The 456,467-nt window shown below is 73.1% G+C and carries 375 protein-coding genes, 1 tRNA gene, 3 rRNA genes, 10 pseudogenes and 3 riboswitches (2 of these 392 only partly in view); of the genes and pseudogenes, 209 read left to right on the top strand and 180 right to left on the bottom strand.

Going from position 1 to position 456,467, the window contains the following annotated elements; genetic code table 11:
* The 3 genes and pseudogenes from dhaL to PS271_RS02955 all read left to right on the top strand — a co-directional run.
* Positions 1–439: pseudogene (gene dhaL, locus PS271_RS02965) on the top strand (dihydroxyacetone kinase subunit DhaL); its annotated part reaches 194 nt to the left of the window's first position; the annotation flags it as partial.
* A gap of 9 nt (positions 440–448) precedes the next feature.
* Positions 449–901 (top strand): PTS-dependent dihydroxyacetone kinase phosphotransferase subunit DhaM, encoded by a 453-nt coding sequence (locus PS271_RS02960; RefSeq protein WP_398386644.1) that lies wholly within the window; start codon positions 449–451, stop codon positions 899–901.
* Positions 902–1,044: 143 nt separating this feature from the next.
* Positions 1,045–2,238, top strand: a complete 1,194-nt coding sequence (locus tag PS271_RS02955) for a PP2C family protein-serine/threonine phosphatase (RefSeq protein ID WP_398379827.1) — start codon at positions 1,045–1,047, stop codon at positions 2,236–2,238.
* A gap of 30 nt (positions 2,239–2,268) precedes the next feature.
* Here the strand turns inward: PS271_RS02955 and PS271_RS02950 are convergent, their stop codons facing one another.
* The gene (locus tag PS271_RS02950; protein WP_398386642.1) at positions 2,269–2,979 is read right to left on the bottom strand and encodes a PIG-L deacetylase family protein; all 711 of its coding nucleotides are present in this window, start codon (positions 2,977–2,979) and stop codon (positions 2,269–2,271) included.
* Between the two features lie 336 nt (positions 2,980–3,315).
* Between PS271_RS02950 and PS271_RS02945 the strand changes: the two genes are divergently transcribed.
* The 3 genes from PS271_RS02945 to PS271_RS02935 all read left to right on the top strand — a co-directional run bounded on the left by PS271_RS02945 (position 3,316) and on the right by PS271_RS02935 (position 6,349).
* Entirely contained in the window at positions 3,316–4,380 is a 1,065-nt protein-coding gene (locus PS271_RS02945; protein WP_398379825.1) for an ABC transporter substrate-binding protein, read from the top strand.
* Between the two features lie 78 nt (positions 4,381–4,458).
* On the top strand, positions 4,459–5,463 hold the full coding sequence (locus tag PS271_RS02940; RefSeq protein WP_398386641.1) for a FecCD family ABC transporter permease: 1,005 nt from the start codon (positions 4,459–4,461) through the stop codon (positions 5,461–5,463).
* A 28-nt stretch (positions 5,464–5,491) separates the two neighbouring features.
* Positions 5,492–6,349, top strand: a complete 858-nt coding sequence (locus PS271_RS02935) for an ABC transporter ATP-binding protein (RefSeq protein ID WP_398379822.1) — start codon at positions 5,492–5,494, stop codon at positions 6,347–6,349.
* 57 nt (positions 6,350–6,406) lie between these two features.
* Here the strand turns inward: PS271_RS02935 and PS271_RS02930 are convergent, their stop codons facing one another.
* Positions 6,407–7,690 (bottom strand): glycoside hydrolase family 18 protein, encoded by a 1,284-nt coding sequence (locus PS271_RS02930; protein ID WP_398379820.1) that lies wholly within the window; start codon positions 7,688–7,690, stop codon positions 6,407–6,409.
* Between the two features lie 337 nt (positions 7,691–8,027).
* Between PS271_RS02930 and PS271_RS02925 the strand changes: the two genes are divergently transcribed.
* Positions 8,028–9,200, top strand: coding sequence for an acyl-CoA dehydrogenase family protein (locus PS271_RS02925; RefSeq protein WP_398379818.1), 1,173 nt, complete (start codon positions 8,028–8,030; stop codon positions 9,198–9,200).
* A gap of 86 nt (positions 9,201–9,286) precedes the next feature.
* Here PS271_RS02925 and PS271_RS02920 read toward each other — a convergent pair whose 3' ends face one another.
* A complete protein-coding gene (locus PS271_RS02920; protein WP_356277168.1) occupies positions 9,287–9,667 on the bottom strand; it encodes a hypothetical protein in 381 nt (126 codons plus the stop codon).
* Positions 9,668–9,875: 208 nt separating this feature from the next.
* Here PS271_RS02920 and PS271_RS02915 point away from each other — a divergent pair, with 208 nt between their 5' ends.
* From PS271_RS02915 to fxsA, 5 genes are all read left to right on the top strand, one after another.
* A complete protein-coding gene (locus tag PS271_RS02915) occupies positions 9,876–10,319 on the top strand; it encodes an Lrp/AsnC family transcriptional regulator (protein WP_030365423.1) in 444 nt (147 codons plus the stop codon).
* Between the two features lie 66 nt (positions 10,320–10,385).
* The gene (locus PS271_RS02910) at positions 10,386–12,029 is read left to right on the top strand and encodes an amidohydrolase (RefSeq protein WP_398379815.1); all 1,644 of its coding nucleotides are present in this window, start codon (positions 10,386–10,388) and stop codon (positions 12,027–12,029) included.
* A 529-nt stretch (positions 12,030–12,558) separates the two neighbouring features.
* Positions 12,559–14,217: an apolipoprotein N-acyltransferase gene (gene lnt / locus PS271_RS02905; RefSeq protein ID WP_398379813.1), complete on the top strand. Its 1,659-nt coding sequence runs from the start codon at positions 12,559–12,561 to the stop codon at positions 14,215–14,217.
* Positions 14,214–14,972: a polyprenol monophosphomannose synthase gene (locus PS271_RS02900; RefSeq protein WP_120758183.1), complete on the top strand. Its 759-nt coding sequence runs from the start codon at positions 14,214–14,216 to the stop codon at positions 14,970–14,972. The genes lnt (PS271_RS02905) and PS271_RS02900 overlap by 4 nt, the downstream gene beginning before the upstream one ends.
* Positions 14,973–15,094: 122 nt before the next feature.
* Complete coding sequence (gene fxsA / locus PS271_RS02895; RefSeq protein WP_398379810.1) at positions 15,095–15,700, top strand: FxsA family membrane protein; 606 nt, start codon at positions 15,095–15,097, stop codon at positions 15,698–15,700.
* Between the two features lie 74 nt (positions 15,701–15,774).
* On the opposite strand, the gene PS271_RS02890 is transcribed toward fxsA, so the two are convergent.
* On the bottom strand, positions 15,775–16,149 hold the full coding sequence (locus tag PS271_RS02890) for an RNA polymerase-binding protein RbpA (protein ID WP_004948858.1): 375 nt from the start codon (positions 16,147–16,149) through the stop codon (positions 15,775–15,777).
* Positions 16,150–16,405: 256 nt separating this feature from the next.
* Positions 16,406–17,122, bottom strand: coding sequence for a membrane protein YczE (gene yczE / locus PS271_RS02885; protein WP_398379808.1), 717 nt, complete (start codon positions 17,120–17,122; stop codon positions 16,406–16,408).
* Positions 17,123–17,223: 101 nt separating this feature from the next.
* Between yczE and PS271_RS02880 the strand changes: the two genes are divergently transcribed.
* A complete protein-coding gene (locus tag PS271_RS02880) occupies positions 17,224–18,750 on the top strand; it encodes an SCO1417 family PLP biosynthesis transcription factor (protein ID WP_398379806.1) in 1,527 nt (508 codons plus the stop codon).
* A 267-nt stretch (positions 18,751–19,017) separates the two neighbouring features.
* On the opposite strand, the gene PS271_RS02875 is transcribed toward PS271_RS02880, so the two are convergent.
* Positions 19,018–20,550, bottom strand: a complete 1,533-nt coding sequence (locus PS271_RS02875; RefSeq protein WP_398379804.1) for a hypothetical protein — start codon at positions 20,548–20,550, stop codon at positions 19,018–19,020.
* A 57-nt stretch (positions 20,551–20,607) separates the two neighbouring features.
* Positions 20,608–20,802 (bottom strand): hypothetical protein, encoded by a 195-nt coding sequence (locus PS271_RS02870; protein WP_120758178.1) that lies wholly within the window; start codon positions 20,800–20,802, stop codon positions 20,608–20,610.
* Positions 20,803–21,168: 366 nt separating this feature from the next.
* Between PS271_RS02870 and PS271_RS02865 the strand changes: the two genes are divergently transcribed.
* The gene (locus PS271_RS02865; RefSeq protein ID WP_120758177.1) at positions 21,169–21,582 is read left to right on the top strand and encodes an ankyrin repeat domain-containing protein; all 414 of its coding nucleotides are present in this window, start codon (positions 21,169–21,171) and stop codon (positions 21,580–21,582) included.
* Between the two features lie 159 nt (positions 21,583–21,741).
* Here the strand turns inward: PS271_RS02865 and PS271_RS02860 are convergent, their stop codons facing one another.
* The 7 genes from PS271_RS02860 to PS271_RS02830 all read right to left on the bottom strand — a co-directional run bounded on the left by PS271_RS02860 (position 21,742) and on the right by PS271_RS02830 (position 30,385).
* The gene (locus PS271_RS02860) at positions 21,742–23,283 is read right to left on the bottom strand and encodes an ATP-dependent DNA ligase (protein ID WP_398379801.1); all 1,542 of its coding nucleotides are present in this window, start codon (positions 23,281–23,283) and stop codon (positions 21,742–21,744) included.
* A 101-nt stretch (positions 23,284–23,384) separates the two neighbouring features.
* Complete coding sequence (locus PS271_RS02855; RefSeq protein ID WP_398379799.1) at positions 23,385–25,019, bottom strand: carboxylesterase/lipase family protein; 1,635 nt, start codon at positions 25,017–25,019, stop codon at positions 23,385–23,387.
* Between the two features lie 107 nt (positions 25,020–25,126).
* A complete protein-coding gene (locus tag PS271_RS02850; protein WP_398379797.1) occupies positions 25,127–25,423 on the bottom strand; it encodes a 4Fe-4S domain-containing protein in 297 nt (98 codons plus the stop codon).
* A 5-nt stretch (positions 25,424–25,428) separates the two neighbouring features.
* Positions 25,429–26,619 (bottom strand): cytochrome P450, encoded by a 1,191-nt coding sequence (locus PS271_RS02845; protein ID WP_398379795.1) that lies wholly within the window; start codon positions 26,617–26,619, stop codon positions 25,429–25,431.
* Positions 26,620–26,769: 150 nt separating this feature from the next.
* Positions 26,770–28,152 carry an FtsW/RodA/SpoVE family cell cycle protein gene (locus PS271_RS02840; protein ID WP_398386639.1) on the bottom strand — a complete coding sequence of 461 codons (1,383 nt, stop codon included), beginning with the start codon at positions 28,150–28,152 and terminating at the stop codon, positions 26,770–26,772.
* 62 nt (positions 28,153–28,214) lie between these two features.
* Positions 28,215–29,711 carry a sensor histidine kinase gene (locus PS271_RS02835; protein ID WP_398379793.1) on the bottom strand — a complete coding sequence of 499 codons (1,497 nt, stop codon included), beginning with the start codon at positions 29,709–29,711 and terminating at the stop codon, positions 28,215–28,217.
* On the bottom strand, positions 29,702–30,385 hold the full coding sequence (locus PS271_RS02830) for a response regulator transcription factor (RefSeq protein WP_398379791.1): 684 nt from the start codon (positions 30,383–30,385) through the stop codon (positions 29,702–29,704). Before PS271_RS02830 ends, PS271_RS02835 begins: the two co-directional genes overlap by 10 nt.
* Positions 30,386–30,561: 176 nt before the next feature.
* On the opposite strand from PS271_RS02830, the gene PS271_RS02825 reads away from it, so the two are divergent.
* Positions 30,562–30,924, top strand: a complete 363-nt coding sequence (locus tag PS271_RS02825) for a hypothetical protein (RefSeq protein ID WP_398379789.1) — start codon at positions 30,562–30,564, stop codon at positions 30,922–30,924.
* Between the two features lie 450 nt (positions 30,925–31,374).
* Here the strand turns inward: PS271_RS02825 and PS271_RS02820 are convergent, their stop codons facing one another.
* From PS271_RS02820 to PS271_RS02800, 5 genes are all read right to left on the bottom strand, one after another.
* Positions 31,375–31,662 (bottom strand): hypothetical protein, encoded by a 288-nt coding sequence (locus PS271_RS02820; RefSeq protein WP_398379787.1) that lies wholly within the window; start codon positions 31,660–31,662, stop codon positions 31,375–31,377.
* On the bottom strand, positions 31,662–33,437 hold the full coding sequence (locus PS271_RS02815; protein WP_398379785.1) for a peroxidase family protein: 1,776 nt from the start codon (positions 33,435–33,437) through the stop codon (positions 31,662–31,664). The genes PS271_RS02820 and PS271_RS02815 overlap by 1 nt, the downstream gene beginning before the upstream one ends.
* Before the next feature lie 66 nt (positions 33,438–33,503).
* Positions 33,504–34,904, bottom strand: a complete 1,401-nt coding sequence (locus tag PS271_RS02810; RefSeq protein ID WP_398379783.1) for a hypothetical protein — start codon at positions 34,902–34,904, stop codon at positions 33,504–33,506.
* Entirely contained in the window at positions 34,901–36,352 is a 1,452-nt protein-coding gene (locus PS271_RS02805) for a cytochrome P450 (protein WP_398379781.1), read from the bottom strand. Before PS271_RS02805 ends, PS271_RS02810 begins: the two co-directional genes overlap by 4 nt.
* 285 nt (positions 36,353–36,637) lie before the next feature.
* Entirely contained in the window at positions 36,638–37,069 is a 432-nt protein-coding gene (locus PS271_RS02800; RefSeq protein ID WP_398379779.1) for an SPW repeat protein, read from the bottom strand.
* A 187-nt stretch (positions 37,070–37,256) separates the two neighbouring features.
* Between PS271_RS02800 and PS271_RS02795 the strand changes: the two genes are divergently transcribed.
* The gene (locus PS271_RS02795; RefSeq protein WP_398379777.1) at positions 37,257–37,412 is read left to right on the top strand and encodes a hypothetical protein; all 156 of its coding nucleotides are present in this window, start codon (positions 37,257–37,259) and stop codon (positions 37,410–37,412) included.
* Between the two features lie 24 nt (positions 37,413–37,436).
* On the opposite strand, the gene PS271_RS02790 is transcribed toward PS271_RS02795, so the two are convergent.
* Genes PS271_RS02790 through PS271_RS02775 form a run of 4 tightly spaced genes read right to left on the bottom strand, consistent with a single transcriptional unit; the run spans position 37,437 to position 40,436 of the window.
* Entirely contained in the window at positions 37,437–38,348 is a 912-nt protein-coding gene (locus PS271_RS02790; RefSeq protein WP_398386637.1) for a 5-oxoprolinase subunit C family protein, read from the bottom strand.
* Between the two features lie 5 nt (positions 38,349–38,353).
* A complete protein-coding gene (locus tag PS271_RS02785) occupies positions 38,354–38,998 on the bottom strand; it encodes a 5-oxoprolinase subunit B family protein (RefSeq protein ID WP_398379775.1) in 645 nt (214 codons plus the stop codon).
* Positions 38,995–39,768, bottom strand: a complete 774-nt coding sequence (locus tag PS271_RS02780; RefSeq protein WP_398379773.1) for a LamB/YcsF family protein — start codon at positions 39,766–39,768, stop codon at positions 38,995–38,997. The genes PS271_RS02785 and PS271_RS02780 overlap by 4 nt, the downstream gene beginning before the upstream one ends.
* The gene (locus PS271_RS02775) at positions 39,765–40,436 is read right to left on the bottom strand and encodes an FCD domain-containing protein (RefSeq protein WP_398379771.1); all 672 of its coding nucleotides are present in this window, start codon (positions 40,434–40,436) and stop codon (positions 39,765–39,767) included. Before PS271_RS02775 ends, PS271_RS02780 begins: the two co-directional genes overlap by 4 nt.
* A gap of 120 nt (positions 40,437–40,556) precedes the next feature.
* On the opposite strand from PS271_RS02775, the gene PS271_RS02770 reads away from it, so the two are divergent.
* From PS271_RS02770 to PS271_RS02745, 6 genes are all read left to right on the top strand, one after another.
* Complete coding sequence (locus PS271_RS02770) at positions 40,557–41,267, top strand: DUF969 domain-containing protein (protein ID WP_398379769.1); 711 nt, start codon at positions 40,557–40,559, stop codon at positions 41,265–41,267.
* Positions 41,264–42,232: a DUF979 domain-containing protein gene (locus PS271_RS02765; RefSeq protein ID WP_398379767.1), complete on the top strand. Its 969-nt coding sequence runs from the start codon at positions 41,264–41,266 to the stop codon at positions 42,230–42,232. The genes PS271_RS02770 and PS271_RS02765 overlap by 4 nt, the downstream gene beginning before the upstream one ends.
* 24 nt (positions 42,233–42,256) lie before the next feature.
* Positions 42,257–42,901: a pyroglutamyl-peptidase I gene (pcp, locus tag PS271_RS02760; protein ID WP_398379765.1), complete on the top strand. Its 645-nt coding sequence runs from the start codon at positions 42,257–42,259 to the stop codon at positions 42,899–42,901.
* Positions 42,902–42,968: 67 nt separating this feature from the next.
* On the top strand, positions 42,969–44,492 hold the full coding sequence (locus PS271_RS02755) for a hypothetical protein (RefSeq protein WP_398379763.1): 1,524 nt from the start codon (positions 42,969–42,971) through the stop codon (positions 44,490–44,492).
* A 72-nt stretch (positions 44,493–44,564) separates the two neighbouring features.
* On the top strand, positions 44,565–45,491 hold the full coding sequence (locus PS271_RS02750; protein WP_398379761.1) for a hypothetical protein: 927 nt from the start codon (positions 44,565–44,567) through the stop codon (positions 45,489–45,491).
* Positions 45,492–45,521: 30 nt separating this feature from the next.
* The gene (locus PS271_RS02745; protein ID WP_398379759.1) at positions 45,522–50,270 is read left to right on the top strand and encodes a hypothetical protein; all 4,749 of its coding nucleotides are present in this window, start codon (positions 45,522–45,524) and stop codon (positions 50,268–50,270) included.
* Between the two features lie 58 nt (positions 50,271–50,328).
* On the opposite strand, the gene PS271_RS02740 is transcribed toward PS271_RS02745, so the two are convergent.
* The 3 genes from PS271_RS02740 to PS271_RS02730 form a co-directional block, all read right to left on the bottom strand.
* Positions 50,329–50,919, bottom strand: a complete 591-nt coding sequence (locus tag PS271_RS02740; protein WP_398379757.1) for a hypothetical protein — start codon at positions 50,917–50,919, stop codon at positions 50,329–50,331.
* A gap of 12 nt (positions 50,920–50,931) precedes the next feature.
* Complete coding sequence (locus tag PS271_RS02735) at positions 50,932–52,068, bottom strand: L-histidine N(alpha)-methyltransferase (RefSeq protein WP_398379755.1); 1,137 nt, start codon at positions 52,066–52,068, stop codon at positions 50,932–50,934.
* An 84-nt stretch (positions 52,069–52,152) separates the two neighbouring features.
* Positions 52,153–52,506 (bottom strand): hypothetical protein, encoded by a 354-nt coding sequence (locus tag PS271_RS02730; protein ID WP_398379753.1) that lies wholly within the window; start codon positions 52,504–52,506, stop codon positions 52,153–52,155.
* A 261-nt stretch (positions 52,507–52,767) separates the two neighbouring features.
* Between PS271_RS02730 and PS271_RS02725 the strand changes: the two genes are divergently transcribed.
* From PS271_RS02725 to PS271_RS02710, 4 genes are all read left to right on the top strand, one after another.
* Entirely contained in the window at positions 52,768–55,275 is a 2,508-nt protein-coding gene (locus tag PS271_RS02725; RefSeq protein ID WP_398379751.1) for a nitrate- and nitrite sensing domain-containing protein, read from the top strand.
* A complete protein-coding gene (locus PS271_RS02720; RefSeq protein ID WP_398379749.1) occupies positions 55,272–55,727 on the top strand; it encodes a roadblock/LC7 domain-containing protein in 456 nt (151 codons plus the stop codon). Before PS271_RS02725 ends, PS271_RS02720 begins: the two co-directional genes overlap by 4 nt.
* Positions 55,724–56,146 (top strand): DUF742 domain-containing protein, encoded by a 423-nt coding sequence (locus tag PS271_RS02715; RefSeq protein WP_398379747.1) that lies wholly within the window; start codon positions 55,724–55,726, stop codon positions 56,144–56,146. Before PS271_RS02720 ends, PS271_RS02715 begins: the two co-directional genes overlap by 4 nt.
* Positions 56,147–56,326: 180 nt before the next feature.
* Positions 56,327–56,926: a GTP-binding protein gene (locus PS271_RS02710; RefSeq protein ID WP_398379745.1), complete on the top strand. Its 600-nt coding sequence runs from the start codon at positions 56,327–56,329 to the stop codon at positions 56,924–56,926.
* On the opposite strand, the gene PS271_RS02705 is transcribed toward PS271_RS02710, so the two are convergent.
* Positions 56,923–57,753, bottom strand: coding sequence for a M15 family metallopeptidase (locus PS271_RS02705; RefSeq protein ID WP_398379743.1), 831 nt, complete (start codon positions 57,751–57,753; stop codon positions 56,923–56,925). The genes PS271_RS02710 and PS271_RS02705 overlap by 4 nt on opposite strands.
* 55 nt (positions 57,754–57,808) lie before the next feature.
* The gene (locus PS271_RS02700) at positions 57,809–60,175 is read right to left on the bottom strand and encodes a glycoside hydrolase family 31 protein (RefSeq protein ID WP_398379741.1); all 2,367 of its coding nucleotides are present in this window, start codon (positions 60,173–60,175) and stop codon (positions 57,809–57,811) included.
* A gap of 249 nt (positions 60,176–60,424) precedes the next feature.
* Here PS271_RS02700 and PS271_RS02695 point away from each other — a divergent pair, with 249 nt between their 5' ends.
* Positions 60,425–62,443 carry an acetoacetate--CoA ligase gene (locus PS271_RS02695; RefSeq protein WP_398379739.1) on the top strand — a complete coding sequence of 673 codons (2,019 nt, stop codon included), beginning with the start codon at positions 60,425–60,427 and terminating at the stop codon, positions 62,441–62,443.
* Here the strand turns inward: PS271_RS02695 and PS271_RS02690 are convergent.
* Positions 62,427–63,749, bottom strand: coding sequence for an aminotransferase class I/II-fold pyridoxal phosphate-dependent enzyme (locus tag PS271_RS02690; protein WP_398379737.1), 1,323 nt, complete (start codon positions 63,747–63,749; stop codon positions 62,427–62,429). The genes PS271_RS02695 and PS271_RS02690 overlap by 17 nt on opposite strands.
* Before the next feature lie 49 nt (positions 63,750–63,798).
* Here PS271_RS02690 and PS271_RS02685 point away from each other — a divergent pair, with 49 nt between their 5' ends.
* Together PS271_RS02685 and PS271_RS02680 are read left to right on the top strand one after the other, a co-directional pair.
* A complete protein-coding gene (locus tag PS271_RS02685) occupies positions 63,799–65,085 on the top strand; it encodes an MFS transporter (RefSeq protein ID WP_398379734.1) in 1,287 nt (428 codons plus the stop codon).
* A gap of 177 nt (positions 65,086–65,262) precedes the next feature.
* The gene (locus PS271_RS02680) at positions 65,263–66,126 is read left to right on the top strand and encodes a DUF8829 domain-containing protein (RefSeq protein WP_398379732.1); all 864 of its coding nucleotides are present in this window, start codon (positions 65,263–65,265) and stop codon (positions 66,124–66,126) included.
* Positions 66,127–66,251: 125 nt separating this feature from the next.
* Here the strand turns inward: PS271_RS02680 and ptsP are convergent, their stop codons facing one another.
* Entirely contained in the window at positions 66,252–67,922 is a 1,671-nt protein-coding gene (gene ptsP / locus PS271_RS02675; RefSeq protein ID WP_120758145.1) for a phosphoenolpyruvate--protein phosphotransferase, read from the bottom strand.
* 89 nt (positions 67,923–68,011) lie between these two features.
* Positions 68,012–68,461 carry a PTS sugar transporter subunit IIA gene (locus PS271_RS02670; protein ID WP_398379730.1) on the bottom strand — a complete coding sequence of 150 codons (450 nt, stop codon included), beginning with the start codon at positions 68,459–68,461 and terminating at the stop codon, positions 68,012–68,014.
* A gap of 601 nt (positions 68,462–69,062) precedes the next feature.
* Here PS271_RS02670 and PS271_RS02665 point away from each other — a divergent pair.
* From PS271_RS02665 to PS271_RS02605, 13 genes are all read left to right on the top strand, one after another.
* Positions 69,063–70,586, top strand: a 16S ribosomal RNA gene (locus PS271_RS02665).
* Between the two features lie 277 nt (positions 70,587–70,863).
* A 23S ribosomal RNA gene (locus PS271_RS02660) occupies positions 70,864–73,984 on the top strand.
* A gap of 76 nt (positions 73,985–74,060) precedes the next feature.
* A 5S ribosomal RNA gene (gene rrf, locus PS271_RS02655) occupies positions 74,061–74,177 on the top strand.
* The 16S, 23S and 5S rRNA genes sit together here, the layout of an rRNA operon.
* Positions 74,178–74,377: 200 nt before the next feature.
* A complete protein-coding gene (gene clsA, locus PS271_RS02650) occupies positions 74,378–74,968 on the top strand; it encodes a cardiolipin synthase ClsA (RefSeq protein ID WP_194962552.1) in 591 nt (196 codons plus the stop codon).
* Positions 74,969–75,068: 100 nt separating this feature from the next.
* Entirely contained in the window at positions 75,069–77,564 is a 2,496-nt protein-coding gene (locus tag PS271_RS02645; RefSeq protein ID WP_398379728.1) for a sugar phosphate nucleotidyltransferase, read from the top strand.
* A gap of 131 nt (positions 77,565–77,695) precedes the next feature.
* On the top strand, positions 77,696–78,616 hold the full coding sequence (locus PS271_RS02640; RefSeq protein WP_398379726.1) for a DUF881 domain-containing protein: 921 nt from the start codon (positions 77,696–77,698) through the stop codon (positions 78,614–78,616).
* On the top strand, positions 78,613–78,945 hold the full coding sequence (locus tag PS271_RS02635) for a small basic family protein (RefSeq protein WP_030364457.1): 333 nt from the start codon (positions 78,613–78,615) through the stop codon (positions 78,943–78,945). The genes PS271_RS02640 and PS271_RS02635 overlap by 4 nt, the downstream gene beginning before the upstream one ends.
* A gap of 5 nt (positions 78,946–78,950) precedes the next feature.
* Positions 78,951–80,045 (top strand): DUF881 domain-containing protein, encoded by a 1,095-nt coding sequence (locus PS271_RS02630; protein WP_398379724.1) that lies wholly within the window; start codon positions 78,951–78,953, stop codon positions 80,043–80,045.
* 106 nt (positions 80,046–80,151) lie between these two features.
* Positions 80,152–81,015 (top strand): FHA domain-containing protein, encoded by an 864-nt coding sequence (locus PS271_RS02625; RefSeq protein ID WP_120758424.1) that lies wholly within the window; start codon positions 80,152–80,154, stop codon positions 81,013–81,015.
* A gap of 41 nt (positions 81,016–81,056) precedes the next feature.
* Positions 81,057–81,869 carry a transcriptional regulator FtsR gene (gene ftsR, locus PS271_RS02620; RefSeq protein ID WP_398379721.1) on the top strand — a complete coding sequence of 271 codons (813 nt, stop codon included), beginning with the start codon at positions 81,057–81,059 and terminating at the stop codon, positions 81,867–81,869.
* A gap of 52 nt (positions 81,870–81,921) precedes the next feature.
* The gene (locus PS271_RS02615; RefSeq protein ID WP_030364453.1) at positions 81,922–82,395 is read left to right on the top strand and encodes a bifunctional nuclease family protein; all 474 of its coding nucleotides are present in this window, start codon (positions 81,922–81,924) and stop codon (positions 82,393–82,395) included.
* Positions 82,396–82,600: 205 nt separating this feature from the next.
* On the top strand, positions 82,601–83,218 hold the full coding sequence (locus PS271_RS02610; RefSeq protein WP_398379719.1) for a MerR family transcriptional regulator: 618 nt from the start codon (positions 82,601–82,603) through the stop codon (positions 83,216–83,218).
* A gap of 67 nt (positions 83,219–83,285) precedes the next feature.
* Positions 83,286–85,082, top strand: a complete 1,797-nt coding sequence (locus PS271_RS02605; protein WP_398379717.1) for a DNA polymerase IV — start codon at positions 83,286–83,288, stop codon at positions 85,080–85,082.
* A gap of 35 nt (positions 85,083–85,117) precedes the next feature.
* Here PS271_RS02605 and PS271_RS02600 read toward each other — a convergent pair.
* Positions 85,118–85,474 (bottom strand): annotated as a pseudogene (locus PS271_RS02600) (PRC-barrel domain-containing protein); the annotation flags it as partial.
* A 109-nt stretch (positions 85,475–85,583) separates the two neighbouring features.
* Positions 85,584–85,693, top strand: a riboswitch (glycine riboswitch).
* Positions 85,694–85,885: 192 nt separating this feature from the next.
* Here PS271_RS02600 and gcvP point away from each other — a divergent pair.
* Positions 85,886–88,771 (top strand): aminomethyl-transferring glycine dehydrogenase, encoded by a 2,886-nt coding sequence (gene gcvP / locus PS271_RS02595; RefSeq protein ID WP_398379715.1) that lies wholly within the window; start codon positions 85,886–85,888, stop codon positions 88,769–88,771.
* Between the two features lie 157 nt (positions 88,772–88,928).
* On the opposite strand, the gene PS271_RS02590 is transcribed toward gcvP, so the two are convergent.
* Both PS271_RS02590 and PS271_RS02585 read right to left on the bottom strand, forming a co-directional pair.
* On the bottom strand, positions 88,929–89,135 hold the full coding sequence (locus tag PS271_RS02590; RefSeq protein ID WP_356287298.1) for a DUF5999 family protein: 207 nt from the start codon (positions 89,133–89,135) through the stop codon (positions 88,929–88,931).
* Between the two features lie 310 nt (positions 89,136–89,445).
* Positions 89,446–90,033 carry a hypothetical protein gene (locus PS271_RS02585; RefSeq protein WP_398379713.1) on the bottom strand — a complete coding sequence of 196 codons (588 nt, stop codon included), beginning with the start codon at positions 90,031–90,033 and terminating at the stop codon, positions 89,446–89,448.
* Between the two features lie 505 nt (positions 90,034–90,538).
* Here PS271_RS02585 and PS271_RS02580 point away from each other — a divergent pair.
* Both PS271_RS02580 and PS271_RS02575 read left to right on the top strand, forming a co-directional pair.
* Positions 90,539–92,044 carry a glutamate-cysteine ligase family protein gene (locus PS271_RS02580; protein WP_398379711.1) on the top strand — a complete coding sequence of 502 codons (1,506 nt, stop codon included), beginning with the start codon at positions 90,539–90,541 and terminating at the stop codon, positions 92,042–92,044.
* A 208-nt stretch (positions 92,045–92,252) separates the two neighbouring features.
* A complete protein-coding gene (locus tag PS271_RS02575) occupies positions 92,253–93,047 on the top strand; it encodes a CPBP family intramembrane glutamic endopeptidase (RefSeq protein WP_398386636.1) in 795 nt (264 codons plus the stop codon).
* Positions 93,048–93,090: 43 nt separating this feature from the next.
* Here PS271_RS02575 and PS271_RS02570 read toward each other — a convergent pair whose 3' ends face one another.
* The gene (locus PS271_RS02570; protein ID WP_398379709.1) at positions 93,091–93,906 is read right to left on the bottom strand and encodes a PhzF family phenazine biosynthesis protein; all 816 of its coding nucleotides are present in this window, start codon (positions 93,904–93,906) and stop codon (positions 93,091–93,093) included.
* A 199-nt stretch (positions 93,907–94,105) separates the two neighbouring features.
* Between PS271_RS02570 and PS271_RS02565 the strand changes: the two genes are divergently transcribed.
* From PS271_RS02565 to PS271_RS02555, 3 genes are all read left to right on the top strand, one after another.
* Positions 94,106–94,708 carry a PadR family transcriptional regulator gene (locus PS271_RS02565; RefSeq protein WP_398379707.1) on the top strand — a complete coding sequence of 201 codons (603 nt, stop codon included), beginning with the start codon at positions 94,106–94,108 and terminating at the stop codon, positions 94,706–94,708.
* 179 nt (positions 94,709–94,887) lie between these two features.
* Positions 94,888–95,415, top strand: coding sequence for a Clp protease N-terminal domain-containing protein (locus PS271_RS02560; protein WP_398379705.1), 528 nt, complete (start codon positions 94,888–94,890; stop codon positions 95,413–95,415).
* A 103-nt stretch (positions 95,416–95,518) separates the two neighbouring features.
* Positions 95,519–96,517: an EamA family transporter gene (locus PS271_RS02555; RefSeq protein WP_398379703.1), complete on the top strand. Its 999-nt coding sequence runs from the start codon at positions 95,519–95,521 to the stop codon at positions 96,515–96,517.
* Positions 96,518–96,603: 86 nt separating this feature from the next.
* On the opposite strand, the gene PS271_RS02550 is transcribed toward PS271_RS02555, so the two are convergent.
* A complete protein-coding gene (locus PS271_RS02550; protein ID WP_398379701.1) occupies positions 96,604–97,314 on the bottom strand; it encodes a pyridoxamine 5'-phosphate oxidase family protein in 711 nt (236 codons plus the stop codon).
* A gap of 35 nt (positions 97,315–97,349) precedes the next feature.
* On the opposite strand from PS271_RS02550, the gene PS271_RS02545 reads away from it, so the two are divergent.
* Positions 97,350–98,681, top strand: coding sequence for an aminotransferase class I/II-fold pyridoxal phosphate-dependent enzyme (locus PS271_RS02545; protein ID WP_398379699.1), 1,332 nt, complete (start codon positions 97,350–97,352; stop codon positions 98,679–98,681).
* A 41-nt stretch (positions 98,682–98,722) separates the two neighbouring features.
* On the opposite strand, the gene PS271_RS02540 is transcribed toward PS271_RS02545, so the two are convergent.
* Positions 98,723–99,715 (bottom strand): DMT family transporter, encoded by a 993-nt coding sequence (locus PS271_RS02540; protein ID WP_398379697.1) that lies wholly within the window; start codon positions 99,713–99,715, stop codon positions 98,723–98,725.
* 74 nt (positions 99,716–99,789) lie between these two features.
* Between PS271_RS02540 and PS271_RS02535 the strand changes: the two genes are divergently transcribed.
* The gene (locus tag PS271_RS02535; RefSeq protein WP_398379695.1) at positions 99,790–100,695 is read left to right on the top strand and encodes a LysR family transcriptional regulator; all 906 of its coding nucleotides are present in this window, start codon (positions 99,790–99,792) and stop codon (positions 100,693–100,695) included.
* A gap of 19 nt (positions 100,696–100,714) precedes the next feature.
* Here PS271_RS02535 and PS271_RS02530 read toward each other — a convergent pair whose 3' ends face one another.
* The gene (locus PS271_RS02530; protein ID WP_398379693.1) at positions 100,715–101,197 is read right to left on the bottom strand and encodes a pyridoxamine 5'-phosphate oxidase family protein; all 483 of its coding nucleotides are present in this window, start codon (positions 101,195–101,197) and stop codon (positions 100,715–100,717) included.
* A 138-nt stretch (positions 101,198–101,335) separates the two neighbouring features.
* Here PS271_RS02530 and PS271_RS02525 point away from each other — a divergent pair, with 138 nt between their 5' ends.
* Positions 101,336–101,995, top strand: coding sequence for a cysteine hydrolase family protein (locus PS271_RS02525; protein ID WP_398379692.1), 660 nt, complete (start codon positions 101,336–101,338; stop codon positions 101,993–101,995).
* 9 nt (positions 101,996–102,004) lie between these two features.
* Here the strand turns inward: PS271_RS02525 and PS271_RS02520 are convergent, their stop codons facing one another.
* On the bottom strand, positions 102,005–102,529 hold the full coding sequence (locus PS271_RS02520) for a Rieske (2Fe-2S) protein (RefSeq protein ID WP_398379690.1): 525 nt from the start codon (positions 102,527–102,529) through the stop codon (positions 102,005–102,007).
* 136 nt (positions 102,530–102,665) lie between these two features.
* Here PS271_RS02520 and PS271_RS02515 point away from each other — a divergent pair, with 136 nt between their 5' ends.
* From PS271_RS02515 to PS271_RS02495, 5 genes are all read left to right on the top strand, one after another.
* Positions 102,666–103,490, top strand: coding sequence for a HipA family kinase (locus PS271_RS02515; protein WP_398379688.1), 825 nt, complete (start codon positions 102,666–102,668; stop codon positions 103,488–103,490).
* Positions 103,487–103,882: a DUF3037 domain-containing protein gene (locus PS271_RS02510; RefSeq protein ID WP_120758402.1), complete on the top strand. Its 396-nt coding sequence runs from the start codon at positions 103,487–103,489 to the stop codon at positions 103,880–103,882. The genes PS271_RS02515 and PS271_RS02510 overlap by 4 nt, the downstream gene beginning before the upstream one ends.
* 143 nt (positions 103,883–104,025) lie before the next feature.
* A complete protein-coding gene (gene fabG / locus PS271_RS02505; protein WP_356289566.1) occupies positions 104,026–104,787 on the top strand; it encodes a 3-oxoacyl-ACP reductase FabG in 762 nt (253 codons plus the stop codon).
* Between the two features lie 14 nt (positions 104,788–104,801).
* Positions 104,802–105,578: an SDR family oxidoreductase gene (locus PS271_RS02500; protein WP_398379685.1), complete on the top strand. Its 777-nt coding sequence runs from the start codon at positions 104,802–104,804 to the stop codon at positions 105,576–105,578.
* Between the two features lie 120 nt (positions 105,579–105,698).
* The gene (locus PS271_RS02495) at positions 105,699–106,397 is read left to right on the top strand and encodes a uracil-DNA glycosylase (RefSeq protein ID WP_398379684.1); all 699 of its coding nucleotides are present in this window, start codon (positions 105,699–105,701) and stop codon (positions 106,395–106,397) included.
* Positions 106,398–106,465: 68 nt separating this feature from the next.
* On the opposite strand, the gene PS271_RS02490 is transcribed toward PS271_RS02495, so the two are convergent.
* From PS271_RS02490 to PS271_RS02480, 3 genes are all read right to left on the bottom strand, one after another.
* Positions 106,466–107,176, bottom strand: a complete 711-nt coding sequence (locus PS271_RS02490; RefSeq protein WP_398379682.1) for a hypothetical protein — start codon at positions 107,174–107,176, stop codon at positions 106,466–106,468.
* 77 nt (positions 107,177–107,253) lie between these two features.
* Entirely contained in the window at positions 107,254–107,763 is a 510-nt protein-coding gene (locus PS271_RS02485) for a DinB family protein (protein WP_398379681.1), read from the bottom strand.
* Positions 107,764–107,768: 5 nt separating this feature from the next.
* Positions 107,769–108,464, bottom strand: coding sequence for a TetR/AcrR family transcriptional regulator (locus PS271_RS02480; protein ID WP_398379680.1), 696 nt, complete (start codon positions 108,462–108,464; stop codon positions 107,769–107,771).
* A 98-nt stretch (positions 108,465–108,562) separates the two neighbouring features.
* On the opposite strand from PS271_RS02480, the gene PS271_RS02475 reads away from it, so the two are divergent.
* Both PS271_RS02475 and PS271_RS02470 read left to right on the top strand, forming a co-directional pair.
* Entirely contained in the window at positions 108,563–109,774 is a 1,212-nt protein-coding gene (locus tag PS271_RS02475) for an FAD-dependent monooxygenase (RefSeq protein WP_398379678.1), read from the top strand.
* Positions 109,771–110,676, top strand: a complete 906-nt coding sequence (locus tag PS271_RS02470) for a Gfo/Idh/MocA family protein (protein WP_398379677.1) — start codon at positions 109,771–109,773, stop codon at positions 110,674–110,676. The genes PS271_RS02475 and PS271_RS02470 overlap by 4 nt, the downstream gene beginning before the upstream one ends.
* Here PS271_RS02470 and lnt (PS271_RS02465) read toward each other — a convergent pair.
* Entirely contained in the window at positions 110,648–112,210 is a 1,563-nt protein-coding gene (gene lnt / locus PS271_RS02465; protein ID WP_398386635.1) for an apolipoprotein N-acyltransferase, read from the bottom strand. The two genes, PS271_RS02470 and lnt (PS271_RS02465), sit on opposite strands and share 29 nt — an antisense overlap.
* A 254-nt stretch (positions 112,211–112,464) precedes the next feature.
* Between lnt (PS271_RS02465) and PS271_RS02460 the strand changes: the two are divergent.
* Positions 112,465–113,364: pseudogene (locus PS271_RS02460) on the top strand (terpene synthase family protein); the annotation flags it as partial.
* A gap of 263 nt (positions 113,365–113,627) precedes the next feature.
* On the opposite strand, the gene PS271_RS02455 reads toward PS271_RS02460, so the two are convergent.
* The 5 genes from PS271_RS02455 to PS271_RS02435 are packed head-to-tail and all read right to left on the bottom strand — an operon-like array spanning position 113,628 to position 117,983.
* Positions 113,628–115,079, bottom strand: a complete 1,452-nt coding sequence (locus PS271_RS02455; protein ID WP_398379676.1) for a cytochrome P450 — start codon at positions 115,077–115,079, stop codon at positions 113,628–113,630.
* Entirely contained in the window at positions 115,076–115,714 is a 639-nt protein-coding gene (locus tag PS271_RS02450; RefSeq protein ID WP_398379674.1) for a GTP-binding protein, read from the bottom strand. Before PS271_RS02450 ends, PS271_RS02455 begins: the two co-directional genes overlap by 4 nt.
* Positions 115,695–116,060: a DUF742 domain-containing protein gene (locus tag PS271_RS02445; RefSeq protein ID WP_356289552.1), complete on the bottom strand. Its 366-nt coding sequence runs from the start codon at positions 116,058–116,060 to the stop codon at positions 115,695–115,697. The genes PS271_RS02450 and PS271_RS02445 overlap by 20 nt, the downstream gene beginning before the upstream one ends.
* Positions 116,057–116,443, bottom strand: a complete 387-nt coding sequence (locus PS271_RS02440) for a roadblock/LC7 domain-containing protein (protein ID WP_206329087.1) — start codon at positions 116,441–116,443, stop codon at positions 116,057–116,059. The genes PS271_RS02445 and PS271_RS02440 overlap by 4 nt, the downstream gene beginning before the upstream one ends.
* A 25-nt stretch (positions 116,444–116,468) precedes the next feature.
* A complete protein-coding gene (locus PS271_RS02435) occupies positions 116,469–117,983 on the bottom strand; it encodes an ATP-binding protein (protein WP_398379671.1) in 1,515 nt (504 codons plus the stop codon).
* 447 nt (positions 117,984–118,430) lie between these two features.
* Here PS271_RS02435 and PS271_RS02430 point away from each other — a divergent pair, with 447 nt between their 5' ends.
* Positions 118,431–121,145, top strand: coding sequence for an ATP-binding protein (locus PS271_RS02430; RefSeq protein WP_398379670.1), 2,715 nt, complete (start codon positions 118,431–118,433; stop codon positions 121,143–121,145).
* A gap of 51 nt (positions 121,146–121,196) precedes the next feature.
* Here PS271_RS02430 and ku read toward each other — a convergent pair whose 3' ends face one another.
* A complete protein-coding gene (ku, locus tag PS271_RS02425; protein ID WP_398379668.1) occupies positions 121,197–122,198 on the bottom strand; it encodes a non-homologous end joining protein Ku in 1,002 nt (333 codons plus the stop codon).
* A gap of 41 nt (positions 122,199–122,239) precedes the next feature.
* Between ku and ligD (PS271_RS02420) the strand changes: the two genes are divergently transcribed.
* Positions 122,240–123,145: a non-homologous end-joining DNA ligase gene (gene ligD / locus PS271_RS02420; RefSeq protein ID WP_398379666.1), complete on the top strand. Its 906-nt coding sequence runs from the start codon at positions 122,240–122,242 to the stop codon at positions 123,143–123,145.
* 9 nt (positions 123,146–123,154) lie between these two features.
* Here ligD (PS271_RS02420) and ligD (PS271_RS02415) read toward each other — a convergent pair whose 3' ends face one another.
* Together ligD (PS271_RS02415) and PS271_RS02410 are read right to left on the bottom strand one after the other, a co-directional pair.
* Complete coding sequence (gene ligD, locus PS271_RS02415) at positions 123,155–124,129, bottom strand: non-homologous end-joining DNA ligase (RefSeq protein WP_398379664.1); 975 nt, start codon at positions 124,127–124,129, stop codon at positions 123,155–123,157.
* A 10-nt stretch (positions 124,130–124,139) separates the two neighbouring features.
* Positions 124,140–125,168, bottom strand: a complete 1,029-nt coding sequence (locus PS271_RS02410; RefSeq protein ID WP_398379662.1) for a PHP domain-containing protein — start codon at positions 125,166–125,168, stop codon at positions 124,140–124,142.
* 145 nt (positions 125,169–125,313) lie between these two features.
* Here PS271_RS02410 and PS271_RS02405 point away from each other — a divergent pair, with 145 nt between their 5' ends.
* Entirely contained in the window at positions 125,314–126,786 is a 1,473-nt protein-coding gene (locus PS271_RS02405; RefSeq protein ID WP_398379660.1) for an FAD-dependent oxidoreductase, read from the top strand.
* A gap of 38 nt (positions 126,787–126,824) precedes the next feature.
* Here the strand turns inward: PS271_RS02405 and PS271_RS02400 are convergent, their stop codons facing one another.
* Complete coding sequence (locus tag PS271_RS02400; RefSeq protein ID WP_398379659.1) at positions 126,825–128,261, bottom strand: lipase maturation factor family protein; 1,437 nt, start codon at positions 128,259–128,261, stop codon at positions 126,825–126,827.
* A 70-nt stretch (positions 128,262–128,331) separates the two neighbouring features.
* On the opposite strand from PS271_RS02400, the gene PS271_RS02395 reads away from it, so the two are divergent.
* The 5 genes from PS271_RS02395 (at position 128,332) to PS271_RS02375 (ending at position 137,087) form a co-directional block, all read left to right on the top strand.
* On the top strand, positions 128,332–130,434 hold the full coding sequence (locus PS271_RS02395; RefSeq protein WP_398379657.1) for a SpoIIE family protein phosphatase: 2,103 nt from the start codon (positions 128,332–128,334) through the stop codon (positions 130,432–130,434).
* Positions 130,435–130,592: 158 nt separating this feature from the next.
* Positions 130,593–132,491, top strand: coding sequence for a methylmalonyl-CoA mutase family protein (locus PS271_RS02390; RefSeq protein WP_398379655.1), 1,899 nt, complete (start codon positions 130,593–130,595; stop codon positions 132,489–132,491).
* Positions 132,491–134,692: a methylmalonyl-CoA mutase gene (gene scpA / locus PS271_RS02385; protein ID WP_398379653.1), complete on the top strand. Its 2,202-nt coding sequence runs from the start codon at positions 132,491–132,493 to the stop codon at positions 134,690–134,692. Before PS271_RS02390 ends, scpA begins: the two co-directional genes overlap by 1 nt.
* A 15-nt stretch (positions 134,693–134,707) precedes the next feature.
* On the top strand, positions 134,708–135,706 hold the full coding sequence (meaB, locus tag PS271_RS02380; protein ID WP_398379651.1) for a methylmalonyl Co-A mutase-associated GTPase MeaB: 999 nt from the start codon (positions 134,708–134,710) through the stop codon (positions 135,704–135,706).
* Between the two features lie 73 nt (positions 135,707–135,779).
* On the top strand, positions 135,780–137,087 hold the full coding sequence (locus PS271_RS02375; RefSeq protein WP_398379649.1) for a CAP domain-containing protein: 1,308 nt from the start codon (positions 135,780–135,782) through the stop codon (positions 137,085–137,087).
* A gap of 39 nt (positions 137,088–137,126) precedes the next feature.
* Here the strand turns inward: PS271_RS02375 and PS271_RS02370 are convergent, their stop codons facing one another.
* The 6 genes from PS271_RS02370 to PS271_RS02345 all read right to left on the bottom strand — a co-directional run bounded on the left by PS271_RS02370 (position 137,127) and on the right by PS271_RS02345 (position 141,603).
* The gene (locus PS271_RS02370) at positions 137,127–138,194 is read right to left on the bottom strand and encodes an enoyl-CoA hydratase/isomerase family protein (protein WP_398379647.1); all 1,068 of its coding nucleotides are present in this window, start codon (positions 138,192–138,194) and stop codon (positions 137,127–137,129) included.
* A gap of 9 nt (positions 138,195–138,203) precedes the next feature.
* Positions 138,204–138,611, bottom strand: coding sequence for a type II toxin-antitoxin system VapC family toxin (locus tag PS271_RS02365; protein WP_398386633.1), 408 nt, complete (start codon positions 138,609–138,611; stop codon positions 138,204–138,206).
* 291 nt (positions 138,612–138,902) lie between these two features.
* On the bottom strand, positions 138,903–139,457 hold the full coding sequence (locus tag PS271_RS02360) for a COG1361 family protein (RefSeq protein WP_398379645.1): 555 nt from the start codon (positions 139,455–139,457) through the stop codon (positions 138,903–138,905).
* 49 nt (positions 139,458–139,506) lie between these two features.
* Entirely contained in the window at positions 139,507–140,103 is a 597-nt protein-coding gene (locus PS271_RS02355; RefSeq protein ID WP_398379644.1) for a hypothetical protein, read from the bottom strand.
* Between the two features lie 285 nt (positions 140,104–140,388).
* Entirely contained in the window at positions 140,389–140,709 is a 321-nt protein-coding gene (locus PS271_RS02350) for a nuclear transport factor 2 family protein (protein ID WP_398379642.1), read from the bottom strand.
* Between the two features lie 153 nt (positions 140,710–140,862).
* Positions 140,863–141,603: a TVP38/TMEM64 family protein gene (locus PS271_RS02345; protein WP_398379640.1), complete on the bottom strand. Its 741-nt coding sequence runs from the start codon at positions 141,601–141,603 to the stop codon at positions 140,863–140,865.
* Between the two features lie 180 nt (positions 141,604–141,783).
* On the opposite strand from PS271_RS02345, the gene PS271_RS02340 reads away from it, so the two are divergent.
* Both PS271_RS02340 and PS271_RS02335 read left to right on the top strand, forming a co-directional pair.
* Positions 141,784–142,968: a GTP-binding protein gene (locus PS271_RS02340; protein WP_398379638.1), complete on the top strand. Its 1,185-nt coding sequence runs from the start codon at positions 141,784–141,786 to the stop codon at positions 142,966–142,968.
* A gap of 76 nt (positions 142,969–143,044) precedes the next feature.
* A complete protein-coding gene (locus PS271_RS02335) occupies positions 143,045–143,869 on the top strand; it encodes a spermidine synthase (RefSeq protein ID WP_398386631.1) in 825 nt (274 codons plus the stop codon).
* Between the two features lie 68 nt (positions 143,870–143,937).
* Here the strand turns inward: PS271_RS02335 and PS271_RS02330 are convergent, their stop codons facing one another.
* Positions 143,938–145,008: a DUF8017 domain-containing protein gene (locus tag PS271_RS02330; protein WP_398379637.1), complete on the bottom strand. Its 1,071-nt coding sequence runs from the start codon at positions 145,006–145,008 to the stop codon at positions 143,938–143,940.
* A gap of 82 nt (positions 145,009–145,090) precedes the next feature.
* On the opposite strand from PS271_RS02330, the gene PS271_RS02325 reads away from it, so the two are divergent.
* Both PS271_RS02325 and PS271_RS02320 read left to right on the top strand, forming a co-directional pair.
* Positions 145,091–145,549 carry a DUF4442 domain-containing protein gene (locus PS271_RS02325; protein WP_120758374.1) on the top strand — a complete coding sequence of 153 codons (459 nt, stop codon included), beginning with the start codon at positions 145,091–145,093 and terminating at the stop codon, positions 145,547–145,549.
* 115 nt (positions 145,550–145,664) lie between these two features.
* Positions 145,665–146,327 (top strand): DedA family protein, encoded by a 663-nt coding sequence (locus PS271_RS02320; protein WP_398379635.1) that lies wholly within the window; start codon positions 145,665–145,667, stop codon positions 146,325–146,327.
* 72 nt (positions 146,328–146,399) lie between these two features.
* Here the strand turns inward: PS271_RS02320 and PS271_RS02315 are convergent, their stop codons facing one another.
* Positions 146,400–146,630 (bottom strand): response regulator transcription factor, encoded by a 231-nt coding sequence (locus PS271_RS02315; RefSeq protein ID WP_398379633.1) that lies wholly within the window; start codon positions 146,628–146,630, stop codon positions 146,400–146,402.
* A gap of 344 nt (positions 146,631–146,974) precedes the next feature.
* On the opposite strand from PS271_RS02315, the gene PS271_RS02310 reads away from it, so the two are divergent.
* From PS271_RS02310 to PS271_RS02295, 4 genes are all read left to right on the top strand, one after another.
* Entirely contained in the window at positions 146,975–148,213 is a 1,239-nt protein-coding gene (locus PS271_RS02310; protein WP_398386629.1) for an MFS transporter, read from the top strand.
* On the top strand, positions 148,210–151,497 hold the full coding sequence (locus PS271_RS02305; protein ID WP_398379631.1) for a type I polyketide synthase: 3,288 nt from the start codon (positions 148,210–148,212) through the stop codon (positions 151,495–151,497). The genes PS271_RS02310 and PS271_RS02305 overlap by 4 nt, the downstream gene beginning before the upstream one ends.
* On the top strand, positions 151,494–158,891 hold the full coding sequence (locus PS271_RS02300) for a MupA/Atu3671 family FMN-dependent luciferase-like monooxygenase (RefSeq protein ID WP_495656745.1): 7,398 nt from the start codon (positions 151,494–151,496) through the stop codon (positions 158,889–158,891). Before PS271_RS02305 ends, PS271_RS02300 begins: the two co-directional genes overlap by 4 nt.
* A 79-nt stretch (positions 158,892–158,970) precedes the next feature.
* Positions 158,971–159,729, top strand: a complete 759-nt coding sequence (locus PS271_RS02295; protein WP_398379629.1) for an acyltransferase — start codon at positions 158,971–158,973, stop codon at positions 159,727–159,729.
* Positions 159,730–160,306: 577 nt separating this feature from the next.
* On the opposite strand, the gene PS271_RS02290 is transcribed toward PS271_RS02295, so the two are convergent.
* On the bottom strand, positions 160,307–161,173 hold the full coding sequence (locus PS271_RS02290; RefSeq protein WP_398379627.1) for an EamA family transporter: 867 nt from the start codon (positions 161,171–161,173) through the stop codon (positions 160,307–160,309).
* 102 nt (positions 161,174–161,275) lie between these two features.
* Here PS271_RS02290 and PS271_RS02285 point away from each other — a divergent pair, with 102 nt between their 5' ends.
* Complete coding sequence (locus PS271_RS02285; protein ID WP_398379625.1) at positions 161,276–161,851, top strand: helix-turn-helix domain-containing protein; 576 nt, start codon at positions 161,276–161,278, stop codon at positions 161,849–161,851.
* Positions 161,852–161,890: 39 nt separating this feature from the next.
* Here PS271_RS02285 and PS271_RS02280 read toward each other — a convergent pair whose 3' ends face one another.
* Positions 161,891–162,328 (bottom strand): CoA-binding protein, encoded by a 438-nt coding sequence (locus tag PS271_RS02280; protein ID WP_398379623.1) that lies wholly within the window; start codon positions 162,326–162,328, stop codon positions 161,891–161,893.
* A gap of 58 nt (positions 162,329–162,386) precedes the next feature.
* On the opposite strand from PS271_RS02280, the gene PS271_RS02275 reads away from it, so the two are divergent.
* A complete protein-coding gene (locus tag PS271_RS02275) occupies positions 162,387–163,013 on the top strand; it encodes a YigZ family protein (RefSeq protein ID WP_398379621.1) in 627 nt (208 codons plus the stop codon).
* A gap of 41 nt (positions 163,014–163,054) precedes the next feature.
* On the opposite strand, the gene PS271_RS02270 is transcribed toward PS271_RS02275, so the two are convergent.
* The gene (locus tag PS271_RS02270; RefSeq protein WP_398379619.1) at positions 163,055–164,071 is read right to left on the bottom strand and encodes a polysaccharide deacetylase family protein; all 1,017 of its coding nucleotides are present in this window, start codon (positions 164,069–164,071) and stop codon (positions 163,055–163,057) included.
* Positions 164,072–164,192: 121 nt separating this feature from the next.
* Here PS271_RS02270 and PS271_RS02265 point away from each other — a divergent pair, with 121 nt between their 5' ends.
* Together PS271_RS02265 and PS271_RS02260 are read left to right on the top strand one after the other, a co-directional pair.
* The gene (locus PS271_RS02265; RefSeq protein WP_398379617.1) at positions 164,193–165,365 is read left to right on the top strand and encodes an exonuclease SbcCD subunit D; all 1,173 of its coding nucleotides are present in this window, start codon (positions 164,193–164,195) and stop codon (positions 165,363–165,365) included.
* Positions 165,362–168,508 (top strand): AAA family ATPase, encoded by a 3,147-nt coding sequence (locus PS271_RS02260; protein ID WP_398379616.1) that lies wholly within the window; start codon positions 165,362–165,364, stop codon positions 168,506–168,508. The genes PS271_RS02265 and PS271_RS02260 overlap by 4 nt, the downstream gene beginning before the upstream one ends.
* Before the next feature lie 15 nt (positions 168,509–168,523).
* On the opposite strand, the gene PS271_RS02255 is transcribed toward PS271_RS02260, so the two are convergent.
* On the bottom strand, positions 168,524–168,979 hold the full coding sequence (locus PS271_RS02255; protein WP_398379614.1) for an Lrp/AsnC family transcriptional regulator: 456 nt from the start codon (positions 168,977–168,979) through the stop codon (positions 168,524–168,526).
* Between the two features lie 94 nt (positions 168,980–169,073).
* Here PS271_RS02255 and PS271_RS02250 point away from each other — a divergent pair, with 94 nt between their 5' ends.
* The 3 genes from PS271_RS02250 to PS271_RS02240 all read left to right on the top strand — a co-directional run bounded on the left by PS271_RS02250 (position 169,074) and on the right by PS271_RS02240 (position 170,266).
* The gene (locus PS271_RS02250) at positions 169,074–169,568 is read left to right on the top strand and encodes a rhodanese-like domain-containing protein (protein WP_398379612.1); all 495 of its coding nucleotides are present in this window, start codon (positions 169,074–169,076) and stop codon (positions 169,566–169,568) included.
* A 96-nt stretch (positions 169,569–169,664) separates the two neighbouring features.
* Positions 169,665–169,895, top strand: a complete 231-nt coding sequence (locus PS271_RS02245) for a hypothetical protein (protein ID WP_030364380.1) — start codon at positions 169,665–169,667, stop codon at positions 169,893–169,895.
* On the top strand, positions 169,895–170,266 hold the full coding sequence (locus PS271_RS02240) for a hypothetical protein (protein ID WP_030364379.1): 372 nt from the start codon (positions 169,895–169,897) through the stop codon (positions 170,264–170,266). The genes PS271_RS02245 and PS271_RS02240 overlap by 1 nt, the downstream gene beginning before the upstream one ends.
* A gap of 49 nt (positions 170,267–170,315) precedes the next feature.
* On the opposite strand, the gene PS271_RS02235 is transcribed toward PS271_RS02240, so the two are convergent.
* From PS271_RS02235 to PS271_RS02220, 4 genes are all read right to left on the bottom strand, one after another.
* Complete coding sequence (locus tag PS271_RS02235) at positions 170,316–172,001, bottom strand: DUF885 domain-containing protein (RefSeq protein ID WP_398379610.1); 1,686 nt, start codon at positions 171,999–172,001, stop codon at positions 170,316–170,318.
* A gap of 76 nt (positions 172,002–172,077) precedes the next feature.
* Entirely contained in the window at positions 172,078–173,472 is a 1,395-nt protein-coding gene (locus PS271_RS02230; RefSeq protein ID WP_398379608.1) for a GNAT family N-acetyltransferase, read from the bottom strand.
* A gap of 125 nt (positions 173,473–173,597) precedes the next feature.
* Positions 173,598–175,001: a dihydrolipoyl dehydrogenase family protein gene (locus PS271_RS02225; protein ID WP_398379606.1), complete on the bottom strand. Its 1,404-nt coding sequence runs from the start codon at positions 174,999–175,001 to the stop codon at positions 173,598–173,600.
* Between the two features lie 63 nt (positions 175,002–175,064).
* Complete coding sequence (locus PS271_RS02220) at positions 175,065–176,636, bottom strand: alkaline phosphatase D family protein (protein ID WP_398379605.1); 1,572 nt, start codon at positions 176,634–176,636, stop codon at positions 175,065–175,067.
* 249 nt (positions 176,637–176,885) lie between these two features.
* Between PS271_RS02220 and PS271_RS02215 the strand changes: the two genes are divergently transcribed.
* The 5 genes from PS271_RS02215 to mug all read left to right on the top strand — a co-directional run bounded on the left by PS271_RS02215 (position 176,886) and on the right by mug (position 180,488).
* A complete protein-coding gene (locus PS271_RS02215; RefSeq protein ID WP_398386626.1) occupies positions 176,886–177,551 on the top strand; it encodes a GmrSD restriction endonuclease domain-containing protein in 666 nt (221 codons plus the stop codon).
* Between the two features lie 19 nt (positions 177,552–177,570).
* Positions 177,571–177,852 carry a hypothetical protein gene (locus PS271_RS02210; protein WP_398379603.1) on the top strand — a complete coding sequence of 94 codons (282 nt, stop codon included), beginning with the start codon at positions 177,571–177,573 and terminating at the stop codon, positions 177,850–177,852.
* A gap of 139 nt (positions 177,853–177,991) precedes the next feature.
* Entirely contained in the window at positions 177,992–178,450 is a 459-nt protein-coding gene (locus PS271_RS02205) for a hypothetical protein (RefSeq protein ID WP_398379601.1), read from the top strand.
* Positions 178,451–178,515: 65 nt separating this feature from the next.
* Positions 178,516–179,949: an adenylosuccinate lyase gene (purB, locus tag PS271_RS02200; protein ID WP_364964122.1), complete on the top strand. Its 1,434-nt coding sequence runs from the start codon at positions 178,516–178,518 to the stop codon at positions 179,947–179,949.
* Positions 179,946–180,488 (top strand): G/U mismatch-specific DNA glycosylase, encoded by a 543-nt coding sequence (gene mug / locus PS271_RS02195; protein ID WP_398386624.1) that lies wholly within the window; start codon positions 179,946–179,948, stop codon positions 180,486–180,488. The genes purB and mug overlap by 4 nt, the downstream gene beginning before the upstream one ends.
* Positions 180,489–180,548: 60 nt before the next feature.
* Here mug and PS271_RS02190 read toward each other — a convergent pair whose 3' ends face one another.
* Together PS271_RS02190 and PS271_RS02185 are read right to left on the bottom strand one after the other, a co-directional pair.
* Positions 180,549–181,331 carry an ABC-2 transporter permease gene (locus tag PS271_RS02190; RefSeq protein ID WP_398379599.1) on the bottom strand — a complete coding sequence of 261 codons (783 nt, stop codon included), beginning with the start codon at positions 181,329–181,331 and terminating at the stop codon, positions 180,549–180,551.
* On the bottom strand, positions 181,328–182,065 hold the full coding sequence (locus PS271_RS02185; protein ID WP_398379597.1) for an ABC transporter ATP-binding protein: 738 nt from the start codon (positions 182,063–182,065) through the stop codon (positions 181,328–181,330). Before PS271_RS02185 ends, PS271_RS02190 begins: the two co-directional genes overlap by 4 nt.
* 107 nt (positions 182,066–182,172) lie before the next feature.
* Between PS271_RS02185 and PS271_RS02180 the strand changes: the two genes are divergently transcribed.
* The 3 genes from PS271_RS02180 (at position 182,173) to PS271_RS02170 (ending at position 185,414) form a co-directional block, all read left to right on the top strand.
* Entirely contained in the window at positions 182,173–183,402 is a 1,230-nt protein-coding gene (locus tag PS271_RS02180) for a sensor histidine kinase (RefSeq protein ID WP_398379596.1), read from the top strand.
* A 60-nt stretch (positions 183,403–183,462) separates the two neighbouring features.
* Complete coding sequence (locus PS271_RS02175) at positions 183,463–184,113, top strand: response regulator transcription factor (protein WP_398379594.1); 651 nt, start codon at positions 183,463–183,465, stop codon at positions 184,111–184,113.
* A gap of 119 nt (positions 184,114–184,232) precedes the next feature.
* On the top strand, positions 184,233–185,414 hold the full coding sequence (locus PS271_RS02170; protein ID WP_398379592.1) for an ROK family protein: 1,182 nt from the start codon (positions 184,233–184,235) through the stop codon (positions 185,412–185,414).
* Between the two features lie 254 nt (positions 185,415–185,668).
* Here PS271_RS02170 and PS271_RS02165 read toward each other — a convergent pair whose 3' ends face one another.
* Positions 185,669–186,412, bottom strand: a complete 744-nt coding sequence (locus tag PS271_RS02165; RefSeq protein ID WP_398379590.1) for a GntR family transcriptional regulator — start codon at positions 186,410–186,412, stop codon at positions 185,669–185,671.
* 153 nt (positions 186,413–186,565) lie between these two features.
* On the opposite strand from PS271_RS02165, the gene PS271_RS02160 reads away from it, so the two are divergent.
* Positions 186,566–187,312, top strand: coding sequence for an SDR family oxidoreductase (locus PS271_RS02160; RefSeq protein WP_398379589.1), 747 nt, complete (start codon positions 186,566–186,568; stop codon positions 187,310–187,312).
* A 15-nt stretch (positions 187,313–187,327) separates the two neighbouring features.
* On the opposite strand, the gene sigJ is transcribed toward PS271_RS02160, so the two are convergent.
* Positions 187,328–188,215, bottom strand: a complete 888-nt coding sequence (gene sigJ / locus PS271_RS02155; RefSeq protein WP_398379587.1) for an RNA polymerase sigma factor SigJ — start codon at positions 188,213–188,215, stop codon at positions 187,328–187,330.
* A 105-nt stretch (positions 188,216–188,320) separates the two neighbouring features.
* Here sigJ and PS271_RS02150 point away from each other — a divergent pair, with 105 nt between their 5' ends.
* A complete protein-coding gene (locus PS271_RS02150) occupies positions 188,321–189,151 on the top strand; it encodes an alpha/beta fold hydrolase (RefSeq protein ID WP_398379585.1) in 831 nt (276 codons plus the stop codon).
* Positions 189,152–189,241: 90 nt separating this feature from the next.
* Here the strand turns inward: PS271_RS02150 and PS271_RS02145 are convergent, their stop codons facing one another.
* Complete coding sequence (locus PS271_RS02145) at positions 189,242–189,661, bottom strand: VOC family protein (RefSeq protein ID WP_398379584.1); 420 nt, start codon at positions 189,659–189,661, stop codon at positions 189,242–189,244.
* Between the two features lie 163 nt (positions 189,662–189,824).
* Between PS271_RS02145 and PS271_RS02140 the strand changes: the two genes are divergently transcribed.
* Positions 189,825–190,664, top strand: a complete 840-nt coding sequence (locus tag PS271_RS02140; RefSeq protein WP_398379583.1) for an ATP-grasp domain-containing protein — start codon at positions 189,825–189,827, stop codon at positions 190,662–190,664.
* 64 nt (positions 190,665–190,728) lie between these two features.
* Here the strand turns inward: PS271_RS02140 and PS271_RS02135 are convergent, their stop codons facing one another.
* Positions 190,729–191,925: an MFS transporter gene (locus PS271_RS02135; RefSeq protein ID WP_398379581.1), complete on the bottom strand. Its 1,197-nt coding sequence runs from the start codon at positions 191,923–191,925 to the stop codon at positions 190,729–190,731.
* A gap of 373 nt (positions 191,926–192,298) precedes the next feature.
* Here PS271_RS02135 and PS271_RS02130 point away from each other — a divergent pair, with 373 nt between their 5' ends.
* Positions 192,299–193,381, top strand: coding sequence for an alpha/beta hydrolase (locus PS271_RS02130; RefSeq protein ID WP_398379580.1), 1,083 nt, complete (start codon positions 192,299–192,301; stop codon positions 193,379–193,381).
* On the opposite strand, the gene PS271_RS02125 is transcribed toward PS271_RS02130, so the two are convergent.
* The 3 genes from PS271_RS02125 to PS271_RS02115 all read right to left on the bottom strand — a co-directional run bounded on the left by PS271_RS02125 (position 193,275) and on the right by PS271_RS02115 (position 196,797).
* Positions 193,275–194,126, bottom strand: a complete 852-nt coding sequence (locus PS271_RS02125; RefSeq protein WP_398379578.1) for an SGNH/GDSL hydrolase family protein — start codon at positions 194,124–194,126, stop codon at positions 193,275–193,277. The genes PS271_RS02130 and PS271_RS02125 overlap by 107 nt on opposite strands.
* A gap of 135 nt (positions 194,127–194,261) precedes the next feature.
* Entirely contained in the window at positions 194,262–195,857 is a 1,596-nt protein-coding gene (locus PS271_RS02120; RefSeq protein ID WP_398379576.1) for an RICIN domain-containing protein, read from the bottom strand.
* 226 nt (positions 195,858–196,083) lie between these two features.
* Positions 196,084–196,797, bottom strand: coding sequence for a TetR/AcrR family transcriptional regulator (locus PS271_RS02115; RefSeq protein ID WP_398379575.1), 714 nt, complete (start codon positions 196,795–196,797; stop codon positions 196,084–196,086).
* Between the two features lie 164 nt (positions 196,798–196,961).
* Between PS271_RS02115 and PS271_RS02110 the strand changes: the two genes are divergently transcribed.
* Positions 196,962–197,912 (top strand): NAD-dependent epimerase/dehydratase family protein, encoded by a 951-nt coding sequence (locus tag PS271_RS02110; protein ID WP_398379573.1) that lies wholly within the window; start codon positions 196,962–196,964, stop codon positions 197,910–197,912.
* Positions 197,913–198,245: 333 nt separating this feature from the next.
* Complete coding sequence (locus tag PS271_RS02105; RefSeq protein WP_398379572.1) at positions 198,246–198,836, top strand: hypothetical protein; 591 nt, start codon at positions 198,246–198,248, stop codon at positions 198,834–198,836.
* 133 nt (positions 198,837–198,969) lie between these two features.
* On the opposite strand, the gene PS271_RS02100 is transcribed toward PS271_RS02105, so the two are convergent.
* The gene (locus tag PS271_RS02100) at positions 198,970–199,731 is read right to left on the bottom strand and encodes a GNAT family N-acetyltransferase (RefSeq protein WP_398379571.1); all 762 of its coding nucleotides are present in this window, start codon (positions 199,729–199,731) and stop codon (positions 198,970–198,972) included.
* Between the two features lie 537 nt (positions 199,732–200,268).
* On the opposite strand from PS271_RS02100, the gene PS271_RS02095 reads away from it, so the two are divergent.
* Positions 200,269–200,883: a cytochrome P450 gene (locus PS271_RS02095; protein ID WP_398379569.1), complete on the top strand. Its 615-nt coding sequence runs from the start codon at positions 200,269–200,271 to the stop codon at positions 200,881–200,883.
* Positions 200,826–201,404, top strand: a complete 579-nt coding sequence (locus PS271_RS02090) for a cytochrome P450 (protein WP_398379567.1) — start codon at positions 200,826–200,828, stop codon at positions 201,402–201,404. Before PS271_RS02095 ends, PS271_RS02090 begins: the two co-directional genes overlap by 58 nt.
* Positions 201,405–201,746: 342 nt before the next feature.
* Here PS271_RS02090 and PS271_RS02085 read toward each other — a convergent pair whose 3' ends face one another.
* On the bottom strand, positions 201,747–202,214 hold the full coding sequence (locus PS271_RS02085) for a hypothetical protein (RefSeq protein ID WP_398379566.1): 468 nt from the start codon (positions 202,212–202,214) through the stop codon (positions 201,747–201,749).
* 1,611 nt (positions 202,215–203,825) lie between these two features.
* Between PS271_RS02085 and PS271_RS02080 the strand changes: the two genes are divergently transcribed.
* Complete coding sequence (locus tag PS271_RS02080) at positions 203,826–204,380, top strand: RICIN domain-containing protein (protein ID WP_398379564.1); 555 nt, start codon at positions 203,826–203,828, stop codon at positions 204,378–204,380.
* 330 nt (positions 204,381–204,710) lie between these two features.
* On the opposite strand, the gene PS271_RS02075 is transcribed toward PS271_RS02080, so the two are convergent.
* A complete protein-coding gene (locus PS271_RS02075) occupies positions 204,711–208,574 on the bottom strand; it encodes an nSTAND1 domain-containing NTPase (RefSeq protein ID WP_398379561.1) in 3,864 nt (1,287 codons plus the stop codon).
* A 926-nt stretch (positions 208,575–209,500) separates the two neighbouring features.
* On the opposite strand from PS271_RS02075, the gene PS271_RS02070 reads away from it, so the two are divergent.
* A complete protein-coding gene (locus tag PS271_RS02070) occupies positions 209,501–209,980 on the top strand; it encodes a hypothetical protein (protein WP_398379559.1) in 480 nt (159 codons plus the stop codon).
* 60 nt (positions 209,981–210,040) lie between these two features.
* Here the strand turns inward: PS271_RS02070 and PS271_RS02065 are convergent, their stop codons facing one another.
* Positions 210,041–210,313, bottom strand: coding sequence for a hypothetical protein (locus PS271_RS02065; protein WP_398379557.1), 273 nt, complete (start codon positions 210,311–210,313; stop codon positions 210,041–210,043).
* 61 nt (positions 210,314–210,374) lie between these two features.
* On the opposite strand from PS271_RS02065, the gene PS271_RS02060 reads away from it, so the two are divergent.
* A complete protein-coding gene (locus PS271_RS02060; RefSeq protein WP_398379556.1) occupies positions 210,375–210,713 on the top strand; it encodes a hypothetical protein in 339 nt (112 codons plus the stop codon).
* Positions 210,714–211,070: 357 nt separating this feature from the next.
* Here the strand turns inward: PS271_RS02060 and PS271_RS02055 are convergent, their stop codons facing one another.
* From PS271_RS02055 to PS271_RS02020, 8 genes are all read right to left on the bottom strand, one after another.
* Positions 211,071–212,330: a cytochrome P450 gene (locus PS271_RS02055; protein WP_398379554.1), complete on the bottom strand. Its 1,260-nt coding sequence runs from the start codon at positions 212,328–212,330 to the stop codon at positions 211,071–211,073.
* Positions 212,327–216,190, bottom strand: a complete 3,864-nt coding sequence (locus PS271_RS02050) for a type I polyketide synthase (protein ID WP_495656744.1) — start codon at positions 216,188–216,190, stop codon at positions 212,327–212,329. The genes PS271_RS02055 and PS271_RS02050 overlap by 4 nt, the downstream gene beginning before the upstream one ends.
* Positions 216,191–216,236: 46 nt before the next feature.
* A complete protein-coding gene (locus PS271_RS02045) occupies positions 216,237–221,831 on the bottom strand; it encodes a type I polyketide synthase (protein ID WP_398379552.1) in 5,595 nt (1,864 codons plus the stop codon).
* 27 nt (positions 221,832–221,858) lie between these two features.
* A complete protein-coding gene (locus tag PS271_RS02040) occupies positions 221,859–223,121 on the bottom strand; it encodes a cytochrome P450 (protein ID WP_398379550.1) in 1,263 nt (420 codons plus the stop codon).
* Between the two features lie 3 nt (positions 223,122–223,124).
* On the bottom strand, positions 223,125–232,703 hold the full coding sequence (locus PS271_RS02035; RefSeq protein ID WP_495656769.1) for an SDR family NAD(P)-dependent oxidoreductase: 9,579 nt from the start codon (positions 232,701–232,703) through the stop codon (positions 223,125–223,127).
* Positions 232,704–232,963: 260 nt separating this feature from the next.
* On the bottom strand, positions 232,964–234,130 hold the full coding sequence (locus tag PS271_RS02030) for a cytochrome P450 (RefSeq protein ID WP_398379546.1): 1,167 nt from the start codon (positions 234,128–234,130) through the stop codon (positions 232,964–232,966).
* Positions 234,131–234,404: 274 nt separating this feature from the next.
* Positions 234,405–234,614, bottom strand: coding sequence for a hypothetical protein (locus PS271_RS02025; protein WP_398379544.1), 210 nt, complete (start codon positions 234,612–234,614; stop codon positions 234,405–234,407).
* 14 nt (positions 234,615–234,628) lie between these two features.
* Positions 234,629–235,159, bottom strand: coding sequence for a hypothetical protein (locus PS271_RS02020; protein ID WP_398379542.1), 531 nt, complete (start codon positions 235,157–235,159; stop codon positions 234,629–234,631).
* A gap of 418 nt (positions 235,160–235,577) precedes the next feature.
* Between PS271_RS02020 and PS271_RS02015 the strand changes: the two genes are divergently transcribed.
* The 4 genes and pseudogenes from PS271_RS02015 to PS271_RS02000 all read left to right on the top strand — a co-directional run bounded on the left by PS271_RS02015 (position 235,578) and on the right by PS271_RS02000 (position 237,901).
* Complete coding sequence (locus PS271_RS02015) at positions 235,578–236,249, top strand: response regulator (protein ID WP_398379540.1); 672 nt, start codon at positions 235,578–235,580, stop codon at positions 236,247–236,249.
* Positions 236,250–236,353: 104 nt separating this feature from the next.
* Positions 236,354–236,467, top strand: a pseudogene (locus tag PS271_RS02010) (transposase); the annotation flags it as partial.
* Between the two features lie 70 nt (positions 236,468–236,537).
* A pseudogene (locus tag PS271_RS02005) lies at positions 236,538–236,720 on the top strand (IS701 family transposase); the annotation flags it as partial.
* A gap of 293 nt (positions 236,721–237,013) precedes the next feature.
* On the top strand, positions 237,014–237,901 hold the full coding sequence (locus PS271_RS02000) for a methyltransferase domain-containing protein (protein WP_398386622.1): 888 nt from the start codon (positions 237,014–237,016) through the stop codon (positions 237,899–237,901).
* Between the two features lie 378 nt (positions 237,902–238,279).
* Here PS271_RS02000 and PS271_RS01995 read toward each other — a convergent pair whose 3' ends face one another.
* A complete protein-coding gene (locus PS271_RS01995; protein ID WP_398379538.1) occupies positions 238,280–238,666 on the bottom strand; it encodes a hypothetical protein in 387 nt (128 codons plus the stop codon).
* Between the two features lie 556 nt (positions 238,667–239,222).
* Here PS271_RS01995 and PS271_RS01990 point away from each other — a divergent pair.
* The 5 genes and pseudogenes from PS271_RS01990 to PS271_RS01965 all read left to right on the top strand — a co-directional run bounded on the left by PS271_RS01990 (position 239,223) and on the right by PS271_RS01965 (position 245,587).
* Positions 239,223–240,347 carry a tyrosine-type recombinase/integrase gene (locus PS271_RS01990; RefSeq protein ID WP_398379536.1) on the top strand — a complete coding sequence of 375 codons (1,125 nt, stop codon included), beginning with the start codon at positions 239,223–239,225 and terminating at the stop codon, positions 240,345–240,347.
* The gene (locus tag PS271_RS01985) at positions 240,344–240,670 is read left to right on the top strand and encodes a helix-turn-helix domain-containing protein (protein WP_398379534.1); all 327 of its coding nucleotides are present in this window, start codon (positions 240,344–240,346) and stop codon (positions 240,668–240,670) included. The genes PS271_RS01990 and PS271_RS01985 overlap by 4 nt, the downstream gene beginning before the upstream one ends.
* Before the next feature lie 983 nt (positions 240,671–241,653).
* Positions 241,654–243,027, top strand: a complete 1,374-nt coding sequence (locus PS271_RS01980; protein WP_398379532.1) for a hypothetical protein — start codon at positions 241,654–241,656, stop codon at positions 243,025–243,027.
* A 374-nt stretch (positions 243,028–243,401) separates the two neighbouring features.
* A pseudogene (locus PS271_RS01975) lies at positions 243,402–243,671 on the top strand (TerD family protein); the annotation flags it as partial.
* Positions 243,672–244,858: 1,187 nt separating this feature from the next.
* A complete protein-coding gene (locus PS271_RS01965; protein ID WP_398379530.1) occupies positions 244,859–245,587 on the top strand; it encodes an aspartate/glutamate racemase family protein in 729 nt (242 codons plus the stop codon).
* Between the two features lie 545 nt (positions 245,588–246,132).
* On the opposite strand, the gene PS271_RS01960 is transcribed toward PS271_RS01965, so the two are convergent.
* From PS271_RS01960 to PS271_RS01950, 3 genes are read right to left on the bottom strand one after another with little or no spacing between them, the layout of a single operon-like run.
* Positions 246,133–246,621: a hypothetical protein gene (locus tag PS271_RS01960; protein ID WP_398386621.1), complete on the bottom strand. Its 489-nt coding sequence runs from the start codon at positions 246,619–246,621 to the stop codon at positions 246,133–246,135.
* 57 nt (positions 246,622–246,678) lie between these two features.
* Positions 246,679–247,419: a response regulator transcription factor gene (locus PS271_RS01955; RefSeq protein ID WP_398379528.1), complete on the bottom strand. Its 741-nt coding sequence runs from the start codon at positions 247,417–247,419 to the stop codon at positions 246,679–246,681.
* The gene (locus tag PS271_RS01950; RefSeq protein ID WP_398379526.1) at positions 247,416–248,534 is read right to left on the bottom strand and encodes a sensor histidine kinase; all 1,119 of its coding nucleotides are present in this window, start codon (positions 248,532–248,534) and stop codon (positions 247,416–247,418) included. The genes PS271_RS01955 and PS271_RS01950 overlap by 4 nt, the downstream gene beginning before the upstream one ends.
* A 302-nt stretch (positions 248,535–248,836) precedes the next feature.
* On the opposite strand from PS271_RS01950, the gene PS271_RS01945 reads away from it, so the two are divergent.
* Both PS271_RS01945 and PS271_RS01940 read left to right on the top strand, forming a co-directional pair.
* Positions 248,837–249,181 (top strand): DUF4190 domain-containing protein, encoded by a 345-nt coding sequence (locus PS271_RS01945; protein ID WP_398379524.1) that lies wholly within the window; start codon positions 248,837–248,839, stop codon positions 249,179–249,181.
* Between the two features lie 271 nt (positions 249,182–249,452).
* Positions 249,453–249,590: pseudogene (locus tag PS271_RS01940) on the top strand (alpha/beta hydrolase); the annotation flags it as partial.
* A 109-nt stretch (positions 249,591–249,699) separates the two neighbouring features.
* Here PS271_RS01940 and PS271_RS01935 read toward each other — a convergent pair.
* On the bottom strand, positions 249,700–250,764 hold the full coding sequence (locus PS271_RS01935; protein ID WP_398379522.1) for an aldo/keto reductase: 1,065 nt from the start codon (positions 250,762–250,764) through the stop codon (positions 249,700–249,702).
* Between the two features lie 117 nt (positions 250,765–250,881).
* On the opposite strand from PS271_RS01935, the gene PS271_RS01930 reads away from it, so the two are divergent.
* From PS271_RS01930 to PS271_RS01915, 4 genes are all read left to right on the top strand, one after another.
* Entirely contained in the window at positions 250,882–251,727 is an 846-nt protein-coding gene (locus PS271_RS01930) for a helix-turn-helix transcriptional regulator (protein WP_398379520.1), read from the top strand.
* A gap of 249 nt (positions 251,728–251,976) precedes the next feature.
* Positions 251,977–252,339 carry a site-specific integrase gene (locus PS271_RS01925; protein ID WP_398379518.1) on the top strand — a complete coding sequence of 121 codons (363 nt, stop codon included), beginning with the start codon at positions 251,977–251,979 and terminating at the stop codon, positions 252,337–252,339.
* Positions 252,340–252,846: 507 nt separating this feature from the next.
* Positions 252,847–253,353 (top strand): site-specific integrase, encoded by a 507-nt coding sequence (locus PS271_RS01920; protein WP_398379516.1) that lies wholly within the window; start codon positions 252,847–252,849, stop codon positions 253,351–253,353.
* Positions 253,354–253,501: 148 nt separating this feature from the next.
* Positions 253,502–254,086, top strand: coding sequence for a hypothetical protein (locus tag PS271_RS01915; protein ID WP_398379514.1), 585 nt, complete (start codon positions 253,502–253,504; stop codon positions 254,084–254,086).
* A gap of 782 nt (positions 254,087–254,868) precedes the next feature.
* On the opposite strand, the gene PS271_RS01910 is transcribed toward PS271_RS01915, so the two are convergent.
* The 7 genes from PS271_RS01910 to PS271_RS01880 form a co-directional block, all read right to left on the bottom strand.
* Positions 254,869–255,840 (bottom strand): spirocyclase AveC family protein, encoded by a 972-nt coding sequence (locus PS271_RS01910; RefSeq protein WP_398379512.1) that lies wholly within the window; start codon positions 255,838–255,840, stop codon positions 254,869–254,871.
* The gene (locus PS271_RS01905; RefSeq protein WP_398379510.1) at positions 255,837–257,231 is read right to left on the bottom strand and encodes an FAD-dependent oxidoreductase; all 1,395 of its coding nucleotides are present in this window, start codon (positions 257,229–257,231) and stop codon (positions 255,837–255,839) included. The genes PS271_RS01910 and PS271_RS01905 overlap by 4 nt, the downstream gene beginning before the upstream one ends.
* Positions 257,228–258,007, bottom strand: coding sequence for a hypothetical protein (locus PS271_RS01900; RefSeq protein WP_398379508.1), 780 nt, complete (start codon positions 258,005–258,007; stop codon positions 257,228–257,230). The genes PS271_RS01905 and PS271_RS01900 overlap by 4 nt, the downstream gene beginning before the upstream one ends.
* Entirely contained in the window at positions 258,004–263,250 is a 5,247-nt protein-coding gene (locus PS271_RS01895; RefSeq protein WP_398379506.1) for an SDR family NAD(P)-dependent oxidoreductase, read from the bottom strand. Before PS271_RS01895 ends, PS271_RS01900 begins: the two co-directional genes overlap by 4 nt.
* 136 nt (positions 263,251–263,386) lie before the next feature.
* Complete coding sequence (locus PS271_RS01890) at positions 263,387–264,424, bottom strand: Rieske 2Fe-2S domain-containing protein (protein WP_398379504.1); 1,038 nt, start codon at positions 264,422–264,424, stop codon at positions 263,387–263,389.
* A 448-nt stretch (positions 264,425–264,872) separates the two neighbouring features.
* Positions 264,873–265,160, bottom strand: coding sequence for a hypothetical protein (locus PS271_RS01885; RefSeq protein WP_398379503.1), 288 nt, complete (start codon positions 265,158–265,160; stop codon positions 264,873–264,875).
* On the bottom strand, positions 265,151–265,663 hold the full coding sequence (locus PS271_RS01880) for a glycosyltransferase family 2 protein (protein WP_398379501.1): 513 nt from the start codon (positions 265,661–265,663) through the stop codon (positions 265,151–265,153). The genes PS271_RS01885 and PS271_RS01880 overlap by 10 nt, the downstream gene beginning before the upstream one ends.
* An 839-nt stretch (positions 265,664–266,502) precedes the next feature.
* Between PS271_RS01880 and PS271_RS01875 the strand changes: the two genes are divergently transcribed.
* The 3 genes from PS271_RS01875 (at position 266,503) to PS271_RS01865 (ending at position 268,425) form a co-directional block, all read left to right on the top strand.
* A complete protein-coding gene (locus PS271_RS01875; protein WP_398379499.1) occupies positions 266,503–267,051 on the top strand; it encodes an RNA polymerase sigma factor in 549 nt (182 codons plus the stop codon).
* Positions 267,048–267,758: a hypothetical protein gene (locus PS271_RS01870; protein ID WP_398379497.1), complete on the top strand. Its 711-nt coding sequence runs from the start codon at positions 267,048–267,050 to the stop codon at positions 267,756–267,758. Before PS271_RS01875 ends, PS271_RS01870 begins: the two co-directional genes overlap by 4 nt.
* Before the next feature lie 373 nt (positions 267,759–268,131).
* Entirely contained in the window at positions 268,132–268,425 is a 294-nt protein-coding gene (locus PS271_RS01865; RefSeq protein WP_398379495.1) for a hypothetical protein, read from the top strand.
* An 89-nt stretch (positions 268,426–268,514) separates the two neighbouring features.
* Here PS271_RS01865 and PS271_RS01860 read toward each other — a convergent pair whose 3' ends face one another.
* The 7 genes from PS271_RS01860 to bioB all read right to left on the bottom strand — a co-directional run bounded on the left by PS271_RS01860 (position 268,515) and on the right by bioB (position 276,373).
* Entirely contained in the window at positions 268,515–269,531 is a 1,017-nt protein-coding gene (locus PS271_RS01860) for a hemolysin family protein (RefSeq protein ID WP_398379493.1), read from the bottom strand.
* Positions 269,528–270,907: a hemolysin family protein gene (locus PS271_RS01855; RefSeq protein WP_398379491.1), complete on the bottom strand. Its 1,380-nt coding sequence runs from the start codon at positions 270,905–270,907 to the stop codon at positions 269,528–269,530. The genes PS271_RS01860 and PS271_RS01855 overlap by 4 nt, the downstream gene beginning before the upstream one ends.
* Positions 270,908–271,082: 175 nt before the next feature.
* Entirely contained in the window at positions 271,083–271,964 is an 882-nt protein-coding gene (locus tag PS271_RS01850; protein WP_398379489.1) for an LLM class F420-dependent oxidoreductase, read from the bottom strand.
* A gap of 73 nt (positions 271,965–272,037) precedes the next feature.
* Entirely contained in the window at positions 272,038–272,745 is a 708-nt protein-coding gene (locus PS271_RS01845) for a class I SAM-dependent methyltransferase (RefSeq protein WP_398379487.1), read from the bottom strand.
* A 143-nt stretch (positions 272,746–272,888) separates the two neighbouring features.
* Positions 272,889–273,605, bottom strand: coding sequence for a dethiobiotin synthase (gene bioD / locus PS271_RS01840; protein WP_398379485.1), 717 nt, complete (start codon positions 273,603–273,605; stop codon positions 272,889–272,891).
* Between the two features lie 238 nt (positions 273,606–273,843).
* The gene (locus PS271_RS01835) at positions 273,844–275,151 is read right to left on the bottom strand and encodes an adenosylmethionine--8-amino-7-oxononanoate transaminase (protein ID WP_398379483.1); all 1,308 of its coding nucleotides are present in this window, start codon (positions 275,149–275,151) and stop codon (positions 273,844–273,846) included.
* Complete coding sequence (gene bioB / locus PS271_RS01830; RefSeq protein ID WP_398379481.1) at positions 275,144–276,373, bottom strand: biotin synthase BioB; 1,230 nt, start codon at positions 276,371–276,373, stop codon at positions 275,144–275,146. The genes PS271_RS01835 and bioB overlap by 8 nt, the downstream gene beginning before the upstream one ends.
* Before the next feature lie 235 nt (positions 276,374–276,608).
* On the opposite strand from bioB, the gene PS271_RS01825 reads away from it, so the two are divergent.
* Positions 276,609–277,772: an 8-amino-7-oxononanoate synthase gene (locus tag PS271_RS01825; RefSeq protein WP_398379479.1), complete on the top strand. Its 1,164-nt coding sequence runs from the start codon at positions 276,609–276,611 to the stop codon at positions 277,770–277,772.
* Between the two features lie 37 nt (positions 277,773–277,809).
* On the opposite strand, the gene PS271_RS01820 is transcribed toward PS271_RS01825, so the two are convergent.
* The gene (locus tag PS271_RS01820) at positions 277,810–278,049 is read right to left on the bottom strand and encodes a DUF397 domain-containing protein (protein ID WP_398379477.1); all 240 of its coding nucleotides are present in this window, start codon (positions 278,047–278,049) and stop codon (positions 277,810–277,812) included.
* Between the two features lie 9 nt (positions 278,050–278,058).
* Positions 278,059–278,937: a helix-turn-helix domain-containing protein gene (locus PS271_RS01815; protein WP_302859475.1), complete on the bottom strand. Its 879-nt coding sequence runs from the start codon at positions 278,935–278,937 to the stop codon at positions 278,059–278,061.
* Positions 278,938–279,139: 202 nt separating this feature from the next.
* On the opposite strand from PS271_RS01815, the gene PS271_RS01810 reads away from it, so the two are divergent.
* Positions 279,140–279,577 carry an ATP-binding protein gene (locus PS271_RS01810; protein ID WP_398379474.1) on the top strand — a complete coding sequence of 146 codons (438 nt, stop codon included), beginning with the start codon at positions 279,140–279,142 and terminating at the stop codon, positions 279,575–279,577.
* A gap of 117 nt (positions 279,578–279,694) precedes the next feature.
* Here the strand turns inward: PS271_RS01810 and PS271_RS01805 are convergent, their stop codons facing one another.
* Positions 279,695–280,165 carry a C40 family peptidase gene (locus tag PS271_RS01805; RefSeq protein WP_120757220.1) on the bottom strand — a complete coding sequence of 157 codons (471 nt, stop codon included), beginning with the start codon at positions 280,163–280,165 and terminating at the stop codon, positions 279,695–279,697.
* 4 nt (positions 280,166–280,169) lie between these two features.
* Positions 280,170–280,345: riboswitch (cyclic di-AMP (ydaO/yuaA leader) on the bottom strand.
* A gap of 736 nt (positions 280,346–281,081) precedes the next feature.
* On the opposite strand from PS271_RS01805, the gene PS271_RS01800 reads away from it, so the two are divergent.
* From PS271_RS01800 to PS271_RS01760, 9 genes are all read left to right on the top strand, one after another.
* The gene (locus tag PS271_RS01800) at positions 281,082–281,384 is read left to right on the top strand and encodes an urease subunit gamma (RefSeq protein WP_356288597.1); all 303 of its coding nucleotides are present in this window, start codon (positions 281,082–281,084) and stop codon (positions 281,382–281,384) included.
* Between the two features lie 12 nt (positions 281,385–281,396).
* Positions 281,397–281,708 (top strand): urease subunit beta, encoded by a 312-nt coding sequence (locus tag PS271_RS01795; protein WP_398379471.1) that lies wholly within the window; start codon positions 281,397–281,399, stop codon positions 281,706–281,708.
* Complete coding sequence (locus PS271_RS01790; RefSeq protein WP_398379468.1) at positions 281,701–283,422, top strand: urease subunit alpha; 1,722 nt, start codon at positions 281,701–281,703, stop codon at positions 283,420–283,422. The genes PS271_RS01795 and PS271_RS01790 overlap by 8 nt, the downstream gene beginning before the upstream one ends.
* The gene (locus tag PS271_RS01785; protein ID WP_398379466.1) at positions 283,422–284,138 is read left to right on the top strand and encodes an urease accessory protein UreF; all 717 of its coding nucleotides are present in this window, start codon (positions 283,422–283,424) and stop codon (positions 284,136–284,138) included. The genes PS271_RS01790 and PS271_RS01785 overlap by 1 nt, the downstream gene beginning before the upstream one ends.
* 257 nt (positions 284,139–284,395) lie before the next feature.
* Positions 284,396–285,088 carry an urease accessory protein UreG gene (gene ureG, locus PS271_RS01780; RefSeq protein ID WP_398379464.1) on the top strand — a complete coding sequence of 231 codons (693 nt, stop codon included), beginning with the start codon at positions 284,396–284,398 and terminating at the stop codon, positions 285,086–285,088.
* A complete protein-coding gene (locus PS271_RS01775; protein ID WP_398379462.1) occupies positions 285,046–285,897 on the top strand; it encodes an urease accessory protein UreD in 852 nt (283 codons plus the stop codon). Before ureG ends, PS271_RS01775 begins: the two co-directional genes overlap by 43 nt.
* Before the next feature lie 161 nt (positions 285,898–286,058).
* Positions 286,059–287,660 (top strand): alpha/beta hydrolase, encoded by a 1,602-nt coding sequence (locus PS271_RS01770; protein ID WP_398379460.1) that lies wholly within the window; start codon positions 286,059–286,061, stop codon positions 287,658–287,660.
* 176 nt (positions 287,661–287,836) lie between these two features.
* Positions 287,837–288,037 (top strand): hypothetical protein, encoded by a 201-nt coding sequence (locus PS271_RS01765; RefSeq protein WP_398379458.1) that lies wholly within the window; start codon positions 287,837–287,839, stop codon positions 288,035–288,037.
* A gap of 107 nt (positions 288,038–288,144) precedes the next feature.
* Positions 288,145–288,573 (top strand): SSI family serine proteinase inhibitor, encoded by a 429-nt coding sequence (locus PS271_RS01760; protein ID WP_398379456.1) that lies wholly within the window; start codon positions 288,145–288,147, stop codon positions 288,571–288,573.
* A gap of 30 nt (positions 288,574–288,603) precedes the next feature.
* Here PS271_RS01760 and PS271_RS01755 read toward each other — a convergent pair whose 3' ends face one another.
* From PS271_RS01755 to PS271_RS01735, 5 genes are all read right to left on the bottom strand, one after another.
* Complete coding sequence (locus PS271_RS01755) at positions 288,604–288,762, bottom strand: hypothetical protein (protein ID WP_398379455.1); 159 nt, start codon at positions 288,760–288,762, stop codon at positions 288,604–288,606.
* A gap of 141 nt (positions 288,763–288,903) precedes the next feature.
* The gene (locus tag PS271_RS01750; RefSeq protein WP_398379453.1) at positions 288,904–289,857 is read right to left on the bottom strand and encodes a cytochrome c oxidase assembly protein; all 954 of its coding nucleotides are present in this window, start codon (positions 289,855–289,857) and stop codon (positions 288,904–288,906) included.
* A 113-nt stretch (positions 289,858–289,970) separates the two neighbouring features.
* Complete coding sequence (locus PS271_RS01745) at positions 289,971–290,996, bottom strand: 6-phosphofructokinase (protein WP_398379452.1); 1,026 nt, start codon at positions 290,994–290,996, stop codon at positions 289,971–289,973.
* Positions 290,997–291,116: 120 nt separating this feature from the next.
* Complete coding sequence (locus PS271_RS01740; RefSeq protein WP_058041480.1) at positions 291,117–291,845, bottom strand: type 1 glutamine amidotransferase; 729 nt, start codon at positions 291,843–291,845, stop codon at positions 291,117–291,119.
* A gap of 29 nt (positions 291,846–291,874) precedes the next feature.
* The gene (locus PS271_RS01735; RefSeq protein WP_398379451.1) at positions 291,875–293,113 is read right to left on the bottom strand and encodes a MurT ligase domain-containing protein; all 1,239 of its coding nucleotides are present in this window, start codon (positions 293,111–293,113) and stop codon (positions 291,875–291,877) included.
* 177 nt (positions 293,114–293,290) lie between these two features.
* On the opposite strand from PS271_RS01735, the gene def reads away from it, so the two are divergent.
* Complete coding sequence (gene def / locus PS271_RS01730) at positions 293,291–293,866, top strand: peptide deformylase (RefSeq protein WP_398379449.1); 576 nt, start codon at positions 293,291–293,293, stop codon at positions 293,864–293,866.
* A gap of 52 nt (positions 293,867–293,918) precedes the next feature.
* Here the strand turns inward: def and PS271_RS01725 are convergent, their stop codons facing one another.
* Positions 293,919–294,563, bottom strand: a complete 645-nt coding sequence (locus tag PS271_RS01725) for a TetR/AcrR family transcriptional regulator (protein WP_398379448.1) — start codon at positions 294,561–294,563, stop codon at positions 293,919–293,921.
* Between the two features lie 157 nt (positions 294,564–294,720).
* Between PS271_RS01725 and PS271_RS01720 the strand changes: the two genes are divergently transcribed.
* The 5 genes from PS271_RS01720 (at position 294,721) to PS271_RS01700 (ending at position 301,078) form a co-directional block, all read left to right on the top strand.
* The gene (locus tag PS271_RS01720; protein ID WP_398379447.1) at positions 294,721–295,947 is read left to right on the top strand and encodes an acyl-CoA dehydrogenase family protein; all 1,227 of its coding nucleotides are present in this window, start codon (positions 294,721–294,723) and stop codon (positions 295,945–295,947) included.
* 18 nt (positions 295,948–295,965) lie between these two features.
* Positions 295,966–296,361, top strand: a complete 396-nt coding sequence (locus PS271_RS01715; RefSeq protein WP_398379446.1) for a VOC family protein — start codon at positions 295,966–295,968, stop codon at positions 296,359–296,361.
* Positions 296,362–296,509: 148 nt separating this feature from the next.
* A complete protein-coding gene (locus PS271_RS01710) occupies positions 296,510–298,177 on the top strand; it encodes a sigma-70 family RNA polymerase sigma factor (protein WP_398379445.1) in 1,668 nt (555 codons plus the stop codon).
* A 143-nt stretch (positions 298,178–298,320) separates the two neighbouring features.
* Positions 298,321–300,303, top strand: a complete 1,983-nt coding sequence (locus PS271_RS01705) for an RICIN domain-containing protein (protein ID WP_398379444.1) — start codon at positions 298,321–298,323, stop codon at positions 300,301–300,303.
* 145 nt (positions 300,304–300,448) lie between these two features.
* Complete coding sequence (locus PS271_RS01700; protein ID WP_398379443.1) at positions 300,449–301,078, top strand: hypothetical protein; 630 nt, start codon at positions 300,449–300,451, stop codon at positions 301,076–301,078.
* Positions 301,079–301,167: 89 nt separating this feature from the next.
* On the opposite strand, the gene PS271_RS01695 is transcribed toward PS271_RS01700, so the two are convergent.
* Together PS271_RS01695 and PS271_RS01690 are read right to left on the bottom strand one after the other, a co-directional pair.
* A complete protein-coding gene (locus PS271_RS01695) occupies positions 301,168–302,262 on the bottom strand; it encodes a zinc-binding dehydrogenase (protein ID WP_398379442.1) in 1,095 nt (364 codons plus the stop codon).
* Positions 302,222–303,205, bottom strand: coding sequence for an alpha/beta fold hydrolase (locus tag PS271_RS01690; RefSeq protein WP_398379440.1), 984 nt, complete (start codon positions 303,203–303,205; stop codon positions 302,222–302,224). Before PS271_RS01690 ends, PS271_RS01695 begins: the two co-directional genes overlap by 41 nt.
* A gap of 164 nt (positions 303,206–303,369) precedes the next feature.
* Between PS271_RS01690 and PS271_RS01685 the strand changes: the two genes are divergently transcribed.
* Positions 303,370–303,783, top strand: coding sequence for an SRPBCC family protein (locus tag PS271_RS01685; protein ID WP_398379438.1), 414 nt, complete (start codon positions 303,370–303,372; stop codon positions 303,781–303,783).
* A gap of 104 nt (positions 303,784–303,887) precedes the next feature.
* Here PS271_RS01685 and PS271_RS01680 read toward each other — a convergent pair whose 3' ends face one another.
* Positions 303,888–304,190, bottom strand: coding sequence for a hypothetical protein (locus PS271_RS01680; RefSeq protein ID WP_120757238.1), 303 nt, complete (start codon positions 304,188–304,190; stop codon positions 303,888–303,890).
* Positions 304,191–304,366: 176 nt separating this feature from the next.
* Entirely contained in the window at positions 304,367–304,429 is a 63-nt protein-coding gene (locus tag PS271_RS01675; RefSeq protein WP_398386619.1) for a hypothetical protein, read from the bottom strand.
* A gap of 38 nt (positions 304,430–304,467) precedes the next feature.
* Here PS271_RS01675 and PS271_RS01670 point away from each other — a divergent pair, with 38 nt between their 5' ends.
* From PS271_RS01670 to PS271_RS01655, 4 genes are all read left to right on the top strand, one after another.
* Complete coding sequence (locus PS271_RS01670) at positions 304,468–304,860, top strand: YunG family protein (protein ID WP_398379437.1); 393 nt, start codon at positions 304,468–304,470, stop codon at positions 304,858–304,860.
* Positions 304,861–304,970: 110 nt separating this feature from the next.
* Complete coding sequence (locus PS271_RS01665; protein ID WP_398379435.1) at positions 304,971–305,816, top strand: SAM-dependent methyltransferase; 846 nt, start codon at positions 304,971–304,973, stop codon at positions 305,814–305,816.
* Between the two features lie 122 nt (positions 305,817–305,938).
* Positions 305,939–306,760 carry a lysophospholipid acyltransferase family protein gene (locus PS271_RS01660; protein ID WP_398379434.1) on the top strand — a complete coding sequence of 274 codons (822 nt, stop codon included), beginning with the start codon at positions 305,939–305,941 and terminating at the stop codon, positions 306,758–306,760.
* Between the two features lie 163 nt (positions 306,761–306,923).
* Entirely contained in the window at positions 306,924–307,634 is a 711-nt protein-coding gene (locus PS271_RS01655; RefSeq protein ID WP_398379433.1) for a hypothetical protein, read from the top strand.
* Positions 307,635–307,661: 27 nt separating this feature from the next.
* Here the strand turns inward: PS271_RS01655 and PS271_RS01650 are convergent, their stop codons facing one another.
* The 5 genes from PS271_RS01650 to PS271_RS01630 form a co-directional block, all read right to left on the bottom strand.
* Positions 307,662–308,759 carry an isoaspartyl peptidase/L-asparaginase family protein gene (locus PS271_RS01650; RefSeq protein WP_398379431.1) on the bottom strand — a complete coding sequence of 366 codons (1,098 nt, stop codon included), beginning with the start codon at positions 308,757–308,759 and terminating at the stop codon, positions 307,662–307,664.
* A gap of 146 nt (positions 308,760–308,905) precedes the next feature.
* Complete coding sequence (locus PS271_RS01645) at positions 308,906–309,697, bottom strand: class I SAM-dependent methyltransferase (protein ID WP_398379429.1); 792 nt, start codon at positions 309,695–309,697, stop codon at positions 308,906–308,908.
* A gap of 216 nt (positions 309,698–309,913) precedes the next feature.
* Positions 309,914–312,079: a PIG-L family deacetylase gene (locus PS271_RS01640; RefSeq protein WP_398379427.1), complete on the bottom strand. Its 2,166-nt coding sequence runs from the start codon at positions 312,077–312,079 to the stop codon at positions 309,914–309,916.
* Positions 312,080–312,408: 329 nt separating this feature from the next.
* Positions 312,409–313,167, bottom strand: a complete 759-nt coding sequence (locus tag PS271_RS01635; RefSeq protein WP_398379425.1) for a response regulator — start codon at positions 313,165–313,167, stop codon at positions 312,409–312,411.
* Positions 313,164–314,393, bottom strand: coding sequence for a sensor histidine kinase (locus PS271_RS01630; RefSeq protein WP_398379423.1), 1,230 nt, complete (start codon positions 314,391–314,393; stop codon positions 313,164–313,166). Before PS271_RS01630 ends, PS271_RS01635 begins: the two co-directional genes overlap by 4 nt.
* A gap of 180 nt (positions 314,394–314,573) precedes the next feature.
* On the opposite strand from PS271_RS01630, the gene PS271_RS01625 reads away from it, so the two are divergent.
* From PS271_RS01625 to PS271_RS01590, 8 genes are all read left to right on the top strand, one after another.
* Positions 314,574–314,813: a hypothetical protein gene (locus PS271_RS01625; RefSeq protein WP_398379421.1), complete on the top strand. Its 240-nt coding sequence runs from the start codon at positions 314,574–314,576 to the stop codon at positions 314,811–314,813.
* Between the two features lie 77 nt (positions 314,814–314,890).
* Positions 314,891–315,340: a cupin domain-containing protein gene (locus tag PS271_RS01620; RefSeq protein WP_398379419.1), complete on the top strand. Its 450-nt coding sequence runs from the start codon at positions 314,891–314,893 to the stop codon at positions 315,338–315,340.
* Positions 315,341–315,459: 119 nt separating this feature from the next.
* A complete protein-coding gene (locus PS271_RS01615) occupies positions 315,460–316,008 on the top strand; it encodes a hypothetical protein (RefSeq protein ID WP_398379417.1) in 549 nt (182 codons plus the stop codon).
* A gap of 282 nt (positions 316,009–316,290) precedes the next feature.
* Entirely contained in the window at positions 316,291–317,451 is a 1,161-nt protein-coding gene (locus PS271_RS01610; protein ID WP_398379416.1) for an alpha/beta hydrolase, read from the top strand.
* An 85-nt stretch (positions 317,452–317,536) separates the two neighbouring features.
* On the top strand, positions 317,537–318,217 hold the full coding sequence (locus PS271_RS01605) for an ArsR/SmtB family transcription factor (RefSeq protein ID WP_398379414.1): 681 nt from the start codon (positions 317,537–317,539) through the stop codon (positions 318,215–318,217).
* Positions 318,214–319,599 carry an MFS transporter gene (locus tag PS271_RS01600; protein ID WP_398379413.1) on the top strand — a complete coding sequence of 462 codons (1,386 nt, stop codon included), beginning with the start codon at positions 318,214–318,216 and terminating at the stop codon, positions 319,597–319,599. Before PS271_RS01605 ends, PS271_RS01600 begins: the two co-directional genes overlap by 4 nt.
* A gap of 57 nt (positions 319,600–319,656) precedes the next feature.
* Positions 319,657–320,850, top strand: a complete 1,194-nt coding sequence (locus tag PS271_RS01595; RefSeq protein ID WP_398379411.1) for an alpha/beta hydrolase family protein — start codon at positions 319,657–319,659, stop codon at positions 320,848–320,850.
* A 149-nt stretch (positions 320,851–320,999) separates the two neighbouring features.
* Positions 321,000–322,622, top strand: coding sequence for an alpha/beta hydrolase (locus PS271_RS01590; RefSeq protein ID WP_398379409.1), 1,623 nt, complete (start codon positions 321,000–321,002; stop codon positions 322,620–322,622).
* 54 nt (positions 322,623–322,676) lie between these two features.
* On the opposite strand, the gene PS271_RS01585 is transcribed toward PS271_RS01590, so the two are convergent.
* Together PS271_RS01585 and PS271_RS01580 are read right to left on the bottom strand one after the other, a co-directional pair.
* Positions 322,677–323,729: a polyprenyl synthetase family protein gene (locus tag PS271_RS01585; protein WP_398379407.1), complete on the bottom strand. Its 1,053-nt coding sequence runs from the start codon at positions 323,727–323,729 to the stop codon at positions 322,677–322,679.
* Between the two features lie 113 nt (positions 323,730–323,842).
* Positions 323,843–324,889, bottom strand: coding sequence for a tetratricopeptide repeat protein (locus tag PS271_RS01580; RefSeq protein ID WP_398386617.1), 1,047 nt, complete (start codon positions 324,887–324,889; stop codon positions 323,843–323,845).
* 296 nt (positions 324,890–325,185) lie between these two features.
* Between PS271_RS01580 and PS271_RS01575 the strand changes: the two are divergent.
* From PS271_RS01575 to PS271_RS01565, 3 genes and pseudogenes are all read left to right on the top strand, one after another.
* Positions 325,186–326,581 (top strand): annotated as a pseudogene (locus tag PS271_RS01575) (MbnB/TglH/ChrH family RiPP precursor modification enzyme).
* Entirely contained in the window at positions 326,578–327,579 is a 1,002-nt protein-coding gene (locus tag PS271_RS01570) for a TIGR04222 domain-containing membrane protein (protein ID WP_398379405.1), read from the top strand. The pseudogene PS271_RS01575 and the gene PS271_RS01570 overlap by 4 nt, the downstream one beginning before the upstream one ends.
* A gap of 106 nt (positions 327,580–327,685) precedes the next feature.
* Positions 327,686–329,305, top strand: a complete 1,620-nt coding sequence (locus PS271_RS01565) for a phospholipase D-like domain-containing protein (protein ID WP_398379403.1) — start codon at positions 327,686–327,688, stop codon at positions 329,303–329,305.
* 89 nt (positions 329,306–329,394) lie between these two features.
* Here PS271_RS01565 and PS271_RS01560 read toward each other — a convergent pair whose 3' ends face one another.
* The gene (locus tag PS271_RS01560; protein WP_398379401.1) at positions 329,395–330,633 is read right to left on the bottom strand and encodes a serine hydrolase domain-containing protein; all 1,239 of its coding nucleotides are present in this window, start codon (positions 330,631–330,633) and stop codon (positions 329,395–329,397) included.
* 567 nt (positions 330,634–331,200) lie between these two features.
* On the opposite strand from PS271_RS01560, the gene PS271_RS01555 reads away from it, so the two are divergent.
* The 7 genes and pseudogenes from PS271_RS01555 to PS271_RS01525 all read left to right on the top strand — a co-directional run bounded on the left by PS271_RS01555 (position 331,201) and on the right by PS271_RS01525 (position 341,093).
* On the top strand, positions 331,201–332,001 hold the full coding sequence (locus PS271_RS01555) for a phosphatase PAP2 family protein (protein ID WP_398379400.1): 801 nt from the start codon (positions 331,201–331,203) through the stop codon (positions 331,999–332,001).
* A gap of 141 nt (positions 332,002–332,142) precedes the next feature.
* A complete protein-coding gene (locus PS271_RS01550; RefSeq protein ID WP_398379397.1) occupies positions 332,143–333,330 on the top strand; it encodes an acyl-CoA dehydrogenase family protein in 1,188 nt (395 codons plus the stop codon).
* A gap of 25 nt (positions 333,331–333,355) precedes the next feature.
* A complete protein-coding gene (locus PS271_RS01545) occupies positions 333,356–334,282 on the top strand; it encodes an oxygenase MpaB family protein (protein WP_398379396.1) in 927 nt (308 codons plus the stop codon).
* On the top strand, positions 334,264–336,618 hold the full coding sequence (locus PS271_RS01540) for a serine/threonine-protein kinase (protein ID WP_398379394.1): 2,355 nt from the start codon (positions 334,264–334,266) through the stop codon (positions 336,616–336,618). The genes PS271_RS01545 and PS271_RS01540 overlap by 19 nt, the downstream gene beginning before the upstream one ends.
* A 111-nt stretch (positions 336,619–336,729) precedes the next feature.
* Positions 336,730–337,824: pseudogene (locus tag PS271_RS01535) on the top strand (NAD(P)H-dependent flavin oxidoreductase); the annotation flags it as partial.
* Positions 337,825–337,967: 143 nt separating this feature from the next.
* Positions 337,968–339,521 carry an acyl-CoA synthetase gene (locus tag PS271_RS01530; protein WP_398379392.1) on the top strand — a complete coding sequence of 518 codons (1,554 nt, stop codon included), beginning with the start codon at positions 337,968–337,970 and terminating at the stop codon, positions 339,519–339,521.
* A 57-nt stretch (positions 339,522–339,578) separates the two neighbouring features.
* Entirely contained in the window at positions 339,579–341,093 is a 1,515-nt protein-coding gene (locus PS271_RS01525) for an acyl-CoA synthetase (protein ID WP_398379390.1), read from the top strand.
* Positions 341,094–341,454: 361 nt separating this feature from the next.
* Here PS271_RS01525 and paaK read toward each other — a convergent pair whose 3' ends face one another.
* On the bottom strand, positions 341,455–342,765 hold the full coding sequence (gene paaK / locus PS271_RS01520) for a phenylacetate--CoA ligase PaaK (protein WP_398379388.1): 1,311 nt from the start codon (positions 342,763–342,765) through the stop codon (positions 341,455–341,457).
* An 85-nt stretch (positions 342,766–342,850) separates the two neighbouring features.
* A complete protein-coding gene (locus tag PS271_RS01515; protein ID WP_398379386.1) occupies positions 342,851–344,512 on the bottom strand; it encodes an acyl-CoA synthetase in 1,662 nt (553 codons plus the stop codon).
* A gap of 176 nt (positions 344,513–344,688) precedes the next feature.
* Here PS271_RS01515 and PS271_RS01510 point away from each other — a divergent pair, with 176 nt between their 5' ends.
* From PS271_RS01510 to PS271_RS01490, 5 genes are all read left to right on the top strand, one after another.
* Positions 344,689–345,492 (top strand): crotonase/enoyl-CoA hydratase family protein, encoded by an 804-nt coding sequence (locus PS271_RS01510; RefSeq protein WP_398379384.1) that lies wholly within the window; start codon positions 344,689–344,691, stop codon positions 345,490–345,492.
* 13 nt (positions 345,493–345,505) lie between these two features.
* Positions 345,506–346,528, top strand: a complete 1,023-nt coding sequence (locus PS271_RS01505; RefSeq protein WP_398379382.1) for a Zn-ribbon domain-containing OB-fold protein — start codon at positions 345,506–345,508, stop codon at positions 346,526–346,528.
* Positions 346,525–347,520, top strand: coding sequence for a thiolase family protein (locus tag PS271_RS01500; RefSeq protein WP_398379380.1), 996 nt, complete (start codon positions 346,525–346,527; stop codon positions 347,518–347,520). The genes PS271_RS01505 and PS271_RS01500 overlap by 4 nt, the downstream gene beginning before the upstream one ends.
* Positions 347,517–348,704 carry a thiolase family protein gene (locus PS271_RS01495; protein ID WP_398379378.1) on the top strand — a complete coding sequence of 396 codons (1,188 nt, stop codon included), beginning with the start codon at positions 347,517–347,519 and terminating at the stop codon, positions 348,702–348,704. Before PS271_RS01500 ends, PS271_RS01495 begins: the two co-directional genes overlap by 4 nt.
* A gap of 99 nt (positions 348,705–348,803) precedes the next feature.
* Positions 348,804–349,040 carry a DUF397 domain-containing protein gene (locus tag PS271_RS01490; protein ID WP_398379376.1) on the top strand — a complete coding sequence of 79 codons (237 nt, stop codon included), beginning with the start codon at positions 348,804–348,806 and terminating at the stop codon, positions 349,038–349,040.
* Positions 349,041–349,047: 7 nt separating this feature from the next.
* Here PS271_RS01490 and PS271_RS01485 read toward each other — a convergent pair whose 3' ends face one another.
* From PS271_RS01485 to PS271_RS01475, 3 genes are all read right to left on the bottom strand, one after another.
* Positions 349,048–350,064, bottom strand: coding sequence for an isopenicillin N synthase family dioxygenase (locus tag PS271_RS01485; protein ID WP_398379374.1), 1,017 nt, complete (start codon positions 350,062–350,064; stop codon positions 349,048–349,050).
* A gap of 170 nt (positions 350,065–350,234) precedes the next feature.
* On the bottom strand, positions 350,235–350,309 hold the full coding sequence (locus PS271_RS01480) for a putative leader peptide (RefSeq protein WP_353620260.1): 75 nt from the start codon (positions 350,307–350,309) through the stop codon (positions 350,235–350,237).
* 157 nt (positions 350,310–350,466) lie between these two features.
* Entirely contained in the window at positions 350,467–350,907 is a 441-nt protein-coding gene (locus PS271_RS01475) for a rodlin (RefSeq protein WP_398379372.1), read from the bottom strand.
* Positions 350,908–351,218: 311 nt separating this feature from the next.
* On the opposite strand from PS271_RS01475, the gene PS271_RS01470 reads away from it, so the two are divergent.
* A complete protein-coding gene (locus PS271_RS01470) occupies positions 351,219–351,716 on the top strand; it encodes a hypothetical protein (RefSeq protein WP_194959883.1) in 498 nt (165 codons plus the stop codon).
* 78 nt (positions 351,717–351,794) lie between these two features.
* Here PS271_RS01470 and PS271_RS01465 read toward each other — a convergent pair whose 3' ends face one another.
* Complete coding sequence (locus PS271_RS01465) at positions 351,795–353,801, bottom strand: N-acetylmuramoyl-L-alanine amidase (RefSeq protein WP_398379369.1); 2,007 nt, start codon at positions 353,799–353,801, stop codon at positions 351,795–351,797.
* A 268-nt stretch (positions 353,802–354,069) separates the two neighbouring features.
* Positions 354,070–355,176, bottom strand: a complete 1,107-nt coding sequence (locus PS271_RS01460; RefSeq protein ID WP_398379367.1) for an aminoglycoside phosphotransferase family protein — start codon at positions 355,174–355,176, stop codon at positions 354,070–354,072.
* A gap of 304 nt (positions 355,177–355,480) precedes the next feature.
* On the opposite strand from PS271_RS01460, the gene PS271_RS01455 reads away from it, so the two are divergent.
* Positions 355,481–356,995, top strand: a complete 1,515-nt coding sequence (locus tag PS271_RS01455; RefSeq protein ID WP_398379365.1) for a DNA-binding protein NsdB — start codon at positions 355,481–355,483, stop codon at positions 356,993–356,995.
* 46 nt (positions 356,996–357,041) lie between these two features.
* On the opposite strand, the gene PS271_RS01450 is transcribed toward PS271_RS01455, so the two are convergent.
* Positions 357,042–358,505: a PP2C family protein-serine/threonine phosphatase gene (locus PS271_RS01450; protein ID WP_398379363.1), complete on the bottom strand. Its 1,464-nt coding sequence runs from the start codon at positions 358,503–358,505 to the stop codon at positions 357,042–357,044.
* A gap of 365 nt (positions 358,506–358,870) precedes the next feature.
* Between PS271_RS01450 and PS271_RS01445 the strand changes: the two genes are divergently transcribed.
* Together PS271_RS01445 and PS271_RS01440 are read left to right on the top strand one after the other, a co-directional pair.
* Positions 358,871–360,295 carry a HEAT repeat domain-containing protein gene (locus tag PS271_RS01445; protein WP_398379361.1) on the top strand — a complete coding sequence of 475 codons (1,425 nt, stop codon included), beginning with the start codon at positions 358,871–358,873 and terminating at the stop codon, positions 360,293–360,295.
* Positions 360,296–360,346: 51 nt separating this feature from the next.
* Positions 360,347–360,895, top strand: a complete 549-nt coding sequence (locus PS271_RS01440; RefSeq protein ID WP_398379359.1) for a hypothetical protein — start codon at positions 360,347–360,349, stop codon at positions 360,893–360,895.
* A gap of 79 nt (positions 360,896–360,974) precedes the next feature.
* Here PS271_RS01440 and PS271_RS01435 read toward each other — a convergent pair whose 3' ends face one another.
* A complete protein-coding gene (locus tag PS271_RS01435) occupies positions 360,975–361,436 on the bottom strand; it encodes a hypothetical protein (protein ID WP_398379357.1) in 462 nt (153 codons plus the stop codon).
* Positions 361,437–361,774: 338 nt separating this feature from the next.
* Between PS271_RS01435 and PS271_RS01430 the strand changes: the two genes are divergently transcribed.
* Positions 361,775–362,449 carry a DUF4956 domain-containing protein gene (locus PS271_RS01430; RefSeq protein ID WP_398379355.1) on the top strand — a complete coding sequence of 225 codons (675 nt, stop codon included), beginning with the start codon at positions 361,775–361,777 and terminating at the stop codon, positions 362,447–362,449.
* On the top strand, positions 362,446–363,354 hold the full coding sequence (locus PS271_RS01425; protein WP_398379354.1) for a polyphosphate polymerase domain-containing protein: 909 nt from the start codon (positions 362,446–362,448) through the stop codon (positions 363,352–363,354). The genes PS271_RS01430 and PS271_RS01425 overlap by 4 nt, the downstream gene beginning before the upstream one ends.
* Here PS271_RS01425 and PS271_RS01420 read toward each other — a convergent pair.
* Together PS271_RS01420 and PS271_RS01415 are read right to left on the bottom strand one after the other, a co-directional pair.
* Complete coding sequence (locus PS271_RS01420; protein WP_398379353.1) at positions 363,320–364,453, bottom strand: alpha/beta hydrolase; 1,134 nt, start codon at positions 364,451–364,453, stop codon at positions 363,320–363,322. The genes PS271_RS01425 and PS271_RS01420 overlap by 35 nt on opposite strands.
* Positions 364,454–364,540: 87 nt before the next feature.
* On the bottom strand, positions 364,541–365,557 hold the full coding sequence (locus PS271_RS01415; RefSeq protein ID WP_398379351.1) for an NAD-dependent epimerase/dehydratase family protein: 1,017 nt from the start codon (positions 365,555–365,557) through the stop codon (positions 364,541–364,543).
* 810 nt (positions 365,558–366,367) lie between these two features.
* Here PS271_RS01415 and PS271_RS01410 point away from each other — a divergent pair.
* The 8 genes from PS271_RS01410 to PS271_RS01375 all read left to right on the top strand — a co-directional run bounded on the left by PS271_RS01410 (position 366,368) and on the right by PS271_RS01375 (position 376,045).
* Positions 366,368–368,545, top strand: a complete 2,178-nt coding sequence (locus tag PS271_RS01410; RefSeq protein ID WP_398379349.1) for a hypothetical protein — start codon at positions 366,368–366,370, stop codon at positions 368,543–368,545.
* A 66-nt stretch (positions 368,546–368,611) separates the two neighbouring features.
* Complete coding sequence (gene pelF / locus PS271_RS01405; RefSeq protein ID WP_398379348.1) at positions 368,612–370,162, top strand: GT4 family glycosyltransferase PelF; 1,551 nt, start codon at positions 368,612–368,614, stop codon at positions 370,160–370,162.
* Positions 370,159–371,616, top strand: coding sequence for a hypothetical protein (locus PS271_RS01400; RefSeq protein ID WP_398379346.1), 1,458 nt, complete (start codon positions 370,159–370,161; stop codon positions 371,614–371,616). The genes pelF and PS271_RS01400 overlap by 4 nt, the downstream gene beginning before the upstream one ends.
* 132 nt (positions 371,617–371,748) lie before the next feature.
* Positions 371,749–372,750: an SDR family NAD(P)-dependent oxidoreductase gene (locus PS271_RS01395; RefSeq protein ID WP_398379344.1), complete on the top strand. Its 1,002-nt coding sequence runs from the start codon at positions 371,749–371,751 to the stop codon at positions 372,748–372,750.
* 60 nt (positions 372,751–372,810) lie between these two features.
* Positions 372,811–373,524 (top strand): nucleotidyltransferase family protein, encoded by a 714-nt coding sequence (locus PS271_RS01390; RefSeq protein WP_398379342.1) that lies wholly within the window; start codon positions 372,811–372,813, stop codon positions 373,522–373,524.
* Between the two features lie 9 nt (positions 373,525–373,533).
* Positions 373,534–374,433 carry an NAD-dependent epimerase/dehydratase family protein gene (locus PS271_RS01385; RefSeq protein WP_398379340.1) on the top strand — a complete coding sequence of 300 codons (900 nt, stop codon included), beginning with the start codon at positions 373,534–373,536 and terminating at the stop codon, positions 374,431–374,433.
* Complete coding sequence (locus PS271_RS01380) at positions 374,430–375,182, top strand: spherulation-specific family 4 protein (RefSeq protein ID WP_398379338.1); 753 nt, start codon at positions 374,430–374,432, stop codon at positions 375,180–375,182. The genes PS271_RS01385 and PS271_RS01380 overlap by 4 nt, the downstream gene beginning before the upstream one ends.
* Positions 375,179–376,045 (top strand): endo alpha-1,4 polygalactosaminidase, encoded by an 867-nt coding sequence (locus PS271_RS01375; protein WP_398379336.1) that lies wholly within the window; start codon positions 375,179–375,181, stop codon positions 376,043–376,045. The genes PS271_RS01380 and PS271_RS01375 overlap by 4 nt, the downstream gene beginning before the upstream one ends.
* A 39-nt stretch (positions 376,046–376,084) precedes the next feature.
* Here PS271_RS01375 and PS271_RS01370 read toward each other — a convergent pair whose 3' ends face one another.
* Entirely contained in the window at positions 376,085–376,504 is a 420-nt protein-coding gene (locus PS271_RS01370) for a YchJ family protein (RefSeq protein ID WP_398379334.1), read from the bottom strand.
* 141 nt (positions 376,505–376,645) lie between these two features.
* On the opposite strand from PS271_RS01370, the gene PS271_RS01365 reads away from it, so the two are divergent.
* A complete protein-coding gene (locus PS271_RS01365) occupies positions 376,646–377,404 on the top strand; it encodes a polysaccharide deacetylase family protein (RefSeq protein ID WP_398379332.1) in 759 nt (252 codons plus the stop codon).
* Between the two features lie 141 nt (positions 377,405–377,545).
* Positions 377,546–379,885, top strand: a complete 2,340-nt coding sequence (locus PS271_RS01360) for an FUSC family protein (RefSeq protein WP_398379330.1) — start codon at positions 377,546–377,548, stop codon at positions 379,883–379,885.
* Between the two features lie 25 nt (positions 379,886–379,910).
* Here the strand turns inward: PS271_RS01360 and PS271_RS01355 are convergent.
* Positions 379,911–380,291, bottom strand: a pseudogene (locus PS271_RS01355) (universal stress protein); the annotation flags it as partial.
* 72 nt (positions 380,292–380,363) lie between these two features.
* The gene (locus PS271_RS01350) at positions 380,364–381,911 is read right to left on the bottom strand and encodes an FAD/NAD(P)-binding protein (RefSeq protein ID WP_398379328.1); all 1,548 of its coding nucleotides are present in this window, start codon (positions 381,909–381,911) and stop codon (positions 380,364–380,366) included.
* 118 nt (positions 381,912–382,029) lie between these two features.
* Here PS271_RS01350 and PS271_RS01345 point away from each other — a divergent pair, with 118 nt between their 5' ends.
* Together PS271_RS01345 and PS271_RS01340 are read left to right on the top strand one after the other, a co-directional pair.
* Positions 382,030–383,565 carry an MFS transporter gene (locus PS271_RS01345; protein ID WP_398379326.1) on the top strand — a complete coding sequence of 512 codons (1,536 nt, stop codon included), beginning with the start codon at positions 382,030–382,032 and terminating at the stop codon, positions 383,563–383,565.
* Between the two features lie 15 nt (positions 383,566–383,580).
* A complete protein-coding gene (locus PS271_RS01340) occupies positions 383,581–384,813 on the top strand; it encodes a sodium/calcium exchanger protein (protein WP_398379324.1) in 1,233 nt (410 codons plus the stop codon).
* Positions 384,814–384,855: 42 nt separating this feature from the next.
* Here the strand turns inward: PS271_RS01340 and PS271_RS01335 are convergent, their stop codons facing one another.
* The gene (locus PS271_RS01335) at positions 384,856–385,938 is read right to left on the bottom strand and encodes a carboxylate-amine ligase (protein ID WP_398379322.1); all 1,083 of its coding nucleotides are present in this window, start codon (positions 385,936–385,938) and stop codon (positions 384,856–384,858) included.
* A 344-nt stretch (positions 385,939–386,282) separates the two neighbouring features.
* A riboswitch (cyclic di-AMP (ydaO/yuaA leader) is annotated at positions 386,283–386,445 on the top strand.
* Positions 386,446–386,449: 4 nt separating this feature from the next.
* Here PS271_RS01335 and PS271_RS01330 point away from each other — a divergent pair.
* Complete coding sequence (locus PS271_RS01330) at positions 386,450–386,923, top strand: C40 family peptidase (RefSeq protein WP_120757296.1); 474 nt, start codon at positions 386,450–386,452, stop codon at positions 386,921–386,923.
* A gap of 138 nt (positions 386,924–387,061) precedes the next feature.
* Here PS271_RS01330 and PS271_RS01325 read toward each other — a convergent pair whose 3' ends face one another.
* Together PS271_RS01325 and PS271_RS01320 are read right to left on the bottom strand one after the other, a co-directional pair.
* Complete coding sequence (locus tag PS271_RS01325; protein ID WP_398379319.1) at positions 387,062–388,132, bottom strand: S1 family peptidase; 1,071 nt, start codon at positions 388,130–388,132, stop codon at positions 387,062–387,064.
* 554 nt (positions 388,133–388,686) lie between these two features.
* Positions 388,687–388,893 (bottom strand): hypothetical protein, encoded by a 207-nt coding sequence (locus tag PS271_RS01320; protein WP_398379317.1) that lies wholly within the window; start codon positions 388,891–388,893, stop codon positions 388,687–388,689.
* 226 nt (positions 388,894–389,119) lie between these two features.
* Here PS271_RS01320 and PS271_RS01315 point away from each other — a divergent pair, with 226 nt between their 5' ends.
* On the top strand, positions 389,120–392,086 hold the full coding sequence (locus PS271_RS01315) for an AfsR/SARP family transcriptional regulator (RefSeq protein ID WP_398379315.1): 2,967 nt from the start codon (positions 389,120–389,122) through the stop codon (positions 392,084–392,086).
* 27 nt (positions 392,087–392,113) lie between these two features.
* Here the strand turns inward: PS271_RS01315 and PS271_RS01310 are convergent, their stop codons facing one another.
* The 11 genes from PS271_RS01310 to PS271_RS01260 form a co-directional block, all read right to left on the bottom strand.
* Positions 392,114–392,641, bottom strand: coding sequence for a DUF4231 domain-containing protein (locus tag PS271_RS01310; RefSeq protein ID WP_398379313.1), 528 nt, complete (start codon positions 392,639–392,641; stop codon positions 392,114–392,116).
* A 48-nt stretch (positions 392,642–392,689) separates the two neighbouring features.
* Positions 392,690–393,511, bottom strand: coding sequence for a glycerophosphodiester phosphodiesterase family protein (locus PS271_RS01305; protein WP_398379311.1), 822 nt, complete (start codon positions 393,509–393,511; stop codon positions 392,690–392,692).
* Positions 393,478–394,668, bottom strand: coding sequence for a patatin-like phospholipase family protein (locus tag PS271_RS01300; protein ID WP_398379309.1), 1,191 nt, complete (start codon positions 394,666–394,668; stop codon positions 393,478–393,480). Before PS271_RS01300 ends, PS271_RS01305 begins: the two co-directional genes overlap by 34 nt.
* Entirely contained in the window at positions 394,665–395,735 is a 1,071-nt protein-coding gene (locus tag PS271_RS01295) for a diguanylate cyclase regulator RdcB family protein (protein ID WP_398379307.1), read from the bottom strand. The genes PS271_RS01300 and PS271_RS01295 overlap by 4 nt, the downstream gene beginning before the upstream one ends.
* Positions 395,732–396,634, bottom strand: a complete 903-nt coding sequence (locus tag PS271_RS01290) for a hypothetical protein (protein WP_398379305.1) — start codon at positions 396,632–396,634, stop codon at positions 395,732–395,734. The genes PS271_RS01295 and PS271_RS01290 overlap by 4 nt, the downstream gene beginning before the upstream one ends.
* A gap of 9 nt (positions 396,635–396,643) precedes the next feature.
* Positions 396,644–398,470 carry an Hsp70 family protein gene (locus tag PS271_RS01285; RefSeq protein ID WP_398379303.1) on the bottom strand — a complete coding sequence of 609 codons (1,827 nt, stop codon included), beginning with the start codon at positions 398,468–398,470 and terminating at the stop codon, positions 396,644–396,646.
* Positions 398,471–398,715: 245 nt separating this feature from the next.
* Positions 398,716–399,501 (bottom strand): 3-oxoacyl-ACP reductase FabG, encoded by a 786-nt coding sequence (fabG, locus tag PS271_RS01280; protein ID WP_398379301.1) that lies wholly within the window; start codon positions 399,499–399,501, stop codon positions 398,716–398,718.
* Positions 399,498–399,770 carry an acyl carrier protein gene (locus tag PS271_RS01275; protein WP_398379299.1) on the bottom strand — a complete coding sequence of 91 codons (273 nt, stop codon included), beginning with the start codon at positions 399,768–399,770 and terminating at the stop codon, positions 399,498–399,500. The genes fabG (PS271_RS01280) and PS271_RS01275 overlap by 4 nt, the downstream gene beginning before the upstream one ends.
* 77 nt (positions 399,771–399,847) lie before the next feature.
* Positions 399,848–400,816, bottom strand: a complete 969-nt coding sequence (locus PS271_RS01270) for a beta-ketoacyl synthase N-terminal-like domain-containing protein (protein WP_398379296.1) — start codon at positions 400,814–400,816, stop codon at positions 399,848–399,850.
* Positions 400,813–401,970: a beta-ketoacyl-[acyl-carrier-protein] synthase family protein gene (locus tag PS271_RS01265; RefSeq protein ID WP_398379294.1), complete on the bottom strand. Its 1,158-nt coding sequence runs from the start codon at positions 401,968–401,970 to the stop codon at positions 400,813–400,815. The genes PS271_RS01270 and PS271_RS01265 overlap by 4 nt, the downstream gene beginning before the upstream one ends.
* Positions 401,967–403,751, bottom strand: coding sequence for an AMP-binding protein (locus PS271_RS01260; RefSeq protein WP_398379292.1), 1,785 nt, complete (start codon positions 403,749–403,751; stop codon positions 401,967–401,969). Before PS271_RS01260 ends, PS271_RS01265 begins: the two co-directional genes overlap by 4 nt.
* A 326-nt stretch (positions 403,752–404,077) precedes the next feature.
* Between PS271_RS01260 and PS271_RS01255 the strand changes: the two genes are divergently transcribed.
* The 5 genes from PS271_RS01255 (at position 404,078) to PS271_RS01235 (ending at position 410,668) form a co-directional block, all read left to right on the top strand.
* Complete coding sequence (locus tag PS271_RS01255; protein ID WP_398379290.1) at positions 404,078–405,790, top strand: class I adenylate-forming enzyme family protein; 1,713 nt, start codon at positions 404,078–404,080, stop codon at positions 405,788–405,790.
* Entirely contained in the window at positions 405,787–406,245 is a 459-nt protein-coding gene (locus PS271_RS01250; protein ID WP_398379288.1) for a hotdog fold thioesterase, read from the top strand. Before PS271_RS01255 ends, PS271_RS01250 begins: the two co-directional genes overlap by 4 nt.
* A 109-nt stretch (positions 406,246–406,354) precedes the next feature.
* A complete protein-coding gene (locus PS271_RS01245) occupies positions 406,355–407,836 on the top strand; it encodes an MFS transporter (RefSeq protein ID WP_398379286.1) in 1,482 nt (493 codons plus the stop codon).
* Positions 407,837–408,000: 164 nt separating this feature from the next.
* A complete protein-coding gene (asnB, locus tag PS271_RS01240) occupies positions 408,001–409,857 on the top strand; it encodes an asparagine synthase (glutamine-hydrolyzing) (RefSeq protein ID WP_398379284.1) in 1,857 nt (618 codons plus the stop codon).
* Positions 409,858–410,002: 145 nt separating this feature from the next.
* A complete protein-coding gene (locus tag PS271_RS01235) occupies positions 410,003–410,668 on the top strand; it encodes a hypothetical protein (protein WP_398379282.1) in 666 nt (221 codons plus the stop codon).
* Here PS271_RS01235 and PS271_RS01230 read toward each other — a convergent pair.
* Complete coding sequence (locus PS271_RS01230; protein ID WP_398379280.1) at positions 410,631–411,224, bottom strand: hypothetical protein; 594 nt, start codon at positions 411,222–411,224, stop codon at positions 410,631–410,633. The two genes, PS271_RS01235 and PS271_RS01230, sit on opposite strands and share 38 nt — an antisense overlap.
* A 187-nt stretch (positions 411,225–411,411) precedes the next feature.
* Here PS271_RS01230 and PS271_RS01225 point away from each other — a divergent pair, with 187 nt between their 5' ends.
* Positions 411,412–412,011 carry a DUF4291 domain-containing protein gene (locus tag PS271_RS01225; protein ID WP_398379278.1) on the top strand — a complete coding sequence of 200 codons (600 nt, stop codon included), beginning with the start codon at positions 411,412–411,414 and terminating at the stop codon, positions 412,009–412,011.
* 616 nt (positions 412,012–412,627) lie between these two features.
* Positions 412,628–412,951 (top strand): hypothetical protein, encoded by a 324-nt coding sequence (locus PS271_RS01220; RefSeq protein ID WP_398379276.1) that lies wholly within the window; start codon positions 412,628–412,630, stop codon positions 412,949–412,951.
* A 367-nt stretch (positions 412,952–413,318) separates the two neighbouring features.
* Here PS271_RS01220 and PS271_RS01215 read toward each other — a convergent pair whose 3' ends face one another.
* On the bottom strand, positions 413,319–414,161 hold the full coding sequence (locus tag PS271_RS01215; RefSeq protein WP_398379274.1) for a hypothetical protein: 843 nt from the start codon (positions 414,159–414,161) through the stop codon (positions 413,319–413,321).
* 218 nt (positions 414,162–414,379) lie between these two features.
* Here PS271_RS01215 and PS271_RS01210 point away from each other — a divergent pair, with 218 nt between their 5' ends.
* Positions 414,380–415,432 (top strand): hypothetical protein, encoded by a 1,053-nt coding sequence (locus tag PS271_RS01210; protein ID WP_398379272.1) that lies wholly within the window; start codon positions 414,380–414,382, stop codon positions 415,430–415,432.
* 116 nt (positions 415,433–415,548) lie between these two features.
* Here PS271_RS01210 and secD read toward each other — a convergent pair whose 3' ends face one another.
* Together secD and PS271_RS01200 are read right to left on the bottom strand one after the other, a co-directional pair.
* Entirely contained in the window at positions 415,549–417,882 is a 2,334-nt protein-coding gene (secD, locus tag PS271_RS01205) for a protein translocase subunit SecD (protein ID WP_398379270.1), read from the bottom strand.
* Between the two features lie 97 nt (positions 417,883–417,979).
* Positions 417,980–418,402, bottom strand: a complete 423-nt coding sequence (locus tag PS271_RS01200; protein WP_398379268.1) for a hypothetical protein — start codon at positions 418,400–418,402, stop codon at positions 417,980–417,982.
* A gap of 204 nt (positions 418,403–418,606) precedes the next feature.
* Here PS271_RS01200 and PS271_RS01195 point away from each other — a divergent pair, with 204 nt between their 5' ends.
* Positions 418,607–419,230: a DUF4352 domain-containing protein gene (locus tag PS271_RS01195; RefSeq protein WP_398379266.1), complete on the top strand. Its 624-nt coding sequence runs from the start codon at positions 418,607–418,609 to the stop codon at positions 419,228–419,230.
* 14 nt (positions 419,231–419,244) lie between these two features.
* Here the strand turns inward: PS271_RS01195 and PS271_RS01190 are convergent, their stop codons facing one another.
* From PS271_RS01190 to PS271_RS01175, 4 genes are all read right to left on the bottom strand, one after another.
* Complete coding sequence (locus tag PS271_RS01190) at positions 419,245–420,159, bottom strand: LysR family transcriptional regulator (protein WP_398379264.1); 915 nt, start codon at positions 420,157–420,159, stop codon at positions 419,245–419,247.
* 114 nt (positions 420,160–420,273) lie between these two features.
* Positions 420,274–421,473 carry a glycine C-acetyltransferase gene (locus tag PS271_RS01185; RefSeq protein WP_398379262.1) on the bottom strand — a complete coding sequence of 400 codons (1,200 nt, stop codon included), beginning with the start codon at positions 421,471–421,473 and terminating at the stop codon, positions 420,274–420,276.
* 67 nt (positions 421,474–421,540) lie between these two features.
* Entirely contained in the window at positions 421,541–422,569 is a 1,029-nt protein-coding gene (gene tdh / locus PS271_RS01180; RefSeq protein WP_398379260.1) for an L-threonine 3-dehydrogenase, read from the bottom strand.
* A 161-nt stretch (positions 422,570–422,730) separates the two neighbouring features.
* Complete coding sequence (locus PS271_RS01175) at positions 422,731–424,149, bottom strand: D-alanyl-D-alanine carboxypeptidase family protein (protein ID WP_398379258.1); 1,419 nt, start codon at positions 424,147–424,149, stop codon at positions 422,731–422,733.
* Positions 424,150–424,359: 210 nt separating this feature from the next.
* On the opposite strand from PS271_RS01175, the gene PS271_RS01170 reads away from it, so the two are divergent.
* Positions 424,360–425,046 carry a hypothetical protein gene (locus PS271_RS01170; RefSeq protein WP_398379256.1) on the top strand — a complete coding sequence of 229 codons (687 nt, stop codon included), beginning with the start codon at positions 424,360–424,362 and terminating at the stop codon, positions 425,044–425,046.
* A gap of 69 nt (positions 425,047–425,115) precedes the next feature.
* Here PS271_RS01170 and PS271_RS01165 read toward each other — a convergent pair whose 3' ends face one another.
* On the bottom strand, positions 425,116–426,633 hold the full coding sequence (locus tag PS271_RS01165) for a glycoside hydrolase family 47 protein (RefSeq protein ID WP_398379254.1): 1,518 nt from the start codon (positions 426,631–426,633) through the stop codon (positions 425,116–425,118).
* A gap of 529 nt (positions 426,634–427,162) precedes the next feature.
* Between PS271_RS01165 and PS271_RS01160 the strand changes: the two genes are divergently transcribed.
* The 3 genes from PS271_RS01160 to PS271_RS01150 all read left to right on the top strand — a co-directional run bounded on the left by PS271_RS01160 (position 427,163) and on the right by PS271_RS01150 (position 430,039).
* The gene (locus tag PS271_RS01160) at positions 427,163–428,122 is read left to right on the top strand and encodes a D-2-hydroxyacid dehydrogenase family protein (RefSeq protein ID WP_398386615.1); all 960 of its coding nucleotides are present in this window, start codon (positions 427,163–427,165) and stop codon (positions 428,120–428,122) included.
* A 163-nt stretch (positions 428,123–428,285) separates the two neighbouring features.
* Positions 428,286–428,783, top strand: a complete 498-nt coding sequence (locus tag PS271_RS01155; protein ID WP_398379252.1) for a flavin reductase family protein — start codon at positions 428,286–428,288, stop codon at positions 428,781–428,783.
* 170 nt (positions 428,784–428,953) lie between these two features.
* A complete protein-coding gene (locus PS271_RS01150; RefSeq protein WP_398379250.1) occupies positions 428,954–430,039 on the top strand; it encodes a polyprenyl synthetase family protein in 1,086 nt (361 codons plus the stop codon).
* A 70-nt stretch (positions 430,040–430,109) separates the two neighbouring features.
* On the opposite strand, the gene PS271_RS01145 is transcribed toward PS271_RS01150, so the two are convergent.
* The 3 genes from PS271_RS01145 to PS271_RS01135 all read right to left on the bottom strand — a co-directional run bounded on the left by PS271_RS01145 (position 430,110) and on the right by PS271_RS01135 (position 433,560).
* The gene (locus tag PS271_RS01145; protein WP_398379248.1) at positions 430,110–431,099 is read right to left on the bottom strand and encodes an SCO0930 family lipoprotein; all 990 of its coding nucleotides are present in this window, start codon (positions 431,097–431,099) and stop codon (positions 430,110–430,112) included.
* Between the two features lie 152 nt (positions 431,100–431,251).
* The gene (locus tag PS271_RS01140) at positions 431,252–432,769 is read right to left on the bottom strand and encodes an NADH-ubiquinone oxidoreductase-F iron-sulfur binding region domain-containing protein (RefSeq protein ID WP_398379246.1); all 1,518 of its coding nucleotides are present in this window, start codon (positions 432,767–432,769) and stop codon (positions 431,252–431,254) included.
* Positions 432,766–433,560 carry a hypothetical protein gene (locus PS271_RS01135; RefSeq protein WP_398379244.1) on the bottom strand — a complete coding sequence of 265 codons (795 nt, stop codon included), beginning with the start codon at positions 433,558–433,560 and terminating at the stop codon, positions 432,766–432,768. The genes PS271_RS01140 and PS271_RS01135 overlap by 4 nt, the downstream gene beginning before the upstream one ends.
* A 346-nt stretch (positions 433,561–433,906) precedes the next feature.
* Between PS271_RS01135 and PS271_RS01130 the strand changes: the two genes are divergently transcribed.
* Positions 433,907–435,052: a PucR family transcriptional regulator gene (locus PS271_RS01130; RefSeq protein ID WP_398379242.1), complete on the top strand. Its 1,146-nt coding sequence runs from the start codon at positions 433,907–433,909 to the stop codon at positions 435,050–435,052.
* 127 nt (positions 435,053–435,179) lie between these two features.
* Here the strand turns inward: PS271_RS01130 and PS271_RS01125 are convergent, their stop codons facing one another.
* Both PS271_RS01125 and PS271_RS01120 read right to left on the bottom strand, forming a co-directional pair.
* Positions 435,180–436,631 (bottom strand): DUF1996 domain-containing protein, encoded by a 1,452-nt coding sequence (locus PS271_RS01125; RefSeq protein ID WP_495656743.1) that lies wholly within the window; start codon positions 436,629–436,631, stop codon positions 435,180–435,182.
* Between the two features lie 6 nt (positions 436,632–436,637).
* Complete coding sequence (locus tag PS271_RS01120) at positions 436,638–437,297, bottom strand: DUF4142 domain-containing protein (protein WP_398379239.1); 660 nt, start codon at positions 437,295–437,297, stop codon at positions 436,638–436,640.
* A gap of 371 nt (positions 437,298–437,668) precedes the next feature.
* On the opposite strand from PS271_RS01120, the gene PS271_RS01115 reads away from it, so the two are divergent.
* Complete coding sequence (locus PS271_RS01115) at positions 437,669–438,169, top strand: hypothetical protein (RefSeq protein ID WP_398379238.1); 501 nt, start codon at positions 437,669–437,671, stop codon at positions 438,167–438,169.
* Between the two features lie 34 nt (positions 438,170–438,203).
* Here the strand turns inward: PS271_RS01115 and PS271_RS01110 are convergent, their stop codons facing one another.
* Positions 438,204–439,010 carry an endonuclease/exonuclease/phosphatase family protein gene (locus PS271_RS01110; RefSeq protein ID WP_398379236.1) on the bottom strand — a complete coding sequence of 269 codons (807 nt, stop codon included), beginning with the start codon at positions 439,008–439,010 and terminating at the stop codon, positions 438,204–438,206.
* Positions 439,011–439,230: 220 nt separating this feature from the next.
* On the opposite strand from PS271_RS01110, the gene PS271_RS01105 reads away from it, so the two are divergent.
* Positions 439,231–440,019, top strand: coding sequence for an alpha/beta fold hydrolase (locus PS271_RS01105; RefSeq protein WP_398379234.1), 789 nt, complete (start codon positions 439,231–439,233; stop codon positions 440,017–440,019).
* Positions 440,020–440,039: 20 nt separating this feature from the next.
* Here PS271_RS01105 and PS271_RS01100 read toward each other — a convergent pair whose 3' ends face one another.
* Positions 440,040–440,891: a class I SAM-dependent methyltransferase gene (locus tag PS271_RS01100; protein WP_398379232.1), complete on the bottom strand. Its 852-nt coding sequence runs from the start codon at positions 440,889–440,891 to the stop codon at positions 440,040–440,042.
* A 111-nt stretch (positions 440,892–441,002) separates the two neighbouring features.
* On the opposite strand from PS271_RS01100, the gene PS271_RS01095 reads away from it, so the two are divergent.
* Entirely contained in the window at positions 441,003–441,572 is a 570-nt protein-coding gene (locus PS271_RS01095; protein ID WP_398379230.1) for a helix-turn-helix domain-containing protein, read from the top strand.
* An 88-nt stretch (positions 441,573–441,660) separates the two neighbouring features.
* Complete coding sequence (locus PS271_RS01090) at positions 441,661–442,935, top strand: MFS transporter (protein ID WP_398379228.1); 1,275 nt, start codon at positions 441,661–441,663, stop codon at positions 442,933–442,935.
* 48 nt (positions 442,936–442,983) lie between these two features.
* On the opposite strand, the gene PS271_RS01085 is transcribed toward PS271_RS01090, so the two are convergent.
* On the bottom strand, positions 442,984–443,973 hold the full coding sequence (locus tag PS271_RS01085; RefSeq protein ID WP_398379226.1) for an ArsR family transcriptional regulator: 990 nt from the start codon (positions 443,971–443,973) through the stop codon (positions 442,984–442,986).
* 135 nt (positions 443,974–444,108) lie between these two features.
* On the opposite strand from PS271_RS01085, the gene PS271_RS01080 reads away from it, so the two are divergent.
* Positions 444,109–445,350 carry an alpha/beta hydrolase gene (locus PS271_RS01080; RefSeq protein ID WP_398379224.1) on the top strand — a complete coding sequence of 414 codons (1,242 nt, stop codon included), beginning with the start codon at positions 444,109–444,111 and terminating at the stop codon, positions 445,348–445,350.
* Positions 445,351–445,412: 62 nt separating this feature from the next.
* On the opposite strand, the gene PS271_RS01075 is transcribed toward PS271_RS01080, so the two are convergent.
* Positions 445,413–447,134 carry a helix-turn-helix transcriptional regulator gene (locus PS271_RS01075; RefSeq protein WP_398379222.1) on the bottom strand — a complete coding sequence of 574 codons (1,722 nt, stop codon included), beginning with the start codon at positions 447,132–447,134 and terminating at the stop codon, positions 445,413–445,415.
* Positions 447,135–447,377: 243 nt separating this feature from the next.
* On the opposite strand from PS271_RS01075, the gene PS271_RS01070 reads away from it, so the two are divergent.
* Positions 447,378–448,088: an esterase/lipase family protein gene (locus PS271_RS01070; protein WP_398379220.1), complete on the top strand. Its 711-nt coding sequence runs from the start codon at positions 447,378–447,380 to the stop codon at positions 448,086–448,088.
* A 47-nt stretch (positions 448,089–448,135) separates the two neighbouring features.
* On the opposite strand, the gene PS271_RS01065 is transcribed toward PS271_RS01070, so the two are convergent.
* A complete protein-coding gene (locus PS271_RS01065) occupies positions 448,136–448,861 on the bottom strand; it encodes a VC0807 family protein (protein ID WP_398379218.1) in 726 nt (241 codons plus the stop codon).
* Between the two features lie 67 nt (positions 448,862–448,928).
* Between PS271_RS01065 and PS271_RS01060 the strand changes: the two genes are divergently transcribed.
* Positions 448,929–449,768, top strand: coding sequence for a hypothetical protein (locus tag PS271_RS01060; RefSeq protein WP_398379216.1), 840 nt, complete (start codon positions 448,929–448,931; stop codon positions 449,766–449,768).
* 114 nt (positions 449,769–449,882) lie between these two features.
* Here the strand turns inward: PS271_RS01060 and PS271_RS01055 are convergent, their stop codons facing one another.
* Positions 449,883–451,439: an MFS transporter gene (locus tag PS271_RS01055; RefSeq protein ID WP_398379214.1), complete on the bottom strand. Its 1,557-nt coding sequence runs from the start codon at positions 451,437–451,439 to the stop codon at positions 449,883–449,885.
* A gap of 124 nt (positions 451,440–451,563) precedes the next feature.
* On the opposite strand from PS271_RS01055, the gene PS271_RS01050 reads away from it, so the two are divergent.
* Positions 451,564–452,580, top strand: a complete 1,017-nt coding sequence (locus tag PS271_RS01050) for an Lrp/AsnC family transcriptional regulator (protein ID WP_398379212.1) — start codon at positions 451,564–451,566, stop codon at positions 452,578–452,580.
* Positions 452,581–452,836: 256 nt separating this feature from the next.
* Here the strand turns inward: PS271_RS01050 and PS271_RS01045 are convergent, their stop codons facing one another.
* The 3 genes from PS271_RS01045 to PS271_RS01035 all read right to left on the bottom strand — a co-directional run bounded on the left by PS271_RS01045 (position 452,837) and on the right by PS271_RS01035 (position 454,767).
* On the bottom strand, positions 452,837–453,829 hold the full coding sequence (locus tag PS271_RS01045; RefSeq protein ID WP_398379210.1) for a MurR/RpiR family transcriptional regulator: 993 nt from the start codon (positions 453,827–453,829) through the stop codon (positions 452,837–452,839).
* A 65-nt stretch (positions 453,830–453,894) separates the two neighbouring features.
* Positions 453,895–454,227, bottom strand: a complete 333-nt coding sequence (locus tag PS271_RS01040; protein WP_398379208.1) for a hypothetical protein — start codon at positions 454,225–454,227, stop codon at positions 453,895–453,897.
* Between the two features lie 120 nt (positions 454,228–454,347).
* Positions 454,348–454,767, bottom strand: coding sequence for a DUF7144 family membrane protein (locus PS271_RS01035; protein ID WP_398379207.1), 420 nt, complete (start codon positions 454,765–454,767; stop codon positions 454,348–454,350).
* Between the two features lie 147 nt (positions 454,768–454,914).
* On the opposite strand from PS271_RS01035, the gene PS271_RS01030 reads away from it, so the two are divergent.
* The 3 genes from PS271_RS01030 to PS271_RS01020 all read left to right on the top strand — a co-directional run.
* Positions 454,915–454,988 (top strand) — tRNA-Lys (locus PS271_RS01030).
* Positions 454,989–455,092: 104 nt separating this feature from the next.
* Complete coding sequence (locus PS271_RS01025; protein WP_398379205.1) at positions 455,093–455,857, top strand: AfsR/SARP family transcriptional regulator; 765 nt, start codon at positions 455,093–455,095, stop codon at positions 455,855–455,857.
* A 74-nt stretch (positions 455,858–455,931) separates the two neighbouring features.
* Positions 455,932–456,467: the 5' end (the start) of an NACHT domain-containing protein gene (locus PS271_RS01020; RefSeq protein ID WP_398379202.1), read on the top strand. 2,818 nt of this gene lie beyond the right edge of the window; only the first 536 of its 3,354 coding nucleotides appear in the window; its start codon is at positions 455,932–455,934; the stop codon falls past the right edge of the window.

Here is a 456,467-nt window from a genome sequence, read left to right as displayed (position 1 = left end):
GCTGCTGACGGCCGTCGGGGGGCATCTGACGAACACCGTGGGCGGGGCGTCGGGGCCCTTGTACGGGACGGTGCTGCGGCGCATGGGGAAGGTGCTGGGCGAGGAGCCCGTGGTCGGAGCGGAGGCGCTGGGGCGGGCGCTCGGTGCCGCCGTGGCGAGCGTGCGGCGGCTCGGGGACTCGGCGCCGGGCGACAAGACGATGGTCGACGCGCTGCAACCCGCCGCCGACGCGTACGCCGCCGCCCTCCCGCAGGGCGTCGTGGCCGCGCTGGACGCCGCCGCGCGGGCGGCTCGCGAAGGGGCCGAGGCGACGATTCCGCTCCAGGCCCGCCGGGGCCGGGCGAGCTATCTGGGCGAGCGCAGCATCGGCCACCAGGACCCGGGCGCGACGTCGTCCGCGCTGCTGGTCACGGCGCTGTACGAGGCCACGGACCCGGCGCTGTGCGCGGTGCCGCCGGAGCGGGAGGCCGCGGCGGCCGAGGCCCCCGCGCGGGCGGAGCCCGCGGGCCGGGTCGGCATCGTGCTGGTCTCGCACAGCCGGGAGGTCGCCGCCGCGACGGCAGAGCTCGCGAAGGCCCTGGTCGGCACTGGCGACCCCGCCCCCGCGGCCGCGGCCGGCGGGCTGCCGGACGGTGGGGTCGGCACCAGCGCCGAGCTGGTGCGCCGGGCGGTGGCGTCCGCGGACCAGGGCCGGGGCGTGGCGGTGTTCTGCGACATGGGCAGCGCGGTCCTGACGGTGAAGGCGCTGCTCGCGGAGGGCCTCGGCGGCTCCGAGGTGCGGATCGCCGACGCCCCGTTCGTGGAGGGCGCGGTGGCCGCCCTGGTGACGGCTTCGGCCGGCGGCGACCTCGCGGCCGTGCTCGCCGCGGCGGACGACGCCCGGGCCTACCGCAAACTCTGAGTCAAGAGGCGGCGGCACCAAGATCGCAGCGGTGGCCGGGACGCATCACCCATGCCAGGGTGTAATGGCACAAATGCCCCCATGTGTCCCTTCCTCGTTCCCGTTCCCGTTCCGTTCCGTCCCGGCGTGGAGGTCCCGCCACGGTGTCGTCGCGCAGACTCCCCTTCGCGCTGGTCCTGGCCTACCTGGGCGCCATCGTCGCCGTCGACCTCATGACACCGTCGAACCTCCGGCTGGACGTCTTCGCCGCCCTCGCCCCGATGACGGCCGCGGCGGTGTGCACGTACCGGCAGACGGTGTTCGTCGGCGTCCTCGACTTCTGCCTGATGGTGGCGCACCACGGCGTCGTCAACGGCGAGGTGCCCGTCAACAGGGTCGGCTCGTTCGTCGGCAACGCCCTGATGGTCGGCGCGAGCATCGCCGTGGCCCGGCTGCGGCGCGACGCGGAGTCGCTGCTGGAGCGCGTGCGGGCCACCGGCGAGGCCGCGCAGCGCGCGCTGCTGCGGCCCCTGCCGCTGCGCACGCGCAGCGTGGTCGTGGACGGCTTCTACGTGTCCTCGCAGCGGGAGGCGCTCGTCGGCGGCGACCTGTACGAGGTGGTCGACACGCCGTACGGGACGCGCGTGCTCATCGGTGACGTACGGGGCAAGGGGCTGGGCACGCTGGGCGCGGGGGCGGCGGTGCTGACCGCCTTCCGCGAGGCGGCGTACCACCGGCGCGACCTGGAGGGCGGGGTGGTGGCGATGGAGCAGGGGCTGTACCGCTACCACCGGTCGGCGGAGTACCAGGCGCGTTTGCAGCCGGAGCGGCACGCCGGGCGGCCGGAGGACCTGCGGATGCGGGCGGCGGAGGAGTTCGTGACGGCCCTGGCCTTCGGCACGGAGGAGGCGCCGGGCGACCCCGGCGTCAACGGGCACGTGCCGGTGGTGTTCGTGGACTGCGGGCACCTCGCGCCGTTCCTGATCGGCGCGGACGGCGGGGTGCGCGAGCTGGAACCGGCCGACGCGGGGCTGCCCTTGGGCCTCGGCGACCTGGCCGCCGCGCCGCGGACGGCGCAGCGCGTCGCCCTGCCGCCCGGCTGCCGGGTGCTGGCCTGCACCGACGGGGTGACCGAGGCCCGGTCGCCGGACGGCGGCTTCTACCCGCTCGCGGAGCGGCTCGACGCGTGGGCCGCCCTGCCCACCCCCCAGCTGCTGGAGCGGCTCCGCGCGGACCTCGACGCGCACACGGGCGGGCGGCTGCAGGACGACGTGGCGGTCCTGGTGATGGAACGGGCGGCGGAATACCACGGGGCGGCCGCCGCCGAGGGGGAGGAGGAGCGGGCCCCGGCCCCGTAAGGTGCGCGGCCGTCTCTCCCCCGCAGCCCCTCAGCGGACGAACAGCTCGAACGCCACCCCCGGCCGCCCCCCGAACCGCGTCGCGACGCCCCGCATGCTGCCCTCCAGGAACGTGCGGCAGTACGTCTCCGGGTCCTCCTTCGTCAGCGCCTCGATGTACGTGCGGTGGCAGAGGAGGGACGCGACCGCCCGCTCCAGGCCGCTGCTCGCGTCGACGGCGTGGGTCGGCTGCGGGGAGCCGGCCACCGCCACGTAGCGCACGCCGTCCCAGGGCACGAGGCCCTCCTCGGCGAGGTCGGGGAAGATCCAGCGGTTGCCGGCGTCGCCGACGGCGTCGAGGACGGCCCGGCCGACGTTGCGGTGGTCGGGCGTGTTCCAGTACGTGCCGCCCCAGGTGTCGTGGTGGTTGAGCGTGAGGACGAGCTCGGGGCGGTGGCGGCGGATGGCGGCGGCGAAGTCGCGCCGCAGGGCCGTGCCGTACTCGATGACGCCGTCGGGGTGGCCGAGGAACTCCACGGTCGCCACCCCCACGGCGGCCGCGCTCGCCCGCTGCTCGCGCTCGCGCAGCGGGCCGGCCTCGGCGGGTGCCATGGTGTCGATCCCGGCCTCACCGGCGCTGGCCAGCAGGTAGACGCACTCGCGGCCGTCGTCCAGCCAGGTGGCGACGGCGGCGGAGGCCCCGTATTCGAGGTCGTCGGGGTGGGCGACGATCGCGAGGGCGCGCCGCCAGTCGGTGGGCATCTCCTTGAGCAGGGCGGCGGCCTGCTCGGCCCCGGGCGCCCCTGCCGGCACGTCCTCCGCCGCGCCCGCCGCGGCCGTCACATCCGTCGTACCCGTCGCATCCGCCATCACGGTCTCCCTCAGCCTTCAGTACAGCCTTCAGCCGGTCGGATCCGCCCCGGGGCGCGCCCGCCGCGCGCCCGCGCCGCGCGCCACGCGCCGTCGGCAGGGCGTTCGATGAAGCGTACGTCGCAGTTCTTCGCGACACGCGGGAACCGGGCGGTCCTGCGGTCCGACTACCTGATCCGGGCCCGCACCGGCGGGCCGTGGCGAAACCGAAATTCCTGGAGTTGTCTGATGCGCCCTCGTGCGTGGTGCGGTGTCCTGGCCGCAGTGGCCCTGTCGGCGACGGCCTGCGGTGGCGGCGGTGGCGGTGCGGCGGAGAAGTCCGACGGCGCCGGGGCCGGCGCACGGTCCGGCTTCCCCGTGACCGTCACGGACTGCATGGGCGCGAAGACCACCTTCGACGCGGCGCCGAAGAAGATCGTCACCAGCAACGCCGCGAGCCTGGAACTGCTCATGTGGCTGGGCGCGGCCGACAAGGCGATCGGCACGGGCTTCCCGCCCGGCAAGGGCGCCCTGCCGGGGCAGTACGCGGACCGCGCGGCGAAGGTGCCGGTGCTGGGCAGGACGGTGATCCCCAAGGAGAAGCTGCTGGGCTCGGGCGCGGACCTCTACGTCGACGCGTTCTCGTCCATGAAGAACATGGGCAAGATGGGCGACGCGCCGACGGCCGAGGAGTTCAAGGCCGCCGGCATCAAGCACGTCTTCCTGAAGTCGACGGCCTGCGCGGCGATGAGCAAGAGCCCGCGGACGGACCTCTCGGGCGTCGAGGCCGACATCGAGGAGCTCGGCAAGGTCACCGGCACCTCCGCGCGCGCCGCCGAACTGGTGCAGGAAATGCGGAAGAAGACGGGCGCCGTGCGCGACGCCCTCAAGGACGTCCCCGCGGACAAGCGGCCCTCGTACTTCTTCTTCGACTACGACGCGGGCACCAAGCAGCCGATGGCCGTGTGCAACCGGCAGGTCGCCAACGCCGTGATCGGCATGGCTGGCGGCCGCAACGTCTTCGACGGCTGCGACGGCGACTTCAAGCCCGTGGGCTGGGAGGACGTCGTCGCCAAGAACCCCGACTGGATCCAGCTCGGCGTCCGCAACCGCGGCAGCGACGAGGCGAACGCCAAGGCCTTCGACGAGGCCGCGGAGTTCCTGAAGACCCTCCCCGCCACGAAGGACCTCACGGCCGTCAAGGAGAACCGCTTCCTGCGCATCGGCTCCGAGCGCACCACGATCGGGGGCGTGCGCAGCGCGGACACCGTCCGCGAGATCGCGCACACGCTGCACCCGGACCGGGTCAAGTAAGTGGGGTCCCTGGGGGCGCCCGCCGCGGTCGCCGCGGAGCGGGCGGAGGAGCGCGAGCCCGGGGCGCGGGCGCCGTGGGTGGCGGCCGCGCTGGGCTGCGCCCTGCTGGTCGCGCTGACGGCCTCGGTGTGTTTCGGCTCCTCGGACGTGCCGCTCGGCGACGTGTGGTCCTCGGTGGTGCGCGGAGTCAGCGGCCAGGATCCCGTGCCGGGCACGCAGGACCTGATCGTGTGGCGGCTGCGGGTGCCGCGGGCGCTGCTGGCGGCCGTGGTGGGCGCGGGCCTGGGCCTGGTGGGCACCGCCGTCCAGGCCCTCGTCCGCAATCCGCTGGCGGACCCGTACCTGCTGGGCATCTCCAGCGGGGCCTCGCTCGGCGCGGTCGCGGCGATCGTGCTGGGGGCGGGCGCGGGCGGGCTGCTGGGGCTCGGGCTGTCGGCGGCGGCGTTCGCCGGCGCGCTCGCGTCGTTCGCGCTGGTGTGGGCGATGGCGCGGCGCGGGGGCGGGTTCTCGCCGCTGCGGCTGGTGCTGGCGGGCGTGGGCATCGGCCAGTTCCTGTCCGGCTTCACGCACTACCTGGTGCTCCAGGCCGGCGACGACCAGCAGACGCACGGCGTGCTGTTCTGGCTGATGGGCTCCCTCGGCGGCGCCCAGTGGTCCACGCTCGGTGTGCCCGCCGCGGCCGTCGTGCTCGGCCTCGCCGCGCTCCTGGCCCGGGCCCGGGCGCTCGACGCCGTGCTGATGGGCGACGAGACCGCGGCGGGGCTGGGCGTGGACGTGACACGGCTGCGGCGCGAGCTGTTCGTCGTGACGAGCGTGCTCACCGGCGTGCTGGTGTCCGTCTCGGGCGCGATCGGCTTCGTGGGGCTGATGGTGCCGCACGTGTGCCGGATGGTCGTGGGCGGCGCGCACCGCGTCCTGCTGCCGGTGGCCGCGCTGTTCGGCGCGGTCCTGCTGGTCGTGGTCGACCTGGTGGCCCGTACGGCGCTGCCGGACCAGGAGCTGCCGGTGGGCGTGGTCACGGCGCTCGTCGGCGCGCCGACGCTGCTGTACCTGCTGGACCGGCGCCTGGTGGAGAGGGGCTAGGGGGATGGGCGGAATGGGGACGGCCGGCATGAGGATCGCGATCGAGGACCTGGAGGTGTCCCTCTCCGGGCGGACGGTCGTCTCCGGCGTGCACCTGGTCGCGGAGGAAGGCGAGATCGCCGGGCTGGTCGGGCCGAACGGCAGCGGCAAGTCGACGGTCCTGCGCACCGTCTACCGTTATCTGCGCCCGCACGCGGGCCGGGTGCTGGTCGGTGGTACGGACATCACGTCGCTGACCGCCGCCGAGTCGGCCCGGCGGGTGGCCGCGCTCCCGCAGGAGCGCGGCAGCGACTTCGAGCTCTCGGTGCGCGCGGTGGTGGCCATGGGCCGCACCCCGTACAAGCGGGCGTTCGCGGGCGAGGACCGCGCCGACGCGGAGATCGTGGCGTCGGCGCTGGCCGGGGTCGGGCTCGCGGGGGCGGAGAAGCGGCGCTTCTCGGCGCTGTCGGGCGGCGAGCGCCAGCGGGTGCTGCTGGCGCGGGCACTGGCCCAGGACCCGCAGGTGCTGGTCCTGGACGAGCCGACGAACCACCTGGACGTCCTGCACCAGGTCGAGCTCCTGGCCCTGCTGCGCGCGCAGCGCCGGACGACCCTGCTGTCCCTGCACGACCTGAACGCGGCGGCGTCGCTGTGCGACCGCCTGCACGTCCTGCACGAGGGCGCGCTCGTGGCCTCGGGCCCGCCGAGGGAGGTGCTGACCCCGGAGCTGCTGGCCGATGTCTTCGGCGTCCGGGCGGCGGTCGTCGACCACCCGCTGACGGGCGATCCCCTGATCGCCTTCGACCACCGCACGCCCGGTCGCCTCCGGCGGGGTGAGGAGGACGAGGAGGGCAGGGGCAGGGCGGACCTCCCGCTCGGCACCGGCGCTCTCCCCGGAAGGAGCTGATCACCGCTCCGGCGGGGGCGCCGCATGGTGGTCATCCCCCGCCGGAGGCGCCCGGCGTCAGCCGATCGACTTGATCAGTTCGCCGTCGGTCGTATCGCCGCTCAGCTCCCAGAAGAACGTGCCGCCCAGCCCCTGACGGTTCTTGTACGCCGTCTTCCCGGCGATCGTCGACGGGGTGTCGTAGCTCCACCAGTCGCTGCCGCACTTGGCGTAGGCCGTGCCCGCCACCGTGCCGTTGGCCGGGCACTTGGCCTTGAGGACCTTGTAGTCCTCGAAGCCGTCCTCGTACGTGCCCTTCGCCGGGCCGGTGGCCGTGCCGCCGGGTGCCGCCTGGTTCACGCCGGTCCAGCCGCGGCCGTAGAAGCCGATGCCGAGCAGGAGCTTGGAGGAGGGTATGCCGAGGGACTTGAGCTTGGTGATCGTGGCGTCCGTGGTGAAGCCGGGCTTCGGGAGGCCGGGGTAGGACGTGAGGGGGGAGTGCGGGGCCGTGGGGCCCTTGGCGTCCCAGGCGCCGAAGAAGTCGTAGGTCATGGGGTTGTACCAGTCGACGTAGCGGGCGGCGCCCGCGTAGTCGACGGCGTCGATCTTGCCGCCGTCGGAGGCGTCGGCGGTGATGGCGGCCGTGACGAGGTTGCGCGTGCCGAACTTCGAGCGCAGCGCGGCCATCAGCTTCACGAACCCCTCGCGACCGCTCGTGTCACAGGTGAGGCCGCAGGCGTTGGGGTACTCCCAGTCGATGTCGATGCCGTCGAAGACGTCGGCCCAGCGCGGGTCCTTGACGAGGCCGTAACAGGACTCGGCGAAGGCGGCCGGGTTGCGGGCGGCCTCACCGAAGCCGCCCGACCAGGTCCAGCCGCCGAAGGACCAGACCACTTTGAGGCCGGGGTGCAGCTTCTTGAGCTTGCGGAGCTGGTTGAAGTTGCCGCGCAGGGCGCCGTTGTCCCAGGTGTCGGCCTTGCCGTCGACGCTGCCGGCGGCGTCGTACGCCTTGTCGTAGTCGGCGTAGGAGTCGCCGATGGCGCACTTGCCGTTCGTGACGTTCCCGAAGGCGTAGTTGATGTGCGTGAGCCGGTCGGCCGAGCCGGACGTCCGGATGTTCTTGACGTGGTAATTGCGCTCGTAGACGCCCCAGTTGGTGAAGTAGCCGACGACCTTGCGGCCGGCGGCGGTGTCGTCGGACCCGCCGTCGGATCCGACGGCGGGTGCGGCAGCCGGTGCGGCGGGGGAGGCGTTCGCCGGACCGGTGAGGAGCGTCGTCGTGAGCAGGGCCCCGGCGGCGGCGAAGGCGGCCAGGACGGTACGCGGTCGTGACGGCAGGAGGGTACGCGGTCGTGCGGGCATCGGTTCTCCTCGGTGGGGTGGGGAGAGGTGCTCTGCGGGGGGTGTGACCTGGCATGAACGCGCTAAGCGTGCCCAGGACCATAGAAGGTCTGGACCAGTGCGGTCAATGGTTTGGACCAACCCCGTTCACGACTGCGTCACAAGGACGTTGCGCCTGGTGCGCGACTTGTCAACCCGTGACGTCAGCCCGCCGATCGGGCATACTCCAAGCCGCCACAGCCGCAGGTCATCCGGTGCCGCGACCCGGCGCGGGATCATCGGCTGGGCATCACCGGCGGCGCCGCCACACCCTTGCGCGCCCGTCGCCGCAGCGCCCGACAGGGAGGAGAGCGCCGCCATGACCGACCACGGCCCGCAGCCGGTGGAGCGACAGCTGCCCACCGAGGAGGCCCGCGACCTGCTCGCGCTCGTACGCGATCTGGTCCAGCGGGAGATCGAGCCCGTCGCGGCCGGGGAGGAGGAAGCCGGGCGCTTCCCCCGCGAGGTCTTCCGGCTGCTGTCCGCCTCCGGCCTGCTCGCCCTGCCCTACACCGAGGAGTTCGGCGGCGGGGACCAGCCCTACGAGGTCTACCTCCAGGTCCTGGAAGAGCTCGCGGCCGCCCGCCTCACCGTGGGCCTCGGCGTCAGCGTGCACACCCTCGCCTGCCACGCGCTCGCCGGCTACGGCACCAAGGAGCAGCAGGCCGAGCACCTGCCCGCCATGCTCGGCGGCGGGCTCCTCGGTGCGTACTGCCTCTCCGAGCCCTCCTCCGGCTCCGACGCCGCCTCCCTGCGCACCCGCGCCACCCGCGACGGCGACACCTGGACCATCGAGGGCACCAAGGCCTGGATCACCCACGGCGGCATCGCGGACTTCTACACCGTGATGGCCCGTACGGGAGGCGAGGGCGCCCACGGCATCACCGCCTTCCTCGTCCCCGGCGACGCCCCCGGGCTGTCGGCCGCGGCCCCCGAGCGCAAGATGGGCATGAAGGGCTCGCCGACGGCCCAACTCCACTTCGACGGCGTGCGGGTTCCGGACGCCCGCCGCATCGGCGACGAGGGACAGGGCTTCGCGATCGCCCTGTCCGCGCTGGACTCCGGGCGCCTCGGCATCGCCGCCTGCGCGGTCGGCGTCGCCCAGGCCGCGCTCGACGAGGCGATCGCCTTCACCGCCGGGCGGCGGCAGTTCGGGCGGCCCCTCGCCGACTTCCAGGGCCTGCGCTTCATGCTCGCGGACATGGCCACCCAGGTCGAGGCCGGCCGCGCGCTCTACCTCGCCGCGGCGCGGCTGCGCGACGCCGGCCTGCCGTTCTCCAAGCAGGCGGCCATGGCCAAGCTCTTCTGCACCGACGCGGCGATGCGCGTGACCGTCGACGCCGTCCAGCTCCTGGGCGGCTACGGCTACACGGCGGACTTCCCGGCCGAGCGCTACATGCGTGAGGCCAAGGTGCTCCAGATCGTGGAGGGCACCAACCAGATCCAGCGCATGGTGATCGCCCGTCACCTGGCGGGCGCCGAGAGCCGCTGAGCGGCGGCGTGGCGGGCGGGCTCCGCGCGGCCCGCCCGCCGGAAACGCTCCTGCGTCAGGAGTGCGTCATCCGCGTCAGGAGCTCGTCAGGACGGCCGGCGCATCTCCGGGACGCGGACCGGGCGCGAGCCGGGACCCCCGATGTGGGAGAACGGCTGCGTCCGCCAGTCCAGGCTCTCCGGCAGCGTGAGCATCAGCGCCGCGTCGAACTCCTGGCCGTCCGGAGACTCGTCCGCCGCGGCGGCGTCCTCCATCGCACGGCCCGAGCCGGGGCACACCGTGAGCCCGAAGGGATTCCACGGCGAGGGGCACAGCGCGTGCTCGGGGAGCACGTCCTCGTCGGGGAGCAGCGCGATCGGGCGCGCACAGTCCGGGCAGGTCACCCGGAACATCGTGGTGGTGTCGACCTCATAGGACTCGTACGGGCTGCTGCCGTCGCCTTCGTTCAGGCGTTCCAGGCTGGGCATAGTCTTTCTCCCCCTCGGATTGGCCGGCCAGGCGCCTCGGCCTCGGCCACAGCAAGCACTTCCCGCGTCACGAGCCGGGTAATCTCCGCATCACGGAGGACACGGGTGCATATCTGTGTTGTTCGTCACATGTCTTTGTGCGTCGTCATGCGCCCCCGTGGAGCCGTCGACTGTGCCGCTCCGGCCCGGACCCAGTAGGTTGATCCGCGTGGAGGAGCTGGACAGAGAAATCGTGGAACTGCTCGTCAAGGACGGGCGGATGAGCTACACCGACCTGGGGAAGGCCACCGGCCTGTCCACCTCGGCGGTGCACCAGCGCGTGCGCCGGCTCGAACAGCGGGGTGTCATCCGCGGTTACGCGGCCGTCGTGGACCCCGAGGCGGTCGGGCTGCCCCTCACCGCGTTCATCTCGGTGAAGCCGTTCGACCCCAGCGCCCCCGACGACATCGCCGACCGGCTCGCCGAGATCCCCGAGATCGAGGCCTGCCACAGCGTCGCCGGCGACGAGAACTACATCCTCAAGGTGCGGGTCGCCACGCCGCTGGAGCTGGAGCACCTGCTGGCCCGGATCCGCTCCCTGGCGGGCGTCTCGACGCGGACGACGATCGTCCTGTCCACGCCGTACGAGGCGAGGCCGCCGAGGGTCGGCTGACGCCCTCGTCCGGCCGGTGAGGGCCGGGGTCCGGGGCGCAGCCCCGGGTGGGAGAGACTGATCCCCATGACCGAGTCCCTCGCATCCCAGGACAAGCCGCGCACCGTTCTGCTGCGCAACGGCACCGTGCACAGCCCCGCCGACCCGTTCGCCACGGCCATGGTCGTCGAGCGCGGCGCCGTCGCCTGGGTCGGCTCCGAAGGAGCCGCCGACTCCTTCGCCGAAGGCGTCGACGACGTGGTCGACCTCCGGGGCGCGCTGGTGACCCCCGCCTTCACGGACGCACACGTCCACACCACCGCCACCGGCCTCGCGCTCACCGGCCTCGACCTCACCGGCTCCCGCTCCCTGGCCGAGGCCCTCGACCGGATCCGGGCGCACGCCGGCGCCCGCCCCACCGAGGGCGTCCTCCTCGGCCACGGCTGGGACGCCAGCGCGTGGCCCGAGCAGCGCCCCCTGTCCCGCCGCGAGCTGGACGAGGCCACCGGCGGCCGGCCGCTGTACCTCACCCGGGCCGACGTCCACTCGGCCGTCGTCACGACGGCCCTGCTCGACCTGGTGCCGGGCCTCGCCGGCCTGGACGGATACGACCCGGAGGCGCCGCTGACGGGCGACGCCCACCACGCCGTGCGCGCCGCCGCGCACGCGGGCGTCACCGCCGCCCAGCGCGCCGCGGCCCAGACCGCAGCGCTCGACCGCGCCGTCTCGCTCGGCATCGGTTCCGTGCACGAGTGCGCCGGGCCGCAGATCTCCAGTGCCGACGACTTCACCGGGCTGCTGCGCCTCGCCGCCGGCCGCCCGGGCCCGCGCGTCGTCGGCTACTGGGCGGAGGCCGTCGCAACCGCGAACGACGCGGACCGCATCCGCGAGCTCGGGGCGGTGGGCGCCGCCGGCGACCTCTTCGTGGACGGCTCCCTCGGCTCGCACACCGCGTGCCTCCACGAGCCGTACGCCGACCTGCCCGGCCGTACCGGCACCGCCCACCTCGACGCGGCCGCCGTCGCCGCCCACGTCGCCGCGTGCACCGAGGCGGGCCTCCAGGCCGGCTTCCACGCCATCGGCGACGCCGCGCTGACCGCCGTCGTGGAGGGCGTCCGCGCCGCGGCCGACAAGCTGGGACTGGCGCGCGTGCGCGCCGCCCGCCACCGCGTCGAGCACGCCGAGATGCTCACGCCCGAGCACATCGCGGCCTTCGCCGAGTTCGCCCTCACCGCGTCCGTGCAGCCCGCCTTCGACGCCGCCTGGGGCGGCGACACGGCCATGTACGCCCAGCGCCTCGGCATCGAGCGGGCCCGCACCCTCAATCCGTACGCGGCCCTGCTGCGCGCCGGCGTGCCCCTCGCCCTCGGCTCCGACAGCCCGGTCACCCCGCTCGACCCGTGGGGCACCGTCCGCGCCGCCGCCTTCCACCGCACCCCCGAGCACCGGATCTCGGTCCGGGCCGCGTTCACCGCGCACACGCGCGGCGGCTGGCGCGCCGTGGGCCGCGACGACGCGGGCGTCCTGGTGCCGGGCGCGCCCGCCGACTACGCGGTCTGGCAGGCCGGCGACCTCGTCGTGCAGGTGCCGGACGAGCGCGTGGCGAGCTGGTCCACGGACCCGCGCTCGGGCACCCCGGGCCTGCCCGATCTGACCCCCGGCACCGAGCTCCCCACCTGCCTGCGCACGGTCGTCGGCGGGCACACCGTCTACGAGCGTCCGAACGAGTGACTCCGCGCCCGTCGCGTACCGCCGAACGATGAGACGTCGGCCTGTCGCCGCCCGTGATCACTCGCCGTACTGACCTGCTGATTTAGTGCATATCCCCAGGTCGCAGAGGTGTTGACAGGGTCCGGGCGGCGGCCGGTAGGTTCTGCGGAGTCCACCACAGGACGTCCGGCCGGTGCACTTCCACACAGTCGTCGAACGCCGCTGGGCCATGGGGCGGTGCGCCGGGGAGCGGCCACCGCCACTGGCAGCCAGGTTCCAGCGCACGGGGGCGAGTGAGGTGCTGCCGGGCCGGCAGGTGCGACCCGGGTGGGGCCCGGACGTTCAGTAGACAACGGCTCTAGGTCGACCCGCAGCCAGCGGGTCCCGGGTCGGCCCGAAGGACGCCGGGCCCCCATTCGCCCCACCCCCGCGTTTTCCCGGCCTTTCCCCGGCCTTCCCCTGCCCTGCGCACGCACCCAGGGCGGGCACGGTGCCCCGAGCGAGGTACCGTCGGGCTCACCACCGCAAGACAGAGCAGGAAGGCTCGCCCGTGCCCCCGGGTCCCGAAACCACCGCCGAGGCCCCCGCCCCGGAGGCGACCGCGTCCGCCCCGCAGGCGCGCCCCCGCCGGGCCGTGCGCCTGGCCCGGCTCGTGCGCCGCGAAGCGGCCCGTACCGGGATCGCCGCGCTCGCCGGCATCGCGTTCGCCCTGTCCTTCCCGCCCTACGACGTGTGGCCGCTGTCGGTCGTGGCCGTCGCCGCGCTGGCCCTGCTGACCCGCGGGCGCACCGTCCGGCAGGCCGCCTGGACCGGCTTCGCCTTCGCGCTCCCCTTCTTCTTCGTGCTGCTGCGCTGGCTGCGCGTCGTCGGCTACGACGCCGTCACCGGCCTGTCGATCGCCGAAGCGCTGTTCGTCGCCGTCCTCGGCGCGGCCCTCGCGCTCGTCTCCCGGCTGCGCGCGTGGCCGCTGTGGGGCGCCTGCCTGTGGGTCGCTCAGGAGCTGGCCCGCGACCGGCTGCCGCTGGGCGGCTTCCCCTGGGGCCGGCTCGCCTTCGCCAACACCGGCTCGCCGTTCACGCCGCTCGCCGCCCTCGGCGGCGCCCCGCTGGTGAGCTTCGCCGTCGCCCTCACCGGCGGCCTCCTCGCGTACGCCGTCACCGCCGCCCTGAAGCTGCGCACGGCCGCGGGCGCGGGCAGGCTCCGGGCGGCCCTGCCGGGCGTCGAGGCGCTGGCGCTGGCCGCCGCCGTCCTGCTCGCGGGCTACGCGGTGCCCGTGCCGACGAAGGCCGACGACGAGGTCAAGGTGGCGCTCGTCCAGGGCAACGTCCAGCACGCCGGCATGGACTTCCTCGGCCGCCCCATGATGATCCTCGACAACCACGCCGAAGCCACCCTGCAGCTGGCCCGGGACGTCAAGGCCGGCCGCGTGCCCCGGCCGGACCTCGTCATCTGGCCGGAGAACTCCTCCGACCTCGACCCCTTCCAGTACCCGCAGGCCTACGACCGCATCCAGGAGGCGGTCAAGGCGGTCGGCGTGCCCGTCCTCGTCGGTGCCCTCGTGGACCACCCGGGACAGAGCGGCTACATCGACAACAAGGGCATCGTCTGGGACCCGAAGACCGGCCCCGGCGCCTCCTACGCCAAGCAGCACCCCGTGCCGTTCGGCGAGTACGTGCCCTTCCGCAGCGCGCTGAGCAAGGTCATCACCCGCCTCCAGCGCGTCCAGCGCGACTTCTACCCCGGCGACCACACCGGAGTGATGCAGGTCGGCCCCGCCCGGCTCGGCGACGTCATCTGCTTCGAGGTCGCCTACGACGAGATCGTCCGCGACACCGTCAAGGCCGGCGCCCGCGCCCTCGTCGTCCAGACCAACAACGCCACCTACGGCCGCACCGGCCAGCCCGAGCAGCAGCTGGCCATGTCGCGGCTGCGGGCCGTCGAGCACGGCCGCGCCGTGGTGACCGTCGCCACCAGCGGCATCAGCGCCGTGGTCGCCCCGGACGGCACGGTGCAGCAGCGGAGCGAGGAATTCACCCGCGATGTGATCAGCGCGACCCTCCCCCTGCGGGACGGGACGACCGTGGCCGACCGCGTGGGTGCGGCGCCCGAATGGGTGCTCGCTATGGTGGGCCTTCTGTCCTGTGCGGCCGCACTCCTGATCGGCCGTCGGGTACGTACGGACGAGCGGAACAAGAGGGGCCAGCAGTGAACGACGGGCAGCGGAGATTCGGTCCGCTCGGCACGACCTTGGTGATCATCCCGACCTACAACGAGGCGGAGAACATCAAGAGCATCGTCGGACGGGTGCGGTCGGCCGTGCCGGAGGCGCACGTCCTCGTCGCCGACGACAACAGCCCCGACGGCACCGGCAAGCTCGCCGACGAGCTCGCGGGCGACGACGACCACGTCAAGGTCCTGCACCGCAAGGGCAAGGAGGGCCTCGGCGCCGCCTACCTCGCGGGCTTCCGGTGGGGCCTCGACCACGGCTACGGCGTGCTCGTCGAGATGGACGCCGACGGCTCCCACCAGCCCGAGGAGCTGCCCCGCCTGCTCACCGCCCTCAAGGGCGCCGACCTCGTGCTCGGCTCCCGCTGGGTGCCCGGCGGCAGGGTCGTGAACTGGCCGAAGTCGCGCGAGATCCTCTCCCGCGGCGGCTCCACGTACTCCCGGCTGCTCCTCGACGTGCCGATCCGCGACGTCACCGGCGGCTTCCGGGCCTTCCGCCGGGAGACCCTGGAGGGCCTCGGCATGGAGGACGTGGCCTCCCAGGGCTACTGCTTCCAGGTCGACCTGGCCTGGCGCGCCGTCAAGGCCGGCTTCCACGTCGTGGAGGTCCCCATCACCTTCGTCGAGCGCGAGCTCGGCGACAGCAAGATGAGCCGCGACATCGTCGCCGAGGCCCTGTGGCGGGTCACGTCCTGGGGCGTCGGCTCGCGGGTCGGCAAGGCGCTCGGCCGCAAGTAGCCCCGCGGGCGGCCGCGCCGTGACGGGCGGCGCGCCGGCCGGAGGGTGCCCGGGCGGCCGTGCCGTAAGCGTCCCATAAGCGCCGCGCCCGGCTTCCGCCGCAGGCCAGGCACACTTGAGGCATGACGTTCGGAGCACAGCAGACGATGAACGGCCGCCCGCCGCAGCGGCGGCGCGCCCGCAGGCTCATCCCCCTGGGAGTGGCTCTCTGGGCCGTCCTGGAGATCTGGCTGCTCACGCTGGTGGCCGGTGCGGCCGGCGGCCTGACCGTCTTCGCCCTGCTGGCCGGCGGCGTCGTCCTCGGCTCGTACGTGATCAAGCGGGCGGGGCGGCGGGCCTGGAAGCGGCTCACGGTCTCCCTCCAGCCCGGCGGCGCGACCGCCGAGCCGGGCGGCCAGGAGACCGGTGGCAACGCCCTCACGATGCTCGGCGGCCTGCTGATCATCCTGCCCGGGCTGCTCTCCGACGCGGCCGGCCTGCTCTGCCTCTTCCCGCCCACCCGCGCCCTGCTGCGCAAGGCGGGGGAGCGGTGGCTGAACCGCCCGGCGGCCCCCGGCACGCTCGGGGACGCCTTCCGGCAGGCCCGCACCGCCGATCTCGGCGGGATGGGGGCCACGGGCGGCATGGGCGGCCCCGGCGGGCCCGGCGGCAAGGTCGTCCAGGGCGAGGTCATCCGCGACGACGAGCCGCCGGCGCCGCGCCCGGGCGGCCCCCAGCTGCCGCGCTGAAAAACGCGCAAAAGGGCCCGGGCCACTGCTTCGGCAGTGGCCCGGGCCCTCTTTAGTACTGCGTGGTTGTCCGCTCAGGCGGACTTGCGGGTGTCCCGCGGATGAACGGCAATGTTCATGGCGCCGGAACGAAGGACCGCCAGCCGCTCGGCCAGCACCTCCTCCAGCTCCTCACGGGTACGTCGCTCCATGAGCATGTCCCAGTGCGTACGCGCAGGCTTGCCCTTCTTCTCCTCAGGACCATCGCCGTCCACCAGGAGTGCCACGGCGCCGCACGCCTTGCACTCCCACTCCGGCGGAATCTCCGCCTCTACCGAGAACGGCATCTCAAATCGATGGCCGTTCGGGCATGCGTACTCCACCGCCTGGCGCGGGGCCAGATCGATGCCGCGGTCGGTCTCGTAGCTGGTAACCACAAGTCGCGTGCCGCGGAGAGCTCGCTCACTCATGAATCGTGCCTCCCGGGCTTAGTCGCCCACAGGACAGGTGTCGCTGTCGTCGTCATCCGGTCAACGTCCGGTCGGCGGTGAAGATTCCCGTTGAGGGACATGCGTCGCCCGTCGTGCCGCCCCTTGTTGTACCCACCAACGCCCGTTTTGTCACATCTGGCAACGGATGTCACCCTGCGTTTCTGTCGCTTTAGCGTGCAGTAACGGTTCGTTCGGTGGGTCGAAGGCGTACACTACCGGCCCGCTTCGTCCCGGCCTAAACCAGGTCCGGAACTTTCTCCCCGGCCGGGGCCACGGGGGCCGGAGCGGCCTGTTCCGGAAGAGCGAACCGGCGCAGGAAGAACTGGGACAGCGGGCCGATCGCCAGGGCGTAGAAGACGGTGCCCGCGCCCACCGAACCGCCCAGCACGAAGCCCGTCGCCAGCACGGCCACCTCGATGCACGTCCGCACCAGCCGCACCGAGCGGCCCGTGCGCCGGTGCAGGCCCGTCATCAGGCCGTCCCGCGGGCCCGGGCCGAACCGCGCCGAGATGTACAGACCCGTCGCCACCGCGCACAGCACTACCGAGAAGCCCAGCAGCGGGATCCGCAGCCACAGGGACCGCGGGTCGGGGGCCACGCTCAGCGTCGCGTCCATCGCCAGGCCGATGACCAGCACGTTCGAGACCGTCCCCAGGCCCGGCCGCTGCCGCAGCGGGATCCAGAGCAGCAGGACCAGCGCGCCGATCGCGATCGACGCCGCGCCGATCGAGATGCCCGTGTGGCGCGCGACGCCCTGGTTCAGCACGTCCCACGGCGCGAGGCCCAGGCCCGCCCGCAGCTGAAGCGCTCCGCTCACCCCGTACAGCGCGAGCCCGACGTAGAGCTGTGTCAGCCGGCGGGTGAGGGATGGCCCTCCCGACGGTCCCCCTGATGCGGACAACGGATCCTCCTGATGCTCGGTGCGGCCCGAAGGCGGTGTGACGGCATGCATTGCGGCCACCCGCAGTGGTGCGAGTGGCCTGCCACGTGACAGTCTGGAGAACAGGTGGACGCAAGATCCATGGCCAATCGCCGAAAGGTGGACCGATTCAGATGAGTCATTGGACCTCGTCGGTGGGTGCGCAGAAGCTCGCGCGCCTCCTCGGCTCGCAGCGGGACCGCGAGGCGCCGCAGGGCGGCCGCGGCACGGTCACACCGCTCGGCGGCCGCCGCGCCCCCGCCTACCGCTCGCTCGCCGACGGCATCCGGCTGCTCGTCCTCGAAGGACGCGTGCCCGTCGCCGCCCGGCTGCCCGCCGAGCGGGAGCTCGCCGCGGCCCTCTCCGTCAGCCGCACCACCGTCGCCGCCGCGTACGAGGCGCTGCGGAGTGAAGGCTTCCTCGAATCCCGGCGCGGCGCCGGCAGCTGGACCGCCGTCCCCGCGGGCAACCCGCTGCCCACCCGCGCCCTGGACCCGCTGCCCCCCGAGGCCGCCGGCTCCGTCATCGACCTCGGCTGCGCCGCGCTGCCCGCCCCCGAGCCCTGGCTCGGCCGCGCCGTCCAGGGCGCGCTGGAGGAGCTGCCGCCCTACGCCGCCACCCACGGCGACTACCCCGCCGGCCTGCCCGCCCTGCGCCAGGCCGTCGCCGACCGCTACACCGCCCGCGGCGTGCCCACCATGCCCGAGCAGATCATGATCACCACGGGGGCCATGGGCGCCGTCGCCGCGATCTGCCGGCTCTTCGCCGGCCGCGGCGAGCGGGTCGCCGTCGACTCGCCCTCGTACGCCAACGTCCTCCAGCTCATGCGCGAGGCCGGCGCCCGGCTGGTGCCCGTCGCCATGGGCGACGGCCTCGCCGGCTGGGACCTGCCCGCCTGGCGCCAGGTGCTGCGCGACGCCGCGCCCCGCATGGCCTACGTCATCGGCGACTTCCACAACCCGACCGGCGCCCTCGCCACGGAGGAGCAGCGCCGGCAGCTCGTCGAGGCGGCGCGCGCCGCGGGTACGCTCCTCGTCGCCGACGAGACCATGGCCGACCTCTGCCTGGAGCCCGGCCTGGAACTGCCGCGCCCCGTCTGCGCCTTCGACCCCGCCGGCAGCGCGGTCATCACCGTCGGCTCCGCCAGCAAGTCCTTCTGGGCCGGGCTGCGGATCGGCTGGGTGCGGGCCGCGCCCGACGTGATCCGCAGCCTGGTCGCCGCCCGCGCGTACGCCGACCTCGGCACGCCCGTCCTCGAACAGCTCGCCGTCACCTGGCTGATGACCACCGACGGCTGGGACGCGGCCGTCGGGATACGGCGCACGACGACGCGCGAGAGCCGCGACTCGCTCGTCGCGGCGGTCCGCCGCCACCTGCCCGACTGGGAGTTCACGGTGCCCCGCGGCGGCCTCACCCTGTGGGTCCGCACCGGCGGCCTGTCCGGCTCCCGCATCGCCGAAGCGGGCGAACGGCTCGGGGTGCGCGTGCCGTCGGGCCCGCGCTTCGGCGTGGACGGCGCCTTCGAGGGCTACGTCCGCCTCCCGTTCACGGTCACGGGCGCGGTCGCGGAGGAGGCGGCCTCGCGCCTGGCGGAGGCGGCCCGCCTGGTAGCCAGCGGCGCGACGGCAGCGGTGGAGGCCCCGAGGACGTACGTGGCCTGACGGGCCGCGGGGTCCGGCTCCGCCGCGGGGGCCGGGCGCCGTGGCGGCGGGTTCAGGGGTGCGTGGACTGGTCTGCGGCCGTATTGCCCGACGTGGGCGGCACCTTGTTTCCGCCGCGATGGTGAGCAACCGGCAACGACGTATCCGGCGGTGCCGGACAGGCCTGGGGCGGGCAAGGCGCCGCCGGGCCGCGCCGCGGGGGCCGGGCGCCGTCGCGGCGGAGTCGGGGTGTGGGCGCCACGCTCCGCTCCGCCCCGGCGGAACCCGCTACGCCGCCCCGGCCGGGGCGGGGCCCGCCACCGGGCCGGGTAGGAGGGCCAGCACCGTTTCGCGTTCGTGGTCGGGGGTTTCCTCGTCGTACGGGTCCGGCGTCGCCGGAACCTGGAGGCGGTGTACCGGGCCCGAGCCCAGGCGGGCGTAGCCGCGGCCCGGTGGGGCCTCCGGCGGGGGCGTGGTGCGGGGCGGGGCGCCGAGTACGGTCCGCACCTGTTCGTCGGTGACGGCGCCGAGGAGCACGCGGGCGCGCGTGTGGGCGAGCACCGGCTCCGTCAGCAGGGCCGCCGCGTCGTCGAGGTGATCGCCCAGGACGACCGTGACGTTCGCGATCCGCCCGTGCCGCAGCGGCACTTGCAGCAGCACCTGCGGATCGGCCCGCCCGTCGGCCGCCGCCAGGTGCCCCAGCGCGGTGGGCCGGTCGACGACGATCCACAGGGGCCGCCGGACATCCGAGGGGGCCTGACGGCCCTCCTGGCGCGCGCGGTTGGCGGCCAGGAGCCGCCGCTCCGTCTCGTGCGAGGCCCACTCCAGGACGGCGACGGCCCCGGCGGCCGAGGACTCGACGGCCAGCACGCCGTCCCGGCCGCGGAGGAAGGAGAACTCGCCGGCCCCGCCGCCGTCGACGGCGACCACGTCGCCCTGGTGCAGGGCCTGGAGCGCGAGGGACCGCAGCAGCGTGCTGGTGCCGGCGGCGGCCCGGCCGAGGACGAGCAGGTGCGGCTCCGTGGAGCGCGGGCCCGTGCGCCACAGCACCGGCGCCTCGTCGCGGCGGTCCGTGCCGTCGAAGACGGGCAGGGTGCGGTGCACGGCGCCGGGATCGGTGAAGCCGAGGACGGCTTCGCCGGGCGCGGTCACGAACCGCTGGGCGAAGATGTCGGCGGGCAGCGGCGGCAGCACGCGTACGCGCAGGCGGTTGGCCTCCTCGTCCCAGTCGAAGCGGTACTCGCGCCCCCGCCCCGCCTTCACCCGCAGCAACTGCTCGATCCTGGCCCGTGCTTCCGGCTCGCCGTCGGTGAAGTAGGCCGGGTAGCGCAGCTCCAGGGATTCGAGCCGCCCCCCGTGGTCGAAGGAGTGGGCCGCGAAGGCCTCTTCCCAGTCGCCGTCGTGCGCGTAGAGCGGCGCGGGGTCCTCCGGGACGGAGAGGTAGGGCACGAGGGCCTCGTACAGCGCCTGGAGCCGCTCGCCCTCGCTCTCGCGGCCCGTCTCGTACGCCGGGTCGCGGTCGCGCCCGGCCCAGGCGGCCACGGTCATCAGGACGACGCCGGTGAGCACCGGCCCGTACGGCACGAGCGCCACGATGGCCGCGCAGGATCCCGCCAGCAGCAGCGTGGGGCCGCGGCGGTCGCCCGGTGTCCGCTGCCACCTGCGCCACGCCCCGGCGGCCAGGACGCGCAGGCCGCGCGCGATGACGCAGAGCGGGTGGAATATGTCGGCCGCGCTGTCGGCCGCGGTGCGCGCGAGCTCCTGCCCGCGGGCGGCGGGCCGGCCGCCGGCCAGGGTGCGGGGGAGCTGTCGTGGGTCCACGTCGGTCTCCTCCTGCGGGTGGTCGGGGCCGGGGCGCCGGGCCGGTGCGGGCGGGGGTCAGAACTTGAGGCCGCCCAGGAGCCCCGCGAGGCTGGCGCTGCCGGCCCTGATGCTGGGGGCGATGGCCGTGCTGGAGAGGTAGAAGCCGAAGAGGGCGCAGACGATGGCGTGGCTGGCCTTGAGGCTGTCCTTGCGGAAGAACAGGTAGACGATGACACCGAACAGCACGACGCCGGACATGGACAGGATCATGACGTTTCTCCTGAGTGGGTCGAGGGGTTCACCATGAGCTCCTCAGGACTCAACAGAAAGTATTAATGCCGCATAAAGACCTCGCAGTTCGATCAGCGGGCGCCTCGCCGGGCTCGGAGGAGGGGCGGCGGAGGGACGGCGGGTGGCCGCAGGATGCCGCACCCGGGCAAACCGCCTGCCCCGCGGCCCCGGGCCGCGCCTCCGCCCCGGCGCCGGGCGGCCACGGGACTTCCCGCGCGGCTGTCCCGTGATTCACCCGGATGGGCGCGTCCGTGCCTGCCGGACAGTGCGCGCCGCCCGTACATAGGGTGGGGGTACACCGATATCGCGTGCACCCGTGCGCACTGACCGGAGGACCGCGGACCCATGACCGAGCAGACCCCCGAGACCGAGCCCGCCCACGACCCCGAGGTGCTCCAGCTCGCGGCCAAGGTCTTCGACCTGGCGCGCCACGGCGACACCGACACGCTCGCCGCCTACGTGGACGCCGGCGTGCCGGCCAACCTCACCAACGACCGCGGCGACTCGCTGGTCATGCTGGCCGCCTACCACGGCCACCTCGACGCGGTCCTGGCCCTCCTGGAGCGCGGCGCGGACCCGAACCGGCCCAACGACCGCGGGCAGACGCCCCTCGCGGGCGCCGTCTTCAAGGGCGAGGACGAGATCGTCCGCACGCTGCTGGCGCACGGCGCGGACCCCGCCGCGGGCGCGCCGTCCGCCGTGGAGGCGGCGGGCGTCTTCGGGCGGCAGGACCTGCTGGAGCTCTTCCGGGGCGAGTGAGCCGGGGCGCGGCCGCCGTCGCCGTTCCGGCGGGGACCGGAGCCGTCCGCGCCGGCCGCGACCGCCCCCGGCGCCCTGAAGTGGCCCGTCACGGGCACCGGTTCCACCGGCTCCGCCCTTCAGCTGCCGCGCGGCGGCTCTGCCCCGCCACGGTGAACGTCAACCCGTAGCGCCCAGGGCCAGCACGGTCTCCACCGTGTCGGCCTCCTCCGCCCGCTTGTCCTCCCGGTACCGCACGACCCGCGCGAACCGCAGCGTCACCCCCGCCGGGTACCGGGAGGACCGCTGGAGGCCGTCGAAGGCGACCTCCACCACCAGCTCCGGCCGCACGGTCACCACGAAGCCGTCGTCGCTCACCGCCAGCTCCCGCAGCCGCTCCGTCTGCCACGCCAGCATCGCGTCCGTCATGCCCTTGAACGTCTTGCCCAGCATCGCGAACGAGCCGTCCGGCCGCCGCGCCCCCAGGTGCAGGTTCGACAGCTTTCCCGAACGCCGCCCGTGCCCCCACTCCACCGCCAGTACCACCAGGTCCAGGGTGTGGACCGGCTTCACCTTCAGCCACGCGGAGCCCCGCCGCCCCGCCGTGTAGGACGAGTCCAGCGCCTTGACCACCACGCCCTCGTGGCCGCGCCGCAGCACCTCCTCCGCGAAGTCCCGCGCCGCGGCGCGCGCCCCGGCATCCGCGGGATCCGCGACCACCAGGCGCCGCACCCGCAGCGGCTCGGGCACCACCCGCGCCAGCTCCGCGTGCCGTCCGGCCGCCGGCAGCGCCAGCAGGTCCCGGCCGTCCACGGCCAGCAGGTCGAAGAAGACCGGCGACAGCGGCACCGTCACCGCCGCCCCGGCCACGTCCAGCCGCGAGCCGACCCGGCCCGCGGTCTCCTGGAACGGGCGCGGCCGCCCCTCCGCGTCCAGCGCGATCACCTCGCCGTCCAGCACCGCGGACGACACCGGCAGTTCGCGCGCCACGCGGCACAGCTCGGGCAGCCGCTCGGTGATCTCCTCCAGCCTGCGCGTCCAGATCCGTACGGAACAGCCGTCCCGGTGCACCTGCACGCGGATGCCGTCGAGCTTCTCCTCGACGGCGCACGGCCCGAGCCGGTCCAGCGCCTCGCCGACGTCCCCCGCGGTGTGGGCCAGCATCGGCAGCACCGGGCGCCCGACCTCCAGCCGGAAGTCCGTCAGCGCCGCCGGGCCCCGCGCCAGCAGCTCCCGGGCGACCGCGGCGAGCGAACCGCCCAGCATCACCGCCCGCCGCACCTCGGCGGGGTCCGCGCCGGCGGCCGCCGCGAGTCCCTCGGCCGCGAGCGCGTCCAAGGCGCCCTGGCGCAGCTCCCCGCCGAGCAGGCCCCGCAGGAAGCGCTGCTCCTCCGCGGTGGCCGCGCCCATGAGCGCGTCCACCAGGCGGCGCCGCTCGGCCTGCGCGCCCTTGCCGGCGACAGCGGCCAGCGCGTCGACCGCCCGGTCCACCTCCGCGACGGTCAGCACGGGCACGGCCGCGGGCGCCGGGGGATCGCGCAGCACGCTCCAGCCGATCCCGACCCTGCCCTGCGGCAACCGCCCCGACAGGTACGTCAGGGCGATCGGCGCCTCGTGCGGGTCCGCGCCGCGGAAGAGACCGGCCAGCAGGGCGGTCTTCTCCGACCGCGCGGACGTCGCGGCCACCTCGGCGGACACGCGGGCGACATCGGCCAGGAGCATGTCTTCATCCTGCCCGGAGTTGCCCGGCCGGTCGCGCCGTGGGTGTCGGTTCGGGTGGTTCCGCGTTCCGCCGGGCCGCGCCGGGGGCGCGGCCCGGGAAACTAACCTCGCCGTTCCCAGAACCCGCAGTGGTGGGCGGCGCCGAAGTCGAACGGGCGGATGCCGTCCGCTCCCGGCGCGAGGGACTGCGTGAGCGGAGCCCCGTTCCGGAAGACCGGCCAGCGCGGGGCGCCGGGCCCGTTCGGGTCACCGGTGCGCGCGAAGCGCGTCCAGTAGTCCGTCATCCGGTCCGACAGCGCGATCTGCGCCTCGTTCAGCGGCTTCTGGAGCGGGAAGGCGCTGAACAGATAGGGCAGTTCGAAGGCGTGCGAGGCCCCGTAGGGGAACCCGGGCACCTCGGGGATGCCCTGGAGGAGCGGGGCGTCACGGTCGGCGAACTCGTACGCGTACGTGGGCGTGCGCCCGGCCAGTGCCTTGTCCGCCCGGTACGCCGAGCACGCGAACGTGGTGTCGGTGAGCACCGCGGCCCAGGCCAGTGCGGGCGTGGGGTACTTGCCCAGCGGGTACTGCGCCTCGACGGCGCCCGCGGCCGCGCCGAAGGAATCCGTCAGCCGGGCCCGGTAGTCGCGCGCGTCCCGCAGCGGGTACGTGCCCAGGTTGAGGCCGACGAACAGCCGCATCTCGTCACTGTTCGAGCCCTGGACCACCGGCACCCGGTGGAAGCGGCCGGCGGTCAGCGCGCGGTCCGGCGCCGACGGCAGCAGGGCGTTGCCGTAGGAGGGCTTGCTGAACTCCTGCGACAGCTCGGCCGTCACCAGCTTCTCCGCGCTCAGCCCGCGCAGGCAGTCCAGCGCCCCGGGCCCCTCCGGGCAGCCGAGCCGGCGCGCCGCGGCGGCACCCGTGTCCTGGACGGTCTTCTGCGGCGCGAAGAAGGCGGAGCCGGGCGTGCCCGGGGTGGTGGCGCCGCGGGGGAACGCCGTCATGCACGAGCCGCTCTGCAGCACGGCCTTGTGGAAGAGGCCGGCCGCCGTGGGCGAGGTGAGCTGGGCGCAGGTGCTGATCCCGCCGGCCGATTCGCCGAACAGGGTCACGTTGTGCGGGTCGCCGCCGAAGCGCGCGGCATTGGCCCGCACCCAGCGCAGGGCCGCCTGCTGGTCGGCCAGGCCGAAGGCCGGCGCGTCGCCGAGCTCCGGGTGGCCGAAGAAGCCGAGGGCGCCCAGCCGGTAGTTGAGCGTCACGACGACGGCGTCGCCGCGCGCGGCCATCCGCCCCGCGTTGTAGTCGCTGCCGGAGCCGCCGACGAACCCGCCGCCGTGCACCCACACCATGACGGGCCGGCCCCGGCCCCCGGCGCGGCCGGACGGCGTGGTGACGTTGAGGTACAGGCAGTCCTCGGAGCCGGTGACGGGCCCGGGCCCGAACACCGGCAGTTGCAGGCACACCGGGCCGGGCGTCCCCGCGTCCCGCACGCCCTCCCAGGGGCGTGCGGGCTGCGGGGCGCGCCAGCGCAGCGGGCCGGTCGGCGGCGCGGCGTACGGTATGCCCTCGTACGTGGTGTACGTGCCGTGTGCTCTGCCGCGCACCGGGCCGTGGTCGGTGCCCACGACCGGCCCGTCCGGTGTTCGGGTCCGCGGCCCGGGTGGCGCCGCGGCGGCTGCGGAGGTGACGGACAGCAGCGCGAGGAGGAGGGCCAGGAGCGCCCCGCTTCTGCGGTGCGGAAGCCGGACATGCTGCATTGCGGATGTCCTTTCGGCCGGCGGGCACGTGGTCGGCCCGGGCACCGGGGTAGGTACCCATCCCGGCCCGTACGTATCGCCGCGCCGCACCACTACCGGCCGTCACTTCATGGCCTGGGCCCGATGACCTCCGTCCCCTCGGTGACGGTGATGGCCGCCGCGGGGCACGAGTCCGCCGCGTCCAGCAGCGCCTCGTCCGGCTCCGCCGCCTCTCTCACCGGCCGGGACCGCTCGTCCTCCAGGCGGAACGACTCCGGGGCGAGGGACGCGCAGATCCCGGAGCCGAGGCACGCGCTCCGGTCCACGGTCACCCGCCACGCCTTCGCGTCCGCAGCCTTCGCGCCCATGGCCTTCGTGTTCGCAGCCTGCGTGTCCGCCGCCGCTCCCGTCGTCGCGTCCGGCACGGGGCTCACCACGCCACCGGCATCGAGCGCGGCCCGCGGACCAGCATCTCCGTCTTCCACACGATGTCACCGGCCGGGCGGAGCCCCGGCAGCCGCAGGACCAGGGCCCGCAGCGCCTCTTGCAGCTCGAGCCGGGCCAGCGGCGCGCCGAGGCAGTGGTGCACGCCGTGGCCGAAGCCGAGGTGCTGATTGCCCGTGCGGCCGATGTCGAGGGTCTCCGGGTCGGCGAACCGCCCCGCGTCCCGGTTGGCCGCGCCGACGGACACCAGCACCGCCTCGCCCTTGCGCACCAGCGTCCCGCCCACCTCGACGTCCTCCAGGGCGTAGCGGGCGAACGAGGCGCCCGCGCCCAGCGGGACGAAGCGCATCAGCTCCTCGACGGCGGCCGGGATCAGGTCCGGGTCGGTGCGCAGCCGCGCAAGCGAGCCGGGGTGGCCGAGGAGGGTGAGCACGAAGTTGGGCACCTGGGTCGCGGTGGTCTCGTGGCCGGCGACGAGGATGCCCACGCACAGGTCGATCAGCTCCAGCTCCGAGAGCCGGTCGTTCACGTCGCGCGCCTCGATCAGCGCCGTCATCAGGTCGTCGGCCGGGTGCGCGCGGTGCTGCTCGACGAGTCCCGCCATGTAGGCCCGCAGCTCGTCGCGGTTCGCGGTCTTCTCCTCGCCGGTCAGCGAACTCGTCGACAGGGCGGCGTCGCTCCACCTGCGGAACCGCGGCCGGTCCTCCACCGGCACCCCGAGCAGCCGGCAGATCACCGCCACGGGGATGGGCAGGGCGTAGTCCTCGACCAGGTCGGCGGGCGGGCCCGCCGCCACCATCGCGTCCACCAGGCCCTCGGCGAGCGCGCGCACGTCCGGGCGCAGCTTCTCGACGCGCGGCGTGGTGAACGCCTTGGTCACCAGCGTGCGCAGCCGGGTGTGGTCGGGCGGGTCCATGCTCAGCAGGCCGGTGTCGCGCGGCCCTTCGCCGCGGCGCGGCTCGTCGTGGTGGAGGCTCTCGGCGCGGCTGAACCTCCGGTCGCCGAGGACGAGCCGGGCGTCGGCGTAGCGCGTGGCGAGCCAGGCGGGCTCGCCGTACTCCATGCGGACGCGCAGCAGGCCCTCGCCGCGGCGCGCTTCCTCGTACTTTCCGGACAGGTCGAGTCCGGTGGCTTCGTTGAAGGGATAGGCGGTGGGCTCGTCGTGGGCGATGGACATCCGGGCGCCTCTTTCCTGCCTTTTCCAGCCTGATTTTTCTCGCGGATTCCCGTGGCTCCCCCGTACCGCCGCGGCCGTGCGGCCGCCGCGGTACCTCAAGCCTCCGCAAAAATGGGTGCCTCAGTCAACGGTGCCTCAGTCAACGAGTCGTCAGCCGGTCCGTCCCGCGGCGCGGGCCCGGCCCGCGCTGTCGCTGATGCGTATCAGCAGCGCCACCATCAGCCAGTTGGCGACGAGCGAAGAACCGCTCTTGGCGAGGAACGGCAGCGCCTTGCCGGTCAGCGGGATCAGGCCGAGCACCCCGCCCGCCACGACGAAGACCTGCAAGGCCAGGGCCGCCGAGAGGCCCACGGCCAGCAGCTTCCCGAACGGGTCGCGCAGGGCCACGGCCGTGCTCAGGCCCCGCTGGGCCAGCAGCGCGTAGAGCATCAGCACGACCATCGTGCCGGCCAGGCCCAGCTCCTCGCCGACCGTGGTGAGGATGAAGTCGCTGCGGCCGGCGAAGCCGATCAGGTCGGGGTGGCCCGTGCCGAGGCCCGTGCCGGTCACGCCACCGCTGCCGAAGCCGAACAGCGCCTTCGCGAGCTGGTCCGAGCCGGCGCCCTGGCTGTGCAGCGCCGCGAACGGATGCTGCCAGGCGTCGATGCGGCCCTTGACGTGCGGCTCCGCCGAGCCGACGACGACCGCGCCCGCCGCCGCCATCAGCACGCCGCACAGCACCCAGCTGAACCGCTCGGTCGCCGCGTACAGCATCACCACGAACAGCCCGAAGAAGATCAGCGACGTGCCCAGGTCGCGCTCGAAGACGAGCACCAGCAGGCTCAGCACCCACACCGCCAGGATCGGCGCGAGCTGCCGGCCGGGAGGCAGCCGCACCCCCAGCACCTTGCGGCCCGTGAGCGCCAGCGCGTCCCGGTGGATCACCAGGTAGCCCGCGAAGAACACCGCGATCATGGTCTTGACGAACTCGCCCGGCTGGAACGACAGCGGGCCGATGAAGATCCACCGCTTGGCGCCGTACGTGTCGCCGGGGAAGAACGCCGGGGCCATCAGCAGCACCAGCGCCACGGCCATCGTCAGATAGATGTACCGCTGGAGCCGGCGGTGGTCCTTCAGGACGATCAGCACGCCCACGCACAGGCTCACGCCGATGACCGTCCACATCAGCTGGCCGGCGGCCGTCGGGTCCGAGGAGTAGCGCTCGGCGTACGAGAAGTCCAGCCGGTACAGCAGCACCAGGCCGATCCCCGACAGCAGCACGGCCAGCGGGAGGATCAGCGGGTCGGCGTACGGGGCCCAGCGGCGCGCCGCCAGGTGCGGCACGAGCGCGAGGCACCCCATGGCGCCCGCGAACCCGGCGAAGCCGTCCGGGACCCGGCCGGTCGTCGCGAGACCGGTGTACACGTAGCCGAAGCAGCTGATCAGCACGGCCAGGCCGAGCAGCAGCGCCTCGCGGGCCCGCCGCGCGGCCGCCGACGGGCCCCGCGCTTGCACGCGGTGCTCGTCACTGCCGTCGAGGTGCACGGAATCCACGGTCACACCGACCACTATCGGGGGGCCGGACTGAAGAAAACCTGAGATTTCTGAACGGACGTTCAGGAATCGGGCGTTCCGTGCGGTGGGGAACCGGCCACTGAGCCGGCCGCTGAGCCGGTCACCGGGAGCCGCGTCACCAGCCGCGCACCCTTCCCGCCCGGTCCCTTGCCGGGCGCCACCTCCAGGCTCCCGCCGTGGGCGCGCGCGATCTCCCGGGCGATGGCCAGGCCCAGCCCGCTGCCGCCGCTCTCCCGGGTGCGCGCCGCGTCCAGCCGCACGAAGCGCTCGAAGACCCGCTCGCGCTCCTCCTCCGGGATCCCCGGCCCGTCGTCGGCCACCTCCAGCACCGCCCGCCCCGCCGCCTCGTCGAGCGACGCCGTGATCACCACGCGGGAGGCGGCGTGCCGCAGCGCGTTGTCGACCAGGTTCGCCAGCAGGCGCTCCAGCTGGCCCGTCCGGCCGCGCAACGGTACCGGGGCGTCCGCGCGCACGCTCACCGGCACCCGCGGCGCCGGCCGGCGGGCCGCCTCCTCGGCCGCCAGCAGCGCGAGGTCCGCCGGCTCCGCGGCGGCCATCGGCGCCCGCGCGTCGAACCGGGCCAGGAGCAGCAGGTCCGCCGCCACGCGCTGCAGCCTGACGGTGTCGTCCAGCGCCGCGCGGACGGCCTCCGGCGACGGCCCGCCGGGCGCGGCCAGCGCGACCTCCAGCCGGGAGCGCACCGCGGCCACGGGGTTGCGCAGCTCGTGCGAGGCGTCCGCGACGAACTGCCGCTGCCGGCCGACCGCGAGCTCCAGCCGGTCCAGCGTGGCGTTGACCGTACGGGCCAGCTGCGTCACCTCGTCGCCGGCCGCCGGCACCGGCACCCGCCGGTCCAGCGCGCTCGCCGTGACGGCGGCCAGCTCCGTGCGGATCGTGGTCACCGGCCGCAGGGCCAGCCCCGTCACCGCCCACGCGATGGCCGCGGCCAGGGCGATGAGCGGCGGCGCGCCCGCCAGGAGCCCGACCGCGACGGCGTGGGTGGCGCCGTCGACGTCGTTGAGGACGGTCAGCGCGTACACGTACCGTTCGTGCCGCTCCCCGCCCGGCCCCGGCGGCGCCGAGGCCCGGACGGCCACCACGTCGGCGCGGTCCGGCTCGCCGGCCCGGCCGCCGCCCGCCGCCCGTACCCCGGACAGGATGTGGTGGGCCGAGTCCCGGCCGGCCTCCGGGCGCAGCGGCGCCAGCTCCTCGGCGAGGGCCTCCGCGGACGGGCGGGTCGTCGCGACCACCCGGCCGTCCGCGTCCAGGACGAGCACGACGTCGACGCCCGCGCGCGGCGCGGCCAGCAGCCCGGGCAGCTCCCCGGTGTCCGCCTGCGCCGCCACCTCGCGGGCGGCCAGCTCGGTGCGGCCGGTCGTGGTGTCCAGCAGGTTGGCGCGCAGCACCGTGTAGAGCCAGGTGCCGCCCACGCCGAGGACCACGGCCATCGCCAGGGCCGCCGCGGCCGCGCACCGGCCCCGTACCGTACGGGGCGGCCGCAGCCTCCACGGCAGGGACGCGGGGAGCCTTACGCGCATCCGTCGTCCGGGTCGATGCGGTAGCCGGTGCCGTGCACGGTCACGAGGGTGCGCCGGCCGAACGGCGCGTCGATCTTCTTGCGCAGCGAGGAGACGTAGACCTCGACGATGTTCGGGTCCGTGTCGCCGGGGAAGTCCCAGACCTCGTCCAGGATGTCCCGCTTGGCGACCGCCTGCCCGGCGTTCGCCATCAGGTACCGCAGGACGGACAGCTCGCGGGAGGTCAGCTCGATCTCCCGCCCGCCGCGCGCACAGCGGCGCGCCGCGGGATCCAGCACCAGGTCCCCGGCGCGCAGCGGGAGCGCCGCCGCCGGGCCCCGGCGGCGGCCCAGGGCGCGCAGCCGGGCGAGCAGCACGACGAAGGAGAACGGCTTCGACAAGTAGTCGTCCGCCCCCGCGTCCAGCCCCTCCGCCTCGTCGTACTCGCCGTCCTTGGCGGTGAGCATCAGCACCGGCGTCCACTGGCCGAGCCCGCGCAGCCGCCGGCAGATCTCGTAGCCGCTCAGCCCCGGCAGCATCACGTCCAGGACGACCACGTCGTACACGCCGGTGAGCGCCGCTTCCAGACCGCGGTGCCCCTCGTGGACGACGTCCACCAGATGGCCCTCGGCGGCGAGGCCGTGCCGCAGCGAATCGGCCAGTCCGGCCTCGTCCTCCACTATCAGAATGCGCACGTCCCAAGCGTCACATATGCCACCAGAAGCACTTGCGGCGCGTCCTTCCGGGCTCGCGCGTGATGTCCCGCACACTCGGAGACAGGGCCGTAACCGCCTGATGACCGCCGGGTTGACCCGGGAGAGAGCACGCACGCAGCACGCACCCCGCCACAGGACGGAGCAGTGGTACATCCATGAGCAAACGCCAGAAGGGCCGCAAGCACCGCAGGGTCAACCGCACACCGCGCCCGGTCGGCGCGGCCCGCCCCCGCGTGATGGCCGTGCGGCCGGCTGCTCCGGTCGCGCCGGCCGCGGCTGCGGCCCAGCAGCCCCTGGAGCAGGAGAGCCGGCTCGGCAGGCACGCCGCGCGCACCTGGGAGAGCCTGCGCACGTGCGGCGCCGCCGGGGCCTCCCTGGAAGAGCTGTGCGCGTCCGCGGGCTACCAGCCGCGCACGGTCACCAAGCACGTCCAGGGCCTCGCGGACCAGGGCCTGGCCGAACTCCGCGCCGACCGCTGGTACGCCCGGGAACCGGCGGGAGCGCTGGCGGCCCACTAGGACGCCTCCCACCGCGGCGCCGGCACCGCCGGCCCCCACCCACGTGGTGACTCGCCGCGGCGGCGGACGAAGGGGCGCCGGACCCCCGTTCGCCCGCCGCGGCGGGCACCGGCCGCCGGGGGCGGTGCCGACAGCGCCGCTGCGACAGAAGAAAGCCCGCCGCAGCGGCGCGCGACCACGATGGTGAGGGTCCGGCGGAATTCGGAGGTGCGCGTCGGCCGCGGCCGGTTCGGTCTGTGGGCCGGCCCTCGTCCCGCAGGGTCAGCGACGGCGTCGGCTGTTGCGGCCGAGATCCTGCCGCCGCGGTGGCGCGCGACCACCATGGTGAGGGTCCGGCGGAATCCGCGAGCGACCGTCGTGGCGGTGCCCGGTCAGGGCCGCAGGATCCGCCGTAGCGGAGAAGCCCGCCGCCGCGGTGTCCGGCCGCGGCGGCGAGCCGGCCCGTGGGGCCTACCGCCAGCCGCCCGAGCGCTCCGAATCCTCGTTCAGGCGGCGGTCCAACGCCGCCAGGACCGCCTCGTGGTGGGCCAGAGCCTCCGCCGCGCGTTCCAAGGAGCGCGCGGCCGTCTCCGCGCGGTCCGCGTGAGCGATCATCCGCTTGCGCAGCGCAGCGCCCTCCGCTCCCAGCGACGCCACCTCCTCCGCACTCGACCGCAGCCGCGCCGCCTGCTCCCGCAGCGAGAAGGCCTGCGCCCGGACGGGCTGCGACCAGGGCGCGTGCTCCGCCCCCGCGCCCATCACCGGATCCCCCCGGGCCGCAGCATCCGCCAGGGCGCGAACGCGTTGCGCACCCCCCGCAATGCCGGGGCCAGCTCCGGGTGGTGGCGCAGGAGCACGTCGGTCATGCCGGTGCGGTCGATCCACTCCATGCCCTCGGCGGTGTAGATGCCGGGGCGGTAGTCCCGGGTGAAGAAGCGGTCGCTCTTCAGCCGCCGGGAGGCCATCAGGGCGAACAGCCGGAACGCCGTGTCGCTGAACGCGAACCCCCGCGGCCGCCGCTCGGCGTACATGCCGACCATGGTGTCGACGCGGTCCAGCCGCCCGTCGTAGACCTCGCGCAGCTCCGCGGCGAGCCCGACGTCACCGCCGGTCAGCTCCTCGAAGCCGGAGATGGGCGGACGGTGCAGTGCGGCACGGAAAGCGGTGTAGCGGGGCACGCCCCGCTCGCGGTCGCGCAGCACGTCGACCGCCCCCACGTCGACGTGCTCGCCGGAGATCCGGACGAGGTCGCGCAGGCAGTCGGGGTGGTTGTGCAGGGTGATGTCGCCGGGGTTCATGATGCCGAAGGAGTACAGCAGGTCGGAGAGGCCGAACTTGTCGACCGCGGGCCGCGTGGCCAGGGCCTGGAGATCCTCGAAGCCGGTCCGTTCCACGAGCGCGCCCGTACGGTGTGAGGAGACGGCGTACTCGTCACGGATCAGCGGGTGCATCCGGTACGCGGAGACGAACTCCTCCGTCATCGCGTACGGCGCGGCGTGGTGGTCGGTGGGGGAGCCGGGGATGCCGAACAGCATCTCGCCGCCGCCGAACCGGCCGACCCGGCGCCGCACCCGCGCGGGCAGGACCCCGTACCAGTTCATGTGCATGGCCGCCCGCGTGACCGGGTGGGCGATGATCCCCGGGGTCCACTCGACCGTGTGGATCTTGGCCATGACGGCGGTGTTGACGAGCCGGGCCGTCTGGAAGAGCCGTTCGTCGCCCCAGGTGGGGTGGGCGGCGGCGATCCGGTCGCAGACGGCGTTGTGCTCCTTGGCGAAGAGCGTGTGCAGCAGGGACAGCCCGACCCAGTAATTGTCGTTGAAGCCGGTGAGGTCGATGCCGGACAGGCCGGGCGCGGTCTCGTCGGGCAGCCGCCCGCCGGTGAGGGCGAGCTTCCCGCGCTCGCCCGTGCGCAGGGCGCGGCACCGCTCCTCGCTCGATCCGTAGAGCTGCGAGCCGTCCCACCAGTGGCTGACGGTGTTCTCGTACGTGGGCGGCCGGGTGGTGTCCGTGCGGGGGACGGGGTCGGGGCGGGAGCGGCGCACGAGCATCGGGCACTGCGGCCAGTCGTCGTCCGCGCCGAGCGGCACGTCGAGCGGCCGGTCGGCGCGGTTGTCGCCGTGGCTGAACCAGCCGTGGTTCTGGAACTGGATCCACGCCGCGGCCAGCAGGTTCAGCCCGGTCGCCGGGCGGAAGCCGGAGCGGCGGCGCAGCAGCTGCCGGCTGACCTCGCGGGGGCTGGGCGAGAGCAGCCCGTCGTCCTCGGGCTCGGGATACGTCTCGGGCAGCGCGCAGTTGCGGTCGAAGCGGGTGCCCGCCCGGCCCATGTCGCGGTCGCCCGGGTCGTTGCCCGAGCCGTCGTAGCTGCGGTGGGGGAGGAGGTCGGCGACGGGCGTGCGGGGGCGCTCCCCGCCGGCCCCGTAGGTGTCGTACAGATTGTGCGTCCGCAGCACTTGCCGCTGTCTTCTGAGGTCCAGCAGCGCGAGGGGAAAGGGGAGGTCGTGCCACTCGCGGCGGCGCGGTACCGGCGTCATCGACAGTCTCCGTGAGGGTTGCGGCGGGTGGTGCGTAAGGAGTTCCGTGTGCTCGGGCGCACCGGCTCAGCCGCCCAGGAGGCGGTGGACGGCGGTCTTGCCGGGCCGGCCCCGGTAGGCGGCGAGCAGCTCGTCCACCCGGTCGCGGGTCTCGGGGGCGGCCTTGTCGAGGCTCTGCGCGTACGCCTCGGCGCCGAGGCACAGCGGGATGTCGTACGAGGGATCCGTCCAGGCGAGCCACAGCCGGTCCGGGGACGGGGATAGGGACGGGGAGGGGGACGAGGGCAGGGCCGGGACCGGGCCGCGGCCCTCCAGGCGGGGCAGCAGGTCGTGCTCCTCGGCCAGCCCGGCGACGCGGGCGCGGGGCGCGGGCAGTTGCCCGGAGCCGGTGGGCGAGCCGACGGTGACCACGTGCGTGACGGCCCGGCCGAGCCGCCCCGGGCCGCCGGCCAGGTGCAGGGCCGTCACTCCGCCCAGGCCGTGCCCGACGAGCGCGACCGGCATCCCCTCGGGCACCGTGCGGCGGAGGGCGTCGCGGGCGGCCAGGGTGTACGGGGAGCCGCCGCAGCCGAGTGCGGCGACGGCCGCGACCAGCCCCTCCGGGGAGGCGGTGCGCGGCAGGAGGAACTCCGGGCCGGGCAGGAGCACCAGGCACCGGGTGGTGCCGTCCGGGCCCGTGACCTGCCGGGTGAGCATCCTGCCGGGGCCCAGGGAAGCCAGGTTGCGCAGGTGGGCGCAGATCCCGCCGTCCTCGTCCAGGCCGTCCGGGAACACGCCGTCCGGCGGCTCCGCCAGGGAGCCCGCGCCGCGGGAGCGGCGGGGCCGGGGGACGGGCGGGGGAGCGCTCCGCACCCGGGTGCCCGTGACGACGCGCCAGGCCGCCGCGTCGTTGAAGGGATTGCCGTCGGCCAGGGAGTGCCACGCCGTCACCTCCTCGTACGCCGGGGCGAGCGCGGCCAGGGCGGGCCCGGCGCTGCGGACGCGGACGTCCTCCCGGAGGATGCGCAGGGCCAGGGCGGGCAGGCCCGCTTCGACGGCCACGAGCATGCGCCGGACCGCGCTCTCGGCCCCGTACTCGGCGTGCCGCGTCGCGCACAGCCGGATCCGCAGCCGCAGCGCGGTGGCCGCGAGGTCGCCGGCGAGGCTCCCGCGGCGGGCGGCCACGCCGGCCGGCCGGCCGGCGTGGCCGGCCCGACCGCCGTCCCAGGCGTGGCCGAGCCCGGCGGAGCCGGTGAGGCCGCGGGCGAGGGCGCCCGCCGCCCGCAGGCCGCTGCGGGGCGAGCGGCCGAGCGAGGCGAGCAGCGCGGGGTCGCTCGCGACGGCCGTGACCGCCCGCCCCGCCGCTCGGACCGCCCCGGCGGCCTCGGCCAGCTCGCGGGCCACGGCGGTGAGCCGCGCCGCGGCCGCCGCGTCCTCCGGGCCGGCTCCTGTGGTGCCCCGGGGGCCCGGTGTGCTTGCTGCCGTCATGCGCCCTCCTCCGGCGTGCGGGACTGCGTGGCCCGGACCTTCGCCGTGCCGGTCTCCGGCGACCGGGGGCCGCGGATCCCGATCCGCAGCCGCGAGGCGTCGAAGGTGTGCGGGAGCGGCCGGCCGGGGCCGAGCCGGACCCCCGCGACGGCGAGCTCGCCGCCGCGCAGCAGTTCGGCGACGAACCCGGTGGCCAGCTGGAGCGCGAGCTCCATGCCGCTGCACTGGGCCTCGCCGCGGCCGAACGGGCCGACCGCCCAGTCGCGCTCCGCGATGCCGTCCAGCCACTTCTCGGGCGCGAACCGGTGTGCGTAGTCGAGGCGTTCGCCGTCGCGGGCGTGGAAGGCGACCGGCACGACGACGTCGACCCCGCCCGGCGCGACGGCGTCCCGCCAGCGGGTCTCGCCTGTGGTCCGGCGCGTCAGGCCCGCGACCGGCGGCCACAGCCGGGCGGCCTCCTGCACGCAGGCGCGCAGGTAGGGCATGCCGAGGAAGCCGGGGACCGTGCGTGGGCCGTGGGTGCGGTCCGCCGCCCGGATCTCCTTCATGACGCACTCGTGGTGGCGCGGGTGCGAGGCGAGCAGGGCGAGCGTCTGCACCGTCACCGAGCTCAGCGCGCCGAGGGCCATGAACCAGTGGCTGACCTGGCACTCCGGGGCGGTCTCCGGGCCCCGGGGCGCGGCCGCGAACAGCCCGGCCAGGCTGCGCGGATCCGCCTCGTACAGATATCTCGCCTGGCGCTGCATCATTTTGCGGCGCAGCCGGCGGGCGCGGCCGGCGCGCCAGCGGCGGGCTCCCATCCAGTTGGCCTCGCCGAGGAGTTCGCCGAGGAGCCGGGAGAACTCCACGTCGTCGGCGGCCGCCTCGCCCAGGAAGCAGCGCCGCCCCACGCGCTCGAAGCTCTCCCGCAGGGCCTCGGCGCGCAGCCCGGCCACGGCACCCGGGCCCAGCAGGGCGGCGGCCTCCTCCCCGGCGACGCGCAGGAAGCGGTCGGCGAGCCGGTGCACCGGGCAGCCGGCGTCCAGGACCGCGTCGTTGAACATCCGGCGCACCATCCGCTGCCGGCCGTGCGAGGCCACGAGGGTCTCGGGCTGGACGGGCGCGAACCCGCTCACCTTCTCCCAGGTGTCGACCGCGTAGACCCCGACGGGGCCGGACAGCACCTGCCGGGCGTCGTCGGCGTCGAGGACGAGCAGGGTGGGGCCGGCGGCGCCGCGCACCATGACCGGGCCGCGGCCGTGCCGCCGCCGCAGCCGGCGCATGGCCTCCGGCGCGCGGCGGGCGGTGTCCGCGCGCGCGACGAGCGCGGCGATCCGGGGCCGGGAACGGAAGGCGCCCTTGAGGTAGTTGGGGAGGAAATAGACGAGGGTGAGCCGGAGGTTCTCTCCCGCGGATGCGGCGGGCAGTGCCGTCCCCCGGCCCGTGCCGACCCCGGGCGCGATCGTCATGCGTCGGACCTCATGAGGTTGAAGTGATCAGTGAGAGGGGAGCATTGCCACTTCAGGTCCGGCGGAGTCATCAGGTAGGAAGATCACCCGAGTTTTCATCCCCAGGGGTGAAAAGGGTGATGGGCATTGCCGTTGGTGTCGTGTCGTGCCGCTGGTTGTGCCGTTGCCGTTGCTGCCGCCGATGGCGGTCCCGGCTGGACGGTCTTGGCGGACGGCAACGGCAACGGCGGGAGCGGTGAGAACCGCTGAACGGCGAAATTCAGCCTTCCTCAGGACGGGGGGCGGTCAGCGCCGTGACCTCGCCATCCCCATGCGTGCCAGGGCGAGAGCCACCAGGCATGCCACCGCTCCGACGATGACATTGCTGACGACGGCGGCCGTGGCGAACGCGTGACCGGCGACGACCCAGGGCGAAATGATCGTCCAGGCGCCGAGGCAGAGGGCTGCCCAGCTCATCGCGTGGGTGCGCTCGTAGGCGGGGCCGAAGCCACCGACCAGGCAAGCGAAGGCTGCACCCACAATCACATTGTGGATAGCAAGGGTGGAAGCGCCACTGAAGCCCACAATCCATGGCGAAGCGGCCAGGTAGACGCCACAGAGGAGGGCGAGCGCTTCAACGGCCTGGGCGACGGGGGTGCTCGTCGCCGCTTCGGAGTGGGCGCGGAGCGCCAGGATGTCCGGGTGCTGGTCTATCCGGGGCGACGTAGGGGCGGTCACGTCAGCCACCTTCTTTCCGTGTCAGCTCTGACCTGACTGCATTTTAACCTGATTGGAGGCATTTTCACCTGAATGGAGGCCGTCATATCTGGCGATTTCCCCTGTGTTGGGACCTGGTTTCGTCCCGTCACCCTGGGGGAACCCGGGCAGTCGGTTTCCGGGGGTTCGGCGATGCGAGGAGGCGGCCGTGGAACAGCTCAAGGGACAGGGCGAGCGGATGCAGCACCGGGGCGAGACCCGGGAGGAGGCCGCGCGGACCCGCCGTTCGGTCCAGAGTGAGACGCCGGACCGTACCGGCGAGGACGCCGACGCCGAGTCGCACATCATCCGCGGCCTCGACTGACCCCGGGATCGACCGGCCCCGGGCTCAGCCCCGTACGGGCACGAACCGTACCGGCGTGCCGGGCACGGCCTGGGCCGCGGCGGCCAGTTCCGCCTCGGGGACGACACCCACGACCGGGTAGCCGCCGGTCGTCGGATGGTCCGCCAGGAAGACGACCGGGCGGCCGTCCGGCGGGACTTGGACGGCTCCCAGCACCATGCCCTCGCTCGGGAGCTCGCCGGCCACGGCGCGCTCCAGGGCCGGCCCCTCGGTCCGCAGGCCGATCCGGTTGCTCGCGGCCGCCACCCGGAAGGCGCCGCGGGCCAGGGTGTGCAGCGCGGCGGGCGTGAACCAGTCGTCGCGCGGGCCGAGCACGACCGGGAGCACCAGCCCGCCGACGGGCGGGCCCGCCCACGGGACGGCGTCGGCGTGCGCGGGCGGCCCGCAGGGCGCGCCGAGCGGCAGGACCGCACCCGCGGCGAGCGGCTCCGGCCCGAGGCCTGAGAGCAGGTCGCGCGAGCGGCTGCCGAGGACGGGCGGTACGGCGAGACCGCCCGCGAACGCCACGTAGCTGCGCAGGCCTCCGGCGGCCCGGCCCACGTCCAGCACGGCGCCCGCCGGCACCCGCACCGCGGCCCCCCATGCCACGGGCCGGCCGTCGACCCGCACCGGGCAGGGCGCGCCGGTCACGACCGCGGTCACGGCCGTACCGGCGCGCACGGCGCAGCCGTCGACGGTGGTCTCCAGCGTGGCGTGGCCCGCGGGGTTGCCGGCGAGCCGGTTGGCGAGCTCGTGCGCGGGCCGGTCCAGGGCTCCGGAGCGGCCGACGCCCAGGTGCGCGTGTCCGGGCCGGCCGAGGTCCTGCACGGTCGTCAGGGCGCCGGGCCGGACGACGGTCAGGGCGGGCGGGCCGCTGTCCGTTTCGGATATGCGGCTGTCCACTCCGGAACCGCTCATGCCGGTCATGCGCTCACCTCGAAACGTACGCGGGTGCCGGGCGCCAGCAGTGCCGCCGGTTCCCGCGCCGCGTCCCACAGGACCGCGTCCGTACGGCCGATGAGCTGCCAGCCGCCGGGGGAGGAGCGGGGGTAGACGCCGGTGTACGGGCCGGCCAGGCCGACCGCGCCCGCGGGCACGGTGGTGCGGGGCGTGGCCCGGCGCGGCACGTGCAGGTGCGCCGGGAGGCCGGTCAGATAGCCGAAGCCGGGGGCGAAGCCGCAGAAGGCGACGCGGAATTCGAGGCCGGAGTGGATGCGCGCGACCTCGTCCGCGGCGACTCCCCACAGGGCGGCGACCTCCGCGAGGTCGGCCCCGTCGTAGCGGACCGGCAGGACGACGGGATCGCCTTCGGCGGCCGCGAGCGGCGGCACGTCCCAGTGCACGATGTCGGCGGCGAGGGCCCGGGGGTCGGCGAGCCCGTCGAGCAGGACGGTGCGCGCCGCGGGCACGATCTCGGTCACGGCCGGCAGGGTCCCGGCCTCCCGGCGGCGCAGCAGCTCGGCGTGGAGCGCCTGGGCCTCCTCGCCGCCGGGGACCTCGACGAGCAGGGCGTGCGGGCCGACGCGCAGGGGGCGGCAGGGCGGGGAGCCGGCGCGGTGCGCGGTCACGCGAAGGCCTCCAGGCGCACGCCCGCGGACTCCAGCGCGGCGCGCACCCTGCGGGCGAGGTCCGCGGCGCCCGGCGTGTCCCCGTGCAGGCACAGGGAGCGGGCCCGTACGGCGATCTCCTCGCCCGTCAGGGCGGTCACGGCGGCCTCGCGTGCCATCCGTACGGAGCGGGTGACGATGGCGTCCGGGTCGAGGACGACCGCGCCGGGGGTCCGGCGCGGCACGAGCGTGCCCGCGGCCGTGTAGGCGCGGTCGGCGAACGCCTCGCTGATCACCGGCAGTCCGGCCTGCGCGGCGGCCTCGTGCAGCCGGGAGCCCGGCAGGCCCAGGACGGGCAGGGCCCCGCCCGCGCGCACCACCCCGGCGGCGACAGCCGCGGCCTGCTCCGCGTCGGTGACCGTGCGGTTGTAGAGCGCGCCGTGCGGCTTGACGTAGGCGACGTCCGCGCCGGCCGCCTGCGCGAAGACGCGCAGCGCGCCGATCTGATAGGTGATCTCGTCGGCGAGCTCGTCCGGGGGCACGTCCATGGCGCGGCGCCCGAAGCCGGCCAGGTCGCGGTAGGAGACCTGGGCGCCGATGCGCACGCCGCGCTCGGCGGCCCGCTCGCAGACCTGCCGCATCGTGGAGGGGTCGCCGGCGTGGAAGCCGCAGGCGACGTTCGCGCTGGTCACGACCGACAGCAGGGCGTCGTCGTCGGTCAGGTGCCAGCGCCCGAAGCCCTCCCCGAGGTCGGCGTTGAGGTCGAGCACGGCCGTGCCGTGGGCGTTCATGCGTTCTCCCCTTCCCGTTCCCGTTCCCGCTCCCGCAGAGCGCCCAGGATGAGCTCCAGGGCGTCGTCCAGATAGGTGGTCAGCTCGCTCTCCGCGCGGGCGTACTCGCCGTCCTCCAAGAGCTCCGCCAAGGCGCGGTTGCGCGCGAGGAAGGGCTCGTGGAAGCGGCGCGGCGAGGGCATCGCGTGGAAGGCCAGGCGCAGTTCGGCCATCAGCCGGTCCATCGCGGCGTCGATGCGCGGGCTGCCGGACAGGGCGGCGAGCGCCCGGTGGAAGCGCAGGTCGGCCGAGCCGACCTCCTGCCAGTCGCCCCCGGCGGCGGCGCGCCCGGCCTCCTCCACCGCCGCGGTCACGGCCTCGCGCAGCGGCCGCCCGGCCCCCGCGGCGGCCCGGACACCGGCGCACTCCAGGGCCGCGCGGACGCGGTAGATGTCAGTGACGTCGGCCGGGTCGACGACGCGGACGAAGACGCCGCGGTTGAGCCGGTGCACGACCAGGCTCTCGTGGACGAGCAGCCGGAAAGCCTCGCGCAGGGTGTTGCGCGAGACCCCGAGGTCCCGGCCGAGGGCCTCTTCCGAGAGCCGGGTGCCGGGCGGCAGACCGCCGGCCTCGATGCGGTCGCGGAGCACGCCGGCGACGCGCTGTGCGGTGGACAGGGCCATTGTCATCCCCAATGCCTCTTGAGAACCCCAAGCCTATTGAGAATTGTTGAACAATATCTTAGCCTCCTCGCCAATCCCCTCACCCGATCGAGTGAGGGCCGTCCGGGATCCCGGAAGGCGGAGCCCATGATCGTTCTCTTGGGCGTCCTCGTGGTCGTGCTGGGCTTCGCCACGAGACGCAACCCCCTGCTGGTCGTCGGCGCCGCCGGCATCGTCACGGGCCTCCTCGGCGGCCTCTCCCCCCAGCGCGTCCTGGCCGCCTTCGGTACCGGCTTCGCCTCCAGCCGCTCGGTGACGATCTTCGTGATCACGCTGCCCGTCATCGGCCTGCTCGAACACCACGGCCTCCAGGAACAGGCCCGCCGCCTGATCACCCGCTTCGCCGGGCTCACCGCGGGCCGCTTCCTCGCGCTCTACCTCCTGCTGCGCCAGCTGGCCGCCGCCGTCGGCCTCAACAACGTCTTCGGGCACGCCCAGACCGTGCGGCCGCTCGCCGCGCCCATGGCCGAGGGCGCCGCCGAGCGCCGGCACGGGCCGCTGAGCGAGAAGGCCCGCGAGAAGGTGCGCTCCTTCGCGGCGAGCGCGGACAACGTCGGGCTGTTCTTCGGCGAGGACGTCTTCCTGGCCGTCGGCTCCATCCTGCTGATCACCGGCTTCGTCAACACCACGTACCACACGCACCTCGAACCGCTGCAACTCGCGCTGTGGGCCGTGCCCACGGCCCTGTGTGCGCTCGCCGTCCACGGCTGGCGGCTGCTGCGGCTCGACCGGCAACTGCCCGGGGCGGTCCCCGGGCCCGGCCGCCGCACCACCGGACTCGGGGAGACCGTCAAGTGATCAAGGCGGAGTGGTTCTACTGGCTGGTCGGCGGCATCTTCCTGGTGATGGCCGCGCAGATGCTCACCGACCGCACCAATCCCAAGCGCTTCGGCACCGCCGCCTTCTGGGGCCTGCTCGGGCTCGGCTTCATCTACGGCACCTGGGTCGCCGACAAGTCCGCCCCCGCCGAACCCCTGGGCGCGGCCGTCCTCGCCATGGTCTGCCTCGCGGGCTTCGGCTTCACCGGGCGCGGCAAGGGCACCGCCGCCACGCCCGGGCAGCGGGAGGCGCGCGCGGAGCGGTGGGGGAGCCGCCTGTTCGTGCCCGCCCTCACCATCCCCGTCGTGGCCCTGGTCTGCGCGGTCGGAGTCAAGAAGCTCTCCCTGGACGGCGAACCCGTCCTCCAGAAGGGCAGCGAGACCATCCTCGGCGTGGGCATCGGAGCCGTCGTCGCGCTCGTCGTCGGCATGGTGATGCTGCGCGAGAAGCGGCTCGCGACCCCCTTGCACGCAGGGCGGTCCATGCTGGAGTCGATGGGCTGGGCCATGCTGCTGCCCCAGCTCCTCGCCACGCTCGGCAGCATCTTCTCCGTGGCGGGCGTCGGCGACCAGGTCCGCCGGATCACCACCGCCGTGCTGCCCGACGGCTCGCTCTTCCTCGCCGTCGCCGTCTACTGCGTCGGCATGTTCCTCTTCACCGTCGTCATGGGGAACGGCTTCGCCGCCTTCCCCGTCATGACCGCGGCCGTCGGCTGGCCCGTCCTCGTCGTCCAGGAGGGCGGCAACGCCCCGGCCGTCCTGGCCATCGGCATGCTCGCCGGCTTCTGCGGCACGCTGGTGACGCCCATGGCCGCCAACTTCAACGTCGTCCCGGCCGCGCTCCTCGAACTGAAGGACCAGTACGGCCCCATCAAGGCCCAGCTGCCGACGGCCGTCGCCCTGCTCGGCTGCAACATCGTCATCATGTACGTCTTCGCCGTCTGACGGCCCGCCGGGAGGTAACCCGCCGTGACCCGTGTCCTGCTCACCGGATTCGAGCCCTTCGGAGGGGAGGGGGTGAACCCCTCCTGGGAGGCCGTCCGCGCGGCCGCCGCGCGGGGCGCCGACGGGCTAGCCCTCTCCACCGCGCAACTGCCCTGCGCGTTCGGCACGGCCCTCGACGCCCTCCGGGAGGCCGTCGACCGCACCGAGCCGGACCTCGTCCTGTGCGTGGGGCAGGCGGGCGGCCGCCCCGACATCACCGTCGAACGCATCGCCGTCAACGTCGACGACGCCCGCATCCCCGACAACGCGGGCGCGCAGCCCGTCGACGAGCCCGTCGTCCCCGGCGGGCCCGCCGCCTACTTCGCGACCCTGCCCGTCAAGGCCTGCGTCGCGGCCGTGCGCGAGGCCGGGCTGCCCGCGTCGGTCTCCCAGACCGCCGGCACGTACGTCTGCAACCACGTCTTCTACGGCCTGATGCACCTCGCCGCCACCGAACGGCCCGGCCTGCGGGGCGGATTCGTGCACGTCCCCTACGCGCCCGCACAGGTCACCGACCGGGCCCTGCCCTCGCTGCCCGTCACCGCCGCCGCGGAAGCACTCTGTGTGATCGCCGTCACCGCCGCGGGGCGCACCACGGACATCCGTGCGGAAGGCGGAGCCACACACTAGGGGCGTGACGGACATTCCGCCCGTGCCGTTTCGTCCGTTGTCGGTGTGACCGCCTACTCTGTGCGACGTGACTTCTCCAGCCCCGGCGGCCGCTCCGCCCCAGCTCAACGGGCCGTCGCGGCCGGCCCCGGGCCCGGCCGCCGACGAGGGCCTGGCCCGCCGCCTGCGCGCGCTCGCCTGCACGGCGCCGCTGCACGACCTGGACGCGCGCAAGGCCAACCTCGCGGGCGAGTACGGCGTCTACGCCATGGCGGAGGTGGCGCTCGCCGCCATCGACCTGGTCACGCTCAACATGGACTTCGACACCGGCGCCGACCATGAGCAGATAGTGGCCCGGCTGCAGCCGCGCGTCGCCGCCCAGGCGCCGGAGCGGCCGCAGGCCGAGCACGAGCGGGTGGCCCGCTGGGTCCTGGAGAACCTCATCAACGTCGGCAGCGTCGACCGCGGCTTCCGCGCCGTCTACGGCACCTTCGGGGCCGACGGGGTCTACGTCCGGCGCGACTACGACTTCAAGCTCGTCGAAGAGGTGCCCGGCCCCGGCGGCACGGTCTTCCTGCGCACCACCGACGAAGCCGTCAACGTCCTCGTCGGCGCCCTCGACACCGACGTCACCAGCGCGCAGATCGCCGCCGAGGTGAAGCTGGAGGTCCTCATCAGCCGGGGCCGGCTCGCCGACGCCCAGCTCGCCGCGGAGCAGGCCCGCTACCGCACCGTGCAGTACGCCGAGACCCTCCGCAAGACCCTCGACGCCACCCGGCGCAACGTCCGCGCCGTCGACTGGCTGCAGGCCGTCCCCGACATGATCGCCGAAGCGCTCGACCACGTCGCCGACCGCTACCGCCACGAGAACGCGATCCTCACCAACATCCGCAAGGCGCGCGACGAAGCCGAGGGCGCCGAGCACAAGCGGCGCGCCGCCGAGCTCGTCGACATCGTCAAGGACTGCATCCGCCGCCACACGCAGCTCCAGTCCCGGCTCCTGGAGGCCGGGCCCCTCTTCCGCGCCGAGCAGGACCGCCAGGCGTTCGCCGTCTCCACCGGCCGGGCCGGCCTCGACCTCTACGGACAGCTCCTCGCCCCCGTCCTGCCCCTGCCGCTCGAACAGGCCGGGCGCGTCACCGACGCCTTCTTCGCCCGCGGCACGGGGCTGCGCACGCCCGTCTCCGTGCGCGTCGGCGACCTCGTCGACATACTCCTGAGCCCCCCCGCCGAGCGGGAGCATCTCGGCGCGGAGATGCCCGAGCCGGACCTCATCGCCACGCCCGACGACAGCCGCTTCAGCGAGGAGCAGCTCGCGAGCGCCATGGAGCTGCTCACCCTGCCGCCCGACGCGCCGCGCCGCCTCTCCGGGCTCCTCGCCGACGCCCGCCGCCGCGACCCCGAACTGCCCTACCTCGTCGCCCTCCTCGCCGTCCACGCCGCGAGCCCCGCGGTCGGCACGGCCTACCGCCAGGGCGAGCAGTCCCTCCTCTTCGCCGTCGACGACGGCACGGTCCTCGACGACCCCGAATTCGGCGGCGCCGACCTCATCGTCGGCACGGCCCTCCTCGACGCGGCGGGCATGGCGGCCGACCGCCAGGAGGCGACGTGACGGGCCGGACGGCCGCCCCGCCCGGCGGTGCCGCACCCACCACCAGACCGACATCCGCAGGAGTACGAACCCGTGACTGAGTACGACGCCGAAGCCCCGGCGGAGCCGGACGTCGCCGGCGAGGCCGACGCGCCCGGCAAGGGCACCGGCACCGGTGCGGTGACCCCCGCGGACGCGGCCGACGCGGCGCGGCTCATCGCCTTCGGGCTGCAGCCCAAGCTCGCGCCCGCGCGGGACGCCGAGTACACCGAGCTGCTGCGCCGCCACCGCGACGACCCCGCGTTCGCCCGCCTCGCGGACGCCGTCGCGGCCGGCCTCGGCCTGATCGTCCTGGAGGTGTCCACCCGCGCCGGCATGGCCGTGACCGCCGCGGAGGACTCCGTCTTCGCCGTGCGCATGGGCGACTACGCCCGCCGCGCCACCGTCGACTCCGGCGACCGCTTCCTGCACGGCCTCGCCCACCTCGCGGTCGCCGCCCTGGCCTTCCCCCGCCCGGAGGACCTCGCCGACGACGGCTACATCGGCCGGATCACCGTCAACGGCGTCGACGCCTTCGTCCGGCAGGCCTGCCGCCGCCTGGAGGAGCGCTCCGCCGCCCAGGGCGAGAACACCGACCCGACGACGGACGCCCCCGGCCTGGAGGCCGCCTGGCGGGTCTACGCGCGCCGCAGCGCGACGGGCGCCACCAAGGACGCCCGCCGCCTGGCCGGCTCGACCACGGGCATCATCGCCAAGGCCGTCGCCTTCCTCGTCGACTCCGGCTTCCTCCAGCGCACCGGCGACGACGCCGGCGGCGCGTTCCGCACCACCGCCCGCTACCAGCTCCAGGTCCGCGACATGGCCGGCAGCGCCGCCATGACCGAGCTGCTGGAGCTGGGGGTCGTGCCCGTCGGCGACGGCAGCGCGACGCTCCTGCCGCCGGACGACGCCGACGACCTCGACCTGGTCGCCGACGCCGGCCTGCCGTTCTTCGAGAACCAGCACAGCCAGTCCTCCTGACAACCGTCCCGCCACACACGAGAGTCCGCCATGTACGAGCTGTCCCGGGTCCGCCTCTACTCCATCGGGCCCGCCGGTGCGCGTTACGCCGACACCGTGCTGGACCTGCGGGGAGTGGGCGCGCCCGTGCCCACCCCCGCGCCCGCGCAGGCGGAGTTCTTCGAGGAGGAGCCGGTGGGGCCGCCGCGCCGCCCCGCCCCGGCCGGCGTGCTCTTCCTGGAGAACGGCGGCGGCAAGTCCGTCCTCCTCAAGCTCATCTTCTCGGTCATGCTGCCGGGCCACCGCAACACCCTGGGCGGCGCCAGCTCGGGCGTGCTCCGCAAGTTCCTGCTGGCCGACGACTGCGGGCACGTCGCCCTGGAGTGGCAGCACGTCCTGACGGGCGAGACCATCGTCGTCGGCAAGGTCAGCGAGTGGCGCGGCCGCCAGGTCTCCAACGACCCGCGGAAGTTCGCCGAGGCCTGGTACTCGTTCCGGCCCGGCCCGGGCATGAGCCTGGACGCCCTGCCCGTGGCCGAGTCCAGCGCCATGCGCGCCGCCGCCGACGGCACCTCCGGCGCACGGGGCCGCCGCCGCACGATGAAGGGCTTCCGCGACGCCCTCACCGAAGCCGGCAAGGCCTACCCCCACCTGGACGTGGTGTGGGAGGAGGTCCACGAGCGCTGGAACGAGCACCTCGGCGAGCTCGGCCTCGACCCCGAACTCTTCCGCTACCAGCGTGAGATGAACGCCGACGAGGGCGAGGCCGCCGGCCTCTTCGCCGTCAAGAACGACTCCGACTTCACGGACCTGCTGCTGCGCGCGGTCACCGACACCCGCGACACCGACGGCCTCGCCGACCTCGTCCACGGCTTCGCCCACAAGCTGGGCCGCCGCGCCGAGCTCACCGCCGAGCGGGACTTCACCGCCGGCTCCCTCGACCTGCTCTCCCGCATCGCCGACGCCGCCGTCAAGCGCGAGCAGGCCCGCGGCGTGCATACCGGCGCCGAGCGCCGCACCCGCGACCTGGCCCGCCGCCTGTCCGCCCGCGCCTTCGAAGAGCGCGGCCGGACCGCCGAGCTGGCCGAGCAGGTGGCCGCCGCGGCCCACGCCGTGACCGACGCCGACACCGAGCGCGGCCGCAGCTCCCTCGTCGCCGCCGAAATCGCCTACCGGCACGCCTCCCTGGCCCTGGCCGCCGCCGAGAAGGCCGCCGCCGCCCAGCGCCGCGAGCTCAACGACGCCCGCACGCTGCACTCCGCCTGGCAGGCCGCCGAGACCGTCCTGCGCCACCGCGCCGCCGCCGACCGCTCCGCGCGCGTCGCCGCCGCCATCCGCGAGGCCGAGCGCGACGCCGCCCCCGCCCTGGCCGCCCGCGCCGAGGCCGCCACCGAGCTCGTACGGGCCCTCAACACCGCCGCCGCGAACGGCGAGCAGCGCGCCAACGAGGAAGAGGAGCGCTCCGCCGCCCTCCAGGAGGCGAGCGAGGCCGCCCACCGCGACGCGACCGCCGCCGCCACCGAGGCCCAGCGCGCCCGCAGCGAGGCCGGCCACCTGCGCCAGCGCCTGGCCGAGGTCGAGCAGGAGACCGCCGAGGCCGTCCGCGCCGGCTGGATCGACGACACCGGCCCCGACGCCGACCCGGCCCGCGCCGCGCTCGCCGCCAGCGACGCCGAGAAGCCGGCCGTCGCCGCCTACGAGGCCGCGCGCGAGGCCGCCCGCCAGGCAGCCGACCGAGCCAAGGAGACGGCCGCCGCCGAGAGCCGCGCCGAGCTGGCCGCCGCCCGCGCCGCGGACGCCGCCACGGCCGCCGAAGCCGCCCACGACGCCGAGCGGCGCGCCGCCGAGTCCCTCGGCGCCGAGCAGCGCCTGACCGAACTGCTGGGCCTGCCCGAGCCGGCCGCCGCCGGCCAGGTGCCCGGCCCGCGCGCGGGTGACGGCCCGCACGGCGACGGCCAGCCGCCCGCCCCGCGCCGCTCCGCCGAGGGCGACCCGCAGGCCGCGGGCCTGTACTACCCGGGCGCGGTACGCGCGGCCGCCGCCCGCGGCCGCGCGGAGCTGCCGCCCGTGACGGGCCCGCTCACCGCCGAGGAGCTCGACCGCAACGCCGACGCGCTGCGCGAGCTGCTCGACGAGAGCGTCGCCGCCTCCGAGCGGCAGCTGTTCGACCTGCGCACGGCCGCCGCCGACGACTCCCGCATCCTCGGCGCCCTCGGCGACGGCGGCCTGCTGCCGCCCCGCCCCGACGTCCTCGCGGCCGTGGAGTACCTCGGCGAGCACGGCATCCCCGCCCTGCCCGGCTGGCGCTACCTCGCCCAGGCCGTCGACCCTGCCCGGCACGCCGCCGTCCTCGCGGCCCGCCCCGAGCTCGTCGACGGCGTCGTCATCACCGACGCCGACTCCCACGCCCGCGCCCGCGAAGTCCTCGGCACCGCCTCGCTGCTGCCCCGCTCCGCCCTCGCCGTCGGCACCGCAGGCGCCCTGCTCGCCCCCGTACCGGAGACGGAGCAGCAGGACACGGGCGTCTTCCTCGTACCGCCGAACCCCGCCATGCACGACGAGCGCGCGGCCGACGAGGAGCGGCACACCCTGCGCGAGCGGGCCCTCGCCCGCGACGAGGAGATCCGTGCCATAGCGGCCCGCCTCGCCGGCGACCGCACTCTCGCCGCCCGGCTCTCCTCGTGGCGCGCCGGCTGCCCCGCCGGCCGCCTCGCCGAGCTGGCCGCCGAGGCCGCCCGCGCCCGCGCCGCCGCGGACACCGCCCAGGAGGAGCTGACCGGCCTGCGCGCCGCCCGCGCCGAGGCCGAGGAGACCGCCGCCGAGGCCGCCCGCGTGCGCGACGAGCGGCAGGAGACCGCCCAGCGCGCCCGCCGCGTCGCCGACGCCCTCGCCGGGCTCGCCTACCGCCTGCGCGAGCGCGCCAACTGGCAGGCGCAGGCCCGCGAGCTCGCCGAGGAGGCCGCCGAGGCCGAGGAGCGCGCCGCCGAGCTCGTCGACCGCGCCCGCGCCGCCGACGAGGACCGCCGCGCCGCCCAGCGCGCCGCCGACGACGCCCGCCGCACGGCCCGCGCCCTGCGCGCCGAGCGCGCAGAGATCGCCGGCGCCCCCGACGAGGTGCCCGAGGCCGCCGAGCCGCCCACCGCCTCGCTGCCCGCCCTGCGCGAGGCCTACCGCGCCGCCTCCCAGGTCTACGAGAAGGTCGGCGTCGGCGCCGACCTGCGCGCCGAGCAGGCCCGCGCCGAGAGCGACGAGAGCGCCGCCCGCAACGAACTGGACCGGCTCACCAACAAGGTGCGCACCCGCGCCGCCCAGCTCCTGGAGGGCACCGAAGGCGCCGACGGGCCCTCCCGGCAGGCCGCCGCGGCCCGCGCCGAGGAGCTCGTCCAGATGCTGGAGAGCCGCGCCTCCGCGGCCAGCGAGCAGCTGGGCCGGCTGCGCGGCGAGGCCGAGCGCCTCGCCCCGGCCGACGGCGACGCCCACACCGAGCTCCCCGAGGAGCTCGTCCCGGGCGACGCCGACCGCGCCAAGGAGCTCCTGCGCACCGCCACCGGCGAACTCGCCGCCCGCACCGACGCCCTGGAGCGCGCCCGCACCGCCCACAGCGACCTGCTGCGCGCCCACCGTGCCGCCGAGGACGCCGCCACCGGCTTCGACGACACCGCCGCCCTCCTGCGCGACCTGCTGCGCGACAACTCCTCCGAGGAGGAGACCGAGCAGCCCGAGCCGTACACCGGAAGCCTGGAGGAGGCCCGCCAGGCCGCGGCCGAGGCCCGCCGCTCCCTGCGGGGCTGCGCCGGCGACCTGTCGGCCGCCGAGTCCGCCGTCCGCGAGGCGAGCGACGTCCTCGTCCGGCACGCCAACTCCACCCGCTACGAGCAGGTGCGCACCCCCGCCCGCCAGCAGATCCGCGAGCTGCCCGCCGCCGCCCTGCCCGAGCACGCGGCCGCGTGGGCCGAGGCGTTCGCGCCCCGCCTGCGCGTGCTGACCGACGAGCTGGAGCAGCTGGAGCGCAACCGCGACAGCATCGTGGACCGCCTGCGCGGCCTCGTGGAGTCCTCGCTCACCACCCTGCGCTCCGCCCAGCGCCTGTCCCGGCTGCCCGAGGGCCTGGGGGAGTGGTCGGGCCAGGAGTTCCTGCGCATCCGCTTCGACGACCCCGACCAGAGCACGCTCACCGAGCGCCTCGGCGAGGTCATCGACGAGGCGACCCGCTCCGCCGTCAAGAAGAACTCCGACCTGCGCCGCGACGGCATGTCCCTGCTGCTGCGCGGCGTCCAGGCGGCCCTGCTGCCGCGCGGCGTCGCCGTGGAGATCCTCAAGCCCGACGCGGTGCTGCGCGCCGAGCGGGTGCCCGTCCGGCAGATGGGCGACGTGTTCTCCGGCGGCCAGCTGCTGACCGCGGCCATCGCCCTGTACTGCACCATGGCGGCGCTGCGCAGCAACGACCGCGGCCGCGACAAGCAGCGCCACGCGGGCACCCTGTTCCTCGACAACCCCATCGGCCGCGCCAACGCCACGTACCTGCTGGAGCTCCAGCGGGCCGTCGCCGACGCCCTCGGCGTCCAGCTGCTGTACACCACCGGCCTGTTCGACACCACGGCCCTGGCCGAGTTCCCGCTGGTCATCCGGCTGCGCAACGACGCGGACCTGAGGGCGGGCCTGAAGTACATCAGCGTCGAGGAGCACCTGCGCCCGGGCCTGCCCCAGCAGCAGGACCCGGAGGGGGAGCAGGTCCACGGCCAGATCACGGCGACGCGGATGTACCGCCGCCCGGCGGAGGAGGCCCCGGCACAGGCCTGAGCCGGCGGGCGCCGCGGCCTCCGAGGTCGCGGCGCCCGGCCCGCTAGGCCGCAGCCCGCTAGGCCCGCAGCACTTCCTCGATGCTGTCGCGCAGCTGCCGCAGCCGGTCGAGCTGCCCGCCCGGGCGGTGCATGGCCTCGTCGATCGCCAGCAGCTCCTCGGCGGGCACCCGGGAGACGTACGTGCGCAGCTCAGTGAGGTCCAGCCGCCGGTTGAAGTCGTGCACCGCGTCCCGCCAGCGGTGCAGCAGGGAGACCAGCGCGGCGTGCCGGGGATCGGCGAACACCCCCGACACCAGCGCCGCGTCCGTCGCCGACTGCACCAGGCGGGGGTAGACGCGCGCCTTCGGCGCGAAGCGGTCCAGCGGCGCGAAGCCCCCGCCGGTCAGCAGCTCGGTGTTCTTCACCAGCTCGTCGGACAGGGCGCGGCGCACCTGGGCGCGCCGCTCGCGGGCGGCCGCCCGCCGCTCCGCGTACACCCCGGTGATGGCGGCGACGAGCGCGAGCCCGGACGTCGCGGGCTCGAAGCGGCCGTCGCGGCCCTGCGCGACCGTCAGCCACCAGCCGCAGATGCCGAGCGCGAGCAGCAGGCAGGCGATGGTGGCGGCGGCGAAGAACTGCCGGCCGAACCGGCCGAGGAACCCCGTCATGGTGACGTGCCGTCAGTCGAAGGGGTTGGGCCCGTCGGGCCGCACCCCGTCGCCCTTGGCCAGGAGCAGCAGCGTCATCCCGAACGCGGGCCGGTCGAAGGACGTGTGCCCGGCCTCGTGGGTCTCGCCCACCACGGTGACCCGGGCGTCCACCAGCATCTTCTCCAGCCCGGCCCGGGTGTACTTCCGGCTGAGCAGGAGGCGGATGGTGTCCTGGTCGGGGAACGGCACCGTGCTGCGGTCGGGCAGCGTCAGCTCCAGCTCGGCGCCCGTCCGGTTGCGGTAGATCACCTTGACCATCAGGGCCCGGTCGTCCTCGACGAGCCCCTCGCACGTGAGGCTGTTCATGTCGATCTGAAGGTCGGTGTACTGGAGCAGGGCGCTGGTGACGAACTCGCGGAAGCGCGGGCTGTTCTCGTACTCCTGCGCGGCGGCCCGGGCCGCGACCTCGTCCTGCCCGGCCGTACTGGCCACCTCCAGCAGGAAGCGGTCCTGCGGCCGCAGCAGCTTCTCGGCCAGCAGGGACAGCAGACGCGTGTCGCTGTCGAAGTTCGCCAGGGTGTTGCCCAGCAGCGAATACACCACCGGCTCGTCGCCCACCGTGCTGCGGACCAGCGTGCCCAGCCGGTCGAGGTTGGCGGGCATGGAGAAGTCCAGCTGGACGGGGAGCACGTCGGCGGCGGGCACGTGCAGGTGCTGCAACGCCTCGCGCTGGGCGAGGCGCAGCATCTCGGCGCTGACGTCCACGGGCAGATAGCAGCCGCAGCGGCCCCGGCTGTCCAGGGAGCGCAGCAGCGCCTGGTCCTTCTGGCCCGTGCCGGGGCCCAGGCTCACGTAGTGCAGCGGCCCGTCCGGGAGCCGCTCGCTCAGGCCGCGCCAGCGGCGGCTGAAGGAGGCGATGCTCTCGCGCATCACCGGGTAGTACAGGTCGTTGCACGCGTGGGCCCACGCCACCGTCGACTCCAGGCCCCAGTACGAGAAGCCGGAGGTGATCAGCTTCCCCGAGCCCGCGGGGTCCGGGCCGCGCCGCAGTCCGGCCGTCACCTGGGCCAGCTTGCCCGACTGCTCCTCACCGACCAGACACACCGTCCAGCCGGCATCCCGGAGGATCTCCGGAATCCGATGTACCGCCCGGTCCCGCTCCGCCATCCGTACATCCCCCCATGGCCCGTCAGCCCGCCCGTGCCCGGTGTACGCCACCGTCAACTGCCGAACCTACCCGGCAGTTGACGATCAGGGGAAGCCGGGGCGACGGGCCCTTCTGCCCGCACGCGCCGTACTGCTGGGCACGGACACCACTCCGTGCCGCTGCCGCCACACCTGCCGCGTCACCCACACGTCCAGCACCGCCCATGTGGTGGCCACCACACTCGCCAGCACGCACAGCAGCGCCGGCAGCGCCAGCCAGCTCCCGGCCAGCGCGAACAGCGCCGCCACCATGCCCTGCACCAGCGTGAAGGCGGCGAAGAGGACGGCGCGCACCGCGGCCGTCCGCACCGGATCCGGCATCCGGCGCCTGCGGGCGGGCCCCTCCACCCACAGCGCCGGCCGCGCTCGGTACGACGGGACGTCATGATCCCGCTCCACGACGGCTCACCCCCCTCGTCGGCGGACCGCCCCGCCGGCTCCCCTGCCGACGGCCGGCGGTAGCGGCCCGGCTCCCTTCACAAGAGCGAAGGACCGCGCCCGATAGTTCCCATGGGCAAGGAATTACCGCCATACGGGTGGCCGCCTCGGCAGTCTGATCACCGTACTGGTCTTCGAGTCGTGTACCACGCAGTAGTAGGCTCACGCCGCATTGTTGTCGGAACACCACGCCTCCGGAGCGGGGTCGACGTTGGGGAGGCCATGCGCTTTCGCGGGAAGTCCATCCGCCGGAAGATCGTGGCGCTGTTGCTGGTGCCGCTGGTGTCGCTCACCGGCCTGTGGGTCTTCGCCACCGTGATCACCGGCACGGAGGCCGCCCGGCTGCTCGACGCCTCCGGGGCCATCCGCACGGCCGGCCTCCCCGCCGAGGACCTCGTCCGCGCCTTGCAGAAGGAACGCCGCCAGGCCCTCGTCCTGCTCGCCGACCCGCGCCGCGCCGACAACCTCGCCGTCCTGCGCGATCAGCAGGCCGCTACCGACCGGGCGGCCACGGCCTTCCGGGCCGGCGCCGCGAAGGTCCGCGACGACATGAGCCCCGCCACGGACGTCCGCTTCCGGCGCATCGAGAAGGCCCTCGGCGACCTCGGCGGCCTGCGCGGCAAGGTCCGGGACGGCTCCATCAGCCGGCACGGCGCCTTCCAGGCCTACAACGACCTCGTGGAGCCGTACTACGCCTTCCTCGGCAGCCTCGGCGCCTTCGAGGACGCCGAGATGGACAAGCAGGCCCGCGCCCTCATCGGCGTCGCCCGCGCCCGCGAGGCGCTCTCCCGCGAGGACGCCCTCCTCGCCGCCGCCCTCACCGCCGGCACCATGAGCCGCCAGGACCTGCGGGCCGTCTCCGACCGCGTCGCCGAGCGGCAGATCCTCTACAGCACCAACCTCGCCGTCCTGCCCGCCGCCGACCAGAAGATCTTCGAGGAGTACTGGCGCGGCACCGCGCCGCACACGCTGCGCGCCGCCGAGGACACCGCGATCCTCGCCGGCTACGCCCGCGCCCCGCGCACCATCGACCCGCAGAGCTGGGAGAAGGCCGCGGGCGTCGTCCTCGACGAGCTCGCCCGGATGAACACCGAGGCCACCGGCCGCTACGCCGACCGCGTCGAGCCCATCGCCACCCGCGTCCTGGTCAAGGCCGCCGTCGCCGGCGTCCTCGGCGCCGCCGCGCTCGCGTGCTCCCTCGTCATCTCCCTGCGCATCGGCCGCGGCCTCGTGCGCGACCTGCGGCAGCTGCGCAAGGAGGCCCACGAGGTCTCCGGCGTGCGGCTGCCCGCCGTCATGCGCCGCCTGGCCGCCGGCGAGAAGGTCGACCTCGCGGCCGAGGCCCCGCTGCGCGACTTCGGCCCGGACGAGCTCGGCCAGGTCGGCAAGGCCCTCAACACCCTCCAGCGGGCCGCCGTCGAAGCCGCCGTCAAACAGGCCGACATGCGCCGCGGCGTCGCCGACGTCTTCGTCAACCTCGCCCGCCGCAGCCAGGTCCTGCTGCACCGTCAGCTCACCCTCCTCGACGCCATGGAGCGCCGCACCGAGGACACCGAGGAGCTCGCCGACCTCTTCCGCCTCGACCACCTCACCACCCGCATGCGCCGCCACGCGGAGGGCCTGGTCATCCTGTCGGGGGCCGCCCCGGCCCGGCAGTGGCGCAAGCCCGTCCGCCTCATGGACGTCGTCCGCGCCGCCGTCGCCGAGGTCGAGGACTACGAGCGGATCGAGGTGTGGCGCCTGCCGCGGCTGGCCGTCCGCGGCCCCGCCGTCGGCGACCTCACCCACCTCGTCGCCGAACTCCTGGAGAACGCCACGGTGTTCTCCCCGCCGCGCACCGCCGTGCAGGTGCACGGCCAGCGCGTCGCCAACGGCTTCACCCTGGAGATCCACGACCGGGGCCTCGGCATGTCCCCGGACGCCCTGCTGGAGGCCAACCTCCGGCTCGCCGAGACCCCCGAGTTCGAGCTCTCCGACACCGACCGGCTCGGCCTGTTCGTCGTCAGCCGCCTCGCGCGCCGCCACGACGTCAAGGTCACGCTCCAGACGTCCCCGTACGGGGGCACCACCGCGATCGTCTTCGTCCCGCTCGACCTGCTCACCGAGGACGGCCCCCGGGCCGGGGACGAGGACACGGGCGAGCAGGCCCTTGCCGGCGGCCGCGGACCGGTGCCGCCCGCGCGCGCCGCCCTCTCCCACGACCGGCCCCCCGTGGCCGCCGGTCCGGCAGGGGGCGCCCTCGGGGACGAGGACGTGCTCTGCCCGTTCGAGCTGCGGGCGGACGAGGGCGAGGAACACGGCCCGGCGGGCGACGGCCCGCTGCCGCTGCCGCGCCGCAGGCACTCCGGCCGGGACGCCGGTCCCGGCGGGCACCGGGACGGCACGGCCTCGCGCCCAGTCGCCCTGGTCCCGCGCCCGGACGGGCCGGCCTCGCCCCCGGACGGGCCCGGGGACGAGCGGACCCCCACCGGCGGGCTGCCCCGGCGCGTGCGCCAGGCGAGCCTCGCCCCCCAGCTGAGGAAGGATCCGGAGGCCCCCCGCACCCAGGGCGGGACCACCGGCCCGGACCCCGCCGGTCCGGAACCCGAGCGCGACGCCGACGAGGTGCGGGCCAGGATGGCCGCCCTCCAGCGCGGCTGGCAGCGCGCCCGGGAGCACAATGAGGCGGACGCACCCAGCAGATCACCGAGAACAGCACCACGAACCACATCGGAGGGGGACGGTCGATGACCGCACCGAAGGCCGAGAACGCGACAACCACCGCAGCCGGCGCCGGGCCCGCCGCCACGGGCGAGCTCAACTGGCTCCTCGACGAACTCGTCGAGCGCGTCGGCAGCATCCGCAAGGCGCTCGTGCTCTCCGGCGACGGCCTGGCGACCGGCACCTCCAAGGACCTCTCGCGCGAGGACGGCGAGCACCTGGCGGCCGTGGCCTCCGGCTTCCACAGCCTCGCCAAGGGCGTCGGCCGGCACTTCGAGGCGGGCAAGGTCCGCCAGACCGTCGTCGAGCTGGACGAGGCGTTCCTCTTCGTCACCGCCGCCGGCGACGGCAGCTGTCTGGCCGTCCTCGCCGACGCCGACTCCGACATCGGCCAGGTCGCCTACGAGATGACCCTGCTGGTCAAGCGGGTGGGCGCACACCTGGCCACGGCTCCGCGCACCGGCGTGGCCGCCGACGGGTGACCGCCGGCCAGCCCGGGGACGGCCCCGGCGACGGGGACGTGCGCTGGTACGACGACGCGGCGGGCCCGGTGGTCCGCCCGTACGCCATGACCCGCGGGCGCACCCGGATCGCGGACGGGGCCGGCCTCGACCTCATCGCGGTCGTCGTCGCCGAGGACCCGGCCGGGCGGCCCGCCGCCGCCCTCGCCGACCAGATGCTGTCCCCGGAACACCTCGACATCGTGGACCTCACGGAGGGCCTGCCGCGCTCCGTCGCGGAGCTGGCCGCCGGGCTCGACCTGCCGGTCGGCGTGGTGCGGGTGCTCGTCGGCGACCTCGTGCACGCCGGCCTGGTACGGGTCACCCGCCCGGTCCCGCCGGCCGAACTGCCCGACGAAAGCATTCTGCGCGAGGTGATCGACGGCCTGCGGGCCCTGTGAACCGGCCCGCGGGCCCGCCGGACCGAGCCGGCCGGGCCCCTGGAGAGACCTGACGGGGCTCCCGGCCGAGCTGACGGGCCATCTGCCGAGACTTGTCGTGGCCATGGTCTTTACGGAACGATCACCTTCCACCGGGGGCGCCGGCCCCCGCGGGCACCCACGACCGGAGGACGAACAACCATGAGGCTCCTGCGCGCAGACCGCGGCCGCACGCGCCCCGCGCCGGCCCCGGTGGCCCTCAAACTCCTGGTCGCCGGCGGCTTCGGCGTCGGCAAGACCACCCTCGTCGGAGCGGTCAGCGAGATCCGGCCGCTGCACACCGAGGAACTGCTCACCGAGGCGGGCCGGCCGGTCGACGACACCGCCGGCGTCGAGGGCAAGCGCACCACCACCGTCGCCATGGACTTCGGCCGCATCACCCTCCGCGAGGACCTGGTCCTCTACCTCTTCGGCACCCCCGGCCAGGACCGCTTCTGGTTCCTGTGGGACGAGCTGGCCCGCGGCGCCCTGGGCGCCGTCGTCCTCGCCGACACCCGCCGGCTCCAGGACTGCTTCGCCGCCGTCGACTACTTCGAGCGCCGCGGCATCCCCTTCACCCTCGCCGTCAACTGCTTCGACGGCGCCGACCGCTACCCCGAGGAGGACGTGCGCGCCGCCCTCGACCTGGACCCCGGGGTGCCGGTGATCCTCTGCGACGCGCGGGAGAAGGAATCAGTGAAGGGAGTGCTGGTGTCGGTGGTGGAACAGCGCTTCGCCGAACTCGCCCACCGCGCCGGCTAGGGCGCCCCGATCCCGTACGGACGGCGCAGGACGGGAAAGTCGAAGTACGTGTCCGGGAACGGCTCCGGCTTGAGCGTGAAGTGCCACCACTCCTCCGGCAGGTTCACGAACCCGACGCCCTCCAGGGAGGACTTCAGCAGCAGGCGGTTCGCCCGCTGCACGCCCGTGATCCGCGGGTCCAGCGTGTGCGCGAGGGTGTCGAAGCAGTCGAAGCCCGTCCCCATGTCGACCGAGTTGTCCGGGAAGCGCTGCTGCCGCGGCGCGTAGCACGGCACGAGCGGCTCACCCGGCACGTACGGCCGCGTCGGCCGGACCGGCAGCCTCACCAGCGTCACGTCCATCGTGCTGCCCCGGCTGTGCCCCGACTTCTCCGCGATGTACCCGTCCGCGAACAGCCGCGTCTTGTCCACGCGCGGATAGAACTCCGCCTTCATCCGCGTGTCCGCGAGGTCCTTCGCCCACTCCACGAAGTCGTTCACGGCCCGCTGCGGCCGGTAGCAGTCGTACACCTTCAGCGAATAACCCCGGCGCAGCAGCGAGAGCTGCGCCCGGTGCAGGGCCTCGGCGGCCTCCCGCGTCAGGACGCACAGGGGCCGCCGGTAACCGTCGACGCGGTGGCCCGTGAAGTTGTGGACGGTGACGTACCGCATCTCTTGCAGGATCGTCGGGTCCACGTCGGCGAGGGCGACGAACCCGCGCGGCGGGCGCGGCTCGTGCGCAGCGGCCGCCTGCGCCGGAGGCGACAACGGAAAGGTCAGCAGGGCCAGGAGAGCCGCTATGAGCAGGGTGACGGCCCGCAGGGCGGCAGAGAACCGGGTTCTGTCCATGACGACCAGATAGCAGGGGGACAGGTGCCCGGGGAAGAGCGCCCGCCCCCTCACTTCACCCCGCGCCCTCACCCCGCACCCGTACGGGATACCCCACCGCCTGGGCACCCTCCTGCTCCACCACGACCGTTCCGTCCCGCAGACACGTCGAGAACCGCACCACCTCCGGCGCCTCCCACCCGTCCCCCGCGTCGGGCACCAGAACACCGCCGCCCGTACGGCCCGGGGCCGGAGCCCACACCTCCAGTTCCACCGGACCCGCGGCCTCCCGCTGCACCGGGATCACCGACCCCGCCCGCGCCAGCACCGGGATCCGCGACAGCGGCGCGTCCAGCAGCACCTGCCCCGGCCCCTCGTACGCCCGGTCCGTCGCCGTGTCGTACCACCGACCGCGCGGCAGCCGCACCGCCCGCCGGTCCGCCCCCTGCTCCAGCACCGGCGCCACCAGCAGCGCGTCGCCCAGCAGGAACGCGTCCTCGCAGTCCCGCAGCGCCCGGTCCTCCGGCGAACGCCACCACACCGGGCGCACGTACGGCGCCCCGGTGCGCTGCGCCAGGTGCGCCAGCGTCACGAAGTACGGCAGCAGCCGTGTGCGCTCCCGCAGCGCCGCCGCCGTGTGCTCCAGCGCCTGCCCGCCGAACTCCCACGGCTCCCGCCGCCCCGCCGTGATCGCCGAGTGCGTGCGGAACAGCGGCACGTACGCGCCCAGCTGGAACCAGCGCACGAACAGCTCCGGCGACGGGAACCCCGAGAAGCCCCCCACGTCCGGGCCCGAGTACGGCACCCCGCACAGCCCCAGGCCCAGCACCAGCGACAGCGACGCCCGCAGCCCCGGCCAGCCCGTCGCCACGTCGCCCGACCACGTGCCGCCGTAGCGCTGCATGCCCGCCCAGCCCGAGCGCGAGAACAGGAACGGCCGCTCGGCAGGCCGAAGTTCGCACAGCGCCTCGTGCCCCGCCCGCGCCATCGACAGCCCGTACACGTTGTGCGCCTCGCGGTGGTCGCCGCCGCGGCCCTCCAGCGAGTGCCGCGCCGACAGCGGCAGCGACGGATCCCCGAACGCCGCGAACGACACCGGCTCGTTCATGTCGTGCCACATCCCCGAGAAGCCCTGCGCCAGCCGCTCCCCGTACAGCCCGCCCCACCACTTGCGCACCCGAGGGTCCGTGAAGTCCGGGAAGACCGACTCGCCCGGCCACACCTCGCCCCGCACCCGCCGCCCCCGGCCGTCCCGTACGAACGCGTCGGCCGCCGTGCCGCTGTCGAACACCCACTGGCCCGGCTCGGCCTTCACCGCCGGGTCCACGATCGACACCAGCCGCACCCCCTTCTCCCGCAGCTCCGCCGCCAGCCCCGGCAGGTCGGGGAACCGCTCCCGGTCCACCGTGAACACCCGGTGCCCCCGGTAGTGGTCGATGTCCAGGTGCAGCGCCGACAGCGGCAGCCCGCGCTCGGCGTACCCCGCCACCACCCGGCGCACCTCCTGCTCGCTGCCGAAGCCCCAGCGCGCGTGGTGGTGCCCGAGCGCCCACGACGGCGGCACCGCGGCGGCCCCCGTCAGCACCGACCAGCCCTGCAACACCCGCGCCGGAGTCCCCACCAGCACCCAGTAGCGCAGCGGGCCGCCGTCCATGCGCACCTCGCACCGGCCCGGCCGGTCGTGGCCCGAGCCCGCCCCCTCCTCGCCCTCCGCCAGCGTGACCCGCCCGTCCCACGTGTCGTCGTGGAACACCAGGTGCGTCCCCGCGTCCGCCACCACCAGCTGCACCGGCATCGTGATGTACAGCGGATCGTCGCCCGGCTCGAACGCCCCGTCCGGATCGGTGTTCCACAGCCGGTACGTGCCGTCCCGCAGCCGCGGACCGGCCGACCTGCCGCCCAGCCCGAAGAACCGCGCGTCCGCCGGCACCTCCGAGCGGACCGCCCAGCGCGCCCCGCCCTGCTGCCCGCCCGCCGTGTCCGCCGGCTCCCACCAGCGCGGCGGCAGGTCGCGCCGCAGCAGCACACCGCCGGGCGTGCGCACCTCCACCGACCCGTGCCGGCCCACCACGACCAGCACCCGCTCCGACACCACCCGCCAGCCGCCGTCCTTGTCCGGCTCCAGCACCGCCCGCTCGTCCGCCTCCGGGCCCGGCCCGGCCAGCGCGTACGAGGGCTCCGGCCCGGCCCCGTCCCAGCCGCAGAACACCGCGCCGCCCGCCGTCACCCGCACGCGCAGCGACGACCGCGCGAAGTGCACCACCCCGCCGCCCGGCAGGGGATCGGCCCCCTGCGCCGCACCCGGCACCCGGGCCCGCTCCGCACCCGGCCGCGGCAGCCCCGCTCTGTCCGTGCACCGCCGCCGCAGCGCCGACCGCAGGGACCGCATCCCCCGCGCCGTACGGACCGTCCTCAGTAACCGCAGCAGATCACGCGCATCCATGCTGCTCAGCCTGCCACCCGCACGATCGCCGGCGCCCCGCGTTCAGACGGCGTTCACCCACGCAGGGAGGACCTGTGCACACAGGACGCGCCGTGGGGGAGACAGGTGACGGAGAAGGGTGAGGGAGACGTACGCCACCGGCTCTGGTGCAGGAGTCGATCACGTGGCATCGTCCTTGCTCAGCCGCGCCACGTGCTCACCCGGCCGTGCGCGGCACCGCCCACGACGCGCAGGAGCCCGGGAGCAGTCATGACCACCGCACCGCAGCACACCGGCAGTCCGGAGCCCCTCTGGAGCCCCGGCCCGGAACGCATCGCCCGCGCACAGGTCACCCGCTTCCAGCAGTGGGCCGCCGAGCGGCACGGCGCCCCGGCCGCCGTCCCCGGCGACCCCGCCGCGAGCTACGCCGCACTCCACCGCTGGTCCGTCGACGAGCTGGAGACGTTCTGGCAGGCCTTCACCGAGTGGTCCGGCGTCCGCTTCTCCCGCCCCTACGAGCGCGTCCTCGCCGACCCGGCCATGCCCGGCGCGCGCTGGTTCCCCGGCGCCGCCCTCAACTACGCCGAGCACGCCCTGCGCGCCGCCGAGGACCCCGCACGGGCGGACGAACCGGCCCTGCTCGCCGTCGACGAGACCCACGACCCGCGCCCCCTCAGCCGGGCGGAGCTGCGCCGGCAGGTCGGCTCGCTCGCCGCCGAGCTGCGCCGCCTCGGCGTGCGCCCCGGCGACCGCGTCAGCGGCTACCTGCCCAACATCCCGCAGGCCGTCGTCGCCTTCCTCGCCACCGCGGCCGTCGGCGGCGTGTGGACCTCCTGCGCGCCCGACTTCGGCGCCCGCAGCGTCCTCGACCGCTTCCAGCAGGTCGAGCCCGTCGTCCTGTTCACCGTCGACGGCTACCGCTACGGCGGCAAGGAGCACGAGCGCGCCGGCACCGTCGCCGAACTCCGCGCCGGCCTGCCCACGCTGCGCGCCGTCGTCCACATCCCGCTGCTGGGCACCCCGGCTCCCGAGGGCGCCCTGGAGTGGGACGCCCTGGTGGCGGCCGACGTGGAACCCGTCTTCGAGCAGGTCCCCTTCGACCACCCGCTGTGGGTGCTGTACTCCTCGGGCACCACCGGCCTGCCCAAGGCCATCGTCCAGTCCCAGGGCGGCATCCTCGTCGAACACCTCAAGCAGCTCTCCCTGCACTGCGACCTCGGCCCCGGCGACCGCTTCTTCTGGTACACCTCCACTGGCTGGATGATGTGGAACTTCCTCGTCTCCGGCCTCCTCGTGGGCGCGACCGTCGTCCTCTACGACGGCAGCCCCGGCCACCCCGACACCGGCGCCCAGTGGCGCGTCGCCGAACGCACCGGAACCACCCTCTACGGCACCTCCGCCGCGTACGTCATGGCCTGCCGCAAGGCCGGGGTCCACCCCGGCCGGGACTTCGACCTCTCGCGCGTCAAGTGCGTCGCCACGACGGGCTCGCCGCTGCCGCCCGACGGATTCCGCTGGCTCCACGACGAGGTGTCGGAGGACATGTGGATCGCCTCCGTCAGCGGCGGCACGGACGTGTGCAGCTGCTTCGCGGGCGCCGTGCCGACCCTCCCGGTCCACATCGGCGAGCTCCAGGCCCCCTGCCTCGGCACCGGCCTCCAGGCCTGGGACCCGCACGGCAAGCCCGTCACCGACGAGGTCGGCGAGCTGGTCGTCACCACGCCCATGCCGTCGATGCCCATCCGCTTCTGGAACGACCCCGACGGCACGCGCTACCGCGAGAGCTACTTCGAGATGTTCCCCGGCGTCTGGCGGCACGGCGACTGGATCACCCTCACCTCGCGCGGCAGCGTCATCATCCACGGCCGCTCGGACTCCACCCTCAACCGGCAGGGCGTGCGCATGGGCTCCGCCGACATCTACGAGGTCGTCGAACGCCTCCCCGAGATCCGCGAGTCCCTCGTCATCGGCGCCGAACAGCCGGACGGCGGCTACTGGATGCCGCTCTTCGTCCAGCTCGCACCGGGCGCCCGCCTGGACGACGCGCTGCTGGACCGCATCAAGCGCACCATCCGCGAGAACCTCTCGCCGCGCCACGTCCCCGACGAGGTCATCGAGGTCCCGGCGATCCCGCACACCCTCACCGGCAAGCGGATCGAGGTCCCGGTCAAACGCCTCCTCCAGGGCACCCCTCTGGAAAAGGCGGTCAACCCGGGCTCGGTGGACAACGCGGACCTGCTGAAGTTCTACGAGGAACTGGGCCGCAATCGCCCTACCCCCCGTACGTAGCCTGCGCCTCACCCAGCACGGCCGCAAAGTCGGCGGCAAGGCGAACCGCCTCCGCCGGCCGCAGGTCCGCCGTAGTGATCCGCACCCCCGGCGCCGCCCCGGTCCGGAACCGCGCCCCCGCAGCCACCCACCACCCCGCCGACCGCAACCCGCTGACCACGGCCGCCTCGTCCCGTACCGGCACCCACACGTGCAGCCCGCCCCGCCCGTGCGCGGGAATCCCGCGCCGGGCCAGCTCCCCGATCAGCGCCTCGCGCCGCTCGGCGTAGGCGGCGCGGGCCCCCGCGACCAGGGCCAGGGCCGACGGATCGGTCAGCAGCCCGGCCACCGTCTCCTGAAGCAGGTGGCTGACCCAGCCGGACGTCAGCAGCAGCCGCCCGTCGTGCCGCGCCAGCGTCGTCGCGTCGCACGCCACCGCCGCCCAGCGCAGATCGGGCCCCAAGTGCTTGGTGACCGTGCGGACCTGGGCCCAGCGCGGCAGAGCGCCCCCGGCGGTCAGGCTGTGCAGCGGGGCGCCGCAGACCTCCGCGGCGTAGTCGTTCTCGATCACCAGGATCTCCGGCGCCTCCGCGAGCACCGCGGCCAGGGCGTCCCGCCGCCCGGCGGAGAAGCAGCCCCCGTACGGATTCTGTGACCGGGGACTGCAAATGACGGCCCGCACCCCGCCGCGCACCGCGGCCCGCAGCTCCTCCGGCCGCATGCCCTCGTCGTCCACCCCGACCGGCACGACCCGCAGGCCGAGCGCGGGCACGAGGTCCAGCATGTGGTGGTAGCCGGGGTCCTCCATCGCCACCGCGTCACCGGGCCGGAGTTCGGTGGCGAGCAGCCGCGCCACGCAGTCGAGCGCACTGTGCGCGAAGGTCACGTGCGCGGACGGGACGCCGTCGCGCTCGTACCAGGCGCGGGTGATCTCCTCCAGCCGTGCCAGCCGCGGCGCCGCCCGGTGCGAGCGCGCCGCGCCCGCGACCCGTGCGGGCGGCACGGGCTCCGGCAGGAAGGCCGGGTCGGGGTGGCCGCCCGCCAGATCGCGCAGCCCTTCCGGCACCTTCGGCGGGCGGCGGGAGGCGACCGCGGGGGCCTCGGCCACCACCGTGCCGCCGCGCCCGCGCGTGACGACGATGCCCCGGCGGCGCAGCTCCTTGTACGTGGTGGCGACCGTGCCCGGGCTCACGCCGAGCCGCTCGGCGAGCGTGCGCACCGGGGGGAGCGAACTCCCGGGAGTCAGGGCGCCGTCGGCGACGCCGCGCTCGATGGACGCGGCAATCCCCTTGGCGTTCGTACCGGTGATCTCATATTGTGTTGCCACAGATCTGAGTATGTATCAATACAATATCCGGGTCAAGGGGGATCAGCACATGCAGATACCGGGGGGACGCGACGGCCGCCGCATGCTGGCCGTCACCTTCGTCGACAGGATCGGCTCCGGCCTCTGGGGCGCCACCGCCGTCCTGTACTTCACCTACGTCGCAGGCCTCCACACGGCCGAGATCGGCCTGCTGCTCGGCGTCTCCGGCGCCGTCGGCATCGCCGGCCCGCCCCTCGGCGGCCTGCTCGCCGACCGCGTCCCCCTCCGGCCGCTGCTCGCCACCGTCCAGGCCCTCCGCGCCGTCGCCTCCCTCGCCCTCCTCACCACCACGGACTTCAGGCTCCTGCTCGCCATCACCGCCGCCGGAAGCCTCGGCGACCGCGCATCCTCCGTCCTCACCAAGCTCTACGCGACGCGCATCGCCGGCCCCGGCCGCAGCCGCTACCAGGCCGTCAACCGCACCGCCTCCAACCTGGGCTGGGCCGTCGGCGGACTCATCGCGGCCGCGGCCCTCACCACCGGAACGACCGCCGTCTACCGCCGGCTGCTGACCGGCGACGCCCTGTCCTTCGCCGCCATCGCCCTCCTCACCCTGCGCTGCGGCGAACCGCCGTCGCCGGCGCGGGTCGTGGCCACGAGCGGCACCCGTACCGGTGCGGAAGCCGGCAAGGGCACCGGGGAGGCGGCCGGAGCGCAGGTCCGCCCCGCCCCCGGGCGCAACCCTTGGCGCGACCGCCGCTACCTCGCCTACACCGCCACCGAGGCCGTCCTCTTCCTCGACGACTCCGTCTTCCAAGTCGGCCTCGCCCTGTGGGCGGTCACGGCAACGACCCTCCCGCACCAGGCCGTTCTCCTCCTCCTCGTCCTCAACAACGTCCTCGTCGTCTGCTTCCAGGTCCCCTTCGCCCGCTTCGGCACGACCGTGGCGAAGGCCCGGAGCGCACTGTTCCCCCTGGCCGCCGCCTTTCTCGCGGGCGGAGCCGCCCTCGCCGCCTCGGCCACCGGCAACCGCTGGCTCGCCGCAACCGCACTGGCCCTGGCCGCGATCGCCTTCACCGTCGCCGAGATGCTCCACGCCACCGTGTCCTGGGAACTGTCCGTGGCCCTCGCACCGCCCACGGCCCAGGGCGCCTACCTCGGCGTCCACGGCCTCGCCCAAGCCGCCCAGCGCAGCGCCGGCCCCCTGGTCGTGACCGGCGCCGTCGCCGCGGGCCCCCTCGGCTGGCTCGGGCTCGGCACAGGTCTCGCCGTCATGTGCCTCGCCCAGCGCAGGCTCACCCGCGACGATGACGAGACCGCAATGTCAGTGCCTCGCCTTACGGTGAGTGAGCACTGATCACACGCGCTGAGGGGGAGACAGATGGCGCACACGAGCAACGGAAGAGGACGGCCGGCGGACGGAGACCGCACCGGGGGCGGCAGCGGGGCAAGGAAGCGCACCCCGGCCGGGAAACGGCCGCACACCGGGCCCATGCAGCGGGACGGCAGGAAGAGACCGCCCACCGCACGGCGCATGGTGAGCGCCCGGCGCCGGCTGCGCAGCGAAGTCCCCGGCACCGTGGCCGTCCTGGCCGGCGCGGAGGACTTCGCGGCCATGCAGGGCTACGCGAGCTTCACCTTCGACGACCACGCCACGTACATGCGGCAGATGGAAGGCCTGCTGCGCGAGTTCGCCGCCCGGGGCACGCACACGAGCGTCGCCCTCTTCGACCCCGCCGGCTACGAGGAGTTCTGCACCGAGTCCCGCCTCGACCCCGACACCGCGGCCAGCCGCACGCGCTACACCGCGGAGGTCGCCGCCGCCGGCACCAAGGTCACCTACGAGGGCCAGCCCCTCGCCCGCCTGCTGCCCCGCCTCGTCGCCGAAGCGGAACAACAGGCCACCTGGGAGTACGCGTCCGCCCTGCTCACCCGCGGCGGCTGCGACTCTTGCGACTCCTGCGGCGAAGACACCGGGCGCGCCGCCTTCGCCCGGGCCACCGCGCTCCTGCGCCGCATCATCGAAGCGGCCGGCCCCGGCACCCACCACCTCGTCTGCAGCGTCCCGGCCGAAGGGCCGGCCCCGCTCGTCGCCGTCCTCCACACCGAGACCCGCGACGACGGCCTGCTGCACCTCGGCGAGGCGGCCGCCCTCCTCTTCTGCACGGTCCTCGCGGCGGGCATCGCCACGGACCGGCCCGGAGGAGTCGTCCTGCGCAGCACCCTGCCCGGCCGCCGCGACACCGTCCGCGGCTGGAACCTCAAGGACGGCGGCAGGCTCCACCCGCTGACCGAAGCGGAAGTCTTCGCCGCCTACTGCACCGACGCCCGCACCGGCGAACCCGTACCACCGGAGCCGGGCGTCGACTACCGCGCGGGACTGCCCCTGGACGACTGAGACGCCGGGAAAGGAGCTGACAGAGACGGGAAAGGGGCTGGCAAAGAGTGAAGGGCGCCCCGCCGCAGGCGGGACACCCTTCACTTCACAGCACTGCTGCGGCTCACGCCACAGCTGCGGCCGGCCTACTCGCCGGACAGCACCGCCTGCGCGGCCAGCCGGGCCTCCTCCGCGGAGTCCGTCGCACGGGCCGCGGCAGCGGCACGCTCACACTGGGCCAGCGTGTGCTTGGCCAGCGTCGCGCGGACATACGGAATCGACGCCGCGCCCATGGACAGGCTCGTCACGCCCAGACCGGTCAGCACACAGGCCAGCAGCGGGTCGGACGCGGCCTCACCGCACACGCCGCAGCTCTTGCCCTCGGCCTTGGCCGCCTCGGCGGACGCGGCGACGAGGTCGAGCAGCGCCGGCTGCCACGGGTCCTGGAGCCGCGAGACCGCACCGACCTGACGGTCGGCCGCGAACGTGTACTGCGCCAGGTCGTTGGTGCCCAGCGACAGGAACTCGACCTCCTGGAGGATCGAACGGGCGCGCAGCGCGGCGGAGGGGATCTCCACCATCGCACCGAACTTCGCCTGCAGACCCGCCTCGCGGCACGCGTCCGCGAACGCCTTCGCGTCCGTACGGTCCGCCACCATCGGGGCCATGACCTCGAGGTAGACCGGCAGCCCCTCGGCGGCCTTGGCCAGCGCGGTGAGCTGCGTGCGCAGCACCTCCGGGTGGTCGAGCAGGGTCCGCAGACCCCGCACGCCCAGCGCCGGGTTCGGCTCGTCGGCCGGCGTCAGGAAGTCCAGCGGCTTGTCCGCGCCCGCGTCCAGCACCCGCACGACCACACGGCCCTCGGGGAAGGCCTCCAGCACCTTGCGGTACGCCTCGACCTGCTTGGCCTCCGACGGCGCCTTCGCGCTGTCGTCCAGGAACAGGAACTCGGTACGGAACAGGCCCACGCCCTCCGCACCCGCCTCGACCGCGGCCGCCACGTCCGCCGGGCCACCGATGTTCGCCAGCAGCGGCACCTTGTGACCGTCCGACGTCGCACCCGGACCGGACGACGCCGACAGCGCCGCCTTGCGCTCCTCGGCCGTCTTGATCAGCTCGGCGCGCTTCTCCGGGCTCGGGTCGACGAAGATGTCGCCCGTGCTGCCGTCCACGGCCACGACCGTGCCCTCGGCGAGCTCACCCGCGCCCGGCAGCGCCACGACCGCCGGCACCCCGAGCGCCCGCGCCAGGATGGCGCTGTGGCTGGTCGGCCCGCCCTCCTCGGTCACGAAGCCCAGCACCAGCGTCGGGTCCAGCAGCGCCGTGTCGGCGGGAGCCAGGTCCCGGGCGATCAGCACGTAGGGCTCGTCACTGTCCGGCACGCCCGGCATCGGCACGCCCAGCAGGCGCGCGACGATGCGGTTCCGCACGTCGTCCAGGTCGGCCACGCGGCCGGCCAGGTACTCGCCGGCGTTGGCGAGCAGCGCGCGGTAGGCGGCGAAGGCGTCGTACACCGCGCGCTCCGCGGTGCTGCCGACGGTGATGCGCCGTTCGACGTCGGCCATCAGCTCGGGGTCCTGGGCCATCATGGCCTGGGCCTCCAGCACGTGCTGGGCCTCGCCACCGGCCAGGTTGCCGCGCGCGATGAGGTCGGCGGCCACAGCTTCCACGGCCTGGCGGGCGCGGCCCTGCTCGCGCGGCGCCTCGTCCGTCGGAATCTGCTTGGCCGGCGGCTCCAGCACCGCCGTGCCCATGTGCCGGACCTCGCCGATCGCCACACCGTGGCTCACGCCGACGCCTCGCAGCGTTGTCTCCATTACACCCGTCTCCGGTTGATGCGGCGGCGACCGCGCCGCCGCGGTTGGATGTCGTACGTGCCGCTCCCCTTCTCAGGGAGCGGTATCGGCTACTGCCAGCTGAAGAGCTGGTCGCCGGCCTTGACGTCGCCGTCCTCGCGGACGTCGCCGAGCGAGTCGGCGATCGCCTCGAGCGCGACGATCGGGCAGACCGGCGACTTGCCGGCGGCCTCGACGGCGACCGGGTTCCAGCGCACGACCTCCTGGCCGCGGGTCACGGTGTCACCCTTGTTCACGAGCAGCTCGAAGCCCTCGCCGTTGAGCTGGACGGTGTCGATGCCGAGGTGCGTCAGCACGCCGTGGCCCTCGGCGTCGACGACGACGAACGCGTGCGGGTGCAGCGAGACGATGACACCGTCAACGGGGGAGACCGCGGCGTGCGGCTCACGGACGGGGTCGACGGCGGTACCGGGTCCCACCATCGCGCCGGAGAAGACCGGATCGGGCACTGCCGCGAGTCCGATGGCGCGTCCGGCGATCGGGGACGACACGGTGGTCATGGGAAGCCTCCCAGGTGGAGATTCGTCACGCGCCGTCACTACCTGTCCTGGACGGCGCACTGATCGGAAGCCTAAGTCATAGGAACTGAGGATTCCGCACGAGTGAAGAGGGCCCCGCCGTGTGCGGTGCGTAATCGATTTGCCTCGGGTGAGGAGGGCATGTACTGTCAGATCCCTGCCCACGACCGAGGCCCGCAGTCAACTGCCGGCGAGGTGGGGGCAGCACCCCATCAGAAGTGATCCAATCTTGGTTCTGCTGCTGTGTGTCCGTATGCCTTCTGGGTGTACAGGCGGAAAACAGAGCGGTAAGAGAGCGGAAAAACTCCTGATAGAGTGTGAAGCACAGAAGGGAAGCGCCCGGAGGAAAGCCCGAGAGGGTGAGTACAAAGGAAGCGTCCGTTCCTTGAGAACTCAACAGCGTGCCAAAAGTCAACGCCAGACTATAAAATACCCCGTCTCCGGTCATCTTTGATCGGGACGCGGTTCCTTTGAAAAGTTCTTCCTCTAGAGGAAGGCACACAGCGAGGACGCTGTGAACGACCGGGACTATTCCTCCTGGTTGTTCCGCTCTCGTGGTGTATGACCCGATTACGGGTAAACATTCACGGAGAGTTTGATCCTGGCTCAGGACGAACGCTGGCGGCGTGCTTAACACATGCAAGTCGAACGATGAAACCCTTCGGGGTGGATTAGTGGCGAACGGGTGAGTAACACGTGGGCAATCTGCCCTGCACTCTGGGACAAGCCCTGGAAACGGGGTCTAATACCGGATATGACCTTTGAAGGCATCTTCAAAGGTGGAAAGCTCCGGCGGTGCAGGATGAGCCCGCGGCCTATCAGCTTGTTGGTGGGGTGATGGCCTACCAAGGCGACGACGGGTAGCCGGCCTGAGAGGGCGACCGGCCACACTGGGACTGAGACACGGCCCAGACTCCTACGGGAGGCAGCAGTGGGGAATATTGCACAATGGGCGAAAGCCTGATGCAGCGACGCCGCGTGAGGGATGACGGCCTTCGGGTTGTAAACCTCTTTCAGCAGGGAAGAAGCGAAAGTGACGGTACCTGCAGAAGAAGCGCCGGCTAACTACGTGCCAGCAGCCGCGGTAATACGTAGGGCGCAAGCGTTGTCCGGAATTATTGGGCGTAAAGAGCTCGTAGGCGGCTTGTCACGTCGGATGTGAAAGCCCGGGGCTTAACCCCGGGTCTGCATTCGATACGGGCAGGCTAGAGTTCGGTAGGGGAGATCGGAATTCCTGGTGTAGCGGTGAAATGCGCAGATATCAGGAGGAACACCGGTGGCGAAGGCGGATCTCTGGGCCGATACTGACGCTGAGGAGCGAAAGCGTGGGGAGCGAACAGGATTAGATACCCTGGTAGTCCACGCCGTAAACGTTGGGAACTAGGTGTGGGCGACATTCCACGTCGTCCGTGCCGCAGCTAACGCATTAAGTTCCCCGCCTGGGGAGTACGGCCGCAAGGCTAAAACTCAAAGGAATTGACGGGGGCCCGCACAAGCAGCGGAGCATGTGGCTTAATTCGACGCAACGCGAAGAACCTTACCAAGGCTTGACATACACCGGAAACGGCCAGAGATGGTCGCCCCCTTGTGGTCGGTGTACAGGTGGTGCATGGCTGTCGTCAGCTCGTGTCGTGAGATGTTGGGTTAAGTCCCGCAACGAGCGCAACCCTTGTCCTGTGTTGCCAGCATGCCCTTCGGGGTGATGGGGACTCACAGGAGACTGCCGGGGTCAACTCGGAGGAAGGTGGGGACGACGTCAAGTCATCATGCCCCTTATGTCTTGGGCTGCACACGTGCTACAATGGCCGGTACAATGAGCTGCGATACCGTGAGGTGGAGCGAATCTCAAAAAGCCGGTCTCAGTTCGGATTGGGGTCTGCAACTCGACCCCATGAAGTTGGAGTTGCTAGTAATCGCAGATCAGCATTGCTGCGGTGAATACGTTCCCGGGCCTTGTACACACCGCCCGTCACGTCACGAAAGTCGGTAACACCCGAAGCCGGTGGCCCAACCCTTGTGGAGGGAGCCGTCGAAGGTGGGACTGGCGATTGGGACGAAGTCGTAACAAGGTAGCCGTACCGGAAGGTGCGGCTGGATCACCTCCTTTCTAAGGAGCATATAGCCGACTGCAAGCGAATGACTTGCACGGTTGCTCATGGGTGGAACGTTGACTATTCGGCACAGTTCAGGATCTCCCTGTTAGTACTGCTTCGGCGTGGAACACAGAGAGTGAGTGGCTGGGCCGGGCACGCTGTTGGGTGTCTGAGGGTACGAGCGTTGCTCGTCCTTCTTGACGCCGGCCCCAGTGAACTCGGCATGTAGGTGTCGGGGTGATGGGTGGCTGGTCGTTGCTTGAGAACTGCACAGTGGACGCGAGCATCTGTGGCCAAGTTTTTAAGGGCGCACGGTGGATGCCTTGGCACCAGGAACCGATGAAGGACGTGGGAGGCCGCGATAGGCCCCGGGGAGCTGTCAACCGAGCTTTGATCCGGGGGTGTCCGAATGGGGAAACCCGGCAGTCGTCATGGGCTGTCACCCGCTGCTGAACACATAGGCAGTGTGGAGGGAACGCGGGGAAGTGAAACATCTCAGTACCCGCAGGAAGAGAAAACAACCGTGATTCCGGGAGTAGTGGCGAGCGAAACCGGATGAGGCCAAACCGTATGTGTGTGATACCCGGCAGGGGTTGCGCATGCGGGGTTGTGGGATCTCTTTTTCATAGTCTGCCGGCTGTGAGACGAGTCAGAAACCGTTGGTGTAGGCGAAGGACATGCGAAAGGTCCGGCGTAGAGGGTAAGACCCCCGTAGCTGAAACATCAACGGCTCGTTTAAGAGACACCCAAGTAGCACGGGGCCCGAGAAATCCCGTGTGAATCTGGCGGGACCACCCGTTAAGCCTAAATATTCCCTGGTGACCGATAGCGGATAGTACCGTGAGGGAATGGTGAAAAGTACCGCGGGAGCGGAGTGAAATAGTACCTGAAACCGTGTGCCTACAAGCCGTAGGAGCGTCGCTTGCAAGCTTGCTTGCAAGTCGTGACTGCGTGCCTTTTGAAGAATGAGCCTGCGAGTTTGCGGTGTGTTGCGAGGTTAACCCGTGTGGGGAAGCCGTAGCGAAAGCGAGTCCGAATAGGGCGATTGAGTAGCGCGCCCAAGACCCGAAGCGGAGTGATCTAGCCATGGGCAGGTTGAAGCGGAGGTAAGACTTCGTGGAGGACCGAACCCACCAGGGTTGAAAACCTGGGGGATGACCTGTGGTTAGGGGTGAAAGGCCAATCAAACTCCGTGATAGCTGGTTCTCCCCGAAATGCATTTAGGTGCAGCGTCGTGTGTTTCTTGCCGGAGGTAGAGCACTGGATAGGCGATGGGCCCTACCGGGTTACTGACCTTAGCCAAACTCCGAATGCCGGTAAGTGAGAGCGCGGCAGTGAGACTGTGGGGGATAAGCTCCATGGTCGAGAGGGAAACAGCCCAGAGCATCGACTAAGGCCCCTAAGCGTACGCTAAGTGGGAAAGGATGTGGAGTCGCAGAGACAACCAGGAGGTTGGCTTAGAAGCAGCCACCCTTGAAAGAGTGCGTAATAGCTCACTGGTCAAGTGATTCCGCGCCGACAATGTAGCGGGGCTCAAGCGTACCGCCGAAGTCGTGTCATTGCAGCATGAGGGCCAACGCCCGCTGTGATGGGTAGGGGAGCGTCGTGTGCCGGGTGAAGCAGCCGCGGAAGCGAGTTGTGGACGGTTCACGAGTGAGAATGCAGGCATGAGTAGCGATACACACGTGGGAAACGTGTGCGCCGATTGACTAAGGGTTCCTGGGTCAAGCTGATCTGCCCAGGGTAAGTCGGGACCTAAGGCGAGGCCGACAGGCGTAGTCGATGGACAACCGGTTGATATTCCGGTACCCGCTTTGAAACGCCCAATATCGAATCAGGCGATGCTAAGTCCGTGAAGCCGTTCTGGATCCTTCGGGTGAAGGAAAGTGGTGGAGCCGACGACCCAGACTTGTAGTAGGTAAGCGATGGGGTGACGCAGGAAGGTAGTCCAGCCCGGGCGGTGGTAGTCCCGGGGTAAGGGTGTAGGGCGCTGTCTAGGCAAATCCGGACAGCATGAAGCCTGAGACCTGATGCCGAGCCGATTGTGGTGAAGTGGATGATCCTATGCTGTCGAGAAAAGCCTCTAGCGAGTTTCATGGCGGCCCGTACCCTAAACCGACTCAGGTGGTCAGGTAGAGAATACCGAGGCGTTCGGGTGAACTATGGTTAAGGAACTCGGCAAAATGCCCCCGTAACTTCGGGAGAAGGGGGGCCACAACCGGTGATGAGTCTTGCACTCTGAGCTGGGGGTGGCCGCAGAGACCAGCGAGAAGCGACTGTTTACTAAAAACACAGGTCCGTGCGAAGCCGTAAGGCGATGTATACGGACTGACGCCTGCCCGGTGCTGGAACGTTAAGGGGACCGGTTAGCTTGGATTCGTTCAGGCGAAGCTGAGAACTTAAGCGCCAGTAAACGGCGGTGGTAACTATAACCATCCTAAGGTAGCGAAATTCCTTGTCGGGTAAGTTCCGACCTGCACGAATGGCGTAACGACTTCTCGACTGTCTCAACCATAGGCCCGGTGAAATTGCACTACGAGTAAAGATGCTCGTTTCGCGCAGCAGGACGGAAAGACCCCGGGACCTTTACTATAGCTTGATATTGGTGTTCGGTTCGGCTTGTGTAGGATAGGTGGGAGACTGTGAAGTCATGGCGCCAGCCATGGTGGAGTCGTCGTTGAAATACCACTCTGGTCGTGCTGGATGTCTAACCTGGGTCCGTGATCCGGATCAGGGACAGTGTCTGGTGGGTAGTTTAACTGGGGCGGTTGCCTCCTAAAGAGTAACGGAGGCGCCCAAAGGTTCCCTCAGCCTGGTTGGCAATCAGGTGTTGAGTGTAAGTGCACAAGGGAGCTTGACTGTGAGACCGACGGGTCGAGCAGGGACGAAAGTCGGGACTAGTGATCCGGCGGTGGCTTGTGGAAGCGCCGTCGCTCAACGGATAAAAGGTACCCCGGGGATAACAGGCTGATCTTCCCCAAGAGTCCATATCGACGGGATGGTTTGGCACCTCGATGTCGGCTCGTCGCATCCTGGGGCTGGAGTCGGTCCCAAGGGTTGGGCTGTTCGCCCATTAAAGCGGTACGCGAGCTGGGTTTAGAACGTCGTGAGACAGTTCGGTCCCTATCCGCTGTGCGCGTAGGAGTCTTGAGAAGGGCTGTCCCTAGTACGAGAGGACCGGGACGGACGAACCTCTGGTGTGCCAGTTGTCCTGCCAAGGGCATGGCTGGTTGGCTACGTTCGGGAGGGATAACCGCTGAAAGCATCTAAGCGGGAAGCCTGCTTCGAGATGAGGACTCCCACCCACTTGATGGGGTAAGGCTCCCAGTAGACGACTGGGTTGATAGGCCAGGTGTGGAAGACCGGTAACGGTTGGAGCTGACTGGTACTAATAGGCCGAGGGCTTGTCCTCAGTTGCTCGCGTCCACTGTGTTAGTTCTGAAGTAACGAACTCGCCAATATCCGGCTGGAGTTCAATTTCATAGTGTTTCGGTGGTCATAGCGTTAGGGAAACGCCCGGTTACATTCCGAACCCGGAAGCTAAGCCTTTCAGCGCCGATGGTACTGCATGGGGGACCGTGTGGGAGAGTAGGACGCCGCCGAACAATTTTTAGAGAAAGCCCTGGTGGGAACCTTAGAGTTCCTGCCAGGGCTTTTTCGCGTTTCCTGGGGCGTTTCTTCAGGGCATTTATCCAGGATATTTCCCGGCTTCCCCGGCTCCGCCCCGCCCCTCGCCGCACCCGCCCCGCACCGGAGGGTAAGGTCAGGGGGTATCGTTCGCATATTTCCCACAGGAGGCCCCCGGGTGGAGGTCCAGGAGACGCGAGTCCAGACCGACCGCGTCCTCACCATCCCGAACATCCTCAGCATGGCGCGCCTGGTCGGCGTCCCGCTCTTCCTGTGGCTGATTCTCCAGAAGCACGACGGATGGGCGCTCCTCGTCCTGGCCCTCAGCGGCGTCAGTGACTACCTCGACGGAAAGCTCGCCCGCCGCTGGAACCAGATCAGCAGCCTCGGCCGGCTGCTCGATCCGGCCGCCGACCGGCTCTACATCCTTTCCACCCTCGTCGGCCTGACATGGCGTGAGATCCTTCCGCTCTGGCTGACCCTCGCCCTGCTCGCCCGCGAGGCGATGCTGCTGGTCATGGTGTGGATCCTGAGGCGCCACGGCTATCCGCCGCCGCAGGTGAACTTCCTCGGCAAGGCCGCGACGTTCAACCTGATGTACGCGTTCCCGTTGCTGCTTCTCAGTGACGGACACGGCTGGTTGCCGTCACTTGCCGCGATTTTCGGATGGGCGTTCGCCGGATGGGGTACAACCCTCTATTGGTGGGCAGGGATCCTCTATGTGGTCCAGGTCCGCCGCTTGGTCAAGGCGGACGCCACGGCCGACTGAGCCCGCCGCAGACCCCGGCCAACTCCGGCCGTCCCGGGCGTGAAGTCGGCATGACCGTAGTTCGGCATGACCGTCGTCTCGCAAGGAGGACGTTTCCGACATGAAGGCCGTCGTGATGGCCGGTGGTGAAGGCACCCGCCTTCGCCCCATGACCTCGAGCATGCCCAAGCCGCTCCTGCCGGTCGCCAACCGGCCGATCATGGAGCATGTGCTGCGACTGCTCAAGCGGCACGGACTCACCGAGACCGTAGTGACGGTGCAGTTCCTCGCCTCCCTCGTCAAGAACTACTTCGGGGACGGCGAGGAGCTGGGCATGGAGCTCACCTATGCCAACGAGGAAAAGCCACTCGGCACCGCGGGGAGCGTCAAGAACGCCGAGGAGGCGCTCAAGGACGACGCCTTCCTGGTGATCTCCGGAGACGCCCTCACCGATTTCGACCTGACCGACCTGATCCGTTTCCACAAGGAGAAGGGCGCCCTCGTCACCGTCTGCCTCACCCGCGTTCCCAACCCCCTGGAATTCGGCATCACCATCGTCGACGAGAGCGGCAAGGTCGACCGCTTCCTCGAGAAGCCCACCTGGGGCCAGGTCTTCTCCGACACCGTGAACACGGGCATCTACGTCATGGAGCCCGAAGTCTTCGACTATGTCCAGGCCGATGTCCCCGTCGACTGGTCCGGTGATGTCTTCCCCCAGCTGATGAAGGAAGGCAAGCCTGTCTACGGCTATATCGCCGAGGGCTACTGGGAGGACGTCGGCACCCACGAGAGCTACGTCAAGGCCCAGGCCGACGTGCTCGAAGGCAGAGTCGACGTCGACATAGACGGATTCGAGATCTCGCCCGGTGTGTGGGTCGCCGAAGGGGCCGAGGTCCACTCCGACGCCACGCTCCGCGGGCCGCTCTACATCGGCGACTACGCCAAGGTCGAAGCCGGCGCCGAGATCCGCGAGCACACCGTCGTCGGCTCCAACGTCGTCGTCAAAAGCGGAGCCTTTTTGCACAAGGCCGTCGTCCACGACAACGTCTACATCGGCCAGCAGAGCAACCTCCGCGGCTGCGTCATCGGCAAGAACACCGACATCATGCGCGCCTCCCGCATCGAGGACGGCGCCGTCATCGGCGACGAGTGCCTGGTCGGTGAGGAATCGATTATTCAGGGCAACGTCCGCGTCTACCCGTTCAAGACCATCGAGGCCGGCGCGTTCGTCAACACCTCGGTGATCTGGGAGTCCCGCGGCCAGGCCCACCTCTTCGGCGCGCGCGGCGTGTCCGGCATCCTCAACGTGGAGATCACGCCCGAGCTCGCGGTGCGGCTCGCCGGCGCGTACGCCACGACGCTCAAGAAGGGCTCCACCGTCACCACGGCGCGTGACCACTCCCGCGGTGCGCGGGCGCTCAAGCGCGCGGTGATCTCCGCGCTGCAAGCCAGCGCCATAGACGTACGGGACCTGGAGAACGTCCCGCTGCCGGTGGCCCGCCAGCAGACGGCCCGCGGCAGCGCCGGCGGCATCATGATCCGTACGACGCCGGGCGTGCCGGACTCCGTCGACATCATGTTCTTCGACGAGCGCGGCGCCGACCTCTCGCAGGCCGGGCAGCGCAAACTCGACCGGGTCTACGCCCGCCAGGAGTACCGCCGGGCCTTCCCCGGGGAGATCGGCGACCTCTCCTTCCCCTCCAGCGTCTACGACTCGTACGCGGGTTCGCTGCTGCGGTCCGTGGACACCAGCGGCGTCGCCGAGGCCGGGCTGAAGGTCGTGGTGGACGCGGCGCACGGCAGCGCCGGCCTCGTCCTGCCCAGCCTGCTCGGCCGGCTCGGGGTGGAGGCGTTCACCATCAACCCGGGGCTCGACGAGTCCCGGCCCACCGAGACCGCGGACGACCGGCGCTCCGGCCTGGTGCGGCTCGGGGAGATCGTGGCGTCGGCCCGGGCCGCCTTCGGCGTCCGCTTCGACCCGGTGGGCGAGCGGATCTCGCTGGTCGACGAGCGCGGCCGGATCGTGGAGGACGACCGGGCCCTGCTCGTCCTGCTCGACCTGGTTGCCGCCGAGCGGCGCAGCGGCAAGGTCGCCCTGCCGGTGACCACCACCCGCATCGCCGAGCAGGTGGCGGCGTACCACGGGACCCAGGTGGAGTGGACCACGACCTCGCCCGACGACCTGACCAGGGTCGGCCGCGCGGACACCACGATCTTCGGTGGGGACGGGCGCGGCGGCTTCATCGTCCCCGAGTCCACCAGCGTCTTCGACGGGACGGCCGCGTTCGTCCGGCTCATCGGCCTGGTGGCGCGCACTCAGCTCACGCTCAGCCAGATAGACGCCCGCATCCCCCGCGCCCACGTGCTGCGTCGCGACCTGCCGACGCCGTGGGCCGTGAAGGGGCTCGTGATGCGGTCCGTGGTCGAGGCGGCCGGGGACCGGCACGTGGACACGACCGACGGGGTGCGGGTCGTGGAGGCCGACGGGCGCTGGGTCATGGTGCTGCCGGACCCGGCCGAGGCGGTGACGCACCTGTGGGCCGAGGGGCCCGACGACGCCTCGGCGCAGGCCCTGCTCGACGAGTGGTCGGCGGTCGTGGACGGCGCCGGGCGCTGACCGCGGACGCCGGGTCAGGACCCGGCGGGCGTCGTCTCCTTGGGGCCGGACCGGTGCCGGAGTGATCCTGCGTCCGGCGCGCCGGTGGGGCCATTGGGAGACGGCGCCCCCGACGTGCGACGATGTGCGGCATGTCGCAGCAGCCCCCCGATCGGAGCACGCCCCCGGCGCCGCCGCGCCCCGACGCCTCCATGTCGCTGCTGACCAATGTGATGGACCACAGCCTCGACGACGGCTACGCCGAGGCGGCGGCCCGGCGCGGGACGGAGGACGGCAGCAGGCTGCCGAGCCCGCTGCGGGCCAAGCTGGGTCTCGCGGCCGCCCTGCTGCTGGCCGCGGTGGTGGTGACGCTGGGGGCCGCGCAGGCGCAGATATCGGCGCCGACGCTGGCCAAGGAGCGCCAGCAGCTCATCGACCGCATCGAACGGGAGACCTCGGCGGCCGACACGCTGCAGAAGAACGTCGACACCCTGCGGGACGCCGTCGGCACCAAGCAGCGTGACGTCCTGAAGCACGGCGGGGACAGGGCCGACCTGGTGGCGCTGCTCGCGGGCGCGACCGCCGTGCAGGGCCCCGGCGTCAAGCTGGTCGTGGACGACGCCAAGCAGACGAAGCAGGGCGGTGGCGGCGGGCCGCGTGAGAGCAGCGGTTTCTCCGACACGGGCCGGGTACGCGACCGTGACATGCAGCGGATCGTCAACGGCCTGTGGCAGTCCGGGGCCGAGGCTGTCTCGGTCAACGGGCAGCGGCTGACGGCGCTGTCGGCGATCAGGGCCGCCGGTGACGCCATACTGGTGGACAACAGGCCGCTGGTGCCGCCGTACACGGTGCTCGCGATCGGTGACGGGCAGAAGTTCGCCGACGCCTTCCAGCGCAGCGCCGACGGGCTGTACCTGCGTGCTCTGCAGCAGAAATACGGGGTCCGCTACAGCATTTCCGCTCAGGGAGAGGTCCGGCTGCCCGCCGCGCCGAGCCTGATCGTACGCACCGCACAGCCGCAGGAGGGTGGCGCGGCCGGCCGCGCCACCGACACAGGGAAGGGCACATCGTGATCGCCGTTTTGGGCCTCGTCGTGGGAGTCGTGGTCGGACTTGTCGTCCGTCCCGTGGTGCCGACGGTGGTCGAGCCCTACCTTCCCATCGCCGTCGTGGCGGCGCTCGACGCGGTGTTCGGCGGCCTCCGGGCGATGCTGGACGGGATCTTCGACGACAAGGTGTTCGTCGTCTCCTTCCTGTCCAACGTGGTCGTGGCGGCGCTCATCGTCTTCCTGGGCGACAAGCTCGGGGTCGGGGCCCAGCTCTCGACCGGTGTCGTGGTCGTCCTGGGCATCCGCATCTTCTCCAACGCGGCCGCGATCCGTCGGCACGTCTTCCGGGCGTGAGGCCGATGAGCAGCGACGGCAACGCGCCCGACGAGAACCAGGCCGGGGAGCCGGATTCCGCGCGGGAGCGGACGCCGGCCGAAGAGCCGAAGAAAGCCGCGAAGTCTGGTAAGGCCGAGAAGGCCGGTAAGGATGAAAAGGCCGAGAAGGCCGGTAGGGCCGAAGAGCCCGAAAGGCCCCGCACGCCTGCGGGGCCGCCCGAGTCCGGTGAAACCGGCAAGGGTGGCAAGGGCCGCAGGCCGGAGAAACCGGAGAAGCCGGAGAAACCCGTAGGGCCCGGGCCGGTTCCCGCCCCTGACGGCGCGTCCGCGTCGGAGGGTGCCGCCGCTCCCGGCCCCGTACCCGAGCCCACTCCCGCGCCTCCGCCCGCCGCCGCGCCCGTGACGGGCCGTCAGCGCCTGCTGAACAGTCTCTGGCCGCCGCGGCTGACGCGGGCCCAGCTCACCGTCGCGGTGCTGCTGTGCGTCCTGGGGCTGGGTCTGGCCATCCAGGTCCGGTCGACCAGCGACAACAGCGCGCTGCGCGGCGCCCGGCAGGAGGATCTCGTGCGGATCCTGGACGAACTCGACAACCGCACCAAGCGGCTGGAGGACGAGAAGCGGCGCCTGGAGAACCAGCGCACCGAGCTCGAGAGCAGCTCCAACCAGGCCGCTGAGGCCCGCAAGCAGACCGCGCAGAAGGAGCAGCAGCTGGGCGTGCTCGCGGGCACGGTGGGGGCGCAGGGGCCGGGGATCGAGCTCACGGTGAGCGACCCCAAGGGTCTGGTCGAGGCCGACAAGCTGCTGGACGCCATCCAGGAGCTGCGGGCCGCGGGTGCCGAGGCGATCCAGATCAACGACGTTCGCGTGGCCGCCAACACGTACTTCTCGGGCGCGGCGGGCCGGGTGGAGATCGACGGCAAGAAGGTCTCGCAGCCCTACCGGTTCAAGGTGATCGGCAAGCCGCAGGACCTGGAGCCCGCGCTCAACATTCCTGGTGGCGTGGTGCAGACGCTGGAGAAGGAGCAGGCGGGCGTGGCGGTCCAGCGGTCTGAGAAGATCGTTGTGGACGCCTTGCGCCCGGCGAAGCGGCCTGACTACGCTCGGTCGTCATCGCAGTGAGGCGGGTGGCCGGGCCGGCTTCGGAGGGAGGCCACGAGGTTGCGGGGGGTCGGCGCACCAAGTCGAGGGTGCGTGGTGGAAACTGTCTGTTGACCACGGACGTTGTATGGATGTCCGGGTCGGACGGTGTGTGCATCGAGGGTTTGTCCTGCCCCACGGGCGGGTCTGTTTCGGTCAAGGGGAATCGCCCGTGAAGTTGTTTGCGAAGTTGTTCGGCAAGAGCGCACGCCAGGACGGCGGCAGCGCCCGCCACCGCGCGTCGCGCCACGGTGAGGGCGGTCAGGGCCAGGAGGGCGCGCGCGAAGAGCGGCCGCTGTTCCGCGACGAGACGGCGGCCCCGGGTGGAGACATTCCGGGCGGGTCGGCTGTTGACCCTGCTGCCACCGGGCGCATAGGTTTCGGGGCACCAGCGACCTCGAGCGCGCATGGAGGGTCTGCCTTGCCGGTTTGTACGAGGTGCGGCCACCGGAACGGCGAGGGAAGCCGGTTCTGCTCCAATTGCGGCGCCCCGCTGCGGCCGGGTGCCGTGGCCGAGCGCGCCTCGGAGACGACCTCGACCATCTCCATCTCCGGTCTCGAGGCGTACGACTCCGAGACCACCGGCCAGACGCCGATCCCGTCGCTCTCCCCGGAGGCCCAGGCGGCCGTCGACGCGCTGCCGCTGGGCTCGGCCCTGCTGGTGGTCCGGCGCGGGCCGAACTCCGGCAGCCGGTTCCTGCTGGACGGCGAGATCACCACGGCGGGCCGGCACCCGCAGAGCGACATCTTCCTGGACGATGTCACGGTCTCCCGCCGGCACGTGGAGTTCCGCAGAGGCCAGGACGGCAGCTTCACCGTTTCCGACGTCGGCAGCCTCAACGGCACGTACGTCAACCGCGAGCGGATCGACTCGGTGTCGCTCAACAGTGGCGACGAGGTCCAGATCGGCAAGTACCGGCTGGTCTTCTACGGCAGCCAGCGGGGCATCTGACCCTCCCCGGACCACGTCCGGGGGGACCCCAAGGAAGGGCCATGCTTCGAACACCGTCGGGCGGTGCCGGGTCTCCCGGTGCCGCCGGCGCGGAAGGACGGCTGGTGAGCATCGGCACGGTGCTCAACCTGCTCCGCGAGGAGTTCCCCGAGGTCACCATCTCCAAGATTCGTTTCCTGGAGGCGGAGGGCCTGGTGGAGCCGCAGCGCACGCCGTCCGGATACCGCAAGTTCAGCACGGAGGACGTGGAGCGGCTCGGTCGCGTGCTGCGCATGCAGCGCGATCACTATCTCCCTCTGCGGGTCATCAAGGAGCACCTGGAGGCCCGGGCCCGGGGCGAGACGCCGCAGTTGCCCGCGCCCGCGAAGCCGCGTGACGCCGCGCTCGTGGCCGCCGACGGCCGGATCGGCGGGCCGCCCGGCGCCGCCGGTGCCGTTGGCGATGCCACCGATGCCGACGGCGTGGAGCCGGGCGCGTCCGCCCCGCCCCCGCGGCTCGGCCGGGAAGAACTTCTGAGTGCCACCGGTGTCACGGAGGGTGACCTGGCGGAGTGGGAGTCGTACGGTCTGGTCGCCCCCCACCCGGACGGCGGATTCGACGCGGATGCGGTGGCTGTCGCGCGCCTCGTGGCCGACCTGGGCCGTTTCGGCCTGGAGCCGCGCCACCTGCGCGTCATGAAGGCCGCCGCGGACCGCCAGGCCGGCCTGGTCGAACAGGTGGTCGCACCCCTGCGGCGGCACCGCAATCCGCAGACCAGGGCGCATGCCGAGGCCACCACGCGCGAGCTGGCCACGCTGTCCGTGCGCCTGCACGCGGCGCTCGTGCAGGCCGCCCTGCACGCGGGCTCGCACTGAGCGGCCAGTGCCCGACTACCCAAACCTGCCGGGCACGTCCTAGGGTTGCTGTGTGAACGAGCTCGATGTCGTGGGTGTCCGGGTGGAAATGCCCTCCAACCAGCCGATCGTGCTCCTGCGTGAAGTGGGAGGCGACCGCTACCTCCCGATCTGGATCGGACCGGGAGAGGCGACGGCCATTGCCTTTGCCCAGCAGGGCATGGCTCCGGCCCGCCCGCTGACCCACGACCTTTTCAAGGACGTGCTGGAAGCGGTCGGCCAGCAGCTCACGGAGGTCCGCATCACGGACCTGCGCGAGGGTGTGTTCTACGCGGAGCTCGTCTTCGCCAGCGGCGTGGAGGTCAGCGCCCGGCCGTCCGACGCCATAGCGCTGGCGCTGCGCACCGGCACGCCGATCTACGGCAGCGACGGTGTGCTGGACGACGCCGGGATCGCGATCCCGGACGAGCAGGAGGACGAGGTCGAGAAGTTCCGCGAGTTCCTCGACCAGATCTCGCCGGAAGACTTCGGCAGCAGCAGCCAGTGAGCCGGCCCGGCGCCGGTGGCCGGTGACCCGGCCGGAGCGGCTCGCGGCGCTCCGCCGCGGCGCATTCGATTAGCCATTCCCGGCGCAGGGGCACGCAAAACCACTCTCTGGGTGATTATCACTCGGCGTGCCGAGTGTGGCGATCGTTGACGCACCCCTGGTGACTGCCTACCGTCGGGAGGGCAGGTCAAGGACGGAGGTCGGCGTGAGAAGCATGGGCGACGGGACGGCGGTCGGCAGTCCGTATCCGCTGTTCGGGGGAGCGGTCGAACAGGCCCCCCGTCATGCGAGCCCGGCAGCGGCGGTCACCGCCCCGCGCGGGCCGGAGGCCGATCTCATCGGCTATCGAGGGCCGACGGCGTGCGCCGCGGCCGGCATCACCTACCGCCAGCTCGACTACTGGGCGCGCACGGGCCTGGTCGAGCCGAGCGTGCGGCCCGCGCACGGCTCGGGCAACCAGCGGCTCTACAGCTTCCGGGACGTGGTCGTCCTCAAGATCGTGAAGCGGCTCCTGGACACGGGGGTCTCGCTGCAGAACATCCGCACGGCCGTCCAGCACCTGCGCTCGCGCGGCGCGGCCGACCTGCCGCGGATGACGCTCATGAGCGACGGCGCGACGGTCTACGAGTGCACCTCGCCCGACGAGGTCGTCGATCTCCTCCAGGGCGGGCAGGGCGTCTTCGGGATCGCCGTGGGCGTCGTCTGGCGCGACGTCGAGAGCGCGCTGTCCCAGCTGCACGGCGAGCGTGTGGACACCGGAGAGACGCTCGTCCGCCCCAATCCCGCGGACGAGCTGGCGCGCCGCCGCAACCGCGTCGGCTGACCTGCGGCCCCGCCGCTCGCGTCGCACGTGAGTGCGATTGTCAGTGGTGTGAGGGAGCATCGGTGTCGTGAGAGGCGCGCCGACCATCCTGCATCTCGACATGGATGCTTTCTACGCTTCGGCCGAGCAGGCGGCCAAGCCCAGCCTGCGCGGGAAACCCGTGGTCGTGGGCGGGATCGGGCCGCGCGGCGTGGTGGCCACCGCGTCGTACGAGGCGCGGGTCTTCGGCGTCCGCTCCGCGATGGCCACGGCGCAGGCCCGCAGGCTGTGCCCCAATGCCGCCTACCTCACCCCGCGGTTCTCGCTCTACCGGGACATCAGCGAGGTCGTCATGGGCCTGCTGCGCGCGCTGTCGCCGCTGGTGGAGCCGCTCAGCCTCGACGAGGCGTTCGTGGATCTGGAGGCCGGCGGCGTCGAGCCCACTCCGGCGGCCGTCCGGGCCGTCGGTGAGCGCCTGCGCCATGACATCCGTACGGCGACGGGGCTGAGCGGGTCGGTCGGGCTCGCCGCCTCCAAGATGCTCGCGAAGATCGCCTCCGAGGAGGCCAAGCCCGACGGGCTGCTGCTCATAGAGCCGGGCACCGAGCTGGAGCGGCTGTGGCCCATGTCCGTGCGCGCCATCCCCGGCGTCGGCCCCGCCACCGCCGAGACGCTGCGCCGGGCGGGCATCACCACCGTCGCGGAGACCGCGGAGGCGGGCGAGGCGGAGCTGGTGCGGCTCCTGGGCAAGGCCCACGGCGCGGGGTTGTACGCCATGGCCACCGGCCATGACGACCGCCCCGTCGTCGCCGAGCGGGATGCCAAGTCCGTCTCCGTGGAGGACACCTTCGAGGAGGACCTGACCGACCGGACGCGGGTGCAGCTGGAGATCGCGCGGCTCGCCGACCGCTGCGTCCAGCGGCTGCGCGCGGCCGGCCGGTCCGGGCGCACCGTCGTGATCAAGGTGCGCAGCTACGACTTCTCCACGCTGACCCGCTCCGAGACCCTGCGCGGCCCGACGGACGACCCCGCGGTGGTCCGGGAGGCGGCGGCCCGGCTGCTCGACGGCGTCGACACCACGACCGGTGTCCGGCTGCTCGGCGTCGGCGTCAGCGGCCTCGCCGACTACACGCAGGAGGACCTGTTCGCGCAGGCCGCGAGCGAGGCGGCGGGCGCGGCTGCCGCGGCGGCGGAGGCGTCGCGGGCCGTCGAAGAGGCTCAGGAGGACGCGGCCGCGGTGGTCAGGCCGCGGCGCTGGCTCCCGGGCCTGGACGTGCGGCATGCCGAGTACGGGGCGGGGTGGGTGCAGGGCAGCGGGGTCGGCCGGGTGACGGTCCGCTTCGAAACGCCCTGGTCGGAGCCGGGCCGGGTACGGACCTTCCCGGTCGACGACCCGGACCTGGAGCCGGGGGAGCCGCTCCCTCTCGTACGGGGTGCCCTGCCGGGCGGGGATGCGGGCACGGACGCGGCTCAGGCGGCGCCGGGTCCCGATGAGACCCCGGCCGGGGGCGCCGGAGCCGCTCCGGTCCCGGAGCCGGACCCCGCCCCGGAAGCCGGTCCGGCGTCCGGGCTTGGCCCGGGCCCGGAAGGAGCCCCGGAACCCGCGACCGGCTCGGGCCCGGGCCCGGGCTCCGGAGCCGTACGGAATCCGGCAAGCGGAGCTGATCCGAGTCCGCATGCCGAAGCGGGCGCCGAGGCCGGCCCAGAAGCCGAAGCCTGCCCCGTACCGGGAGCCGGCCCCGGGTCCGTGACCGGGCCGGTTTCTGGGGATCGAGGTGGCTCGGGGGGAGTCTGGCCCGGGGCGGGAGCCGGTCCCTCGTCCGTGCCCGGGCCGGAGTGTGCAGCCGGTCCCGTTTCGGGGGGCCGGGGCGGCTCGGGAGGTTGAGACGGCCTGGGGCCCGGGTTCCGGGGTGGGCCGTGGCCCGGGGGTGAGGGCGGGCCCGCGGGCGGAGCCGGGGGCTCGCCCGGGATCGGGAGGTGGTAGTGGTGGTAGAGCTGGAGTTCCTGTTCGGGGGAGAGGTGGCGGCCCACGCCGAAGTCGGGGGCGTCCCTGATCAGCCCCCGGTCGTACGCGGTGCGCAAGGACTGCCCGGCCACCTCGCTCGTGGCCAGGGGCACGAACGCGTCCCGCCGGAAGAAGCCGGTCCGTACCGCCGCCCACAGCGGCTCGCCGGTCGCGTCGTCCAGGTAGACCTCGTCCACCGTGCCGACCTTCGTCCCGTCCCGGTCGAAGACCTTCCAGCCGATCAGGCTCCGGGGATCGATGTCGCTCTGCACGGTTTCCTCCCAGGATCGGCGCCTTCTCCCACCCAAAAACACAAAGCGGGAAGCGGCCACTCGGGAGAACCCACGGGAAAGTTGCGCTGGTAGGCTGGCGAGTGGCCGCAGAATCCGTGCGGGAGAGTCCTCCGCAAGCCCGCCCAGCGGGGTCGACGGAGGCGCCGAAGGAGCAAATCCTCCCCGGAATCTCTCAGGCACCCGTACCGCACGGATGAGGTCACTCTGGAAAGCAGGGCGGGCCCGGTCAGCGACAGCGCGCCGAAGCCCTCCCTCACCGACGGTGAAAGCCGGCCCGCGCGCGCCGCGGACCGGTGAAGCTCTCAGGTTGAGATGACAGAGGGGGAGGCCGTCCGGGTACCCGCGCCGTGGTACCCCTCGCAGGTCGCAACGACCAGGAGGCCTCCGCAGATGACTGCCCACCGCATCGCCCTTTCCGACCTGGAGCGGGACACGCCCTTCGAGCGCCGCCACATAGGCCCCGACGGCGAGGCCCAGGCGAAGATGCTCGCCCAGGTCGGCTTCGGTTCGCTGGACGAGCTCACCGCCGCCGCCGTGCCGGAAGTGATCAGGAGCGTGGGCGCCCTGGCCCTGCCCGAGGCCCGCAGCGAGGCCGAGGTCCTCGCCGAGCTGCGCACCCTGGCCGGCCGCAACGAGGTCCTCGCCCCGATGATCGGCCTCGGCTACCACGGCACGTTCACCCCGCCGGTGATCCTGCGCAACGTCATGGAGAACCCCGCCTGGTACACGGCCTACACGCCGTACCAGCCGGAGATCTCCCAGGGCCGCCTGGAGGCCCTGCTCAACTTCCAGACCGTCGTCGCCGACCTGACCGGGCTGCCCACCTCCGGCGCCTCCCTTCTCGACGAGGGCACCGCCGCCGCCGAGGCCATGTCCCTCTCCCGCCGCGTCGGCAAGGTCAAGAAGGGCGTCTTCCTCGTCGACGCCGACACCCTCCCGCAGACCGTCGCCGTGATCGAGACCCGCGCCGAGCCGACCGGCGTCGAGGTCGTCGTCGCGGACCTGAGCGCGGGCATCCCTGACGAGATCGCCGAGCGCGGCGTCTTCGGCGTCCTGCTCCAGTACCCCGGCGCCTCGGGCGCCGTGCGCGACCTGCGCCCCGTCATCGAGCGCGCGCACGAGCTCGGCGCGGTCGTCACCGTCGCGGCCGACCTGCTGGCCCTGACCCTGCTGACGCCCCCCGGCGAGCTCGGCGCGGACATCGCGGTCGGCACCACCCAGCGCTTCGGCGTGCCCATGGGCTTCGGCGGCCCGCACGCCGGCTTCATGGCGGTGCGCGAGCAGTTCGCCCGCAGCCTCCCCGGCCGCCTCGTCGGCGTCTCCGTCGACGCCGACGGCAACAAGGCCTACCGCCTGGCCCTGCAGACCCGCGAGCAGCACATCCGCCGCGAGAAGGCCACCAGCAACATCTGTACCGCGCAGGTGCTCCTCGCCGTCATGGCCGGCATGTACGCGGTCTACCACGGCCCCGAGGGCCTGGCCGCCATCGCCCGCCGCACCCACCGCTACGCCGCGATCCTCGCCGAGGGCCTGCGCGCCGGCGGTGTCGAGCTCGTCCACGGCACGTACTTCGACACCCTGACCGCGCGCGTCCCCGGCCGGGCCGCCGAGGTCGTCGAGGCCGCCCGCGAGCGCGGCGTCAACCTGCGCCTGACCGATGCCGACCACGTGGGCATCGCCTGCGACGAGACCACCACCCGCGCCCACCTGGCCTCCGTCTGGGCCGCGTTCGGCGTGGCGGGCGACGTCGAGGCGCTCGACGCGGTGGCCGCCGAGGCGCTCCCCGAGGCCCTGCTGCGCACCGGCGACTACCTCACGCACCCGGTCTTCCACGAGCACCGCTCCGAGACGGCCATGCTGCGCTACCTGCGCCGCCTCGCCGACCGGGACTACGCCCTGGACCGCGGCATGATCCCGCTCGGCTCCTGCACCATGAAGCTCAACGCCACGACCGAGATGGAGCCGGTCACCTGGCCCGAGTTCGGCGCGCTGCACCCCTTCGCCCCGATCGCGCAGGCCCAGGGCTACGTCACGCTGATCACCGAGCTGGAGGAGCGGCTCGCCGAGGTCACCGGCTACGACAAGGTCTCCATCCAGCCGAACGCCGGCTCCCAGGGCGAGCTCGCCGGCCTGCTGGCCGTGCGCGCCTACCACCGCGCCAACGGCGACGCGCAGCGCACCGTCTGCCTGATCCCGTCCTCGGCGCACGGCACCAACGCCGCGAGCGCCGTGATGGCCGGCATGAAGGTCGTCGTCGTCAAGACCGCCGACGACGGCGAGATCGACGTCCAGGACCTGCGCGCCAAGATCGAGCAGTACCGCGACGAGCTGTCCGTCCTGATGATCACGTACCCGTCGACGCACGGCGTCTTCGAGGAGCACGTCGCCGACATCTGCGCCGCCGTGCACGACGCGGGCGGCCAGGTGTACGTGGACGGCGCCAACCTCAACGCCCTGGTGGGCCTGGCGAAGCCGGGCCGGTTCGGCGGCGACGTCTCGCACCTGAACCTGCACAAGACCTTCTGCATCCCGCACGGCGGCGGCGGTCCCGGCGTCGGCCCGGTCGCCGTCCGTGCGCACCTCGCCCCGTACCTCCCGAACCACCCGCTGCAGCCCACCGCCGGCCCGGAGACGGGTGTCGGCCCGATCTCGGCGGCCCCGTGGGGCTCGGCCGGCATCCTGCCGATCTCCTGGGCGTACGTCCGGCTGATGGGCGGCGAGGGTCTGCGGCGCGCCACGCAGGTGGCGGTCCTGGGCGCCAACTACATCGCCAAGCGCCTGGAGCCGCACTACCCCGTGCTCTACACCGGCCCGAACGGCCTGGTGGCGCACGAGTGCATCGTGGACCTGCGGCCGCTGACCAAGGCCACCGGCGTGAGTGTCGACGACGTCGCCAAGCGTCTGATCGACTACGGCTTCCACGCGCCGACCATGTCCTTCCCGGTGGCCGGCACCCTGATGATCGAGCCCACGGAGAGCGAGGACATCGCCGAACTGGATCGTTTCTGCGAGGCGATGATCGCCATCCGCGCCGAGATCGAGAAGGTCGGCTCGGGGGAGTGGGACAAGGACGACAACCCCCTGCGGAACGCCCCGCACACCGCCGCGTCCGTGACGGGCGCGTGGGAGCACGCGTACAGCCGTGAGGAGGCCGTCTTCCCGGCCGGGGTCTCCGCCGCCGACAAGTACTGGCCGCCGGTGCGGCGCGTCGACGGTGCCTACGGCGACCGCAACCTCGTCTGCTCCTGCCCGCCGCTGGAGGACTACGACGGCTGATCGGGGCGACGGGCCTCCTGAGGGGCCCGCGTCTTCATAGGAGCCGAGCCTGGAAGGGGCCGGTCCGGCGATGGCGCCGGGCCGGCCCCTCTGCGCAGTTGCGGTGCTGTGCGTGCGGTGCGTGCAGTGCGTGCGGTGCTGGTGCGGTGGTGCGAGCTCAGGCGGCCGTCACCACATTCCCCGGATCCAGCGGCCGGTGCGGCGCGATGACGCGGCCGTCCGGCAGCAGCTCACCGGTGTCCTCGAAGTGCAGGACGCCGTTGCACAGCAGGCTCCAGCCCTGCTCCGGGTGGTGCGCCACGAGGTGCGCGGCTTCCCGGTCGGCGGAGTCGGCTGAGGGGCACGTGGGCTGGTGCTGGCACATGGGAAGGTTCTTTCGCTGTGATGTGGTGGCTGTCGTGCGGCTCGATTCGGTGTTCATGCCGCCCCCCGTTGGCGAATCGGTTGGTCGATACCAGTGTTGCCCCACGGGCGAGATTCCGCAGGGATTTCCCGGCAGCGCTCCTCACTCGTTGGAGACGCGTCACCCGTGCGGGCGGTTGCCCCCAACGCGACTGTCCGGACGGATGGTTGTACGTGGCCGGTACGGGCTAGCCCAGGAGGATGAGCACACGTGTGCGCCCCGCGGCGGCGGCCGCGGGGCGCACGGGCGGCGGAGCGGGGCGGGAGCCCGCTCAGGCGGGTGTCTTGAGCAGGGGCGGGGGCGTCAGACGGAGGGTCAGGACGGGCAACAGCTCGGCGAACCGGTGGGGGCGGTGCGCGGCGATGCCCGGCGGCGCGGGCGCGAGCGGCACCAGGAGGTCGCCGGGCCCGGGCAGCCCGGAGGAGGCGTCGGCGGTGACGTCCCCGTGCAGCCAGAGGGTGAGCATGTAGAGCTCGGGCACGGACAGCAGCCGGGGCTGGTACGGAGTCGCCAGCGCTTCTGCCTGCCGCAGTGCGCGCTCCGTCGAGGCGAGGTAGGGGCCCTCGCAGAAGTGGGCGAACTTCCAGCCGTCCGCGGTCCGCACCGTTTCTCCCGCTGCCACCACCCGTTCCGCGCCGCGGATCAGGAACCGCCAGCCGGTGAGCCGGCTGCGCGGCGCGCCCCCGCGGCCCGTGACCTGCTCCAGCACGTGGACGGGCAGGGGGAGTTCGGGGGTCAGCGGCCCTTGCGCGGCCTTCAGCGACGGGGTGCGGGCCTCGCGCACGGCGGAGGGGGAGCCGAGGGCGCTCAGAACACTGCGCAGGGCGGGCGCAGGAGCCGGGGGGACATGCAGCGGCATGGTGGGTCGCCTCTCACTTCGGAGACACGTGGTGCTGGGCAGGGTGCGGACGACGCTGTCGGCGTGCGGGGTCAGAGGGGGGCCGGGACCTTACCGGCAGCCGGGGCCGGGCGCCTACTCTCCGCCTCGTTCCCGAAGTTTATACGACACGTGTTCACATGGTGTTTCGGCTAGCTGTCGCCGGTATTTCCGGCAAGGGGATATCAGGGCCCCGTCAGGGGGTGATTTCGGTGATTCTGTGCCATGGCCGGGCACGCCACCTCGTATTCTTCCCCGGGCAGGGTAGGCCGAATCTCGTCGGTGTTTATCACCAGCGCTGTCACCGGTGCTATAGGCAATGCCCGGGCGGCCCTTCATGCCCACGGAATGTGCCACCGGATGCGTTGCCAAGAGCCTAGCGGGTATGCGGTCCCGGCGGGGCGTTATCGATCACATTGGCTGGGCATCATCGACCGTGACGCGAGCCACCGGCGCCGCGGCGACCCATGTGAGGAGGGACCCTGCAATGGGGGACAAGGTCGTGGCCGGGGGCATCGGCCTCGCCGACCGGCAGCGCCACCGGGCAAAGCTCCGGCAGTGCCTGGAAGCACTGGCGAGACTGCTGGAAGAGAAGCGTTTCGACCGTCCCAGGAATCTCATGGGCCTGGAGATCGAGCTGAATCTCGCGGGGGCCGACGGGATGCCGAGCATGGTGAACGCCGAAGTGCTGGAGCGTATCGCCAGCGGTGATTTCCAGACCGAACTCGGCCGGTTCAACCTGGAAGTGAATATTGTTCCGCACCGGCTCTCAGGAAGCGTCCTCGACCAGCTTGCGGAAGAGTTGCGCACTACTCTCCACTATGCCGATCGCAAAGCCATGGAGGTCGATTCCGGGATCGTGATGATCGGTATTCTGCCGACCCTGGAGGACCGTCACCTGGTCTCGGCGAACCTCTCCGCCGACGAGCGGTACGCGATGCTGAACGCGCAGGTCGTGGCCGCCCGGGGCGAGCACTTCACGATCGACATCGAGGGCGTCGAACGGCTGACCTGCACCGCCGAGTCGATCGCCCCCGAAGCCGCCTGCACGTCGGTGCAGTTGCATTTGCAGGTGACGCCGGGCCGGTTCGCCGCCGTGTGGAATGCCGCGCAGGCCGTCGCGGCCGCGCAGATCGCCGTGGGCGCCAATTCGCCCTTCCTCTTCGGCCGGGAGCTGTGGCGCGAGTCCCGCCCGCCGCTGTTCGTGCAGTCCACCGACACCCGCCAGCCCGAGCTCACGGCCCAGGGGGTGCGGCCGCGCACCTGGTTCGGCGAGCGCTGGATCGATTCCGCGTACGAGCTGTTCGAGGAGAACCTGCGCTTCTTCCCGCCGGTGCTGCCCATCTCCGACGACGAGGACCCCGTGCGCGTGCTCGACGAGGGCGGCGTGCCGATGCTGCACGAGCTGACCCTGCACAACGGGACGGTCTACCGCTGGAACCGGCCCGTCTACGGGGTCGCCGACGGCGTGCCCCACTTGCGGGTCGAAAACCGCGTGCTGCCCGCGGGCCCCACCGTCACCGACGTCATCGCCAACACCGCCTTCTACTACGGGCTGGTCCGGGCGCTCGCCGAGGAGCCGCGGCCGGTGTGGAGCAGGATGCCGTTCACCGTCGCCGCCGAGAACTTCGACGCCGCCTGCCGGCACGGCATCGACGCCTGGCTGCGCTGGCCCAAGGCGGGCGGGCGCGCCGGCGCCCTGGAACGGGTGCCCGCCGTCCGGCTCGTCCTGGAGGAACTGCTGCCGCTCGCCGCGGCCGGGCTCGACGCCTGGGGCGTGGAACCTTCCGACCGGGACCGCTACCTCGGCGTCATCGAGGGCCGCTGCCGCCGCCGCACCAACGGCGCCACCTGGCAGGCCGCCGCGTACCACCGGGCCCTGGAGAGCGGTTTGGACCGGCACAAGGCCCTGGCCGTCACCACCCGGCGCTACTGCGAGCTGATGCGCACGGGGGCACCGGTGCACACGTGGCCGGCGGGCCCCGGGGACTGACGCGCTGCTCCGGGAGCGGGCAGCCTGTGCCGGCCCGGCGGACACATCCCCTCTCACCCCTACCCCCTGCCCCGCGGGCACCGGCGCGTCGGGCAAGCTGTGACGGCGGCCGCCGCCTCGGGCGGCCCGGTACGGCGCCTCTCCGCTGGTGGGGCGGGCGGAAGGGGAGGCGCAGGTGCGGCAGAACGCACAGGGCGAGGACGGCGTCGTGCCGGGCACCAGGCCCGGCCCGCCGCCCGGCGCGGCCACCGGGCGGCGCACGCTGCGCAGCGAGACGCTGCTCGTCCTGGCGCTGTCCCTGGGAGCCAGCGCGGTCTCGTCGCTGATCAGCTTCACCGGCGCGCTCACCCGGCCGGGCGGGCTCAAGGACCAGGCCGCCAACCTCAACGCCTCGCACGCCCCCGGCCGCCCCTGGCTCGACCTGTCCTGGCAGGTCTTCGGCATCGCGACCGCGCTCGTGCCGGTCTTCCTGGTGGCGCACCTGCTGCTGCGCGAGGGCGTGCCGGGCCTGCGCGCGGTGGGGCTCGACCGGGACCGCCCGGGCTTCGACCTGACGCGCGGCACCGGCCTGGCGGCGGCCATCGGCGGCACGGGCCTGCTGTTCTACCTCGGCGTGCGGGCGGCGGGCTTCAACCTGACCGTGGTGCCGGAGTCGCTGCCCGACGTGTGGTGGAAGATCCCCGTCCTCGTGGCGTCCGCGGTACAGAACGCGGTGCTGGAGGAGGTCGTGGTCGTCGGGTACCTGCTGCGCCGGCTGGGGCAGCTGGCGTGGACCCCCGCGGCGGCGCTCGCGGCGAGTGCGGTGCTGCGCGGCTCGTACCACCTGTACCAGGGGGTCGGCGGGTTCCTCGGGAACATGGTGATGGGCGTGGTCTTCGTCCTGCTCTACCGGCGCTGGGGGCGGGTCGGGCCGCTGGTGGCCGCGCACGCGCTGATCGACATCGTGGCGTTCGTGGGGTACGCGCTGCTCGCGGGCAAGGTGGGCTGGCTGCCGACGGCCTGACGGCCCGCCCGCGCCGGCGGGCCGTCAGGCCGTCGGCTGCGGCCTACGCCAGGAGCTCGCCGTCGATGACCGTGACGGCGGAGCCGGTCAGCAGCGTGCGGTCGGCGCGCAGCCCCGTCCGCACCAGGCCCGTACGGGCGGACGCCTGGAGCCCGGTCAGGTCGTCGCGGCCGAGCCGTGCGGACCAGAACGGGGCGAGCGCGGTGTGCGCGCTGCCCGTGACGGGGTCCTCGTCGATGCCGACGTTCGGGAAGAAGCAGCGCGAGACGTAGTCGTAGCCGCGGGACGGGTCCTCGGCCGGGGCGGTGGCGATGACGCCGCGGCGGGAGAGCCGGGCGAGGGCCCGGACGTCGGGGGCCAGGGCCCGTACGGTCTTCTCGTCGGCCAGCTCGACCAGCAGGTCGCCGATGTGCGGGCCGGTGTCGTGGACGCTGCGCACCTCGGCGCCCAGCGCTTCGCTCGCGCCGTCGGGGAGGGCGGCGGGGGTGAGCGGTGCGGTCGGGAAGTCCAGGGTGATCGACCCGTCCTCATGCGCCGTCGCGGCGAGGGTGCCGCAGCGCGCGGCGAAGCGGACCGTGCCGGTCGCGGTGCCCGTCGAGTGCAGGACGTGCGCCGTGGCGAGCGTGGCGTGGCCGCACATGTCGACCTCGGTCAGGGGCGTGAACCAGCGCAGCGCCCAGTCGGCGCCCTGCGGGGAGCCGGTGAGGGGGCGGGCGAAGGCCGTCTCGGAGAGGTTCACCTCGGCGGCGATCTTCTGGAGCCGGTCGTCCTCGGGGAAGGCCCCGTCGAAGAGGACGACCCCGGCCGGGTTGCCGGCGAAGGGGCGGTCGGTGAAGGCGTCGACGATTCGAATGCGCATAGCCGGACGCTACGGCCTCGAAGAACCCCCGGGCCAGGGCCAATTCGCCGAATGTGGCCCGGGCGGGCGCGCGGGGCCCGGTGCCGCCGGCCGCGGGGAGGGTATTGTCAGGCGATCGGTTCCGATATATCGTTGACGTGTCGCGACAGATCAGCGACCGTGTTGATCGGCGACAGTGATCAACGATGGGAGGAACGTCATGCGACGTTCACGTGGATACGAGCACCATGGACCCGGCCCGCGCCGCGCGGGGGACTTCGACGGGCGCCGGGCCGCCTTCGGGCCCTTCGGCCCCGGCTTCGGGGGGCCGCCGTTCGGCGGCGGGCCCTGGGGCCGTGGGCGGGGAGGCCACGGCGGCGGCCGGGCCAGGAGGGGCGACGTGCGCGCCTCGATCCTGTCCCTGCTGAAGGACCGGCCCATGCACGGCTACGAGATGATCCGGGAGATCGCCGAGCGCAGTGGCGGTGCCTGGAAGCCCAGCCCCGGGTCGGTCTACCCGACCTTGCAGATGCTGGAGGACGAGGGCCTGATCGAGAGCGCGAGCGAGGGCGGCAAGAAGCTGTTCAGCCTCACCGCGGAGGGCCGCACCGAGGCCGAGGCCGGCCCCGACGCCCCCTGGGAGGACGCCGGCCGCGGCGTCGACTGGGAGGCGGCGCAGGAGATACGGCAGGCCGGCTTCGGACTGCTGGAGGCCTTCGGGCAGGTGTGGAAGACCGGCACCCCCGAGCAGCGCCAGAAGGCCCTCGACGTCATCAACGAATCGCGCAAGAAGCTCTACCTCATCCTCGCCGACGAGGGCTGAGCCGATTGTGCGGCCGCGAAGGGTGTTCCCGCCTTCTGTCCGGGAACACCCCTGAGAACGATGGCGCGCCCGTCCTCCTCAAGGAGGAGGAATCCGCGGTGCGCACCCAACCGCCGTGGGATGCGCGAATGCTCCCCTACGGGGATGACCCGGCGGTTCGTGACTGATGGGGTGGGAGGGTGCAGAGCCGCATAGGAGACAAGGGGGCGACGGGCGTCGCCCGGGAAGGCCTGTTCAGCCCCGAGCTGGCGGCCGCGGTCACGGGCGCCCGCAGGCGCGCCGTCCGGGACGGGGACGGGCAGGTCGACACCGCCCACCTGCTCCACACCCTGATGGAGGCGGACCCCGCCGTGTGCCGGGCCGTGAACGGCCGGGGCAAGGGCCGGTCCGTACGGCTGCTCGGCTATCTCGTCCAGCGCACCATCGGCTACGGGCTGCGCTGGAGGGGCACCGTCGAGGACTCCGGCTCGCTGCCCGTCCTCCTCGACTGCCGGGCGCCCCGCTGGTCGCCCGCGGCGGCCACCGCCATGGAGGGCGCGTACGCCCGGGCCTGCGCGCGGGGCGGTGACCGTGCGGAAGGGGTGGACCTCCTGGCGGCGCTCGCCCTGGACCACCGCTGCCGCGCGGCCGAGGTCATGCGCCGCGCGGGCGTGGACACGGCGGCGCTGGCGGCCGATCTCGACCTGATGAGCCATGAGGTGCCGTGAGGTGCCGTGACGTCATGGCGGCGCCGGCGCCTGGAATTCCCTGATCGGTACGTCATGACCATTGAGGAGTGACGGTCATGTCATCGGCTGGCATGATGTGCCGATGCAAGCCTCTCAAGGGAGAAGTGCGGGCCTGGGCCTCGCCCTGGTCTCCGCCCTCGCGTTCGGTGGTTCCGGTGTCGCGGCCAAGCCGCTGATCCAGGCGGGCCTCGACCCGCTGCACGTGGTGTGGCTGCGGGCTGCCGGGGCCGCGCTGGTGCTGCTGCCGGTCGCCTGGCGCCACCGCGCCCTCGTCACTCGCCGCCCCGCACTCCTCGCCGGATTCGGCCTGCTGGCCGTGGCCGGCGTGCAGGCCTGCTACTTCGCCGCGATATCCCGGATCCCGGTCGGCGTGGCGCTGCTCGTGGAATACCTCGGTCCGGCGCTCCTGCTGGGGTGGGTGCGCTTCGTCCAGCGCCGGCCGGTCAGCCGTGCCGCGGCCGTGGGCGTGGTGCTCGCCGTCGCCGGGCTCGCCTGCGTGGTGGAGGTGTGGTCGGGCATGAGCTTCGACGCGGTGGGCCTGCTGCTGGCCCTCGGCGCCGCCTGCTGCCAGGTCGGCTACTTCGTGCTGTGCGACCACGGGAGCGACGGCGAGGAGCCTGCCGACCCCTTCGGCGTGATCGCCTACGGGCTTCTCGTCGGCGCCCTCGTCCTCACCGCGGTCGCCCGGCCCTGGGGCATGGACTGGTCCGTGCTCGCCGGGAGCGCCGGGATGAACGGCACGGACGTGCCGGCCGCGCTGCTCCTCGGCTGGGTCGTGCTCGTGGCCACCGTGGCCGCGTACCTCACCGGGGTGCTCGCCGTGCGCAGGCTGTCGCCGCAGGTCGCGGGCGTGGTCGCCTGCCTGGAGGCGGTGGTCGCGACCGTGCTGGCCTGGGTGCTGCTCGGCGAGCACCTCTCCGCTCCCCAGACCCTCGGCGGCGCCGTGGTGCTGGCGGGCGCCTTCATCGCCCAGTCCTCCACGCCCAAGAAGGCCGCGGCGGCGCCGGTGGCCCAGGGCGGCGGCGCGGTGGCCGACGCCCAGGAGGACGTGCCTGCTGAGTCGAGCCCGGCCCGGCCCTGACCGGCGGGCGCCGGGACTGCTCAGGCCCGACTGCTCAGGCCCGACTGCTCAAGTCGGACCGCTCAGGCCGGACCGCTCAGGACCGTTCAGAGAGCGGCGACGTAGGCCGGGAGCGGAGTGCCCGGGGCGAGGTCCTTGTCGGGTATGGGCGTGCCGTACGCCGGGGCCACGGGCACGACGCCGCTCCAGTGGGGGAGGGCGAGGTCCTCGGGCTCGTCGTTCACGCCGCCGGTGCGCACCTTGGCCGACACCTCGGCGAGGTCGAGGCGGAGCACGGCCGTCGCGGCGAGCTCCTTGGCGGAGGCCGGGCGGCAGTCCGCCGACCGGCCCGGCGTGGCCTGCTCGACCAGGGCGTCGAGGGCGGCGCGCTTCTCGGCCTCCTCGGTCACCTGGTGGGCGGAGCCGTGCACCACGACCGACCGGTAGTTGAGGGAGTGGTGGAAGGCGGAGCGCGCGAGGACGAGGCCGTCGACGTGGGTGACGGTCAGGCAGACGGGCATGCCCGCCTCCCCCGCGCGGCCCGCGGCGCGCAGCGGGCGCGAGCCCGTCGAACCGTGCACGTAGAGCCGGTCGCCGACGCGCCCGTAGAGCGTGGGCAGGACGACCGGCGCCCCGTCGCGCACGAAGCCGAGGTGGCAGACGTATCCGGCGTCGAGGATCGCGTGCACGGTCTCGCGGTCGTACGAGGCGCGCTCGCGGACGCGGGTCGGCGTGGTCCGCTCGGTCTGCTCGTACGGGGCGGGCTGCTTGTGCGAGACGGGCTGCTCGTGCGGGACGGACGGCGCAGCAGCAGTCATTGCGAACTCCATTGCACTAGTGCATAATCTTCTTTGTGCTAGGAGAGTATCGGATCGAGGGTCGCCGCGCAGCTGAGATCTCCGCGAGCGTCGAAAGTGCCGTGGGTGCCGGCAAGCTGGCTCCCGGCGAACTGCTGCCGCCCATGCGGGAGTTGGCGGTCGAGTTGGGCGTCAATCCCAATACGGTCGCCGCCGCTTACCGCACGCTGCGCGAGCGCGGGGTGATCGAGACGGCCGGCCGCCGGGGGAGCCGCGTGCGCCACCGCCCGGCCAGTACGGCCCGTGAGCTCATCCACGTCGAGGTCCCCGAGGGCGTGCGGGACGTCTCAGCGGGCAATCCCGACCCGGCCCTGCTGCCCCCGCTCGGCGCGGCGCTCGCCGCCGCCGCGGCCCGCGCCGCGGAGGCCCCCGCGCTCTACGGAGCGCCCGCCGTCGACACGGAGCTGGAGCGGTTCGCCCGGGCCGCCTTCACCGCGGACGGAGTGCCCGGCGGCCCGCTCGCCGTCACCTCCGGCGCGCTCGACGCCATCGAGCGCGTCCTCGCCGTACACCTGCGGCCGGGCGACGCCGTCGCGGTCGAGGACCCGGGCTGGGGCGCCGTCCTCGACCTCGTCCCGGCCCTCGGGCTGCGAGCCGTCCCCGTGCCCGTCGACGACGACGGCCCGCTGCCCGAGGCGGCGGACCGCGTGCTGCGGGAGGGCGCCCGGGCCATGATCGTCACCGCGCGGGCGCAGAACCCCACGGGGGCGGTGGTGAGCGCGGCCCGGGCGCGCGAGCTGCGCGCCGTGCTCTCCGGCCACCCCGGGGCGCTGCTCGTCGAGGACGACCACGGCCACGGAATCGTCGACCTTCCCCTGCACACCCTCACGGGGTGCACCGACCACTGGGTGGTCGTCCGCTCCGTCGCCAAGGCGTACGGCCCTGACCTGCGGCTCGCGGTGCTCGCGGGCGACGCCGTCACCGTGGACCGGGTCCGCGGCCGGCAGCGCCTCGGCCCCGGCTGGGTGAGCCACATCCTCCAGGACGCCGTCGTCCACCTGTGGCGCAGCGGCGCGGTGGATGCGTCGGAGGTGGCCGCCGCGTACGGGCGGCGCCGCGACCCGCTCGTCGCGGCCCTGCGCGCGCGGGGGATCGAGGCGCACGGGCGCAGCGGGATGAACGTGTGGCTGCCCGTGCCCGACGAGACGGCGGCGGTGGCGCGGCTGCTGCACGCGGGCTGGGCGGTCGCGCCGGGGGCCCGGTTCCGGCTCGCGTCGCCTCCCGCGGTGCGGCTGACCGTCTCGGGCCTGGCCGCGGAGGAAGCAGAAGAGGTCGCGGACGCCCTGGCGGCCGCGACCCGTCCCTCGGCCGCGGGGCGCTACGACTGACAGCCCCTCAACCGGCATGCCCCCCCCGCAGGGAGGCACGGTCACTTCTTTCCGGCCCTGGTCCCCGCCTTGCTCTGGGTGAGGGCGGCACCCGCCAGCACGATGACCGCGCCGACGGGGGTGTTCCAGCTGAGCTCCTCGCCCAGGAGGGCCACGCCGGCGACGGTCGCCACGACCGGTATCAGGTACGTGGTCATGGTCGCCGTCGTGGGACCGACCTCGGCCACCAGCCCGTACTGCACGAGGAAGGCCAGGCCCGTGCCCAGCGCCCCGAGAGCGAAGACGGCCAGCAGCGGCACGGCGGGGAAGGAGGACGGCAGCGGTGCGAACAGCGGGGCGACCACCGCCAGCTGGGCCGTGCCCAGCAGCAGCTGCGCGCCGGACTTGGAGAGGTTGGAGTCGCCCGAGTCGGCCAGCGTGCGCCGGACGTAGATCCAGCCCACCGCGTAGCTGGCGGAGGCGATGAGGGCCATCACCGTGCCCGCCGCGTCCTGGCCGGAGAAGCCCTGCCAGGCGCCGAGCACGGTCAGCACGCCGGCGAAGCCGATCGCCAGCCCCGCGAACCGGCGCCGCGTCGGCCGGTCCTCGGAGAGGGCCACGAGCGACAGGACCATGCCCCACAGCGGGGTCGTGGCGTTGCAGATCCCGGCGAGCGTGGAGGGGATGCGCAGTTCGGCGTAGGCGAAGAGGGTGAACGGCAGGGCGTTGAGCAGGAAGGCCGCGACGGCCAGGTGGCCCCAGGTGCGGGCGGCGCGCGGCAGGCGCTCCCGCTTGACGGCCAGCGTCGCCACGAGCACCGCCGCGCCGAAGAACATGCGGCCGAAGGAGACGTACAGCGGCGGGAAGCCGTCCGTGCCGAGCTTGATGAACAGGAAGCTGCAGCCCCAGATGAGGGCGAGCGCACCGAAGCGGATCCTCCAGTCCACCGCGGGCCGGCCCCGCTGCGGCTGACGGTACGAGGTGCCCGACGTGGGGAGCGGGCGGACGGGGAGACCCGGTGGGGCGGTGGAGCCGGAGGTTGCCGTGGTGCGCATGGTCGTAAGAATGACCGCCTGTACGCCTTAGAACAAGTAAATTTAAGTGGGGTTTATCGCGTAGGGTTGCTTATATGTTGAACTTGGAGCGCCTGCGCACACTCAACGCCGTCGCCCGCCACGGCTCCGTCAGCGCCGCGGCGGACGGGCTGCACGTGACGACGTCCGCCGTCTCGCAGCAGCTCGCCAAGCTGGAGCGGGAGACCGGGCAGCAGCTCCTCGCCAAACAGGGGCGCGGCGTGCGGCTCACCGACGCCGGCCGGCTGCTCGCCGACCACGCCTCGCGGATCCTCTCGCAGGTCGAGCTGGCCCAGGCCGACCTGGAGGCGCAGCGCGGGCAGGCCGTCGGCGAGCTGCTCCTCGGCGCCTTCCCCACGGCCGCCCGCGGCCTCTTCCCGGCCGCCCTCGCCGAGCTGCGCGCGGCCCACCCCCAGCTGCGGGCCCGGCTGGAGGAGATGGAGCCGGACGAGGCCGTGCCCCGGGTCGTCCGCGGCGACATCGACGTCGCCGTCGTCCTCGACTGGTACAACAAGCCGCTGCCCCTGCCGGACGGCCTGGCCAAGGCCCCGATCCTCGACGACACCGCCGATGTCGCCATGCCGGCGGACCATCCGCTGGCCGGCCGCGAGGACGTCGACCTGGAGGAGTTCGCCGACGACGACTGGGTCTCCTGGCCCCGGGGCGAGTTCTGCCACGACTGGCTGATGCTCACCCTGCGCGGCAAGGGCATAGAGCCCCGCATCTCCCACATGGCCGAGGAGCACCACACCCAGCTCGCCCTGATCGCCGCCGGGCTCGGCGTCGCCGTCGCGCCGCGGCTGGGCCGCGGGCCCGTGCCGGACGGGGTGCGCGTCGTGCCCGTACGGCACACCGTGCGCCGCCACGTCTACGCGATCTGGCGCGCCGACGCGGACCGGCGCCCCTCCATCCGCGCCGCGGTCGAGGCACTGCGGACGGCCGGCGGAAAAGTGGCGGGCTGACCGTAGCCCTCGTCATCCCTCACCCTGGCGGGCGGCCGTCCCCCAACTTGCGGAAGTCCCAGGTCACGACCGCGTCCGGCGTCAGGCGGAGCCACGCGTGGCGGCCGTCGTGGGGCATCGCGGGCAGGCCGCCGAAGTACTTGGCGGTGAAGAGCGCCTCCGGCGCGGTGAGCTCCGGGCAGGGGGCGCCCGTGCGCGGGGCCTCGCCGATGAAGGCGGCCGTGCCGGACAGTTCCGCGCCCCGCAGCTCCCCGTACTCGCGTCCGTCGTCCACCAGTACGGCGATCCGCGCGTCGCGCCGCAGCTCCGCCCAGCGGCGGCTGCGCACGATCGAGTACAGCCACACCGCCGACCCGTCCCAGACGAACCACAGCGCGCTGAGGTGCGGCCGCCCGTCGCGCCCCACCGTCGCCACCCGGCAGGTGCGCTGCCCGGCGAGGAACGCGTCCAGCTCCGCCTCCGTCATCATGATCCGGCGGCCCCGCCGCTGGCTGGTGGCCATGACCGCGCCCTCCCCGCACCCGACTACCTGATTGAGTGTCAGAAAGTGTGGGGCCCCTTCCCCGCCGGCGCAAGGCCCGCTACCCTCACGCGGCCCGGCCGGCCCGGCCCGGCCCCGCCCCAGGAGGGAGGAAACGCCATGCCGCCGCCCGACCCGGCCGCCCCGCCCGCCGAGTGCCTCGACCCCGCGACGACCGTGCTGCTCACCGTCGAGTGCCAGTACGGCGTCGTCGGCCCCGGCAGCGCCCTGCCCGAGCTCGCCGCCGCCGCACGCGCCTCCGGTGCCCTCGTCACGATCGCCCGCCTGGTCGCGGGCGCCCACGACGCCGGTGTCCAGGTCGTGCACGCCGTCGCCGAGCGCCGCCCCGACGGCCGCGGCGCCAGCCGCAACGCCCGGCTCTTCCGCGCCGCCGAGCGGCTGCCCGTGCAGCAGCTGGCCGGCACCCGCGCGGTGCGCGTCGCCGATCCGATCCCGGTCGGCGACGGCGACCTCGTCGTCCGGCGGCTGCACGGGCTCTCGCCTCTGGCGGGCACCGGCCTGGACCCCCTGCTGCGCAACCTCGGCTGCCGCACCCTCGTCGTCACCGGCGTCTCGGCCAACGTGGCCGTCCCCAACACCGTCTTCGACGCCGTCAACCTCGGCTACACGGCCGTCGTCCCCGCCGACGCCATCGCCGGCGTGCCCGCGGACTACACCGCGGCCATGGTCAGCCACACCCTGGCGCTCGTCGCCACCGTCACCACGGCCGGGGCCGTCCTGCGCGGCTGGCGGAGCGGGAGCGCGCCCCGGCGCGGCTGACGCCCGGCCTCACCCCAGGTGCAGGGACCCGTCGTGCACCGAGACCTGCTGCTCGGGGAGCCCCTTCTTCGCCGGGCCGCCCTTGACGCTCCCGTCCGCGACGGCGAATTTGCTGCCGTGGCACGGGCAGTTGATGGTGCCGCCGGAGACGTCCCTGACGAGGCAGCCCTGGTGCGTGCAGACCGCGGAGAAGGCCTTGAACTCGCCCTTCGCCGGCTGGGTCACCACGACCTTCCGGTCGGGGAAGACCTTGCCGCCGCCCTCCGGGATGTCCGCGGCCTTGGCGATCTCCCCGCCCCCCTTGCCCGCGTCCGCGCTCCCGGTCGTGCTGCCGCCGGTGTCCCCGGTCCTGCCCGTATCGTCCTTCGCCTTGCCGCTCCCGCCGTCGTCCCCTCCGCCGCACGCGGCGAGCAGGGTGACGAGACCGGCGGTCCCGGCGGCCGCGACGACGCTGCGGCGGGTCGAGCCGCGCGGCGCTTGAGGTGTGGTGGATACGGCAGACGCGCAGGACGCGGCCCGTGACACGTGGTTCATGTGCGCTCCTCTGGTCGTGCAGATACAGATCGGATCGTGCCGGTTCAGAGAGACGTACGGGGCCGGAGCCGCCCGCGTTCACACCACGGCGACCCGCGTTCGAAGGCGCGCCGGAGCCCCGCAGTAGCCTGGGGCAATGCTCCCCGAAGTCACAGCCGTCCGATACGTCACGCCCTTGCGTGAGGGCGGCTCGCTCCCCGGCATCGTCGAGGCCGACGACCTGGGTACGTACGTCATGAAGTTCACCGGTGCCGGCCAGGGCCGCAAGACGCTGGTCGCCGAGGTCATCTGCGGGCAGCTGGGCCGCGCGCTCGGCCTGCGCGTCCCGGACCTGGCCCGCATCCAGCTCGACCCGGTCATCGGCCGCTGCGAGCCGGACCAGGAGGTGCAGGGGCTGCTGAAGGCCAGTGGCGGGCTCAACCTCGCCATGGACTTCCTGCCCGGCGCCCTCGGTTTCGACCCGCTCGCCTTCGAGCTCTCCGCGGCCGAGGCCGGCCGCGTGGTCTGGTTCGACGCGCTCATCAACAACGTCGACCGCTCCTGGCGCAACCCGAACCTGCTCGTGTGGCACGGCGAGCTGTGGCTCATCGACCACGGCGCCACCATGATCTGGCACCACAACTGGCCGGGCGCGGCCGCCGCCGCGGGCAAGCCCTACGACGCCTCCGACCACGTCCTCGCGACCTTCGGCCCGGACCTCGCCGCGGCCGCGGCCGAGCTCGCGCCGCGCGTCACCGAGGACCTGCTCACCGCGGTCGCCGCCGACGTGCCCGACGAGTGGCTCGCGGACGAGCCGGGCTTCGACGGCCCCGACGCGGTGCGCCGGGCCTACGTCGAGGTGCTGCTGGAGCGGGCGCGGAGCATCGGCGACCGGATCACGGTCGGTGAACGCAGCAAGGACAAGCCCTCGCAGGCGCCGGAGTGGGTGCGTGTCAGGCTCGACGGAAGGGCCGGGAAGTGACCGGGCGCCACAACGGACGCGATGTCTTCGAGTACGCACTGCTGCGGGTCGTCCCCCGCGTCGAGCGCGGTGAGCAGATCAACGCCGGGGTCGTCGTCTACTGCCAGGCGAAGGGGTACGTGGCCGCCCGCGTCCACCTCGACGAGGCGCGGCTGCTGGCCCTCGACCCGGCCGCGGACGTGGCGGGCGTACGGGCCGCGCTCGGCGCCGTCGAAGGCGTGTGCCTCGGCGGGGAGCGGGCCGGCCAGGCCGCCGGGGACGACCCCGGCCGCCGCTTCCGCTGGCTGATCGCCCCCCGCAGCACGATCGTCCAGCCCGGCCCCGTACACGCCGGCCTGACGGCGGATCCGGCGGCCGAGCCGGAGCGGCTGCTGGACCTGCTGGTGAGGTGAGCTCCGGGGCGGCGCGGGAAGGCGTTGACAGCGGGTGGCGGGGCTTCTAGCGTCTGATCCGCCGAAGCTACTAAGCGGTTGCTCACCTGTCCGGCCGCGGAGGCCGGACGGGCGGGCCGCCTTCGAGGTGAGGAGAACCCCGTATGCCCAAGCCCGAGCAGCGCGTGGCCGTCGTCACGGGCGCGGCCCGCGGCATCGGCGCCGCGACCGCCGTGCGCCTCGCGCAGGAAGGCCGCGCCGTCGCCGTCCTCGACCTCGACGAGGCGGCCTGCGCGGGCACCGTCGAGCAGATCACCGCGGCGGGCGGCAGGGCGCTCGCCGTCGGCTGCGACGTCACCGACGCCGCGCAGGTGGACGCCGCCGTCACCCGGATCGCCGCCGGGCTGGGCGCGCCGCTCATCCTCGTCAACAACGCGGGCGTCACCCGTGACAACCTGCTGTTCAAGATGGACGAGAGCGACTGGGACACCGTCATGAACGTGCACCTGCGGGGCGCGTTCCTGATGTCGCGCGCCTGCCAGAAGCACATGGTGGACGCGGGCTTCGGCCGCATCGTCAACCTCTCCAGCAGCTCCGCCCTGGGCAACCGCGGCCAGGCCAACTACGCCGCGGCCAAGGCCGGCGTGCAGGGCTTCACGAAGTCCCTCGCCAAGGAGCTCGGCAAGTTCGGCATCACGGCCAACTCCGTCGCCCCGGGATTCATCGCCACCGACATGACGGCCGCCACCGCGGAGCGCCTCGGCATGGGCTTCGAGGACTTCAAGGCGGCCGCGGCGACCCAGATCCCGGTGCAGCGCGTGGGCGAGCCCGAGGACATCGCCAACGCCGTCGCCTTCTTCACCGGCGAGCAGGCGGGCTTCGTCTCGGGCCAGGTCCTGTACGTGGCCGGCGGACCGCTCAACTGACAGGAAGCACGGAGATGACTGCACAGCAGCAGGAGCAGGCCGGTCGGCAGGACACCGGCAAGGTCGCCCTCGTCACCGGGGCCAGCCGCGGCATCGGCTACGGCATCGCCCGGGCGCTGGTCGCCCGCGGCGACCGCGTCGTGATCACCGGCCGCAACGAGGACACCCTCAAGGAGGCCGTGGCGTCGCTCGGCGCGGGCCGGGCGATCGGCATCGCGGGCAAGGCCCACGACGAGGCCCACCAGGCCGCCGCCGTCGAGCACGCCATGGAGGAGTTCGGCCGGATCGACTACCTGGTCAACAACGCCGGGACGAACCCCGTCTTCGGCCCCATGGCCGAGCTCGACCTGGGCGTCGCCCGCAAGGTCTTCGAGACCAACGTGATCTCCGCCCTCGGATTCGCCCAGCAGACCTGGCGGGCCTGGCAGAAGGACAATGGCGGGGCGGTGGTCAACATCGCGTCGGTCGCCGGGATCTCCGCCTCCCCGTTCGTCGGGGCGTACGGCATGAGCAAGGCGGCGATGGTCAACCTCACGCTCCAGCTCGCTCACGAGTTCGCCCCGGGGGTGCGCGTCAACTCCATCGCCCCTGCCGTCGTCAAGACCAAGTTTGCCGCCGCCCTCTACGAGGGACGCGAGGAGGAGGTCGTGGCCTCGTACCCGCTCGGCCGTCTCGGGGTCCCCGAGGACATCGGGGGAGCGGCCGCGTTCCTGCTCTCGGACGCCGCCGCGTGGATCACCGGGCAGACCCTCGTCGTGGACGGCGGGATCTTCCTCAACGCGGGTTTCTGAGCGGCACCAGGCCGTAGCGGACAGGGACGAGGGGCGGGCAGGGGGTCTCGGATCGGTCGTTGTCAGTGGTCACCGGTAAGTTCTCCGACGAGAACGGAACGAACCCCGGAGGTTGTTGACGTGACCGTCACCGACGTGCTGCCCCAGTCCTGGCACGGTGTCCTCGCCGAGGAGCTGGACAAGCCCTACTTCAAGGAGCTCACCGACTTCGTGGAGGAGGAGCGCACGAAGGCACCGGTGTACCCGCCGCGCGGGGAGGTCTTCGCAGCCCTGGAGGCCACGCCGTACGAGCAGGTGAAGGTCCTCATCCTCGGCCAGGACCCGTATCACGGCGCGGGCCAGGGCCACGGCCTGTGCTTCTCGGTCCGGCCGGGCGTGAAGACCCCGCCCTCCCTGCGGAACATCTACAAGGAGATGCGCGAGGAGCTCGGCTACGACGTCCCGGACAACGGCTACCTCCAGCCGTGGGCCGAGCAGGGCGTCCTGCTGCTCAACGCCGTGCTGACGGTCCGCGGCGGGGAGCCCAACTCCCACAAGGGCAAGGGCTGGGAGAAGTTCACCGACGCGGTCATCCGCGCCGTGGCCTCCCGGCCCGACCCGGCCGTCTTCGTGCTCTGGGGCAACTACGCCCAGAAGAAGCTGCCGCTGATCGACGAGTCCCGGCACGTCGTCGTCAAGGGCGCCCACCCCTCGCCGCTGTCGGCCAAGAAGTTCTTCGGCAGCCGCCCGTTCAGCCAGATCAACGAGGCCGTCGCGGCCCAGGGCCACGAGCCGATCGACTGGCGGATCCCGGACCTGGCGGCCGTGCCGGCGCTCTGACCGGATCCCGGCCGGGGCCCGCGGGCGGGCAGCGTGCCCACCCGCCCCGGCCGCACGGCGGCGGCGCGTCAGTGCCCGTACACCGAGTCGCAGATCCGGGAGGCGTCGCCGCCCTGCTGCCAGCGCCCGTGCTGCCGGCCCATGGCGCAGACGTTGTTGTTACGGGGGTTGGTCCGGGCACGGGGCGCGGGCGCGGGTGCCGGGGGTGGCGCCTGCGCGGGCGGCGGGGCTTCCTGCCGGGATGCGGACGCGGGCGGGGAATCGGCGGTGTGCTGCTGCTCCGGCGGCGGAGCGGGAGCGGGCACCTCGCTCTGCGGGAACGAGGGGCTGAAGTCCGGGGAGGCGGGCCGGTCCGGCGAGGCCCAGGAGCGGCCCGCCCTCCGGGGCGGGTGCGGGAGCCACGGGGAGCCGGCGGAGCGCGACGGCTCCGCTCCGTCGCGGGACGGGCCCGGGGGATCACCGAAGCCGAAGGTCCCCGGCGGGCCTCCGTCGCCGCGGAGCCGGAAGCCGCCGGAGGGGGCGATCGCGCCCTCGGGCCCCGGGGCGCCCCCGGGCGTGGCGGCTGCCGGCTCCTGCCCGGGGCTCTGCGGGCCGCCCGCGCCGTCCGGGCCGATGGTGATCAGGCCCTCGCGGGCCCGGCCCGGCGCGGGGTCGCCCGGCCGGGAGTGGCCCGGGGGGCGGGGCGGTGAGTGGGAGGCGGGCGGCTGGGAGACGGACACGCACCCGGCGGCCGCCATCGCCACCGCCGCCATGACCGTCGCTGCAGGCAGTCGATGCACTCGCTCAACTCTGCTCTGCGGCCGCCCGCGTTGGGAATTCCCCGCACGGGTGACGCGCGATCATGTGTCCGTAGGGCTCAGGCCCCGGTCGCCCCGTCGATCCGCTCGCGGATGAGGTCGGCGTGGCCGTTGTGGCGCGCGTACTCCTCGATCATGTGGATGTAGATCCACCGGAGGTCGAACTCCTTGTTGCGGTGCGGGGCGAAGCCGCGGTCGTCCAGCGAGCGCCCGCGCGCCGCCTCCCGGGCCGCGGCGATCTCCGCCTGCCAGGTGGCGTAGGCCTCCTCCCAGCTGTCCGCCTCCGTGACCTCCATGTCCCGGTCCAGGTCCTCGTCGGAGTAGTAGATCGGCCCGGCCTCCTCGCGGGCCAGGCACCGGCGGAACCAGGCGCGCTCGACCTCGGCCATGTGCCGGACGAGACCCATGAGGCTCATCGGGGACGGTGGTGCGGACGCCTCGCGCAGCTGCGCTTCGTCCAGGCCCGCGCACTTCAGGGCCAGCGTGGCGCGGTGGAAGTCGAGCCAGCTCTCCAGGGCGGTGCGCTCGTCGGCGATGGTGGGGGGTTCGGGGCGTTCAGTGGTGACCATGGCGGTCATCCTCCTGCCCATCCGCCCGCCCCGCCACGGGTTTTCCCGCCCCCGGCGCTCTCCGCGAGCATGCCGCGCAACAGCTCACCGACGCTCGCCCTCAGCTCCTGCCTGGTGGGCACCCGGTCGTGGTACGGGCCCGCGGTGCAGGTGAACAGCAAGCCGTCGGACCACGCGCCGAGCGACAGTGCGTGCCGTTCCGGCTCGGCGGACCCGGCCGCCGCCATCAGCTCCGCCATCAGATCCCGGAATCCCTGCCCCGAGGCGTCGTAGATCGCCCGCAGCTCCGGCCGCCGCGATGCCTCCAGCGCGAGCTCGAAGCGCGCGACGGTGTGCTCCCGCCGGTGGACCAGGAGCCGGTGCAGCACGGCCGCGATCGCGTCCGCCAGTGCGCCGAGCCCCTCCGCCGGGCCGGGGAACTCCGCCGGGGTGAGGATCTCCGCATCCCGCCGGGCGAGCTGTCGCACCGTCAGCTCCAGGAGCGCGAGGCGGGTGCGGGCGTGGTTGGAGGTCGATCCGGGTGGCAGCCCCGCCGCCTCGTCCACCGCCCGGTGCGTCAGCCCGCGCATGCCGCGCTCGGCGATCAGGGCGAGGGCGGCGTCGGCGATGAGCACGGTACGGGGCGCGGGTGCCTCGGCAGAGCGTCCGGCGGGGGCGGAGGCGCCGGCAGGGACGGGAGGGGAGGGGTTCTCGGCGGGCATGGTCCCCAACCTACCGCTCGCACTACAGAGGTAGTGCGCGTAACTACATCCGTAGTAGCCTGAAGGCACTACACCCGTAGTGGCTGAAGGGAATGACCATGCCCGCACCCCGCGCCGTCGTCATCGGCGGCGGAATCGGCGGTCTCACCGCCGCTGCCGCCCTGCACCACCAGGGATGGGACGTCACCGTCCTCGAACGCGCCGCCGCACTCGAACCCGTGGGCGCCGGCATCGCCCTCGCCGCCAATGCCCTGCGCGCCCTCGACACCTTCGGTGCCGGCGAGGCCGTCCGTGCCCTGTCCGGCTGGCAGGCTGACGGCGGGCTGAGGCTGCCCGGCGGCCGGTGGCTCTCCCGTACGAGCAACGAGGCGGCGGCCCGGCGCTTCGGCGGCCCGGTCATCGTGGCCCACCGCGCCGACCTCGTCGCCGTCCTCGCTTCCCACCTCCCCGAGGGCAGCGTCCGCACCGGCAGCCCCGCCGCCCTCGCCGACCCGGGCGGCCCCGGCCGCCCCGCCCGCGTCACCACCCCCGGCGGAGAGCTCGAAGCCGACCTCGTCGTGGCGGCCGACGGCATTCGCTCGGCCACCCGGACCCTCCTCTTCCCCGGCCACCCCGGCCCCGTCTACGCCGGGTTCACCGTCTGGCGCGTCGTCGTCCCCCGCCCCGCCGGGCCCTTCCCCGCCCACGAGACCTGGGGGCGCGGCTCGGTCTGGGGCACGGTCCCGCTGCACGACGGCCGCGTCTACGCCTATGCCCAGGCCAACGCCCCCGCCGGGGGCCGGTCGCCCGACGGCGAACTGAACGAGCTGCGCCGCCGCTTCGGCGGCTGGCACCACCCCGTCCCCGCGATCCTCGCCGCCGCCGACCCCGCCGCCGTCCTGCGCAACGACGTCCACCACGCCACGACCCCCCTGCCCGCCCATCACCGCGGACGGGTCGTTCTCCTCGGCGACGCCGCCCACCCCATGACCCCCAACCTCGGCCAGGGCGGCTGCCAGGCCGTCGAGGACGGCGCCGTCCTCGGCCTCCTCCTCGCCGCAGGCGCAGCCGGCCTCGACGACGCCCTGAGCGCCTACACCGCCCAGCGCCTCCCGCGGACCACGGAGGTCGTCCGCCGCTCCGCCCGGATCAGCCGGCTGGCCTCCCTCTCCGCCCCGCCGGCCGTGGCCCTGCGCGCGGCCGCTCTCGCCGTCGCCGACCTCTGCGGCCCGCGCGTCGTCCTCCGCAGTCACGACGGCATAGCGGACTGGCACCCTCCCGTACACCCGTATGCTTCCCAAACGAAGGCACGTACCAGGGAGGCGCTGTGAAGGTCGGCTGCATCGGGCTCGGGGACATCGCGCAGAAGGCGTACCTTCCGGTACTCGCCGCTCAGCCCGGGGTCGAACTCCACCTCCACACCCGCACCGCCGCCACCGTCCAGCGCGTCGCCGGCATCCACCGCATCCCGGACGCGCAGTGCCACACCGAGCTGGACTCCCTGCTCGCGGCCGGCCTCGACGCGGCCTTCGTCCACGCGGCGACCGCCGCCCACCCCGGGCTCGTCACCCGCCTCCTCGAAGCGGACGTCCCGGTCTACGTCGACAAGCCCCTGGCCTACGACCTCGCCACGAGCGAGCGGCTCGTCGAGCTCGCCCGCGACCGGGGGGTGAGCCTGGCCGTCGGCTTCAACCGCCGCTACGCACCCTGCTACACCCAGTGCCTCGACCACCCGCGCGACCTGATCCTGATGCAGAAGAACCGCATCGGGCTCCCCGAGGACCCGCGCACGCTGGTGCTCGACGACTTCATCCACGTCGTCGACACCCTCCGCTTCCTCGTCCCCGGCGCCGTCGACCACGTGGACGTCCGGGCCCGGGTCCGCGACGGCCTCCTGCACCACGTCGTGCTCCAGCTCTCCGGCGACGGCTTCACGGCCATCGGCACCATGAACCGGATGAGCGGCTCCGCCGAGGAGGTCCTGGAGGTCGCCGGGCAGGACACCAAGCGGCAGGTGGTCAACCTCGCCGAGGTGATCGACCACAAGGGGCAGCCCAGCATCCGCCGCCGCGGCGACTGGGTGCCCGTCGCCCGCCAGCGCGGCATCGAGCAGGCCGTCCTCGCCTTCCTCGACGCCGTACGGGCGGGCAAGCACCTGGACGCCGAGGACGCGCTGCGCACCCACGAGCTCTGTGAACGCGTCGTCAGGGCCGCTCTGGAGCAGGCTTCCTGACCCTCCGTCGGACCGCTGCGCAGCCTCCGGCGGCGCACGTGCCGGCCAGCATCGCCACGGAGGCCAGGACGACCCAGTCCCCGTACCGCACGTAGGGGCTGGTGCCACCGGCCAGCGGCACCTCGCGGACGACGGCCGTGCTGCGGTCCGTGCCGAGCGGCGGGCCGACCGCCTTGCCCCGCGGGTCCGCCACCGTGCTCACTCCGGTCAGCGTCGCGTGCACCACCGGCCGCCAGGTCTCGGCGGCCCGCAGCGCTGCAAGTGAGGCGTGCTGCCGCGGGGCCCAGCCGTTCTGGAACGTCGACGTGGAGGACTGCGCGACGATCACCTGGGCGCCGTCGCGCGCCAGTTGCCGGCTCATGTCGGGGAACGCAGACTCGAAGCACACCAGCGGGCCGACCCGCAGGCCCCGCGGCGCGGCGGGGGACGCCGGCAGCCGCATCACCACCTGGTGGTCGCCGCGCTTGCGGTCCTCGCCCGCCGCCTTGCCCACGGAGGTGGCCCAGCCCAGCAGCGAGCGCGCCGGCACGTACTCCCCGAACGGCACGAGCCGCATCTTGTCGTAGCGGTCCCCGGTCGGCCCGCCGGGGCCGACGAGCACCGAGCTCTTGAAGATGCCGCGCCGGTCCGAGCGGCGCGCGTCCACGTTGACCAGCAGGTCCGCGCCCACCGTGCGGGACAGCGCCGTGAGCCGGTCGCGGAGGTCGGGGTGTTCCGTGAGGTCGCCCCCGACGCCGCTCTCGCCCCACACGGCGAGGTCCACCCGCTGCCCGGCCAGCCCCCGGGTGAGCTCCTCCTCGCGCTCGAACCGGCGCTGGACGCTGCCCGTCCCGTCGACGACCCCCGGCTGCACGAGTGCGATCCGGACAGTTCCCGCGGTGCGCGGCGAAGGCGCCCACCTCCACACCCCGGCCACGACCGCTGTAACGGCCACCAGACCGACTAGTCCGGTGATACGCGCGCGAGAAGCCCAAATGACCGTGGAAATCGCGGTGTTGAGGGCCACCAGGAGGAAACTAACCAGCCAGATCCCGCCCACAGAAGCGAGCTTCAGGGCGGGTGCCACCTGCCACTGGCTCGCCCCGAACAGCCCCCATGGGCCGCCCAAATACTCCCATGAACGGGCAAGTTCGACCATCAACCATCCGGAAGGAATGGCGAGAAAGGCCACTGCGGCGCGCACGGGCCCCGGGGAACCGCTCAGCAGTCGCTGCACCAGCACGCCCCACGGCGCCCACAGCAGCCCCAGCAGCGCCGCCAGCACGAGGATGAAGACGTGCAGACTCGGCAGCAGCCAATGGTGCACGGCCAGCAGGAATCCGCCACCGCCGAGCCAGCCGTCGAGCGCCGCCCGCCGCGCGCCCGGCGCCGTGCGGATCAGCGACAGCCAGGGCACGAGGGCCGCGTAGGCCAGCCACCACAGCGAAGGCGTGGGAAAAGTGAGCGCGGGCAGCGCCCCCGCCACCACTGCTGCGGCCGCCCGCGGCCAGGGCCGGGTCAGCAGCCGGGCGTACGGGCCCTCCGGCGGTCGCATCGTCATGGCGTGCCTCCCTGGGCCCGAACCGTCACCGGTGCCGTAGATCATCGATCACTCGTCCGCCCTACGTATGAGCGGTATTCCGGCCAACCCTTGCGTTTTCGAACATCGGAGGATCATGGAAAAAAACTCCGACATCGAGGTGCAATATTCCACTGCCGCCACTCATCGGAAAAGCCCCTTTAGTCGGGTCCGGTCAGAAACGGTCCGAAGTGAGCCGTGCATCCCGCGCTGGAAAGGTGTGACCGGGTATGCGCCGCGGGTTATCCCCGGTCCACCATGGGCAGGTACCGCGCAAAAGTGGACAGGAACGCTGCGAGCCGGCTTGGGGAGGCGCCGTGACGGGCGTGCGAGATCGCATTGCAGTACAGCCCTTGGAGATCGTGCCCTTCTACTGCCCGATAGCGCCGGCGGTTCATCCGTGCATGCGGGAGATCGACCGCACCTCGATCGACTGGATGCTCCAGCAGCAGCTCGACACCTCCGCCCACCAGCGGCAGCGCCTCGCACGGTGCGACTTCGGCGGCCTCACGGCCCGGACCATGCCCTACGGCCGGCCCGGACCGCTCACCGTCGTGGCCAAACTCCACGCCGTGCTGTTCTCCCTCGACGACGCCCTGTGCGACGAGGCGACCGCCACCGCCCACGGCCTGGCGCACACGACCTCCCGCATCATGCGCGTCCTGGAAGCACCGCTGCCCACGTGGCCGGACGACTCGCCCCACGCCGCGGCGCTGCGGACCGTCCGCCTGGAGCTGGCCGGATACGCGACACCGGCCCAGCTGCGCCGCTGGACCGAAGGCATGCGCACCTACCTGACCGGCCTGGTGTGGGAGGCCGCCTGCCGCCGCGACCGGGCCCTGCCGTCCGTGAACGACTACGCCGCCATGTGGATGCGGGCCATCGGCATGGCGCCCTCCACGGCCCTGATGGACATCGCCGGAGGCTACGAGCTCGACGACCGCGACCTGGACCGGCCCGAGGTCCGGGCCCTCACCGAGATGACCTGGACGCTCGTCGCCTGGGACAACGACTTCTACTCACGGAACAAGGAGATCCAGCGTGCCGGCGACAACCTCAACCTGATCGACGTCCTCGCCCAGGAGCGGGGCTGGGAGCCCGCCCGCGCCCAGGAAGAGGCCATGGCGATGCGCGACCGCGTCATGACGCTCTTCCTGCGCTTACGCGAGCAGATCTGGCCCCGGGCCGGAGTGGAGCTGCGCTGCTATCTGGTGGCGCTGGGCCACTTCGTCCGCGGGCACCTGGACTGGGCCTCGGACTGCGCCCGCTACCAGGACCCGTACGGGACCGCCGCCGGCACGGAGTGGTGGAAACCGGTCCCGTCGGACGACAGCCCGGACCCGCTGCCCGTTCCCGCCATCGCCTGGTGGTGGGACCAGCTCGACTCCGGCCGCTACCGGCGCAGCAGCAGCCGGCGCAGCGACCTCCACCACGAGCGCCGCGAACCGGAGGCCTCCGGGGCGTCGGCGCTGACCGGAGGCGCCGGGGGGATGGCGGGCTGCTCGGCCCTTACCGGCTGAGCCGGGGCGGGCGGCTCCGGCGCGGGCGTCACCGTCTCCTCGGGAGGCAGCGGCGCCCGCGCTGTGAACCGGACCGGCAGCCCGGTCAGGTGACGGGACATCAGGGTGGAGCGGTAGGTCAGCTCCGACTCCTCCACCGCGAGGGTGAGGTCCGGCAGCCGCAGCATCAGGGCGTCGATGCCCTCGCCCGCGATCGCCCGGCCCACGTCCTGCCCGGGGCATTCGTGCTGCCCCCCGCTGAAGGCCAGGTGCGAGCGGTTGCCGTGGACGGGGGCGTCGGGGTCGGGGCGGATCACCGTGTCCATGTTGGCGGCGGCCAGCCCCAGGACCAGGGCGTCCCCCTCCTTGATCTGCTGGCCCGCCAGCTCCGTGTCCTGCGTCGCCCAGCGGCCCAGGATCGCGATGAACGGCGGCTCGTCCCACAGGACCTGCTCGACCGCGTCCGGCAGCGTCATGTGCCCGCCCGCCAGGGAGGCCTGGAAGCGGTGGTCGGTGAGCACCATCTTCAGGGTGTTCGCGATGAGGTTCGCCGTGGTCTCGAAGGCGGCGATCAGCACCAGCCGCAGGTGCTGCTGCACCTCGTCGTCCGACAGCCCGGCGGGGTGCTCCAGCAGCCAGCTGGTGAAGTCGGCGCCCGGCTCGACGCGCTTGCGCGCCACCAGCTTGCGCAGCGTCTCCTGGACGAACTCGTTGCTCGCGATCGCCGTCTCGGTGCCCTTGATCATGTCGCGGGCGGCGTTGACCAGCTGGGGGCTGTAGGCCTCCGGCATGCCCAGCAGCTGTGTCATCGCCATCATCGGCAGCTGCTCGGCGAACTCGTGCACCAGATCGGCCCGGCCCGAGGCGCAGAAGCGGTCGACGAGCTGGTTCGCGTACTGGGTGACGTGGCGGCGGATGCCGCGCTTGTCGAAGCGGGCGATGCTGTCGTTGACGGCGCCGCGCCAGCGCTCGTGCTGCCGCCCGTCGGCGAAGACGCAGATCGGCTGCCAGGTGGTGATCGGCGCCAGCGGGTGGGTCGGGGCCACGCGGCCCTCGCGCGCCTCGATCCACCGCCGGGAGTCGCGGGAGAAGCGCGAGGGGGTGCGCGCCACGTCGAGGTTCTCGCGGTAGCCGAGGACGAGCCAGGCCGGGACGTCGTCGTGCAGCAGGACGGGCGCCACCTGGCCGTGCTTCTGGCGCAGCCGCTCGTACAGCGCCATCGGGTCGGCCTCGGCCTCCGGGCCGTAGAGCCGGGTGACGCCCCCGGGGCCGGTGGCGTGCGCGGGGCACTGCGGGGGAGGAGCGGCCGGGGAGGTGGTGCGGGGGCGTTCGTAAGGCAAGGTCACTGGTGCTCCGTGGAGGCGGTGGTGAGCGTGTAGAGGTAGCGCATGAGGGTGAGCAGGGTGTCGCGGCAGGACGCGCGGTCGCGGGCATCGCAGTCGACCATGGGCACCGAGTCGTCGAGGTCCATGGCCGCCCGGAGCTGCTCCATCGGGTATTCGGGGGCCTGGGGGAAGCGGTTGACGCCGACGACGAACGGCACTCCCCTCTCCTCCAGGCGCCCGATGACGTCGTAACTGACGTCCATGCGGCGGGTGTCGAGGAGGACGACCGCACCGAGGGCGCCCTCGAACAGGCCGTTCCACAGGAACCAGAAGCGCTCCTGGCCGGGGGTGCCGAACAGATACAGCACCAGCTGGTCGTTGATGCTGATCCGGCCGAAGTCCATGGCCACGGTCGTCTCGGTCTTGTGCTCGATCCCGGCGATGTCGTCCACGCCGACACCGGCCTGGGTCATCGTCTCCTCGGTGGTCAGCGGCCGGATCTCGCTGACGGAGCCCACCAGGGTCGTCTTGCCGACCCCGAACCCGCCGACGATGACCACCTTGACGGCCGCGGTGGCCGAGGCCGGCAGCACGTCCTCGCTGCGCGGCCCCGCATAGGTCTCCAGCCCCGGGGAGTCAGAGCTTCTGTAGTCCATTCATCACCGCCTCCAGAAGTTGTACGTCGGGCAGCGCCGCCGCCGGGACCGGCGGGCGGGCCTCCACGTGGCGGCCCGCCACCAGCTCGGTGAGCAGCAGGGTCAGGGTGCTGACCGGCAGCTCCAGATAGGCCGATATCTCGGCGACGGAGAGCGGGTAGTCGCACATCCTGACGATGGCGGCGTGCTCGGGCTGCAGGCCGGGGTCGGCCTCCGACCGGGAGACGATCAGCGTCACCAGGTCGAGCTCCGTCTTCCGCTCCGCGCGGGCCTGGCCTCCGGTGAGGATGTACAGCCGGTCGGGGCTGCCGGGCGCCGTCGGGGAGCCGGGTCCCTCCGCGCTCATGTCACCGACCCGCCGACCCGCGGCGGGCTGGTGAGGTGCGAACCGATGCGGGCCACCAGGTCCCGCATCCGCATGCCCATCAGCTCGGCGTCCACGTCGTCGTCGGCCAGGACCGCCAGGAAGGCCCCGGCCCCGGCGGCCATCAGATAGAAGAACCCGCCGTCGACCTCGATCACGACCAGGCGCATCTGCCCGTCCCCGTGCGGGAATTCACCGGCGATCGCCGTCGAGAGGCTCTGCAGCCCGGCACAGGCGGCGGCCAGGCGGTCGGCGGCGTCCGGATCGGTGCCGTGCTGAGCCATGCGCAGGCCGTCCGAGGACAGCACGATCACGTGGCGGGTCTGCGGAACACTGGTTGCCAGGTCCTTGAGCATCCAGTCCATGTTGAACCGCGGCTGCGTCACTTGGCTACTCTTCCTTGTCCGACGGGATATCACTGTTCACCCGGCCGGGGTCCGGCTCCAGGGACTCCCCGTTGATGCCGCGGTTGAAGGCGGCCAGCCACATCCCGGGCTGCTTGGGGGCCTCTTCCGGAGCGGCCGGCGCGGCGGGCGGGGCCGGCGGCCGGTCCCGCCGTTCGGCCGCGCCCCGGCCGAACGGGAGCGGCGCGGGGCCGCGGCGGCGCCGCCGCTGCGGCAGCCCGCTGTCGCCGAGCGGCGGCGGGATGGGGTGCTCCATCATCGGCGGAGGCGTCTGCGGAGCGGGCGGGGGGATCTTCTGGCCCGGGCGGCGCTTGGACTTGATGGGCGGCAGCTTGGCCGCGCGGGCGATGTCGCCGCCGGGGTGCTTGCTGGCGGTGATCAGGTCCATGGGGATGACGAGCACGGCCCGGACCCCGCCGTAGGCGGAGGGGCGCAGCGACACCAGGAAGTTGTACGTACGGGCGAGCCGGCTGACCACCGCGAGGCCGAGCCGCGGCGCCTCGCCCAGGTCGTCGAGGTCGAGGTCGCCCTCGCGGGACAGGACGCGGTCGGTGCGGCGGCGCGCCTCGTCGGTCAGGCCGACGCCGGCGTCCTCGATCTCGACCGCGATGCCGGACTGGATGTCCACGGCGGTCAGGTGCACGCGGGTCTGCGGCGGGGAGTAGCGGGTGGCGTTGTCCAGCAGCTCGGCCAGGGCGTGGATGACCGGCTCGACGGCGGGCCCGACGACGGCGACGTCGGCCACCGAGTGGAGGTCGACGCGGCGGTACTCCAGGATCCGCGACATGGCGCCGCGCAGCACGTTGTAGAGGGGGATCTCGTTCTTCCACTGGCGGCCGGGGCGGGAGCCGCCGAGGACGGCGATGCTGTCGGCGAGGCGGCCGGTCAGGGCGTTGCCGTGGTCGAGGTGGAGGAGATCGCCGAAGACGTCCGGATCGTTTCCGTGCTTGTGCTCCATCTCCCGGACGTCGTAGGCCTGTTGGTGGACGATGGCCTGCATGCGGCGGGCGATGTTGACGAAGGCGCGCTGCGCGGCGTCGCGCAGCCCTTCCTCCGCCTGCACGGCCTCGATGACGGACTTCAGCACGGACCGGTGGGCGGCCGCGTAGCCGGGTTCGAGGTCGTGGACGGGGAGGGTGTGGCGGAGCACGACCTCGGTGGGGGCGCCGCGCTGGAGCAGGTGGACGGCCCGGGGCAGCAGCTCCTTGGCCAGCCGCCGGGTCTCCGCTTCGTGCTGGTCGAGCTGGTACCGCAGGGCGGCCTCCTGCTCGGTGCAGCGCCGCCGCAGGGCCGCGATGACCCGTCCCCGCCGGGCGGCCTCGGAGCTTGCCAGCGCCACCGCGACCGTGGCGGACGCTCCGCACCAGGCCACGGGCACGCGGGCGTCGGGAGCGGCGGCGAGGACCGCCGCTGCCGTGCACACGGCCAGGACCAGGGGGGAGATCAGCCATATCAGCGCGGAGACGGGCCGCCGTTGAACTGACGAGCCGGTACCAACCATCGGGATCCTCGGAACTCTTAAGAGGGCGTATCTGCATCGGGGCCCGGCGCGGGGTATTCCCCGGATGTCTGCCGCGGGGAACGGCGCGGGCGCAGCACTTGTGCGCACCGTGAAGTAGTCGCCACAACCCGCTGCGCGACATGGAGCGTAGCCGGTCGCGCGGGGCTCCGGCGCGAAGTTGTCATATTCCCGGATCGGCCTGACGCGGGAATTCGAAAGGCTCCATAATGGCCTCGCGCTTCGAATTCCGAATGTGTTTACGAAACGTATGAATATGTGTTCGGCGTACGTGGGGCGTGTTTCCCCTGTGGTCCCCGTGCTGCGCGGAGGCGCCGGAGGCGGCCGGGGCGAGGTCACGCTCCCGGGTGGTCCGTCTGCCGAACCCTGCCCCTGGCCTCACGGACGGGGCTAGGCTCGCCCCACCACATCTTCCGGGGAGACAACGCCATGTCAGGGCATCAGCGTGAACAGAACGCATCCGCCGCCCTGTTCGAGCGGAAGCTCGAGCTGCAAGCCGCCGTTGACGCGGTGCGAAGGCTGTGCGGGACCGAGACCGAAGGGCGGCCCCGGATCGGCGGCCTGCTGCTCTACCGGGGCGAAGCAGGCCTGGGGAAAACGGCGTTGCTCGCCGAGGCGCGCAGGAAGGCCATGGCGGAGGAGAAGTGCACCGTCCTCTTCGCCCGCGGCAGCGAGTCCACGCAGCCCGTCCCCTTCCACGTCGTCCGCCAGCTGTTCCAGCCGGTGCTGGCGCCGATCTCCGAGACCGACCGCAAGGAGCTGCTCGCCGGCTGGCACGAGATCGCGGGCCCCGCGCTGGGCATCGTCCCGCCGGTCGGCCAGCAGGACCCGCAGGGCGTCCGCGACGGCATCGACTTCCTCGTGACCAAGCTCGCCCGCCGCCCGGAGCCCCTGGTGATGCTGATCGACGACGCGCACTGGGCCGACGCCGAATCCCTCACCTGGCTCGGGTACTTCGCCGCGCGGCTGCGCGAGACGCCCCTGCTCGCCGTCATCTCCTACCGCCCCGAGGAGCTGACCGAAGCCGCGCCCATCTTCCACGACCTGGTCGCCACGCGCGGCGCCCGCCCCGTGGAGCTGCGCCCCCTCACGCCGGAATCGGTCAGCCGGCTGGTGTGCGACTCCTTCCCGGAGCCTTGCGAGGCTCCTTTCTGCCGTGAGGTCTGGGCCGTCACCGGCGGAAACCCCTACGAGACCGTCGAGTTGATCGCCAAGGCCAAGGAGCGGGGCCTCAAACCGGTCGAGGAGTCGGCCGCTCTCCTGCGCGACCTCGGTGCCGCGTCCCGCGGCAGCGGGCTGGTGGCCCGCCTGGAGCGGCTGGGCCCCGCCGTCACCCGCTTCGCCTGGGCGTCGGCCGTCCTCGGCACCGAGATCCAGCCGTCCCTGGCCGCCAACCTCGCGGGCATGGGCCCGGCCCAGGCCGCCGAGTGCGCCGACAAGCTGCGCCACGCTCGTATCCTCGCCGGCGCCATCGACCTCGAATTCGTCCACCCCCTGATCGCGACCGCCATCTACGCCTCGATCCCGCCCGCCACCCGCACCGCCATGCACGGGCAGGCGGCCTGGTCCGTCACCGAGGCGGGCCTGGGCGCCGCTGCGGCCTCGCGCCACCTGCTGGAGGTCCACCCCGACCACGACTCCGAGCTGGTCGAGCAGCTGCGCGTCGCCGCCCGCGAGCACCTGGCGGTCGGCGCGCCCGACGCGGCCCGCCGCTGCCTGGAGCGCGCCCTTCAGGAGCCGCCGCCCGAGGAGGAGCGGGCCGCGGTCCTCTACGAGCTGGGCTGCTCCGCGCTGCTCACCTCGCCGCCGACCACCGTCAACCACCTCAAGACAGCGCTCTCCCTGCCGCACCTCACCGAGGAGCTGCGCCTCGAGGCCACCTACCGGCTCTCCCAGGCCTACGCCCACAACAGCCAGCTGCGCGAGGCCGCCGCGGTCGTCAAGGAGCAGGCCGACCGCACCCCGCCCGGCCCCGGGCGGATGCGCCTCCAGGCCGCGCACTATCTGTGGCAGGGCATCCAGGTGGAGGAGCAGGACTCGCTGGCGCGTTCGCGCCGCATCGCGGAGCTCGCCGAGCGCCTCCCCGGCCGGGACAACACCGAGCGCACCCTGCTCGCGCTGCGCGGCTTCGACGGCATGATCCGCGGTGAGGACGCCGTGCAGGTGGTCGAGAACGTCAAGCGCGCCCTCGTGGAGGGCCGGCTCGCCGACGGCATGGGCTGGACCAACACCGAGTGGGGCTTCGAGGTCCCCAGCATCATCGGCATCACCCTCGCCTACACCGACCGGCTCGACCAGGCCGAGGAGCTCTTCAAGGAGGCCGTGACGGCTTTCGAGGTCTCCGGCTGGAGCGGTGGGCACCTCGCCTTCGCGCACGACTTCCTGGGCCTGGTCTTCCGCCGCCGCGGCGAGCTGGACGAGGCCGAGGCGTTCCTGCGCGAGGGGCTGCGGCTGGGCAAGCGCCTCGGCCCGGGCCTGCCGATCCACTGGGACGGCGCGTGCCTGCTGATCGACACCCTGCTGGCCCGCGGCCGGGTCGACGAGGCCCAGGCCTTCGCCGAGGAGAACGGTTTCCGGGCGCCGTACACCCCCGCCATCGTGCTGCCCGACGCCGCGTCCCTGGCCGGGCGGCTGCTGCTCGCCCAGGGCCGTAAGAAGGAAGCGATCGCGGAGCTGGAGGCCGCCGGGCGCAAGCTGGAGGAGCGCGGCCGGCACAACACCATCTGGGCTCCGTGGGCGCTCGACCTGGCCGTCGCCGTGGCCGACGAGGACCCGGAGCGGGCCCGTACGCTCGCCGACAAGGCGGTCCGGCACGCGGCGGTGTTCGGCACGGACACGGCGGTCGGCGACGCCCTGCGCCGGGCGGCCCTCGTCGCCGAGCCGCACGAGGCCCTGGTGAAGCTGGAGAAGGCCGTGGTGCACCTGCGCCGCTCGCCGTGCAAGTACGAGCTCACGGAGGCCCTGGTCGCCCACGGCGTGGCGCTGCTGGGGGCCGGGAAGCTGCCCGAGGCGGCCGAGCGGCTGCGGGAGGGCCTGGAGACGGCCGAGCAGTGCGCGGCGGACGGGCTGATGGAGACCGCCCGGAAGGCTCTTGCCTCGGCGGTCTGCGAGGGCGTCGCACCGGCGGGTGACACGGTGCGGTGAGCGGGGCGGGTCCGCGCCGATGCTGATCGGCGCGGACGGGCCGGGCCGGGGTCACGAGGCGGCGCGGCGGCCGCTCTTCTTGGTCGCCGCCGTCTTCTTGGCGGTCTTGGCCGTGGTGCTCTTGGCGGTGGTCTTCCTGCCCGTGGAGGCGGTGGAGGCCGCCGCCGTCTTCTTGGCGGCCGTGCGCTTCCGCGGCTCTGCCGTCTTCTTGGCGGTGCCGCGGGCCGTCTTCCCTGCCGGGGCCGTCTTCTTGGGGCCCCGCCCCGGCCGTTCGGCCTTTTCGCCGGGCTTGCGCGCCGCGCTGTCGATGGAGGCCTGGAGGGCGGCCATCAGGTCGATGACGTTGTCCGGCGCGGGTGCCGTCTCCTTCTTGGGGACCGGGCGGTCGGACAGGTGGGCGTTGATGAGCTCGCCCAGGGCGATCTCGTACTCGTCCTCCAGCTCCTCCAGGTCGAACTCCTCGGAGAGGGTGTCCATCAGGCTCGTGGCCATCTTCAGCTCCTGCGGCCGCACCGTGACCGAGGAGGGCGGGGCCAGGTCGCCGGCGTCGCGGATCTCGTCCGGCCAGTACATGGTGTGCAGCGTGAGCAGGTCGCCGTGGACCCGCAGCAGGGCCAGGGACTCCCGGGTGCGCAGTGCGATCTTGGTGACGGCGACGCGCTCGGTCTGCTTGAGGGTCTCGCGGAGCAGGACGTAGGGCTTGTTGGCCGCCGCGCTCTCGGGCGCGAGGTAGTAGCCGCTGGACAGCTGGAGGGGGTCGATCCTGCCGGAGTCGACGAAGGCCAGCACGTCGATGAGCTTCTTGCTGGGCAGCGGCAGACCGGCCAGCTCGTCCTGGGTGACGACGGCGGTGTGCCCCTCGTCGTCCTGGTAGCCCTTGGCGATGTGCTCGTAGTCGACCTGCTCGTCGCAGACCTCGCAGACGCGCTTGAGGTGGATCCGGCCGCCGTCCTTGTCGTGGACCTGGTGCAGCCGGACGCCGTGTTCCTGGACGGCGGCGTAGAGCCGCACCGGCACGGACACCAGTCCGAAGCCGATCGCACCTTTCCACATGGTCCGCATAGTTTTATCCCTCCACGGGGAATTCCTACCTTATGTCTGTCTCTCCCGAGCGGCAGGCGGTGGAGATCGAGGGCCACCGGCTGGCCCTGACCCACCTCGACCGGGTGCTGTTCCCCGCGTCCGGCCACACCAAGGCGCAGGTCCTGCGGTACTACGCGCGGATCGCCCCGGTGATGGTGGCGCACACGGCCGACCGGCCCGCCTCGTTCGTCCGCGCCCCGGAGGGCCCCGCCGGGCAGAGCTGGATCGCCAAGAACCCGCCCGGCGGAGTGCCCCGCTGGGTGCGGGTGGTGCCCGTGGAGCACCGCGAGGGCGTCACCGAGCAGGTCGTGCTCGACACCACGGCCGCCCTGGTCGCGCTCGCCAACCTCGGCGCGTACGAGGTACACGTCCCGCAGTGGACCGCGACCGCGGGCCCCGACGGCCACGACCGGCTCGTCCTCGACCTGGACCCCGGCCCCGGCACCGACCTCGTGGTCTGCTGCCGGGTGGCCCAGCGGCTGCGCCAGCTCCTCGACGACGACGGCCTCACCGCCCACGCCGTCGTCTCCGGCTCCAAGGGCCTGCACCTGTACGCACCCGTGTACGCGGCGGCCGGGCGGGCGGCGGGCGGCTACGCCAAGGAGCTGGCGGCCCGCATGATGGGGGAGCACCCGGGGCTGGTCGTCGTGTCGATGGCGCGCGTCGAGCGCCGGGGGAAGGTGCTCATCGACTGGTCGCAGAACGCGAGCGCCAAGACCACGGCCGCCCCGTACACCGTGCGGCTGCGGGAGGGCGCCCCCGGCGTCGCCGCCCCGGTCACCTGGGACGAGGTCGCCGCGTGCCGGGACCCGGCCGACCTCGCCTTCACCCCCGAGCAGGTGCTGGACCGGGCGGAGACGTACGGCGACCTGCTGGCCCCGCTCACCGGCGACGCCACCCGCGCGCACCTCCCGTAACGGCCCGCGTCAGCCGAGCCGGGTCAGGTCGGGCCGCAGCCGGTGCCACACGGGGTGGCGGAGGCGGCCCGCGGACGTCCACCCGGAGAAGACGACCTCGGCGACGAGCCGGGGCTCGACCCAGTGCGCCCCCGGCACGTCCACGGGCCCCGAGAACGGCGGGTCCGCACGTGGGATCACCGACAGGTACCGGGCGAGGTCCCGGCGTTCGCGCTCCGACAGCCCCGACCCCACGGACCCCGCGTACCGCAGCCCGCCCGGCTCCTCCACTCCCGCGAGGACCGCGCCGGGCAGCCCGGACAGTGCCCCGCGGCCCTCCGCCCAGCCCCCGATGACCACGTCGATCGTGACGACGTGCTTGGTCTTGCGCCATTCGGAGGACCGGATGCCGGGGGTGTAGACGGAGGTGAGCTTCTTCGCCACGACGCCCTCGAACCCGCCTTCGAGCGTGGCGTGCCAGGCCTGCTGCGCGTGGCCCGCCACGTACGCCGGCACCGACCAGGCGGGGCCCGCGAGGCCCAGGCCCTCCAGGACGGCCCGCCGCTCGGCGTAGGGCAGGTCCAGCAGGGACCGGCCGCCGAGGTGCAGGACGTCGAAGAGCATGAGGCGGACGGGGTACTCCGCCGCGAGGCGGGCCGCGCGGCGCGCGTCGGTGACGCCCATGCGGCGCTGGAGCAGGCCGAAGTCCGGCCGCCCGGCCTCGTCGAGGACGACGATCTCGCCGTCGAGGACCGCGGGCCGGCCGTGCAGGTGCCCGCCCAGGGCCCGCAGCTCGGGGTAGGTGACGCCGGCGTCGTTGCCGGCCCGGGTGACCGGCCGTACGGTGCCGTCGCCCGCGACGCCCACGACCAGGCGGATGCCGTCCCACTTGACCTCGAACGCCCAGGCCGCTTCCTCGCCCGCGGCCGGCAGCGGCCCCGGTGTCGCGAGCATCGGGCGGATCGCGGGCGGCGCGGCCGGGGCGCGCCCGGCGGTCGGGGACATCGCCCGCCGCCTACCGCTGGCCCCGCTTGTCCCGCGTCCATTCCAGCAGCTCGGACGCGGTCCACGTGGTGATGATCCGCTCGGCGGGCACCCCGCACTCCTCGGCCCGGGCGCAGCCGTGGATCTGCCAGTCGAGCTGGCCGGGGGCGTGCGCGTCGCTGTCGATGGAGAACAGCACGCCCGCGTCGAGGGCCTGGCGGATCAGCCGGCGCGGCGGGTCCAGCCGCTCCGGCCGGCAGTTGATCTCCACGGCGGTGCCGAAGCGGGCGCACGCGGCGAAGACCATCGCCGCGTCGAACACCGACTCCGGCCGCCCCCGCCCGGCCGACAGCCGCCCGGTGCAGTGCCCGAGCACGTCCACGAGCGGATTGGCGACGGCACCGACCAGCCGGCGGGTCATGGCGTCCGCGTCCATGCGCAGCTTCGAGTGGACCGACGCCACGACGACGTCGAGCTCGCCGAGCAGCCCCGGCTCCTGGTCGAGGGAGCCGTCGTCGAGGATGTCGCACTCGATGCCGCGCAGCAGCCGGAAGCCGTCGCCGAGGCGCTCGTCCACCTCGGCGACGACGCCGAGCTGGGCGCGCAGCCGCTCGGCCGTCAGGCCGCGGGCGATCGTCAGCCTGGGGGAGTGGTCGGTGAGCACCGCCCACTCGTGGCCGACGTCCCGCGCCGCCCGGGCCATGGCCTCGATGGGGCTGCCGCCGTCGGACCAGTCCGAGTGCATGTGGCAGTCGCCGCGCAGGGCCGCCCGCAGCGCCTCGCCGCCCTCGGCCAGCGGCTCCCGCGCCGCCTCCTCTTCCAGTTTGGCCAGGTAGCCGGGCACGCGTCCGGCCAGGGCCTCGGCCACGACGGCCGCGGTCTTGGGGCCGATGCCCTTCTCGGCGGTCAGCGTGCCGGCGGTCACCCGCCGCCGCAGCTCCTCCTCCGGCAGCCCCTCGACCACCCCGGAGGCCGTGCGGAAGGCCTTCACGCGGTACGTGGGCGCGTCCGCGCGCTCCAGCAGGAAGGCGATCCGGTCCAGCGCCTGCACCGGGTCCATCGCACCACCGCCTCCTCGCCCCGCGTCCTGCGGCGGGCGCTCCTCGTCCTACGGTGCGCGCTCCGCGGCGGGTGCGCATGCCGCGGGGTGCACACGCGGGTGAACCCGTGAGTAGGCGCCGGGCGGGGTGGGGAGGGTCCGTGACATGAGCGCCCCTTCCTCCGCCGCCCCCTTCCCCAGCGAGGCCTCCTCCGCCGGCTCCCCCGGCGCTTCCCGCAGAGCCGGCCGCGCCGTGGTCCTCGGCGCGGGCATGGCCGGGCTGCTGGCCGCGGCCGCGGCGGCCCGCCACGTCGGCGAGGTCGTGATCGTGGAGCGGGACCGGCTGCCGGAGGGGCTGGAGCCGCGCAAGGGCCTGCCGCAGGCCCGCCACGCGCACCTGATGATGTCGGGCGGCGCCCGGGCCGTGGAGTCCCTGCTGCCGGGGACCATCGAGGCATGGGTGGCCGCGGGCGCCCGCCGGGTCCCGCTGGGGACCGGGCTGGTCGCGTTCGGCCCGCAGGGCTGGTTTCCGCGCTGGCCCAGCACGCAGTTCCTGATGGCCTGCACCCGTGACCTGCTCGACTTCGTCGTCCGCGAGAAGGTCCTGGCCCTGCCCGGGGTCGTGCTCCGCCAGGAGACCGACGCGCTCGCGCTGCTCGGCGACGCGCAGCGGGTCACCGGTGTGAAGGTCCGCACCGCCGGCAGCCATTCCGCCGAGGTGCTGGAGGCGGACCTGGTGATCGACGCCTCCGGGCGCGGCTCGCAGGCCGCGCGCCGCCTCAACGAGCTCGGGCTGCACCCCGCCCACGAGGAGACCGTCGACTCCGGCATGGTCTACGTGACCCGGATCTTCCGGGCGCCGCCGGGCAGCGAGCGCTTCCCTGTCGTCAGCGTGCAGGCGGATCCGTACGGCGCCATGCCGGGGCAGGGCGCGACGATGCTGCCCGTCGAGGGCGGCCGCTGGCTGCTCACGGCCTGCGGCACGCGCGGCGGCGAACCGTCGCGGGAGGCCGGGGAGTTCGAGCCGTTCGTCCGCAGCCTGCGCCACCCGCTGATCGCCGACCTGATCGCGGGCCTGGAGCCGCTGACCGACGTCCACCTCACCCGCAGCACGGTCAACCGCCGCCGCTACTTCGAGCGTCTGCCCTCCTGGCCGGAGGGCTTCGCCGTGCTGGGGGACGCCGTCGCCACCTTCAACCCCGTCTACGGGCAGGGCATGTCCGTGGCCGCCCACAGCGCGACCGCGATCCGCGGCCTCCTGGCCGAGCGCGGCGTGGACGCGCCCGGCCTGTCCCGGCGCATCCAGCGGGCGGTCGGCCGCGCCGCGAGCAGCCCGTGGGACCTCGCCACCGGCGAGGACATCAACTACCCCGGCGCGATCGGCGAGCGTCCCCCGGTCGCGGCCCGGCTGCTGCGGGGGTACGTCCAGCGGCTGATGCGCACCGCCACGGTGAACCCCGTCGTCATGCGCTCGCTCTACGACGTGATGACGCTGTCCGCGCCGATGACGGCCCTGGTCAGCCCGCTCGTCGTGTTCGGCGTCCTGCGCGGGCCGGGCGGCGAGGTGCGGAACGAGCCGTCGATCACGGAGGCGGAGCTGGCGTTGTGCGGGCTGGGACCGCGGGGTGGCGGTTCCTGACACGTACGAGTTGTGCCACCGCCGTGGCCGAACGCGCCTTACGAACCACCCTTCCGGAGCGCCACGGGGGGCAGGAATTCGCCCCGTAGTGTCCGGTGCCACCACGCGCCCGACTCGCGCCGTTCCTGCCACGTCGTGAAGCGGTAGAGGTACAGCCGCGCCCGGACGTGGGTCGGGGGCGCGGCGGGGAAGGGGTTGTGCCGCAGCAGGCGCAGCGTGTCCGGGTCGCCCGTGAGCAGCCGTTCCATGAAGGGGCCGAACCACGGCTCCGCGTACGCGGGGGAGATCCCCGCGAACCACATCATCCAGTCGAGCCGCAGGTGGTACGGGGCGTACTGGCGGGACAGCCGGCGCAGGTCGCCGGGCTTGCCCTTGAAGCCGTACTCCTTCCACACGGTGTCCGGCCCCACGCGCTCCTCGTCGGTGCCCTCGACCACCACCTCGTAGCGCCTGCGGTTGATGCTGCCGAAGGCGCCGTACGTGTTGACCAGGTGGAACGCGTTGAAGGACATGTTCATGCGCTGCTGCCGCGAGAGCATGTTGCGCACCGGCCACCAGCTCAGGACGGCCACGAGCGCGGTCGCGGCGATGACGAGGCCCTCGTACCAGCCCGGGGGAGGGGGGACCGGGGCGTGCCGGGGGAGGCCCAGGACGTCCGCCATGCCGACGCCGTCGACGGCGGCGAAGGCCATGACGATGGTGAGCCAGTTGAGCCAGGCGAAGTTGCCGGAGGCGACGAGCCAGAGCTGGGTGCAGATGATCACCGCGGCGGCCAGGCTCGCGTAGGGCTGCGGGGTGAACAGCGCGACCGGCACGACGAGCTGGGCGACGTGGTTGGCGCCCGTCTCGACCCGGTGCAGCGGCCGCGGCAGGCGGTGGAAGAACCAGCTCAGCGGGCCCGGCATGGGCTGGGTCTCGTGGTGGTAGTACAGGCAGGTCAGGTCGCGCCAGCAGGGGTCGCCGCGCATCTTGATCAGGCCCGCGCCGAACTCGACGCGGAAGACCAGCCAGCGCATCAGCCACAGCACGAGGACCGGCGGGTCCGTGCGCGCGTTGCCCAGGAACACCGCGAGGAACCCGGCCTCCAGCAGCAGCGACTCCCAGCCGAAGCCGTACCAGGTCTGGCCCACGTTGACGATCGACAGGTACATCGCCCAGAGGGCGGCCCACATCGCCATCGCCGCCCCCAGGGGCACCGCGTCCGCCGCGCCCGCCGCCACCGCGGCCGCCAGCGCGGCGCCCGACCACGCCCACGCCGCGAAGAAGCGGTCCGAGTAGTGCAGCTGGAAGACCCCCGGGGCGCGGGCGAAGGGCACATGGCGCACGCAGCGCGGCACCGGCAGCATGCCGCGCTCGCCGATCAGCGCCCGGAACTGGAGGGCTGCCGCCAGGAAGGCCACGAGGTAGAGGCCGGCGAGCCCGCGCTGCACCACCAGCCGGCTCAGCCAGTACCCCGGGGCCGTGAACCACTCCATGGCGTATCCGTACCACTCCGGAGCGCGCAGTCACATCGAAGAAACGGGCAAAAGGTGTCAGAGTAGCTCTATGGTTGATCGGGGAGCGACGCCTGCCACCGCACCGGCAGGTTCCGTGCCGGACGACTGGCCCGCTCGCCCGGAGGTCACGCTCGCCCTCAACCGCATGGGCGGCCTCGACTGGGACCTCGACACCGGCGTGCTGCACATGGACGCCTCCGCCCTGGAGCTCTTCGACCTGACCCCCGAAGAGTTCAACGGCCGCCTCTCGGGCCTGGCCGGCAAGGTGCTCCGCTCCGACTCCGCCGACCTCGACGCCCAGGTCACCCGCGCCCTGAAGGAGGGCCGCGAGACCTACAGCGCCTACTACCGCATCCGCGCCGCCGACGGCACGCTGCACTGGACCTATACCCAGGGGCGAATCCTGCGCGACGGGGAGGGCCACCCGCACCGCATCATCGGCATCGTCCGCGACGCCGCCGAGGAGCTCGGCCACTCCATCGGCAGGCGCGACGAGAACCGCCTGACGCACACCACCATCGTGGAGACCCTCACCGCCGCCCTCGCCCACGCCCGCACCGTCCAGGACGTGATCGACTTCTTCCGCGACGACCGGGCCGTCACGCACCTCGGCTCCGACCTGCTCGTCCTCGGCGTCGTCGAGGCCGGCCGCATCCACATGGTCGCCGAGGGCCCCGGCGAGCACTACATCCCCGGCACCCGCTGGACCCGCATCGACGACAACTTCCCCATGAGCGAGGTCATCCGCACGATGGCCCCGCGCTTCATCGAGTCCCGCGAGGAGTTCGCCCGCTCCTACCCCTGGCTGTGGGAGCGCATCCAGGGGTCCGGCATCTCCTCGGCCGCCTACCTCCCGCTCATCGCCCAGGCCCGCCCCGTCGGCGCCATCGGGCTGCTCTACCGGGAGACCCGCGGCTTCACCCAGCAGGAGCGCAACCTCCTGATCGCCCTCTCCAGCAGCCTCTCCCAGGCCATCGCCCGCGCCATGCTCTACGACCAGGAGCACGACCTCGCCGAGGGCCTCCAGCAGTCCATGCTGCCGCGCCGCATCCCCGAGATCCCCGGCGCGCAGATCGCCGTCCGCTACCGCTCGGCCCGCATGGGCCGCGACATCGGCGGCGACTGGTACGATGTGATCCCGCTGCCCGGCGGGCGGGTCGGCGCCGTCATCGGCGACGTCCAGGGGCACGACACCCAGGCCGCCGCCGTCATGGGCCAGCTGCGCATCGTCCTGCGGGCGTACGCCACCGAGGGCCACGCCCCGGCCACCGTGATGGCCCGCGCCTCCTCTTTCCTCCACGAGCTCGACACCGACCGCTTCGCCACCTGCGCCTACGCCGAGGCCGACCTGTCCACCGGCGTCGTCCAGCTCGTCCGCGCCGGCCACATCGACCCGCTGCTGCGGCACACCGACGGCACCTGCCGCCGCCTGCCCGTCTCCGGCGGCCTGCCGCTCGGCCTCTCCGCCCAGTTCGGCCGCCTCGACTACCCCGTCACCACCGTCGAGATCGACCCGGGTGAGACGCTCCTGATGTTCACCGACGGCCTCGTCGAACGGCCCGGCTCCGACCTCGACGAGGGCATGCAGGGCCTCGCCGCGGTCGTCCGCGCCGGCCCCTACGACCTCCACCAGCTCGCCGACCGGCTGTGCGACATCATCGGGGAGCGCGTGGGCGAGGACGACATGGCCGTGCTGCTGCTGCGCCGCGAGGGCGCGGCCAACCGGGGCGGCGGCCGGCTCCAGCAGCACATCGCCCCGGCCGACCCGGAGGCGCTCTCCGCGGCCCGCCACATGATCCGCGCGGCCGTACGGGCCTGGGGCGCGCGCGAGCGGTCCGACGAGATCGAGCTGGTCGCCGACGAACTGGTGACCAACGCCCTGATCCACACCGACAGCGCGGCCGTCGTGACCATCCGCATCATCACCGGGCCCGAACGGCGCGTGCGCGTCGACGTCGAGGACCGCTCCAGCACGCTGCCCCGGCGCCGCGAGCCGGGCGAGTCCGGCGTCTCGGGCCGCGGGCTGCTGCTGGTCGACCGGCTCGCCGACGTCTGGGGGGTCGAGTCGCGCGGGACGGGCAAGAGCGTCTGGTGCGAATTCGTGGTGCCGGGGCGGCACGAGGTGTATGACGAGGCGGACGGGGCGGTCTGACGGGGCGGCGGATCCGCCGCCGTGGCGGAATGGATGCTTCCGCCAGGCGGGGACTCCCGGGGCGACGACGTCCTCCACCGCGGCCATCAGTGGAAGAGGCCAAGGTCACAGCAGTTGCCACTGCTGGAAGGTGCCCCGGCTCCCCTAGCCTTCCCCCCATGACGGTCCTGCCTGACGAAGGCTTCCCCCTGGCCGCCGAGTTCCCGGACCCCACCCGCGAGCAGTGGCAGCGCCTGGTGGAGGGCGTACTGCGCAAAGCGGGCGCGGCTGACGCAACCGGCCCGGCCGCCGAGGCGGCCCTCGCCACCGAACTCCAGGACGGGCTCGCAACCGGCCCGCTCTACACCGCCGACGACGCCCCCGGCGCGGCCGGCGCCGCCGGATACCCGGGCTTCGCCCCGTTCGTCCGCGGCGGCCGGCCCGAGGGGACGGCCGCGGCCGGCTGGGACGTGCGCCAGCGCCACGCCCACCCGGACCCCCGGCAGGCCAACGAGGCCGTGCTCGCCGACCTGGAGAACGGCGTCACCTCCCTCTGGCTGACCGCCGGCCCCGCGGGCATCCCCGTGGACGGCATCGCCGCCGCCCTCGACGGCGTCTACCTCGACCTCGCCCCCGTCGTCCTCGACGCGGGCGCGGACTTCGAGCCGGCCGCCCGGGAGCTGCTGCGCCTGTACGACGAGCGTGGCCTGGCCCCCCGCGCCGCCCTCGGCAACCTCGGCGCCGACCCCCTCGGTACCCTGGCCCGCACCGGCGGCGACACCGGCCTCGACGGCTTCCTGGCCGCCGCGGCGGACCTCGCCGCGCTGTGCGCCGACGGCCGCCCGGGCCTGCGCGCCCTGACCGTCGACGCCCTGCCCTACCACGAGGCCGGCGGCTCCGCGGCCGAGGAGCTCGGCTGCTCGCTCGCCACCGGCGTCGCCTACCTCCGTACGCTCACCGCCGCCGGGCTGACGGTCGATCAGGCATGCGCGCAGCTGGAGTTCCGCTACGCGGCTACTGCCGACCAGTTCCTCACCATCGCCAAACTGCGCGCCGCCCGCAGGCTGTGGGCCCGCGTCGCCGAGGTCAGCGGGGCCGGCGCCGCGGGTGCCGCGCAGCGCCAGCACGCGGTCACCTCCACGGTGATGATGACCCGCCGGGACCCGTGGGTGAACATGCTCCGCACCACCGTCGCCTGTCTCGGCGCGGGCGTCGGCGGCGCCGACGCGGTCACCGTCCTGCCCTTCGACGAGGCCGCCGGCCTGCCCGACGCCTTCGCCCGCCGCGTCGCCCGCAACACCTCCTCGGTGCTGCTGGAGGAGTCCCACCTGGCCCGGGTCATCGACCCCGCCGGCGGCTCCTGGTACGTCGAGCGCCTGACCGACGAGCTCGCGCACGCCGCCTGGGCCTGGTTCCAGGAGCTGGAGCGCGCCGGCGGCCAGGCCGCTGCGCTGCGCTCCGGCCTGGTGGCCGAGCGGCTCGCCGCCACCTGGGCCCGCCGCTCCGCCGACCTGGCCACCCGTCGCGAACCCGTCACCGGCGTCAGCGAGTTCCCGAACCTCGGCGAGCAGCCGCTGCACCGCGAGCCCGCGCCCGCCGCTCCCGGCGGCGGCCTGCCCCGGGTCCGGCGCGACGAGGCCTACGAGGCCCTGCGCGCCCGCTCCGACGCCCACCTCGCCGCGACCGGCGCCCGCCCCCGCGTCTTCCTCGCCGCGCTCGGCCCCGCGGCCGCCCACACCGACCGCGCCACCTTCGCGGCCAACCTCTTCCAGGCCGGCGGCGTCGAGCCCGTGCACGACCCCGCCACCGTCGACGCGGCCTCCGCCGCCGAGGCGTTCGTCCGCAGCGGCGCCGCCGTGGCCTGCCTGTGCTCCAGCGACAAGCTCTACGCCGAGCAGGCCGAAGCCGTCGCCGCCGCCCTCAAGTCCGCGGGCGCGCAGCGGGTGTTCCTCGCCGGCAAGCCCGCAGGCGAGCAGCGCGAGGCGTATCTGCGGGCCGGGGTCGACGCGTTCGTCTTCGCCGGCGGCGACGCCGTCGCCGTCCTTTCCTCCGTCCTCGACAGCATGGGAGTCGCGTGATGCCGATCCCCGACTTCTCCGGCATCGGCCTGGGCCCCGCGCACGCCGCCCCCGCCGACCCGGGCCAGTGGCGGGCCGCCCTGAAGGAGGCCACCGGCAAGAGCGCCGAGGACCTCGTCTGGGAGACCCCCGAGGGCATCGGCGTCAAACCCCTCTACACCGCCGACGACCTGCACGGGCTCGACTTCCTCGGCACGTACCCCGGCATCGCCCCGTACCTGCGCGGCCCGTACCCCACCATGTACGTCAACCAGCCCTGGACGATCCGGCAGTACGCGGGCTTCTCCACCGCCGAGGAGTCCAACGCCTTCTACCGCCGCAACCTGGCGGCCGGTCAGAAGGGCCTGTCCGTCGCCTTCGACCTGCCGACCCACCGCGGCTACGACAGCGACCACCCGCGCGTCACCGGCGACGTCGGCATGGCGGGCGTCGCCATCGACTCCATCTACGACATGCGGCAGCTCTTCGACGGCATCCCGCTGGACCGCATGAGCGTGTCGATGACGATGAACGGCGCCGTGCTGCCCGTCCTCGCGCTCTACATCGTCGCCGCCGAGGAACAGGGCGTCGCGCCCGACAAGCTGGCCGGGACCATCCAGAACGACATCCTCAAGGAGTTCATGGTCCGCAACACCTACATCTATCCGCCGGCGCCCTCGATGCGGATCATCTCCGACATCTTCGCGTACACCTCGCAGAAGATGCCGCGCTACAACTCCATCTCCATCTCCGGCTACCACATCCAGGAAGCCGGCGCCACGGCCGACCTGGAGCTCGCCTACACCCTCGCCGACGGCGTGGAGTACCTCAAGGCGGGCATCGGGGCCGGCCTGGACGTCGACGCGTTCGCGCCCCGGCTCTCCTTCTTCTGGGCGATCGGCATGAACTTCTTCATGGAGATCGCCAAGCTGCGCGCCGCCCGCCTGCTGTGGGCCCGGCTCGTCAAGCGCTTCGAGCCGCAGAACACCAAGTCGCTGTCGCTGCGCACCCACTCGCAGACCTCGGGCTGGTCGCTGACCGCGCAGGACGTCTTCAACAACGTGGCCCGCACCTGCGTCGAGGCCATGGCCGCGACCCAGGGCCACACCCAGTCCCTGCACACCAACGCCCTGGACGAGGCCCTCGCCCTGCCCACCGACTTCTCCGCCCGCATCGCCCGCAACACCCAGCTGCTGCTCCAGCAGGAGTCCGGGACCTGCCGGGTCATCGACCCGTGGGGCGGCAGCGCCTACGTCGAGCGGCTCACCCACGACCTCGCGCGCCGCGCCTGGCAGCACATCGAGGAGGTCGAGGCCGCGGGCGGCATGGCCAAGGCCATCGACGCGGGCATCCCCAAGCTGCGCGTCGAGGAGGCCGCGGCCCGCACCCAGGCCCGCATCGACTCCGGCCGGCAGCCGGTCATCGGCGTCAACAAGTACCGGGTCGACAGCGACGAACAGATCGACGTCCTCAAGGTCGACAACTCCTCCGTGCGCACCCAGCAGATCGAGAAGCTGCGCCGCCTGCGGGAGGAGCGCGACGAAACCGCTTGCCAGGACGCCCTGCACGCCCTGACCCGCGCCGCCGAGGCCGGCACCGGCCAGGGCCTCGAAGGCAACCTCCTCGCCCTCGCCGTGAACGCCGCCCGCGCCAAGGCCACCGTCGGTGAGATCTCCGACGCACTGGAGAAGGTCTACGGACGGCACGCCGGGCAGATCCGTACGATCTCCGGTGTGTACCGCGAAGAGGCAGGCCCGTCGTCCGGCGTGGAGCGCACCCGCGCCCTCGTCGAGGCGTTCGAGCGGGAGGACGGCCGCCGCCCCCGCATCCTCGTCGCCAAGATGGGCCAGGACGGCCACGACCGCGGCCAGAAGGTCATCGCCACCGCCTTCGCCGACCTCGGCTTCGACGTCGACGTCGGCCCGCTCTTCCAGACGCCCGAGGAGGTCGCCCGGCAGGCCGTCGAGGCCGACGTGCACATCGTCGGCGTCTCCTCGCTCGCGGCCGGCCACCTCACGCTCGTCCCGGCGCTGCGCGAGCAACTGGCCGGGCAGGGGCGCGAGGACATCATGATCGTCGTCGGGGGCGTCATCCCGCCGCAGGACGTCCCCACGCTCCTGGAGATGGGCGCCGCCGCGGTCTTCCCGCCCGGCACGGTCATCCCCGACGCCGCCCACGACCTGCTGAAGACCCTTGCAGGGGTCCTCGGCCACGAGCTGTGAGCAAGGGCTCCTGACATGGCGCGGACGATCGACATCGACGCCTACGTGAAGGGCGTGCTCGACGGCAAGCGCGCGGTCGTCGCCCGCGCCATCACGCTCGTCGAGTCCACCCGGGCCGACCACCGGGCCCTCGCCCAGCGGATGCTGACCGAGCTGCTCCCGCACGCGGGGGCGGCCCGGCGGATCGGCATCACCGGCGTGCCCGGCGTCGGCAAGTCCACCTTCATCGACGCCTTCGGCACCATGCTGACCGGGCTCGGCCACCGCGTCGCGGTCCTCGCCGTCGACCCGTCCTCCAGCAGGACCGGCGGCAGCATCCTGGGCGACAAGACCCGCATGGAGCGGCTCGCCGTCGACCCCGCCGCGTTCGTGCGGCCCTCGCCCACCGCCGGCACCCTCGGCGGCGTCGCCCGGGCCACCCGCGAGACCATCGTCGTCATGGAGGCCGCGGGCTACGACGTGGTGCTCGTGGAGACCGTCGGCGTCGGCCAGTCCGAGACCGCCGTCGCCGACATGGTCGACAGCTTCCTCATGCTCACCCTCGCCCGCACCGGCGACCAGCTCCAGGGCATCAAGAAGGGCGTCCTGGAACTGGCCGACCTCGTCGCCGTCAACAAGGCCGACGGCCCCCACGAGCGCGACGCCAAGGCCGCCGCCCGCGAACTCGCCGGCGCGCTGCGCCTGCTCCAGCCGCCGGACGCCGCATGGAACCCGCCCGTCCTCACGTGCAGCGCCCGCGAGAACACGGGCCTGGACACGGTGTGGGAACGGCTGGAGCAGCACCGGCGCGTCATGGACAGCACGGGCGCGCTGGCCGCCCGGCGGCGCGATCAGCAGGTCGACTGGGTCTGGACGATGGTCCGCGAACAGCTCATGGACGAGCTGCGCGACCATCCCGCCGTACGGGCCGAGCGCCCGGGCGTCGAACAGCGGGTGCGCGAGGGCACGCTGCCGGCGGGGCTGGCGGCGCAGCGGCTGCTGGAGGCGTTCCGTAACAGCCCCGCCGGGGGTTGAGGGAACCTCACCGACGGACCGCACGTTTTCCACCGCACCGGCCGAAACGCGGCCGGTGTTCGGAGGAGCAGCGATGAACGACCTCGCGGCCGGAGGCAACGCGCCGTTGCCCGACGGCGCACTCTCCCTCCGCGTACCCGGCCCCTTCGACCTGTCGGTCATCGTCACCGGCGAGAACGGAAAGGTCGCCGGGGACGCCGACTTCGTCTTCTACAACCAGCCGGCCGCCCCCGGCGCCCGGCTCGCCGGTGACACCGTCACCGTCGATCCGCGGGGGCTGCGCGCAGGTGCCGCGCGGGTCACCGTCGTGGTCAGCCCGGCGGAGCCCGGCACGCGGCTCGGGGCGCTGCCCGTGCCCGTCCTGACCGTCGCCGGAAGCGGCGGCGGGGTCCTGGCCCGGTTCGTGCCGCCGCGTCCCGGGCCGGAGACGGTCCTGCTGCTCGCCGAGCTCTACCGGCGCGGCACGGGCTGGAAGATACGCGCCCTGGGCCAGGGGTACGCGGACGGACTCGCGGGCGTGGCCAGGGACTTCGGCGTGGACGTGGCCGACGACGGCACGGACTCCGGGAGGAACGCCGGCGAGCCGGCGCCCCACGCGGCGCCGGGCCCCTCCGACGCCTTCACCGCCCTCGTGAACGCCGAGCGGATCCCGGCCGGGCTGCGGCCCGTGACTGCCGACGGCCGGCTCGCCACCGCGGCCCGCGCGCACGCCGCCGCCATGGCCGCGCAGGGCCGGCTCGCCGCCGAGGGCCCGGACGGGACCTCGCTCCACCACCGCGTCGCCGCGGCCGGATACCGCTGCCTGACCGTGGCCGAGCACCTCGTGTCCGGGCCGCGCACGCCCGCCGAGTTCGTGGCGTACTGCCTCGCGGACCCCGAGCGCGCCCGGCCCTTCCGCGACCCGGCCGTCGTCCACGCCGCCGCGGCCCATGTCAGCGGCCCCGGCGGCGACATCTACTGGACGGCGCTGTGGGCCGCGCCCATGACACCCGCGGGCCTGGCCCTGCTGACCGCCGAGGTCACCGTGCTCACCAACGCCGAGCGCGGCGCGGCCGGGCTGCGCCCGCTGGCCGGAGACCACCGGCTCGCCGCCGCCGCGCAGGCGCACAGCGACGACATGGTCGCCCGCGACTTCTACGCGCACACCTCGCCCGAGGGGAGTCAGCCCTGGGACCGGGCGCGGGCCGCAGGAGCCCCGCACCCGGGGATCGGCGAGAACATCGCCTGCGGGCAGCGCAGCGCGGCGGAGGTCGTCCAGGGCTGGATGAACAGCCCGGGCCACCGTGCCAACATCCTCAAACCGGACTTCGCGTACATCGGCATCGGCTACGCCACCGGCAGCAGCGCGGGCACGTACTGGACGCAGCTGTTCGGTACGTGAGCGCTTCGCTGGAAGCGTGGTACTCCGTCTGCGGGTGCGTCAGGCGGGGACGGGCCGGGGCCGCTGGAGACCGAGTCCGGGCCCGGTCGTCGGCGCGAAGTGCCGCGCCACGTCCGCGTCCGTTACGTCCTCCAGCTTCGCCGGCCGCCACCGCGGCTTGCGGTCCTTGTCCACGACCTGCGCGCGGATGCCCTCCAGCAGGTCGGGGTCGGCCAGCGACGCGCACATCACGCGGTACTCCTGCTCCAGCACCTCGGCCAGGCCGGGCAGCAGGCGCGCGCGGCGCAGCGCGCTGAGCGTGACCTTGAGCGCCGTGGGCGACTTGCCCAGGATCGCCTCCGCCGCTTCTTTCGCCTCGGCCACCCCGCTGTCCGCCAGCCGCCCGAGGATCTCCTCGACGGTGCCGGCGGCGTAGCAGCGGTCGATCCAGCCCTGCTGCGCGGCGAGCCCGGAGGCGGGGGCCGGCGTGGCGAAGGCCCGTACGGCGTCGGCCGGTTCCGTGTCCGCCAGCGCCGCCGTGAACTCCGCGAGCCGCGCGGCCGGCACGAAGTGGTCGGCGAACCCGGCGTGCACGGCGTCGCCCGGGCCCATGCGGGCGGTGGTCAGCGCGAGGTGCGTGCCGAGCTCGCCGGGGGCCCGGGAGAGGAGGTGGGTGCCGCCGACGTCGGGGGCGAAGCCGATGCCCGTCTCGGGCATGGCCACCGACGAGCGCTCGGTGACGATCCGGACGGCGCCGTGCGCCGACAGGCCGACCCCGCCGCCCATCACCAGGCCGTCCATGAGGGCCACGTAGGGCTTGGGGTAGGCGGCGATACGGGCGTTGAGCCGGTACTCGTCGCGCCAGAACTCCCGGGAGGCCGCGCCGCCACCGGCGCGGACGTCGTCGTGCACGGCCCGGACGTCGCCGCCCGCGCACAGGCCGCGCTCACCCGCGCCGTCGAGCACGACCGTGGCGACCGCGGCGTCGCCCTCCCACGCGTCCAGGGCGGCGGCGACGCGGCGGACCATGGCGTGGGTCAGGGCGTTGAGCGCCCGGGGCCGGTTGAGCGTGATGCGGCCGACGCGCCCTTCGCGGCGCAGGAGCACGGCGTCATCGGTGCTGGTCATCGTGCCCCCTCACCGGGTGGTCGCGGCCGCGTCGGTGATGCCCCGGATCGGGCAGCGCGGCCCGGTGGCGCGCAGCAGCCGCAGGTCCGCCGTCACGAGGGTCGCGCCCAGCTCCTCGGCGACGGCGACGTAGGCCGCGTCGTCCGGCGTGAGGTTGTCCTTGAGCTGCCACATCCGGCCCAGCAGCGGCTCCACGGGGACCTTCCGCAGCGTCAGGCCCGGCAGCCGCCCGGCGACTTCGGCGACCCGCTCGGCGGTCACCTGCCCCGCCAGGTATATGCCGCGCAGCGACTGCATGACCTCCACCAGGATGTGCTCCGGGGCGGCCCAGTCGGCGTCCGCCGCGAGCGCGGCGCGGGCGCTCTCGCCCCGCGGTCCGTCGTCGGCGAGGGCCAGGACGAGGGCGGAGGCGTCCACGACGATCAAGGTGTCTCCCAGCGGGTGTGCCGTCCGGCGGGCCTTTGTGAACGCGCCGGTTGCGACGCGTTCCCCTTCCGCCGGACTCACGCCGTGGTGGTGCTTCGCCGCCGCGGCGGGCCCGCTTCCCCGGGCGGGACGACCCGGGAAACCGGGTGCATCTCCGGGAAATGAGCCGCCGCAACGGCGCGCAACCACGACGGTGGCTGTCCGGCGGTGCCGAACGCGCTGCAGCCCCACCCTAACCAGGCGCGTGTGCCGGGTGGTTCAACGGTCCGGCGTGACGCAGCGTCACCCTACCGAACCGGTCCAGTGGACCGTCTCCCGTTCCTGGCCGAAGCCCGGCCGCACGGCGACGTTCAGCCGGCCGAGGCCGCCCGGCGGGACGTCGAAGGCGAACGTCGCCGTGCCCGACCCCTTCGGCTCCAGGGTCCCGGTGAACGGCGTGCCGACCCCGCTCGCGCTGTCGAAGACCTGCTGGGCCCGGTCGGCCTTGGCGCCGGACTCCAGGGTGACGAGGACGCCCGCCGTGTCGAGGGGCTCCTTGCCGCCGTTGCTGAGGGAGACCGTGAACCTGACGGGCTGGTTGCCCGCCTCGTGGCCGAGGGCGGTGCTGCTCGGCGTGAACTTCGCCGGCCGCGTCACCGTCACCTTCAGGCCGTCGCGGTACTCATAGGTGTCCCCGAAGGAGGCCGTGCGGGACTGCGGGGAGGCCGACGGGCCGCCCGAGAGCGTGATCGTGGTGCCGGCCTTGCCGGAGGAGCCCCCGCAGGCCGCGGCCGCCGTCACCACGGCGGCCGCGGCCGCGAGGGCCACGGCCGCCCGCGGCGGCAGTCTCGTGCCCATGTGCACAGCCTGCGCCGAGCCGCGGCGCCGCGCATCCGGAGGGCCGGTGTCAGCTCCCCAGGGCCTTCTTCACCTTCGTCACCTGCGGCCCGGAGTCCTGGGCCGGGATCTGCCAGCGGAAGGTCTTGCCCTCGCCGTCCGTGTAGGTGAGGGTGCCGCCGCGCTGCGCGGCGGTGATGTCGAAGGTGCGCGCCCGCAGCTGGGTGGCGCCGGCCCGGATGGGGCCGCCCGCGTCGAGGCCCGGCAGGAAGATGTTCGGCTCGCTGCTGACGGCCTGGCCGTCCGCGGCTATCCACTGCCAGCCGCCCTTCTCGGTCGGCGTGGTCTCCGCGGCGGCCACCTCTGTCATGGGGCGCTCCTGCACGGCGATCACCGCGTACAGGCCGTGCGAGGGCTTGTCGGTCGCGGTCTTGGCCGCGTACACGACGCTGACGGGCGTGATGTCGAGCTTGCCGCCGCCGCCCGCTCCGACGGTCTCCGTGCCCTTGCCCATGGCCAGGGGCTCCGCCGACGGCCCCGCGGGCGCGGCCGAGGGTGATGACCCGTCCGACTTCACGGTCTCGGCCTTCGTCTCGCTGCTGCACGCGGCGAGCGACAGGGCCGCGGCGAGGCTGAGGGCGGTGACGGTGACGGCAGTGGTGCGCATGCATCCCCCGGAGGTTCGGGTTACGTGAGGTACGAACGGACCGGGGAACCGTACCCTCGGTAACAATCCCTCAAGCGCCGATCTGCATCAATCGTGACCAGCCCGCTACCGTCCCGGTATTGCCGTGGGGCACCTCATCCCACTAAGGCGCCCCGAAACGGTACGAGCCGGACTTGTGGGGCCCCCGCCCCCATGTCAGCTCACGTCCCCGGCCGCGTGCGGGCTCAGCACACCGGCCGTCACCAGCGCGAACAGCACCAACCTGCGGCCGCAGCAGACCTCACGTCAGGCCTGTCCCGTCTCGAACCGGGTCACCTTTCCGCCGTCGACGGTGAAGTACCACTTGGTGCGCATCTCGCCCCACGTGTCGTTGCGGTAGCGGGCGACGAGGGCGTGGCCGTCGTCGCTCTCGGACTCGACCTCCATGTGGCCGTTGACCGTGAAGATCTCGCGGTCGGCCCACTGGGTGAGGTCGCGGTCGGTACCGTCGTCGGCCATCGTCGCGCCCGGCGCGAGGGACTCGTGGAAGGCGGTGCGGTCGCCCGCGTTGAGGGCGCTCACCAGCGTCCGGACGGCGGGGTTGGAGAGCTGATCGACGGGGATCACGGGACGGCTCCTCTCGGCGGGGTGTCCAGGACAGGACAGCACTCCGGCGGCAGCCGCGCGCGCCGGGCCCGCCCGGATGGCGGACGGCCGTGCACCGCGTTCGCCGACGGTTCCGCAGCCGGCCCGCCGACGTCCGGAGTCCCCGCTACGGCGCTACGACCGCGACAGGCGCCGCGCCGCCAGGCCCTTCTTGCGCCATGCCACGATCACCGCCGCCAGACCGGTCACCGCGATGAACGCCGTCGCCCCGAGGAACGCGGGCGACGTCGGCGCCGTGGCGTGGCTGCCGGCGATCACGTACGCGGCGGTGGCGGGCGCGCTGCCCAGCGCGGTCGCCAGCAGGAACGGCGTCCACCGCATCCGCGACACGGCGGCGCAGTAGTTCGCGGCGGCGAACGGCACGCCCGGGAAGAGCCGGACGGCCATCATCGAACGGAAGGCGTGCCGGCTCAGCTGCCGGTCCGCCGCCCGCAGCCACTTCCCGCGCAGCATCGGCCGCAGCGCGTCCTGCCCCAGCAGGCGGCCCAGCCCGAACGACGCGGCCGAGCCGAGCACCGTGCCCACGACCGCCGCCGCCGTCCCCGCGGGGGCGCCGAACAGCGCGCCGGCCGCGATGTTGAGGATCGGCCGCGGAACGAACGCCGCCGTGCACACCCCGTACGCCGCGGAGAACAGCACGATGGCCGCGCCGCCCGACAACTGAGGCCAGCCCGAGGTGAGCAGCCGCTCCGGGTGCAGGGCGAGCACCGTGGCCGCGGCGGCGGCCAGCAGCGCCACGAGCAGGCCCAGACGGAACCACGCGGACGGCCGGGCGCGCGGACGGCGCTCGGCGGGGCCGGTGCCGGGGGTGGGCGCGGCGGCGGGGCCGGGGGAGGGCGCGGCGGGATCGGGCATCGCTGGAGCCTAACCGACAGGGATATAAAGCGGTCGTCATCCCGGAAAGACGGGGCGGGCGCGGAACACCCCTTCCTCATACGTTCACTCGATTGCCGTCCCCGCGTCCCTTGCGCGCGGCAGCCCCGGGCCCGTGAAAACCGTTCGACGCCCCGCACCCCGTGCGCGAGCATCAACCGCATGCACCGGCCCCTATCAGGCCTTCCACGCCACAAACCGCACCTCAACATCGGAATCCTCGGTCCCTCGGGCCACGGCAAGACGACCCTCACCGCCGCCGTCACCAAGCTCCTCGCCGGCCGCGGCCGGGCCGTCTTCGTCCCGCCCGCCGGCCTCGGCCCCGCCCCGCAGGAGGCGGAGCGGGCCCCTACCGTCGCCTGCGCCCACGTCGCCTACGAGACCGACACCCGCCACTACGCCCACACCGATACGCCCGGCGACCCCCGCTTCACCGGCAACCTGCTCGCCGGCACGGCCCGGATCGACGGCGCCGTCCTCGCCGTCTCCGCCGCCGACGGGCCCGCCGCACAGACCGCCGGGCACCTGCTGCTCGCCCGCAGCACGGGCGTGCGCCACCTCGTCGTCGCGCTCACCAAGGCCGACGCGAGCGACCCGGAACGCACCGGCCTCGCCGAGCGCGACGTCCGCGCCCTGCTCACCGCCCACGGCTACGACGGCGGGCACACCGCGGTCGTCCGCGTCTCGGGCCTGCGCGCCCTCGGCGGCGACCCGCGCTGGATCGCCGCGATCGAGGCCCTGCTCGACGCCGTCGACACCTACGTACCGACGCCCCTGCGCTACGCGGACGCGCCGTTCCTGCTCTCTGTGGACAAGGTCCTCACCCTCGCCCGGAGCGGCACCGCCGTCACCGGCGTCGTCGAGCGCGGCACCGTCCTGCTCGACGACAGCGTCGAGCTTCTGGGGCCCGAAGGCCCCCGCGACACCCTCGTCACCGGCCTGGAGAGCTTCGGCCGGCCGCTCGGCGCCGCGCAGGCCGGCGACCGCGTCGCCCTGCTGCTGCGCGGGCTCCACCGCCACGAGGCGCGCCGCGGCGACATCCTCGCCGCGCCCGGCAGCGTCGTGCCGCGCCGCCGCTTCGCCGCCGGCATCCGCCTGCTCGGCGCGGACGAGGGCGGCCGGCACACCCCCGTGTTCTCCGGCTACCGCCCGCAGTTCCACATCCGCACGGCCGGCGTCCCCGGCACCGTGCACCTCGGCGGGCCCGGCGTCGCGCTCCCCGGCGAGACCGTCACGGCGACCGTCGCCCTCGACCGGGAGATGCCGCTCGAACCCGGCCTCGCCTTCGTCGTCCGCGAGGGAGGCCGCACCATCGGTACCGGGACGGTCTCCTCACCCCACCCCTGAACGCCACAATGGGGGAGTGAACGAAGCAGGCCTGAACGAACCAGGCGTGAACGAACCGGCAGAGCCGATACCCGTGATGCGGGACGTGGACGGCGGCACCGCCAAGCTGCTGCCCGATGTGGACCGGCCGCGGGCCTGGCTGCTCACGGTGGAGGGCTCGCCCCAGTCGTACGTCGACCTGGGCGACCCCGCCCACCTCGAGTTCGAGTACGCTCGGCGGATCGCCCACGTCCTCGACGCCGCCGCCGAGCCGGACCGCCCCCTCGACGTGCTGCACCTCGGCGGCGGGGCGCTCACCCTGCCCCGCTACGTCGCCGCGACCCGCCCGGGCTCCCGGCAGCGCGTCGTCGAGGCGGACCGCGGGCTGCTCGCGCTGGTCGCCGAGCACCTGCCGCTGCGGCACGGCTCCGGCATCGAGGTGATCGCCGGTGACGCGCGCAGCGAACTGGAGGCCGCGCCGGATGCCTCCGCCGATGTGATCGTCGCGGACGTCTTCGGCGGCTCCAGGGTCCCGGCCCACCTGACCTCGCTGGAGTACGCGCGGGAAGCCGCCCGGGTGCTGCGGCCCCGGGGCCGCTACGCCGCGAACCTCGCCGACGGCGCGCCCTTCGCCTTCCTCCGCTCGCAGGTGGCCACCTTCGCGGAGGTCTTCGCGCACGTGTGCCTGATCGCGGAGCCTCAGGTGCTGCGCGGGCGGCGCTTCGGCAACGCGATCCTCGTCGCCTCGCACGCCGGGCTCCCGGTCGCGGCGCTGGCCCGGCGCGCGGCCGCGGACGCGTTCCCGGCCCGGGTCGAGCACGGCCCGGCCCTGGAGCGGTTCGCCGCCGGGGCCGGGCCGGTGCACGACGCGGAGGCCGTGGGCTCTCCGGAGCCGCCGGGCGGGACCTTCAGCGTCGGCTGACGCGGGCCGCCACCCGGCGGGCGGGCCGGGAGAGCAGGGGGTTCGGGGAGGAGCAGGAGGTCAGAAGCTCAGGAGCTCTTGAGGGGCCGGAGCGAGCTCATGATCTTCTTGATGGTGTCGTCGGGCACCTCGTCCTCGGTGCCCGTGGCGCTGTAGAGGCACCAGGTGGCCAGGTCGCCGTTGACGTCCTTGTACGTCACCGTCACGGACTTGGCGCTGGTGGCGCAGTGGTGCTTCTTCGCGACGCCGGTGACCGTGGCCGACGCCGAGGTGCCGGTCAGGCCGTGGTCGCTCTTGAACTCCTTGCCCTTGGAGTAGTTGAACTTGCCGGTCTTCTTCTGGTCGAAGCCCCAGAAGAGCCAGTTCAGCGCCTCGTTCTCGGCGGCGTCGGCCTCGCTCTTGGCGCCCTGGGCGCCCTTGGTGCCGGCGGCGACGGGGGTGGCGTCCTTCTCGCAGCGGTCCTCGTTGAAGTAGGCCACGCCGGACATGGTGATGCCCTTGCCGTTGGGCGGGAAGGAGTGGTCGTCCTCGTCCTGGAAGCCGAAGCTCGTCCCCGGGGAGCCGACCTTCCACTCCTTCGGCACGTCGAAGACGACGTGCCGCTTGCTGTTGGTGACGACCTTCCAGCCGTCGATCACGGGCTTGACCTCGACGTTCGCCCGCGGGTTGTCCGCCGGGTCCTCGCTCGCGCTCTGGGACGGCGCCGCCGAGGAAGCGGACGGGCCCGCGCTCGGCGACTTCGCCGGGTCGCCGTGCGCCACGTTCTCCTTGTCGTCGTCCTTCAGGACGACGACACCGGTGATCACGGCGGCGGCCACCACCGCGACCGCCGCGGTGATCGCGATGATCGTGGTCCGCTTGCGGTTGTCGCGCGGCGGCTGCGGTGCGCCGGCCGGGGCCGGCGTGTGCCACTGCTGGCCGCCGCCCGGCTGACCGGGCTGCGGCGGGCCGGGAGGCTGCTGCTGGTAGGGGTTCGCCGCCGGGGCGGCCGGCGGGTAGGCCGGCTGCTGGTACGGGTTGGGCTGCTGGTAGCCCGGCTGCGCGCCGGAGGGCGGGCCCGGCGGCGGGCCCGGCGTCTTGTACGGATTGGAGTCCTGCGGGTTCTGCTCGCCCCCGGGCGGCTGCTGTCCTGGCCACATGGCCGATAACCATAGAGGCAGATGGTGATCCCGGTGAGCCCGCCCCTTCCCCGTCGTTGCTACCGACTGGTAACTTGCGGGTATGTCTGAGACCAGCACCCCGCCCTCGATCGGCGACATGCTCCTGGCCACCGTGCCCATGGCCAAGACGCTCAACCTCGTCTTCGAGGAGGCGGGAGCGGAGCGCGCCGTCGTCCGCCTGCCCGACCAGCCCGACTACCACAACCACGTCGGGGGCCCGCACGCCGGCGCGATGTTCACCCTCGCCGAGTCCGCGAGCGGCGCGATCGTCCTCGCCGCCTTCGGCGACCAGCTCTCGCGCGCGGTGCCGCTCGCGGTCAGCGCCGAGATCGGCTACAAGAAGCTCGCCATGGGCCCCGTCACCGCCACGGCCGAGCTCGGCCGCCCGGTCGCCGAGGTCGTCGCCGAGCTGGACGCCGGCGGCCGGCCGGAGTTCCCCGTCCACGTGGCGATCACGCGCGAGGACGGCGCGGTGACCGGCGAGATGACGGTCGTCTGGACCCTCCGGCCGAACAAGTAGCCGTACCGTCGCAACCCGCGGGCGTCCGAGGGAGTCCTCTCCTCCAGTAGGCTTCCCGGCGTGCGCCCTCGCGGCGCACGCCGGGAAGAGATCGTCAAACCGGGAGGAACCGGCGTTGCACATCCAGGAGTGGCTCGAAACGGTACCGGCGATCGCCGTCTACCTCTTGGTGGGCGGGGTCATCGGTCTGGAGAGCCTGGGCATTCCGCTTCCCGGTGAGATCGTCCTCGTCAGTGCCACGCTGCTGGCCGCCACCCAGGACCACATCAACCCCTACGTGCTGGGTGCGTGTGCCGTCGCGGGCGCCATCATCGGTGACTCCATCGGCTATCTCATCGGCCGCAAGGGCGGCAAGCCGCTGCTGGAGTGGCTCGGCCGCAAGTTCCCCAAGCACTTCGGTCCGCACCACGTGGCCACCGCCGAGCGCTCCTTCCAGAAGTGGGGCATGTGGGCGGTCTTCGTCGGCCGCTTCATCGCCCTGCTGCGCATCTTCGCCGGCCCGCTCGCGGGCGTGCTGAAGATGCCCTACTGGAAGTTCCTGATCGCCAACGTGCTCGGCGGCATCGTCTGGGCCGGCGGCACCGTCGCCGTGATCTACTCCGTCGGCAAGGTCGCCGAGGAGTGGCTGAAGAAGTTCTCCTGGCTCGGCCTGCTCGCCGCCGTGCTCTTCGGTCTCGGCTCGCTGGTCGTCATGAAGATGAAGGCGAAGAAGGCCGAGGCGGCCCAGGCCGCCGACGCGGCCGAGGCCCGGCCCGAGCCGGTCGGCACCGCCGACTGACGGCAGTCGCTTCGAGCGAGCAGCCCCCGGATCCGCGCGGCGGACCCGGGGGCTGCTCGTTGTGGTGGCCTCTCAGCCGCTCCGGCCGGTGTCCTGGGTGATGCTGAGGCGGACCAGGTCCGCCAGGGTGGGCGCCGGGCGTTTGGCGCGGATGCGGCGCAGGTAGGTGCCCACGGTGTGGACGCTGATACCGAGTCGCCTGGCCGTCTGGTGGTAGGTGAGCCCCGCGCCGATGTGGGCCAGCACCTGCCGCTCGCGGGGCGACAGGCGCGGCGGTCCTGCCGGGAGGCTGCGGCCGGGCATCTCGTCTCCATGGGCTGGCGGAGCCGCGCGGCATGGGTGGCCTGCGGCCGGCAGCGGGCGGAGTTCCCCCACCCGCGCGACGCTTTAGAGGGATCTAACCACGAACTCTGCTAAATGCAAGCAAAAAAGAGTGACCAGCCGGTCAATATCCCCTTAATCAAAGGCCGGTCGAGTGTCAAGTCCCCAACTTCCGCGGCTCCAGCGCCGCTTCGAACCGGGCGAATGTGAGAGACGCCGCCGACCGCGGCACTGAGCCCGGAGCGACCGGAGGGGGACCGCGCGTGGGGCACTTCCGCCTGCTCGTCGTCGGCAACGGCATCTCGGCGTACGGCAGCTACCTGAACATGGTGGCGCTGAACGTCTTCATCTACCACGTCACCGGCAGCGCGCTCACCGCCGGTCTGTTCATGGCCGTACGCCTGGTGACCAGCGTGCTCGCGGGCTTCGTGGCCGGGCGCCTGGTCTCCACCCGCGACCGCAAGCGCCTGATGGTCGGCGCCGACGTCACCCAGGCGCTCGCCCTGCTCGCGCTGCTGCTCGCCCCGGACGGCGCCCGCGTCGGGCTGCTCTTCGCCCTGGCGGTGATCACCGGGTCCTGCGCGACACTCTCCCAGGTCGCGCTGCGCAGCAGCGTGCCGGAGATCGTCGGGGCCGAGCACCGGGCCCGCGCCAACGGCCTGCTCGTCACCGGCCGCTCGCTCGCCATGATCGCGGGCTTCGCGTCCTCGGGGCTGGTCGTGGCGCAGCTCGGCTACTCCACGGCGTTCGCCCTGGACGCCGTCACGTTCGTGATCTCCGCGGGCGTGCTGTTCCTGCTGCCCGTACGGACCCGGGCGGCCGCCGGGGACGCTCCGGAGGCCGGGGACGGTGCCGGGGCCGCGGGCGCGGAGGAGAAGGCCGGCGCCGCGGGCGGCTTCGCCCGGATGCTGCTGCGCACGGCGCCCCTGCTCGCGGTGATGATCGCCGTACGGGCGGTGGACGGGCTGGGCTCCTCGTCCCACAACGTGGCGCTGCCCATCTACTCGGACGGCCTGGACCCCGCTCACCCGGCGACGTTCATCAGCCAGTTCTGGGCCACCTGGGCCATCGGCAACATCGTCGCGCAGCAGTTGTTCGGCCGGGTCACCAAGCGGACCGGCCGCACTCCGGGGGAGCGGGCGTTCGCGCTCGGGGCGTGCCTGATGTCGGCGGCGTTCATCGTCGTCTTCGCGGGCCTGCCCACCGTGCCCACCATCATCGCCGCCCTGGTGGCCGGCATGGCCGACGGCTTCACGGAGATCGTGTACGTCTCCCGCCTCCAGGCCGCCCCCGACGCCGAGCGCGGCCGGCTCTTCGGGCTGTCCGCCTCCGCCGAGAACACCGGCTTCGGCCTCGGCATGATCGTCAGCGCGGCCCTGCTGGAGTCGTTCTCGCCGCTCCAGGTCGTGGCCGCCTTCCACGGGCTGGCCATCGCCCTGTGCGCCGTCCTGCTCGCCGTGCTCCTCGGCCGCGGCAGGACCTCCACCCGGAGCCAGGACCGGCCCGGCGGCCGGGACGACCGGGCGGCCCGGGACGTACCGACGGCGGAAGGCCGCATCTCATGACACCCACGCCCCACCCCCGCAGACACCCCGCCCGTACCGACCGGGCCGTCGCCGTCATCGGACTGGCCTTCCGGCTGCCCGGCGCGGACACCCCCGAGGAGTTCTGGCGCATCATCCGCGACGGGACGGACTGCATCACCCGCTTCACCGGCGAGGAGCTCGCCGCGGCCGGCGTGCCCGCCGAGCGCTACGAGGCCCCGGGCTTCGTCGGCGCCTCCGGGATCCTGGACGGCATCGCCGGCTTCGACGCCCCCCACTTCGGGATGAGCGCCCGCGAGGCGCAGCTCACCGACCCGCAGCAGCGCCTGCTCCTGGAGTGCGCCCAGCACGCCCTGGAGGACGCCGGGTACCCCGACGAGCGCGACGGCGGCAGGACCGGCGTCTACGCCACCGCGGGCTACCACCTGTACACGCTGGAGACCTACCAGCTCAACAACGTCCTGCCGAGCACGCCCGTCACCGACTGGATGGCGGGCATGCAGATCCTGACCGGCAACGCCCCCGACTTCACCGCCACCCGCATCGCGTACCGGCTCGGCCTCACCGGACCCGCCGTCAGCGTCCAGACCGCCTGCTCCAGTTCGCTCGTGGCGGTCCAGACGGCCGCGCAGGCGCTGCTCGCGGACGACTGCGACATCGCCCTCGCCGGCGCCACGGCCGTCCACGTCCCCCAGGTCCTCGGCTACCAGTACGTCAAGGGGTCGATCCTCTCGAAGTCCGGCCGGCTGCGCGCCTTCGACGCGGGCGCCGACGGCACCGTCGGCGGCACGGGCGTCGCCGCCGTCGTCCTGAAGCGGCTCGACCGGGCGCTGGCCGACGGCGACACCGTGCGCGGCGTCATCCGCGGCTGGGGCGTCACCAACGACGGCGCGGACAAGAAGGCGTACAGCGCGCCCAGCGCCGGCGGCCAGCGCGCCGCCGTCCGCCGCGCCCTGGACCGGGCCGGCGTCGGCGCGGACACCATCGGCTATCTGGAGACCCACGGGACCGGCACCCTCAAGGGCGACCCCATCGAGTTCGACGGCGCCACGGCCGCCTACCGCGAGGACACCGACCGCACCCAGTACTGCGCGCTCGGCTCGACGAAGGCCAACATCGGCCACCTCGACGTGGCCTCCGGACTGGCCGGCCTGATCAAGACGCTGCTCGTCCTGGAGCACGGCGTCGTCCCGCCGATCGCGAACTTCACCACCCCCAACCCGCTGCTCGCCCTGGAGGGCAGCCCCTTCTACCTGCCGGCCACCGCCCGGCCCTGGCCCGAGGACGGCCACCCGCGCCGCGCGGGCCTGACCTCCCTCGGCATCGGCGGCACCAACGTCCACCTTGTCCTCGAACAGGCCCCCGAGCCCGCGCCCCGCCCGGCCGCCGCCGCGGCCCCGCCGGACGTCCTCCTGGTCTCCGGCAGCAGCGAGGAGGCGCTGACCGCCAACGCCCGCGCCTTCCGCGACCGGCTGCGGGAGCGGCCCGGCACGCCCCTCGCCGACCTCGTCACCACCGCCGCGCTCGGCCGCACCCACGGCCGCCACCGGCTGGCCGTCCGCGGCAGCACGCCCGCCGCGCTCGCCGCCGCCCTCGACAGCCGGCTCGCGGGCACGGACTCCGCGGCCGTCACGGCCGGGACGGCGCCCCGCGACGGCGCGCCCGGCGTCGTCTTCCAGTTCACCGGCCAGGCAAGCCCGTACCCGGGCATGGCCGCGGAGCTCTACGAGCGCTTCCCCGCCGTACGCGAGGTGCTCGACGCCTGCGAGCACCACCACCGCGACCTCGGCGGCGGCTCCCTGCTCGACGGGCTCCTCGGCACCGCCGGAGCGGACTCCCTCCGGGCCACCGACACCGCCCAGCCCGCCCTGTTCGCGTTGCAGTGCGCGCTCACGCGCCTGTGGCAGGACACCGGCGTCGCCCCCGGCACCGTCACCGGGCACAGCGTCGGCGAGTACGCGGCCCTCCACGCCGCCGGAGCCCTCACGCTGGAGGACGGCCTGCGCCTGACCGCCGAGCGGGGCCGGCTGATGCAGAAGCTCTGCGCCCCCGGCGCGATGGCCGCCGTACCGCTCACCCGCGGCGCGGCCCTCGCCCTCGCCGCCGAAGTCCCCGGCGCGGAGCTGTCCGTGGCCAACGGCGAGCGCTCCCACGTCATCGCCGGGCCCGTCGCCGCCGTGGACCGGGTGCTCGCCCTGCTGGAGGAGCGCGGCACGCCCGGCGAACGCCTCCCGGTGGAACGCGCCTTCCACACCGCCCTCATGGAGCCGATGCTGGGGGACTTCCGGGCGGTGCTCGACGACGTCACCTTCCGGCCCACTCGGATCCCCTTCGTCAGCGGGCTGGACGGAGCGCTCCGGGCACCCGGCTGGACGCCGGACGCCGCGTACTTCCTGCGCCACACCCGGGAGCCCGTGCTCTTTGACGAGGCGCTGCGCACCGTGGGCGCGCAGACGCCCGCGGCCGTGGTCGAGATCGGTCCCCACACCACGCTCAGCGGACTGGCGCGCCGGGCCCTGCCGGCCGTGCGCGCCCTGCCGTCGCTGCGCCGCGGCTCCGGCCTCGGCGCCCTGTGGGCCGCGGCGGCGGGCCTGCACTGCGCGGGCGCGGACCTGGACTGGCGGCCGCTGCTGGCGGGCTGCGGCGGCCGCCGGATCCCCCTGCCGGGCTACCGCTTCCAGCACAAGGACTACTGGACAGGGCCGGAGTTGACGGCCGTACGTACCGGAACACCAGCGACAGATGGAGCCACTGTGGTACAGCACCAGGCAGCGGTCGAGCGGGTCGTCCGAAGCATCGTCGAGTCGGCCGCACGGCACCTCGGGCACGACCCGGACGCCATCACCGGCGAGACGTCCTTCTTCGACCTCGGCGCCGACTCGCTCCAGATGATCAGCGCGCTGCGCGAGCTGGAGCAGGAGTACGAGGTCAAGGTCTCGATGCGGGAGCTGTTCGAGGAGACCGGGACGCCGTTGCGGCTCGCGGAGCTCATCGTGAGCCGGATGCCGGGGGAGGGGGCCGGGGCGGCCGCACCCGAGGCGGCGCCGGTTGCCGCGGCGGCGCCGGAACCGGTCGCTCCCGCGGCGCCGGCAGGTCCCGTCATCCCCGCGGTTCCCGAGCCTGTCGTCCCGGCGGCCGGCGCCCCCGAGTACGCCACGCGCCGTGAGCTGGAGGACCTCGCCCACAAGCTCCAGCAGATATCGCAGATACAGCTGCAAATGATGTCCCAGCTCTCCCAGCTGCTGGCCCTCCAGACGGCTGCCGCGACGTCCCGGCTCAATGGCACGGCGGCGGTGTCCCGGTGACCGGCCTCGACGCCGCCTCCGCGGCTCTCGACCAGGACCTCGCGGCCATGGCCGAGCTCTCGCGGCGCATCGCCGAGCAGCTCGGCACCGGCCCGGCGGAGAGTCCCGCGGGTGATCCGGCGGGGGACGCTCCGGACACGACGTCGCCGGGCGCGGAGGAGCCGGCGGCTGCGGGCGAGCCGGCGGTCCCGGCCGGGGCGGCGGCCGCGGAGCAGCCCGCCGCCCCGCGCCGCGTGCACGGCCCCCGGGTGACCGTGTCGCGCGCCTCCGGCATGGTTCAGGGTGACGGTCCGCGCGCCCAGCAGGACCACCTGGCCGACCTCGTACGCCGCTACACCGCGAAGACCCCCACCTCCAAGCAGCTCGCCCAGCGCTACCGCCGCGTCCTCGCCGACAGCCGCGCCGTCGTCGGCTTCCGCAGCGGTACGAAGGAGATGCTCTACCCCATCGCCGGCCGCCGGGCGAGCGGCGCCCGCCTCCAGGACGTCGACGGCAACGAGTACGTCGACATCACCATGGGCTTCGGCGTGCTCCTCTTCGGCCACGAGCCGGCGTTCGTCGGCGAGGCCGTCCGCGAGCACCTCTCCCGCGGCATCCAGCTCGGCCCCCGCAACGCCGAGACCGGCGAGGCGGCCGAGCTGCTGGCCGGGCTGACCGGCATGGAGCGCGTGGCCTTCGCCAACTCCGGCACGGAGGCCAACTCCGCGGCGATCCGCCTCGCCCGCTCCGCCACCGGCCGCAACAAGATCGTCACCTTCCTCGGCGCGTACCACGGCCACGCCGACACCGTCCTCGGGCGGCCCTCCGGCTCCCCGGAGAGCCGGCTCACCGTGCCCGTCTCCCGCGGCATCCCGGACAGCGCCGTCGCGGACCTGATGGTCCTCGACTACGGCAGCGACGCCTCCCTGGAGGCCATCGCGCAGCACGCCGGCGACATCGCCGCCGTCATCATCGAGCCCGTGCAGAGCCGGCACCCCGCGCTGCAGCCCGTCGAGTTCGTCCGCAAGCTGCGCGACCTCACCGCCCGCCACGGCATCGTGCTCATGTTCGACGAGATGCTGACGGGCTTCCGCCCCGCGCTCCGCGGCGCCCAGGAGCTGTACGGCGTCACGCCCGACCTCGCGACCTACGGCAAGCTGCTCGGCGGCGGCTTCCCCATCGGGGCCATCGCCGGCCGCGCCGACATCATGGACGGCGTCGACGGCGGCTACTGGTCCTACGGCGACGACAGCTACCCGCCCGCGGACACGACGTTCTTCGGCGGCACGTACATCCAGCACCCGGTGTCGATGGTGGCCGCGCGGGCCGTCCTCACGCACCTCAAGGAGCACAGCCCGCGGCTCCAGGAGCGGCTCAACGCGCGGACGGCCGAGCTGGCCGGGACCCTCAACGCCTTCTTCGAGGCGGAGGAGTTCCCGCTGCGGATGAGCCACTTCGGCTCGCAGTTCCGGTTCGACCACCGGGCGGACATGGAGCTGCTCTACCACCACCTGATGCTGCGCGGCGTCCACGTGTGGGAGTGGCGGAACTTCTTCCTCTCCACCGCGCACTCGGACGGCGACCTGGAGTTCATCGCCGACGCGGTCAAGGGCTCCCTGCGGGAGCTCCGCGGGGCGGGCTTCTTCCCGGGTACGCGCCCGGCGGCGGCCGTGGCGCCGAAGGCGCCTGCCGAGAGAACCCCCGCTGAAGAGCAGAACAAGCCCGTACGCATCGCCTCCATGGCCTGGAACGCGGCCGCGGCCGCCGCACCTGCCGCGCCGCGGACAGCCCCCCGCACCCCGGATTTCAGCGTCTACTTCTTCGGCGACTATCCCGAGGACGGCGACCAGCAGGGCAGGTACGAACTGCTCATGGAGACCGCCCGGTTCGCCGACCGGAACGGGTTCCACGCCCTCTGGATGCCCGAGCGGCACTTCCACTCCTTCGGGGGGCTCTTCCCCAACCCCGCCGTGCTCGCCGCCGCCCTCTCGCGGGAGACCACCCGCATCCGCCTCAACGCCGGGTCCGTCGTGCTGCCGCTGCACGACCCGATCCGGGTCGCGGAGGAGTGGTCGATGGCCGACAACCTCTCCGCGGGCCGCGTCGGCATCGGCATCGCCAGTGGCTGGCACGCCAACGACTTCGTCTTCTTCCCCGACCGCTTCGGCCGGCACAAGGAGACGATGTACGAGCAGCTGGAGCAGGTGCGGCGGTTCTGGCGGGGCGAGCCGCTGCGCCGGACCACCGGGGACGGCGAGGCGGACGTGCGGCTCTTCCCGCGGCCCGTCCAGGACGCCCCGCCGATGTACACGGCCGTGGTCGGCAACCCGGCCTCGTTCGCGCTCGCGGCCCGCCACGACCTCGGCATCGTCACCAACCTGATGACGCAGAGCGTCGAACAGCTCGCGGAGAACATCGCGCTGTACCGCCGCACTCGCGAGGAGCACGGCCTGGACCCGGCCGCCGGCCGCGTGGCCGTCCTGCTGCACACCTACCTCGCCGCCCGCCACGACACGGCCCGCGCCGAGGCGTACGAGCCCCTGTCGCGCTACATGCGGGCGTCGCTGTCGCTGTTCGGGGGCGTCACCAACAGCCTCGGGCACAACGTGGACCTCTCCTCGCTCAGCGAGGACGACCTGGACGTCGTGTTCCGCCGCGCCTACGACCGCTACTGCGACCAGCGGGCCCTGATCGGCACCGTCGACTCCGTCGCGCCCGTGGTGGACACGGTCACGGCGGCCGGCGCCGACGAGCTCGTCTCCCTCGTCGACTTCGGCGTCGCGCCCGGCGAGCTGCGCGCGAGCCTCACCCACCTCGACGCCTTGCGCCGCCGCCGTCAGCAGGGCGCGGAGAAGGCCCCCGCACCGGCAGCGCCCGCCGTCCTCACCCCCGCTCCCGTAGAGGCCCCGCTCTCCCCGGGCCAGCAGCGGATCTGGTTCCTGGAGCGCATGCTGCCGGGCCGCACCGCCTACAACGAGACCAAGGCGATCCGCCTCGACGGCCCGCTGGACGTGCCCGCCCTGCGCGCGGCGCTGCGCGGCCTCGTGGCCCGCCACGAGGGGCTGCGGACCGTCTTCCGGGAGACCGGCGGCGAGCCGCGCCAGGTCGTCCGGCCGCCCGCCGAGCCCGACTTCGCGGTCGTCGACGGCACGGGGCGCGGCGAAGAGGCCGTGCGGGAGACCCTGGCCGCCGAGAGTGCCCGCCGCTTCGACCTCGCCGAAGGACCCCTGTTCGTCACCCGGCTCGTGAAGCTCGCCGACGACGCGCACGTGCTCGTGCTGTCGATCCACCACATCGTCGTCGACGCGGCCTCCGCGACCGTCCTCACCCGCGACCTGTCGGCCCTCTACCGCTCCTGGCGCGACGGCACCGACACCGGGCTGCCCGTCCTCACCCGGAGCTACGCCGAGCACGCCCGCGCGCAGGCCGCGGCCCTGGAGGGCCCGGAGGCCGCGGCCGACCTGGCCTACTGGCGCGAGACGCTCGGCGGCGGCCTGCCCGTCCTGGACCTGCCCACCGATCGGCCGCGCCCCGCGGTCATGACGTCCAACGGCCGGGCCGTCTTCCGCACGCTGGGCCCCGGACTCTCCGCGCGCCTGCGCGAGCTGAGCCGGGCCCGCCGCGGCACCCTGTTCATGACCCTGCTCGCCGGGTACGCGGCCATGCTGCACCGCGTCACCGGGCAGGACGACATCATCATCGGCACCCCCGTCTCCGACCGGCCGCAAGAGGCCGGTGACCTGCTCGGGTTCTTCGTCAACACCCTGGCCCTGCGCTTCGACCTCTCCGGGGACCCGTCCTTCGCCACGCTGCTGGACCGGGTGCGCGGCCGCGCCCTCGACGCCTACGACCACGCGGTCGTGCCCTTCGAGGCGGTCGTGCGCGAGCTCGCACCGCCTCGGGTCACGGACCGCACGCCCGTCTTCCAGGTGCTCGCCGAGTTCCAGAGCAGCGAGCCGTTCCGCTTCGAACTGCCGGACGTGAAGGCGACGCCCCTGGACGCGGGGCCGGACAAGTCCCTGACGGACTTCACCGTCTACTTCACCGACCAGCCGCAGGGCATCCGCTGCCACCTGGAGTACAACACCGACCTGTTCGACCCGGAGACCGCCGAGCGGTTCTTCGCCACTTTCCGGGACGTGCTGGCCGCGGCCGTCGAGGCACCGGAGGCCCCGCTGTCCCGGCTCGCCACCCCTGGGGCGGCCGGCAACGCCCTCGCACCGGCCGCGCCCGGCGGCCCCGTACCGGCGCAGTGGGAGCGGGGGCCGCGGCACCCCGTGGAGGAGGTCACCGTCCACGAGCTGGTGGCCCGGCGGGCCGCGGCGGCTCCCGGCGCCGTCGCCGTCCTCGACGGTGACCGGGTCCTGACCTACGGTCAGCTGGAGGAGCGGGCCGGCCGGCTGGCCGCCGTGCTCCGGGAGCGGGGCGCGGCCGGCGCCCCCGTGGCCCTGTGGCTGCCGCGCTCCGCCGGTCTCGTCGTCGCCATGCTCGCGGCCCTCAAGGCCGGCAGCCCGTACGTGCCGCTGGACCCCGCGCTCGGCCGGGCCCGCGCCGAGAAGGTCATCGCCGAGTCCGGCGCCCGCGTCCTCGTCTCCCCGCAGGCCGATGCGGCGCAGCTCCGGCTGCCGGAGGGCGTCGTCGTCGTGGCGCCCGGTGACGGTCCGGCGGGCGCCCCCTCCTCCGCGGCACCTGTCGCCGGCGGCGAGTCGCTGTGCTACGTCATCTACACGTCGGGCAGCACCGGCACGCCCAAGGGCGTCGCCGTGCCGCACCGCGCCGTCGTCGACCTCTGCGCGTGGCACCACCGGCGCTTCGGCTTCACCGCCGCCGACCGTGCCGCCCTCGTGTGCAGCCAGAGCTTCGACGCCTCCGTCTTGGAGGTCTGGCCCGCGCTGACCGCGGGCGCCTCGCTGACCGTCGCGGGCGACGCCGTACGCAAGGACCCGCTCGCGCTGGCCCGCTGGTACGCGGCGCAGGGCGTCACGTTCTCCATCCTGCCCACGGCCCTCGGCGAGACACTGCTCCAGCTCCCGCCGGACGCCCAGCCGCCGCTGCGCCACCTGCTCATGGGCGGCGACGTGATGCGCACCCGGCCGCGGCCCGGCACGCCGTACGAGGTCGCCAACGTCTACGGGCCCACCGAGGTCACCGTGCTGTGCACCGTCGAGACGGTCGTGCCCGGCGAGGCGGCTGACGGTTCCGGCAGCTCCGGCAGCTTCGGCAGCGAGACCGGGGAGATCGCGATCGGCCGCCCCGTCGACAACGTGCGCCTGCGGGTGCTGGACGAGTCGGGCGCGCCGGTTCCGGTCGGCGCCGTGGGGGAGCTCCACGTCGGCGGGCCGGGCGTGGCGAGCGGCTATCTGCACCGGCCCGAGGCGGACGCCGGGCGCTTCCTGCCCGACCCCGACGGCGGCCCGGGCGCCCGCCTCTACCGTACGGGCGACCTCGTGCGCTGGACCGCGGACGGAAAATTGCAGTTCCGCGGCCGCACCGACGACCAGGTGAAGATCCGCGGCTTCCGCGTCGAGCCGGAGGAGGTCTCCCGCGCGCTCAACTCCCTGGAGGGCGTGCGCGAGGCCGTCGTCCTGGCGCGCCGCAACGGCCGGGGCGAGGCGTACCTCGCGGCGTTCGCCGTCCCCGCCGACCCGGTGGGGGACGCCGAAGGCGACCGGCAGGCCTTCGCGGACCTCATGGCCGACGCCCTGGCCGAGCGGCTGCCCGAGTACCTCGTGCCGCGTGCCTGGACGGTCCTGGCCGCGCTGCCCGTGGCCGCGGGCGGCAAGCTGGACCGCGCGGGGCTCCCCGCGCCCGACCTGGTCACGGCCGCGCCTCCGGCGCCCCGGACGCCGGGCGGCGCCGTGGTCGCCCCCTCCGGTGACGTCGAGCGGCGGCTCCGCGCGCTGTGGGCCGCCGAGTTCGGCACGGATGCCGGCTCCCTCGCGCCCGACGCCTCGTTCTTCGACCTGGGCGGCCACTCGATCACCGCGATCCGGCTGGTCAACCGGGCCCGGGAGGAGTTCGGCAGCGAGTACCCGATGGTGCGCTTCTACGAGCGGCCCACGCTGCGGGCCATGGCCGCCTTCTTCTCCGGTGACAAGGAGGTTTCGGGCGACGACGTCGAGCACCGGGTGCCCGCCACCGATCAGCAGGTGCACTTCGCCCGGGTCCAGCAGGGCCACGCGCTGCCGCAGGTGTTCAACGTCGCCATGCGCCTGACCCTCACCGGCGACCTGGACGTGGACGCCCTGCGCACGGCCCTGACCCGGCTCGTCGCCCGGCACGAGGGCCTGCGCACCCGCATCGTCCCCGACGGCGACGACTGGCAGCAGGAGATCGTGCGGGCCCGGCCCGTAAGCCTGCCCGTCGAGGACCTGACCGGGCTGCCTGCCGGGGAGCGCGAGGCCGCGGTGGAGCGGATCTCCACCGAGGCCGCCGAGACGCCGTTCGACCTCGCCACCGGGGCCGGGCCGGCGCTGCGTCTGCTGCGCTCCGGCGAGCGCACGTGGGTCCTGCTGTTCGTCCTGCACCACGCCGTGTGCGACGGCTGGGCCGTCAGCCTGATCCTCAAGGAGCTGGCCGCGCTCTACGGTTCGGCCGCCGAGGGACTGCCGGACGGGCTGTCGCCCGAGGTGGGCCGGCCGGGTGCGTACGCGCGCTGGCAGCGCGAGCCGGCCGACCCCGCCGTCGAGGAGCGCAAGCTGGCGTTCTGGCAGCGCGAGCTGGACGGCGCGCCGTTCGGCGTCGCCATGCCGCTCGACCGGCCGCGCCCCGGGAAGCTGAGCGGGCGGGGCGGCGTCGTGATGTTCACGGTGCCCGCCGACGTCCGCGCGGACGTCGACCGGCTGGCGCGGCGCCGCGGGGCGACGCCCTACGCGGTCACCGCGGCGGCGCTGGGACGGCTGATGGCCCGCGGTTCGGGTCAGTCCGACGTGGTCTTCAACGTCTCCTACGCCAACCGGTGGCGCCGCGAGTTCGAGTCGCTCGTGACCTGTGCGACGTCCGGGTTCGCGTTGCGGGTGCGTGACGGGGAGGCCGCCTCCTTCACCGCCCTGGTCGACCAGGTGGCCCGGACGTCTGTCGCGTGCATCGACGCGTTCATGCCGCCGCGGGACCTGGCCCCGCTGCTGCGGGAGCGGTACGGGATGGAGATGCCGGACCGGCTCGCGGTCGGTTTCGCCTACCAGAACTCGCTGGAGACCGAGATCGAGCTGCCGGGGGTGGCCGTGGCGATCGAGGACCTCGCGCCCGAGGCCGCCCGGGCGGAGTTCACCTTCGGTCTCGTACCGGCGGGCGACGTGCTCGTCGGAATGGCCGAGTACTCCTCCGATCTGTGGGACCGGGCGACGATCGAGGGCTGGATGCGCGACTACGTCGGGCTGCTGCGCGACGAGGTCCGGGCGGCCCTCGCGGAGTGACCCGCCCGGCCGGCCGGTGGGGTGAAGATCACAGGTCACCCCGGCGGCCGGCCGGCACCCGGCCGACTACCGTGTCCGCGTGCCGAAGAACAGGAACGCGTTCTCTTCCGACGCCTCCGCGGCCCTGCGCGCCTGGGGGCGCCGCGCCGCGTCGCGCGCGGTCCACGGCGGCTGGCGGTGGATCCAGCGGGCCGGCGCGGTGACCGCCGAGCACCCCGGGCCGTACCGCTTCGGGCGGATCGGCCCCGCCACGAGGCTGGCGTTCCCGCTCGGCACGGTCTTCGGCGAGCGGTGGATCGAGCTGGGCGACCACTGCATCATCGGCGAACAGGTCACGCTCACCGCCGGCATGATGCCGGGCCTCGACCTCGGCCCCGACCCCGTGCTCCGCCTGGGCAACGGCGTGGTCCTCGGCCGCGGCAGCCACGTGGTGGCTTCACAGCCGGTGACCTTCGGTGACGACGTCTTCTGCGGCCCGTACGTCTACGTCACCAGCGACAACCACTCCTACGACGACCCGCACCAGCCCATCGGCAGGCAGTGGCCCCGCAGCGCGCCCGTCTCCATCGGCTCCGGCAGCTGGCTGGGCACGGGCGCGGTCATACTCCCGGGCGCCCGGCTCGGCCGCAACGTCGTGGTCGCCGCGGGTGCGGTGGTCCGAGGCGAGGTCCCGGACCACGCGGTGGTCGCGGGCGCCCCGGCCAAGCTCGTCCGCCGCTGGCAGCCGGCAACGGGCTGGGTCCCGCCCCTGCGGACGGCACCGCCGGTACCGATCCCTTCGGAGATGACGGCAGACCAACTCAAGGCCTTGGCGGACCTCCCGCCGGAGGGTCAATAGCCGGGTGCCGAGCGGGGCCCGGCACCGCCGGACTGCTGCGTGGTGGCACACCGCCGTCGCGGCGGAGGAACTGTCCGCGGCAGCGGCGAGGGTCCGTCCGGTTGGACGGCTCACAATCGGTGGCCGATACCCGGCCCGGCACCGCCGGACTGCTGTGTGGTGGTGCATCGCCGTTGCGGCGGGAGGAACTGCCCGCGGCAGCGGCGAGGGTTCGTCCGTTGGACGGCTCGTAGCCAGGGCTGATACCCGGCTCGGCACTGCCGGACTGCGGCGTGGTGGCACACCGCCGTTGCGGCAAGGAACTGCCCGCGGCACGGTGAGTGCCCGTCCGTCGGGCGGCTCGTAGCCAGGGCTGATACCGGCCCGGCACCGCCGGACCGCCGCGAGGTGGTGCACCGCCGTCGCGGCGGAAAGAAGGGTGGGGCGGCGCGGCCCTCGCCGCAGGAAAGCCGGGCGGGCTGCGCCCCGGCCCCGGCCGTCATACGGCGGCGCACCGCCAAAGACCCTCCGCCGCCGCGGCGAGGAACCACCGCGGCGAGGGTCCGGCGGCATGCCGACCGCCTGCCGCCGTCCCCCGTCAGCCCGCTGCGAGCAGCACCGTGCCTACCAGCGCCAGCCCCGCCCCCGCGGCCTGGACGGTTCGGAGCCGTTCGCTGAGAACTCCCCGCGCGGCCAGCGCCGTCACCACCGGGTAGAGCGACGCCAGCACCGCGGCCACCGTGACCGGGCCGCTCCGTGCCGCGAGGCTGTACGTGCCGTTGGCGGCCACGTCCGCGAGGCCGACGAAGGCGAGCGCGGGCAGCGCGGCGCGGATGCCGGCCCAGCCGTCCTCCGGCAGGGCGGGCGCGCCGCGCCGCACGGAGGCGAAGAGCGCGCCCGCGCCCACGACCACGTTGCACACGCGCTGGACGAACAGGGCGAGGAACAGCCCGGTGAGGTTGTGCGAGGCCTCGGCGATCAGGGCCATCACGGAGCCGAAGCCGACCGCGGCGACGAGCGTGAGCACCAGCGTCTGCCGCTGCACGGGCGCGCCGCCCAGCCCGGGACCGCTCGCGAGGACGACGCCGGCCACGGCCACGGCGATGCCCGCGAACTGCAGGATGCCGGGCCGCTCGCCGAGGACGAGGCCGACGCCGAGCGGCACGGCGACACCGCCGAGCGCGCCGAGCGGCGAGACGACGCCCATGGGGCCGAGGGCCAGCGCCCGGTAGAAGGCGAGCATGGCGGCGGGGCCGACGACGCCGGCGGCGACCGCGTACCAGAGCTGCGGCCCGGCCTCGGACCAGCCGCCCGTGCCGGCGACGATCGCCCCGAGGACGCCGACCGCGAGCAGCTGCGAGACCAGGACCACGGTCAGGGCGGGGATGCGGCGGGTGAGCAGCCCGCCGCCGAAGTCGGCCAGCCCCCACAGGAAGCTCGTGGTCAGGGCGAAGACCGCCGTCATGGGAAAACCTCGCAGTACAGTGTGGTGAACAGTGCAGTGCAGCACACCGTAGTTCACTATCTTCGACTTCGGTATTAAATATATTCGACCTAAGAGGGAAAGATGGCGACGGACCTCGACCGGCTGACTCAGTCGCTCGCCCGCAACCTCAAGCGCTGGCGCGCCGAGCGCCACCTCACCCTCGACGCCCTGGCGGCCCGCTCGGGGGTCAGCCGCGGCATGATCATCCAGATCGAGCAGGCCCGGACGAACCCCAGCGTGGGCACGACCGTCAAGCTCGCCGACGCCCTCGGCGTCAGCATCACCACGCTCCTCGACCAGGATCAGGTCGCCCGCGTCCGCCTCGTGCCGAAGGAGGAGGCGGTGCGCATGTGGTCGACGGAGGCGGGGAGCCACACCACGCTGCTCGTCGGCGCCCAGGGCCGCGGCCCGGTCGAGCTGTGGGACTGGCGCATCGCCCCCGGCGACGCCAGCGAATCCGACCCGCACCCGCCCGGCACGCTCGAACTGATCACCGTCACCGCCGGCGCGCTCACCCTCGTCGTGGACGGCGAGGAGCACACCGTGCCCGCCGGCACCTCGGCGGCGTTCGAGTCGAACGTGCCCCACACGTACCGCAACGCCGGCGACGTACCGGTGGAGATGACGATGGCCGTGGCCATCGCCCCGGCGCACTGACCGCCCCCGCGGGGGCGGCCGGCCGCGCCGGAGCCACGGTCAGGAAGGCCGCGTCCGGCGTGCGTCCCGCAGCCGCAGCGCGTCCAGCTCGATCGCCGGGCAGCGGTCCATCACCATGTCCAGGCCGGCCGCGCGCGTCCGCTCGTACGCCGCCTCGTCGACGACCCCCAGCTGGAACCAGACCGCCCGCGCGCCGATCGCGACTGCCTCGTCCGCGACGGCGCCCGCGAGGCCGCTGTTGACGAACACGTCCACCACGTCGACCGCGAAGGGGATGTCCGCGAGGCGGGCGTAACCCGGCTCGCCGTGCACCGGCTCCGCCTTCGGATGCACCGGCACGACCCGCTTGCCGTGGCGCCGCAGCACCTCGGCGACGCCGTAGGCCGCCCGCTGCCGGTTGGACGACAGACCGACCAGCGCCCACGTGTCGCCGGTCTCCTCGATGATCTTCCGGATGATCCCCGGTTCCGCGTACATGCCCGCTCAACGATCATCCCCCCGTCACCATTCCCGGACCGGCGCATAGGCTGGCGGGATGACGGAGCAGTACCGGACGGTCGCGCGCGAGGGCGTGCACGAGATCGAGATCAGCAAGTCGCGCTTCATCTGCGCGCTCGCGCCCGCCGCCACGGAGGAGGAGGCGCAGGCGTTCGTCGCGCGCGTCCGCAAGGAGCACCCCACCGCCCGCCACCACTGCTTCGCCTACGTGCTGGGCGCCGACGGATCCGTGCAGAAGGCGAGCGACGACGGCGAGCCGGGCGGCACCGCCGGCGTGCCGATGCTCCAGATGCTGGTCCGCCGCGAGGTGCGCTACGCCGTCGCCGTCGTCACCCGCTACTTCGGCGGCGTCAAGCTCGGCGCGGGCGGGCTGATCCGCGCCTACGGGGGCGTGGTCGGCGAGGCGCTGGACGCCCTCGGGACCGTCACCCGGCAGCGCTTCCGGCTCGCGTCCGTCACCGTCGACCACCAGCGCGCCGGGAAGCTGGAGAACGACCTGCGGGCGACGGGCCGCGCCGTGCGCGAGGTGCGCTACGGCGCGGACGTGCGGATCGAGGTGGGGCTGCCCGAGGCGGACGTCGAGGGCTTCCGCGCCTGGCTCGCGGACACCACGGCCGGCACCGCCCGCCTCGAACTCGGCGGCGAGGCGTACGGGGACGCCTGAGTCTCCGGCCCGTTCCTTCCTGCCCTGCGCCCCTGCCCGCCCTACGCGTAGTCCTCCAGCCGGGCCAGCGCGTAGCCCTGCTCCGTGACCTTGCGCAGCACGGTGCGCAGCATGTCGCACATGGTGCCGCCCCACGCCTTGGGCCCGTTGAAGTGGGTGAGGATGATGTCGCCGGGGTGGAACCGCTGGTCGTCGTGGCGGAAGTCCATCCGGTCCGCGAAGGCCTCCTCGTTCCACAGCGGCGCGGCCCGCGTGCCGCACTCCTCGGCGACGGCGAGGGTGTCGGCGTCGAAGTCGCCGAAGGGCGGCCGGAAGAGCGTCGGCCGGACGCCGATCTCACGCTCCAGGATGTCCTGCTGACCGCAGATCTCCGTGTACTGCTCGTCCTCGGAGATGTGGTTCATCTGCGGGTGGTGCAGCGTGTGGTTCTGGATCGAGACGCCCAGCGCGTGCAGGTCGCGGAAGTAGCCGTAGTCCTCGGCCGCGGACTCGTCGGTGAGGAAGGCGCTCAGCGGGATCTGGAGGTCCCGCACCATGTCCAGGAACTCGCGGTCCTTCGCCGCCCCGTCGTCGATCGTCAGGAACGCGATCTTCTGGTCGGTCGGCACGTGGGCCGGCGCGGGGATCAGGTCCGGTCCCTGGTCCGCCCACTCCGGCGTGGTCAGCCGCGGCTTCTCCCGCGGCGGGGGCGGTGCGACGAGCGGCGCCTGGTCCAGTCCCCAGCGCTGCGCGGCGGCCAGCCGCTGCTCGGGCGTCAGCTTGAGCTTCGGCGGCGCCGGCGCCTGCTGCTCCTGGTCCTGCTCGTCCCGCCCTTGCTCCTCACTGCCCTGCCGTTCCTGTCCCTGCTGTTCCTGCCCCGGCCGGCCCTGCCCCTTGAGCTGTCCGAGGCCGGCCGCGTCCTGGCCGTCGCGCGCGCCGGGCAGGGCCGCGTCGCCGCTCGCGCACGCGGCGGCGCCGGCGAGCAGCAGGAGGACGGTCAGGAGGAGGGGGAGGGGGCGGCGTATGCGGTGGCGTGCGCCACGGCCGCGCCCCGCAAGGACATTTCGTATGAGTCGCATATTTCAGGATCTTTTCAGCGGGTCGGCCGCCCCGCCCGCCTGGTACGCCCATCGGGGCGCCGTGCTCGGCCACTCGGGGCCGTGCCCGGCCACCCCTGCGTAGATGGAACACTTGGGGCCCGTGAGGATCCTGCATACGTCCGACTGGCACCTGGGCCGCTCGTTCCACCGCGTGAACCTGCTCGACGCCCAGCGCGCCTTCATCGGCCACCTGGTGCGCACCGTCCGGGAGCGGCAGGTGGACGTGGTGCTCGTCGCGGGCGACGTCCACGACCGGGCCGTCCCCCCGCTCGGCGCCGTCGCCCTCTTCGACGAGGCGCTGCACCGGCTCGCGGACCTCGGCGTGCCCACGGTCATGATCTCCGGCAACCACGACTCGGCCCGCCGCCTGGGCGTCGGCGCCGGGCTCATCGACCGGGCCGGCATCCACCTGCGCACCGACCCCGCGGGCGTGGGCACCCCCGTCGTCCTCGCCGACGCCCACGGCGACGTCGCCTTCTACGGCCTGCCCTACCTGGAGCCCGCCCTCGTCCGCGAGGAGCTGGGCGCCGCCCGCGCCGGCCACACCGACGTGCTCACGGCCGCCATGGACCGCGTCCGCGCCGACCTCGCCGCACGGCCCGCCGGCACCCGCTCCGTCGTCCTCGCCCACGCCTTCGTCACCGGCGGCACCGCCAGCGACAGCGAGCGCGACATCACCGTCGGCGGCGTCGCCCAGGTCCCCGCCTCCGTCTTCGACGGCGTCGACTACGCCGCCCTCGGCCACCTCCACGGCTGCCAGACGATCACCGAGCGCGTCCGCTACTCCGGCTCCCCGCTGGCCTACTCCTTCTCCGAGGCCGGCCACCGCAAGACCATGTGGCTCCTCGACCTCGGCGCCGGCGGCATCCTCACCGCCGCCGAGCGGATCGACTGCCCCGTGCCGCGCCCCCTCGCCCGCATCCGCGGCCGTCTCGACGACCTGCTCCAGGACCCGTCCCTCACCCGGCACGAGGACGCGTGGGTCGAGGCCACCCTCACCGACCCGCACCGCCCCGACGAGCCCATGGCCCGCCTCGCCGAGCGCTTCCCGCACGTGCTCAGCCTCGTCCTGGACCCCGAGCGGTCGCCGCAGGACCCCCTCGCCTCGTACGCCACGCGCCTGCGCGACCGCAGCGACCAGGAGATCGCCGAGGACTTCGTGGCCCACGTCCGCGGCGGGCTCGCGGCCGACGACCGCGAACGCGGCATCCTCACCGCCGCCCTCGACTACGTACGGCTCGCCGAGAGCTCCGAGGAGGCGGGCGCCCGATGAGGCTGCACCGGCTGACGATCACCGCGTTCGGCCCCTTCGGCGGCACCCAGCACATCGACTTCGACGCGCTGTCCGCCGACGGGCTCTTCCTCTTCCACGGGCCCACCGGCGCCGGCAAGACCTCCGTCCTCGACGCCGTCTGCTACGCCCTTTACAACGAGGTGCCCGGCGCCCGCCAGGGCACCGCCGGCAGCCCGGTGCTGCGCAGTGACCACGCCGGCGACGACACCCTCACCCAGGTCGTCCTCGACCTCACCGTCGCCGGCCGCCGCCTGGAGATCACGCGCCGCCCCGAGCAGCTGCGCCCCAAGAAGAAGGGCACGGGCTTCACCAAGGAGCGGGCCGCGAGCGAGCTGCGCGAACACCGCGACGGCAGGTGGGAGGGGCTCAGCCGCTCCCACCAGGAGATCGGCGACGAGGTCAAGCAGCTCCTCGGCATGAGCCGGGAGCAGTTCTGCCAGGTCGTCCTCCTGCCCCAGGGCGAGTTCGCCCGCTTCCTCGGCGCCAAGGACACCGCCCGCGGCGACCTGCTCGGCAAGCTCTTCGACACCGGCCGCTTCGCCGCCGTCGAGAAGCGGCTCGCGGAGCTGCGCCGCGCCGCGGAGACCCGCGTACGGGCCGGCGACGACGGGCTGCTCGCCCTCGCCCACCGGATGCGGCAGGCCGCCGGCGACCCGTCGCTGCCCGAGGTGGGCACGCCCTCGCCCGCAGAGGCGGCCGAGGGCGGCGCCGGCGCACCTGCCGGCCGCGCCCGCGGAGGCGTCCCGGCACCCCGCGCCGCGAAGCAGGGCGCCGGCCGGGCCGTCCCCGCCCAGCGCGCCGCCGTCACCGCCCCGCTCGCCCCCGGCGACCCCGGACTCGCCGAAGCCGTCCTGGAGTGGGCCGCCCTCGCCCGCAGCAGCGCCCGGGAACGCCGGGACATCGCCGCCGTCGCCGCACGCACCGCCGAACACGCCCACCGGGCCGCCCAGGACCGCGCCGACGCCGTACGCGAACTCGCCCGGCTCCAGGACCGGCACGCCGAGGCCCGCCGCCGCGCCGACGCCCTCGCCGCCCAGCACGACGCGCACGAGGCCGGCCGCGAGCGGATGCGGCGGGCGCTCGCCGCCGAGGGCGTCGTCCCCGTCCTGGAAATGCGCGCCGAAGCCGACCGTGCCCACCGCGCGGCCGCCGCCGCCGAACAGCGCGTCCGCGCGGCCCTCCCCGAGGACCTGCGCGACGCGGGCGCCGAACAGCTCGCCGCCCTGGAGCGGCAGCTCCGCGAGGAACTCGGCTCCCTGACCGCCGCCCGCCGCGCCGAGGAGCGCGCCGCCGACATCGAGGTCCAGCAGCGTGCGCTGGAGCGCGAGGCCCGCGCCGGCGAAGGCGAGCTCGCCGAGCTGACCGGCTGGCTCGACGGCTGGGACGCGCTGCGCGCCGCCTGCGAACAGCGCGTCGAGACCGCGCGCGCCGGAGCCGACCGGGCCGTCCGGCTGGAGGCCGAGACCGGCCCCGTCCGCACCCGCCTGGCCGCCGCCCGCGAACGCGACCGCCTCACCGCGGCCGCGGCCGCGGCCGAGCAGACGCTGACCGGCGCCCGGGAGCGGGCCGTCGCCGCCCGCACCACCTGGCTCGACGTCAAGGAGCGCCGCCTGGACGGCATCGCCGCCGAGCTCGCGGGCGAGCTCGAAACCGGCGTGGCCTGCAAGGTGTGCGGAGCCACCGAGCACCCCGATCCGGCGCGCGCCGCAGCCGGCCGGGTCGACCGCGCCGACGAGGAGGCCGCCCTGGCCGCCTTCCAGCGCGCCGACGCTGTACGGGAGGAGGCCGCCCGCGAACTCCAGGGGCTCCGCGACGCCCTCGCCCGCGCCGAGGCCGACGCGGGCGGGGCCACCGCCGCCGAGCTCGAAGCGCTCGCCGGAGACCTCGGCCGCTCCCTGGCCGCCGCGCGCGCCGCGGGCGCGGACCTGCACGCCGCCCAGGAGGCCCTCCGGCAGGCCGAGCGCGAGCACGACCTGCGCCGCGAGGCCCGGCAGACCGCCCTGACGCGGGCCGCCGCCCGCACGACCCGCCGCGAACAGCTCGAAAACGACCTGGCCGCCCTGGAGGAGGAGCTGGCCCGGGCCCGCGCCGGCGAAGCGTCCGTCGCCCACCGCGCCGCCCACCTGGAGCGGCAGCTGGACCTCCTGGCCGGGGCCGTCGAGACGGTCCGCGCCGCCGCGGACGCGGCCGGCCGGCTCAAGGAGGCCGACGCCCGCCTCGCCGACGCCGCCTTCCGCGCCGGCTTCGGCAACCCCGCGCTCGCGGAGGAGGCCGTGCTCGGCGCGGCGGCCCGCCGGGAGCTCCAGGAGCGGCTCGACGCCCGGGCCCGCGAGGAGGCCGCCGTGGCCGAAGCCCTCGCCGACCCCGCGGTCGAGGACGCCGCCGCACGCCCCGCCGCCGACCCCGGGGCGGCCGCAGCCGCCCTCGACGCGGCCGCGGCGAGGCTCCGCGACGCCTCCGTCGCCGAAGTCGCCGCCCGCACCCGCTGCAAGGACCTGGACCGCCTCTCCGCCGCGGCCCTCACCGACGCCCGCCGCCTCGCCCCGCTCCGCGAGGAGCACCACCGCGTCGCCGAACTGGCCGCCCTCGCCGCGGGCACGTCCACGCGCAACGAGCGCCGCATGCGCCTGGAGTCGTACGTCCTGGCCGCCCGCCTCGAACAGGTCGCGGCCGCCGCGACCGCCCGGCTCCGGCGCATGTCCGCCGGCCGCTACACCCTCGTCCACTCCGACGCCCGGGCCGGCGGCAACGCCCGCTCGGGCCTGGGCCTGCACGTCATCGACCACTGGACGGGCAAGGAGCGCGACACCGCCACCCTCTCCGGCGGCGAGACCTTCTTCGTCTCCCTCGCCCTCGCCCTCGGCCTCGCCGACGTCGTCACGGAGGAGGCGGGCGGGGTACGGCTCGACACCCTCTTCATCGACGAGGGCTTCGGCAGCCTCGACGAGCAGACCCTGGACGAGGTGCTGGACGTCCTGGACGCGCTGCGCGAGCGGGACCGCGCCGTCGGCATCGTCAGCCACGTCGCCGACCTCCGCCGGCGCGTGCCGACCCAATTGCGGGTGGTCAAGGGCCGGTCGGGCTCGACCGTACGGCACGAGGTGGCGGGCGGCACTTACTGAGTCGTCAGCGGGTGGTCACTGAGCGGTCACCGAGATCGGGCGGCGGGGGAGCGGGGAGGAGTAGACGATGCTGGTGGTCACCGACCCCAGCGCGCCGATCCGGCCCGCGACCTCCTCCAGGTGCCGCATCGACCGCGCCGCGACCTTGATCATGAAGCAGTCGTCGCCGGTGACGTGGTGCGCCTCCAGGATCTCCTGCGTGGTCTCCAGCAGGTCGTGGAAGGGCTTGTAGTTGCCGTTGGGATAGCGCAGCCGGACGAAGGCGAGGACGGGCATGCCCAGCTTCTCCGGGTCGACGACGGCCGTGTAGCCGCCGATGACGCCCGCCTCCTCCAGTCTGCGCACCCGCTCGGTGACGGCGCTGGAGGACATGTTCACGATCCGCGCCAGCTCGGCGTAGCCGACGCGTCCGTTGTGCTGGAGGGCGTCGAGGATGCGCCAGTCGGTGGCGTCGGGGGAATAGCCGGTCATGGGCGATGTCTAACAGTGAAATCACCGGTAACTCAAGAGTTTTGCCGAGGATTGACGGTTCTGCTCGGTGATCTCGGGCCGTAGATTCCTTGCCATGACCACCACTGCTCCTGCCCCCGCCGAAGTCCCCGCAAGCCGCGTCATGGCCGTGCCGCCCGCGCCCTCCGCCGACGCCGCCGCGTACTTCGCCGCCCGGCTCGCCTTCCACACCGACGTCGCCGACGTGCACGCCGCCCTCGCCGCCGGCGCCACGGACTTCGCCGTCGTGGACTCCCGCTCCACCGCGTCCTGGGACCAGGGCCACGTCCCCGGCGCCGTCCACCTGCCCACGGCGCAGATCCCGCAGCTGGCCCGGCAGTTCCTCGACCCCGCCGTCCCCGTCGTCGTCTACTGCTGGGGCCCCGGCTGCGACGGCGCCACCCGCGCCGCCCTGGCCCTCGCCCGGCTCGGCTACCGCGTCAAGGAGATGCTGGGCGGCATCGAGTACTGGATCCGCGAGGGCTACGCCGTGGAGACCGCCGACGGCACCCGGCAGCTCCCGCCGGACCCGCTCACCGCCCCGGTGGACGCGGACGACTGCGGCTGCTGACCGGCCGGGCGGCCGCCCCGCCCGCACAGGACGCTCCGCCCGCGGAGTCCGCCCCGGCGGCTGCCGCCCGCGGTACTCGGCCGGTACCGTGGTGCCATGCCGGCACTCAACATCGAATTCACGGAAGAGGAGCTCGCGGCCATCCGCGAGGCCGCGGCCGCGGACGGCAAGAGCATCAAGGCGTACGTGCACGACCTGTCCGTGCGCGAGCAGCAGCGCCGCCGCTTCGTGGAGCGCGCCGCCAAGTTCTGGAACGAGCACATGGCGGAGTTCGACGCCGCCTTCCCCGAGGAGGCTCCCCCGTCCACGGGCGGTGCCGCCGCCTGATGCCGCTGCTCATCGACCTGCCCTGGCTCCTCGGAGTCCAGGAGCAGAAGCTGTACGAAGAGCCCGCCGTCCACGACTACACCGCCCTCGCCGCCGCCGTCTCCCGGCACGCCTTCGACGTCGCGAAGTTCGACCACGAGCCCGACGCGGCCTGGCGCGCGGCCGCCCTGATGCACACCCTCGTCCGGCTCCAGCCGCTGCCCGTGCGCAGCAGCCTGTACGCCTGCATGGTCGTCGTCGCCTACATGGCCGCGGCGGGCGAGGGCATCGACCCGCCGTACGGGTCGATAGTCGACCTCGCGCGCGACATCAAGGAGTACCGCGTCGACGTCTACGAGTGCGCCGACCGCATCCGCACCTGGCGGATCTGACAGCCCGGAAGCGGGGGGGGGGCGGGTCCGGGGACCCGCCCCCCGGGCGTCACAGCACGGACAGCTCGGCCACCAGGTCGTCCAGGCCCAGCGAGCCCTGCGACAGCGCCGCCATGTGCCAGGCCTTCGCGTCGAAGGCGTCGCCGTGCGCGGCACGGGCCGCCTCGCGGCCGGCCAGCCAGGCCCGCTCGCCCAGCTTGTAGCCGGTCGCCTGGCCCGCCATGCCGAGGTAGCGCACGACCTCGCTCTCCACGTAGTCCGACGGGCGCCCGCTGTGCAGGTCGCAGAACTCCTGCACCAGCTCCGGCGTCCAGCGCTCGCCGGGGTGGAAGGGGGAGTCCGCGGGGATCTCCAGCTCCAGGTGCATGCCGATGTCCACGATCACCCGCAGGGAGCGCCACATCTGCGCGTCGAGGTAGCCCAGCCGGCGCTCGGCGTCCGTGAGGAAGCCCAGCTCGTCCATGAGCCGCTCGGCGTACAGCGCCCAGCCCTCGCAGTTGGCGCTGACCCCGCCCAGGGTGACCTGGTAGCGCGAGAGCTGCTCCGCCACGTGCATCCACTGCGCGAGCTGGAGGTGGTGGCCCGGCACGCCCTCGTGGTACCAGGTGGACACCAGGTCGTAGACGGGGAAGCGGGTCTGACCCATGGTCGGCAGCCAGGTGCGGCCCGGGCGGGAGAAGTCCTCGGACGGCTCGGTGTAGTACGCGGCCGCCGCGCCGCCGGGCGGCGCGATCCGGGACTCGACCTTCTTGACCCGCTCGGCGAGCTCGAAGTGGGTGCCGTCCAGCGCCTCGATCGCCTCGTCCATCAGCTTCTGCAGCCAGACCCGCACCTCCTCGACGCCCTCGATGTGCGCGCCGTGCTCGTCGAGGTGGGCGAGCGCCTCCCACGGCGTCTTCGCGCCGGGCAGCACCTTCTCCGCCTCGGTGCGCATCTCGCCGAGGAGGCGGTGGTACTCCGACCAGCCGTAGGCGTAGGCCTCGTCGAGGTCGAGGTCCGTGCCGTTCCAGTAGCGCGACCAGCGGGCGTAGCGCTCGCGGCCCACGACGTCCGGCGCGCCTTCGACGCCCGGCGCGTAGACGTCGCGCAGCCAGTCGCGCAGCACGGCGAGGCTGCCCGTCGCGGCGGCCGCCGCCGCGTCCAGCTCGGCGCGCAGCTCCTGCGGGCCGGCCGCGGTGAAGTCGCCGAACCAGCCGTTGCCGGTGCCGATCCACTCCTCCAGCTGCACGAGGTTGGTGGCCACCTGGCGCGGGCCGGCGGGCAGCTTGCGCGCCAGGCCCTCGGCGAGCGACTCGCGGTAGCCCTCCAGGGCCGCGGGCACGGCCCGCAGCCGCTCGGCGATCGCCGCCCAGTCCTCCACGGAGTCCGTGGGCATGACGGCGAACACCTCGCGCACCGAGTGCACCGGCGAGTGGATGTTGCTGACGGCGCGCAGGTGCTCGTCCGCGTCGTGCACCGCGAGCTCCGCGGTCAGGCGCTCGCGCAGCAGCCGGGCGCAGCGGCGCTCGATGCCGGCGTCCGCGCCGGGCTGCCGCTCGGCCTCGGCGAGGCGGTCGAGCGTGGCGCGCGCGAGGTCGGCGACGGCCCGCGCGCCCGCCGGGGAGAAGTCCGGCAGCCGGGTCGCGGACGCCGGCACCCCCAGATAGGTGCCCGTGATGGGGTCGAGTTCGGTGTACGCGTCGACGTAGGCGTCGGCGACCTGGCGGGGGAGCAGCGTGCTCGTGTCGTTCGGCATGCGGACATCCTCATACGGCGGGGTGCGCCGCGTCACCGGGAATTTGCAGGTCCGGCGGCGGTGGGCGGGCGGAATGTCAGGGTGCGGGCGGAAGTGCCGGAACGACAGCCGGGGCGAGGCGGACGGTGACGACGAGCGTGCCCTCCTCGACCTGGTAGTCCAGCGGCAGGTCCAGGGCGCGCATCGCCGCGACCATCCCGGTGTTGGAGGACCGCGTGACGGCGTAGACGCTGCGGCAGCCGTCGGCCACGGCCAGGTCCACCAGGCGGCCCAGGAGTTCGCCGCCGACGCCGCGCCGCTGCCAGTCGTCCTCGACGAGCAGGGCGACCTCCGTCTCGTCGCCGTCCCACAGCAGGTGGCCCAGGGCGACGAGGCGGCCTGTCGCGGTGTACGCGGCCAGGGTGCGGCCGAAGCGCGGGCTCAGCAGGTGGCGCAGGTAGCGGTCGGCGTCGCCGGCAGGGCCGTGGTAGCGCTGGGCGAGCGTCGCGGCGGAGCAGCGCTCCTGCATGGCGCGCGCCGCGGCGAGGTCCTCGGGGCCGGCCCGCCGGACGGTGATCTCGTTGCCCTCGGGCAGGGTCAGGACGTCGGCGCGCGGCGGGACGCGGGGGCCGAGCCGGGCGTCGAGCTCGACGAGGGCGCGGGCCCGGGCGAACTCGGTGGGCGTGAACGGCAGGTACGGGCGCTCGATGGTGATGGTGCCGCCGGAGGGGTCGCGCAGCCGCATCACGGTCTCCTCCCACACCCCTTCCGCCGGCACCTGCCCGGCGGGTTCGCCGCCGCCGCGCGGCGAGCGGGCGGGCACGGAGCGGATCGTGCAGCGGCCGAAGAGCCGGCGCAGCGCGAGCGGGAGCTCGGCGGCGTCGAGCGCGGTACGGGTGGCGAGGTTGAGGACGCGGGTCGGCGCGTCGACGAGGTCGTGGGCGTCCGCCCGCTCCAGCCAGGTGTCGCGGCCGCCGCCCGCGGCCGCCGCGTCGGCCAGGCCGGTGGCGGCCAGGGCGGCGGGGGCGCGCAGGAGGAGTTCGTCGACGACGCCGTCGGCCAGGGGGTGCGTCTGGAGGGAGAGGATGTCGACGCGATGCCCGGCCAGGGCCGTGCACAGGGCGGCCAGGCTGCCGGGCTCGTCGCGCACGGTCGTGCGCATCCGCCACAGGGTGGTGCCGGTGGCGTCCTCCGCGGCGGGGTCCTGCCGCGGCTGTTCCGGCTGTTCCGGCTGTTCCGGTTGCTTCGGTTGCTTCGGCTGAGGAGTGTGGCTGCGGCCGCCGTTGCGCCGTGCCCACCAGGTGTGGAAGGCGGTGGTGGCCAGCAGGGCGGCGGCCGAGGAGGCGAGGAGCACGGGTCCGTCGGGGCCGTGGACGACGGTGTCGGCCACGGTGTCGGCGGCGGCGACCGCGGTGAAGAGGGCGGCCAGCTCGACCAGGTCCCGCCGCCAGTGAGGGGGGCGATGGGGCTTCGCGGTGGTCTCGTCCGTCATGGGCACCACCCTGACGGAGGGGTGTTGCGTGATCACGAACAGCGCGTGTCCGATGAGTTAATCGACGCGTTCTCGCCAATTGTCCTGATTCGGTCAGGTGGACACCGTAACCCGTGCGTACGGGTCTACGCCCCGTCCGGCAAGGACTCCCGCGATCGGAGGTCGGCGAGTGCGTCCTCGACGCCCCGGTGGAACGTCGGGTACGCGAAAATCATGTGCCGCAGCGTCTCCACGGGGACCTCCGCCTGGACGGCGACGGCCAGGCCGTACATCACCTCGCCGCCCATGGGCCCCGCCGCCGTCGCCCCGACGAGCACCCCGCGGTCCGCGTCCTCGACCAGTTTGACCAGGCCGTCGTTGCCGGCCTTGTGGATCCAGCCGCGCGCCGAGGACGGCACGCGCGACAGGCCCGTGCGCACCCGCAGCCCCTTCTCGCGCGCCTGATGCTCGGTCAGGCCCACCGCGCCGACCTCCGGGTCGGTGAACGTCACCCGCGGCAGGGCGCGGTAGTCGGCGTGGGGGCCGGGCTCGCCGAGGATCGAGCGGATGGCGACCTCCGCCTCGTACATCGCCACGTGCGTGAAGGCGCCGTGGCCCGTCACGTCGCCGACGCCCCACAGCCCGGGCGCGGCCTGCATCCGGCCGTCGACGGCGAGGGCCCGCCCGCCGGGGTCCAGGCCGACGCTCTCCAGGCCCAGCCCGGCCAGGTCCACGCGGCGGCCGGTGGCCACCAGCAGCTGATCTCCTGTCAGCTCGGTGCCGTCCTCCAGCGCGAGCGCGAACGCGTCGCCCTCGTGCCGTACGCCGGCGGCCCGGGCACCCGTGCGCAGGACGAGCCCCTCCCGGCCGAGCACCTCGGCCAGCAGGGCGCCGGCCTCCGGCTCCTCGCCCGGCACCAGCCGGTCCATGGCTTCCACGATCGTGACGTGCGTGCCGAAGCGGGCGTAGACCTGGGCGACCTCCAGGCCGATCGCGCCGCCGCCGAGCACGAGCAGCGAGCGCGGTGCTTCCTTGGCCGAGACCGCGTCCCGGTTCGTCCAGTACGGCACGTCCGCGAGGCCCGGCACCGGCGGGATCTGCGGCCGCGAGCCCGTCGCGAGCACCACGCCCAGCCGGGCCTCGAACTGCGAGCCGTCACCGGTGCCGCCCTCGACCGCCACCCGGCGCGGGCCGGTGAGCCTGCCGCGCCCGCGGACCAGGCGGCCGCCCTTGCCGGTGAGGCGGTCGGCCGCCACCTGGTCCTCCCAGTCGTCGGTGGCCTCGTCGCGGATCCGGGCCGCCACGGGCGCCCAGTCGGGCACGACCTGCCCGGCGGAGCCCGCCATGCCGGGCACGCGCCGCGCCTCGGCCAGCAGGTTCCCGGCGCGGATCATCATCTTGCTCGGCACGCAGCCCCAGTACGGGCACTCGCCGCCGACCAGCTCCGCCTCGACGCCCACCACGCTCAGCCCGGCGTCCGCGAGCCGGCCCGCGACATGCTCACCGCCCGGGCCCAGCCCGATGACGACGACGTCCACCTGCTCGGCCATGGCAAGCCACCTTCCGCTCGGGTCGGCCGGACAGCCCCACCTTCCCACCAGCCGCCGACGGCGTCACTGTGCGACGCGCCCCGGCTGGAGCACCTTGGTGAACAGCACCGCGCCGTCCTCGTCCCGCAGCCGTACGGTCAGCTCGCCGCTGTCGCCCGCGATGGCCACCTCGCCGAAGAACTGACTGCCCTGCCCGGGCGGGACGTTGGCCGTGGCGGGCGCCTTGAGGAACACCTGCCGGGGGCCGAACGTGCCGTCCAGCGCGTTCGCCGGGAAGCCGCCCGCGTTCAGCGGGCCCGAGACGAATTCCCAGAACGGCGCGAAGTCCTTGAACGCCGCCCGCTCCGGCTCGTAGTGCTGCGCCGAGGTGTAGTGCACGTCGGCCGTCAGCCAGACCGTGCCGGTGATCCGCCGGTGCTTGACGTGCCGCAGCAGCTCGGCGATCTGGAGCTCGCGGCCGAGGGGTGCGCCCGGGTCGCCCTGGGCCACCGCCTCGAAGTCCCGGGGCCCGTCGGTGACCACGAGGCCCAGCGGCATGTCGGAGGCGATCACCTTCCACACGGCGCGCGAACGCGACAGCTCCCGCTTGAGCCACTCCAGCTGGCGGGCGCCCAGGATGCCCTGCGCGTCGTCGGGCTGCCGGCCGGGCGAGTTCGCGTTCCGGTACGTGCGCATGTCCAGCACGAACACGTCCAGCAGGGGGCCGTGGCGCAGGACGCGGTAGACGCGGCCGTCGCCGTCCTCGCGCTGGGTGGAGACCGGGAAGTATTCGGAGAAGGCGCGCCGCGAGCGGGCGGCCAGGGCGTCGACGCTCTTCTCCGTGTAGCGCGCGTCGTCCAGGATCCGGCCCGGGTACCAGTTGTTGTGCACTTCGTGGTCGTCCCACTGGACGACGGCCGGCACCTCGGCGTTGAAGCGGCGCAGGTTGGTGTCCAGGAGGTTGTAGCGGAACGCGCCGCGGAACTCGGCCAGGGTCTCGGCGACCTTCGCCTTCTCCTCCGTGGTGACGTTCCGCCAGATGCTGCCGTCCGGCAGGGTCACGGACGGCGCGATGGGGCTGTCGGCGTAGATGTTGTCGCCGCTGCAGAGGAAGAAGTCCGGTGCGAGCCGGCGCATGTGCTCGTAGATGCGGTAGCCGCCGCGGTCGGGGTTGATGCCCCAGCCCTGCCCGGCCAGGTCGCCGGACCACAGGAAGCGCACGTCCGAGCGGCGGGCGGGCGCCGTGCGGAAGGTGCCGTGGACCGGGCGGCCGGTGCGGCGCGGGTCGTCCGGGTCCGCGAGCAGCACGCGGTAGTGGATCCGCTCCCCGGGCGGCAGCCCGTGCAGCGCCGTGCGGCCGGTGAAGTCCGTGTCCGGCCCGACGAGCGGGCCCGCTATGCGGCGCACCTTGCGGAACGACTCCGTGGCCGAGGTCTCCACGATCATCCGCGCGCGCCGGTCGGCGCGCACCCACACCAGGCCCGACGAGGACGTCACGTCGCCGGTCTGCACGCCCCACCGCGCCTCCGGCCGCCCGGACAGCGCCAGGGCCGGTGCCGCGCCGGCCGCCGCGGGCAGCGCGGTGACCGCGGCGGCACCCGCCGCGCCCCGCAGGACGGCTCGTCTGCCCACGCCGAACCCGGGCCCGTGCGCCATGGAAGTCCTCCTCTTCGGTGTTCCCGACGGTGTGTCTCTGCGTGTCCCTACGCGTTCCCACGCGTCCCTGCGTATCTGTACGCGTCTCTGCCTGCGTGTTCCTACCGGCGTGAGGTGCCCGGCGGTCGAACGTGCCGTGAACATGAGGTGGCGCGCCCGGCCCCGGCGTCAACGGGGCACCCCGGCACGTCGCCGTCCGGGGTATATGTCCCGTATCAGAGTGTGGCTACCGGTATCTGTTGGTCTGTGATCTCACGAATCCGGTGGCGCCGCGCCGCCACCGCCGCAGCCCTGTGCCTGTCCGCCGCCCTCGCTCCCGCCGCCGCCCCGGCCTCGGCCGCGCCGCCGCCCGTGCCGCACGACGCGCCGGAGGCGCCCTCGGCGTCCGTCGTCAAGGAGGAGCTGGCCGGGCTCACCGTCGAACTGCCGCACTCGATGGCCGGGTACAGCCGCGCCAAGTTCCCCCACTGGGTCAAGCAGATGGGCACCTGCGACACCCGTGAGGTCGTCCTCTCCCGCGACGGCCAGGACGTGAAGACCGACGACCAGTGCCGCTCGGTCTCCGGCCGCTGGCACAGCGCCTACGACGGAAAGGACTTCACGGTCGCCGGCCAGCTCGACATCGACCACATGGTGCCGCTCGCCAACGCCTGGCGGTCGGGGGCCGACTCCTGGACCACCGACCAGCGCAAGCGGTTCGCCAACGACCTGACCAACCCTCAGCTGTTCGCCGTGTCCGCCGCCTCCAACCGCTCCAAGGGCGACCAGAGCCCGGACCAGTGGCGGCCGCCGCTGGGCGCGTACTGGTGCTCGTACTCCCGCGCCTGGACCCACGTCAAGCACGTGTACAAGCTGAGCGTGACCCAGAGCGAGCAGGACACCCTTGCTGCCATGCTGGACTCATGCGACCGATGAGCAGCACGAGCAGCAGCCGATGACCGGCGGACAGCCCGGCGGGCCCTTCGTGGACCAGGTGACCGCCGGGCCGGGCGGGGCGATGACCGATGACGTCGGCGTCATCACCGGCGACCTCACCGTCGCCACCGCCGCCCTGCCCGGCGGAAAGGCCCGCGTCGACGTCCAGTACACCGGGGCCGAGGAGTGGTACACCCTCACCGGCAGCCCGGTGCCCGTCCCCGAGGACGGCCTGGCGGCCCTCCACGGCCGGGTGCTCGCCCGCATCCGGGAGGGGGGCGCCGCGGAAGTCCCGTGCTGAGGTCCCCTGCGTTCCCGTGGAGGTCCCGGACCCCCACGGGGGCCCCGTAACCCCCACTATGATCACCGTCGGCCGGAAGTGATCTTGCTTCCGCGCCGGACCGGGCTACGGGCCACTGCCGGGGGAATGCGGGGAGCACATGCGCAAGACGGTCACCTGGACGGCGCTGGCCGTGACGGCGGGCACGCTGGTGACGGGCTGCGGGACGGGGCTGGGGACGGGCGGGAGCGGCGCCGCCGCCGCGGCACCCCGCCGGGCCGCCGTGGCCCGCAGCGAGCCGGCCGTGCGCCGGGTGACCTTCGAGCTCCAGGGCACGGGCTCCTCCCAGGTCACCTACGTGGCCAAGGACCGCAACGCCACCGAGCAGGTCTCCCTGCCGTGGACGAAGACCCTCGACGTCACCCTCCGTGACACCGACCCCAAGGACGGCGTCCTGCTGGCCCTGGTCCCCGGCTCCGTCTACGGCACCGGCCCCGAGCACGACGACAGGTTCGCCACCCCGCCCTGCGTGATCAAGGTCGACGGCAAGCAGGTCGCGGCCGACAAGGGCGGCAGCTCCGTCAGGGGCTGTGAGTACACCCTGAAGCCGGCGCCGTAGCTCGTAGCAAGCTACGAACGAGCCCCGTGCCGGAGTCTGCAACAACCGACAGTAGACTCGGCAGCGTGTCTGTGAAGCCCCGCATCCCCAATGTCCTGGCCGGCCGCTACGCCTCCGCCGAGCTGGCCGTCCTGTGGTCCCCCGAGTACAAGGTGACGCTGGAGCGGCGGCTGTGGCTCGCCGTCCTGCGCGCCCAGAAGGACCTGGGGATCGAGGTGCCGGACGCCGCCCTCGCCGACTACGAGCGCGTCCTCGACCAGGTCGACCTCGCCTCGATCGCCGAGCGCGAGAAGGTCACCCGGCACGACGTGAAGGCCCGCATCGAGGAGTTCAACGCCCTCGCCGGCCACGAGCACATCCACAAGGGCATGACGTCCCGCGACCTCACGGAGAACGTCGAGCAGCTCCAGATCCGGCTCTCCCTGGAGCTCGTCCGGGACCGCTCCGTCGCCGTCCTCGCCCGCCTCGGCAAGCTGGCCGCGGAGAACGCCGAGCTGGTCATGGCCGGCCGCTCCCACAACGTCGCCGCCCAGGCCACCACCCTCGGCAAGCGCTTCGCCACCGGCGCCGACGAGCTCCTCGTCGCCTTCGCCCGCCTGGAGGAGCTCCTCGGCCGCTACCCGCTGCGCGGCATCAAGGGCCCCGTCGGCACCGCCCAGGACATGCTGGACCTCCTCGGCGGCGACGCCGCCAAGCTCGACGAGCTGGAGCGGCGCATCGCCCACCACCTCGGCTTCGCCCAGGCGTTCACCTCCGTCGGCCAGGTCTACCCGCGCTCGCTCGACTACGAGGTCGTGACCTCGCTGGTGCAGCTGGCCGCGGCCCCGTCCTCGCTCGCCAAGACGATCCGGCTGATGGCCGGCCACGAGCTGGTCACCGAGGGCTTCAAGCCCGGCCAGGTCGGCTCCTCCGCGATGCCGCACAAGATGAACACCCGCTCCTGCGAGCGCGTCAACGGCCTCATGGTCATCCTGCGCGGCTACGCGTCCATGGCCGGCGAGCTCGCGGGCGACCAGTGGAACGAGGGCGACGTCTCCTGCTCCGTGGTGCGCCGCGTGGCCCTGCCGGACGCGTTCTTCGCGCTCGACGGCCTCATGGAGACCTTCCTCACCGTGCTCGACGAGTTCGGCGCCTTCCCGGCCGTCGTCGCCCGTGAGCTCGACCGCTACCTGCCCTTCCTCGCCACCACCAAGGTGCTCATGGCGGCCGTGCGCGCCGGGGTCGGCCGCGAGGTCGCCCACGAGGCGATCAAGGAGCACGCCGTGGCCTCCGCGCTCGCCATGCGCGAGCAGGGCGCCGAGCGCAACGAGCTCCTCGACAAGCTCGCCGCCGACGAGCGGATCCCGCTGGACCGCGCCGGCCTCGACGCCCTGATGGCCGACAAGCTGTCCTTCACCGGCGCCGCCGCCGCCCAGGCCGGGGTCGTGGTCTCCCGCATCGAGGAGATCGCCAAGCGCCACCCGGAGGCCGCCGCGTACGCGCCGGGGGCGATCCTCTGACACCCGCCGAGCTGGAAGCCGCCCGCGACCGCCTCGTACCCGACGTGGTCGCGGACGGCCTCCGCGTCCTCTTCTGCGGCATCAACCCGGGCCTGATGTCGGCGGCCACCGGCCACCACTTCGCCCGCCCGGGGAACCGCTTCTGGCCCGCCCTGCACGCTTCGGGGTTCACACCGCGGCAGCTGCGCCCCGCCGAGCAGGAGGAACTGCTCGACTACGGGCTGGGCATCACGAACGTCGTCGCCCGTGCCTCGGCGCGGGCCGACGAGCTGAGCACCGCGGAGTACGTCGAGGGCGGCCGCATCCTCACGGAGAAGGTGCGGCTGCTGAAGCCGCGCTGGCTGGCGGTCGTCGGCGTGACCGCCTACCGCGTCGCGTTCGCCGACAAGCACGCGAAGATCGGCCCGCAGGAGCGGACGATAGGCACGACGCGTGTCTGGGCCCTGCCCAACCCGAGCGGCCTCAACGCCCACTGGCCACTGCCGAAGATGGCGGAGGAGTTCGCGCGGTTGCGGGCGGCGGCGGACGGCACGGCCTGAGCGGGGCCTGAACGTGTCCGGGACCGCCGGACCGCGCCCTCGCCGCCCTCCCCGGAGGGGTCACGCGTCGCGGCGGTGCAGGGACCACCAGCCCGCTGCCGCGGCGAGGGCCGTCCACGCGGCCATCACGGCCATCCCCGACCAGGCCCCGAGCGGGCCCTCGGGGGAGGGGTGGAGGATTTGCTGGCCGGCTCGGTCCGGGAGGTAGGCCACGAGCTTGCCGATGCCGGACACCCCGGCGAAGACCGGCGAGATCAGGAACACCACGGGCGTGAGCAGGGACAGCGCCCCGACCTGGCTGCGGACGACCGCGGCCACGCCCGCCGAGAACACGGTCAGCAGCGTGAGGTACAGCCCGCAGCCGATCGCCGACCGCAGCGCGCCGGGCGCCCCCAGCCCCACCCCGTACTCGCCGAGCAGGCCCTGCGCGCCGAGGAAGCAGCCGAAGCCGGTCGCCAGGCCCACCGGCAGGGCCGCGGCGCCCACGACGAGCAGCTTGCCGCCGAAGAACAGGCCGCGGCGCGGCACGGCGGCGAGCGAAAGCCTGATCCCGCCTCCCGCGTACTCCCCGGCGACCGCCATCACGCCGAAGCAGACCGCGGCGATGTGCCCGAAGTTGAGGCCGTAGTACGAGCCGTACACCGGCTCGAAGTCCGCGTGCGCCGCCTCGGCCTTGCCGACCATGGCGTGGACCAGCAGCGTGACGCCGACCGTACAGACGAAGGCTGCGGACAGCGCCACGAGCAGGGACCGTACAGAACGGATCTTCACCCATTCGGAGCGGAGGACGGGCGCGAGGGCGGGCGCGGGGGTGGGCGCGGGGGTGGGCGCGACGGCGGTCATGACGGCGTTCCTTCCTGGTGCGTGAACTCGGTGGAGCCGGCGGTCAGGGCGAAGTAGGCCTCCTCCAGCGAGGCGCTCCCGCCGACGAACTCGTCCAGGGGCGCGTCGGCCAGCAGCCGCCCCCGCCCCAGGACCACGAGGTGGTCGGCGGTCTGCGCCATCTCGCTCATGAGGTGGCTGGAGAGGAGGACGGTCCGCCCCTCCCCGGCCAGTCGGCGGGCCAGCCGGCGCAACTGGACGATGCCCTCCGGGTCGAGGCCGTTGGCCGGCTCGTCCAGCAGCACCACGGGCGGGTCGCCGAGCAGCGCCGCGGCCAGGCCGAGCCGCTGCCGCATCCCCAGGGAGAAGGTGCGCACGCGCCGCCGGGCCGCGGTCGCCAGCCCTGTCTCCTCCAGGACCGTGTCGACGCGGCCGGCGGGGATGCGGTTGCTGCGCGCGAGGGTGAGCAGGTGGTCGCGGGCGGTCCGCGCCGGGTGCGCGGCCGAGGCGTCCAGCAGTGCGCCGACGTGCCGCAGCGGCTCGGCGAACGAGGCGTACGGCCTGCCGCCGACGAGGGCCGTCCCGGCGGTGGGCCGGTCGAGGTCGAGGAGGATGCGCATCGTGGTGGACTTGCCGGCGCCGTTGGGGCCCAGGAAGCCGGTCACCCGGCCCGGCCGGACGGTCACGGTGAGCCCGTCCAGGGCGCGCACCGGGCCGTACCGCTTGGTGAGTTCACGGATTTCGATCGAAGTCATGTCCCAAGGCTCGCGTCCGGCCGGGGGCGGCACTTCCCCCGCGCGTGGGGACCGTCTCCCCCACGCGGGGGAGGGCCTCCTCCGGGCGGCCTTGGGAGGATGACGTCATGATCGCTCCCCTGCGCCCGGTGACCCGCGCGGTCACGTACACCCGCTGGCTGCACCTGGTGATGACGATCGTCGTCGCCACGGTGTTCGCCTTCGTCTTCCCCGGGCTCGCCAACATCGACACGCTCGCGGGGGCCTGGCTCCTCGTGGCGCCGCTGCCGCTGCTGGTGGTGGCCGGCACGGTCCCCAGGGTGCGGCTCTCGGAGGGGATGCAGGCACAGCTGCTCCTCCACCCGGCCCGCCGGGACGACCGGGAGCCGGACTTCACGCCCGCGCCCTCGGCTTCGTGGAGCGATCGCCGGCGCACGGTGCTGTGGCTGGTCCTGCGCTACGAACTGGGCACGCTGACGGCCTTCTTCTCGGTGCACACGCCGACGCTCGCGGTGAACCTCATCAGCGCCGCGTGCGGCGGGCGGCCGGAGAGCGTGCTGTCGCTGTGGAAGCCCCGGGGCGGCCACTGGTGGTACGCGCTCCTGGCCCTGGCGGCCCTGGCGCTGCTCCTGGCCTTCGTCGTCGCCGCGGGCGAGGTGACGGCGCGCGCCGCGCGGGCGCTCCTCGGCCCCTCGGCGGCCCAGCGCCTGGCCGCGCTGGAGGAGCGCACCGAACGCCTGCTGGAACACAACCGGCTCGCCCGGGAGCTGCACGACTCCGTGGGGCACGCGCTGACGGTCGCCGTGCTCCAGGCGGGCGCGGCGCGCGCCGCGGGCTCGCCCGAGTTCACCGACAAGGCGCTGACCGCCATCGAGGAGACGGGCCGGCACGCCCTGGAGGACCTGGAGCGCGTCCTCAAGGTCCTGCGCGAGGACGCGTCCGGACCGGCGGCGGGACGTCCGGCCCTGACCGACGTCGAGCGGCTGCTCACCGCCGCCCGGGGCTCGGGCGCCGAGGTCACCGCCGACGTCACCGGCGCGCTGGAGGCCGTGCCGGGCCCGGTCTCGCGCGAGGGCTACCGCATCGCCCAGGAGGCGCTCACGAACGTGGTGCGGCACGCGGGCCCCGTGCCGGTCTCGCTGCGCATAGCGGTCCGCGCGGACGCCCTGGAGCTGGACATCCGCAACCCCCTTCCCGAGGCCGGGGCCGGGGCCGGGCTCGGGGGCAGCGCTGTCAGCGGCGGAGGCAGCGGCCTGCGGGGCATCCGCGAACGCGCCGCGCTCCTCGGCGGCCATGCCGAGACGGGGGTGCACGAGGGGGAGTGGCGGGTACGGGCCGTGCTGCCGCTGGGGGCGTAGGGCGGGTCCGGCGGAATGAGCACTCACCGGAACCACAACGCGTTGACCTAAAGTGACCCGGTGCCCATATCCGTTCTGCTCGTCGACGACGAGCCGCTCGTCCGCGCGGGCCTGCGCGCCATCCTCGAAGCGCAGCCCGGCATCGAGGTCGCGGGAGAGGCCGCGGACGGCGCGGCCGTAGTCCCGATGGTCCGTCAGCTGCGCCCGGACGTCGTCGCGATGGACGTCCGCATGCCGCTCCTGGACGGCATCGAGGCGACCCGCGCCGTCCTCCGCACGGTGGACCCGCCGCCGAAGATCGTGGTCGTGACCACCTTCGAGAACGACGAGTACGTCTACGACGCCCTGCGCGCGGGCGCCGACGGCTTCCTCCTCAAGCGCTCCGCGCCCGCCGAGATCGTCCAGGCGGTCCGCACGGTCGCGGCCGGCGACTCGCTGCTGTTCCCCGCCGCGCTGCGGCGCCTCGCGGCCGGTCGCGGCAACGAGCGGGCCCGGGCGGCCATGGAGCGGGCGGCCCTGACCGCGCGCGAGGCGGAGGTGCTGCGCCACATGGCCCGCGGCCTGTCCAACGCGGAGATCGCCCAGACCTTGGTGCTCGGTTCCGAGACGGTGAAGACGCACGTCAGCGCGGTGCTGGCGAAGCTCGGGGCGCGGGACCGCACCCAGGCGGTGATCGCCGCGTACGAGTCGGGGTTCGTGACCCCCGGCTGATCCCACGGCTGATCCCTCCGATTGCCCCCGGCCGAGTCCCGAGGCTCGCCGCGGGCCACCGCACCCGATACGATCCGGCCAGTAGGCAAAGGACGCGTAAACGCGAGGAGGCGGCGACGTTGGGGCGGCTCACCGGCGGGGATCCGTCCCTGCTGCGGCGGATCAACTCGGCCGTGGTGCTGCACGCGCTCCGTACGGCCGCCTCCCCGGCGTCCCCGCTGGCCGCCGCGCCCACCCTCACGGACCTGGTCAAGGTCACCGGCCTGTCCCGGCCGACCGTGGAGGGCGTGGTCGAGGGCCTGATGGAGTCCGGCCTGGTGGTGGAGGCGCCCGCCGAGGGCGGCGAGGCCCGCCGCCAGGGCCGGCCCGCGCGCCGCTTCCGCTTCCGCGTCGAGGCGGGCCACCTGCTCGGCATCGAGATCGGGCCGCACCGGATCGCCGCCCTGATGGCCGACCTGAGCGGCCGCGTCACGGGCTCGGCGTCCGTGGACGTCGCGGAGACGGCCCCGGCCGACGAGCGGCTGGACCGCGTACGGGAGGCCGTCGCCGACCTGCTGGCGCGCTCGGGTGTGCCGCGCAGCGGGCTGCGCGCGGTCGGCGTGGCCACCCCGGGCATCGTCGAGGCCGACGGTACGGTCCGGCTGGGCACGGCGCTGCCCGGCTGGACGGGCCTGCCGCTGGGGGAGCGGCTGCGCCGCTCGTTCCGCTGCCCGGTCCTGGTGGAGAACGACGCGAACGCCGCCGCCGTCGCCGAGCACTGGAAGGGCGCGGCCACCGGCTCCGACGACGTCGTGTTCGTCCTGGCGGGGCTCAGCCCGGGGGCCGGCTCGCTGATCGGCGGGCGGCTGCACCGCGGCTTCGGGGGCGCGGCCGGCGAGATCGGCGCGCTGCACCTGCTGGGGCGCGAGGCCACCCCGGAAGAGGTGCTGTCAACCACGGGCGAACCGCTGCACCCGCTGGACGAGGCGCAGGTCGCGCAGGTCTTCGCGCTCGCGCGTGAGGGCGACGAGCGGGCCGCCGCGGCCGTGCAGCGCTTCATGCGCAGGCTGGTGCACGACGTGGCCGCGCTGGTGCTGGCCCTGGACCCCGAACTGGTCGTCGTCGGCGGCTGGGCGGCGGGCCTCAGCGGCGTCCTGGAACCCCTGCGCACGGAACTGGCCCGCTACTGCCTGCGGCCCCCGCAGGTGGTTCAGTCGATGCTCGGCGAGGCGGCAGTGGCCACGGGGGCGCTGCGCTTGGCCCTGGACCACGTGGAGAAGCAACTGTTCGCGGTGGAAAGCACGGTGACGGCGCGGCGCTGAGCGCCGCCCCTGCGCAGGTGTGAGCCGCGGTTCGGCACCGCCGGGACGGCGCGCTGCGGATGCGCACCGTCGCGGCGGCTTGATCTCCACGGGCCCGGAACACCGGCCGGCACATGTCCCGCCGCCGCGGTGCTGAGCCCCTACGGTGAACGCCCGGCGGAATACGAGCCCGCCGCAACCGGCGCGTGCGGTGGCGGACATCGTGGGCTTGCTGCCCACCGGCACGGCCGTGGCGGACCGCCGTGAACGTACCGTCAGCCTGCCGCCAGCAGCTGGACCCCCGTCTCACCGAAGGTGAGCCGGCACGTGTCCGCCCGGTACGTCGCGACGGCCACCGCCGCCGTGGCGCCCTCGGCGAAGTAGCGCGTGGTGACGAGGAGGACGGGCGCGCCGGGCAGCCGGTCGAGCTGCTTGGCGTCCTCGGCGCGGGCCGAGCCCAGCTCCACCGCGCGGTCCTGGCCCTCCAGAGTGAGCCGCTGCAGCTCGCGCAGGACCGTCCGCGCGCGGGCGGCGCCCGACGCGGTGTCGATCGCGGCGAGGCCGGGGACGGAGTGCCCCGGCACGTAGAGCAGTTCGGCGGCGACGGGCTGGCCGTGCGTCCGCCGGATCCGGCGGACGGTGTGCACCGGCCGCCCGGAGGGCGTGCCCAGCAGCCGGGCGACGGCCGCGGGCGGGGCCGCCTCCAGGCAGTCGACGGCCTGCCAGGAGTCCGCGGCGGTGCCGGGCCACACCTGCTCGGCGTCACCGACGGCCACGCCCACGCGGGGCGGGGCGACGGTGGTGCCGACGCCGCGGCGCCGCTGCAGGCGCCCTTCGAGCTCCAGTTGTTCGAGCGCCTGCCGGAGCGTGGCCCGTGCGACGCCGAACCGGGCGGCGAGCTCCCGCTCGTTCGGCAGGATCTCACCCACCGCGAACTCGGAGTCGAGCGCCTCGCTGAGCACGGTCTTCAGGTGCCAGTACTTCGGCTCCGGCACCGTGTCGAGCTGCGTGGTCCCCACCCTGATCCTCCGCAAAGCATTTTGCGCGCTTCTTTATTAAAGGTTGTTGCAGTATGGCGACCATAGGACGGTGCCCGGACTTGGTCAAGACCAATGCCCCGATTACCGTACGGGCGGAAGACACCGGAAGACACAGGCGAGGGGGACGGGGCGATGGATCAGGTCACGGTGGTCACGGGAGGCGGCCGGGGGATCGGCGCGGCCGTCGCGGTGCGGCTGGCGCGCGCCGGCCACAGCGTGGGCATCGGCTACGAGCACGCGCGCGAGGCCGCCGAGGCGACGGCCGAACAGGTCCGCGCGGAGGGCGTCCGCTGCGTGGTCGTCCAGGCCGACACCAGTGTGGAGAGCCAGGTCGACACGCTGTTCGACACGGTGCGCGCGGAGCTGGGCCCGGTCACGGGGCTGGTCAACAACGCGGGCATCACGGGCCTGCTCGGCCGGTTCACGGAGACGCCGGTGGAGCGGATGCGCCGCGTCGTCGACGTGAACGTGACGGGCGCGCTGATCTGCGCCCGCCGCGCGGCGCTGGAGATGTCGACCCGGCACGGCGGCCGGGGCGGTGCGATCGTGAACATATCCTCGGGCGCGGCCACCCTCGGCAGCCCCGGCGAGTACGTGCACTACGCGGCGAGCAAGGCGGCCGTCGACGCGATGACCATGGGCCTGTCCAAGGAGCTCGCCGAGGAGGGCATACGCGTCAACTCCGTGCAGCCCGGCCTGATCGTCACGGACATCCACGCGTCGATGGGCTTCCCCGACCGGCCGAAGCACAAGGCCGCCGTCGTGCCCATGGGCCGCGCGGGCGAGCCGGACGAGGTCGCGGGGGCGGTGGCGTGGCTGCTGTCACCGGACGCGTCGTACACGACGGGGGCGGTACTGCGGGTGGCCGGCGGGCTGTAGCCACGCCCCGACCCCCTACGACGCCGCGAGCCCCCCGAGCTTGTCGGGGTTGCGCACCAGGTAGACCGCCACGATCCGGCCGTCCGCCACATCGAGGCTGAAGGCGGTGTCCGGGCGGCCCCCGGACAGGACGAGCGCGCCGGGCCGGCCGTTGATCTCCAGGAAACGGACCTCTGCCTCCGGCAGGGGCTGATGCGCCACCGCGTACAGGAACCGCCCGACCTTCTCCGCGGTCTCGATGACGCGCAGCGGAGCCTTGGCCTTGCCGCCGCTGTCGCCGATGAGGCGCACGTCGGGCGCGAGCAGCTCCAGCAGGTTCTCGATGCTGCCGCCGGTGGCCGCCGCGAGGAACTTCTCGGTGAGGTCGCGCTGCTCGGCCGGGTCCACGGTGAAGCGCGGTCTGCGGTCGTCGACATGGCGGCGGGCCCGGCTCGCGAGCTGCCGCACGGACGCCTCCGAGCGGTCGAGAGTGACGGCTATCTCGCCGAAGGGGAAGCCGAAGGCCTCCCGCAGCACGAAGACCGCCCGCTCCAGCGGCGACAGGGACTCCAGGACCACGAGCACGGCGAGCGAGACCGAGTCCGCCAGCACCGCCCGCTCGGCGGTGTCCGGGACGGCCGGGCCGTAGTCGGTGGCGATCGGCTCGGGCAGCCAGGGGCCCACGTACGCCTCGCGCCGCGCCTGCACCTGGCGCAGCCGGTCGAGGGCCAGCCGGGTGGTGACCCGGACGAGATAGCCGCGCGGGTCGCGCACGTCCTCGCGGCCGGCGCCGGACCAGCGCAGCCACGCCTCCTGGACGACGTCCTCGGCGTCGGTGACGCGGCCCAGCATCCGGTAGGCCACCCCGGTCAGGACCGAGCGGTGTTCTTCGAAGGCGTCGAGCGCGGCGTCACGTGCGGTCACCGGGCCATCGTACGGCTCTTCGCACAGGGTCTACCCTGCGGTAACCCTTACTGACATCCTGTCTCAATACCCCGGCGGTCACCCCAGGATGACGAGGAGCCACCCATGGCCGACACGGTCGTCTTCCCCATCGACACCCCCTCCGGACGGCGGACGGCGGAGGTGTCCTACGAACGGCTCGGCGGCGGAGAGCCGCTGGTGCTCCTGCACGGCATCGGCCACCACTTGCAGGCGTGGGACCCGGTCGCCGGCATCCTCGCCGCCGAGCGCGACGTCATCGCCGTCGACCTGCCCGGCTTCGGCAATTCGCCCGCACTGCCGGACGGCGTCACCTACGACCTGCGCGGCGTGGTCCCCGTCCTCAGAGCGCTGTTCGAGGTCTTGGACCTGGACCGGCCGCACGTGGCGGGCAACTCCCTCGGCGGGCTGCTGGCGCTCCAGCTCGCGCACGAGAAGCTCGTACGGACCACGGTCGCGCTGTCGCCCGCCGGCTTCTGGACCGAGGCCGAGCGCCGCTACGCCTTCGCCGTGCTGCGCGGGTTGCGGCGCGGCGCCGAGTCGCTGCCCCCGCAGGCCGTCGCCCGGCTGGCCCGCACGGCCGCGGGGCGCGCGGCGCTGGCCGGCACCATCTACGCCCGCCCGGGCCGCCGTTCGCCCGACGCCCTGATGGCCGAGATGCGGGCGCTGCGCGAGTGCGCCGGCTTCGAGGCCACCATGGCCGCCGGTCAGCGCGTCCTCTTCACGCACGACATCGTGGACGTCCCCGTGACGATCGCGTGGGGCACGCGCGACCGGCTGCTGCTGCGCCGCCAGGGCGTCCGGGCCAAGCAGGTGATTCCCGGGGCGCGGCTGGTCCGGCTGCCCGGCTGCGGGCACGTGCCCATGAACGACGACCCGGCGCTCGTCGCGAGAGTCATCCTCGACGCCACGCGCTGAGGGCGGCCCGGGGCGGGTGCGGGCATCGCCGGGCCGGCCGGCCCGGCCCGGCGGCCCGGACCGGCCGGTGATCCGCCGGGCGAGCCCTGCCTACGCGTTGGACCAGTCGCGCGTGGACAGCACGAGGCGGTAGCCGTCGGGGTCCTCGACGGTGACGCCCCACGTGTCCCAGTAGGGATTGTGGGCCTCGACGCGCCTGCCGCCGTGCGCCTCCAGGCGGTCGACGAGCTCCTGCGGGACCTCCTCGGCGACGTAGATGACCAGGAGGTCCTCCACGGTGGGCACGGGCCGTACGAACTCGCCCTCCGAGACGACCAGTTCGAGGTGCCAGCCCGCGTCCGGCCAGCCCAGCATCAGCAGGGAGTGGTCCTCCCGGGGCGGGGCGTCCGGGCCGGCCTCGTGCCGGAAGAGGACCGACAGACCGAGGCCCCCGGTCCAGAACCGTTCCGCCGCCGCGAGGTCGCGGGACGGGCGGGCGATGCGTACATGAGCCTTGCCGTCGACAGGCACGCCGTATCTCCTTAGCTCGGCAACATCGGCAACATCGGGGACCTAGGCGGCACCGGACCTCGGGAACGCCGGACGATCTCCGTCTGACCTGCACGGATATCATCGACCGGACAGCCCGTGGGCCGTCAATGGGGCCCCTGGGCAGCACCGTGTCAGGAGAGTCATGCCGTCCGCCGCCCAGCCCCGTGTCCTCTACGTCACCGACCTCGCCTACCCGGCGCGCGGGCGCAGGTACTGTGACGAGGACATCTTTCTGTCCTCCCGGCTGCGCGAGGACTTCGACATCGCCCTGTGCCACCCGCTCGACGCCGCCGCGCTGATGGACGCCTTCGACGCCGTCGTGGTCCGCAACAGCGGCCCCGTGCTGCACTACCAGGCCGCGTACGACGACTTCGCCCGCCGCGCGGCCGAGGGCGGCGTGCGCGTCTACAACCAGCTCACGGGCCGGGCCGACATGGCCGGCAAGCAGTACCTGCTGGACCTCACCGCCGCGGGCCTCCCCGTCATCCCGACCGCCGACCGCGCCGAGGACGCCGGCCGCCTGCCCGCCGCCGACGAGTACGTGGTCAAGCCGAAGCTCGGCGCGGACTCCATCGGCCTGCGCTTCGTGCCGCGCGAGGAGCTCACGGACCTCTCCTACGGCCCCTCCGGCAGCGTCCTCGTCCAGCCGCGGATCCGCTTCCGCTACGAGGTGTCGTTCTACTTCGTCGACGACGCCTTCCAGTACGCCCTCCACGCGCCCGACCCCGCCCGCCGCTGGGAGCTCGTCCCCTACGAGCCCACCGCCGAGGACCTGGCCTTCGCGCAGCGCTTCGTCGACTGGAACGCGATCGAGCACGGCATCCAGCGCGTGGACGCCTGCCGCACGCCCGAGGGTGAGCTGCTGCTGGTCGAGCTGGAGGACCTCAACCCGTACCTGTCCCTGGACCTCGTGGCCCCGCAGACGCGCGACGCCTTCGTCGACGCCTTCAAGGCCGCGCTGCACCGGCTGCTGGAGAGCTGAGCCGGCAGGGAGAGGGCCAGGAGAGGGCCGGGGGCCCACGACTGGGTTCCGGGTAGGGCGGGGGTCACCTTGAGGGTTTGCGTACCAGGCAGGTGGCCGCGAGGGAGAGGACAGCGGCGGCGGTCGCGGCCCAGGGGACGAGGCGGATGTGCCCGGCTTCGGCCAGGGCTTCGGCCAGGAGGGGGAACGTGCCGCCGAAGAGAGCGATGGAGAGGGTCAGGGGCAGGCCCATGGCCAGCACGCGGATCCGTACGGGGAAGAGGCGGGCGAAGAAGACGTTGGCGGTGGCGAGGGGGCCGGCCAGGCAAGCCAGCACGAGGGTCGCCGCGATCCACGGAGGAAGGCGCTGCGCGCTGACCGCCGCGTAGGCGGGGACCGTGGCCAGCGCGGTGAGCAGCAGGCCGGTGCGGAAGACCGGCCGGGCGCCGACACGGTCCGCCAGGGCTCCGGTGGCGGCCATCATGGCGAGGAGCAGCAGCAGCGGTGCGACCATCGCCGCGGTGTCCCGCGCGTCGGCCCGTCCTGCGGTGTGCCGCACGTATTCCGGCAGGTAGGTGATGGTCAGGTAGAAGCCGGAGGTGAGGCCGGCCGTCATGAGGAAGACGGCCGTGGCGTTGCGCCTGACGAGGCGCCGGGAAGGGGAGCCCTGTCCGTCTTCGTCCTGGCGGCCAGAGCGGGTGCAGGCCAGGAATTCCGGGGATTCCGCGGCCCAGCGGCGGATCAGGACGGCGGTGAGACCGAGCAGCCCGCCTACGGCGAACCCGATCCGCCAGCCGCCCGCGCGCAGCTCCTGCGGACCGAAGTGGGCGAGCAGAGCCGCCAGGACCAGGTAGCACAGCACCGTGCCGAGGATCACTCCGCCGTAGGAGATGCCGCTGTAGAGCATCCGGCGCCCCGGCGGGGCCGTCTCGGTCACGTACGCGGCCACGGTGGAATTCTCGGCTCCCACGGCCAGGCCCTGGACGATGCGCACCAGCACCAGGAGCACCGCGGAGCCCGCGCCGATACCGTCGGCGGTGGGCAGGGCCGCGAGGGCGAAGCAGCCGGCCGCCACCACGGTCATGGACAGCAGCATCGCCGCCCGGCGGCCCCGGCGGTCACCGAACCGGCCGAGCAGTACGCTGCCCAGCGGCCTGGCCAGGAAGCCCACGGCGAATCCGGTGTAGGAAACCAGTGTCCCCGGTGCACCGGGCGCGACCAACTGGCCGGAGAAGAACGGGACCAGCAGCGCGTAGATGGTCCAGTCGAATGTCTCGACCACGCTGCCCGCCGTGGCCGCCCACAGGCTGCGGCCTCCCGCCGTCCGCCTGCCCCCGCCACGGTCTTGCCCGCCGGTTTCCCCTGGTTCCCGCAACATGCTCCGTATCTCCCCTGTTCTCCGTCTTTCGCGCGCGCCGACCCCCTTGGTGTGTCCACCCGTGTCGGGTGGACACTCGGTGGGCCCACCCGTTTCGGTGCGTCCAGCCGTGTCGGTGTGTCCACCCGTTCGGCGTTCCCGGCATGCGACCGGAGCAGGTCCGGGGTGAGCTGAGACTGCGGCGAGAGCTCCAGCGGCAGGGGCGCCGGGCAGGGCATTCCCGTCACACGACACACGAGCGGCAGGGCCGCACCCGCCCCGGACAAGGAAGCCCGGCATGACCGACCGGCCCGACTGGCCCGCCCGACCGGCCCGACCCGCCCGACCGGCTCTGGAACCGCAGGTCCAGGCGCTCATCGCCGACGTGCATCCGCCGTTCTGCTTCCAGATGCCCCTGGCCCAGGGCCGCAAGGCCATGGAGGAGAACCAGGCCACAACCGTCGCGATGCCGGCCGTCGACGAGGAATGGATCATCATCAGGGGCGGGCCCACCGGAGTGGTGGACCTCCGTATCGTCCGCCCTGCCGGGGCCGCCGGAGCACTGCCCGTGATCCTCTACCTGCATGGCGGCGGCTGGGTCTTCGGCAGCGCCCGCACCCATGACCGGCTGGTGCGCGAGCTCGCTACCGGTGCGCGGGCCGCCGTCGTCTTCCCGGAGTACAGCCCCGCCCCCGAGCACCGCTACCCGGTCGCCATCGAACAGGCCTACACCGCCGCCCGGTGGATCACCACCGACGGCGCCTCCAAGAACCTCGACCCGGCCCGGATCGCCGTCGCGGGCGACTCGGCCGGCGGCAACATGGCAGCGGCCCTCACCCTGATGGCCAAGCAGCGCGGCAGCATGCCCCTCACGGCCCAGGTGCTCTTCTACCCGGTCACCAACGCGGCCTTCGACACCCCCTCCTACCACCGGTTCGCCGAGGGGTACGGCCTGCGCCGCGACGCCATGCAATGGTTCTGGAACCAGTACACCAGCGACGAGACCGAGCGCACGCAGATCACTGCCTCGCCCCTGCGGGCCACTACTGACCAGCTCACCGGCCTGCCGCCGGCACTCGTCATCACCGCGGAAGCAGACGTCCTGCGCGACGAAGGCGAGGCCTACGCCACCAGACTCCGCACCGCGGGCGTCCCCGTCACCGCCGTCCGCTACACCGGCGTCATCCACGACTTCGTCGTGCTCAACGCCTTGCGCCCCACTCGCGCCGCCGAGGCAGCCATCCGTCAGGCCACGGCCTACCTCGCCACCGCACTCACTCGGACACCGGCTGCGCCCGCAGCCACCCCGTCACGTCGCCGGTCGCCGCCGCCCCGCCGGCCGGCGGTGTCACCCAGAACGCCCGGCCCTCGTCCGCGCTGAAGTGCGCGCCCGCCCGGCCGTCACCGGACGAGCGTCCCGTCAGGCGGCGTCCGATCCACGGCACGAGGTGCTCGCGCGTGAAGCGGGCGTCGGCGGCGCGGCGCGCCGCCCAGCCGGGCCGGACGGCCGGGGGCAGCGCCGCGCGCCAGTCGGCCTCCGGCTCGTGGCCGAGCGCCTGCCACACGGCCTCTGCCACCCGCCGGTGCCCCTCGGCGTTCAGGTGCAGCCGGTCGTCGGCCCACAGCCGGTCGTCGCCGAGCACCTCGGCGCCGAAGAGGTCCACGACCACGGCCCCGTGCCGCTCCGCGAGCGCGTCGACGAACGAGAAAAGCTGCTCCATGCGGGGCCGGAACCGCTCCAGGACCGGGCCGCGCCGGCCGGGGCTGCGCATCAGCACCAGCTGCTTGCAGCTCGGCGCGAGCCGGTCGGCGGCCTCCGCCAGCCTGGCGCACACCTCGTCCACGTCGCACTTGGGCCGCAGCACGTCGTTCAGCCCGCCGACGAGCGTCACCACGTCCGCGCCCAGCGCGGCCGCCGCCGCGGACTGCTCGTCCGCGATCTGGCCGATCAGCTTGCCGCGTACGGCGAGGTTCGCGTACCGGAAGCCCGGGCTGCGGGCCGCCATCCGCGCGGCGAGGAGATCGGCCCAGCCCCGGTAGGAGCCGTCCGGCAGCCCGTCGGACATGCCCTCGGTGAAGGAGTCCCCGACCGCGACAAAACTGGTGTACGTGGCATTCATCTGCATGGCCCGCGCGATCCTACTCCTCCGGCTCCACCCCTGGCCGCCCCGGCCCGAGCTGATCCCCGTGCCCGGACGCGCCGTGTCCCCCTGCCGGCCCGTAGGCAGGGGGACGCTGTTGTTCAGGTCGTACGGGTCAGATCACTTGCAGGTCACGATTCCGATGGCGAGGCCGCCGAGGGCACCGGGCATCGCTCCGGCGCCGCCCGCCTCGATGGTGCCCACGAAACCCCCGATGATTCCTGCGACCATCTTGTCTCTGATGCAGTTCAGCTTTTCCTTGTTCTTGTCCTTGTTGTCCTTGTCTTTGTCGTCGGCGGCGGTACGCATCGCGAGGGCCGTCTTCTTTGCGAGGGCCGTCTTCGCGGCGACGGTGCCGACCGGGGCGGGGTCCGCGGTGCCGACGGAGAAGACCGGCGGGGTCACGGTGCCGTCGATGGTGCTTCCGGTGACGCCGTCGATGGTCTGGGTCACTTTGTTCCCGTCGACGGACGTGTTGATCTTGTGGGTGGTGCCGTCGGTGGCCTTGACCGTGCCGGGCAGAATCGTCGCGATCGTGCTGCCGTCGGTGTCGTCGATGGCTCGCACACCGCCCTTGTAGGCGGTCAGGTGGGTGCCCTTCGGCATGTCCACGGTGTTCGTCGTGGTCGTGGCGAGGGCGGCAGGCTTGACGTCCGGGCTTCCGGTGCCGGTGCCGGGTGCGGACGTGCTGGTGCGGGCGACGTACATGGTGGATCCGGCCGTCGAGTTGATGACGGGGACGGTGACGGTCGCGTCCGTGGTCCACGGCTGGTTGTCGGTGTCGAAGGTCCACGTGCCGGTGACCTTCTTGCCGACGGCGGCGAAGTCGACCCATCCGTAGCTCTTGGCCGGGACGTCGATCGCGATGCCGTTCACGGTGGTCTCGTCGGAGGAGTAGGTCTGCGTCGCGGTGAGCTGGCTGGAGATCATGGCCTGGACCGGGGCGGAGACACCGACGGAGCTCGACACGCCCGCGGAGTACGCCTGTGCCCAGCCGGAGTGGTAGATCGTGGTGAAGACCTGCTTCATGGTGCCGCTGGTGTCGTTGTACCAGACCGACGAGGCGGGCTGACGCGGCAGGACCTCGGGCTGCCCCTCGGACTTCTGCGTCCACGAGCAGGTGGAGGTCTTCTTGGAGCACAGGTCGGCGTAGAAGTCGAGGGCGAGCTTCCTCGCCTCGGCCGCCTTCGACGCGGGGACCGTCCATTCCTGGCTCGCACTGCCGTTGCAGACGTTGGGCTGGGCGAGGATGCCCCACAGGTGGAGGCCGCCCCGGTTGTCCATGCACCACTCGGTGCCGCTGCGGTCGTCGCGGCGGACGATGCCGAAGGTGTTGGGCTTGCCGTCGACGGGGCGGAAGTTCCACTGCTCGCCGTCCTGGCCGCAGGACTGCTGGACGGCGGGCTGGGTGGCGTAGACGCACTTCCCGGAGGAGGTGCTGGCGATGTTGAACGTGCCGGGGGCGCCGAGCTTGATCAGCCGCCAGTTCCGGTAGTTGGTGCCGTCGGGAGTGACGGAGATCTGGTTTCCGTCGTTGTTGCCGGTCGCGTTGAGGGTGCCGTCCGGGTTGGTGAACGTCCAGGCATCGGAGTCCGCGGCCTGCGCGGTGGCGGCGGTGGCGGTGGTGGCGGTGGCGACGGCGCCGCTGGTGAGCATGAGCAGGGCGAGGAACGGGGCCGCTATGAGGCGTCTGACGCCCTTGGGGTGTCTCAGCATGTGACCTTCCGGGGTGAGTCCGTGAACTTCCTGTGAAGCGTGACGAGCCTATGAAGACCCCCCGACGCATCGTCTGACCCTTTGCCGGCTCGGCCTGATGTCAGCCACGGGGTGGTCGCAGTCCTCACGCCACGAGTGTGCAGGGGCTGATGAAATCGGACTGAAAAAACGACCCCGCCGTGCACACCGTCAGCCGCCTGAGTGCGACCGGTTGGGTGGAGCCGGGTCAGGAGAGGCGAAAGGCGGTGGCCAGCATGCTCATCTGGGCTCTCAGGAGCGTTCGGGCGTGGTGGCCCATGCCCGCGTACTGGCCGGGCACTTCCAGGTGCGCGGTGCCGTGCAGGTGGGACCAGGCGAGCACCGGGCCGGCAAGGGCGCAGCCCGCGTTCGGGGCGTCGGGGGTGAGGCCGGCGTACTCGCGCAGCCAGTCGGCGGCCGTTTCGTCCTGGCGCAGCCAGGTGGTCATTTCGTCGACGACCGGCTGGACGGCATCGGTGGGCCGGCCGGTGGCGAAGACCTTCACGAAAGGGCCCATGCCGGCGCGGGCGCGGCGCACCGTGTCGGGCGGGGCGGCGTAGCCGGGGATCGAGTTGCCCTGGATCAGCAGGTAACGGTGGGGTTCGGCGGTGGCCCAGTCGAGGTAGGCGTCGGCCAGGCGGTGCAGGGCGGCGGCGGGACTGTCGGGCAGGTCGGCGGCCGCGTGCCGGATCGCGGCGGCGGCGTCGTCGTAGGCGTCCCGGACCAGGTCGTGGAGCAGGTCGTCGCGGCTGGCGAAGTACCGGTACAGGGCCGGGCCGGACAGCCCGATCTCCTTGGCGATGCGGGTGAGGGCCACGGCGGAGGCTCCGCCCTCGGCCAGCTGTGCCAGGGCGATCTCCTTGATCTGGACGCGGGTCTGCTCCCGGTAGCGGGCCCGGGGACTGGATGCTGCCGCGGCCATGACGTTCCTCCTGTGCTGTCCGGTGTCGCGGGTCCGGAGCACTCAGTAGACCTTGCCCGAACCGCACCCGAGAGAGTTATAGTGTCTAACAGATGTGAGTCATCGTAACGTACGGGTCGCCTCGCGCGGATAACAGTCCGTACGAAGAGCAGGAGGGCATCCTCATGAACGCCGCTGATGTGCACGTCGTCCTGGGTGCGGGCCCCGCGGGCACCGCCGTCGCCACCGAACTCGCCCGCCGTGGCCAAGGAGTCCGTCTCGTCGACCGCTCGGGGGCCGGGGAGCCCGTCGACGGAGTCGAACGCCGCAGGGGCGATGTGAGCACCGTCGAGGGAGCGCTGGCGGCGATCGAGGGCGCCGGCGTCGTCTACCACTGCGTGAATGTCGCCTATCACCAGCAGGTCGAGGTGATGCCCGGCATCCAGAACGCGATCCTCGGCGCGGTGGAGACCACCGGGGCACGCCTCGTCGTCCTCGACACCCTCTACCCCTACGGCGAAACGCGCGGTCAGGTCATGACCGAGGACACCCCGTGGAACGCGACCGGCGCCAAGGGCAGGATGCGGGCGGCCCTCGACGAGAAGTACCTGGCCGCGCACCGTGACGGCCGAGCCCGCGTCGTGCTCGGCCGCTCGGCGGACTTCGTCGGCCCCGGCGTGCTCAACTCCACCCTGGGCGGCGCCGTCTTCCCCGGCGCCCTGACCGGAACCGAGGTGCTGGGCCTGGGGGACATCGACCTGCCTCACAGCTACACCGACATCCGCGACGTCGCCGCCGGCCTGGCCACCCTGGGGGAGCGCCCCAAGGGCGACGGCCGCGTCTGGCACCTGCCCACCGCCCCCGCCCGGTCCACCCGCGAGGTCTTCCAGCAGATCGAGCGGAAGGTCGGGCAGCCCCTGAAGATCACCATCATGAGCGAGCCGCGCCCCTTCGGGCCGTTCGACGAGGTGTTCATAGACTCCTACGCCGAGCTGTTCTACCAGCACACCGAACCGCAGGTGATGGACTCCACCGCGATCCAGGAGACCTTCGGCATCAAGCCGACCAGCTTCGACGCGACCCTGGACGACACCCTCGCCTGGTACCAGGCCTTCCTTGCCCGGGCCCGTAACTGACCGTAGGTGTTGTGCGGTCAGCTCCTCGACCTGCTGTTTCCCACCGGGCCGCGGTGGTCGTCGACGGCGTCCGGAACCTCCTCCCGGGACCGGACACTGATCAGCGGAGCAAACGCTCAGTTAAGGGAACGCCGACGGCCTGGCGGTTCGGCTCACCGGCTTCCGCCGGAACCCCTCTGACCCGCGGAAACACGCGGTGGACGGGCTTCTTTTCCGTCTCTGGGGTCACCCGTTCGGGTCAGCCGGGCGGGCCCGGCCCACCCGGTGCCCCCACCGTGGGAAACGCTGACGTCGCTGACATCGGCTTTGACGCGGCAGGGAAGGAGGCCCGGAGTGGAGTACGCCGTACCCACCGCAGGACTCATCATCGCCGCAGTGCTGCTGCTGATCGGCATCCTGCAGGTGAACGACCTGTCCGCGCGCGACGTGAAGATCACCATTACCGGCAAGGTGGGGGCGATCCAGAGGGTGGCGCTCGTGAGCGCGAGTGTCCTCTTCTTCGTGCTGTCCATCGTGTTCTTCGTGCTGCTGACGCAGAAGGGATCGAACGAACACCCCACCACGCCCCCTTCTGCGTCGAGTGCCCCACCCGCCGGCCCCACGGGCTCGGAAGCGGTGACCATCAATGTCTCCAGCACGCTCACCGGCTGGCCCCCCGAGCAGAAAGTGACGGAGGAGAAGGACGTCGTCGACTGCGGGGAGGGTCAGCTGCAGCTCGACATGAAGGAAGGCAGCGAAGACGCGAATGGCGCCATGCACTTCGGGTCCGCCGGTGACAAGAACTGCACCGTCACTGTGGACACCCAGGCCGGCGACGGCCCGCACCACTATTCAGGGGACATGACCATCACCGTCGACGACGGTCTCCGGTACACGGTGCAGGTGAACGACCAGGAAGGAGTCGAACTCAAGCCCGCGTCCTAGCGTTGCCCCCATCAGCCCCGAACCAGCCCCGAACCAGCCCCGCGTCAGGGGCCTGCGGCATCGTCGGCGTACCGACGGCTTGGCATGACCCGCAGCGTGGAGTCCGGGGCGGCCGGTGGCCGCCGGGCCGGTATCAGTGGGTGCTGATCCTCGCGGCCACGCAGGGGTCCTCGTTGCGGTAGCCGAGGCGGGTGTAGAGCCGGTCCGCAGGGGTGTTGTCGGCAAGCTGCCACAGCGTGCAGCAGCCGTAGCGGCGGACGGCGTACCGGGTCAGCCACGAGGTGAGTGCCGCGCCGAGCCCCTGGCCGCGCAGGGCCGCGTCGGTCGCGACGGACGCCATCAGCGGCGCGCCACTGTCCCTCAGACTGCTCATGGCGCCGCACGCCACCAGCCGCCCGTCCGCGTCACGGATCCCCGCCCAGAAGCTGACGTCCGAAGAGCCGGGGCCGGTCGAGTGGGCCGGGCTGTGCTCGCCGAGGAAGGCGAGCAGTTCGCCGTGGTGCGCCTCGTCCAGCTCGGTCACCCGCTCCTCCGCCGGGTGGAGCGGCGGCTCGTCGAGCGTCCAACGGAAGACCCAGGCGACCGGGTCGGTCACCGCGAGATGGCGGGCGAGCAGCACGTCGGTTCCCCGGGGCCCGGTGAACTCTCTTATGATTCCGGGGAGTTGGTGGGCCGCGCGGAGGGTGAGACCGGCTGCGGCGGTCGGTTCGCCGACGCTCCACAGGTGGCCGCGCGGCTCGTCGAGCCAGGCCACCGCACCGTCGCCGGACCAGCTGATCCGGTCGGCCGGGCGTGGCCGCGCGGCGCCGAAGCGCAGCAGGGCCGAGCCGGTCTGAAGTTCCAGGCCCTGGGTGAACAGGTCCGCGGTTCGGGGAGGAAGGGTCGTCGCCTGCATCGTTCTGTGGGGAAGGGTTCCTCTGTGGAGGAGGGCGGGAGGGCGTGCGGACGGACCGGATCTGCGGAGAGCAGGCCGGAACGGTGGTTCGGGGATGGGAGATGTGGGGAATTCGGCCGGCCGCCGCGCACGTGGCGGAGCACCTGGCGAACCGGAGGACCCACTGTCGCACACCGCCCCCGACCCGGTGCAAATCCGCACCCGGGCGGCCCGCCCGGCCTTGGTCCGGCGCCGCCAGGAGCGGCCCGGCCATGCTCCCGGACGAGTTGCTCCGAAGGGGATGGCGGTCCTCCGGGGCCGGGCCGCCGGGCTGTGGACACTGGGGTTACCTGACGTTCGTGTTCGACGAAGTGGAGTAGAGCCAGGGCCCCGGCGCCGGGGCCGACGGCTTCCCGTTCGTCAGCGTCGCCGTCCGCCTCACCCGTACTCTCCCGAAGCTCGCCACCCCGGCTCAGTGCGCATCCTCGATGCCGTCACCGGCACCCCGGCCGCCACCGGTCCGCCGGGCATCCCCGCTATCGACTGGTGGTGGTCACTATGAAATCCCAGGCCGCCCCGGCAGCACCGGGTGCCGTCCCTCTCCTCGGGCAGACCCCTCGCCTGCTGCACAATCAGCTGGAGTGGCTGCGCAGCTGCACCGGCGCCGGACCGGTCCTGCGCGTCCGGCCGGCCACCCGTTCCGCGTGCCTGGTCCGCAGTCCCGGCCTGGTCCACGACCTGCTGGTCTCGCAAGCCGGCTGCTTCGACAAAGGCGGGCCCGTCATCGGCAGCCTGCGCGCCGTCGTCGGCAATGGCCTGGTCTCCTCGGCCGGCGACACCCATCGCGCCCAACGCCGCCTGATGCAGCCGGCCTTCACCACCACTGGCATCGCCGCCTGCACCACGGTCCTCCAGCAGGAAAGCTCAGCCCTGTCGGCCTCCTGGCGCCCGCACATGGAAGTCGACACCCTGGACGGGATGGCCGCCTTGAGCAGCCGCACGCTGTTGCGGATCCTTCAGCCCGCCCTCGGCGGCACCGAGTCCCGCAGCGTCCCGACCAGATCCACACCCTCATTCACGGCACCCTCCGCCGCGCTGTCGCGCTCTGGCCCTGGATGCACCTGCTGCCCGTCCCGCCCCACAAGCGTTTTCACCGTGCACGCGGCCAAGTAGAGGCCCTGGCCGAACGGGTACTGACCACGGCCCGCGCGCAGGAGCACCCCGCCAGGCTTCTGTCCCATCTGGCCGGCACCGAGCCGGGCAGGCAGCCCCTCACCGACCGCGAGCTGCTCGATCAGATCGTCACCTTGTTCCTGGGCGGTATCGAAGCCCCGGCCACCGCACTGACCTGGCTGCTGCACGTCCTCAGCTGGCACCCTCAGGCCGAAGAGCGCGTGCGTGAAGAGCTCGACCGCGTACTCGGCGGCCGTCTCGCCGGCCCCCAGGACCTGGCCCGCCTGACCTACCCCCACAACGTCATCCGCCACCGCCGGTGCATCGGCGAAAGCCTCGCACTGGACCGGCTAGTTATCGTCCTCAGTGCGATCGTTCCCCATTTGCATCCTGCGCCCCACCCCGTCGGCCGGGTGAGGCCACGGGGCGGGCTCGCCGTAAAACCTGCCGGGGGACGCCTGATCACCGAGCCGCTGTCATCGCCCCCAGTTGCATGCTCCTCGTTGCCTGCCTGCGCCTAGGGCGTGTCCGCAAAGTCAGAGTGTGAGCCATAGCCCTCGCCTTCCACCACGCCGTCCGCGGTGAAAACCAGGACCTGGCCGCCGCCGTCGATCGGCTGCGCACGCTCGCTACCACCAACGACTTCGCCCACTTCATGGCCGCCCTGCCACTGCCTAGGCCGTCCGCCACCCGCTGGGCCACGAGCGAAAAAATGACGTCCGTTCCGCATGGCGCGACCCGGTCCAAGCTCAAGAGGCACCCCACACCTGCTCACCGAAAGCTGATGAGGGTCGCGAGGTTGCCGCCCCGCCCGTCTGTACCCTCAGCACTTCGACGCGGCCTCCAACCGATGCGATGACTACTTACGGCTTTGCACAGATCTTCCCGTATCCGGTCTGGGCGCATGCGTAGAGGTCGACGTAGTCGGGCCAAAACCACATAGTCGTCCAGTCAACCCCTGTACCAGCCGAGACAAATTTCCTGCCTAGGTTCGTCCCCGACTTCCCTTCAATGTCATTTAAGCGCTCTATCCAGATTTTGACATCGCTGCGTGTGGTCACCCGTGCCCAGGCATACCAGTACGCTCCCTTCTTCCCCGACCTGAGCTGCAGGGTTACATCACCCTTGGAGGTAACCCCATCGGTGTCCGTCTTGTCCCAGTTGACGTTGTTGGGATCTCGGCCATCACAGCCATAGTCTTCGCAGCCACGGAGTGGCTCTGCTGTACGCCCGACCGCATGCCCCGGGCCGGCCGAGAGGCCGGCGATCAGCAGCGCACTGCTGAGCACCGCCACAATGGAATTCCTGTGGAACCTCATTCGCTTCGCCATTTACCTCACCCCTCACCTAGCCAAGCCTGCGGAAGATGACGACTTGGCCCTTGGAAGCTGAAAACGCAATGACGCGTCTTCGACGGGACGCCGCCCGGCGGGCGCTTAGGCTTCTGTGGTGCATAGGGCTGTCCATCCGGGTGCCCGGCAGCCAACGGCGACAGCGCTGATCCGAGCACCCATCACAGGCGTGATCCTCAAGTCGAGGTCGCCCAGCGGGTGCCCGTAATCATCGCCGACCCGGCTGAGGATCCGCCAAGACCAGGATTTCCCTGCCTGCTCTATCGGAAGGAAATCAGAGGTCTATCGCCGAACTCGGGAAGCACCGGGATACGGGAACCCCCTCCGGGGAGACGCTCACGTACGTGGGTATGAGGGCAGGTGCCGTGCTCGAGTTACGGCTTTGCGCAAATGACCCCATCGCCAGTGCTGGCGCATGCCTGAACCTGCGCATAGTCCGGCCAGAACCACATGGTCGTCCAATCAGTTCCCTCCTTAACCCACTTCTTCCCCAGGTAACGCTCATTCTTGTCTGCCGGAGTACCGGAACGATCTATCCATATGGATGCGCCGCCTCTCGTCGACACCCGAGCCCAGGCATACCAGTAGCCGTTCTTTTTTCCTGACCTGAGCTCCAGCGTCGTGTTACCACGACTGGAAGTTCTACCGTCAGTATCCGTCTTGTCCCAGCTCTCGCTGTTCGGGTCCCGACCGTCACAACCGTATTGCTGGCAGCTGCTCGCTTGAGCAGGACTGGCCGCCAAGCTGGCAACCAGCATTGCGCCGCCCATTACGACTGCAGCAGTCTTGGCCCGCACAGCCATCCTCTCGATCATTTCTCTCATCCTTTCTCGCATCCAATGCAGCGCGAGCCGCACAGGATCACCACCTAGAGCGCTGACAGGCCGACACCCAGCAGTTCAGCCCACCCATCACCGGGAGTCGATGGGTTTCCCGGTTTCCTGCGCCAACGGTGGCCAGGGAAACCTCCGCCGGCCTGCGGCGACGCCTGCGGGGAGTGCTCTCAGAGAACGGAGCCACCTTTGAGGCCGGTCAGGCACGCCAGAACGGCCTCCGAAGGCGTCGGCGCACCTTCTACCGCCCACGGGATGAGCACCGCCGGACACAGCAAACGTCGCCAAGCCCTCTCAGGTTTCTGTCGCTGCATTTAGGGGAGCGACCCGATGGAAAGTCGTGGTGGCGGATATGTGCGCTGATTTCCCGACCAGTGGCACACCGCGAGCGCGCCCTGCTTGCACACCTCAAACGACTGGGCCGGAGATGCACCCGGCCTAAATTTTCATTTTCAGAGAACAGCAGCTTATCGCTGGTTTCCCCCCGCCAGGACGATAAGGAAACTCAACGTCCCTTGCTGGACAAGCTCTGCCGCTGCTGTACTGCTTTCAGCCGAACGCGGGGGTGCACATCACTGGGCACCCCCGCGTCCGAGGGCGGGAAGTTCGCATCCGCAGCCTCCAGCGACACCCCGGCCGCGCGGGCGATGGAGCAGTCGAGCCGGATGATTATGACTGGCACTCCGAGGAATCCAGCGAAGCTGCCGCAAGGCCAATCCGTTCACCCACACTCACCAAGGTAGGAGCAGGTGTAGTCATGCAAAAACATTCGAGCATTGCAGCCCTGGCCGTCTTTACCGCAGCCGTCGCCCTGATTTCACCTGATGCGGCACAGGCAGATAACCTCTCAGCTTCCAGGGTAATAAACGCGAAAAGCCTCAAGTGCCTAGAGATTGAAAACTCAAGCACTCAAAACGGAGGTAAGGCTCAGCAGTGGGACTGCATGGGCCAATCAGGATCGTCCTGGTACAAGCACGATGTAGGGGGCGGCGTCTTTCAGATCCGAAACTCCAGAAGCGGTAAATGTCTTGAAATTGCAGACTCTCGCCAAGATGAAGGTGCACCCGCTCAGCAATGGAGCTGCAATCCGAACCTCGATACCCAGATGTGGTACATCTGGGATAAAACCTATCTCGTAAACTACAACAGCCACTACGTGCTCGAAATCCCACGAGGCAGCACGGACAACGGAGCAGACGCCAAGCAAGGGGGCTGGACTAAATCACAGGCTCAGCGTTGGGCTTGGAACACCTGGGCACTGAGTGAGGACGAGCAGAAGGACCCTAAAATCATTCCGCCCAGAACGCAGTGATCTAGGGAGGACACGGCATGGGCGTCGACCCCTCGTGCCGCGTACGACATCGGGTAAGCCGGACCGCCGCGCCACCACTGATGGTGATGGTGCGGCGAGCGAGGCAGCTTCGGCCCTCCCGGCGGTACGCCTCGGCCCTGAACTACCCGCCTCTCCCTTGCACTCACGCTCTGCTCACTGCTGAGCAGCCTTCGCGCCCAAGCCGACTTCTCGCATCTCGACATCAGGACTACGAGATGACGTCGGCCGAATCCGCGCGAGCTGTACGTGCCTTCGCCGCAGCTCTCACCGCACAGGAAACCATTTCGAGCCCGGCCCCGGGGGCCCGGATCAGTCGCAGGGGCTCTTCCCGGAAGAATTGCTGATTGTCCGATGCCAGTGGTGGTCGCGGCTTAGAGCACAGATACGCTTCCCGGCCGCTTCCGGGTCGAGTTCCCACAGGCGGATGGCCCGGTCGGTGTTCGTGGTAGCGAGGAGGTGCCCTGTGGGTGCGTAGGCCAGTCCAGAGACATAGCCGCCGGTTCCGGTGAGTGTGGCGACGGGCCGGTGGGTTTGTGCGTCCCACAGGCGGATGGTGCGGTCGTAGCCGGCTGTGGCCAGTGCGCGCCCGTCGGGCGCGTAGGCGAGCCGGCTCGTGGTGTCGGTGTGTCCGGTAAGCCTGGTGATGCGCCGATGGGTCTCGGTGTTCCATAGGGTGACATCACAACTGGTCGCGGCCAGTGTGCGGCTGTCAGGGCTGAAGGCGAGGGAGTAGGTCCGGCACATCTGGCCCTCGCGGGCCAGGACGGCGACGAGTTTGCGGGGGCGGAGGTCCCATAGGCGGACGGTCGTGTCGTGGCTGCCTGTGGCGAGGGTGTGGCCGTCCGGTGAGAAGGCTACGGAGCCGACGGCGTCGGGCTCGCCGTCGAGGACGGCAACCGGCCGGTGGGAGCGTGTGTCCCAAAGGCGTGTGCTGTGGTCGGTGCCGGCGGTCGCCAGGGTGAGGCCATCGGGGCTGAAAGCCGCTGCCCGGATACTCCCGTTGTGACCCCGGAGGGTGGTTTTCTCCGTGTGTGCTCGTGTGTCCCACAGGCGGGTGGTGCCGTCGTCGCTCGTGGTGGCAAGAGTGCGACCGTCAGGAGAGAAGACCACACTGGTGATGGCGTCCGTGTGGCCGGTGAGAGAGGCGACGAGACTGCGGTGAGCGAGGTCCCAGAGGAGCACGGAGCCGCTGGAGTCACCGGCGGCCAGGGTCTGCCCGTCCGGGGAGACGGCCACGGCCGTGGCGGACCCGCTGCTTCCGGTGAGCGTTCGCGTCTTTTCGAGCGTGGAGGCGTTCCACAGCTGGAGCGTGGGTGTCACGCCGCGTTGTCCGGTCTCCGAAGTGGTAACCAGGCTCTGCCCGTCCGGGCTGAAGGCCACGGCCGATATGAGTCCGGCGCCGGTCAAGGTACCGGTGGCCTCGTGCGTGGTGGTGTTCCACAGCCGCGCGGTGTCGTCGTTGAAGCTGGCGGTGGCGAGGGTGCGGCCGTCCGGCGAGAAGGCCACGGACCAGACAAGGTCGGCGTGGCCGGTGAACGTGGCTGTCGAACGGTAGGACTCCATGTCCCACAGCCGGGCGGTACGGTCCGAGCTCCCGGTTGCGAGGGTCCGCCCGTCGGGGGAGAAGGCCACGGCCATCACGGCATTGGTGTGGCCGCCCAAGGTGGCCTTCACCTGACGGGATCCGGCATCCCAGAGGCGGACCTTCTGGTCGCTGTACGCGGCAGCCAGGGTGCGGCCGTCGGGCGAGAACGTGACACGCCGGACAGAACTGCTGCCCTCGGCCAGGAGCGCGGTCTGGCGCCGCGTGGCGACGTCCCACAGGCGCACGGTACCGTCATCGCTCGCTGTCGCCAGGGTGCGGCTGTCGGGGCTGAACGCTACGCCGTTGATGCCGCTGGAGTGGCCGGTGAGCGTGGCAACGAGCTGGTGGCCGGCCGCGTCCCACACCTTTGCCGTACGGTCCCGGCTCGCCGTGGCGACCATGCGGCCGTCAGGCGAGAAGACTACGTCAGCGACTCTGTCGGTGTGCCCCGCGAAGGTCGTGACGACTCCTCCCGAGGCCGTGTCCCAGAGCTTGGCCGTATGGTCGTCGCTCGCCGTGGCGACCATACGGCTGTCGGGGCTGAACCCGACCGCCCACATGTCATCCATGTGGGCGGTGAGCTGGTTGCCGGGGTACTGGGCATAGGTGCTGAGCAGACTGCTGCGGGCTTCGGTGGTGGGTGAGCGGCGGTACGCGCTCAGCGCAAGGAGCATGGCGGCCTCCGGCTGCTCGCGCATCATTCCGTCGGCGCGGGCGGCGAGTTCCCGGGATTGGGCGACGCGGCGTTGGTTGTCCGCCACGCGGCTTTGCTGGAAGGCCATGGTGCCGGCGACGAGCGAGAGGACGAGCAGGGACGCCAAACCGGCGGTCAGAGTGCGCAGGCGCCGCAGGCGCCTGCGTTCAAGCCGTCTCTGCGACGTCTCGAGATCGGCGCTCGCCTGAAGGAATGTGCGGGCTGTCGAAGTAAGACCTGCCTTGGCATGAGGGTTTTCGACGGCTTCGAGGGCGGCTGCGAGGCGCGGGCCGCGGTAGAGCAGGCTGGAGTCGCGCCCTTCTCTATCCCAGGTGGCGGCTGCGTCGGCCAGGGTTTGCAGAGTGTGCAGGAGGGCTCGGTCCTCGTCGATCCACTGGCGCAGCCGGGGCCAGGCGTCCAGCAGGACCTCGTGGGCTATCGCGACGTGTTCAGTGTCGATGGTGAGCAAGCGCGCCTGCGTGAAGGTTTCGATGACGAGGTCGGCGTCGTCTCGCTGGTCCGCGCAGGCGTCCAGGATCTCCGTCCGCCGGCCGGGCCTGCTGGTGTGTCTGCTCTCACCGACCTGGACGAGGTGCAATAGGACGCGTCGCGCAATGTGCTGCTGGTGTGGGGGAAGCGAGGCAAAGGCGCGTTCTGCGGTGGCGGCCACGGCGCCGGAGATTCCCCCGGTCAGCCGGTAGCCGTCGACGGTCAGGGTGCCGTTCTCGCGGTGCTGCCAGGTGCTCAGCAGGGCGTGGGACAGCAGTGGGAGCGCGCCGCCTAGTGTGTGGGCGGCGGCCGCATGGCCGTGCACGAGACCGATGTCACGCAGCAGGATTTCGACCAGCCCCGGTTCCAGCTCCAGGCCGGCCTGGCGTGCCGGCCCGGTGATGGCGTCACGCAATTGCGCGTCGCTCATCGGCCCCATTGTCACGTGGCCTCGTTGTATGGCCGCAGCCAGCCCCGGAAATCCCAGACAACGCTCGTAGAAGTCGGACCGGACCCCGAGAACGACGAGTGCCGACGGGACTGCCGTATGCGGCTCCCGCTGCCTCGTGAGCGCGAGGAGCGCCTCGACGAACGCCTCTTGCTCTTTCTGGTCGGAGCACAGCATGAAGGTTTCTTCAAACTGGTCCACCACGACGACCAGGGCGGCCTCATCGCTGATCGCGCCGGGCGCGTCCTCGCCGTTCCCGGCACCTGAGTCCGTGAGCACTCGCGCAGTGCCCACGGCGGCACTGACGGCGGCGGCGAGAGCATCCCCTCCCTCGCGTTCGGCCTTTGCCAGTAGCGTCCGGGACGCTCCGGTCACTGTGGCGATCCGGTCCAGGAGCTCCTCGAGAGGGCGTGTGCCCGGCGTGAGCAGGGCGACGGGCCATGACTGTGAGCCGGTCACAGGCAGCACGCCGCGCGCGAGGGCAGGCAACAAGCCTGCCCTCAGCAGCGATGACTTGCCCGCCCCCGACGGCGCCATGACCAAGAGGGGCCCTGGCACGCGCAGTCGCTCTGTCAGCTGTGACACCACATCCGTGACGGCTTTCTCCCGCCCGAAGAACCACTGTGCGTCCCGGACCCCGAACGGGGACAGCCCCGGATACGGACACCCCCTGTCATCCCTCGCCTTGCCCGCGGTATCGCGTCCCTCCGACGGAAGGGACCTCTCGAGTAGTCCGCCCGTGGCCAGCACCTCGTCACAGACCCGAGCCAGCTCATTCGTCAACGGCTTCTCACCGTTCTCGACCTTGCTCAGGTAGCCCTTGCTGTAGAACGCCCGGCGAGCCAGCCCGGCCAAGGGGATCCCTTGCTCGCGCCGCAGCCGACGCAGCAGTTCCCCGGGGCGTTCCGGAGCCGGGACTGCCGCTCCCGCAGGCTCAATGCCAGGATCATGACCCATGCTTCCCCACCTCTGGTCCTCCCCCTCGGCGCACGAACGGGCCGGTGCTGACTGTCCCCTCGACAACTCGTCACATCCGCACGAGCGTGCCCATTTCTACGCGGGATAATAGCTGTTCGCGATCAAGGAATCGCTCCTAGTAGCATGCCGACGCAGCTCATCTCCTGCACCCACGGACTGCAAGCTCGCCTCGACCACCTTGCAGGGTTCCCCTGGACAGGCAGCGAATTCACCGCCCCCGAAGGCCGGTCTTGATCGGCTCCTCACCATGACGACGGTCGCCCTGGTAGCGATCGCGATCACCGCGGCCGCCTTCGTGCGCTCGACCCGCGTCGGCGCACTGCGGTGCAGCGGTGCGCCGGCCGGACCCGAGACGGGCTCCGCACCGCCGTGGAGAACACAGCCAGAAGGCCCTGACCGAGCGGGGCGGGCGGCTCACCGGATCTCGCGCAGCACCTTCGAAGGTCACGTCGCGGAGAAGCACCTTCCTCCATGCGGCGGAGCACGGCTACTACCTCAAAGACGTCGTTCCATGTCGGCGGCCACATCGGCTTCCTCGTGTTCAAAGCCCTCTTCTTCAACGCCCTTCGAGATCCGGCAGGGCGACCGGAGACCTGAGGAGCTCACGATCGTCCTAGTCGACGTGAAGTACGGCTCCAGCACCCTCACCCGTGAGCAGTGCGTACTCCTCTCGGCCACGAACGCGGGCCGCGCGCCCACCACGGCGGCCACGGGACACCCAGGAGTGCCGGATCCTCTTCTCCAACTCCCCTAGCCCCTGTCCTGGTACCTGGGACGCCCTCAGTCACTTTCCGCCATATAGCGCCAGTCCACTGCACGAGCCTTGTGCGGTCTGTTCTCGGCCTCCTAAGGTCGCCGCGCCCCAACAGGAAACCGAGCACCTGACCATGATCAATGGAGGGCTTATGAGCAAGTACCTCAAGCGATCGGGCGTGTTGGCCGTGGCGTGCACCGCTGCGGTCACCATGGCGACCGCACCGGCGCACGCGTCCGACGACTGGACCCGGATACCGGACCGTACCGGTCTGCCGTATCACCAGGCGACGGGATGGATGGGCTATCCCGCCCCCGACACCGGCGAAGCCAACGGTTGGGGCCGCGTGGACTGGAACGGCACCACCGTGGAGGTACACGCGGGCGCCAAGCAACTGCAGGGAAGCGAGCACACTTGTGCGGTGACCCAGATCAAATACCAGGTAAAGATCAACGGCAGCTGGTCGTGGCACTACCGGTCACCCGCGGTGGACTGCAAGCCGGATGAATCGCAGGTCATTTCACCCTACTACCGGTCGAACTATCCCACGAAGGACCTGACCTTCCGGGTCTGCGTGGGTTCCCCGGACGGTTCAGTGAATGAAGCCCAATGCGCGCGCTGGTCCTGGTAGACCACAGTGAGCCTCCGCTAACGCTGGTCGTTGACGGCTGTCTGTGTCACAGATCGTCTGTCAGCGGTTGACTTCGAGGTTCGTCAAGGCGAGCGGGGCGGGCAGAAGGTGGGTGGCGCGGGCAGGGTCAGCGCGGAGTTTGGTGAAGGGCCACCAGTTCTTGAGGTGGGCGAAGCCGTGCTCGACCGGTGCGCGCCCGAGCGCGAGGATGCAGGCGAGGAAGTGCAGGCCGTGGCAAGGGTGTTTGCCGGAGTAGTCCCGCCGGTCGGCCTTCGTCCTCGATGCCGTACATCGAGATGGCCGGTTTGCCCATGGGGCATCGCGCCGGGTCACGCCGACCGCATGCTGGTGACTTCCCGTCGTTGTCAGTTCGCAGCCCTGCGAGACTGGCGCCATGGCGCATGATGACGCGGCCACCGTGAAGATGGCCGACCTCTTCGATCCGGAGCCGAAATCGTGGGGGCTGCGTGGCGACCCGCACGTCTGGCGGGCCCTTCGCGACCACCTGTCCGGTACCGACGTCCCGGTGACGGCGGACGAAGCGGTCGGCCTTGTGCAGGCAGCGTTCAGTGAACTTATGGGCCTTGACCTCGTCCGCGACCCGGCGTCATCCGCGTACCGGGAGCAATACGCTCACGGTGGCATGTCCAGCGGAATGGTCGCTCTCGACACGTGGCGAGAGCGATTGATGCCTTTGCTTGCGGAGCGCGCGAGAACGCTGTTGGGGCCCTGATCGCAGCCGGTTCGCGCACGTCGGCGGCCCAGTGGGGCTTTCACGTGGGCACCGCAAGCCGGGACGGCCGTGCCCGCGTCGGCCCTTGGAGCCAGGATGCCAGGGCTGGTACCACTCGTACGCAGATGCTGTCGCTGGCCACTGATCCCTACGGGAACGCATCCCGCGCGGTCGGAGGCGACCGGGACCGCCGTCAGACCGTCACCGGTAGAGCCGCCATTCCGGTCGTCCAGCTCCATCTGGCCGCCCGGGCTCACCACCTTGGTGACCCCGAGAAAGCACGGTGCCACTGCACCCGATCCAGCCGGCCTGCCACTACCCACCGGAAGCCGGCGAACCCCCGGTGGGTAGTGGTGGTCATTCCGGGCCGCCCTGCCAGGTCACGCGCATCGCCTCCGGGCCCCGGATGTGCGGCCGTACTCTCCACCTGATGTCGCGGACGGTCAGCTCCGGGGTCCTGGTGAGGAGCACCCGCAGGCCCTCCTGGAGGTCGATGCGTCCGAGCTGGGCGCCGACGCAGTAGTGCGCGCCATGGCCGAAGGTGAGGTGTCCGCCGGGTGGCCGGGTGAAGTCGATTGCGTCGGGGTCCTCGAACCGGGCCGGGTCGTGGTTGGCCGACTCGACGGCGACGGTCAGGGCTTCGCCCGCGCGCACCAGCGTGCCGCCGACGTTGACGTCCTCCCGCGCGTAGCGGACGAACAGGCCGGCGCCGGCGGAGGCGTTGTTGCGCAGCAGTTCCTCGACCGCCGCCGGCAGCTCGGCCGGATTCGCGCGCAGCCGGTTCCAGAGCGCACGGTCGCCCCGCGTGAGAACGTAGACGCAGTTCGGGATCTGGGTGATGATCGCCTCGAACCTGGCCAGCAGCATGCTGACGACCAGGTCGATCAGCTCGGTGTCGGTGAGCCGGTCCTCCTCGTCCCGGGCCTGGACCATCGCCGACATCAGGTCGTCGCGGGGGCGGGCCCGGCGCTCGGCGATGAGTCGCTCGGTGCAGGTGCGCAGGGCACCGAACCGTCGCATCATGTCCTCGGCGCCGACGGCGCTGCCGGGCATCAGCGCCGCGCTGGTCGATTCGAAGACCTCCCGGTCGGAGACCGGCACGCCGATCAGGTCGCAGATGGACAGCACGCTCATCCGCTGCGCGTAGTCCACCACGATGTCCATGCCCGGCCCGGCCTTCATCGCCGACGACAACAGATCGTCCGCCGTCGCGTGCACCGTCGGGCGCTGTGCTTCCATACGGGACTTGCTGAGGGCTTTCATCAACAGGGTGCGCAGCCGGGTGTGTTCGGGGGCGTCCATGGTGATCAGCCCGGCCAGGTCCGTCGCCTCCTCCTGGCGCGGGAAGTCCCGGCCGACCGACATCGCGCGGCTGAAGCGCGCGTCGCCCAGCACCAGCCGGGCGTCCGCGTAGCGGGTGACCAGCCAGGTGGGTTCACCGTAGGCGAGCCGTACCCGGAGCAGCCCCTTGCGCTGCCGCAGCTCCCGGAACCGCTCGTTGACCTCGATGCCGAGGCCGTCGTCGAAGGGGAAGTGTTCCAGTGCCTCTGCGGCGTCAGGAAGACCAGGAAGACCAGGAAGGCCAGGAAGATCAGGAAGGTCGGGAACGGTCGTCATACGGGCTGCACCTCCGTCAGCCAGTCGTGCAGGTTCGCTGAGATCAGGTCGGCGTGCTGGGACAGGATGGTGAAGTGATCGCCGGGCAGCCTGCGCACGCGGTGCGCCAGTTCGGCCGGGAACGGGTGGTCCTCCGGGCTGGTGGGCAGACCCGCGACGACCTCGCTGGCGAGCAGGTGCAGGACCGGCGCCTTCAGCGGGCCGGGCCGCCAGCCGCTGAAGATCCTGCTGTAGCCGCCCATCGCCGCGATCTGGCCGCTGGTGGTCACCGTCCGGTCCGGGCGGTCGAGCGACATGCCCATGAGGTCCCGTCGCCGGATCTGCTCGCGCATGAACTCGCTGCGGGTCTCGGTCTGGTCCATCTCCTCCTCCGGCAGGTACGAGTCCAGCAGCAGCAGTGCGGTGACGGGGACGCCGGTCTGCTCCAGGTGCGCGGCGAGGTCGTGTGCCGGCCAGCCGCCCGAGGAGTAGCCCGCGATGATCAACGGGGTGCCGGCCAGCTCACGGCGCAGCGGTTTCGCCAGCATCCGCATCAGGGCGGCACGGTCGGCGGGCAGCGGAGCCTCACCCGCGAATCCGGGTGACCACAGCGACCACACGTCGGACGCGGGGGCCAGCCCGGCGTGCAGGTAGGAGTAGGGCAGGTCCAGGTTGGGGAAGATCGGCGGGGTGAGGCCGACGATCGTGGGGCCGCCCGCGCCCGCTCCCACCTTGCGCAGTTCGGCGAGGTCACGCGGATCGTCCTGGTCGAACGTGTCGCGGGTCTCGGAGGCCGCGCGGGCCAGGCGGAGGGCGACGTTGATCCGGCCGGTGCGGATCGCCCGGATGTAGAACGAGGCCAGGCTGCCGTCGTTTTCGTCGGCGTTCTCGGGCGCCGGGTCCACCGGCTCGGTGCCGGATTCCGGGGCCTCGTTCCCGGACCGGGTGGTTCCCGCGATCTCGTCGAGCGTGCCCTCTTCGGCACGGACGGCCAGCTTTTCCAGTACGCGCTCGGTGAGATCGACGACCGTGGGGTAGTTCAGCACGTCGGCGAGTTCGATCTCCACGCCGGCATCGGTGGTGAGTTGATCGCGTAGGTCTTCGGCGCCCAGCGAGTCCATCCCGAGATCGCGGAACGTGTCCTCGGCGTCGACCTGGTCATCCGGCCCGTTGCCCAGTGCCCGGCCCAGGCACTCACGCACCAGCGTCTCGACGCGGCCGTTGCGCTCCTGCTCGGGCAGTGCCCACAGCAGAGCCGCGGGCGAGCGCCGGTCGGGCTCGCGACCGTGCCGGAGTCCGGCCGGTGCAGCAGGGCTGCCACCCGGGCCACGCGTCCCGGGGTCGTCGGAGATCAGCACCGGCATGGTCCACTCGCGCTCGATCCAGTACCGGCTGCGCTGGAATGCGTAGCCGGGCAACGGGACACGCCGCGCACCGGTGCCGGCCAGGACGGCACGCCAGTCCACCGCCGCGCCCATCACGTACGCGCGGCCCAGCGCGCGCACGACCGCCGCCGAACCGGTCACCGCGCTGTCCGTCTCCTCACTCTCCGTCTCCTCGCTCTCCGTCTCCTCCGGCACGGCCAGCATGGCGGGACCGTCGGACAGCTCGGCGGCCATGCCCGCGCTGTCCCCGCCGAACGCGAGCAGCAGCCGGTGACCGTCGGCCCGCAGCTCGCGGGCGGCCAAGCCGCGTTCGGCAGCCGGCACTGTGCGGTAGTCGTCCTCGGCCGGACGGTCCCGCAGCCAGCGGCCGGTGTCCCCGCACAGCACCGGCACACCGGGCGCGGGGGGCGGGACATCCGCGACGTCGGGTTCTACGCCCGCGGGGCGCCCGGCCGCGATCCGCAGCGCCGAGGACAGGGACAGCCATCCGACCGCCCAGGACGCGGCCAGCCGGCCGGATCCGTGTCCCGCCAACGCCGCCGGGCGCACCCCGGACGCGCACCACACGCGTGTCGCGCCGGTCAGCACGGCCAGCGTGGCCGGGGCCAGCACGTCCGGCCGGTCCAGCGGTGGTGCGTCCGGGTCACCGCGAAGCACGTCCGTCAGGGACCAGCCGGCCAGCCCGGCCAGCACTGCCTCACATGCGGAGAGGTGCTCGGCGAACGGCTCGGCTTCGGCGTACTGCGCGGCCACTGCGCGCACCACAGCCGGGGTGCACTCGTGCGGGTACAGGAACGCGGTGGTGCCGTTCCGCACAGCGGTGCCGGAGGCCACCACCGTGGCGCTCCCGGTGTCGTTCCGGCCCGTGCTCAGCGCGGTCAGGCCGGCGGCGAGATCGGCCGGGCGGGAGCCGAACACCACCGCGCGGTGCGGCAGGTGCGCCCGGGTGGTGGCCAGCGACCACGACAGGTCCAGCAGGTCCGGGCGCTCCCGGTCGAGGTGCTCGTGCAGCGCGGCCGCCTGGGCGGACAGCGCCTGTTCGGTCCTGCCCGACAGGGGCCAGGCCAGCAGGGGCGGGACGGCCCGGTCACCGGGCTCGGCGTCCGGGTCGGGCCCCGCCTCCTCCAGGATCACGTGCGCATTGGTGCCGCCGACTCCGAACGCGGACACGCCCGCCCGCCGGGGGCGCCCGTCGCGCGGCCACGGGACCGCGCTGGTGAGCAGTTCGACCCCGCCCTGCGCCCAGTCGACCCGGGGGGTGGCCGTGCCGGTGTGCAGGGTCCTGGGCAGCGTGCTGTGCCGCATGGCCAGCACCATCTTCACCACGCCGGCGACTCCGGCCGCGGCCTGGGTGTGGGCGAGGTTCGACTTCACCGCGCCGACCAGCAGCGGCGGCCGGTCGCCGCGGTGGCGGCCGTACCCGGCCAACAGCGCCTGCGCCTCGATGGGGTCGCCGAGCGCGGTGCCCGTGCCGTGCGCCTCCACCGCGTCGACGTCCGCGGGCGACAGGCGGGCCGAAGCGAGCGCGTCGGCGATCACCTGCTGCTGCGCGGTTCCGTTCGGGGCGGTCAGCCCGGAGGAGGTGCCGTCGGAGTTGATCGCCGTTCCGCGCAGCAGCGCGAGCACCGGGTGGTGGTTGCGTCGTGCGTCGGAAAGCTTCTCCAGCACCAGCATCCCGGCGCCCTCGCCCCACGCGGTGCCGTCGGCGGCCGCGGAGAAGGGCTTGCACCGCCCGTCCGGCGCCAGGGCGCGCTGCCGGGCGTAGTCGATGAACAGCAGCGGGCTGGACAGGACGGTCACCCCGCCCGCGAGCGCCAGGGAGCACTCGCCCGCGCGCAGCGACTGCACGGCCAGGTGGATCCCGACCAGGGACGAGGAACAGGCGGTGTCCACCGTGAGTACGGGCCCCTGCAAGCCGAACACATAGGCCAGCCGGCCGGAGGTCACGCTGCCCGCGTTGCCGATGGAGAGCTGGCCCAGCATGTCCTCGGGCATCTCGCGGACCGCCGTGGCGTAGTCCGCGTTGGACAGTCCGAGGAACACGCCGGTGCGGCTGCCGCGCAGCCCGGCCGGATCGATGCCGGCGGACTCCAGCGCCTGCCAGGTGACCTCCAGCGCGATCCGCTGCTGCGGGTCCATGCTGAGCGCCTCGCGCGGCGAAATGCCGAAGAACTCGGCATCGAAGTCGGCCGCGTCGTCGAGGAAGGCACCGTGCCGGACGTAGGAGCGGCCGGGCGTGCCCGGTTCCGGGTGGTAGATCTGGTCTTCGGTCCAGCCGCGGTCGGCCGGGAACCCGGTGATCACGTCCCGCTCCGCGGCGAGCAGTTCCCACAGCTCCTCCGGCGAGCCGACCCCACCGCCGAACCGGCAGCCCATGCCGACCACGGCCACCGGGTCGTCGGCGGGGTTCTCCAGCTCCCGCAACCGCTCCCGGGTGCGCTGGAGTTCCGCGGTGACCCGCTGGAAGTACTTGACGAGCTTCGGATCCTCGCCCACAGCTTTCGTTTCCTCTCCGGTCGGCCGGGCGGCCCCGGCTGCTGGTTCACGCATCGCCGAGTTCCCGGTCCACGAAGGCGTAGAGCTGGTCGATGGAGGCCGAGCTCAGCTCGTCCGCCCCGGGCTCCGGCTCGCCGTCCAGCGCGCGCAGCGCCGCCCGCAGCCGTCCGCGCAGCGCGTCGCGTTGCGCGTTCTCGCCGGCCAGCGCCTCCTCGACCGCCCGCGCGAGTCCGGAGAGCTGATCCGGGCCGCGCTCGGCAGGGCCGTCCGCCGGTTCCTCCGCGCCGGCGGCATCCGGCGCGACCTCCGTACCGAGGTGCGCCGCGAGGATGGCCGGGGTGGGGTGGTCGAACACCAAGGTGGCGGGCAGGGTCAGGCCCGTGGCGGCGTTGAGCCGGTTGCGCAGTTCAACCGAGCTCAGGGAGTCGAATCCGAGGTCTCCGAACGGACCGTCCGCGGGGACCCCGTCCGCGGACGGGTAGCCGAGTACGGCCGCGATCTGCCCGAGCACCAGGTTGAGGAGCTGCCGGTCCCGTTCGGTGGGGCTCAGCCTGCTCAGCCTGCGGGCCAGGTCCGCCGGGGACTCGGCGGGCGCGGCGGACCGCGCGGAGCGCCGGCGGCGGGCCGGGCGGACCAGATCGCGCAGCAGCGGCGGAATGCCCTCCTCTCCCAGACCGGCCACGGTGACCAGGTCCAGCCCGATGGGCACCAGGTGGACCCTGTCCGAGCCGGTCGCGGTGTCCCAGAGCGCCAGGCCCTGTGCGACGGTCAGCGCGCGGATCCCGGTGCGGTCCATGCGGGCCCGGTCCGCGGCGGCCAGCCCGCCGCCCATCCCGTCGGTCGTGCTGGCCCCGCTGTCCGGCGCCCACAGGCCCCAGCCCAGCGAGCGGGCCGGGAGCCCGGCGGCGGCCCGCTGGTTCATGAGCGCGTCCAGGAAGGCGTTCGCCGCGGCGTACGCCCCCTGGCCCGCGGTGCCGAACACGCCGGCGGCGGAGGAGAAACACGTGAACTCGACGAGATCGAGCTCCCGGGTCAGCTCATGCAGGTGCCAGGCTCCGTCGACCTTCGGAGCCAGCACGTGCTCCACTTGCTCATCGGTCAGCGACTCCACCAAGCCGTCGTCCAGCACGCCGGCCGCATGGACCACGGCGGTGAGCGGGTGTTCCGCGGGCACCCCGGCCAGCACCCGGGCCACGTCGTCGCGCCGGGCGACGTCGCCGCGCGCCAGCTCGGCGTGCGCGCCGAGCCGGCCGAGTTCGGCGACCAGTTCCGCGGCGCCGGGGCTCTCCGCGCCACGGCGCGAGAGGAGCAACAGCCTGCGGGCGCCGCGGCTCGCCAGGTGCCGGGCCAGCGTGCGGCCCAGCGCCCCGAGCCCACCGGTGATCAGCACGGTGCCGTCGGGATCGGGCGTGCGGGCGGCCGAGCCGCCGTCGCTCTCCGCCGGACCGCCGTCGCTCTCCGCCGGACCGTTGTCGCGGTGCAGCCGGGGCACCAGCAGCTCGCCCGCGCGCAGCGCCACCTGGGGCTCACGGGCCGCGGACGCGACGGCGACCGCGTCGCGCAACGCGGTGCCGGCCGGCTCGTCAACATCGACGTCGACCAGCAGGAGACGGCCCGGGTACTCGTTCTGTGCCGAGCGAGCCAGCCCGTAGGCCGCGGACAGTGCCAGGTCGGGTTCGTCGCCCGCACGCACGCCGAGCGCGCGTTCGGTACAGACCACCAGCTGCGAACCGGCGAACCGCTGGTCGGTGAGCCACACGCGCAGGTACCCGGTCAGCTCGGTGACCGCGGCGCGGACCCGTGCGGTGACGTCGTCCCCGGCGGGACGGTCCGGGCGCAGCACCACCACCGGCGGCACCGGGTCCTCCGCGTCCGCCAGCGACGCGAGGTCGAGCCGGCCGGTCCCGGGGTCGTGCCAGTCACCGGAATCGTCCACTGTGGACGGCCGGCGCACGGGCACCCAGTCCTGTGCGAGCAGTTCCGCGCCATCCTCGGCCGGTCCCAGCAGGTAGGACTCGTCGGCCGGCAGCGGCCGGAACACCAGGGAGTCCACGGTGGCCACGGTGGCACCGGTCTCGTCCGCCAGCGTGATCGCCACGTCACCGTTCCCGCCGGTGACGTGCACCCGCACCGTCGAGGCTCCGGCCCGGAACAGCGACAGCCCCGACCACGAGAACGGCATCGAGCCGTTGCCCTCGTCGATCCCGTCCAGCTGCGGGCCGAGGCCGACCGCGTGCAGTGCCGCGTCCAGCAGCGCCGGATGCAGGCTGTAGCGCTTCGCGTCGCCCGCCGCTTCGGCGGGCAGGGCGACCTCGGCGAACATCTCCGAGCTCCCGTCGGGGTGGTCGCGTTGCCAGAGGGTCCGCAGACCGCGGAACGCGCCCTCGTAGCTGAAGTGCCTGCCCTCGACCACCTCGTCGTAGACGTCCGCGACCGGGATCTCCCGCACGTCCCGCGGCGGCCAGTGCGCGAGGGTCGTGTCCGGCGTCGCGGTGCGGACACCCAGGTAGCCGAAGGCGTGTGACCGCCACGGGCCCGGCTCGGCCCGGCCCGCGCCCTCCGGCCGGGAGTACACCCGCACCGGGCGGCGGCCGGTCTCCTCGGTGTTGCCCACCACCACCTGCACCGAGACCCCGCCCTGCTCCGGCAGGACCAGCGGCGCCTCGACGGTCAGCTGTTCGAGCAGGTCGCAGCCGACCTGCTCGCCCGCGGCCAGCGCCAGTTCCACGAAGCCGGTGCCGGCCAGCAGGGGGATGTCGCGCACCCGGTGGCCCCCCAGCCAGGAGTGCGACTGGAGGGACAGCCTGCTGGTGAGCAGCGCGCCGTCGCCCTCGGCCGCGGGCAGCATGGCGCCCAGCAGCGGGTGGCCCACCGGGAGCAGCCCGGTGGAACGCAGGTTCAGCCCGTTCCCGTCCGGCACCAGCCAGTACCTCTCGTGCTGGAACGCGTAGGCGGGCAGGTCCGCCGTCCTGGCGGGCGCGGCGGGCAGCACGGCGGGCCAGTCCACCTCCACGCCTTGCGTGTGCAGCGCGCCGAGGGCGAGCAGTACGTCCTTGGTCTCGTCACGATCGGCCCCGCGAAGGGTGGGCACGACCGCCTCGTCCGGCCCGGCGTCCCGCCCGGCCAGCGCGGAAAGCACCGCGCCCGGCCCCAGTTCGAGCAGGACGCGTGCACCGGCCTCGCGTGCGGTGCGCAGGCCCTCGTGGAAGCGCACCGCCTGCCGGACGTGCGCGGTCCAGTACGCCGGCGAGCGCAACTGCTCCGCCGTGGCCGTCTCGCCGGTGAGGTTGGAGATCACCGGGATTTCCGGGTCGTGCGTCGTCAACCCGGCCAGAACCGTGCCGAACTCGGCCAGCATCGGCTCCATCAGCGGCGAGTGGAAGGCGTGGCTGACCCGCAGCCGCCGGGTCCGCCGTCCCCGGCCCGCCCAGTCGGCCTCCAGTTCCGTGATGTCTTCGTCCGCACCGGAGACGACCACCGTGTCCGAGGCGTTCACCGCCGCGACGGACACCCGCTGCGCGCGCTCCGCCAGCCAAGGGGCCAGGTCCTGCTCGGTGCCCTGTACGGACAGCATCGCGCCGCCCTCGGGCAGCGCGGCCATCAGGCGGCCTCTGGCGGCCACCAGCCGGACCGCGTCCGGCAGCGACCACACCCCGGCCACGTGCGCCGCGCTGATCTCGCCGATCGAATGTCCCAGCAGCAGGTCCGGGCGCACACCCCAGGAGTGCATGAGCCGGAACAGCGCGACCTCCACCGCGAACAGGGCGGCCTGGGCGTAGTCGGTGCGGTCGAGCAGGTCCGGTTCGCCGTCGAGCACGGTCCGCAGCGGAATCGCCAGCTCCCGGTCGAACAGCGCGCACACCTCGTCGAATGCCTCGGCGAACACCGGAAAGGAGGCGGCGAGCTGCCGCCCCATGCCGGGCCGCTGCGCGCCCTGGCCGGTGAACAGCACGCACACCCCGCCGCCGGCCGCGGCGCCCACCGCCACATCGGGGGCCGAGCCGGTGCCGAGGTGGCCGCGCAGCGCGGAGGTGAGGTCGGCCAGGTCCCGGCCGGGCACTGCCAGCCGGTGGCGGAAGTGGGTGCGGCGGGTGGCCAACGCGTGCGCCAGCCCCTCGGCGGAGGGAGCGTCGCCGGACTCGGCGAAGGCCAGCAGCCGGGCCGCCTGGGCGCGCAGTGCGTCCTCGGTCCGGCCCGACACCGTCCACACCAGACCGGCGGACGGCGCGCCGGGCTCCGGCGCCTCCGGCTCGACGTGCTGTTCCAGCACGACATGGGCGTTGGTGCCGCTGATCCCGAAGGAGGAGACGGCGGCGCGGCGCACTCGGCCGGTCTCCGGCCAGGGCACCGCGTCGGCGAGCACGCTGACCCCGTCCACTCCCCAGTCCACCTTCGGGGTGGGGCTGTCCACGTGCAGCGTCTTCGGCGCGAGACCGTGCCGCATCGCCATGATCATCTTGATGATGCCGGCCACTCCGGCCGCGGCCTGCGTATGCCCGATGTTGGACTTCAGCGAGCCCAGCAGCAGCGGCCGGCCGGGCGGCCGGCTCCGGCCGTAGGTCGCTACCAGCGCGGTGCCCTCCACCGGGTCGCCGAGCGGGGTGCCGGTGCCGTGCGCCTCGACCACGTCGACGTCCTGGGTGGACAGTCCGGCGTCGGCGAGCGCGGTACGGATCACCTCCTGCTGGGCGGTGCCGTTGGGTGCGGAGAGCCCGTTGCTGGTGCCGTCGGAGTTGACCGCCGAGCCGCGCAGCACGGCGAGCACCTGGTGGCCGTGCCGCCGCGCGTCGGACAGCCGCTCCAGTACCAGGAGGCCCGCCCCCTCGGCCCAGATCGAGCCGTTCGCCCCGGCCGCGAACGCCTTGATCCGGGCGTCCCGGGAGGTGACGCCCTGGCCGCAGAACTCGACGAACGTCTCCGGAGTGCTCAGCACCGTCACACCGCCCGCCAGCGCGATCGGGCACTCGCCGGCGCGCAGGGCCCGCATCGCGAGGTGGGTGGCGACCAGGGAGGACGAGCAGGCGGTGTCCACGGTGAGGGCCGGGCCGTGGAAGCCCAGGGCGTAGCTGATCCGGCCCGAGATCACGCTCATGGTGTTGCCGGTGATGCCGTACTGGGAGAACTGGTCGGTGCCTTGCCATAGCATCTCGTAGTCGTTGCTGGACGCGCCGACGAACACCCCGGCCCGCTCGCCCACCAGCGAGTCCGGCAGGATGCCCGCGGACTCCAAGGCCTCCCAGGCCAGCTCCAGCACCAACCGCTGCTGCGGGTCCATCACCAGCGCCTCGCGCGGGGAGATCCCGAAGAACGCGGGGTCGAAATCGCCCGCCCCGCTGAGGAAGCCGCCCTCGCGCACGTAGGAACGGCGCGCCTGCTGGGACTCCGGATCGGCGTCGTAGAGCTCCTCGATCGGCCAGTGCCGGTCCAGGGGGAAAGGCGAAATGGCGTCCGTGCCCGCAGCCACCAGGTCCCACAGCTGGGCGGGCGAGGCCACGTCGCCGGGCAGCCGGCACGACATGCCGACCACCGCGATCGGCTCGGCGGACCGCTCGGTCGCGTCGCGCAACTCCTCCCGGGTGCGTAACAGATCGGTGGTGACCCTTTTCAGATACTGCCGGAGCGTGCTGACTTCATCGGGCATGGACGACTCCCTGCGACGGGTGGGCGGTCAGAGGTGGAAGGTGATGCGTTCGGTGTCGAGGCCGCGGACGACCACGTGCCTGCGGTAGCTCAGGGAGTCTTCGTGCACGTGGAAGTCGCTCAGCCGGCGAGCCAGTTCACCGAACACGATCTCCGCCTCCAGCCGGGCCAGGCTGCTGCCGAGGCAGTAGTGCGCGCCGGCGCCGAAGGCGAGGTTCATCGCGGCCGGCTTCCGGTCCGCGATGAACTGACCCGCCCTCGGGTGCACCCGCTCGTCCCGGTTGCCGGACGCGAGGACCAGGGTGACCACCGAGCCCTCGGGGATGTCGAGGCCGTTGATCCGGTCGGAGCGCAGCGCGACACGGCCGGTCAGCATGATCGGGCAGTCGTAGCGCAGCGCCTCGCTGACCACGTCGCCGGCGATCGCCGGGTCCTGCCGGAGCAGCTGGAACTGCTCCGGGTGGCGCGACATCGCGAGCAGGCCGTTGGTGATCAGGTTCGTGGTGGACTCGTGGGCCGCGGTGAACACGGTCACCACGACGTTCGTCACCTCACGCCGACTCAGCCCGCGCCCGTTCTCCTGCGTGGAGAGCAGGCTGGAGATGAGGTCCTCGCCGGGGTTGCGGCGGCGCTTGTGGATGAGGTCCGCGAAATAGCCGTGCAGTTCGGTGGTGGTGCGGATGATGCGGACGAGTTCCTCGCGGTCGAACATCGCGGTGGAGTGGAAGCTGGCCACCAGCGTGGGCAGCTCCGTGGACAGCGCCATGTCGCTGGACCACTCCCGCAGCATCGGGATGTCCTCTCCCGGGATGCCCAGGAGAGTCGCGATGACCCGCAGCGAGAGCACCGCGGCCAGGTCCTGCACGCCGTCGAACTCGCCGCCGGCCAGGCAGTCGCGGAGCAGTTCGTCCACGATCTCGCGGATCCACGGCTCGAAGCGCGCGGTGATCCGTGGCGTGAACGCCTTGCTGACCAGGTTCCGCTGCCGCCCGTGCCCGGGATCGTCCATGAAGAAGATCGAGTTGAGCACCGGCTCGTCGCCGCGGTCGCCGAAGAGTTCCCGCATCCCCGGCGCGTTGAACGTGTCGCTGCCCATGGTCGTGTGGCTCTTGAGCACCGCCATACAGCTGGCGTGGTCGCTCAGCAGCAGGGAACCGTCCGACGTCCACATCGGACCCTGCTCTCGCCACCGCTCGAACAAGGGGTACGGGTTCGCGAGCACCTCCCGGTCGAGCAGGGCGTGCAGCGGGTTGTCGAGCGCGGTGGCCGGTGGGCGGCTCGGCACTGACATGGGCTAGCTCCTCTCCGTGGCACGGCCGGCAGTGCGACCGGTGTCCGATTGCGCGCCGTCGAGCACTCCGTCGATCAGCGTGAACATCTCGTCGTCCGTGGCGTCGCTCAGGTCGGGCACCGCGGCCTGCTCATCGGCGGTGCCGTCTTCCCGGCCGCGCAGCAGCCGCCGCAGTGTCGTGGTGACCACCTCGGGGACGGGCGCGGACGGGGGCCGCCGGAGCAGGGCCGCCTCCAGCTCCCTCAGGCGGTCCAGCACGATCCGCTCGGCCGGGTCGCCGTCGTCGACACCGAGCGCGTCGCCGAGGTACCGGGCCAGGGCGGCGGCGGTGGGATGGTCGTAGACCGCGGAGGCCGCCAGCGGCACTCCGGTGTCCGCGCCGAGCAGGTTGCGCAGCCGGACCCCGGCCAGCGAGTCCAGGCCCAGCTCCCGGAACGGCCGGTGCGTGTCCAGGTCTCCGGCCGGCCGGCCCGAAACGACGGCGACCCGGGCGGTGACCAGCTCCAGCAGCACCGCCGACCGCCGCTGCGGCTCGGTGGCCGCCAGCCGTTCCCGCAACGCGCTCGCGGGTTCGGGCCCGGTGTCCGCGCCCACACCCGGCAGTTGGGAGCACAGGTGCCCCGGCCGTGCGGCGGCGAACCGCGGCCAGTCCACGGCGCCGGCCACGTACTGCGCCGCACCGCCGGACAGGGCCCGCTCCAGCGCGTCCAGCGCCCGGTCGGCGGGCATCGGCGTGGCGCCGCCGTCCGACTGCGGGCCGACGGGCCAGGACGTGGTCATCCCGGTGTCCAGCCAGGGGCCCCATGCCAGGCTCGTCGCGGGCAGGCCGGCGGCCTGCCGATGGGCAGCCAGCGCTTCCACGACGGCGTTGGCCGCGGCGTAGTTGCCCTGCCCCGGCGAGCCCGCGGTGCCGGCCAGTGAGGAGCACAGCACGAAGAAGCGCAGCGGATGGCCGGCGGTCAGCTCGTGCAGGAACCGCGCGCCGTCCGCCTTCGCCGCGAACACGCGCGCCAGCCGGTCCTCGGACAGCGCCTCCAGCACCCCGTCGTCAAGCACCCCGGCGGCGTGCACCACACCGGTGAGCGACCGCCCGGCGAGCAGCCCGGCCAGCGCCTCGCGGTCCGCCACGTCGCAGCCGGCGATGTCGACCTCGGTGCCCAGCGCGGTGAGTTCGGCGCGCAGTTCCGCCGCGCCGGGGGTGTCCACGCCCCGGCGGCCGACGAGCAGCAGGCGGTCCGCGCCCCGGGCCGCCAGCCGGCGGGCGACGTGCGCGCCGATGCCGCCCAGCCCCCCGGTGATCAGCACGGTGCCGATGGGCTCCGTCGTGGCGGGTTCGGTGCGGGGTACCGGGACCAGTCGCCTGGCGTGCAGCCGCCCGTCCCGGATCGCGATCTCGTCTCCGGCGGCCAGCGCGGCGGGCAGCGCGGCCAGGTCCTCCACGGCCGGTCGCAGCGGCAGGTCCACCAAACCGCCGTGCAGCCGGGGCGCTTCCATGCCAGCGACCCGGGCCAACCCGCACACGGCGGCCTGCTCCGGATGCGGCACGGTGTCCGCCGTGCCGGCCCGCACGGCGCCGCTGGTGACCGACCACAGGGGCGTGTCCGCGCCTCTGGACAGCAGCGCCCGCAGCAGCGCCAGGGTGGCGGCCAGGCCGGTCGGCACCCGCGGCGTGCCCGGGCCCTCGGCCATCGCCAGGAGGGACACGATGCCGCCGCCCGGCAAGTCGGGCAGCAGCCGGTTCCAGTGCTCGCTGTCCGCGGCGTCGCCGCGCACGGTGCGGGTCCCTTCGCCCAGCACGCCCGCCACGTCCTTGGTGAGTTGGTCCCAGTCCGCGCCCGGCGGGGCCACCACCAGCCACGGCCCCGGCGCTTCGGCGTCCGGGCCGGGGGCGGACAGCAGCGGCCACTCGACACCGTGCAGCAGAGGGTCGGCGGGGGCCTCGTCGTCGGGCAGCCAGAACCGCTGCCGGGTGAACGCGTAGCCGGGCAGGGGCACCGCCCGTCCGCCCGCGCACCAGGCCGCCCAGTCCACGTCGACCCCCCGGGTGTACGCGGTCGCCAACGCCGTCAGCAGGCCGTGCACCTCGTCGGCGCCCTGCCGCAGCACCGGCAGGAAACCGTCCCCGCCCAGCGCGTCCTGGCCGAGCGCGCTGAGCGTCGCGCCCGGTCCCAGCTCCAGGTAGGTGCTGGTGCCCGCCGCGTCCAGAGCGCGCAGGCAGTCGTGGAAGCGCACCGGTTCCCGCGCATGCCGGACCCAGTACTCCGGGTCACACAGCTCTTCGGTGACCCGTGCGCCGGTCACCGAGGACACGACTGGAATCACCGGTGCCCGGAAGCCCACTCCGGCCAGCACCTTCCGGAAGGGGTCCAGAATCGGGTCCATGTGGTGGGAGTGGAACGCGTGACCCACCGCCAGGCGGTGCGCGTGGGACACCCGCTGCGCGATCTCCCCCACCGCGTCCGCGTCCCCGGCGAGCACCACCGAGGCGGGCCCGTTCACCGCGGCCAGCGCCACCCGGTCCTCGCGTCCGCGGAGCAGTTCCGGCACGTCGGCTTCCGGTACCTGGACCGCCACCATCGCGCCCTCGCCGCCGAGTTCGCGCATCAGCCGCCCGCGCGCGGCCACCAGTGCGCAGGCGTCGGCCAGCGAGAACACGCCCGCCGCGTGCGCCGCGGCGAGTTCACCGACCGAGTGCCCGGCTACCGCGTCCGGCCGCACCCCCACCGTGGTGAGCAGCCGGAACACCGCCACCTGAACCGCGAACACCGCGGCCTGCGCATGGTCGGTGCGTTCACCGGGCCCGTCCCGGAGGATCTCGGCGAGCGGCCGGTCCAGCAGCGGGTCCAGCTCGGCGGCGATCTCCTGGAGGGCCGCCGCGAACACCGATACCCGGTCCCGGAGCGACGTGGCCATGTCCGCGTACTGCACGCCCTGGCCGGGGAACAGGAACGCGGTCGCGCCGTCGGCCGCCACTCCGGTGGTGCCGGGCCCGGCTCGCAGCGCGGCGGTCAGCTCACCGGTGTCGGTGCCGAGCACGACGGTGCGGGCACGCAGCCGGGCCCGCGTGGTGGCCAGCGAGTACGCCACGTCCAGCGCGGACGGCGAGCCGTTCCCGTCCTCGTCGGCCAGCCGGCGGAGCAGGGCGTCGGCCTGCGCGGGCAGCGCCTCCGGGGTGGCCGCGGAGAGCACCCACGGGATCAGCGGCGGAGCCGCGGCGGTCGCCGGCTCCGGTTCGGGCTCGGGCTCGGGTTCCTCCAGGATCACGTGCGCGTTGGTGCCGCTGAGGCTGAACGAGGACACCGCCGCCCGGCGCGGACGGTCCACGCGCGGCCAGTCCATCGGCTCGTCCAGCAACCGCACCGCACCCTCGTCCCAGTTCACGTGCGGGCTCGGGTCATTCAAGTGCAGGGTCCGGGGCAACCGGCCGTGCCGCATGGCCTGCACCATCTTGAGCACACCCGCCAAGCCCGCCGCGGCCTGGGTGTGCCCGAGGTTGGACTTCGCGGACCCGACCAGGACCGGCTGTGCCCGGTCCTGCCCGTAGGTCGCCAGCAGCGCGGTGGCCTCGATCGGGTCGCCGAGCGGGGTGCCGGTGCCGTGCGCCTCCACCGCGTCCACCTCGCCGGGCGCCAGGCCCGCGACGGCCAGCGCGTCCCGGATCACCCGCTGCTGGGCCGATCCGTTCGGCGCGGTCAGCCCGTTGGACGCGCCGTCGGAGTTGAGTGCCGAGCCGCGCAGGACGGCGAGCACCCGGTGGCCCCGTTCGCGCGCGGTGGAAAGGCGCTCCATCACCAGCAGGCCGGCGCCCTCGCTCCACGCGGTGCCCTCCGCGGCCGCGTCGAACGGTTTGCACCGGCCGTCCGGGGCGAGCACCCCCACCTGCGAGAACTCCACGAACAGCGTCGGCGTGGTCAGCACCGTGACGCCACCCGCCAGCGCGACCGTGCACTCACCGGACCGCAGCGCCTGCGCGGCCTGGTGCATCGCCACCAGCGCGGAGGAGCACGCCGTGTCCACCGTGATCGCCGGGCCGTGGAAGCCGAAGGTGTAGGCCAGCCGCCCCGAGGCGACGCTGCCCGCGTTGCCGATCGAGACGTCGCCGGTGAGGTCCTCGGGCGTCCGGTGCGCGTGGCGCGCATAGTCGTTGCCCATCAGCCCGAGGTAGACACCGGTGCGGGTGCCCCGCAACGCGGTCGGGTCGATCCCGGCGTCTTCCAGCGCATGCCAGGCCAGTTCCAGCAGGATGCGCTGCTGCGGGTCCATCGAGACCGCCTCGGCCGGGGCGACGCCGAAGAAGCCGTTGTCGAACTCGGCGATCCCGTCCAGGAAGCCGCCGTGGCGCACGTAGCTGCGCCCGCTGCGGCCCGGCTCCGGGTGGTAGACCTCGTCCAGGTTCCAGCCGCGGTCCGCCGGGAACTCGGTGATCGCGTCCCGCCCGGCGGCCAGCAGCTCCCACAGCTCGTCCATGGTGGACACCCCGCCGGGAAAGCGGCAGCTCGCGCCGACCAGCACCACCGGGTCGTCCGTGTCGTACGAGCCGGGCCCGGCGTCCGCTGTCCGGCCGCCGGGTACCGCGCCGGGGAGTTGCCCGGACAGGTACCCGGCCAGGGCCGTGGGGGTGGGGTGGTCGAACACCGCGGTCGCGGGGAGCCGCACCCCGGTCGCGGCGCTGAGCCGGTTACGCAGCTCCACCCCGGACAGCGAGTCGAAGCCGATGTCGCGGAACGCCCGCGCCGGGTCCACCCGGCGCTCCACGCCGAGCACGGAGCCCACCGTGGCCAGCACGAGATCGAGCACCGACCGCTCGCCACCGGAGACGAGCACGGGCGCCGCGGCCACGGCGGCCGGCCGGGCCGCGCTCCGCCGGACGCCGAGCAGCCCGGCCCACACCGGAGCCCGCTCCGGGCCCGCCGCACGGACGTTGTCCAGGTCGAAACGGGCGGGCACGGTGCACGCCAGGTCGGTGCCCAGCGCCGCGTCGAAGAGTGCGAGCCCGTGTTCGCGGGACATCGGCACGATCCCGGTCCGCCGCAGCCGGGCCCGGTCGGTGTCGCCCAGCCGCCCGGTCATGCCGGTGTCCTGCGCCCAGAGTCCCCACGCCATCGACGAAGCGGGCAGTCCCCGCGAGCGGCGGTGCTGCGCCAGCCCGTCCAGCCACGCGTTGGCGGCCGCGTAATTCGCCTGCCCCGGTGTGCCGAGGACACCGGCCACCGAGGAGAACAGCACGAACGCGGCCAGGTCGAGGTGTTCGGTCAGTTCGTGCAGGTTGCGCGCGCCCTCGACCTTCGGCCGCAGCACCGCGCTCAGTCGCTCGGCGGTGAGGGAGCGCACCGTGCCGTCGTCCAGCACCCCGGCGGCGTGGATCACCGCGGTCAGCGGGCGGTGCGCGGGAATCGTCGCCAGCAGCTCGGCGAGGGCGGCCCGGTCGGCGACGTCACACGCCACGACCGCGATCTCGGCGGTGCCGGCCAGGTCCTCCAGACCGAGCGCCGCCGCGCCGCCGCGCCGCCCCGCCAGCACCAGGTGCCGCACCCCGTGCTCGGTGACCAGGTGCCGGGCCAGCTCCCGGCCGAGTACGCCGGTCCCGCCGGTGATCAGCACCGTGCCTCCGGCGAGGGCGGGCCGGTCCCCCGTCCGCGTCACCCGGGTCAGCCGCGGCGCGAACGCCTGCCCGCCGCGGACGGCGATCTCCGGCTCACCGGTGCCCAACGCCAGCTCCAGGGCGGCACCGGCGTCCTCAGGGTCGCCGGGGCGGTCCAGGTCGACCAGGACGAACCGGCCGGGATGTTCGGTGCGTGCCGTGCGGATCAAGCCCCAGACCGCCGCGGCGTCGGGGTCCTGGTCGTCCTCAGGGGCGATCGCGACCGCACCACGGGTCCGCACGATCAGGGGCCCGCCCGTCGCCTTCTCGTCGTCGGTGCCCAGAAACTCGCGGACCCGCGCCAGTGCTTCCTCGGGCCCGGCCACGTCCACGACCGGCGCGTCCACGATCGCCGGGGCGGCCCGCCGCGCGACCGGCACCCAGTCCAGCCGGTGCAGCGCCCGGTCCACGCCCGCCGTCCCCGGCCGCACGGGCCCCACGGGCCGGAGCGCGAGCGCGCTGATCGTGGCCACCGCTTCCCCCGCCGCGTCGGCGAGCGCCACGGCGAACGAGTCATTGCCTTGCGGAGTCAGCCGCACCCGCAAGGCCGTGGCCCCGACCGCATGGAGTGCGACCCCGCTCCAGGAGAACGGCAACCTCACCGGCGCGTCCCCCGCATCCAGCAGCAGCGCGTGCAATGCGGCGTCGAGCAGGGCCGGGTGCAGGCCGAACCGCCCGGGATCGACCGGCAGCTCGACCTCGGCCCAGCGCTCCGCACCGAGCCGCCAGGCCCGCCGCAGCCCCTGGAAGGCCGGCCCGTACTCGTAACCCCGCTCATCGAGCCGGGCGTACTCGCCGTCGAGGTCGATCTCCTCGGCACCGGCCGGCGGCCACTCCGTCAGGGCCTCGCCGCCGGCCCCCGCGGCCCGGAGCGTCCCGGTCGCGCACCGGGTCCACGGCGCGTCCGGCGCGGACCGGGCGTACATCGCCAGCGTGCCCGGGTCCGTCTCGCCGATCGCGATCTGCAACTCGGTCTCGCCCCGCTCGGGCAGCACCAGCGGGCTCTCCAGCACCAGCTCGTCCAGCACCGGCAGCCCCGCCCGCTCCCCGGTGTGCAGTGCCAGTTCGGCGAACGCGGCCCCGGGCAGCAGCACGGTGCCGCGCACCTCGTGCTCGGCCAGCCAGGGGTGCCGGGTAAGAGAGAGCCGGCAGGTGGCGACCAGGCCGCCGCCGGCGAGCTGGACCACCGAGTCCAGCATCGGATGCCCGGCGACGGGCCCGGAGGCGGCGGTGGGCAGCATCCAGTACCGCTGCTCGCGGAACGGGTAGGTCGGCAGCTCCACGCTCCGGGCGCCGTCGAACAGCCCGTTCCAGTGCACGTCCACACCGTGCACGGCCGCCTCGGCCACCGCCAGCAGGAAGCGGTCGGCATCACCGTCGTCCCGTTTCAGGGTCTCCAGGACCACGCCGCCCCCGTCGTGGTCCTCCCCGTAGTTGTGGTCCTCCTGGTAGTTACTGAGGATCTGCCGCACGCCGCCGGCGAGCACCGGATGCGGGCTCGACTCCAGGAACGTGGTGTGCCCGGCGGCGACCAGCCCGCGCACCGTCGCCTCGAACTCGACCGTGGCGCGCAGGTTGCGGTACCAGTAGTCGGCGTCCAGCCCGGTGGTGTCCACCGGACCGCCGGTCACGGTCGAGTGGAAGGGAACCTCGGCCGCCATCGGAGTCACCGGCGCCAGCAGTTCGCGCAGCTCCGCACGCAGCAGTTCGACCTGCGCCGAATGCGAGGCGTAGTCCACCGGCAACGGGCGCGCCCGTATGTCCTCGGCGACCAGGGCGGCGGCGAACTCTTCGACCGCCTGGACGGCGCCCGAGACCACCGTCGAGCGCGGCCCGTTGACCGCCGCCACCGAGAGGTCCTCGCCCCAGCGGGCCATCGACTCTTCGACCGCCGCCCTCGGCAGCCCCACCGACAGCATCCGGCCCGTACCGGAGAGCGCCCGCAAGGCCCGGCTGCGCAGCGTGACGATCCGCGCCCCGTCGTCCAGGGACAGCGCGCCGGCTACGGTCGCGGCCGCGATCTCGCCCTGGGAGTGGCCCACCACCGCGGCCGGCCGCACCCCGTGCGCCCGCCAGAGTCCGGCCAGCGACACCATGACCGCCCACAGCGCGGGCTGCACCACGTCCACCCGGAGCAGCGCGTCCGCGTCGGTGAGCACGTCGCGCAGGTTCCAGTCCACGTACGGCGCCATCGCGTCCTGACAGGCCGCCATGTGCCCGGCGAAGACCGGGCTGGACTCCAGCAGCCCCGTGGCCATCCCGGTCCACTGCGTGCCCTGGCCGGGGAACAACAGCACCGGACTGGTGTCCCGGCCGGGTGACCCGACGACCGTGCCCGGTGCCGAATCGCCCTCGGCGAGCGCGTCCAGTCCGTGCACCAACGCGTCCCGGTCCCGGCCGAGGACGGCGGCCCGGTGCTCGAACCCGGCCCGGCCGGTCGCCAGCGTGAATCCGGCGTCCAGCAGGCCGAGCCGGTCCGGGCGGAGCCGCTCGGCCAGTCGGCCGGCCTGCTCCCGCAGCGCCTCCGCCGACCGTGCGGACAGCAACAGCGGCACCGTGGACGCCGGTCGCGGTGGCGCTGCGGGCGCGGGTTCCGGCGCCTGTTCCAGGATCACGTGGGCGTTGGTGCCGCTGATGCCGAACGAGGACACCCCGGCCCGGCGCGGGAGTCCGGTCTCCGGCCACGGCGTGTCCTCCGCGAGCGGGGTGACCCTGCCGGACTCCCAGTCCACGTGCGGGCTGGGCTCGGTCAGGTGCAGGATGCGCGGCAGCACGCCGTCGCGCATGGCGTGCACCATCTTCAGGATGCCCGCCACCCCGGCAGCGGCCTGCGTGTGCCCGATGTTCGACTTGACCGACCCCACCAGCAGCGAGCGCGACCGCTGCGGGCCGTGCACCGCGAGCAGCGCCCGTGCCTCGATCGGGTCGCCGAGCGTGGTGCCCGTGCCGTGCGCCTCCACCGCGTCGACGTCCGCCTCGGACAGTCCGGCGTCGGCCAAGGCCGCCCGCAGCACCCGTTCCTGGGCCGGCCCGCTGGGTGCGGAGAGCCCGTTGGAGGCCCCGTCCGAGTTGACCGCGGTGCCGCGCACCAGCGCGTGCACGGTGTGCCCATTGCGCAGGGCGTCGGAGAGCCGTTCCAGCACCAGCATGCCGACGCCCTCGGACCAGGCCGTACCGTCCGCCGTAGCGGAGAACGGCTTGCACCGGCCGTCCGGGGCGAGGCCCCGCAGCCGCGAGAACTCCACGAACATCTCCGGGGTCGCCATCACCGTCACCCCGCCCGACAGGGCCAGGTCACACTCGCCGAGACGCAGCGACTGCACCGCGAGATGAGTGGTCACCAACGACGAGGAGCAGCCGGTGTCCACCGTGACCGCGGGGCCGGTGAGGCCGAGCACGTAGGCCACTCGGCCGGACACCACGCTGGAGGTGTTCCCGGTGATCAGGTACCCCTCCAGCCCGTCCGGGACGGTGTGCACCCGGGGCGCGTAGTCGTGCATCATCGAGCCGGCGAACACGGCCGTGCGGCTGCCCCGCAGCGAGGTGGGATCGATGGCCGCGTTCTCCAGGGCCTCCCACGCCGTCGTGAGCAGGAGGCGCTGCTGCGGATCGGTGGTCAACGCCTCGCGGGCGGAGAGCCCGAAGAACTCGGCGTCGAAATGGCCGGCGTCGTAGAGGAAGCCGCCGTGCCGGACGTAGGAGGTGCCGGGCCGGTCCGGGTCGGGATCGTAGAGGGCCGCCAGGTCCCAGCCCCGGTCGTCCGGTAACTCGCCGATCGCGTCGTTCCCGTCCCTGGCCACCCGCCAGAGCCCTTCCGGATCGGTTATTCCGCCCGGGTAGCGGCACGCCATTCCCACAATCGCAATCGGTTCGCCCGGCATCCGGCGCCCTCCCAGAGCAGTTTGGACTTTGTCGGCTACCATGGGCGCAAAATCATTCACCGAACTCGCGACCATCTAACCAAACGGCGATAAATCGAGGTGCATCAACATGATGATCACCCGAACTCATTGCATGCAACACCTTCAGCTGGCCAAAATCTGGGGATTCCGCTAGAGAATCCGGCCTGGCGTCAAGGGTTTTCACCACTACCGTGACGCGTAGCAGGTCCTGCCCTACCCGGAGTTGACCGGCACGAAAAGAAACGCCTCGCCCGCAGCCCGGTAAACGCATGACTGACGGTCGGCGCTTTTCGTCTCCGTCACCAAGTGACCGGGAGTGCCGATACCGAGAACGCGGAGCCGTTGACGAAGTGCAGTTCGTCGCGTGGCGTGGCCAGGCGGAGCGTGGGGATGCGCCGGAACAGGATCTCGAGGGCGATGCGCATCTCCAGCCGGGCCAGATTCTTGCCGAGGCACTGGTGCGGTCCTGAGCCGAAAGCCAGGTGTCTGCGGTTGTCCCTGGTGACATCGAACGTGTCCGGGTCGGCGAAGGCCGCGGGGTCGCGGTTGGCGGCGGCTGACAGGGCGGCGACGCCCTCTCCCGCCCGTATCAGAGTGCCGCCGATCTCGGCGTCCGCTGTAGCGCGGCGGATCAAAGACAGCTCGACGACGGAGAAGAACCTCAGCAATTCCTCCACCGCCGCCGGAATCAGGCTCGGATCGGCGGTGAGGAGGGCGAGCTGGTCGGGGTGTTCGAGGAGAGCCAGGACCCCGAGTGCGGTCATCGTGGCGGTGGTCTCCAGGCCCGCGGCGACCAGGAGTATGCACAGTTCGACCATGGCCCGGCGGCCCTCGCCACCGCTGAAGAGCTGGTGTCCCGCCAGCCTGCCCAGAAGGTCCTCGGGCCGCTCGGTCATCTTGGTGGCGCACAGTGCGTCGAAATACGCGATCAGAGAGCGGAAGGCCTCGGCGCGATCCGCGTCAGCGGAGTCGTGGGCCATCAGCACCGTGGTGTGGGCGGTGAACTCCTGCCGGTCACTGGCCGGGATGCCGAGCAGCTCACACAGCACCAGACCGGACATCGGCACGGCCAGCGCGGACACCAGGTCGGCGGGCCCGCCGCCGGCCAGCACACCGTCGAGCAGACCGTCGACGATGCCCTGGACCTTGGGGCGCAGTTCTCGCATGCGGCGGCTGGTGAACTCGCCGGCGACCGCGCGGCGGGCGGGGCCGTGCTCGGGTGGGTCCATCTCGATCAGCGAGGCCCTGAAGCCGGGGAACACGGTCTCGCCGACGCGCATCAACGGGAAGTCCGGGTGCGAGCGGTCGGAACTGAACCGGGCGTCGCCGAGTACGGCGCGAACGTCTTCATGGCGTGCGGCAACGAACACGGTGCGCCCGCTCGGGCCCGTCACCCTGGGCAGGCCGGGGTGCTCGCGCAGGCCTGCGTAGTCCGGTGGCGGGGAGAACGGGCAGGTCCGAGACATCGGCCAAGTCTCGGCTCGCAGCGGGCTCTGGTCGTGCATGGTCACCACCTTGACTCTCTCGGAATCAAGGACAACGGTATGACTGGCGATACCCGAATTTCCTTAGGATCCCGCCTTCGTCGGCATAGCCGCACCCCTCATCGGCTACCGCCGATTGGCGACACCGCTCAAGACCTGAGCCAGTCCTGCTGCACGTCGAAGCAGACCAGTCCCCTTCACCATGCTGCCGTCCTCCGCCGGGGCGTTCGGCGGAGGACGGCAGCATGGTGATGGTTCAGTCGGTGTCGCCGTGGCCACGAGGACGGGAGCGGCTCCACCACCGCACGGCAAGGGCCCACACGATCACCACGGCGAGGGCGAGTGCTTGCCCCTGCCAGCCATGGACCTCGCTGAGAATCAGACCGCCGACAACGACCCCTGCCAGGCAGAGGACGAGGACTGTGTAGGTATGTGCGTCAGTGCCGGGCTGTTTGTACTGCTTCACGTCAACCAGCCTACTCAGCAGTGAGCAGCGCCACTGACCGCGCCGGCGAGGGCTCCGCCGAAGCCCCCGACCGCGGCACCGGCGGCACAGCCGGTTTCCAGGCCCGTGATGCATCCGCCGACCAGGCCGGTTTCACCAAGGTCCATGGACTTCTTGCCCACGCACTTGACCCAGTCCCACGCCGAGTACGTGACGATCTGCGGCTGCAGGTGGCCGGTGATCGCGGGGGTGGAGGCATCGACGTGCTGCTGGACAGTGTTGCCCTTGACCGTCCAGGTCACCTTGTGGACATGGCCGGTCGTGTCGACGATGTCCTGCGGAGCGAAGTGCGCGACCGGCTTCCCGGCGGCATCCACGTAATCGAAGCCTCCGTCATCAGCCACCATCTTTTCGCCGGCGGGCGGCGTCATCTTCCAGACCGTGTCGCGGCCGAAGGTGGAGTCGTGGTCGGTGCTGGCCAACGCCTGGTTCATGGTGCCCTGCGTGGCAGGCTGCGGCGTCGCGGCCACCGCGTCGGCGGTCGGCATGAGCACGGCGGCAGCCATGGCTGCAGTGGCTACGGCCGGGGCCAAGGTACGCAAAGTGATTCCCCTTTGGTGGTGCTGGTGTCAGGTAATCCCGTCGGCTTGGTCAAGGCCGCGGAAGGTCCGGCCCGAAGGACTGCCCTGACACGGTGACGGGTCGGCGTTCCCACGGGTGGACTCCATGGCGCCCGGCACAGGCAGCGGAGCGCACTGCGTGCGAAGGACGTCGGGAGCGGTACCAGCCTGTCACCGACGCACACGGCGACAGATCGTCCGCCAGGACGACCCTGTCCGCCATGTGGCCTCCATCTGTCCCCCAGCCGCCGTCACGTGGCTCCGGGGAGGGGAAGCAGGTACCGCCGGCCGGACACGGCCGGCTGGGCGCCGCCGGGATACGTGCGATACGTTCGGATGGTTGCTCACTACACGGAGAGAAGCTGTGCCCTCCCCAACCACCGACCCCGTCAGCGTGCTTGTCGTTGACGATGAGGAGCTTGTCCGCTCAGGACTGATGCTCATCCTGGGCACGGCGCCGGACATCCATGTCGCTGCGGCCGTCAACGGGGACGAGGCGGTGCAGGCGATCCTCGAACACCGGCCGGATGTGGCATTGCTCGACATCCACATGCCGGATGTCGACGGCTTGACCCTGCTGCGCGATGTCCGTGAACTGCCCGACCCTCCGCACGTCGCGATGCTGACGACTTCCGGCACGGACGAACTCATCGCCGAGGCATTTGAGCTGGGTGCCGAGGGGTTCCTACTCAAAAGCATCACTCCCCAGCGCCTCTTGAATTCGGTACGAGCCCTGGCCACCGGAGCCGGCTGCCTGTCGCCATGCGTACTGAACCGCTTGAAACGACCGTCCTTCGGCTCGGTGAGCCGTGCCGCACGCCAGGCGGTGGCCGCTCTGACAACTCAGGAACAGCAGGTACTCACCCTCATCCACCAAGGCCTCGCCAACTCCGACATCAGCTCCCGTTTGAACAGCAGCCCAGCGGTCGTCAAGGACCATGTCAGCTCCATTTTGAGCAGGTTGGGGGTCAGCAACCGTGTCCAGGCAGCTGTCACGGCCGAGCGGGCGGGCCTGTCCTTCGGCGACACTCGGTAGTAGGACTTCGTTAGGTTGGTTGCCAGGTACGTGTCTGGCGAGCGTGTTGGGGAGCCGGGGACGTCGCGCAACTCCGTGAGGGGTTGGCTGGGTTTGTCGGTGAGGTGTTCGTGTCGGTTCCCCGCGGGGACGAGCGCGGGTGGGGTGAGTGTTATCTGCGGGGCCTGATGCTGGAGGTCCGGCGCAAGTCGGTCCAGCCGATGGCCGGGCGGCTGCCGGGCGGCGGCCGGACGGCAACATGCAGGTCCTGCAGCGGTGACCGATACCGCCTCGTGCCCACGGGGATGGCGGTTGGCCAAGATTCGCCGGCGGATCGAATACGACTACCGGGAGATGAAAAGAGGCCCGGGACTGGACCATTTCGAAGGCCGCACCTGGCGTGGCCGGCACCATCACGTCACCCTCGCGACCGCCGCCCACGCATTCCTCACCCTCAGGCAGCTCGACCCCAAAGCCCTGGCCGGCCCCTGAGTCTCTTCCCTGTCCTGGTAGCCATACAGAGCCTGCTGGCATGCTCGACCGGCACCTGCCCCACCTGCCGACATCTCATCCCCACCCGCAGACACCACCCTCCCAGACCACGCCCAACCCAACCCAACGAAGTCCTGCTACTAGGGATTTCCGTAAACGGAATGGGGTCTGCTGGAAACGGGCGGGCAGCCGTAACAACACCCCACACCTCACCGGCGGCCGGTGCTCCACGGCCCCCGACGCCTTCAGCCGCCGCGCGAGTCCCTGGATCCTCCACGAAGGGCAGGTTCGTCATGCTGAGAAAAGCTCAGTCGATCGGCAAGGCCATCCAGGCCGTCGCGACCGCCGATCCCGACGTCCGCGTCAGACGGCTCTACGAACTCCCCGACCCCGACATGCAGTTCAGGCACCGCGCCACCAGGTACATCAACATCGGTTACTGGGAGGACGGCACCAAGGACCCGGACCGGGCCGGCGAGGACCTCGCCCTCAAGCTCGCCGACATCGCCGGATTCGAGCCGGACGACACCGTCCTCGACGTCGGATTCGGGTACGGGGAGCAGGACTTCGCCTGGTTACGCGGGAACATGATCCACCGGGTGCATGGGCTGGAAGTGACACCTCGGCACGTCGAGGGCGCCCGCGCGCAGGCCGTGGCGGAGGGCTTCCAGGATCGGGCGGAGTTCCGCGTCGGCAGTGCCACCGAACTGCCCTATGGAGACGGCAGGTTCGACCGTGTCGTCGCCCTGGACTCCGCCCTGCACTTCCACCCTCGCAGCGCCTTCTTGAAGGAGGCGCTGCGCGTGCTGAAGCCCGGTGGCACCCTGGCCGCCATCGACACCATCCCGCTGAGTGGTGACACCCCGCGCAGGACCTTCAGGACCAACCGTCTCAGTCTGTACAGGTACAGCGTGCCCGACGCCAACTGGTACGACCGGCGGACCTACACCCGGCAGCTCCTCGAAGCCGGTTTCGCCGATCCGGACGTGACCTCGGTCCGCGACCGGACGTGGGAGGGCTGGTACCGGTACTGGACGGGCCTGGTCAGCGACCCGGAGGCGCTCAAGGAGCTGCACCCGGAAGCTGCCCGCGAGTTCGTCAAGGAGTGGAGCGAGCGGGAGCGGATCCGGCAGGAGATCGATCTGCTCGACTCCGTCGCCGTCGTCGCGCGCAAGCCGTAGCGGTGGGGCGGCCGGGGGTGAACACGGCACCCGGTCGCCCCGTCGGCTACCCATGATCCCCGCTATGGAAAGCGGACGGCTGCGAGAGGGCACACGCGGTTCCGCCGACGGAGTTACGGCTTTCCATGCGCCGCCTATTCGGTCACTGTGGGGCGGGGAGAGCGGTCAGCCGACGGCTGTTGCCCAGCTTCTTCTTCAGGGCAGGGGTCTCGTGGTGGAGTTTCGCAGCCAATGGGGATCGCCGCCGACTTTGCCCGTGCTGCCGTGCTTCGCCCGCATCAAGGAGATCGCCGGACCGACGTGAGGCTCAGCGTGAGAGGGGGCCGGGTCCCGCGGGCGGGAACGGTCCCCTCTGCTCCCGTGTGACCTGCGGAAACGCTAACTGCTTTCGCAGGTCAACCGGGCCGAGGTCGGTCGGGTTGCGGTGAAGCACACGCGTTCAGCGACCACCAGTGTGGTTCCGCTGTCCCACTGGCCTCCGCTCGGATCCAGGACCTTAATCCTGTTCGCGGTGGTGCAACTGGTGTTCTTGTACACGACAGCGAAGGCGTTCGTGCGGTTGGTCGCGTTGAGCGCACCGCCTGAGATCACCCGGCACGAATCGCTGGGCGGGTCAGGGATCACGTCGTTCTGACGGTTGTCCGCTCGCAGGTACTGGAAGTCGCCGCTGGCTGCGTAGGACGAGGCGGGAAGCGCGGCCAAGAGCAGGAGAGCCCCGCCGGCGGCCAGTCCAGCCCTGAGTGTTCCCTTGCGCGAGTACGACATCAGAGATGCCCCCTTGTTCCTTTTACCCCTTCGAGGCGCTGCTACGACACACAATGTCCGCAAAGCCCTCGGAAGGGACTTTCCCGCATAGATTGACATGAACCCTGCATCACCCGAATGAGTGACTGCTGTGGTGAAATGTTCTGATCTATGTGATATCTAGTGAGTTCTCCTGGATTCGGCGGAGCTTCCGCCCCCTGGAGAACAGGGGCCTCTCCCTCTGTCAGGTGACTTGCCGTCTGAACTCGCCCTCAGCCTCGGCCCTTGCGAACGATTGGTGGCGGGCTGTGAGGTTCGAAGAGACCGCCGAGCTGATGAGGCATCTCGGCACAGCCGCGGTGATCCTCTGCCGCTATTTGACCGGTATGCGCCCGGAGGAAAACGGGGCGGAGTTGCATCTGATGCAGCACTCCGCAGGGTCCAAGTAACCGCGAATCGGCAGGTGATGGGCCTCTGCTCCGCCATCCTCTCGCACTGCGCAGGCGATCTACCAGGCACTCTTGCGCTTCACCGATGTCATCCCAACAATGATGCGTCTAACGCAACGGAGGTTGGAGTGGCGAAAGCTGCCGATTTGGCGGGTGCGGCACACCTGATGCTCGTGGACGGGATCTCCTACATGGACCCCGCGCCTGCCGTGTTCGAGGCCATGCTGGAGGGGTGGACCAAGCAGCAGCGGTCCCGCTTTCTGAAGTGGGACGGGACCATCAAGCCGCGACTGTCGCTGGTCCGCCGGTTCGCCGAGTTCTCCAACCAGTACCCGTGGCAGTGGCAGCCGGCGGAGTTCGAGGCGTTCATCGACCACCTGCGCACGAAGACGCCGACGTTCACGGTGGCGAGCGGCCGGAACTACCAAAACCACCTGCGGCTGTTCTGCGAGTTCATCACCGATCCCCGCTACGGATGGATGTCCGTCTGTCAGGAGCGTTTCGGCGAGGTGCCGGTCCAGATCCTGCACGAGTGGAACACCGTCACCCACGTCAGCGAGTACGAGGGCGACCCGAGCCGCCGACCGTTGACCTACGACGAGATCCAGGACCTGTTCGACGCTGCCGACGGACGGGTCGAGAAGATCCGAAAGCGCGTCCGCAAGGGCGCGTTGACTGCGATGCGCGACTCCGCCCTGCTCAAGACGTACTACGCCTACGGCATGCGGCGCCGGGAGAACGTCGGCCTCGATCTCGCCGACCTGCGGCGCAACCCCAAGGCCCCGCAATACAAGCGCCACGGGGCGGTGTTCGTACGCTGGGGCAAGTCCTCCAAGGGCAGCCCGCCCAAGCGCCGCACCATCTTCACCGTCCCCGAGATGGACTGGATCGTCGACGACCTCAACCACTACCTGACCGAAGTCCGGCCCCGCTTCAACGTGGGTAAGCACCCCGCGATCTGGGTCACCGAACGCGCCGGACGCCTGTCGCGCCGGTCTGCAAACGAAGCCTTCGAGGCTGCCAAGCAGGCCGCGGACCTGCCCGAAGAACTCGAATTGCACTGCCTGAGACATTCGTATATCACGCATTTGACCGAATTTGATTACCCGGAACGGTTCATCCAAGACCAGGCCGGTCACGGCTATGCCAGCACGACGGCCCTCTATACCGGCGTCTCGGACGAGTACCGCAACCGGCTGGTGCACAAGAAGTTGGGCGAGCGGTACCCGGGCATCTGGGAGGACCCGAAGTGATCAAGAAGATGGGCTACCGCTGGAACCTGCGCAAGCTCATGGCCGACCGGGAGATGTTCCAGACCACCGACCTGGTGCCGCTGCTGGCCGAACGGGGCGTCACCCTCTCGCGCGAGCAGGTCTTCCGCCTGGTCACGCAGCCGCCGCAGCGGCTGTCGATGGACACCCTCGCGGCTCTGTGCGACATCCTCGACTGCCAGCCCAACGACCTCATCGAAGTCCAGGTCGTCAACGAAGAGGTACGCAAGACCGCCGGCGGCGAGACGTCTGGCCCGCTTCCGGCCGTGCGCCGGACCTCGATCCGGCGCCCGGAGGGCCTGTGACCGCGCCTTCTCCGACCGCCCCGTCGGTCGTCGCCCGTCTTGCCGCGCAAGCGGCGCGGATGGAAGCTGCCACGAACGCCGCCGTTGGTCAGGTCATAACGGCCCTGCCGACCCTCAGCACCGCCGACGCGACAGCGGTGCTAGAGGCTGCGGTGCCGATCCCCGTCCGCGGCGCCGCCCGGTTCCTGGAGGAGCTGGCCGATCACATGGCCGCTCACCCTGACGCCTTGACCTCGGGCAGCTCCCTCTGCCCACCGGTTCTGCTGCGGCTGGCCGAGGTGCTGCACGAAGCCGGACACCCGGTCGTTCGCCCCGGGTGCGCGCACTGCGGAAAGATCCGTTCTGACCTGCGGCAACTCCGCCCCGAAGGGCGGGTCTGCGGTTCGTGCGACGCCCGAAGCCGCCAACGCGAAACCTGCGCACGCTGCCACCGTGACGGCCAGCGCGTGACTGCCCGGCGCCCGGAAGGCCCGATCTGCCATCGCTGCTACCGCGCGGACCCCGCCACGTTCGAGGAGTGCGCCGGCTGCGGTCAGCTCCGACACCCGGTGGTGCGACGGGATGACGGCCGAGGGTTGTGCATGAAGTGCTGGAGACGTCCCATGCACACCTGCGTGGGCTGTGGAAAGACCGCAGCCGCCGCCCTCGTTGACGCCGACGGCGCACTTTGCCACCTCTGCTACAACCGCCACCGCCGGCCACGGCGTCTCTGCGGTCGGTGTGGGCAACTCAAGCGGATCGCCTGCAACGCGCGCGACGGTCAACCGGACCTCTGCGACGGCTGTTACCAGGGCCCCGAGGCGACCTGCTCGATCTGCAGCCGGGTCCGCCCCTGCACCAGCCGCGACGGGCAGGGCCAGCCGATCTGCGCCAACTGCTACCAGCGACACCGCACCGGCGAGCCATGCGCCCGCTGCGGTCAGACCAAGCCGGTCAACACCCGATGGCCGATCGGGCCGGTCTGCCAGGTCTGCTACACCGCCGTGCTCCGGTCACCGGCCGAGTGCCCCCTCTGCGGCACAGTCCAGCCACTGATCGCGCGGGACGACAACGGCACTGGCGTCTGCGGACCCTGCGTCGGCTTCGCCGCCAACTACACCTGCCGCCAGTGCGGCCGGGCCGGCAACCCCCACAGCCGCGGCCGATGCGCTCACTGCGTACTCGCCGAGCGGGTCAACGCCCTGCTGGCCGGGCCCGACGGCACGGTCGCCCCGCAGCTGGAGCCGCTCGCGGCCGCGCTGGCGTCCGTTCCCTCGCCGTTCCCCGCCATCCAGTGGATCAAGGAGAGCCCGAACACCAAGGTCCTCGCCCGGCTCGCGGCCGAAGGCCAGACCCTCAGCCACGAACTGCTGGACGAGCTCCCGCCCAGCCGGAACCAGCGCTACATCCGCCAACTCCTCGTACACACCGGCGTGTTGGATAAACGGCATGAGGACCTCGAACGCATCCCCGGCTGGCTGGAGCACGAGCTCAAGGACAAGCCGGACGCCCACGCCAACCTCGCCCGCCCGTTCCTGCACTGGTTCCTGCTCCGGCGAGCACGCCAACGGGCCGCCTACCGCCACCATCCCGCCTCCGCCGACCGCGACCTGCGGCGCCGCGTCAGCGTCGCCCTGGACTTCCTGGCCTGGATGGACCAACGCGGCCTGGTTCTCGCCGACCTCGCCCAGGAGCACATCGACGACTGGATCGCCGGAGCCACCAGTCAACGGCGCTACCTGATCCGTTACTTCCTGAAATGGACTACAAGCCGTCGGCTCACCCGCGAGCTGACCGTCCCCGCCATCCCGAGCCAGGAACCCCAGAACCTGCTCGACGAAGACGACCGATGGCCGCTCCTCCAGCGCTGCTTGACCGACGATGCCCTGCCTACGGACGTCCGGGCTGCCGGCGCGATCACCCTGCTGTTCGGCCCGTCCACCGAACGCCTCTGCCATTTGATACCCGAGCACCTCAAGTTCGGCGACAAGCACGCTCACCTGGTCCTAGGCCGCCACCCCGTCCTGCTGCCTCCACGACTCGCCGAACTCCTGCGGCAACTCGCCGAACAACCCCAGTTGCGGCCGCAGCTCTCGCGAGTTCACCCAGGCCCTCGGTGGCTCTTCCCGGGCATGGTCCCGGGCAAGCCGATCTCGACGCACGGCATGACTCAGAAACTCAACCGGCACGGTGTCCCGGTTCGCACCGCCCGCAACGCGGCACTGGCCGCCCTCGCCGCTGATCTCCCCAGCCCGATCCTCGCCGACGTGACCGGGATGCACCGCCACACCGCACTCCGCTGGGTCGCCTACGCCCGACGGGACTGGGCCGAGTACCTTGCCGCACGAGCTGAGAGTCCATCCTTGAACCCCGAGTGATCTCGCGCAGGCGCCTCGTCCGTGTCAAAAACTTTCGGAGGACTTGCGCGGCTCGGTCAGCTTCTTCATTTGGTGGGTGACTTTGTGGCCCTCGAAGTTCGGGCTGAGCGTCCACCCCGGCCATCTGGCACCGTGGTCCGTGGGAGGCTGCTCGGATAAGGCGAGGGGGCCCGCACACCATGCACCTCGTGAAGGACGGGGCCAGCAGTTGGTAACGACTCGTGCCTGTCGAATGCCACCTTGGCAGCATGTTCCTGCTGATGATCTTCCTCGACTTCATCCTCGGCTGGAACGCGCGCTCCACCACCGGCGCACCCTTCGACCTGGATGCCAGCGCTCTCGCGCGGCCTCAGTGCGACAAGATCGCCCTCTTGGTCCCCATTCACCCTGGCCGACGAACGCGACCAGACATTCGGCCAGGTCAGCAACGCGTTCATCCGCGTCATCAACCAGGCCGACGGCCAGGAACTCGGCCGCTACGGGCCCTGCGCAATGACGCCTCTACGGTGACCGCCATGGTCTTCGGCAAGCTCTACCGGTACGGCGGCGAGTGGAAGTTCCGCGCAGTGGGCCAGGGGTACGCGTCCGGGCTGCGTGGCATCTCTCTAGACTTCGACGTCAAGAAGGGACCAACCCCCTTTTAAAGACAAGTGGTTCGTGCGAACGGGCCCTCTCGGCCCAGCCGGCAAGCATTCGGCCGAGAGAGCCCGACTGGAACCACCCGTATCCATCGAGTCGGACAGAAGGGTTCCCATGAGTGAGTTTAGGGAAGGCAGCGAGTCAGTACGCCACCAGACCCCTAGGAAGTGGCCGCACGTCTTGGCCGGCGGCGCTCGCAAACTTGGCGACGGTGCTCTGCGCGGGATCGGATACGCCGCCGGGACTACAGCCTTTGGCCTGGTAGTCGTCTGGTGGCAAACCCGCCACTGAACCTGGAGTATCGCTGCCGATCCGGATCATGGGGCCAGGTCTCATCACGAGGCTTGGCCCGACGGCTGCTGAGGCACTGTCAGCCGACTTGACCCGCATGACCGGGATCCATGTCGTGGAGCCCTTGCTGCGGGACAAGGGCGAGCTCTGAGGATGAGGCCACGACCAGAGGAGAAGAGAGGAATAGTGCACGGTCGGAATAACCCCCTCCCGCCATTAGTGCAGGGGCTGTGATCGGCGATCACTCCGGTCGTCCGCGCTATCCGTGTCCTGGAACGCATGGTCCCTGATCAGGAACCCCTTCTCAGAAAGGTGGTTCGCTGAACGACCGGATCGAGAGATTCGTCGTCTGAGTGAATCGCGAGGCCACGTCCCCTGGGGCTGTCCCATCAGATGGTTCCCGAGGATCCGCATGGAGCGATCGGGATGTCGCGGTTCCGCCGCACCCTGGCCTGGCATGTCGCCCGTTGTCCGGACGGGCTGATCGCGCTCGCGATCCAGTACGTGCACATGCGAACCGTCCTGGACGCCCGCACTTTCAGCGGCTACGACGTCGGGGGGAAGGCCGCCAGGTTCCTTGCCCGGGATGGTGTCCTGCTTTGCGACAAGCCCGACGCGTTCTTGATCTGCGTGTTCAAGCACGACAACGCGCTCTGCGACCCGAACCGGGGGGGCGACAGCTCCGCGGCAGTATGCCTGCCGGCCCGGCTGCGGCAACAACGTCCGCACCGACACCCACGCCCGCCAACTGCGGACACGGGCTCGAAGCCGGCCCCGGCCCCGGACAACAGCATCAAAGCGACGCTTATACCTCGGGGTGTGGGATTCTTGATCCCTTATGGGTGGGTGGCCGGCGCACGCCAGGGGTGCCCCTCGGAGTCAGCGTGAGGAGTTCGTGGTGATGAAGACGATCGGGCTGATCGGTGGAATGAGCTGGGAGTCAACAGCCGAGTACTACCGGCTGTTGAACGAGTTGACGCGCGACCGGCTCGGCGGACTCCACTCGGCCCGATGCGTGCTGTACTCGGTGGACTTCGCCGAGATCGAGGAGTTGCAGGTCCAGGGCCGCTGGACGGAGGCCGGTGAGATCCTGGGTGCGGCTGCCCGGTCTCTGGAGGCGGCCGGTGCCGACCTGATGCTCATCTGTACCAACACCATGCACAAGGTCGCCGACCATGTCGAAGCGGCGGTCTCGGTCCCGCTGCTGCACCTGGCCGACGCCACCGCACACGCCGTGCGGGCTTCGGGCCTGCGCCGGGTCGGGCTGCTGGGCACCGCGTTCACCATGGAGCAGGACTTCTACCGAGGTCGCCTCGAAGCGGGTGGACTCGACGTGTGTGTCCCGGACGCCGAGGGGCGCGCGCTCGTGCACCAAGTGATCTATGAGGAACTGTGCCTGGGCATCGTGCGGGAGGCGTCCCGCGCCGCCTACCAGACGGTCATCAAGGACCTCGTCGCCGCCGGCGCGGAAGGCATCATCCTGGGCTGCACCGAAATCGAACTTCTCATCGACCCCGAGGACAGCCCTGTCCCGGTCTTTCCCACCGCACGACTGCACGCCGAGGCCGCCGTGGACGCGGCACTGGCCGATAGTCCAGGGGAAACCCCGACGGGACCCGCATCCTGCTGACAACCACCTTGGCCCCGCCCCCCTTGAAGTCCCGCACCAGGCGGCCTGCCGCAGCAAGCCCCCGCGCGGGCGGGTTCGGACGGACATGGCGTGAGGAGGCGGCGTGGGCGGCCGGCGGGCGTACGCCCGGTTTACCGTGCCGCCCGGGACCGTCCCCGTTTCCCGTGGCCCTTGAGTACGCATCCCGGATCTCCCAGGCATGCTCGTACGCGGTCTTCGGCTGCTCGGTGTACCGCTTCACCACCGAGGCGGCCTCACCTCACCAAGATCAACCAATAGGTGGCTGAAACCGCGGCCGGCGACATCAACTCCCATCGTCCGGATCCGCAACAGCTTCCTCACCGGCCCGCTGCGCGAAGCGTGCGGCCCCGGCCGCTCGAGGCAGCCTGGCGGGCATCGGGCATCGGGCGGCGCGGGCGTGGCGAGGTCGTCGTCGCGTTCCCCGAGGGTGCATGCCCGGCCACCGCCCCGTCCGCCCGTCATCTCGTACACCTGCCAGAGGGTCGAAGCGCGTATCCCCTGCAAGCCCCAGGTCGCAGAGGTGCTCAGTCGTCGGCGATCTGCACGGCCAGCGTGAAGTGTTCACCGTCCGTTCCTGCGAGCAGGCTGTCGAACAGTGGGGTGAGTCCATTCACTGCGCCGCATTCGGCGTCGTGGTTGGTCCACCACCTGGCTGCCGGTCCGAGCAGGGACACCACCCGGTCCGCCGCGCGCTCGGCAGTCTCGACGGGGAGGTGGAGGTGGCTCGGCCAGACCAGGTCGACGGCCGCGACCCGGGCCAGGAACGAGGCCGCTCCGTGCGGCTCCAGCGCTTCCAGGGCGGCGCAGATCTCCGGGACGGACGGCGGAGCGTACCCGGGCAGGAAGCGCTGCCAGGCATCGTCCGCCGCGATCGCGGCCAGCAGTGTGCGGATCCGGACGGCCAGCTCCGGCAGGCCGGGTTCCGGTTCGGTGAACCGCCCGGTCGCCACGTACACCCGCATCGGCGTGGACAGCTCTGCCATGCCGGCTTCCAGTTCGGCCAGGATCCCCATGGACGTCACAGCGTGATTCTGCCGTACGCGCGCTCCAGCTCCTTGGCCCCGCCGACCTCAGCCCGTGACCCCGGGCACGACCAGGCCGGTTTCGTACGCGATCACCACCGCGTGAGTCCGGTTCTGCGCACCGAGCTTGGTCAGCACGTTTCCGACGTGCGTCTTCACCGTCTCCAGGCTCACCCTGCACGACTGTGCGATGTCCGGGTTGGACCGGCCGGTGGCCATCAGGCGCAGCACCTCCTCCTCCCGGCCCGTCAGCGCAGCCCGCGGCAGCGCCTCGGCGGATCCCCGTGGGCGGGCGGTGACCATCCGGCGCAGGGCCGCCGGGAAGAGGATCGCCTCGCCCGCCGCGACCACCCGCACCGCCTCCGCGATCTTGGGGACGGGGAGCCGCTTGAGGACGAAGCCGCTGGCCCCGGCGCTGAGTGCGGCGGTGACGTAGTCGTCGTTCTCGAAGGTGGTGATCACCACGACTTTCGGTGGGTCGGCCGGCCCGGCGAGGAGCTGCCGGGTGGCCTCTATGCCGTTGCGCCGCGGCATGCGTACGTCCATCAGGACCACGTCCGGCCGCAACTCCCGCGCCCGCTCGACCGCTTCGACGCCGTCGGCGGCCTCCCCGACGACGGCGATCCCGGGCTGCATGGCGAGCAGCGTGCGCAGTCCGCTGCGGGTCACCTCGTCGTCGTCCGCGATCAGGAGTGTGGTGCGGTTCGAGGCGTCGACGGTGTCAGTTGTGACGGCTGCGCTCGCGCCGGGGCCTGTCGTGACCGCTGCGCTCGCTTGTGAGCCGATCATGCGGGCAAGCGTACCGGCAGCCGGACCGCGAGCCGCCAGAGCTCCGGTCCGTCCGGACCGGCCTCGATTTCGCCGTGCAGGAGCCGCACGCGCTCAAAGAGACCGGGCAGGCCGTGCCCGGACGTCGGGAAGGCAGCCGGGCACATTCCGCTCCCGGCTCCGGTCCGGTTGACGACCTCGAGCTCCAGCGAGTCCGGCGTGGCCGCCACCTTGACCCGGATCGGACCGCCCGCTCCGTGCCGCAGCGCGTTCGTCAGCCCTTCCTGCAGGATCCGGTACGCCGCCCGGGAGAGCGTCCCCTGCACCTGCGCATAGCCGCCCGACAGCTCAGGCTCCACCACCGCGCCCGCGTGCCGCAGCCGGTCGAGCAGCTCGGGCAGGTCGGCCAGGGCCCGGACGGGCGCCGTGCTCGCCTGCTCCTCGCGCAGCATGCCCAGCACGTAGTCCAGGTCCTCAAGGGCGGCCCGGGTCGACTCCTCGATGCTGCGCAGGGCGGCCCGCGCCGCCACCGGGTCGGCACAGAGCACCTCGCCCGCCACCGCTGCCTGGATCGTGGCGGCCGTCAGCGTGTGCCCGATCGAATCGTGCAACTCGTGGGCCAGCCGGTTGCGTTCGGCAAGGGCCCGCTCCCGCTCGGCCGCCAGCGCGAGCCGCTCGGCCGACGAGGGGCCGAGCAGCCTGGGCGCCAGCCACCGCAGGGCGCACGTCACCGCCAGGCACAGAGCCGCCGCCAGCAGAAGGCAGCAGAGCGCCGCTGCCCAGCTCTGCCAGCCGCTCTCCGCCCGCAGCGTCCAGCCGTTCACACTCACCCCGGCTTCCGCGCCGGCCCAACCGCCGGGAAGGAGCAGGCCCGCGGCGAACAGCAGGACGCTCAGCTGCACCCCCGCCCACCCCAGCACCACGTGCGACAGCAGCCAGAGCGGGGTCCGCAGGCGATCGGCGCCCGATGCCGTGGAAGAAGAAGCCGTCCCGTCACCGGGCGAGCCCGCACGCCGCCGCTCGCGCACGGGATCCGGCAACGGCACCCCCAGCATCCGCCGGGCGCAAGCGATCAGGACCCGCCGCGTCGTACGAGCCAGCCCGATCACACCGATCAGTACGGACCAAACCACCACGGTCAGAGCGCACTGCACTCCCACTGAAGCGGATGGCCACGCCATCGCCGGTAGTGCTGCGAAAGGCAGCAGGGGAAGGCTCGCCAACGCGCCGCAATAGGCGAAGAACGCACCCGAATACGTGGAGCCGCGCAGCAGCGGCCGAATTCCTCTGAACATGGCCAGGCAAGTATGACCGGCCGGCCCACCGGCGGCCTCCCTCGATCGGGGGAGCGGATTCTCCCGCCTTCCCGCGATGTGCCCGCGGGCCCCGAAAACCAGAATCGGGGTCTCACCAGTTGACGGGACGGAAGGACGGGCCGATGAACGCCCAGGGAATCGAGAAGAACAGCCTGGCCACGGCCGCCGTGACACTGGGCATCATCGGCCTGTGCACCTCGGTCGTCTTCATCGGCGGCCCGCTCGCCGTGATCGGCCTGATCCTGGGCATCGCCGCGCTGACATCGGCCAAGCGGACCGGTGCTGGCCGGGGCAAGGCCGTCACCGCCGTGGTGACGTCGTCCCTCGCGATCGTGGTGTCCGGGCTGGCCGCCGTCTTCATGGTCTGGTACGCGAACAAGACGCAAGAGTGCTACCAGCCCGACAGTTTCCACCAGTACACGCAGTGCGTCCGCGAGCACCTGCACGGAAAAGGAATCGGAAACTGAAACGGAACTGAACGGCCTTCCCTTTCCCCACCGGTGAACCGGCTGCCCCCTCTCCTCGGCAAGGACGAGCATCATCGTGCCAAGCAGAAACACCCGCAAGGCTCCGCTATTCGCCGCCGGCCTCGCGGCGGCCACCCTTTCGGCACTGACGCCCGCAACGCCCTTCGCCGAGTCCACGGCATCCGCCGCCTCCACTGGCTCCACTGCCAAGGACCTTCCGCGGCAGTACACGCAGCAGAAGCTCCAGTGGAAACGCTGCGACGCCAAGGGCACCGTCGCCGGCGGCGAGGGACACGGCGTCCTCTACGCGCCGGACAGCAATCCCTGCGCGGACAAGGCCGTCACGGTCTACCTGACCACGGGCAGGCTCCCCGCCGAGGACCTGACCTGCCGGGCCACGGCCGGGTAGAAGGAGCAACCCCGCACCGCACGATTCCCGTCCCGGCACCTCCGGGCCGCCCGGCTTCGAGGGGCCGCCCGGCTTCGAGGGGCCGCCCGCCCCCCGGCCCGGTCAGGGGTCAGCCGCGGGCTTCGATCTTCAGGTCGCCCCGGGTCTGCGTGCGGGCGGAGTCGCCGGCGAGATAGGTGTGCGGGTAGCCGAGGGGAATCGCGCCTGCCTCATCGAGGCGGGCCAGGTGGGAGGCGCTGAGGTCGACCTCCAGGGCGCCCAGGTTGTCCTCCAGTTGTGCGGGGGTGCGGGCACCGATGATCGGTGCCGTCACACCGGGGTTCCGCAGGGTCCAGGCCAGAGCGACCTGGGCGGGTGTGCGGCTCAGCTCCGTCGCGACCTTCTTCACCACGTCGGCAACGGCGAGGTTGCGTTCGGTCACCCACCCCAAGGCGTGGTTGAGGCTCTTGCGGGTGCTTTCCCCGGATCCGGTGCTCGTCCCGGTCAGATCGTCGCGGCTGTACTTGCCGGTGAGCACCCCGCCACCCATCGGTGAATACGGGACCACCCCGAGGCCCATCTCTCCCGCCATGGGGATCAGGTCACGTTCCCCGGCACGCTGGATCAGGCTGTATTCGATCTGGAGGGCAATCAGGGGCGACCAGCCGCGCAGATCGGCGATCGCCTGCATGCGTGACACCTGCCAGGCCGGGGCGTTGGAGATCGCCACGTACAAGACCTTGCCCTGCCGGACCAGGTCGTCCATGCCACGCAAGATCTCCTCGACCGGCGTCGTGAAGTCCCACAGGTGCAGGTAGAGCAGATCGATGTAGTCCGTCTTCAGCCGCCGCAGACTGGATTCCACCGACGCGAACAGGTTCTTGCGGTGCGGGCCCCCGGAATTCGGATCGCCGGGCCGGCGCAGCGTCGAGTATTTCGTCGCAAGGACCAGGCTGTCGCGGTTGTCGCGGGTGAATTCGCCCAGCAGGCGCTCCGAGCTGCCATGGGTGTAGGTGTCGGCGGTGTCGATGAAGTTGCCGCCGCGCTCGACGTAGAGGTCGAACAGCTTGCGTGCGTCGTCCTGCCCGGCACCCCAGCCCCACTCGGTGCCGAAGGTCGCAGCGCCCAGCGCCAGCGGTGAGACCCGCAATCCGGAGCGGCCGAGAAGCCGGTACGTGTCGAGGGTGAGCGACATGATGTCCTCCTGCGCTTGTGATCCGTTGCCGGGAACGATTCTGTGACCGCGGAGAGCCGGAGGTAAGGGAAGAAGATTCCTGGGAACGCCAGTCCTACCCTGGTTGTTGGACCGGCCATGATGCCCCGCACCCCCACCCGCACCGTGGACAGGACACAGGAGTTGGCCGCGTTCTTGCGGACCCGGCGCGAACGCTTGAATCCGCACGATTTCGACCTGCCCTTGCGTCGGCGGTCCCGGCGGACCCCCGGACTGCGCCGCGAAGAAGTCGCCGATCTGGCCGGTGTCAGCACGGACTACATCGTGCGGCTGGAACAGGCCCGCGGGCTGCGGCCCTCGGCGGATGTGACGGAGGCGCTGGCCCGGGCACTGCGCCTGGCCCCCGACGAACGCGCCTACCTCTTCGACCTGGCCCAGCAGCGCCCCCGCAACGCCGACAAGCCCGCCACCACTGCGGCACCGTCGCTGGCCCGGCTGGTCGCCGACCTGTCGCCGCTGCCGGCCATGCTGATGAACCACCGCTACGACATCCTGGCCTGGAACGACGAAATGGCGAGGCTGCTCGTGGATTTCGACACCCTGCCACCCTCACAGCGCAATGCGATGTGGCTGTGCCTGATGCATCCGGAGCTGCGCGATTTCTACGTCGATCGCGAACGCGTCGTGCGGGAGGGAATCGCCCACCTGCGTGCCGCGTGGGCCGCGCATCCGGAGGATCAGGCGTTGACCGACCTCATCTCCGAATTCACCATTCGAGACGAGGATTTCGCGCGGCTGTGGGCCGAGCGGGACATCCAGGTCAGCGGCCGCGGGCGCAAGGTGATGCGGCATCCTGCCGTCGGTGTGATCGCAGTGGATTTCGAAGTGCTGATGCCACTTCAGGATCCGGACCAGCGATTGGTGATCTACCGCGCCACGGACGACGAGAGCCGGTCGGCATTGGACCGGCTGTTCGCGCGGTGATGGTGCCGTTCGGCAGCTTGCGCGGCCGGGCCCGGGTCGGCTGGTTCCTACGACTTCCCGCCTATCCCTGCACACCTGTCGCGTCTCATTCGTTGACTCGCGGTCGATGGAGCAGCACGAGGACCTTTCTGTATCTCCTGCACTCGGGCGAGTTGGCATGTACGGTCCCGAAGCATATTGCTGAGGTCCTTCTCCCGCGAGGGGTGGGAACAGTGGGGGCTGGACTACGAGCCGCTGATCCCTGAGCGCATGCCGGTTCTGATCGACGACGACCTTCGGTTCGAGGACGCGTCCGGACCGCGGGCCACCGTGCTCGCCAACACCTGGCTGCGTGAGCGGCCGGTCAACGGGGTTCCTGCGTGGCGTTCTTGGTGGGCGTACGTGCGGGCACTCCTGGCCTGGCTGGAGTTCCTCCAGCGGTACGGTGTGGATCCGTACGGCGCCCGCGACGAGCTCCGTGCTGCGCTCGGCGTCCTGGCCCAGTTCCGGCTGGCCGGGCCGCTCAAGGAGCGGTGGGACGTCGAGACCTGGAACCAGCGCGTGAACGCGATGTCCCGCTTCTACGGCTGGTGCGTGGACAACGAGCACTGCGCGAACGTGCCGTTCACCTAGTCGTGGGCCCGGCGCTTCACCGAGGCCGGCGGCCCCCGGGAGGTGCGGCGCAACAACGCCGTCCTCCGCCGGGCGCAGCGGCACGTGACGATGAAGTACCTGGAGGAGGAGTTCGCGGAGCTCTTCGTCAACGCTCTGACGGGACTCGGGCCGGACGGGATGCCGTCGGGGTTCCGTGGCCGGATGCTGGGGCGGAAACGCGGCCTTGGCCACGTTCGTCCTGTCGTCTGGGCTGAGGACTCAAGAATTCACCTATCTGTTGCGGTATGAGGTCCCCGGACTTCCGCCGCGGCGGACGCCGGTTCCGGTTCCGCTGCCGTTGAGTAGGGCGGTCACCAAGGGCAAGAAGGCCCGGGAGTCGTGGGTGATGTACGACGCTCTCGCGCGGATGCACCAGTACCTGGATCTGGACCGGGAGGTAGCCGCGAGCTGGGGTCTGTACATCCCGGGCAGGGGCCCGGTCTGGAGGTTTGTGATCCGGACTGGGAGGGCGGCCATGTCGAGGGCGTGCGCCGGTCGTGGCGGCTGGTCCTGCCGGAGGAGCGGCTGCGGCTGGTGGACGAGGCCGGGCGGTCGCCGCTGGTGGCCCTGCAGTCGACCGGCGTGCCGTTCACCGACTGGGACACCGTCTTCCGCTGGACCTCGCGGCGCATCCGCCGGGATTTCGAGCCGCGGTTCCCGATCGTGTCCGCCCATACCTTGCGCCACACGATGGCGATGGCCACCCTCAAGCGGCTCAGCCAGGGCTATTACGAGCAGGCCGCGCGGCTGGTGCTGGACACCGACGAGGACGCGGCGCTGGCGCTGTATCTCACGCGCACCGAGCCGCTGCTCGTGCTGCGCGACATCCTCGGTCACTCCAGCGGTCTGACCACGGAACTTTACGTGCGCTGCATGGACATGCGGCGCTTCTACCGCGAGGCGTACCTGCGTCAGGGCCGCGCCGCTGGCCTCGCTGATCCGGCCGCCGAGGCCGAGGCCGCCGCCGAGTTCACCGACGAGGAGAACCTCTGAAATTCCTGCCACCGTCCACCAGGATCCGCTGCGCGTCGACTTCGTCTTCCCCGACGGCCGACGTCTGACATGCCCGCTCGACGGCACCGAGGACGACGACCTGGCCGCCGAACTCTCCCGCGGGCTGCCCGGTCTCGTCCATCCGCTGGTGCAGGTCGCCGCGCCGCGCACCGCCAAGCGGTACGTGCGTGACCTGCGCAAACTGGTCACCGGCCTGACCGCACTCGGCCTGACCGGCGGACTGAGTGCGGTGACCGTCCCGATGCTGGTGCGGCTCGGGCTCGCCTCGAGCCCGAGCCATGTGGACCGGCTGCTGCGCGGCGAGCTGCCGCCCGGCGGGCGCTGTGACCTCAAGACCCTGGCAGCCGAGGCCGGGGTGACGCGGACCGGCTTCTACGCCAAGCGCAACCGGGACGGCGCCATGCGGCGCGGCCCGTACCAGCACTTGGCCGAGGAGTTCCAGCGTCGCCTGAAGGCGCTGCAGGACGCTGGAGCGGTGCCCGACCCTCGTGACGGCCAGACCGCCCGTCTCAAGCAGGACAATGTCGCCCTGCGCGAGCGTGCGTCCGCCCGGGACACTGAGATCGCCGAGCTGAAGGAGTTCCGGCAGCGGGCGCTGTCGCAGATCGCGGCCCAGCACGCCGAGCTTCAGCGGCTTCGCCGGCAGCTCGAAGGCGGCGCCGTACGGCGACTGCCCACGCCAGGCCGGGCGCCGCACGGTTCCTGCAGCTGATGTAAGGCCCGCAGCTTCGTAAGCACTGGCTCCAGCGGGAACGCCGGAACCCGGTAGTGAGCAGCGATGGTGCCGGTGGACGATGAGTAATCGGAGAATCTCCCTCGATCGATTCGGTGACAGCGGGTGAGATATCTATGGTCTTGGTGATCGCCGGTTTCGCTAACCGGGGTTCGTCGGCTATGTAAGGCTTCGGCCAGTGCATGCGCCATGGGGAGCTCGGTCCTGCGCTTCGAGCGGGCGGGCGCATGACGACGGGGCCGTACTGTTGCTCCGACCCAGGGGCCCGACTGCTTGTTGGCCTGCCTCCGGGCCTCGGTGAGGTTCAGGGTGCCGCCGTCGGCCTGGTCCGAAGCTCGAAGACGGCACCGTACGGCGCCTGCCCGTCCCAGGACGGGCACCGTTCGGCTCGTGCAGCTGAGATATGCGACGGAACGCCTGCCTTGGCCAAGGGTGCCAGGTCAGGAGGCCGACGCGTGCGGCGAGGCCGCGCAGCTCGGTGGTCGTCCGCCCGGAGACCAGACACTTCACCGCCGGACGGGCGCGGGTCTCTTCCGGTACGTGGTGCTCGGCGGCCAGGAGCGCGCGGATGCAGTCGTCCCGGCGGCCCGAGCGGGCGAAGGCGATGGCGACATCGGCGTCGTAGTGTGCGCGGCGCTCGGTGCCGGGCAGGTTTCCGGGCGTCTTCGCCTCGGCCCCGTCGAGTGCAGCCGCGGGCGACACGGTGGTGGTCAAGGCATTGAGGCGAGACCTTCATAGAGTATCCCCGTGCCCTGGACGGACTACAGGCGCAGGAAGGAAGGGGTGCCGGCAGGAATGCCCTGATGCCGCAGGGACAAGCTGACACCGACCAGCCAGATCAGCAGCGTTACGTGCGCGAACCCGATGCCGGCCAGCAGCCGAACCGCACCGTGACGAACTCCGCCTGACGGGGGTGTCCCAGCGAAGATGGCCACTTCCTGCCCGGTCATGCGGGGGCTCAGGATGAGCAGGACTGTGGGGATGACGAAGACGACCGGCCACAAGATGATCTCGGTGAGTGGGATCTGGTACCAATGGCCGCCGAACAGGGACAGCTCTGGCGGCGCTCCGACATAGGCGTAGGCACCGCTGCGGATGATCAGGGATTCGCCGAGAACCTCGACCATCATGGTGGGGACAACCACTGCTGCGGTAATGCGTGCCCGTCCCCAGCGGGGACGCAGCACAGAGATCTTGACTGCTATGGCGAGGGTGATCCAGATCAAGCCGATGAGCAGGGGAAAGAACAGACCGGTCGCGTAGATGAGCGGCTGCGGGGACGCCTCGGGCCCCCTCCAGCCCGGCAGGAACGGACCCCATCCGGCGACGTGATGAACAGCGCGGCTGTTGGCGAATCCCCACCCGCCGTAGTTGAGGATCGGGTCCATCCAGTGCGCGGTGCCGTAGCCGAGGAAGAGCGCCGCATGGATGGTGACGTGCCCCTTGCGCCGCACGTCACGGATGATCCACGCTGCACATACGGCCACTGCGGCAATGACGGCCAGCTCGCACACGGTCAGAACAGTGCGACGCGTCTGAGAGATCTCGTAGGTGCCGGTGACCTTCCGGTCCAGGCCCCCGCTGGCGAGCCAGTGGCCGATCACCCACATCTGGGCCGCCAGGAACACCGCGCCGGCCGCAGCCCACGCGAAGGCCGGAGTCCGGAACAGGCCGGGTGGCCGCACTTGCCGGGCCGCCGTGGCAGGGCTTTTGGTCTCGGGAGAGCGCTTCACGGAATCTCCTCCCGGCGGGAGCCCCCGGTAGTCCGGTGATGGTGCAGGTAGGCCCTCCCGATGCGGGCGAGAGAGCGGGGAGCCAGCAGTATGCCGGGCCCGGACAGCATGTGAGTAACGCTGATGAAGCGGGAGAACATCTCCGCGTCTCCGGCGAGGGAACACATCCACGCGTCCGCCGCCCTGCTCAGAAACCTCGACGGCAGCGGCTCCGGGCCTTCCTGCCAGCCGCGGTCCACCGAGGTGGACAGCAGCCACGGCCAGCGCAGCTGCCGCGCCTGACGCCTACGATAGGCGCACAAGGTCCTGCTGACGGGCTCTCCGCTGCGTTGTTCGAGCATGTGGCGGAGCAGGAACGCCTGCTGGGAGGCGACTGTGATGCCCTGTCCGTAGATGGGGTTGAACACGCAGTGGGCGTCTCCGACGACGATCAGGTTCTGCGGCCACCGCGGCACTCGGTGGTAGGCGTACCAGCGGTTCACGGTGTTGCGGTAGCAGTAGATGGGCGAGCGGGCCTGCAGCCGGGCGAGCATGCCGGTCACGTCCAGGCGCAGTGACCTGGCGAAGGCGGCGAACCCTTCCTCGTCTCCCGGCGGGTAGTCGCCGCCGTTGCCCTGCAGCGTGAACAGCACTTGGTTGTTCTCGATGCGCAGGCCGACGCAGCCGCGGGACGCCGACGGAAACCGGGTGAACTCGGCGAGGATGTCCCAGTCCAGGTACACCCCATCGGGGATCTCGTACAGGCGGGTTGCATAACCCAGCCGGGGATCGACCTGCGACACACGTGGACGGGACAGGCCGGACGCGGACAGCCAGTGCGGAAGGTGCGAGTTGCGCCCGCCGGCATCCACGACCACATCGGCCGCCACCCGGCGTACGTCCTCACTCGCCTGCTTCCGGCCGCGGCCGGCGACCAGCACCGCAACCGCCCTGCGTGCGGGACCATCCAGGTCCAGGCCGACGACCCGGCTGCCGTCCCGGTACGCCACCGCAGGCAGGGCCAGCACTCGTTCGCGCAGCGCCGCCTCGTAGCGGGGGCGGCTCACCGAGCGGCACAGCACCCCGCTGTCGACGGTCGGGGAGAACCCGGTGGGAAACAGCATCATCGTGCGCGAGCCGAAATCGAAGACGGGGACGTCCAGTTCCTTGAAGTCGTCCCAGATCCCGGGGAACAGCTCCTCGACGATCCGCTGGCTGCGGGCCAGCAGCAAGTGCGGGTGGCGTGCCTGTGGAACTCCGCTGCGCCAGGTGCGCGGCGCGTCCATGGAGTCCCGCTCGATCAGTGTGACCTGCGAGAAGTGGTCGGACAGCACCCGCGCCGCCAGCAGGCCGGAGATTCCCGCCCCGATCACCACCGCGTGCCCCAGCCCTTCATCGCCCCCGCTGCTCATGGTTTCTCCAGAGCGTGAGGGCGGGGTGCTGGCGCTGTGTGGGGGGCTGCCAGCAGGTGCACGGCGGTGGCTATCAGGCTCGCGTTGGCCGCCGCAACGATCGAGACGAGCGTGTCCGCGAGTGCCGAGTGCAGGGCTGTGATGGTGGGCCACACGAGCACGGCCAGAGGGCCGAGGCATCCCGTGCCGAGTACCGGCACGGCCAGCCATCGGCTCGGCACCGCCAGGTGCGGCTCGACCTTGGCATACCCCATGCCGACGACCGCTTGCGCGATGACCCACACCGCCGACCAGAACACGGGAACACCCCATATCCGCAGCGGCTGGTTCGCGCCCGCGTAGTGGCATAGGTCCACCACGTGCACCACGAACAGATCGAAGGCGAACTGGCCGAGGACCATGCCCCCCACGGCGAGCCAGAACTTCCTCCTGCGCCATGCCCCGGCGGCCGCCCGATACCCCACGTAGGCGACGCTGGGAAAGATCGAGGCGTAGGCGGCGAGTGCCCACAGGGGGGTGTCGATGCCGAACGCCCGGTAGAGCACAGGGCGTTCCTCAGACGGGGTGAAGGTCAGTCCGCTCAGCAGGCGCACTGCGGAATCCGTGAAGGTCGCCGCCACGCCGGCGCCCATCAGCACAGCCAGTGCCGTCCTGCCCTGCCGTGCCTCGCGCACCGCCCAAGCGCCCAGCACCACCGCCGTGACGATGCCGAGCGGGGCGACCACCGTATTGCCGAAGTGCCATTCGGCAGCGAAATGCACCGTCTCGCTGCTCATGATGGCTGCTCCTCCCGGTAGCCGAGGCGGTGCATGATCCACTCCGTGAGGCCCGCAGCGGTGGGCTTCATCCAGAGGATGCCGCTGTCGATGCTCATGCCGAGCGAGTTCTCCAGCAGCACTCTGAGCCGGACTGCGTTGAGCGAGTCCAGGCCGAGCGTGACCAAGGAGGTGCGGGGGGTGATGCGCATACTGGTGCCGCCGAGGATGTCCCGTACGCAGTCCATGACGTGGTCCTCCAGCAGTACTTGGCGTTCGGCGTCGCTCGCGGCTTCCCGCAGTGCGCGCGGCAGGCTGGAGCTGCCGTTCTGTCCCTGACTCTCGCCGAGCTGCTGGGCGAACAGCGCCGAGCGGGCCGCGTCCGGGTAGGGGGCGGTCCACTGGGCGAGGTCGATCGGGGAGTATGCGACGAGGTGGTGCCCGGCGGCCAGGATGCGCTCCAGTGCGTCGATGCCTTCGGTGGGCGAGATCATCGCAACGCCCCGCTCGGCCATGCCTTGTCCGGCGCCCACCTGACTCCAGGCGCCCCACTGGATCGAGGTCGCGGGCAGGCCCTGCGCACGCCGCCACGCGGCAAGCCCGTCCAGCCATGCATTCGCGGCAGCGTGCACCGCCTGCCCCGGCGAGCCCAGCAGGGAGGCGACGGAGGAGAACAGCACCCAGTGATCCAGTTCCTGGCCGGTGGTGGCTCGGTGCAGCGCCCAGGCCCCTTCTGCCTTGCCCCGCCAAGTGGCGTCGAACATCGGGCGGTTGATGCGGGCGATGGTCGCGTCGCTGAGGCTGCCGGCGCAGTGGAATACACCCCGCAGTGGCAGCCGGGTGGTCACCGCTTCCTGTACCGCTTCCTCCGCGACCCCGGTGGCACCGATGTCGCCCTGAAGGACCTCGACGTCCACTCCTGCCTTGCGTAGTTCTTCCACCTTCGCGCGAGCCTCGGCGGAGGGCCGGGTCCTGCCCAGCAGCACGATGCGTCCCGCCCCTTTCCCGGCCAGCCAGGCTGCGGTCAGCAGTCCCAGACCGCCCAGCCCTCCGCTGATCAGGTAGGAGCCGGCGGAGCGCACCAGGGCTTCCGGAGGAGGTGTGAGGGCCTCGGGGGCTCCGGGGACCAGCCGGAGGACGGAGAACCGGGTGCCCCGCCACGCGCACTCGATGGGCGGTCCGTTGTGCAGGAGTGTGCGGGCGATCGCGGCGGGCTGTGTGGCGTCGGAGTACTCCACCAGGCTGGCGGCCACCTTCGGGCACTCGTAGGCGGCAGTGCGCAGTACCCCGCGTAGGGCGTCGACCGTCGGGTCCGCGTTCTCACCGGGCCGGGCTACCCACAGCCTGCGCGCCTGCGGTAGCTCGTCGAGCAGCCGGATCGCCTCGACGGTACGCAGCGCGCGGTCCGCGGCCGTCCGCGGATCCACCGGCCGGCTGTTGCCCGGGTCGGCGACGAGGACCACGTCGGCCGGTTCGGCCGAGTGGAGGTGCTCGGGGGTCAGGCTCTGTCCGAGGGGCACGGTCACCAGTTCGCACTTGGCTCCCGCGTCTCGCAGTGCCTCGGATACGCGGGCGGCGGCCTGCGGCTCGTTGGTCTCGGCGATCACCAGCCAGCTCCGGGCGGGGGACGTCGCGGGCTCAAAGGGCTCGGTGGGCTCCCACCTCAGGTGGGAAAGGCGGGATGCGAATCGCTCTTCCGGCGGAGTGATGTTGGCCAGCCACAGACCTTCCACCTCCGCGACCACTGTGCCGTCCGCGAGGGTCAGCACGCCCGATGCCCGGCAGCGCATCTCGCCGGCCTCGTGCAGCATCACCCGTGCGGCCCGCGCGTGCCCGGTAGCGCCGTACACGCGCACCTCGTCGAACCCGGCGACGACGACCGGGCCCGGGGCGGTGGTGTACCGGCCCACCCAGACCGCGACCGCCGTCTGCACGAACTCATCGAGCAGGGACGGATGCAGGCGCATCATCCACGAGGAGACGCGCCCCTCGTTGGGAATCCGCAAAGTGGCGATCCCCTCGTCGGAGCTGGTCGACACTTGGACGCGCTCCAGGCCGTTGAAGGCCGGACCGTGCGTGATGTCGTGCCGCTCCCGGAACCGCGCGTACAGCTGCGACGGCGGGGAATCCGTCCAGCCCTCCGCGAGGGCAGCCGGGCCGCCCTCCCACTTGGACTGACGGCCGCCGCCCGGGGCGACGGCAGCGCATGCGTGGGTGATGGGCCCGTCGTCGGTGTGCGACAGCACCTCCACCTGTGCCTGCTCGCCGTCCCGGACCGCGCGGACGGTCACCAACGGCTCCGGGTCCAGGACCAGCGGCACCTTCAATACCAGGTCACGCACGCACAGATCGTCGGTGCCGAAGATCGCCGCCGCGGCGCCGAGCGCCATTTCGCATATCCCGGCCCCCGGCATGACCGGGACCCCCGCCACTTTGTGGTCGATCAGCCACGGTATCCGGGCGGGGCTGATGGGTGTCTGCCACAGATGCAGGCCGGAGCCGGCGGGGTCGGCGACGTGGCCGCCCAGGAGGCTGTGCTGCTCGGCTCCGACCAGGCCCGGGGCGACGAGCCGGTAGGGCGGGTCCTTGCGGTAGTGCACCCGGTGCCAGGACATGCCGGGCAACTCGGCCAGCTCCCCCTCGCCGTACCGGCTCGACCAGTCCACGGCCTGGCCGCAGCAGTGGACCGACGCCACGTTCGTCAGGAACGTCTCCACATCGTCGGTGCCGTGCCGCAGACTGCCCACCGCGTGCACGTCACGGACCAAGGCGTGCCGGGCGATGTCGCCCACAGCACGCACCGCCAGCGGATGGGGGGAGCACTCGATGAACAGGCGGTGGCCATCGGCGAGCGCGGCGGCACAGGCCCGGTCGAAGCGTACGGTGCGACGCTGGTTGTCGACCCAGTACCGGGCGTTCAGCAGCCCGGTGCCGCCGGGGTCGTCGGTGACGGTCGAGTAGAAGGCGATCTCCGGCTCCTGCGGCTCGATGCCGGCGAGCACATCGTGCAGCCGCTCCAGGATCGGGTCCATGTGCGCGGAGTGGGAGGCCACATCGACCTTCACCGGTCGTACCACCTCGCCCCGTTCCGTCCACAGCCTGATCAGCCGTTCGATCTGGGACGCGTCGCCCGAGACCACGGTTGCCTGCGGTGAGGTGACAACTCCGATCGACACCCCGTCCGCCCCCACGGCCGCCAGGTCCGCCTCGACGTGCTCGACGCCCAGCAGCACCGAGGCCATGGCGCCCCCGGCTGTCTCGGCGAGGAGCGCCGCGCGCCGCGTGATCACCGCCACCCCGTCGGACAGGGACAGCGCCCCGGCCACCACTGCGGCGGCCACCTCGCCCAGCGACTGGCCGATGACCGCGGCGGGGCACACCCCCCACGACTTCCACACCTCGGCCAGCGCCACCTGGACCGCGAACAGCACCGGCTGGACCTGGCCGACACCCGTCGGCTCCTCACCCCTGTGCAGGAGCGCGGTCAGGGAGAAGCCGCCCTCCCGGGCCATCACCGGCTCGATCCGGCGGATCGCCTCGGCGAACACCGGCTCACAGGCCATCAGTTTCCTGCCCATGCCCGCCCACTGGGAGCCCTGCCCGGTGAAGACCAGCACCGGCCCGGGATCGTCCCCCGGCAGCACGGCATGCCCGGCGACCGCACCGTCCGTGTCCGACTCGCCGGCCCAGGAACGCAGCCGTCCAACCAGGTCTTCCCGGGACGAGGCGACCACGCCCAGCCGCTCGCCGGCCGGCGAGCGGCGAAGTGCCAGGGTGTATGCGACGTCCCTGAGCGGCACCTGCCCGCCCGCACCGTCCAGCCAGTCGGCCAGCCGTGTCGCAGCGATCCGCAGCGCCGACGGGGAGGCCGCCGACAGGACAAACACGCGCTGCTGAGCCTTGTCGCCCGTCAGAGTTCGGCCGTGAACGGTAATCCGCGGGTCCGAGATGGGCCGCCGCACGGACTCCGGTGCCTCTTCCAGGAGCACGTGGGCATTGGTCCCGGAGATTCCGTACGAGCACACCGCCGCCGACCGGACCGCACCCGGCACCGGCCACGCATCGACCAGCTCGGTCGGCACGAACAGCCGTGAACCGGAGCCGGTGGGGATGGAGGGATGCCAGGCGGTGAAGTTCTGGTTGGGTGCGATCTGCCCGTGGCGCAGACACTGCACCGCCTTGATCAGCCCGGCCAGGCCCGAGGCGGGCTCGGAATGCCCGATGTGCGTCTTGACCGACCCCAGCGCGCACCTCCCTTGGCCCTGCCCGTAGACCGCGTTGATCGACGTGTATTCGATCGGGTCGCCGACGTAGGTGCCGGGCCCGTGTGCCTCCACCAGTCCCACCGTGCCCGGGTCGATCCCGGCGCGGGCCACCGCGGCACGGAACACGTCCTGCTGGACCAGCGTGGACGGAGCGGTCATCCGCTCGGACTGCCCGTCCGCGTTGACTGCCGATCCCCGGATCACCGCCAGCACCCGGTCACCGTCGCGTACCGCGTCCTCCAGCCGTTTGAGCAGCACCACACCGGCGCCCTCACCGCGCACATATCCGTCCGCACGCTCGTCGAAGGCGTAGCACCGCCCCTTGCGCGACAGCAGCCATTCGGCCTCGTAGTGCAGCCACTCCGGCGACGGCATCAGCAACGCCGCCCCGGCCAGCGCGGCATCACAGTCACCTGCTGCCAGGGCACTGCACGCCACGTGCACCGACACCAGTCCGGAGGAGCACATCGTCTCCACCACCATCACCGGCCCGCGCAGGTCCATGGCGAACGCCACCCTCCCGGCCGCGTTGGCCGGGAAGTTCCCAAAGGCGTAAACGACGTCCGGATAGTCCTCGACCGGCCGGGCATCCCGCAGCAGGTTGTCGGCGGCGTACATGCCCAGGTACACCCCTGTGCGCGACCCCCGCAGCCGGGCAACAGGGACCCCGGCATGCTCCACCGCCTCCCACGCGGTCTCCAGCAGCAGCCGGTGCTGCGGATCCACCGTGGCCGCCTCCAGCATCGCCACGGACAGAGCCTCCGGCTCCCAGGCCCAGATGTCCCCATCGACGAAGCAGCCGCGGTCATAGCGCTCGGCGTCATCCGGGTGCTGAAACGCCTTCAGACGCCGGGCGTCCCACCGGTCCGCAGGGACCCGGCTGACCGTGTCCCTGTCCTCCAGCAGAAGGTTCCACAGCCCCGCAGCCGACTCCACCCCACCCGGGAACCTGCACCCGATGCCGATGATCGCGACCGGTACCTGCCTCGACACTGCCATGCCCAGCCCCCTACTCCGCGATCGCTGTGCTGTGGACGAACCGGACGACCGGCATGCACCGCCCCTTTCACCGGCCGCGTGCCATCCCTGAGGTCTTCAACCCGCCACCTGGTACTCGGGCCGGACGCCGTGCGGTCTACACCGCCCCCGGGTCCGGGTAGAACTGGCTTGCCCAGTGGCGCAAGGAGCCGATGGGACCGTCACCCTTGGCCAGCCGGGGGCGCGGCTCGTACCGGCTGTAATGCCAGATGGGGCCATCTTTTGCGACGTCCTTGGCTGTGCTCCACAGGGCGGCCTGGTTCACTGCGCTTGCGAGAACTTTCAGCGGTACACGGGCCGTCCGGCCGCCGGGAAGCAGGGGCGGGCGGATCGCGACCATTGTGAGGACGCGGACCCGGACTCGGCCGGGATCGGTCGGGACGGGCAGGAGAGCTGCGAGGACGTGGACGGAGTCTCCCAGCCGGGCGGTGACGACCCCTGCCCCCAGGGCCCTGCCGTGTACCGATGTCTCCGAGGCGAGGGTGCGGCCGCCGGCCCACCGACGAGTGAGCCGATACCGGGCGGTGAAGTCCACTCCGTCGAAAGCAGGCGGGGTGATGACAGTGCAGGCCGCCTGGTGGAGTGCTCCCAAATGCCCGATGTCGATGAAGTTCTCGGTCACCATCTGGACGTGGCCGTTGAAGTCGGCGCTGACCCACCGCGGAGCGCTGACGCTCCCTTCCATGGCGGGAAGCTCCAACGGCTGCCAGGCGGGAGGCGTGCCGTGGTGGCCGTACCACACCCAGATCAGGCCGTTCTGCTCACGGACGGGCAACAGGGCCAGTCGAGCCCGGGGAGCGGACGTTCCGTAGCCGGTCCGCACGCACACGCCGTCAGGGGCGAAGGCGAAGCGGTGGAAGGGACAGACGAGATCGTCACCCTCCACCCTGCCGCCCACCCCAAGATGAGCCCCGAGGTGCGGGCAGTAGGGACGGATTGCCCTGGGACTGCCGTCGCGAAGCCGGTAGAGCACTGCGTCTTCGCCGGCCAGCCGCCGCGTGATGAGCCGGCCCGGGGCCACCTCGTCGGACGTCGCGAGGCAGTACCAGCCTTCGGGGCAGGGCAAGGCGGTGGCGAGGTCCGGGGACGGTGTCGGTGAACTGGGCGTGCGCCTGCTGAAGGTGATACGAACCATGGGCCGTCATCCTCGACATAGGGTTGTCCGTGTGGCGCCCTTAGCTAGCGTCTCAAGCCCTGCGATGCATCAGCCGTACCGCCCGGCAGCCACTACACCTACGACAATTCCGGGCGGACCGCCCCGCAGCACCGCCGACCGCCCACGGTCCCTCACCTCACCACCGGTCACAGGAGAGACCCCTCCGCCCCGAAGCGACGCAGACCGCTGCCTGGTACTTGGGGTCCAACACCGTGAGTTCTATACCGCTCCCCTCGGCGCACCCGAACAAGCCTGCTTAGGGGGCGCGCTTATCGGAAAGGGCGCCCCACGGCACTGCACATGCACAGGAGCCTAGTTCGAGTGACAGCGCTCCTCCAGCGCTCAAATGCGCCATCAAAAGTAGCCGCTGCAAATGCCGGATTCCTGTGGCAGCCCCTAGGCTGAATACCTGCGCCTACTGTTGTCATCAGGCGGCTTTTGAGCTCACCGTGGATCCCGACGGGATCTTGGCCTGCAGGTCACGCTCCTCACACCCTTTCAGCCACGCATGTGCTCGAGCGTCGAATTCGGCCTGGTCACGATACGAATCCTCGGCAGTCCACTGCCCGGAGTGCACTCTCCGGTGATACACAACGTCGGACAGCAGCTCCCCGGCCGAGCGGGCACAGACGCCGATCAGGAACGTGTAGTCCTCCCCCTTGTGCAGACCGCCATGCCCGACTGCCCGCGCGAGGGGTGCCTCGGTCAGCAGCATGCAGTGCCCCAGTGGCGGCTTGCTGGCGAGCGGGTCCGGCCAGTACGCCAGTACCTCGCCGGGCGCGAGCGGCCCGACAGGGGTCGGGCACATCCACGTCGAAGGCTTCCGGACCCGGAGTCCCAGTCGGCCGACCGGCCAGCGACCCAGCGTAGCCCGGTGGCGATGGCGTGCTCGTTCCGGACGGCCAAGCTGCACGGGGGGAGCCGGTCGTCGTCCGCAAAGGCGCAGCGAGGTGCGTCGACGTAGTTCAAGGCGGCGTTGCGGGCGGGCGCCGGTCCAGGCCCGGGTCTGGCGATCACCTTGACCCGGGGGTCCTTCGTGATCGTGCGCGGGATGAGGTCAGGCTCGGCCCGCGGGCCGTTGGGCGCGACGACCCACTCCCAGGTGACGCCTTCCTGGGCGCGGAGGCCCTCGTAGAGCTCCTCGAGGAAGGGCAGGCGCGCGGGGTGCAAGCCCGTCGGGGTGATGACGGCGACGGCGGGCTGGACGGGGCGGGACATAGTTCTTCTCCGTGCTGATGGGGCGGCAGGGTGCGTACAGCGAGCCGAAGTTAGGCCGGAAGCCGGACAGGCTGCCGATGAGAGGCGTAGGGCGATCAAGTCCGATTCGCGGCAGGAAGCCTGTGTCGGTCGAGGTCACCTGATCGGTTATGGCATGCGTCACAGGGGCTGGCCGGTGCCGAAGTAGAATGAGACTCATGGCCCGGCTGAGGTATACGACAACTCCCTCTCGTCCAGTGGGGAGTTAAGCGACACGACCTGCAGGGGACACGGGGAGTGCCGGGATAAGCGACGGCAGAGGCTCAAGCCGGACAAGCACCGCGACCCCGAGCCCCAGCTCGACGCCAACCTCCTTGACCGTCACCGTCCCACCCGCCACCTGCACGATCGTCAGCATCCGCTGACGGTCACCGGGCAGAGGGAACGCCTCCGCCACCGCGCTGCGGCGGGGCACCTCGCTCTCTCCCGCCTCGCCCGGCACCTCGGGCGTCTTCACGGCACCCCGCTTGCACATTTGGCGGCCGGTGGACGCTTTACGTGGCAGAGGAGTCACCGAGGGTCCTCCGGGGCGTAGGGGAGAGCCGCCCCTGCTGCGGGTGAAGGGATTTGCTGATCGTGATGCCAGGTCACCTCACAGACGGCCTGATGGTCGCGCTGCTCACGCGGGTTTTCGGCCGTGATGCCCTGAGGGTGCTGGGGCGCGCCGCGGCCCGAGCGGTCTTATTATGCGATCCGGAGCTGGACACTCCGCACCATCGAGCGGGATCGCGCGGCGGGAGCCGGCGGCGGGGAGGGCGGGGGTGACGCCGCGGTCGCGGCGGCATCCGGATCCGATCGCTGTGTTACAGCCGCAGCTCCCGGCGGACTTCAGGGCCTTCCACGAGCTCTACCGGGGCCGCTACGTCCACTGGGCCCAGCTGTACCTCTCCAGCTGGGCGGATGCCGAGGAAGCAGTCGACACCGCCTTTGAACAGCTGTACTGCACCTGGTCGCACGTCCTGGAGAAGCCCAGCCCGCAGGCCTACGCGTGGCGCGTGGTGCGCCACCGGACCATCGACCTGGCCCGGGCCCGCGGCCGCCGGCCCGTCGTGGTCGACACCGCCGCCTTCGAGACCACCGGACTGGAGCACGCCTGCGACCCGATCGGCGAGCTGGAGATCAGCCTGGAGATCTACCAAGCCGTCAAAGCCCTCCCCGAGCGGCAGCAGGACGTGTTCGTCCTGCACCACGTCCTCGGCTACACGACTCGCGAGACCGCCGACGTCCTGGGCATCACCGAAGCCGGCGTCCGCTCCACCGCCCGCTACGCCCGCCACCGCCTCAGAAAAGCGTTCACTCCGGAGTGCGCCCCCGACACTGACGACCCGACCGAGGGAGGCCGAGGATGACCGAGCCCGTCGAGCGCCTGCTGGAGCACGCCCGCATCCAGCGCCCCCCCTACACCGGCACCCGCCAGGCCGAGGAGCGGCTGACAGCACGGATCGCCGCCCGCATGTGGCAAGGCGCCCTGCGCGTCGATGACGCGCTACTGCCCGCCCGCACCGCGGCCGCACGCTCAGCCGTGCGCCGCGCCCTGCCCCGGCGGGCCTTCCGGGAGAACCTGAGGGCCTTGTGCGAGAGCATCGCGGTGCAGGACCTGCACCGGCTGCGGGACTTCCTCGTCAGCCGCATCCCCGAACCGGACGGTGCCCTGGTCCTGGGCTGCGTCCTCCACCTCGCCCGCAGAGAGGACGGCGCCAGATTCTGGTGGCAGTTCGCCGCAGGCGCCGGCGACCTCTCCGCCGCCCTGTGCCTCTACCTCCACCACATGGCCCTCGGAGAAACCGACGAGGCGGACCTGTGGCACCGGCAGACCGACCTCGCCAACCGCCCCCGCGGCGAGGACACACGCCACGACCTGCGCGCCGTCCTGCGCTACATGATGGTCCAGCGCGGCTACGCCGGCCACGGCACCTCGCCGGCCGTCACCGCCGTCATCGCCTACGTCCCCGACGCCCTCGACGACGCCGACGACGCCGACGTCGAGCTCCCCCTGCCCGGCCCCGACTTCGCCGAACGGATCGAGGAGCTGACGGCCGGGACATCACCGAGGTGAACGGCAACGCAATGCGGCTCTTCTCCGGCGGCGACGACACCGGCCGCACCCCGCACCCCGTCCGGTGATCAGCCGGTCGAAGGCTGCACCCGGGGAGCACCTGGTCGTCCGGTGTGCCCGGCGCCGGTGCGGGGCCTGGACCGGCGCCCATGTCCGGTCACCCCCGGGGGAGGAACGGCGTCAGGCGTCCCGGCTCCGCGTTCCAGGCAGCTTGCGACTGCCCTGGTCAAAGGGCGTTTCCGCGTTCCTGCGTCCCGAAGTGCCTGGATTTGCTGGCGGTACGGACGGGGCGCCCGGCACGCTCGGGTCGTTCAAGTGCCGCGCCCACCGGACCGCGGGGGCGGGGCCGACGCCCCGATCAAAGGAGATTCGCATGCGGCGTCTTGCCACCACACTGGGAGTGCTCGGCGCGAGCGTCGCGCTCACGCTCGGACTGACTCAATCAGCCTCTGCCGCGACCGGGACCCTGATCATCAACGGTCGCATCCTTCAGAACCCCACCGGCTGCAACCGGAGCGAAGCTCCCGGCGATGCCGGCCTGGTCGCCAACTACACCGACAGCATCGCCTACGTGTACTCGGACCCGTTCTGCAAGGACTTCATCACCATCCTGATGCCCTTGCAGAACGCGCAAGTGGCGCACGCATGGTCTGTCCGCTACAACTGAGCGGCGCCCGGACAGCCCGGACGCCGCTGCCGGCCGGCTTCAGGCCGGTGAGGTGACCGCCGCCCGGCCGGGGGCGGAGGCGGTGCGGGTCACTGGGCCGGGCGGCCCACCAGTTTGCGGAGGAGGTCCTCCAGGGTGACCAGGCCGGCGAGCTTGCCGTCCTCGCCGATCACTCCGGCGAGGTGGGTGCCCGTGCCGCGCATCGTCGTGATGACGTCGTCCAGCGGCGTCGTCGCCGGGACCGTCGCGATGCGGCGCATCCGCTGGAGCGGGAAGGGGAAGTCCCGTGGCCGGGCGTCCAGGGCGTCCTTCACGTGCAGGTAGCCCAGGATGCGGCCCGCCGCGTCCACCACCGGGAACCGCGAGAACCCGGACTCGGCCGACAGCCGCTCCAGCCCCTCGGGAGTGACGCCCAGCGGCGCCGAGACGACCCGCTCGACGGGCGTGACCACGTCCTGCACCGGGCGCTTGCCCAGCACCAGGGCGTCGCGCAGCCGCTCCGTGGCCCGCGAGTCCAGCAGGCCGGCCGCGCTGGAGTCGGCGACGATCCGGGCGAGCTGGTCGTCCGAGTACGTCGCCGTCACCTCGTCCTTCGGCTCCACCCGCAGCAGCTTCAGCAGGGCGTTCGCGAAGGCGTTGATGGCGAAGACGAACGGGCGCAGCGCCCGCGCCAGGGTGACCAGCGGCGGGCCGAGCCGCAGGGCGGTGCGGACCGGCTCGGCCAGGGCGATGTTCTTCGGCACCATCTCGCCGAACAGCATGTGCAGGTACGTCGCCACGGCCAGCGCGATGACGAACGAGATGGGGTGGACCAGGCCGTGCGGCACGCCGAGCACGTCGAAGACGGGCTCCAGCAGGTGGGCGATCGCGGGCTCGGCGACGACACCCAGGACCAGGGTGCACAGCGTGATGCCGAGCTGGGCCGCGGCCATCAGCGCCGAGATGTGGCGCAGGCCCCACAGGACGCTGCGGGCGCGCCGGTCGCCCCGGTCGGCGTACGGCTCGATCTGGCTGCGGCGCACCGAGATGAGGGCGAATTCCGCGCCCACGAAGAAGGCGTTGACGACGAGCGTCGCCAGGCCGATCAGAAGCTGGACGAAGGTCATCGGCCGCCCTCCCCGGTGGCCTCGGAGCCGGAGCCGGAGCCCGAGGCGGAATCAATGCCGGTCCCTGTGTCCGTGGGCGGTCCCGTCAGGCGGACCCGGGCCGCGCGGTGACCGGTCGCGTCGACGACGTCGACGCGCCAGCCCGCGACCTCCACGGTGTCGCCCCGGCCGGGGATCCGGCCGAGCTCGGTCGCCACGAGGCCGGCCAGGGTCTCGTACGGGCCGTCCGGCGCGTGCAGCCCGATGATCTCCAGCTGGTCGGTGCGGGCCGCGCCGTCCGCGTCGTACAGCGGGCGCCCCGCGGCGTCCGTGCCGGCGGGCGCGAGGTCGGGCACCTCGTGGGGGTCGTGCTCGTCGCGGACCTCGCCGACGACCTCCTCCACGATGTCCTCCAGGGTGACGACGCCGGCGGTGCCGCCGTACTCGTCGATGACGACGGCCATGGTGCGCTTGCCCGACAGCCGGTCCAGGAGCCGGTCCACGGTCAGCGACTCGGGCACGAGCAAGGGCTCGCGCAGGATCGAGGCGACGGGGTGGCGGGGTCGGCGGTCGGCGGGTATGGCCAGGACGTCCTTGATGTGGGCGACGCCGACGACGGTGTCGAGGTTGTTGCGGTAGACGGGGAAGCGGGACAGGCCGGTCGCGCGGGTGGCGTTCGCGACGTCCTCCGCGGTGGCCTGGGCGTCCAGGGCGATGACCTGGACGCGGGGCGTCATCACGTTCTCCGCTGTCAGGTCGGCGAGGCTCAGGGTCCGCACGAACAGCTCGGCGGCGTCCGCCTCCAGGGTGCCCTCCTTGGCGGAGTGGCGGGCGAGCGCGGCCAGCTCCTGCGGGCCGCGCGCGGAGGCCAGCTCCTCGGCGGGCTCCAGGCCCATCCGGTGCAGGGTGCGGTTCGCGGTGTTGTTCAGGTGCCGGATCAGCGGGCGGAAGGCGGCGGAGAACGCGCGCTGCGGGCCCGCGACCCGCTTGGCGACCGGCAGCGGCCGGGAGATCGCCCAGTTCTTCGGGACGAGCTCGCCGACGACCATCAGCACGACGGTGGACAGCACGGTGGCCAGCACCAGGGCCGTCGTGGAGGCCGCGCCGGCGCCGAGGCCGATCGCCTCCATCGGGCCCGTGAGCAGCGCCGCGATGGACGGCTTGGAGATCATGCCGATGATCAGACCGGTGACGGTGATGCCGAGCTGGGCGCCGGAGAGCTGGAAGGTGAGGCTGCGCACGGCCTGGATCGCGCCCGCCGCGCCGCGCTCGCCGTTCTCGGCGGCGCGCTCGAGGTCGGCGCGCTCGACGGTGGTGAGCGAGAACTCCGCCGCGACGAAGACGGCGCAGGCCAGGGTCAGCAGCAGGGCGACCACCAGCAGGACTACCTCGGTCATCGGTTCACCTCCGTCCCATGATCGGACGAAGGGACGGGGACCGCGCGATGTCGACTGCGGGGACTACTGGGAGGCTCGCCCATGGGCGGACGCTCACACCTTTCATGTTGTACGGGAAGCTGTCCCCCCATGGTAAAGGACGGGCAAAAGGGCCCGGTGTCCTTTTTGCCGACGTCTAGCGGAGCTCCTCGATCACCGGAGCGAACGCCTCCATCGAGGGCTCCAGGACCGTGAAGTACGTGAAGCCGAACCGCTCGCGGTGGGCCCGCACCTGGTCCGCGATGTCCTTGACCGAGCCGGCCAGCAGCACCGGGTGCGCCAGCAGCTCGTCCTCGGTCAGGCCGGGGGCCTGCGCGAGCAGCTCGCGGGCGGCGGCGCGGCGGTCGCCCACGACGACCCGCTGCACGAGGATGTTGAGCTCGGCGGGCTCGGGCCGGTCCGCGGCGAAGCCCTGGTAGCGGGCCACCCGCTCGCCCAGGACCGCGGGGGAGACGGGCCGGATGGCGCCGCTGTCGTCCGTCGTCGCCCCCGAGAACGCGGCGATGTCCGCGTACCGCGCGGCGAGCCGCAGCATCCGGTCGCCGTTGCCGCCGAGGAGCAGCGGCGGGCGGGGGTCCTGCGCCGGCCGCGGCGCGTGCTCCGGATCGCCGAGAAACCGCTCCAGCTCGCGGACCGTGTGCTCCAGGTGGTCCACGCGCTCGCGCGGCGAGCCGAAGGGCAGGCCCGCGAGGTCGTGCTCGGCCTTCACGTAGCCCGCGCCCAGGCCCAGCTCCAGGCGGCCGCCGGTGAGTTGGTCCGTCGTGGCCGCCTCGCGGGCCAGCATCGCGGGGTTCCACAGGCCCGCGTTGAGCACCATGGTGCCCAGGCGCGGGCGCTCGGTGGCCTCGGCGGCGGCGACGAGGGACGGGAACGGCGCGGGCATCCCGAGGTGGTCGGGCACGAGGATCACGTCGTACCCGAGGGCCTCGGCGCGGCGGCACTTCTCGCGCCATGCGGTGGCGGAGCCGGGGGAGAGCATGTTGACGGCGAAACGGAAGGGGAAGGGGAAGGGGTTCATGATCCAAAGATAGCGGAGGCTTCCTCCGCTTCGTGCTCGCTTTCGCTGTCGCGCCGGGGCGGTGTGAGAGGGCTCACGCGTGACCGTCCGCCGGGCCGGCCGGGTCGGTCACGGACGGCCGTCTGGCCACGCCCAGCACGCAGGGGGAGGCCGGGGTCGGCACGCGCGTCTGCGGGACCCGCAGCCGGCTGTACGTGCCGAGCTCGAACCCCGCCGCCTCGATCGACGCCAGCGGATCCCGCGCCGTGTGACACCCGCCGAACAGCACCGGCCAGACCGTCCGGTCCAGCGCGTGCTGCGTGACCGCCAGCGCCAGGCCCTCGGCCCGCCCGTGCTCGAAGAACCGCAGCTCACCGCCCGGCCTGAGCACCCGCCGCAGCTCCGCCAGCGCGCGCCGCACATCCCGTACGGAACACAGCACCAGCGACGTCACCGCCGCGTCGAACGCCTCGCTCTTCACCGGCAGCGCCTCGGCCGCGCCCGGCACCACGTCCACCGGGACGCCCGCCCGCACCGCCGCCTCCACCGCGATCCTGCGCAGGCCGCGCTCCGGCTCGATCGCCACCACCTCGGAGACCGTCGGCGGGTAGTACGGGAAGTTCAGGCCGTTCCCCGCGCCGATCTCGATCACCCGGCCCGACAAGCCGGCCAGCAACTCGCGGCGGTGCGCGCCCACACCGGCCCGCTCGTCGATGACCGGGCTCACCTTGGCGTAGAAGCGGGCGAAGACCGGATGGTGCACGGCGTCGTGCGGCAACCTGGTGCTCCGAAGCGGCGGCATGGCACACACCCCTTTCCGGGGACGACGGCTACCGCGATTGTTCCCCCGCCGGCCCGGCCCGCACCGTCGGCGCGCCGCAAGCTCCGCCGCGGCCGCGGCAGTTGGGGCGGGCGGTGTGTGTGGGACGGCCGGGACGGGTGGGGTCAGCGGTGGGATGCGGTGAAGCCTGCGGCGTCCCAGGTGCCGGACAGCTTCGGCGCCAGCCAGGCGGGTGCCGCCGTGCGGAAGCCCTCCGGCGGGAGGGCTCCCGCCCCCTCCGGGACCGCGCCCAGCAGCGGGGCGCCGGCCGCCTCCGGCAGGTCGGCCAGGTTGCAGCGCATCGCCAGGTCCGGGGCGGCCGGCCAGCTGCCGATCACCACGCCCTCGCAGCGCAGGCCCCGGGCGCGCAGCGCCTCCGCGGTGAGGGCCGTCGTGTTGAGAGTGCCGAGGCCGGCCTGCGCGACGACCAGGACGGGGGCCGCCAGCAGGTGAGCTACGTCCGCGAGGGTCGCGCCCTCCTCGTCCAGGCGGACGAGGAGCCCGCCGGCGCCCTCGACGAGGACCAGGTCGTGGCTCTCCGCGAGCCGCGCGGCCGCCTTCACGATCTCCGGCGGGCGGACGGGGGCGAGGCCGGCCCGGGCCGCGGCCGTGCCCGGCGCGAGCGGCTCGGGGAACCGCGCGAGCTCCTCCCCGGTCACCCCGTCCCCCGCGAGGCGGTGCACCTCGGCGACGTCCCCGGGCTCGCCCGGCGCGACCCCCGTCTGCGCGGGCTTGAGCACGGCGACGGAGCGGCCCGCGGCTCGCGCCGCCGCCGCGAGGGCCGCGGTGACGATGGTCTTACCGACCTCGGTGCCGGTCCCGGTAACGATGAGTACGGTCATGAATGTCCTCAGCCTTCTGTCTCATGGTCCTGGTTACCGGCCGAGGGCTGTCCGGCACCGCCGGGCTGCGCCGTCTCGGCCGAGCGACGCTGCGGCGGAGAAAGGACGCGCAGCAGCGCCGCGTTCCTCCGCCGCAGCCGTGATCAGCCACCGTGACGGTGTCCGGCGGTGCCGGACGGGCCTGCCCGGTGACCCGGGCAGCGGGGGCCCGGTGCCCCCGCCGCGGCCGCGGCCCGCGCTACGCCACGCTCGCCGCCGCGCAGACCGCCCCGCACACCCGAGCCACATCCTCGTCGGACGTCACGTACGGGGGCATCACGTACAGCAAGTCGCGGAACGGCCGCAGCCAGACGCCCTCGCGGACCACTGCCCGCGTCGCCGCCGCGACGTCCACCTCGTGGTCGAGCTGGACGACGCCGATCGCGCCCAGGACGCGGACGTCCCGTACGCCCGGCAGTTCCGCCGCCTCCGAGAGGCCGTCCCGCAGGCCTGCCTCGATCCGCTTGACCTCCGTCTGCCAGTCCTGGCCCAGGAGGAGGTCGATCGAGGCGTTGGCGACGGCCGCGGCGAGTGGGTTGCCCATGAACGTCGGCCCGTGCGCCAGCACCGGCACCTCGCCCCGCGAGATGCCGTCGGCGACCCGCGACGTGCACAGCGTCGCCGCCATCGTCAGATAGCCGCCGGTCAGCGCCTTGCCGAGGCACATCACATCGGGCGTGACCCCGGCGTGCTCGGCCGCGAACAGCCGGCCCGTACGGCCGAACCCCGTGGCGATCTCGTCGAAGACGAGGAGCACGTCGTGCTCGTCGCACGCGTCCCGCAGGACCCGCAGCAGCACGGGATCGTGGAAGCGCATCCCGCCCGCCCCCTGCACCACCGGCTCGACGATGACCGCCGCGAGCTCGTGGGCATGGGCCGCGAGCGTCTCGCGCAGGTGCGCCGCGTACGCCGCGACGGCCTCCGGGCCCTCGGACAGCGCCGGCGGCGTGTCCGCGAAGACGTGCTTCGGGAGCGCCCCGGACCACAGCTCGTGCATCCCGCCGTCGGGGTCGCACACGGCCATCGGCTGCCACGTGTCCCCGTGGTAGCCGCCGCGCCACGTCATCAGCCGCCGCTTCTCCGGCCGTCCGGCCGAGCGCCAGTACTGCAGGCACATCTTGATGGCCACTTCGACCGACACCGAGCCGGAGTCGGCGAGGAAGACGTGTTCCAGCCCCTCGGGGGTGATCTCCACGAGCCGTGCGGCAAGCCGCACGGCGGGCTCGTGGGTGAGCCCGCCGAACATCACATGGCTCATCCGCCCCAGCTGCGCCTGCACGGCCTCGTTGAGGACGGGGTGGTTGTAGCCGTGGACGGCGGACCACCACGAGGACATGCCGTCGATCAGCTCGCCCACGCCCCAGGCCGGCTCGGCGAGCCGCAGCCGCACGCCCGACGCGGACGCGACGAGCAGCGGCTCCTGGCGGCCCGGCATCGGACCGTAGGGGTGCCACACGTGCTGCCGGTCGAGGGCGAGGAGCTCACCGGGGGTAAGCGGCTCAGGCATTGGGCGGCAGGTCCGTGCCCGCGCCCCGGCGCCGCACGGCGACCAGGTCGGTCCGCGCGTCCTGGCCGGCGCCGACGGCCTCGGTCACAGGGGCCCCGGTCACAGGGGCCTCGGCCTCAGGAGCCGCAACCGCTGCCGCGACCGCGGCAGGGGCAGCGGCCGAGTCGTCCCCGCAAGGCCCGCACGACCCCCCGCCGCAGCCCGCTCCGGCGACGTCCGCCCGGTGCGCCGGCAGCGTCGTCGTGCCCGCGCCCTCGACCTCGAACCCGGCGTCCGCGATCATGTCCAGGTCGGCCTTGCCCTCCTGGCCCTCGCTGGTCAGGTAGTCGCCGAGGAAGATCGAGTTGACCAGGTGCAGGGCGAGCGGCTGCATCGTCCGCAGGTGCACCTCGCGCCCGCCCGCCAGCCGGACCTCCACGTCCGGGCACACGAACCGCACCATGGCGAGGATGCGCAGCGCCCGCTGCGGGGTGAGGTTCCACTCCTTGGCGAGCGGCGTGCCCTCGAACGGGATGAGGAAGTTGACCGGCACCGAGTCCGGGTCCAGCGCGCGCAGCGAGAAGACGACGTCGACGAGGTCCTCGTCGCTCTCGCCCATGCCCGCGATCAGCCCGGAGCAGGCGGACATGCCCGCCGCCTGGGCCTGCTGCACGGTGTCGACGCGGTCGGCGTAGGTGTGGGTGGTGGTGATGCCGCCGTAGGTGGCTTCGGAGGTGTTGAGGTTGTGGTTGTACGCGTCGGCGCCCGCGGCGCGCAGCCGCTCGGCCTGGCCCGCGGAGAGCAGCCCGAGGCACGCGCACACCTCGACGTCCTCGTTCTCCTCCTTGATCGCCTCGATGGTCTTCGAGACGCGGTCGATGTCCCGGTCCGTGGGCCCGCGGCCGCTCGCGACCAGGCAGACCCGCTTCGCGCCGCCCGCGACGCCGGCCGCGGCGGCCTTGGAGGCGTCCTCCGGCTTGAGCCAGGTGTACTTGAGGATCTCGGCCTTGGAGCCGAGCCGCTGCGAGCAGTACGAGCAGTCCTCGGGGCACAGCCCCGACTTCAGGTTGACGAGGTAGTTGAGCTTCACCCGGCGCCCGAACCACTTGCGGCGCACCTTGCCGGCCGCGGCCACCACGTCGAGCAGGTCGTCGTCGGAGGTCGCCAGCACGGCGAGCGCCTCTTCACGGCTCGGCAGCTCGCGCCGCAGCCCCTTGTCCACCAGCGTGTTCAGCAGGTCCATGGCGGTGATCCTCGCTCACGGGGCGCCCTTGGCCAAGGTAGGGATTACACAACACGGGCGGTTTGATGTGTGTGTATTGCCACACCCTGACCAGGAGTGACGGCCGCTACGTTCTAGAGAGGTTCTATCCGGGCTCCACAGATCGCTCTGCGGAACATCCCGCGGAACGCTCTGCGGAGCGCTCCGTGGAACCGGCCCCCCAGCCCCCTGAAACGCGAACGCGAAGGACGGCCGCATGCCCCAGGACGACGCCTTCGGGTGGATCGACGCGCACCACGAGCGGCGCCTGGCGGCCGGCCTCGTACGGACCCTGCGCCCGCGGTCCGCCGACGCGCCGCTGGTGGACCTGGCGGGCAACGACTACCTCGGCCTCACCCGCCACCCGGAGGTCACCGAGGCCGCCGCCGCGGCCGCCCGGGAGTGGGGCGCGGGCGCGACCGGCTCCCGCCTGGTCACCGGAAGCACCGCCCTGCACGCCCGGCTGGAGACGGAGCTCGCCGCGTTCTGCGGCTTCGAGGCCGCGCTCGTGTTCTCCTCCGGCTACACCGCCAACCTCGCCGCCGTCACCGCCCTCGCCGGGCCCGCCGGCGGCGTCGACGGCGCCCTGCTCGTCTCCGACGAGGGCAACCACGCCTCGCTCATCGACGGCTGCCGGCTCGCCCGCGCCGAGAAGGCGATCGTGCCGCACGCCGACCCCGACGCCGTCCGCAAGGCCCTCGCCGCGCACGCCGGCCGCGCCCTGGCCGTCACCGACTCCGTCTTCTCCGTCGACGGCGACGCCGCCCCGCTGACCGCGCTCGCCGCGGCGTGCCGCGAGCACGGCGCCGCGCTGCTCGTGGACGACGCGCACGGGCTCGGCGTCCTCGGCGAGGGCGGCCGCGGCGCGGTGCACGCGGCGGGCCTCGCGGGCGCCCCGGACGTCGTCGCCACGGTCACCCTGTCGAAGTCGCTCGGCAGCCAGGGCGGCGCGGTGCTCGGCCCCGCGCGCGTGATCCGGCACCTCGTGAGCAACGCCCGGACGTTCATCTTCGACACCGGCCTCGCCCCGTCGGCGGCCGCCGCTGCGCTGGCGGCCCTCACCGTGCTGCGCCGCGAGCCGCAGCGCGCGGCGCGGGTCCGGGAGATCGCCGCCGCCCTGCACGGCAGGTTCGTGGCGGCGGGCTTCGAGGCGGTACGGCCCGACGCGGCGGTGGTGTCCGTCCGCGCGCCCTCACCGGAGGCGGCGGTGCGCTGGGCGGCGGACTGCCGGGAGGCCGGGTTCGCGGTCGGCTGCTTCCGGCCGCCGTCCGTGCCGGACGGCATCTCGCGGCTGCGGCTGACCGCCCGGGCGGATCTGTCGGACGCGCAGGTGACGGCGGCGGCCGACGCGATCGTACGGACCGCGCCGGCCGCCTCCTGACGAGCCTGGAAAACCAGAGAAAAAGAGCCTTACCGGTTCAGAGCGGGCCGGGCCCGCCGTCGCGCAGTCCTTCGACGAAGCATGTCCACGCGGCGGAGCGGAAGAGGAGCGCGGGACCGCTCGCCCGCTTGGAGTCGCGCACGGCGAGGAGCCGGCCGGGGAGCGGTCCGGCCGTCTCGACGCAGTTGTTGTAACCGGTGCTGTAGCTGCTGCGCCGCCACGAGGCGCCGCGGAGAAGCGAAGGGGCGGCAAGTACGTACCGAGGCATTGCGGACATGGTGCCTCCTTACGCGCCGTCGTTGATCCCGGCGATGAATTCCAGTGAGTTCTCGTGCGAGAGCGCGTGTTCGCGCAGCGTCGTGAAGGCCGCGCCGTACGCCCGGAGGTCTTCTTTCCGCTCCAGGTAGAGGCTACTCGTCAAGTGGTCGAGAACCACCACGTCCAGATCAGCAATGCGCGGAAATGAGAAAATAACAAAAGGCCCGGTGATGCCGATATGGCCGCCGCTGGAGAACGGCAGGACGTGCAGCCGCACGTGTCCCAGCGACCCCGTCTCCACCAGGTGCCGCAGCTGTCCGGCCATGACCTCCGGCCCGCCCACCTCATGGCGCAACACCGCCTCGTCCAGCACGGCGCACACTTCCAGCGGCCGCTCGCCCCGCAGCACCGCCTGCCGCGCCATGCGCACCCGCACCAGCTCCTCGACCTGCTCCGGAGCGGGATCGCCCAGCGCCGCGCGGGTCACGGCCCGGGCGTAGGCGGGCGTCTGGAGCAGGCCGGGCACCACGGTGGTCTCCAGCGTGCTTAACCGTGACGCCTCCGACTCCAGGCTGATGAAGTCCAGATAGGCGGGTGGCAGCCGGTCGCGGTAGGCGTACCACCAGCCGCGCCGGGCCCCCGCCCCCTCGCCCGGCACGGGCGACCCCGCCCCGCACAACGCCCCCAGCAGTGCGCGCAGTTCGGGGTCGGTGACCCCGTAGGCGTCCAGGAGCCGTGCCACGTCCGCCGGTTTCACGCCACTGGCGCCCGTCTCGATCCGGCTGACCTTCGACTGGTGCCAGCCCACCGCGCGCGCGGCCTCCAGGCTCGTCAGCCCGGCCAGTTCGCGCTGGCGGCGCAGCTCCGCCCCCAGCTTGCGACGGCGCACCGCCGGTCCGTAGCGCATTCGGCCCTGCCCTCCCCTAGATCACTGCCACTGTCACTGTCATACGTCAGTGTCAATAGCCCAGTGTGCCGGGCGAATACGGTCGCTCGTCGTAGAGTTCACCGCTTTGAGCGACAGATATATGCATATCTTGGTGGATCGCACGCATCACAGGCGTTATCAGTGGCAGTCTGTCGAGACATCGGCTGAAAGGGCCACCACCATGGCAGACCACCAAGAAGCCACCGTCACCCTGCCGAGCGCTCCCGGCTCGGTCTCCACGGCGCGGCGCTACGTCGCGGAGGTGCTGGCCGACTGGGGACTGCCGGGCGGGACGGACACCGCCGAGACCGTGCGCCTGATCGTCTCGGAGCTCGCCACCAACGCCGTGCAGCACACCCGGGGCCAGTCGCCCACCTTCACCGTGGACGTCCGCCTCGACCGCGACCAGCAGCTGCGCATCGGGGTCACGGACAGCCACCCCCGCTTCCCCCGGCGGCTGCCCGCCGCGGCCCAGCAGGACAACGGCCGCGGCATGGTGATCATCCGCTGTCTCACCGCCGAGTACGGGGGGCGGCTGTTCTTCACCCCGACCTCCGACGGCGGCAAGACGGTGTGGATCTCCCTCCCCTGGACCGTGCCGGTCAGCGCCGAGCGCTGAACTCCCCTCCGGCCGGCCAGGCCCCCCGCACGGGGTGCGGGGGGCCTCGGGCCCTCTCGGGGCGGTGACGGGCCTGTCACCGGTGAGCGGTTACGGGCCTGGCGTCGGCGCGGGGGATCAGCCGACGCGGCCGTAGCGCACGCTGTTGGTCCAGATCCGCTCCAGGCGGACGACCGCGCCGGTCTTGGGCGCGTGCCAGATCCTCCCGTCCCCGGCGTATATCCCGACGTGGTAGATGCCGCGCCCGGAGACGAAGAAGACCAGGTCGCCGACCTCGCGTGCGGACCGCGGGATGTGCTGCGTGCTGTTGTACTGCTGGGCGGCGGTGCGGGGCAGCGATTTGCCGGCCCGCTTGAAGGAGTAGAGCGTCAGGCCCGAGCAGTCGAACCGGTAGGGTCCGGTCGCTCCCCACTGGTACGGGGAGCCCTGCTTCGAGGCCGCGATCCGCAGTGCCATGGTGGAGACGGAAGACGCCTCCGCCTCTGCCGCGCCGCCCGGTGCCAGGACCGTGGCCCCGACGGCGGCGAGAGTGAGGGCCGATGCGGCACCGGCCCTGGACAGCTTCGACGGACGTTTGTGCGCGCCCATGCGCTAACCCTTCGTCAGCCGCCTGTGAAGGATGACCTGTCGGGTTCGGGCAGGCGAAGGTTGCCCGGCCGCCGTCAACGGCTTCACCCCAAGGGCCGACCGCACTACTCTTGGTCGTCCCACCACTCTTGGGTCCTCCATCCCTGCCGTGCACCTAAGTCGACCCGGCATCCCGTCGGCGGCAGGGTTCGGCGTCCGCCGGGACCGCCCCGCCGGGGTGGCGGGGTCTTGTCGTCGCAGGGATCTTGGCGCAGCCGCCGTGCCGATTCCGAGCGGATCCAGGGGTATGTGAGGCTGATCACTCTTGGGCAATTCCGGTGGACACAGGGCGAATTGACGGGGTCGGCGAAAGCCGGCTGAGGCGCTGGCCTGCGGCGGTTCGTACCCGGCCGGGCGCAATCCGGCCGTCCGCCCCAAATCGATCACCGCGCCCCGTCTACGCCGTGATCCTCCATGGGGCGGAGCCGGGTTTATTCGCGCGCGGAGCCCGGCCCCTCCGGCGCGCGTGGCGCGGAGATCCCTTCGCCCCCGGCGCTCTGCGCCGCGGGCCCGCACCGCCCGCGTCGGCACGGCCCGTTCACACCTCCCGTTCCCCGGCTTCGCACACGCCTGCGAACCGGGCCGCGGGCGCGCCGCGGCGACGGCCGCATGTGCGGTACCCGTAGCCGGCCGTACGTGTCGTGCGGACGGACGGCCATGATCCGGCCCAGAAGATCCAGTAGATGCATGCGACAGCCGGACCGGATGGCTATGGCCATGGCAACGCAAAGAGTCAGTTAACGCGTTGGAAAAGGTTGCGCCCTAATCTGCAATCCCTGGCCACCGACCGAAGAACCCCTGGTCAACACCGTGTTGAACTCGGGTTGCGGCCCGGTGCGGCCGGCCGGGACCCCCCGGGACGACAGTGAGGTGGGACATGCAACTCTCCCCGCGTGAGCAGGAACGCCTGCTCCTCCACGTGGCGGCCGACGTCGCCGCGCGGCGCAAGGCCCGCGGCCTGCTCCTCAACCACCCCGAGGCGGTGGCCCTCATCACCGTCCACGTCCTGGAGGGCGCCCGGGACGGCCGCACCGTCGCCGAGCTCATGTCCTCCGGACGCAAGGTGCTCACCCGGGACGAGGTCATGGAAGGCATCCCCGAGATGCTCCCCGACGTCCAGATCGAGGCCACCTTCCCCGACGGCACCAAGCTCGTCACCGTCCACGAACCCATCTGCTGAGGGGCGGACCCGATGATTCCCGGAGAGATCCTGCACGCCGCCGAGCCCGTGGCCCTCAACCAGGGCCTGCACCGCACCCGGCTCACCGTGCTCAACGCCGCCGACCGCCCGGTGCAGGTCGGCTCGCACTACCACTTCGCCGAGGCCAACCCCGGCCTCGACTTCGACCGGGCCGCGGCCCGCGGCAAGCGCCTCGACATCGCTGCGGGCACCGCCGTCCGCTTCGAGCCGGGCATCCCCGTCCAGGTCGACCTCGTGCCCATCGGCGGCAAGCGCATCGTCGAGGGCCTGCGCGGCGAGTGCGGGGGACCCCTCGATGAGTGAGCTCAGCCGCGTCGCCTACGCCGACCTCTACGGGCCGACCGCCGGCGACCGCATCCGCCTCGCCGACACCGGCCTCGTCGTCGAGATCGAGGAGGACCGCAGCGGCGGGCCCGGCCACGCCGGCGACGAGGCCGTCTTCGGCGGCGGCAAGGTCATCCGCGAGTCCATGGGCCAGTCCCGCGCGACCCGCGCCGACGGCGCCCCCGACACCGTCGTCACCGGCGCCCTCGTCCTCGACCACTGGGGGATCGTCAAGGCCGATGTCGGGATCCGCGACGGCCGCATCACGGGCATCGGCAAGGCCGGCAACCCCGACACCATGGACGGCGTCCACCCCGACCTCGTCATCGGCCCCGAGACCGAGGTCATCGCGGGCAACGGCAAGATCCTCACCGCCGGCGCCATCGACGCCCACGTCCACTTCATCTGCCCGCAGGCCGCCGACGAGGCCCTCGCCTCCGGCGTCACCACCCTGCTCGGCGGCGGCACCGGGCCCGCCGAGGGCAGCAAGGCCACCACCATCACCCCCGGCGCCTGGCACCTCGCCCGCATGTTCGAGGCGATGGAGGGCTACCCCGTCAACCTCGGCCTGCTGGGCAAGGGCAACACCGTCTCGTACGACTCGATGCGCGCCCAGCTGCGGGCCGGCGCCGTCGGCTTCAAGATCCACGAGGACTGGGGGGCGACGCCCGCCGCCATCGACGCCTGCCTGGCCGTGTGCGAGGAGAGCGGCGCCCAGCTCGCCATCCACACCGACACCCTCAACGAGGCCGGCTTCGTCGGCGACACCCTCGCCGCCATCGCCGGCCGCTCCATCCACGCCTACCACACCGAAGGCGCCGGCGGCGGGCACGCGCCCGACATCATCACCGTCGTCTCCGAGGCCAACGTCCTGCCCAGCTCCACCAACCCCACCCGGCCGCACACCATCAACACCGTCGACGAACACCTCGACATGCTGATGGTCTGCCACCACCTCAACCCGGCCGTGCCCGAAGACCTCGCCTTCGCCGAATCCCGCATCCGGCCGGGCACCATCGCCGCCGAGGACGTCCTGCACGACCTCGGCGCGATCTCCATCATCTCCTCCGACTCCCAGGCCATGGGCCGCATCGGCGAGGTCGTCCTGCGCACCTGGCAGACCGCCCACGTGATGAAGGAGCGCCGCGGCGCCCTGCCCGGCGACGGCCCCGCCGACAACGTCCGCGCCCGGCGCTACGTCGCCAAATACACCATCAACCCGGCCGTCGCGCAGGGCCTCGACCACGAGATCGGCTCCGTCGAGCCCGGCAAGCTCGCCGACCTCGTGCTCTGGGACCCCGCCTTCTTCGGCGTCCGGCCGCAGCTCGTCATCAAGGGCGGGCAGATCGCCTACGCGCAGATGGGCGACGCCAACGCCTCCATCCCCACCCCGCAACCCGTCCTGCCCCGGCCCATGTTCGGCGCCCACGGCCGCGCACCCGCCGCCAACTCCCTCAACTTCGTCACCCAGTGGGCCATGGACGACGGCCTCCCCGAACGGCTCGGGCTGGGCAAGCGGTTCGTTCCCATACGGTCCACGCGCGGCGTGACCAAGGCCGACATGCGCAACAACGACGCCCGGCCCAGGGTCGAGGTCGACTCCGACACGTTCACGGTCACCGTCGACGGCGAAGTCATCGAACCCCGTCCGGCTGCGGAGCTGCCCATGGCCCAGCGCTACTTCCTGTTCTGATGAGCACGACGACCGAACCCGCCGCGCCGGCTCCGAGGACGGGCGGCCTCGCCGCCCTCCTCGTCCTCGCCGACGGGCGCTTCCCCGCCGGAGGCCACGCGCACTCCGGCGGGGCCGAGGCCGCCGTCAAAGCCGGGCGGATCACCGACGGGTGGACCCTGGAGGAGTTCTGCCGGGGACGGCTGCACACCGCCGGGCTCACCGCGGCCGCCCTCGCCGCCGCGGCCGCCACCGGGCTCGACCCGCTCGCCCTCGACGACGCCGCGGACGCCCGCACCCCCGCGCCCGCCCTGCGCGCCACCGCGCGGCGCCTCGGCCGGCAGCTCATGCGCGCCGCCCGCGCCACCTGGCCCTCGGACGCGCTCGACGCCCTCTCCGCCGCCCGGCCGCGCGGCGCCCACCAGCCGGTCGTCCTCGGCCTCACGGCCCGGTCCGCCGGACTGGCCCCGCTGGACGCCGCCTACGCCGCCGTCTACGAGTCCGTCAGCGGTCCGGCGACCGCGGCCGTACGCCTGCTGAGCCTCGACCCGTTCGACGCGACGGCGGTCCTGGCGCGGCTCGCACCGGCGATGGACGCGGTCGCGGGCCGCGCGGTGGACGCCGCGCGGCGGGCCGGGGTGGAAGGCCCGGACGCCCTGCCGGCCTGCTCGGCACCACTCCTCGACATCACGGCGGAACTCCATGCGACCTGGCCCGTACGTCTGTTCGCAAGCTGATGCGTAAGCCGACGACGCGCCGGTCCGACGGCGCAGAACCGCGCGCGGATGACGCATTCCGCCGGGCTCTCGCCGCGGTGGCTTGTCGCCGTGGCGGCGGGATCTCTTTCGCCGGTGTCACGGCGGTCAAGGTCTTCCGCGCCGTCCATACGGCGCGAGGTCTCTTCCGCCGCGACGGCGACCAGCCACCACGTGGCAGCCCGGCGGTGCCGGACCGCCCCCGAACCCCCACCCATCACCGACCCCCCGGAGGGACCATGCACCTCGATCACCCCGAGACCTACCCCCACCGCCACACCTACAGCGCCGCTTCCCCCGTCCGCCCCGACGGCTCGCGCCGTGCTCTGCGGATCGGGCTCGGGGGCCCCGTCGGGTCCGGGAAGACGGCTACCGTCGCCGCGCTCTGCCGGGTCCTGCGCGACGAGTTGTCCGTCGCCGTCGTCACCAACGACATCTACACCCGCGAGGACGCGGAGTTCCTGCTGCGCAACGCCGTCCTGCCGCCGGAGCGGATCACGGCCGTGGAGACCGGGGCCTGCCCGCACACCGCCATCCGGGATGACATCTCCGCCAACCTGGAAGCCATAGAGGACTTGGAGGACACGGCGGGGCCGCTCGACCTCGTCCTCGTCGAGTCCGGCGGCGACAACCTCACCGCCACCTTCTCCAAGGGCCTGGTGGACGCGCAGATCTTCGTCATCGACGTCGCGGGCGGCGACGACATCCCGCGCAAGGGTGGCCCCGGCATCACCACCGCCGACCTGCTCGTCGTCAACAAGACCGACCTCGCCCCGTACGTCGGCGTCGACCTGGAGGGCATGGCGCGCGACGCGAAGGCGCAGCGCGGGGAGCTCCCCGCCGTGTTCACCTCCCTCGTCGCCGAGGGCGGCGTGGAGCCCGTCACGGCGTGGGTGCGCGCGCAGCTCGCCGCCTGGACCGCGGCGCCGTGACCACGGCCCTCGCCCCGGCGGGGCACGGCCTGCTGGCCTCGGCCCGGGTCGTCGCCGCGGCCGACGGCAGGGGCGGCACCGCGCTGCCCGTCCTCGACGGCGCCGGCCCGTTCGCGCTGCGGCGCCTGCGCTCCGTGGGGCACGAGGCGCGCGTGTGCCTGGTGGGCGCGATGAGCGCGCCGCTGGGCGGCGACGCCCTCGCGCTCTCCGCCGACGTGGGGGACGGCGCCGCGCTGCACTTCTCCACCACGGCCGCGACCATCGCCCTCCCGGGCCGTACGGGCGCGCCGGCCACGTACGACGTCCGCATCAGGGTCGGCGACGGCGCGGTGCTGCGCTGGCTTCCCGAGCCGCTGATCTCGGCACGCGGGGGCGAGCTGCGGATGACCACGGTCGTCGAACTCGCCCCGACCGCCCGCTTGGTGCTGAGGGAGGAGCAGATCCTGGGGCGCGCGGGGGAGCCGCCGGGGCGGCTGACGGCCCGGCTGACCGTCCGCCGCGGCGGGCGCCCGCTCTACGACCAGGAGCTGTCGTACGGTCCGGGCGCGCCCGGCTGGGACGGCGGGGCGGTCCTGGGCGGCCACCGGGCGGCCGGGCAACTCCTCGTCGTGGACCCGGCCTTCGCCGCGCGCCCGCCCGAGCCCCGGGCCCTGGGCCCGACGGCCGTCGTCGCCCCGCTGGCGGGCCCGGCCGCCGTCGTGAGCGCGGTCGCGCGGGACGGCCTGGAGCTCAGGACGCTGCTCGAAAACGGCCGCTTGGGAGTGGATTTCGGTATACAACACGATACGGATATTGCGGTACAGCGGTGACGAATGACGCCACTCGTGCCGCGCCATGTTTCGTCATTCTTACGGATTAGTAAAGAACACTCGTACGACCTGTCCATTATGGGATGGGAGACGAAAGGATCCCCTTGCAGCATGGCGATCTCTGCCGCTCCAAGCGGCATATCCAGCAGGGGGATTCCTACGTGAGACACACGTCAATACTCGGCGCGGCCGGCACCCTGGTGACCGGCGCGCTGGTGGCCGGGTTCCTGACCGCCCCGGCCGCCGGCGCGAGCGAGCGCGTGCCGGGCGGCGCCGCCGAGGCCCGCGGTGTGAAGACGGCCGCCGATCGCGCGGCCAAGACGGGCATCAAGTGGCAGGACTGCCCTGCTTCCTGGGGTCTCGAGAAGCCCATCCAGTGCGGCTACGTCACGGTTCCCGTGGACTACGCCAAGCCCGACGGGCCCACCATCAAGATCGCGGTGGACCGGGCCCGCTCCACCGGCACCGCGGGCGAGCGCCAGGGCGCCCTCCTCTACAACCCCGGCGGCCCCGGCGGCTCCGGCATGAAGTTCCCGCGCAGGATCACCACCAAGGCCCCGCTGTGGGCCAAGACCGCGAAGGCGTACGACTTCGTGGGCTTCGACCCGCGCGGCGTGGGCCACTCCGCCCCGATCTCCTGCATCGACCCGCAGGAGTTCGTCGCGGCCCCCAAGGCCGACCCGGTGCCCGACAGCGAGGCCGACAAGCGCGCGCAGCGCAAGCTGGCCCGCCAGTACGCCGACGGCTGCGCCGAGCGCAGCGGCAAGCTGCTGCCGTACCTCACCACCGCGAACACCGCGCGCGACGTGGACGTCGTCCGGGCCGCCCTCGGCGAGAAGAAGCTCAACTACCTGGGCGTCTCCTACGGCACCTACCTCGGCGCCGTCTACGGCACGCTCTTCCCGGACCACGTCCGCCGCCTGGTCGTCGACAGCGTCGTCAACCCGGACCGGGACAACATCTGGTACCAGGCCAACCTGGAGCAGGACATCGCCTTCGAGTCCCGCTTCAAGGACTGGGAGACGTGGGTCGCCAAGCACGACGACGTCTTCCACCTCGGCACCACCCAGGCCGGGGTCCAGAAGAACTGGGAGACGCTGCGGGCGTCCGCCAAGAAGAAGCCCATCGGCGGGGTCGTCGGCCCGGCCGAGCTGATCAGCTTCTTCCAGGGCGCGGCGTACTACGACACCTCGTGGGTCCCGGTCGCCGAGACCTGGAGCAAGTACGCCGCCGGTGACGAGAAGGCGCTCGTCGAGGCCGCCGGCCCCGACCTGTCCAACACCGCGGGCAACATCGCCGCGGAGAACAGCAACGCCGTCTACACCGCCGTCGAGTGCGCGGACGCCAAGTGGCCCACCAGCTGGGCCAAGTGGGACCGCGACAACACCCGCATCCACCGCCAGGCCCCGTTCATGACGTGGTCCAACGCGTGGATGAACCTGCCGTGCGCCACGTGGAAGGCCCCCCAGGGCAACCCCATCGAGGTCACCACGCACAAGGGCCTCCCGCAGACCCTGATCATCCAGAGCGAGCGGGACGCGGCGACCCCGTACGAGGGCGCCGTGGAGCTGCACAAGCGCTTCAAGGGCTCCCGCCTGATCACGGAGAAGGACGCCGGCTCGCACGGCGTCACGGGCGAGGCCAACCCCTGCGTCAACGCCCGCCTCGACGCCTACCTCGTCGACGGCAAGCTCGACGCCAAGGACGTGACGTGCGCCCCGCACGCCACCCCCGAGCCGCCGAAGGCCGCCGCGGCGAAGTAGCCCCACCGCAGCGCACCGTGGCGCCCCGGTCCTCCCGGACCGGGGCGCCACCTGCGTTGTTGCCGCCGTTCAGGTGCCGACGGGAGGGTTTCCGGCTGGATGACCATTTGATGAGCATTCTGCAAAGCTCGACGGTTCTCGGTGTTTTGGGCGGCCGTCCCTCGTAGCCTGTGCACATGCCCGTCAACCCGGACCTCACCCAGTCGCCCGAGGAGATCAACGACGCGATCCGTGCGTTCCTGGCCGCGCGCCGCGGCCGGATGCTCAGTGGTGAGGAGCGCAGGGCCTACGAGCGGTTGCGGGCGGAGTGGCTGGTGGCGGTGCGGGCCGGGGCGCGGGCGGCCGTGCCGTCCTCCTCGTGCGCGGGGGCGCAGTAGGGTGACTCCTCCCGCGGCCACCCGGGCGACCGCGCGGCGCGGCGGCTTGCCGGGCGCGGTCCGCGCGCGGTGGCCTTGACCCGGGCACCCCGCTCCAGGAGGCACCGATGTCCCTACCCCGTACCGCCGTGGCCGCCGCGGCGGCCTCCGCCGCGCTCCTGCTCCTCGCCGCACCGCAGGCTGCCGCGGACGGCAAGCCGGGCAGACAGGGCAAGCACGGCCGCGCCGACGGCGCCGACGGCCAGCTCTTCCTCTCCGTCTCCGGCGGGCAGAACACCTGGATCCGCGGGGTGCAGCTCAGCTGCCCGGACGCCGACGGCCACCACCCGCACGCCGCGGAGGCGTGCACGACGCTGCACAAGGCGAAGGGCGACCCCGGCCGGGTGACCGGCGCGGAGCACCGGTGCACCCGCCAGTACGACCCCGTGACCGCGGCCGCCGAGGGCGAGTGGAACGGCCGCCCCGTCGTCTGGCACAAGACGTTCCCCAACGCCTGCGCGCTCGACGTGGCGACCGGGCCCGTCTTCCGCTTCTGAGAAGCCTCTTCCGAACAGCTCCGGGCGGCCTCACGTCCCCCGGGCGACCAGCGTCCCTATCGTCAGCAGCGACAGCATCACCCACGCGAACCACAGCCAGCCGTCGCTGCCTATCGTCACCGAATACGCGGTGACCACGACGAGGCCTCCCACCGTCAGAGCCGCCATCGTCTTCGCCGATCCTGACATCCCCGCACCTCCTCACGGCGGCCCGGGAACGCGCCCACGCGCAAGGGCCGCGGCCAGGAGTCCATCGTCTCCCGGCCGCGGCCCCTGCCGCCAGATCCCGTGCGCGCGCCCCCGCGCGCGCCTCACGCGTACGCCCGCCCCTCACGTCTCCCGCGAGCGCAGCGAGGCGAGGTAGGCGTTGTACGCCTCCAGCTCCTTGTCGCCGTTGCGGTCCGCGGCGCGGTCCGAGCGCCGGGCCTGCCGCTGCTCGGAGCGGTACCACTGGTAGGCCAGCGCCAGCAGCACCACGACCGACGGGATCTCGCTGAACGCCCAGGCGATGCCGCCGCCCGCCTGCTGGTCCTCCAGCGGGTCGATGCCCAGCGAGGCCGGCGGGTGCATGTACGTGCCGATCATCGGCTCCGACGCCATCATCAGCGCGATGCCGAAGAACGCGTGGAAGGGCATGCCCGCGAACAGCTCCAGCATCCGCATCACGTAGCCCGGCCGGTGCGGGCCCGGGTCCACGCCCATGATCGGCCAGAAGAACACCAGGCCCACGGCGAGGAAGTGCACCATCATCGCGATGTGGCCCGTCCTGGACTCCATCAGGAAGTCGAAGAGCGGCGTGAAGTACAGCGCGTACAGGCTCGCGATGAACAGCGGGATCGTGAACACCGGGTGCGTGATGACCCGCATGTAGCGGCTGTGCAGCAGCGAGACCAGCCACTCGCGCGGGCCCCGGCGGCCGCGCCCGGCCGCCGGCAGCGCCCGCAGCGTCAGCGTCACCGGCGCGCCGAGCAGGACCAGGATCGGCGAGAGCATGCTGATGACCATGTGCTGCACCATGTGCACGCTAAACATGACCATGCCGTAGTCGTTGAGCTTGGTGCACATCACCAGCCACACGGTCAGCACACCGAGGACGAACGCGACGGTCCGGCCCACCGGCCAGGAGTCCCCGCGGCGCCGCAGCCGGACCACCGCCCAGCCGTAGAGCGCCAGCGCCAGCAGACAGCCGATCATGAAGAATGGATCGCCACTGAACTGCAGACCCCGTTCCAGCGTGAACGGCGGCATGTCCATGTGCATCATGCCGTGCCCGCTGTGATCCATCCGCTCTCTCCCATTTCGCACCGATGCGCCGGAACCAGAGTAGAGGCGCCCCGGGCCGCGTCCACGGCCGGGGGCGCCCCGCCGGAGAACGGGTCAGAGCAGGGCAAGGAGCCTCAGAGCACGCACTCGACCTCGGTGTACCGCTCCTGCGGCACGGTCTTGAGCCGCTCGACGGCCTCCGCCAGCGGCACCAGCGTGATGTCCGTGCCCCGCAGGGCCGTCATCATCCCGAACGCCCTGCGGTGCACCGCCTCCACGGCGTGCCAGCCGAACCGGGTCGCGAGCACGCGGTCGTACGCGGTCGGGGTGCCGCCGCGCTGCACGTGGCCGAGGATCACCGGACGGGCCTCCTTGCCCAGCCGCCGCTCCAGCTCCCCGGAGAGCTGCCGGGCCACCCCGGCGAACCGCTCGTGCCCGTAGACGTCCGTGGCGCCGGTCTCGAAGGCCATCGAGCCCTCTCGCGGCTTCGCGCCCTCGGCGACGACGACGATCGCGAAGCGCTTGCCGGCCTCGAAACGCCGGCCGACGACCTCGGTGAGCTCGTCGATGTCGAAGGGCCGCTCCGGCACGACGATCGCGTGCGCGCCGGCGGCCATGCCCGAGTGCAGGGCGATCCAGCCGGTGTGCCGGCCCATCACCTCGACGATGAGCACGCGCTGGTGCGACTCGGCGGTGGTCTTCAGCCGGTCCAGGGCCTCGGTGGCCACGCCGACGGCCGTGTCGAAGCCGAACGTGACGTCCGTCGAGGCGATGTCGTTGTCGATGGTCTTGGGCACGCCGACGATCGGCAGGCCGGCGTCCGACAGCAGCCGGGCGGCCTTGAGCGTGCCCTCGCCGCCGATGGGGATGACGGCGTCCAGACCGAGGTCGGCCACGTGCCCCTTGGCCCGCTCGACGCCGTCCCGCAGCTGTGCGGGCTGGACGCGCGAGGAGCCGAGGATCGTGCCGCCGGTGGCCAGGATGCCGGCCACCGCCTCCAGGTCGAGCCTGCGGTGGTCGCCTTCGAGGAGGCCCTTCCAGCCGTCGTGGAAGCCGATGACCTCGTCGCCGTGGTCGACGACCGCGCGGTGCACGACGGACCTGATGACGGCGTTCAGACCGGGGCAGTCGCCACCGGAGGTGAGTACACCAATGCGCATGACAGGGGGAAACCTTCGCAACAGGGCGGGAGACCGGACCCCGTCGTCCGGTTGCGTCCCCGCCACCCTAACCTCGCGGGGCGGCGGGGGACGCGACCGTCCGTCATGCGGGCGGCAGGGCTACGCCGACTGGGTCGCCGCCGCGATCCGCTCGGCGCGCAGGGCCTCGTACCAGCGGTCGTCCACCGGCGGCAGGGCGTTGACGTCCAGCGCCAGCTTGATCAGCATATCCGAGATGTGCGGGTTACGGGCCATCACCGGGCCGTGCATGTACGTACCGAAGACGGTGTCGTTGTACGCACCCTCGAAGCCGTCGCCCGTGCCGTTGCCGTTGCCGTAGCGCACGCGGGCGAACGGGCGGGCCGTCGGGCCGAGGTGGGTGATGCCCTGGTGGTTCTCGAAGCCCGTCAGCGGCGGCAGGCCGAGCGGCTCGTCGATGTCCGCGAGGACGTCGCCGACGCAGCGCTCGCCCTCGCCGCGGGTGCTGATCACGTCGAGCAGGCCGAGGCCCTGCTCGCGCTGGCCCAGGTCGTTGATGAACTCGTGGCCCAGGATCTGGTAGCCGGCGCAGACCGAGAAGACGATCGCGCCGTTGGCCACGGCCCGGTTCAGGCCGCCGTCGCGGCGCAGCCGCTCGGCCGCGAGCCGCTGCGGGCGGTCCTCACCGCCGCCGATCAGATAGATGTCCCCGGAGGTCGGGATGGGCTGGTCCGACCGGATGTCCACGCGCTGGACGTCCAGCCGGCGCTGACGCGCGCGCCGCTCCAGGACCAGGACGTTGCCCTGGTCGCCGTAGGTGCTGAGCAGGTCGGGGTAGACCCACACCACACGCAGACTGTTCTGGCTCATGCTCACAATCCTGTCAAGTGCTTGCGGGGTCAGTTGCCGACGCGGCGGCGGACGTCCTGGAAGGCGGTGTAGTTGGCGATCAGCTCGATCCTGCCGGGCGGAGCGGCCTGCACCGCCTCGTCGACGGTCTCGCAGACCCGGAAGTCCAGGCCCGCGACCTCCAGCCGGACGGCCAGGTCCATCTTGCGGTCGCCGATGACGAAGATCGGGTGACCGGCCAGGCGCGGGTAGTCCACGTCCCACAGCCACGAGGTGTCGGTGCCGTCCGCGCCGCGGGCGTTGACCGCGAGGATCACCGGCGCCGGCGGCCCGTCGATCAGCGAGAACGTCTCCAGCCAGCCGGCCGGGTTCTTGGCCAGCAGCAGCCGGATGTCGCGGCCGAGGAACTGCACCACGTCGAACCGGCCCGCGACCGCCTGCACCTGGTACATCCGCTCCAGCGCGACCTGCGGCGGGACGCCGAAGGTGGCCGCGACGGCCGCGGAGGTGGTGGCGTTCGCCTTGTTGGCCCGGCCGGGCAGCTGGAGGTGGATCGGCCACGCCGAGCCGTGCGGGTCGAGGACGTAGTCGCCCGACAGCGCCCAGCTCGGGGTCGGCCGGCGGAAGCCGCACTCGCCGCAGAACCAGTCGTCGCCGGGGCGCTGCATCACGCCGCCGCACGACGGGCAGGACCAGGCGTCGTCCTTCCACTCCTGGCCGGCCGCCACCCACACCACGTTCGGCGAGGAGGAGGCGGCCCACACGATCAGCGGGTCGTCCGCGTTCGCGATGATCACTGCCTTGCTGCCGGCCAGGCCCTCACGCCACTTCTCGGCGAGCATGCGCGTCTCCGCGGCCCGGTCGAGCTGGTCGCGCGAGAGGTTCAGCAGCGCTATGGCCTTGGGGGAGACGTCCCGGGCGACACCCGCCAGGTACTTCTCGTCCACCTCGATCACGCCGTAGCGCGCGTCCGAGCCGCCCGCCAGCGCCGAGGTGATGCCCGCGGGCATGTTCGCGCCCAGTGCGTTGGACACCACCGGGCCGCTGGCGCGCAGCGCCTCGGCGATCAGCCGGGTCGTGGTCGTCTTGCCGTTGGTGGCGGACACCAGGACCACGTCCAGGTGGGTCGCCAGCCGGGCCAGCAGGTCGGGGTCGAGCTTGAGCGCGACCTTGCCGCCGATCACCGATCCGCTGCCGCGGCCCGCGGCCCGCGACACCGCCGCAGCCGCCTTGCCCGCCGTCACGGCCAGCTTGGCCCGCGGCGACAGTGGCCCCGAGTTGCCTGCCATCGTCCTAGATCCTCCTTGTTCCGGCGCCGTGCCCGTCCCTGGTCCGCCGGTGGTGGAACGCCCCCTCCGCGCCGAATCGCCAGCCAGGAGGCCCGGTCGGGGATCAGCCTATCGAGATCCGGCCGCAGGCCCGAACCGGCCGTCCACGGAACGCGAGGTTGACCGTAGGGTTGGCGCATGCGAAACGGCTCGATCCCCGGCAGTTCCGGACGTGTGCGGCCCATGCGGCTGCTCGGCGACCCGGGGCTCGGCACCCCCTGCGAAGACGTCACGGACTTCGGTGGCGACCTCGCCCGGCTGGTCGAGGACATGTTCGCGACCATGTACGCCGCGGGCGGCGTGGGCCTCGCGGCCAACCAGATCGGCGTCCCGCTGCGCGTCTTCGTCTACGACTGCCCGGACGACGAGGACCGCCGCCACCTGGGCCATCTGGTCAACCCCCGGCTCGTCGAGGCCGACGGGATCACCGTCCGCGGGCCGGAGGGCTGCCTGTCCGTCCCCGGCATCGAGGCGGGCACGCCGCGCTACGACCACGCCGTCGTCGAGGGCTTCACCCTGGACGGCGCGCGGGTGCGCGTGGCGGGCACCGGGTTCTTCGCCCGGTGCTTGCAGCACGAGTGCGACCACCTCGACGGCGGGCTCTACCTGGACCACGTGACGGGGCTGCGCCGCCGCCGTGCGCTGCGGGCCGTACGGCGTGCGCCGTGGGCGGGCCGCACGGAGGCGCGGCCGGAGCCGGCCCGTACGGCGTAGGGCGTACGGGGCGGGCTCTGGTGCGTGGCGCCTTCTCGGCACCCGGGTCTCCTCAGAACCCGGGTCCGCCCGGCAGGTCGCCCGACGAGGCGAGCCGGCCCCACAGCAGGTCCGCGAGGTGCCGCACGAGGTGCTCGCGCGGGAACGGGCGCTCGCGCAGCCACCAGTCGCCGGCGGCGTGCATCATGCCCACGATGCCGTGGCCCCAGGTGCGCGCCAGCTCGCCGCTGTCCGGGCCGAGGTCGACGCGCTCGGATATGACCTGGGCGAGCTCCTCGCCCATCCGCCGCAGCAGCGGTGCCGAGTGCCGCCCCACGTCGAAGCCGCCCTCGGAGGGCTGGTCCTCGTCGGCGGGGTGCATCAGGAAGCGGTAGACCTGCGGCCGGGCCTCTATGGCCGCGAGGTAGCTGTCCAGGGTCCGCTCGACGCGGTCGCGGCGGTCGGCCGGGGCGTCCAGCGCGGCCCGCAGCCCCACGAGCAGCGCGTCGGTGTGCCGGGCGGCCAGGGCGCGGTAGAGGCCGCCCTTGTCGCCGAAGTGCCGGTAGAGGATCGGCTTGGTGATGCCCGCCTCGGCGGCGATCGCGTTCATCGAGGCCCCCGGCCCCTCCCGCAGCACCACCCGGTCCGCGGCCTCGAGCAGCTCCTGGCGGCGGCGCTCCGCCGCGTGCTGCTGGTCCTCCCGCTGACTGGTTTCCATATGACCTGCCTCCCCGCCCCTGAGAATCGTGATGCCTGCGCAACGTAACACCCGCTCCACCCAGCGAATCCGGGAGGCGGGGCGGTTGACACTACTACCGGTCGGTAACATACTCGCGTTACCGCGAGTAATGCCGTGCCGAGGGGTGGGAGGCCGCGTGGCCGAGTTCACGATGGAGCTCAACGAGGACCAGCGGGGGGTGCGCGACTGGATCCACGGCTTCGCCGCCGAGGTGATGCGCCCGGCCGCCGCCGAGTGGGACGAGCGCGAGGAATTCCCCTGGCCGGTCGTCCAGGAAGCGGCCCGCATCGGCCTCTACTCCCTCGACTTCTACGCCCAGCAGTTCTTCGACCCCACCGGCCTCGGCATCCCCATGGCCATGGAGGAGCTCTTCTGGGGCGACGCCGGCCTCGGCCTCGCCATCACCGGCACCGGCCTCGCCGCCATCGGCGTCCTCACCAACGGCACCGAGGAACAGATCGGCACCTGGCTCCCGCAGATGTACGGCGACGCCGACGACGTGAAGATCGCCGCGTTCTGCTCCTCCGAGCCCGACGCGGGCTCCGACGTCTCCGCCATGCGCACCCGCGCCGTCTACGACGAGGCCAAGGACGAATGGGTCCTCAACGGCACGAAGACGTGGGCGACGAACGGCGGCATCGCGAACGTGCACGTCGTCGTCGCGGTCGTCGACGCCGAGCTGGGCGCGCGCGGCCACGCCTCCTTCATCGTGCCGCCGGGCACGCCGGGCCTCTCCCAGGGCCAGAAGTTCAAGAAGCACGGCATCCGCGCCTCGCACACCGCCGAGGTCGTCCTCGACGGCGTACGCCTGCCCGGCCACTGCCTCCTCGGCGGCAAGGACAAGCTGGACGAACGCCTGGCCCGCGCCCGCGAGCGCGCCCGCACCGGCGGAACCCGCACGCACAACGCTGCCATGGCCACCTTCGAGGCGTCCCGCCCGACCGTCGGCGCGCAGGCCGTCGGCATCGCCCGCGCCGCGTACGAGGTGGCGCTCGACTACGCCCAGACGCGCGTCCAGTTCGGTCGCCCCGTCATCGACAACCAGGGCGTCGCCTTCCAGCTCGCCGACATGCGCACCCGCATCGACGCCGCCCGGCTGCTGGTGTGGCGCGCGTCCTGGATGGCGACGGCGGGCAAGCCCTTCACGTCGGCGGAGGGCTCGATGTCCAAGCTCTTCGCGGGCGAGACGGCGAAGACGGTCACGGCCCAGGCGATGCAGATCCTGGGCGGGAACGGCTACACGCGGGAGTACCCGGTGGAGCGGATGCACCGGGATGCGGCGATCTACACGATCTTCGAGGGCACCAGTGAGATCCAGCGGCTGGTGATCGCCCGTACGATCTCGGACGTACCGATCCGCTGAGCCGACGGGGGCGTGGGCGTGCTGCACCATCTGGAGCTTTGGGTTCCGGACCTGCGACGGGCCGAGAAGAGCTTCGGCTGGCTCCTCGGCGCCCTCGGCTGCACGCCCTACCAGCACTGGGAGCACGGCCGCAGCTGGCGGCTGGGCGCCTTCTACGTCGTCGTCGAGCAGTCCCCGGCCCTGACCGCCGGCCGGCACGAGCGGTGCCGGCCGGGCCTCAACCACGTCGCCTTCGCGGTGGAGAGCCGCGCCGCCGTCGACGCCCTGGTGGCCGAGGCCCCCGCGCACGGCTGGCGCCTGCTCTTCCCCGACCGGCACCCCTACGCGGGCGGGCCCGCCCACTACGCCGCCTACCTCGAGAACGAGGACGGCTTCGAGGCCGAGCTCGTCGCCGTGGCGGCGAGCGGCGGCTGACGGCCGCGAGCCCCCGGCAGCCCGCCCCCCGCCGGCTTCCCGGCGATCTTTCACGGCGCACCGAAATTTTTCTGTTATCCGCCGCGCGAGCCCAGGTCTCCCCTTACGTAGGCCGCCATTCCGGCGGCGGAGAAAGGGTGCGCGGAACGTGAACTTGGACAGCACGGCCGGTGTGGTCGAAGCAGCGCGCAGCGGAGACCGCGCCGCGCAGGGCGAGCTCGTCGCCGCCTGCCTGCCACTGGTCTACAACATCGTCGGCCGGGCCCTGAACGGCCACGCGGACGTCGACGACGTCGTACAGGAGACCATGATCCGGATGGTCGGCGGGCTGCGCGGACTGCGCGACCCCGAAGGCTTCCGGTCGTGGCTCGTCGCGATCACGATGAACCAGATACGCAGCCACTGGCGCAAGGAGCGCGGGGACCGCAAGGACGCCCCCGCGGGCGGCCCGCAGGAGGTCGGCGAGGCCGCCGCCCCCGAGCCCGACTTCGTCGAGTGGTCGATCATCCGCCTCGGCCTGCAAGGGCAGCGCAGGCAGGCCGCCGAGGCCACCCGCTGGCTCGACGGCGACGACCAGGTCGTCATGTCGCTGTGGTGGCTGGAGGCCGCGGGCGAGCTGAGCCGCGCCGAGGTCGCCGCGGCCCTGGGCCGCTCACCGCAGTACACCGCCGTCCGCGTCCAGCGCACCAAGGCGCAGCTGGAGACCGCCCGCGTCGTCGTCCGTGCGCTCGCCGCGACCCCGCGCTGCTCCGACCTCGCGGCCGTCCTCGACGGCTGGGACGGGGCGCCGGCCCCGCTGTGGCGCAAGCGCATCGCCCGGCACGCGCGCGGCTGCTCCGACTGCGGCGGGCACTGGTCCGCGCTGGTGCCCGCGGAAGGGCTGCTCGCGGGCCTCGGGCTCGTTCCTCTCGGGGCCGCCCTGCTGGGCCGGCTGACCGGGAGCGCGATGGGCGACACCATGACGGCGTGCGCCGCGGCGGGACCCGTGGAGCCGGGCGGTGCGCCGTCCACCGGACCCGCCTCCCCGGCCGCCCCCTCCCCGTCCGGCGACGGCGCGCGCCTGGCCCGCCGGGCCGTCGTCGCCGGAGTCGTCGCCCTCGTCGTGGCCGGTGCCCTGGGCGGCGGCCCGCAGGTCTTCAACGCCGCCCCGGAGCGTGCCGTTCCGAAGTCTTCCGGCGGCCCCGTCGAGATCGTTCCGGTCACCGCCGGCGGCCCCACGCCGACCGCGCCGGAGCGCACCGACGCCACGCCCGTCGGCCGCTCCGAGACCGATGGGCGGACTCCCGTACGCCAGTCCGCCGCTCCCGTACCGCCGGCCCCGTCCGTCACCCCGGCTCCGGACAAGACTCCGGCCGCGGAAAAGCCGCACGGCCGGACCGGCGCGTCCTCCGCGCCGAGCCGGAAGCCCGGCGCGGAGACGCACACCCCACCGTCGCCCGCCCCGGGACCGGACCTCGCGCAAGAGGTCGTCCGCATCGTCAACGACGAGCGCGCCAAGGCAGGCTGCGGCCCCGTCCGCCGCAGCGCCGAACTGGTCGCCTTCGCCCAGCGCCGCACCGAGGACACGGCGCAGCGCACCCCGCTGAACCAGTGGTCCGCCTTCGCCCGCGGCCTCGCCGTGCCCGGCCACCGCTGGAGCTCGTACGGGGTCAACGCCGCCACCGGCCACGGCAGCGCCTCCGCGGTCGTGACCGCGTGGATGAACGACCCCGGGCAGCGCAGGACCGTCCTCAACTGCGCCTACACCGAGATCGGCATCGGCTTCACCGTCACCTACGACGGCCCGCGCTGGCTCCAGGTCTTCGCCGCGCGCTGAGCAGCCGTCCCCCTCAGCCACCCCACCCCGCCGGGCGGGCCACCGCGCCGCGCCCGGCCGTCCGCTACCCCCCACCGCCCCCACCGAAGGGAACTCCCTTGCCACGCAAACACAGCCACCGCCGCAGCAGAACCGGCCGCCGCGTGATACTCACGGCGGCCGCGGCCGCCGCGGCCGCCGGCATCACCTTCGGCGTCATCAGCGCCGGATCCGCGACCACGGGCGGCGGCAGCGCGCAGCCGGGAGCGGCGAGCGCCCCCGCCGCCGAGCCCGTCCACAAGAAGCCGCCCGCCCCGCTCACCTCGGCGCCCAAGGCCGACAAGCGCCGCGGCCTCGTCTACGAGGGCCTCAAGCCCGCCCCCAAGGGAGACCGCTGCGTCGGCGTCTACAGCGTCTCCCGGGCCGGCCTGTGCACCCACGGCCCGGACGCCCCGCCCAAGGGCATCGACATCACCAAGGACACCCCGCCCGCGGCCAAAGGCACCGCCGAACCGGCATCCCTGACCGGCGACGGCGAGCAGGCCCCCTCGGCCACCGAGGCCCTGCGCGGCGCACCGGCCGTGATCGACGCCCGCAAGGGCGGCGTGGCGGCCTCGCCCGCCGCCCCCGGCGCGCCCGGCACCCCGCAGGCGCCGTCGTCCGGCTCCCAGGTCGTCTGCGACGGCGACGGCACCACCGGCAACCGCGTCCAGGTGCTGTACGTGCACGCCCCCGGCCGCGACCGGTTCGGCCAGTACGCGGCCTCCTTCAAGCAGTGGGCGGCCGAGACCGACGTCATCTACAACGCCAGCGCGAAGGAGACCGGCGGCGAGCGCCACGTCCGCTACGTCACCGAGGCCGACTGCTCCGTCTCCGTCCTGGACGTCGAGGTCTCCGCGGGCGACCTCCAGGAGTTCGGGGCGATGAACAACGCCCTGGCCGCCAAGGGCTTCAACCGCCGCGACCGCAAGTACATGGTCTTCGCGGACGCCCAGGTCTACTGCGGCATCGGCACCTTCAACGGCGACGAGCGCCCCGGCCAGGACAACCTCAGCAACTTCGGCCCCTCCTACGGGCGCACGGACTCCGGCTGCTGGGGCGGCAGCACCCCCGCCCACGAGCTCGGCCACAACCTCGGCGCCGTCAACAACAGCGCCCCCCACACCAGCAAGGCCGCGCACTGCGTCGACGAGTGGGACATCATGTGCTACTCGGACGCCCCGTACTACCCGAAGATGCAGGTCCTGTGCCCCGAGCGGACCGGTGACCAGCGCCTGGACTGCGGCCACGACGACTACTTCCACACCAACCCCAAGCCGGGCAGCTACCTCGCCACCCACTGGAACATCGCGAACAACCGCTTCCTGATGGCCGGCGGCGGCACGACCACCAACCCCGGCCCCACGCCGACCCGTACCCCTGACCCGACGCGGCCGCCGGCGACCGGGCCCGACGCCCAGGTCAGCCAGATCACCCCGAACTCCGCCGTCGTCAGCTGGCCGAAGGTCCCCTCGGCCGCCGGATACGACGTGCTGGTCGACGGGAAGAAGACGGCCGGCGTCAAGGACACCGTCGTCCGCCTCACCAACCTCACGCCGGGCACCGCCTACAAGGTCGCCGTCGCCGCGCGCGGCACCGACGGCAAGGCCTCCGCGCCCGGCCGTACCGCGGCCTTCCGCACCCTCCCCGCGGACGGCGGCTCCCCGACCCGCCCGGGCACCCCGTACCTGATGGTCAACGGCCTCACCGGCCAGGCCGTCGACCTGTGGGGCGGCTCCGCCGCGGACGGCACCGTCGCCATCGCCTACCAGCGGCACGGCTACGCCAACCAGCAGTGGACCTTCGAGAACGCCGGCGGCGGCGCGCTGCGCGTGAAGTCGGCCCAGAGCGGCAAGTGCCTCGAACTGGGCGGCGGCGGTCAGGCCGCGGCCGGCCAGTACGTCGCCCAGCGGCCGTGCCGGGACACGGCCGCACAGAAGTGGCGGCTGAACGGCTCCGGCGGCGGGGCGTACGTCCTCCAGCCCGAGGGCTCCTCCCTGGTGCTGGGCATCAGCAAGCGCTGGTACTACGGCGGCTGGCTGCTCGAACTCCAGCAGAAGAACGGCCAGGGCTACCAGAACTGGACCCTGGCGAAGGCCTCCTCCTGACGGCTGATCACCTCTGACGGCCGTCCCTCGGCGGCCGTCCCCTGATCCGGGCCGGCGACCGCTGTTCGACACCCCCCACCGGCGGTCGCCGGCCCTCCTCGCCCCGCCCTGCTCACCCCTTCGTTCCCGCTGGAGGAATGCCGCGATGAAGCCACGCTCCCTCACCACCCTGGCCCCCGGGCTGGGTTGCGCCGCAGCCCTGCTGGTCCTGGGCGCGCCCGGGCCCGCCGCCGCGCACGGCGACACCATCCACTTCACCGTCGGCGGCACGCCGTCGGACGGTCACGTACGGGCCCTCGCGGCCTGGGACAACGACGACGACCCCGTGGACGAGCCGGTGGCCGGCACCCTGACGGCCACCGGCCGGGACGGGCGCGTCCTCGGGCCGTGGCAGCTGGTGGCCGCCGAGGGTGAGAAGGCGGCCTACACCACCCGCGAAGCCCTGCCGCCCGGTACGTGGAAGGTCGTCGTCCACAGCGGCTTCCCGGACCTCGGCCACGGCGAGGGAACGGTCGACGTGGCGGCCCGGGGCGAAGCCGGAAGCGGCCCCGCTCCGGGCGCAACGGCGGCTCCGGCGGCGCGGTCCACAGCGCCGCCGAGCCACTCCGGTGCCGCTGCCTCCGCCGCCCCGCAGGAAGCGGCGTCCTCCTCCGGCTCATCCCGTACGGGCCCGGCCGTCGGCGCCTGCGCGGCCGCTGCCGTGATCGCGGCCGTGGGCGGCGTGCTCCTGTTCCGCGCCCGGCGGACGAGGAACGGGCGTACGACATCGGCGTGAGGCGCGCGCCTCACGCCGCGAACTCACCCGACCGAGTGGGCCGGCGGAGGACGGCCCTCAAGGGGGCAGGCCCTCAAGGGGGCCGGCGCTCACGGGGTGAGGATCAGCCGGATCGGGTCGTCCTCCTTCTTGCGCAGCCGCTCGACGCCGGCGGCGGCCTCGGCCAGGGGCAGGGTGCCGCTGATGGACCTGCTCAGGTCGAGCCGGCCCAAGCGTGCGAGCGTGACCAGTTCGTCGGTGTGCACGGGCTCGGAACCGTAGTGCCCGAGGATCTGCTGGTGCCGGACGCTGAAGGCGATGCTGTTGGTGACGGTCAGCGGGGCCGGGCCGAGGCCGACCAGGACCAGGCGGCCGTCCGGGGCCAGGCAGGCGGCGGCCTGTTCGCGCACGGCGGGGACGCCGGCCATGTCGAGGGCCAGGTCCAGCCCGTCGCCGCCGGTGGCTGCCCTGATGCGCTCGCGGAGGCCGGGGTCCGCCGGGTCCAGGGCGAGGTCGGCACCGAAGTCGAGCGCCCGCTTCCGGGCGGCCTCCAGGGGATCGACGGCGACGATCGGCGCCGCCCCGACCAGGCGCAGCAGCTGCACGGCGTGCGCGCCGAGGCCGCCTATGCCCCACACTCCGGCGGGGCGGGCGGCGCGGGCCCGGCCCGTCAGGGTGATCGCCGACCACGGCGTGGAGACGGCGTCCGGGATGATCGCCGCCTGGTCGTACGGCAGGCCGCCGGGGAGGGCGACCAGCGTGTGGTGGCTCGCGAGCGCGTACTCGGCCCAGCCGCCGTCGTAGTCCACGCCCCGCGTCAGCAGCCGTCGGCACGGCCCGGAGAAGCGCTCGCAGGGGCGGCAGACACCGCAGCGCTCGCCCGCCTGGAGCAGGACGCGCCGGCCCGCGGCCCACTCGGCGGGCACCCCGGGGCCGAGGGCGTCGACGACCCCCGCGGTCTCGTGCCCGAGGGTGACCTTGCCGGCCGTCGCGTACGCGGGTTTGAGGCTGCCGTCGATGAGGTGCACGTCGGACAGGCAGATGCCGGCGGCCTCGACCTTGACGCGGACCTGCCCCGGGCCCGGCTCGGGCACGGGTATCTCCTCGACGGCGAAGCCGCCGGACCGCAGGTCGAGCCGTCCGGCGAGCATCGTGTCACCCACCTCACGCCTCCAGGGCGGCGAGGAAGCCCAGCAGTTCGGCATTGACCTCGTCGGGGCGCTCCTGCTGCGTCCAGTGACCGCAGCCGGGCAGGGTCACGCTGCGGTGCAGGCGCGGCACGTACGTCTCCAGCGACGCCAGCAGCTGCGCGACCCCCGGGAAGGCCTGTACGAGATCGCGGTCGCCCGCCACGTACAGCGCGGGCACCTCGATGCGGCGGCCCTCGAAGGGCGCGAGGAGCTCCCAGTTCCGGTCGAGGTTGCGGTACCAGTTGAGGCCGCCGGTGAAGGCGCGGTCGCCGTGCCCCGCGTACTCGCGGACGAACGTGGCGATGTCCTCCTCGGTGAGCCAGCCCGGCAGCTCCTTCGGCTCCGGCATCGCGTCCAGGGCCGTGCTGCCCGCCGGGATGACCCACGGGGCCGGCGGCGCGGTGTGCGGGCTGTCGCCCGAGGCGCCCACCAGGAACCGGCGGAACGTCGCCGCCGGGTCCTGCACGAACTCCGCGTCGGCGACGCCCGGTTCCTGGAAGTACAGCTGGTAGAACCCGTCGCCGAGCAGGGAGCGCAGGTGCGGCAGCGGGGCCGCCGGGCCGCGCGGCGCCGGCGGCACGCTCAGGCCGGCCACGCCGCGCACGGCGTCGGGCCGCAGCAGCGCCGTCGTCCAGGCGACCGGCGCGCCCCAGTCGTGCCCGACGACCACCGCGCTGTCCTCGCCGAGGGCGTGGATCAGGCCGATCACGTCGCCGGCGAGGTGGAGCACGCTGTAGGCGCCGATGGCGGCGGGCTGTTCGCTGCGTGCGTAGCCGCGCTGGTCCACGGCGACCACCCGGTAGCCGGCGTCGGCCAGGGGCCCGAACTGGTGCCGCCAGGAGTACCAGCACTCCGGGAAGCCGTGCAGCAGGACGACCAGCGGCCCCCGCCCCTGCTCGGCGATGTGCAGCCTGACTCCGTTGACCTCGACGAAGCTGTGTCCGACCGAGCTGTCCATGCCGTCCTCCTGGGGTCGTCGCGCCGGCGCGGTCCCCGGCGTGCTCCATGGCGTACTCATGCGATCCGTGGCGTACCCAACAGTAGGGGCAACGCCGGGGCGTGGACCCGGCCGGGTGGCGCGTTGCTGTTGCGCGGACCGCCGGGGTGGGTCATGGGTAGGGCATGAGCGAATACGAGCGTTCCCGGACGATGCCCGACCTCCCCGAGCACGTCTTCGACCAGGCGAGCGTCGTCTCCTGGTTCAGCAGCTGGCTCCCGGACGACCTGCACGTCCGGCCGGAGGACCCGCCGGCCGTGGCCGTCCACGAGGACCGCACCGGCCTGGACGCGCCCGCGCTGCTCCACGCGGACCGGGAGCGGATGCGGCTGGAGTGGGGAGCGCTGGAAGACGGCAGCGGCTACACGGGCTGGCTCCAGGTGGCCCCCTACGACTCCGGGGCGAGCGAGGTCACCGTCCACCTCTCGTTCTCCGGCCGGCGCCACGACCCGGGGGAGGAGGCCGCGCTCGGCGCCCTCGACCGAAGCCTGGAGCGGCTGGAGGAACAGGTGCGGCTCCGGGCGGAGAACGCCGGATAGCGCCGGGTCATGCCGGACAGGGGCGATCGCCCTACGGGTCGGATCGCCCCTTCTGCTGCCGCCGGCACCTTCCGTACCTTGAGGACCCGGTCCTCGGGGCCGGTTCACCCTTCCGGGTTGGCCTCCAGGCAGGTCAGTTCGATGTCGTCGATGATGGCCTCGTTCGACTGCCCCTTCAGGTGCGCGACGTTCTCGATGCCGACCGCCATCCACCCCGACACGCTCATGACGAGCACCCGCAGCCCGTCCGTACCGTGCTCGGCGAGCACCCTGTCCGCCACCTTGAGGGCCTCCTCCGGAACCCGCTCCGCCGGTTCGAGGCCGACGATGGTGCGCATCAGCCCGATGGTGGTGTGCGAGATCTCCGGTGCGATCGCCCGCAGCCTCCGGTCCTCTTCCTCGTCCACGTGTCCTCGATTCTGTCTGTCAGCGGGTCACGTGGCAGCACCCTAGGCGCCCGTGCGCCGGGCCCGCGCCCTCACACCCGCGGGTGATCCCCGATGTGGGTGAACCGTGGTCAAGAAGCTCTCAAGTCGCCCTTGGATGTGGCAAGAACGCGCTCACAAAAAGACCCCGACCGGACTCAGATGCTCTGCGCGAAGCGGAAGAAGCGCCCGGGGCCGTACGTCTCCCGGACCCGGACCAGACGGTCGCTTGTCAGTACCCGGTGCCAGGATGCGTGTCATGACTCCTCGGCTTCTCACCGACATCGAACGGGCCGTCCGCAGCAGTTGGGACGCCGACACGTGCACACCCGAGTACAGGTCGCGGTGGACGCGGGGCAATCCGGCCCGCGACCAGTGCGGGGTGACCGCTCTCGTCCTCAACGACCTGCTGGGCGGCGAGCTCGTCCGGGGCGAGGTCCTGGTCGGCGGTGTGCGGACCGACTTCCACTGGTGGAACCGCCTGGGGGAGGGGGTGGAGATCGACCTCACGCGCGAGCAGTTCCACCCCGGGGAGATCGTCACCGGCGGTGTCGTCATACCGCGCCCGCCGGAGATCAAGCGCCTGCGCGAGGAGTACGAACTGCTGCGCGCCCGGGTGCTGGAGAAGCTGGCGGGTTCCGCGGAGGCGTAGGGGGCCGGGGGCTCGGACACGGCCCGATCATGGCCGGTTCGGCCCTGTGGTCGCCGGCGTGCGGCGGGCGAGGCTGATCACGACCGATCCCGCCAGCGAGAGGAGCACTTGTGACCGGCCGGAGCACGCCGCGCAGCGGCGAGGACGCGACCCGCGAGTACTACGACTCCAGTGACGTCGACGCCTTCTACGACGCGGTCTGGGGCGGCGAGGACATCCACACCGGCATCTACGCCCACCCCGGCGAAGCCGTCGCCGACGCCTCACGCCGCACCGTCGACCGGCTCGCGGACCGCCTCGCGCACCGGCTCGGCCCGGACAGCGCCGTCCTCGACCTCGGTTCCGGATACGGCGGCACCGCCCGCCGCCTGGCCGGGCGCTTCGGCTGCCGCGTCGTCGCCCTCAACCTCAGCGCCGCCCAGAACGAGCGGCACCGCGAGGTCAACGCCGCCCGCGGGCTGGACGGCCTCATCGACGTCGTCACCGGCTCCTTCCACGACGTACCGTGCCCCGACGGCAGCTTCGACGCCGTGTGCTCCCTGGAGGCCTTCTGCCACAGCGGCGACCGGCCGCGGGTGCTGAGCGAAGCCGTCCGCGTCCTCAAGCCCCGAGGGGCGCTGGCCTTCACCGACATCATGGCCGCCGAGGACGTACCGGCGGAGGTGCTGCGCCCGGCCGTCTCCCGCCTCGGCGTGGACGCCCTCGCCACCGTCGCCTTCTACCGGGAGCGGCTCGCGGAGCTGGGCCTCGCCGGCACCGGATTCGACGACCACAGCGGCCAACTGGTCACCCACTACGACCGGCTGACCGCAGAGACGGCGGCGCGCACGGCGGAGCTCGGCGGCCGCATCGGCGCCGCCTACCTCACCCACCTCAACGAGAACCTGCCCGTATGGGCCGACGCCGCGCGCCGCGGTCTGCTGCGCTGGGGCATCCTGCACGGCGGGCGCCCGTAATAATCTCGTAATCGTCCGTAACCAACTGGCCACGCTCTGGCTTGATTTGCTGTCTCCCCCTGATCGATACCCGCGAGTAGCGTGCCCCGGCGCGGGGGCCTCTCTGGGAGAAGGGCGTTGGCATGTTCTATTGCGCGTTCAGGGCCGTGGTGCTCGTGCCGCTGCTGCGGTGGCTCTTCCGGCCGCGGGTCGAGGGCCTGGGCCGGGTGCCGCAGCACGGCGGGGCCATCGTGGCGGGCAACCACCAGTCGTTCACCGACCAGTTCCTGATGGGCGTGATCCTGCGGCGCCGGATCAGCTTCCTCGCCAAGCAGGAGTACTTCACCGGCCGGGGCCTGAAGGGCCGGCTGGCCGCGGCTTTCTTCCGCGGCCTCGGGGCGATACCCGTCGACCGCTCCGGCCGGGCCGCCGGCCAGGCGGCCGTCGACGAAGGCGTGCGCGTGCTCGGCCGCGGCGAGCTCCTCGGCATCTTCCCGGAGGGCACGCGCTCCCACGACGGGCGGATGTACAAGGGCAAGGTCGGCGTCGCGGAGATGGCGATCCGCTCCGGCGTGCCCGTGGTGCCGTGCGCGATGATCGGCACGTTCGAGGCCCAGCCCGCGGGTCGGCGGCTGCCCCGCATGGTCCCCGTCACGGTCCGCTTCGGCGAGCCCCTCGACTTCTCGCGCTACGCGGGCATGGAGGACCAGCGGCACATCCTGCGGGCGGTCACGGACGAGATCATGTACGCGATCCTCAAGCTCTCCGAGCAGGAGTACGTCGACATGTACGCCGTCGAGGCCAGGGCGCAGCTCGCCGCCCACGGCACGCGGCTCGCGCCGGTCCCGGACCGTACGCCCGGCGACCGTGTGCCCGGCGATCGCACGCCCGGTGACCGTACGCCTGGTGACCGCCCGGCCGCCGTCCCGCAGGCGGCGCCCGGGGAAGGACGCCACGCGGCGTAGGAGACGCGGGAATCCGGCGGCGGCGGTCCGCCAGGGCGTGTGCCACGGAGCGGTCGCGCGGGGCGGCGCATCGTGGCTGGCACGGCCTCCGCCGATTCCCGGGAGACCGCGGCCGCAAGACCCGGGGGAGCCGCCCGCGGGGCTTCCCGTAGGCTCCCCGCCCATGAATGACGACGTGCGCAACATCGTGCTGGGCCTGGCCGCCAGCGGGATCAGTGCTGCCGCCGGCTGGTTCGTGAGGACACTGCTGTGGCGCCGGCAACTCCGGCGCAAGCAGGCGTTCTTCGGCCTCCCGAGCGGCTCGGAATGCCTGCTGGTGGTCAACCAGGACCCCGGCGCGAGCGGCTGGGGCGTCGCGCGGCACGACGCCTTCGCCCTGCTCGAACTCGCCGCGCTGATCAAGGAGTGCGGCGCGCACACGGACATCGTGGTGCACGACGCGGCCCGCCAGGGCATCGGCGTGCGCACCGAGTTCTGCGTCGGCGGGCCCGTGTCGAACCGGCGCACCGAGGCCCATCTGCGCTCCCTGCTGCCCGGCGTCCGGGTCGACTCCGGCAACGGCGGCCCGGACGGGGGCGCGGTCACCGTCGGCGGCGAGACGTACCGGGTGGACAAGGGCACGGCCGAGTACGTGCTGCTCGCCCGGCTGACGGGGCCCGGCGGCAGCCGGCCGGTCTTCCTCGCCTCCGGCCAGCGCAGCGTCACCAACCAGGCGGCCATACGGTACCTGGCCCGGAACCACGCCGGACTCGCCCGCCGCCACGGCATCGACGGCACGTTCTGCCTGCTGCTGAAGGTCGTGAACTCGGACGCGTACGGCCCGGACATGGTGGAGCTGGTCGCCGACGTCACGGAGGCGGCCACGGCCGGCTGACCCCGGCGGAGCGCCGAGGCGCGCCGGTCACTCGCCCGGGAACACCTTCGTGACCACCTTGCCGTCGGCGGTCACGTAGCCGTAGAACATGCCCTCGCTGCTGTACGGGGCGGCGAGCACGCCCCGCGGGTCGAGCGCGATCACGCCACCCGTGCCGCCCAGGGCGGTCAGCCGCTCGTGCACGACCTCGTGGGCGGCCGAGGCCACGTCCCGGCCGCCGAACTCCATCAGGTGGGAGACCGTCGCGGTCGCGGCGCCCCGCAGGAACACCTCGCCGTGCCCGGTCGCGCTCGCCGCGACCGTGCCGTTCTTCGCGTACGTGCCCGCGCCGACGACGGGGGAGTCGCCCACCCGGCCGGCCATCTTGTTCGTCGTCCCGCCCGTGGACGTCGCGGCGGCGAGGTCCCGCCCGCGGTCGACGGCCACGGCACCGACCGTTCCCATCGCGGCCTCGCCGCCCGCTGCCGCCGGCGTCCGCCCGCCCCTGCTGTGCTCCTTGGCCTTCATCAGGCTGTCCCAGCGGGCTTGTGTCCAGAAGTAGTCCTGGGTGACGGGCGGCAGGCCGTTGCGCGCGGCGAAGTCGTCGGCGCCCTGTCCGGCCAGCAGCACGTGCGGGGTCCGCTCCATCACGAGCCGGGCCGCGGAGACGGGATTGCGCACGTGCCGCACGCCGGCGACGGCCCCGGCCGCCAGATCCGAGCCGCGCATGACCGACGCGTCCAGCTCGTGCCCCGCGTCCTCGGTGAACACCGCGCCGCGGCCCGCGTTGAACAGCGGGTCGTCCTCCAGGACCCGTACGGCCGCCTCGACCGCCGCCACGCTGCCGCCGCCGTCCCGCAGTACCCGCTGCCCGGCGCGCAGGGCGCCGGCCAGCCCGTCGCGGTAGGCCTTCTCCGTACGGGCGTCGGTGTCCTCGCGCCGCAGCGCCGTCCCGGCGCCGCCGTGCACGGCCAGCACCACGCCGGTGGCCTCCGGCCGGGGCGGGGTCCCGCGGCCGGGCCCTACCGCCACGGACGTGGTGCCGGCGGGCTCCGCGGACGGCTGCGACAGCGCCGGGAGCGCCGCCACGACCGCCACCAGGGCGGCGAGTACGGGAACGATCCAGAGTCTCGAACGCACGCGCATGGGCCCTCTCCTCGCTCGCTCGGTGTCCCGCTCACCTTGCCGAGGGGAGCGCCGCGAGGGAACGGGAACCGGGGAAACGGCCCGGGAACGGCCGGGAAGGCTTCCTTGCCGCGGCGCGCGAGGGCGCCCTTACGGGCCGGCGGGGCTCACACGGGCTTGCGGGCCTCGATGAGGAAGCGTGACGAGTGGGCGACGAAGGGGCCGTCCGCCCGGATGCGCTCGTGCAGCTCCCGCAGGCGGTCGCGGTACTGCTCGACGCTGAAGCCCGGCACCATCCAGATCACCTTCCGCAGGAAGTAGATCACCGCGCCGACGTCGGAGAACTCCATGCGCAGCGTCTCGGCGCGCAGGTCGACGACGCCGAGCCCCGCGGCCTCCGCCTCCCGCCGCTCGTCGTCGGGGTGGCGCCTGCGCCGGACCTCCTCCGGCTGCGGCCCCAGGAAGTACTCGACCAGCTCGAAGGCGCTGGCCGGGCCCACGTGCTGCGCGAGGTACGCGCCGCCGGGCCGCAGCACGCGGGCGATCTCCTCCCACCACACGGTCGCCGGGTGGCGGCTCGTCACGAGGTCGAACGCCTCGTCGGCGAAGGGCAGCGGCGGCTCGTCGGGATCCGCGACCACGACCGCCCCGAGGGGGTGCAGCAGCTTCGTCGCCTTCGCGACGTTGGGCGGCCAGGACTCCGTGGCCACCATCGTGCGGGGCAGCCGGCGCGCGCCGGCGAGCACCTCGCCGCCGCCCGTCTGGACGTCGAGGGCCGCGTCCACGTGGGCGAGGCGCTCGCTCATCGTCCGCTGGTAGCCCCAGGAGGGCCGCTCTTCGGTGGCCCGGCCCTCCAGCCAGGAGAAGTCCCAGCCGGCCACGGGGACGGCCGCGGCCTCCGCGACCAGATCGTCGAAGCTGCGCTGAGCATCAGGACTGCCGGACGGCGTATATGACATATCAGAAGTAATACCCCAAAGGGTCAGGGTGTCCTTCACCACCGGTGCGGTGCGGCGCGCGCCCGGGCTACGGCTACCACCGGCTGATCCCGGAGTGGTCCACGAGCGGTACGGCCTGCCCCGGCGACGCCCGCGTGGGCCCAGTTCCACGACGTGAACTTGCCCGTGATCGCCGCCCACATCCGGGGCAGGTCCGCGGACCTGCCCCAGGGCGTCCTACGACTGCACGTTCGTACGCGCCTTGCCGTCGTGCGCGATCCAGTCCGTGAACGCGTCCTTGCCCGTACCGCGCATCCGCGCGCTGCTGAGCCGGTTGTCGAGGCCCATGACGACGACGACCGGGTTGCCCTTGCCGTCCAGTACGAGCCCGGGGACCCCGCGGTGCGGGATGCCGTCCTTGCCCCACGGCCCCGGCCGGCCCGAACCGGCGGAGAGCCGGATGCGGCCCTTGGCGTCGTGGTCCGTGAGGACGGTGGTGTTCCCGGCCTGGGCCACGGCGGGCCGGGCGTGGCCGCCGAGCGGCTCGCACTGGGCGGAGACCCGCCAGCCCTTGTCGTCGCCGAGCCGGTCGGCGACGAGCACGCGGGAGGTGTTCGGCTGGCGCATGACCATGCGCATGCCGCCGTTGGCGAGAGGGGCGAGGCTCAGCGGGCCGGTGGCGGCGGGGAGCTTGGTCGGCTCCGCCATCTGCAACGGGGACCCGGGGCCCTGCGACATCCAGTGGTGCACGGTCTTCGTGTCGGCGGCCACCAGGTGGATGCGGCCCTGGCTGTCGACGGCCGCGTCGAGCCCGTCCTCGGTCCGCACCGGCGGGCCGGTCGTGGGCAGCGTCTCCCAGCCGGAGAAGTCCTTGCCGCCGGAGCCGCTGCGGAAGGCGACCTCGCCCTCGAAGGTGCGGACGAAGACGTGCACCGTGCCGTCCTTGTCCGCGGCGGCGACCGGGTAGCCCATCTCCATCGTGCGGGCGGGGTCCTGCTCGGGCGAGTCCAGCGACTCCCAGGGGCCGAAGGCGGGGGTGCCGCCGTTGCTGCCGCTCTGCAGGGCGGTGACGACCTCGCGCCGGTGCGGCTGGTCCTTCACAGGCAGCACCGTGCGTATGGAGAACAACTGGAGGGTGCCGTCGGGGTGCCGCAGCGCCTGTATCTGGCCCTCCAGCATCGAGCCACCGACGGAGGTGGGCGTGGACCAGATGCCGCTGCCCGCCTTGGCCTCGGTCCAGCACTGCGCGGCGCCGTCGAGGAGGCCGAACGCCGCGAGGCGGCCGTCGGGCAGGGGCTGCACCCAGCGCATGGTGCCGGGAGCGCGGTGGCGGCAGTTGCTCGACCAGCCGCGGTACTTGGTGTGCGACGTGTTGCCGACCTTCCGGTCACCGCAGCCCGCGTCGTCGCCGCAGTCCTTGCCGTCGGCCCAGCCGTAGGTGTCGAGGAACTTGAGCTTGTGCTCCGTGGTGGCCTTGTCGAGGTTGCTGGGGAGGTGGGAGACCTCGTAGCCGACGTAGCTGTCCACGGCCGTCGGGCGGGTGTGCTTGCGGCCCCAGTACTCGGCGAGCGCGGCCTGGGCGAAGAACGCCGACGTGGTGTGGTCCTGGTGGTCGTACTTGGCTATGCCGCGCAGGACGGGCGGGGTGTTCGGGAACTCCGGCGGCTTGGGCAGGTGCGCCGGGTTCGGGTCCAGGGTGCGGACCACGGTCGGCTGATAGCGCTCGAAGATCGCGACGAGGGTGTCGATGACCTGCTGGCGGCCGTACTGGAAGGTGCGCTTGACCGGGCTGCCGGCCGGCAGGAGCGTCGTCAGCTTGGGCGCCGCCCCGAGCCACAGGCCGCGCAGGCTCTCCTGGCGGGGGTTGCGCAGGGTGCGGGCCTCGACCAGCTCCAGGAAGATCAGCTGGACCTGGGGGGCGGCGCGCAGCGTGTGGAGCTCGACCTGGATGCCGGGCAGGAGGGACAGCGCTTCGACGGTCCAGGGGCTGAGCCAGTCGCCGGTGGACATCTGGGCGGTCGCCTCGCGGAAGCCGTTGAGCCGGGCGCGGACGAATTCGCCGCGCTTCTCCGGCAGCCGCTTGTAGCCGCGGGCGTTCGAGAGCTCGTTGCGGCCGTCGGACTCGCCGCCGGTGAGGCAGACCGTGACGGAGGGGCCGCCGCCGAGGATCGACTGCTCCAGCTCCGGGTTCATGAAGTAGAGGGAGTCGTCGGGGTGGGCGATGACGTGCACGAACGACTCGGAGGTCGTGGCCTTCGCGGGCCGCACCGCGGTGCCCTCGTGCCCGGTCTCCTTCTTCGCGTCGGGCGCGAGCCACTGCCAGGCCCCCACCGCGCCCGTTCCGAGGACGATGCCGCCGCCCGCGACCTGGAGCACGCGTCGGCGCGGTATGTGCCCTGGCACAGGTATTCCCCCAACTCTGCTGCGCGGGACGCGCGCAGTGGAAAAGCGAATGGGCGATTAGAACTAATCGCCCATGGATCTTGAGTTCGATCTTATGAAACGCAACCTGCTGTTTCCCCGCTGTTTTGTAACAGCCGTACGTCGGCCGCATGTAGTTTCGTGCGCGGTTGCGCAACGCGGCCCGCGGGCGTGCGCGGTGGTGACCAAGGGTTGATCGGCGGCAACCGAGGGTTGCGCGGCGGTAGCGGAACGGGGCCCGGGGTGGGGCCCGGGGCGGCGTCCGGGAGGGCTGCCGGGGCGGTCGGGGGGGATGCCGAGGGTGGGGTAGGTCAGGTCTCCGTGTCGAGGCCGCCCGCGTCGTGGACGAGCAGGGCGATCTGCACGCGGTTGTTGAGGCCGAGCTTGGTGAGGACGCGCGAGACGTGCGTCTTGACCGTGGCCACGCTCAGATAGAGCGTGCGGGCGATCTCCGCGTTGGACTGCCCGCGCCCCACCGCGACCGCGACCGCCCGCTCCCGGTCGTTGAGCAGGGCCAGCCGCGCCCGCGCCCGGTCGCCGCGGGTGTCCCGCTCCTGCTGCTGCTCGTGCCCCGTGACCCGGGCGATCAGCTGCTGCGTCACGGCGGGGGAGAGGACCGGCTCGCCCGCCGCGACCCGGCGCACCGCCGCGACGATCTCGGCGGGCGGGGTGTCCTTGAGGACGAAGCCCGCCGCCCCGGCGCGCAAGGCCCGCAGCACCTGCTCGTCGGCGTGGAACGTGGTCAGGACGATGACCTCCGGGGCCTGCTCGCGGCTGCGCAGCTCCTCGGTCGCGGCCAGGCCGTCCATGGCCGGCATGCGGATGTCCATCAAGATGACGTCGGGCGCGTGCCGCTCGACGAGTGCGGCCACTTCCGTGCCGTCGGCGGCTTCGCCGACGATCCGGATGTCGGGCAGGCCGCCCAGCATGAACGACAGCCCGGCCCGTACGAGAGGGTCGTCGTCGACGAGCAGGACCCGGATCGGCGGGGTCTGCGGCGAGCCGGGACCGCTCGGAGCCGCCGGGTCCTGGGGGAGCCCGGGGCTGTGCGGGCGCTGCGGGACGTTCATAGCCGCCACGGTAGCCAGCCGTGGACACGGAAGCCGCCGTCAGGGGTGGGGCCGTGCGAGCAGCGGCCACCGGCGAGCGCGGCGCGCTCGGCCAGCCCGATGAGACCCTGCCCGGATCCGGGCACGGATGAACCTGCGACGCCCCGCCCCGCGGCCCCGTCCCTCCCGCCGTGCTCGCCCTGCCCGCCGCCCGGCGGGTTGGTGATCTCGACCGTCAGGCCCGCTTCCGCGGAGCCTGCCACCCGGACGCTCGCCTCGGCTCCCGCGGCGTGCTTCCGGGCGTTGGTCAGCGCCTCCTGCACGATCCGGTAGACCGTGCGGCCCGTGGCCTCCGGCACCGAGGCGGCGTCCGCCACCTGCTGGTCGAGCACCACCGCCATGCCCGCCTGCCGGGACTCCTCCACCAGTGCGTCCAGCGCCGCCAGGGTGGGCTGCGGGCGATCGCCGCCGCCGTCCGCACCGGGGGCACGCAGCACGCCGATCACCTCGCGCAGCTCCTCCAGGGCCTGGTGGGCGCTGTCGCGGATCACCCCGGCGGCCCGGGCGACCTGCGCGGGCGGCGCGTCCGGCCGGAACTCCAGCGCGCCCGCGTGCACGCACAGCAGCGACAACCGGTGCGCGAGGACATCGTGCATCTCGCGGGCGATGCGCTCCCGGGCCAGGCGCTGCGCCTGCTCCGCCCGGAGCTGTGCCTCCGTCTCCGCGCGGCGGGCGCGCTCGCGCAGGGACAGGACCAGCTGGCGCCGGGACCGGACGAACATGCCCCAGCCGATGACCGCGAGGACGAGCAGCACGCCCGTGGCCGTCGCGATGAGGAACGGCAGGTCGGGGTCGGGGCGCAAGGCCGCCTGCAACGGCTCGCTGACCAGGGCGAGCCCTCCGACGGCGGCCACGGTCCGGAACGGCCGGTGCACCGCCACCGTGAACACCGCCACGAGCATGGCCCCGCCGGCCGGCGGCAGGAACGTGCTGACCACGATCAAGGCCACGGCCAGGGGCACCGGCCACCGGCGGCGCGTCCACAGCGCCACGCAGGCGGCGGCGCCCACGATTTGATCGGCTACGAGGAGCGCGGGCGCGACGTCCGGCGCCTTGCGCAGGGCCTCGGCGTTCAGCAGCCCGATGACGGCCGCGAGCGCGAGGCAGAGGATGTCGACCACCCAGTCGCGAAAGCTGCGCGCCGGGCGCGGCCGCGCCTCCGTCATTTCCTCTGCTGTCCCGTCCATGAGCAGCCAATTTACTGAGCCGTGGGAGGGAGCGGGGGTGCTGGACAGCGGTCCTCTACCAAAGTCGCGGGAGACGAGACTTTGGATGATCCAAGGGTACGGAAGACGCTACTTCAGCCGGGGCCGGCGCAGCCTTCCGGGCGATGACCAGGGCCGGGTGGCGCCACGAGCATGGCAGGCATGAAGAAGACACTCGAAATCCTCGGCTTCATCCTTACGCTTCAAGGCCTGGCCGGCATCGTCCATGCCTTCACCGGCTGGTTCCACTACGGGGTCCTGGTGCGCCACCTCGGCTTCCTCGACGGTTACGAGATCTACGCGAGCATCGTGCTCGCCGTCCTCGGCGTGAGCATGCTCATAGCCTCCGACAAGGCCGACGCCTGGTCCGAGGCCCGGCCCGGCGACCGGAAGAACATCTGAAGCCGGACGCACACCTCAAGCCGGACGCGTACCTGAAAGGGGAGCGGCCGCCCGTGCGAGTGCGCCAGGATGGGCCCATGGCTGACAGCACTCCGGGCACCTCGGAACTGGTCGCACTTCTCGGTCTCCAACCGCACGTCGAGGGAGGGTGGTTCCGCGAGACGTGGAGGACATCGCATGAGGCCGTCCCCGACGGTTACGGCGGGCCCAGGGCGTTCGCCACGGGCATCTACTCCCTCCTCCATCCCGGCGAAGTCTCCCGCTGGCACCGCGTGCGCTCGGACGAGGTGTGGCTGTGGCACCGCGGCGGTCCTCTGCGGATGAGGCTCGGCGGCGCGGGCGGCAAGCCCGATGAGAGCGGGGCGTCGGAGGTGGTCGTGGGGCCGTCCGTCGAGCGCGGCGAGCAGCCGCAGTTCCTCGTCCCCGGCGGCGTATGGCAGTCGGCCGAGCCCGCGGGCAACGAGCCGGTCCTGGTGACCTGCGTGGTCGCCCCGGGCTTCGACGAAGCGGACTTCGAGATGGAGTAGGGGCGGGGGGCGGGGCGGGGGAGGGGGTGGCCGGTTCGGGCCGATGCGGCGGAGGAGCGGGCTTCCGTAGGCTCGTCGCGACAGGCGCGCATGTCCGTAAGCGGTTCCAGGGAGTTGACGTGTTGTACGCATTCGGCTTCGAACGGCTCGGCGTCGTGGTGAGCGACCTCTACTTCATCGACCCGGATCCGCTGCCCGGGCAGGAAACCCCCGAGCGAGGCGTACGGCTGGAGCTCAGGCTCTTCGAATGCGGCGAGCCGATCGGATCCATCTACGCCGCGCGGCCCATCACGATCGGCCGCCCACTGTGGCGGGTCGACCTGCTCCAGGACGCGGCCGCCGCCCCCGGCACCTTCGACCGCACACACCACCACCCCGACTTCGACGGCTGGATCCCCGGACCGCGGGTCTTCGTCAGGGAACTGTCCGCCGACCCCCTGCCCTGGCTGGCCGGCAAGCTCACCGACCTTCCCGCCCTGCTGAAGGAGACCGGCGTCCACCCGGGCGACGTCGCGGAGGCGGACGCGGCCGCGCTCCGCGCAGCCGTACCCGAGATCATGGACACCGTCCGCCGGCTGCTGGAGCGGGTCTGGGCCGGCGAGCTCGGCCGGCTGGCGGACGAGACCGGCACCGGGCCGGTCACCAGCGCGCGGATCAGCTGGCTGTAGCCGATCAGCCCGGGCAGTCGTCGCTGCCGACGGGCCTCCACCGCCGACGAGTCTCCACCACCGGTGAGTCCCCACTGCCGACGAGTCTCCACCGCCGGTGAGCCCCGCCGTCGGCGGACCCGGCGGCCCGGCTGTTGGCGGACCCGGCCGCCCCGCGGCCCGGCTGTCACCACCCCCCTACTGAGGTATCACCCCAGGGTTGGCTCCCAGGGGTGACGTGGTCCCTGACCTGCTCTTCCTAGCTTTCCCCCTGTCACCACACAGGGCGAGGGAGAGACATTCATGGGCCGCTTCAAGCGCACGCTGGTCGCCGCCGCGCTGGCCACCACGGTCATCGCCGGCACGGCGGGCTGGGCCGCCGGCAGCGAGCAGACGGCCGTCACCGGCCCGCCCGCGGGCGCGGCGGAATGGCGGGCGGACCACTCCCTGCACCGCACACTGCCCGACCCCGCGACGGCGACGCCGCGCGCGGTCGCCGCGTTCTTCGCCGGCCTCACGGAGGACCAGCGCAAGGACCTGGCGGCCCGTCACGCCCTGATCGTCGGCAACCTCGACGGCGCGCCCGCCACCCTGCGGTACGAGGCCAACGCCCGCGCGATAGCCACCGAGCGGGACAGGGCGCTGGCCCGGGCCGGGGACGCCGGCCTGACCCGCGCAGTACGCGAAGAAGCCCGCAAGCACGCCAACCGCTGCGAGCGGCTCCTCGCACCGGGCCGGCAGATCCTGGCCTTCGACCCGCGGGGGCGCGGCCAGGTCGCCGAGGTGTTCGGCGACCTGGCGACGGCCCGGCACACCGCCGTCGTCGTCCCGGGCTCGGACATCGACCTCGCCACGTTCGACCGCACGCACGACCGGTACGGCACCCCGGCCGGGATGGCCGCCGCGCTGCGGTCCGAAATGGGGCGCAGGGCGCCCGGCACCCCCACCGCCGTCATCGCCTGGGCCGGCTACACCACGCCCGTCGGCCTCGGCGTGGACGCCGCCACCGGCCGGCTTGCGCAGGCCGGGGCGGTCCGGCTGGAGCGCCTGCTCGTCGGCCTCTCCGCCGCCGCGGCCTCGCCCGCCGCGCCGCCGCCCGCCGTGTTCTGTCACAGCTACGGCTCGGTCGTCTGCGGCCTGGCCGCGTCCTCCATCGACCGCACCGAGGCGGCCGACCTCGTCGCGCTCGGCAGCCCCGGCATGCGGGCCGGCTCGGTGAAGGAACTGCGCACCGACGCCCGCGTCTGGGCGGCCGCGCGCAACTCCTCGGACTGGATCGGCAACGTGCCCAACGTCGACCTCTTCGGCCTCGGCCACGGCGCCGACCCGACCTCACCGGAATTCGGCGCCCGCACCGTCCCCACCGGCGGCGCCCGCGGCCACACCGGGTACTTCGCCCCCGGCACGGACTCCCTCCGCAACTTCGCGGACATCGCCCTAGGCGCGTACGCCTCGGTCCGCTGACCGTTCCGGGACTACGGATCCCACGGTAGGCCCAGGAACCCCCAAGGTTTCTTTGCAAAGAAACCTTGGGGGTTAGTCTGGGGCCATGACCGATGTGATCCTCGACGCCAAGGGGCTGCGCGCCCTGGCCCACCCCGTACGGGTGCAGCTCGTCGGGCTGCTGCGGGTGTTCGGGCCCTCGACCGCCACCCGGCTCGCCGAGCGGCTCGGCATCGCCTCGGGGGCGACCAGCTACCACCTCCGCCAGCTCGCCGCCGCGGGTTTCGTCGAGGAGGACACCGGCCGGGGCAACGCCCGGGAGCGCTGGTGGCGCGCCGTCCACCAAGTCACCCGGATCGACGACAAAGACCTTGCCGAGCAGGAGCCCGAGGCCGTGCTCGGCTTCTTCCAGGGCGTCGCCGCCGGCCAGACCCTCCTCACCCAGCTCGCCACCGCCGCGTACCCCGGCCTGCCGCGCCCCTGGCGCGAGGCGTTCGAGATGAGCGACTGGAACCTCAGGCTCACCCCGCAGGAAGCCGTGGAGCTCGGCAGCGAACTCCGGGCCGTCGTCGACCGGTACCGGCAGCACGCCCCCGGAGCGGACGCCCCCGCGGACGCCGGGCGCGTCTCCCTGATCCTGCAACTCCTGCCGGACCCGGGCCCGGCGGCTGATGCCGAGCGCGGACGGGGAGCCTCCGAAGGCGCACAGGCTGACGCCGAGCGCGGACGGGGAACCTCTGAAGGCGCACAGGCTGATACCGAGCGCGGGCCGGGGCGCGGCGCATGACCGGGTCCGTACCGTCACAGCCCGGCCCGATATCCGGGCGCAGCATCCGCCCCCTCGCCGGTGTCCTCGCCGCGACCGCCGTCGCCCTGACCGGCACGCGCGTCTCGGCGATCGCCCTGCCGTGGTTCGTGCTCGTCACCACCGGAAGCGCCGCCCTGACCGGGCTCGTCGCCTTCTGCGAGATGACCCCGTACGTGCTGGTGAAGATGTTCACCGGGCCCCTGGTGGACCGCGTCGGACCGCGCGTCGTGTCGTGGGCGGCCGACTCCCTCAGCGCCGTCGCCGCCGCGCTGATCCCCCTGCTCCACGCCTTCGGCCTGCTGCCCTTCGGGCTCCTGCTCACGCTCGTCGCGGTGATCGGCGCCGTGCGCGGGCCCGGTGACCTGGCCAAAGAGATCATGGTTCCGGAGGCGGCCGAACGCAGCAGGGTCCCGCTGGAGCGGGCGACCGGCCTGTCCGGCGTCACCGAACGCCTCGCCTCCACCGTCGGCCCGGCGGCCGGCGGCGCGCTCGTGGCGCTCCTCGGCCCCATGGCCGGCATCGTCGTCAACGCCGTCTCCTTCGCCCTGGGGTCGCTCGTCGTCGCGCTCGTCCTGCCCCGTGACATGGGCCGCGCCGTGCCGCCCGGAAACGAGCAACCGGACGGCCCGGATCGTGGCACCGTGAGTTCCACGAGTGCCGCCCAGCCCGGCGAACCGGCAGGCTACTGGCGCCGCTTCGGCGAGGGCTTCACATTCCTGCGCGGCGAACCCCTGCTGCTCACCGTCATCGTCATGGTCGGCATCACCAACCTCCTCGACGCGGGCTTCGCGGCCGTCCTCGTCCCCGTGTGGGCAGAACGGTCCGGGGACGGCCCGGCCGTCATCGGGCTCACGAGCAGCGCGGCAGGCATCGCCGCGGTCTGCGGCAGTCTCATAGCCGCCGCGCTCGCCCACCGGATGCGCCGCCGGCCCGTGTTCTTCGCCGGCTTCCTGCTCGCGGGCGCGCCGAGGTTCGTGGTGCTCGCCTGCGACGCGCCGCTGTGGGCGGTGGTCGCCGTCTTCGCGGTCAGCGGTTTCGGCGGCGGGTTCCTCAACCCCATCCTCGGCGCCGTCTCCTTCGAGCGGGTGCCGCGCGGCCTCCTGGGCCGGGTACGGGCGCTCGGCGACTCGCTGGCCTGGGCGGGCATCCCCCTGGGCGGCCTGCTCGCCGGGCTCGCCGTCACTTCCGCCGGGCTCGTGCCCGTGCTCCTGGCGGGCGGGGCGCTGTACTTCCTCACCACCAATCTGGCCGGACTGCGTCCGGAGTGGCGCGAGATGGACCGCGGGCGCGGAGGCGGGCGCGGGCTCGACGCGGAGGACTCCCGTACGGCGCGGAGCGAGGACGCCGCCGCCCTGCGATGATCATTTCCGACCTGCGGTCGATGCCCGGCGTGCGGTCGGCCGCATAGCGTAGTGATCATGATGTGGAAAACGCGGAAGACACCGCGGCGGTCCGTTGTGGCCGTCGCGCTCCTCACGGCCCTCGCCGTTCCCCAGATACCGGCCGCAGCCGCGGCCGCGTCGGCCCCGGGCCCGGCAGCGGCCGCGGCGGCGCCCGGGTACGCCGAGTCCGAGGCACCGGCCCGGCTCCCGGCGCCGACCGGCAAGGAGCCGGTCGGCACGAAGACGCTGCACCTTGTCGACACTTCACGACCCGACCCCTGGAAGCCTGCCGCCGGCAACCGGGAGCTCATGGTCACGCTCTGGTACCCGGCGCGGCACCAGGGGGACCTGAACGCCCCCTATATGTCGAAGCAGCTGTCCAAGGCGTGGCTCGGCAAGGAGGAGCTGGCCGGAGTGCGCACCAACGCCACCGCCGGCGCCCGGCCCGCCGGCAAGGCCCGGCCGCTGGTCGTCCTCTCGCCGGGCTTCGGGATGAGCCGTGCCTCGCTCACCGGGCTCGGTGAGGAGCTCGCGTCGCGCGGCTATGCCGTGGCCGCGGTCGACCACACCTACGAGGCTCCGGTGGAGTTCCCCGGCGGACGCGTCGAGACCTGCGAGATCTGCGGGAAGACCGACCTCTCCGCGGTCGCACCGAACAGGTCCAAGGACATCCGGTTCCTGCTCGACCAGCTGACCGGGCCCCGCAGCCCGCTCGCCGTCGACGCCCGCCGGATCGCCGTGGCCGGCCACTCCATCGGGGGCGCGAGCGCGGTGCAGGTCCTCCACGACGACCCGCGCGTGGACGCCGCCGTCAACCTCGACGGCAACTTCCAGCCGAAGCTCGCCGACGGAGTGAACAAGCCGGTGCTGCTCCTGGGCGCGCATCGCGGCGAACTCGCCGGTCCCGAGGCGGACCCCCAGGACCCGAAGGTGAACTGGGAGCAGGCCTGGCCCCGGCTGACGGGCTGGAAGCGCTGGCTCGACGTCCCTGAAGGCGGGCACATGACCTTCACCGACGCCCCGTGGCTCGTCGACCGGTTCGGCCTGCCGGGCCGGCTGCCGCCCAGTGACGTCAAGAAGGCGTACGGCACCCTGCACGGCCCGCGCTCGACCGCCCTCACCCGCGCCTACGTGGGCGCGTTCCTCGACCGGCACCTGCGCGGCACCCCGAGCCCGCTCCTCGACCGGCCGTCCCCGGCCTATCCGGAAGTGACCTTCCTGAAGAAGTAAGAAGTCACCTTCCTGAAGAAGTAAGCGGACGTCAGCAGCGGGCCCCGGGGTGGCACCAGTACCACCCCGGGAACGGATACCAGAGGGATCGCCCACGGCCCCGCCGCCCGGGAACATCGAACCGTCAAGAAAAGCGCCCAGGAGGTTCGATGTCCGAGTCCAGGAAGCCGCGACGGTCCCTCTCCGCCGCATCCCTCGTGCCCGCCGCAGTGGCCGTCGTGATCGCGGCCACCGCGCTCCCGGCGGGCACCGCGGCCGCGGCACCCCGGGCGGCCGGAACGTCGCACACAGCCGGGGCGTCCTACGCGGCCGGCCCGTCGCACACCGCCGCGGCGGTGACCGTGCCCGAGCGCTACGCGGCCCAGAAGCTCGCCTGGAAGCCCTGCCCCGAGGTCGCGCCCGGCCTGGAGTGCGCGCAGATGACCGTCCCGCGCGACTGGCACGCCCCGGACGCCGGCAAGGACCTCACGATCGCCGTGTCGCGCGTGAAGGCGAGCGACCCCGCCCACCGGCGCGGCGTGCTCATGATGGCCGCGGGCGGCCCGGGCGGCTCCGGCCTCAAGCGGCCGGCCGGGCTCGCCAAGAGCGCGCCTTCCATAGGCGCCGCCTACGACGTCGTCAGCTTCGACCAGCGCGGCGTCGGCGCGAGCACCCCGGTGCAGTGCCAGACCCAGGAAGAGCTCGACGCCTTCTTCGCCGGGGACTTCCGCGACCGCTCGCCCGAGGCCGTCCAGCGCGTCCTCACCAACTCCCGCAAGCTCGCCGAGGCCTGCGGCGCGCAGCACGGCGACCTCCTCCCGTACATCACCACCGAGCAGACCGTGCGCGACATGGACCTCCTGCGCACTCTGCTCGGCGAGCGGAAGATCTCCTACTACGGGGCCTCCTACGCCACCATGGTCGGCGCGTACTACGCCTCCCTCTTCCCGCAGCGCGTCGAACACGCCGTCCTGGACAGCAACATCGCCTTCGACGGCACCTGGGAGGACTTCGAGACGGGCCAGCCGATGAGCTTCCAGCGCCGCTTCGAACAGGACTTCCTGCCCTGGCTCGCGAAGAACGACGCCACCTACCACTACGGGAAGACCGCCGCCGAGGCCAAGGCCACCTGGGAGCGCCGCCGCGGCGCCCTGCACGACCGGCCCCTCAGCCTCGACGGAGGCAGGACCAAGGGCAAGACCCTCGACCCCAACCGCTTCGACAGCGGCACCATCCAGGCGATCTACAACTCGCAGCAGGGCTTCCCCGGCCTCGCCACGGCCCTGGCCGCGCTGGAGCACTGGGACTCCGCCACGGCCGCGGAACGGCAGCTCGTCGACAAGGTCTACGGCGCGTACCTCTCCCCGAACTTCTTCGCCGAATTCCTCTCCGTCACCTGCGCCGACACCCCTTGGACGCGCGACACGGGCCACTGGGTCCGGCGCAGTGCCGAGGACACCGCGAAGTACCCCCTGATGGGCGCCAGGGAGCTCGCGTTCGCCGCCACGTGCGCGGCGTGGCCCACGTCTCCCGGCCCGCGCGTCAAGGTCACCGGCAAGGGGATGCCGCCCGTCCTGATGCTCAACTCCCTGCACGACCCCGCCACGTACTACGAGGGCGCGCAGCGCGCCCACCGGGCGCTGCGCGGCTCGCGCCTGGTCACGGTTCCCGGCGGCGACCACGGCGTCTACGGCGACGGCAACGCCTGCGCCGACGGGATCGTGAACAAGTACTTGCTGTCGGGAGAGCTGCCCGCACGAGACGTCACCTGCGAGGCGGCACCGGCCAAGTAGTACGGGTGGCCGCCACGGGAGACCGGAAGCTCCCGCAGCATCCTGCCGCCCTCCCTACAGCCGCCGCTCCAGCAGCTGCGCGGAGAGCGCGGCGAGTTCACCGGTCGCGCTCTCCGCGAGCCCCGCGCCGCGCAGGCACGCCTGCGCGGCCGCGGCGTGGCGGCGCGCCTCCTCCAGGGCGAAGTCCCGGCCGCCCGCCGCCTCCACCAGGGCCGCCGCACGCTGCGCGGCAGCGGCGTCCGGGACGGCCTCCGAGCCCAGCAGCCGGGTCAGTTCGCGGCCGGTCGCACTGCCGCCCCGGGCGACGGCGGCGAGCACCGGCAGGGTCTTCTTCCGCCGCAGCAGGTCGCTGTGCACCGGCTTGCCCGTCGTGAGCGGGTCGCCCCAGATCCCCAGCAGGTCGTCCACGGCCTGGAACGCCACGCCGAGCCGCCGGCCCGCCTCCGCGAGCGCCCCCGTCTGCAGCGCGGGGGCACCCGCGAGGACCGGGCCCAGGGACAGCGCGCAGCCGATCAGGGCGCCGGTCTTGCGGCCGGCCATCGCCTCGTACTCCGGTATGCCCACGGCGTCCGGCCCGGCCCACGGCCGGTCCTCGAACAGCAGGTCGTCGGCCTGCCCGCGCACCAGCTCGCCCAGGCAGTCCGCGAGGTGTGCCACCGCCCGGCCCGCGTGCCCGCCCCCGGCCCCCGCCACCGTCTGCACGGCGAGCGCGAACAGCGCGTCGCCCGTCAGGACCGCGGGGCCCGTGCCGAACGCCTTCCACGCCGCGTCACGGTGCCGCCGCCGCTCGTCCCCGTCCATGATGTCGTCGTGCACGAGCGAGAAGGTGTGCACCAGCTCGACGGCCACCGCCGCCTGCACCGCCGCCTCCGCGGGCGCCCCGGCCGCCTCCGCGCCGAGCAGGGCGAACGCCTGGCGGACGCCCTTGCCGCCGGGGGACGGGGCCGGTGCCCCGTCGGCCTCGCACCAGCCGAACGAGAACGCCGCCATCCGGGCCGGCAGCGGGTGCAGCGTCGCCACGGCCGCTCTGAGGGCCGGCTCCACCAACTCCCGGGCACGGGCCGTCGCCTGAGGCGCGGGGGTGCGGAGACCGGTCTGCGTGGGCATGGGGCTTCTCTTTCCTGTGGGTGGGCCCTGAGGCGGGCCTGTGAGGGGCCCGAGGCGGAACGCGTATGGGGAGCAGCGCGTACGGGAAGGCGTACGCGATAGAGCGCCTACGGTCAGGCAGCCGGCCGGGCACCGGCCGGCGTCACCCCCAGCTCGGCCCGCGCCGCCTCGACCATCTCCCGCGCGTGCAGCAGCCCGATCCGGCCGAGCGTACGGTGCAGGTCGTCCAGCTCCGCGGCCGTCCCGGCGCGGTCGTGCCCCAGCCGGGCCCGGGACTTGACCAGCCCCAGCCTGGCCAGCGCCGCGCCCCGCGGCTCCGCCATCTCCTCGAACTCCGCGAGCGCGCCCTGGTAGCACTCCTCGGCCTCGGCGTAACGGCCCGCGCGGAACAGCACGTTGCCCCGCATCTTGTGGTTGTAGGCGAGCGCGCTCACCAGCTTCATCCGCCGGCACGTCGCCTCCGCCTCCGACAGCAGCGCGAGCGCCCGGTCCGTCTCGCCCCGCAGGGACAGCACATCGGCGATCCCGCGCAGCGCCCACGCGTGGCCGCGCGCGTCGTCGGCCCCGCCCGATATCTCCGCGGCCTCCTCGAACATCGCGAGCGCGGTGTCGTACGAACCGGAGTTGCGGTGCATCTGCGCGATGCCCTCCAGCGCCCACACCGTGTGCCGGGCCTCGCCGCGGCGCCGGGCCTCCGCCAGCAACTGCTCGTGCAGCGCGCCGACGGCCTCGTAGTCGCCCTGGATGCGACCCGTCTCGGCCAGGCCCGCGAGGGAGTAGCCGCGGGCGACGACGTCGCCGCCCCGCTCGGCGAGGGCGGCGGCGATGGTGAGCCACCGGCGGGCCAGGGCCAGTTCACCGCGCTGCCGGGCGAGCGTGCCGCCGCTCCACACCGCCCACGCCATCGCCCCCTGGTCGCCGGCCTCCCGCGCCGCCCGGTAGCTGGCCTTCCACGCGCCCTCGGCCTCCGGCACCCGGCCGAGCCGCCGGCTCGCCTCGGCGACGGCCAGCCCGGCGTGCGCCGCGTCGAGGGCGGAGCCCGCCAGCTCGGCCCGCTGCTGTTGCTCGACGGCCTTGGCGAGCACTTCTTCGAGGGAAGCGTTCACCGAGAGGTCCTCCAGGGAGCCCCGGTACTCGGGAGCAAATGCCTTGCCGTACATGGTCCGCCTCACGTCGGGATTTGCGGGATCGCTGACGGAAGGGCGGGGGGCATCACACGATGGCAGCCCCGTACGCCCTACCGATGATCAAGAAACTACGGCCCCGGACCACCGCGGGTAATCAGACCGTGAGGCGGTGTTCCGTACATCTGAGGTCCGGTGCGGACGCCGCAGGTCATACGCGAGATGTACGGGGATCCAGGGCCGGGGGAAGGATTTGTAAAGTGTCCCGCTGGGAAATCCCCTGGTACAGGCGTTCGGCGCCAGGGGGAGCAAGAAAGAACGGGGGGCGGGCGATGAGCCATTCCGGTGTGCCCGGCGGGCTGGGGACGGGGGTCGGCTGGCGGCCGGAGATCGCCGGTGCCCTCGCCGGGCCGGTCCGGGCCGACTGGGTGGAGGTCGTGGCCGAGAACGTCTGCCCCGGGCACCTCCCCGAGCCGATCCGGCTGCTGCGCGAGCGCGGCGTGACGGTGGTCCCGCACGGCGTCTCCCTCGGCCTGGGCGGCGCGGACCGCCCGGACCTCGCCCGGCTCGCGGCGCTGGCCGAGCGCGCCGAGGCCCTCGGCTCGCCGCTCGTCTCCGAGCACATCGCCTTCGTACGGTCCGGAGGGCCGCTGACGGGCTCGCCGCGCATCGAAGCCGGCCACCTGCTGCCCGTGCCCCGCACCCGCGACGCCCTGGACGTCCTGTGCGAGAACGTCCGCATCGCGCAGGACATGCTGCCCGTACCGCTCGCCCTGGAGAACATCGCGGCCCTCATGACCTGGCCCGGCGAGGAGCTGACGGAGGGCCGGTTCCTCGCCGAGCTCGTCGAGCGGACGGGCGTACGGCTGCTCATCGACGTCGCCAACCTCCACACCAACCACGTCAACCTGGGCCAGGACCCGGCGGCCGCCCTGGACGAGCTGCCGCTCGACGCCATCGCCTACGCGCACGTGGCCGGCGGCACCGAGCAGGACGGCCTGTGGCATGACACCCACGCCCACCCCGTCACCCGGCCCGTCCTCGACGTCCTCGCCGAGCTGGCCTCCCGCGTCGACCTCCCCGGCGTCCTCCTGGAGCGGGACGACGCCTTCCCCGCCCCGGACGAGCTCGCGGCGGAACTGGACGCGGTCAGGGCGACGGTGGCCCGGTCCCGGCGCTCCCCGCAGCCGGCCCGCCGCAAGAAGGAGGCCACCGGTGTCTGACCCCGCCGGCCCCACCAACTCCGCTGCCTCCCCTGCTCCCACGGCCGACGCCGCACGGAGGCGCCTCGCCGAGGCCCAGCACGCCCTGCTGTCGGCGCTCGTCGCGGACGCGCCCCCGCCGGCCGGCCACGACCCGCAGCGGCTGCGGGTCCAGAGCCGGGCGCTGCTGGGCAAGCGCGCGGAGGTCGTCGCGAAGGTCGCGCCGGAGCTGCCCGTCATCCTCGGGCCGGACTTCCGGCGGCTGTTCCTCGACCACGCCCGCGGCCGTCCCATGCGGCACGGCTACCGCCAGGACGCCCTCGACTTCGCCGCCGGGCTCCTGGAGGCGGACGGCGCACTCACCGACCCCGCACAGCGGGAGCGCCTCGCGGCATGGCGGGACGCGCACGGCACGACGGACCGTACGACGGGCCCCGCGGCCCCGGCCCTCCCGCCGTCCGCCCGCCTCGCCACGGCCTGGCGCACCCTGCGTTCACGCGTGACCCGAAAGGCAGCAGACCAATGACCACCGGCATCGTCGTGCTCTCCGTCGTGATGTACCTCGCCCTCCTGGCCCCCTCGGCCTGGCTGGCCATCACGCGCAAACGCGCGCTCGCCACCCCGAAGAGCGTGCCGGGCGAACCGGAGCTCCTTGAGGTCGCGTACCTGCGGGGCGGCCCGATCAGGGTGGTGGACACGGCCATCACCCGCATGTGCGAGGACGGGCGGGTGTCCGTCAACAGCAGCGGCGAGCTGAAGGTGGAGCGGGCCGCCGCGTCCAACGCCGTGGAGCGCGCCCTGCTGGCCCGGTGCGGCCCCGACTGGGGCACCAAGCTGTACCGGCTCCGCGTCCAGGTGCAGTTCGACCCGGCCGTGGACGGAGTCCGGGCCTCGCTCGTCAACCGCGGGCTGCTGATATCCCGTGCGGCGGAGGAGAAGTGGAAGCGGGCCGGAGAGGTGCAGGTGGGCGGCCTCGTCGTCGGGGGCGTCATCGCCATGGGGCTGTTCGGCGTGCCCGCCGCCCTCCCGTTGTCGCTTGTGGCGTTCGTCCTCCTCGCCGGCGGTATCAAGCTCCGCATGGCGTACGGGCCGGGCCCGAAGCCCGGGTTCACGCCGCGCGGGCAGGAGTTCACCGACCGGGTGGGGAAGACCGGACCCTGGAGCGTCCGTACCTCCGCCGGACACCCTGAGGGCGTCGCGGGCGTCGTCGCCGTGCGCGACACGGTCGGGCCCGAGCCGGACCAGCCGTACCTGCACCAGCTCAGGCTGGCGGTGCGGACGCGCCCCGGCACGAGCACCACCGCGAAGTCCTCCAAGTCCGCGAAGTCCTCCTCGTCGTCGTACTCCTCCTACTCCTCCGCCGGCGGGTACAGCTGCTCCGGTGCTTCCAGCTGCTCCTCCGGCTCCCACCACTCCGGTCACTCGGGTCACTCCAGCTGCTCCTCCAGCTCCTCTTGCTCCTCCAGTTCCTCCTGCTCCAGTTCGAGCTCCAGCTGCGGCGGCGGCAGCAGCTGTTCGTCCTGAACCTTTCCTTCCGGTCTGAACCGTTCCTTCCGGTGAGCTGGTAACTTCACCAGGTGATCACTTCTTGATCACCTGGTCATCACCACGCCCCCGAAAAGGAAGCACCTTGGCTCGCCACCGGCTCCGCCGTTTACTCCCCTCCGCAGGCCTCACGGCGGTCTCCGCCCTCGCCCTCACCGCGCTCCCCGCGGCCCCGGCGTCCGCTGACTCCCCCGCCGCCCCGCACCTCGACGCCGTCGAACAGACCCTCCGTCAGGTCTCGCCCGGCCTCGAAGGCCGCGTGTGGGAGCGCACCGCGGGCAACGCGCTCGACGCCCCTGCCGGTGACCCCGCCGGCTGGCTGCTGCAAACCCCCGGCTGCTGGGGCGACGCCGCCTGCACCGAGCGCCCCGGCACGAAGCGGCTGCTGGCCAGGATGACCGAGAACATCTCGAAGGCCACGCGCACCGTCGACATATCCACCCTCGCCCCCTTCCCCAACGGGGCGTTCCAGGACGCGATCGTCGCCGGCCTGAAGAAGTCGGTGGAGAACGGCAACAAGCCGAAGGTCCGCGTCCTCGTCGGGGCGGCGCCGGTCTACCACATGAACGTGCTGCCCTCGAAGTACCGCGACGACCTGCGCGACAAGCTCGGCAAGGCCGCCGACGGCCTCACCCTCAACGTCGCGTCGATGACGACATCCAAGACCGCGTTCTCCTGGAACCACTCCAAGCTCCTGGTCGTGGACGGGCAGTCGGCGATCACCGGCGGCATCAACAGCTGGAAGGACGACTACGTCGACACCACCCACCCGGTGTCGGACGTCGACCTCGCCCTGACCGGCCCCGCCGCCGGCTCCGCGGGCCGCTACCTGGACCAGCTGTGGACCTGGACCTGCGAGAACAAGAGCAACATCGCGAGCGTCTGGTTCGCGGCGTCCCCCGGCGCCGGCTGCATGCCCACGATGGAGAAGGACGCCAACCCCGCGCCCGCCGCGGCCACCGGGAACGTCCCCGTCATCGCCGTCGGCGGACTGGGCGCCGGCATCAAGGACTCCGACCCCTCCTCGGCCTTCAAGCCGGAGCTGCCGTCGGCGCCCGACACCAAGTGCGTCGTGGGCCTGCACGACAACACCAACGCCGACCGTGACTACGACACGGTCAACCCCGAGGAGAGCGCGCTGCGCGCCCTCGTCGCCAGCGCGCGCAGCCACGTCGAGATCTCGCAGCAGGACCTCAACGCCACCTGCCCGCCGCTGCCGCGCTACGACATCCGCCTGTACGACGCGCTCGCGGCGAAGCTGGCCGCCGGCGTGAAGGTGCGCATCGTCGTCAGCGACCCGGCCAACCGGGGCGCCGTCGGCAGCGGAGGCTACTCGCAGATCAAGTCGCTGAACGAGATCAGCGACGTCCTGCGCAACCGCCTCTCGCTCCTCCCCGGCGGCGCGCAGGGCGCGAAGACGGCCATGTGCAGCAACCTCCAGCTCGCGACCGCCCGCAGCTCGGACAGCGCCAAGTGGGCGGACGGCAAGCCGTACGCCCAGCACCACAAGCTGGTCTCGGTGGACGACTCGGCCTTCTACATCGGTTCGAAGAACCTGTACCCGTCCTGGCTGCAGGACTTCGGGTACATCGTGGAGAGCCCGGAGGCCGCCCGGCAGCTCGACGCCGAGCTGCTCGCCCCGCAGTGGAAGTACTCGCAGGCGACCGCCACCTTCGACTACGCCCGCGGGATCTGCCAGGGCTGAGCCCCCGGCGGGCCCTTCAAGGCCCCTGAAGGTCCCCGCAGAGCGGATCCGCGGCCCGCGGCCGGCGACAGCCGCGGGCCGCGGTGCTGTCAGCGCAGCGTCATCACCTTCTGCGGCGCGTGCTCGGGCGTCCGCGCGGCGGCGTCCCCGGAGGGCGCCTTGCCGCAGTACTCGGCCTCGGCCAGCGCGGTGAGGTCGCCGCTCCAGTCGCCGTTGAGGTTGAAGGCGGCGGTGTGCTTGCCGTCGGCCGTGGAGGCGGCCAGCGTGAGGGAGCCGTGGATGCCGCCGGTGTGCGACCACACGGTCACCCCGCACGACAGCGGAATCTCCGCCACCCCGAGGCCGTAGCGGGCGCCGGGCATCTGGCCACCGGTGGACACGGTGGTCTGGAGCTCCCGCTGCTGGGCGCGGGGCAGCAGCTTCCCGCTGATCAGTGCCCCGTAGAAGCGGTTGAGGTCGCCGGTGGTGGAGATGATCTCGCCGGCGGCCCCGCCCCACGAAGGATTGAGCTCGGTGGCGTCGACGGGCTTCGCGCCCGGCTCCCGGGAGACGGCCGTGGTGTACGCCGTGCCGTGCGGGTCCGGCATCTTCGGCGACGTGCCCGGCAGGGTGGTGGCGCGCAGGCCGAGGGGCCGGATGACGCGCCGCTCGATCTCGCGGGCGTACGCGTGCCCCGTCACCTTCTCGACGATCATGCCGGCGAGGATGTAGTTGGTGTTGGAGTAGTGCCAGCCCTCGCCCGGCCGGAAGTCCGGCGCGTGCCCCATCGCGGTCTTCACCAGGTCGGCCGGGGTGTGGGTGTCGTAGCGGTGCTCGAGGAAGCCGGGGCCGAGCAGCTTCTGGAGGCCCGGGTCCTCCGTGTAGTTGTAGACGCCGCTCGTGTGGTTGAGCAACTGCCGGATGGTGATCTTCCGGCCGTCGTGGCCGTTGCCCCGGACGACGCCCGGCAGCCACCGGTCGACGGAGTCGTCCAGGCGCACCTTGCCCTCGGCCTCCAGCTGGAGGAGGACGACGGAGGTGAAGACCTTGCTGACGCTGCCGATGCGGAAGCGGTCCTGGGGGAGGCGGGCGCGTCCCGTATCGACGTCGGCGACGCCCGCGGACCCCTGCCAGGTGCCGCGGGCGTCCCGTGTCTGCCCCAGGACGCCGGGTATGCCGGCCCGGACCTGGGCCTCCATGGCGCTGCGGGTGGCGGCGTGCCGGTCGTGCCGCCCGGTGGCGGCGTCGCCGGCCGGGGCGGCCGACGCGGGGACGGTGAGGGCTCCCGCGGTCATCGCCGCGGTGGCCAGCGCTCCCGCCACTGCTCTCTGGACGGTGCGTATGTTCATGACGTTCAACCCCTCTGCTCCGGCAGGTATGCGGACAGGGGGCAGGACTCCGCCAAGGCGCCCGGGGTTGAAGGGGCTTGTGGGAGGGGAGCGGGATCCGGCCATGGGGAATCAGAGTCTCCGGTTCCAGACCGGGTGGGGGACCGGATGCCGGGTGGGGAGCGGCTTGAGATACCGCACAGATTCCGGTGCGCGGGAACCGCGGAGAAGGCCGTGGCGTCAAGGGTGACCGCCGTGGCCCGGACGGTCCTGCCCCACGATCGGCTGAATCCCGCTCCCGGTCACCAGCCTGTCGCCGCCCCGGCGCCGTATCGCCGCCGCCTCCTCGTCCGGCAAGGGGCTCACTGTCGGGTATAACTCACTCACCCAGGGTGCTCCGCACCTGGTGGGTGGCGGCGTCCGCGGCCCGTGCCGGCCGTCCCGGCGGGCGCCCGCGAGGGGGTGCGGGCGGGGCGCGTGTAGCTTTGCCGTACAGCCGTGCCGCGTCACCTGTGCGGCATGTGATCGTCACCTTCGCGTGTACTGCCGTGCCGGTACCGCCCTACCCATTCAAAGGACGCCCCACCCATGCCGTACGTGCGCCACTGGTTGCGCAACTCCGTCCTGCTGTTCGCCGTCGCGATCGCGCTGGGCCTGGTCGCGGTGCACACCGACCTCATCCAGCCGCACGACCTGAAGCTGGACCGCACGGTCCAGACCACCTTCCGCACCGGGTGGCTGAACGTGGTCATGGAGGGGGTCAGCGCTCTCGCGTCCCCGGTCGCCGGGGTCCTGATCCTCGCGGTCTGGAGCGGCTGGCTGCTGTTCGTGCGGCGCCGGCCGGTCACGGCGGTCTCCACGTTCCTCGTCGTCGCGGTCGGCTGGAACAGCACCCAGATCGCGAAGGCCATCGTCGCCCGGCCCCGGCCGCCGAGGGAGTTCATGCTGGACCCGGAGATCGGCTCCAACAGCTTCCCCAGCGGCCACACCGCCTTCACCGTGGCCGTGGTCATCGCCGCGTACTTCCTCTTCCGGGAGTCGCGCCACCGGCGCACCGTGCTGGTTGTCGGCGCCTTCGCCGTGCTGCTCGTCGCCTTCTCCCGGTGGTACGTCGGCGCCCACTACCCGACCGACACCCTCGGCTCGGTCCTGATCGCCTCGTCCGCGATCCTCTTCGTCACCGGCATCTGGCACGCCTGGCTGCTGCCGCGGCTCTACCGCATCCCGCTGCTGGAGCGCTTCGGCCTGGACCAGGAGCTCGCCGAGCTGGAAGCCGCGGAGCACGGCGGCCACCACGGCCACACCCGTCCCGTGCCGCACAGCCGGCGCCGCGGCGGGGGAGGCGGCACGGCCGCCGGGGGGCGCCACCGCCGGCACGCCGGCCGCTGACGGCCGCGGCGCCGTCCGCCGCATCCGACAAAACCTCGCAGGGCTGACGCCCTGCGAGGTTTTGTTTTTCTCCGCCTTCCACATTTCTGGAACAGGTTCTACGGTGTGCGCCGTCGGTGCGGGCGAGACCCTGGAGGGGCCGTGGACCTCGAATACACCCCGGAACAGCAGCGCTTCCGCGCCGAGCTGCGCGACTACTTCGCCGGACTGGTCGCCGGCCGGGACCCGGAGAGCCACGACGACCCCGCCGGGCAGAAGAGCTTCTACCGCGCCACGATCCGCCGCCTCGGCGCCGACGGCCGCCTCGGGGTGGGCTGGCCCACCGAGTACGGCGGCAGCGGCCGGACCCCCATGGAGCAGTTCATCTTCTTCGACGAGGCCGCCCAGGCCGGCGTCCCCCTGCCCCTGATGGCGCTCAACACCGTCGGCCCCACCCTCATGCAGTTCGGCACCGCCGAGCAGAAGGCGTACTTCCTGCCGCGGATCCTCTCCGGCGAGCTGGACTTCGCCATCGGCTACAGCGAGCCCGACGCCGGCACGGACCTCGCCTCCCTCACGACGCGCGCCGTGCGCGACGGCGACGACTACGTCGTCAACGGGCAGAAGATCTGGACCACCAACGGCGACAGCGCCGACTGGATCTGGCTGGCCGTGCGCACCACCCCCGTCACGGACGGCACCCCGCCGCACAAGGGCATCACGCTCCTCCTCGTACCGACCAGCGCCCCCGGCTACTCCTGCACCACCATCAACACCCTCGCCTCCCACAGCACCACCGCCGGCTACTACGAGGACGTGCGCGTCCCCGTCCGCAACCGCGTCGGCGAGGAGAACCAGGGCTGGCGGCTGATCACCACCCAGCTCAACCACGAGCGCGTCACCCTCGCCGCCCACGGCGCGACCGCGATCCGCGCCCTGCGCGACGTCCGCCGCTGGGCCGCCGCCACCAAGCTCGCCGACGGCCGCCGCGTCATCGACCTCGGCTGGGTCCGCACCCGGCTCGCCCGCACCCACCTGCGCCTGGAGGCGATGAAGCTCCTCAACTGGCAGATGGTCGACGCCCTGCAACGCTCCGCCCTCACCCCGCAGGACGCCTCCGCCGCCAAGGTCTACGGCTCCGAGGCCCGCCGCGACGCCTGCGCCTGGCTCATGGAGGTCCTCGCCGCCGCGGGCCCCCTCAAGGAGGGCTCCGCCGGCGCCGCCCTCCACGGCGAACTGGAACGCGCCTACCGCGCCGCCGTCATCTTCACCTTCGGCGGCGGCAACAACGAGATCCAGCGGGAGATCATCTCCTGGATCGGCCTGGGGATGCCGCGCGTGCGCCGCTAACCTGACGACGACGGGAGGTGCCCCCATGCCGCAAGCCGATCCCGGGCTCTTCGGGCCCGACTCGGTCACCTGGCAGCTGCACGGCGACCCCATGATGTGGATCGCCGGGGTGCGCGCCCTGTGGCTCCAGGCGCTGCACCCCCGCGCGGTCCGCGGCGTGACGCAGAACTCCGACTTCCGCAAGGACGCCTGGGGCCGCCTCCTGCGTACCGCGAACTTCGTGGGCACCACCACGTACGGCACCACCGAGGCCGCCGAGCGCGCGGGCGCCGCCGTCCGCGGCATCCACCGCCGGCTGTCCGCCACCGACCCGGACACCGGCGAGCGCTACCCCGTGGACGACCCGGGCCTGCTGCTGTGGGTGCACTGCGCAGAGATCGACTCCTACCTCCACGTCGCCCGCCGCTCCGGCATCGCGCTGAGCGACGCCCAGGCCGACGCCTACTGCGCCGAACACCGGCAGTCCGCCCGCCTCGTGGGCCTCGACCCCGCCGCCGTGCCCGACACGGCCGGCCGGATGGCCGCCTACTTCGAGAAGGCGCGCCCCGAGCTCGCCCTCACCCCGGAGGCCCGCGGGGTCGACGCCTTCCTGCGGCGCCCGCCCGTGCCGCTCCCGGCGGTCCCGGCGCGCGCCCTGGTCTGGGGGCGGGTGGCCTCCCTCGCCTACGCCGCGCTGCCTCCCTGGGCCCACGAGCTGTACGGCCGGCCGGCCCCGCCGCCGGCCGTCGTCACCCGCCGGCTGCGCGCCGCGGGCGCCGCCCTGCGCCTGATCCCCGCCGGCGTCCGCTGGCAGCTGCCGCCCAAGCACATCCTCCGCGCCGTCGCCAGACTCGGGCCCGGTACCCGTCCTTCCGTCTACAACCTGCACAGACGGGCCGCCATACTGGAGGGGCCGGGGGAGGCGCGGGGCATCGACGGGGGCGGCGGCGGGGGATGGCGGACACCAGGCTGATCCAAGGGCGGTACCGCCTGCTCGAGCGCATCGGGCGGGGCGGCATGGGCGAGGTGTGGCGGGCGCTCGACGAGTCGCTCGGCCGGCAGGTCGCCGTCAAGTGCCTCAAGCCCATGGGGCCGCGGCACGAGCCGTCCTACCTCCGGGTGCTGCGCGAGCGCTTCCGGCGCGAGGCGCGCGTCGCGGCCGCCCTCCAGCACCGCGGCATCACCGTCATCCACGACTTCGGCGAGTCCGACGGCGTGCTCTTCCTCGTCATGGAGCTCCTCGACGGCCGCAACCTCAGCGAGCTCCTGGAGGACACCTGCGGGCACCCGCTGCCCGTGCCCGACATCCTGGAGATCGCCGAGCAGGTCGCCGCCGCCCTCGCCTACACCCACGGCCAGGGCGTGGTCCACCGCGACCTCAAGCCCGCCAACGTGATGCGGCTGACCGACGGCAGCGTCAAGATCTGCGACTTCGGCATCGCCCGGCTCGGTGACTCCATCGGCTACTCCTCGGTCTCCTCCCGGCTCACCGGCACCGGCATCGCCATGGGCACGCCCCACTACATGTCGCCCGAGCAGATCGGCGGCGCCCCGGTCGACCACCGCAGCGACCTGTACTCCCTGGGCTGCGTGCTGTACGAGCTGGCCACCGGCGCCCCGCCGTTCGACATGGACGACGCCTGGGCCGTGCTCGTCGGCCACCGGGACACCGCGCCCGTACCGCCGCGCACCCACCGGCCGGAGCTGCCGGAGGCCTTCGAGCGCATCGTCCTCGACCTGCTCGCCAAGGAGCCCGAAGACCGCCCTCCCGACGCCGCGGAGCTGCACGCCCGCCTGCTCGTGCTGGAGCCCCCGGGCCGGCTCGCCCGCCCGGTGACCATCCACCGGACGCCGCCCCGCCTGCCCTCCGTACGGGCCTCCGTCCGGCTGCCCGAGCCACGGCTGCCCGGCTGGGCCAGGAACATGACCACCGGCTCCAAGGCGACCGGCCCGGGGCCGCGGACACCGCTGCCTCCGGACCCGGCGGCGGCGCTCACCGGCGCCTGGACGGGGGAGGGTCCGGCGGCGAGGCTCACCGGTGTGTGGACGGCGGGGCCGGCCGCGCTCACGGCACCCGCCCGGCGCACCGCGCCCGGGCCGGCCGTGCCCGCCGCCGGCCTGCCCACCGTCCGCGAGGCGGCCGCCCCGCCCGCCCCGGAGGCCGTCGCCGCGCTCGTGGCCCGCCATCAGGAGGGCCTGCGCCTGGGCAGGCTGGGCCGCTGGGAGGAGGCCGGGCGGGCGCACGCCGCCGTCGCCGCTGACCGCGACCGGCTCCTCGGCCCCGACCACCCCGACACCCTCACCAGCCGTTACGAGGCCGCCTTCGCCCTCAGCGCCCTGGGCCGCCCGGCCGAGGCGCTGCGCGAGTACGCCCGCGCCGCGGCCGGGCGCGAGCGCGTCCTCGGGCCGGACCACCCCGCGACGCTCGCCGCGCGCCAGGAGACGGCGTACGTCCTCGGGCAGCTCGGCCGGCACTTCGAGGCGCACGACGTGTACGCCGCCGTGCTCGCGGCGCGCGAGCGGACCGCGGGTCCCGACCACCCGGACACCCTGCGCTGCCGCCACAACCTGGCCTTCAACCTGGGCCGCCTGGGCCGGCTGGCGGAGTCGTACCGCATGGCCTGCGAGGTGGCGGTCACCCGCTCCCGGGTCCTGGGCCCGGCCCACCCGGACACCCTCGTCAGCCGCTACGAGGTGGGGTACGCCCTCGGGCAGCTGGGCCGCTGGCCCGAGGCGCTGCAGACCTACCGCGAAGTGGCCGTCGCACGGCAGCGCGTTCTCGGCGCGGGCCACCCCGACACGCTCGCCGCCCGCTACGAGACCGGCATCTGCCTCGGCCGCCTCCAGCGCAGCGCGGAGGCCCTGCGGCTGTTCCGCGAGCTCGTGGACGAGCGCACCCGCGCCCAGGGGCCCGAGGACCCGGACACGCTGCGCGCCCGGCACTGCCTCGGCGTCAACCTCGGCCGCCTCGGGCGCTGGGAGGAGGCCCTGGCCGAGGCGCGCGACGTCTGCGCGGTGCGCGAGCGGGTGCTGGGCCGCGACCACCCCGAGACGCTGGTCAGCCGGCGCGAGATCGCGGTCGGGCTCGGCTGGCTCGGCCGCTGGACCGAGGCCCTCGCCGTCTACCGCGACGTCGCGCAGGCCCGGCAGCGGGTGCTGGGCGCCGACCACCCGGACGCCCTCACCAGCCGCAACGACGAAGCGCACTGCCTCGAACAGCTGGGTCGTTCCACCGAGGCCGTGGAGCTCTACCGGCAGGTCGCAGCGGTCAGCCGGGTCCGGGCCACGCGCAGCCGTTCCGGGCCCTGAGGGCCGGGGCGGTTCCCGCCCTGCGGCGGTGGGCCGGCAGGATGTCCCCAGCTGACGATGCGTCAGGAAAATCCCTTCCCTCGCCCGGCCCCCTGCGGCATCCTGCCGCCCATGCAGACCGAGTTGAGCCGGCGGCTGGGCATCGAGCACGCCGTCTTCGGCTTCACGCCCTTCCCCGCCGTCGCCGCGGCGATCTCCCGCGCCGGAGGGCTCGGCGTCCTCGGCGCCGTCCGCTACACCGACCCCGGCGACCTCGCCCGGGACCTCGACTGGATGGACGCGCACACCGGCGGCAGACCGTACGGGCTCGATGTCGTCATGCCCGCCAAGAAGGTGGAGGGCGTCACCGAGGCGGACGTCGAGGCGATGATCCCCGAAGGACACCGCAGGTTCGTCCGGGAGACCCTCGCCCGGCACGGCGTCCCCGAACTCGCCGCCGGGGACCGGCGGGGCTGGCGCATCACCGGCTGGATGGAAGAGGTCGCCCGCGCCCAGCTCGACACCGCCTTCGGCCACCCGCTCGCCCTGCTCGCCAACGCCCTCGGCCCGCCGCCCGCCGACGTCGTGCAGCGCGCCCACGCCCACGGCGTCCTCGTCGCCGCGCTCGCCGGCAGCGCCCGGCACGCCGCCCGGCACGCCGACGCCGGCATCGACGTCGTCGTCGCCCAGGGGTACGAGGCCGGCGGGCACACCGGCGAGATCGCCACCATGGTCCTCACCCCCGAGGTCGTCCGCGCCGTCGGACCGCTGCCCGTCCTGGCGGCCGGCGGCATCGGCTCCGGCGAGCAGATCGCCGCCGCGCTCGCCCTCGGCGCCCAGGGCGTCTGGCTGGGCTCCCTCTGGCTCACCACCGAGGAGGCCGACCTGGGCTCGCCCGCCCTGACGGCCAAGCTCCTCGCCGCGGGCTCCGGCGACACCGTGCGCTCCCGCGCCCTCACCGGCAAGCCCGCCCGCCAGCTGCGCACGGCCTGGACCGAGGCCTGGGACGACCCCGCCGGCCCCGGCACCCTCCCCATGCCCCTCCAGGGCCTCCTCGTCGCCGAGGCGCTGACCCGCATCCAGAAGTACGAGGCCGGGCCGCTGCTGGGCACGCCGGTCGGCCAGATCGTCGGCAGCATGAACACCCGCCGCGGCGTCCAGGCCGTCTTCGACGACCTGACAAGAGACTTCGAACGCGCCGTGGCCCGCCTGAACAGCATCGCGGGAGACGCACAAGGCCCACCCGAGGCCCGTGACCGAGAGACCGCCCCGAAAGCCGGCGCCGACGCGGGGCCGGGCCCGGACTGACCGTCAGAGCACGTACGCCGTCCACTCCGTCTTGCCCCCACCTCCGACCCGAAGGAGGTCCCATGCCCTCCCGACCGCCCAACGGCTTCTGGGCACAGGCCGCCGCCGAGCCCGGCCGCGCCGTCCTCGTCGACCCGGCCGGCGCCACCTGGACCGCCGGCCGCCTGCACGCCGCCGCCAACCGGCTCGTCCACGGGCTGCGCGCCGCGGGCCTGCGGGCCGGGGACGCGTTCGCCGTCGTGCTGCCCAACGGCGCCGAGCTGCTCACCGCCCACCTCGCCGCGACGCAGGCGGGCCTGTACTTGGTCCCGGTCAACCACCACCTCGTGGGCCCGGAGATCGCCTGGATCGTCGCCGACTGCGAGGCCAAGGCACTCATCGCCCACGAGCGGTTCGCCGCCGCGGCGACGGCCGCCGCGGACGAGGCCGCCCTGCCCGCCGCCCGGCGCTACGCGGTCGGGGACATCGCGGGCTTCCGCCCGTACGCCGCCCTCCTCGACGGCCACCCGGACAGCCCGCCGGCCGACCGCACCGCCGGCTGGGTCATGAACTACACCTCCGGCACCACCGGTCGCCCCCGCGGCATCCGCCGCCCGCTCACCGGCAGGCCGCCCGAGGAAGGTCACCTGGGCGGATTCCTCGGCATCTTCGGCATCCGGCCGTTCGACGGGAACACCCACCTCGTGTGCTCCCCGCTCTACCACACGGCCGTGCTCCAGTTCGCGGCCGCGGCCCTGCACATCGGCCACCGGCTGGTGGTCATGGACAAGTGGGCGCCCGAGGAGATGCTGCGCCTGATCGAGACCCACCGGTGCACGCACACGCACATGGTCCCCACCCAGTTCCAGCGGCTGCTGGCCCTGCCGGAGCCCGTCCGGGCCCGCTACGACGTGTCGTCCATGCGCCACGCCGTGCACGGTGCCGCGCCCTGCCCCGAGCACGTCAAGCGGGCGATGATCGACTGGTGGGGCGGCTGCATCGAGGAGTACTACGCGGCCAGCGAGGGCGGCGGCGCCTTCGCCACCGCCGAGGAGTGGCTGAAGAAGCCCGGCACGGTCGGCAAGGCGTGGCCCATCAGCGAACTCGCCGTCTTCGACGACGACGGCAACCGCCTCCCGGCGGGCCGGCTCGGCACGGTCTACATGAAGATGACCACCGGCGGCTTCGCGTACCACAAGGACGCCGGCAAGACCCGGGCCGGCCGCATCGGCGACTTCTTCACCGTCGGCGACCTCGGCTACCTGGACGAGGACGGCTACCTCTTCCTCCGCGACCGCAAGATCGACCTGATCATCTCCGGTGGCGTCAACATCTACCCCGCGGAGATCGAGTCCGTGCTGCTCGGGCACCCGGCCGTCGCCGACGCCGCGGTCTTCGGCGTGCCGCACGACGACTGGGGCGAGGAGGTCCGCGCGGTCGTCGAACCGGCCGAGGGCCACGCGCCGGACGCCGCGCTGGCCGCGGACATCCTCGCCCACTCCGCCGGGGCTCTGGCCGGCTACAAGCGGCCCAGGGCCGTCGAGTTCATCGCGACCATGCCCCGCGACCCCAACGGCAAGCTCTACAAGCGCCGCCTGCGCGAGCCCTACTGGACGGGCCGGGACCGCCCGGTGTGAGCGGCGGCCGCGGCCGCCCCTTGACCTTCCGGGCGCGGCGGCGCCAGGATCCGGGGCATGACGGGAGTCCGCGACAGCACGGTGGACGGCATCCTCCGGCGCACGGCCGCGCGCGTGCCGGACCGGACGGCCCTGCGGTACGGGGAGCGCGTCTGGACCTACCGCGAGCTGGACGAGGCCGTGACGGGCGCCGCCGCGGCCCTGCGCGGCAGCGGCCTGCGCGACGGCGACCGCGTCGCCTCCTACGGCCACAACTCCGACGCCTACCTGATCGGCTTCCTGGCCTGCGCCCGGGCCGGCCTCGTGCACGTGCCCGTCAACCACCAGCTCACGGGTGGCGAACTGGGCTACATCCTGGAGCAGTCGGGCAGCGCGCTGGTGCTCACCGACCCGGCCCTGGCCCACCGGCTGCCCGCTTCCGCCCGCACCCTGCCGCTGCGCGACGCCACGGACTCCCTGCTGGAGCGGTCGGCACAGCACCGGAGCCAAGGCAACGCCGCCCTCTTCGCCGGCGGCCCGGACCAGGGCGACCTCGCGCAGCTGCTCTACACCTCCGGCACCACCGCACAGCCCAAGGGCGCGATGATGACGCACGGCGCGCTCGTGCACGCCTACATGAGTGCGATCACCGCCCTGGACCTCAGGGAGACGGACCGGCCGCTGCACGCCCTGCCGCTGTACCACTCGGCGCAGATGCACGTGTTCCTGCTGCCGTACCTGGCGGTCGGAGCCGAGAACACCCTCATCGACGGGCCGGATCCGGACCGCGTCCTCGAACTGGTGGAGGCGGGGCGGGCCGACAGCTTCTTCGCCCCGCCGACCGTGTGGATCGCACTGGCCGGCCACCCCGGCTTCGCGACCCGGGACCTGTCGGCGCTGCGCAAGGCGTACTACGGCGCGTCCGTCATGCCCGTGCCGGTCCTGGAGCGGCTCCGCTCCCGCCTGCCCCGCCTCGCCTTCTACAACTGCTTCGGGCAGAGCGAGATCGGGCCGCTGGCCACCGTGCTGCGGCCCGAGGAGCACGAGGGGCGGATGGCCTCGTGCGGCCGGCCGGTGCTGTTCGTCGAGGCACGCGTCGTGGACGACAAGGGCGCCGACGTGCCCGACGGCACCCCCGGCGAGGTCGTCTACCGCTCCCCGCAGCTGTGCCGGGGCTACTGGGGCAAGCCCGAGGAGACCGAAGAGGCCTTCCGGGACGGCTGGTTCCACTCCGGCGACCTCGCGGTCCGGGACGCCGAGGGCTACTTCACGGTCGTGGACCGGCTGAAGGACGTCATCAACTCCGGCGGCGTACTGGTCGCCTCCCGCGAGGTGGAAGACGTGCTCTACGGTCACCCGGCGGTCGCGGAAGCGGCCGTCGTCGGCCTCCCCGACGCGCGCTGGATCGAGGCGGTCACGGCCGTGATCGTCGCGCGCGGCACGGTGACCGAGGAGGAACTACTGGAGTACGCGAGGGAACGGCTGGCGCACTTCAAGGCACCCAAGCGCGTACGGTTCACGGACGCCCTGCCCCGGAATGCCTCCGGCAAGGTGCTGAAGAGGGAGTTGCGGTCTGCCCTTTCGGCCGGATGACGACGGATTCGGCTGCTGTGATCGCGGATTCCGCCGGACACTCGCCGTGGTGGTGTCGCGCCGTAGCGGCGGGCATTTTTGCTGGTAGCTGCTGTCGCGCCCGATAGCTGGACCAGGCCGCCACGCCGAAACGGCCCGCCGCCGGGTATCCCGGTGGGGACGGATCACCGCGGCGGCGGTCTTGAGCCGGCCCGCAGGCGGGAACGCGCAGGAGGGCCGGGGGCGCAGGGGCAGGGTCCCTGGACGCTGACGTGTATTTGTGGCGCCAAGTGCGGGGCACGAACACGCAGAGGGGAAGGGCGCCGTAAATATACGGTCCAGGGACCCTGCCCCGGAGCCCCCGGCCCGGCCCCGCACCCCCTCACCCCACCCCCCGCTCGTCCACCACCCGCTTCAGCTTCCCCACCGACCTCTCCAGCGCCCCGCCATCCACCACCTCGACACCCACCGTCACCCCAACCCCGTCCTTCACGAGCCGCGCCACCTCCCCGGCGGCAGCCGCCCGCCGCTCCGCCGTAGCCTCCGGCCGCGCTTCGACCCGCACGGTGAGGTGATCCATCCGCCCCTCACGGGTGAGCCGCAACTGGAAGTGCGGCGCGAGCCCGGGCGTCCGCAGCACGATCTCCTCGATCTGCCCCGGGAAGAGATTGACCCCCCGCAGGATGATCATGTCGTCGCTGCGCCCGGCAATCCGCTCCAGACGCCGGAACGCGGGCCGCGCGGTCCCGGGCAGGAGCCGGGTCAGATCGCGGGTCCGGTAGCGGATGACGGGCATGGCCTCCTTGGTGAGGGAGGTGAGGACCAGCTCGCCGTGGCTGCCCTCGGGCAGCACCTCTCCCGTGACCGGGTCGACGACCTCCGGGTAGAAGTGGTCCTCCCAGATGTGCAGGCCGTCCTTGGTCTCCACGCACTCCTGGGCGACGCCGGGCCCGATGACCTCCGAGAGGCCGTATATGTCGACGGCGTCGATGGCGAAGCGCTCCTCGATCTCCCGCCGCATCTCCTCCGTCCAGGGCTCGGCGCCGAAGATCCCGGTGGTCAGGGAGGTGCTCCGGGGATCGATGCCCTGGCGCTCGAACTCATCGAGAAGAGTGAGCATGTAGCTGGGCGTCACCATGATGATCCCTGGCTCCAGATCCCGGATGAGCCCGACCTGACGCGCGGTCATGCCGCCGGAGGCGGGGATCACGGTGCAGCCGAGCCGCTCGGCGCCGTAGTGCGCGCCCAGGCCGCCGGTGAACAGGCCGTAGCCGTAGGCGACGTGGATCCGGTCGCCGGGCCGCCCGCCGGCGGCGCGGATCGAGCGGGCGACGACATCGGCCCAGACGTCCAGGTCCCGGTCGGTGTAGCCGACGACGGTGGGGGTGCCCGTCGTACCGCTGGAGGCGTGGAGGCGCCGGATCTCGCTGCCGGGAACGGCGAACATGCCGAAGGGGTAGTGCTCCCGGAGATCCGCCTTGGTGGTGAACGGGAGCCGGGCGAGATCGGCGAGGGTGCGGCAGTCCTCAGGACGTATGCCCGCGGCGTCGAAGGCCCGCCGGTAGAAGGGCACGTGCTCGTACGCGCGCCGGAGCGTGGCCCGCAGCCGCTCCAGCTGGAGCGCGGCCAGCTCGTCGCGGGACATCCGCTCGGCCGGACCTCCCGGAACCAACCGAGCGTTCGGTAGTTGCATGAGATCAAGTATCCAGAGGTAACGAGGGACGTCAAGAGGACGCCTCCCTCACACCCGCGCCCCCACAACTCCCCGGTGCGCGCCCTCAACCCCCCGGCCGCGCCCCCTCCTCCACGACCGCCCGCGCCCACCGGTAGTCCGCCTTCCCGCTCGGCGACCGCCGCACCCGCTCCGTGAAGACCACCCGCCGCGGCACCTTGTAGCCCGCCAGCCGCGCACGGCAGTGCGCCTCCAGCACGCCGGGCGGCAGCGGCCCGGCCCCCTCGCGCAGCTGGACGACGGCGGCCACCCGCTGCCCCCACCGCTCGTCCGGAACACCCGCCACCAGCACGTCGTACACGTCCGGATGCGCCTTGAGCGCCTGCTCGACCTCCTCCGGATAGACCTTCTCGCCGCCGGTGTTGATGCACTGCGAGCCCCGCCCCAGCAGCGTGATCTCGCCGTCCGCCCCGGCCCGCGCCATGTCGCCGAGCAACACCCACCGCTCGCCGCCCGCCCGGAAGAACGTCGCAGCGGTCCGCTCCGGGTCGTTGTAGTACCCGAGCGGCACGTGGCCGCGCTGCGCCACGCGCCCTTCCCCGCCGGGCGCCACCGGCTCATGGGTGACCGGGTCGACGACGGCCGTACGGTTGTTGACGCGCAGCCGCAGCAACCCACCGCCGGAATCCACCCCCGCCCCCGCCCCATCCACCGGGGCGTCCGCGGCCGTGCCGTTGAAGCCCGACTCCGAGGAGCCGAAGTTGTTCAGCAGCGCCACGTGCGGCAGTAGCGCCCCGAACTGCTCCCGCACGGTGCGGGAGAGGATCGCACCCGAGCTGCTCACGCTGAACAGCGACGAGCAGTCGGTGCCCCGCAGCGGCCCGGCCAGCGCGTCCACCAGGGGCCGCAGCATCGCGTCGCCGACCAGGGAGACGCAGGTGACCTTCTCCCGCGCGACCGTGCGCAGCACCTCCTCGGGGGCGAACCTGCTGTGCAGCACGACCTTCTGGCCGTAGTCGAAGGCGATGAGCGCGGTGAGCGTGGACGTGCCGTGCATCAGCGGCGCGGTGGGGAAGAAGACCAGTCCCTCGCCGCTCTCGGCGACCCGCTCGGCCAGCTCCCGCGGGTGCCCGACCGGTTCGCCGGTGGGGGCGCCGCCGCCGAGCCCGGAGAAGAACAGGTCCTCCTGGCGCCACATCACGCCCTTGGGCAGGCCGGTCGTGCCGCCCGTGTAGATGATGACCTGGTCGTCCGCCGAGCGCGGCCCGAAGCCCCGCAGGGGCGACCCCGACGCCTCGGCCTCGGCGAAGGGGACGGGCGGGAGAGCGGGCTCGGGCGCCCCGTCCGGAGGCGTCCCGACGCGTACGAGATGGCGCAGCAGGTCCGTGCGGGGGAGCGCCGCGGCCACCCGGGCGGTGAACGCGGCGTCGAAGACCAGCGCCACGAGGTCGGCGTCCCGGTAGAGGTAGGCCAGCTCGTCCTCGACATAGCGGTAGTTGACGTTGACGGGCACCGCCCGGATCTTCAGGCAGGCCCAGAAGGTCTGCAAGTACTCGACGCCGTTGTAGAGGTGCAGCCCTACGTGGTCGCCGGGCCGGATCCCCCGGCCGCGCAGGTGGTGCGCCAGCCGGTTGGCGGCCGCGTCGAGCTCCGCGTACGTCAGCCGCCGCTCGGTGCCGCTCCCGGGGAGGTCCACGTGGACCAGGGCCTCCCTGCGGGGCACGGCGTCCACGACCGACTCGAAGAGATCCGCGAGGTTGTAGTCCACGTTTCCTCCTGCCCGGGGGAACGGCGGCCGGCGCCCATTAGAGCGCCGCGGGCCGCAGGGAGGAAGGGCCGGGGGCCGGGAAGGCCCAAGAAATCTGACGGGAAGTCAGAAAAGCCTTGAACCCCGCCCCCGCCTCCTGCACCCTGTTCCCGTCGCCGGGACGGGAGGAAGACCCCATGAGCGGGACCGAACACCTCACGGTCGAACGCGTCGGTGCCACACTGGTGCTCACCCTCAACCGGCCGGAAGCGAAGAACGCCCTGTCGCTGCCGATGCTGGCCGGGCTCCACGACGGCTGGCTGGAGGCCGACGCCGACGACGCGATCCGCTCCGTCGTGCTCACCGGCGCCGGCGGGGCCTTCTGCTCCGGCATGGACCTCAAGGCGCTGCACGGGCCGGGCGGCCCGGCGGACGACGCCTGCCGCGCACGGTTCAAGGCCGACCCCGACCTGCACTGGAAGGCCATGCTCCGCCACCACCGGCCGCGCAAACCGGTCATCGCCGCCGTCGAGGGCCCCTGCGTCGCGGGCGGCACGGAGATCCTCCAGGGCACCGACATCCGCATCGCCGGCGAGAGCGCCGTCTTCGGCCTCTTCGAAGTGCGCCGGGGCCTCTTCCCCGTCGGCGGCTCCACCGTCCGCCTCGCCCGCCAGATCCCGCGCACCCACGCCCTGGAGATGCTGCTCACCGGCCGCCCCTACGGTGCTGCCGAAGCCGCGCGCATCGGCCTCATCGGCCACGTCGTCCCGGACGGCACCGCCCTGGAACGAGCCCTGGAGACCGCCGCGCTCGTCAACGCCAACGGGCCGCTCGCCGTCGAGGCCGTCAAGGCCTGCGTCCACGACACGGCCGGCCTGGACGAGGCCGCGGGCCTCGCCCTCGAACTCGAACGGGGCCTGCCGGTCATCGGCAGCGCCGACGCCAAGGAGGGCACCCGGGCCTTCGCCGAGAAGCGCCCCGCCGTCTACCGGCGCGCCTGAAGGGAGCCTCGCCGTGCCGGAGATCCTCACCGCACCCCTGACCGTCTCCTTCCCCTTCACCCGCTCCCTCGGACCCGTCCAGAGCGCCTTCCTCACGGGCCTCCGCGAGCGCACCGTCCTCGGCGTGCGGACCACCGACGGCCGCGTCCTCGTACCGCCCGTCGAGTACGACCCCGTCACCGCCGAGGAGATCCGCGACCTCGCCGAGGTCGCCCCCACCGGAACCGTCACCACCTGGGCCTGGAACCCCGCCCCCCGGGACAACCAGCCCCTGCGCACCCCCTTCGCCTGGGTCCTCGTCCGCCTTGACGGCGCCGACACCGCCCTGCTGCACGTCCTCGACGCCCCCGGCCCGCACGCCGTACGGACCGGCATGCGCGTGCGCATCCGCTGGGCTCCCGAACGCACCGGCGCCATCACCGACATCGGCTGCTTCGAGCCGTACGAAGACGAGGCCTACCAAGACGAGGCCGGCGAAGACGAGACAGACGCAGGGAAAGCAGGCCAAGGCCAGGCCGACGAAAGGGAAGCCGGCCAACGCCCCGCCACCCCGCACGACGGCGTCTTCGACGACCCCGTCACCGGCATCGTCACCCCCGCCCGCCTCGACTACACCTACACCCCAGGCCGCGCCCTGAGCCGCCACCTCGCCGCCCTCGCCGAGCACCGGATCACCGGCGAACGCTGTCCCTCCTGCCGCAAGGTCCACGTCCCGCCCCGGGGCGTCTGCCCCACCTGCGGCGTCCCCACGGCCGAGCAGACCGAGGTCGGCCCGCACGGCACCGTCACCACCTTCTGCGTCGTCAACATCAAGGCCAAGGGCGCTGACATAGACGTCCCCTACGTCTACGCCCACATCGCCCTCGACGGGGCCGACCTCGCCCTTCACGCGCGCATCGGCGGCATCCCCTACGACGAGGTGCGCATGGGGATGCGCGTCGAACCCGTATGGACCGGCGACGCCCGCCACCCGGACCACTTCCGTCCCACCGGCGAGCCCGACGCCGCCTACGACACCTACAAGGAGCTGCTGTGACGCCGCCCCGCGACGTGGCCGTCGTCGCCTTCGCCCACAGCGAGCACGACGGCGGCGCCGGCGGCGCGTCCGAGCCCGAGATGCTGCTGCCCGTCCTGCGCGAGGCGCTGGACCAGGCGGGACTGGCCCCCGGCGAAGCCGACTTCACCTGCTCCGGGTCCAGCGACTACCTCGCGGGCCGCCCCTTCTCCTTCACGCTCACCCTCGACAGCGTCGGCGCCTGGCCGCCCATCGCCGAATCCCACGTGGAGACGGACGGGGCCTGGGCCCTGTACGAGGCCTGGGTGAAGATCCTCACCGGCCGGGCCGACACGGCCCTCGTCTACGCCCACGGCAAGCCCACCGCCGGCAACCCGGCCGACGTCCTCACCCGCCAGCTCGACCCCTACTACCTCGCGCCCCTGTGGCCCGACCCGCGCGCCCTGGCAGCCCTCCAGGCCCGGGCCCTCATCGACGCCGGCCACCTGGAGGAGCCGCCCGCCGCGGAGGCCCACCCCGTCCTGCCCCTGCGCGCCGGCGACTTCCCGGCACCCGTAGACGGCGCGGCCGCCGTCGTCCTCGCCGCCGGCGACACCGCACGCCGCATGCGCGAGCGGCCCGCCTGGATCCGCGGCATCGACCACCGCATCGAACCCCAGGCGCCGGGCCTGCGCGACCTCACCGACTCGCCTTCCACCCGCCTGGCCGCCGAACGCGCCGGAGCCTTCCGCGCCCCCGTCGACACGGCCGAACTCCACGCCCCCTGCACCGCGCAGGAGACCGTCCTGCGGCGGGCGTTGCGCCTCGACGACACCGTCACCGTCAACCCCTCCGGCGGAGCGCTCGCCTCCGACCCCGTCATGGTCACCGGTCTCGTCCGGCTCGGCGAAGCGGCCGCCCGCATCCACCGCGGCGACTCCGGCCGGGCCCTGGCCCACGCCACCTCCGGCCCCTGCCTTCAGCACAACCTCGTCGCCGTACTGGAAGCCGCTGCGGAAGGGGAGACCCGGTGAGCGGAAGCGGTCAGCGGACGGGCAGGGAGCCCGTCGCCGTCGTCGGCATCGGCCAGACCAAGCACGCCGCGGCCCGCCGGGACGTCTCCCTCGCCGGACTCGTCCGCGAAGCCGCCCTGCGGGCCCTCGACGACGCGCAGCTGTCCTGGGCCGACATCGACGCCGTCGTCCTCGGCAAGGCCCCCGACTTATTCGAGGGCGTGATGATGCCCGAGCTCTACCTCGCCGACGCCCTCGGCGCCGCCGGGAAACCCGTCCTGCGGGTGCACACCGCCGGCTCCGTCGGCGGCTCCACGGCCCTCGTCGCCGCCGACCTCGTCGCCGCGCGCGTCCAGCGCACCGTCCTCGCCGTCGCCTTCGAGAAGCAGTCCGAGTCCAACGCCATGTGGGGCCTGTCCCTGCCCGTGCCCTTCCAGCAGCCCCTGCTGGCCGGCGCCGGAGGATTCTTCGCCCCGCACGTACGGGCCTACATCCGCCGCAGCGGCGCGCCCGGCAGCGTGGGCGCGCTCGTCGCCTACAAGGACCGCCGCAACGCCCTGCGGAACCCCTGGGCCCACCTCCACGAGCATGGCATCACCCTGGAACAGGTGCGCTCCTCGCCCATGCTGTGGGACCCCGTGCGCTACTCCGAGACCTGCCCGTCCTCCGACGGCGCCTGCGCCGTGGTCCTCACCGACCGCGCCGGTGCCGCCCGCGCCCCGTACCCGCCCGCCTGGGTGCACGGCGGCGCCATGCGCAGCGAGCCCACGCTCTTCGCGGGCAAGGACTTCGTCTCGCCGCGCGCGGGCCGCGACTGCGCCGCCGAGGTCTACCGGCAGGCCGGCATCACCGACCCGCGCCGCGAGATCGACGTCGCCGAACTGTACGTGCCCTTCAGCTGGTACGAGCCGATGTGGCTGGAGAACCTCGGCTTCGCCGCCGAGGGCGAGGGCTGGAAGCTCACCGCCTCCGGCGCCACCGAGCCCGGCGGCGAACTGCCCGTCAACCCCTCGGGCGGCGTCCTGTCCACCAACCCCATCGGCGCCTCCGGCCTCATCCGTTTCGCCGAAGCGGCCCTCCAGGTGCGGGGGAGGGCGGGGGAGCACCAGGTCGACGGCGCCCGCACGGCGCTCGGCCACGCCTACGGAGGGGGCGCGCAGTTCTTCTCCATGTGGGTGGTGGGCCGTCAGCCGCCCACCACCTGAAGGAGCGCACGGCGGAGCGTTCGCCGCCGTGCGGCCTGTGCGGCGCACGCCGCGCTCGCTAGGGTGGGCGCGGGAGGACGACCGGGAGGAGCTTCAGCAGTGGCGGAGAGCACGACTGAACGACCGGCGGGCGGCATCGTGCCCGATCTCGACCTCGGCAACGCCGCCTGGCTGTCGAGCAGCCAGGGGACCGGCGATGTCCAGATCGCCTTCGTCGAAGGCTTCATCGCGATGCGCAACGGACGCAATCCGGACGGGCCCGCGCTCGTCTTCACGCCGGGGGACTGGCGGGCTTTCGTACGCGGCGCGCGCGAGGGCGACTTCGACCTGACCTGATGGGCTGTCAGCCCACGGGCGTGCCCTCGGTCAGCAGCTCCGCGTGGTGGCGGCGGGCCACCTGGGGGTGCGCACGCAGCCAGCCCTTGATCTCGTTGCGGCCGTACTCGGCGAACAGCGGGTTGCGGGCGTCCTGCGTGACGCCCGGCGCCCGGTCCGCGTGCGCGAACGGCACGGGCGCGATGCGGGCGTCCAGGCGCGGGTTGTAGAAGAACGGGACCGAGAACCGCTCGCGGGTGCCGGCGGGGCTGACCACACGGTGGTTGGTGGCCTTCAGATAGCCGTTCGTGGCCACCTCCAGCAGCTCGCCCAGGTTGATCACGAACGCGCCCGGCACCGGCGGCACGTCGACGAAGGACCCGTCCGCCGCCTCCACTTGCAGGCCGCCGACCTCGTCCTGGAGGAGCAGGGTCAGGAACCCGTAGTCCTTGTGGGCGCCCACGCCCTGGCCCGCCCCGTCGGGGGCGCTGCCGGGGTAGCGGACCAGCTTCAGGTGCAGGTGGGGGCGGTCGGCGAAGGCCTCGTCGTAGAAGTCCTCGGGGGCGCCGATGGAGGCCAGCAGCTCGTGCAGCAGCCGCTCGGCGACCGCGCTCAGCCGGTCGATCCAGCCCAGCGCCGCCGTACGCAGCTCGGGCAGGGCCGCGGGCCACTGGTTCGGGCCCTCCAGCCACCAGTAGCCGGGCTCGTCCGGGCCCGGCACGTGCGGCTCCCGCTCGGCGCCTATGTCGAGCTGGTCGCGCCAGTCCCGGCTGCCGCCGGTCCGCTCGTCGCCGGTGCGGGTGTAGCCGCGGAAGTGGGGGGAGTTGAGGTTGCTGATGGACAGCCGGTCCGCCTCGGGGAGGGCGAAGAACGCCCGCATGGTGCGCCACAGTTCGGCGGTCTCGGCCTCGGTGACGCCGTGGCCGGTCAGGTGGAAGAAGCCCACGTCGCGCGCGGCCGAGTGCAGCTGCTCGCGGAAGCGGGCACGGGCCTCGGGGCCGGCGGAGGCGGCGGAGAGGTCGAGGACGGGAAGCTCGTTGCTCATGAGGGTTGTCCACAGCGTGAGGGCCCGGAATCGCGTACGGCGGTGCGCCGGACGCCCGCGCCGCCGCCGCGGGGTGCGCGGGCAGGGCGGAGCGGGACCGGGAAAGCGGCAGGAAGGAAAAGAAAGAAAGCAGGCCACGGCCCGAAGAAAGGGGCCGGGCAGGAAGAAGATCAGCCGTAACGGCGACAGGACATGCTCGTGACGCGGAGGAGGTCCACGTGGCGGCGTTTGACGAGCATAGTCACGGGCCCATCGTATACGACCCGCCGGGAAACCGGCGCCGATGGCTCTGACCTGCGGTTTCCGGGCAAGGGAAAGCCCCCTGCCCCGGGGCCCGTGCACCCGAGACAGGGGGAGAACCGGCCGACCGCACAGCGGCCGCAGCGCCGGTCGCGGCGTCGGTCAGTGGCCGTGGTTGAAGCCGGGGCCGCCGAAGCCGGGGTGGCCGCCGCCCTTGTTGCCCGAGCCGTTGCCCGAGATGATCGGGATCTCGTCGAGGATGTGCGACAGCGGGTCGTCGCCGTCGCTGATCGTCGAGTTGTCGGTGCACTGCTGCTGCTGCTGGGAAGTGAGGATCGGCACGTCCTGGACGCCGATGTTGAGCAGCGCGATCAGCGACTGGATACCGATCTTGCCGATACCGATGCACGGCTTGTTGAGAGTGCCCTGGATCAGACTCATCTGCGGGCTTTCCTTGCCACCGGTCTTGGTGTTGCCGTAACCGGTGTGCGAAGCGTTGCCGTTGGCGACGTCCTGGTCGTTGCCGATCGCCATCGCCGGGCCGGCGATGGTGCCGACAGTGGTAACCGTCACGGCGGCCGTCGTGAGTACCTTCTTGAGCACGGTCTGTGCCTTTCGATCGATTAGCTGCCTCTCAAAGACAGGGAAGCGATCTGAGTAACTCAGCCCCATAACGGAAGTTTCGGGAATTCACTCATTTGCTCCAGAGGGGTGGTTTCCGTAAGGAGAAGTCCCATATTCGCCTGGTAACGTGCCGCCGCGGCGGAGTTCTTCGGCCGTCGGCCCGCCCGGGCAGCGCCCCCACAAGCCGCGTCCGGGCGGGCCCTGGGCGGGGCGCCACGGCCCCTCTTGCGGGCCGCCGCCGAAGCCCTCCCCGGCGCCACTCCGGGGCCCCGGGCACGTACGATGTGAGCATGTCCTTCCTCCGCCGCCGCAGCGCCACGCCCACCGGGCCGGACTTCGACGTCCTGGCCATGGACCCGGGGGACTGGCCGGGCGATCTCGGGGCCGGGCTGCTGCCCGCGCCCGACGGCAGCTGCCAGGGTGTCTTCCTCCGCTACGACCTCTTCGGCGGGCGCGGCCCGGCGATGATCATCGGCAATCTGCCCGAGGGCTCCCCGGCGCGCGAGCTCGACGAGGGCCAGGTGCCCTTCGAGGTCACCCAGCTCCTGGCCGCGCTCGGCAACGAGGAGCCGGTGCAGGTGCTGGAGACCGAGGACATCCCGGTCATGCACGAGGACAACCTGCTGATCGTCCGGCGCATCAAGTGCTCCGAGGGCCGCATCTCCTGCACCCAGTTCGACCGCAGCGACGGCGTCCTCGTCACCATCGCCAGCTGGGACCGGCCCATCACGGACGAGCTCTACCAGCTCCTCAAGCCGCTGCCGGCCGAGATGTTCCAGACCGCCTGACGAGACCCCCGCACACGACGCACCGGAGCCCGGTACGGCCACGCCGTACCGGGCTCCTCGCGTCCTCTGTCAGGCGCGCTAGCGGTTCGAGGGCCGCACGGTCACGTCAGCGGCCTTCACGAAGGCCACCCGGTGCCCGAACTGGATCTCGTAGTACGCCTCCCTGCCCCGGATCACCTTGTGGCCCGCGGGATCGAAGGTCTTCGCCCACAGATACTCGCTCCGGAGCCGCTGCCCCATCACGTACGCCTGCCCGGCGAGCAGCTTGTACGGCAGCGGGGCCAGCGCCTGCACCGGCACCTCCGCGGGATACGCCTCCTTCTCCGGATACGCCCGCCCGAACACGGGGACCTCCGCCAGCCCCTCCTTCGGCGTGACCACCGAGCCGTAGGCGTTGACCGCGGTCGGCTGCGACACCGGGTTCTTGAACCACGCCATCTGCCCCAGGTACCAGATCGCCGTCCACGAGCCCTTGCGCCCCGCCACCGCGAACTGCTGGCCCGTCGAGGCGCGGGCCCCCGTGTCGTTGACGTCGATCGTGGACGCGCTGCCGTCCGGCCGCAGCCCGGCGTCCTTCACCAGCGGCGCCTTCTCGCTCGGCTGCGTGTACAGCCGCACCGCACCCGAACCGTGCGGGGCGCACGGCTTCGCCGGGCCCGTGCAGCCGGTGTAGGCGGGCTTGTGCGCGTCGTAGTCGGGGAGGACGGTGACCATGCCCGCGTACGCGCCGCCCGTCGGGCCGAACGGCTTGCCCATCAGGTCGAAGTAATGCGCCCAGTCCCAGTACGGACCGGGGTCGGTGTGCATCCCCTTGATCGTCGCCGGGGTCGTGCCCGGGACGTTGTCGTGGCCCAGGATGTGCTGCCGGTCCAGCGGGATCTCCAGCTGCTGCGCCAGATACCGCACCAGGCGGGCCGAGGTGCGGTACATCTCCTCCGTGTACCAGGCGTCGGGCTGGGCCAGGAAGCCCTCGTGCTCGATGCCGACCGACTTCGCGTTCACGTACCAGTTCCCCGCGTGCCAGGCCACGTCCTTCGTCGGCACGTGCTGGGCGATGTGGCCGTCCGCGGAGCGCACGGTGTAGTTCCACGAGACGTACGCGGGATCCTTGATCAGCTTGATCGTCGTCTCCCAGGACCCCTCCGTGTCGTGGATGACGATGAACTCCGTCTTCTGCGAATCCGGGCGGTCCGCCAGATCGTGATTGCCGTAGTTGTTGTCGCCCGGCAGCTTCTCGTACGGGGCCGGGATCGCCTCGCAGGCCACCGCCGACGGGCACTCGGTCTCCTCGTCCGAAGGATCCGGCAGGCCCAGCCGCCGCACCTGCTCCGCGCGCTCGGGCAGGCGCGGGACGGCCGCCAGGGCGACCTGCTGGCCGACGTCGTTCGTCCGCCGCTGCCCCGAACGGATCACGTCGAAGACGTCACGCGCGAAGGCCGTGGCCGTCGCCGTGTCGGAGGCGCCCGGATAGCCCGCCACGGCGCCGAACCAGTCGGCCGGATTCTCGCTCAAGGGCAGCCGCAGCCGCTTCTGGGCGGCGGCGAGCAGCGCCGCGCCACCCCTCACGTTCGCGGCGGGATCCTTGCGCAGGGCCTCCCGCGGCAGACCGGACACCCGGGCGGCCTGCTCCAGGGTGCGCAGCCGCGCCGGGACCTCCCCGGCCGGCAGCACGGACGGCCGGACCGTCCGGGGACCGGCGGCCGCACGGGAGCCGTCGCCGCGCGGATCCTCGCGGCCTTCACTGTGGTGCGGAACCGCGGCCACGGCGTGCGCGGCATCGGTCAGGTGCATCGGGCCGTAGCCGCCGGTGACGCTCGGGGCGCCGCCGTGACTGTCCCACCGCGACTCCAGATAGGAGACGCCCAGCAGCACACTCTGCGGAACGCGATATTCATGGGACGCCGCGGCGAAGGCCCGCTGTAGCGCGCCGGAGCGCACCTGGCGGTCCGTGGCCGTCGCCGCACCGGGCGCCACGGGCAGCAAAAGGGCGGCCGAAGCCAGTACTCCGGCAGCCCGGAACGCCCCCCGGCTTCTTCGGAGGGCTCTCAGGGGGGCGGTCCACGATTCGGGAACGGATCCTCGCAATGCAGCCTCCTCGGGGCGTGCCGTGCCACGCGCGGGAAATGGTCGGGGCGCGAGCGGGCGTGCGGGACCGGACGTAACCAGAGGTAGCCCCTGGCAGACGATCCGTCAATCATGCTGCTGCGAAGCATGTTGCCCGTACGAGCGCTGCGCCTCCGACGCCGAGGCTGCACCTTTTCCGGCCCCGCACACGGCGACACGCCGCGCTCGGGGCGCGGCGTGTCGCGAAGGGGGTCGCTGAACTGCCGTCGGCGTGGCATTCAGCGGGCCGTCAGCGGGTGCCCACCGCCGCCCGGACGGCGCGCCGGGCCAGCGCGCAGTCGTCGTGCAGCCGGCGGAGCAGCAGCCGCTGCTCCTCGCCCGAGTCGACCGCACCGGGCACCGCCGGGGCGGGGTCCTGCATGGCGCGCTGCACGGCCGTCTCGCACGTACGGAGCTCGCGGGTCAGGATGAGCATGAGGTTCACCAGGAAGGCGTCACGCTGCACCGTGCCCGCCTGCCGGGCGACCTGGCTGATGTGCCGGCGCGCCACCGGGGCGTCCCCGAGGGCCATCCAGAGCGTGGCCAGGTCGTACCCCGGGAGATACCAGCCCGCCTGGTCCCAGTCCACCAGCACCGGGCCCGTGGGGGCCAGGAGGATGTTGGAGAGCTGGGCGTCGCCGTGGCAGAACTGGCCCTGGACGTGGGCCAGCCCGTACAGCAGCTTTTGCAGGTCGCCCATGTCGCGGTCGGTCAGCAGGCCCAGCTCGTGGTAGCGCGCGATGCGCTTGCCGTAGTCCAGCGGCATGTCGAACATGCCGGCCGGGGGGCGCCACAGATTGACCCGGCAGATCGCGCCCAGCGCGGCCCGGACATCCGCCCGCGGCGGGGTCTCCGAAGGGTGGCGCTGTACGGCGGCGGGCCGCCCGGGCATGCGCTCGATCACCAGCGTGCAGTTGTCGGGGTCCGCGGCGATGAGCCGCGGCACCCGCACCGGCGGACGGTGGCGGACGAACGCACGGTATGTCGCTATTTCCTGCCGGAACCGCTCGGTCCAGCTAGGGGAGGTATCCAGTAAACACTTGGCCACAGCTGTGGTGCGGCCGGTGGAGCCGACCAGGAGGACGGAGTGCCCGCTGCGGCGCAGGACCTGGACGGCGTTGAACTCCGGGCAGATGCGCTGCACCGCGGCGATCACCGTGCGCAATTGCGCCCCCTGGGGGCCGGACAAGTCGATTCTCCCGCTGAGCGGCTGGCTGCCCAGCCCCGGGGCCAGCCGGGCCCGTCCTCCCCCGAAGGCGGCCCCAGCGGCGTGGGAGGGGTCGAGGTACGGCCCGCCGCCGGCGTGCTGGGGGCGGAGCCGGGGCGGGGCGGACACGGAGGACGAGGCTGCATACATGAGCGGAACGGATCCCTTCGTGTGCCGACGAGTTGCCGCGCTGCCCCGGTACCCGGAACCGGCCGTGCACCCTGGGGAATGCACGGGGAGGATCCTCCCCGCATATGCCGCCATGTGCGCGCTGCATACGCGGGGAACCAGCGGATCCGCGGCCGGCTGCCGGGGACCGGGGTGGCGCGTTCCTACATCACACCCGTCCGCGGGTGGCACACCATGTGGCGGACCCTGGCGAACCCTGGCGAATACTCGCTTGGTCCATGACGGACCGCTACCTTCAAGTCAGCCGAGAACCTGGGGGCTTGACGTGACAAGGGAACCCAACACCCGCCTCGCGGATCTGTTCGGCCTGGCCGGATGGTCCAAGGGCGAACTGGCGAGGCTCGTGAACCGGCAGGCGGCCGTCATGGGCCACCCGCAGCTGGCGACCGACACCTCGCGGGTGCGGCGCTGGATCGACATGGGGGAGTCCCCGCGCGATCCCGTGCCCAAGGTGCTGGCAGCCCTCTTCACCGAGCGACTCGGCCGTGTCGTGACCATCGAGGACCTCGGGTTCGGCCGTCGAGGGCGCGCGGGTAGGGGGCAGTCCGCGGACGGCCTCCCCTGGCCGCCCGAGCGGACCGCCGCGGTCCTCACCGAATTCACGGGAATGGACCTCATGCTCAACCGACGCGGCTTGGTGGGCGCGGGCGCCGCGCTCGCCGCAGGCTCAGCACTCAGCAGCGCTATGCACGACTGGCTGCACTCCGATCCGGTCCTCGCCTCCGACTCCCCCCGCTTCGACGATCCGCTGCACAGGGACGCCGTCCACGCCGAAACCGCCGGGCTCGACCGCTACGAGGCCGCGCCGGTGGGCTCCACCGAGATCGACGCCCTGGAGCACTCGGTCAAGGTGTTCCGCGCGTGGGACGCGGCCCGCGGCGGCGGTCTGCAGCGCAAGGCGGTGGTCGGCCAGCTCAACGAGGTGGGCGGGATGCTCTCCTACCACCATCCCGAGCACCTCCAGCGCAGGCTGTGGGGCGTCGCCGCGAACCTCGCGGTGCTCGCCGGCTGGATGTCCCACGACGTGGGGCTCGAACCGACCGCTCAGAAATACTTCGTCATCGCCGCCCACGCGGCCCGCGAGGGCGGCGACCGGCCCCGGGCCGGAGAGGCGCTCTCCCGGGCGGCCCGCCAGATGGTGCACCTGGGCCGGCCCGACGACGCCCTCGACCTGATGCGGCTCGCCAAGTCCGGCTCCGGTGACGAGACCCTGCCCCGCACCCGTGCCATGCTCTGCACCATCGAGGCCTGGGCACAGGCGTCGATGGGCCGGGGCCAGGCCATGCGGCGCACGCTCGGCGAGGCCGAGGAGCTCTTCGTCTCCGACAAGCGGGACGTGCCGCCCCCCAGCTGGATGCAGCACTTCGACGAAGCCGACCTCCACGGCATGCAGGCCCTGGCCTACCGCACGCTCGCCGAGCACGACGCGGCGGCCGCGGCCATCGCCCAGCAGCACGCCAGAGAAGCACTGGCCCTGCGCAAGAGCGGTCACCAGCGCTCGATGATCTTCGATTACATCTCCATGGCGTCGGCCTGCTTCATCAGCAACGACCCCGAACAGGCGGACACCTACGCCCGGCTGGCACTGGTGTCCATCGGCGAGACCTCCTCGCACCGCACCTGGGACCGGCTCCGCGAGATGTACCGCCTCACGGGGAAGTACGCCGGATACGCCCGGATCGAGGATCTCCGGCAGGAGATCAAACGGGCCCTGCCCAAGGCCCCCAAAGCACAGCCCAAGAAGGGCGGAGGGAGCGGAGGAAAGGGCATGGCCGTCTAGCCGTCGGCGTGTCCGGCGTGTCCGGCGTGTCCGGCTGCCGATCCGGCTAGCCGCTGATGCGGCCGATCAGCAGACAGGCATCGTCCTCGCGCTCCTTGCTGCCGAACTCCTCCAGCACGGCCCGTACGCAGTCCTGTGCGCTCTTCGCCGCGGTGAACCGCGGGGCGAGGTCCAGCAGGCGGTCGGTGACCGTTCCGGCGGCCGGCCCGGTGCTGTGGGGCGAGAGTCCGTCGGTGTGCAGGAGAAGGACGTCGCCGGGCTCCAGGAGCTCCTCGGCCTGTCCGTAGGCGGCATCCGCGACGGCCCCGAGCAGCATGCCCTCCGGCGGCCGCAGCGCACGGCCCTTCCCGCCGCGGAAGAGCAGCGGCGCGGGGTGGCCCGCCTGGGACCAGGTCAGGGTGCGGCTCGCGGGGTCGTAGCGGCAGCAGACGGCGCTGCCCAGGGCGGGCTGCGCGGAGGCGTCGAGGAGGCGGTTGAGCCAGCCCATGAGCGGGCCGGGCTCGGCGCCGGTCACGGCCATGCCGCGCAGCGCGCCGAGCAGCATGGCCATGCCGGAGGTGGCGGCCACGCCGTGCCCGGTGAGGCCGCCCACACTGAGGAGGGTCTGCCCGCCGGGCAGCCCCAGGGCGTCGAACCAGTCACCGCCGATGAGGGCGCTGCTGGCGGAAGGGAGGTAGTGGGCGGCGAGGTCGAGGGCGCCGGGGGAGTCGCCGGACTGTGCGGAGCCGCCCTGGGGGAAGCGCAGGGAGCCGCGCCACGGCGGCAGCACGGCTTCCTGGAGCTCGACGGCGATCCGGTGCTCGGTCCGGGCGATGTGCTGCCGGCGTTGCAGGGAGTCGCAGGTCTCGTCGACGGCGCGGCGGCTGCGGCGCAGCTCGCTGATGTCGCGTAAGACGGCCCACATCGAGGTCGCGGTGCCGTCGCCGTCCAGGACGGGCTCGCCCATCATGTGCACCGCGCGGAGCGAGCCGTCGCCGCGGACGATGCGGAATTCGCCGTCGATGGGCTTGCCGTCCACCAGGCAGCCGGTGACCATCGCGGTCAGCAGGCCGCGGTCCTCCTCGGGCAGCCAGGAGGGGAGCTCGTCCAGCGTGAGGGGGCCGTCCTCGGGCCGGCGGCCGAAGAGCTGGTAGAGCTCGTCGGACCAGGTGGCCTCGTCGGTGAGGAGATTCCACTCCGCGCTGCCGACCCGGCCCGGCGCGGTGCCGGGCGGCGGGGCGGGCGGCGCGGCCGGGGCCGCTACCGAGCCCGCGGGGAGGCCGGGCGGCGGGGGGCCCTCGCGGAGCTGGCCCAGGTGCTCCCCGAGATCGTCGAGGTGGTGGGCCGCGAGGTCGCACAGGGCGCGGTGCCAGCGCCTGCGGGCGTCGTCCGGCGCCTCCTCGGCGGCCGCCGCGCGCCGCACGGCGTCGAGGCCGCCGCGCAGCCGCCGCGTCTGTGAGATGAGGGCGTCGACCGTGCCGTGCTCGGGCGGCTGAGCTGCGGAGGAGTCCGGGTGGAGGGGGGACGGCATGTCGTACTCCGATGGGGGGAGCGGCACAGCCGGCTCCGTAGGGTCCGCGGGATGAGCCGTAACGACTCTGGCACAGGCGGCGAGGGCCTGTAAGGGCTTTGGCAACACCCGATCCGGTGGTGTCCAGGGCATATGCCAGAGGCAGGAGGGAGGCGGGAGAGACGGGGGAGGGGGCGAAAGAGCGGAGGAAAAGCGGCGAAACGGACGGGGCTCGGCGGAATCCCACACTCCAGGTAGGCTGCGGGGCGCTCGACCGACCTCGAGTTCCCCCTGTTCACCACGCATAGCACCGGTGGACACCGGCAAGAATGCCGGACGACGGAAATCCCGTTGCCAGCCGACTCCCCGCACCGGATGCTGACCCCATGTTCGATCCAGACATAGCGCCCAGCGGCACCCTGCTCGGCCTCCTTCAGCGAGGCCGCGGCGACGGGACCCTGCATGCCCTCGCGGCGCCGCGGGCGGAGGCGCTCGCGGCGCTCCACCACTGTCTCCTGCGCGACCCCCGGCGCGACTGGCAGGTGGAGAACCGCTCCCTGTACTACGCGCGCCTGTGTCTGGACCTCGACGCCGGGCTCGGCGAGCTGGAGCGGCACCTCTTCTGCGCCGACGACCTCCTCGACACCGCGGAGGAGCGCACCGGCCTCGCCCTCGCCGTCCTCGGCCACCTCGCCTCGTACGGCCGCGAGGACGCCCTGCTGCTCCTGCGGCGGTACGCGATCTCCGGCGCGAACTGGGCCTGGGCCCTCGACGAGCTCGCCCTGCGCGACGACGACGCCGGCCTGATCGCCCTCGGCGAGAGCGTCCTGGCCCGCTTCCCCGCCGGCCCGGAGGGCGACCGCGACCTCGCCGCGGCCGTCCGCGACGCCTTCGAGCCCCGCCCCTGGCGGCTGTGGGCCGACGAGGCGCAGTCGCCCGCGACCGCCGCCCGGGTGCGCGCCGCGCAGGAGCAGGGCTCCTTCGACCGCTGGCAGCGCCAGCTGCGCCCGTCGGGCCCGCGGCCCGGCTGGAGCGTGCGCGAGGTCCTCGACTGGGCCCAGGAGGGCCTCGGCCTCTACCCCGCCCAGCTCCGCCACGTCCCCGCGACCCGCTGCCTGAACGCCGTCGCGGGCCCCGAGGACCGGCTGGAGATCATCGAGGCCGCCGCGTTCGGCCCCGAGGCCGCCCGCGCCACCGCCCTGCGCTACCTCGCCGAGCACGACGACCCCCAGGCGCTCGACCTCATCGAGGCCGCCGCGGCCGACCCCGCCGGGCTCGTGGCCGAGGCCGCCGTCACCGCCTTCGAGCGCATGCGCGGCACGGCCGCCCTGGAGCGCGCCCGCGCCTGGATCCACCGCACCGACGCCCTCGGCGGCGCCGCCGCCGGCATGCTCGCCTCCCGCGGCGCCCCCTACGACGCGACGCTGGTCCTCGGCGCCCTGCGCCGCACGGTGCGGGCCGAGGGCCCCGACGCGCCGGTCCTGTGGGACCTCGTGCCGGGCGCCGGGCGCCTGGGGATCACCTGCGCCGCGCCCGTGCTGCGCCACGTCTACCGGGAGACCTCCTCCTCGCACCTGCGCGGCCGCACGGCGCGGGCGCTGGCGGCGACGGACCCGTCGTTCGCGACCGGCTTCGCGGTGGAGTGCCTGTGGGACTGCGAGGAGACGACCCGCGAGCTCGCCGCGCACCACGCCACCACCGCCGACGCCCGCGTCGTCGAACAGCTGCGCAGGCTCGCCGCGGACCCGGCCGAGGAGGACGACGTCCAGACCGCGGTCCGCAGCCGCTTCGGCCCGGAGACCGCGGTGTGAGCGGCGGACCAGCAGAATGATCGCGTGAATGCGATAACACGTACGAAAAAAATGGCAGCCGCGGCGGCCGTCCTCATAGGCACGCAGCTGGCGGCCGCGACGGCCGCGGAGGCGGCTCCGGTGCCGACGCCCGCCGCCGTCGCCGGCAAGGCCGCGGGCGGTGCGGACAGCAAGGCCGCCGCCGTCAGGATCACGGAGGGGCAGGTCGCCGAGGCCGCCCCGGGCGGCACCCTCCTCTACCCGAGCGTCACGAGCTGCCTCACTCTCACCGTCCGGCTGCGCGACGGCGGTCTCGTGGGCGCCCACGCCAGCCTCTTCCAGGTGCCGGGCGAGCTCCGTTCCGACCGCATCCTGTCCGCGCTGAAGCAGCGCGTGGGCGGCCGGGCGGTGCGCGCGGTCGAGGTCAGGGGCGCCGTCGGCGCCTGGGACCCGAGCTACTTCACCAAGGCCATCGAGAGCTACGGGGACGGCGAGGCCGTGCCCTTCCCGGAGGCGCCCGACCCCGGTGGCATCGCCGCGGCCGTCGCCGCGGGCCTCGGGCAGCCGCGCGCCGTCGTGACCGTCCAGGACGTGCCCGACGGCGACCAGACCGTCAGCTGACGGCCGGGCGACGGAAAACGGCAAAGGGGTGCGGGGCGGCCGCGCCGCCCCGCACCCCTGCCGCTCAAGGGAGACCGCCTCAGGGGCGGCGGCGCTTGAGGGCCTTCCGGATGAAGTGGATCGCCAGGGCGATCAGCACGATGATGAAGATCACGACCAGGATCAGCACGATGATCAGGAAGATGCCGAGCTTCTTGAAGAAGCCCTTTTTCTTCTTCTTTTCCTTCTTCGGCTTCTTCGCCGCCGTCGTCACGTGGTCCTTCGCGGACCGGTGGCCGTGCGAGGCCTGGAGCGCGTTCGCGGCACCGGGCTGCGCGGCGCCCGCCGCCGTGTTCACCTCGGCCTGACGCTCGGCCGCGGCCGTCACGACGGCCGGCCGGGCCTGCTCCACGGGCTGGGCCGAGGCGGGGGAGACCAGCAGGGAGGCGCCCAGCGCCAGGGCCGCGACGACGGCCGCCCGGCGGGCCCGCTGCCACCGCCGCCGTACGGCCGGCGCTGCCGCGCCCGCCCGCTGCTCGTCGTCCATCAGCTCAGCGTTCATTGACGCCCCCATCGGTGTTCCGGGTGTTCTCGTACGTACGGTGCGCCTCCGCCGGACGGGCCGCAGAGGCCCGTCCGCCGGAACGCGGCCCCTATTATCTGCACACCGACAAGCCGCCGAGCAGGGCGCACGGAAGCTCTGGGACGGAACTGGAACGTTCAGCTCCTAGAGCGGTGTGACACGCGGGGCAAGAGCGTCGAATGCGACACGCGTCGTACCGATCCGGACACTTGGGATCCACTTCCATCAAGGACGCGCATTGTTCACCGAGAAGTAAGCGATTGTTCACCCAGAGTTTCCTATGGTCTGTGTTCCTTCCGACACACAGAGAGTGAGCAATGGACTCCCTTCGCCACCTCGCCGCCCACCTCGGGCTCGACCTCCTGGCCGTGTGCCTGCTGACGTTCGCGATCTACTACCCGCGGCACCGGCGACGTGACCTCGTGCCCGCTTACCTGGCCCTGAACGTCGCCCTGTTCACCGTCGTCGCGGCCCTCGCCGAGCTGGGCGGCAGCGGCGGCATGGCCCTCGGGTTCGGGATGTTCGGCGTGCTGTCGATCATCCGGCTGCGGTCGGACTCCGTCCAGCACGAGGAAGTCGCGTACTACTTCACGACGCTGGTCCTCGGTCTCATCACCGGCCTGCCGCACCTCGCGTTCGGGCTCGCCGCCGCGCTCAGCGCGGTCCTGCTCCTCGTCGTCTACGCCGCCGACCACCCCCGCCTGCTCGCCCGCTCGCGCCGCACCGTGGTCACCCTCGACACGGTGCACGGCGACCCCGCCGCGCTGCGGGCCGACCTCGCCCGACGGCTCGGCGAGCCCCTGCACTGGACGGTCATGGAGGTCGACTACGTACGCGACCTGACGGTCGTCGACGTCCGCTACCGCGAGCCCGAGCCGGGGACCAGGCCGGTCCGCACGGTCCTCGCCGCGACCGGGACCGAGACCGGGACAGAGGGCGGGACCGAGGCCGGGACCGCACGTTCGACCACCCCCGCGTGGGAGTCCGTGTGACCGACGCAGCGCAGCGGCAACCGGCGCCGCCCGCACTGCCGGAGGCCCCGTCGGTGCGGGCCATCCACGCCGCGGCGCACGCCGCCGCCCCGGTCTCCCTCGCGGAGTTAAACCGGCGCGCCGAGCTCATGACCCGCTTCGACCGCAGCTACCTCGTCCCCGCAGAAACGTTCCTCTCCCTAGCGGAGCAGCTCACCGACCCGGGCCGCCCGGGCGGGCCCTTCCGCGCCCTGACCATCGACGGCCGCCGCGCCTTCCGCTACCACTCCGTCTACTACGACACCCCGGGCCTGCGCTCCTTCCACGACCACCGGCAGGGCCGCCGGCTCCGCTTCAAGGTGCGGGAGCGGGTCTACGAGGACACGGGGGAGCGGCAGTTCGAGGTCAAGCTCAAGGGGAAGCGCGGCGACACCGTCAAGCACCGCAGGCCGATCGCGGGCGCGGACACCCCGCTCGACCCCGGCTACCGGGCGTTCCTCGCCGAGACCCTGCACCGCGCCTACGGGATCGGCTCGCCCGCCACGCTGCGGCCCTCGCTCAGCACGGACTACCTGCGCGCGACGTTCGTCGCCGACGGGGAGCGCATCACCTGTGACGCGGGGCTCGTCTGCGACGACCTGCGCGCCGGGCGGCGGGTCACCTGCGGCGCGGACCTCGTCCTCGTCGAGACGAAGACCGCCGGGCACCTCACGGACGCCGACCGGCTCCTGCACGCCTGCGGGGTGCGGCCGGCGGTCTTCACGAAGTACTGCGGGGCGCTGGCCGTCCTGCGCCCCGCGCTGCCCGCGAACCGCTGGCGGCGGGCGGCACGGTGGGCCTTCGGTGGAGGCGGCCTGGCGGAGGGGGATGGGCCGGCAGTGGGCCATGGTGCTACTGACCGCCGTTGCGGGCCGCCCGCTCCTTGAGCTCCTTGTCCAGCCACTTGAGCACGACCGGGTACTCCTCGCGCCACGTCTGGAAGTTGTGCCCGCCCTCGTCCCGGACCAGCTTGTCGACCTTGAGCGGTGGCTTCGCCTTCTGCGCGAACTTCAGGCTGGGCCCGTAGTTGTCCTCGTTCTTGCTGGTGCCCACGAGCAGCGACACCGGCGGCGGGGGCAGGTGCTCCAGGCGCCACGTCAGGTCGTTCTCGTTCTTGTACGCCTTGCTGCCGGCGTACAGGTCACCGGTCTTGCTGTCCTGCCGGGCGAAGTAGTCGGCGGACAGGCCGGCGGCCGCGCCGTAGCGCGCGGGGTTGGTCATCGCGAGCTTCAACGCGCAGTAGCCGCCGGTGGAGTTGCCGACGGCGCCCCAGCCGCCCGGGGCGTCGTCGGCGCGGTAGGCGTCGGTCACGGCCAGCGGCAGGTCCTGGTTGAAGAAGGCGAGGGCCTGCGGACCGCCGGGGACGTCCGTGCAGTTGGTGTCGCGGTCGGCGACCACCGAGGGCCGGACCAGTACGTAGATCGTCGGCCGGATCTCCTTCTTCATGATGGCGGAGGAGGCGACCTGCGGGATCTTGAGCTGGGTGATGAGGTTCTTGGAGACCCCCGGCTGGCCGGTGATCGCCACCACCACCGGGAACTTCTCCTTTTCGTGCTCCTTCTGGAAGTACTCCGGCGGCAGATAGGCGTAGCCGTCCATGCTCAGCCCGGTGACCGGGCCGCGGATCTCGATGCGGTCCACCTGCCCGGCCTTCTCGCGGGTGCCCTTGAGGCCGATGGACTCCTGCCCCTTCACGGTGAGCGCGGGCGGCCGCTTCCCGCCGGCCGTGCCCGGCTGGAGGACCTGTTTGCTCGACGCGCGGCCCAGGAGCTCGTTCCAGGTGGAGTAGAAGCCGAACTCGTTGTTCGCGGCGACGAGCAGGACCGCCAGGATGCCGGCTTGCGTCAGGACGAGCAGGCCGACGCGGCCGGCCAGCGCGAGCGGCCCCTTCCGCGCCGCGCGCGGCCACAGCCACAGGGCGAGCACGCACACCGCTGCGGCGATGAGCGCGAGGACGAGCAGGAACGTCTGGGACGTCAGGCCCACGGCAGTCACTCCTCTTGGAGGTGGTCTCCAGGAGAGAGGGGAGTTCGAGCGGACGAGGTTGAGTCGCGTAACCCTTATTTCAGTTTGTCACTTTATATTGACATTGGTGTCCGTGCTCGCAGAGCGCCCCAGCAGCTCCTCCTCGCGCTCCCGGTCCAGCCCGAGCGGCGGCCTGTCCGGCCGCTGCGGCGCCCGCCCGCCGATCCGCTCCAGCCACGCCCACGTGTCCGCCACGGTCGCGGCGACGGGCCGGCAGCGCAGCCCCGCCGCGACGGCCTTGGAGGAGTCCCCCATGTGGAGTACGTCGTAGAGCTCGCCGGGCGGCACCCACACCGGCAGGTCGCTCCACGGCGCGATGCCCGCGGCGAGGATCCGTTCGGGGTCGGTCCAGCGCAGTCGGGCGCCGGAACCCGTCACCCGGACGCACGCCTCCAGCAGCTCGCCCATGGTGGTGTGGCCGGGCGGGCTCACCAGGTTGTACGGTCCGCCGAGCCCCGCGGCGAGCGCGTCCAGGGTCCACTCGGCGAGGTCGCGCACGTCGATGTACTGCAACCCGAGGTCGCGGGGGCCGGGGGCCAGGACCGGCCCGCCGCGGGCGATCCGCCCCAGCCACCACGTCAGCCGGCCCAGGTTCTCGCCCGGGCCGAGGATCAGCCCGGCCCGTACCAGCAGCGCCCGGTCGCCGAAGGAGCCGAGGGCGGCCAGCTCGCCGCCGCGCTTGGCCTCCTCGTATTCCACGTCGCCGGCGTCCGGCGAACCGTCCACCACGGGCCAGTCCTCGTCGTGCCCGGCGGGCGAGGGGTAGCGGTACACCGAGCCGCTGGAGACGTAGGCGTAGCGCTCGGTGCGCCCGGAGAGCAGCCGCGCCGCGTCCCGCACGGCCGACGGTGCCCACGACCAGGTGTCGACGACGGCGTCCCACTCGCCGCGGGCGAGCGCGCGCAGACCGTCCGGCGCGGTGCGGTCGCCGTGCAGGGCCGCCACTCCTTCCGGCGGGGCGTGCCTGCCCCGGTGGAAGACCGTCACCTGCCAGCCGCGGGCCAGCGCCGCCTCCGCGACGGCCCGGCCCGCGAACTCCGTACCGCCCAGTATCAAGAGCCTCATGCTCCCACCCTGCCTCTTGCGCCCCGGCCCGGGGAAGGGCGCGAGGGAGAAGGACCGGGGTCCGGGAGGGGGGAAATCGGAGGGGAGATCATCAAGTGGAAGGAGGGCAACCTTACTTAGAGGGCGAGGAGTTGCTTCCGGTTGCGTCCGGGTTCTGCGAGCCGTCCTCCGCCATGAGGCCACCGGCTACGGCGACCGGGGGGATGTAGCCGCTGATCGGACGATAAAGGCGATAAGCCGGACGGCCGTCATCCGGCCGATCTCGGGGCGGTCCGCCGCTCCCGTGACCCCTGGGGCGCCGGGGAGCGCGCGCCGGGGAGCCCACGGCGCGCACCCATGTTGTCACAGGTCATCGCGGCGCGGCCGGCATCCCGGCACGGAACCGGACGCCTTGCCCGGGGTGAACATGCCGCAGTCAATTCCGGCCACCGGCCGAAGAGTTCACCTCGGCTCCTGGCCAGTGAGCCAGCGAGAGCTCCGGGCATGGCGCACTATATGCCTGGGCGGTCGAGAGACTGTTGAGAGACGCAAGTGCCTCTCGATGCCGCGGCACCGGTGTGCCCGGCGCGCCCGCGTTACGCCGTGCGGTCCGGCTCCGGCCGCGCGGCTCGGTCACGGGCATCGGTGTCCGGGGCCGTGGGGGGATCCGGCAGGCGGTCGCGTGGGGAGGCATGACCGCCGTGGGGCCGTGCCAGTGGGGATCAACTGGGGACCGATCAGCTGTGCGGGCCGCGCCGTCGGCGCTGCGCGCACATGTCTTTGGACCGGAGGGCCGCGCCGTGCGCGCCGCCGTCCTGGGGGGAGAATCCTATGGGTCGTCCGACCCGCCTTGCCGCAGTACTGTCTGCGGCCGCTCTGCTCGCCGTCGCCGCTCCGGCCGGCGCGGCCCGTGCCGCCGACCCCGCGCCCAGGATCGACCTGCGGGTCCTCGTCGTGGACGACGGCGGGCCCGCCACGGAGGCGCTGCGCGCCGAGCTCGACGGCGCCGGCACGCCGTACACCAAGGTGGACCTGACGGACAGCCGCCGGCAGCGCATCGACGAGGCCTTCCTCAGCGACACCACCGACGGCAGACCCCGGGCCAAGTTCCAGGGCGTCGTGCTGCCGAACGAGAACCCGTTCGGCGCGGACTCGCCGGAGATGGCCGCCCTCGCCACGTACGAGAAGCGCTTCGGCATACGGCAGGTCGACGCCTACACGTACGCGAGCCCCAAGGTCGGCCTCAACAGCCCCCAGGACGGGGGAGGGTACAGCGGGCCCCTCGACGGCAAGACCGCACAGGTGACCGCGGACGGCGCCACCGGCCCCTTCGGCTACCTCAAGAAAAACGTTCCCTTCGAGGACAACGACACCTCCGTCAACGAGAGCTACGGCTATCTCGCCGCGCCCCTCGCGCAGCAGGAGCAGGGCGCCTCCTACACCAGCTACCTCGACGCGCCCGTCCCCGGCGGCAGCGCGCGCGGCTCGCTGATCGGCCAGTACACCCACGACGGCCGCAGCGAGCTCGTCGTCACCTTCATCGCCAACCAGTACCAGAGCCAGTTCCGGCTGGTCTCCCGCGGCATCGTGGAGTGGCTGACCCAGGGCATCCACCTGGGCGCCTCCCGCAACTACTTCGGCGTGCACGTCGACGACGTCTTCGCCTCCGACGACCGCTGGGACACCAAGCGCAAGTGCACCCCCGGCGACGTCGACTGCCCCGGCAACCCCAGCCCCGACAGCCCGCCGATCCGGATGACGGCGGCCGACGCCCAGTACGCCAAGCAGTGGTCGCAGAGCCACAACCTCCCGCTCGACCTGGCCTACAACGGCGTCGGCAGCGAGGAGTTCAAGGCCGAGCACGGCGGAACCTACGATCCCCTGCTCGACCAGCTGCGCGCCGACCAGAAGTCCTTCCGCTGGATCAACCACACCTACACCCACGCCTTCCTGGGCTGCGTGCAGAACACCACCGTCGTCCCCTGGAAGTGCGCCACCGACCTCCTCGGCAACATTCGCTGGGTCAGCCGCGCCACCATCAGCGGCGAGATCGGCAACAACCTGAACTGGGCGGCGCGCCAGGGCCTGGCCCTCGACAAGGACGAGCTGGTGACCGGTGAGCACTCCGGTCTGAAGACCACGCCCCAGCAGCCCAAGGACAACCCCGAACTCGCCCCGTCCCTCGCCCAGTACGGCGTCGGCTGGGTCGCCGGCGACAACTCGCGCGAGCCCCAGCAGCGGCCCGTCGGCTCCGCGCTCACCGTGCCGCGCTACCCGATGAACGTCTACTACAACGTCGGCAAGGCCACCGAACAGACCGACGAGTACAACTGGCTGTACACGAAGAAGGCCGACGGCGGCAGCGGCATCTGCGAGAACTCCTCCACGACCACGTGCCTGAAGGCACCGCTGGACGTCAAGACCGGCTTCTCGTCGTACATCGTGCCCCTGGAGGCCCGCATCGCCATGGGCCACGTCCTGGCCAACGACCCGCGGCCGCACTTCATGCACCAGTCCAACCTCTCCGAGGAGCGGATCGGCTACAGCGTCCTGGAGAAGGTCCTCGGCGACTACTCCGGCCTCTACGCCGACAACACCCCGCTGGTCAACCTCCGCATGCGCGACATCGGCGCGGAGATGAGCAAGCGGGCCGCCTGGAGCGCCGCGCTCGCCGCCGGCAAGGTCACCGCCTACCGCATCGGCAGCGCCGTCACCGTCTCCGCACCCGCCGGCACGCAGATCTCCGCCACCCTGCCCGGCGGCACCGTGCGCAACGACACCAACGCCGCCTTCGGCGACGCCTACGCCGGCCTGCGCTCCGGCTGGGCCGCCCCCGCCGCCGGCCAGACCGGCCTCGGCCTCACCCTGCCCGCAGCCGCCACCCCGGCCGCCGGCGCGCAGGCCTCCGCCACCGCCCGCGTACAGCCCCCGGCCCGCACCGCACTCCCGGTGCCCGAGGGCGTCACCGGCCGCGTTCCGTACGGCCCCGGTGACGCCGCCCGGCGCTGACCCGGCCCGCCATCACTCCGTGCCGCACCACCCCTGCACAGCCGACACTGGAGAGAACCGAGTTCTATGCACGGACCGCCTGCCGAAACGGCATCCGACACTCCCTCGGTGACGCTGCTCACCGAAGGAACGTACCCGCACAGCCATGGCGGAGTGAGCGTGTGGTGCGACCAGCTCGTCCAGGGCATGCCCGACGTCGACTTCCGGGTGATCGCGGTGACCGGCACCGGCCGCGAACCGCTCGCCTGGGACCTGCCGCGCCACGTCCGGGGAGTGGAGAGCCACCCCCTGTGGGGAGCGCCGCCCGCCGGGCGCGCGCCGCGCGGCCGGGACCTGCGCGCCTTCCTCACCGCTTACGAGCAGTTCCTGCTGTCCCTCCTGGACCCGGCCCAGGAACAGCACTTCGCCCGCACCTTCTACCGCCTCGCCGACCACGCCGCCTCCGGCGCCCTCTCGGCAGCCCTGCGCGGCGAGGCCGCCGCCCGCACCCTCGTCCGCGTCTGGAACCGCCCGCACCTGCACACCGCGGCCGCACGCCCCACCCTGCACGACGCGCTGCTCGCCACCGACCTGCTGGAGCACGCGCTCCGCCCGCTCGCGGCGACCCCGCCCGCCCGAGGCGTCACCCACGCCGTCAGCGGAGGGCTCGCCACGCTGCCCGGCCTGCTCGCCCACCACCGGCACGGCACCCCCTTCCTCCTCACCGAGCACGGCATCTACCTCCGCGAGCGCTACCTGAGCTTCCGTGCCGAGGCCTACCGGTGGCCCGTCAAGGCCCTCATGCTGGGCCTGTTCCGGCTGCTCGCCGTGGAGAGTTACCGCCGCGCCTCCCTGGTCACCCCCGGCAACCGCTACAACCGGCGCTGGGAGGAGCACGGCGGCACCCCGCCGGACCGCATCCGCACCGTCTACAACGGCGTCGACCCGGCGGCGTTCCCGCCCGCCGGGCCCGAGCCGGAGCAGCCCACGCTCAGCTGGGCCGGGCGCGTCGACCCCATCAAGGGCCTGGAGACGCTGATCCGCGCCTTCGCCCTCGTCCGCGAGGAGATACCGGACGCCCGCCTGCGGCTCTTCGGTGGCACCCCGCGCGGCGGCGAGGGCTACCGCACCGCCTGCGAGAAGCTCGCCGCCGAGCTCGGCGCCGGCGAGGCCGTCGTCTTCGAGGGGCGCGTCGACGACATCCGCGACGCCTACGCCGCCGGCAACGTGGTCATGCTCTCCAGCATCAGCGAAGGATTCCCCTTCACCCTCATCGAGGCCATGTCGTGCGGGCGGGCCACCGTCTCCACGGACGTCGGCGGCGTCAGCGAGGCCGTCGGCGACACCGGCCTCGTCGTACCGCCCCGCGACCCCGAAGCCATGGCCCGCGCCGCCCTGAAACTCCTGCACGACCCCGCGCTGCGCGCCGACATGGGGGAGCGGGCCCGCCTCCGGGTGATCGAGCAGTTCACCCTCCGGCAGACCATCGACGCCTTCCGCGACATCTACCACGACCTCGCCGGCACCCGCCGGACCGGTCCCTTCGAACGCCCCTGGCGCACCCCGGCGCAGCCGGACCGGGCCGTCGCGGACGCCGAGAGACCCGTGATGGCCATGGCCGCGGGTGGTGCAGGATGAGCGGCTTACTGCGCCTCGTGCCCGGCGAGCCCGAGCCCGCCCACGACCTGGCGGCCGTACCCGCGACGGCGCGGCCCCGGCCGCGGCCCCGCTGGGCGGCCGACCCCGTCGACGCCCTCGCCGAAGAACTGGCCGAGGTGTGCGCCGCGGCCGTCCACCCCGACGAGATCGCGGCCGTCCTGGAGGCCGACGGCCTCACCGGCGAGCAGATCACCGAACGCTACGGCCGCGCCGACGCGTTCGAGCTCGCCGCCGAGCTGTACGCGCGCGTCCCCCGCAGCCACCCCGAGCCCGGGCCCCGCCCGGACCCGTGGAAGGTGCGACCGGGCCGCTTCGTCCTGCGGGCCCTGGTCTTCACCCTGCCCGGCTTCGGCTACGCGCTGGCCGCACCGCTGATGGCCGGCGCCCGCGACGGCTACGGCCTGCCGCGGGGCACCGCCGGGCTCGTGGCCTCCGCCCTCGTGGCCTGGGCGTGGAACCAGGCCCTCGCCCACCGCGCCTACCTGCGGCTGGCGACGGGCGGACGTACGGCGGCGGCCCGCTGCCTGCAGTGGGGCGCCCCGCTCGGCGCCCTCCTGGCCACGGCCGCGGCCCTCGCCCTGCCCGGCCTGGCCGGGGTCACCGCGTTCGCGGCGGGCCAGGCGCTCTACCTCGCCGCGGCCACGGTGCTGCTGGTCCTCGGCCGGGAGAAACTGCTCCTCCTCACGCTGGCGCCCACCGCAGCCGGGGGAGCGGCGCTCCTCGTCGTCCAGCCGCCCGGCGCCGTCCGCACCGGCCTGCTCCTCGCCACCGCGGCCGGCGTGCTCGGCACGGCCGCGTACGAGATCCTGCGCGCCCGCCGGGAAGGGGAACCGCCGCAACAACCCCGGCTGTCGCCGCTCGCCTCCGTCCCGTACGGCCTGTTCGGCCTGGGCTGCGGCGTGTTGACGACCCTCGCCGCGCTCGGCGACGTCCTGCGCCGCACCCCCGGCGCGACCACCGCCGGAGCCGCCGTCATCGCGCTCACCCTCAGCATGGGCGTCGCGGAATGGCTGCTCTACCGCTGCCGCGGCACCGCCCTCGCGGCACTCGCCCGCTCCACCACCACCGCCGGGCTGAAACTCGGCGCGGCCCGCATCCTGGCCCTGTGCGTCGCCGCCTACCTCGCGGCGCTCGCGGCGCTCGACCTCGCCACCGGCGCCCTGTGGCCCGACGGCCCGCCGGTCACCGCCGCGCGCACGGCCGCCCTGCTCGCCCTCGGCGCCGTCCTGTGGACCGGACTGCTCCTCCAGGCCTTCGGCGTCGCCTGGACCCCGGCCCTGCTCTGTCTCGGCGCCGCCGGCGCCGAAGCGGCCGCGCTCGCCCTGCGGCTCTCCGCACCCGTCGCCACCCAGCTCGCCGTCTGTACGGCGGCGGCAGCGGGCTTGCTCGCCGCCGCCACCGCCCTGCTCAGCCGCATCACCGCGCACCGCTGACGCACCGTCCGCTCCGTACCGCCGCTCCGCAGTTCCGCCGCTCCTCCGCACGCCGGTTCCTTCGCTCCTCCGCACGTCCCCGCTCCGCCGCGGCGCCCGCCGCGTTCCGCTCACGCAAAGGGAGACACCGTCATGTCCGCACCCGCCCCCGTCGCCGTCACCGGCGCGGAAGGATTCATCGGCTCGCACCTGGTGGAAGCGCTCGTCGCCGCCGGCCACCGGGTCCGCGCGATGGTGCAGTACAACTCCTTCTCCTCCTACGGGTGGCTGGAGACCGTCCCCGCCGAGGTGATGGACAACGTGGACGTCATCCTCGGTGACGTCCGCGACCCCGGCTCCGTCCAGGGCCTCGTCACCGGCACCGAGGCCGTCTACCACCTGGCCGCCCTCATCGCCATCCCGTACTCCTACCGCGCCCCGCACAGCTACGTGGAGACCAACGTCACCGGCACCCTCAACGTCCTCGAAGCCGTGCGCCACCTCGGCATCCCGCGCCTGGTCCACACCTCCACCAGCGAGACCTACGGCACCGCGCAGACCGTGCCCATCAGCGAGGACCACCCCATCAACACCCAGTCGCCGTACGCCGCTTCCAAGGCCGGCGGCGACCGCCTCGCTGACAGCTACCACGCCAGCTTCGACGTCCCCGTCGTCACCCTGCGCCCCTTCAACACCTTCGGGCCGCGCCAGTCCATGCGGGCCGTCATCCCCACCGTCATCGGCCAGGTCGCCGCCGGGGAGCGCACCATCACCCTCGGCGACCTGCGCCCCACCCGTGACTTCAGCTACGTGAAGGACACCGTCGCCGCCTTCCTCGCCGTCGGCACCGCCCCCGCCGCCGACGTCGTCGGACGCACCTTCAACTCCGGTACGGGCGAGGAGATCTCGGTCGGCGACCTCGTCACCCTCATCGGCAAGATCATGGACACCGAGCTGGAGGTCCGCGCCGACGAGGAGCGCATCCGGCCCGCCGCCTCCGAGGTCATGCGCCTGGTCTGCGACGCGACCCGGCTGCGCACCGCCACCGGCTGGGCCCCCGGCCACACCTTGGAGGAAGGACTCGCCCGCACGGTCGCCTTCTTCCGCGACCCGCTGAACCTCGGCCGGTACAAGGCCGGCATCTACAACGTCTGACGCGGCGGCACCGCTCGCCGCCCGTCCAGGGCGTCACCCACGCAGAGAGGAACAGCACCCATGCATGTCGTCATTCTTGCCGGAGGCAAAGGCGTCCGGCTGCGGCCCTACACCACCGCCCTGCCCAAGCCGCTCGTCCCCATCGGCGAGGAGCACGCGATCCTGGAGATCGTGATGCGCCAGCTCGTGGGCGCGGGCTTCACCAGCTGCACCCTCGCCATCGGCCACCTCGGCCACATCATCCGCGCCTACGTCGGCGACGGCTCCCAGTGGGGCATACGCGTCGACTACGCCACCGAGGAGAGCCCCCTGGGCACCATGGGCCCCCTCCTCACCATGCTCGACCGGCTGCCCGAGCACTTCCTCGCCATGAACGGCGACATCCTCACCGACCTCGACTTCGGCGATGTGTACCGTACGCACGTGGCATCCGGAGCCCCGCTGACCATCGCGACCTACGCCCGCCAAGTGAGCATCGACTTCGGCGTGCTGACCACCGACTGCGACAGAGTCGTCGGGTTCGCGGAGAAACCCAGAATGGACTACCGCGTCTCCATGGGCGTCTACGGCGTCTCGCGCACCGCCCTCGCCCGCTACACCCCCGGCCTCCCGCTGGGCTTCGACGAGCTGGTGCTGGACATGCTGGAGGCACAGACCCCGCCCCGCGCGTACGAGTTCGACGGCTACTGGCTCGACATCGGCCGGCCCGACGACTACGACCGCGCCAACCGGGAGTTCTCCCTGCACCGCGACATGCTGATCAAGGGAGCGTGAACGGCAGGCATGCGCATCCTCGTCCTGGGCGGCACCGGCTTCCTGGGCCGGCACGCCGCCGAGCGCCTGCGCGCCCTCCCGGGCGCGCAGGTGCTCCACGCCGGGCGGTCCCCCCGCGCGGACCTCCCCGCCGACCTGGCCCGCCCGGACGCCGGGCGGCTCGCCGCCGCGCTGCGCAAGGCCGCGCCCCACGCCGTCGTCAACTGCGCGGGCGCCGTGGGCGGCAGTGCGGTCGACCTCGCCGGCGTCAACGCCCTGGGCCCCGCGGCCCTGTGCGCGGCGCTCGCCGAGGCCGCCCCGCGGGCCCGCCTCGTCCACCTGGGCTCCGCCGCCGAGTACGGGCCGGCCGACCGTCCCCTCACCGAGACCGACCCCGCCCGCCCCGCCGGCCTCTACGGCGCCGCCAAACTCGCCGGCACCCTCGCCGTCACCGGCTCCGGCCTCGACGCCGCCGTCCTGCGGGTGTTCAACCCCATAGGCCCCGGCGCGCCCGCCGCCTCGCTGCCCGGCCGGCTCGCCGGGCTGCTCCGCGAGGCCGGGCGGGACGGCCGGGTCCGCGTCGGCGACCTCTCCGCCCACCGCGACTTCGTCGACGCCCGCGACGTGGCCGACGCCGTCGCCCTCGCCGTCACCGCGCCCGGGCCCCTGCCGCCCGTGCTCAACATCGCCGGCGGCACGGCCCGCCCCGTCCGGGCCGTGGCCGAGGCGCTGGTCGCCGCGGCGGGCTTCCGCGGCCTGCTCGACGAGGACGGCGCCGGCTCGTCCCGCTCCGCCGCCGTGCCCTGGCAGGAGGCCGACGTCTCCCTGGCCCGCACGGCCCTGGGCTGGTCGCCGCGGCGCTCCCTCGCCACCTCCGTCGCCGACCTCTGGGCCGAGGTCCTGGACCGCCCCGAGGAGTGCGCCCGATGACCCCGCCGGGGCCGGCGGGCGGGCGGCTGCTCGTCCCGCTCTACGTCCACCCCGCGGCCGACCCCGCGGCGTGGGCCGCCCTGGCCGAGGCCGCGCCCCGGCTCCACAGCGTCGTCCTCAACGCCGCGGACGGGCCCGGGCAGCGGCCCGACCCCGCCTTCCACACCGCCGCCGAGCGGCTGCGCGGCGCGGGCGTCCCCCTCCTCGGCTACGTCGACACCGGCTACGGCCGGCGCGCCCCGCGCGCGGTCGTCGGGGACATCCGCCGCCACCGCCGCTGGTACGGCGTCGACGGCGTCTTCCTCGACCAGGTCCCGGCCCACGCCGCGCCGCTGCCCCACTACCGCCGGCTCGTCCTGCTCGCCAAGGCGCTCGGCGCGCGGACGGCCGTCCTCAACCCCGGCACCCACCCCGACCCCGGCTACGCCCGCATCGCCGACCTCCTCGTCACCTTCGAGGGCACCTGGGAGGCCTACCGGCGGGCCGCGGTCCCCCCGTGGACCGCCGACCACCCGCCGACCCGCTTCTGCCACCTCGTCTACGCCGTCCCGCCCGGCCGGGCGGCAGACGTCGCCCGCACGGCTGACGGCCGTGGCGCAGCGATCCACTGCGCGGTCCCGGGCGAGGGCGCGAACCCCTGGCGCGCGGCGCCGTGGCTCAACGGGGAGCCACGCCCGGGGGCGGGGCTCGGGCCGGGCGAGCCCCCGCACCGTGCGGGCGAGCCGTCCTTTCTGCGGAGGGCGCGGTGAACCCGCGGCGGCAGAGGCCGTACGCCGTGCTGGCCGCCTTGCTCCTGCTCGCCGCCGTGGCCGGCTGCTCCGGCACGGAGGCCGGGGACGGGCCGGACGACGACGCCGACGGCACCCCCGTGCCCAGCTCCTCCGGAGCGGACCGCCGCGCGGGCGGTCCGCACTGGCAGCCGCGGCCCGGGCTGCGCTGGCAGTGGCAGCTCGACGGCAAGGTCGACACCTCCGTCGGCGTGCCCGTCTACGACATCGACGGCTTCGAGAACTCCGCCCGTACGGTCAAGGAGCTGCACGACCGCGGCGCCAAGGTGATCTGCTACGTCAACGCCGGCGCGTGGGAGGACTTCCGCGCCGACCAGAAGGAGTTCCCCAAGCGGCTGCTGGGGGAGCCGAACAAGGGCTGGAAGGGCGAGAAGTGGCTGGACATCCGCCGCCTCGACGAGCTCCGGCCGATCATGGCGGCCCGCTTCGACATGTGCCGGGAGAAGGGGTTCGACGCCGTCGAGCCGGACCTGACGGAGGGCTACCGCAACCGCACCGGCTTCCCGCTGTCCGGGGCGGACCAGCTCGCCTTCAACCGGATGCTGGCCCGGCTCGCCCACGACCGCGGCATGGCCGTGGGCCTGAAGAACGACCTCGACCAGATCCCCGCCCTCGTGGGCGACTTCGACTTCGCGGTCAACGAGCAGTGCGCCGAGTTCGAGGAGTGCGAGAAGCTGACGCCTTTCGTCAAGAACGGCAAGGCGGTCTTCCACGTGGAGTACGCCCTGGAGCCGAAGGAGTTCTGCGCCGAGGCGCAGCGGCTGGGGCTCAGCTCCATGCGCAAGAAGCTCGGGCTGGACGCGTGGCGGGAGCCCTGCCACTGAGCCGTACCCGTACAGCCGCGGCCCCGGCGGCAGCGCGGCTCAGACCTCGGCCACGTACACCCACCGGCCGTCCTCGCGGACGAAGCGGCTGTTCTCGTGCTGGGAGTCCGCGTGGCCGTGGGCCGCGTAGTGGGCGCGGAACTCGACCGTGCCCTCCTGGTGGAAGGGCGTGCCGTCCGTCGTCCCGAGGATCTCCAGCCGGGTCCACTGCATGCCGGGGTCGAACTCCAGGCTGCCGGGCCGGGTGGTGGAGTGCCAGGTGCGCAGCAGGTAGGCGGCGTCCTGGACGGCGAACGCGCTGTAGCGCGAGCGCATCAGCCGTTCGGCGGTCGAGGCCGTCCGCCGGCCGTCGTGCAGGGCGCCGCAGCAGTCGCCGTAGGCGGCGTCCAGCCCGCAGGGGCAGGGGGAGCCGGCGGTCACGGCCGGCCGGGGTGCGTGGTGTCTGGTTTTTCCGCTCACCCCACGATTGTGCCCGTTCCCCGGCCCGGCCCGGGCCGCAGGGCGCCCGCCGTGTGACTCCGTAGGCGGCGCACTGCTGGCGGCCGTGCGCGGGCGCCGGAATCATCTGAACCCCAGCCGTGCCCCCGGGAGGAGTCCCCCGTGCTCCACACGTCCCCCGTGCCCCGCACCCTCCGCGTACGGTCGCCCTTCGTCGCGGCCCTGGCCGCACTGCTCCTGACGCTGTGCTGCCTGCCCGCCGCCGCCTCCGCCCCCGCGACCGTCCGCCCCGCCCCCGCGGACTCCTACGACCGGAGCAGATGCGGCAACACGTCCAAGCGGGTGCTGCTCACGCTCGACGACTGGTCGTACGACCACGTCGAGCGGGCCACGGAGGTGGGCGCGTACCTGAAGGGCCGGCGGATCCGCGCGGCGTTCTTCCTCATCAACGAGTACGCCTCGCAGCACCCGGAGGTCGCCAGGACCCTGCGCCGCCAGGGGCACTGGGTCGGCAACCACACGTGGTCGCACCCGCACTTGACGGGCCTGTCCGAGGAGGCCGCCCGCAAGGAGATCGGCGACGGCGTCAAGAGCTCGCTGTTCCGGCCCCCGTACGGCGACTACGGCCCGCGCGAGGAGCAGATCGCCGCGGCCCGCGGCGCCCGTGTGTGCACCTGGACGGTCGACACCCTCGACTGGGAGGGCGGGGACGGCCGCTACCCCGACGTCGCCACGCTCCGCGCGAGGGTCCGCAACGCCCCCGCCGCGGACAAGCGCGGCGGCGTGATCCTCGGGCACCTCTTCACCCGCTACCCGGACGCGCTGCCGGGCATCGTCGACGACCTGCGGGACCAGGGCTACTCCCTGTGCCGCAACACCGGCCCCACGACGACGGTGATCGCGGACCCGCTGCGGTGCTGACCGCCCGCGGTGGTGACCGTCAGCCGAGCGACGAGGTGAACGGGGTGTCGCCTTGAAGCTGACGGGACTTCACTTAATGTGAGGAAACACTATGATCCGCACAATTGGCCGGAAGGCGCCCCGGTGGCCGCAGGCGTGAGCATGCCCGTCCGCAGGCTCCTGCGGCACGAGGGCGTGCCGCAGGCGGCCCGCCGTGCCGTGTGGACGGTGGCGGCCGGCTGCCCGGGCTTCTACCTCTTCCGGTACGTCACCGGCGACCCTGTCATGGCCCTGTACGCGATCTTCGGGGCGCTTCCCCTCGCCATGTTCTGCCGCGTCCCCGGCCCCGCGCCGCAGCGGACCCGCACCCTGCTCGCCGCCCTGCCCGTCGGCTGGGCCCTCGTCACCGCCGGCACCCTCCTCGCCGTCAGCCCCTGGGCCGCGGCCGCAGGCATGTTCGCCGTCGGCTTCGCCGTCTCCTTCTGCGGCTTCGGCGGCCCGCGCCTGACCGGCCTCGCCATGGCCTTCCAGCTCTTCTACGTGCTGCCCTGCTTCCCGCCGTACGAGCCCGCCACCCTCGGCTCCCGCCTCGCCGGCCTCACCACCGGCATCCTCCTGACCGTCCTGGCCGAGCGGTTCCTGTGGCCCGAGCCCGACCCCGTCCCCTACCGCGCCGTCCTCGCGCGGGCGGCCGCGGCCGTCGCCGACTACACCAGCGCCACCGCCTACCACCTGGAGGCCGGCGGCGGGGCCCTGCCCGAGCGGGAGGCGGCCGACCGGGCGCTCGCCGCCGCCCGCGTCTCCCGCGTGCCCGTCACCGACCGCCCCGCCTCGCCCTCCGCGCACGACCGGGCCCTCAACCACACCCGCGCGGCCGTCCGCCACGTGCGCGACCAGCTCGACCGCCTCGCCGACTGCCCCGGCCCCCTGCCCGCCGGCCCCGACGCCGTCACCCTGCTCCGGCACACCGAGCTCACCCTGCGCTCCGTCGCCGGCGAGCTGCGCACCGGCACCGCCGGCACCCACCCCGACCCGCTGCCCGCCGCCCTCGCCGCCTTCGACGCCGTCCGCGCCGCCGGCCTGCGGGGCACGGCCGGCGAGCGGCTGCGCCAGGACGCCGTCGCCCGGGCCGCCGCCGAAGGCACCCGGCTGGCCTCCGAGGCCGCCCGCATCGCCCTCGGCCACGGGCCCCCCGCAGGCCACGGCCCGCCGCCCGGGGACACCGGCCGCACCGCGCGGCCCGGCACGGACGTCTTCGCGTACGCCACCACGCCCGCGTACCGGCTGTGGTGGTGGCGCCTGCGCGTCCACCTGACACCGCACTCGGTCCACCTGCAGAACGCCCTGCGCCTGGCCGTCGCGCTCGCCTGCGCCCGGCTGGTCGTCGGCGCCCTCGACCTCTCGCACGGCTTCTGGGTGCTGCTCGCCACCCTCAGCCTCATGCGCACCTCGGCGGCCGACACCCGGGCGGCCCTGGCCCCCGCCTTCACCGGCACGGTCGCGGGTGCGGCCGTCGCGGCCCTCATGCTCTACGCCGTCGGGGACCGGCCCCTCGTCTACGCCGTCGCGCTGCCGTTCGTCATCCTCATCGGCTTCACCCTGGGCCCGCCGCTCGGGCCCGCCTGGACGCAGGCCGCCTACACGCTCGCCTTCGTCCTCGTCTTCAGCCAGTTCTCCACCGCCGACTGGCGGCTGTCCGAGATCCGGATCCTCGACGTCCTCGTCGGCGGCGCGATCGGTGCCGTCGCCGGCCTGCTGGCCTGGCCGCGCGGCGGCCGGGGCGAACTCGGGCGAGACATGGCCGACTTCCTCGCCGAGTGCGCCGTGGCCTGCCGCGCCGTGACCGCGCTGCTGGGCGACGACCGGTTCCAGCGCGAGCGCTCCCAGGGGGACCCGCTGCACCCCGCACGCCGCGCGATGTACCTGGCCGAGGCCTCCTTCGCGCAGTATTTGACGGAGCGCATGCACCGCGAGCGGCCCGAGCAGCACTGGGAGGCCGCCCTGGCCACCGGCCGCGCCGTCGTGCACGGCGCCGAGCTGCTGCTGATGACCCACCAGGACGGCCTGCGCGAGCCCCTCCCGCCGGGCCCGGCCGCCGCCCTGACCGGCCTCGCGGGGCAGGTGGCCCAGGAGGTGCTGCGCGCGGCGGACTCCTTGCGCAGCGGCCCGCCCGGCGAGCCCCGTACGACCGTCTCCCGCTACCCGGCGGAGGAGTCCGGCCCGCTGCGCCGCGCCACCGACCGGCAGCCGGGCATCAGCGACGCCCACGTGCTGCTCATCGTCGACACCGAGGCGTGGCTCACCGGCGTGGCCCACGACGCGGTGCGGACGCGGGCGGCTCCGCGCCGGACGGACGTGCCGGCCACACGTCGAGCAGACCCGCCGGGATCGTGGCCGGCGGCCGGGCCGGGCGCCGCCGCGGACGGCCTCCGGCACCGTCCTCCTCCGGTTCGTCCCCGGCACGGGGGTGGACGACCAGGACCGGGCACCGGGCGTGCCTGAGGCAGTGGCGGCTGACCGAGCCGTGCACCAGCCGGTGGACGGGGCCGTGGCTGCCCGCCCCCATCACCAGCATGTCGGTGTCCTCGCGCGCGCACGCGACCAGTGCCGGCCCGGCGTCCGCCCGCATCACCCGCGGGCGCACCCGCAGCCGCCGCGCGTCCGCGCCCAGAGCCCTCCGGCAGGCCCATGACAGCTTGTCCCGGGCCGCTCGCTCCCAGTGGGCGCAGACGTCGGGCGGCGCCGGCTGCACGGCGTCGGCCGCCTCTCCGCCCGGGGGCCGCCAGGCGAGCACCGGGCAGAGCACGGCACCGTGGTGATCCGCCTCCTGCGCGGCCTGCCTGAGGGCGGCCAGGCTGCCCGCCGATCCGTCCACTCCGACGACGACGCGCGTCACGTCCTTGGGCATGGGCTCCGTCCTTTCCCTCCGCGGACCTTCGTCCGGACTCCTTGTCCGGCACTGTCCGGCTCCTTGCCCACGCTAGGAAAGACAGTCCCCGGACGGCATCGGCCGTATGACCGAAATGACCGAAAAGGCGGGATCGGGGGATGGCGTCTCCGCCAGCCGGTCCGCGACCTGCCGGGCCTGGCGGACCACGTTCCGCAAGTGGTTCGCGAAGGGGATGCGGACGTGCGTGCCGACCCCCACCACCCACACGCGCTCCGGCGGCGCCCCCGGCCTGCTCCGTACCCGCAGGTCCGCCTCCAGGCGGCCGACGGCCGTGCCCCCGGCGGGCGCCCCGTCCAGGTGGAGGGCGGTCCGCTCCCGGTCCCAGTGCAGGACCGGCCGCTCGAAGCCCGTGGCGTTGACGACGTAGTCGTACGCCTCCGGCGCGGCCCCGGAGCGCTCCACCCGCCACAGGCCGCCCTCGAAGGAGACGGCCCGCGGATAGGGGCGGGCCACGCGCAGCGCCCCCGAGTCGAAGTGCGCGAGCAGCCGCCGGGCGTTCACGCGGGCCAGGGCGGTCGCGTACCGGTCGGTCAGCCAGGCGAACTCCGCCGACAACTCCTCCAGCCGGCCCGCGGGCAGCGCCGGGGCGAGCTCGATGAGCTGCTCGATCATGGGCACGATGACGTCCGGCCAGGCACAGGCGCCCGCCTCGGCCAGGGCGGTCTCCTCGCGCAGCCGCTGCACCGGATCCGAGGCGCGGGAGACCTGCCGGCGCAGCGGGCGCCGGTCGTACAGCCGCACCGCCTCCACGACGCACCGCGCCAGACGGTCCTCCAGGTACGGGTCCGCCGGGTCGAGACGGGGGACGCGCTCCAGCGGCGGGTACGCGCGCAGCGGCGCGGCGAGGGACTCGCGCACGGCGGGCAGCTTCCCCGACGGCGAGCTGAGGGTGGCGCGGTGCCCGTCGCGGCACAGCAGGAGCGCCGCGTCGGCCGCCGACTGGTGGGTGCCGAGGACCAGCACCCGGGAGCGCGGGCGCAGGCCCTCCCGGATCCGGCTCGACGGGTAGGGGCTGTCGAGGTAGCGCGGGTGGTGCCGGAACTCGGCGAAGCCGTGCGGGATGCGGGGACGGTGGACTCCCGTGCAGACGACGACGTCGACGGCGTACAGCTCCTCGCCCGTGCTCAGCCGCACCCGGTGGCCACCGCTGCCGTCCGCCGCCGTGCCGATGCTCTCCGCCGAGGCCCGCACGTGCTCCACGGCGATGCCGGCCCGCCCGGCCTGCTCCCGCGCCCGGGCGGCGCGGTCCGCGCAGTACTCGGCCATGCGGGCGCGCGGGACGCAGTCCTTCGCGGAGCCCGTCCAGCCGTGCGCGCGCAAGTGCTCGACGAAGTCGCCGGGCCGGTCGGCGAGGAGCGAATTGAGCTCGGCGGCCGAGTTGCACAGCAGCAGCGGGTCCTCGTCCCCGAAGGCGAGCCCCCAGCCGGCCGGGCGGGGGTCCACCACGCGGACGGCCCGCACGGGGTGCGGCGGCCGGCGGCCGCCGAGCGTGCGGACCAGGTGCAGCAGCAGGCTGGTGCCGGCGACCCCGCCGCCGATGACGACGACCTCCCGGCCGGTGTCACCCTTCACAACCACCGCCCTTCTCCCGGCTCTCACTCCCGGGCCCGTAGAGCACAATGCCCAGCCGGCCGGCCCGCGGAACTCGCACGGCCTTCCGGATGCGGGCCACCGGACCTGCGGATACGTTCCGGCTGTGGACCGTCTCTCCCCCGAAGGCCCCCCTGAGCAGGCACAGGCCGACCCCGCGCGCTGGGCGATGCTCGCCGTCCTGTGCGCGAGCCTGCTGCTCGTGGCCATGGACGCCACCATCCTCAACGTGGCCCTGCCCTCGCTCATCAAGGAGATGCGGCCCGACGCCCTCGAGCAGCTCTGGATCATCGACATCTACGGGCTCGTCCTCGGCGGCCTGCTCGTCACCGCGGGCGCGGTCGGCGACCGGTACGGCCGGAAGCTGCTGTTCACCACCGGGTTCACGGTCTTCGGCGCGGCCTCGGTGCTCGCCGCCACGGCAGGCCTGACCGAGAGCGTCCTCCAGCTGATCGCCGGGCGCGTCCTGCTCGCCGTCGGCGGGGCCATGGTGATGCCGTCCACCCTCTCCCTGATCCGCACCATCTTCCCCGACCCCCACGAGCGCACCCTCGCCATCGGGATCTGGGCCGCCGTCGCCGGGGCGGGCGCCGCGATCGGCCCCCTCGCCGGCGGACTGCTGGTGAACGCCTTCTCCTGGTCGGCGGCGTTCTGGGTCAACGTCCCCGTCGTCCTGGCCACCGTCGTGGCGGCCGTCCTCCTGCTGCCCGAGTACCGCAGCCCCTCCCACCACGACCTCGACCTCGTCGCCGCCCTCCTCTCGGTGGCCGGGGTGGTCCTCACCGCCTGGGGCATCAAGCACCTGGCCGGCGGCTTCCGGCCCGTCGACCTCGCCGCCCTGCTCGTCGGCCTCGCGGCCCTGACCTGGTTCGTCCGCCGCCAGCTGCAATCCGCCGACCCGCTGCTGGACGTCCGCCTCTTCGCGAGCCGCCCCTTCCTGGCCGCGGCCCTCGCCACCCTCATCGCCATGATGGGCATCGGCGCGGCTCTCTACCTGATCTCGCTCTGGCTGCAATACGTCCGCGGCCACGACGCCCTCGCCGCCGGCCTGCACACCCTGCCGGTGGCCCTCGCCCTGCTCGCCTCCTCGCTGCTGACGCCGTGGCTGCTGCGCCGCACGGGCGTCCGCACCGTTCTGACGGCGGGTCTGGCCGCCCTGATGTGCGGCTTCGCCCTCCTCGCCGCCGCGCCCCATCCGCTGGGCTACGGCGTCGTCGCCGTCGCCCTCGTCACCTTCGGCATCGGCGACGGCATGGCGATCACCGCCGCTGCGGCCGTCATGGTCGCCGCCGTCCGCCCCGAACGCGCCGGCCAGGCCGGCGCCGTCTCCGAGAGCGCCTACGAACTGGGCATCGGCTTCGGCGTCGCCCTCCTCGGCAGCATCCACACCTCCCTCTTCCGCTCCGCCATGCCCGCCGGCATCCCGCCGGCCGCCCGCGCATCGGTCGGCGGCGCCGACCAGGCGGCCCGCGCCCTCGGCTACGGCACGAGGGAGGGCCGCACCCTGCTCGCCGCGGCGAGAACGGCCTTCGACGACGCCCTGCGCACCACGTCCCTGGTCTCGGCGGTCATCGTGGCGGCGGCCGTGGCCCTCGCGGCATTCCTCGTCCCGAAACACTTCCGCGCGGACTCCGCGCACTGACGTTCAGGAGCCGGTATGCGCGAGTCGGCGGCCCCGCCCTCCGTCGCGGCGAGCGCGGTGCGGATCGCGGGTGCCTGTGCCGGGGCGGTTCCTGCGGTGGTGGTGCGGTTGGGTGGGGGTGAGCCGGCGCCGGGGGCGGCCGTTGCCGTGTTCGGGCTCGGGGTGGTGAGTGCGGCGCTGTTGCTGATGTGGGCCGCGGAGACGGCCCGCGCGGACATGGCCGGGGCGCTCGCGCTCGCCCTGCTGGCCTTCATCGCCGTGCTGCCCGAGTACGCCGTCGACCTCTACTTCGCCTACGCGGCCGGATCCGACCCCTCTTACGCGGCGTACGCGGCCGCCAACATGACCGGTGCCAACCGGCTGCTGGTGGGCGTCGGCTGGCCGCTCGTCGCGCTCGCGGCCGCGCTGTCCCGGCGCCGCCGGGGCGTCGCGCCGGGCCCGGTCGTCCTGGAGCCGCACCGCCGGATCGACGTGGCCTTCCTCGCCGTGGCCGCGGTGGTCGCCTTCGTCATGCCGCTCACCCGGGAGATCGGCTGGTACGTGCCGGCCGTGCTCATTCCCTGGTACGGCTACTACCTCTACCGGATCGGGAAGTGCGGTTCGGGCGAGATGGAGGAGATGGCCGGCGTGCCGGCGCGGCTCGCCGCGCTGCCCCGGGCCGGCCGGCGCACCACGACGGCCGTGCTGTTCGCCGGCGCCGCGGCGGTCGTCTTCGCCTGCGCCGAGCCGTTCGCGCACGGCCTGGTCGAGGCGGGCGCCTCGCTCGGCATCGACCGCTTCGTCCTGGTGCAGTGGCTCGCGCCGCTCGCCTCGGAGGCGCCGGAGCTGATCGTCGCCGTGGTCTTCGCGTGGCGCGCGCGGGCCGGCGACGGGCTCGGCGCACTGCTGTCCAGCAAGGTCAACCAGTGGACGCTGCTGGTCGGCTGCCTGCCCCTTGCCTACGCGCTCGGCGGGGGAGGGACGGCCCTGCCGCTGGTCACCCGTCAGGTCGACGAGGTCGCCCTGACGGCCGCGCAGACCGTCCTGGCCGTCGTCGTCCTGCTGGACCTGCGCTTCGCGCGGTGGCAGGCGGCCGCGCTGTTCGTCCTGTTCGCGGTGCAGTTCGCGCTGCCCGGCGAGTACGCCCGCCAGGTGCTGACCTACGTCTACCTGGGCCTGGCGGCCCTCCTGCTGACGACGCGGGTCCGGCACCTCCCGGCCACCGGGCGGGCCCTCGGCGGGCGGATCGAGGGCGATCCGCACTTCTGACGGGGTGCCGGCAGGATTCCGGCGAGGGCGCCCGGCCGTGGCCTACGGCTCCGCGATCAGCTCCATCACCGCCTTCAGCCCGTCCGTGGCCAGCGCCCGGCGCTGCCGGTCGGCCGGGGTGCCCCGGCGCAGCAGCCGGTGCACCAGCGAGCTCACCTGCCGGGTGTCGCCCGCCTCCTCCAGCGACTGCCCTATGTGGACGAGGAGGGAGCGGACGACGTCGTCCGCGGCGCGGCGCAGGCCCGCGGGGTCGACGAGCACCCCGTCGAGCCCGTGCCGCGCGGCGTGCCAGTTCGCGGCGGCGAGCAGCTCCGGCAGGCAGGGCGTCGGGGGCCGCCCGGCCTTCTCGTCGCGGAGGGCGGTGGCCACCAGCCCGCGGACGATGCCGGCGAACATGACGGAGTCGTCGGCCCGCAACTGCACGTCCAGGCAGCGCACCTCGATCGTGGGATAGCGCTCCGAGAGCCGCGCCTGCCAGTACAGCTGGCCCCGGTCCGCGATCGCACCGGCCGTCATCAGCGCGTCGATGCGCTCCTCGTAGTCCGCGAGGCCGTGGAAGTACGGCGGCGGTCCGCTGACCGGCCAGCGGCTGTAGACCACGGTCCGCCAGCTGGAGAAGCCGGTGTCCTGGCCGTTCCACAGCGGGGAGTTGCCCGCCATGGCGACGAGGACGGGCAGCCAGGGCCGCACCCGGTTGAGGACCGCGACGCCCATCTCGCGGTCGGGGATGGCGACATGGACGTGCATGCCGTGGACGAACTGCTCGTCCACGAGCTGGGCGGCACGCGCCCGCATCGCCAGATAGCGCGGGTTGATGGTGACCGGGACGGGCTCGGGGCCCGAGCACGGCGCCGTTCCGCAGGCGGCGATCCGGCAGCCGGACCGCTTGGCGGCGGAGCTCACCGCGTGGCGCAGCCGCAGCAGGTGCCGGCCGGCCTCGGCGAGATCGGAACAGACCGGAGTGGCGACTTCCACCTGGGCCTGCAACAGCTCCGCCTGAATCTCCCGCTCGTGCACGACCGGATCCAGGTCGACCGCCGCCCGGACCTCGTCGGCCAGGGGTACCGGCAGTGCGGTGGCCGGGTCGAGCAGAAGATACTCCTCCTCGATCCCTAGGGTGAGCATGCCGTAGGGCTACCCTCGGGCCCTTGCGGCGAACCGCACGGAGCCCGCCGCCGCGGCTTTCTGACGCAAAGACGCCCTGCCGCGCCCCCGTTCACCTCGTCCTTCGCGCCCCGCCCAGGTGACTCGAATCCGTTCTTCAACCGCCTTTTGATAAACGGGATTTCACGCTGCGCACGATGCCGGGTAACACCCCGGTTCCACGGGACCACGCGAAGTGAAGAAGTTCACAGAAGCCCCTTTCGGCTCCGAATTCCGGCAGTTCGTGATGCAGGATCGTGCAGCGAACAACAAGATCCCGTCACCGAGGCGGGCGACCCGGGCGGACGCCGAGTCCTGCCGCCGTACCGGGTGCGGAGCAGAAACGAATGGATCGGCAGGAGCGGGAGACCCGAGCACGGCGGACCACGATGGCGGTGGTCCTTGGGGTGAAGCCATTTCAGATGGCCGGGCAACTTCGACAGCCCGAACCCGACAGGTCATCTTTCGCAGGCGGATGACGAAGGGTTTTGGCATGTCTGCGTTCCCTGGCATATCCACGCTCATGTCCCGCGCCGGTGCCGCCTCCGTGGTCACCGCCGCCACCGTGACCGCGTCCATGCTGCTTCCCGGCATGTCGGCCGAGGCGAGTGCGGCCACCCCGGGTGCCGCCGCCCTGAAGGTCGCGGCCTCCAAGCAGGGCTCCCCCTACCAGTACGGCGCCGCCGGCCCCAACCGGTTCGACTGCTCGGGCCTCACGCTCTACTCGTTCAAGAAGGTGGGCAAGAACCTGCCGCGCACCGCGGCCGACCAGTACAACAAGACCCGGCACATCTCCTCCGGCTCCCGTCAGGCGGGCGACCTGGTCTTCTTCCACTCGGGCAGCAACGTCTACCACGTCGGTATCTACGCGGGTAGCAACAAGATCTGGCACTCGCCCAAGCCCGGTGCGTCGGTGCGTCTGGAGAAGATCTGGTCCGGCAGCGTCTGGTACGGCCGGGTCAACTAGCCACGCCACCTGATCGTGCCAACGGCCCGGGGCGACCGCCCCGGGCCGCACACGCCCGACCGGGCCGGGGCGACCCTACCCCGGCCCGGAGACCTCCGGGGATCCCTCCGCGGGCATCCCCGGAGGAGCGCGGGTGCGTCAGGGCAGCTGTGCCCCGAACGCCTGGAGGGCCGCCGGTACGGGCTGGAAGAACGTCTCGCCGCCGGCGGAGCAGTCGCCGCTGCCGCCCGAGGTGAGGCCGAGGGCGGTGTCACCGTCGAAGAGCGCGCCGCCGCTGTCGCCCGGCTCGGCGCAGACCGAGGTGCCGATCATGCCGTCGACCGCGCCCTCCTCGTAGTTGACGGTCACGTCGAGGGCCGTGACCTGGCCGTCGTGGACGCCGGTCGTGCTGCCGCTGCGCTGCACCGTCTCGCCGACGGTCGCTTCCCCGGCCCGGCTGATGTTCTGGGTGCTGCCGTTGTAGAGGTCCACCGCGCTGGGGTGGGCGGTGGACGAGGTGTAGCGCACGATCGCGTAGTCGTGGCCGGGGAACGTCGAGCTCTCGGTCGCCCCGATCCGGGCGCCGCTCTGGGTGGCGGACCAGGTCTGCGAGGCGTTGCCGCAGTGGCCGGCCGTGAGGAAGTACGGCTTGCCGCCCTTGGTGACGTTGAAGCCCAGGGAGCAGCGCACGCCGCTGCCCCAGATCGCGTCGCCGCCCGCGATGAACGGGCGCAGCGTCCCGGCCGTTCTCTTCACGACCGCCTTGTCGCCGAGGCTCGCGACGACCTTGTCGAGGCGGTCCTTGCGGGCGCCGGTGACGGTGCTGTCGGCGGTGACGACGACCTTGTTCAGGCGCGGGTCCACCGCCCAGGCCGTGCCCGGAATGGAGGCGTCCGCCTTCAGCGTTCCCCGGGCCGAGGCGAGCTCGGTCGCCGAGTGGCGCACGGTCCTCGGCTCGGCGCCCGCGGCCCGTACCCGCGCGGCCGCCGCCTGGTCGAGGACGCCGACGACGAGCCGGCCGCTGCCGGCGTCGTAGTACGCGCCGGCCGAGTCCGCGCCCAGGTCGGCCCCGATGCGCTGGGCGAGCTCCGCGGCCTGCGGAGAGGAGAGCTGACGGGGCGCCGGCGAGCTGGCCTGCGCGCTGGGGAGCGTGAGCGCCGCGGCGGTCAGGGCCGCCACCGCCGCACCGGCGGCGGCCGTACGGCGCGTGGAGATGCGGGAACGTTTCACTCGTGGCCTCCTGTGGGGGAGCGCCCGGCGGCGCGGTGGCGCCCGGGCAAGGTGGAGGACGTGCGTTACGTCGTGCGCGTGCGTGCTGCGCGTACGTCATGCGCCCACGTACCGCGCACGGGTGGGACAGGGAGCGCGACAGGCCGATGTGATCGTCGCGTCCATGTCAAGAACGGGATACGGGCGAGTATCCCGAGGCGGCGAACGGAAGTTCAAGAGCGACATTCGGTCGTGCGAACGGTCCCGGCGGCGGACCCCCGGCGGCTCACCCGTACCGCGAGCCGTCCCCCTGAACGGGGGTGACGCGTACGGACGCAGGCCGGGCGGTGAGCGGACGGCGAGGCGTACGCCTGTCCGGTATTCGTCACCCGCGGGCCGTCCGTGCCGGGGCCGTGGGGCGGCCTTTGCGCAGTCTTAACGGGCAACGGTTCCTCTCGCGCGACCGTTCTTCACGGCTGGAGACGGCTCTCCGCGGCCGGGGGCGGTACGGCGCCCGCAAAAACAAGGCCGGGGCCCGCCGTTCGCACAGCGGGCCCCGGCCTTGTCACCCCCCGTTACTGGGCGCCGGACGTGTGGGTCGGGCGGATCGGGCCGCTGCCCCCCTGCCCCTGCGCGGCGCCCCCCTCCACGTGCTCGACCGGCTGGTCCAGCTCGGTCGACATGGCCTGCTCGGACGGCGTGGCGGGCCGGCCGGACGCCGTGGCGGCCTGCTCGGCGGGGGCCCCGGCCTGCTCCGTGTGCTTGGGGTCCTCAGCGGTCATAGCGAACTCCTGTAGACAAGGCGCGTCGTGACGCGCCGTGAAAAACATGTGCTTGAAGTATGTATCGGCGCCATCAACGTACGATCAACGACCCCTCGCCGGGCGCGGCCGCCCCCGCCCGCAGGCGGAGCCGGCCGCATTCACCGGCCCCTGCTCTTGTAAGGGACACTGAGGTACTGTCACCGCTGGCGCCGGACGGATCCGGCACGGCACGGTCGGGGGAGACATGCGGGAGACAACGGAGCCGTCCGCTCCCCTGCTGCACTTCCAGCTGCTCGGCCCGGTCCGCGCCCGGGCGGGCGACCGCGACGTGGACCTCGGGGCGCGCCAGCAGCGCGCCATGCTCGCCGTCCTCCTGCTCCGCGGCGGCGCCACGGTCTCCAGCGACGAGCTGATCGACGCCCTGTGGGGCGAGAACGCACCGCCCCAGGCCCTCGGCACCATCCGCACCTACGCCTCCCGCCTGCGCACCCTCCTGGAACCCGGCCGCGCCTCCCGTACCCCCGCGACCGTCCTCGTCTCCGTCGCCGGCGGCTACGCCCTGCGCGTCGAGCCCGAGCGCGTCGACGCCCACGTCTTCGAACGCCTTCTCGCCGAGGCGGCCGCCGCCCGCACCGCGGGCGACACCGGGACGGCCCACGCCACCTACGCCGCGGCGCTGGAGCTGTGGCACGGCACCGCGCTGGCCGGACTCCCGGGCCCGTACTGCGAGCGCCAGCAGGACCGGCTCACCGAAGCGCGCCTCGCCGCCCAGGAAGGCCTCTTCGAGTGCGCCCTGGCCCTCGGCCGGCACGCCGAGGCCGTCCCCGAGCTCACCTCGCTCGCCGCGGAACACCCGCTGCGGGAGCGGCTGCGCGCCCAGCTGATCCTCGCCCTCTACCGCTGCGGCCGCCAGGTCGACGCCCTCGCCGCCTACGCCGACGCACGACGGCTGCTCGTCGAGGAGCTCGGCGTCGAACCCGGCCCCGAGCTGACCCGGCTGCACGCCCGGGTCCTGGCCGGCGACCCCGGGCTCGCCCTGCCCACCGCCGAAGCGACCGCGGGCGGCCCCGCCGAGGACCGGCGCCCGGCCGGCGCCCCCTTCCAGCTGCCCGCCGGCATACCCGACTTCACCGGCCGCGAGGAGCTGCTCCGCGAGGTGCGCGGCGCGCTCACCGGAGCCGCCGGCCCCGCCGTGCCGATCGCCGTGCTCACCGGCATCGGCGGCGTCGGCAAGACCACCCTCGCCGTCCACGCCGCCCACCTCGCCCGCCCCGGCTTCCCCGACGGCCAGCTCTACGTCGACCTGCGCGGCACCGGCGCCGACCCCGCGGACAGCGGCAGCGTCCTCGCCCACTTCCTCCAGGCGCTGGACGTCCCCGAGGCCGACATCCCCGACGACCTGGAACAGCGCGCCGCCCTCTACCGGTCCGTGCTCGCCGACCGCCGCGTCCTGCTCCTCCTTGACAACGCCCGCGACGCCGCCCAGCTCCGCCCGCTGCTCCCCGGCACCGCCGGCTGCGCCGTGCTCGTGACGACCCGCTCCCGCGCCGTCACCCTGGGCGGCGCCCGGCAGTTCCACGTCGGCGTCTCGAGCGAGGCCGAGGCCCTCTCGCTGCTGGCCGCCATCGCCGGAGAGGAGCGCGTCTCCGCCGAGCCGCGCGCCGCCAAGGCCCTGGCCGCCGCGTGCGGCCACCTGCCGCTCGCCGTCCGCATCGTGGCCTCCCGCCTCGCCTCCCGGCCCGGCTGGACCGTCGCCTCCCTCGTCGCCCGCCTCGACGACGAACGCCGCCGCCTCGACGAACTGCAAGCCGGCGACCTCACCGTGGAGAGCACGTTCCGGCTCGGCTACACCCACCTGCCGGACGACCAGGCCAGGGCCTTCCGCCTGCTGGCCCTCGCCGACGCCCCCGATCTCCCCCTGGCCGCCGCGGCCGCCCTCCTCGACTGCGACGAGTTCACCGCCGAGGACCTCGCCGAAGGCCTCGCCGACGCCGGCCTGCTCGAGTCGTACGCCCCCGGCCGGTACCGCTTCCACGACCTCCTGCGGCTCTACGCGCGTCGCCGCGCCGAGCGCACGGAGGCGCCCGAGGACCGCGGCGCCGCCGTCGCCCGCCTCCTCGACCACCTGCTCGCCACCGTCGGCAACGCCTCCCGCCTCCTCGAACCCGACCACGCCCTGCACCGCCACCTCCACCCCGTCACCACCCCCGGCACCGCCTTCGCCGACGCCGACGAGGCCCGCCAGTGGCTGCGCCGCGAGCACATCACGCTCGCCGCCGGCCTCGCCCAGGCCGTCCGGGCCCTGCCGGGCGCGCTGCGCCCCGCGGGCGACGTGCTGCTCACGTGGTCGGGCCTGATCGAGGGCCCGGCGCACCGCGACGAACTGCGCCGCCTGTCCGAACTGAGCGCCGTCGCCGCGCGTGAGGCGGGCGACCTGCGCGTCGAGGCCCGGGCCCGCTACACCCTCGGCAACCTGCACTACTTCACCGACGTGTACGAGGCGGCCGAGCGCGAACTGTCCGAGGCCCTGCGCCTCGCGGACGCCGCCGGCGACCCCCTGTGCCGCCACCTCGCCGCCAACGCCCTCGGCATCCTCTGCTTCGCCACTGACCGCCCCGCCCGCGCCCTGCCCCTGCTGGAGCAGGCCCGCCACCTGTGCGACGCCCTGGGCGACAAGGGCAGCGAGGCCCGGGTGCTCGCCAACACCGCCCGCGTCCGCCTGGCCCTCGACCGGCCCCGCGAGGCCGAGCGCGACGCCGCCGAGGCCGTCCGCATCGCCCGGGCCACCGGCAACGGCCCGACCATCGCGCTGACCCTCTACCAGCACGGCTGTGTGCTGCACAAGACGGGCCGCCCGGATCTGGCGGCCCGTCAGCTCCAGGACGCCCTCGGGTCCTTCATCGAGCAGCAGCAGCGCGGCTGGGAGGGGCTGGCCTGGGCCCGCCTCGCCGAATGCCGCCTGGCCGAGTGGCGCGACGAGGACGCGGTCTCGTGCGCCGAGCAGTCCCTGAGCATCGCCCGCGACCTGGGCAAGACGTACTGCCAGGGCCTGGCCCTGGCCGTCCTCGGCCGGGCCCGCGCCCGCCTGGGCGATCCCTCCCGCGGTCAGGACCACCTCCGCGAGGCCCTGACCCTCTTCGAACGCCTGGGGGTGCCCGAGGCGGCCTGGGTGCGGGAGCTCCTGGCCGGGGCGCCCGCACGGGTGCGGTGACGCGGCGCCGGAAGCCCGCGCCGGGCGTCAGCGTACGGCGCGGTGGCCCGTCCCGCCGTTGACCGGCTGGACGGCCGGGCCCGGGTCCGGCAGGTTCTTGAAGAACTGCGAGGACTCCCGGTGGCGGATCTTGAACACCGCGTCGAGAAGGGCGTTCGCCGAGCGGGACGCCCCGTCGGTGCCGTCGGCGCCGAGGCCGCCCGCGCACCACTGGAGATAGACGCGGGTGAGCTCGATCTCCGTCTCCCGGAGCAGTATCCAGGAGACGTCCCAGCGGTAGAGGCTCTTCATGGCGGTGGTGACCGCCACCAGGAATCCCGTGCCCGATATCGCGGCGCTCTTCCCGGTGAAGTCGAGCGAGGTCAGGACCGGCAGGGCCGCGCCGGCCAGGATCACGACCGCCCCGCTCAGCCGGTAGAAGCGCCGGTGCCAGGTGGCGCGGGCGTCGTAGAAATCTATGACGTCCAGGACGTAGCGCTCGGTCGCGGCGGTGAAGCCCTTTTCGGAGCTCCGCCAGCGGGGCGCGGAGAATCTCAGACCCAGTTTCCTCAGCACACTCTTCCTCGCACTCACTCGCAACTCACTCACGTGCCACTCACCTGCTCACCGGGCCGGCGACGGCGGATGCGACGCGTAGGCCGACGGCAGGTACCCGGAGAAGAAGACGTTGGTCACCGACTCGCGCGCCGCCCGCTCCTGCTCCGGCGAATGAACGGTCCAGCCGATGACGGGCAGCCCGCGCCGCTGCCAGAAGCGCAGGGCCCGCGACGGCAGGGCGTCCAGCTCGAAGCTGAGGAAGCCCGGCCGGCACACGGCGTTGGTGGCCATGGACCGGCCCGCCTGGCGCAGGACGGGCGGCGCGGACCTCAGGGCCCCCGCGATCTGCCCCACCGGCACCCCGGGGAGCGCGCGCCGCAACCGGAACACCGTCCGCGGGTCGAAGGACTGCACGGCGACCGGGCCGTCGTAGCGGCGGACCGCGCGCGTCACGGCCCGCTCCAGGCCGCCCGCCCCGGCGAGCCCCCAGCGGCGGACGTCCACCATGACGGGCACGCGCCCGGCCACCGCCGCGAACACCTCCGCCAGCGTGACCGGCAGGGCGGCGCCCGGCACCGACGAGGCCACCGCGCGCAGGTCGCCCAGGGTCAGGGACGTGACGGGCCGGTCGTGCCCGGACGGCAGCCGGACCGCCGCGTCGTGCACGACGGCGAGCGCGCCGTCCCTGGTCAGCTGCACGTCGAGCTCGAAGGGCACGCCGTGCGCGGCGGCGCGCCGGAACGCCGCCATCGAGTTCTCCGGCGGGCCGTCCGGGCCGCCGTGCAGGCCCCGGTGGGCGATCGGCCGGCTCAGGTGCCAGGGGAGATCCCGCACGATGGCCTCCAGGACGGACGTCACGACGGAGCCGCGGGCCGGGGCGCGTCGCACAGCCGCTGGAACGTCGCGAGCATGCGCGTCTCGGCCTGGGAGAGGGAGTTGTGCACACCGAGCAGATGGCGGAGCTCCTCGAAGCGTACCCAGGCGTCGCGGTATCCGAGCCTGCGCAGCGCCTGGACCCGGTCCGGGGAGAACGACAGCAGGCCGGTGAGCGGGCCCAGCGGACCGGGCGGGATGATGGGGACGCTGGGGCGGATGTCGATCCGGGTGACGGGGCCCGCGGGGTGCGAGCTCACGACGGCGTCCGGGTGCAGGTGGACGACCACGACGACCTCGCAGTGCTCCTGCTCGGCGAAGGCGCGCACCGGGGTGCGGTCGCCGGGCCCGCCCAGCCCGCCGTCGAGGTAGGCGCAGCCGTCGACCACGCGGGACGGGAAGATGAACGGCAGCGCGGCGCTCGCGAGGACGGCTTCCCGGATCTGGTGCTCCGGCAGGCCGTTGAGGCGCAGGATGGCGCCCTTCGCGCCGCCGAGCCACCGCAGGACCTCCATGAGGTGCCGCAGCCGCACCGGGAGGGCGGGCGTGCGGACGAGCGGGTAGGCGGCCACCCACAGGGGGCGCCCGGCCCGGATCGCCGCCGCGTCCACGGCCTCGCTGACGAGCTCTTCCAGCAGGCCGATCCGGCGGCGCAGGCCCAGCAGCCTGGGCGCGAGCAGCCGGGCCTGCCGGCCGGTGCCCTCGGCCGCCGCGCCGGCCTCGTCCAGCGGCAGGCCCTGGTCGGCGAAGGGCGTGACGCCCGAGCGGGTGGAGAAGCGCTCCCAGAACCCGGCCAGGCGCCGCGTGCCGGTCGGCAGGTCGGGGGCGCCGACCAGGACGGCGCCGTTGAGGGCGCCGATGCTGGTCCCGGCGATGGCCGCGATCTCCAGGCCCATCTCCGCGAGGTAGTCGCAGACGCCCAGTTCGTAGGCCCCCTTGGCGCCTCCGCCGGCCAGCACGAGCCCGATGCGCAGCGATCCGGGCGACGGGAACGCGGGCCGGGCCGCGGGTGCGGGGCACGGCTCCTCGGGGGCCGGCCGTGCCTTGGGCACGGGGGCGCCGGGCCCGGCGGCCACGCCGTCGGCGCGGGCCGCCCAGCCGGCGAAGGCGCGCGCGATGTCCTGCGCGCTGCCCATGCCGCCGGGGTCTTCCGCGTCTCGCGCTTCACTCACCGTGCATCACGCCCCGCACCGTCGTCCGGTCCGTCGCCATCACCCTCACTCTCGTCTTCGGGTTCCGCGTGCTTGCGGAGCCGGATCCGCCGCTGCCGCGCCTCCGCGAACTGCTCGGCCACGATGCGCCGTACGAGTTGCTCGACGCTCAGGCTGGACGGCAGGAAGAGGTCGCCGCTGCCGCTGCTGTCCCGCAGGGCGGCCCGCGCGGCGTCGCCGGGATCGGCCCCCGCCACGGCCAGCTCCGTGGCCCGCGCCAGCGCGGAGGTCAGCGGGCCGACCGCGTCCGACAGCTCGTCGGCGACGCCCAGGCCGAGGAGTTCGGCCACCATCAGCCGGTGGTTCTCGCTGGGCAGGTCCCGTACGACACCGGTGAGCATGGCCGGCACCGACTTCACGCCTTCGAACCAGGGCTCCGGCGGGTCTTGCAGCATGCGCTCGACCAGCTGCCGCTGCATGAGCGTCTCGCCGCCGGTGAAGGCGTACGTGCCGGCCGGCCCGGAGGCCACCTCGCGGGCCAGCAGCACTGCTCCCACGAGCCAGGGCAGCTCCGGGTCGGGCCGGGGGTTGCGCCAGCGCCGGGCCGAGCGGTCCAGCGCCAGCTGGGCCTCCAGCGCCGCGAGCCGGCGCTCGTGGTCGGACAGGAAGCGGCCGGTGTCGCTGGCCAGCCTGCCGAGGATCGCCCCGAGCTCGCCGATCGCGGCCGCCGACCACTGACCGGCGGCCTCGACGCGCTCGATGCGCTTCTTCGCGTCGTGTACTTCTTCCGAGACCTCGGCCACCACGAGGTCGGTCACCGTCATCCGCTCGCTCAGGTGCGTCAGCCAGCGCAGCGTGAGCTGCTGGGAGCTCAGCATCCGGTCCCGGGTGGTGCGTTCGCGGATCCGGTCGCGGCCGGTCGCCCGGCCGAGCAGGCGGGCGAAGAAGCCCTCGCGGCCGGCGGCGCGGGTGAGGTCGTTCGCGGTGTGCAGGTCGTTGGTCAGTTCCAGGAGCAGGCGGTCGTCGACGAGCGGCACGCCCCGGGCCACGGTCTCCAGGCTGAGCGAGCCGTTCCGCGGCGGCGTCACGGCGCCTCGCCCGGGGCCAGGAAGACGAAGGCCTTCAGGTGGTTCTCCGGGGCCTCGCCCTGGACGGCGTAGGCGGGTGCGACGAGGAAGCCGGGGACGCCGGTGTCCTGCCGGTTGTAGGCCTGGTACTCGCCCTCGGCGAGGGCGGTGACGTCGGTGTCGAACAGCAGGGTCGCGGGCAGCTCGACGGCGGCCATGTCGCGGACGATGCCGTTGGCCGCGTCCACGACCTTGTGGAGACGGGGGTCGGCGCCCTCCGTCTCGTAGCCGCGGTGGGCCAGCGCGGACTGCACGCTCTCGGCCGTGGCCGGAGTGCTCTGCTGGGGCGCCGCGAAGAGCATCTGCACGGTCTCGCTGACGGCCCGGGCCCGCGCGGCCGGCAGGCCCCCGGCCATCTGCTCCCACTGCCGGGCGTCGGCGGGGCACAGCTCGCGGGCGAGGTTGCGCAGGTCCTGGTCGACCAGGCGCTGGTAGCGCTCCTTGATCTGCGAGTGTCTGCGGTGCATGTCGCTGGGGGCCTCGCCGGTGGCGATGGCGTCCCGGACGCCCGCGGAGCGCAGCCGGTCGAGCAGGACCTCGGCCTGCCGCAGCCGCTCCTCCAGGTGGTCCACCCGGTGGGCCATGGCGCTCACGCCGTCGGAGACCCGGACCACCGTGTCCCGCAAGCGGGTCAGGTCGGTCTGCGAGCCGCCGCTCCTTCTCGCCTTCGCGGTCTGCTGCTCGGCCGTCGCGTCCACGCTGTGCTGCCAGGACTCCACCGCGGCCAGCCGCTGCTGGAGGTCGTGCAGCTGGCCGAGCCACCACTCCTGCGAGTACTGGCCGCCCGCCGCCTGTATGGAGGGGGCGGCGGGGTGCGGCTCGTTGGGCGCCTCGTGGTCGTTCCACCCGTAGTTGTACATGGTCCTGGCTCACCTTCCCTGCGGGGTGTCGGGCCGGTCGGTGCTGCCGCGGCCGTACAGGTCGTCGAAGGCGACCTCGGCCCGGCGGGCGGCCCCCGACCGGCGGTCGCAGACCTCCACTTCGATCTCGGTGGTCCCGAACGAGAAGGCGACGTCCAGGGAGCGCTCGCTCGTGGGGAGGCCCACCGACCCCGAGATGTCGGGGACGACCTTTCCGATGGCCTCGCAGCCTTCCTCGTCCGTATAGCCGGGGTCGTGCGCGTACGTGGCGTGGATCGTCACCTGGACCGTCGTCCATTTCGGGAACACCGCGACGGTGCTCACCGCCTTGTGGTCCGCCGGCACGAGGTCGCCGCGCCGGGCCATGATGACGAACCGGTCGTTGCACTTCTCGTTGCCGTCGTCGTCGATGAAGAACTTCTCCTGCGGGTCGATGCCGTGCCGGAACGGCATGCTGCACCCGAATCCGTAGGTGTACTTGGAGCGGCGGCCCCAGATGATGGACGGGTCGTAGGCGAAGTGCACGGCGCCGCCGAGCACGGCGACGGCCGGGTCCATCGGGGTGATCACGCGCACTTCGTGGCCGAAGCGCTGGGCGATGCGGTCCCGGAGGTACGTCGAGCGCGCGAATCCGCCCACCAGCAGCATTTGTTCCCGCCCGACGGCCGGCCCGTCGCCGGCCGCGGCGGCCCGCTGCCGCTCGATGGTGGAGAGGATCGGGCGCACCACGGATTCGAAGAGCGTGGTGACCTCGTGCGCGGTGATCTCGATGTAATGGGTCTCGCCGGAGGCGAGCACGGTGAGCCGGGTCCGGGTTCCCGCGTCGAGGGCGTCCCAGATCTTGCCGGGAATGCTGATGAGCACCGTGTCCGTGATGACCGGTGTGCCGTCGGCGGCGGTCTCGGAGACGAGCCGGACCTTCTCGGTCTCCCATTCCGTCTCCAGCTGCCCGACTTCCTTGGGGAAGGCCGCGATCAGCTGCTTGAGCTGCTGCTCGCCGAAGCGGTCGGCGAGGATGTCCGTCACGAAGGCGTGGTTGACGTAGGCGGAGCCGAGGCGGTCGCCGTCGGCGACGCGGGTCTCCTTGAGCTGGCCGGGGCCGACGCCCTCGGCGCGGATCTGGTAGCTGGTGATGTCGACGGTGCCGCCGCCGCAGTCCACCACCATGAACCGGCTGCCCGGGGTGTCGACCTCCAGCTGCCCCTCCGGGCGGTCCGGGCCGAGCACCGTGCCCGCGTTGAGCGCGCAGTAGACGGCCGCGGCCTCGGGCTCCTGCACCAGCAGTAACTGCTCGGCGTCCCCCGGCAGCCCCGCGGAGACGGCCGCCGTCCGCATGAACTGCCGGTCCGCCTCGGTCCACATGGCCGGAATGGTGAGACACCAGCGGATTTCATCGGCGGTATAAGCGGCGCCGCCGACGGCATAGCGGCCGATCTGGTCCAGCGCGGCCGCGCGCACATGCGTGAGCATGGCGGTGACGAGACCCTTTACCGCATCGCGGCGGGCGCCCGCGAGGCTGCCGAGGAATTCCGGGATGTCGGACTTTCCCTCGCGCCCGTGAATGGCCATCTTGAACTTGCTGGCGTAGCCGAAGTCCTGGGGGTTTCCGCGGGCGAGTTCGCGGTCCCAGGCATTGCGCGCCTTTTCTCCGAATTTCACCGGGTCGCCGGCCCGGTTCACGAGGACGGCGCTGAGGTCCTTCGGGTAGGTGTGGCCTCCCGATTGCGTGAACGGCTGGTAGACCACGACCCGGTGCCCCGCCGCGTCCTGGAGTGCAGAAACGGTCGCCCAGGCGAACCCGGTGCCGTGCGTCCCGAAATCGATCGCGACGATCACCTTGGGTTTGAAAATCGCACCACGTGTTGACGGCGTCATGGGTCCCCCGAGCTCCGCACAGTTGCCGACAGGTGCTTGAGGGTACACGTCACCGTGGGTGGCGGGGAGCCCATTGGCGGAATGGATTCCGCCGCCGTGCGGCGGGGCGCCGGGAATCGATTTCCTTGCTGGCGGCACCTATTGGCGAAAGCTCAGAAGAAGCTCAGGAAGCTCAGGGGAAGCCCATAGATATATCCGTGCGATCTTTACCCCGGCAGGCCTCCGTTGATCTCCACGACCTGCCCGGTGATATACGCGGCACGGTCCGACACGAGGTAGGCGACCAGATCGGCCACCTCCTCCGGGGTCCCGGCCCGGCCGAGCGGGATCTGCTCCAGATGGCGCTTCGCGACCGCCTCCGGCAGGCCCGCCGTCATGTCCGTCGTGATCAGGCCCGGGGCGACGACGTTGGCACGGACGCCGTACTTCCCGCCTTCCCTGGCGAGTGAGCGCGTGAAGCCTATGATGCCGGCCTTGGAGGCGGCGTAGTTGGTCTGCGCCGCGCTGCCGTGGACACCGGCGACGGAGGACAGCGTGACGATCGCCCCCTTGCGGCGCTTCATCAGCGGGAAGACGGCCGCGCGGCAGACGTGGTACGTGCCGTGCAGGTTGGTGTCGATGACCTCCCGCCACTCCTCGTCGGCCATCAGCGCCAGCGGCCGGTCGCGGGTGATCCCCGCGCACGTGACCACCGCGTCGGGCGGCCCCAGCTCGCGTACGGCGTCGGTGACGAACTCCCGGGCCGCGCCGGCCTCCGCCACGTCCGCCTGCCGGGCGAGCACCCGGGCGCCCGCCTCCCGGGCCGCCTTCGCGGCGGCCTCCGCGGCGTCCGCGGCGGACCGGTAGCAGAAGGCGACGTCGTAGCCGTCCCCGGCCAGCCGCGCCACCACCGCCCGGCCGATGCCGCGCGAGCCGCCGGTGACCAGGGCCACCGGCCGCCGCGCGGCACCGCCCGCCGCCTCGCCGCGCACGGTGCGGGCCGCCGCGCTCATGCCGCGGACCGCCCCGCGACCCGGTCCCGTACCAGCTCGCTGATCAGCCGGAAGGTCCCCAGGTCCGCGAGGTCGGAGTCGTCGACGCGGATGCCGTACTGCTCCTCGATGCGCACCGCGATCTCCAGGGAGATCAGCGAGTCCACGTCGAGGTCCTCCTTGAAGCGGGCGTCGTCGGTGACCTCCTCGACGGGCAGTTCGAGGGCCTCGGCGACGACGGCGCGGAGCTCTTCGACGTCGAGGGTGTTGACCGTGGGCTGAACGGACATGGCGGTGCCTCCGGTTCGGGGATGTTTCCGGGATGCTTCGGGGGTGTGAGGGCTGGTCAGAAGTGCTCAGGTACGGGTCAGGGTGCGGTCAGCAGGAGCGCCGCGGCGGCGTCGTCCGCCGGGCCCCCGGCGAAGGCCAGGACGGCGGCGTCCTCGTCCGGCCGGCGGTCGAAGTGCGCGACGGCCGCGGCACACTGGAGCACGCCCAGAGCACCGGAGCACCGGCCGAGCCGCCCCGTGAGGTCGAAGGCGGGAGCGCCGCCGGGGGCGCCGCAGCTGTCCTCGCCGGGCAGCCACAGGCTCACGGAGGCGGGGGAGCGGCCGGCCAGGGCCGCGGTCACCGCGGCCGACGGGTCCGCGCCGCGCGCGTACGCCCCCGCGCCGATGACCGCGCGGGCCCGGGCGCCGCGGTCCCGGGCCTCCAGGACGAGGGCGGCGGCGCCGTCGAACACCGGCTCGCCCAGCAGCTTGGTGACGGCGTCGCCCGACGGCTCCACGCCGATGACGACGGCGGTCTCCGCGCGGCCCGCCGCGATGAGCCCGCGCGCCCAGTACACGGCGTCGAGCCCGCTGCCGGGCCCGTTGCACAGGGTGAGGCTGGGGCCGCGCAGGCCGTGGCGCATGGCCACGGACCCGGCGATGACGTTGCTGGACGTCTGGGGCAGGCCGAGGGGGCTCAGGCCGGTCACGGTGTCGCGGGCGATGACGTCGGCGAACGCGCAAACGCTGTCGAGGATGCCGAAGTTGGAGCTGACGACCACCGCGGTGGTGTCGCCGTCGCCGGTGAAGGCCTTGCCGTCGTGCAGGCCGGCGTCGCGCAGGGCCGGTTCGGCGGCGCGCAGGGCCAGGCGCGAGGCGCGGTCCTTGTGCCGCATCTCGCGGCCCGTGAGGCCCGTGTGCGGGTCGAAGCCGCCCTCGCGGACGGCGCCGAGGAGCTCGTCGGGAAGGGTGATGCCGGGGACGGCGAGGCCCACGCCGGAGACGACGACCTCGGGGTTGCCGGACGCACGGGACGCACGGTGCGCGGTCTGCGCGGCACTGGTCATCGGACTGCCTCCACTATCGCCGCGGCGTTGATCCCGCCGAAGCCGAACGCGTCGATCTGGGCGAGGCCGAGGCCGGCCGTGGCCGCCGTGTCCCGGACGAGCCGCAGCCCGGCGGCCTCCTCGACCGGGTCGGTGAGCCCGAGCACCGGCGGCACCGTGCCCTGCCGGAGGGCGAGCGCGGCGACCACCAGGCTCAGCAGGCCCGAGCCGCCCAGCGTGTGCCCGGTCATGGACTTCACGGCCGTCATCAGCGGCCCGCCGTCGCCTCCGCCGTCATCAGCCGCGAAGACCTGCGCGAGCACGCCGGCCTCGGTCGTGTCGTTCTTCGGGGTGCCGCTGCCGTGCAGCATGACCAGGTCGATGTCCTCGGCGGCGACCCCGGCCCGCCGGTGGGCGTCGCGCACCACGCGGGTGATGCCCTCGGGGTCGGGGGCCGTGGGGTGGTGGGCGTCGCAGTTGATGCCGACGGCCCGCACGCGTGCGTGCACGCGCCGGCCGGGATCCGGTGCGGCCGGGGCGCGCTGGACGACCACCGCCACCGCGCCCTCGCCCATCAGCATGCCCTTGTGGGAGCGGTCGAACGGGCGCAGCGCGTCGGGGATGTCGTTCTGCACCCGGTCCAGCGTCCCGAAGGCGCTCTCGCCGATCGCGTCCGTGCCGGCCACCACGACGGTGTCCGCGGCCCCCGCCTCGATCAGGTCGGTCGCCATGGCCAGCGCGTAGAGGGAAGCGGCGCAGGCGTTGGCGAACGTGTACGTACGGGTCGCGCCGAACTCCGCCCGCAGGGCGGTGCCGAAGTGCAGGTCCGAGGGGGTCAGCGGGGCGCCCTCGCGCCACCACAGCTCGGCGCTGCGCTGCTCCTGGAGGGTCGTGCCGACCAGGACCGGGACGTCCGCGAGGTCGTGGGGGAGCCCCGCGTCCGTGAGGGCCTGGGCGGCGGCCTGCCGCAGCCAGCGGGTGGCCCGGCCCGGCTCGTCGGCGCCCGGGCGGGCGCGGTCGTCGATCTCGTAGGCCTGCCGGGCCCGGTACTTGGCGGTGTCGAAGGCGCGCAGCCCGGCGAGTCCGCTGCGGCCCGCGCAGAGCGCGGCGAAGATCTCCTGCGGGGTGCCGCCGATGCTCGCGACCGCTCCCATGCCGGTGATGTCCCAGGTCATGACTGTCCTATCCGCTCGCGCAGCCGGTAGGCGGCGAGCTTGCCCGTGGCCGTCGCCGGCAGGGCGTCCACGAATTCGAAGCGGCCGGGCCGCTTGTACGGGGCGAGGCGGGTGCGGACGCAGGCGCGGATGGCGCGCCGGACCGCGTCCCGGTCGGTGCCCTCGGCGGTCACCGTGAACGCCACCGAGCGCTGGAGGCCGTCGGGGTCCGGGACGCCGACGACGACGCAGTCGGTGACGCCGTCGATCGAGCGGACCACGTCCTCGATCTCGCGGGGCACGACCTTGTAGCCGCCGAGGTTGAGGATGTCGTCGGCCCGGCACAGGTACGCGATGCTGCCGTCGGGGTTCCGGCGGACGACGTCCCCGGTGTACGCGCCGCCGTCGCCGAACGTGGCGGCGTCGGCGTCCGGGCGGCCGACGTAGCCGAGGGAGACGGTCGGCCCGGCGATGTGCAGCCGGCCGTCGGTGCCGTCGGGCACCGGGCGGCCCCGCTCGTCGCGGACGGTCACGGTCACGCCGGGGACGGGCAGACCGGCCAGGCCGTGCAGCGCGCGGTCCGCGGGCGTCGCGATGGCGACGTGCATGACCTCGGTCGCGCCCAGGCAGTTCATGACGTGCGCGCCGAAGGCCGCCTCGATGCGCCGGCTCAGGGCGGCCGGGCAGTGCTCGCCGGCGGTCAGGCACAGGCGCACGGACGACAGGGCCCCGGGATCCGGGCGGCCGCCGTGCGCCGCGTCGAGGAGGCCCGCGTACAGGCGCGGCACCGAGCACAGCACGGTCGGCCGGTGGCGGCGCAGGGCGGCGCTCACCGACAGCGGGTCCACGGCCCCGCGCAGGACGACGGCGCTCGCCCCGGCCGCCAGCGTGCACAGTACCGAGCTGCCGAAGCCGTAGCCGAACGACATCCGGGCGGTGGACAGCACGACGTCGTCGGGCCGCAGCCCGAGCACCGCGCCGTACCCGTCGAGCATGGCGTGGATCCCGGCGGCGGAGTGCCGTACGCCCTTGGGCCGGCCGGTGGAGCCGGAGGTGTACTGGATCAGTGACTCGGCGCCCGCGGGGCGGTGCGCGGGCGGGACGGGTACGCGGGTGCTCGCCGGCCCGGGCCCGGCCGCCAGCCCCTCCCGCACCTGATCGCCCGTCAGCCGGGGGAGGGCGGCGAACGCCTCGTGCAGGGATGCCTGCTGGGCGGGGCCGGTGTCGAGGTGGACGACGGCCGCGCCGCAGTCGGCGGCGATGAACCGGATGTCGTCGTCGCCGAGCATCGGACTCACCGGCACCGGCACGCACCCGTGCCACCACAGCCCGAGGACGGCCACGGCCGTGGCCACGGAGTCCTCGGCGACGATCAGGCTGCGGCTGCCGGCCGGCACGCCCCGCCCGGCCAGGGCCCGGGCGTAGTCCTGCGCGGCCTCGTGGAGGCGGGCGTACGAGACGGTGCCGGCGTCCGGGTCCGTGTACGCGGTCCGCTCGCCGTGACCGGCGGCGACGTGGGTGCCGAGCAGGCGGTCCACCAGGTCTCCCGCGCGCGGGGCCTTGGCGGCGAGCAGCTCCGCCGCGTCCCGGACGCTGTCCATCCCCGCCGTCTCGTCGTCGCCGAGCGCGACCCCGAAGGTCTGCTCGATGCGTGCCGCGATCTCCACCTTCTCCAGGGAGTCGACCTTGAGCTCCTGGTGGAACGAGGCGTCGGTCCGTACGTCCGCCACGTCGAGGTCGAGGACGAACGCCACGATTTCGCGAAGCCGGTCGCCGGTATCGCCGGTATCGGATTTCCGCACAGGTGGCACTGTGTACTCCTTCTCGGGAACGTACGGCTACCGGTCTCCACGGATTCCGGAGCGCGCCGGAGGACTTTCCCGAACATAGCCACGGGCCTGTGACGGCCGAACCAGCGGCCGGGGAGTCCGTCAAGTGGAATCCGCTCCGGCCCCGCCCCCCTACTCCCCGTGGCGCGGGGCGACTTGACGGGCTATCCCGCCTCCGTTGGCGGGCCTCCGGACGGCGCGCCTAGCGTCGCCTCCGGTGGGCCCGCCCAGCGGACTGCCATGTTCCGGCACCCCCCACACCGCATGCCGACCGTCCCGAATCCGAGGCCAGGTGAATGATGCCGCTCACTTCGCACACCCTGCTCCCGCCGGAGGCCCGCCTGCGCCTCGTGGACCACCCCGGCCTCGGCGGCGGCAACGCCTGGCGCGCCGCCGCCGCGGTCAACCCCGCCGCCGACCTGCCGCTCATCGCCGCCGACGTGCCACTGCTCAACACGGACGGCTGGCAGCAGAGCGAGTTCAGCCTCCGCCAGCTCGACGACCTCGCCGAGGCGTGGGCGGCCTGGTACCACGACCGGGGCGTGCGGCCCCGCGACCGCGTCGCCGTCTACATCGAGGACTCCTTCGAGGACCACCTCCACCTCGCCGCCCTCGCCCGCATCGGGGCGATCGCCGTCCTCATCAACGGCCGGATGAAACCGGAGCTCGCCCTCGGCCTCATCCGCCGCACCGCCCCCGTCGGCATCTACACCGACGCGCCCCGGCTGGCCCTCTTCGCCGGCCGCGAGCGCGAACTGCCCGTCGTCCGCTGGACCTGCACCCGCCAGGACGTCGGCATCCTCGGCAAGCGCACCCTGCCCGCCGGGGCCGAGTACCGCCACGGCGCCGACGACCCCGTCGTCATCTGCCACTCCTCGGGCACCACCGGCAACCCCAAGCCGGTCGTCTGGACCCACGCGCAGAGCGTCGCCGGCGCCCGCTACCGGCTCGTCAACCCGCCCGGCCCCGAGGACTCCGTCGTCCTGGCCGCCTACCCCCAGTCCCACTCCAGCGCCATCGCCTTCACCCTCCTCTCCGTCCTCGGCGGCCTGCCCACCGTCGCCTGGTCCGACCCCACCGGGCCCGGCCTCGCCCGCGGCTGCGCCACCTACCGGCCCGGCGTCGTCCTCGCCTTCAACGAGGCCCTCGCCCACCTCGCCACCCACCACCACCCCGACCCGGCCGACTTCACTTCCGTACAGGTGTGGGTCAACCTCGGCGACTGCGGCCACGACGCCCACATGCGGCGCCTGATGGAGCTCGGCCACACCGTCGTCGAAGGCGGCGGCACGGTGCCCGGCTCGGTCATCGACGACGGGCTCGGCTCCTCGGAGCTCGGCTGGGCGGCCCTGCGCCGCGAGATCACCCCGGCCAGCCCGCCCCGCGCCCGCCACCTCGGCCGCCGCGTCCCCCTCTCCGAGGTCGCCGTCCTGCGCGAGGACGGCAGCCACGCGGACCCCGGCGAGGTCGGCCTGCTCGGCGTCCGCGGCGACTCCATCGCCCGCGGCTACTGGAACGACTCCGACACCACCTACCGCTCCACCCTCGCCGGCTACTGGCTCTCCGGCGACCTCGTCCACCGCACCGAGGACGGCGAGTACTTCCACGTCGACCGCGCCGTCGACCGGATCCGCACGGACGCCGGCGACGGCTACTCGGCCCTGATGGAGGAGGAGATCCTGCTGGGCCTGGACGAGGTCGCCGACTGCGCGGTCGTCGCCGGGCACGACCAGGACCGTACGGTGCCCGTCGCCCTCGTCCGGCTGTTCGGCGGCGGCGGGGACGCCGCGGACCTGCTGCGCCGGGCCAACGCCGTCCTCGACCGCATCGGCCAGCCCCGGCTCGCCCTCCTGGAGATCGCGGCGTCTCCCGCGGACATCCCCCTCGGCCCCACCGGAAAGGTCCTCAAGCGGCAACTGCGCGAGAAGTACCTGTCCCTGCACACCTACCGGCCGGTGGACCCGGTGGCCGTCGCTACGGCACCCGCCGCGGAGGCGGTGACCGTCCGATGACCACCGCCGCACCCCGCACCCCCCGCCTCCTCGACGCGCCCCCCGAGGACCCCGTCGCCTGGATCAACGCGGCGGGGGAGGACACCCTCGCCGGCCGGATGGGCATCACCTTCCAGGAAGCCACCCCCCAGCGGCTCGTCGCCACGATGCCCGTCGCCGGGAACACCCAGCTGTACCGCATGCTCCACGGCGGCGCCTCGGCCGTCCTCGCCGAGTCACTCGGCTCCATCGGCGCCGTCCTGCACGCCGGCGAAGGCCACATCGCCGTCGGGGTCGACCTCAACGCCACCCACCACCGGGCCGTGCGCACCGGCACGGTCACGGGCGTCGCCACCGCGCTCCACCTCGGCCGTACGACGGCGACCTACGAGGTCGTCATCTCGGACGAGGCGGGGCGGCGGGTGTGCACCGCCCGCATCACCTGCGCCGTCCACGGCCGGCGCAGGGACCGCTGACACCCCCCGCACCGATACGCCTCTCTTCGTTCCCTTCCGTCCATCCCGTCCCGACCACAGGTCCGCGAACCGCGCCGGCCGCCGCACGCGCCCGGCGCCGAGGAGCCCCATGACCGACCAGCTCGCCCCGCCCTCCGTGGCGGAGGCCTCGACCAAACCGACCGTACGCACCGGACCTATCCTCCTCGTCCTGCTGTCCGCCATGTTCTTCGCCCAGTTCGACTTCTTCGTGGTGAACGTCGCCGCGCCGTCGCTGGAGGAGAGCATCCACGCGGGGCCCGCCGCCCTCGAACTCGTCGTCGGCGGCTACGCCTTCGCCTACGCGGCCGGCATGATCACGGGAGGCCGGCTGGGCGACAAGTACGGCTACCGCCGGCTGTTCGTCATCGGCACGATCGCCTTCGGCATCACCTCGCTGCTGTGCGGCATCGCCGCTAACCCCGAGCAGCTCGTCATCGCCCGCCTGGCCCAGGGCCTGTCCGGCGCGATCATGGTCCCGCAGGTGCTCGCCGTGATCACGGCGGACTTCCCCGACGAGCGCAAGCCCAAGGCCATGGCCTGGTACGGCGCCGCCGCCGGTCTCGGCTCCATCGCCGGCCAGGTCCTCGGCGGAGCACTGATCGCCGCCGACTTCGCCGGTCTCGGCTGGCGGAGCATCTTTCTTATCAACGTCCCCTTCTGCGTGGTCATCGCCGCCGCCGCACTGCGCGTCCTGCCCGCGCAGACGCAGCGCCGCAGCGTCGGCCTGGACCCCGTCGGGGCGTTCGGCGTCTCCCTCGCCCTCGCCCTGCTGCTCGTACCGCTGACCATGGGCCACAGCGCCGACTGGCCGGCCTGGACCTGGATCTGCATGGCCCTGGCCGTCCCCGTCGCGGCCGTCACCCTGCGCTGGGAGCAGACCCTCCGGCGCCGCGGCGGCGACCCCGTGCTCGTCTTCCCGCTGTTCCGCAGCCCGTCCTTCCGCGGTGGCGTGATCGCGAGCGTCGCGTTCATGGTCTACTTCGGCAGCTTCATGTTCACGCTGACCCTGCTGCTCCAGTCGGGCCTGGGGCTCGGCCCGTTCCAGGCGGGCCTCGTGTTCTCCCCGATGGGCATCCTCTTCACCGCCACCTCGATGATCGGCGGCAGGCTCACCAACCGCTGGGGCATGAGCGCCCTCGTCGTCAGCAGCGCGGTGATCGCCCTGGGCCTGGTGGCCCTGGCCGTACGGCTGTACGCGGCCGGGCCCGGCACCGGCCTGCCGTGGATCGTGGCGTGCCTGTGCCTGATCGGCGCCGGCAACGGCGTCGTGCTGCCCGCCCTGTTCGGTGCCGCGCTGATGCGGGTCCGGGCCCAGGACGCCGGCATCGCCTCGGGCATCCTCACCACCACCCAGCAGTTCGCCAGCGCGGCCGGCGTCGCCGTCATCGGCGCGGTGTTCTTCGCCGTCGCCGGCAAGCACGCCACCGACGCGAGCTGGGCCGACGCCATGGCCTGGGCCACCGCGATCAGCGTGCTGATGGTCCTCGTCGTGATGTGGATGACCTGGACGTTCCGCCGCTTCGCGGGCAACGGCGAGCAGCCCGCCGAGGTGCCGGCCGCGCACGTCTGACCGCTATCACCAGGGCACCGCGGGGGTGCGGCTCTTCCGCGAGGAGGGCCGCGCCCCTCTCCCGGCCCCATGAGGCAAGACCCCTCATCCCATGAGACAGACCTCTCACCCCACGAGGCAGACCCCTCATCCCACGAGGCACACCGACAGGAGGCACACACGCCATGTGCGGAATAGCAGGATGGGTCTCGTACGACCCGGCGCACCCCGTGACCGCCGCCACCGCCGACGCGATGACGCACACCATGGCGTGCCGCGGCCCGGACGCCCACGGCCTGTGGCTGGACGCCACGGCCGCCCTCGGCCACCGCCGCCTCGCCGTCATCGACCCCGACGGCGGCAGACAGCCCATGACGTACGACCACGGCGGCCGCACCGTCCTCGCCCTCACCTACAGCGGCGAGGTGTTCAACTTCCGCGAGCTGCGCGCCGAGCTCGAAAGCCACGGGCACGTCTTCCGTACGCAGAGCGACACCGAGGTCGTCCTGCACGCCTACCTCCAGTGGGGCGAGGACTTCACCGAGCGCCTCAACGGCATGTACGCCTTCGCTCTGTGGGACCCGCGCACCGAGGAACTCCTGCTCGTCCGCGACCGCATGGGCATCAAGCCCCTGTACTACTTCCCGCTTCCCGGCGGCGGCGTCCTCTTCGGCTCCGAGCCGAAGGCCGTCCTCGCCCACCCGGCCGTCCGCCCCGCCGTCGACGCCGAAGGCCTCGCCGAACTCGTCGCCTTCACCAAGACGCCCGGCCACGCCGTCTACAAGGGCATGTACGAACTCCCGCCCGGGCACACCCTCCGCGTCCGGCGGAGCGGCACCTGCCTGCGCCGCTACTGGGCGCTGGAAGCCCGCGAGCACACCGACGACCTCGACACCACCGTCGCCCGTATCCGCGAGCTCCTCGAAGACATCATCGCCCGGCAGATGGTCGCCGACGTCCCCCTCGGCACCCTCCTCTCCGGCGGCCTCGACTCCAGCGTCATCACCGCGCTCGGGGCCCGGCAGCGCACCGCCGAAGGCGGCGCGCCCGTCCAGTCGTTCGCCCTCGACTTCGCCCGCCACGCCGAGAACTTCACGGCCGACGACTGGCGCGGCACCCGCGACTCGCCGTACGCCGACCTCCTCGCCCGGCACGCCGGCACCGACCACCGGGTCGTCACCCTCCCGCCGTCCGCGCTGCTCGACCCCGAGGCCCGCGAAGCCGTCATGCGCGCTCGCGACCTGCCCTTCGACCTCGGCGACGGCGACACCTCCCTCTACCTGCTGTTCAAGGCGGTCCGCGAGCAGTGCACCGTCGCCCTGTCCGGCGAGTCCGCCGACGAGGTCTTCGGCGGCTACCGCTGGTTCCACCACCCCGACTCCGTCGCCGCCGACACCTTCCCCTGGCTCGCCCCGCCCTTCGGCACCGGCATCTCCGGCCCCGGCAGCGGCCCCGGCGAGGCCCTCCTGGACCGCGGGCTGCTGGAGAAGATCGACCTCCAGGGGTACCGGGCCCAGCGCTACCGGGACGCGCTGGCCGGGGTACCGCGCCTGCCCGGCGAGACCGGTCTCGAACGCCGCATGCGCGAGATCGGCCACCTGCACCTCACCCGCTTCGTCCAGTGGATGCTCGACCGCAAGGACCGCGCCAGCATGGCCGTCGGCCTGGAGGTCCGCGTCCCCTTCTGCGACCACCGCCTCGTCGAGTACGTCTTCAACACCCCCTGGGCCATGAAGACCTTCGACGGCCGCGAGAAGAGTCTGCTGCGCGCCGCCACCCGCGACGTCCTCCCGCCCGAGATCGCCGACCGGGTCAAGGCCCCGTACCCCACTACGCGCGACCCGTACTACCTCGACGGGCTGCGCGCCGCGCTCAAACGCGTCACCGAGGGCCCGGACTCGCCGGTCCGCCCGCTCCTCGACGGCCCCTCGCTGGCGGCGGCCACCGCCGACGATCCGCAGCCGGGCTACCGCACCGGCACCGAACTCGTCCTCGCCCTGGACTTCTGGCTGCGCACGCACGAGGTGTCACTGGAGTTCTGACCCGCTGCCGGCTCGCTGCCGGGCCGCTGCCGGCTCGCGCAAGTCGGCCAGTTGTCGACTGCCGGACGGCACGCCGTGCCAGGACACTGCCGGATGAATCCCATGGCCGAGTACCGCGTACGTACGTCGAGCGAGGGGACAACCGGTGATCCACCTGACTGAGACCCTGGCCCTGCAGAGCGTCGAGGCCTTCCTGACCGAGGCGGAGCGGGAACACCTGATCAAAATCATGGACAGCGAGTGCGCGGCGACCGGCTGGCGGCCCCGGCACCAGGCCGAAGTCCTCCGGGCGCCCGCGCCCGCCCAGGAGATCCTGCGCGCCGCCACGGCCCGCTCGCTGCACGTCCTCCAGCGGGCCCTGCCCTCGGTGGCCGCCGACGCCCACTGGGGCTACACCGAACTGACGGAAGGTCAGTGCATCCCGACGCACATCGACGGCATCCCCGACCCGGCCACGGCGCCCCGGCGCATCGGACGGATCGGGGTCGTCGTCCAAGAGGCCGAGGCGGGAGGCGAGTTCTACATCGAGACCACCGCCAGCCCGGCCGTCTGGTCCGGCACCGTCGTCGGCGAACCCGAGGGCTACGCGCCCGGCACGCCCCTGACGCACCGGCTGCCGCACGTGCCCGACCACGGGGGCCTCCCCACGTGGCTGGAGGAGGTGCCCAGCACCCGCTGGATCACCCCCGCCGGCCCCGGCACCGGCCTCGCCTACGGCGCCCAGGTCCTCCACGGCGTCCAGCCGGTCCGCTCGGGCCGCCTCCGCAAGTTCGTCACCGACTTGCTGGACACACCGGCGGCGCGGCGGTAGCCGGGAGCTGCGGGGCCCGGTGTCTGCGGTGGTAGGAGACCGTGACGGCCGCGAGCAGCGGGCCCCAGGCGAGCAGTGGCAGGTAGCAGGCCCTCATGAGCCAGAGCCGGCCCCCGTGGAGGTCGCGCTCAGGGTGCACGAAGAGGATCTGCACGACCGGCAGCAGGGTGAAGAGGAGGCACAGGAGCACGGCACCGGTCGCTGCTGCGGTCACCGCCGCCTTCGGGACGACGCGACGCCCGCCCAGAACCGGTATCCAGCGCGGCATCACCTCGCCCCAGGGGCGCACGAGGCCGAGCGTGAGGAAGGCCAGCGCCTCGGAGAGCAGACTGAGGCCGAGCATGTAGGCCGTGCCCCAGCCGGGCGAGTGGAACTCCTCGCGCAGCACCCCCGCGCCGAACCCCAGGGGCACCCCCAGCGCCAGGGCCACCCGCCACAGGCTGGACGGCAGCACACAGGCCACCGCAAGCCGTGCGGCCCGTACGGCCCACTGATCCGGCGGCGGCACGGCACGGACGGCGGGCGCCGGGGTCGGAGCCGGGGCGGTTGCGGTCATGTCATCAATGCTCACCGCACCATCGTGGCCGGGAGGACGACGGCCCGGACTCGTCCCGGAGGACGATCCCGATAGCCGCACGGGGGAGCGGCCCCGGCCCCGTGGTCGTAAATCGGTTGGCGGGTCACCGCCGCCCACCGAGACTGACCCCATGCAAGACATGCAAGACATGCAAGGCATGCAAGGCATGCAAGAGGCGCATGACCCCCATGAACCCCACCGCCGTATCCGGGCGGTGTACACCGACACCACCATCACCGTCTACCAGGCGTACGCGCCCCGCCTCGGCCATCCCGCGGCCAGGGACGGGCGCTTCCCGCCCGCGTGGAAGCGCGACCGGATGACGTGGATCAAGCCGTCCTTCCTCTGGATGATGTACCGCTGCGGCTGGGCCACCAAGACCGACCAGGAGTGCGTCCTCGCGATCGAGATCGACCGCGCCGGCTTCGACTGGGCCCTGGCCAACGCCTGCCTCTCGCACTACGACCGTGACGTCCACGCCGATCACGACGCCTGGCGCCGCGAGCTGAAGGCGGCGCCGGCCCGGGTCCAGTGGGACCCCGAGCGCGACCTCCACCTCAAGGCCCTGCCCCACCGCTCCCTCCAGCTCGGCCTCGCGGGCGAGGCGGCGCGCCGGTACGCCGACGAGTGGACGGTCTCCATCACGGACGTCACCCCGCTGGCTCGCGAGATCCACGGCCTGGTCGCCGCGGCCGAACTGACCGAAGCCCGCAGCAGACTGCCCCAGGAACGCCCGTACGAGCCGTCCGGCGGCGTATGCCCGTAGCGGGTTCATGACCGGAAGACGCCCGTCGCCCTGCCATGAACCCGCCGTTGCTCGCACGCGTGCCCGGCGGTGCAGAAAGGGGGATCGTCCGGTCGCCCCATCGGACAGCCGTCGCCGGCCGCCGCCGCCAAGGGCAAGGCGCTCCTGGACAGCTTCTCCCGCTCGGCGGGCGCGCACTTGGACGCGATGGCTGTGCGCTGACCGGTGCGAGTGCGTCCGTGGTAGGCGAGCCGCAGGCAGTGGGCCGGTTCCTCCGGGGCGTGGCCGGTGGAACGGGCGCCAGGAGGGCCACTCCTCACCGTATAGAGTGGTTTGGGGCAATCTGGTTGGTAATTCTGGAGTTTTATATTCCCCTGCCTGTCACGCTGGCCGCGTCTGCCCGCACTTGCGCAGATCAAAGGCCTTGACCGCGCCGGACGCGTGAAATCCGCCAGTTCACCGGGAGTTCGCCTTGCCTCGATTCGACTTGCTGCGTAGGCACGCCAACGTGGTGTTCGCCGTTCTTGCTCTCGGCGCGGCCTGCACCTTGGCGTCCGCTACCCCCGCAACCTCAGCCCAGACCGCTCAAATCGCGCCCCAGATTTGGAAGTTCAGCGGATCCGCAGGGCAGACCGGGGTGGCAACGGTCCTCGACGGGGAGACGGGCGCGGTCATCGGCGCGGTGAACCGGCAGTGCGGTGCCCGCGCCCTTGACTCGCGACCGGCTCCGGCCGGGGGCAAGGCTGTGTGCACCGACGTCCTGGTCTTTAATGCGGGAAGCGTTACGGGGTATCAGGTCGTCCTCGTCGGGGCCGTCCCGCGGGCCGACGGCACGACCGCGTACATCGAGTCGATCACGGGTGGTTCGGTGGGCTACGACGGAGCCGGCGGGACGGCGCACGTGACCCCCGTCAGTGCGACCGAGTACAAGGTCCGCTTCACCGGTCAAAACCTCGGCTGAGCCTCCCCGAGCGGCACTCCACTGACAAGGCGACAAGGTGACACCGCGGCCCTGCCACGCCGCCCCCGGCCACTGACCTCATCGCCGGCTGCCTCGCCGACACCGGCCTTGCCCTTGCGGCTCGCGCGCGACACCTCCCCGAAGGGGCCGGTGATCGCCAGGGCGCGAGTGATGCCCGGGACGTTCACCGCAGGCTCAGGCGCCCGCTGCTGCCGCGGTCCGGATGCGGAAGGCGATCTTCGCCTTGGACTCGCCGTTCGCGAGCCCGGTCCGTATGGCGGTGGTGCCCACCCCTAGCGGGTTCATGGCCGGAAATGGGTGGTCGCCCTGCCATGAACCCGCCGTTGCCCGTGCGCGTGCCCGGCGGTCAGATGTTCGCCAGGAGTTCTTCGAGGGGGAGGGCCGCGGCGTCTTCCGCGGGGCGGGAGACGTACAGGGCCGTGTGGAAGTAGCCCTCGGTCTCCTTGCCGCGGGGGTCCTCGCCCGTGGCTTCGACGGCCGCGACCGCGTAGCCCTGCTCTTCCGCGCCGCTGAAGTGGCGCTGGGGGAACGTGCGGGCCGTGTACTTCTCGGTGTGCAGGCCGTGCGCGGCCAGGGCGTCGGAGATCGGGGCGTACGAGGCGGTGCGGAGGACGAACGAGGCCACCCAGGCCGGTTCGTCCGTGTCCGCCGTGAGCGCCTTGAGGGTTCTGGCGGAGAGGAACGTGGTGCCGCCGGTGATGGTGATGAGCCGGGCCGGCCGCGTCTGCCGCAGCAGCTCGTTGCTGGGCTCGGCGGTCTCCAGGTTCTCGGCGAAGCCTCCGTCCAGCAGCCCGACGGCCCGGGCGTAGGAGACGGCCTGCGCGGCCACGTCGATCCCGATGACCCGCGCGGCCCCGGGCCGCCGCCGCGCCGCGAAGTACGCCCGGTCGTCCTCGATGAGCTCGGCGGTGGTGAGCGGCGCGAGCCGTGGGGAGGTGTAGCGCGCGTACAGCTCGTCGAGTGTGACGTCGTGGTTGAGGAGTGCCGCGTTGATGCCGTAGGAGCAGCAGATGTCGACGACCGTCAGCGGCGCGGTCGCGGCCGTGGTCCTGCGGGTCTCGGCCATGCGCCGGAAGACGGCCTGGGCATGATGCGGTGTCTGGTACTCCAGAGGTCCCAGCACCGTGAAGTACGCCCGGGGGTCGGGCTGGTCGTAGATCTTGTCGAACGAGGTCATCCCGGAGGTCATCGTACAAATCCTCTCGCCCCTGGGGCCGGCCGGAGACCGCCCCGCTACAGGTAGAGCCTCCGGGGCCGAAAAGGGAACAGGGCAGGGCCTAAAACCAGCCATTTCCGACCGCCATGACGCTTCGTGCTTCCCGTGGCCCAGGGTGCCCGTGGGGCGTGGCGGGCCCACGTCTACAGTTGCCGCTCCGAACAGGTAAGTACGAGATAAAGCGAGAGCGCGTGTCAGTCGAGAGGCCTGCGTCCGGGAGACGCAGCAAGAGCATTTCCTCCCAGGAGCCCGAAGGCTGGCGCACCGGCCCCGCCTGGCAGGAGATGAACGGGCGGGCGGCCCGCAAGCGGCGGATCCTCGGTGCCGTCGGCGTCGCGGCCGCCGCCGCGGCCACCCTGGCCGTGCTCCGGCCCGAGCTGGTCCTCTCCCGGATACCGGGCGCGTGGGACGGCGGGAAGAGCGACGCGAAGACGGCCTCCCACGGCACGCCGGCGCCCCTGGCCCCCGAGACCGAGCGGCCCAGCGGCGCCCCCGCCGGCACCGAGGGCGTCGCCACCCCCGACCGGCCCTTCGCCGGATCGCCGGCCGAGCAGTACGCCGACGGCGCGGCGGGCATCGTCGTGCCCGAGGCGCGCGCCGCGGGGACGATGTCGCAGGAGGAGGTCGCCGAGGGCCTGAAGCTGGCCAAGGACTTCCTCGTCGCCGCCAACCTGGACCCGGCGGTCATCCGGGGCGAGCGCCCGGCGGCGGCCCTCGCCCTGCTCGACCCGTACCAGGACGACCTCGTCACCCGCACCGGCGCCGCACTCGACAAGCCGGGCCGGGAGCACGACCCGGTCAGCCTCTTCAGCCGCTTCGACGGCAAGGAGGTGCGCATGGTGGGGAAGACCGTGAAGACCCGCGGCCGGATCACCTTCGCCGAGCACAAGGACGGCTCCGTGGGCATCCACGCCGACGTCACCTTCGTCTACCCGCTCACCAAGAAGGAGCAGGGGGCCCCGGCGATCGAGCGCACCATTGTGCGGCGCGTCCTGGACACCGACCTCCTCGACCCCGAGCGGTTCAAGGTGACGCCGGGCAGGCTGACCGTCCGCTCCTACGACGTGGACATCGCCAACTCCGCCTGCGGAGTCCACGACGGTTTCCTGCACCCCGACTTCGGCCGGGGACGCCCCTCCGGCACGGCTCAGGCTCCTTCCGGCCCCGCCGTCGACCCCTACGACCGCAGCCGGGACCTGGACGCCGGCCGGGGCGAGGGGTGCGGAACGGTCACGCGGACGTGAAGGACGGGCGGCGGCCCGCGCGCGTGAACGTGCTGCCGCCGCCCGCCCGCCGTGCGCCGCCTCCCGCCCGGGAGCCCGCGAGCCCGCGAGCCCGCGCCCCGGCGCACGACAGCGCGTCAGACCACCGCCCCCGAGCCCCGGCGCCCGGACTTCGCCCCCGCGCGCGGCGCCGGAGAAGCCGCCTCGCCGGGATGCCGCCCTTCGAGGACCACCGCCAGCGGTGCCGCCGTCAGGACGGTCGAGGCGATGCCGAACAGCACCCCGGCGAGGAGCGCGATGGAGAAGTCGGCGAGCGAGTCGCCGCCGAGGACCGCGAGCGCGGCGAGGACGAACAGCACCCCCATGCCCGTGTTGAGCGTGCGCGGCACCGTCTGCAGGATCGCGCTGTCGACGGCAGTGACGAGCCCGGCCCGGCCGGTGCGGTCCGCCCGGGGGCGCATCTCCCGGATGCGGTCGAAGACGACGACCGTGTCGTTGACGGAGTAGCCGACCACCGTCAGCAGCGCGGCCAGGAAGACGCTGTCGGCCGGCCTGCCCAGCCACGCGAACAGCCCGGTCACCAGCAGGACGTCCTGGACCATCGCCGCCACCGCCGCCGTCGCGAAGGTCCAGCGGAACCGTACGCTGAGGTACAGGAGTTGGGCCGCCACCGCGGCGCCCAGGGCGAGCAGCGCCTTGTCGCGCAGCTCGCTGCCCAGGCTCGGCCCGATCCGCTCGTCGCGCTCGACGGTGACGTTTCCGCCGTGCGCCTCCAGGGCCGCCTTGATGCGCTGCTGGTCGCCGTCCGACAGGTCGCCGGAGCGGACGACGACGTCGCCGTTGCCCGCCTTCTGCACGACGGCGCGCGGGAACCCGGCGTCACTGACGGCGCCCCGTGCCCGCTCCACGTCCACGGGGCGGCTCGTGCCGTACTCCACCAGCCGGCCGCCGGTGAACTCGACGCCCAGGTGCAGCCCGCGCACACCGATCCCGGTGACGGCGAGGGCGAGCAGCGCGCCGCTGACGGCCAGCCAGGTGCGCCGGCGCCGCATCAGGCGCGGCCCGCGGCGCACGAGGAAGGCCCGGATGCGGCCGGCCGACGCGACCCCCGCCAGCCGCGGCCGGCGCCGCACGCCGCGCAGCCGCAGCGCCCACTCCGCGAGCACCCGCGTGATGACGAGGGCGGAGACCATGGAGGCCACGACGCCCACGGACAGGGTGACGCCGAAGCCCTTCACGGGGCCGGTGGCGAAGAAGAACAGCAGCCCGGCGGCGAGCAGCGTGGTGACGTTCGAGTCGACGACGGCGCTCCACGCCTTGCCGAAGCCCTTGCGCAGCGGGCCGCGGAGGTCGGACGAGGCCGCCGGGCGGCGCGCGTACTCCTCGCGGGTCCGCTCGAAGACCAGGACGTTCGCGTCCACGGCCATGCCGATCGCGAGCACGAAGCCGGCCAGCCCCGGGAGGGTGAGCGTGGCGCCGAGCGCGACCAGCGCGGCGTACGAGATGAGCCCGTAGAGCGCGAGCGCCACCGTGGCAAGGACGCCCAGCAGCCGGTAGACGGCGACGACGAACACCGCCGTGCACACGAGGCCGATGACCGCCGCGGCCGCGCTCGCCCGGATCGCCTCGGCGCCCAGCGTCGGCCCGACGGTGCGCTGTTCGACGACCTCGACCGGTACGGGCAGGGCGCCGCCCTTGACGAGCGCCGCCAGGTCGCGCGCCTCGGAGTCGCCGAACCCGCCGGTGATCTGCGCGCTGCCGCCCTGGATGCCGGTGCGGCACGGCACGCTCTGCTGCATCGCCGGCGCCGACACGACGCGGTCGTCGAGGACGATCGCGACGCGCCGGGCGGCGTCCCCGGGCGCGGCACAGGCCGCCTCGCCCGTGACGCGCGCCCAGCTCTTGTCCCCGCCGCCCCGGAACGAGAGGGCGACCGTCCAGCCGCCGCCGGTCTGCGTGTCGAGGACGGCCCGGGCGTCCTTGACGTCCTTGCCGGTCAGGGCGGGCGGCCCCAGGCGCAGGTGCCGCCCCGGCGCGTCGGGGTCGGGCAGCGTGCGCGCTTCGCCGCCACCCGGCGCGGACGCGCCGAGGACGGGGTGGAAGGTGAGCTGCGCGGTGCGCCCGACGACCTCGGCGGCCTTGCGGGGGTCCTGGACGCCGGGCAGTTCGACGACGATGCGGCGCTCGCCGGAGCGGGCCAGCGACGGCTCGGCCACGCCGAGCGCGTCGACCCGCTGCCGCAGTACTTCCAGGGCCCGGTCGGTGGAGGCGGCATCGGCGCGGGCGGCCGGGCCGTGACGGGTCTCCAGCACGATCTGGGTGCCGCCGCGGAGGTCCAGGCCGAGCCGGGGCGGGGTGGTCAGGGCGAAGTACAGCGAGGCGGCGACAGCGGCCAGGGCGAACAGCGCGCGCCACAGCGGGGCGCGGCGCGACCGCGGTTTCCGGGATGTCCCGGGTTTACGGGATGACATGGGTTCTCCACTTCACGGCATACGAGGCGGAGCGCCGGCCGCTGACCGCCCGCCCCGGCTCAGGGCCGGGAGGGCAGGGGGGACCGCGCTCGTGGCGTCAGCTGCTCCGTGGAGAGGGAGGGCCGCGAGTGGTGCGTGAAGAGGGGGCCGTGGCGGGCGGCGCGCGCTCCTGCCGCGGGCCGGCGATCTCGCCCGGCGGCAACGGAACGGCGAGCGGCCCCGCCACCGGGCCGGGCACGGTTCCGGGGAGCCCGGGCAGCCGCGAGTGCTGGACCGCGGCGGACGCGTGGAGGCCGTGGGCGGCGAGGGCGTGGTCCACCGCCGCGGGGTGCGTGCCGGGCGCGTGGACGGCGGGACGGACCTGTCCGGCGGAGCCGGTGGCGGAGGTGGAGGCGGCGGGAAGAAGGGCGGTGCTGTTGCCCGTACTGCCGGCGGCCGTGCCGCAGACCGCGCCGAGCAGGAGGACGAGCAGGGCCCACAGGGCGACCGGTGCAGGCGTACGCCGCGCGTGGACGCTCACGACGCCTCCGTTCGCTCCCGTTGTTACGACCCGTTGTTACGAGCCGATGTTCCGATGCCACGATTTGATCACTCGATTGTCACAGGAGCCCCGTCGACCCCTCGATTGGCCGGAACCCGCCCGGCGGCGAGGTAAGAATGTGCACGTCAAGCACGGAAGTGTGCACGTCAAACCATGCAACGCATCCATTACGGGGGATTCATCATGCGTCGTCAGCTCCTCACCGCCGCGGCCGTCATCGTGCTCGCGGCCACCGCCACCGCCTGCAACGGCGACGGCACCGACCCCGCGGCCGATGCCAGCGCCTCGGCGAACCAGAGCCCCGCGGCCCAGGGCAACGGCGGCCAGGGCGGCGGCCAGGACAAGGGCCAGGGTCAGGACAAGGGCCAGGGCCAGGGCGGCGACGCCCACGCTGTCGGCGGGAAGCTCACCCTCAAGGGCAAGAAGGCGGGCGAGCAGCTCGACGTCACCCTGAAGGGCTTCGCCGACCCGGCCCACAGCGACAACAAGTACAACAAGCCGGCCGCCGGCAAGCGCTTCGTCGCCGCCCAGTTCGAGCTCGTCAACACCGGCACGGTCGCCTACTCGGACAGCCCCTCCAGCGGGGCCAAGGTCATCGACGAGCAGGGCCAGGGCTTCACCCAGACCATGGGCGGCGTCACCGAGGGCCCGAAGTTCCCGGTCACCGTGAACCTCGCCCAGGGCGCCAAGGCCCTCGGCTGGGTCGTCTTCTCCGTCCCCGAGAACTCCAAGACGGCCAAGGTGCAGTTCACGATGGACGGCGGCTTCGCCAACGAGACGGGCGAGTGGACCCTGAAGAAGTCCTGAGGCAGTGACGCCCGTCAGTTCGTCGACAGCGAGCCCGCGACTTCCGTGAGCGCGTCGAGGACCGGCCGGAACAGCGGGTGGTCCTCGGCGCCCTGCCGCACCGCGGCGAACACGCGGCGCGTCGCGGCCGGGCCCGCGACGGGGCGGACGACGGTGTCCTTCAGCTCCATGCCGCGCAGCGCCGAGCGCGGCACGAGCGCCACCCCCGCCCCTGCCCCGGCCAGGGCCACCACGGCGCGGAAGTCGTCGGAGGAGTGCACGAGCCGGGGCTGGAAGCCGGCCAGCTCGCAGGCCAGGACCACCACGTCGTGGCACGGGTTGCCCGGGTAGGGGCCGATCCAGTCGCAGTCGGCGAGCTGGTCCAGGCCCACGCGGGGGCTGTCCGCCAGCGGGTGGGACGCGTGCAGCACGGCGTCGAACGGCTCGGCGTAGAGGGGGACGCGCACGAGCCGCCGGTCGTCCTCCCGCGGCGCGCCCCGGTACTCGACGGCGAGGGCCACGTCGGCCTCCCCGTCCAGCACCATCGGCAGGCTCGCGTCGCCCTCGGCGTCGCGCACCCGCAGCCGGATCCCGGGGTGGCGGCCGGCGAGGAGGGCGATGACGGGGGCGAGCACCTCGGCGATGCCGGTCGCGAACGCCGCGACGGTGAGCTCCCCGGCCGTGCCGCCCGCGTACGCGGCGAGCTCGGCCTCGGCCCGCTCGAGCTGGGCGAGGACCTCGTGGGCGTGGGTCAGCAGGATCTCGCCCGCCGCGGTCAGGCGCACGCCCCGCCCGCTGCGGGTCAGCAGGACGTGGCCGGTCTCCTGCTCCAGCGCGGCGAGCTGCTGGGAGACGGCCGAGGGGGTCAGGTACAGCGCGGCGGCCGCGGCGGTCACCGTACGGTGGTCCGCCACGGCCCGCAGGACGCGCAGCCGCCGGGGGTCGATCACCCCGCCATTTTGCCAGGAACACGCGGTAACCCCGCAGGGGCAGCCCGCGGCAGGGCTACCGAGGCTGCCCGGCAGGGTGACCGGGGCCGCCCGCGGCCGGGGCTACCGAGGGGTTCAGCCCCGCAGCGCCTTGCGCGCGTCGATGAACGCCGCGATCGCACGCTCGACGTCCTCGGTCGAGTGCGCCGCGGACAGCTGGACGCGGATGCGGGCCGCGCCCATCGGCACCACCGGGTAGGAGAAGCCGATGACGTACACGCCGCGCTCCAGCAGGAGCTCCGCCATCCGGCCGGCCTCCGCCGCGTCACCGATCATGACGGGGGCGATGGCGTGGTCGCCGGGCAGGATCTCGAAGCCCGCCTCGGTCATCTTCGTGCGGAACAGCTCGGTGTTGGCCTTCAGCTTCTCCCGCAGGTCGCCCGCGGACTCCAGCAGGTCGAGGACCTTCAGGGAGGCGGCGGCGATGACCGGCGCGAGGGAGTTGGAGAAGAGGTACGGGCGCGAGCGCTGGCGCAGCAGGGCGACGATCTCGGCGCGGGCGGCGACGTAGCCGCCGGAGGCGCCGCCGAGGGCCTTGCCCAGGGTGCCGGTGATGATGTCGACGCGGTCCATGACGCCGTGCAGCTCGGGGGTGCCGCGGCCGCCGGGGCCGACGAAGCCGACGGCGTGCGAGTCGTCGACCATCACCATCGCGTCGTAGCGGTCGGCCAGGTCGCAGATCTCGCGCAGCGGCGCGACGTAGCCGTCCATGGAGAAGACGCCGTCGGTGACGATGAGCTTACGGCGGGCGCCGCCCTCGTTCGCCGCCTGGAGCTGCTTCTCCAGATCGGCCAGGTCGCGGTTGGCGTAGCGGAAGCGGCGGGCCTTGGACAGGCGGATGCCGTCGATGATGCTCGCGTGGTTGAGGGCGTCGGAGATCACCGCGTCCTCGGCGCCGAGCAGGGTCTCGAAGACGCCACCGTTCGCGTCGAAGCAGGAGGAGTAGAGGATCGTGTCCTCCTGGCCGAGGAACGCCGACAGCCGCGCCTCCAGCTCCTTGTGGACGTCCTGCGTGCCGCAGATGAAGCGCACCGACGCCATGCCGTAGCCCCAGCGGTCGAGGGCGTCCTTGGCGGCGGCGACGACCTCGGGGTGGTCGGCGAGGCCCAGGTAGTTGTTCGCGCAGAAGTTCAGGACGTCGCCGGGGGCGCCGCCGGCGGTGACGTTGACGGAGGCGCTCTGCGGGGTGCCGATCACACGCTCGGGCTTGAAGAGACCGGCCTCGCGGATCTCGTCGAGGGTGGCGCGGAAGTCGTCGCGGACGGACGCGTACATGCGGGGGACTCCTTACGGAGAGACGGGAGGAAGAAGAAGGGGACGGACGGCCGGCCGGGTCGGGCGGTCAGGCGGTCCAGTCGAGGATGATCTTGCCGCTGCGGGCGGTGGCGGCCTCGTCGAAGGCCGCGTCGAAGTCCTTGTACGAGTACTTGCCGGTGATCACCGGGCTGAGGTCCAGGCCGGCCTCCAGCAGCACCGTCATCGCGTACCAGGTCTCGTACATCTCCCGGCCGTAGATTCCCTTGACGGTGATCATCGAGGTGACGATCTTCGCCCAGTCGACGGGGAACTCCTGGGCCGGCAGGCCCAGCATGGCGATCCGGCCGCCGTGCGTCATGTTCGCGATCATGTCGCGCATGGCCTCGGGCCGGCCCGACATCTCCAGGCCGATGTCGAAGCCCTCGCGCAGGCCCAGCGTGCGCTGCGCGTCCGCGATCGACGCGCCGGAGACGTTCAGGGCCAGGGTCGCGCCGGCCTTGCGGGCGATCTCCAGGCGCGGCTCGCTGACGTCGGTGATGACGACGTTGCGGGCGCCGGCGTGCTTGGCGACGGCCACGGCCATGATGCCGATCGGGCCCGCACCCGTGATCAGCACGTCCTCGCCGACGAGCGGGAAGGAGAGCGCGGTGTGCACGGCGTTGCCGAACGGGTCGAAGATCGCGGCGACGTCGAGGTCGACCTTCGTGCGGTGCACCCACACGTTGGAGGCGGGCATCACGACGTACTCGGCGAACGCGCCGTCGCGGCCCACGCCGAGGCCGACCGTGCTGCGGCACAGGTGGCGGCGGCCCGCCAGGCAGTTGCGGCACTTGCCGCAGACCAGGTGGCCCTCGCCGCTGACCAGGTCGCCGGCCGTGATGTCCTGCACGTCCGCGCCGACGGCCGCGACCTCGCCCACGAACTCGTGGCCGAGCACCAGCGGGGTGCTCACCGCGCCCTGGGCCCAGCCGTCCCAGGAGCGGATGTGCAGGTCGGTGCCGCAGATGCCGGTGCGCAGCACCTTGATCAGGACCTCGTCGGCGCCGTACTCCGGCTCCGGGACGTCCATGAGCCACAGCCCGGGCTCGGCCTTGTGCTTGACGAGTGCCTTCATGGCTGCGGCTCCAGGCGTGGTGAGGCGATCTGTTGCGGGTGGACCCACGGCGTGTGGATCTACTCCGTGCGCGCACCAATGTGCCCAGTGATGACCGTGAAGTCCATCGAGGTTTTCTTAAGCGGGGCAACAGCAGAACTTCACACGGTGCGCGCGTGCCCTCACCCGAGGCGGATCAGCCTGGCCCCCGCGCCCGGCGCCGCCATGTCCTTCTGGAGGGCGACCGGCACCTGCGCCCGGCCCGGCCCGGTCCCGACGGCGAGCGCGCCGACCTCCGTACCGGCCTTGGCCTCGTGCGGGACGCCCTTGCCGCCGGCGGTGAGCTCCAGCTTCGCCTTCAGCCCGCCCCAGCCCACGGCCCGCAGGTCCCGTGTCGCGACGACCGGCGTCCGGCCGCCGAGACCGTCGTCCACGTGCCCGACGACATCACCCTTACGGACCACCGTCGCGGGGACCAGCGCGTCCTGCACCGCCTCGATCATCTTGTAGCTGCGCTCCTTGACCACCTTCAGGTGGGCGTTGGCGTCGTCGCTGCCCGCCTGTCGCTGCGCCATGGTCGCGCCGACGATCAGGCGCTCCTTGCCCTCGATCGTCCGCTTCGCCGCCCACATCAGCGCGCCGCCCGCCGGGCCGCTCGACCCCGTCTTGATGCCGAGCCCGCCCGGGTTGGTGACGAGCAGGTCGTCGTTGTTGTTGTAGATGCGGTCGGGGAGGCCGGGGATGTCGGCGTTGGGCATCTTGACGATCGTCCGGAGGACGTCGTTCTTCATGACCTCCCGGGCCAGCTCGACCTGGTCCACGGCGGTGCTCACGGTCGACGCGTCCAGCCCGCTGGGGTCGGTGTACGTCGTGTCGTCCATGCCGAGCTCCCGGGCCGCTTCGTTCATCTTCTTCACGAAGGCGTCCTCGGAGCTCGCGTCCCAGCGGGCGAGCTGCCGGGCGATGTTGTTGCCGGACGGGATCAGCAGCATCTGGAGCATCTGGAACTGCGTGTAGCTCTGCCCCTCCGACACCTCCACCCGCGACTCCTCCTGGGCGCCCGCCTCCTTGGCGGCCGTGGCGTCGATCGTGATCCGCTCGCCCTCCTCGCCGGCCTTGAGCGGGTGGTCCTTGAGGATCACGTAGGCGGTCATGACCTTGGCGACGCTCGCGGTCGGCACGGGCTTCCGCTCGCCGTACGTGCCCAGACTGCCGACGCCCACGACCTCGGCGGCGGCCTGCCCCTCGCCCGGCCAGGGCATCGTGAACGCGTCACCCGTGAAGGTGTACGGGCTCCCGGCCACCACGAACTCCGGGTCCGGCAGGGGCCGGAGCAGCTGGACGGTGCCGAGGAGGACGGCGAGCAGCAGGACGAGCGGCGACCAGATCTTCAGCCGCCGCGCCACGGTGCGGGACGCGGACGGCGGGGGAGCGGGGCGGTTGGTGAGCTGCGTCAGCAGGTCGAGGGGCGCGGGCTGTGCGGGGGCGTCCGCCGGCCGTTCCGGCGTCCCGGCGGGCTCCGGGGCTTCCGGTGCGGGCCGCTCAGGAGTCTCCGCCGGCTCCTTCTGCCGCTCCGCCGTGCCGGGGGACTCTCCTGCCACCGGTGCCTCCTCCAGATCGTCACCACTCGTCTTCGAACCGACGTGCTAGACGAGCGCGACATACCTGCTGGTTCCGTTACCAATCAACTGATCCGATGAGTGTGTGTTCGTCATGGAAGCAACCCGTTGGTACCGGCTCGGTCAACGGCCCTCCGCGGCCGCTCCGGCGGCAGTACGGTCCCCGTGCGCGCCGAAGCCTTGGGGGGATCCATGCGCAAGAACCTGCTCGCCGCCGCTGCCGTCGTCACCGCCGTCGGCTGCCTCACACTCACCGCCTGCAACGACGACGACGCGAAGGGCGGCGGGGCGAGCCCGTCGCGGACCGCCGGCAGCAAGCCGGCCACATCACCAGCCACGTCACCGGCTGGGTCTCCGGCCGGGTCCCCGGCCTCGGCCCGGCCCACCGCCTCCAACGGCCCCAAGGGCGCCGCACTCGCCTTCGGCGAGCCCTCGCGGACCGTCGGAGCGGGCACGGTCGGCATCCTGGAGATCACCCCCACGACCGTCGTCTACGCGAAGGAGGGCGGCCGGACGACCCCGCAGCACGGCACCTTCGCCGTGGTGACGCTGCTGGAGAAGTCGCTGAGCGCCAACCCCGCCGACGAGGAGGCGGCCGCCAAGGGCGGCGGCTGGCGGTGGGTCTCCGCCGACGGGCAGTCCGTGCCCGCGGGCAACGGCAACGCCGCGAAGGTGGTCCTGGCCAAGTACCGGCACTCCGGCGGCATCGCACCGGGGACGTCCCAGACGCGCGCCAAGGTCTTCGACCTCACGCCCGCACAAGCCAAGGGCGGCACGATCGTCTACACGGACGGCACGAAGAGCGACGACCGCTGGACGGTCCCGGCCACGGACACCGGGCCGCAGGCCGCCGAGGTGAAGCAGCAGCTCAAGCCCTGACCGTTCACACGCCCTGCATCTCTCATACGTCCTCCACGTCTCACACGTCCCGCATACGTCTTACACGTCTCACATGTCCCGGAAGCCGGCGAGGACCTTCCCCTCCGTGCTCAGCCAGCCCCGCTCGTAGTCGAAGCGCGGGGCCTCGGCGAAGGTGAGGTACAGCCACTTGAAGTTCTCGGCGAACACGTACGCCGGGCAGAGGTCGCCCTTGGCCATCGGCCGCCGGGTGACGTCGGTGAGCACCGTGTAGCCGCCGGGCACGCGGTGGTGCCGCTTCAGGTTCTGGAAGTAGCGCCACGCCGTCGTCCGGTAGTAGGGGTCACCGGTCTGCCAGTACATCTGGAAGGCGCAGTTGGCGTACTCGGGGCGCAGGTCGTTCCGCGGGCTCAGGACCTTGAGCCCGCGGCCGTAGTCGATCTCCTCGGGGACGACCTCGTACTTGTCGAGGACGGCCGTCCAGGAGCGGTAGTGGCCGGCGGCGAGGTCGTTGTCGCCACCGACCGGCAGCACGGCGACGGACAGTGCGGACGCCCGGCGGCTGATCAGCTGCCCGGTGGTGAAGTCGACGTGCTTGAACCAGAGGCGCCCGTCCACGTGCTCGGCCTGGTGGCGGCGCATGGCGGCCGCGAACATCTTGAACCAGTCCCGGCACTCCACGTCGCCGAACATCACCCACGCGCCCCACAAGTACTCGTAGAACGAGTCCGCGGGCGGGTTCACGGCCACGCTCTCGCGGTCGGCCCACCGGCCGGTCTCCACGTTCATCCGGGTGGCGAGCAGGTCGAGCGACGACCGCCGCTGCACGACCGCGCGCAGGGCTCCCTCGGCCGCCCGCCGGTAGCGGGCGTCGCCGGTGAGCCGGGACAGTGCCCCGAACTCCAGCACGTTGGTGCCGATCTCGGCCAGCGGCAGCGTGGCCCCGCGGACGTGCCCCGTCCGCAGGTTGACGTACCGGTAGGGCATGCCGGTGGGCGACGCGGTGAAGGCGGGCAGCAGCCGGTCCGCGAGGTCCGTGCAGAGGCTGAGCAGCTCCTTCTCGCCGGTGGCGAGATGGGCCGAGAGGAGGCCTCCCACCAGCCGGATGGTGGACTCGAACACCTGGAAGTCCGCGTTCACGTCGAAGTCCAGGTTGTCCTTGATCCAGGCGACGCAGCGCTCGACCTCGTCGTCCAGCTCCATCAGGTGGAGCGTGTCGACCGCCTCGATGATCGACAGGCCCACCGGCCGGCTCTTCGCGAAGAACTCGCGGTGCCGGCCCGACACGGGGAGCACCTCGTCGTGCCCCCAGGCGAACCGCTTGTACCCCTCCCACGCATGGCCGAACTCCGCGCGGATCTCCTGCGCCTTCGCCCGGTCCGGCCGCTCCGCCCGCCGCCGCGCGCCGGGCGGTGCGGCCAGGGGCGCGGCAGGAGACGCCCCGCCGGGCAGCGGCGCCACGGCCCGCCGCCCGCCGCCGGGCTCCGCGAGGACACCGGGCCCGGCGCCCGCCGTGAGCCCGCCCGTGACGGCGAGCGCGCGGAGCAGGCCGCGACGGGTCGTGAACCCGCGCAGGGCCGTCCGGGCGCCGAGCGATGCGTACGTCATGACGGGCAGGCCCTCCTGGTCACCGGTTCCCCACCCGGACACTTGACCGCAGTATGCGTCGGCTCCGCCGCTGCGGGCGGCAGGCGCGGCGGTGCTCCTCGCGGAGCCCCCGGGCGCTTGTGTCCCGGATCACTCCACCGGCCCGTCCGGCCTCCATTGACCCCGGTCGGCCGCCTTGGCGAGGATGATCGAAAACCAGGCCTTCGGGGGGAGGGCGTGAGTTCCGACATGGCGCATCGCGATCCGGGCACGTGCCGCGCCCCCGGCACCGCCGGCCTCTCCGCACGCCGCAGCCGAACCCCTTGCCCCGGCCCACCGCTCACGCACCGGGCCCCGCTGTCCCAACTCGCCGGGGCCGTACGGGAGAGTGCACCGCCGCCGGCCCCCGCCGTGAGCCGGGCCCGCGCAGGCATCCCCGGGTCGCCGGGCGCCGCCCGCCCGCAAGGCCGCACCGGCCGGTGACCGGCACGGCCCACGACCGCCATCCACACCGAGGGAAAGTGCTGACATGACTGAGGAAAGCGCTGACATGAAACTCCGCTGCGCCGTGCTCGACGACTACCAGTCCGTCGCGGCCACCGCCGCCGACTGGTCGCCCGTCACCGATGACGTCGACGTCGTCTCCTTCCCCGGTCACTTCGGCACCGAGGACGCCCTCGCCGCCGCCCTCGCCGGCTTCGACATCGTCGTCACCCTCCGCGAGCGCGTCGCCTTCCCGGCGTCGCTGTTCGCCCGGCTGCCCCGGCTCAAGCTGCTCGTCGCCACCGGCATGCGCAACTCCGTCATCGACTACGCCGCCGCCGAGCGGCACGGCGTCACCGTGTGCGGCACGGACACCTCCTCCACGCCGCCCGTCGAGCTGACCTGGGCACTGCTCCTCGGCCTCGCCCGCGGCATCGTGCCCGAGGCCACCGCCCTGCGCCTGGGCGGCCCCTGGCAGTCCACCGTCGGCGCCGACCTGCACGGCCGCCGCCTCGGCCTGCTCGGCCTCGGGAAGACCGGCAGCAGGGTCGCCCGGATCGGCCTCGCCTTCGGCATGGACGTCGTGGCGTGGAGTCAGAACCTCACCGAGGAGCGCGCCGAGGAGGCCGGCGTCAGCCTGGCGGCCTCCAAGGAGGAGCTGCTGGAGACCAGCGACTTCGTGTCCGTCCACCTCGCCCTGAGCGACCGGACCCGGGGCCTGCTCGGCGCCGCGGAACTCGGCCTGATGAAGCCCACCGGCTACCTGATCAACACCTCGCGGGCCGCGATCGTCGACCAGGACGCGCTCGTCGAAGCCCTGCACACCGGGAGCATCGCGGGCGCGGGCGTCGACGTGTTCGACACCGAGCCGCTGCCCGTGGACCACCCGATGCGCACCTCGCCGCGCCTCCTCGCCACCCCGCACCTCGGCTACGTCTCCCGCGCCAACTACGCGACGTTCTACGGGCAGGCCGTCGAGAACATCCGGGCCTACCTCGCGGGGTCGCCGGTCCGGCGGCTGGGCTGACGCCCCCTGCCCGTACGGCTCGCTCGTACGGCCCATCCCTTCCCGTAGCACCGAAATCACCAGAACACCGGAACCGTCGGAGCGCACCTGTGAGCAGCACGAACCCTCGCACGAGGAACCCCGGCCCCGCCCGCCCGGGCCCCGCCCGCGCCGAGGCCGGGCGGTGACCGTCGACGCGGCCACCCTGCGCTCGGTGCTCCGGGCCCACGCGTCGGGCGTGGCCGTCCTCACGGCGCCCACCCCGGCCGGGCCCGCCGGGGTGACCATCACCTCCTTCGCCTCGCTCAGCGCCGAGCCCGCCCTGGTCTCCTTCGCCCTCGCCGACTCCTCGTCCACCTGGGCGCGGATCAAGGACGCGCGCTGGTACGGCATCCACGTCCTGGGCGCCGGCCAGAGCGATCTGGCGGAACGATTCGCCGCCCGCGGGACCGACCGCTTCGCGCCGCCCACGCGCTGGACCGGAGGCCTCCACGGCGTGCCGCTCCTGGAGGGCTGCCCCGCGCGGCTCGTCTGCTCCCGCCGCGACGTGATCCGCACCGGTGACCACCACCTGGTCGTGGCCGCCGTCGAGCACGCGGAACGCGGCGAGCCCGGCGACGGCCTGGTCCACCTGCGCGGGGCCCTGCACGCCGTCGGCCCCACCGCACCCGCCCGCCCCTGACGCCACGTCACGGCGGGCGCCGCAGGCGACCCCGGGGGGCGCGCCCCGGGGAGCTCCGCGCAGCCACGACCGGTGCGCGGTGCGCCCTTCACGCCCCGAGCGCTGCTGATGAACCGGGCCCGCCCGGAGGTATATTCGCGCTGGGACGCGACACCGGAGGGGACCGCCTCATGTCGACTCCTGAACTCGCGACCGCGCCTTTGGACCTGCCCGTCATCCGGGGCCGGGTCGACGTCGTGCTGTCCGCGTTCCTGGAGAAGAAGGCCCGCGCGGCCGCCGCGGACAGCCATCCGGCCGTGGTCACGGAATTCCTCAGGAGCTTCCTCTTCTCCGGCGGCAAACGCCTGCGGCCCCTGTTGTGCGTCATCGGCTGGCACGCGGCGGGCGGCCACGGCATCCCCGCCCCCACCCTGCGGGTGGCGGCCTCGCTGGAGATGTTCCACGCGTTCGCCCTCATCCACGACGACCTCATGGACGACTCGGCCACCCGCCGCGGGCGGCCCACCGTCCACCGGGCCTTCGCCGACCGCCACCGCACCGGGCGCAGCGGCGCCGCCGCCGACCGGCTCGGCAGCGGCGCCGCCATCCTCATCGGCGACGTCGCCCTGGTCTGGTCCGACGAGCTGCTGCACACCGCCGGGCTGCGCTCCGGCCGCCTCGCGCACGTCCTCCCGCTGATCGACACGATGCGCACGGAGGTGATGTACGGCCAGTGCCTCGATCTGCTGGCCACCGGCCGGCCCACCGCGAGCACCGCCCGCGCGCTGGCGATCGGCCGCTGCAAGACCGCCAAGTACACGGTGGAGCGCCCCCTGCACATCGGCGCGGCCCTCGCCGGCGCCGGCCCGGCCTTCCGCGCCCTGCTCAGCAACTACGCCCTGCCGCTGGGCGACGCCTTCCAGCTCCGCGACGACCTCCTCGGCGTCTACGGCGACCCGGCCGTCACCGGCAAGTCCCGCCTGGACGACCTCAGGGACGGCAAGCACACCACCCTCGTCGCCCTGGCCCTCCAGCGCGCCGACCGCGCCCAGCGGCGGGTCCTGCGCACCCTGCTCGGCAACCCGGAGCTGGACGAGCAGGGCGCCGACCGGATCCGCCGCCTGCTCGCCGAGACCGGCGCCCACGCGAGCGTCGAGCAGCTCATCCAGTCCCGCTGCGCCCAGGCCGAACAGGCCCTCGCCCACGACGCCTTCCCGCCCGCGGCACGCACGGCGCTGCGCGGCCTGGCCCGGGAGGCCGCCGTACGGACCGCGTGACTGGGTGAATGCGCGGTCCGTACCGGACGAGTGAGGCTACGTCAGGAGCGGTGCGGAAAGGCGCTCCGAGTCAGCCCTGCGGCGCCGAAGTGACCTTCTTGCCCTGGTCGTTCACCGCGAACCACAGCCCCTGCTTGCCCTGCCCCGCGGTGTCGCCGGGCTTCTTGTCGCCGGTGAACCAGTACACCGGCCAGCAGTCGACCGCCAGCTGCTTCGTGCCGTCCGGCCGCGTGACCGTGCTGATCAGCTTGTCGGGCACGCCGCGCACGGCGCTCTTGTCGACGGGCTCCGCCGGCTTCCACGTGTCCAGGCACGTGCCGGTGCAGGCGAACTTCATGGGCCAGGCGCTGTCCTTGTTGAACCGGTACAGCGTACGGCCCTGCCCGTCGACGACGATCTTGCCGAGGGCGGGGTTGTCGGCCACCGAGACACCGGCGGGGGCCTGCGCGTCCGGCTTGCCGCCCTGGCCCTCGCCCTGCTCCTCGCCTTGTTTGCCGCCGCCGGCCTTCTTGCCGTCGGGAGCGAAGGCGCTCCACGTGCCTCCGACGCCCTGCCCCTTGGTGTCGCCGGGCGCGGTGTCCTTGGCGTAGCGGTAGACGGGCCACCCCGCCAGGGTGAGCTGCTTGGTGCCGTCGGAGCGCTCCACCTCCCCGACCGCCGCGCCGATCCCGGAGGCGGCGGTCGCGTCGCCGGCGGGCACGGGCGGCCAGGCCTTCGCGCAGTCGCCGTCGCACATCGAGGCGGGCGGCTTCGCCGTGTCCTTGTCGAAGCGGTAGAGGGTCATGCCGGCGCTGTCCGCGACGACGGAGCCGATCCCCGGGGCCTCACGCACCGTCATTTCCTTGGCCGGGGCGTTCTTGGCCTGCGTTTGCGAGGAGCCGCCGGAGCCGTAGGAGCCTCCGGAGCCGGCCCCGTACCCCTCGCCGATCTTCGAGGAGCTGCCGGCCGGGGCCTTGCCGTAGTCGTCCTTCGCGGACGTACCACCGCCGCCGCAGGCCGCCGTGAGTGCCATGACCGTGATCGCCGCTCCCGCGAGGGAGACGTGACGCAGCTTGTTCATGAGTCGTCCTTTGCTCGTGTGCTGTGCTCCCTGTGACGGCGGTGGTCCGCCGTTGCAGGGGAGATACGGGGCCGGCCCGCCGTACGCTCAACGGGGCCGGAAACTTGTCATCCGGTGATAGAAATCCGGTGCCGGAAAGCGGCACCGGGCGCTCAGCCGGCGGCCGCGATGCGCAGGGCGAGAGCGGGGCAGCGCCGCACCGCGCGCAGGGCCCGTCCGCGCATCCGCGCGGGCAGCGGCATCACGGCCCGCTCGGGATAGCCGTCCGCGCCGAGCCGCAGCAGCCCGGGCAGCAGGTCCGCGCACAGGCCGTGTCCCCGGCACAGCGTCCAGTCCACCAGCAGCTGTTCGGCCGGGGCCTGTGCGGAGGAGTCCGTACGGGCCCCGGACACGGCGGTGTGCAGCAGGTCCCCCTCGGGCAGCGGCAGGGCGCCGAGCACCGGGCGGGCACAGCCGTGCCCGAGGGCGTGCGCCGCGAACTCGTCGGCGAAGACCGCGAGGGCCGAGGCCACGAAGCGAGCGCTGCCGTCGGGGTGCCCGCACGCGCCGCGCTGCTCCACGGCGGACATCCGGGCGCGCGCGGCGTCCAGGGCGCGCTGCCCGCCGCCGTCCGCCGCGTCGGCGAGCGCGTCCGCGAGGGAGGGCAGGCCGAGGGCGCACGGACCGCACTGCCCGGCCGACTGCGCCGCCAGCCACCGGGCCATCCGCACCACCTCGCCCACGGGGCAGGTCGTCTCGGGCAGCGGCAGCACCGCGCCGGCCCCGAGCGCGCCGCCGGCCGCGGCGAGCGAGTCGCGTGAGACCGTGGCCGCGCGGGCCGCCTCCGGCGGGAGCCAGCTGCCGTGATAGCCGCCGACCAGCACGCCCTGGCCCGGTGCGGTCCCGCACAGGTCGAGGATGTACGTCAGGGGCACCCCGGTCGGCGTCTCCACGACGTGGGTGCCGGCCACGGTCAGCATGACGGTGCCGGGCTCGGTGGGCAGCCCGCACGCGCCGTAGCCCGTGGCCCCGAGCCGCGCCGCCGCGGCGAGCTGGGCGAACGTCTCGGTGTTGGAGAGCAGGGTGGGCGCGCCGCCGAGCCCGCTCTCACTGGTGCGGACCCTGCGCCCGGACGGCAGGGCCGGGCCGCCGTCGAGGCCGCGGACGAGCGCGGAGCTCTCGCCGGTGACGAAGCGCTCGGGCAGCAGCGTCACCTCGGCCTGCGGCCCGGGCCCCGGCCCCCGTTCGGCGAGGGCGCGGCGCACCGACCGCTCGACGTCGGGCCGGGTCACGCCCACGGCCACGCGGTGCGCGCCGAGGGCCTGCGCCGCCATGAGCGCGCCGTCGAGGACCAGGTGGGGCGCGTAGAGCAGCAGCGCCGTGTCCTTGAGGCAGCCGGGCTCGCCCTCGCTGCCGTTGACGACGACGGACGCCGAAGAGCCCTTGCGGCGCTGCGCCGCGGCGACGGCGCGCAGCTTGCGGGCGAACAGGAAGCCCGCGCCGCCCCGGCCGCGCAGCCCGATCTCCTCGGCGATCTCTGCGAGTTCCCCGACGTCCGGGTCCGGGGCGGGGCCGTGCACGGCCAGGTGCGCCTCGCGGTCCATCCACGCCGTTTCGTCCAGCCCGGCCAGCAGCCGCGGCGGGCCGACGGTGGCCAGTGCGGGTACGGGCGCGGGTGCGGTACGGCTCATGAGGTGCCTCCGGGGCCGGTGCGCTCCGCGCGTTCCTCGCGCAGCCGTGCGCGCAGGCGCAGCGCCAGCGCGGCGGCCACTCCCGCCAGGCACAGTGCGTACGCCGCCGTGGCCCAGCCGGCCGCGGGCCGGCCCGCGTGCAGGCCGTGCACCAGGGCCGCGCCCCAGGCCGGGTAGGCCGTCATGTGCAGGGCCCGCCACCGGCGCGAGCCGTTCGCGCTGCTGAACGCGCTGCGGAACGCCCCGCTGACGGCCACCGCGACGAAGAGGTAACCCGCCATCGTGCCCAGGCCGATGAGGAACGGTTGCCCGTTGTCGGTGAACGGAACGGCCGCGGCCGCCGGGCTGGTACGGTCCTCGGCAACCTTGACCCAGATGTGCAGGGCGAGAAAGCCGAGCCCGGCCACGGCCAGTCCGCGGTGCACGCCCTGGGCGAGGAGGCGGTGGGCCGGGCCCAGCAGCCGCCGGCCGGTCGCGGCCAGACCCCACAGCACCGTGGAGGTGAGCGAGACGAGCGCGAGCACTCCCGCGCCGAAGTCGAGGAACTCCTGCGTCCGTTCGGCCACGCCGGCCTGTGCGGCGACGGCGAGGAGCAGCAGGATCGCGGCGGGCAGGGCCGGGCGGGCCGAGGGCCGCGTCTGCGGCCGGCCCCGCGCCCGGCCGGCCCTCCTGGTCCCTCCGGCCCGGCCTGCGGCGGGGCGTTGCCGGCCGCGGGGCCCGCTGCGCGGCCGGGACCGGGGCGGTCGGGGCCGCGGACGGGGCGGCGGCGGGATGGTTTGCATTCGCGACATGTGCATGCGGGTCTCCGAAAGGTGGCCGCCGGTGCTTCCGGCAACCGCCCGTGTTCCTGAGAAATCCGGAAATCCCTCGCATCGGCGCTGTCCGCCGGGAGGGCCCTTGTTGAATTCACGCGGTGTGACCGGCCGGCCACCGGAGGCCCGGCGGCCGAATGTGCGGAAGCATCGTCCATCTCCGCAGGATCTTCATAAGGTTTATCGCGCTGTGACAAATTCCCGTACGGCTGTCCCCTCGGTGGCCGCCGACTGCTGATGATGCCCACTCAGGCGAGAGGCGCCCGGCCCGCTCATTCCGGTTCCCCGGCCCTCGCGCCCGGTACGGAAGTCCGGAGGTAAGACGATGTGCGAAATCCTGAACCGCATCTGGTCACGGCCGCGCGGCGAGTGGACCCGGGTGGTGAGAAAAGAACTCCCCGCGGTCGCCGCCCAGGTGGTCGAAGAACTGCAGCGCAGCACACCGGCGTTCTCGGCGGTCTCCCGGCGCATCGGTACGGAAGCGGCGCGGACCGCCGTCGAGCAGGCGCTGCTGCTGACCCTCGGGCTGCGCCCCGCGCCGGACGCGGAGCACGCCCGCATACCGCAGCAGCGGCGAAAACCGGCCCGCGTCGTGACCCCCATGCCCGGCACCCGGGCGCGCCAGGCCCTCTTCGCCGCCCTCGCCGACGACCGGTGCATCCCCGCCGACGTGCTCGCCGAACTCGCCGCCCAGGCGGGCTGGCCGCTGCCGCGCCGCGTCCGGGCCGTCGTCCTCGCCGGCACCGGCACGGGTGACGCGCCGGTGCCCGCGCCCCACCTCGTGCCCCCGCCGTCCCCGCAGCTCACCTCCCAGCTCGCGGCGGCGCTCGGCCAGGGCCTGCCCGGCACGGTCGAGGCCGACCTGTGCCTGCTGATCCCCGACCCCGGACCGCGGTCACGCCCCGCGCTGGAGGCGGCCCTGGACGCGGCGCTCGGCGGCCGCCCGGCCGCCGTCGGCCACTCCGTGCCCGTCGCGGAGGCCGCGGCGTCGCTGCGCTGGGCGCGCCGGCTGCTGGGGCCCGGGGCGGCGGTGTGCGGCCCGGCCGAACGCATCGCCTTCGTCGACGACCACCTGTCCGACCTGCTGGTGCTTCAGGACGAGTCCCTGGCACGGGCCCTGTCGGCGCGCTGGCTGCGGCCCCTGGACGATCTCACCCCGCGGCAGAGCGAGCGCCTGGAAGTGACCCTCCTGGCCTGGCTGGAGAGCGGCGGCGCCCCGGAGGCGGCCCGCACGCTGAACGTGCACCCGCAGACCGTGCGCTACCGCCTCCGCCAGATCGAGAAGCTCTTCGGCCCCGCGATGCGCGAACCGCACAGCCGCTTCGAGCTGGAGCTCGCCCTGCGCAGCCGGCGGCTCATGGCCAGGGCCCGGCTGCTGCGCTCGCGGGCCCACGGTTCCGCCCGGGCCCTCGGCGCCGCCGTCCACCCCCTGGGAGCGGCGGGCAGGGCGGCCCGGGTCAACGGCCTGTGAGCGGTGGCGCGGCGCCGTTACGGCATGACATTACGACGGCCCCGAATCCGGCAATTCGGGGCCGTCGCCTTCCCGGCGCGGGGTGCAGTGGGGGGTGGGCGCACCCGCTCCGGGGGCTCGGGGAGGGTCAGCAGGTGCGGCCGGAGTTGATGCAGGACGCCGCCTTCGCCATCAGGGCGTCCGGCATCACGTTGATGAAGTCACCGTGGTCGGTGACGGGCTTGTGCAGCTGCTCGGGAAAGCTGTCCACGGCGAACGGGACACCCGCCGGCACGTCGTAGGCGATGCGCTGCACCAGCTGCGGGATCGCCCGGAAGCCGCGCGGGCACGAGCCGTCCGCGCGGGCGAAGGCGACGTGGGTGCGGTGGTTGGCGCTGTCGGTGCTGCGCCCGTCCCAGCAGTTCTGGAAGGCGAAGGTACGGACCACCTTCGAGCCGTTCGGGCAGATCGGGTATTTGTCCTTCAGCTGCCGGTTCTCGAAGCCGGTGCAACTCCACGAGGCATTCGCGTTGGCGAGTCCGTTCGTGAGTGCTTTGGCGTCTCCGGTGATGATGCGGAGGAATCGCGGCATCGCGGTCACTTTCGTCACCGGGCTGCCCCGGAACTGCAGGGTCACGGACGCGGGCCGCAGGATGGTCCCCATGTTCCCGTCGTTCCCGCCGCCGGGCGCTTTCGCGTCCGGCGCGGCCTTTCCGTTCAGGACGCGCAGCACCGGCCAGTAATGCGTCGACTTGTCCCCGTTGGCGCAGGTCGTGCCCGCGGCCGCGAGGCTCGCGTCGGTGGAAAAGGCGTCGGTGGATTTGTTGCCCACGTAATCGTGCATATGGTGCGCGCCGTTGCGCACCCCGGGCGTCACGATGACGTTGTCGGGGTTGAAGTGACCGTTCTCATTGCGTCCGCAAACGGTGGTGAAGGTGCCGGTCGACCCGGCCCGGCCGGTGGCGGGGGTGCGCTTCGCGGGGGCGTTCCTGATGTCGGCGAAGTCGGCGCGGGACGGGCCGCCCGGCATGCCCCGGTCGCCCAGCCGGGAGCTCAGGGGCCGGGAGGAGTCGTCGGCCGCGGCCGTGCTGACCTCGCTGGTGGTGCACCGGCTCAGCCCGGCGAGCCCGTCCGTGGCGGAACCGGTGTTCCCCGCGGAGCGCAGGGAGCCGGCGATGCTGCCTATGGTCTCCGTGCGCTGCCGCTGGAGGTCGCCGAGCACCGCGTCCGTGTCCCCGTCCGCGTCCGTGCTCATGTTCATGTCCGCCCCGCCGTGGCCGCCGGTGTCGTGGCCGGCCCCCGTCAGCCGCCCGTAGGCCTGCGCCACCTGGGCGTCGAGCCGGGACAGCCCCCGGGAGACGTCGGGCTGCGCCGCGGCGGGGACGTCCCGCAGCCGGTCGCCGACGTCGGGGCAGGAAACGGTCATGGCCGTCGCCGCCTGCCCGGCGCCCTGCTGCGTGCTTCTGCCGGCGTCCCGGGCGCTGCCGGCCGAGGCGTAGTCGGCGACGATCGCCGTACCGCCGCCGCCGAGCAGCAGCGCCGCGGCCGCGACCACCGCCCGGGTCCTCAGTTTCGAGCGTTTGTGGGCCTGTCGCATCATGTGGGGTCACTTCTTTTCGTTGTCGCCTGGGTGGGGGAAGTCGACGAGTCCGGTGTTCTCGAGGACGGTGATGTGGTCGAGGACGACGGTGTTGGCGCGCGTCGCCAGGGCCCGTACCAGCGCGTTGGAGGTGCGGTCGCGCACGAGGGCCACCAGGCCGAAGACCTTGCCGTGGGCCGTGCGCACGAGGTTCGCGAAGATCCGGTCGAAGGCCGCGCCCCGGGAGTTCTGCAACTGGTCCAGCCAGCCCTGCTGTTCGGCGCTCGGCCGCTCCGGCATGCTCACGCCCAGGGCGCGGCCGGTGTCCGCGGACCGCTGGTCGAGCTCGGTGTGGCCGTCCACGAGGTGCTCGCCGGCCATCCGCACGGCGTCCGTGGTGCCGCGCTCCAGGGCGAGCTTCCCCGCGGGCTTCTCCCAGAGCCCGGCGAGGCGGACCCGCCGGACGAAGTCCCGGTCCAGCGCCGTCAGCGGCCCCGACGGCGTCTGCCGGGTGCCCTCGCCGTCGTCGGTCCACGCGGTGCGCGCACTGGCCGACGCGGTCCCGGCGCCCCCGAAGAGGTACACGGGGATCAGCAGCGCCAGCAGGGTCGCGGCGAGGGAGAAGACGACGAGCCCGGTTCCGAGGGTCCGCTGGGAGGCGGGCGACAGCGCCCGCAAGGAGGACACGGGCCGCAGGGAGGACACGGACCGCAAGGGGCGTACGGATCGCAGGGGACGTACCGGTCGCATGGCACCTTCTTCGCTCGACTCGGCTGCCGGAACGCCCACGGACGCTAACCGCCGCGGAAGCGCGGCGGACGAGGATTCGCACCGGGTGACAAACCCCCGTTCCCGGCGCCCGCACGCTGCTACCGTTCCGCGCGCGCAGGGTGCTGCACGCCGTCCGGCCGCCCCGGGGCTCCGCCGCGGGCCGCGGCCGGAAAGCATCGGTATGCGCGATTGGCCTGATTCCTCTGTGTGGCGTTGCCGCGCGCCGCGCCTCCCGTGATGATCACCTCTCGTACCGGATCGATCACACAGAGGACTGGAGATCAGACGTGGCATTCCGCATAGCCGCCGTCCGCGCCCTCGCCGCCGCCACGGCGGCCGCAGCCCTGGGCCTCACCTTCGCGCAAGGCGCACAGGCGGCCTCCGCGCCGGAAGGGCCGGCCGTCGCCGCGGCAGCACCCGGCGGCGTCCGGACGCCCGCCGCGGACGAGAACCCCTTCCGCTGGATGGAGCTGGACGGCCTCCGGGCCGAGTACCGGTTCATGTGCCCGGCCGGGCACTGCGTGGGCTACTGGTCCCTGGCCCTCACTGAGGAGCGCGCCGCCCGCACGTACACGGGCGGCCGCTTCTTCGTCTACGCGCCGGCGACCGGCGACTTCGGGTTCTTCCTGGACACGGACATCGCCCGCCGCACGGTGGAGGACCCGCGGCAGGTGCGGCTGGTGGACAGCGACTTCCTGAAGTCGCACCCCAGGGTGGAGATCCGCTACGGCAACCCCGACCGGCCGGCGAAGGCCCGGGTCGTCGCCTCGGCGACGACCCTCATGTAGCGCTTAAAGCATGCGGCGCTTAAGCCTGTAGTGCTCACAGCTCGACGAGGGCCTGCACCGGAAGGTGGTCGCTCGGGAAGCGGCCGTCGAGGGAGTACGTGTTGATGCCGGCGTGCAGCGTACGGACGGACGGGGACGCCAGGATCCAGTCGATGCGGTCGCCGTCCGGGACCAGCGGCCGGTAGCCGTGGAACGTCGCGTACTGCGGGCCGCGCTCGGCGGCGGTGTCCCAGGTGTCGGCCAGGGCGCCGCCGCCGAGCAGCGCGTCGTAGACGGGGTTGCCGTGGGCCGGGACGTTGAAGTCGCCCGTGACGATGCGGGGGAGCGCCGGGTCCAGGCCCCGCAGCCGCTCGGCGATCAGCTCCGCGCTGCGCTCCCGCGCGTACTGGTGGGCGTGGTCGAGGTGGGTGTTGAGGAGGTAGAGCCCCACGCCGGTGTGCCGGTCCGTGAAGCGGATCCAGCTCGCCATCCGGACGACCGTGTTTCCCCAGGTCGCCGAGCCGATGAGGGACGGGGTGGCGGACAGCCAGAAGTGGTCGAACTCCTCCGGTGCGAGCCGCAGCGTGTCGTAGAAGACGGCCCCGAACTCGTCGTGGCTGCCGCCGTGCCGGCCCAGCCCGAGCCAGGCGTAGCGGGGGCCGAGATCCTCGGCGATGTCGCGCAGCTGCCGGTGCAGGCCCTCCTGGGTGCCCAGCAGGTGGGGCCTCTCGTGGCGCAGCAGCCGCCGCATCACGGGCCGGCGCTGCGACCACGGGTGGGGATCGGTCTCCGAGGCGTACCGCAGGTTGAACGTCATCACGCGCAGTCCCCACCGGTTCGGGTGCGGAACAGGGGCAGGCATGGCGCCTCCTGATCGGGAAGATCGGCCGGGAAGGTCCGGAACATCCCGGAGGATCCTCCCGGCACGCGGCCTCGCGGGCAAGGAGGAGAGCGGCACCGGTGGGGGGATCCCGTGACGCGGGTTACTGCGGCCCTGGCGCCGGTGGTGCTTACTGTGACCGACTCTTGGTGCTCATTGTGACTGCCCGTCACCAGCAGGAGCCTGCCGGAAGGATGCACCCATGCCGTACGCCGGGACCGCGGACGGGATCCGCATCGCCTACCAGACCGAGGGGGACGGGACCCCGCTCGTCCTGCTGGCGGGCCAGGCCAACAACCACCACTGGTGGGACGGCGTCCGCGGCGACTTCCGGGCCGCGCACCGCACCGTCACCCTCGACTACCGCGGTACGGGCGGGAGCGACAAGCCCGACGAGCCGTACAGCACCGAGGGGTTCGCGCAGGACGTGATCGCGGTACTCGACGCCCTCGGCGTCGAGCGCGCCCACGTCTACGGCACGTCCATGGGCGGGCGCGTCGCCCAGCAGCTCGCCGTCCGGCACCCGGACAGGATCCGCGCCCTGGTCCTCGGCTGTACGTCGCCGGGCGGCCCGTACGCCGTGGAGCGCGGTGCCGACGTCCGCAGGTCCCTGGCCCGGCCCGGGCCCGCGGCGGGGCAGGCGCTGCGCGCCTTGATGTACACCCCCGCCTGGCCCGCCGCCCACGACGGCCCCTCCCACGTGCTGGGCGATCCGGCCATGCCCGCGTACGCCCGGCGCCGGCACCTGGCCGCCAGCAACGGGCACGACACGTGGGACGCGCTGCCCGGCGTCTCCGCGCCCACGCTGGTGGTGCACGGCGGCGACGACCTCCTCAACCCCACCGCGAACGCCCGCCTCCTCGCGGACCGCATCCCGGGCGCCCGGCTGCACGTGATCCCCGGCGCGCGGCACGCCTACTTCGAGGAGTTCCGCGCGGTGGCGAGCCCGCTGGTGCTGGACTTCCTCGCGGAGTGCGACCGTAGCTCCTGAGGCGGGGACGGCGGCAGCGCTCAGTCCCGCGGGCGGCGGCCGAAGTGCACCGTCTTCGCGACCAGCAGGAACAGGTCGGGGCGGTGGTCGATTCCCGCGGGATCGGCCGGGTCGAGCAGCCGGTCCAGCGTCGCCACGTCCTCGGCGTCCAGCACCTCGGCGGCCATCCGGCGCTGCCGCTCCAGCATCTGCCGCAGGAACTGCCGCGTCCCCTCGTCCAGGGGAGCCGGCCGGTCCACGAGGAAGGTCCTGCTCCGCACCTCGGTCAGGCCGGCCGCCCGCAGCATCCCGGACCAGTTCTCGGTCACCGCCACGGACCCGGGCAGCTCCGCGCGCATCCGGGCGAAGCGGTCCGCCATCGCCGCATCCAGCCGGCTGTGCAGGTCCGGCCGCCCGAAGCCCGGGTCGCGGGGCAGGCACCGGGCCGGCAGCCCGCCCTCGACGACGGCCAGGACACCGCCGGGCGCGAGCAGCCCGGCGAGCCGGTCCAGGGCGCCCTGCTGGTCGCCGACGTGATGCACCACCTGCCCGGACCACACCAGGTCCGCGGTCCCCAGGCCGGCGAGGCCCTCCGGGAACTCCGCCGCCCGCGTCGCCAGCCGGACCCCGAGCCGCGCGGCGCGCTTCTCGGCCAGGGCCAGCAGCTCCGGGGAGCCGTCGACCGCGACGACCTCGGCCCGCGGGAACACCGACGCGAGCCGGCAGGCCGCGACCCCCGGGCCGCTGCCGACGTCCAGGATCCGCCCCGGAGCCGGAACCAGCCGCTCCAGCTCCTCGAACGCCTGCTGCACGTAGGGGCTGTGCGCCTCGCCCTCGAGCTCCAGCATGCCCGCCAGCGCGGTCCAGTCGAAGTCGTTCGTCTCGTGCGCCATCTCATCAGCTCCGTAGCGTCGGTGTTGCCTGTCGTATGCGTGCCCTGGCGCAGACTGTGCGGCCGGACCGGACTCCTTGACAAATCTTGTTGCTGTTTCTGCAATAGAGGGATGGAAGAAGTGCTCGCCGCCGTGGGGCCGCGGCTCCGGCGGCTCCGCCAGGAGCGCCAGTGCACCCTCGCCGCGCTGTCGGAGGCCACCGGGATCTCCGTCAGCACGCTGTCCCGGCTGGAGTCCGGGCAGCGGAAGCCGAGCCTGGAGCTGCTGCTGCCGATCGCGCACGCCCACCAGGTGCCCCTCGACGAGCTGGTCGGCGCGCCCCCGGTCGGCGACCCGAGGGTGCGCCTGAAGCCGGTCCGGCGCGGGGACTCGACCGTGGTGCCGCTGACCCAGCAGCCGGGCGGGCTCCAGGCCTTCAAGATGGTCATCGGCCCCACCCGCAGCACGCCCGAGCCGCGCACCCACGAGGGCTACGAGTGGATGTACGTGCTCAGCGGCCGGCTGCGGCTGGTGCTCGCCGACCACGACCTCGTGCTCCAGCCGGGAGAGGTCGCCGAGTTCGACACCCGGCTGCCGCACTGGTTCGGCTCCACCGGGGACGCGCCGGTGGAGGTCATCAGCGTGTTCGGCCCGCAGGGCGAGCGCATGCACGTACGCGCCCGGCCGGCGGAAGGGACCTGACACTCGTTCGAAAATCCTCTTGCCGCAGGCTGACCTCCGTGGCGATGTTGTGGGCTGCCGCCCTCGTGCCCATCCCCGGAGACCTCCCGTGCCCGAAGCTCCTCCCGCCGCCCGGCCCGCGCAGCGCACCCGCTACCTCGCCGACCTCACCCCCCTGCGCCGCTCCGCGGACTTCCGCCGCCTGTGGGCCGGGAACACCGTGTCCTGGGTGGGCCAGCAGATGACCGCCCTCGCGGTCTCCTTGCAGGTCTACGCGATCACCGGCTCCACGTTCTCCGTGGGCCTGGTCGGCCTGTGCTCCCTCGTCCCGCTGATAGCCGCCGGCCTGTACGGCGGGGCCGTCGCCGACACCGTCGACCGCCGGACCCTCGGCCTGGCCAGCGCGTCCGGCGCCACGCTGCTGTCCGTCGTACTGGCCGGCGCCGCGCTGCTCGACCTGCGGCAGGTGTGGCTGCTCTACACCGTCGTCGCCCTGCAGTCCGTCTGCTTCGCCATGAACAGCCCCGCCCGCAGCGCGATGATCCCGAAGCTGCTGCCCCCGGAGCAGCTTCCCGCGGCGAACGCCCTGACCTCCCTGACCACCAACCTCGGCCTCATGGGCGGCCCCATGCTCGGCGGCGCCGTCGTCGGCCTCTGGGGGTTCCAGGCCGCCTACCTGCTCGACGTGGTCTCCTTCGCCTTCGCCCTGTACGCGATGTGGCGCCTGCCCTCCATGCGCCCCGAGAAGGACGGCGGCCGGCCGGGGCAGGGCCGCGCCTCCGTACGGGGCGGCCTGCGCTTCCTCGTCACCCGGCCCAACCTGCGCATCACCTTCCTCGCCGACCTGGCGGCCATGGTCCTGGCCCAGCCCAGGGCGCTCTTCCCGGCCATAGCCGGGCTCTGGTACGGCGGCGACACGAAGACCGTCGGCCTGCTCGTCGCCGCGCCCGCCGTCGGGGCGGTGCTGGGCGGCCTGTTCTCCGGCTGGCTCGGCCGCATCCACCGGCACGGGCTCGCCGTGCTGCTCTCCGTCGGCGCCTGGGGCGCCGCCGTCACCGTCTTCGGCCTGAGCCGCAACCTCTGGCTCGGCCTGCTCTTCCTCGGAGTCGCCGGGTGCGCCGACAGCATCTCGGCGGTCTTCCGCACCACGATGCTCCAGGCCGCCACGCCCGACGACATGCGGGGCCGGCTCCAGGGCGTCTTCATCGTCGTGGTCGCGGGCGGGCCGCGACTGGGCGACTTCCTCGCGGGCTCCGCCGCGGACCTCGCCTCACCGGCCTGGGCGGTCGCCGGCGGCGGCCTCGCCTGCGTGGCCGCGACGGCACTCATCGCGGCCCGGTGGCGCAACTTCGCCCGCTACGACGCGCGCTCGCCGCAACCGTAGGCGCGCCGGGCGTGGCCCCGCGTCGGGAGGCGTTCAGGGAGGCCGCGGTCAGCCTCGTCCCCGTACCAGCAGGCTTCCCAGTTCCGTGCGGCGGTGCAGTACCGCTCTTCCCGCGCGCTCCGACGTGACCAGGCCCGCGCCGCGCAGTGCGGCCGCGTGGGCGGAGGCGGTGGCGTTGCTGACGCCGAGGCGGCGGGCCAGGCCGGTCGTGGTGTGTTCCTGCGCCAGCGCGGTCAGGGCGTCGACGCGGGTCCGTCCGAGCACCTCGGCCAGGGCCCCGTCCCTGTCACCCGCCCCCTCCGGGGAGAGCGGCAGCCCCGGGCCCGCCGCGTAGCTCAGGACCAGGGGGCGGCCGGGCAGGTCAGCGATGAGCGGGTGGCCGGTCCAGTGGAACGCGGGCAGGAGCAGCACGCCCCGGCCGTGCAGCGCGAGCTCCCGCTCGCCGGGTGCCGCGAGCTCCCAGACGTCCCCGCGCAGCCGGCTGCCGGGGACGAGCGCGGTGAGGGCCGCGCCGACGCCGTGCTCGGCGACGGCCAGGGCGTACCGGGTGAACTCCGCCCGGTGCAGGTCCTGCACGAGGGGCCATACGGGCCGCACGGCCGTCTCGAAGGCCGCCTGCTGGGCGCGCCGGAGCACCTGCCAGGCACCGGCGTCGCCCCGGTGCAGGTCGCGGATCCACGGCGGGGGCGGCGCCGGGTGCCCGGCGTACACGCGCTCCAGTTCCGCGCGGACCAGGCCGGGGGGAGCGCCCCGTACGGCATCCAGGCCGCCCTCCAGGCCGTCATCCGGCGCGCCGCCGGCCTCGTCGCCGAACTCGTCGAGGAAGAGGGGCGCCCCGGCCGGGGTGACCAGGTCCCCCAGGGGCTCCACCGCGGCCGGCAGGGAGCGGAGCAGCCGCTGCCGCCAGCGGCCGAAGAGCAGGTGGTCGTCGCCGCGGAACAGCATCATGAAGGCCGTGTTGAGCGCCTGGAGCGGCACGGGCCGCGGCGCGAACCGGACCCGCGCGAAGTCGCCGGCCGAGAAACGGATCCGTATCACTGCACTCCTACCCGCACGGCGCCATCGTTTCGGGCAGAGCCTGAACCTTCGACCCCAGCCTCCGCCGGGAACCAGCATGCAGGCCGTGCCCACGAGCACAAGCACCGAGATCACCACGCCTGCAAAGGGAGCCCCATGCTTCGTCGTCCAGCTGCTCGGCGGACCGTCGTCACCTCGGCCCTGGCCGCCACCGCCGGAGCCCTTCTCACCAGTGCCCCTGCCACCGCGCAGGCGCGACCGCGGACGACCGCGGACGGCGTCACCCTGCGCCTGCCGGCCCCTACGGGCCCGTACCGCACCGGGGCCGTCGCCCTCTACCTGGTCGACCGCTCGCGGCGCGACCCGCTGGAGCCGCGGATCCCCGTCCGCGAGGTGATGGCCACGGTGTTCTACCCGGCCCGCACCGTACGCGGCCGCCCCCGCGCACCGCAGATGACCGCGGGCGCCGCCGCGGACTTCGGCGCGGACGGCCGCAGGAGCCACCCGGAGCTCCCGGCGTCGGGCGTGAACTGGGCGGCCACCATGACCCAGTCCCGTACGGGCGCCCCCGCGGACGCCGCGCGCCGGCGGCCCGTCCTGCTGTACAGCCCGGGAGGCGGCGACCCGCGCACCATGGGCACCGGCGCCGCGGAGGAGCTGGCCGGTCATGGCTACGTCGTGGTGACCGTCGACCACCCGGGCGACGCCTGCGAAGTGGAGTTCCCCGTAGCCCTGACGGGCCGGGACACCGTCCGCCCGACGGTCCTGCGCTACGACCCGAGGACGGACCCGGCCCTCTTCCGCACGCTGATCGACACACGGGTCGCCGACCTCCGGTTCGTCCTGGACCGGCTGGAGGAACTGGCCGCAGGGCGGAACCCGGACGCGGCAGGACACCCCCTGCCCGAACACCTCGGCCGGGCGCTGGACCTGCGGAGCGTCGGCGCCTACGGGCACTCGGCGGGCGGTACGGCCGTGACGCAGGCGATGTACCAGGACCGGCGCATCGGCGCGGCGGTCAATCTGGAGGGCTACCTGGACCGCGCGCCGGAGACGCCCGGCGGGGAAGGCGAGCTGTACCCGGTCGCCCGGTACGGCACGGACCGGCCGCTGCTCCTGCTGGGCACGGACGGCTTCCAGGACCGCAAGGGCCTGGAGCACTCGTGGCCGGCCGTGCTCGCCCACTCCCGGGGACGCGCCTGCCGCCGGCAACTCGACCACGCCGCACACTGGGCCTTCACCGACTACGCCGCCCTGGTACCGCAGTTGCAGGCCGCCGGCCTGGTCACGGCGGCCGACCGCGCGAAGATGGTCGGCACGGCCGCACCGGCCGTCTCGGTACCGGCCGTGCGCCACCACCTGCGCGCGTTCTTCGCCCGGCACCTGCCGGCGCACTGAGCTGACCGGCGCACGAAGCCGAGCGGGCACGGCAGCGCGCAGGCAGCGGCGAGCCGCGCAGCTCACGGCTGATGCGCCGTCAGCGCGTGGACCAGCTCGACGCGGGAGCGGATCCCGAGCGCGGCGAAGACGTTGCGCAAGTGGTGGTCGACGGTCCGGTGGCTGACCGCGAGGAGGGCCGCGACCTCGCGGTTCGTGCGGCCCTCCGCGACGTGCCGGGCCACCCGCAGCTGCTGCGGGGTGAGCGAGGCCGCGGGCCGGGGCCGGTCGCCGGGTTCGGCCTGCCCGGCCGCGCGCATCTCGTCGCGGGCCCGCTCCGCCCAGACCCCCGCCCCGCACGCCTCGAAGAGCAGCATCGCGCCCCGCAGGTGCGCGCGGGCGTCGGCGGGCCGGCGCAGCCGCCGGAGCGCCATGCCGTACGCCAGCTTCGTACGGGCCTGGGCGAACTCGGAGCCCACGCGCTCCACCAGCGCCAGGGCCCGGCCGAAGCACGGGTCCGCGGCGGCGGGTGCCGCGGTGGCCGCCAGCACGGCCCGGCAGTGCAGGGCCGTGGCCCGGGAGGGCCGGTCGCCGGTCACCTCCGCCCACTCCTCCAGGGTCCGCAGGATCAGCCGCGCCTGCCGGCAGGCCCGCTTCCGCGCCGGGGAGGGGAGTTCGGCGACGGCGAGGGCGACGGCCTCCACGAAGGAGGGGATCACCCGCAGGCGCCACGCGAAGTGGTGGACCCCGGACTCCCCGAGGACCAGGGGGCGCAGCAGCTCGACGGCCGCCCGCGGCCGTTGCTGGGCGAGGTCCAGCCGGCCCAGGCTCCACGTGGCCAGCAGGGCGGGGACCATCAGGCCGTGGGCCTGCGCCGTGCCGAGCGCCCGCCGGGCGTGGTCGCGGCAGGCGGCGGCGTCCCCGCGTACCGCCGCGGCCATGGCGAGCGACCCGTGCAGCTGGGCCGCGGTGTTGTGGCGCCCGCCGGCGACGGCGGCCTGGAGGCCGCGCTCGGCGAGGGTCCCGGCGCGGACGTGGTTGTCGGCGACGAGCTCGACGAGCGCGAGCAGGCCGAGGAGCTCCGGCAACGCCCGCTGTCCTCCGGCCGCGCGGGCCAGGGCACGGCCGGCGAGGTCGCGCGCCTGCGGCACCTCGCCCAGCATCAGGGCGGCGCGGCAGGCCAGGACGGGCGTGGCCGGGTGTCCGTCGGCGGCGGCCGCGCCGCCGCGGGACGCCGCCCGGAGCGCGGGGACGGACCGGGCGTGATCGCAGCGCAGGGCGGCGGCGATGCCCCGGAAGTAGTCGCGCACCGCCTCGGGCGCGGCACCGTGGCCGCCGATGCGCAGGGCCGCGCCCGCGTACCCCGCGCCGTCACCGGCCGTCCAGCTCGCTTCCGCGGCGTACAGGAGCGCGGTGAGTTCGTCGTCGGGGCGGTCCGCGTGCCGGTACAGCGCGGCGGCGAGGTGCAGTGCTTCCCGCGCGTTGATCACCTCGCCCGCCCGCAAGGACTGGAGGCCGCGGGCCAGTTCGGTCTGCCCACGGGCGGTGGAGACGGCCTTCCGGCGGAGGGAGAGGGCGTGCAACGCCGCGGCGCGCCGGGGGAGTCCGGCCCGCCGGGCGTGGTCCGCGGCCGCGGCCAGGCGCCGGGCGCGGGCACCGTCGTCGTCCGCGCGCTCGCCGTCCGTACGCTCGGCGGCCCGCGCGAGCGCGGAGGCGCACCGGAGGTGCAGGCGCCGCGTCCGGCCCGCCGCGCCGGTTGTGCCTGCCGTGCCGGTGCGGCGGGAGCCGGGCTGGGGATCGCGCACGAGGGCTCCTCCTCGTTGCGGGGCGGGGCGGGGCGTGACTGGCTGAAGCGTGAGCAAGTGCAGGGCGTTGCCAGCAAGTTACCCGTAAGTAAAACCGTTGGGTAGGCCGCTGGGAGGGCCGGTCACCGCAAACGCTCCGACCACCCTGGTGATTTCGCCGATGCGCACCCCCCGGGCGGCGCTGCACGCTCTCTCCGCATCCGTTGCGCACCCCACTCACACCGGGAACACCGGGAGGACCGTATGCGAAGGATCATCAGCGCCCTGGCGCTGGCGGCGGCCGTGGCCGCCACCGTGACGGCGGGGCCGGCAGCCTCCGCCGAAGCGGCGCCCGCCGGAACCGTCTCCGCCCGAACCGCGCCCGCCCGCACGCCCGTCGTGTTCGTGCACGGCTACCTCAGCGGCGGCGTGACGTGGGACCCGGCGATCGCGGCGTTCCTGGCCGCCGGGTACCGGCCCGGCGACCTCTTCACCTACTCCTATGACTTCTTCGCCTCGAACGAGGCGAGCGCGCAGGGCCTCGCCGCCTTCGTCGCGAAGGTCAAGGCCGGCACCGGGGCGGACAAGGTCGACATCGTGAACCACTCCATGGGCGGCCTGGTCTCCCTCTGGTACGCGAAGGAGCTGGGCGGCACCGCGGACATCAAGCACATGGCCTCGCTGGCCGCGCCCCACCACGGCACGTACATCGCCGGGCTCTGCACCGTCCTGTCCGTCTCCTGCCAGGAGATGTCGCCCGGCTCCGCCTTCCTGAAGAGACTCGCGTCGGGCGACGAGACGCCCGGCGCCGTCGACTACCGCACCTGGTACTCGCCGTGCGACGGCGTGATCAACCCCTTCATGAGCACGCCGCTCGCGGGGGCGGTCAACACGCTGGTGCCCTGCGAGACGCACCTCGGATTCCTGACCGACGTCGGACTGCTGACGCAGGTGGCGTCCGCCCTCAAGGCCTGAGCGCCCCGGCCGTCGTGGCTGAGCACGGCCACGACGGCCGGCGCTGCTTACGCCATGCTCCGCGCGACGGGCGCGTCCTCCGCCGCCTCCGCGGCCGTCCGCGCGGCCTGCGCCGCGGCCGACCGGGCCCGCCCGCGCTTGCCCATCACCGTCGTCCAGCAGACCAGCGCCGCCACCACCACGAGCGGGAACAGGTTGTTCACCAGCACCATGGCCTTGGTCGGCAGCACGTACGTGAGCACCACGCGGATCGCCGCCTCCAGCAGGAAGCCGGCGCCCCACACCGACGTCAGCAGGTACTGCACGCGGCGGAAGCCGGGGTACTCCCACAGGCCGTTCCAGCGGGCCACGCCCTCGGGAGAGCCGTCCGTGCCGAACTTGCGGCCCAGGTAGAACATCGCCGGCCGGCGCATCGCCAGGCTGCCCAGGAAGGCCAGGCCCAGCAGGCCCGTGATCGCCGATTCCTTGATGAACATCAGCTCGGTGCTGTTGTACGCCACCGCGCTCAGCGCGCCGAGCAGCATCAGGGCCAGCATCATCATGCCGAACTCGTCGACCCGGCGCCTGATCGCCAGGTGCAGCAGCGTCTCGACGGCGGGCCACAGCGTGATCAGCAGCAGCGCTTTCACCTGGCTGACGCCGTGGTCGGTGAGCATCCCGTAGGTGACGAACGGCAGGATCACGCCGAACAGGATCGCCGGCCCCCAGTTCGTCAGCGCCTTGCCGCCGCCGCTTCTCTTGCCGCTCTCACCGGCGCCGTCCGCGTTCGTCATCCCCGCCCCGTTCATCTTTCTTGGTACCCACATGCATTTTTGATCTGTATCGCGTATGCTCACGATCGTGAGCGAGAGCGTAACAGGTCGTCAGGGCGGTGCAAGCGTCTCGCGCGGAGCCAACGTCGCCTTGGTGCCCTTCCTCTACGGAGTGGCGGGCCGTGAGGAACTGCCCGGCGTCGCGCTGGTGAAGCTGCTCACGGACGTGGGCCTCACCCCGGCCGCCGCCCGCTCCCTCATCGCCCGCATGCGCCGGGACGGCCTCATCACCGCGTCCCCCCGCGGCCGCGGCGCCGACTACCACCTCGCCGGCACCTTCCTGGAGTCCTTCCGCCAGGTCCGCCACGGCCGCCCCGAACCCCCGCCCTGGGACGGCTTCTTCCACGCCGTCTTCTACACCGTGCCGGAAGCGCGACGGGCCTACCGCGACCGGCTGCGCCGGGCCGCCTCCCTGGCCCGCTACGGCCTCATGCAGCCCGGTGTCCTCATCTCGCCGGCCGACCGCCGCGACCACCTGCTCGCCGAACTCGGCGGGCCCCCTGAGGAGGGGACCGTCTACTTCGGGCGCGTCGAACTCTCCACCGCCGACGCCGCCCAGGTCGCCCACCGCGCGTGGGAGCTCGCCGAGCTGGACCGCCGCTACCGCGAGCACACCGCGCGCCTCGTGGCCGCCGTCGACGAGCAACCGGTGCCGCCCGGGCCGAGCGCCGCCGCCCTCGCGGCCTACGCGCGGCTCTTCGGCGGCAGCCTGACGGACACCCTCAGGACCCCGCCCGGCCTGCCCCCCGAACTCCTCCCGGACGACTGGCCCCTGCCCGCCCTCCTGGCCGCGGTCGGCCGGACGTACGCGCACTTCGGCCCGCCGGTGATCGCGTACGTGGAAGGTGTCGTGGCCGGGGAGGAGTAACGGACCCGGAACGACGCACACGACCGGCGTCCGGGAAGCCTGTTCCCGTACGCCGGTCGTGTGCGTGGACGTCCGACCGTAGTGGGCCGTTACGGGGCCCGCAGGAGCCCCGGATCAGCCGCGGTTCGCCGTCATCGCCGGGGCCGGCTCGGCGGCCTGAGCGGCCTGCGGCGGCCGGGGTGCGGCCGGCTTCGCGGGGCGGCGGACCAGGGCGAGGGCCACCAGGCCGCCCAGGATTCCCAGCGCGCCGGAGACGAGGAACGTCTGGCGCAGCCCGGCCGCGAAGGCCTCGTGCACGAGCTGCCCGAGCAGCTCCCGCTGCGCGGGCGCCGCGTGGGCGACGATCGCGCCGGCCTGGCCGCCCGCCAGTGCGTCGGCGGTCGCGGAGGGGTCGGCGACGGCCCCCGCGCCGTGGTCGCGGACCGAGTCCGCCAGCCCGGCGTGGAAGACCACGCCCAGGACGGCGATGCCCAGGGCGTTCCCGAGCTGGCGCGCGGTGTTGACGGCGCCGCTGGCCATGCCGCCGCGCTCCGGTGCGACGGAGGCCATCGCCGCGGACGCCAGCGTGGGCGTGGCGATGCCGACGCCGATGCCGGTCACCGCGAGCCCCGGCACGAGCGCGGTCCACGTGGAGCCGGCGTCCACCATCGCCTGGAGGAACGCGCCCGCGCCGATCAGCAGCAGCCCGGCGCCGATGGTCCAGCGCGGCGAGACGTCGTGCAGGAAGCGCCCGGCCAGCGAGGCGACGACGAACGCCGCCGCACTCATGGGCAGGCACGTGAGGCCCGCGGCGACCGGCCCCATGCCGCGGACGGACTGCAGCCACAGCGAGGTGTAGGCGAGGTACGAGAACGCGGCGACGGACAGCAGCACCGCGGCCACCATGAGCCCCGAGAACGACGCCCCGCGGAACAGCGACAGGTCCAGCAGCGGCTGCTCGCGGCGCGTCTCGATCAGCAGGAACGCGATCAGCGCGACCGCGGCGAGCCCGAAGAGCCCGAGCGTGGCGCCCGACGTCCAGCCGTAGTCGTTGCCCTTGATCAGCGCGTACGTCGCGGCGCCCGCCGCCACGGTGAACGCCACCAGGCCGGGCAGGTCCACGCCGCGGCCCCGGCGCGGCGGCGCCGCGGCGACGAACCGCAGCGTCATCACGATGGCCAGCACGCTGATGGGCAGGTTCACGAAGAAGATCCAGCGCCAGTCCAGGTGCTCGGTCAGCAGACCGCCCATGATCGGGCCGGCCGCCGAGGCGGCCCCGCTGACCGCGCCCCACGCGCCGAACGCCACGCCGCGGTCCCTGCCGTGGTAGATGCTGCTGATCAGGGCCGTCGTGGTCGCGAGCATCGCGGCGCCGCCGATGCCCTGGACGCCGCGGAAGACGATCAGCGCCTGCGGGCCGGTCGCCAGCCCACAGGCCAGCGAGGCGAGGGCGAAGAGCACGAGGCCCGCCACGTACACCTGCCGGTGGCCGATCCGGTCCGCGAGGGAACCGACGCCCAGCAGCAGCGCGGCGAGCGCGAGCGCGTAGATGTCCATCACCCACTGCAAGTCCGCGAACGAGGTGCGCAGGCTCTCGGCCATGTCGGGGAGCGCCACGACGACGATCGTCACGTCCACGAGCAGCATGAACGTCCCCAGGCACACCGCGACGAGCGGCAGCCACTTTCGCATTTTCCCAACCTCCAGAGGGTTTGTTCGAGGAGACCGAAGGTCGCACCCGATGGCTTTTTCTCAGAACCCAGGGCGGGGGTGGTGGCGGAATCTGATGATGTGCCGCTGTGGAATGATGGAAACCATGAACGACAGGGAGCAACTGTTCGATCTTCTCGACCGGCGGCTCGTGCAGGCGCTGATGGTCGACGGCCGGGCCGCGTTCAGCCGGATCGCCGCCGTCCTCGGCACCACGGACCAGACGGTGATCCGCCGCTACCGGCGGCTGCGCGGCGCGGGGCTGCTCCGGGTGCTCGGCCTGCCCGAGGGCGAGCGCGTCGGCCTGTACGAGTCCAGGCTGCGCATCCAGTGCGTCCCGGGAGCGGCCGTGGCCATCGCCGATGCCCTGGCCCGCCGTCCGGACACGGGCTGGGTCAAGATCTTCTCGGGCGGTACGGAGGTGGGCTGCCTCGTCAGCTCGCGCACGCGTGAGGACCACGAGGCGCTCCTGCTCCGCAAGCTTCCGCGCACCCAGCAGGTCACGGGCGTCACGGCGCAGACCATGCTGCACGAGTACACCGCGGGCGGGGTCCGCTGGTTCGCCCGGGACGGGCTGACGCCGGAGCAGATCGCGGAGCTGACGCCGGCGTCGGTGCCGGCGGACGGGGAGGGCGGGGAGGCCGAGGACGTCGTCCGGCTCGACGACGCCGACCACGCGATGCTGGCCGTGCTCGCCCGGGACGGCAGGGCGGGCTACCCCGAGCTGGCCGCGGCGGCGGGCCGGTCGGAGTCCACGGTCCGGCGGCGCATCGAGTACTTGCGCGGGAGCGGCGCGCTCTCCTTCGACGTCGAGGTCCACTCCGTCCACCTCGGCTACGGGATCGAGGCGGGGATCTCCGCCACGGTCGCGCCGAGCGAGCTGGCGGCGGTCGGGCGGGCGCTGGCCGGGCACCCGCAGGTGCCGTTCGCCGCGGCCGTGACCGGCGCGGCCAACCTCGCCGCCACGGTGCTCTGCCGCGATCAGCGCGACCTGTACCGGTACATGACCGAGGGCATCGGCGCGCTGACGGCCGTGCACCGGCTGGAGGTCCTTCCGGTGCTCCGGCAGGTGAAGCGGGCGGGGCTGCTGAGCGACGGCAGCAGGCTCTACGACGCCACGTGAGTGTTTCCGGCGGCCCCGGTCCAGGGGTAGACCGGGACCGCCGGGGGTGTCCGAGGGGAGCGGAGCACCCGAATGGAACGCGCAGGGCCGATGAGGAGGGTCTCGTCCCTGGTGTTCGCCACTAGCGCCCCGGGTGCTCGCCGTCGCGAGCGCTGCAGGCCCGGGTGCCACACGAAGTAAATATATTTACTGCCCAGTAAGCAAGGGTATGAAAATTTTCATTCGCCCGAGAGGCGGTCTTCGTGGTCGTCGCGGGTCAGTCGTCGAGGAAGAAGTCGTGCTGCTCGGCCGCCTGCTCGTACTTCTCCAGCCGCAGCTGCGTGCGCTCCGGGTCGGCGTCGGCCATGGCCTGGAGGAGCGCCGCCGACAGGATCCCGGGCGCCGCGTACGAGTCGAAGACGAGCCGTGACCCGGTGCCGGCCGTGAGCGTCACGTCGGCCTCCCCGGCCAGGGGGCCCAGGCCCGTGTCCGTGATCAGTGCGACGCGCAGCCCCGTGCGGCGCGCGGCCCGCATCGCCGCGAGCATCTCCTTGGAGTGCCGCGGCATCGCGAACGCGAGCACCCACGTGCCGCCCGCCTCCCGGGACTGGAGCAGGGCGTCGTAGGCGACGCTGCCGCCGCGGGAGACCAGCCGCACGTCCGGGTGGATCCGCTTGGCCGCGTAGGCGAAGTACTCCGCCAGCGAGACGGAGATCCGCAGGCCGAGGATGGTCAGCGGGACGGAGCGGGCGAGATCGCGGCCGACCTCCAGCACCCGGTCGGTGTCCGTGAAGGAGCGGCGCAGGCTCTCCAGGTTGGTGATCTCGGCGTCCACGGCCGCCTGCAATTCGTTGCGGCGGTCCTCCTCGCGCGCGCCGGGCACGCCCGCGACCGCGCTCAGCGCGATGGGCTGCAGCGCCTCCCGCAGGGCGGGGTATCCGCTGAAGCCCACGGAGGCCGCGAAGCGGGTCACCGACGGCTGGCTCACGCCGACCCGCTCCGCGAGGTCCGTGATCGACAGGAACGCGGCCTCGGTGAGGTGGTCGGTGATGTACTGCGCGATGCGCCGCTGGCCCGGAGACAGCCGGTGAGCGCCGAACAGGGCCCGGACCCTGTCCGCAGGGGGCGCCTCCGCCGCCGGTGGCCGCTCGTCGCCGGGCTTTCCCGGGCGGCCCGGCGTGATCGCGGACGCCTGCGCGCGGGCCTGCTGCGACGCCTGGGCGCGTACCTGCTGGGACGCTTGCGAGCGTGCCTGCTGCCCTGATGGCACCGGTGCGCCTCCTTCCCGTACCGCTTCCGCTCAACATAGCGGATGGGCGCGACGGGGCCCGTTCGTCAGTGCGAACCGAACTTCACGCTCGCGAAGGGGGCGTTCCGGGGTGCGTGGCTGCCCGGCGCGAGGCGGAGCGGCGTGCCCTTGCACTCCTTCTGCGGGTACACCGTCGCCGGGAGCGCCGTGGCGTTGTGCGCCCCCTGGGACTCCTGGCTCATCGTGAGGCACCGGCCGTCCGGCGGGTTCTCGATGAAGAAGGGTGCGCCCTTGGGTCCCACCCAGGCGAACCAGCCCCTTGCGGTGCCGGCGGCGCTCGCGGGCACGGCCAGGGCGAGGGTGCATCCGGCGGCGACCACGACCACGGTGGTGGCGAGTGCGGGACGGAAGAAGCGCATCACTGATCCTTCGACTCGGCTGCTGACTGCGGGAGAATTCCCGGGAATGCCCGGAACGTCTTCACCCGGTGAACGACGCCGGCCGGGCATGGTCACCCCGCTACGAGCCGCGGAATTCCGTTACGAGCCGGGGGAGTCCTCGGGCCGGACCACGCACAGTCCCCAGATGACGAAGGCGCACAACGCGATGACGACGACCGACCACAGCGGGTAATAGGGAATGGACAGGAAACTGGCGAGCAGCAGCAGGGCCGCGACGGCCACGCCGAGGATCCTGGCCCACAGGCTCACCCGGAACAGCCCGACGCCCACCATGAGCGCCGCGATGCCGAGGAACAGGTGGACCCATCCCCAGCCCGCCAGGCTGAATTTGAAGACGTAGTCCGGGGTGGTGACGAAGACCTTGTCGTGGACGATGGCCATGATTCCCCGGAAGAGATTCATGAACCCCACGACCAGCATCATCACAGCCGCGAAGAGCGTCAGGCCACCGGCGGCGGCCCGGGACTTCTCGGATTGCGGATGGAGGGTGGATGACATGGGCGACCTCCCTTGCCCGTACGCCGGCCCGCACGGCGATCCGCATGGCGGGCCGGCCCTCACGTCCATCGTTTCCCTTCCCGGCCTCTTCTGCCACCCATGAGGCCGGGCGGCGCGCCCCCGGAAGTCATGTAATATTCATGTCGCGCGCCGCTAGCTCAGTTGGTTAGAGCAGCTGACTCTTAATCAGCGGGTCCGGGGTTCGAGTCCCTGGCGGCGCACAAGGAAAGGCCCCTGCTGACGTGTTCGGCGGGGGCTTTTTTCGGTTCGGCACTCCCCGGGTCCTCGATTCGACACCCCCGGACGCCCACCGCACGATGGGAAAGTGCCGTCATCAGAGGAAGGCGCCACCCTCCGCATGGCCCTGCTCGGCGGATTCCGCCTCACCGGAGCCGGCGGTTGCGTGCGGATTCCCGCAGGCTCCGAACGCCTGCTGGCCTACGTCGCCCTTCGCTCCGGACCGGTCGCGCGGAGTGACGTCGCGGAGAACCTCTGGCCCGGCGCGTCCGAGGCCCGGGCCCACGCGTCGCTGCGCTCGGCGCTCGCCCGGCTGCGCGGCGCGGGCTGCTGCCGGGCCCTCGCCATCGGCCCCGCTGAGCTCGCCCTCGCCGAGGGCGTGACGGTCGACTTGCACGAGCTCCGCGCCCTCGCCCGGGAGCTGCTGGACGCCACGGAAACGAGGAGCCTGGGCACCGGGGAGATCGACGGTCTCTCGCAGGACCTCCTGCCGGGCTGGTGCGACGACTGGGCGCTCCGCGAAGCGGAGGAGTGGCGGCAACTGCGGCTGCACGCCCTCGAAGCGCTCGCGCAGCACTTCGCCGGGGCACGGCGTTACGCCCACGCGGTGTCGGCCGCCGGCGCTGCCGTGCGCGCCGAGCCGCTGCGGGAGAGCGCCCATGCGGCCCTCATCAAGGCCCACCTCGCCGAGGGCAACCAGTCCGAGGCGCTCCGCGCCTTCCGGAGCTACCAGGCGCTCCTGCGCAGTGAGCTCGGCCTGAGCCCGACACCCGGCCTGCTCGGCCTGGTGGCCGGCCTCCGTCCGGCCGCGCCCCGCGTCGACGGGCATCACGCGGCGGTCACGTGGCGGTGACGGCGAGGTGGTCATGATGAAGGAGCGATGCGACGCGACGGGCTGACGAGCACGGGTTGACGTCCATGAGTTACGTGATCAAGCATCCTCAAGGCAAGGTCGCACCCCGGAGGGCTCCGCTCCTGGTCCGGCCGCGGCGGGTGTTGTCCCGCGCGGCCGATGCCGTGGGCCGCCGCGTCCGTTCGGTGCGGGTCCGGCTGGCGGCCCGGAGCAAGGTCGCACCGGCCCAGCGGTGGTGGACGAGGGGGTCACCCAAGCGGTTCCTCCCCTACCTCGGCACCCTGATCCTCCTGGCTTACGTCGGCTTCGGTGTCTACGCGCTCCTCGCGAGCCGGGCCTCTCCCATAGAGAAGTGGTGCCGGGCGACCGGCACCGGCTGCACCGTGGTCTACGGATTCCTCACCCCGTTCCTGAGCCTCAGTCTCGCCACGATCGTCTTCTTCTACGCGACCTACGGCGCGGTGCGCAGGACTCTCGTCCGGGCTGCCAGGAAGGACCCGCGCGGCATGGTGCCGACGGCCGGACCGGCCATCGCGGAGGTCGTCGGGCGCCGGGAGATGTGCCGGGTCATCGCCCGGGCGCTGCGGGACAAGCGCACCAGGCGTCCGTA

The sequence above is a fragment of the Streptomyces sp. SCA2-17 genome (assembly GCF_044336695.1).
This window is presented reverse-complemented; position numbering and strand designations above follow the sequence as displayed.

What these genes read in the sequence shown, in the direction of transcription:
- PS271_RS02950 (WP_398386642.1), bottom strand. Translation starts at nt 2,979, where the DNA reads ATGCCCACCGACTGGCGGCGCGCCCTCGCGATCGTCGCCCACCCCGAC.
- PS271_RS02945 (WP_398379825.1), top strand. Translation starts at nt 3,316, where the DNA reads ATGCGCCCTCGTGCGTGGTGCGGTGTCCTGGCCGCAGTGGCCCTGTCG.
- PS271_RS02935 (WP_398379822.1), top strand. Translation starts at nt 5,492, where the DNA reads ATGAGGATCGCGATCGAGGACCTGGAGGTGTCCCTCTCCGGGCGGACG.
- PS271_RS02930 (WP_398379820.1), bottom strand. Translation starts at nt 7,690, where the DNA reads ATGCCCGCACGACCGCGTACCCTCCTGCCGTCACGACCGCGTACCGTC.
- PS271_RS02925 (WP_398379818.1), top strand. Translation starts at nt 8,028, where the DNA reads ATGACCGACCACGGCCCGCAGCCGGTGGAGCGACAGCTGCCCACCGAG.
- PS271_RS02920 (WP_356277168.1), bottom strand. Translation starts at nt 9,667, where the DNA reads ATGCCCAGCCTGGAACGCCTGAACGAAGGCGACGGCAGCAGCCCGTAC.
- PS271_RS02910 (WP_398379815.1), top strand. Translation starts at nt 10,386, where the DNA reads ATGACCGAGTCCCTCGCATCCCAGGACAAGCCGCGCACCGTTCTGCTG.
- fxsA (WP_398379810.1), top strand. Translation starts at nt 15,095, where the DNA reads ATGACGTTCGGAGCACAGCAGACGATGAACGGCCGCCCGCCGCAGCGG.
- PS271_RS02890 (WP_004948858.1), bottom strand. Translation starts at nt 16,149, where the DNA reads ATGAGTGAGCGAGCTCTCCGCGGCACGCGACTTGTGGTTACCAGCTAC.
- yczE (WP_398379808.1), bottom strand. Translation starts at nt 17,122, where the DNA reads ATGCATGCCGTCACACCGCCTTCGGGCCGCACCGAGCATCAGGAGGAT.
- PS271_RS02880 (WP_398379806.1), top strand. Translation starts at nt 17,224, where the DNA reads ATGAGTCATTGGACCTCGTCGGTGGGTGCGCAGAAGCTCGCGCGCCTC.
- PS271_RS02870 (WP_120758178.1), bottom strand. Translation starts at nt 20,802, where the DNA reads ATGATCCTGTCCATGTCCGGCGTCGTGCTGTTCGGTGTCATCGTCTAC.
- PS271_RS02865 (WP_120758177.1), top strand. Translation starts at nt 21,169, where the DNA reads ATGACCGAGCAGACCCCCGAGACCGAGCCCGCCCACGACCCCGAGGTG.
- PS271_RS02860 (WP_398379801.1), bottom strand. Translation starts at nt 23,283, where the DNA reads ATGCTCCTGGCCGATGTCGCCCGCGTGTCCGCCGAGGTGGCCGCGACG.
- PS271_RS02855 (WP_398379799.1), bottom strand. Translation starts at nt 25,019, where the DNA reads ATGCAGCATGTCCGGCTTCCGCACCGCAGAAGCGGGGCGCTCCTGGCC.
- PS271_RS02845 (WP_398379795.1), bottom strand. Translation starts at nt 26,619, where the DNA reads ATGTCCATCGCCCACGACGAGCCCACCGCCTATCCCTTCAACGAAGCC.
- PS271_RS02835 (WP_398379793.1), bottom strand. Translation starts at nt 29,711, where the DNA reads ATGCGCGTAAGGCTCCCCGCGTCCCTGCCGTGGAGGCTGCGGCCGCCC.
- PS271_RS02825 (WP_398379789.1), top strand. Translation starts at nt 30,562, where the DNA reads ATGAGCAAACGCCAGAAGGGCCGCAAGCACCGCAGGGTCAACCGCACA.
- PS271_RS02820 (WP_398379787.1), bottom strand. Translation starts at nt 31,662, where the DNA reads ATGGGCGCGGGGGCGGAGCACGCGCCCTGGTCGCAGCCCGTCCGGGCG.
- PS271_RS02815 (WP_398379785.1), bottom strand. Translation starts at nt 33,437, where the DNA reads ATGACGCCGGTACCGCGCCGCCGCGAGTGGCACGACCTCCCCTTTCCC.
- PS271_RS02810 (WP_398379783.1), bottom strand. Translation starts at nt 34,904, where the DNA reads ATGACGGCAGCAAGCACACCGGGCCCCCGGGGCACCACAGGAGCCGGC.
- PS271_RS02805 (WP_398379781.1), bottom strand. Translation starts at nt 36,352, where the DNA reads ATGACGATCGCGCCCGGGGTCGGCACGGGCCGGGGGACGGCACTGCCC.
- PS271_RS02790 (WP_398386637.1), bottom strand. Translation starts at nt 38,348, where the DNA reads ATGAGCGGTTCCGGAGTGGACAGCCGCATATCCGAAACGGACAGCGGC.
- PS271_RS02780 (WP_398379773.1), bottom strand. Translation starts at nt 39,768, where the DNA reads ATGAACGCCCACGGCACGGCCGTGCTCGACCTCAACGCCGACCTCGGG.
- PS271_RS02775 (WP_398379771.1), bottom strand. Translation starts at nt 40,436, where the DNA reads ATGACAATGGCCCTGTCCACCGCACAGCGCGTCGCCGGCGTGCTCCGC.
- PS271_RS02770 (WP_398379769.1), top strand. Translation starts at nt 40,557, where the DNA reads ATGATCGTTCTCTTGGGCGTCCTCGTGGTCGTGCTGGGCTTCGCCACG.
- PS271_RS02745 (WP_398379759.1), top strand. Translation starts at nt 45,522, where the DNA reads ATGTACGAGCTGTCCCGGGTCCGCCTCTACTCCATCGGGCCCGCCGGT.
- PS271_RS02740 (WP_398379757.1), bottom strand. Translation starts at nt 50,919, where the DNA reads ATGACGGGGTTCCTCGGCCGGTTCGGCCGGCAGTTCTTCGCCGCCGCC.
- PS271_RS02735 (WP_398379755.1), bottom strand. Translation starts at nt 52,068, where the DNA reads ATGGCGGAGCGGGACCGGGCGGTACATCGGATTCCGGAGATCCTCCGG.
- PS271_RS02725 (WP_398379751.1), top strand. Translation starts at nt 52,768, where the DNA reads ATGCGCTTTCGCGGGAAGTCCATCCGCCGGAAGATCGTGGCGCTGTTG.
- PS271_RS02720 (WP_398379749.1), top strand. Translation starts at nt 55,272, where the DNA reads ATGACCGCACCGAAGGCCGAGAACGCGACAACCACCGCAGCCGGCGCC.
- PS271_RS02710 (WP_398379745.1), top strand. Translation starts at nt 56,327, where the DNA reads ATGAGGCTCCTGCGCGCAGACCGCGGCCGCACGCGCCCCGCGCCGGCC.
- PS271_RS02705 (WP_398379743.1), bottom strand. Translation starts at nt 57,753, where the DNA reads ATGGACAGAACCCGGTTCTCTGCCGCCCTGCGGGCCGTCACCCTGCTC.
- PS271_RS02700 (WP_398379741.1), bottom strand. Translation starts at nt 60,175, where the DNA reads ATGGATGCGCGTGATCTGCTGCGGTTACTGAGGACGGTCCGTACGGCG.
- PS271_RS02695 (WP_398379739.1), top strand. Translation starts at nt 60,425, where the DNA reads ATGACCACCGCACCGCAGCACACCGGCAGTCCGGAGCCCCTCTGGAGC.
- PS271_RS02685 (WP_398379734.1), top strand. Translation starts at nt 63,799, where the DNA reads ATGCAGATACCGGGGGGACGCGACGGCCGCCGCATGCTGGCCGTCACC.
- PS271_RS02680 (WP_398379732.1), top strand. Translation starts at nt 65,263, where the DNA reads ATGGTGAGCGCCCGGCGCCGGCTGCGCAGCGAAGTCCCCGGCACCGTG.
- ptsP (WP_120758145.1), bottom strand. Translation starts at nt 67,922, where the DNA reads ATGGAGACAACGCTGCGAGGCGTCGGCGTGAGCCACGGTGTGGCGATC.
- PS271_RS02670 (WP_398379730.1), bottom strand. Translation starts at nt 68,461, where the DNA reads ATGACCACCGTGTCGTCCCCGATCGCCGGACGCGCCATCGGACTCGCG.
- PS271_RS02645 (WP_398379728.1), top strand. Translation starts at nt 75,069, where the DNA reads ATGAAGGCCGTCGTGATGGCCGGTGGTGAAGGCACCCGCCTTCGCCCC.
- PS271_RS02640 (WP_398379726.1), top strand. Translation starts at nt 77,696, where the DNA reads ATGTCGCAGCAGCCCCCCGATCGGAGCACGCCCCCGGCGCCGCCGCGC.
- PS271_RS02630 (WP_398379724.1), top strand. Translation starts at nt 78,951, where the DNA reads ATGAGCAGCGACGGCAACGCGCCCGACGAGAACCAGGCCGGGGAGCCG.
- PS271_RS02625 (WP_120758424.1), top strand. Translation starts at nt 80,152, where the DNA reads ATGGATGTCCGGGTCGGACGGTGTGTGCATCGAGGGTTTGTCCTGCCC.
- ftsR (WP_398379721.1), top strand. Translation starts at nt 81,057, where the DNA reads ATGCTTCGAACACCGTCGGGCGGTGCCGGGTCTCCCGGTGCCGCCGGC.
- gcvP (WP_398379715.1), top strand. Translation starts at nt 85,886, where the DNA reads ATGACTGCCCACCGCATCGCCCTTTCCGACCTGGAGCGGGACACGCCC.
- PS271_RS02590 (WP_356287298.1), bottom strand. Translation starts at nt 89,135, where the DNA reads ATGTGCCAGCACCAGCCCACGTGCCCCTCAGCCGACTCCGCCGACCGG.
- PS271_RS02585 (WP_398379713.1), bottom strand. Translation starts at nt 90,033, where the DNA reads ATGCCGCTGCATGTCCCCCCGGCTCCTGCGCCCGCCCTGCGCAGTGTT.
- PS271_RS02580 (WP_398379711.1), top strand. Translation starts at nt 90,539, where the DNA reads ATGGGGGACAAGGTCGTGGCCGGGGGCATCGGCCTCGCCGACCGGCAG.
- PS271_RS02570 (WP_398379709.1), bottom strand. Translation starts at nt 93,906, where the DNA reads ATGCGCATTCGAATCGTCGACGCCTTCACCGACCGCCCCTTCGCCGGC.
- PS271_RS02565 (WP_398379707.1), top strand. Translation starts at nt 94,106, where the DNA reads ATGCGACGTTCACGTGGATACGAGCACCATGGACCCGGCCCGCGCCGC.
- PS271_RS02555 (WP_398379703.1), top strand. Translation starts at nt 95,519, where the DNA reads ATGCAAGCCTCTCAAGGGAGAAGTGCGGGCCTGGGCCTCGCCCTGGTC.
- PS271_RS02550 (WP_398379701.1), bottom strand. Translation starts at nt 97,314, where the DNA reads ATGACTGCTGCTGCGCCGTCCGTCCCGCACGAGCAGCCCGTCTCGCAC.
- PS271_RS02540 (WP_398379697.1), bottom strand. Translation starts at nt 99,715, where the DNA reads ATGCGCACCACGGCAACCTCCGGCTCCACCGCCCCACCGGGTCTCCCC.
- PS271_RS02535 (WP_398379695.1), top strand. Translation starts at nt 99,790, where the DNA reads ATGTTGAACTTGGAGCGCCTGCGCACACTCAACGCCGTCGCCCGCCAC.
- PS271_RS02530 (WP_398379693.1), bottom strand. Translation starts at nt 101,197, where the DNA reads ATGGCCACCAGCCAGCGGCGGGGCCGCCGGATCATGATGACGGAGGCG.
- PS271_RS02525 (WP_398379692.1), top strand. Translation starts at nt 101,336, where the DNA reads ATGCCGCCGCCCGACCCGGCCGCCCCGCCCGCCGAGTGCCTCGACCCC.
- PS271_RS02520 (WP_398379690.1), bottom strand. Translation starts at nt 102,529, where the DNA reads ATGAACCACGTGTCACGGGCCGCGTCCTGCGCGTCTGCCGTATCCACC.
- PS271_RS02515 (WP_398379688.1), top strand. Translation starts at nt 102,666, where the DNA reads ATGCTCCCCGAAGTCACAGCCGTCCGATACGTCACGCCCTTGCGTGAG.
- fabG (WP_356289566.1), top strand. Translation starts at nt 104,026, where the DNA reads ATGCCCAAGCCCGAGCAGCGCGTGGCCGTCGTCACGGGCGCGGCCCGC.
- PS271_RS02500 (WP_398379685.1), top strand. Translation starts at nt 104,802, where the DNA reads ATGACTGCACAGCAGCAGGAGCAGGCCGGTCGGCAGGACACCGGCAAG.
- PS271_RS02485 (WP_398379681.1), bottom strand. Translation starts at nt 107,763, where the DNA reads ATGGTCACCACTGAACGCCCCGAACCCCCCACCATCGCCGACGAGCGC.
- PS271_RS02480 (WP_398379680.1), bottom strand. Translation starts at nt 108,464, where the DNA reads ATGCCCGCCGAGAACCCCTCCCCTCCCGTCCCTGCCGGCGCCTCCGCC.
- PS271_RS02475 (WP_398379678.1), top strand. Translation starts at nt 108,563, where the DNA reads ATGCCCGCACCCCGCGCCGTCGTCATCGGCGGCGGAATCGGCGGTCTC.
- lnt (WP_398386635.1), bottom strand. Translation starts at nt 112,210, where the DNA reads ATGCGACCGCCGGAGGGCCCGTACGCCCGGCTGCTGACCCGGCCCTGG.
- PS271_RS02450 (WP_398379674.1), bottom strand. Translation starts at nt 115,714, where the DNA reads ATGGACTACAGAAGCTCTGACTCCCCGGGGCTGGAGACCTATGCGGGG.
- PS271_RS02445 (WP_356289552.1), bottom strand. Translation starts at nt 116,060, where the DNA reads ATGAGCGCGGAGGGACCCGGCTCCCCGACGGCGCCCGGCAGCCCCGAC.
- PS271_RS02440 (WP_206329087.1), bottom strand. Translation starts at nt 116,443, where the DNA reads ATGGACTGGATGCTCAAGGACCTGGCAACCAGTGTTCCGCAGACCCGC.
- PS271_RS02435 (WP_398379671.1), bottom strand. Translation starts at nt 117,983, where the DNA reads ATGGTTGGTACCGGCTCGTCAGTTCAACGGCGGCCCGTCTCCGCGCTG.
- PS271_RS02430 (WP_398379670.1), top strand. Translation starts at nt 118,431, where the DNA reads ATGTCAGGGCATCAGCGTGAACAGAACGCATCCGCCGCCCTGTTCGAG.
- ku (WP_398379668.1), bottom strand. Translation starts at nt 122,198, where the DNA reads ATGTGGAAAGGTGCGATCGGCTTCGGACTGGTGTCCGTGCCGGTGCGG.
- ligD (WP_398379666.1), top strand. Translation starts at nt 122,240, where the DNA reads ATGTCTGTCTCTCCCGAGCGGCAGGCGGTGGAGATCGAGGGCCACCGG.
- ligD (WP_398379664.1), bottom strand. Translation starts at nt 124,129, where the DNA reads ATGTCCCCGACCGCCGGGCGCGCCCCGGCCGCGCCGCCCGCGATCCGC.
- PS271_RS02410 (WP_398379662.1), bottom strand. Translation starts at nt 125,168, where the DNA reads ATGGACCCGGTGCAGGCGCTGGACCGGATCGCCTTCCTGCTGGAGCGC.
- PS271_RS02405 (WP_398379660.1), top strand. Translation starts at nt 125,314, where the DNA reads ATGAGCGCCCCTTCCTCCGCCGCCCCCTTCCCCAGCGAGGCCTCCTCC.
- PS271_RS02400 (WP_398379659.1), bottom strand. Translation starts at nt 128,261, where the DNA reads ATGGAGTGGTTCACGGCCCCGGGGTACTGGCTGAGCCGGCTGGTGGTG.
- PS271_RS02395 (WP_398379657.1), top strand. Translation starts at nt 128,332, where the DNA reads ATGGTTGATCGGGGAGCGACGCCTGCCACCGCACCGGCAGGTTCCGTG.
- PS271_RS02390 (WP_398379655.1), top strand. Translation starts at nt 130,593, where the DNA reads ATGACGGTCCTGCCTGACGAAGGCTTCCCCCTGGCCGCCGAGTTCCCG.
- scpA (WP_398379653.1), top strand. Translation starts at nt 132,491, where the DNA reads ATGCCGATCCCCGACTTCTCCGGCATCGGCCTGGGCCCCGCGCACGCC.
- meaB (WP_398379651.1), top strand. Translation starts at nt 134,708, where the DNA reads ATGGCGCGGACGATCGACATCGACGCCTACGTGAAGGGCGTGCTCGAC.
- PS271_RS02375 (WP_398379649.1), top strand. Translation starts at nt 135,780, where the DNA reads ATGAACGACCTCGCGGCCGGAGGCAACGCGCCGTTGCCCGACGGCGCA.
- PS271_RS02370 (WP_398379647.1), bottom strand. Translation starts at nt 138,194, where the DNA reads ATGACCAGCACCGATGACGCCGTGCTCCTGCGCCGCGAAGGGCGCGTC.
- PS271_RS02360 (WP_398379645.1), bottom strand. Translation starts at nt 139,457, where the DNA reads ATGGGCACGAGACTGCCGCCGCGGGCGGCCGTGGCCCTCGCGGCCGCG.
- PS271_RS02355 (WP_398379644.1), bottom strand. Translation starts at nt 140,103, where the DNA reads ATGCGCACCACTGCCGTCACCGTCACCGCCCTCAGCCTCGCCGCGGCC.
- PS271_RS02345 (WP_398379640.1), bottom strand. Translation starts at nt 141,603, where the DNA reads ATGCCCGATCCCGCCGCGCCCTCCCCCGGCCCCGCCGCCGCGCCCACC.
- PS271_RS02340 (WP_398379638.1), top strand. Translation starts at nt 141,784, where the DNA reads ATGCACCGGCCCCTATCAGGCCTTCCACGCCACAAACCGCACCTCAAC.
- PS271_RS02335 (WP_398386631.1), top strand. Translation starts at nt 143,045, where the DNA reads ATGCGGGACGTGGACGGCGGCACCGCCAAGCTGCTGCCCGATGTGGAC.
- PS271_RS02330 (WP_398379637.1), bottom strand. Translation starts at nt 145,008, where the DNA reads ATGTGGCCAGGACAGCAGCCGCCCGGGGGCGAGCAGAACCCGCAGGAC.
- PS271_RS02325 (WP_120758374.1), top strand. Translation starts at nt 145,091, where the DNA reads ATGTCTGAGACCAGCACCCCGCCCTCGATCGGCGACATGCTCCTGGCC.
- PS271_RS02315 (WP_398379633.1), bottom strand. Translation starts at nt 146,630, where the DNA reads ATGCCCGGCCGCAGCCTCCCGGCAGGACCGCCGCGCCTGTCGCCCCGC.
- PS271_RS02310 (WP_398386629.1), top strand. Translation starts at nt 146,975, where the DNA reads ATGGTGGCGCTGAACGTCTTCATCTACCACGTCACCGGCAGCGCGCTC.
- PS271_RS02305 (WP_398379631.1), top strand. Translation starts at nt 148,210, where the DNA reads ATGACACCCACGCCCCACCCCCGCAGACACCCCGCCCGTACCGACCGG.
- PS271_RS02290 (WP_398379627.1), bottom strand. Translation starts at nt 161,173, where the DNA reads ATGACGGCGGTCTTCGCCCTGACCACGAGCTTCCTGTGGGGGCTGGCC.
- PS271_RS02285 (WP_398379625.1), top strand. Translation starts at nt 161,276, where the DNA reads ATGGCGACGGACCTCGACCGGCTGACTCAGTCGCTCGCCCGCAACCTC.
- PS271_RS02280 (WP_398379623.1), bottom strand. Translation starts at nt 162,328, where the DNA reads ATGTACGCGGAACCGGGGATCATCCGGAAGATCATCGAGGAGACCGGC.
- PS271_RS02275 (WP_398379621.1), top strand. Translation starts at nt 162,387, where the DNA reads ATGACGGAGCAGTACCGGACGGTCGCGCGCGAGGGCGTGCACGAGATC.
- PS271_RS02270 (WP_398379619.1), bottom strand. Translation starts at nt 164,071, where the DNA reads ATGCGACTCATACGAAATGTCCTTGCGGGGCGCGGCCGTGGCGCACGC.
- PS271_RS02260 (WP_398379616.1), top strand. Translation starts at nt 165,362, where the DNA reads ATGAGGCTGCACCGGCTGACGATCACCGCGTTCGGCCCCTTCGGCGGC.
- PS271_RS02255 (WP_398379614.1), bottom strand. Translation starts at nt 168,979, where the DNA reads ATGACCGGCTATTCCCCCGACGCCACCGACTGGCGCATCCTCGACGCC.
- PS271_RS02250 (WP_398379612.1), top strand. Translation starts at nt 169,074, where the DNA reads ATGACCACCACTGCTCCTGCCCCCGCCGAAGTCCCCGCAAGCCGCGTC.
- PS271_RS02245 (WP_030364380.1), top strand. Translation starts at nt 169,665, where the DNA reads ATGCCGGCACTCAACATCGAATTCACGGAAGAGGAGCTCGCGGCCATC.
- PS271_RS02240 (WP_030364379.1), top strand. Translation starts at nt 169,895, where the DNA reads ATGCCGCTGCTCATCGACCTGCCCTGGCTCCTCGGAGTCCAGGAGCAG.
- PS271_RS02235 (WP_398379610.1), bottom strand. Translation starts at nt 172,001, where the DNA reads ATGCCGAACGACACGAGCACGCTGCTCCCCCGCCAGGTCGCCGACGCC.
- PS271_RS02230 (WP_398379608.1), bottom strand. Translation starts at nt 173,472, where the DNA reads ATGACGGACGAGACCACCGCGAAGCCCCATCGCCCCCCTCACTGGCGG.
- PS271_RS02225 (WP_398379606.1), bottom strand. Translation starts at nt 175,001, where the DNA reads ATGGCCGAGCAGGTGGACGTCGTCGTCATCGGGCTGGGCCCGGGCGGT.
- PS271_RS02220 (WP_398379605.1), bottom strand. Translation starts at nt 176,636, where the DNA reads ATGGCGCACGGGCCCGGGTTCGGCGTGGGCAGACGAGCCGTCCTGCGG.
- PS271_RS02210 (WP_398379603.1), top strand. Translation starts at nt 177,571, where the DNA reads ATGACCGGCGGACAGCCCGGCGGGCCCTTCGTGGACCAGGTGACCGCC.
- PS271_RS02205 (WP_398379601.1), top strand. Translation starts at nt 177,992, where the DNA reads ATGCGCAAGACGGTCACCTGGACGGCGCTGGCCGTGACGGCGGGCACG.
- PS271_RS02190 (WP_398379599.1), bottom strand. Translation starts at nt 181,331, where the DNA reads ATGACCGCCGTCGCGCCCACCCCCGCGCCCACCCCCGCGCCCGCCCTC.
- PS271_RS02185 (WP_398379597.1), bottom strand. Translation starts at nt 182,065, where the DNA reads ATGACTTCGATCGAAATCCGTGAACTCACCAAGCGGTACGGCCCGGTG.
- PS271_RS02180 (WP_398379596.1), top strand. Translation starts at nt 182,173, where the DNA reads ATGATCGCTCCCCTGCGCCCGGTGACCCGCGCGGTCACGTACACCCGC.
- PS271_RS02160 (WP_398379589.1), top strand. Translation starts at nt 186,566, where the DNA reads ATGGATCAGGTCACGGTGGTCACGGGAGGCGGCCGGGGGATCGGCGCG.
- PS271_RS02150 (WP_398379585.1), top strand. Translation starts at nt 188,321, where the DNA reads ATGGCCGACACGGTCGTCTTCCCCATCGACACCCCCTCCGGACGGCGG.
- PS271_RS02140 (WP_398379583.1), top strand. Translation starts at nt 189,825, where the DNA reads ATGCCGTCCGCCGCCCAGCCCCGTGTCCTCTACGTCACCGACCTCGCC.
- PS271_RS02130 (WP_398379580.1), top strand. Translation starts at nt 192,299, where the DNA reads ATGACCGACCGGCCCGACTGGCCCGCCCGACCGGCCCGACCCGCCCGA.
- PS271_RS02125 (WP_398379578.1), bottom strand. Translation starts at nt 194,126, where the DNA reads ATGCAGATGAATGCCACGTACACCAGTTTTGTCGCGGTCGGGGACTCC.
- PS271_RS02120 (WP_398379576.1), bottom strand. Translation starts at nt 195,857, where the DNA reads ATGCTGAGACACCCCAAGGGCGTCAGACGCCTCATAGCGGCCCCGTTC.
- PS271_RS02115 (WP_398379575.1), bottom strand. Translation starts at nt 196,797, where the DNA reads ATGGCCGCGGCAGCATCCAGTCCCCGGGCCCGCTACCGGGAGCAGACC.
- PS271_RS02110 (WP_398379573.1), top strand. Translation starts at nt 196,962, where the DNA reads ATGAACGCCGCTGATGTGCACGTCGTCCTGGGTGCGGGCCCCGCGGGC.
- PS271_RS02100 (WP_398379571.1), bottom strand. Translation starts at nt 199,731, where the DNA reads ATGCAGGCGACGACCCTTCCTCCCCGAACCGCGGACCTGTTCACCCAG.
- PS271_RS02095 (WP_398379569.1), top strand. Translation starts at nt 200,269, where the DNA reads ATGAAATCCCAGGCCGCCCCGGCAGCACCGGGTGCCGTCCCTCTCCTC.
- PS271_RS02090 (WP_398379567.1), top strand. Translation starts at nt 200,826, where the DNA reads ATGCACCTGCTGCCCGTCCCGCCCCACAAGCGTTTTCACCGTGCACGC.
- PS271_RS02085 (WP_398379566.1), bottom strand. Translation starts at nt 202,214, where the DNA reads ATGGCGAAGCGAATGAGGTTCCACAGGAATTCCATTGTGGCGGTGCTC.
- PS271_RS02080 (WP_398379564.1), top strand. Translation starts at nt 203,826, where the DNA reads ATGCAAAAACATTCGAGCATTGCAGCCCTGGCCGTCTTTACCGCAGCC.
- PS271_RS02075 (WP_398379561.1), bottom strand. Translation starts at nt 208,574, where the DNA reads ATGGGTCATGATCCTGGCATTGAGCCTGCGGGAGCGGCAGTCCCGGCT.
- PS271_RS02070 (WP_398379559.1), top strand. Translation starts at nt 209,501, where the DNA reads ATGAGCAAGTACCTCAAGCGATCGGGCGTGTTGGCCGTGGCGTGCACC.
- PS271_RS02060 (WP_398379556.1), top strand. Translation starts at nt 210,375, where the DNA reads ATGGCGCATGATGACGCGGCCACCGTGAAGATGGCCGACCTCTTCGAT.
- PS271_RS02055 (WP_398379554.1), bottom strand. Translation starts at nt 212,330, where the DNA reads ATGACGACCGTTCCCGACCTTCCTGATCTTCCTGGCCTTCCTGGTCTT.
- PS271_RS02045 (WP_398379552.1), bottom strand. Translation starts at nt 221,831, where the DNA reads ATGCCCGATGAAGTCAGCACGCTCCGGCAGTATCTGAAAAGGGTCACC.
- PS271_RS02040 (WP_398379550.1), bottom strand. Translation starts at nt 223,121, where the DNA reads ATGTCAGTGCCGAGCCGCCCACCGGCCACCGCGCTCGACAACCCGCTG.
- PS271_RS02030 (WP_398379546.1), bottom strand. Translation starts at nt 234,130, where the DNA reads ATGTCTCGGACCTGCCCGTTCTCCCCGCCACCGGACTACGCAGGCCTG.
- PS271_RS02020 (WP_398379542.1), bottom strand. Translation starts at nt 235,159, where the DNA reads ATGGCTGCCGCCGTGCTCATGCCGACCGCCGACGCGGTGGCCGCGACG.
- PS271_RS02000 (WP_398386622.1), top strand. Translation starts at nt 237,014, where the DNA reads ATGCTGAGAAAAGCTCAGTCGATCGGCAAGGCCATCCAGGCCGTCGCG.
- PS271_RS01995 (WP_398379538.1), bottom strand. Translation starts at nt 238,666, where the DNA reads ATGTCGTACTCGCGCAAGGGAACACTCAGGGCTGGACTGGCCGCCGGC.
- PS271_RS01965 (WP_398379530.1), top strand. Translation starts at nt 244,859, where the DNA reads ATGAAGACGATCGGGCTGATCGGTGGAATGAGCTGGGAGTCAACAGCC.
- PS271_RS01960 (WP_398386621.1), bottom strand. Translation starts at nt 246,621, where the DNA reads ATGGGGATCCTGGCCGAACTGGAAGCCGGCATGGCAGAGCTGTCCACG.
- PS271_RS01955 (WP_398379528.1), bottom strand. Translation starts at nt 247,419, where the DNA reads ATGATCGGCTCACAAGCGAGCGCAGCGGTCACGACAGGCCCCGGCGCG.
- PS271_RS01945 (WP_398379524.1), top strand. Translation starts at nt 248,837, where the DNA reads ATGAACGCCCAGGGAATCGAGAAGAACAGCCTGGCCACGGCCGCCGTG.
- PS271_RS01935 (WP_398379522.1), bottom strand. Translation starts at nt 250,764, where the DNA reads ATGTCGCTCACCCTCGACACGTACCGGCTTCTCGGCCGCTCCGGATTG.
- PS271_RS01930 (WP_398379520.1), top strand. Translation starts at nt 250,882, where the DNA reads ATGATGCCCCGCACCCCCACCCGCACCGTGGACAGGACACAGGAGTTG.
- PS271_RS01925 (WP_398379518.1), top strand. Translation starts at nt 251,977, where the DNA reads ATGCCGGTTCTGATCGACGACGACCTTCGGTTCGAGGACGCGTCCGGA.
- PS271_RS01905 (WP_398379510.1), bottom strand. Translation starts at nt 257,231, where the DNA reads ATGAGCAGCGGGGGCGATGAAGGGCTGGGGCACGCGGTGGTGATCGGG.
- PS271_RS01900 (WP_398379508.1), bottom strand. Translation starts at nt 258,007, where the DNA reads ATGAGCAGCGAGACGGTGCATTTCGCTGCCGAATGGCACTTCGGCAAT.
- PS271_RS01895 (WP_398379506.1), bottom strand. Translation starts at nt 263,250, where the DNA reads ATGGCAGTGTCGAGGCAGGTACCGGTCGCGATCATCGGCATCGGGTGC.
- PS271_RS01890 (WP_398379504.1), bottom strand. Translation starts at nt 264,424, where the DNA reads ATGGTTCGTATCACCTTCAGCAGGCGCACGCCCAGTTCACCGACACCG.
- PS271_RS01885 (WP_398379503.1), bottom strand. Translation starts at nt 265,160, where the DNA reads ATGCTGCTGACCGAGGCACCCCTCGCGCGGGCAGTCGGGCATGGCGGT.
- PS271_RS01880 (WP_398379501.1), bottom strand. Translation starts at nt 265,663, where the DNA reads ATGTCCCGCCCCGTCCAGCCCGCCGTCGCCGTCATCACCCCGACGGGC.
- PS271_RS01870 (WP_398379497.1), top strand. Translation starts at nt 267,048, where the DNA reads ATGACCGAGCCCGTCGAGCGCCTGCTGGAGCACGCCCGCATCCAGCGC.
- PS271_RS01865 (WP_398379495.1), top strand. Translation starts at nt 268,132, where the DNA reads ATGCGGCGTCTTGCCACCACACTGGGAGTGCTCGGCGCGAGCGTCGCG.
- PS271_RS01860 (WP_398379493.1), bottom strand. Translation starts at nt 269,531, where the DNA reads ATGACCTTCGTCCAGCTTCTGATCGGCCTGGCGACGCTCGTCGTCAAC.
- PS271_RS01855 (WP_398379491.1), bottom strand. Translation starts at nt 270,907, where the DNA reads ATGACCGAGGTAGTCCTGCTGGTGGTCGCCCTGCTGCTGACCCTGGCC.
- PS271_RS01850 (WP_398379489.1), bottom strand. Translation starts at nt 271,964, where the DNA reads ATGAACCCCTTCCCCTTCCCCTTCCGTTTCGCCGTCAACATGCTCTCC.
- PS271_RS01845 (WP_398379487.1), bottom strand. Translation starts at nt 272,745, where the DNA reads ATGCCGCCGCTTCGGAGCACCAGGTTGCCGCACGACGCCGTGCACCAT.
- bioD (WP_398379485.1), bottom strand. Translation starts at nt 273,605, where the DNA reads ATGACCGTACTCATCGTTACCGGGACCGGCACCGAGGTCGGTAAGACC.
- PS271_RS01835 (WP_398379483.1), bottom strand. Translation starts at nt 275,151, where the DNA reads ATGCCTGAGCCGCTTACCCCCGGTGAGCTCCTCGCCCTCGACCGGCAG.
- bioB (WP_398379481.1), bottom strand. Translation starts at nt 276,373, where the DNA reads ATGGACCTGCTGAACACGCTGGTGGACAAGGGGCTGCGGCGCGAGCTG.
- PS271_RS01825 (WP_398379479.1), top strand. Translation starts at nt 276,609, where the DNA reads ATGCCCCAGGACGACGCCTTCGGGTGGATCGACGCGCACCACGAGCGG.
- PS271_RS01820 (WP_398379477.1), bottom strand. Translation starts at nt 278,049, where the DNA reads ATGTCCGCAATGCCTCGGTACGTACTTGCCGCCCCTTCGCTTCTCCGC.
- PS271_RS01815 (WP_302859475.1), bottom strand. Translation starts at nt 278,937, where the DNA reads ATGCGCTACGGACCGGCGGTGCGCCGTCGCAAGCTGGGGGCGGAGCTG.
- PS271_RS01810 (WP_398379474.1), top strand. Translation starts at nt 279,140, where the DNA reads ATGGCAGACCACCAAGAAGCCACCGTCACCCTGCCGAGCGCTCCCGGC.
- PS271_RS01805 (WP_120757220.1), bottom strand. Translation starts at nt 280,165, where the DNA reads ATGGGCGCGCACAAACGTCCGTCGAAGCTGTCCAGGGCCGGTGCCGCA.
- PS271_RS01800 (WP_356288597.1), top strand. Translation starts at nt 281,082, where the DNA reads ATGCAACTCTCCCCGCGTGAGCAGGAACGCCTGCTCCTCCACGTGGCG.
- PS271_RS01795 (WP_398379471.1), top strand. Translation starts at nt 281,397, where the DNA reads ATGATTCCCGGAGAGATCCTGCACGCCGCCGAGCCCGTGGCCCTCAAC.
- PS271_RS01790 (WP_398379468.1), top strand. Translation starts at nt 281,701, where the DNA reads ATGAGTGAGCTCAGCCGCGTCGCCTACGCCGACCTCTACGGGCCGACC.
- PS271_RS01785 (WP_398379466.1), top strand. Translation starts at nt 283,422, where the DNA reads ATGAGCACGACGACCGAACCCGCCGCGCCGGCTCCGAGGACGGGCGGC.
- ureG (WP_398379464.1), top strand. Translation starts at nt 284,396, where the DNA reads ATGCACCTCGATCACCCCGAGACCTACCCCCACCGCCACACCTACAGC.
- PS271_RS01765 (WP_398379458.1), top strand. Translation starts at nt 287,837, where the DNA reads ATGCCCGTCAACCCGGACCTCACCCAGTCGCCCGAGGAGATCAACGAC.
- PS271_RS01760 (WP_398379456.1), top strand. Translation starts at nt 288,145, where the DNA reads ATGTCCCTACCCCGTACCGCCGTGGCCGCCGCGGCGGCCTCCGCCGCG.
- PS271_RS01755 (WP_398379455.1), bottom strand. Translation starts at nt 288,762, where the DNA reads ATGTCAGGATCGGCGAAGACGATGGCGGCTCTGACGGTGGGAGGCCTC.
- PS271_RS01750 (WP_398379453.1), bottom strand. Translation starts at nt 289,857, where the DNA reads ATGGATCACAGCGGGCACGGCATGATGCACATGGACATGCCGCCGTTC.
- PS271_RS01745 (WP_398379452.1), bottom strand. Translation starts at nt 290,996, where the DNA reads ATGCGCATTGGTGTACTCACCTCCGGTGGCGACTGCCCCGGTCTGAAC.
- PS271_RS01740 (WP_058041480.1), bottom strand. Translation starts at nt 291,845, where the DNA reads ATGAGCCAGAACAGTCTGCGTGTGGTGTGGGTCTACCCCGACCTGCTC.
- PS271_RS01735 (WP_398379451.1), bottom strand. Translation starts at nt 293,113, where the DNA reads ATGGCAGGCAACTCGGGGCCACTGTCGCCGCGGGCCAAGCTGGCCGTG.
- def (WP_398379449.1), top strand. Translation starts at nt 293,291, where the DNA reads ATGCGAAACGGCTCGATCCCCGGCAGTTCCGGACGTGTGCGGCCCATG.
- PS271_RS01725 (WP_398379448.1), bottom strand. Translation starts at nt 294,563, where the DNA reads ATGGAAACCAGTCAGCGGGAGGACCAGCAGCACGCGGCGGAGCGCCGC.
- PS271_RS01700 (WP_398379443.1), top strand. Translation starts at nt 300,449, where the DNA reads ATGAAGCCACGCTCCCTCACCACCCTGGCCCCCGGGCTGGGTTGCGCC.
- PS271_RS01695 (WP_398379442.1), bottom strand. Translation starts at nt 302,262, where the DNA reads ATGCCGAACTGCTGGGCTTCCTCGCCGCCCTGGAGGCGTGAGGTGGGT.
- PS271_RS01690 (WP_398379440.1), bottom strand. Translation starts at nt 303,205, where the DNA reads ATGGACAGCTCGGTCGGACACAGCTTCGTCGAGGTCAACGGAGTCAGG.
- PS271_RS01685 (WP_398379438.1), top strand. Translation starts at nt 303,370, where the DNA reads ATGAGCGAATACGAGCGTTCCCGGACGATGCCCGACCTCCCCGAGCAC.
- PS271_RS01670 (WP_398379437.1), top strand. Translation starts at nt 304,468, where the DNA reads ATGACTCCTCGGCTTCTCACCGACATCGAACGGGCCGTCCGCAGCAGT.
- PS271_RS01660 (WP_398379434.1), top strand. Translation starts at nt 305,939, where the DNA reads ATGTTCTATTGCGCGTTCAGGGCCGTGGTGCTCGTGCCGCTGCTGCGG.
- PS271_RS01655 (WP_398379433.1), top strand. Translation starts at nt 306,924, where the DNA reads ATGAATGACGACGTGCGCAACATCGTGCTGGGCCTGGCCGCCAGCGGG.
- PS271_RS01650 (WP_398379431.1), bottom strand. Translation starts at nt 308,759, where the DNA reads ATGCGCGTGCGTTCGAGACTCTGGATCGTTCCCGTACTCGCCGCCCTG.
- PS271_RS01645 (WP_398379429.1), bottom strand. Translation starts at nt 309,697, where the DNA reads ATGTCATATACGCCGTCCGGCAGTCCTGATGCTCAGCGCAGCTTCGAC.
- PS271_RS01635 (WP_398379425.1), bottom strand. Translation starts at nt 313,167, where the DNA reads ATGAACGTCCCGCAGCGCCCGCACAGCCCCGGGCTCCCCCAGGACCCG.
- PS271_RS01630 (WP_398379423.1), bottom strand. Translation starts at nt 314,393, where the DNA reads ATGGACGGGACAGCAGAGGAAATGACGGAGGCGCGGCCGCGCCCGGCG.
- PS271_RS01625 (WP_398379421.1), top strand. Translation starts at nt 314,574, where the DNA reads ATGAAGAAGACACTCGAAATCCTCGGCTTCATCCTTACGCTTCAAGGC.
- PS271_RS01620 (WP_398379419.1), top strand. Translation starts at nt 314,891, where the DNA reads ATGGCTGACAGCACTCCGGGCACCTCGGAACTGGTCGCACTTCTCGGT.
- PS271_RS01610 (WP_398379416.1), top strand. Translation starts at nt 316,291, where the DNA reads ATGGGCCGCTTCAAGCGCACGCTGGTCGCCGCCGCGCTGGCCACCACG.
- PS271_RS01605 (WP_398379414.1), top strand. Translation starts at nt 317,537, where the DNA reads ATGACCGATGTGATCCTCGACGCCAAGGGGCTGCGCGCCCTGGCCCAC.
- PS271_RS01600 (WP_398379413.1), top strand. Translation starts at nt 318,214, where the DNA reads ATGACCGGGTCCGTACCGTCACAGCCCGGCCCGATATCCGGGCGCAGC.
- PS271_RS01595 (WP_398379411.1), top strand. Translation starts at nt 319,657, where the DNA reads ATGATGTGGAAAACGCGGAAGACACCGCGGCGGTCCGTTGTGGCCGTC.
- PS271_RS01590 (WP_398379409.1), top strand. Translation starts at nt 321,000, where the DNA reads ATGTCCGAGTCCAGGAAGCCGCGACGGTCCCTCTCCGCCGCATCCCTC.
- PS271_RS01585 (WP_398379407.1), bottom strand. Translation starts at nt 323,729, where the DNA reads ATGCCCACGCAGACCGGTCTCCGCACCCCCGCGCCTCAGGCGACGGCC.
- PS271_RS01580 (WP_398386617.1), bottom strand. Translation starts at nt 324,889, where the DNA reads ATGTACGGCAAGGCATTTGCTCCCGAGTACCGGGGCTCCCTGGAGGAC.
- PS271_RS01570 (WP_398379405.1), top strand. Translation starts at nt 326,578, where the DNA reads ATGACCACCGGCATCGTCGTGCTCTCCGTCGTGATGTACCTCGCCCTC.
- PS271_RS01560 (WP_398379401.1), bottom strand. Translation starts at nt 330,633, where the DNA reads ATGAACATACGCACCGTCCAGAGAGCAGTGGCGGGAGCGCTGGCCACC.
- PS271_RS01555 (WP_398379400.1), top strand. Translation starts at nt 331,201, where the DNA reads ATGCCGTACGTGCGCCACTGGTTGCGCAACTCCGTCCTGCTGTTCGCC.
- PS271_RS01545 (WP_398379396.1), top strand. Translation starts at nt 333,356, where the DNA reads ATGCCGCAAGCCGATCCCGGGCTCTTCGGGCCCGACTCGGTCACCTGG.
- PS271_RS01540 (WP_398379394.1), top strand. Translation starts at nt 334,264, where the DNA reads ATGGCGGACACCAGGCTGATCCAAGGGCGGTACCGCCTGCTCGAGCGC.
- PS271_RS01530 (WP_398379392.1), top strand. Translation starts at nt 337,968, where the DNA reads ATGCCCTCCCGACCGCCCAACGGCTTCTGGGCACAGGCCGCCGCCGAG.
- PS271_RS01525 (WP_398379390.1), top strand. Translation starts at nt 339,579, where the DNA reads ATGACGGGAGTCCGCGACAGCACGGTGGACGGCATCCTCCGGCGCACG.
- paaK (WP_398379388.1), bottom strand. Translation starts at nt 342,765, where the DNA reads ATGCAACTACCGAACGCTCGGTTGGTTCCGGGAGGTCCGGCCGAGCGG.
- PS271_RS01510 (WP_398379384.1), top strand. Translation starts at nt 344,689, where the DNA reads ATGAGCGGGACCGAACACCTCACGGTCGAACGCGTCGGTGCCACACTG.
- PS271_RS01485 (WP_398379374.1), bottom strand. Translation starts at nt 350,064, where the DNA reads ATGAGCAACGAGCTTCCCGTCCTCGACCTCTCCGCCGCCTCCGCCGGC.
- PS271_RS01470 (WP_194959883.1), top strand. Translation starts at nt 351,219, where the DNA reads ATGTCCTTCCTCCGCCGCCGCAGCGCCACGCCCACCGGGCCGGACTTC.
- PS271_RS01460 (WP_398379367.1), bottom strand. Translation starts at nt 355,176, where the DNA reads ATGTATGCAGCCTCGTCCTCCGTGTCCGCCCCGCCCCGGCTCCGCCCC.
- PS271_RS01450 (WP_398379363.1), bottom strand. Translation starts at nt 358,505, where the DNA reads ATGCCGTCCCCCCTCCACCCGGACTCCTCCGCAGCTCAGCCGCCCGAG.
- PS271_RS01445 (WP_398379361.1), top strand. Translation starts at nt 358,871, where the DNA reads ATGTTCGATCCAGACATAGCGCCCAGCGGCACCCTGCTCGGCCTCCTT.
- PS271_RS01440 (WP_398379359.1), top strand. Translation starts at nt 360,347, where the DNA reads ATGGCAGCCGCGGCGGCCGTCCTCATAGGCACGCAGCTGGCGGCCGCG.
- PS271_RS01435 (WP_398379357.1), bottom strand. Translation starts at nt 361,436, where the DNA reads ATGAACGCTGAGCTGATGGACGACGAGCAGCGGGCGGGCGCGGCAGCG.
- PS271_RS01430 (WP_398379355.1), top strand. Translation starts at nt 361,775, where the DNA reads ATGGACTCCCTTCGCCACCTCGCCGCCCACCTCGGGCTCGACCTCCTG.
- PS271_RS01415 (WP_398379351.1), bottom strand. Translation starts at nt 365,557, where the DNA reads ATGAGGCTCTTGATACTGGGCGGTACGGAGTTCGCGGGCCGGGCCGTC.
- PS271_RS01410 (WP_398379349.1), top strand. Translation starts at nt 366,368, where the DNA reads ATGGGTCGTCCGACCCGCCTTGCCGCAGTACTGTCTGCGGCCGCTCTG.
- pelF (WP_398379348.1), top strand. Translation starts at nt 368,612, where the DNA reads ATGCACGGACCGCCTGCCGAAACGGCATCCGACACTCCCTCGGTGACG.
- PS271_RS01400 (WP_398379346.1), top strand. Translation starts at nt 370,159, where the DNA reads ATGAGCGGCTTACTGCGCCTCGTGCCCGGCGAGCCCGAGCCCGCCCAC.
- PS271_RS01395 (WP_398379344.1), top strand. Translation starts at nt 371,749, where the DNA reads ATGTCCGCACCCGCCCCCGTCGCCGTCACCGGCGCGGAAGGATTCATC.
- PS271_RS01390 (WP_398379342.1), top strand. Translation starts at nt 372,811, where the DNA reads ATGCATGTCGTCATTCTTGCCGGAGGCAAAGGCGTCCGGCTGCGGCCC.
- PS271_RS01385 (WP_398379340.1), top strand. Translation starts at nt 373,534, where the DNA reads ATGCGCATCCTCGTCCTGGGCGGCACCGGCTTCCTGGGCCGGCACGCC.
- PS271_RS01380 (WP_398379338.1), top strand. Translation starts at nt 374,430, where the DNA reads ATGACCCCGCCGGGGCCGGCGGGCGGGCGGCTGCTCGTCCCGCTCTAC.
- PS271_RS01360 (WP_398379330.1), top strand. Translation starts at nt 377,546, where the DNA reads ATGCCCGTCCGCAGGCTCCTGCGGCACGAGGGCGTGCCGCAGGCGGCC.
- PS271_RS01340 (WP_398379324.1), top strand. Translation starts at nt 383,581, where the DNA reads ATGCGCGAGTCGGCGGCCCCGCCCTCCGTCGCGGCGAGCGCGGTGCGG.
- PS271_RS01335 (WP_398379322.1), bottom strand. Translation starts at nt 385,938, where the DNA reads ATGCTCACCCTAGGGATCGAGGAGGAGTATCTTCTGCTCGACCCGGCC.
- PS271_RS01330 (WP_120757296.1), top strand. Translation starts at nt 386,450, where the DNA reads ATGTCTGCGTTCCCTGGCATATCCACGCTCATGTCCCGCGCCGGTGCC.
- PS271_RS01320 (WP_398379317.1), bottom strand. Translation starts at nt 388,893, where the DNA reads ATGACCGCTGAGGACCCCAAGCACACGGAGCAGGCCGGGGCCCCCGCC.
- PS271_RS01315 (WP_398379315.1), top strand. Translation starts at nt 389,120, where the DNA reads ATGCGGGAGACAACGGAGCCGTCCGCTCCCCTGCTGCACTTCCAGCTG.
- PS271_RS01290 (WP_398379305.1), bottom strand. Translation starts at nt 396,634, where the DNA reads ATGTACAACTACGGGTGGAACGACCACGAGGCGCCCAACGAGCCGCAC.
- fabG (WP_398379301.1), bottom strand. Translation starts at nt 399,501, where the DNA reads ATGAGCGCGGCGGCCCGCACCGTGCGCGGCGAGGCGGCGGGCGGTGCC.
- PS271_RS01275 (WP_398379299.1), bottom strand. Translation starts at nt 399,770, where the DNA reads ATGTCCGTTCAGCCCACGGTCAACACCCTCGACGTCGAAGAGCTCCGC.
- PS271_RS01270 (WP_398379296.1), bottom strand. Translation starts at nt 400,816, where the DNA reads ATGACCAGTGCCGCGCAGACCGCGCACCGTGCGTCCCGTGCGTCCGGC.
- PS271_RS01265 (WP_398379294.1), bottom strand. Translation starts at nt 401,970, where the DNA reads ATGACCTGGGACATCACCGGCATGGGAGCGGTCGCGAGCATCGGCGGC.
- PS271_RS01255 (WP_398379290.1), top strand. Translation starts at nt 404,078, where the DNA reads ATGCCGCTCACTTCGCACACCCTGCTCCCGCCGGAGGCCCGCCTGCGC.
- PS271_RS01250 (WP_398379288.1), top strand. Translation starts at nt 405,787, where the DNA reads ATGACCACCGCCGCACCCCGCACCCCCCGCCTCCTCGACGCGCCCCCC.
- PS271_RS01245 (WP_398379286.1), top strand. Translation starts at nt 406,355, where the DNA reads ATGACCGACCAGCTCGCCCCGCCCTCCGTGGCGGAGGCCTCGACCAAA.
- asnB (WP_398379284.1), top strand. Translation starts at nt 408,001, where the DNA reads ATGTGCGGAATAGCAGGATGGGTCTCGTACGACCCGGCGCACCCCGTG.
- PS271_RS01230 (WP_398379280.1), bottom strand. Translation starts at nt 411,224, where the DNA reads ATGACCGCAACCGCCCCGGCTCCGACCCCGGCGCCCGCCGTCCGTGCC.
- PS271_RS01225 (WP_398379278.1), top strand. Translation starts at nt 411,412, where the DNA reads ATGCAAGAGGCGCATGACCCCCATGAACCCCACCGCCGTATCCGGGCG.
- PS271_RS01215 (WP_398379274.1), bottom strand. Translation starts at nt 414,161, where the DNA reads ATGACCTCCGGGATGACCTCGTTCGACAAGATCTACGACCAGCCCGAC.
- secD (WP_398379270.1), bottom strand. Translation starts at nt 417,882, where the DNA reads ATGTCATCCCGTAAACCCGGGACATCCCGGAAACCGCGGTCGCGCCGC.
- PS271_RS01195 (WP_398379266.1), top strand. Translation starts at nt 418,607, where the DNA reads ATGCGTCGTCAGCTCCTCACCGCCGCGGCCGTCATCGTGCTCGCGGCC.
- PS271_RS01185 (WP_398379262.1), bottom strand. Translation starts at nt 421,473, where the DNA reads ATGTACGCGTCCGTCCGCGACGACTTCCGCGCCACCCTCGACGAGATC.
- tdh (WP_398379260.1), bottom strand. Translation starts at nt 422,569, where the DNA reads ATGAAGGCACTCGTCAAGCACAAGGCCGAGCCCGGGCTGTGGCTCATG.
- PS271_RS01170 (WP_398379256.1), top strand. Translation starts at nt 424,360, where the DNA reads ATGCGCAAGAACCTGCTCGCCGCCGCTGCCGTCGTCACCGCCGTCGGC.
- PS271_RS01165 (WP_398379254.1), bottom strand. Translation starts at nt 426,633, where the DNA reads ATGACGTACGCATCGCTCGGCGCCCGGACGGCCCTGCGCGGGTTCACG.
- PS271_RS01160 (WP_398386615.1), top strand. Translation starts at nt 427,163, where the DNA reads ATGAAACTCCGCTGCGCCGTGCTCGACGACTACCAGTCCGTCGCGGCC.
- PS271_RS01150 (WP_398379250.1), top strand. Translation starts at nt 428,954, where the DNA reads ATGTCGACTCCTGAACTCGCGACCGCGCCTTTGGACCTGCCCGTCATC.
- PS271_RS01145 (WP_398379248.1), bottom strand. Translation starts at nt 431,099, where the DNA reads ATGAACAAGCTGCGTCACGTCTCCCTCGCGGGAGCGGCGATCACGGTC.
- PS271_RS01140 (WP_398379246.1), bottom strand. Translation starts at nt 432,769, where the DNA reads ATGAGCCGTACCGCACCCGCGCCCGTACCCGCACTGGCCACCGTCGGC.
- PS271_RS01135 (WP_398379244.1), bottom strand. Translation starts at nt 433,560, where the DNA reads ATGTCGCGAATGCAAACCATCCCGCCGCCGCCCCGTCCGCGGCCCCGA.
- PS271_RS01130 (WP_398379242.1), top strand. Translation starts at nt 433,907, where the DNA reads ATGTGCGAAATCCTGAACCGCATCTGGTCACGGCCGCGCGGCGAGTGG.
- PS271_RS01125 (WP_495656743.1), bottom strand. Translation starts at nt 436,631, where the DNA reads ATGATGCGACAGGCCCACAAACGCTCGAAACTGAGGACCCGGGCGGTG.
- PS271_RS01110 (WP_398379236.1), bottom strand. Translation starts at nt 439,010, where the DNA reads ATGCCTGCCCCTGTTCCGCACCCGAACCGGTGGGGACTGCGCGTGATG.
- PS271_RS01105 (WP_398379234.1), top strand. Translation starts at nt 439,231, where the DNA reads ATGCCGTACGCCGGGACCGCGGACGGGATCCGCATCGCCTACCAGACC.
- PS271_RS01100 (WP_398379232.1), bottom strand. Translation starts at nt 440,891, where the DNA reads ATGGCGCACGAGACGAACGACTTCGACTGGACCGCGCTGGCGGGCATG.
- PS271_RS01095 (WP_398379230.1), top strand. Translation starts at nt 441,003, where the DNA reads ATGGAAGAAGTGCTCGCCGCCGTGGGGCCGCGGCTCCGGCGGCTCCGC.
- PS271_RS01080 (WP_398379224.1), top strand. Translation starts at nt 444,109, where the DNA reads ATGCTTCGTCGTCCAGCTGCTCGGCGGACCGTCGTCACCTCGGCCCTG.
- PS271_RS01070 (WP_398379220.1), top strand. Translation starts at nt 447,378, where the DNA reads ATGCGAAGGATCATCAGCGCCCTGGCGCTGGCGGCGGCCGTGGCCGCC.
- PS271_RS01065 (WP_398379218.1), bottom strand. Translation starts at nt 448,861, where the DNA reads ATGACGAACGCGGACGGCGCCGGTGAGAGCGGCAAGAGAAGCGGCGGC.
- PS271_RS01055 (WP_398379214.1), bottom strand. Translation starts at nt 451,439, where the DNA reads ATGCGAAAGTGGCTGCCGCTCGTCGCGGTGTGCCTGGGGACGTTCATG.
- PS271_RS01050 (WP_398379212.1), top strand. Translation starts at nt 451,564, where the DNA reads ATGAACGACAGGGAGCAACTGTTCGATCTTCTCGACCGGCGGCTCGTG.
- PS271_RS01040 (WP_398379208.1), bottom strand. Translation starts at nt 454,227, where the DNA reads ATGCGCTTCTTCCGTCCCGCACTCGCCACCACCGTGGTCGTGGTCGCC.
- PS271_RS01035 (WP_398379207.1), bottom strand. Translation starts at nt 454,767, where the DNA reads ATGTCATCCACCCTCCATCCGCAATCCGAGAAGTCCCGGGCCGCCGCC.